The sequence below is a fragment of the Pseudomonas sp. 7-41 genome (genome assembly GCF_021233075.1).
Classification (GTDB): Bacteria; Pseudomonadota; Gammaproteobacteria; order Pseudomonadales; family Pseudomonadaceae; genus Aquipseudomonas; species Aquipseudomonas veronii.
The window spans coordinates 863674-1325046 of record NZ_CP089551.1 but is presented as its reverse complement, the minus strand read 5'-3'; the positions used below and the strand labels follow the sequence as shown (position 1 = coordinate 1325046).

At 61.3% G+C, this 461373-nt stretch carries 422 protein-coding genes, 9 tRNA genes, 3 rRNA genes, 1 other RNA gene, 8 pseudogenes and 1 riboswitch (1 of these 444 only partly in view); of the genes and pseudogenes, 216 read left to right on the top strand and 227 right to left on the bottom strand.

The genetic code is table 11. From position 1 onward, the window contains the following. Together LQ249_RS05890 and LQ249_RS05885 are read right to left on the bottom strand one after the other, a co-directional pair. Window positions 1–576, bottom strand: partial view of a transporter substrate-binding domain-containing protein gene (locus LQ249_RS05890; protein WP_057004272.1) — the 5' portion only. The gene continues 213 nt to the left of window position 1, outside the view; the window shows 576 of its 789 coding nt (coding positions 1–576); it begins with the start codon at window positions 574–576; its stop codon lies off the left edge, out of view. A 168-nt stretch (window positions 577–744) separates the two neighbouring features. Next, window positions 745–978, bottom strand: coding sequence for a hypothetical protein (locus LQ249_RS05885; protein ID WP_017845915.1), 234 nt, complete (start codon window positions 976–978; stop codon window positions 745–747). A 215-nt stretch (window positions 979–1193) separates the two neighbouring features. Here LQ249_RS05885 and LQ249_RS05880 point away from each other — a divergent pair, with 215 nt between their 5' ends. From LQ249_RS05880 to LQ249_RS05855, 6 genes are all read left to right on the top strand, one after another. Next, window positions 1194–2360 (top strand): efflux RND transporter periplasmic adaptor subunit, encoded by a 1167-nt coding sequence (locus tag LQ249_RS05880; protein WP_232566250.1) that lies wholly within the window; start codon window positions 1194–1196, stop codon window positions 2358–2360. Further along, window positions 2357–5452, top strand: coding sequence for a multidrug efflux RND transporter permease subunit (locus tag LQ249_RS05875; protein ID WP_079442882.1), 3096 nt, complete (start codon window positions 2357–2359; stop codon window positions 5450–5452). The genes LQ249_RS05880 and LQ249_RS05875 overlap by 4 nt, the downstream gene beginning before the upstream one ends. Window positions 5453–5461: 9 nt before the next feature. Further along, window positions 5462–6139, top strand: coding sequence for a heavy metal response regulator transcription factor (locus LQ249_RS05870; protein WP_017845918.1), 678 nt, complete (start codon window positions 5462–5464; stop codon window positions 6137–6139). Then, window positions 6129–7493: a heavy metal sensor histidine kinase gene (locus LQ249_RS05865; protein ID WP_057004270.1), complete on the top strand. Its 1365-nt coding sequence runs from the start codon at window positions 6129–6131 to the stop codon at window positions 7491–7493. Before LQ249_RS05870 ends, LQ249_RS05865 begins: the two co-directional genes overlap by 11 nt. Window positions 7494–7827: 334 nt before the next feature. Further along, window positions 7828–9156, top strand: a complete 1329-nt coding sequence (locus LQ249_RS05860; RefSeq protein WP_232566249.1) for an OprD family porin — start codon at window positions 7828–7830, stop codon at window positions 9154–9156. Between the two features lie 86 nt (window positions 9157–9242). Next, complete coding sequence (locus LQ249_RS05855; protein ID WP_079442879.1) at window positions 9243–10736, top strand: sensor domain-containing diguanylate cyclase; 1494 nt, start codon at window positions 9243–9245, stop codon at window positions 10734–10736. A gap of 95 nt (window positions 10737–10831) precedes the next feature. On the opposite strand, the gene lpxC is transcribed toward LQ249_RS05855, so the two are convergent. The 18 genes from lpxC to rsmI form a co-directional block, all read right to left on the bottom strand. Further along, the gene (gene lpxC, locus LQ249_RS05850) at window positions 10832–11743 is read right to left on the bottom strand and encodes a UDP-3-O-acyl-N-acetylglucosamine deacetylase (RefSeq protein WP_003171886.1); all 912 of its coding nucleotides are present in this window, start codon (window positions 11741–11743) and stop codon (window positions 10832–10834) included. A 112-nt stretch (window positions 11744–11855) separates the two neighbouring features. After that, window positions 11856–13061: a cell division protein FtsZ gene (gene ftsZ / locus LQ249_RS05845; RefSeq protein ID WP_017845922.1), complete on the bottom strand. Its 1206-nt coding sequence runs from the start codon at window positions 13059–13061 to the stop codon at window positions 11856–11858. 69 nt (window positions 13062–13130) lie between these two features. Continuing rightward, window positions 13131–14393: a cell division protein FtsA gene (gene ftsA, locus LQ249_RS05840; protein ID WP_017845923.1), complete on the bottom strand. Its 1263-nt coding sequence runs from the start codon at window positions 14391–14393 to the stop codon at window positions 13131–13133. A gap of 15 nt (window positions 14394–14408) precedes the next feature. Continuing rightward, the gene (locus LQ249_RS05835; RefSeq protein WP_026139894.1) at window positions 14409–15278 is read right to left on the bottom strand and encodes a cell division protein FtsQ/DivIB; all 870 of its coding nucleotides are present in this window, start codon (window positions 15276–15278) and stop codon (window positions 14409–14411) included. Between the two features lie 3 nt (window positions 15279–15281). After that, complete coding sequence (locus tag LQ249_RS05830; protein WP_017845925.1) at window positions 15282–16250, bottom strand: D-alanine--D-alanine ligase; 969 nt, start codon at window positions 16248–16250, stop codon at window positions 15282–15284. Continuing rightward, a complete protein-coding gene (gene murC, locus LQ249_RS05825) occupies window positions 16247–17707 on the bottom strand; it encodes a UDP-N-acetylmuramate--L-alanine ligase (protein WP_046384651.1) in 1461 nt (486 codons plus the stop codon). The genes LQ249_RS05830 and murC overlap by 4 nt, the downstream gene beginning before the upstream one ends. Then, window positions 17700–18770: an undecaprenyldiphospho-muramoylpentapeptide beta-N-acetylglucosaminyltransferase gene (gene murG, locus LQ249_RS05820; RefSeq protein WP_046384652.1), complete on the bottom strand. Its 1071-nt coding sequence runs from the start codon at window positions 18768–18770 to the stop codon at window positions 17700–17702. Before murG ends, murC begins: the two co-directional genes overlap by 8 nt. Further along, complete coding sequence (gene ftsW, locus LQ249_RS05815; RefSeq protein ID WP_057004267.1) at window positions 18760–19983, bottom strand: putative lipid II flippase FtsW; 1224 nt, start codon at window positions 19981–19983, stop codon at window positions 18760–18762. The genes murG and ftsW overlap by 11 nt, the downstream gene beginning before the upstream one ends. Next, complete coding sequence (murD, locus tag LQ249_RS05810) at window positions 19980–21326, bottom strand: UDP-N-acetylmuramoyl-L-alanine--D-glutamate ligase (protein ID WP_177030174.1); 1347 nt, start codon at window positions 21324–21326, stop codon at window positions 19980–19982. Before murD ends, ftsW begins: the two co-directional genes overlap by 4 nt. A 6-nt stretch (window positions 21327–21332) precedes the next feature. Beyond that, window positions 21333–22415: a phospho-N-acetylmuramoyl-pentapeptide-transferase gene (mraY, locus tag LQ249_RS05805; RefSeq protein ID WP_046384653.1), complete on the bottom strand. Its 1083-nt coding sequence runs from the start codon at window positions 22413–22415 to the stop codon at window positions 21333–21335. Next, a complete protein-coding gene (locus LQ249_RS05800) occupies window positions 22415–23785 on the bottom strand; it encodes a UDP-N-acetylmuramoyl-tripeptide--D-alanyl-D-alanine ligase (RefSeq protein WP_232566248.1) in 1371 nt (456 codons plus the stop codon). Before LQ249_RS05800 ends, mraY begins: the two co-directional genes overlap by 1 nt. Then, entirely contained in the window at window positions 23778–25241 is a 1464-nt protein-coding gene (locus LQ249_RS05795) for a UDP-N-acetylmuramoyl-L-alanyl-D-glutamate--2,6-diaminopimelate ligase (protein WP_017845932.1), read from the bottom strand. Before LQ249_RS05795 ends, LQ249_RS05800 begins: the two co-directional genes overlap by 8 nt. Further along, window positions 25241–26983: a peptidoglycan D,D-transpeptidase FtsI family protein gene (locus LQ249_RS05790; RefSeq protein ID WP_164673122.1), complete on the bottom strand. Its 1743-nt coding sequence runs from the start codon at window positions 26981–26983 to the stop codon at window positions 25241–25243. The genes LQ249_RS05795 and LQ249_RS05790 overlap by 1 nt, the downstream gene beginning before the upstream one ends. Next, a complete protein-coding gene (gene ftsL / locus LQ249_RS05785) occupies window positions 26983–27276 on the bottom strand; it encodes a cell division protein FtsL (protein ID WP_017845934.1) in 294 nt (97 codons plus the stop codon). The genes LQ249_RS05790 and ftsL overlap by 1 nt, the downstream gene beginning before the upstream one ends. Continuing rightward, the gene (gene rsmH / locus LQ249_RS05780) at window positions 27273–28220 is read right to left on the bottom strand and encodes a 16S rRNA (cytosine(1402)-N(4))-methyltransferase RsmH (RefSeq protein ID WP_010213048.1); all 948 of its coding nucleotides are present in this window, start codon (window positions 28218–28220) and stop codon (window positions 27273–27275) included. Before rsmH ends, ftsL begins: the two co-directional genes overlap by 4 nt. Then, a complete protein-coding gene (mraZ, locus tag LQ249_RS05775) occupies window positions 28217–28672 on the bottom strand; it encodes a division/cell wall cluster transcriptional repressor MraZ (RefSeq protein ID WP_003171868.1) in 456 nt (151 codons plus the stop codon). The genes rsmH and mraZ overlap by 4 nt, the downstream gene beginning before the upstream one ends. Window positions 28673–29027: 355 nt before the next feature. After that, an RNA gene (gene rnpB, locus LQ249_RS05770) (RNase P RNA component class A) lies at window positions 29028–29381 on the bottom strand. Between the two features lie 96 nt (window positions 29382–29477). Beyond that, entirely contained in the window at window positions 29478–30383 is a 906-nt protein-coding gene (gene rsmI / locus LQ249_RS05765; RefSeq protein ID WP_162231502.1) for a 16S rRNA (cytidine(1402)-2'-O)-methyltransferase, read from the bottom strand. 187 nt (window positions 30384–30570) lie between these two features. Here rsmI and LQ249_RS05760 point away from each other — a divergent pair, with 187 nt between their 5' ends. From LQ249_RS05760 to LQ249_RS05745, 4 genes are all read left to right on the top strand, one after another. Beyond that, the gene (locus LQ249_RS05760; protein WP_232566247.1) at window positions 30571–32382 is read left to right on the top strand and encodes a penicillin-binding protein activator; all 1812 of its coding nucleotides are present in this window, start codon (window positions 30571–30573) and stop codon (window positions 32380–32382) included. After that, window positions 32382–32753: a YraN family protein gene (locus LQ249_RS05755; RefSeq protein ID WP_017845938.1), complete on the top strand. Its 372-nt coding sequence runs from the start codon at window positions 32382–32384 to the stop codon at window positions 32751–32753. The genes LQ249_RS05760 and LQ249_RS05755 overlap by 1 nt, the downstream gene beginning before the upstream one ends. Before the next feature lie 92 nt (window positions 32754–32845). Beyond that, on the top strand, window positions 32846–33439 hold the full coding sequence (locus LQ249_RS05750; protein WP_003171862.1) for a phosphoheptose isomerase: 594 nt from the start codon (window positions 32846–32848) through the stop codon (window positions 33437–33439). Continuing rightward, the gene (locus LQ249_RS05745; protein ID WP_017845939.1) at window positions 33436–34017 is read left to right on the top strand and encodes a BON domain-containing protein; all 582 of its coding nucleotides are present in this window, start codon (window positions 33436–33438) and stop codon (window positions 34015–34017) included. The genes LQ249_RS05750 and LQ249_RS05745 overlap by 4 nt, the downstream gene beginning before the upstream one ends. A 68-nt stretch (window positions 34018–34085) precedes the next feature. On the opposite strand, the gene LQ249_RS05740 is transcribed toward LQ249_RS05745, so the two are convergent. From LQ249_RS05740 to LQ249_RS05710, 7 genes are all read right to left on the bottom strand, one after another. Beyond that, a complete protein-coding gene (locus tag LQ249_RS05740) occupies window positions 34086–34859 on the bottom strand; it encodes an OmpA family protein (protein ID WP_046384657.1) in 774 nt (257 codons plus the stop codon). A gap of 211 nt (window positions 34860–35070) precedes the next feature. After that, window positions 35071–35715: an MBL fold metallo-hydrolase gene (locus LQ249_RS05735; RefSeq protein WP_046384658.1), complete on the bottom strand. Its 645-nt coding sequence runs from the start codon at window positions 35713–35715 to the stop codon at window positions 35071–35073. A gap of 126 nt (window positions 35716–35841) precedes the next feature. After that, a complete protein-coding gene (locus LQ249_RS05730) occupies window positions 35842–38571 on the bottom strand; it encodes a LuxR C-terminal-related transcriptional regulator (RefSeq protein WP_057004263.1) in 2730 nt (909 codons plus the stop codon). A gap of 225 nt (window positions 38572–38796) precedes the next feature. Beyond that, on the bottom strand, window positions 38797–40161 hold the full coding sequence (locus tag LQ249_RS05725) for a DUF1329 domain-containing protein (RefSeq protein ID WP_046384660.1): 1365 nt from the start codon (window positions 40159–40161) through the stop codon (window positions 38797–38799). Between the two features lie 29 nt (window positions 40162–40190). Further along, window positions 40191–42062 carry a DUF1302 domain-containing protein gene (locus LQ249_RS05720; RefSeq protein ID WP_046384661.1) on the bottom strand — a complete coding sequence of 624 codons (1872 nt, stop codon included), beginning with the start codon at window positions 42060–42062 and terminating at the stop codon, window positions 40191–40193. A gap of 331 nt (window positions 42063–42393) precedes the next feature. Further along, complete coding sequence (locus tag LQ249_RS05715) at window positions 42394–44076, bottom strand: fatty acid--CoA ligase (protein ID WP_017845945.1); 1683 nt, start codon at window positions 44074–44076, stop codon at window positions 42394–42396. 205 nt (window positions 44077–44281) lie between these two features. After that, a complete protein-coding gene (locus LQ249_RS05710; protein ID WP_017845948.1) occupies window positions 44282–44914 on the bottom strand; it encodes a LysE family translocator in 633 nt (210 codons plus the stop codon). A gap of 84 nt (window positions 44915–44998) precedes the next feature. Here LQ249_RS05710 and LQ249_RS05705 point away from each other — a divergent pair, with 84 nt between their 5' ends. The 3 genes from LQ249_RS05705 to LQ249_RS05695 all read left to right on the top strand — a co-directional run bounded on the left by LQ249_RS05705 (window position 44999) and on the right by LQ249_RS05695 (window position 47838). After that, the gene (locus LQ249_RS05705) at window positions 44999–45964 is read left to right on the top strand and encodes a 2-hydroxyacid dehydrogenase (RefSeq protein WP_017845949.1); all 966 of its coding nucleotides are present in this window, start codon (window positions 44999–45001) and stop codon (window positions 45962–45964) included. Between the two features lie 30 nt (window positions 45965–45994). Continuing rightward, on the top strand, window positions 45995–46993 hold the full coding sequence (locus LQ249_RS05700) for a class I SAM-dependent methyltransferase (RefSeq protein ID WP_017845950.1): 999 nt from the start codon (window positions 45995–45997) through the stop codon (window positions 46991–46993). A 50-nt stretch (window positions 46994–47043) separates the two neighbouring features. Beyond that, window positions 47044–47165, top strand: a riboswitch (yybP-ykoY riboswitch). 88 nt (window positions 47166–47253) lie between these two features. After that, window positions 47254–47838 carry a TMEM165/GDT1 family protein gene (locus tag LQ249_RS05695; RefSeq protein ID WP_017845951.1) on the top strand — a complete coding sequence of 195 codons (585 nt, stop codon included), beginning with the start codon at window positions 47254–47256 and terminating at the stop codon, window positions 47836–47838. An 80-nt stretch (window positions 47839–47918) separates the two neighbouring features. Here LQ249_RS05695 and LQ249_RS05690 read toward each other — a convergent pair whose 3' ends face one another. From LQ249_RS05690 to LQ249_RS05675, 4 genes are all read right to left on the bottom strand, one after another. Beyond that, the gene (locus LQ249_RS05690; RefSeq protein WP_017845952.1) at window positions 47919–48737 is read right to left on the bottom strand and encodes a M48 family metallopeptidase; all 819 of its coding nucleotides are present in this window, start codon (window positions 48735–48737) and stop codon (window positions 47919–47921) included. A 136-nt stretch (window positions 48738–48873) separates the two neighbouring features. Beyond that, window positions 48874–49494: an SOS response-associated peptidase gene (locus LQ249_RS05685; RefSeq protein WP_057004262.1), complete on the bottom strand. Its 621-nt coding sequence runs from the start codon at window positions 49492–49494 to the stop codon at window positions 48874–48876. A 36-nt stretch (window positions 49495–49530) separates the two neighbouring features. Next, window positions 49531–49791 (bottom strand): putative signal transducing protein, encoded by a 261-nt coding sequence (locus tag LQ249_RS05680; protein WP_169881201.1) that lies wholly within the window; start codon window positions 49789–49791, stop codon window positions 49531–49533. A gap of 11 nt (window positions 49792–49802) precedes the next feature. Beyond that, window positions 49803–49985, bottom strand: coding sequence for a CPXCG motif-containing cysteine-rich protein (locus LQ249_RS05675; protein WP_017845955.1), 183 nt, complete (start codon window positions 49983–49985; stop codon window positions 49803–49805). A 133-nt stretch (window positions 49986–50118) separates the two neighbouring features. Between LQ249_RS05675 and LQ249_RS05670 the strand changes: the two genes are divergently transcribed. Then, window positions 50119–51282 carry a 1-acyl-sn-glycerol-3-phosphate acyltransferase gene (locus tag LQ249_RS05670; protein ID WP_169850554.1) on the top strand — a complete coding sequence of 388 codons (1164 nt, stop codon included), beginning with the start codon at window positions 50119–50121 and terminating at the stop codon, window positions 51280–51282. A 121-nt stretch (window positions 51283–51403) separates the two neighbouring features. Here LQ249_RS05670 and LQ249_RS05665 read toward each other — a convergent pair whose 3' ends face one another. Continuing rightward, a complete protein-coding gene (locus tag LQ249_RS05665; RefSeq protein WP_046384667.1) occupies window positions 51404–51661 on the bottom strand; it encodes a hypothetical protein in 258 nt (85 codons plus the stop codon). A gap of 182 nt (window positions 51662–51843) precedes the next feature. On the opposite strand from LQ249_RS05665, the gene LQ249_RS05660 reads away from it, so the two are divergent. Beyond that, window positions 51844–52053, top strand: coding sequence for a hypothetical protein (locus LQ249_RS05660; RefSeq protein ID WP_017845958.1), 210 nt, complete (start codon window positions 51844–51846; stop codon window positions 52051–52053). A gap of 55 nt (window positions 52054–52108) precedes the next feature. On the opposite strand, the gene LQ249_RS05655 is transcribed toward LQ249_RS05660, so the two are convergent. Then, window positions 52109–52693, bottom strand: a complete 585-nt coding sequence (locus LQ249_RS05655; protein WP_046384668.1) for a YajG family lipoprotein — start codon at window positions 52691–52693, stop codon at window positions 52109–52111. A gap of 193 nt (window positions 52694–52886) precedes the next feature. Between LQ249_RS05655 and LQ249_RS05650 the strand changes: the two genes are divergently transcribed. Both LQ249_RS05650 and mqo read left to right on the top strand, forming a co-directional pair. Beyond that, window positions 52887–53120: a hypothetical protein gene (locus LQ249_RS05650; RefSeq protein WP_046384669.1), complete on the top strand. Its 234-nt coding sequence runs from the start codon at window positions 52887–52889 to the stop codon at window positions 53118–53120. 718 nt (window positions 53121–53838) lie between these two features. Continuing rightward, window positions 53839–55347 (top strand): malate dehydrogenase (quinone), encoded by a 1509-nt coding sequence (gene mqo / locus LQ249_RS05645; protein ID WP_057004261.1) that lies wholly within the window; start codon window positions 53839–53841, stop codon window positions 55345–55347. A gap of 62 nt (window positions 55348–55409) precedes the next feature. Here the strand turns inward: mqo and LQ249_RS05640 are convergent, their stop codons facing one another. The 3 genes from LQ249_RS05640 to LQ249_RS05630 form a co-directional block, all read right to left on the bottom strand. Continuing rightward, the gene (locus LQ249_RS05640) at window positions 55410–55697 is read right to left on the bottom strand and encodes a PA4642 family protein (RefSeq protein WP_017845962.1); all 288 of its coding nucleotides are present in this window, start codon (window positions 55695–55697) and stop codon (window positions 55410–55412) included. A gap of 191 nt (window positions 55698–55888) precedes the next feature. Continuing rightward, window positions 55889–56374 carry a hypothetical protein gene (locus tag LQ249_RS05635; RefSeq protein ID WP_232566246.1) on the bottom strand — a complete coding sequence of 162 codons (486 nt, stop codon included), beginning with the start codon at window positions 56372–56374 and terminating at the stop codon, window positions 55889–55891. Between the two features lie 62 nt (window positions 56375–56436). Beyond that, a complete protein-coding gene (locus tag LQ249_RS05630; protein ID WP_010567709.1) occupies window positions 56437–56994 on the bottom strand; it encodes a hypoxanthine-guanine phosphoribosyltransferase in 558 nt (185 codons plus the stop codon). Between the two features lie 163 nt (window positions 56995–57157). On the opposite strand from LQ249_RS05630, the gene upp reads away from it, so the two are divergent. Together upp and LQ249_RS05620 are read left to right on the top strand one after the other, a co-directional pair. Further along, a complete protein-coding gene (gene upp / locus LQ249_RS05625) occupies window positions 57158–57796 on the top strand; it encodes a uracil phosphoribosyltransferase (RefSeq protein ID WP_017845966.1) in 639 nt (212 codons plus the stop codon). 2 nt (window positions 57797–57798) lie between these two features. Continuing rightward, window positions 57799–59073: a uracil-xanthine permease family protein gene (locus LQ249_RS05620; RefSeq protein ID WP_017845967.1), complete on the top strand. Its 1275-nt coding sequence runs from the start codon at window positions 57799–57801 to the stop codon at window positions 59071–59073. 130 nt (window positions 59074–59203) lie between these two features. Here the strand turns inward: LQ249_RS05620 and hisC are convergent, their stop codons facing one another. From hisC to LQ249_RS05570, 10 genes are all read right to left on the bottom strand, one after another. Further along, entirely contained in the window at window positions 59204–60256 is a 1053-nt protein-coding gene (gene hisC, locus LQ249_RS05615; RefSeq protein ID WP_057004259.1) for a histidinol-phosphate transaminase, read from the bottom strand. A gap of 3 nt (window positions 60257–60259) precedes the next feature. Continuing rightward, a complete protein-coding gene (hisD, locus tag LQ249_RS05610) occupies window positions 60260–61585 on the bottom strand; it encodes a histidinol dehydrogenase (protein ID WP_232566245.1) in 1326 nt (441 codons plus the stop codon). A gap of 379 nt (window positions 61586–61964) precedes the next feature. Beyond that, window positions 61965–62600, bottom strand: coding sequence for an ATP phosphoribosyltransferase (hisG, locus tag LQ249_RS05605; RefSeq protein ID WP_017845970.1), 636 nt, complete (start codon window positions 62598–62600; stop codon window positions 61965–61967). A gap of 156 nt (window positions 62601–62756) precedes the next feature. Beyond that, on the bottom strand, window positions 62757–64022 hold the full coding sequence (gene murA / locus LQ249_RS05600) for a UDP-N-acetylglucosamine 1-carboxyvinyltransferase (RefSeq protein WP_017845971.1): 1266 nt from the start codon (window positions 64020–64022) through the stop codon (window positions 62757–62759). A 23-nt stretch (window positions 64023–64045) separates the two neighbouring features. Further along, entirely contained in the window at window positions 64046–64285 is a 240-nt protein-coding gene (locus LQ249_RS05595) for a BolA family protein (protein ID WP_017845972.1), read from the bottom strand. Window positions 64286–64399: 114 nt separating this feature from the next. Then, complete coding sequence (locus LQ249_RS05590) at window positions 64400–64705, bottom strand: STAS domain-containing protein (RefSeq protein WP_017845973.1); 306 nt, start codon at window positions 64703–64705, stop codon at window positions 64400–64402. Next, complete coding sequence (locus LQ249_RS05585; RefSeq protein ID WP_046384674.1) at window positions 64702–65349, bottom strand: MlaC/ttg2D family ABC transporter substrate-binding protein; 648 nt, start codon at window positions 65347–65349, stop codon at window positions 64702–64704. The genes LQ249_RS05590 and LQ249_RS05585 overlap by 4 nt, the downstream gene beginning before the upstream one ends. Window positions 65350–65360: 11 nt before the next feature. Next, the gene (gene mlaD, locus LQ249_RS05580; RefSeq protein WP_017845975.1) at window positions 65361–65828 is read right to left on the bottom strand and encodes an outer membrane lipid asymmetry maintenance protein MlaD; all 468 of its coding nucleotides are present in this window, start codon (window positions 65826–65828) and stop codon (window positions 65361–65363) included. Next, complete coding sequence (gene mlaE / locus LQ249_RS05575; protein ID WP_017845976.1) at window positions 65828–66625, bottom strand: lipid asymmetry maintenance ABC transporter permease subunit MlaE; 798 nt, start codon at window positions 66623–66625, stop codon at window positions 65828–65830. The genes mlaD and mlaE overlap by 1 nt, the downstream gene beginning before the upstream one ends. After that, entirely contained in the window at window positions 66625–67434 is an 810-nt protein-coding gene (locus LQ249_RS05570; RefSeq protein ID WP_003171811.1) for an ATP-binding cassette domain-containing protein, read from the bottom strand. The genes mlaE and LQ249_RS05570 overlap by 1 nt, the downstream gene beginning before the upstream one ends. 314 nt (window positions 67435–67748) lie before the next feature. On the opposite strand from LQ249_RS05570, the gene LQ249_RS05565 reads away from it, so the two are divergent. From LQ249_RS05565 to LQ249_RS05520, 10 genes are all read left to right on the top strand, one after another. Next, window positions 67749–68723 carry a KpsF/GutQ family sugar-phosphate isomerase gene (locus LQ249_RS05565; RefSeq protein ID WP_017845977.1) on the top strand — a complete coding sequence of 325 codons (975 nt, stop codon included), beginning with the start codon at window positions 67749–67751 and terminating at the stop codon, window positions 68721–68723. Next, entirely contained in the window at window positions 68724–69248 is a 525-nt protein-coding gene (locus tag LQ249_RS05560) for a KdsC family phosphatase (protein WP_017845978.1), read from the top strand. A gap of 8 nt (window positions 69249–69256) precedes the next feature. Beyond that, window positions 69257–69829 (top strand): LPS export ABC transporter periplasmic protein LptC, encoded by a 573-nt coding sequence (gene lptC, locus LQ249_RS05555; RefSeq protein WP_126587539.1) that lies wholly within the window; start codon window positions 69257–69259, stop codon window positions 69827–69829. Then, on the top strand, window positions 69816–70349 hold the full coding sequence (gene lptA, locus LQ249_RS05550) for a lipopolysaccharide transport periplasmic protein LptA (protein ID WP_046384676.1): 534 nt from the start codon (window positions 69816–69818) through the stop codon (window positions 70347–70349). The genes lptC and lptA overlap by 14 nt, the downstream gene beginning before the upstream one ends. Further along, a complete protein-coding gene (gene lptB / locus LQ249_RS05545) occupies window positions 70349–71074 on the top strand; it encodes an LPS export ABC transporter ATP-binding protein (RefSeq protein WP_017845981.1) in 726 nt (241 codons plus the stop codon). Before lptA ends, lptB begins: the two co-directional genes overlap by 1 nt. Before the next feature lie 197 nt (window positions 71075–71271). After that, complete coding sequence (locus LQ249_RS05540; protein WP_026139902.1) at window positions 71272–72765, top strand: RNA polymerase factor sigma-54; 1494 nt, start codon at window positions 71272–71274, stop codon at window positions 72763–72765. 75 nt (window positions 72766–72840) lie between these two features. Then, complete coding sequence (gene hpf, locus LQ249_RS05535) at window positions 72841–73146, top strand: ribosome hibernation-promoting factor, HPF/YfiA family (protein WP_017845983.1); 306 nt, start codon at window positions 72841–72843, stop codon at window positions 73144–73146. A gap of 12 nt (window positions 73147–73158) precedes the next feature. Continuing rightward, window positions 73159–73623, top strand: a complete 465-nt coding sequence (gene ptsN, locus LQ249_RS05530) for a PTS IIA-like nitrogen regulatory protein PtsN (RefSeq protein WP_057004257.1) — start codon at window positions 73159–73161, stop codon at window positions 73621–73623. 2 nt (window positions 73624–73625) lie between these two features. Beyond that, entirely contained in the window at window positions 73626–74483 is an 858-nt protein-coding gene (gene rapZ / locus LQ249_RS05525; protein WP_017845985.1) for an RNase adapter RapZ, read from the top strand. A 16-nt stretch (window positions 74484–74499) separates the two neighbouring features. Then, the gene (locus tag LQ249_RS05520; protein ID WP_046384677.1) at window positions 74500–74772 is read left to right on the top strand and encodes an HPr family phosphocarrier protein; all 273 of its coding nucleotides are present in this window, start codon (window positions 74500–74502) and stop codon (window positions 74770–74772) included. A gap of 38 nt (window positions 74773–74810) precedes the next feature. On the opposite strand, the gene LQ249_RS05515 is transcribed toward LQ249_RS05520, so the two are convergent. The 6 genes from LQ249_RS05515 to pmbA form a co-directional block, all read right to left on the bottom strand. Next, a complete protein-coding gene (locus LQ249_RS05515; protein ID WP_057004256.1) occupies window positions 74811–75704 on the bottom strand; it encodes a ZIP family metal transporter in 894 nt (297 codons plus the stop codon). 33 nt (window positions 75705–75737) lie between these two features. Beyond that, window positions 75738–76349 (bottom strand): superoxide dismutase, encoded by a 612-nt coding sequence (locus LQ249_RS05510; protein WP_108525381.1) that lies wholly within the window; start codon window positions 76347–76349, stop codon window positions 75738–75740. A 1-nt stretch (window position 76350) separates the two neighbouring features. After that, window positions 76351–76779, bottom strand: coding sequence for a hypothetical protein (locus LQ249_RS05505; protein WP_017845989.1), 429 nt, complete (start codon window positions 76777–76779; stop codon window positions 76351–76353). 27 nt (window positions 76780–76806) lie between these two features. Continuing rightward, complete coding sequence (locus tag LQ249_RS05500; protein ID WP_232566244.1) at window positions 76807–78183, bottom strand: class II fumarate hydratase; 1377 nt, start codon at window positions 78181–78183, stop codon at window positions 76807–76809. After that, a complete protein-coding gene (locus LQ249_RS05495) occupies window positions 78176–78571 on the bottom strand; it encodes a hypothetical protein (protein WP_017845991.1) in 396 nt (131 codons plus the stop codon). Before LQ249_RS05495 ends, LQ249_RS05500 begins: the two co-directional genes overlap by 8 nt. 148 nt (window positions 78572–78719) lie before the next feature. Further along, window positions 78720–80066 (bottom strand): metalloprotease PmbA, encoded by a 1347-nt coding sequence (pmbA, locus tag LQ249_RS05490; RefSeq protein ID WP_017845992.1) that lies wholly within the window; start codon window positions 80064–80066, stop codon window positions 78720–78722. Window positions 80067–80174: 108 nt separating this feature from the next. Here pmbA and yjgA point away from each other — a divergent pair, with 108 nt between their 5' ends. After that, a complete protein-coding gene (gene yjgA / locus LQ249_RS05485; protein WP_010567685.1) occupies window positions 80175–80696 on the top strand; it encodes a ribosome biogenesis factor YjgA in 522 nt (173 codons plus the stop codon). A 45-nt stretch (window positions 80697–80741) separates the two neighbouring features. On the opposite strand, the gene tldD is transcribed toward yjgA, so the two are convergent. From tldD to mreB, 8 genes are all read right to left on the bottom strand, one after another. Then, the gene (tldD, locus tag LQ249_RS05480) at window positions 80742–82184 is read right to left on the bottom strand and encodes a metalloprotease TldD (RefSeq protein ID WP_128191583.1); all 1443 of its coding nucleotides are present in this window, start codon (window positions 82182–82184) and stop codon (window positions 80742–80744) included. 16 nt (window positions 82185–82200) lie between these two features. Then, entirely contained in the window at window positions 82201–83049 is an 849-nt protein-coding gene (locus tag LQ249_RS05475) for a carbon-nitrogen hydrolase family protein (protein ID WP_046384682.1), read from the bottom strand. Window positions 83050–83097: 48 nt separating this feature from the next. Continuing rightward, window positions 83098–86913, bottom strand: coding sequence for a YhdP family protein (locus LQ249_RS05470; RefSeq protein ID WP_177030188.1), 3816 nt, complete (start codon window positions 86911–86913; stop codon window positions 83098–83100). Window positions 86914–86988: 75 nt separating this feature from the next. Continuing rightward, on the bottom strand, window positions 86989–88446 hold the full coding sequence (gene rng / locus LQ249_RS05465; protein WP_046384684.1) for a ribonuclease G: 1458 nt from the start codon (window positions 88444–88446) through the stop codon (window positions 86989–86991). 70 nt (window positions 88447–88516) lie between these two features. Further along, entirely contained in the window at window positions 88517–89113 is a 597-nt protein-coding gene (locus LQ249_RS05460; protein WP_057004251.1) for a Maf family protein, read from the bottom strand. Between the two features lie 51 nt (window positions 89114–89164). Further along, entirely contained in the window at window positions 89165–89653 is a 489-nt protein-coding gene (gene mreD / locus LQ249_RS05455) for a rod shape-determining protein MreD (protein ID WP_046384686.1), read from the bottom strand. Next, the gene (mreC, locus tag LQ249_RS05450; protein ID WP_079442865.1) at window positions 89653–90750 is read right to left on the bottom strand and encodes a rod shape-determining protein MreC; all 1098 of its coding nucleotides are present in this window, start codon (window positions 90748–90750) and stop codon (window positions 89653–89655) included. Before mreC ends, mreD begins: the two co-directional genes overlap by 1 nt. 140 nt (window positions 90751–90890) lie before the next feature. Then, on the bottom strand, window positions 90891–91928 hold the full coding sequence (mreB, locus tag LQ249_RS05445) for a rod shape-determining protein MreB (RefSeq protein WP_002555108.1): 1038 nt from the start codon (window positions 91926–91928) through the stop codon (window positions 90891–90893). Between the two features lie 210 nt (window positions 91929–92138). On the opposite strand from mreB, the gene gatC reads away from it, so the two are divergent. From gatC to LQ249_RS05415, 6 genes are all read left to right on the top strand, one after another. Then, the gene (gene gatC, locus LQ249_RS05440; protein ID WP_017845404.1) at window positions 92139–92426 is read left to right on the top strand and encodes an Asp-tRNA(Asn)/Glu-tRNA(Gln) amidotransferase subunit GatC; all 288 of its coding nucleotides are present in this window, start codon (window positions 92139–92141) and stop codon (window positions 92424–92426) included. Between the two features lie 16 nt (window positions 92427–92442). Beyond that, window positions 92443–93894, top strand: coding sequence for an Asp-tRNA(Asn)/Glu-tRNA(Gln) amidotransferase subunit GatA (gatA, locus tag LQ249_RS05435; RefSeq protein ID WP_057004249.1), 1452 nt, complete (start codon window positions 92443–92445; stop codon window positions 93892–93894). 10 nt (window positions 93895–93904) lie between these two features. Further along, entirely contained in the window at window positions 93905–95350 is a 1446-nt protein-coding gene (gene gatB, locus LQ249_RS05430) for an Asp-tRNA(Asn)/Glu-tRNA(Gln) amidotransferase subunit GatB (RefSeq protein WP_128191586.1), read from the top strand. 157 nt (window positions 95351–95507) lie between these two features. Then, window positions 95508–95879 carry a septal ring lytic transglycosylase RlpA family protein gene (locus tag LQ249_RS05425; protein WP_046384689.1) on the top strand — a complete coding sequence of 124 codons (372 nt, stop codon included), beginning with the start codon at window positions 95508–95510 and terminating at the stop codon, window positions 95877–95879. 58 nt (window positions 95880–95937) lie between these two features. After that, the gene (locus LQ249_RS05420) at window positions 95938–96984 is read left to right on the top strand and encodes a calcium/sodium antiporter (RefSeq protein WP_057004248.1); all 1047 of its coding nucleotides are present in this window, start codon (window positions 95938–95940) and stop codon (window positions 96982–96984) included. After that, complete coding sequence (locus LQ249_RS05415) at window positions 96981–97364, top strand: carboxymuconolactone decarboxylase family protein (protein WP_108525367.1); 384 nt, start codon at window positions 96981–96983, stop codon at window positions 97362–97364. Before LQ249_RS05420 ends, LQ249_RS05415 begins: the two co-directional genes overlap by 4 nt. Window positions 97365–97391: 27 nt before the next feature. On the opposite strand, the gene LQ249_RS05410 is transcribed toward LQ249_RS05415, so the two are convergent. The 6 genes and pseudogenes from LQ249_RS05410 to kdgD form a co-directional block, all read right to left on the bottom strand. Further along, window positions 97392–98333, bottom strand: coding sequence for an AEC family transporter (locus LQ249_RS05410; RefSeq protein ID WP_046384691.1), 942 nt, complete (start codon window positions 98331–98333; stop codon window positions 97392–97394). Window positions 98334–98585: 252 nt separating this feature from the next. Continuing rightward, entirely contained in the window at window positions 98586–100139 is a 1554-nt protein-coding gene (gene garD, locus LQ249_RS05405; RefSeq protein ID WP_193040872.1) for a galactarate dehydratase, read from the bottom strand. A gap of 12 nt (window positions 100140–100151) precedes the next feature. Next, window positions 100152–101516, bottom strand: a complete 1365-nt coding sequence (locus tag LQ249_RS05400; RefSeq protein ID WP_046384693.1) for an MFS transporter — start codon at window positions 101514–101516, stop codon at window positions 100152–100154. Window positions 101517–101832: 316 nt separating this feature from the next. Further along, window positions 101833–101943, bottom strand: a pseudogene (locus tag LQ249_RS31595) (hypothetical protein); the annotation flags it as partial. A 99-nt stretch (window positions 101944–102042) separates the two neighbouring features. Then, window positions 102043–103488: an aldehyde dehydrogenase family protein gene (locus LQ249_RS05395; protein ID WP_169881206.1), complete on the bottom strand. Its 1446-nt coding sequence runs from the start codon at window positions 103486–103488 to the stop codon at window positions 102043–102045. Window positions 103489–103542: 54 nt separating this feature from the next. Beyond that, a complete protein-coding gene (kdgD, locus tag LQ249_RS05390) occupies window positions 103543–104454 on the bottom strand; it encodes a 5-dehydro-4-deoxyglucarate dehydratase (RefSeq protein ID WP_017845414.1) in 912 nt (303 codons plus the stop codon). Window positions 104455–104677: 223 nt separating this feature from the next. Here kdgD and LQ249_RS05385 point away from each other — a divergent pair, with 223 nt between their 5' ends. From LQ249_RS05385 to LQ249_RS05375, 3 genes are all read left to right on the top strand, one after another. Then, on the top strand, window positions 104678–105841 hold the full coding sequence (locus tag LQ249_RS05385; RefSeq protein WP_046384695.1) for a hypothetical protein: 1164 nt from the start codon (window positions 104678–104680) through the stop codon (window positions 105839–105841). Between the two features lie 114 nt (window positions 105842–105955). Next, window positions 105956–106318 carry a hypothetical protein gene (locus tag LQ249_RS05380; RefSeq protein WP_057004246.1) on the top strand — a complete coding sequence of 121 codons (363 nt, stop codon included), beginning with the start codon at window positions 105956–105958 and terminating at the stop codon, window positions 106316–106318. 139 nt (window positions 106319–106457) lie between these two features. Continuing rightward, complete coding sequence (locus LQ249_RS05375) at window positions 106458–106652, top strand: hypothetical protein (protein ID WP_227778786.1); 195 nt, start codon at window positions 106458–106460, stop codon at window positions 106650–106652. Here the strand turns inward: LQ249_RS05375 and LQ249_RS05370 are convergent. From LQ249_RS05370 to rplM, 8 genes are all read right to left on the bottom strand, one after another. Then, window positions 106649–107398, bottom strand: coding sequence for a FadR/GntR family transcriptional regulator (locus tag LQ249_RS05370; RefSeq protein WP_017845418.1), 750 nt, complete (start codon window positions 107396–107398; stop codon window positions 106649–106651). The two genes, LQ249_RS05375 and LQ249_RS05370, sit on opposite strands and share 4 nt — an antisense overlap. 158 nt (window positions 107399–107556) lie before the next feature. Then, on the bottom strand, window positions 107557–107976 hold the full coding sequence (locus tag LQ249_RS05365) for a ClpXP protease specificity-enhancing factor (protein WP_017845419.1): 420 nt from the start codon (window positions 107974–107976) through the stop codon (window positions 107557–107559). Between the two features lie 17 nt (window positions 107977–107993). After that, window positions 107994–108611, bottom strand: a complete 618-nt coding sequence (locus LQ249_RS05360; RefSeq protein ID WP_010568030.1) for a glutathione S-transferase N-terminal domain-containing protein — start codon at window positions 108609–108611, stop codon at window positions 107994–107996. A gap of 146 nt (window positions 108612–108757) precedes the next feature. Beyond that, entirely contained in the window at window positions 108758–109537 is a 780-nt protein-coding gene (locus LQ249_RS05355; RefSeq protein WP_017845420.1) for a cytochrome c1, read from the bottom strand. Next, window positions 109537–110748: a cytochrome b gene (locus LQ249_RS05350; protein WP_017845421.1), complete on the bottom strand. Its 1212-nt coding sequence runs from the start codon at window positions 110746–110748 to the stop codon at window positions 109537–109539. Before LQ249_RS05350 ends, LQ249_RS05355 begins: the two co-directional genes overlap by 1 nt. Beyond that, window positions 110748–111341 carry a ubiquinol-cytochrome c reductase iron-sulfur subunit gene (gene petA / locus LQ249_RS05345; RefSeq protein ID WP_026139825.1) on the bottom strand — a complete coding sequence of 198 codons (594 nt, stop codon included), beginning with the start codon at window positions 111339–111341 and terminating at the stop codon, window positions 110748–110750. The genes LQ249_RS05350 and petA overlap by 1 nt, the downstream gene beginning before the upstream one ends. A gap of 266 nt (window positions 111342–111607) precedes the next feature. Then, window positions 111608–112000: a 30S ribosomal protein S9 gene (gene rpsI, locus LQ249_RS05340; RefSeq protein WP_003171743.1), complete on the bottom strand. Its 393-nt coding sequence runs from the start codon at window positions 111998–112000 to the stop codon at window positions 111608–111610. A 14-nt stretch (window positions 112001–112014) separates the two neighbouring features. Further along, complete coding sequence (rplM, locus tag LQ249_RS05335; protein WP_010568039.1) at window positions 112015–112443, bottom strand: 50S ribosomal protein L13; 429 nt, start codon at window positions 112441–112443, stop codon at window positions 112015–112017. Between the two features lie 248 nt (window positions 112444–112691). On the opposite strand from rplM, the gene LQ249_RS05330 reads away from it, so the two are divergent. Continuing rightward, entirely contained in the window at window positions 112692–113732 is a 1041-nt protein-coding gene (locus tag LQ249_RS05330; RefSeq protein WP_057004245.1) for an NADP(H)-dependent aldo-keto reductase, read from the top strand. A 114-nt stretch (window positions 113733–113846) separates the two neighbouring features. Here LQ249_RS05330 and LQ249_RS05325 read toward each other — a convergent pair whose 3' ends face one another. Then, entirely contained in the window at window positions 113847–114983 is a 1137-nt protein-coding gene (locus LQ249_RS05325) for an acyl-CoA dehydrogenase family protein (RefSeq protein WP_017845424.1), read from the bottom strand. 220 nt (window positions 114984–115203) lie between these two features. Between LQ249_RS05325 and LQ249_RS05320 the strand changes: the two genes are divergently transcribed. After that, window positions 115204–116124, top strand: a complete 921-nt coding sequence (locus LQ249_RS05320) for a GlxA family transcriptional regulator (protein ID WP_169850558.1) — start codon at window positions 115204–115206, stop codon at window positions 116122–116124. 129 nt (window positions 116125–116253) lie between these two features. Here LQ249_RS05320 and zapE read toward each other — a convergent pair whose 3' ends face one another. The 3 genes from zapE to LQ249_RS05305 form a co-directional block, all read right to left on the bottom strand. Continuing rightward, on the bottom strand, window positions 116254–117348 hold the full coding sequence (gene zapE, locus LQ249_RS05315) for a cell division protein ZapE (protein ID WP_046384701.1): 1095 nt from the start codon (window positions 117346–117348) through the stop codon (window positions 116254–116256). A 79-nt stretch (window positions 117349–117427) separates the two neighbouring features. After that, window positions 117428–118783, bottom strand: a complete 1356-nt coding sequence (locus tag LQ249_RS05310; protein ID WP_104903950.1) for a tryptophan--tRNA ligase — start codon at window positions 118781–118783, stop codon at window positions 117428–117430. A 24-nt stretch (window positions 118784–118807) separates the two neighbouring features. Continuing rightward, window positions 118808–119437, bottom strand: a complete 630-nt coding sequence (locus tag LQ249_RS05305) for an alpha/beta hydrolase (RefSeq protein ID WP_026139827.1) — start codon at window positions 119435–119437, stop codon at window positions 118808–118810. Between the two features lie 147 nt (window positions 119438–119584). On the opposite strand from LQ249_RS05305, the gene LQ249_RS05300 reads away from it, so the two are divergent. Beyond that, window positions 119585–120022 carry a YhcB family protein gene (locus LQ249_RS05300; protein WP_003171734.1) on the top strand — a complete coding sequence of 146 codons (438 nt, stop codon included), beginning with the start codon at window positions 119585–119587 and terminating at the stop codon, window positions 120020–120022. Between the two features lie 198 nt (window positions 120023–120220). Here LQ249_RS05300 and LQ249_RS05295 read toward each other — a convergent pair whose 3' ends face one another. The 3 genes from LQ249_RS05295 to LQ249_RS05285 all read right to left on the bottom strand — a co-directional run bounded on the left by LQ249_RS05295 (window position 120221) and on the right by LQ249_RS05285 (window position 123861). Continuing rightward, window positions 120221–121945, bottom strand: a complete 1725-nt coding sequence (locus LQ249_RS05295; protein WP_232566243.1) for an ABC transporter ATP-binding protein/permease — start codon at window positions 121943–121945, stop codon at window positions 120221–120223. Between the two features lie 100 nt (window positions 121946–122045). Next, window positions 122046–122606 (bottom strand): response regulator transcription factor, encoded by a 561-nt coding sequence (locus LQ249_RS05290; RefSeq protein ID WP_004372278.1) that lies wholly within the window; start codon window positions 122604–122606, stop codon window positions 122046–122048. Next, window positions 122599–123861, bottom strand: a complete 1263-nt coding sequence (locus LQ249_RS05285; RefSeq protein ID WP_017845431.1) for an ATP-binding protein — start codon at window positions 123859–123861, stop codon at window positions 122599–122601. Before LQ249_RS05285 ends, LQ249_RS05290 begins: the two co-directional genes overlap by 8 nt. 204 nt (window positions 123862–124065) lie before the next feature. On the opposite strand from LQ249_RS05285, the gene LQ249_RS05280 reads away from it, so the two are divergent. The 11 genes from LQ249_RS05280 to LQ249_RS05230 all read left to right on the top strand — a co-directional run bounded on the left by LQ249_RS05280 (window position 124066) and on the right by LQ249_RS05230 (window position 140631). Beyond that, window positions 124066–124776, top strand: coding sequence for an SIMPL domain-containing protein (locus LQ249_RS05280; protein ID WP_201021899.1), 711 nt, complete (start codon window positions 124066–124068; stop codon window positions 124774–124776). Between the two features lie 393 nt (window positions 124777–125169). Continuing rightward, window positions 125170–127941: a hypothetical protein gene (locus LQ249_RS05275; protein ID WP_186355021.1), complete on the top strand. Its 2772-nt coding sequence runs from the start codon at window positions 125170–125172 to the stop codon at window positions 127939–127941. A 92-nt stretch (window positions 127942–128033) separates the two neighbouring features. Continuing rightward, a complete protein-coding gene (locus LQ249_RS05270; RefSeq protein ID WP_046384705.1) occupies window positions 128034–129635 on the top strand; it encodes an ABC transporter substrate-binding protein in 1602 nt (533 codons plus the stop codon). Between the two features lie 258 nt (window positions 129636–129893). Continuing rightward, window positions 129894–131522 carry an ABC transporter substrate-binding protein gene (locus LQ249_RS05265; RefSeq protein WP_057004240.1) on the top strand — a complete coding sequence of 543 codons (1629 nt, stop codon included), beginning with the start codon at window positions 129894–129896 and terminating at the stop codon, window positions 131520–131522. Window positions 131523–131885: 363 nt separating this feature from the next. Then, window positions 131886–133430: an ABC transporter substrate-binding protein gene (locus tag LQ249_RS05260; RefSeq protein WP_371928142.1), complete on the top strand. Its 1545-nt coding sequence runs from the start codon at window positions 131886–131888 to the stop codon at window positions 133428–133430. Window positions 133431–133599: 169 nt separating this feature from the next. Next, window positions 133600–134994, top strand: coding sequence for an OprD family outer membrane porin (locus LQ249_RS05255; RefSeq protein ID WP_126587524.1), 1395 nt, complete (start codon window positions 133600–133602; stop codon window positions 134992–134994). 80 nt (window positions 134995–135074) lie between these two features. Continuing rightward, window positions 135075–136673 (top strand): ABC transporter substrate-binding protein, encoded by a 1599-nt coding sequence (locus LQ249_RS05250; RefSeq protein WP_232566242.1) that lies wholly within the window; start codon window positions 135075–135077, stop codon window positions 136671–136673. A gap of 75 nt (window positions 136674–136748) precedes the next feature. Next, on the top strand, window positions 136749–137759 hold the full coding sequence (locus tag LQ249_RS05245) for an ABC transporter permease subunit (protein WP_046384710.1): 1011 nt from the start codon (window positions 136749–136751) through the stop codon (window positions 137757–137759). A 10-nt stretch (window positions 137760–137769) separates the two neighbouring features. Next, a complete protein-coding gene (locus LQ249_RS05240) occupies window positions 137770–138681 on the top strand; it encodes an ABC transporter permease subunit (protein WP_026139829.1) in 912 nt (303 codons plus the stop codon). A gap of 10 nt (window positions 138682–138691) precedes the next feature. Next, on the top strand, window positions 138692–139660 hold the full coding sequence (locus LQ249_RS05235; RefSeq protein ID WP_046488134.1) for an ABC transporter ATP-binding protein: 969 nt from the start codon (window positions 138692–138694) through the stop codon (window positions 139658–139660). Then, on the top strand, window positions 139660–140631 hold the full coding sequence (locus LQ249_RS05230; protein WP_017845442.1) for a peptide ABC transporter ATP-binding protein: 972 nt from the start codon (window positions 139660–139662) through the stop codon (window positions 140629–140631). The genes LQ249_RS05235 and LQ249_RS05230 overlap by 1 nt, the downstream gene beginning before the upstream one ends. A gap of 173 nt (window positions 140632–140804) precedes the next feature. Here the strand turns inward: LQ249_RS05230 and LQ249_RS05225 are convergent, their stop codons facing one another. Beyond that, window positions 140805–141422 carry a GAD-like domain-containing protein gene (locus LQ249_RS05225; protein WP_108525359.1) on the bottom strand — a complete coding sequence of 206 codons (618 nt, stop codon included), beginning with the start codon at window positions 141420–141422 and terminating at the stop codon, window positions 140805–140807. Window positions 141423–141430: 8 nt separating this feature from the next. Then, window positions 141431–142843, bottom strand: a complete 1413-nt coding sequence (locus LQ249_RS05220; RefSeq protein WP_232566241.1) for a DUF6861 domain-containing protein — start codon at window positions 142841–142843, stop codon at window positions 141431–141433. A 182-nt stretch (window positions 142844–143025) separates the two neighbouring features. Between LQ249_RS05220 and LQ249_RS05215 the strand changes: the two are divergent. Next, window positions 143026–143160 (top strand): annotated as a pseudogene (locus LQ249_RS05215) (oligopeptide/dipeptide ABC transporter ATP-binding protein); the annotation flags it as partial. Between the two features lie 55 nt (window positions 143161–143215). On the opposite strand, the gene LQ249_RS05210 reads toward LQ249_RS05215, so the two are convergent. The 5 genes from LQ249_RS05210 to LQ249_RS05190 form a co-directional block, all read right to left on the bottom strand. Then, complete coding sequence (locus tag LQ249_RS05210) at window positions 143216–143998, bottom strand: ABC transporter permease (protein ID WP_079442849.1); 783 nt, start codon at window positions 143996–143998, stop codon at window positions 143216–143218. After that, window positions 143998–144789: an ABC transporter permease gene (locus LQ249_RS05205; protein WP_079442848.1), complete on the bottom strand. Its 792-nt coding sequence runs from the start codon at window positions 144787–144789 to the stop codon at window positions 143998–144000. Before LQ249_RS05205 ends, LQ249_RS05210 begins: the two co-directional genes overlap by 1 nt. Beyond that, window positions 144786–145787, bottom strand: a complete 1002-nt coding sequence (locus LQ249_RS05200) for an ABC transporter ATP-binding protein (protein WP_227778782.1) — start codon at window positions 145785–145787, stop codon at window positions 144786–144788. Before LQ249_RS05200 ends, LQ249_RS05205 begins: the two co-directional genes overlap by 4 nt. Window positions 145788–146270: 483 nt before the next feature. After that, window positions 146271–146489 (bottom strand): hypothetical protein, encoded by a 219-nt coding sequence (locus LQ249_RS05195; protein WP_232566240.1) that lies wholly within the window; start codon window positions 146487–146489, stop codon window positions 146271–146273. A gap of 296 nt (window positions 146490–146785) precedes the next feature. Further along, window positions 146786–148369 carry a peptide chain release factor 3 gene (locus LQ249_RS05190; RefSeq protein WP_017845444.1) on the bottom strand — a complete coding sequence of 528 codons (1584 nt, stop codon included), beginning with the start codon at window positions 148367–148369 and terminating at the stop codon, window positions 146786–146788. Window positions 148370–148700: 331 nt separating this feature from the next. On the opposite strand from LQ249_RS05190, the gene LQ249_RS05185 reads away from it, so the two are divergent. From LQ249_RS05185 to LQ249_RS05165, 5 genes are all read left to right on the top strand, one after another. Then, window positions 148701–149417 carry an ABC transporter permease gene (locus tag LQ249_RS05185; RefSeq protein WP_046384714.1) on the top strand — a complete coding sequence of 239 codons (717 nt, stop codon included), beginning with the start codon at window positions 148701–148703 and terminating at the stop codon, window positions 149415–149417. A gap of 20 nt (window positions 149418–149437) precedes the next feature. Further along, entirely contained in the window at window positions 149438–150331 is an 894-nt protein-coding gene (locus LQ249_RS05180; RefSeq protein ID WP_169863704.1) for a glycine betaine ABC transporter substrate-binding protein, read from the top strand. A gap of 11 nt (window positions 150332–150342) precedes the next feature. Continuing rightward, the gene (locus LQ249_RS05175) at window positions 150343–150996 is read left to right on the top strand and encodes an ABC transporter permease (protein WP_017845447.1); all 654 of its coding nucleotides are present in this window, start codon (window positions 150343–150345) and stop codon (window positions 150994–150996) included. Beyond that, on the top strand, window positions 150993–152150 hold the full coding sequence (locus LQ249_RS05170; RefSeq protein ID WP_017845448.1) for an osmoprotectant ABC transporter ATP-binding protein OsmV: 1158 nt from the start codon (window positions 150993–150995) through the stop codon (window positions 152148–152150). Before LQ249_RS05175 ends, LQ249_RS05170 begins: the two co-directional genes overlap by 4 nt. 474 nt (window positions 152151–152624) lie before the next feature. After that, window positions 152625–153788: a type III PLP-dependent enzyme gene (locus tag LQ249_RS05165; protein ID WP_017845449.1), complete on the top strand. Its 1164-nt coding sequence runs from the start codon at window positions 152625–152627 to the stop codon at window positions 153786–153788. Window positions 153789–153836: 48 nt separating this feature from the next. Here LQ249_RS05165 and LQ249_RS05160 read toward each other — a convergent pair whose 3' ends face one another. Next, window positions 153837–154586 carry a tetratricopeptide repeat protein gene (locus LQ249_RS05160; RefSeq protein WP_232566239.1) on the bottom strand — a complete coding sequence of 250 codons (750 nt, stop codon included), beginning with the start codon at window positions 154584–154586 and terminating at the stop codon, window positions 153837–153839. A 2-nt stretch (window positions 154587–154588) separates the two neighbouring features. Beyond that, window positions 154589–155269, bottom strand: coding sequence for a Fe2+-dependent dioxygenase (locus LQ249_RS05155; protein ID WP_232566238.1), 681 nt, complete (start codon window positions 155267–155269; stop codon window positions 154589–154591). A gap of 204 nt (window positions 155270–155473) precedes the next feature. Between LQ249_RS05155 and LQ249_RS05150 the strand changes: the two genes are divergently transcribed. Further along, a complete protein-coding gene (locus LQ249_RS05150; protein WP_057005149.1) occupies window positions 155474–157759 on the top strand; it encodes a TonB-dependent receptor in 2286 nt (761 codons plus the stop codon). A gap of 134 nt (window positions 157760–157893) precedes the next feature. Continuing rightward, complete coding sequence (locus tag LQ249_RS05145; protein WP_232566237.1) at window positions 157894–160419, top strand: PepSY domain-containing protein; 2526 nt, start codon at window positions 157894–157896, stop codon at window positions 160417–160419. A gap of 157 nt (window positions 160420–160576) precedes the next feature. On the opposite strand, the gene LQ249_RS05140 is transcribed toward LQ249_RS05145, so the two are convergent. The 4 genes from LQ249_RS05140 to ptsP all read right to left on the bottom strand — a co-directional run bounded on the left by LQ249_RS05140 (window position 160577) and on the right by ptsP (window position 167840). Next, window positions 160577–162118: an alkaline phosphatase D family protein gene (locus LQ249_RS05140; RefSeq protein ID WP_046384719.1), complete on the bottom strand. Its 1542-nt coding sequence runs from the start codon at window positions 162116–162118 to the stop codon at window positions 160577–160579. 191 nt (window positions 162119–162309) lie between these two features. After that, on the bottom strand, window positions 162310–164028 hold the full coding sequence (locus tag LQ249_RS05135; RefSeq protein ID WP_232566236.1) for a PTS fructose-like transporter subunit IIB: 1719 nt from the start codon (window positions 164026–164028) through the stop codon (window positions 162310–162312). Window positions 164029–164039: 11 nt separating this feature from the next. Next, window positions 164040–164981 (bottom strand): 1-phosphofructokinase, encoded by a 942-nt coding sequence (gene pfkB / locus LQ249_RS05130; protein ID WP_046488116.1) that lies wholly within the window; start codon window positions 164979–164981, stop codon window positions 164040–164042. Continuing rightward, complete coding sequence (ptsP, locus tag LQ249_RS05125; RefSeq protein WP_108525346.1) at window positions 164982–167840, bottom strand: phosphoenolpyruvate--protein phosphotransferase; 2859 nt, start codon at window positions 167838–167840, stop codon at window positions 164982–164984. A gap of 295 nt (window positions 167841–168135) precedes the next feature. On the opposite strand from ptsP, the gene cra reads away from it, so the two are divergent. Together cra and LQ249_RS05115 are read left to right on the top strand one after the other, a co-directional pair. Next, window positions 168136–169131 (top strand): catabolite repressor/activator, encoded by a 996-nt coding sequence (gene cra / locus LQ249_RS05120; protein ID WP_232566235.1) that lies wholly within the window; start codon window positions 168136–168138, stop codon window positions 169129–169131. Window positions 169132–169133: 2 nt separating this feature from the next. Continuing rightward, the gene (locus LQ249_RS05115; protein ID WP_169863699.1) at window positions 169134–169910 is read left to right on the top strand and encodes a TatD family hydrolase; all 777 of its coding nucleotides are present in this window, start codon (window positions 169134–169136) and stop codon (window positions 169908–169910) included. Here LQ249_RS05115 and LQ249_RS05110 read toward each other — a convergent pair. The 5 genes from LQ249_RS05110 to LQ249_RS05090 all read right to left on the bottom strand — a co-directional run bounded on the left by LQ249_RS05110 (window position 169857) and on the right by LQ249_RS05090 (window position 176214). Next, window positions 169857–170285 carry a hypothetical protein gene (locus tag LQ249_RS05110; protein ID WP_017845460.1) on the bottom strand — a complete coding sequence of 143 codons (429 nt, stop codon included), beginning with the start codon at window positions 170283–170285 and terminating at the stop codon, window positions 169857–169859. The two genes, LQ249_RS05115 and LQ249_RS05110, sit on opposite strands and share 54 nt — an antisense overlap. Window positions 170286–170411: 126 nt before the next feature. Next, window positions 170412–172442 (bottom strand): methyl-accepting chemotaxis protein, encoded by a 2031-nt coding sequence (locus LQ249_RS05105; protein ID WP_232566234.1) that lies wholly within the window; start codon window positions 172440–172442, stop codon window positions 170412–170414. Between the two features lie 163 nt (window positions 172443–172605). Then, window positions 172606–173442 (bottom strand): regulatory signaling modulator protein AmpE, encoded by an 837-nt coding sequence (ampE, locus tag LQ249_RS05100; RefSeq protein ID WP_046384724.1) that lies wholly within the window; start codon window positions 173440–173442, stop codon window positions 172606–172608. Next, on the bottom strand, window positions 173439–174002 hold the full coding sequence (gene ampD / locus LQ249_RS05095; protein ID WP_232566233.1) for a 1,6-anhydro-N-acetylmuramyl-L-alanine amidase AmpD: 564 nt from the start codon (window positions 174000–174002) through the stop codon (window positions 173439–173441). Before ampD ends, ampE begins: the two co-directional genes overlap by 4 nt. 61 nt (window positions 174003–174063) lie before the next feature. Next, window positions 174064–176214, bottom strand: coding sequence for a DUF1631 domain-containing protein (locus LQ249_RS05090; RefSeq protein ID WP_046384726.1), 2151 nt, complete (start codon window positions 176212–176214; stop codon window positions 174064–174066). Between the two features lie 242 nt (window positions 176215–176456). Here LQ249_RS05090 and nadC point away from each other — a divergent pair, with 242 nt between their 5' ends. Next, a complete protein-coding gene (nadC, locus tag LQ249_RS05085) occupies window positions 176457–177305 on the top strand; it encodes a carboxylating nicotinate-nucleotide diphosphorylase (protein ID WP_046384727.1) in 849 nt (282 codons plus the stop codon). A gap of 43 nt (window positions 177306–177348) precedes the next feature. Here the strand turns inward: nadC and LQ249_RS05080 are convergent, their stop codons facing one another. The 4 genes from LQ249_RS05080 to LQ249_RS05065 all read right to left on the bottom strand — a co-directional run bounded on the left by LQ249_RS05080 (window position 177349) and on the right by LQ249_RS05065 (window position 179761). Beyond that, window positions 177349–177654 (bottom strand): DUF6388 family protein, encoded by a 306-nt coding sequence (locus LQ249_RS05080; protein ID WP_017845466.1) that lies wholly within the window; start codon window positions 177652–177654, stop codon window positions 177349–177351. 133 nt (window positions 177655–177787) lie between these two features. Continuing rightward, window positions 177788–177863, bottom strand: a tRNA-Thr gene (locus LQ249_RS05075). A 39-nt stretch (window positions 177864–177902) separates the two neighbouring features. Next, window positions 177903–179312: an O-antigen ligase family protein gene (locus LQ249_RS05070; RefSeq protein WP_232566232.1), complete on the bottom strand. Its 1410-nt coding sequence runs from the start codon at window positions 179310–179312 to the stop codon at window positions 177903–177905. 35 nt (window positions 179313–179347) lie between these two features. Then, a complete protein-coding gene (locus LQ249_RS05065) occupies window positions 179348–179761 on the bottom strand; it encodes a pilin (RefSeq protein WP_017845468.1) in 414 nt (137 codons plus the stop codon). A gap of 201 nt (window positions 179762–179962) precedes the next feature. On the opposite strand from LQ249_RS05065, the gene LQ249_RS05060 reads away from it, so the two are divergent. From LQ249_RS05060 to yacG, 4 genes are read left to right on the top strand one after another with little or no spacing between them, the layout of a single operon-like run. After that, the gene (locus LQ249_RS05060; RefSeq protein WP_232566231.1) at window positions 179963–181171 is read left to right on the top strand and encodes a type II secretion system F family protein; all 1209 of its coding nucleotides are present in this window, start codon (window positions 179963–179965) and stop codon (window positions 181169–181171) included. Continuing rightward, window positions 181168–182034 (top strand): prepilin peptidase, encoded by an 867-nt coding sequence (locus tag LQ249_RS05055; RefSeq protein WP_046384730.1) that lies wholly within the window; start codon window positions 181168–181170, stop codon window positions 182032–182034. Before LQ249_RS05060 ends, LQ249_RS05055 begins: the two co-directional genes overlap by 4 nt. Beyond that, complete coding sequence (gene coaE, locus LQ249_RS05050) at window positions 182031–182654, top strand: dephospho-CoA kinase (RefSeq protein WP_046384731.1); 624 nt, start codon at window positions 182031–182033, stop codon at window positions 182652–182654. The genes LQ249_RS05055 and coaE overlap by 4 nt, the downstream gene beginning before the upstream one ends. Next, a complete protein-coding gene (gene yacG / locus LQ249_RS05045; RefSeq protein ID WP_017845472.1) occupies window positions 182651–182851 on the top strand; it encodes a DNA gyrase inhibitor YacG in 201 nt (66 codons plus the stop codon). The genes coaE and yacG overlap by 4 nt, the downstream gene beginning before the upstream one ends. Here the strand turns inward: yacG and LQ249_RS05040 are convergent. From LQ249_RS05040 to LQ249_RS05025, 4 genes are all read right to left on the bottom strand, one after another. Beyond that, complete coding sequence (locus LQ249_RS05040; protein ID WP_003171680.1) at window positions 182848–183063, bottom strand: hypothetical protein; 216 nt, start codon at window positions 183061–183063, stop codon at window positions 182848–182850. The two genes, yacG and LQ249_RS05040, sit on opposite strands and share 4 nt — an antisense overlap. 76 nt (window positions 183064–183139) lie before the next feature. Next, the gene (locus LQ249_RS05035; RefSeq protein WP_169881236.1) at window positions 183140–183829 is read right to left on the bottom strand and encodes an energy-coupling factor ABC transporter permease; all 690 of its coding nucleotides are present in this window, start codon (window positions 183827–183829) and stop codon (window positions 183140–183142) included. Then, on the bottom strand, window positions 183826–184293 hold the full coding sequence (locus LQ249_RS05030; RefSeq protein WP_057005137.1) for a hypothetical protein: 468 nt from the start codon (window positions 184291–184293) through the stop codon (window positions 183826–183828). Before LQ249_RS05030 ends, LQ249_RS05035 begins: the two co-directional genes overlap by 4 nt. Window positions 184294–184464: 171 nt before the next feature. Beyond that, window positions 184465–185214, bottom strand: coding sequence for a hydroxypyruvate isomerase family protein (locus LQ249_RS05025; RefSeq protein ID WP_046384734.1), 750 nt, complete (start codon window positions 185212–185214; stop codon window positions 184465–184467). A gap of 167 nt (window positions 185215–185381) precedes the next feature. On the opposite strand from LQ249_RS05025, the gene LQ249_RS05020 reads away from it, so the two are divergent. The 4 genes from LQ249_RS05020 to LQ249_RS05005 all read left to right on the top strand — a co-directional run bounded on the left by LQ249_RS05020 (window position 185382) and on the right by LQ249_RS05005 (window position 188701). Next, a complete protein-coding gene (locus tag LQ249_RS05020) occupies window positions 185382–186284 on the top strand; it encodes a GntR family transcriptional regulator (protein ID WP_126587497.1) in 903 nt (300 codons plus the stop codon). A 164-nt stretch (window positions 186285–186448) separates the two neighbouring features. Further along, complete coding sequence (locus LQ249_RS05015; protein WP_017845475.1) at window positions 186449–187078, top strand: DUF1780 domain-containing protein; 630 nt, start codon at window positions 186449–186451, stop codon at window positions 187076–187078. Window positions 187079–187168: 90 nt separating this feature from the next. Next, window positions 187169–187342 carry a DUF3094 family protein gene (locus tag LQ249_RS05010; protein WP_016976295.1) on the top strand — a complete coding sequence of 58 codons (174 nt, stop codon included), beginning with the start codon at window positions 187169–187171 and terminating at the stop codon, window positions 187340–187342. A gap of 60 nt (window positions 187343–187402) precedes the next feature. Beyond that, entirely contained in the window at window positions 187403–188701 is a 1299-nt protein-coding gene (locus tag LQ249_RS05005) for an NAD(P)/FAD-dependent oxidoreductase (RefSeq protein ID WP_017845476.1), read from the top strand. Between the two features lie 176 nt (window positions 188702–188877). Here the strand turns inward: LQ249_RS05005 and LQ249_RS05000 are convergent. The 7 genes from LQ249_RS05000 to rluD all read right to left on the bottom strand — a co-directional run bounded on the left by LQ249_RS05000 (window position 188878) and on the right by rluD (window position 193977). Continuing rightward, window positions 188878–188954: transfer RNA gene (locus LQ249_RS05000), tRNA-Pro, on the bottom strand. A 94-nt stretch (window positions 188955–189048) separates the two neighbouring features. Next, window positions 189049–189124, bottom strand: a tRNA-Lys gene (locus tag LQ249_RS04995). 5 nt (window positions 189125–189129) lie between these two features. Continuing rightward, window positions 189130–189206 (bottom strand) — tRNA-Pro (locus LQ249_RS04990). A gap of 10 nt (window positions 189207–189216) precedes the next feature. Beyond that, a tRNA-Asn gene (locus tag LQ249_RS04985) sits at window positions 189217–189292 on the bottom strand. Window positions 189293–189596: 304 nt separating this feature from the next. Next, window positions 189597–192161, bottom strand: a complete 2565-nt coding sequence (clpB, locus tag LQ249_RS04980) for an ATP-dependent chaperone ClpB (protein ID WP_017845477.1) — start codon at window positions 192159–192161, stop codon at window positions 189597–189599. Between the two features lie 131 nt (window positions 192162–192292). Further along, window positions 192293–193018: a peptidoglycan editing factor PgeF gene (gene pgeF, locus LQ249_RS04975; protein ID WP_017845478.1), complete on the bottom strand. Its 726-nt coding sequence runs from the start codon at window positions 193016–193018 to the stop codon at window positions 192293–192295. Next, a complete protein-coding gene (gene rluD, locus LQ249_RS04970) occupies window positions 193015–193977 on the bottom strand; it encodes a 23S rRNA pseudouridine(1911/1915/1917) synthase RluD (protein ID WP_017845479.1) in 963 nt (320 codons plus the stop codon). The genes pgeF (LQ249_RS04975) and rluD overlap by 4 nt, the downstream gene beginning before the upstream one ends. A gap of 149 nt (window positions 193978–194126) precedes the next feature. On the opposite strand from rluD, the gene LQ249_RS04965 reads away from it, so the two are divergent. Together LQ249_RS04965 and LQ249_RS04960 are read left to right on the top strand one after the other, a co-directional pair. Next, entirely contained in the window at window positions 194127–195152 is a 1026-nt protein-coding gene (locus LQ249_RS04965; RefSeq protein ID WP_017845480.1) for an outer membrane protein assembly factor BamD, read from the top strand. A gap of 125 nt (window positions 195153–195277) precedes the next feature. Further along, on the top strand, window positions 195278–195511 hold the full coding sequence (locus LQ249_RS04960; protein WP_026139830.1) for a PP0621 family protein: 234 nt from the start codon (window positions 195278–195280) through the stop codon (window positions 195509–195511). Here LQ249_RS04960 and thiO read toward each other — a convergent pair. The 5 genes from thiO to pilV all read right to left on the bottom strand — a co-directional run bounded on the left by thiO (window position 195498) and on the right by pilV (window position 198810). Next, entirely contained in the window at window positions 195498–196607 is a 1110-nt protein-coding gene (gene thiO, locus LQ249_RS04955) for a glycine oxidase ThiO (RefSeq protein WP_169865165.1), read from the bottom strand. The genes LQ249_RS04960 and thiO overlap by 14 nt on opposite strands. Before the next feature lie 62 nt (window positions 196608–196669). Continuing rightward, complete coding sequence (locus tag LQ249_RS04950) at window positions 196670–197071, bottom strand: type IV pilin protein (protein ID WP_017845482.1); 402 nt, start codon at window positions 197069–197071, stop codon at window positions 196670–196672. Between the two features lie 11 nt (window positions 197072–197082). Further along, entirely contained in the window at window positions 197083–197574 is a 492-nt protein-coding gene (locus tag LQ249_RS04945) for a pilus assembly PilX family protein (protein ID WP_232566230.1), read from the bottom strand. Between the two features lie 46 nt (window positions 197575–197620). Further along, window positions 197621–198328, bottom strand: a complete 708-nt coding sequence (locus LQ249_RS04940; protein ID WP_057005754.1) for a PilW family protein — start codon at window positions 198326–198328, stop codon at window positions 197621–197623. Continuing rightward, window positions 198325–198810, bottom strand: coding sequence for a type IV pilus modification protein PilV (gene pilV / locus LQ249_RS04935; protein WP_032804232.1), 486 nt, complete (start codon window positions 198808–198810; stop codon window positions 198325–198327). The genes LQ249_RS04940 and pilV overlap by 4 nt, the downstream gene beginning before the upstream one ends. Before the next feature lie 204 nt (window positions 198811–199014). On the opposite strand from pilV, the gene LQ249_RS04930 reads away from it, so the two are divergent. After that, a complete protein-coding gene (locus tag LQ249_RS04930) occupies window positions 199015–199596 on the top strand; it encodes a GspH/FimT family pseudopilin (RefSeq protein WP_046384738.1) in 582 nt (193 codons plus the stop codon). On the opposite strand, the gene ispH is transcribed toward LQ249_RS04930, so the two are convergent. The 6 genes from ispH to murJ form a co-directional block, all read right to left on the bottom strand. Next, entirely contained in the window at window positions 199550–200497 is a 948-nt protein-coding gene (gene ispH / locus LQ249_RS04925) for a 4-hydroxy-3-methylbut-2-enyl diphosphate reductase (protein ID WP_017845487.1), read from the bottom strand. The genes LQ249_RS04930 and ispH overlap by 47 nt on opposite strands. A gap of 137 nt (window positions 200498–200634) precedes the next feature. Continuing rightward, window positions 200635–201072 carry an FKBP-type peptidyl-prolyl cis-trans isomerase gene (gene fkpB, locus LQ249_RS04920; protein WP_169850802.1) on the bottom strand — a complete coding sequence of 146 codons (438 nt, stop codon included), beginning with the start codon at window positions 201070–201072 and terminating at the stop codon, window positions 200635–200637. A 7-nt stretch (window positions 201073–201079) separates the two neighbouring features. Beyond that, entirely contained in the window at window positions 201080–201589 is a 510-nt protein-coding gene (gene lspA, locus LQ249_RS04915; RefSeq protein ID WP_017845489.1) for a signal peptidase II, read from the bottom strand. Then, window positions 201582–204413, bottom strand: a complete 2832-nt coding sequence (ileS, locus tag LQ249_RS04910; RefSeq protein WP_017845490.1) for an isoleucine--tRNA ligase — start codon at window positions 204411–204413, stop codon at window positions 201582–201584. The genes lspA and ileS overlap by 8 nt, the downstream gene beginning before the upstream one ends. A 14-nt stretch (window positions 204414–204427) precedes the next feature. Continuing rightward, the gene (ribF, locus tag LQ249_RS04905) at window positions 204428–205366 is read right to left on the bottom strand and encodes a bifunctional riboflavin kinase/FAD synthetase (protein ID WP_017845491.1); all 939 of its coding nucleotides are present in this window, start codon (window positions 205364–205366) and stop codon (window positions 204428–204430) included. 120 nt (window positions 205367–205486) lie between these two features. Further along, window positions 205487–207025 carry a murein biosynthesis integral membrane protein MurJ gene (gene murJ / locus LQ249_RS04900; protein ID WP_169865178.1) on the bottom strand — a complete coding sequence of 513 codons (1539 nt, stop codon included), beginning with the start codon at window positions 207023–207025 and terminating at the stop codon, window positions 205487–205489. A gap of 253 nt (window positions 207026–207278) precedes the next feature. Between murJ and rpsT the strand changes: the two genes are divergently transcribed. Then, the gene (gene rpsT, locus LQ249_RS04895) at window positions 207279–207557 is read left to right on the top strand and encodes a 30S ribosomal protein S20 (protein ID WP_003215870.1); all 279 of its coding nucleotides are present in this window, start codon (window positions 207279–207281) and stop codon (window positions 207555–207557) included. Window positions 207558–207721: 164 nt separating this feature from the next. On the opposite strand, the gene LQ249_RS04890 is transcribed toward rpsT, so the two are convergent. Further along, window positions 207722–208207 (bottom strand): FKBP-type peptidyl-prolyl cis-trans isomerase, encoded by a 486-nt coding sequence (locus tag LQ249_RS04890; RefSeq protein ID WP_017845493.1) that lies wholly within the window; start codon window positions 208205–208207, stop codon window positions 207722–207724. Between LQ249_RS04890 and LQ249_RS04885 the strand changes: the two genes are divergently transcribed. The 4 genes from LQ249_RS04885 to LQ249_RS04870 all read left to right on the top strand — a co-directional run bounded on the left by LQ249_RS04885 (window position 208206) and on the right by LQ249_RS04870 (window position 212761). Then, a complete protein-coding gene (locus tag LQ249_RS04885) occupies window positions 208206–208496 on the top strand; it encodes a DUF3565 domain-containing protein (protein WP_046384743.1) in 291 nt (96 codons plus the stop codon). The two genes, LQ249_RS04890 and LQ249_RS04885, sit on opposite strands and share 2 nt — an antisense overlap. Window positions 208497–208575: 79 nt before the next feature. Beyond that, window positions 208576–210675: a phosphate acetyltransferase gene (pta, locus tag LQ249_RS04880; protein ID WP_046384744.1), complete on the top strand. Its 2100-nt coding sequence runs from the start codon at window positions 208576–208578 to the stop codon at window positions 210673–210675. Beyond that, a complete protein-coding gene (locus LQ249_RS04875; RefSeq protein WP_232566229.1) occupies window positions 210676–211575 on the top strand; it encodes an acyltransferase in 900 nt (299 codons plus the stop codon). Window positions 211576–211918: 343 nt separating this feature from the next. Further along, window positions 211919–212761 (top strand): hypothetical protein, encoded by an 843-nt coding sequence (locus LQ249_RS04870; RefSeq protein WP_079442828.1) that lies wholly within the window; start codon window positions 211919–211921, stop codon window positions 212759–212761. Between the two features lie 84 nt (window positions 212762–212845). On the opposite strand, the gene cysN is transcribed toward LQ249_RS04870, so the two are convergent. The 3 genes from cysN to LQ249_RS04855 form a co-directional block, all read right to left on the bottom strand. Further along, window positions 212846–214744, bottom strand: a complete 1899-nt coding sequence (cysN, locus tag LQ249_RS04865) for a sulfate adenylyltransferase subunit CysN (RefSeq protein WP_104903965.1) — start codon at window positions 214742–214744, stop codon at window positions 212846–212848. Between the two features lie 9 nt (window positions 214745–214753). Next, complete coding sequence (gene cysD / locus LQ249_RS04860) at window positions 214754–215671, bottom strand: sulfate adenylyltransferase subunit CysD (protein ID WP_010565604.1); 918 nt, start codon at window positions 215669–215671, stop codon at window positions 214754–214756. A 180-nt stretch (window positions 215672–215851) separates the two neighbouring features. Beyond that, window positions 215852–216610: a Nif3-like dinuclear metal center hexameric protein gene (locus LQ249_RS04855; protein ID WP_017845498.1), complete on the bottom strand. Its 759-nt coding sequence runs from the start codon at window positions 216608–216610 to the stop codon at window positions 215852–215854. A gap of 102 nt (window positions 216611–216712) precedes the next feature. Between LQ249_RS04855 and algW the strand changes: the two genes are divergently transcribed. Next, on the top strand, window positions 216713–217867 hold the full coding sequence (algW, locus tag LQ249_RS04850) for a Do family serine endopeptidase AlgW (RefSeq protein WP_017845499.1): 1155 nt from the start codon (window positions 216713–216715) through the stop codon (window positions 217865–217867). Between the two features lie 114 nt (window positions 217868–217981). Continuing rightward, window positions 217982–220078 carry a TonB-dependent siderophore receptor gene (locus tag LQ249_RS04845; protein WP_232566228.1) on the top strand — a complete coding sequence of 699 codons (2097 nt, stop codon included), beginning with the start codon at window positions 217982–217984 and terminating at the stop codon, window positions 220076–220078. 102 nt (window positions 220079–220180) lie between these two features. Here the strand turns inward: LQ249_RS04845 and hemH are convergent, their stop codons facing one another. Both hemH and LQ249_RS04835 read right to left on the bottom strand, forming a co-directional pair. Then, window positions 220181–221206 (bottom strand): ferrochelatase, encoded by a 1026-nt coding sequence (gene hemH / locus LQ249_RS04840; protein WP_057005759.1) that lies wholly within the window; start codon window positions 221204–221206, stop codon window positions 220181–220183. Window positions 221207–221220: 14 nt separating this feature from the next. Further along, window positions 221221–222120 carry a TIGR01777 family oxidoreductase gene (locus tag LQ249_RS04835; protein WP_057005760.1) on the bottom strand — a complete coding sequence of 300 codons (900 nt, stop codon included), beginning with the start codon at window positions 222118–222120 and terminating at the stop codon, window positions 221221–221223. Between the two features lie 211 nt (window positions 222121–222331). Here LQ249_RS04835 and LQ249_RS04830 point away from each other — a divergent pair, with 211 nt between their 5' ends. The 11 genes from LQ249_RS04830 (at window position 222332) to LQ249_RS04780 (ending at window position 231882) form a co-directional block, all read left to right on the top strand. Continuing rightward, window positions 222332–223315 (top strand): NAD(P)/FAD-dependent oxidoreductase, encoded by a 984-nt coding sequence (locus tag LQ249_RS04830; RefSeq protein ID WP_057005761.1) that lies wholly within the window; start codon window positions 222332–222334, stop codon window positions 223313–223315. Continuing rightward, the gene (locus tag LQ249_RS04825; RefSeq protein ID WP_017845504.1) at window positions 223315–223530 is read left to right on the top strand and encodes a TIGR02450 family Trp-rich protein; all 216 of its coding nucleotides are present in this window, start codon (window positions 223315–223317) and stop codon (window positions 223528–223530) included. Before LQ249_RS04830 ends, LQ249_RS04825 begins: the two co-directional genes overlap by 1 nt. Before the next feature lie 112 nt (window positions 223531–223642). Then, window positions 223643–224608, top strand: a complete 966-nt coding sequence (locus LQ249_RS04820; RefSeq protein WP_017845505.1) for a YbgA family protein — start codon at window positions 223643–223645, stop codon at window positions 224606–224608. A gap of 15 nt (window positions 224609–224623) precedes the next feature. Then, complete coding sequence (locus LQ249_RS04815) at window positions 224624–225553, top strand: MerR family transcriptional regulator (protein WP_046384750.1); 930 nt, start codon at window positions 224624–224626, stop codon at window positions 225551–225553. Beyond that, window positions 225554–226999, top strand: a complete 1446-nt coding sequence (gene phrB / locus LQ249_RS04810) for a deoxyribodipyrimidine photo-lyase (RefSeq protein WP_232566227.1) — start codon at window positions 225554–225556, stop codon at window positions 226997–226999. Next, window positions 226992–227414 carry a nuclear transport factor 2 family protein gene (locus tag LQ249_RS04805; protein WP_057005763.1) on the top strand — a complete coding sequence of 141 codons (423 nt, stop codon included), beginning with the start codon at window positions 226992–226994 and terminating at the stop codon, window positions 227412–227414. Before phrB ends, LQ249_RS04805 begins: the two co-directional genes overlap by 8 nt. Then, window positions 227411–228193, top strand: a complete 783-nt coding sequence (locus tag LQ249_RS04800; protein WP_046384752.1) for an SDR family NAD(P)-dependent oxidoreductase — start codon at window positions 227411–227413, stop codon at window positions 228191–228193. The genes LQ249_RS04805 and LQ249_RS04800 overlap by 4 nt, the downstream gene beginning before the upstream one ends. After that, complete coding sequence (locus tag LQ249_RS04795) at window positions 228190–229437, top strand: NAD(P)/FAD-dependent oxidoreductase (protein ID WP_232566226.1); 1248 nt, start codon at window positions 228190–228192, stop codon at window positions 229435–229437. Before LQ249_RS04800 ends, LQ249_RS04795 begins: the two co-directional genes overlap by 4 nt. Continuing rightward, window positions 229434–230243 (top strand): DUF1365 domain-containing protein, encoded by an 810-nt coding sequence (locus LQ249_RS04790; protein WP_108525297.1) that lies wholly within the window; start codon window positions 229434–229436, stop codon window positions 230241–230243. The genes LQ249_RS04795 and LQ249_RS04790 overlap by 4 nt, the downstream gene beginning before the upstream one ends. Beyond that, window positions 230230–231501: an SAM-dependent methyltransferase gene (locus tag LQ249_RS04785; RefSeq protein WP_017845512.1), complete on the top strand. Its 1272-nt coding sequence runs from the start codon at window positions 230230–230232 to the stop codon at window positions 231499–231501. Before LQ249_RS04790 ends, LQ249_RS04785 begins: the two co-directional genes overlap by 14 nt. Before the next feature lie 75 nt (window positions 231502–231576). Next, window positions 231577–231882: a YkgJ family cysteine cluster protein gene (locus LQ249_RS04780; RefSeq protein ID WP_026139835.1), complete on the top strand. Its 306-nt coding sequence runs from the start codon at window positions 231577–231579 to the stop codon at window positions 231880–231882. A 743-nt stretch (window positions 231883–232625) separates the two neighbouring features. Here LQ249_RS04780 and LQ249_RS04775 read toward each other — a convergent pair. The 6 genes from LQ249_RS04775 to hemA all read right to left on the bottom strand — a co-directional run bounded on the left by LQ249_RS04775 (window position 232626) and on the right by hemA (window position 237993). After that, the gene (locus tag LQ249_RS04775; RefSeq protein WP_046384755.1) at window positions 232626–233144 is read right to left on the bottom strand and encodes an acyloxyacyl hydrolase; all 519 of its coding nucleotides are present in this window, start codon (window positions 233142–233144) and stop codon (window positions 232626–232628) included. Between the two features lie 113 nt (window positions 233145–233257). Continuing rightward, window positions 233258–234052, bottom strand: a complete 795-nt coding sequence (murI, locus tag LQ249_RS04770) for a glutamate racemase (protein ID WP_232566225.1) — start codon at window positions 234050–234052, stop codon at window positions 233258–233260. Continuing rightward, window positions 234045–234800 (bottom strand): molybdopterin-synthase adenylyltransferase MoeB, encoded by a 756-nt coding sequence (locus tag LQ249_RS04765; protein ID WP_169865193.1) that lies wholly within the window; start codon window positions 234798–234800, stop codon window positions 234045–234047. The genes murI and LQ249_RS04765 overlap by 8 nt, the downstream gene beginning before the upstream one ends. Beyond that, on the bottom strand, window positions 234794–235624 hold the full coding sequence (gene prmC / locus LQ249_RS04760) for a peptide chain release factor N(5)-glutamine methyltransferase (RefSeq protein ID WP_128191611.1): 831 nt from the start codon (window positions 235622–235624) through the stop codon (window positions 234794–234796). Before prmC ends, LQ249_RS04765 begins: the two co-directional genes overlap by 7 nt. Continuing rightward, on the bottom strand, window positions 235625–236707 hold the full coding sequence (gene prfA / locus LQ249_RS04755; protein WP_017844400.1) for a peptide chain release factor 1: 1083 nt from the start codon (window positions 236705–236707) through the stop codon (window positions 235625–235627). It abuts the gene before it with no gap. Next, window positions 236707–237993 carry a glutamyl-tRNA reductase gene (gene hemA / locus LQ249_RS04750; protein ID WP_017844401.1) on the bottom strand — a complete coding sequence of 429 codons (1287 nt, stop codon included), beginning with the start codon at window positions 237991–237993 and terminating at the stop codon, window positions 236707–236709. The genes prfA and hemA overlap by 1 nt, the downstream gene beginning before the upstream one ends. Before the next feature lie 182 nt (window positions 237994–238175). Between hemA and LQ249_RS04745 the strand changes: the two genes are divergently transcribed. The 8 genes from LQ249_RS04745 to ychF all read left to right on the top strand — a co-directional run bounded on the left by LQ249_RS04745 (window position 238176) and on the right by ychF (window position 245087). Then, entirely contained in the window at window positions 238176–239900 is a 1725-nt protein-coding gene (locus tag LQ249_RS04745; RefSeq protein ID WP_046384758.1) for a tetratricopeptide repeat protein, read from the top strand. 4 nt (window positions 239901–239904) lie between these two features. Next, on the top strand, window positions 239905–240522 hold the full coding sequence (gene lolB / locus LQ249_RS04740; RefSeq protein WP_017844403.1) for a lipoprotein insertase outer membrane protein LolB: 618 nt from the start codon (window positions 239905–239907) through the stop codon (window positions 240520–240522). Between the two features lie 49 nt (window positions 240523–240571). Beyond that, entirely contained in the window at window positions 240572–241375 is an 804-nt protein-coding gene (ispE, locus tag LQ249_RS04735; RefSeq protein ID WP_186354582.1) for a 4-(cytidine 5'-diphospho)-2-C-methyl-D-erythritol kinase, read from the top strand. Between the two features lie 37 nt (window positions 241376–241412). Next, window positions 241413–241487 (top strand) — tRNA-Gln (locus tag LQ249_RS04730). Between the two features lie 46 nt (window positions 241488–241533). Beyond that, window positions 241534–242475: a ribose-phosphate pyrophosphokinase gene (locus tag LQ249_RS04725; RefSeq protein ID WP_017844405.1), complete on the top strand. Its 942-nt coding sequence runs from the start codon at window positions 241534–241536 to the stop codon at window positions 242473–242475. Window positions 242476–242613: 138 nt separating this feature from the next. Next, window positions 242614–243213 carry a 50S ribosomal protein L25/general stress protein Ctc gene (locus tag LQ249_RS04720; protein ID WP_017844406.1) on the top strand — a complete coding sequence of 200 codons (600 nt, stop codon included), beginning with the start codon at window positions 242614–242616 and terminating at the stop codon, window positions 243211–243213. 166 nt (window positions 243214–243379) lie between these two features. Next, window positions 243380–243964 carry an aminoacyl-tRNA hydrolase gene (gene pth, locus LQ249_RS04715; protein ID WP_017844407.1) on the top strand — a complete coding sequence of 195 codons (585 nt, stop codon included), beginning with the start codon at window positions 243380–243382 and terminating at the stop codon, window positions 243962–243964. A gap of 22 nt (window positions 243965–243986) precedes the next feature. Next, the gene (gene ychF / locus LQ249_RS04710; RefSeq protein WP_046384760.1) at window positions 243987–245087 is read left to right on the top strand and encodes a redox-regulated ATPase YchF; all 1101 of its coding nucleotides are present in this window, start codon (window positions 243987–243989) and stop codon (window positions 245085–245087) included. A gap of 183 nt (window positions 245088–245270) precedes the next feature. Here ychF and LQ249_RS04705 read toward each other — a convergent pair whose 3' ends face one another. The 7 genes from LQ249_RS04705 to LQ249_RS04675 all read right to left on the bottom strand — a co-directional run bounded on the left by LQ249_RS04705 (window position 245271) and on the right by LQ249_RS04675 (window position 253571). Further along, entirely contained in the window at window positions 245271–246683 is a 1413-nt protein-coding gene (locus LQ249_RS04705; protein ID WP_046384761.1) for an aldehyde dehydrogenase family protein, read from the bottom strand. Window positions 246684–246693: 10 nt separating this feature from the next. Beyond that, entirely contained in the window at window positions 246694–247737 is a 1044-nt protein-coding gene (locus LQ249_RS04700) for a homoserine dehydrogenase (RefSeq protein WP_046384762.1), read from the bottom strand. 176 nt (window positions 247738–247913) lie between these two features. Then, window positions 247914–248351 carry an Lrp/AsnC family transcriptional regulator gene (locus LQ249_RS04695; RefSeq protein ID WP_046384763.1) on the bottom strand — a complete coding sequence of 146 codons (438 nt, stop codon included), beginning with the start codon at window positions 248349–248351 and terminating at the stop codon, window positions 247914–247916. A gap of 22 nt (window positions 248352–248373) precedes the next feature. Then, on the bottom strand, window positions 248374–249753 hold the full coding sequence (gene thrC / locus LQ249_RS04690) for a threonine synthase (RefSeq protein ID WP_169881900.1): 1380 nt from the start codon (window positions 249751–249753) through the stop codon (window positions 248374–248376). 16 nt (window positions 249754–249769) lie between these two features. Then, window positions 249770–250660: a LysR substrate-binding domain-containing protein gene (locus tag LQ249_RS04685; protein WP_046384765.1), complete on the bottom strand. Its 891-nt coding sequence runs from the start codon at window positions 250658–250660 to the stop codon at window positions 249770–249772. A gap of 51 nt (window positions 250661–250711) precedes the next feature. Next, the gene (locus LQ249_RS04680) at window positions 250712–252142 is read right to left on the bottom strand and encodes an amino acid permease (RefSeq protein ID WP_046384766.1); all 1431 of its coding nucleotides are present in this window, start codon (window positions 252140–252142) and stop codon (window positions 250712–250714) included. A gap of 151 nt (window positions 252143–252293) precedes the next feature. After that, a complete protein-coding gene (locus tag LQ249_RS04675) occupies window positions 252294–253571 on the bottom strand; it encodes a cystathionine gamma-synthase family protein (protein WP_046384767.1) in 1278 nt (425 codons plus the stop codon). A 559-nt stretch (window positions 253572–254130) separates the two neighbouring features. Between LQ249_RS04675 and LQ249_RS04670 the strand changes: the two genes are divergently transcribed. The 11 genes from LQ249_RS04670 to LQ249_RS04620 all read left to right on the top strand — a co-directional run bounded on the left by LQ249_RS04670 (window position 254131) and on the right by LQ249_RS04620 (window position 261300). Beyond that, on the top strand, window positions 254131–255057 hold the full coding sequence (locus LQ249_RS04670; protein WP_017844409.1) for a sigma 54-interacting transcriptional regulator: 927 nt from the start codon (window positions 254131–254133) through the stop codon (window positions 255055–255057). Between the two features lie 180 nt (window positions 255058–255237). Continuing rightward, entirely contained in the window at window positions 255238–255441 is a 204-nt protein-coding gene (locus LQ249_RS04665; RefSeq protein WP_017844410.1) for a hypothetical protein, read from the top strand. A 108-nt stretch (window positions 255442–255549) separates the two neighbouring features. Then, window positions 255550–255915, top strand: coding sequence for a hypothetical protein (locus LQ249_RS04660; protein ID WP_232566224.1), 366 nt, complete (start codon window positions 255550–255552; stop codon window positions 255913–255915). A 6-nt stretch (window positions 255916–255921) separates the two neighbouring features. Continuing rightward, the gene (gene sctJ / locus LQ249_RS04655; protein WP_046384769.1) at window positions 255922–256728 is read left to right on the top strand and encodes a type III secretion system inner membrane ring lipoprotein SctJ; all 807 of its coding nucleotides are present in this window, start codon (window positions 255922–255924) and stop codon (window positions 256726–256728) included. Then, complete coding sequence (locus tag LQ249_RS04650; protein WP_126588917.1) at window positions 256721–257278, top strand: type III secretion protein; 558 nt, start codon at window positions 256721–256723, stop codon at window positions 257276–257278. Before sctJ ends, LQ249_RS04650 begins: the two co-directional genes overlap by 8 nt. Window positions 257279–257280: 2 nt before the next feature. Further along, window positions 257281–257877 carry a type III secretion system stator protein SctL gene (gene sctL / locus LQ249_RS04645; protein WP_017844414.1) on the top strand — a complete coding sequence of 199 codons (597 nt, stop codon included), beginning with the start codon at window positions 257281–257283 and terminating at the stop codon, window positions 257875–257877. An 86-nt stretch (window positions 257878–257963) separates the two neighbouring features. Then, window positions 257964–258182, top strand: a complete 219-nt coding sequence (locus LQ249_RS04640) for a hypothetical protein (protein WP_026139725.1) — start codon at window positions 257964–257966, stop codon at window positions 258180–258182. Window position 258183: 1 nt separating this feature from the next. Beyond that, entirely contained in the window at window positions 258184–258576 is a 393-nt protein-coding gene (locus tag LQ249_RS04635) for a hypothetical protein (protein ID WP_046488034.1), read from the top strand. Between the two features lie 14 nt (window positions 258577–258590). After that, complete coding sequence (gene sctC, locus LQ249_RS04630; RefSeq protein ID WP_057005745.1) at window positions 258591–260732, top strand: type III secretion system outer membrane ring subunit SctC; 2142 nt, start codon at window positions 258591–258593, stop codon at window positions 260730–260732. Beyond that, window positions 260729–260932 (top strand): HrpT family type III secretion system protein, encoded by a 204-nt coding sequence (gene hrpT, locus LQ249_RS04625; protein WP_108525284.1) that lies wholly within the window; start codon window positions 260729–260731, stop codon window positions 260930–260932. Before sctC ends, hrpT begins: the two co-directional genes overlap by 4 nt. Further along, window positions 260929–261300 carry a hypothetical protein gene (locus LQ249_RS04620; RefSeq protein WP_017844419.1) on the top strand — a complete coding sequence of 124 codons (372 nt, stop codon included), beginning with the start codon at window positions 260929–260931 and terminating at the stop codon, window positions 261298–261300. The genes hrpT and LQ249_RS04620 overlap by 4 nt, the downstream gene beginning before the upstream one ends. Here LQ249_RS04620 and sctU read toward each other — a convergent pair whose 3' ends face one another. The 11 genes from sctU to LQ249_RS04565 are packed head-to-tail and all read right to left on the bottom strand — an operon-like array spanning window position 261301 to window position 271239. Next, window positions 261301–262398 (bottom strand): type III secretion system export apparatus subunit SctU, encoded by a 1098-nt coding sequence (sctU, locus tag LQ249_RS04615; protein ID WP_046488028.1) that lies wholly within the window; start codon window positions 262396–262398, stop codon window positions 261301–261303. Next, entirely contained in the window at window positions 262395–263183 is a 789-nt protein-coding gene (gene sctT / locus LQ249_RS04610) for a type III secretion system export apparatus subunit SctT (RefSeq protein ID WP_017844421.1), read from the bottom strand. Before sctT ends, sctU begins: the two co-directional genes overlap by 4 nt. 9 nt (window positions 263184–263192) lie before the next feature. Next, window positions 263193–263456: a type III secretion system export apparatus subunit SctS gene (gene sctS / locus LQ249_RS04605; RefSeq protein ID WP_017844422.1), complete on the bottom strand. Its 264-nt coding sequence runs from the start codon at window positions 263454–263456 to the stop codon at window positions 263193–263195. A gap of 7 nt (window positions 263457–263463) precedes the next feature. Beyond that, window positions 263464–264117, bottom strand: coding sequence for a type III secretion system export apparatus subunit SctR (sctR, locus tag LQ249_RS04600; RefSeq protein WP_046384774.1), 654 nt, complete (start codon window positions 264115–264117; stop codon window positions 263464–263466). After that, the gene (locus tag LQ249_RS04595; RefSeq protein ID WP_126588919.1) at window positions 264114–265127 is read right to left on the bottom strand and encodes a FliM/FliN family flagellar motor switch protein; all 1014 of its coding nucleotides are present in this window, start codon (window positions 265125–265127) and stop codon (window positions 264114–264116) included. The genes sctR and LQ249_RS04595 overlap by 4 nt, the downstream gene beginning before the upstream one ends. Continuing rightward, window positions 265124–265579, bottom strand: coding sequence for a type III secretion system HrpP C-terminal domain-containing protein (locus LQ249_RS04590; protein ID WP_046384776.1), 456 nt, complete (start codon window positions 265577–265579; stop codon window positions 265124–265126). The genes LQ249_RS04595 and LQ249_RS04590 overlap by 4 nt, the downstream gene beginning before the upstream one ends. Continuing rightward, on the bottom strand, window positions 265576–266004 hold the full coding sequence (gene sctO / locus LQ249_RS04585) for a type III secretion system stalk subunit SctO (RefSeq protein WP_126588920.1): 429 nt from the start codon (window positions 266002–266004) through the stop codon (window positions 265576–265578). The genes LQ249_RS04590 and sctO overlap by 4 nt, the downstream gene beginning before the upstream one ends. Further along, entirely contained in the window at window positions 265991–267349 is a 1359-nt protein-coding gene (locus tag LQ249_RS04580; protein ID WP_046384778.1) for a FliI/YscN family ATPase, read from the bottom strand. Before LQ249_RS04580 ends, sctO begins: the two co-directional genes overlap by 14 nt. Next, window positions 267346–268248, bottom strand: coding sequence for an FHA domain-containing protein (locus LQ249_RS04575; RefSeq protein WP_046384779.1), 903 nt, complete (start codon window positions 268246–268248; stop codon window positions 267346–267348). The genes LQ249_RS04580 and LQ249_RS04575 overlap by 4 nt, the downstream gene beginning before the upstream one ends. A 37-nt stretch (window positions 268249–268285) precedes the next feature. Then, on the bottom strand, window positions 268286–270379 hold the full coding sequence (sctV, locus tag LQ249_RS04570; protein ID WP_017844429.1) for a type III secretion system export apparatus subunit SctV: 2094 nt from the start codon (window positions 270377–270379) through the stop codon (window positions 268286–268288). Further along, window positions 270376–271239, bottom strand: a complete 864-nt coding sequence (locus tag LQ249_RS04565; RefSeq protein ID WP_231589991.1) for a TyeA family type III secretion system gatekeeper subunit — start codon at window positions 271237–271239, stop codon at window positions 270376–270378. The genes sctV and LQ249_RS04565 overlap by 4 nt, the downstream gene beginning before the upstream one ends. Here LQ249_RS04565 and LQ249_RS04560 point away from each other — a divergent pair. Together LQ249_RS04560 and LQ249_RS04555 are read left to right on the top strand one after the other, a co-directional pair. Then, complete coding sequence (locus LQ249_RS04560) at window positions 271213–271722, top strand: hypothetical protein (protein WP_231589993.1); 510 nt, start codon at window positions 271213–271215, stop codon at window positions 271720–271722. The two genes, LQ249_RS04565 and LQ249_RS04560, sit on opposite strands and share 27 nt — an antisense overlap. Further along, window positions 271698–272249 carry an RNA polymerase sigma factor gene (locus LQ249_RS04555; protein ID WP_026139726.1) on the top strand — a complete coding sequence of 184 codons (552 nt, stop codon included), beginning with the start codon at window positions 271698–271700 and terminating at the stop codon, window positions 272247–272249. The genes LQ249_RS04560 and LQ249_RS04555 overlap by 25 nt, the downstream gene beginning before the upstream one ends. 50 nt (window positions 272250–272299) lie before the next feature. On the opposite strand, the gene LQ249_RS04550 is transcribed toward LQ249_RS04555, so the two are convergent. After that, a complete protein-coding gene (locus LQ249_RS04550) occupies window positions 272300–273496 on the bottom strand; it encodes an MFS transporter (RefSeq protein WP_046384781.1) in 1197 nt (398 codons plus the stop codon). Between the two features lie 410 nt (window positions 273497–273906). On the opposite strand from LQ249_RS04550, the gene LQ249_RS04545 reads away from it, so the two are divergent. Continuing rightward, a complete protein-coding gene (locus LQ249_RS04545; RefSeq protein ID WP_057005750.1) occupies window positions 273907–274146 on the top strand; it encodes a hypothetical protein in 240 nt (79 codons plus the stop codon). A gap of 172 nt (window positions 274147–274318) precedes the next feature. Then, window positions 274319–274395 (top strand) — tRNA-Met (locus LQ249_RS04540). Between the two features lie 177 nt (window positions 274396–274572). On the opposite strand, the gene LQ249_RS04535 is transcribed toward LQ249_RS04540, so the two are convergent. Then, window positions 274573–275433: a LysR family transcriptional regulator gene (locus LQ249_RS04535; protein ID WP_057005751.1), complete on the bottom strand. Its 861-nt coding sequence runs from the start codon at window positions 275431–275433 to the stop codon at window positions 274573–274575. A gap of 95 nt (window positions 275434–275528) precedes the next feature. On the opposite strand from LQ249_RS04535, the gene LQ249_RS04530 reads away from it, so the two are divergent. The 3 genes from LQ249_RS04530 (at window position 275529) to LQ249_RS04520 (ending at window position 278532) form a co-directional block, all read left to right on the top strand. Beyond that, window positions 275529–276932, top strand: a complete 1404-nt coding sequence (locus LQ249_RS04530) for an MFS transporter (RefSeq protein WP_232566223.1) — start codon at window positions 275529–275531, stop codon at window positions 276930–276932. A 284-nt stretch (window positions 276933–277216) separates the two neighbouring features. Continuing rightward, window positions 277217–277846, top strand: coding sequence for a LysE family translocator (locus LQ249_RS04525; RefSeq protein ID WP_232566222.1), 630 nt, complete (start codon window positions 277217–277219; stop codon window positions 277844–277846). Between the two features lie 218 nt (window positions 277847–278064). Further along, window positions 278065–278532 carry a DUF1203 domain-containing protein gene (locus LQ249_RS04520; RefSeq protein WP_057005668.1) on the top strand — a complete coding sequence of 156 codons (468 nt, stop codon included), beginning with the start codon at window positions 278065–278067 and terminating at the stop codon, window positions 278530–278532. 161 nt (window positions 278533–278693) lie between these two features. Here the strand turns inward: LQ249_RS04520 and LQ249_RS04515 are convergent, their stop codons facing one another. Next, window positions 278694–279704 (bottom strand): aldo/keto reductase, encoded by a 1011-nt coding sequence (locus LQ249_RS04515; protein WP_332840623.1) that lies wholly within the window; start codon window positions 279702–279704, stop codon window positions 278694–278696. A gap of 92 nt (window positions 279705–279796) precedes the next feature. Between LQ249_RS04515 and LQ249_RS04510 the strand changes: the two genes are divergently transcribed. Beyond that, the gene (locus LQ249_RS04510) at window positions 279797–280696 is read left to right on the top strand and encodes a LysR family transcriptional regulator (RefSeq protein ID WP_079442794.1); all 900 of its coding nucleotides are present in this window, start codon (window positions 279797–279799) and stop codon (window positions 280694–280696) included. A 146-nt stretch (window positions 280697–280842) separates the two neighbouring features. Here LQ249_RS04510 and LQ249_RS04505 read toward each other — a convergent pair whose 3' ends face one another. Then, the gene (locus LQ249_RS04505) at window positions 280843–281415 is read right to left on the bottom strand and encodes a TetR/AcrR family transcriptional regulator (protein WP_057005665.1); all 573 of its coding nucleotides are present in this window, start codon (window positions 281413–281415) and stop codon (window positions 280843–280845) included. Window positions 281416–281599: 184 nt separating this feature from the next. Between LQ249_RS04505 and LQ249_RS04500 the strand changes: the two genes are divergently transcribed. Together LQ249_RS04500 and LQ249_RS04495 are read left to right on the top strand one after the other, a co-directional pair. After that, on the top strand, window positions 281600–282256 hold the full coding sequence (locus LQ249_RS04500; RefSeq protein ID WP_390898338.1) for a glutathione S-transferase: 657 nt from the start codon (window positions 281600–281602) through the stop codon (window positions 282254–282256). Between the two features lie 717 nt (window positions 282257–282973). Beyond that, window positions 282974–284188 (top strand): aldose 1-epimerase family protein, encoded by a 1215-nt coding sequence (locus LQ249_RS04495; protein WP_057005660.1) that lies wholly within the window; start codon window positions 282974–282976, stop codon window positions 284186–284188. A gap of 164 nt (window positions 284189–284352) precedes the next feature. On the opposite strand, the gene LQ249_RS04490 is transcribed toward LQ249_RS04495, so the two are convergent. Continuing rightward, on the bottom strand, window positions 284353–284571 hold the full coding sequence (locus tag LQ249_RS04490) for a hypothetical protein (RefSeq protein WP_169865217.1): 219 nt from the start codon (window positions 284569–284571) through the stop codon (window positions 284353–284355). A gap of 214 nt (window positions 284572–284785) precedes the next feature. Between LQ249_RS04490 and LQ249_RS04485 the strand changes: the two genes are divergently transcribed. The 3 genes from LQ249_RS04485 to LQ249_RS04475 all read left to right on the top strand — a co-directional run bounded on the left by LQ249_RS04485 (window position 284786) and on the right by LQ249_RS04475 (window position 286427). Then, complete coding sequence (locus LQ249_RS04485) at window positions 284786–285028, top strand: hypothetical protein (protein ID WP_169865220.1); 243 nt, start codon at window positions 284786–284788, stop codon at window positions 285026–285028. A 478-nt stretch (window positions 285029–285506) separates the two neighbouring features. Continuing rightward, window positions 285507–285923, top strand: coding sequence for a hypothetical protein (locus LQ249_RS04480; RefSeq protein WP_017844470.1), 417 nt, complete (start codon window positions 285507–285509; stop codon window positions 285921–285923). A gap of 15 nt (window positions 285924–285938) precedes the next feature. Continuing rightward, the gene (locus LQ249_RS04475) at window positions 285939–286427 is read left to right on the top strand and encodes a hypothetical protein (protein ID WP_017844471.1); all 489 of its coding nucleotides are present in this window, start codon (window positions 285939–285941) and stop codon (window positions 286425–286427) included. Between the two features lie 150 nt (window positions 286428–286577). On the opposite strand, the gene LQ249_RS04470 is transcribed toward LQ249_RS04475, so the two are convergent. Next, the gene (locus tag LQ249_RS04470) at window positions 286578–287519 is read right to left on the bottom strand and encodes a DHH family phosphoesterase (RefSeq protein ID WP_232566219.1); all 942 of its coding nucleotides are present in this window, start codon (window positions 287517–287519) and stop codon (window positions 286578–286580) included. A gap of 431 nt (window positions 287520–287950) precedes the next feature. Further along, window positions 287951–288952 (bottom strand): zinc-dependent alcohol dehydrogenase family protein, encoded by a 1002-nt coding sequence (locus LQ249_RS04465; protein WP_232566218.1) that lies wholly within the window; start codon window positions 288950–288952, stop codon window positions 287951–287953. A 109-nt stretch (window positions 288953–289061) separates the two neighbouring features. On the opposite strand from LQ249_RS04465, the gene LQ249_RS04460 reads away from it, so the two are divergent. Beyond that, complete coding sequence (locus LQ249_RS04460; protein WP_232566217.1) at window positions 289062–289940, top strand: LysR family transcriptional regulator; 879 nt, start codon at window positions 289062–289064, stop codon at window positions 289938–289940. A gap of 64 nt (window positions 289941–290004) precedes the next feature. On the opposite strand, the gene LQ249_RS04455 is transcribed toward LQ249_RS04460, so the two are convergent. Then, the gene (locus LQ249_RS04455) at window positions 290005–290829 is read right to left on the bottom strand and encodes an AraC family transcriptional regulator (RefSeq protein WP_046487441.1); all 825 of its coding nucleotides are present in this window, start codon (window positions 290827–290829) and stop codon (window positions 290005–290007) included. A 129-nt stretch (window positions 290830–290958) separates the two neighbouring features. Here LQ249_RS04455 and LQ249_RS04450 point away from each other — a divergent pair, with 129 nt between their 5' ends. The 4 genes and pseudogenes from LQ249_RS04450 to LQ249_RS31680 all read left to right on the top strand — a co-directional run bounded on the left by LQ249_RS04450 (window position 290959) and on the right by LQ249_RS31680 (window position 294738). Further along, window positions 290959–291477, top strand: coding sequence for a carboxymuconolactone decarboxylase family protein (locus LQ249_RS04450; protein WP_057005654.1), 519 nt, complete (start codon window positions 290959–290961; stop codon window positions 291475–291477). Window positions 291478–291783: 306 nt separating this feature from the next. Further along, window positions 291784–292634: pseudogene (locus tag LQ249_RS04445) on the top strand (hypothetical protein). 229 nt (window positions 292635–292863) lie between these two features. After that, window positions 292864–293880: pseudogene (locus tag LQ249_RS31685) on the top strand (HAMP domain-containing protein); the annotation flags it as partial. A 63-nt stretch (window positions 293881–293943) separates the two neighbouring features. After that, window positions 293944–294738, top strand: coding sequence for a methyl-accepting chemotaxis protein (locus LQ249_RS31680; protein WP_372812168.1), 795 nt, complete (start codon window positions 293944–293946; stop codon window positions 294736–294738). A gap of 104 nt (window positions 294739–294842) precedes the next feature. Here the strand turns inward: LQ249_RS31680 and LQ249_RS04435 are convergent, their stop codons facing one another. The 6 genes from LQ249_RS04435 to LQ249_RS04410 all read right to left on the bottom strand — a co-directional run bounded on the left by LQ249_RS04435 (window position 294843) and on the right by LQ249_RS04410 (window position 301800). Next, window positions 294843–296195, bottom strand: a complete 1353-nt coding sequence (locus LQ249_RS04435) for an OprD family porin (protein WP_046384795.1) — start codon at window positions 296193–296195, stop codon at window positions 294843–294845. Window positions 296196–296545: 350 nt separating this feature from the next. Beyond that, entirely contained in the window at window positions 296546–297877 is a 1332-nt protein-coding gene (locus LQ249_RS04430) for an ABC transporter substrate-binding protein (protein WP_079442781.1), read from the bottom strand. A 48-nt stretch (window positions 297878–297925) separates the two neighbouring features. Then, entirely contained in the window at window positions 297926–298993 is a 1068-nt protein-coding gene (locus LQ249_RS04425; RefSeq protein WP_232566216.1) for a branched-chain amino acid ABC transporter permease, read from the bottom strand. Window positions 298994–299015: 22 nt separating this feature from the next. Then, complete coding sequence (locus LQ249_RS04420) at window positions 299016–299897, bottom strand: branched-chain amino acid ABC transporter permease (RefSeq protein ID WP_232566215.1); 882 nt, start codon at window positions 299895–299897, stop codon at window positions 299016–299018. 2 nt (window positions 299898–299899) lie between these two features. Next, window positions 299900–300700 carry an ABC transporter ATP-binding protein gene (locus tag LQ249_RS04415; protein ID WP_046384799.1) on the bottom strand — a complete coding sequence of 267 codons (801 nt, stop codon included), beginning with the start codon at window positions 300698–300700 and terminating at the stop codon, window positions 299900–299902. An 8-nt stretch (window positions 300701–300708) separates the two neighbouring features. Continuing rightward, window positions 300709–301800 (bottom strand): AMP-binding protein, encoded by a 1092-nt coding sequence (locus tag LQ249_RS04410; RefSeq protein ID WP_232566214.1) that lies wholly within the window; start codon window positions 301798–301800, stop codon window positions 300709–300711. Between the two features lie 433 nt (window positions 301801–302233). On the opposite strand from LQ249_RS04410, the gene ssuD reads away from it, so the two are divergent. From ssuD to LQ249_RS04365, 9 genes are all read left to right on the top strand, one after another. Next, a complete protein-coding gene (gene ssuD / locus LQ249_RS04405; protein ID WP_128191646.1) occupies window positions 302234–303379 on the top strand; it encodes an FMNH2-dependent alkanesulfonate monooxygenase in 1146 nt (381 codons plus the stop codon). After that, window positions 303376–304221 (top strand): amidohydrolase family protein, encoded by an 846-nt coding sequence (locus LQ249_RS04400; RefSeq protein ID WP_046384802.1) that lies wholly within the window; start codon window positions 303376–303378, stop codon window positions 304219–304221. Before ssuD ends, LQ249_RS04400 begins: the two co-directional genes overlap by 4 nt. A 78-nt stretch (window positions 304222–304299) precedes the next feature. Continuing rightward, the gene (locus LQ249_RS04395) at window positions 304300–305472 is read left to right on the top strand and encodes an acyl-CoA dehydrogenase family protein (protein ID WP_232566213.1); all 1173 of its coding nucleotides are present in this window, start codon (window positions 304300–304302) and stop codon (window positions 305470–305472) included. 200 nt (window positions 305473–305672) lie between these two features. Next, complete coding sequence (locus tag LQ249_RS04390) at window positions 305673–307100, top strand: LLM class flavin-dependent oxidoreductase (protein WP_232566212.1); 1428 nt, start codon at window positions 305673–305675, stop codon at window positions 307098–307100. A gap of 31 nt (window positions 307101–307131) precedes the next feature. Continuing rightward, window positions 307132–308382, top strand: coding sequence for an acyl-CoA dehydrogenase family protein (locus LQ249_RS04385; RefSeq protein ID WP_046384805.1), 1251 nt, complete (start codon window positions 307132–307134; stop codon window positions 308380–308382). A gap of 193 nt (window positions 308383–308575) precedes the next feature. Beyond that, the gene (locus LQ249_RS04380) at window positions 308576–309355 is read left to right on the top strand and encodes a PhzF family phenazine biosynthesis protein (RefSeq protein ID WP_108525196.1); all 780 of its coding nucleotides are present in this window, start codon (window positions 308576–308578) and stop codon (window positions 309353–309355) included. Window positions 309356–309390: 35 nt separating this feature from the next. Beyond that, window positions 309391–311220, top strand: a complete 1830-nt coding sequence (gene ggt / locus LQ249_RS04375; protein WP_232566211.1) for a gamma-glutamyltransferase — start codon at window positions 309391–309393, stop codon at window positions 311218–311220. 25 nt (window positions 311221–311245) lie between these two features. Continuing rightward, window positions 311246–311968, top strand: coding sequence for a peptidoglycan editing factor PgeF (pgeF, locus tag LQ249_RS04370; protein WP_046384807.1), 723 nt, complete (start codon window positions 311246–311248; stop codon window positions 311966–311968). A gap of 896 nt (window positions 311969–312864) precedes the next feature. After that, on the top strand, window positions 312865–313179 hold the full coding sequence (locus tag LQ249_RS04365; protein ID WP_046384808.1) for a helix-turn-helix domain-containing protein: 315 nt from the start codon (window positions 312865–312867) through the stop codon (window positions 313177–313179). A gap of 27 nt (window positions 313180–313206) precedes the next feature. Here the strand turns inward: LQ249_RS04365 and ddlA are convergent, their stop codons facing one another. Together ddlA and LQ249_RS04355 are read right to left on the bottom strand one after the other, a co-directional pair. Next, entirely contained in the window at window positions 313207–314301 is a 1095-nt protein-coding gene (ddlA, locus tag LQ249_RS04360) for a D-alanine--D-alanine ligase (RefSeq protein WP_017844486.1), read from the bottom strand. A gap of 44 nt (window positions 314302–314345) precedes the next feature. Further along, window positions 314346–314984, bottom strand: a complete 639-nt coding sequence (locus LQ249_RS04355; RefSeq protein ID WP_108525190.1) for a LysE family translocator — start codon at window positions 314982–314984, stop codon at window positions 314346–314348. Window positions 314985–315124: 140 nt separating this feature from the next. Here LQ249_RS04355 and LQ249_RS04350 point away from each other — a divergent pair, with 140 nt between their 5' ends. Beyond that, window positions 315125–315934 carry an AraC family transcriptional regulator gene (locus tag LQ249_RS04350; protein WP_017844488.1) on the top strand — a complete coding sequence of 270 codons (810 nt, stop codon included), beginning with the start codon at window positions 315125–315127 and terminating at the stop codon, window positions 315932–315934. Between the two features lie 6 nt (window positions 315935–315940). Here the strand turns inward: LQ249_RS04350 and LQ249_RS04345 are convergent, their stop codons facing one another. The 3 genes and pseudogenes from LQ249_RS04345 to LQ249_RS04335 all read right to left on the bottom strand — a co-directional run bounded on the left by LQ249_RS04345 (window position 315941) and on the right by LQ249_RS04335 (window position 317228). Beyond that, entirely contained in the window at window positions 315941–316528 is a 588-nt protein-coding gene (locus tag LQ249_RS04345; RefSeq protein ID WP_046384811.1) for a flavin reductase family protein, read from the bottom strand. A gap of 60 nt (window positions 316529–316588) precedes the next feature. After that, window positions 316589–316738: pseudogene (locus tag LQ249_RS04340) on the bottom strand (chemotaxis protein); the annotation flags it as partial. 157 nt (window positions 316739–316895) lie between these two features. Then, entirely contained in the window at window positions 316896–317228 is a 333-nt protein-coding gene (locus LQ249_RS04335; RefSeq protein WP_126588931.1) for a DUF2790 domain-containing protein, read from the bottom strand. 225 nt (window positions 317229–317453) lie between these two features. On the opposite strand from LQ249_RS04335, the gene LQ249_RS04330 reads away from it, so the two are divergent. The 3 genes from LQ249_RS04330 (at window position 317454) to LQ249_RS04320 (ending at window position 321224) form a co-directional block, all read left to right on the top strand. Beyond that, window positions 317454–318773: an OprD family porin gene (locus LQ249_RS04330; RefSeq protein WP_177031396.1), complete on the top strand. Its 1320-nt coding sequence runs from the start codon at window positions 317454–317456 to the stop codon at window positions 318771–318773. Between the two features lie 343 nt (window positions 318774–319116). Then, a complete protein-coding gene (locus LQ249_RS04325) occupies window positions 319117–319791 on the top strand; it encodes a heavy metal response regulator transcription factor (RefSeq protein ID WP_232566210.1) in 675 nt (224 codons plus the stop codon). Next, on the top strand, window positions 319788–321224 hold the full coding sequence (locus LQ249_RS04320; protein ID WP_169881864.1) for a heavy metal sensor histidine kinase: 1437 nt from the start codon (window positions 319788–319790) through the stop codon (window positions 321222–321224). Before LQ249_RS04325 ends, LQ249_RS04320 begins: the two co-directional genes overlap by 4 nt. On the opposite strand, the gene LQ249_RS04315 is transcribed toward LQ249_RS04320, so the two are convergent. From LQ249_RS04315 to LQ249_RS04285, 7 genes are all read right to left on the bottom strand, one after another. Next, window positions 321148–324294, bottom strand: coding sequence for a CusA/CzcA family heavy metal efflux RND transporter (locus LQ249_RS04315; protein WP_057005638.1), 3147 nt, complete (start codon window positions 324292–324294; stop codon window positions 321148–321150). The two genes, LQ249_RS04320 and LQ249_RS04315, sit on opposite strands and share 77 nt — an antisense overlap. Window positions 324295–324312: 18 nt before the next feature. Continuing rightward, the gene (locus LQ249_RS04310; RefSeq protein WP_057005637.1) at window positions 324313–325419 is read right to left on the bottom strand and encodes an efflux RND transporter periplasmic adaptor subunit; all 1107 of its coding nucleotides are present in this window, start codon (window positions 325417–325419) and stop codon (window positions 324313–324315) included. Between the two features lie 17 nt (window positions 325420–325436). Then, the gene (locus LQ249_RS04305) at window positions 325437–326660 is read right to left on the bottom strand and encodes a TolC family protein (RefSeq protein WP_057005636.1); all 1224 of its coding nucleotides are present in this window, start codon (window positions 326658–326660) and stop codon (window positions 325437–325439) included. Between the two features lie 109 nt (window positions 326661–326769). Beyond that, window positions 326770–327675, bottom strand: a complete 906-nt coding sequence (locus tag LQ249_RS04300) for a cation diffusion facilitator family transporter (RefSeq protein WP_046384819.1) — start codon at window positions 327673–327675, stop codon at window positions 326770–326772. Between the two features lie 137 nt (window positions 327676–327812). Beyond that, window positions 327813–328310, bottom strand: coding sequence for a DUF4411 family protein (locus LQ249_RS04295; RefSeq protein WP_017844499.1), 498 nt, complete (start codon window positions 328308–328310; stop codon window positions 327813–327815). Continuing rightward, on the bottom strand, window positions 328307–329443 hold the full coding sequence (locus tag LQ249_RS04290) for an XRE family transcriptional regulator (RefSeq protein WP_046384820.1): 1137 nt from the start codon (window positions 329441–329443) through the stop codon (window positions 328307–328309). The genes LQ249_RS04295 and LQ249_RS04290 overlap by 4 nt, the downstream gene beginning before the upstream one ends. A gap of 72 nt (window positions 329444–329515) precedes the next feature. Then, window positions 329516–330820 carry an MFS transporter gene (locus tag LQ249_RS04285; protein WP_046384821.1) on the bottom strand — a complete coding sequence of 435 codons (1305 nt, stop codon included), beginning with the start codon at window positions 330818–330820 and terminating at the stop codon, window positions 329516–329518. 185 nt (window positions 330821–331005) lie between these two features. Here LQ249_RS04285 and LQ249_RS04280 point away from each other — a divergent pair, with 185 nt between their 5' ends. The 4 genes from LQ249_RS04280 (at window position 331006) to LQ249_RS04265 (ending at window position 336230) form a co-directional block, all read left to right on the top strand. Continuing rightward, window positions 331006–332424, top strand: a complete 1419-nt coding sequence (locus LQ249_RS04280; RefSeq protein ID WP_017844502.1) for a short-chain fatty acid transporter — start codon at window positions 331006–331008, stop codon at window positions 332422–332424. Window positions 332425–332565: 141 nt separating this feature from the next. Next, window positions 332566–334266 carry an acid phosphatase gene (gene acpA, locus LQ249_RS04275; RefSeq protein ID WP_017844504.1) on the top strand — a complete coding sequence of 567 codons (1701 nt, stop codon included), beginning with the start codon at window positions 332566–332568 and terminating at the stop codon, window positions 334264–334266. A gap of 122 nt (window positions 334267–334388) precedes the next feature. Then, window positions 334389–335558 carry a hypothetical protein gene (locus LQ249_RS04270; RefSeq protein ID WP_232566209.1) on the top strand — a complete coding sequence of 390 codons (1170 nt, stop codon included), beginning with the start codon at window positions 334389–334391 and terminating at the stop codon, window positions 335556–335558. Between the two features lie 147 nt (window positions 335559–335705). Further along, the gene (locus LQ249_RS04265; protein WP_108525184.1) at window positions 335706–336230 is read left to right on the top strand and encodes an SET domain-containing protein-lysine N-methyltransferase; all 525 of its coding nucleotides are present in this window, start codon (window positions 335706–335708) and stop codon (window positions 336228–336230) included. Here LQ249_RS04265 and can read toward each other — a convergent pair. After that, the gene (gene can / locus LQ249_RS04260; protein WP_017844507.1) at window positions 336227–336871 is read right to left on the bottom strand and encodes a carbonate dehydratase; all 645 of its coding nucleotides are present in this window, start codon (window positions 336869–336871) and stop codon (window positions 336227–336229) included. The genes LQ249_RS04265 and can overlap by 4 nt on opposite strands. Before the next feature lie 151 nt (window positions 336872–337022). Between can and LQ249_RS04255 the strand changes: the two genes are divergently transcribed. Then, the gene (locus LQ249_RS04255; RefSeq protein WP_046384824.1) at window positions 337023–337397 is read left to right on the top strand and encodes a hypothetical protein; all 375 of its coding nucleotides are present in this window, start codon (window positions 337023–337025) and stop codon (window positions 337395–337397) included. 53 nt (window positions 337398–337450) lie between these two features. On the opposite strand, the gene rimI is transcribed toward LQ249_RS04255, so the two are convergent. Continuing rightward, on the bottom strand, window positions 337451–337903 hold the full coding sequence (rimI, locus tag LQ249_RS04250; protein WP_046384825.1) for a ribosomal protein S18-alanine N-acetyltransferase: 453 nt from the start codon (window positions 337901–337903) through the stop codon (window positions 337451–337453). Beyond that, window positions 337896–338639 carry a hypothetical protein gene (locus LQ249_RS04245; protein ID WP_017844510.1) on the bottom strand — a complete coding sequence of 248 codons (744 nt, stop codon included), beginning with the start codon at window positions 338637–338639 and terminating at the stop codon, window positions 337896–337898. Before LQ249_RS04245 ends, rimI begins: the two co-directional genes overlap by 8 nt. A 187-nt stretch (window positions 338640–338826) precedes the next feature. Between LQ249_RS04245 and mksB the strand changes: the two genes are divergently transcribed. The 3 genes from mksB to mksF are packed head-to-tail and all read left to right on the top strand — an operon-like array spanning window position 338827 to window position 343638. Continuing rightward, window positions 338827–340104, top strand: a complete 1278-nt coding sequence (mksB, locus tag LQ249_RS04240; protein WP_017844511.1) for an Mks condensin complex protein MksB — start codon at window positions 338827–338829, stop codon at window positions 340102–340104. Beyond that, the gene (gene mksE / locus LQ249_RS04235) at window positions 340094–340801 is read left to right on the top strand and encodes an Mks condensin complex protein MksE (RefSeq protein WP_046384827.1); all 708 of its coding nucleotides are present in this window, start codon (window positions 340094–340096) and stop codon (window positions 340799–340801) included. Before mksB ends, mksE begins: the two co-directional genes overlap by 11 nt. Further along, the gene (gene mksF, locus LQ249_RS04230) at window positions 340798–343638 is read left to right on the top strand and encodes an Mks condensin complex protein MksF (protein WP_079442760.1); all 2841 of its coding nucleotides are present in this window, start codon (window positions 340798–340800) and stop codon (window positions 343636–343638) included. The genes mksE and mksF overlap by 4 nt, the downstream gene beginning before the upstream one ends. Before the next feature lie 186 nt (window positions 343639–343824). On the opposite strand, the gene LQ249_RS04225 is transcribed toward mksF, so the two are convergent. The 10 genes from LQ249_RS04225 to LQ249_RS04180 all read right to left on the bottom strand — a co-directional run bounded on the left by LQ249_RS04225 (window position 343825) and on the right by LQ249_RS04180 (window position 356276). Beyond that, window positions 343825–346128, bottom strand: a complete 2304-nt coding sequence (locus tag LQ249_RS04225; RefSeq protein WP_057005632.1) for a PqiB family protein — start codon at window positions 346126–346128, stop codon at window positions 343825–343827. Then, window positions 346121–346744 carry a paraquat-inducible protein A gene (locus tag LQ249_RS04220; protein WP_046384829.1) on the bottom strand — a complete coding sequence of 208 codons (624 nt, stop codon included), beginning with the start codon at window positions 346742–346744 and terminating at the stop codon, window positions 346121–346123. Before LQ249_RS04220 ends, LQ249_RS04225 begins: the two co-directional genes overlap by 8 nt. Next, the gene (locus tag LQ249_RS04215) at window positions 346731–347390 is read right to left on the bottom strand and encodes a paraquat-inducible protein A (protein WP_046384830.1); all 660 of its coding nucleotides are present in this window, start codon (window positions 347388–347390) and stop codon (window positions 346731–346733) included. Before LQ249_RS04215 ends, LQ249_RS04220 begins: the two co-directional genes overlap by 14 nt. A gap of 169 nt (window positions 347391–347559) precedes the next feature. Beyond that, window positions 347560–347675: ribosomal RNA gene (gene rrf, locus LQ249_RS04210) — 5S ribosomal RNA — on the bottom strand. A gap of 157 nt (window positions 347676–347832) precedes the next feature. Continuing rightward, a 23S ribosomal RNA gene (locus LQ249_RS04205) occupies window positions 347833–350724 on the bottom strand. 247 nt (window positions 350725–350971) lie between these two features. Further along, a tRNA-Ala gene (locus LQ249_RS04200) sits at window positions 350972–351047 on the bottom strand. Window positions 351048–351074: 27 nt separating this feature from the next. Beyond that, a tRNA-Ile gene (locus tag LQ249_RS04195) sits at window positions 351075–351151 on the bottom strand. A gap of 82 nt (window positions 351152–351233) precedes the next feature. Continuing rightward, window positions 351234–352770: ribosomal RNA gene (locus LQ249_RS04190) — 16S ribosomal RNA — on the bottom strand. Together the 16S, 23S and 5S rRNA genes with 2 tRNA genes alongside form the textbook arrangement of a ribosomal RNA operon. Window positions 352771–353393: 623 nt before the next feature. Beyond that, the gene (locus tag LQ249_RS04185) at window positions 353394–354887 is read right to left on the bottom strand and encodes a CoA-acylating methylmalonate-semialdehyde dehydrogenase (RefSeq protein WP_126589088.1); all 1494 of its coding nucleotides are present in this window, start codon (window positions 354885–354887) and stop codon (window positions 353394–353396) included. Between the two features lie 39 nt (window positions 354888–354926). Then, window positions 354927–356276 carry an aspartate aminotransferase family protein gene (locus tag LQ249_RS04180; protein ID WP_017849626.1) on the bottom strand — a complete coding sequence of 450 codons (1350 nt, stop codon included), beginning with the start codon at window positions 356274–356276 and terminating at the stop codon, window positions 354927–354929. A gap of 125 nt (window positions 356277–356401) precedes the next feature. On the opposite strand from LQ249_RS04180, the gene LQ249_RS04175 reads away from it, so the two are divergent. From LQ249_RS04175 to LQ249_RS04150, 6 genes are all read left to right on the top strand, one after another. Then, window positions 356402–357322, top strand: coding sequence for a LysR family transcriptional regulator (locus tag LQ249_RS04175; protein ID WP_017849627.1), 921 nt, complete (start codon window positions 356402–356404; stop codon window positions 357320–357322). 88 nt (window positions 357323–357410) lie between these two features. Next, window positions 357411–358802, top strand: a complete 1392-nt coding sequence (locus LQ249_RS04170) for a uracil-xanthine permease family protein (protein WP_046384831.1) — start codon at window positions 357411–357413, stop codon at window positions 358800–358802. Window positions 358803–358889: 87 nt separating this feature from the next. Beyond that, entirely contained in the window at window positions 358890–359549 is a 660-nt protein-coding gene (locus LQ249_RS04165) for a TetR/AcrR family transcriptional regulator (RefSeq protein WP_017849629.1), read from the top strand. A gap of 12 nt (window positions 359550–359561) precedes the next feature. Next, window positions 359562–360143, top strand: coding sequence for an IMPACT family protein (locus tag LQ249_RS04160; RefSeq protein ID WP_017849630.1), 582 nt, complete (start codon window positions 359562–359564; stop codon window positions 360141–360143). A gap of 56 nt (window positions 360144–360199) precedes the next feature. Then, window positions 360200–360886: an SDR family oxidoreductase gene (locus tag LQ249_RS04155; RefSeq protein WP_079442758.1), complete on the top strand. Its 687-nt coding sequence runs from the start codon at window positions 360200–360202 to the stop codon at window positions 360884–360886. Between the two features lie 172 nt (window positions 360887–361058). Further along, complete coding sequence (locus tag LQ249_RS04150) at window positions 361059–362417, top strand: 8-oxoguanine deaminase (protein WP_017849632.1); 1359 nt, start codon at window positions 361059–361061, stop codon at window positions 362415–362417. An 89-nt stretch (window positions 362418–362506) separates the two neighbouring features. On the opposite strand, the gene LQ249_RS04145 is transcribed toward LQ249_RS04150, so the two are convergent. After that, window positions 362507–363595, bottom strand: coding sequence for a calcium:proton antiporter (locus tag LQ249_RS04145; RefSeq protein WP_108526663.1), 1089 nt, complete (start codon window positions 363593–363595; stop codon window positions 362507–362509). Window positions 363596–363787: 192 nt separating this feature from the next. On the opposite strand from LQ249_RS04145, the gene LQ249_RS04140 reads away from it, so the two are divergent. Further along, on the top strand, window positions 363788–364741 hold the full coding sequence (locus tag LQ249_RS04140) for an adenosine deaminase (RefSeq protein WP_017849634.1): 954 nt from the start codon (window positions 363788–363790) through the stop codon (window positions 364739–364741). A 64-nt stretch (window positions 364742–364805) separates the two neighbouring features. Here the strand turns inward: LQ249_RS04140 and LQ249_RS04135 are convergent, their stop codons facing one another. The 3 genes from LQ249_RS04135 to LQ249_RS04125 form a co-directional block, all read right to left on the bottom strand. Then, window positions 364806–366176, bottom strand: a complete 1371-nt coding sequence (locus LQ249_RS04135; protein WP_126589086.1) for an MFS transporter — start codon at window positions 366174–366176, stop codon at window positions 364806–364808. A 105-nt stretch (window positions 366177–366281) separates the two neighbouring features. Continuing rightward, window positions 366282–366977 carry an ArsR/SmtB family transcription factor gene (locus LQ249_RS04130; RefSeq protein ID WP_017849636.1) on the bottom strand — a complete coding sequence of 232 codons (696 nt, stop codon included), beginning with the start codon at window positions 366975–366977 and terminating at the stop codon, window positions 366282–366284. Between the two features lie 137 nt (window positions 366978–367114). Continuing rightward, entirely contained in the window at window positions 367115–368041 is a 927-nt protein-coding gene (locus LQ249_RS04125) for a LysR family transcriptional regulator (protein WP_126589085.1), read from the bottom strand. A 118-nt stretch (window positions 368042–368159) separates the two neighbouring features. Between LQ249_RS04125 and LQ249_RS04120 the strand changes: the two genes are divergently transcribed. From LQ249_RS04120 to LQ249_RS04110, 3 genes are all read left to right on the top strand, one after another. After that, window positions 368160–368453, top strand: coding sequence for a putative quinol monooxygenase (locus tag LQ249_RS04120; RefSeq protein WP_057005965.1), 294 nt, complete (start codon window positions 368160–368162; stop codon window positions 368451–368453). A gap of 140 nt (window positions 368454–368593) precedes the next feature. Beyond that, window positions 368594–369607 carry a zinc-binding alcohol dehydrogenase family protein gene (locus LQ249_RS04115; protein WP_232566208.1) on the top strand — a complete coding sequence of 338 codons (1014 nt, stop codon included), beginning with the start codon at window positions 368594–368596 and terminating at the stop codon, window positions 369605–369607. 145 nt (window positions 369608–369752) lie between these two features. Further along, on the top strand, window positions 369753–369938 hold the full coding sequence (locus LQ249_RS04110) for a hypothetical protein (protein WP_017849641.1): 186 nt from the start codon (window positions 369753–369755) through the stop codon (window positions 369936–369938). 6 nt (window positions 369939–369944) lie between these two features. On the opposite strand, the gene LQ249_RS04105 is transcribed toward LQ249_RS04110, so the two are convergent. Beyond that, window positions 369945–371138: a multidrug effflux MFS transporter gene (locus tag LQ249_RS04105; protein WP_017849642.1), complete on the bottom strand. Its 1194-nt coding sequence runs from the start codon at window positions 371136–371138 to the stop codon at window positions 369945–369947. Window positions 371139–371221: 83 nt separating this feature from the next. Further along, a complete protein-coding gene (locus LQ249_RS04100; RefSeq protein ID WP_017849643.1) occupies window positions 371222–371413 on the bottom strand; it encodes a heavy-metal-associated domain-containing protein in 192 nt (63 codons plus the stop codon). Window positions 371414–371560: 147 nt separating this feature from the next. On the opposite strand from LQ249_RS04100, the gene LQ249_RS04095 reads away from it, so the two are divergent. From LQ249_RS04095 to cueR, 3 genes are all read left to right on the top strand, one after another. Then, complete coding sequence (locus LQ249_RS04095; RefSeq protein ID WP_046384837.1) at window positions 371561–371941, top strand: hypothetical protein; 381 nt, start codon at window positions 371561–371563, stop codon at window positions 371939–371941. Window positions 371942–372007: 66 nt separating this feature from the next. Further along, window positions 372008–374209 carry a heavy metal translocating P-type ATPase gene (locus LQ249_RS04090; protein WP_232566207.1) on the top strand — a complete coding sequence of 734 codons (2202 nt, stop codon included), beginning with the start codon at window positions 372008–372010 and terminating at the stop codon, window positions 374207–374209. A gap of 2 nt (window positions 374210–374211) precedes the next feature. Next, on the top strand, window positions 374212–374613 hold the full coding sequence (gene cueR / locus LQ249_RS04085) for a Cu(I)-responsive transcriptional regulator (RefSeq protein WP_026140370.1): 402 nt from the start codon (window positions 374212–374214) through the stop codon (window positions 374611–374613). A gap of 434 nt (window positions 374614–375047) precedes the next feature. On the opposite strand, the gene LQ249_RS04080 is transcribed toward cueR, so the two are convergent. Both LQ249_RS04080 and LQ249_RS04075 read right to left on the bottom strand, forming a co-directional pair. Then, complete coding sequence (locus LQ249_RS04080; protein ID WP_017849647.1) at window positions 375048–375947, bottom strand: PA4780 family RIO1-like protein kinase; 900 nt, start codon at window positions 375945–375947, stop codon at window positions 375048–375050. 135 nt (window positions 375948–376082) lie between these two features. Beyond that, on the bottom strand, window positions 376083–377360 hold the full coding sequence (locus LQ249_RS04075) for an acetyl-CoA C-acetyltransferase (RefSeq protein WP_017849648.1): 1278 nt from the start codon (window positions 377358–377360) through the stop codon (window positions 376083–376085). A gap of 114 nt (window positions 377361–377474) precedes the next feature. Between LQ249_RS04075 and LQ249_RS04070 the strand changes: the two genes are divergently transcribed. Then, entirely contained in the window at window positions 377475–378827 is a 1353-nt protein-coding gene (locus tag LQ249_RS04070) for a 3-oxoacyl-ACP reductase (RefSeq protein WP_017849649.1), read from the top strand. Window positions 378828–378829: 2 nt separating this feature from the next. Then, on the top strand, window positions 378830–379678 hold the full coding sequence (locus tag LQ249_RS04065; RefSeq protein ID WP_079442754.1) for a MaoC family dehydratase: 849 nt from the start codon (window positions 378830–378832) through the stop codon (window positions 379676–379678). 35 nt (window positions 379679–379713) lie between these two features. On the opposite strand, the gene LQ249_RS04060 is transcribed toward LQ249_RS04065, so the two are convergent. From LQ249_RS04060 to pbpC, 5 genes are all read right to left on the bottom strand, one after another. Next, on the bottom strand, window positions 379714–380271 hold the full coding sequence (locus tag LQ249_RS04060) for a DUF4136 domain-containing protein (protein ID WP_046384840.1): 558 nt from the start codon (window positions 380269–380271) through the stop codon (window positions 379714–379716). A gap of 45 nt (window positions 380272–380316) precedes the next feature. After that, complete coding sequence (locus LQ249_RS04055; protein WP_046485729.1) at window positions 380317–380919, bottom strand: DUF4136 domain-containing protein; 603 nt, start codon at window positions 380917–380919, stop codon at window positions 380317–380319. Window positions 380920–380943: 24 nt separating this feature from the next. Then, window positions 380944–381693, bottom strand: a complete 750-nt coding sequence (locus LQ249_RS04050) for a methyltransferase (RefSeq protein ID WP_017849653.1) — start codon at window positions 381691–381693, stop codon at window positions 380944–380946. Beyond that, complete coding sequence (locus LQ249_RS04045) at window positions 381686–381994, bottom strand: MazG-like family protein (protein WP_017849654.1); 309 nt, start codon at window positions 381992–381994, stop codon at window positions 381686–381688. Before LQ249_RS04045 ends, LQ249_RS04050 begins: the two co-directional genes overlap by 8 nt. 158 nt (window positions 381995–382152) lie before the next feature. Next, entirely contained in the window at window positions 382153–384483 is a 2331-nt protein-coding gene (pbpC, locus tag LQ249_RS04040; RefSeq protein WP_082107803.1) for a peptidoglycan glycosyltransferase PbpC, read from the bottom strand. Between the two features lie 90 nt (window positions 384484–384573). Here pbpC and LQ249_RS04035 point away from each other — a divergent pair, with 90 nt between their 5' ends. Beyond that, window positions 384574–384867 (top strand): hypothetical protein, encoded by a 294-nt coding sequence (locus LQ249_RS04035; protein ID WP_017849656.1) that lies wholly within the window; start codon window positions 384574–384576, stop codon window positions 384865–384867. Window positions 384868–385061: 194 nt separating this feature from the next. Here LQ249_RS04035 and LQ249_RS04030 read toward each other — a convergent pair whose 3' ends face one another. Beyond that, window positions 385062–389963, bottom strand: coding sequence for an alpha-2-macroglobulin family protein (locus tag LQ249_RS04030; RefSeq protein ID WP_057005972.1), 4902 nt, complete (start codon window positions 389961–389963; stop codon window positions 385062–385064). Between the two features lie 451 nt (window positions 389964–390414). Between LQ249_RS04030 and LQ249_RS04025 the strand changes: the two genes are divergently transcribed. Continuing rightward, window positions 390415–391752 carry an MATE family efflux transporter gene (locus LQ249_RS04025; protein ID WP_057005973.1) on the top strand — a complete coding sequence of 446 codons (1338 nt, stop codon included), beginning with the start codon at window positions 390415–390417 and terminating at the stop codon, window positions 391750–391752. A 164-nt stretch (window positions 391753–391916) separates the two neighbouring features. Here LQ249_RS04025 and speA read toward each other — a convergent pair whose 3' ends face one another. From speA to LQ249_RS04005, 4 genes are all read right to left on the bottom strand, one after another. Further along, window positions 391917–393830: an arginine decarboxylase gene (gene speA / locus LQ249_RS04020; protein WP_057005974.1), complete on the bottom strand. Its 1914-nt coding sequence runs from the start codon at window positions 393828–393830 to the stop codon at window positions 391917–391919. Window positions 393831–393974: 144 nt separating this feature from the next. Continuing rightward, complete coding sequence (locus LQ249_RS04015) at window positions 393975–394346, bottom strand: translation initiation factor Sui1 (RefSeq protein WP_017849660.1); 372 nt, start codon at window positions 394344–394346, stop codon at window positions 393975–393977. A gap of 322 nt (window positions 394347–394668) precedes the next feature. Continuing rightward, a complete protein-coding gene (locus LQ249_RS04010) occupies window positions 394669–395205 on the bottom strand; it encodes an NUDIX hydrolase (RefSeq protein WP_046384846.1) in 537 nt (178 codons plus the stop codon). 2 nt (window positions 395206–395207) lie between these two features. Next, window positions 395208–396185: a DUF2333 family protein gene (locus tag LQ249_RS04005; RefSeq protein ID WP_390898400.1), complete on the bottom strand. Its 978-nt coding sequence runs from the start codon at window positions 396183–396185 to the stop codon at window positions 395208–395210. A gap of 402 nt (window positions 396186–396587) precedes the next feature. On the opposite strand from LQ249_RS04005, the gene LQ249_RS04000 reads away from it, so the two are divergent. The 10 genes and pseudogenes from LQ249_RS04000 to purH all read left to right on the top strand — a co-directional run bounded on the left by LQ249_RS04000 (window position 396588) and on the right by purH (window position 408524). Further along, on the top strand, window positions 396588–398258 hold the full coding sequence (locus LQ249_RS04000; RefSeq protein ID WP_057005975.1) for a response regulator: 1671 nt from the start codon (window positions 396588–396590) through the stop codon (window positions 398256–398258). A 1499-nt stretch (window positions 398259–399757) separates the two neighbouring features. Continuing rightward, window positions 399758–400273 (top strand): annotated as a pseudogene (locus LQ249_RS31675) (methyl-accepting chemotaxis protein); the annotation flags it as partial. Between the two features lie 296 nt (window positions 400274–400569). Continuing rightward, window positions 400570–401025 (top strand): type II 3-dehydroquinate dehydratase, encoded by a 456-nt coding sequence (gene aroQ, locus LQ249_RS03990; RefSeq protein WP_017849665.1) that lies wholly within the window; start codon window positions 400570–400572, stop codon window positions 401023–401025. 24 nt (window positions 401026–401049) lie between these two features. Next, on the top strand, window positions 401050–401508 hold the full coding sequence (accB, locus tag LQ249_RS03985; RefSeq protein ID WP_017849666.1) for an acetyl-CoA carboxylase biotin carboxyl carrier protein: 459 nt from the start codon (window positions 401050–401052) through the stop codon (window positions 401506–401508). Between the two features lie 17 nt (window positions 401509–401525). Further along, complete coding sequence (gene accC, locus LQ249_RS03980; RefSeq protein ID WP_017849667.1) at window positions 401526–402887, top strand: acetyl-CoA carboxylase biotin carboxylase subunit; 1362 nt, start codon at window positions 401526–401528, stop codon at window positions 402885–402887. 278 nt (window positions 402888–403165) lie between these two features. Then, window positions 403166–404044, top strand: coding sequence for a 50S ribosomal protein L11 methyltransferase (prmA, locus tag LQ249_RS03975; protein WP_046384850.1), 879 nt, complete (start codon window positions 403166–403168; stop codon window positions 404042–404044). 30 nt (window positions 404045–404074) lie between these two features. Then, window positions 404075–405319 (top strand): DUF3426 domain-containing protein, encoded by a 1245-nt coding sequence (locus LQ249_RS03970; protein WP_046384851.1) that lies wholly within the window; start codon window positions 404075–404077, stop codon window positions 405317–405319. A 185-nt stretch (window positions 405320–405504) separates the two neighbouring features. Continuing rightward, window positions 405505–406518 (top strand): tRNA dihydrouridine synthase DusB, encoded by a 1014-nt coding sequence (gene dusB / locus LQ249_RS03965; protein WP_017849670.1) that lies wholly within the window; start codon window positions 405505–405507, stop codon window positions 406516–406518. Further along, window positions 406515–406835 (top strand): DNA-binding transcriptional regulator Fis, encoded by a 321-nt coding sequence (gene fis, locus LQ249_RS03960; RefSeq protein ID WP_002555375.1) that lies wholly within the window; start codon window positions 406515–406517, stop codon window positions 406833–406835. Before dusB ends, fis begins: the two co-directional genes overlap by 4 nt. 81 nt (window positions 406836–406916) lie before the next feature. After that, a complete protein-coding gene (gene purH / locus LQ249_RS03955) occupies window positions 406917–408524 on the top strand; it encodes a bifunctional phosphoribosylaminoimidazolecarboxamide formyltransferase/IMP cyclohydrolase (RefSeq protein ID WP_046384852.1) in 1608 nt (535 codons plus the stop codon). Between the two features lie 15 nt (window positions 408525–408539). Here the strand turns inward: purH and LQ249_RS03950 are convergent. Beyond that, window positions 408540–408653, bottom strand: a pseudogene (locus LQ249_RS03950) (outer membrane lipoprotein carrier protein LolA); the annotation flags it as partial. A 21-nt stretch (window positions 408654–408674) separates the two neighbouring features. Between LQ249_RS03950 and purD the strand changes: the two are divergent. The 3 genes from purD (at window position 408675) to LQ249_RS03935 (ending at window position 413856) form a co-directional block, all read left to right on the top strand. Next, a complete protein-coding gene (gene purD / locus LQ249_RS03945) occupies window positions 408675–409967 on the top strand; it encodes a phosphoribosylamine--glycine ligase (RefSeq protein ID WP_017849672.1) in 1293 nt (430 codons plus the stop codon). 101 nt (window positions 409968–410068) lie between these two features. Continuing rightward, window positions 410069–412840, top strand: a complete 2772-nt coding sequence (locus LQ249_RS03940; RefSeq protein ID WP_017849673.1) for a hybrid sensor histidine kinase/response regulator — start codon at window positions 410069–410071, stop codon at window positions 412838–412840. Window positions 412841–413259: 419 nt separating this feature from the next. Beyond that, on the top strand, window positions 413260–413856 hold the full coding sequence (locus LQ249_RS03935) for a MarC family protein (protein ID WP_017849674.1): 597 nt from the start codon (window positions 413260–413262) through the stop codon (window positions 413854–413856). Here the strand turns inward: LQ249_RS03935 and LQ249_RS03930 are convergent. From LQ249_RS03930 to cobG, 5 genes are all read right to left on the bottom strand, one after another. Continuing rightward, complete coding sequence (locus LQ249_RS03930; protein ID WP_046384853.1) at window positions 413853–414632, bottom strand: hypothetical protein; 780 nt, start codon at window positions 414630–414632, stop codon at window positions 413853–413855. The two genes, LQ249_RS03935 and LQ249_RS03930, sit on opposite strands and share 4 nt — an antisense overlap. Before the next feature lie 237 nt (window positions 414633–414869). Then, window positions 414870–416507 carry a precorrin-3B C(17)-methyltransferase gene (gene cobJ, locus LQ249_RS03925; RefSeq protein WP_057006057.1) on the bottom strand — a complete coding sequence of 546 codons (1638 nt, stop codon included), beginning with the start codon at window positions 416505–416507 and terminating at the stop codon, window positions 414870–414872. After that, window positions 416507–417238: a precorrin-2 C(20)-methyltransferase gene (locus LQ249_RS03920; protein WP_017849677.1), complete on the bottom strand. Its 732-nt coding sequence runs from the start codon at window positions 417236–417238 to the stop codon at window positions 416507–416509. Before LQ249_RS03920 ends, cobJ begins: the two co-directional genes overlap by 1 nt. Continuing rightward, window positions 417238–417864 carry a precorrin-8X methylmutase gene (locus LQ249_RS03915; RefSeq protein WP_046384855.1) on the bottom strand — a complete coding sequence of 209 codons (627 nt, stop codon included), beginning with the start codon at window positions 417862–417864 and terminating at the stop codon, window positions 417238–417240. Before LQ249_RS03915 ends, LQ249_RS03920 begins: the two co-directional genes overlap by 1 nt. Further along, window positions 417857–419209, bottom strand: a complete 1353-nt coding sequence (cobG, locus tag LQ249_RS03910; RefSeq protein WP_169865964.1) for a precorrin-3B synthase — start codon at window positions 419207–419209, stop codon at window positions 417857–417859. The genes LQ249_RS03915 and cobG overlap by 8 nt, the downstream gene beginning before the upstream one ends. Window positions 419210–419247: 38 nt before the next feature. Between cobG and cbiE the strand changes: the two genes are divergently transcribed. The 3 genes from cbiE to LQ249_RS03895 all read left to right on the top strand — a co-directional run bounded on the left by cbiE (window position 419248) and on the right by LQ249_RS03895 (window position 421680). Further along, complete coding sequence (cbiE, locus tag LQ249_RS03905) at window positions 419248–420453, top strand: precorrin-6y C5,15-methyltransferase (decarboxylating) subunit CbiE (protein WP_232566205.1); 1206 nt, start codon at window positions 419248–419250, stop codon at window positions 420451–420453. Continuing rightward, on the top strand, window positions 420450–421175 hold the full coding sequence (locus tag LQ249_RS03900; protein WP_232566204.1) for a cobalt-precorrin-6A reductase: 726 nt from the start codon (window positions 420450–420452) through the stop codon (window positions 421173–421175). Before cbiE ends, LQ249_RS03900 begins: the two co-directional genes overlap by 4 nt. A gap of 181 nt (window positions 421176–421356) precedes the next feature. Further along, complete coding sequence (locus LQ249_RS03895; protein WP_169865959.1) at window positions 421357–421680, top strand: helix-turn-helix domain-containing transcriptional regulator; 324 nt, start codon at window positions 421357–421359, stop codon at window positions 421678–421680. A gap of 185 nt (window positions 421681–421865) precedes the next feature. Here the strand turns inward: LQ249_RS03895 and LQ249_RS03890 are convergent, their stop codons facing one another. After that, window positions 421866–422117 carry a DUF6124 family protein gene (locus LQ249_RS03890; protein ID WP_169865956.1) on the bottom strand — a complete coding sequence of 84 codons (252 nt, stop codon included), beginning with the start codon at window positions 422115–422117 and terminating at the stop codon, window positions 421866–421868. 449 nt (window positions 422118–422566) lie between these two features. Between LQ249_RS03890 and LQ249_RS31485 the strand changes: the two genes are divergently transcribed. The 9 genes from LQ249_RS31485 to LQ249_RS03850 all read left to right on the top strand — a co-directional run bounded on the left by LQ249_RS31485 (window position 422567) and on the right by LQ249_RS03850 (window position 430184). Beyond that, window positions 422567–422692 (top strand): hypothetical protein, encoded by a 126-nt coding sequence (locus tag LQ249_RS31485; protein ID WP_261753752.1) that lies wholly within the window; start codon window positions 422567–422569, stop codon window positions 422690–422692. Then, complete coding sequence (locus LQ249_RS03885) at window positions 422689–424152, top strand: S-type pyocin domain-containing protein (RefSeq protein ID WP_232566203.1); 1464 nt, start codon at window positions 422689–422691, stop codon at window positions 424150–424152. The genes LQ249_RS31485 and LQ249_RS03885 overlap by 4 nt, the downstream gene beginning before the upstream one ends. A 1-nt stretch (window position 424153) precedes the next feature. Continuing rightward, on the top strand, window positions 424154–424636 hold the full coding sequence (locus tag LQ249_RS03880) for a DUF6392 family protein (protein WP_017849686.1): 483 nt from the start codon (window positions 424154–424156) through the stop codon (window positions 424634–424636). 113 nt (window positions 424637–424749) lie between these two features. Continuing rightward, window positions 424750–425040, top strand: coding sequence for an addiction module antidote protein (locus LQ249_RS03875; RefSeq protein ID WP_017849687.1), 291 nt, complete (start codon window positions 424750–424752; stop codon window positions 425038–425040). 96 nt (window positions 425041–425136) lie between these two features. After that, window positions 425137–425532 carry a DUF2946 domain-containing protein gene (locus tag LQ249_RS03870; RefSeq protein WP_046485671.1) on the top strand — a complete coding sequence of 132 codons (396 nt, stop codon included), beginning with the start codon at window positions 425137–425139 and terminating at the stop codon, window positions 425530–425532. Window positions 425533–425579: 47 nt separating this feature from the next. Further along, window positions 425580–426062 (top strand): copper chaperone PCu(A)C, encoded by a 483-nt coding sequence (locus LQ249_RS03865; RefSeq protein WP_046384861.1) that lies wholly within the window; start codon window positions 425580–425582, stop codon window positions 426060–426062. Between the two features lie 11 nt (window positions 426063–426073). Beyond that, window positions 426074–426511 (top strand): DUF2946 domain-containing protein, encoded by a 438-nt coding sequence (locus LQ249_RS03860; protein ID WP_232566202.1) that lies wholly within the window; start codon window positions 426074–426076, stop codon window positions 426509–426511. A gap of 93 nt (window positions 426512–426604) precedes the next feature. Then, window positions 426605–428680 carry a TonB-dependent copper receptor gene (locus LQ249_RS03855; RefSeq protein WP_026140374.1) on the top strand — a complete coding sequence of 692 codons (2076 nt, stop codon included), beginning with the start codon at window positions 426605–426607 and terminating at the stop codon, window positions 428678–428680. 133 nt (window positions 428681–428813) lie between these two features. Beyond that, window positions 428814–430184, top strand: coding sequence for a PepSY-associated TM helix domain-containing protein (locus LQ249_RS03850; protein WP_046384863.1), 1371 nt, complete (start codon window positions 428814–428816; stop codon window positions 430182–430184). Window positions 430185–430259: 75 nt separating this feature from the next. Here LQ249_RS03850 and LQ249_RS03845 read toward each other — a convergent pair whose 3' ends face one another. After that, a complete protein-coding gene (locus LQ249_RS03845; protein ID WP_232566201.1) occupies window positions 430260–434867 on the bottom strand; it encodes a DUF4329 domain-containing protein in 4608 nt (1535 codons plus the stop codon). Window positions 434868–435343: 476 nt separating this feature from the next. Between LQ249_RS03845 and urtA the strand changes: the two genes are divergently transcribed. From urtA to ureC, 12 genes and pseudogenes are all read left to right on the top strand, one after another. Next, window positions 435344–436609 (top strand): urea ABC transporter substrate-binding protein, encoded by a 1266-nt coding sequence (gene urtA, locus LQ249_RS03840; RefSeq protein WP_017849694.1) that lies wholly within the window; start codon window positions 435344–435346, stop codon window positions 436607–436609. Window positions 436610–436751: 142 nt separating this feature from the next. Further along, complete coding sequence (urtB, locus tag LQ249_RS03835) at window positions 436752–438254, top strand: urea ABC transporter permease subunit UrtB (RefSeq protein WP_177030381.1); 1503 nt, start codon at window positions 436752–436754, stop codon at window positions 438252–438254. Continuing rightward, window positions 438254–439333 (top strand): urea ABC transporter permease subunit UrtC, encoded by a 1080-nt coding sequence (gene urtC, locus LQ249_RS03830; protein WP_057006064.1) that lies wholly within the window; start codon window positions 438254–438256, stop codon window positions 439331–439333. Before urtB ends, urtC begins: the two co-directional genes overlap by 1 nt. Next, a complete protein-coding gene (urtD, locus tag LQ249_RS03825) occupies window positions 439330–440178 on the top strand; it encodes an urea ABC transporter ATP-binding protein UrtD (protein ID WP_026140376.1) in 849 nt (282 codons plus the stop codon). Before urtC ends, urtD begins: the two co-directional genes overlap by 4 nt. Before the next feature lie 24 nt (window positions 440179–440202). Then, window positions 440203–440289, top strand: a pseudogene (locus LQ249_RS03820) (outer membrane lipoprotein carrier protein LolA); the annotation flags it as partial. Window positions 440290–440311: 22 nt separating this feature from the next. Continuing rightward, a complete protein-coding gene (gene urtE, locus LQ249_RS03815; RefSeq protein WP_046485661.1) occupies window positions 440312–441010 on the top strand; it encodes an urea ABC transporter ATP-binding subunit UrtE in 699 nt (232 codons plus the stop codon). Between the two features lie 30 nt (window positions 441011–441040). Beyond that, on the top strand, window positions 441041–441880 hold the full coding sequence (locus tag LQ249_RS03810) for an urease accessory protein UreD (RefSeq protein WP_232566200.1): 840 nt from the start codon (window positions 441041–441043) through the stop codon (window positions 441878–441880). Between the two features lie 147 nt (window positions 441881–442027). After that, window positions 442028–442330, top strand: a complete 303-nt coding sequence (locus LQ249_RS03805) for an urease subunit gamma (RefSeq protein WP_010213535.1) — start codon at window positions 442028–442030, stop codon at window positions 442328–442330. Window positions 442331–442339: 9 nt separating this feature from the next. Beyond that, on the top strand, window positions 442340–442852 hold the full coding sequence (locus LQ249_RS03800; protein ID WP_232566199.1) for a GNAT family N-acetyltransferase: 513 nt from the start codon (window positions 442340–442342) through the stop codon (window positions 442850–442852). A gap of 5 nt (window positions 442853–442857) precedes the next feature. After that, window positions 442858–443391, top strand: a complete 534-nt coding sequence (locus LQ249_RS03795) for a GNAT family N-acetyltransferase (protein WP_017849701.1) — start codon at window positions 442858–442860, stop codon at window positions 443389–443391. Further along, window positions 443388–443693: an urease subunit beta gene (locus LQ249_RS03790; protein WP_017849702.1), complete on the top strand. Its 306-nt coding sequence runs from the start codon at window positions 443388–443390 to the stop codon at window positions 443691–443693. Before LQ249_RS03795 ends, LQ249_RS03790 begins: the two co-directional genes overlap by 4 nt. 113 nt (window positions 443694–443806) lie before the next feature. Beyond that, window positions 443807–445507 (top strand): urease subunit alpha, encoded by a 1701-nt coding sequence (gene ureC, locus LQ249_RS03785; protein WP_057006066.1) that lies wholly within the window; start codon window positions 443807–443809, stop codon window positions 445505–445507. Window positions 445508–445661: 154 nt separating this feature from the next. Here the strand turns inward: ureC and LQ249_RS03780 are convergent, their stop codons facing one another. Further along, on the bottom strand, window positions 445662–446606 hold the full coding sequence (locus LQ249_RS03780; protein WP_046384870.1) for a DnaJ C-terminal domain-containing protein: 945 nt from the start codon (window positions 446604–446606) through the stop codon (window positions 445662–445664). A gap of 288 nt (window positions 446607–446894) precedes the next feature. Between LQ249_RS03780 and LQ249_RS03775 the strand changes: the two genes are divergently transcribed. Next, window positions 446895–448163 carry an Hsp70 family protein gene (locus LQ249_RS03775; RefSeq protein WP_017849705.1) on the top strand — a complete coding sequence of 423 codons (1269 nt, stop codon included), beginning with the start codon at window positions 446895–446897 and terminating at the stop codon, window positions 448161–448163. A gap of 140 nt (window positions 448164–448303) precedes the next feature. Here the strand turns inward: LQ249_RS03775 and LQ249_RS03770 are convergent, their stop codons facing one another. Beyond that, window positions 448304–449317: an AI-2E family transporter gene (locus LQ249_RS03770; RefSeq protein ID WP_046384871.1), complete on the bottom strand. Its 1014-nt coding sequence runs from the start codon at window positions 449315–449317 to the stop codon at window positions 448304–448306. 173 nt (window positions 449318–449490) lie between these two features. Further along, window positions 449491–449790, bottom strand: coding sequence for a PsiF family protein (locus tag LQ249_RS03765; protein WP_017849707.1), 300 nt, complete (start codon window positions 449788–449790; stop codon window positions 449491–449493). A gap of 144 nt (window positions 449791–449934) precedes the next feature. Between LQ249_RS03765 and LQ249_RS03760 the strand changes: the two genes are divergently transcribed. Next, window positions 449935–450822 carry a DMT family transporter gene (locus LQ249_RS03760; RefSeq protein ID WP_169864645.1) on the top strand — a complete coding sequence of 296 codons (888 nt, stop codon included), beginning with the start codon at window positions 449935–449937 and terminating at the stop codon, window positions 450820–450822. A 112-nt stretch (window positions 450823–450934) separates the two neighbouring features. On the opposite strand, the gene LQ249_RS03755 is transcribed toward LQ249_RS03760, so the two are convergent. Beyond that, window positions 450935–451825: an esterase/lipase family protein gene (locus LQ249_RS03755; RefSeq protein WP_057006069.1), complete on the bottom strand. Its 891-nt coding sequence runs from the start codon at window positions 451823–451825 to the stop codon at window positions 450935–450937. A 176-nt stretch (window positions 451826–452001) separates the two neighbouring features. Here LQ249_RS03755 and LQ249_RS03750 point away from each other — a divergent pair, with 176 nt between their 5' ends. The 3 genes from LQ249_RS03750 (at window position 452002) to LQ249_RS03740 (ending at window position 453734) form a co-directional block, all read left to right on the top strand. Then, window positions 452002–452532 carry a ferritin-like domain-containing protein gene (locus LQ249_RS03750; RefSeq protein WP_128192605.1) on the top strand — a complete coding sequence of 177 codons (531 nt, stop codon included), beginning with the start codon at window positions 452002–452004 and terminating at the stop codon, window positions 452530–452532. A 429-nt stretch (window positions 452533–452961) separates the two neighbouring features. After that, entirely contained in the window at window positions 452962–453255 is a 294-nt protein-coding gene (locus LQ249_RS03745) for a type II toxin-antitoxin system TacA family antitoxin (RefSeq protein ID WP_046487348.1), read from the top strand. Next, entirely contained in the window at window positions 453246–453734 is a 489-nt protein-coding gene (locus tag LQ249_RS03740) for a GNAT family N-acetyltransferase (RefSeq protein ID WP_046487345.1), read from the top strand. Before LQ249_RS03745 ends, LQ249_RS03740 begins: the two co-directional genes overlap by 10 nt. 100 nt (window positions 453735–453834) lie before the next feature. Here LQ249_RS03740 and LQ249_RS03735 read toward each other — a convergent pair whose 3' ends face one another. Then, complete coding sequence (locus LQ249_RS03735; protein ID WP_232566198.1) at window positions 453835–454191, bottom strand: hypothetical protein; 357 nt, start codon at window positions 454189–454191, stop codon at window positions 453835–453837. A 292-nt stretch (window positions 454192–454483) separates the two neighbouring features. Further along, window positions 454484–456553 carry an AsmA family protein gene (locus tag LQ249_RS03730; protein WP_108526120.1) on the bottom strand — a complete coding sequence of 690 codons (2070 nt, stop codon included), beginning with the start codon at window positions 456551–456553 and terminating at the stop codon, window positions 454484–454486. A 358-nt stretch (window positions 456554–456911) separates the two neighbouring features. Between LQ249_RS03730 and LQ249_RS03725 the strand changes: the two genes are divergently transcribed. Both LQ249_RS03725 and LQ249_RS03720 read left to right on the top strand, forming a co-directional pair. Beyond that, the gene (locus LQ249_RS03725) at window positions 456912–457283 is read left to right on the top strand and encodes a hypothetical protein (RefSeq protein ID WP_046384877.1); all 372 of its coding nucleotides are present in this window, start codon (window positions 456912–456914) and stop codon (window positions 457281–457283) included. Window positions 457284–457443: 160 nt separating this feature from the next. After that, on the top strand, window positions 457444–458076 hold the full coding sequence (locus tag LQ249_RS03720; protein ID WP_046384878.1) for a TetR family transcriptional regulator: 633 nt from the start codon (window positions 457444–457446) through the stop codon (window positions 458074–458076). Between the two features lie 4 nt (window positions 458077–458080). On the opposite strand, the gene LQ249_RS03715 is transcribed toward LQ249_RS03720, so the two are convergent. Then, window positions 458081–458587 carry a C40 family peptidase gene (locus tag LQ249_RS03715; RefSeq protein WP_026140377.1) on the bottom strand — a complete coding sequence of 169 codons (507 nt, stop codon included), beginning with the start codon at window positions 458585–458587 and terminating at the stop codon, window positions 458081–458083. Window positions 458588–458925: 338 nt separating this feature from the next. Between LQ249_RS03715 and ureE the strand changes: the two genes are divergently transcribed. The 4 genes from ureE to LQ249_RS03695 are packed head-to-tail and all read left to right on the top strand — an operon-like array spanning window position 458926 to window position 461316. Further along, window positions 458926–459426: an urease accessory protein UreE gene (gene ureE / locus LQ249_RS03710; protein WP_128192607.1), complete on the top strand. Its 501-nt coding sequence runs from the start codon at window positions 458926–458928 to the stop codon at window positions 459424–459426. Then, window positions 459423–460097 carry an urease accessory protein UreF gene (locus LQ249_RS03705; protein WP_232566197.1) on the top strand — a complete coding sequence of 225 codons (675 nt, stop codon included), beginning with the start codon at window positions 459423–459425 and terminating at the stop codon, window positions 460095–460097. The genes ureE and LQ249_RS03705 overlap by 4 nt, the downstream gene beginning before the upstream one ends. A gap of 9 nt (window positions 460098–460106) precedes the next feature. Continuing rightward, window positions 460107–460721: an urease accessory protein UreG gene (gene ureG, locus LQ249_RS03700; RefSeq protein WP_017849719.1), complete on the top strand. Its 615-nt coding sequence runs from the start codon at window positions 460107–460109 to the stop codon at window positions 460719–460721. A 22-nt stretch (window positions 460722–460743) separates the two neighbouring features. Next, on the top strand, window positions 460744–461316 hold the full coding sequence (locus LQ249_RS03695) for a HupE/UreJ family protein (RefSeq protein WP_057003689.1): 573 nt from the start codon (window positions 460744–460746) through the stop codon (window positions 461314–461316). The last annotated feature ends 57 nt before the right edge of the window (window positions 461317–461373 follow it).

The window sequence follows — 461373 nt, the reverse complement described above, 5'->3', positions numbered from 1 at the left end:
GAGCAGCACCTCACGGATTTCCACGGTGCCTTGCAGGGTCGCATCGATATCCCCCGCCACCAGGCTGCGAATCAGTTCGTCATTGAGCCAGAAGCTCTTGACGATAACGCCCTTGGGCGCCCACCGCGCTCGGGCGAAGGCTTCGCGATTACTGCCCAGCAACACCCCGACACGCTTGCCCTTGAGCGACCGCACGGTCGGCAGCAGGCCGGATGTTCTGCGGGCGACCAGGCGCGTGGTGAACGGATACAGCTCATCGGTGAAGTTGACCCAGCGCCGACGCATCGACGTAGGCGCCATGCCCATGATTGCGTCGAACTGCCGGGCCTCCAGGGCCGGGAAGTTTTCCACCAGCACCTGGTCGACCCAGGTGCAACGCACATTCAACTGCACGCACAGGGCGTTACCCAGGTCGATGTTCAGGCCGACCAGTTGGCCTTGCGGGTTGCGGCTCTGGAAAGGCGAGAATTGCGCAGCGACGGCGAAACGGATCTCGCGCCGTGGCGACTCACCGGCGGCAACGTTATCGGCCGCCAGCAATAACGCGAGCACGGCACAAATGTGTATCAGAGCCACAGGAAACGTCCTTTTCCGGAAAGTCCAACCTCACCCTCCCGCACCGACGGAAAACGCCGGGGCGGCACGGAGGCTGTGCAAGCTTTCAAGAAACGGTCGTGGCCCTACAATCAGAAATTTCAGCAGACGTTGTAGGCAATAGTCGACACAGCGTGCGACTTATTATTCTCAGCGTTTACCCATCGAACGACGGGTGCCCGGCGGCGCCATGCCTGGGGACTTGGTATGCCCGTTCTTGGCGCCGTTCTTGTACCACGGCTGGGCGGCATTCTTGGCCCCGGCCAGTTCACCCGGTTTGAACGGAAACTTGAACGCCGGGATCTCGGTTTTTTCAACGCTTTCAGCGCTGGCCGGATCGACGAGGTCGGCCGCTTCAACAGGGGGATGTGTCGGGGAAGTCATGGAAGCTCCGGAGCAGGCAAAAATTGATGCGGGGCCAGCTTGCGGGCCACACTGGCGCGCAGTATACCTGCGCCCTCAGGATCTTTAACCACCGCCTGTACGAATGGTCGGCGTTTACTGACAGCGCTGTCAGTTAGCAGTCACCTTGCTGACCGGGTTGACGGGCTATAAAGACACCTCACTCTTCCGTTCCTCTGCCCTGGCACCTCACTTCCATGCAAATTCAACGAAAAACCGCGCTGATCGTCGGAGTCCTCGTGGTGCTGGCGATTGCAGCCTGGGCCCTGACGCGGCCGGCCAAACCCAAACTGGCGGCGCCGACAGCGATCCCGGTACGGGTGGTGAGCGTGGCGCAACAGGACATCCCGCGTTTCGTCAGCGGCATTGGGACGGTGCTGTCGTTGCACAGCGTGGTGATCCGCCCACAGGTCGACGGCATCCTCACCCGATTACTGGTCAAGGAAGGCCAGCAGGTCAAGGCCGGGGACCTGTTGGCGACCATCGATGACCGCTCGATCCGCGCCAGCCTCGAGCAGGCCAAGGCGCTGTTGGCGGAAAACCAGGCGCAGTTGCAAGTCGCGCTGATCAACCTCAAGCGCTACAAGGCATTGAGTGTCGACGACGGCGTGTCCAAGCAGACCTATGACCAGCAACAGGCGTTGGTCAACCAACTCAATGCCACCGTCCAGGGCAATCAGGCGGCGATTGATGCGGCAAAGGTGCAGCTTTCCTACACTCAGATTCGCTCGCCGGTCAGCGGCCGCGTAGGGATTCGCACGGTGGATGAAGGCAACTTCCTGCGCACGAGCGATGCCCAGGGGCTGTTCTCGGTGACGCAGATCGACCCGATTGCCGTCGAATTTTCCCTGCCGCAACAGATGCTGCCCACTCTGCAAAGCCTGATCGCGGCCCCTATCCCAGCCAGCGTCGACGCCTACCTGGGCGCCGACACCGACGGCCAGACCGGCGACCTGCTCGGTGAAGGCCACCTGAGCCTGATCGACAACCAGATCAGTTCCACCACCGGCACCCTGCGCGCCAAGGCCGAGTTCAACAACGCCACGCAGCGCCTGTGGCCGGGGCAACTGGTGACCATCAAGATCCAGACCGGCCTCGACAAAAACGCCCTGGTGGTGCCGCCGACCGTGGTGCAACGCGGCCTGGACGCGCACTTTGTGTACCGGGTCAACGGCGACAAGGTGGAGGTGGTGCCGGTGCAGGTCACCTACCAGAACAGCGACGTGACGCTCATCAAAGGCGTACAGGCCGGTGATGTGCTCGTCAGCGATGGCCAGTCGCGGCTCAAGGCCGGCGCTCGGGTCGACGTGCTCAAAGAACCGCCGCAAGTGATCCAGACCGTCGACGCCAAGGTGCAACCATGAACGCCAGCCGCTCGCCGTCGGCGTGGTGCGTCGACCACCCGGTCGCGACCCTGCTGCTGACCTTCGCCCTGGTGTTGCTCGGGCTGATTGCCTTCCCGCAACTGGCCATCGCCCCGCTGCCGGAAGCGGAATTTCCGACAATCCAGGTCAGCGCGCAACTGCCCGGCGCCAGCCCGGACACCATGGCCTCGTCGGTGGCCACGCCGCTGGAGGTGCAATTCAGCGCCATCCCCGGCATGACCCAGATGACCTCCAGCAGCGCCTTGGGCTCCAGCCTCTTGACCCTGCAATTCACCCTGAACAAGAGCATCGACACCGCCGCCCAGGAAGTCCAGGCGGCGATCAACACCGCGTCCGGCAAGCTACCCAGGGATATGCCGACCCTGCCGACCTGGAAGAAGGTCAACCCGGCAGACAGCCCGGTGCTGATCCTCAGCGTCAGTTCCGACAGCATGCCCAGCACCGAGCTGAGCGATTACGTGGAAACCCTGCTGGCACGGCAGATCAGCCAGATCGACGGCGTCGGCCAGATCAACATCACCGGCCAGCAACGTCCGGCGATTCGCGTGCAGGCTTCGCCCGACAAGCTCGCGGCCATCGGCCTGACCCTGGCCGACATCCGCGTGGCGATCCAGCAGTCGAGCCTGAACCTGGCCAAAGGCGCGATCTACGGGGAGAACAGCGTGTCGACGCTGTCGACCAACGACCAGCTGTTTCAACCCGGGGACTACGCCCAACTGATCGTGTCCTACAAGAATGGCGCGCCGGTTCAACTGCGCGATATCGCTAAAGTCATCAACGGCTCGGAAAACGCCTACGTACAGGCCTGGTCCGGCGACACCCCGGGGGTCAACCTGGTGATCTCACGCCAGCCCGGCGCGAACATCGTCGAGACCGTCGACCGCATTCAAGCGCAACTGCCGCGCCTGCAGGCCATGCTGCCGGCGTCGGTGCAGGTCAGCGTGTTGAGCGACCGCACCAAGACCATCCGCGCCTCCCTGCATGAAGTGGAAGTGACCCTGCTGATCGCCGTGCTGCTGGTGGTGGCGGTGATGGCGTTGTTCCTGCGCCAGCTGTCGGCGACGTTGATTGTGTCGAGCGTGCTCGGGGTGTCGCTGATCGCCAGCTTCGCCCTGATGTACCTGATGGGCTTCAGCCTGAACAACCTGACCCTGGTGGCGATCGTCATCGCCGTGGGCTTTGTGGTGGACGATGCGATCGTGGTGGTGGAGAACATTCACCGCCATCTCGAAGCCGGGCTGGGCAAGCGTGAAGCGGCGATCAAGGGCGCCGGCGAGATTGGCTTTACCGTGGTGTCCATCAGCTTCTCGCTGGTGGCGGCGTTCATTCCGCTGCTGTTCATGGGCGGCGTGGTCGGGCGCCTGTTCAAGGAATTCGCACTGACGGCGACCTCGACCATCCTGATTTCGGTGGTGGTTTCGCTGACCCTGGCGCCGACCCTGGCGGCGCTGTTCATGCGCGCCCCGACCCATCCGGCCCAGGCCAAGCCCGGTTTCAGCGAACGCCTGCTGGCCGGCTATGCGCGCAACCTGCGCCGCGCCCTGGTCCATCAACGCAGCATGCTGGCGATCTTCGTGGTCACGCTGGCGCTGGCGGTGGTCGGCTACGTGTTCATCCCCAAGGGTTTTTTCCCGGTGCAAGACACCGGCTTCGTGCTTGGCACCAGCGAAGCGGCGGCCGATGTGTCGTTCCCGGACATGGTCGCCAAGCACAAGGCCCTGGCCGAGATCATCAAGGCTGACCCGGCGGTGGCAACGTTTTCCCATTCGGTGGGCGTCACCGGCAGCAACCAGACCATCGCCAACGGCCGTTTCTGGATCGCCTTGAAAGACCGCGGCGATCGCGACGTGTCCGCCAGCCAGTTCATCGACCGCATCCGCTCGAAACTGGCGAAGGTGCCGGGCATCGTGCTGTACCTGCGCGCTGGCCAGGACATCAACCTCAGCTCCGGCCCCAGCCGCGCCCAGTACCAGTACGTGCTCAAGAGCAACGACGGCGCGACATTGAATACCTGGACCCAGCGCCTCACCGAAAAACTGCGCGCCAACCCGGCGTTTCGCGACCTGTCCAACGACCTGCAACTGGGCGGCAGCATCACCCACATCAGCATCGACCGCCAGGCCGCCGCGCGCTTCGGCCTGACCGCCACCGATGTCGACCAGGCGTTGTACGACGCGTTCGGCCAGCGCCAGATCAACGAGTTCCAGACCGAAATCAACCAATACCAAGTGGTGCTGGAACTCGATACCCAGCAACGCGGCAAAGCCGAAAGCCTCAATTACTTCTATCTGCGCTCGCCGCTGACCAACGAGATGGTGCCGTTGTCGGCCCTGGCCAAGGTCGACCCGCCCAGCGTGGGCCCGCTGTCCATCAGCCATGACGGCATGTTCCCGGCGGCCAACCTGTCGTTCAACCTGGCGCCCGGCGTGGCGTTGGGGGATGCGGTGATCATGCTCAACCAGGCCAAGAACGAAATCGGCATGCCGGCCACCATCCTCGGCAACTTCCAGGGCGCGGCCCAGGCGTTCCAGAGTTCGCTGGCCAGCCAGCCGTGGCTGATCCTCGCGGCGCTGGTGGCGGTGTACATCATTCTCGGCGTGTTGTACGAAAGTTTCGTCCACCCGCTGACGATCATTTCCACCCTGCCCTCGGCTGGCTTGGGCGCGTTGATCATGTTGTGGCTGCTGGGCCAGGACTTTTCGATCATGGCCTTGATCGGCCTGGTGTTGCTGATCGGCATCGTGAAGAAGAATGGCATCCTGATGATCGACTTCGCCCTCGAAGCCCAGCGGGTCAGAGGCCTGCCGCCGGAGGAAGCGATCTACGAAGCCTGCGTCACGCGGTTCCGGCCGATCATCATGACCACCCTCGCCGCCCTGCTCGGCGCCGTGCCGCTGATGCTCGGCGCAGGCCCCGGCGCGGAACTGCGCCAACCGCTGGGGATCGCGGTGGTCGGCGGCTTGCTGGTGAGCCAGGCGCTGACGCTGTTCACCACGCCGATCATATACTTGTACCTTGAGCGGTTTTTCCACCGGCCCACACCAACGCCCGCGTTGGCGACCACACATTAAGGCGGGGTCATGCGCGTACTGATCGTTGAAGATGAAGAAAAAACCGCGGACTACCTGCATCGCGGCCTGACGGAGCAAGGCTACACCGTCGACGTGGCGCGTGAAGGCGTCGAAGGTTTGCACCTGGCGCTGGAAAACGATTACGCGGTGATCGTGCTCGACGTGATGCTGCCCGGTCTCGACGGCTTCGGCGTGTTGCGTGCCCTGCGTGCGCGCAAGCAAACGCCGGTGATCATGCTCACCGCCCGCGAACGCGTGGAAGACCGCATTCGCGGCCTGCGTGAAGGCGCCGACGATTACCTGGGCAAGCCGTTTTCGTTCCTGGAGCTGGTGGCGCGCCTGCAAGCCCTGACCCGCCGCAGTGGCGGGCACGAACCGGTGCAGGTGACGGTCGCCGACCTGTGGATCGACCTGATCAGCCGCAAGGCCAGCCGCAACGGCGTGCGCCTGGACCTGACCGCCAAGGAGTTCTCGCTGCTCAGCGTATTGGCGCGGCGCCAGGGTGAGATCCTGTCCAAGACCGCCATCGCGGAGATGGTCTGGGACATCAACTTCGACAGCGACGCCAACGTGGTCGAAGTCGCGATCAAACGCCTGCGCGCCAAGCTCGACGGGCCGTTCGAACAGAAGCTGCTGCACACCATCCGTGGCATGGGTTATGTGCTGGAGAACCGCGGTGTCAACTAACTCCATCGCGCTGCGCTTGAGCGGCATGTTCACCCTGGTGGCGCTGCTGATCTTCCTGTTGATCGGCGGCGCGCTCTATCAGCAGGTGGACCGTGGCTTGGGCCTGTTACCCGAGGCCGAACTGGATGCGCGCTACAGCGTGTTGGAGTCCTCGGTGAAGCGCTTCGGCACGCCGGAGCATTGGACCAAGATCAAGGCCAAACTCAAGTTGTTGGCCGAGGAAGACAAGCGCATCCGTTTCTGGGTGGTGAGCAGCGACCCGAACTACGAATATGGCAGCCCGGACGCACAGATCCGCGCCTTCGCCACCGGCCCGACCGGCAAGCGCGACTTGCGCCTGGCCAATCACACCGAACCGTTCAAGGTGCTGGTGAGCCAGTTCCCCGCCCAGGACCAGCGCCCGCCGTTGCGCTTCATGATCGCCATCGACACCGAAAACTTCCGCGCCACCCAGCACCACTTGCTGGTGGCGCTGATCAGCCTGGCGTTTATCGGCGTGGTGCTGGCGGCGCTGCTGGGGTTCTGGGTCTCGCGCATCGGCCTCAAGCCGCTGAGTAAACTCTCGGACGAAGCGCAGAAACTCGCACCGCCGAAACTCTCCGGGCGCCTGCAACTGTCGCCGCTGCCGCCGGAGTTGCGTCAGTTCGTCAACTCGTTCAACGCCACCCTGGACCGCGTCGAACAGGCCTACTCGCGCCTGGAATCGTTCAATGCCGACGTCGCCCATGAACTGCGCTCGCCCCTGACCAACCTGATCGGCCAGACCCAGGTGGCCCTGACACGCGGGCGCTCGGCCGAACATTATTTCGAGGTGCTGCAATCGAACCTGGAAGAACTGGAGCGCCTGCGTTCGATCATCAACGACATGCTGTTCCTCGCCAGCGCCGACCAGGGCAGCAAGGCCACCAAGCTGATCGAGAGCTCCCTGGCCGACGAAGTGGCGACCACCCTCGACTACCTGGACTTCATCCTCGAAGACGCCCAGGTCCGGGTGCACGTCCACGGCGACGCCCAGGTGCAGATCGAAAGAGCCCACCTGCGCCGCGCACTGATCAACCTGCTGAGCAACGCGGTGCAGCACACCGCGCCAGGGCAGGTCATCGCGGTGAACATCGACGTGCGGGAGCATCAGGTGGCGATCGCCGTGACCAACCCCGGCGACGCGATTGCCAGCGAGCACCTGCCTCGGCTGTTCGAACGCTTCTATCGGGTGGACGCATCGCGCAGCAACAGTGGCGCCAACCATGGGCTGGGGCTGGCCATCGTCAAGGCGATTGCGCTGATGCATGGCGGCGATGTATTCGTGCGCAGTGACGCCGGCGGCAACACCTTCGGTATTACCCTGCCGGTCTAACGCTTGAGAACACTTCAGACCAATGTGGGAGGGGGCTTGCCCCCTCCCACATTGGCATGCGCTAAATCTCTGACTGTTGCGATTTGGGCAACAGTCATTATCTTGTTACACTCTGTATCGCAGCGCTCGCCTGCGTTAATTTGACGCATCGATGAGCGCGACGGCAAAGACAGCTGACCCGCTTACCCGAATTTCCCTCGACTTTTTTCCAGGGCTCTACACTGGGAATCTGTCTTAAAGCCGCTGACTTCAGCGGCTTTTTTTTTGCCGCAAAAAAGGCCAGGCACACCCCCACGACATTGGCCGTTTCCGTTTGACCAAAGGAGCTCCACCGGTGAAGAACTCGCTGACGTTCACCCCGTTATTCCTCGCGATTACAGCAACGATCGTCCCCCTCGCCCACGCAGCAGACACCACCCCCGCCGACGGTTTCGTCGAAGGCGCAAGCCTCAAGCTCAACGCCCGCAACTACTACATGAACCGCGACCGTCACGACATCCACACCGATGACAACAAAGAATGGGGCCAGGGCTTTCTCGGCATCTTCGAATCCGGCTACACCCAGGGCACCGTCGGTTTCGGCCTGGATGCCCACGCCATGCTCGGACTCAAGCTCGACGGCGGTGGCGGCACCGACGGTTCGAGCATCCTTCCATACGGCAACAGTCAAGGCAGCGGCAAGGCGCCGGGGTCGTTCTCCACCGCAGGCGGCACGTTGAAGATGCACGCGTTCGACACGGAACTGAAAGCCGGCGACCTGTTCCTCAACAACCCGGTGATCGCCGGCGGCATGACCCGCATGCTGCCCCAGACCTTTCGCGGCGTAAGCCTGACCAACCACAGCCTCGACGGCTGGATGATCGAAGGCGGCCAGGCCAGCTTCACCAAGCTCTACAACCAGAGCGGCCACCAGCGCATCGGCACCAGCTACGGCACACTGCCGGAACACACCGACAGCCAGCACCTGGACTGGGCCGGCGTGTCGTTCAGCGGCGTGCCGGGACTGACCAGCAACCTGTACGCCGCCGAACTCAAGGATGTGTGGCACCAGTACTACTACGACCTGGACTACACCTACGCGCTGAACGACCTGGTCAGCCTCAACCCCGGCCTGCACTACTACCACACCCAAGACAGCGGCCAGTCGTTGCTGGGTAACATCGACAACAACACCTACAGCCTGCATTTCACCGTAGTCGTGGGCAGCCACAGCGTCACCGCCGCGTACCAGCGGGTCAACGGCAACACACCGTTCGACTACATCACCCAGGGCGACAGCGTGTACCTGGACAACTCCCAGCAATACTCGGACTTCAACGGCCCCAACGAGCGGTCGTGGAAGCTCAAGTACGCCTACGACTTCATCGGCCTCGGCATGCCGGGCCTGACCACTGCCGTGTCCTACAGCAGCGGTAAGACCGACCTGAGCAAAGTCGATCCCACCAGCCGGGGCTACAGCGCCTGGTACAGCGCCGACGGCCAGGACGCCAAGCACTGGGAACGGGACATCGACGTGAAATACGTGGTACAGGGCGGCAAGGCCAAGGATCTGTCCCTGCGTCTGCAATGGGCGACCAACCGCGGCAGCAATGGCTACTCGGCGGTGGATCGGGATGTGGATGAATACCGGGTGATCGTCGACTATCCGATCAACGTGTTCTAAGTCGCCGCACTTTCTTTGCAACCAAACAATCAATTTTCATCGGGTAGAACTAAACTGCCAGTATCTTCACCGTTGAAGTCTGCCCGATGAGTCCACGCCCTTTTCGTACCCCATCTGAACGCACAGAATTATTGTTGATGCTAGGCAGCGGCTTCACCGTCGCATTGATTGTGATTATCGTCGCGGTGCTGTTGATCCGCGAACACGCCAGCACCCTGCAGGCGGCGAAACGCTCAACCACCAACATCACCCAACTGATCAACGCCGATGTGCTGCGTAACGTCGAGCTATACGACCTCGCGCTGCAAGGGTTGATCGCCGCCACGCAGCGCACGGATTTGTCCAAGGTATCTGGGGATATCCGGCATCTGGTGCAATTCGAGCTGTCGACGGCCGCGCTGTTCAAAGACCAAGTGCTGTTGCTGGACGCCAATGGCGCCGTCGTTGCTGACTCTTCGACGCTCAAGCCGACCTCGCGTAATTTGGCTGATCGCGATTACTTCCTCGTGCATAAAATCACCAACCAGAGCGACCTGTTCATCAGCCGGCCGTTCATGATTCAGTGCCATTGCGAGCAAGTCTGGCGCATCGCGTTCAGCCGCCGCGTCACCGGCGCCAACGGCGAGTTCCTCGGGGTCGCGGTGGCCACCATGCGCCTGGCGTACTTCGATCAGTTGTTCAACAGCCTGACCATCGGCAATAGCAGCTCGGTCAACCTGTTGAGCAGCCACGGCATTCTCCTGGCCCAGCAACCGCTGCTGGAGCGCGACATGATCAACAAGGACCTGAGTGATCGCCCCAACTTCAAGCGCATGCTGCGCGAAGGAAGCGGCAGCTTTCGGGCCATCTCGACCATCACCGGCAAGGAGCGCCTGTATACCTTCACCAATGTCGGCGAGCTGCCGCTGATTGTGGTCGTGGCGTTGTCCAGTGAGGACGTGTTCGCGCCATGGAAGCGCGCGGCGACGCTGACCGGCGGCGCCACCGGCATCCTGTGTATCGGCCTGTTATGGCTGACCTGGATGCTGCGCCGGGAACTGCGCCGCCGTTTTCGCGCGGAGAAAGTGCTGTCAGAACTGGCAGCCACCGACGCGCTCACCGGCCTGGCCAACCGGCGCATTCTGGACCAACGCCTGCGCCTGGAATGGGACCGCGCCCAGCGCTCCGCCGAACCGCTGACGCTGTTGATGATCGACGTCGACCACTTCAAGGCATTCAACGACCGTCATGGCCATCACGGCGGCGATGAGGCGTTGCGCAACGTCGCCCAGGTGATCGGCGGCAACATCCGTCGCCCGGCCGACCTGGCCGCACGTTATGGCGGTGAAGAGTTCGCCGTGGTGTTGCCGTCTACCGATATCAGGGGCGCATGGCTAATCGCCGAGCATATCCGCCGCGGCGTCGAGCACTTGCCACGGGTGGCAGGGGATGAACGGCCGATTACCGTGAGCATTGGCCTGAGTACGTGGGACAAGCGCAGTCGCATGTCCCTGGAGGACTTGCAGCTCAGTGCGGACCGCGCGCTGTATGAAGCCAAGCACAGTGGGCGCAATTGCATCGTGGAGGCAACGGCGCGATGACTGAGGCGAACAGGCCATTGTGGCTCGCTCGCCACGGAAAATAAAAAGGGCCACCCGAAGGCAGCCCTTAAAAACTAAAGAAAGAGAGTTGTTACTTACACCGCCGCAACGGGACGCATGTAAGAGATCGGTGCGGTGCTGGCATCTTCGAAGGTCACGACTTCCCAAGCATCTGTCTGCTCAATCAACTTGCGCAGCAGCTGGTTGTTAAGGGCGTGGCCCGACTTGAAGCCTTTGAACTCGCCTATCAGGCTATTGCCCAACAGGTAGAGGTCACCGATTGCATCGAGGATCTTGTGCTTCACGAATTCGTCTTCATAGCGAAGGCCGTCTTCGTTCAGTACACCATCCGCGTCGACCACAATGGCGTTTTCAACGCTGCCGCCGAGTGCGAGGTTGTGCTTGCGCAGGTACTCGATGTCACTCATGAAACCAAAGGTGCGGGCGCGGCTGACTTCTTTTACGAACGAAGTACTGGAAAAATCCACGCTTGCGCTTTGGGTGCGGTCGCGAAATACCGGGTGATCGAAATCGATCTCAAAGCTCACTTTAAAGCCTTCGAACGGGACGAAGGTGGCGCGCTTGTCGCCGTCTTCTACTGTCACTTCCCGCAGAATGCGAATGAACTTCTTGGCTGCGTCCTGTTCTTCCAGGCCGGCAGATTGAATCAAGAATACGAAGGGACCAGCGCTGCCATCCATGATGGGGACTTCGGACGCGGAGAGCTCGACGTAGGCGTTATCGATGCCCAGGCCAGCCATGGCCGAGAGCAAGTGCTCCACCGTGTCCACCTTGACGTCACCGTTGACCAATGTGGTCGACATCGTGGTTTCGCCGACGTTTTCCGCGCGAGCAGGAATCTGCACCACAGGGTCCAGGTCGGCACGAACAAACACGATGCCGGTGTCGACAGGTGCAGGTTTGAGGGTCAGGTATACCTTCTCCCCGGAGTGCAGACCTACACCTGTGGCACGAATAATATTCTTCAGGGTGCGTTGTTTAATCATGGCTTGGACCGCTTCAGCGCAAATTGCGAACTGGTATCAACAAAGGCTGGCGATAATAGCAGACCAGACCTTTGCTGAACACCAATCACCTTCATAGCCCTGATACATTCCATTAATCGGCCTGACGACGCAGGAATGCCGGGATGTCCAGGTAGTCCAGGTCATCTTGCGGATTCGGGCTACGGGACGCTGCAGCACCGGCCTGAGCCTGATTGCGCATCACGGTCGGACGGTCCAGATCACGGTAGTTCACCGACGGCAGTTCCTGGCGCGCAGGCGCTGGAGCGGCAGCCGCTTGGCTGGCGTGACTGTTGTGGCCGGTGTGAACGGTATTGTCGATGACCTTTACAGGCTTCTCGATTTTTGCGCCCAGGCCGGTCGCGACCACGGTCACATGCAGTTCGTCGCGCATGTCCGGATCGATCACGGTGCCGACTTTGACCATCGCGTGCTCGGAAGCGAAGGCTTCGATGATGCTACCCACGTCGGAGTACTCACCCAGGGACAGGTCAGGACCGGCGGTGATGTTCACCAGGATGCCGCGTGCGCCTTGCAGGTTCACGTCTTCGAGCAACGGGTTGCGGATGGCCGCTTCGGTGGCTTCACGCGCACGGTTCGGACCGCTGGCGCAGCCAGTGCCCATCATCGCCATGCCCATTTCGCTCATCACGGTACGCACGTCGGCGAAGTCGACGTTGATCATGCCCGGGCGCTTGATGATGTCGGAGATACCGCGAACGGCACCGGCCAGTACATCGTCAGCCTTGGCGAACGCGGACAGCAGGCTCGCGTCCTTGCCCAGGATGGTCAGCAGCTTCTCGTTGGGGATGGTGATCAACGAGTCGACGCTTTCAGACAGCAGACGGATACCTTCGTCGGCGATCTGCATGCGCTTGCGGCCTTCGAACGGGAACGGACGGGTCACGACGGCGACCGTCAGAATCCCCATTTCCTTGGCCACTTCGGCGATGATCGGCGCTGCACCGGTACCGGTACCGCCGCCCATGCCGGTGGTGATGAACACCATGTTGGTGCCTTGCAGCACTTCGGCGATACGCTCGCGGTCTTCCAGCGCGGCTTGACGGCCGACTTCCGGGTTGGCGCCGGCGCCGAGGCCCTTGGTCACGGCGGTGCCCAATTGCAGGATGGTCCGCGCGCCGATGCTCTTCAGCGCCTGGGCATCAGTGTTGGCGCAGATGAATTCAACGCCTTCAATGTTGCTCTTGACCATATGGTTGACAGCGTTGCCGCCGCCACCGCCGACACCGATCACTTTGATGACCGGGCTTGCGGGGATGTTGTCTACGAGTTCGAACATTTTCCCTCTCCTTTCGTATTCTCTAGTTTTTTCGCCTACTGCTTTTTTTTACGGTGTTGCGGTAAATCGTTAGAAATTGCCTTTGACCCAAGCCTGCAACCGTTCGAACAACGGCGCTTTCGCTTCGTCGTCGCCGCGGTAGCTGTCGCGGATGCTCGGGCCCGACAGGGAAATGCCGTCGGTCTGCTTTTGCAGCCCGTACAACAGCAAGCCCACACCGGTGGAATAAATCGGGTTGCGCACCACGTCGCCCAGGCCTTTGACGCCATGGGGCACGCCCAGGCGAACTGGCATGTGGAAGATCTCTTCGGCCAGTTCGACCGCGCCTTCCATCTTCGAGGTGCCACCGGTCAGCACGATGCCGGCCGGGATCAAATCTTCGTAGCCGCTGCGGCGCAGTTCCGCCTGGATCAGGGTGAACAGCTCGTCGTAGCGCGGCTCGACCACTTCGGCCAAGGCCTGGCGCGACAGCTCGCGCGGTGGACGGTCGCCCACGCTCGGCACCTTGATGGTTTCGCCGGCGCCGGCCAGTTTGGCCAGGGCGCAGGCATAGCGGATCTTGATCTCTTCGGCGTACTGCGTCGGTGTGCGCAACGCCATGGCGATGTCGTTGGTGACCTGGTCGCCGGCAATCGGGATCACGGCGGTGTGACGGATCGCACCCTCGGTGAAGATCGCGATGTCGGTGGTGCCGCCGCCGATGTCGACCAGGCACACGCCCAGTTCTTTTTCGTCGTCGGTCAGTACCGAGTAGGCCGAAGCCAGTTGCTCGAGAATGATGTCGTCGATTTCCAGGCCGCAGCGACGCACGCACTTTTCAATGTTCTGTGCGGCATTGACCGCGCAGGTCACCACGTGGACCTTGGCTTCCAGGCGCACGCCTGACATGCCCAGGGGCTCGCGCACGCCTTCCTGGTTGTCGATCACGTAGTCCTGCGGCAGGGTGTGCAGCACGCGCTGGTCCGCCGGGATCGCCACGGCCTGGGCGGCGTCGAGTACGCGCTCAAGGTCGGCCGCGCTGACTTCGCGGTCGCGGATCGCCACGATGCCGTGGGAGTTCAGGCTGCGGATGTGATTGCCCGCTACGCCGACGAACGCCGAGTGAATCCGGCAACCGGCCATCAGCTGCGCTTCTTCGATGGCGCGCTGGATCGATTGCACGGTGGACTCGATGTTCACCACCACGCCCTTCTTCAGGCCCCGGGACGGATGCGTGCCAATACCGACGATTTCGATCGTGCCGTCTTCCCCGACCTCGCCCACCAGCGCCACCACCTTGGAGGTGCCGATATCGAGACCGACGATCATTTTGCCGCTTTGCACGTTTGCCATGGGTCCTGCCTCTTCTTAATTCTTCGCGACAGCGGGTTGCGCTGCCGTGGGCGCAGCCGGTTCACGCCAGCCGACGGCAAGGCCGTTGGCGTAACGCAGGTCGACGCTCGCAATGTTCGTAATCTGTTCTTTCAAGGTCTTTTCATAGATGGCAATAAAGCGGCGCATCTTTTCCACCAAGCGGTCGCGTCCCAGCAACAACTCGATGCCCGGGCCGGAACTGCCTGCCCCGGTCGTCAAAAACCAGCTGCCCCGTTCACGCAATTCCAGGCGTGCAATGGAGAAGCCCAGCGGCCGCAGCATCTGGCTCAAGGCCTGGTACTGCTGCATCACTTGCTGCTGCGCCCGCTGCGGCCCGAACAGCTGCGGCAGGTGCTCGTAATTGGCCAGCTCACGCGGGGTGAACGCCTGGCCCTGGTTGTTCAACAGCGCCTCATCGCCCCAACGGGCCACGGGCAGTTGTTCTTCCAGGCGGATCGTCACCTGGTCCGGCCATACACGGCGGACTTCGGCGTGGGCGATCCACGGCATCTGCTCCAGCTCCCGGCGCATGCCGGCCAGGTCGATGGTGAAGAAGCTCGCCGCCAGGAACGGGCCGATGCGCTGCTGCACCGCTTGCTGGCTGATGTAGCTCAAGTCGCCCTGCACGCTGATCTTGGTGATCGGCCGGTCGGCATAAGGCAATAGACGCTGCGCGCCTTCGTAAGTGCCGAAGCCCAACACCACCAGCAACACCGGCCAGAACAGCGCCTTGAGGAAACCAAAGTTGGCTTTCGGCAGGCGCGCCGACATCGGCTCTTTAGCCACCATTCGGCTGGCACCCCGTGGCACCGGCTTGCGGCCGGGTGCGGGTGGGGGCTGATGACGAAGCGATGCGCCTTTCATGTCTTAGCCTCGCTGCCTTTCTTCACCGGCAACGCTGGCCGCCAGGATCGCCAGCACCAACTGCTGGAAATCCAGGCCGGCTGCGCGCGCGGCCATAGGGACCAGGCTGTGGTCGGTCATGCCCGGTGCGGTGTTGACTTCCAGGAACCAGAAATTCCCTTGGTCGTCCTGCATCACGTCTGCCCGCGCCCAACCGGCGATACCCAGCGCCTCACAGGCTTTCGCCGTGAGGTCCATCAATTCCTGTTCTTTGCTTGCGTCAAGGCCGCAGGGGATCCGGTACTGGGTATCGGAAGCCAGGTACTTGGCATCGTAATCGTAAAAAGTGTGGGGCGTGCCCAAGGCGATGGGCGGCAATACCTGGCCACGCAGGGTGGCGATGGTGTACTCGGGACCTTGAATCCACTGTTCCACCAACACTTGCGAATCGTAGGTACTTGCCGCTTTCCATGCGTCGATCAATTCGGCGGCCGAGTTCACTTTAGCCATGCCGATACTGGAGCCTTCATGGGCAGGTTTGACGATCAAAGGCAGGCCCAGTTCCTTGGCTGCAGAAATACAATCGTCTTCGCTGCACAGCACACTGTGACGTGGGGTAGGAATTCCCAGGCTGTGCCACACCTGCTTGGTGCGCAACTTGTCCATGGCCAGCGCCGAGGCGAGGATGCCGCTGCCGGTGTAAGGAATCCCGGCGCACTCCAGCAGGCCTTGCATGCTGCCGTCTTCACCACCACGGCCGTGCAGGATGATGAAGGCGCGGTCGATCTTCTCGGCCTGCAGGCGTGCGAGGAAGTCGTCACCCACGTCGATCCCGAACGCATTCACGCCCGCGCTTTGCAGCGCTTCGAGCACGGCGTTGCCGGACTTGAGCGACACTTCACGCTCAGCGCTCTTACCGCCGAACAGCACGGCCACGCGGCCGAAGTCGGCAGGGGCGATGGTGGAGAACAGGGAGGCGTAGTTCGTGGTCATTTCGACTTCCCCTGTTCAGCAGCAAGTGCTTTGTTTACGAACAAGGGGCTCGCCAGCAATTTAGGCGCAAGGCCGCCGATATCACCGGCACCCTGGCACAGCAGGATGTCGCCGGCGCGCAGCAGCGGCTTGACGATCGGCGCCAGGTCCACACCGCGCTCGATGTAGATCGGGTCCAATTGGCCGCGCTGACGGATGCTGTTGCACAGTTTGCGGCTGTCCGCCCCAGGGATCGGTTCTTCACCGGCCGGGTAGACTTCCATCAGCAGCAGCACGTTGGCATCGGCCAGTACATTGACGAAATCGTCATACAGGTCGCGGGTGCGGCTGTAGCGGTGCGGCTGGTAGACCATCACCAGGCGACGCTCCGGCCAACCACCGCGCACGGCCTTGATCACGGCGGCGACTTCGGTCGGGTGGTGACCGTAGTCGTCCACCAGCATCACTTCGCCACCTTCCACCGGCAGTTGCCCGTAGACCTGGAAGCGCCGGCCCACGCCGGCAAAGCCCGACAGGCCCTCGACAATGGCTTCATCGCTGACGCCTTCATCGGAGGCAATGCAGATGGTCGCCAGGGAATTGAGCACGTTGTGGTTGCCCGGCATGTTCACCGACACGTCCAGCGGTTCGCGGTCCGGGCGCAGCACGGTGAAGAACGTCTGCATGCCTTGCTGGCGCACATTGATCGCACGCACGTCGGCGTCTTCGCTGAAGCCGTAGGTCACGGTCGGACGCTTGACCAGCGGCAGGATCTCGCGCACCACCGGGTCATCCAGGCACACCACTGCCAAACCGTAGAACGGCAGGTTATGCAGGAACTCGACGAAGGTTTTCTTCAACTTGTTGAAGTCACCGTCGTAGGTCGCCATGTGGTCGGCGTCGATGTTGGTGACCACGGCCACCAGCGGTTGCAGGTGCAGGAAGCTGGCATCGCTTTCGTCGGCTTCGGCGATCAGGTAGCGGCTGGTGCCCAGTTGTGCATTGGTGCCAGCTGCATTCAGGCGGCCACCGATCACAAAGGTCGGGTCCAGGCCACCGGCGGCGAACACCGAGGCGATCAGGCTGGTGGTGGTGGTCTTGCCGTGGGTACCGGCGACGGCAATGCCGTGGCGGTAGCGCATCAGCTCGGCCAGCATCTCGGCGCGGGGCACCACGGGAATGCGGCGCTCAAGGGCGCTGGCAACTTCCGGGTTGGAGGTGTTCACGGCGCTGGACACCACCAGCACGTCGGCCTCGACGGCGTTCTCGGCGCGGTGGCCGATGAAGATTTTCGCGCCGAAGGACTTCAGGCGCTCGGTGACCGGCGACTCTTTCAAGTCGGAGCCGGACACCTGGTAGCCCAGGTTCAGCAATACTTCGGCAATGCCACACATGCCCACGCCGCCGATCCCGACGAAGTGGATACGACGGATGCGGCGCATTTCCGGTTGCGGCATGGCTTTCTGATTCTCAACCATGGGCCACCTCCAGGCAGATATCGACCACGGTGCGGGTTGCGTCAGGTTTGGCCAGGCGGCGTGCGGTGCTCGCCATGCTGTTGAGTCGTTCCGGTTGCATCAAAACCTCGGTCAGGCGTGCGGCCAAATCGGCGGCGCCAGTCGTTCTTTGCGGCAGTAGGAAGGCAGCGCCCTCCCCGGCCAAATATTCGGCGTTGCGGGTCTGGTGATCGTCGATCGCATGGGGCAAAGGCACCAGCAAGGACGGCAGACCGGCGGCGGCCAGTTCACTGACGGTCAGCGCACCAGCGCGACAGACCACCAGGTCGGCCCAGCCATAGGCTTGGGCCATGTCTTTGATGAAGGGCTGCACATCAGCCTCGACACCGGCCTCTCGATAACGCGTGGCGGTGACTTCATCGTGGTTCTTGCCGGCCTGGTGAAAGACCTGCGGGCGCACGTCCACAGGCAGTTGCGCCAGTGCCTGCGGCAGCAATTTATTCAGCGGCTCGGCGCCCAGGCTCCCGCCCAGGATCAGCAGGTGCGCCTTGCGCCCGGCCAAGGGCTGCCGGGCAATGTCCATAAACAGCTCAGTGCGTACCGGGTTGCCGGTGGTGCGGCGTTTGTCCGAGGCGCCGAAGGTATTCGGGAACGCTTCGCACACCCGCGCCGCCAGCGGCACCAGCAAGCGGTTGGCGGTGCCGGCGACAGCGTTCTGCTCATGCACGATCACCGGCACGCCCGCGAGCCTGGCCGCGACGCCGCCGGGGCCGGTCACGTAACCGCCGAAACCGAGCACACACACCGGCTGCAATTCACGGATGACCTTGCGCGCCTGCCACACCGCCTTGAGCAACACGAACGGTGCCTTGAGCAGCGACAGCTTGCCCTTGCCGCGCAGGCCCGTGACGTTGATCAAATGCAGCGGCAAGCCGGCGCTCGGCACCAGTTCGTTTTCGATACCACGCGGCGTTCCCAGCCAATGCACGCTGTAGCCACGGCTCTGGAATTCGCGCGCACAGGCCAGGGCCGGGAACACATGGCCCCCGGTGCCGCCTGCCATGATCAGCACGTTAGCGCCCATGGGTCGGCTCCTCGGCGAAGTCGCTTTCGCTGAACTCCATCTCTTCGCTGCCCAGGTGGGTTCGACTCTCCCACTCGATGCGCAGCAACAAGCCAAGACAGGCACAGCAGATCACCAGCGAACTGCCGCCGTAACTGAGGAACGGCAAGGTCAGGCCCTTGGTCGGCAGCAGGCCGACGTTCACGCCGATATTGATCAGGAACTGGCCGATCCACAGGAACGACAAGCCATACGCCACATACGCAGCGAAATACTGTTTGGCCTTCTCGGCCCACAAGCCGATGTACATGCCGCGCACACACACGAACACGAACAATGCGACGGTACACAGCGAACCGACCACGCCCAGCTCTTCGGCGAGCACCGAGAACACGAAGTCGGTGTGCGCTTCCGGCAGGTAGAATTGTTTCTGCACGCTGTTGCCCAGGCCCACGCCCAGCCACTCGCCGCGACCGAAGGCGATCAGCGCCTGGGTCAACTGATAGCCGGAGCCGAACTGGTCGGACCACGGGTCGGTAAAGGTGATCAGACGGGCCATCCGATAAGGTTGCGCCTGCACCAGCACGGTCACGGCAGCCACCGCCAGCACCACCATCAAGGTGAAGCGGAACAGCCCGACCCCGCCGAGGAACAGCATCGCCGCAGCGGCGCCCATCATCACGACGGTGGCCCCGAAGTCGGGTTCCATCAGCAACAGGCCGGCCATGGGCAGCAGCACGATGAACGGCTTGAAGAAGCCCATCCAGCTTTCACGCACTTCTTTCTGACGCCGCACCAGGTAGCCGGCGAGGTAGATCACCACGAACACCTTGGCAATTTCCGACGGCTGCACGTTGAACGCACCGAAGCCGATCCAGCGCATCGAACCGTTCACCTCGCGGCCGATGCCGGGCAGGATCACCATGATCAGCAAGCCAAACGCACCGATCAGCATCAGCCAGCCCAGACGCTGCCAGGTGGCGATGGGGATCATCATGGTGACGATGCACGCGCCGAGGCCGATCACTAGGTACACCAAATGACGGATCATCATGTACAGGGTGTTGCCCGACTGCACGGCCGCCACTTCGGAGGACGCCGACGTGATCATCACCAACCCAAGGCCCAGCAAAGCCAGGCAACCGGCGAGCATCGGGAAGTCGAGGTCGATGCCGCGTCCGGTAATGATCGGCGACGGGTACGGCTTGATGATGTTACGGAAGTTGAGATTCATGCCAAGGCCTCCACGGCGCGGGCGAACAGCTGGCCGCGCTCTTCGTAGTTCTTGAACATGTCGAAACTGGCGCACGCCGGCGACAGCAGCACCGCATCACCCGGCTGGGCCAGGGCTTTGCACTGGGCAATCGCGTCGTCGAGGGAGCTGGCACGCACTTGCGGCACCGCATCACCGAGGGCGGCAGCGATCAAGTCGGCATCGCGGCCGATCAGCACCACGGTGCGGCAATGGGCGGCCACCGGCCCCTTGAGGTCCTTGAAGTCGGCGCCTTTGCCGTCGCCACCGGCGATCAGCAACAGCTTGCCGTCGATATCGGCACCCAGGCCTTCGATGGCGGCCAGGGCCGCACCGACGTTGGTGGCCTTGGAGTCGTTGTAATAGCTGACGCCATTCAGGTCGCGGACCCACTGGCAGCGATGCTCGAGGCCGCCGAAGGTGCGCAGGCTCGCGAGCATGGCGTCGAACGGCAAGCCCACGGCATGCCCCAGCGCCAAGGCCGCCAGGGCATTGGATTGGTTGTGGGCGCCACGGATTTTCAGCTCGCGCACCGGCATCAGGTTCTGGAATTCGAAGGCCAGGTATTTCTCGCCGTTCTCTTCACGGATACCGAAGGCCTTGAAGTCGGGTTTGCCCAGGCCGAAGGTCCAGCACGGCAGGCCCTCGCCCATCAGCGGACGGCTCAGGGCATCCTGGCGGTTGACCACCACTTGTTTGGCGCCGCGGAAGATCCGATGCTTGGCCAGGTGATAGGCCGGCAGGCCGCTGTAGCGGTCCATGTGGTCTTCGCTGACGTTCAATACGGTGGCCACTTCAGCGCCCAGGTCGTGGGTGGTTTCCAGCTGGAAGCTCGACAGTTCCATCACGTACAGCTCGACGTCGTCGCTGAGCAGGTCCAGCGCCGGGGTGCCGAGGTTGCCGCCCACGGCCACGCGCTTGCCGGCCGCAGCCGCCATCTCGCCGACCAGGGTGGTCACGGTGCTTTTCGCGTTGGAACCGCTGATCGCGATGATCGGCGCCTTCGCGTTACGCGCGAACAGGTCGATATCGCCGGACAGCTTCACGCCACGCGCCGCCGCGGCTTGCAGGGCCGGTGTCGCCAGGGCCAGGCCAGGGCTCACGTAGAGCTCGTCGGCACGGCACAGAAACTCGACATCCAACTCGCCACAACGCACTTCCACGTGCGGGTAGTCACGGCGCAGCGTGACCAGCTCCGGTGGATTTTCCCGCGTATCGGCGACGGCAAACGACGTGCCCTGGTTCGCCAGGAAGCGAACCAGGGACATGCCGCTCTTGCCGAGGCCGACAACGATGCGGAAGTGGTCTGAAGCGATCAGGGACACTCGTTTCTACCTCAGTTTCAGGGTGGCAAGGCCGACCAGCACGAGAATCACGGTGATGATCCAGAATCGGACGATCACACGCGGCTCAGGCCAGCCCTTGAGTTCAAAGTGGTGGTGGATCGGCGCCATGCGGAACACGCGGCGCCCAGTCAATTTGAAGGAAGCCACCTGGATGACCACCGACAGGGTTTCCATCACGAACACACCGCCCATGATGAACAGCACGATTTCCTGGCGAACGATCACCGCGATGGTGCCCAGGGCCGCGCCCAGCGCCAGTGCGCCGACATCGCCCATGAACACTTGCGCGGGATAGGTGTTGAACCACAGGAAGCCCAGCCCGGCACCGATCAGCGCGCCGCAGAACACGATCAGTTCACCGGCGCCCGGCACATACGGGATCAGCAGGTATTCAGCGAATTTCACGTTACCCGACAGGTAGCAGAAGATGCCCAATGCGCCGCCCACCATCACCGTCGGCATGATCGCCAGGCCGTCGAGGCCGTCGGTCAGGTTCACCGCGTTGCTGGAGCCGACGATGACGAAGTAGGTCAGCACCACGAAGCCGATGCCCAGCGGAATGCTCGCATCCTTGAGCATCGGGATGATCAAGGTGGTCTCGACCGCGCTTGGAGCCGTCATGTAGAGGAAGATCGCGGCGGCCAGGCCGAACACCGACTGCCAGAAATACTTCCAGCGGCTTGGCAGCCCCTTGGAGTTTTTCTCGATCACTTTGCGATAGTCATCGACCCAGCCGATGGCGCCGAACAACAAGGTCACCAGCAGCACCACCCAAACGTAGCGGTTGTACAGGTCGGCCCAGAGCAAGGTGCTGATGCCGATGGACGACAGAATCAGCGCGCCGCCCATGGTCGGGGTGCCGGATTTGGACAGGTGCGACTGCGGGCCGTCATTGCGAACCGATTGACCAATTTGCAGGTTCTGCAGGGTGCGGATCATCCACGGCCCCAGGAACAGCGACAGAGACAGCGCGGTCAGCACGCCCAGAATCCCGCGCAGGGTCAGGTACTGGAAGACCGCGAAGCCTTTGTGGAACTGTTGCAGATACTCAGCCAGCAGCAGCAGCATTAATGTTTCTCCGTACTTGAGCCACACAAGGCCACGACGACGTTTTCCATCACCGCGCTGCGCGATCCCTTGATCAAAATGGTTGTGTGTTTGTCTTGTTCGCCCGCACGCAGCGCCTGGATCAACTCGGCCTGGGTGGCGAAATGCCGCGCACCGGGGCCGAAGGCATTGACGGCATGAGCCATGTTCGGGCCGACGGCGTAGAGCGCGTCGACTTTGCCGCTGGCGTAAGCGCCGACTTCCCGATGGGACTGTTCGGCCCAATCGCCCAGTTCGGCGATATCGCCCAGCACCAGCACCTTGCGCCCGTCGAAACCCTTGAGCAGGTCGATGGCGGCGCAGACCGAGGACTGGTTGGCGTTGTAAGTGTCATCGATCACGCGCATGCCATTGCTGGCCAATTGCGCGACGGTACGGCCCTTGACCGGTTGCACCGCGCCCAGGCCGGTGGCGATGCCGAACAGAGACACGCCCAGGGCGTAAGCCGCAGCCGCGGCCGCCAAGGCATTGGCGATGTTATGGTTGCCCAGCAGGTTCAACTGCACATGCTGCTCGCCTTGCGGCGAATGCAAGGTAAAGGACGGGCAACCACGGGCGTCGACCGCGATGTTCGACGCGTGGAAATCGGCCGCAGCATTCAGCACGGCGAACGTCAGCACCTTGCGACCGGCGGCGCGTACACGCCAGGTCTCGAAGGCCTTGTCGTCAAGATTCAACACAGCTATGCCCGAGGCATCGAGGCCTTCGAGGATTTCGCCCTTGGCTTCGACGATTTTTTCCGGGCCGCCGAACTCGCCGACGTGGGCAGTCCCGGCGTTGTTGATAATTGCCACGTGAGGCTTGGTCAGCGCCACGGTGTAGGCAATTTCGCCAATACGCGAAGCGCCCAACTCGATCACGGCCGCCGTGTGTTCCGGGGCCAGTTCGAGCAGGGTCAGCGGTGCGCCGAAATCGTTGTTCAGGTTGCCACGGGTGGCCAGCACCGGCCCGCGCGTGCGCAGGACACCGGCGAGCAGTTCCTTGACCGTGGTCTTGCCGCTGGAGCCGGTGATCGCGGCCACCGGCTTGGTGAACGCCGCACGGTTCAGCGCACCCAGTTGGCCCAAGGCCAGGCGCGTGTCGGCCACCAGCAATTGCGGCAGGGTGGAGTCCGCCACTTCGCGTTGCACCAGGGCACCGACCGCGCCTTTGGCGGCGACTTCATTCAGGTAGTCATGGCCGTCGAAACGCGGACCGGCCAGGGCAACAAACAGTTGACCCGGCTTGATCACACGGCTATCGATACTGACGCCATTGAAACTGCAATCACCCGACAGCATGCGCGCCGAGAGGGCCTGGGTCAGCTCGCTGAATTTCATCGCTTTAAGCATGGGCGACCTCCCAGGCGGTCAAGGCATGATCGGCCTCGACCAGATCGGAGAAAGCGTGGCGCTCGCCGTTGATTTCCTGGTAGTCCTCGTGACCTTTACCAGCCAGTACCACGACATCGTCGACGCTGGCGCTGGCGATCAATTGGGCAATGGCCGCACCGCGACCGGCAATGAAACTGGCTTTGGATGGGTCTTTGAAGCCGACGCGGATGTCGTCGAAAATCTGGCTCGGGTCTTCGCTGCGCGGGTTGTCGTCGGTGACCAGCACGCCATCGGCCAGACGCTCGACAATCTCGGCCATCAATGGACGCTTGCCGCGATCGCGATCACCGCCACAGCCGAACAGGCACAGCAACTTGCCCTTGGCGTGTGGGCGCAGGGCCAGCAGGACTTTTTCCAGTGCGTCCGGGGTGTGGGCGTAATCGACCACCACCAGCGGCTGCGAACCGCCGCCCAGACGTTGCATGCGGCCGGCCGGGCCTTCCAGCTTCGGCAGCACGCGCAGGATTTCATCGAGCGCGTAATCCAGGCCGAGTAGCGCACCGATCGCCGCGAGGACGTTGCTCAGGTTGAAACGCCCCAGCAAGGTGCTGCGCAAATGGTGCTCGCCCTGCGGCGTCACCAACGTGGCGCGCACGCCCTCGTCATTGAATTGGGCTTCGCGGCAATACAGATAGGCGCGGGAGTCTTCCAGGCTGTAGCTGATCAGGCGCGCTTCGCTGTCTTGGGCAGCCAGCTCGCGGCCGAACGCGTCATCCAGGTTCACCACGCGGCACTTCAGGTCGTTCCAGGCAAACAGCTTGGCCTTCTCGGCGGCGTAGGCTTGCATGGTGCCGTGGTAGTCCAGGTGATCGCGGGACAGGTTGGTCATCACCGCCACATCGAAAGCCAGCGCAGCAACGCGGCCCTGGTGCAAACCGTGGGACGACACTTCCATGGCAACCGCCTTGGCACCGGCCTTTTTCAGGTCGGCCAGGGTCGCTTGCACGGCGATCGGGTTCGGCGTGGTGTGCAGGCCGCTTTGCAGCGCGCCATAGAAACCGGTGCCCAGGGTGCCGACGATGCCGCAGTGCTGGCCCAACAGGTCAAGCGCCTGGGCGACCAGTTGGGTCACGCTGGTCTTGCCGTTGGTGCCGGTCACGCCAATCAGGTTCAGGTGGCGGCTCGGATCGCCGTAGAAACGCCCGGCGATGTCCGACAGTTGCGCGGCCAGGCCCTTGACGGGAATCAACGGCACGTCGGTGATCGGCAGCACGGTGGCACCGTCCACTTCATACGCCACGGCGGCGGCGCCGCGTTGCAGGGCATCGGCGATGTGCGCGCGGCCATCGTATTTACCGCCAGGCACCGCCAGAAACAGGTCCCCGGCGCGTACATTACGACTGTCCAGCGTCAGCTCGCGGATCAGCAGATCGCGACCGGCATGGGCAAAAATCTTGTTCAGGCTAAGAGACATCAGCCGCGCCCTCCATTGGCTTTTACCGCGGCGGCCGGTGGTCCGGCGTTCGCTTGTTGGGTCGGCGGCAGGTTGTCCGGCGTGATGTTCATCAGGCGCAGGGTGCCGGACATCACTTTGCTGAACACCGGCGCCGACACCAGGCCACCGAAGTAGCCCGCTTTACTCGGTTCATCGATCACGACGACGATGGCATAGCGCGGGTCGCTCATCGGGCCGAAACCGGCGAACAGCGAGCGATAGGAGTTCTCGGCATAGCCTTTGGTGCCGACCGAGGTCTTACGCGCAGTACCCGACTTGCCGGCCACGTGATACGCCGGCACCTGGGCGCGGAATACGCCACGCGGTGCTTCGATCACTTGTTGCAGCATGCCTTGCATGGTCTTGGCGACGTTTTCCGGAATCACCTGGGTCGCTTTCGGCGCTTCGTCGACGTGGATCAGGCTCAAAGGAACCATCCGACCGTTATTGGCCAATACAGAGAAAGCGTGGGCCAGCTGGATCGCGGTCACCGACAGGCCATAGCCGTAGGACAGCGTGGCGGTCTCGGCTTTTTTCCAGTCGCGGTAGTTCGGCAGGTTGCCCACGCGCTCACCCGGGAAGTCCAGGCCGGTGGGTTGGCCAAGGCCGATCTTTTGCGCCAGGTGGTAGATGGTTTCGCCGCCGATATCGAAGGCGACCTTACTCATGCCCACGTTACTGGAGTTGATCAGAATACCTGTCAGATCCAACACCGGGCCTTCGGTACGCGACACGTCACGAATGGTGTATTTGCCCAACTGCAGGGTGCCGGGGTAGACCTCGACCTTGTCGCTGGGCTTCCAGCGCCCGGTTTCCAGGGCGGCACTCATGGAGATGGCTTTCATGGTCGAACCCGGCTCGAACACGTCGATCATCGCGCGGTTGCGCATCATCGCCGGTTGCAGGTTGCGACGGTTGTTCGGGTTGTAGGTCGGCTGGTTGACCATGGCGAGGATCTCGCCGGTCTTCACGTCCATGATCACCAGGCTGCCGGCCTTCGCGCCGTTCTCGATGATCGCGTTACGCAGCTCGCGGTTGGCCAGGTATTGCAGGCGCAGGTCAATCGACAACGCCAAGGGCTTGCCGGCCTTGGCGTTTTTGGTGACTTGGACGTCTTTGATCAGTCTGCCGCGCCGATCCTTGATGACCTGTCGCTTGCCGGGCACGCCGGCCAGCCATTCATCGTAGGCCAGCTCAACCCCTTCGCGACCATGGTCGTCAATGTCGGTAAAGCCAACCATGTGCGCGGTGGTTTCACCGGCCGGGTAGAAACGGCGGAATTCCTCGATGCCGTAGACACCGGGGACCTTGAGGTCGAGCACTTGCTGGCCCTGTTCGGGGGTGAGGCCGCGAACCAGGTAGATGAATTCTTTATTGGCCTGGGCTTCCAGGCGCTCGGCCAGGGCTTTCGGGTCCTGACCCAACGCGGCAGCCAGTTGTGGCCACTTGTCCTTGGCTACCTGCAATTCCTTGGCGTTGGCCCACAGCGTGGTCACCGGCGTACTGACGGCCAGGGGCTCGCCGTTACGGTCGGTGATCAGGCCGCGGTGTGCTGGAATCGGAATATGTCGCAGGCTACGAGCATCGCCCTGGCCGATCAGGAAGTCGCGGTCGACCACCTGCAGGTCGATGATCCGCCAGGCGATGGCGCCGACCATCAAGGCCAGCAAGCCGAGCATCAGGCGGAAGCGCCACGGGTAAAGTGCGCCTTCGAGTTTCATCATGGCGCCACCATTCGAACTTCGGCCGCGCCAGGGATGTGCATCTTCAACTGTTCGGTGGCCAGTATTTCGATGCGGCTGTGGGCGGTCCAGGTGCTTTGCTCGAGGATCAACCGGCCCCACTCCGCCTGCGCTTTATCACGCACACTCAATTCGCCGTACAGGGTATTGAGCAGTTGGCGGTTGTAATGGGCGCTGTAGGACACCGCAATCGCGGACACCAGCACGCCGATAAACAGCAGCAACATAAAGAAGCTGCCGCCCGGGAGGGGCTTGGCGAAGAGCCTGCTCACCGCAACTTCTCCGCGACGCGCATGACGGCGCTACGGGAGCGTGGGTTGGCCTTGAGTTCAGCTTCGGAAGCGAACTGCGCCTTGCCATGGATTTTGATTTTCGGCACGAAGGCTTCGAAACGCACCGGCAGGTTGCGTGGCAGGTTGTCGGATTCACCCTTGACCAGGCGACGCATGAACAGTTTGACGATGCGGTCTTCCAGGGAGTGGAAGCTGATCACCACCAGGCGCCCGCCCACTTCCAAGGCTTCCAGCGCGGCTTCGAGGCCGGCTTCCAGATCGCCCAACTCATTGTTGACGTGAATGCGCAGGCCCTGGAACGCACGGGTCGCCGGGTTCTTGCCCTTTTCCCAGGCAGGGTTGGCGACTTTCAGCACTTCCGCCAGGTCGGCGGTGCGCTCGAACGGCTGGATTTCGCGGCGCTCGACCACGGCGCGCGCCATGCGACCGGCGAAGCGTTCTTCGCCGTATTCCTTGAACACACGGGCGATTTCTTCCACCGGCGCGGTGGCGATGAACTGGGCGGCACTGACACCACGGGTGGGGTCCATACGCATATCCAGCGGGCCGTCGTTCATGAAACTGAAACCGCGCTCCGGGTCATCGAGCTGCGGCGAGGACACGCCCAGGTCGAGCAAAACCCCGGCCACCTTGCCTGCCATGCCGCGCTCGGCGACTTCGGCACCCAGCTCGGCAAAGCTGCGTTGTACAACGACAAAGCGGCCGTCTTCGGCCGCTAGCGCTTGCCCGGTGGCAATCGCCTGGGGGTCTTTGTCGAACCCGAGGAGTTTACCGTCGGGCCCGAGCTGGCTGAGTATCAACCGGCTGTGCCCGCCCCTGCCGAAGGTGCCATCCAGATAGCAGCCATCCGCGCGTACGGCGAGAGCCTCAACGGCTTCGTCAAGCAGTACGGTGATGTGGTTAAAGCCGCTATCAATAGTCACAAGATCAAATCACGCAGTTCATCAGGCATGGCGCCCGGTTGTTGAATAGCAGCCAGGTCAGCTGCAGAAACAGCATCCCAGGCATCTTCGTCCCACAATTGGAACTTGTTCAGTTGGCCCACCAGCATTGCGCGCTTGTCGAGCTTGGCGTACTCGCGCAGACGCGGAGGCACCAGGAAACGACCACTGCCATCGAGTTCGAGGTCGACGGCATTACCGATCAGCAAACGCTGCAGACGGCGGTTTTCTTCACGCAATGAAGGCAAGGCACGCAGTTTGGTTTCAATCAACTCCCACTCATCGAGGGGGTAAACGCATAAACAAGGGTCAACGGCATCGATCGTGATGATTAACTGCCCGGAACTTCGCGAAATCAGCTCGTCACGATACCGGCTCGGCATAGCGAGACGGCCTTTTGCATCGAGACTGATAGCGTTAGCTCCGCGAAACACAGATGCGTTTCTCCAAATTTTAGCGCTTTACGTTAAAAAAACCCACTTTGTGCCACTTTCCGCCACTTGCGCACACTATAGGAATGCGCCCACCACACCGTCAAGGCGCGGATTCAAGGAAAAGCCTTACAGAACGGAGATTTAGGAGCGCAAGAGGAGGAGAAATCAGAGTTCAGCGGTATTTTTGGCTCAATAAGCACAAATAGCTCAAAGAGCTATGCTTCAAAGTTAAAGTAATTTATTAAGAGTAAGATTTTTTTGGTATTACCAAGATGCATCTGCCAATGATTTGGCAGGGAGGGATTCTTGCGTTACTACCGGGTTTCTGCACGAGATTCGGACAGAAGGAAAAAAGGTGGAGAGTCGATCTATAAGCCGGGTTCTGTCTTGAACAGTCATTCGTCTACGATGGCCATCACTGGACATCTTTAGCAACCTACCCGGTCCCAGCGCGGGCCACGCCTTGGGACCCTATTTGGTCTTGCTCCAAGTGGGGTTTACCTAGCCACGAACTGTTGCCAGACGTGCGGTGCGCTCTTACCGCACCTTTTCACCCTTACCGGCACCGAAGTGCTTAGGCGGTTATTTTCTGTGGCACTTTCCGTAGGCTCACGCCTCCCAGGCATTACCTGGCACTTCGCCCTATGGAGCCCGGACTTTCCTCCCCCCCCTAATTTTCATAGAGGGCAGCGACTGTCCAATCGACTCTCCGCCGCGCAGGTTAACGGCACGACGGAGTTAGGACAAGTATTAAAAGTGCAGCAATGCCATCACGTTCAGACGGAATACCGGTTTAACCCCGGAACTATTCGGCTTTCTGTTTATCCAGCGCGGCCTGATACAACACATTTTTACGCACCCCGGTGATTTCCGCTGCCAGCGCCGCCGCTCGCTTAAGGGGCATCTCCTTGAGCAGCAGATCCAGAACGCGCATGGCTTCGCCACCGACGGCGTCTTCATTTTCCGGCGCCGTCCAACCCGCCACCAGCACCACGCACTCGCCACGCTGCTGATTGCTGTCACCCTCGACAAACGCGCGCAGTTCTTCCAGCGGCAGCCCCTTGAGCGTCTCGAAGGTCTTGGTCAGCTCGCGGGCCAGCAGCGCCAGGCGCTCGCCACCGAACACCAGCTCCATGTCCTGCAGGCATTCGAGGATACGATGCGGGGCTTCATAGAAGATCAGCGTGCGCGGTTCTTCCTTAAGCGCCTGAAGACGTGCGCGACGCCCCACCGCCTTGGCCGGCAGGAAACCTTCGAAGATGAAACGATCCGACGGCAACCCCGCGGCGGATAACGCCGCAATCAACGCGCATGCGCCCGGAACCGGCACTACATTGATACCCGCGGCACGCGCCTGACGGACCAGGTGGTAACCGGGATCGGAAATCAGCGGGGTACCGGCATCGGAAATCAGCGCCACATCGTCACCGGCCAGCAGGCGCGTGATAAAACGGCTGCCTTCTTCGCGCTCGTTATGTTCGTGGCAGGCCGCCAATGGCGTACTGATGCCGAAATGCTGCATCAAGCGCTGGGAGTGCCGAGTGTCTTCCGCAGCGATCAATTTAACGTCGCGCAACACTTTAAGCGCCCGGGCGCTGATGTCGTCCAGGTTGCCAATGGGCGTCGCCACGACAAAAAGCGAGCCTGCAGTGGAATTCAAAGGACCTGGAGCAGTCAAAACGCACACCTCGATGGTTGGCAAAAGCCACATTGTAGCGCGTCGACGCCGCGGAAATATGCCATCGAGATGGATGCCGTTTCAGCCGTCGGTCGGCCCTAGCCACCCAAACGCAACATTTGCACCACCTAAATTCACGGTTTCACGCCAGTAACATCGCGCCTGGGCCAGTGCTTGGGTACAATTCCACGCTAATTTGATCGGTATCAGGAACACTTACATGATCCCTTGCCTGCGGCTGCTCTCCGCCCTCTGCCTCGCTGCCTTGCTGGGCGCCTGTGCCAGCTCGCCCTCGTCCCGCCTTGGCGACCTGCCACGGACCCCGGATGCCAGTATCGAGCAACTGCTCGAACAGGCGACTACCGCCAACACGCCCGAAAAAGCTGCGTTGCTGCGCCTGAGCGCGGCCGACATGGCCTACCACCAGAACAACGCTGGCCGCTCGTCGCAGATTCTTGCGCAGGTGCCGCTGGATGCTCTCAAGCCCGCCGCGCAGGTGTTCGCCAACACCCTGGCCGCCGAACTGGCCATGACGCGTAACCAGCCCAAGGCCGCGCTGGCGGCGTTGAACCACCCCAGCCTGCAGAACCTGAAGGAGCTGCCGGCCGAACAGCAGGTCCGCACCGGCACCGTACATGCACGCGCCTATGAAGCCGACGGCCAGACCCTGGCCGCCGCTCGCGAGCGTGTGACCATGGCGCCACTGCTGACCGGCGACGCCGCCAAGAGCAACCATGAAGCCATCTGGGCGCTGATTGCCGCGCTGCCGGCCGAACAGCTGCAAGCCAGCGGCAACCCGACGCTCGACGGCTGGATCACCCTGGCCCAGGCGGTCAAGGGCGCCGGCACGCTGGAGCAACAGCAAGCCGCCATTGACACCTGGCGTGCGCAGAACCCGGGCCATCCGGCCGCCGTGCAACTGCCGACGCCGCTGACCAAACTCAAGGAACTGGCGAGCCAGCCGCTGAACAAGATCGCCCTGCTACTGCCGCAGGAGGGTCCACTGGCCACCGTGGCCAAGGCCCTGCGCGAAGGCTTCATGGCCGCGCATTACCAGGCTGAACAAGCCGGGCAGAAGCCGCCGGTCATCGAGTTCTATGACAGCTCGCGCCTGACCTCCCTCGACGACTTCTACGCCAAGGCCAAGGCTGCCGGCGTGCAATTGGTCGTCGGGCCGCTGGAAAAGCCGCTGGTCAAACAGCTCAGCGCGCGCCCGCAATTGCCGATTACCACCCTGGCGTTGAACTACAGCGAGACCGATCAAAACCCGGCGCAGTTGTTCCAGTTCGGCCTGGCGGCTGAAGACGAAGCTCGCGAAGTCTCGCGCCGCGCCCGTGCCGACGGCCTGCACCGCGCCGCTGCGATGGTGCCCCGTGGCGAATGGGGTGAGCGTGTCTACAAGGCCTTCCGCCAGGACTGGGAAGCCAACGGCGGCACCGTTGTCGGCGTCGAGTACGTCGACCAGCCGGTCGCCCTCGCCCAGCAGATTGCCGATCTGTTCCAACTGCGTAAAAGCGAAGGCCGTGCCAAGAGCCTGCAAAGCGCCGTCGGCACCGACGTCGCCGCACAACCTTCGCGTCGCCAGGATATCGAGTTCATCTTCCTGGCCGTCACCCCGCAACTGGCCCAGCAGATCAAGCCGACCCTGAACTTCCAGTACGCTGGCGACGTGCCGGTGTATGCGACGTCTCACGTGTTCAGCGCCAGCGGCGACAAGAACCAGTACCTGGACATGACCAACGTGATGTTCTGCGAAACCCCTTGGCTGCTCAACACCACCGACCCGCTGCGCAACCAGGTCGCTGCACAATGGCCGCAAGCCAATGGCAGCCTTGGCCGCCTGTACGCGATGGGCGTCGATGCCTACCGCCTGGCGCCACGCGTAGGCCAACTCAAGGCATTGCCGGATACGCGCATTGACGGCCTCTCGGGCAACCTGGGCATCAGCACGCACCAGCGCGTTGACCGCCAGATGCCGTGGGCGAAGTTCGTCGGCGGCGAGGTCCAGCGTCTGCCCGATACCCCACGCTGATGCCCGAGCGGTCCAGCGCACAAAGCGGCAAGGATGCCGAACTTCAAGCGCTTGAGTATCTTCGACAACAGGGTCTGCGCCTTCTGGCGCAGAACTGGTTGTGTAAACGCGGCGAGCTTGATCTGGTCATGCTTGACGGCGATACAGTAGTATTCGTCGAAGTCCGCTACAGAAAACACGCACAATGGGGTGGCGCGCTCGCCAGTATCGACGGGCGCAAGCGTCAGAAGCTGATACTCGCCGCGCAGTTTTTCCTGCTCAAGGAGCATCGCTGGGCTGACTCCCCCTGCCGTTTCGATGTGGTTGCCATTGAAAGCACACCGTCTGGCAAAGCTGATTTGAACTGGCTCAAAGATGCCTTCGACAGCTGATTCGCCGGACATCTTCACCACATACTTTTGCTCTTTGCTTTGCGGGCTGCACATTCCTGTGCCAAATAGCCGCGCTACTTAAGGTCACACAGATGGACATGCAATCCCGAATTCGCCAGCTTTTCCAGGCCAGCATCGACACCAAGCAACAGGCGATGGACGTACTTGCACCGCACATCGAGCAAGCCAGTCAGGTCATGGTCAATGCCTTGCTCAACGAGGGCAAAATGCTTTCGTGCGGCAACGGCGGCTCGGCCGGCGATGCCCAGCATTTCTCGTCCGAGTTGCTCAACCGCTTCGAGCGCGAGCGTCCGAGCTTACCGGCCATTGCCTTGACCACCGATTCGTCGACGATCACCTCGATCGCCAACGACTACAGCTACAACGAAATCTTCTCCAAACAGATCCGCGCCCTGGGGCAACCGGGTGACGTGCTGCTGGCGATTTCCACCAGCGGCAACTCGGCGAATATTATTCAGGCGATCCAGGCCGCACATGATCGCGAAATGATTGTCGTAGCATTGACTGGCCGCGACGGCGGCGGCATGGCCTCGCTGTTGCTGCCCGAGGACGTGGAGATTCGCGTCCCGGCCAATGTCACCGCACGTATTCAGGAAGTCCACCTGCTGACGATCCACTGCCTGTGCGATCTGATCGACAGCCAACTGTTCGGGAGTGAAGAATGACCGTTAAACGCCTCAGCCTATTGGCGATTGCGCTGTGCCTCGGCATCAGCGGCTGCAGCACGGCAATCACCGCGACACGTGACACCCCCATCCAGGACGACAAGGGCACCCGCACCTTCGGCAGCAAGATTGACGACTCGTTGATCGAAACCAAGGTCGAGGTCAACGTCGCCAAGGCCGCTACGGACCTGGGCAATGGCGCGTCGCGCATCGTCGTGACCAGCTTCAACGGCGTGGTGCTGCTCGCCGGCCAAACGCCACGTGCCGAACTCAAGGCCCAGGCCGAACAAGCCGCCTCGGCCGTGCAGCGGGTCAAGAAGGTCCACAACGAATTGCAGGTAATGGACCCGATCACCCTGCTGGCCATCAGCAACGATGCGCTGCTGACCACCAAGATCAAGGCGCAGATGCTGACCGACAACGCCATTCCCGGTTCACGCATCAAAGTCGTCACCGACAACGGCATCGTTTACCTGATGGGCCTGCTGACCCAGGCAGAAGCGACCCGTGCGGCGAACTTGGTACAGGGTGTGTCCGGCGTACAGAAGATCGTGAAGGTGTTCGAGTACATCGATTGATGTAACCGACGGCCACAAAAAAGGGCGCCGTGCATTGATTGCACGGCGCCCTTTTTATTGGCTGCAGATTACTGGTATTGCGAGTACGGGTTGCCCTGGAACTGGTTGTTCTGCTGCGGCGCCTGTTGCTGGGCGCCCGGCTGGCCATACTGCTGGCCTGGGATTGGGCCCAGGTTCACTTCTACACGACGGTTCTGCGCGCGACCGTTGACGTCGGCGTTGCTGGCGATCGGATTATCCGGACCGGCACCACGAGCGCTCAGGTTGGCAGCGCTGACGCCTTGGGAGGTCAGATAGTTGGCCACGCTCTGCGCACGACGCTGGGACAGGTCCATGTTCAACTGGCGGCTGCCGGTGCTATCGGTGTAACCCACGATCTGGATGGTGTTCTGGCTGAACTGCTTGAGCGAGTTGGCCAGGTTGTTCAGCGGCGTATAGAAGCTGCTGGAGATCGCGTCCGAGTTGGTGGCGAAGGTGATGTTGCCCGGCATGATCAGTTTGATCTGATCGCCCTGGCGCTGAACCTCAACCCCGGTATTGGCCATGCTTTCGCGCAGTTTCTTTTCCTGCTGGTCGGCGTAGTAGCCATAACCCGCCGCACCTGCACCCGCGACGACGGCACCGATCAGTGCGCCCTTGCCACGGTTGTTATGGTCGATGGCTGCACCGGCCAACGCACCGGCCAGAGCGCCGAGGCCGCCGTACTTGACGGTCTTGCTCATGCCACCGGATTCATTACTCGCCTGTCCCTGGCTGCTACCGTCATACGGATTGGGTGAAGCACAGCCAGATAACATGGCTACGGCAGTAGCGACAACGAGCAGACGACGCGGAGTGAACATGGAGAAGCTCCTACTTTTGCACCCTGGGTGCAGAGGATATGGACAATGGATCTTTGCCGGGTTTTGAACGCGACAAACGGTAAAAATTCCGTGGACGTATCTTAACCTGTAACAAAAAACGCAGGACTATCGTCGCGACACAAACCGTAGCAGACACACGCTGAACACACGCTGAGTTTTTTGCTACAGGGCTTGACCGCCTACGTTGCAATCATGCGCGCACAAAGGGGTTCTCGCGCATCTCGTCACCGAGTCGCGTCTCCGGCCCGTGACCGGTCACCACCGTCGCCGCCTCATCCAGCGTATACAGGCGCTGCTTGATCGAGCGCACAATCGCCGCTTGGTCCCCGCCCCACAAATCCGTGCGGCCTACGCCCCGGCGAAACAACGTATCTCCAGCGATCAGCAGCTTGGCATCGGCAAACCAGAAACTCATCGACCCCGGCGTGTGCCCCGGCGTATGCAATGCGACGCCGCAACCGCAAGCCAGCTCTTCATCGTCGGCCAGCCAACGGTCCGGCGACGGCACCGGCGTATACGGCACGCCAAACGTCTGGCACTGCATCTCCAGGTTATCCCAGAGGAACTGGTCGGCCTTGTGCAAATGCAGGGTCGCGCCGGTCTTCTCCTTCAACTGGCCGGACGCCAGGAAGTGATCCAGGTGAGCATGGGTGTGAATGATGCTCACCACCTTGAGGCCCAGCGCCTCGAGCCGCGCCAGGATCAGTTCGTGATTGCCGCCGGGGTCGACCACGATGGCTTTTTTACTGATGGGGTCGCCGATGATGGTGCAGTTGCACTGCAAAGGGCCGACGGGGAAGGTTTCGCGGATAAGGGTCGGCTTTGCGGTGTCCATGAACGGTCCTCTTGTGCAAACGGCATAGGGTTTCCGGGCGACTGTCGCCAGAATGATTGCACTATTAAACCAGACTGGAGCGGCGTCGCACCTCAACGCAAGCAAGCTCGCCAGCGGACTCAGGCTTTAACCAATCAACCGCAGCTCCTGCGCCCGCGCGACCGCCTGGGTGCGCCGCTCCACGCCGAGCTTGCTGTTGATATGGCTGGCGTGGGTCTTGACCGTGTGCAGGGAGATGAAGAGTCGGTTACTGATCTCCTGGTTCGAACAGCCCTGGGCGATCAGTTGCAGCACTGCCAGCTCGCGGGCGCTCAGGGTTTCATGGTTGGGCGCCGGCTCGCTGACAGCAACGGCCGGCAGCAGCGCCAACAGGCTCTGGTTCAATAAACCATGGGGGTCTTGGCCGAGTTGATCGCGCATCCAGTCGGGATACCCTTCAAGCAGGCGCTGGAAGGGTTGCAGCGCGCCGCCGGCTCCGGCTTCCAGGGCGCGAACCAACACCTCGCGCGCCTTGGCCTCCTGGCCGCTCTCCAGCAGCAACTGCGCCTGCTGGGTCAGCGCCATCAGGGCAATCATCTGGCGGCCGCTGCCATGAGCGTGTTGCGCCAGGTCTTCGAGGCGCTGCAGGGCCGCCGCCGGTTGATGGCGGATCGCATCCAACGCGGCTTGCTGCAGCTCGATATGCTGCGGCAGGTGCGGATGAAACTCCGGGGCCGCCGCCGCGTGTGCGCCGTTGTAGGTTTGCCCCAGGCGGGTCAGCCAGGCGTCGGCCAGGTCGGTACGCCCCTGGGCCAACCAGAGCTCGCATTTGATCAGGGTGATCATTGCCAGGTAGTAAATCGGCGGCACGTCCCAGATGTGCATCAGGCGTTCGGCCTCGGCCAGTTCGGCGAAGGCTTTGGGGAAGTCGCCGCGGCGCCCTTCGAAGTTGGCAATCACGCAATGCCCGATCAGCACGCTGATATCCCGGCAGGCGCGGGCTTCGGCCAGGCCGGCGCGCAGGCGGACCAGGCCGGCTTCAGGCTGACAACGCGCGAGCAGCAGGTAGCCTTCGTAAAGCGCTAATCGGGCGCGCACGGCGTACAACCGTTGGGGCGAAAGGTCGTGCAAGCGTTGCAGGCCCTGGTGTACTTCATCCAGCGAGCGCAGGATTTCACCCCGCGCCTGCAAGACCCGCGCGCGGTCGTAATGGGCCAGGGCCTCGAACAGGGGGTTGCCGACACGCTGCGCCAATTCGAGGGATTCGCGGTTCAAGCCACGGGCGCGCCACAGGTCGGCATCGACGATCGCCAGGTTGGAGAGGGTCGACAGGCACATCAGGCGCTGACCATAACGGCGCTGCGGCAGGCTTTCCAAGGCTTCGCTGCAATAGCGCTGAGTCAGCTCGCGGTCGCCTCGGCCCCGGGCGATGATCCCGCTCAGCGCCAGCCACTGCGCCAGCATCGACTTCTGCGCAGTGGCCGATGGCGCCGGCAGGAAGCGGCTGAGATAGCCGGACAGTTCTTCCGCCGCATCCAGCTGGCACGCCAGGCCCAAGGCCCAGCTGTACAGCACGATCAACCGGGGCGTGCTGATCAGCAGGCTGTCGGGCAAGTCCATTTTCCAGCGTAGGAGCATGCCAACGTTCTGCTCGGCCAGCAGTTGCTCCTCGGAGAGGTTCTGCACCAGGTTCGCCGCCACATCCAGATGACCGGCGCGCAGCGCCTGCTCGACCGCTTCATCGATCAGCCCCTGGGCGTTGAACCAGCGACAGGCGCGCAGGTGCAGGCTGGCGGGCGGCAGCACGGCGCTGCTCGCGCGCCGGGTGCGCAGCAGGTCGGAAAACAAATGGTGATAACGGAACCAGTGCCCCTGCTCGTCCAGCGGCACCAGAAATACCTGATGAGCCTGCAAGTAACGCAGGATTTCCGCGCTGTCGTGGGCATCGCGTATGGCGTCGCACAGTTCACTGCAAAAGCGTTCCTGCGAAGCGGTTTCATAGAGGAACGCCTGGACTTCCGCCGGCAGGCAATCAATCACTTCTTCCAGCAAATAGTCGCGTATCAAGCCTTCGCCGCCGTGCAGGCTCTGCGGCAAGGCGCCCTCATTCCCCGCTTCGGAGGCCGCCAACAGCCAGAAACGCAAACCAGCGACCCAGCCTTCACTGCGCCGGATCAAATTATCCAGCGCCTCGCCGCGCAGCGAACTGCTGTGGCGATCCAACACCGCCAGGGATTCGGCGTGGGTCAGGCGCAGGTCTTGCTCATGCAGCTCCAGCAGGTGCCGAGACAGGCGCAAGCGCGCCAGGTGCCAGTCGGGGCGCTGGCGACTGGTAACCAGCACCAGCAGGCCATCGGGCAAATGATTGAGGAAAAATTGCAGACAGCGATCAAGCACCGGGCCCTGGGCCAAATGGTAGTCATCCAGCACCAGCAACAAAGGCGCACGCGTGGACAACTGCAGCGCCAGCTCATCGAGCAAGCCATCGAGCCATTCTTCGAAGGCAAACGGTTGATGACGCTGACGCATTTTCAGCAGGCCCAGGGATTGCGCACCCAGTTGCGGGAAGTATTGCTGCAAGCCGTCAAGCAGGCGCTCGAGAAAACGCCCGGGGTCGTTATCCCGTGGGCTCAGGCCCAGCCAAAGGCTTTGCCAATGGGCGGGCAGACTCTGGCAGAACTCGACCGCCAGCGAACTCTTGCCGAACCCAGCCGGCGCGCAGACCAGCAGCAATCGCCCTTCCAGGCCAGCGCTCAGCCGTTCGCACAGGCGCGGTCGCAGCACGTAGCCGTCAGGCAGCGGAGGTCTGTAGAAGCGACCTTCCAGGGTCGGAATCACCGCGCTGGCAGGCCCCTGGATTCGGGACAGATCAGTCATCGCCGGGCTCTTGTAGAAGGCTGTTGTCGGCATTGCAGATGTCCGCAGACTAGCGGTAAAAGCGGCGGTTTTGTAGATCTTTGCAACATTTGCCTGAAAAAGAACTGCGACAAGAAATGTGAGAGGGGGCTTGCTCCCGATTGCGCTGGGGCAGCCAATAGAATTCTTGGCTGTCAGACCGCTATCGGGGGCAAGCCCCCTCCCACATTTGGCTACGCGTGCAGCTTAGCGAACACCGTCCTGGCGCAGGGCCGCCGGGCTGAAGTCGCTGATGCCGGCGGTGAAGCCGAAGTCATACGCCTGTTTCTCTTCGTTCTTCATGCCCAGGGCCAGGTAGCGGCCGGACTGCAGGTCGTAGAGGGTTTCCAGGGCGTACCACGGCACTTGTTTGTCGTAGTAGTTCTCGGCATGGGCTTCGGCGACGCGCCACAGTTGGCCGCGACCGTCGTAGTGGTCGATCACGGCCGCTTGCCAGGTGTCTTCGTCGATGAAGAAGTCACGCTTGGCGTAGATGTGGCGCTGGCCTTCCTTCAGGGTCGCGACCACATGCCACACGCGGCGCAACTCGTAGCGTGCGAGGTCCTGGTTGATGTGGCCGGCCTTGATGATGTCGACATACTTGAGTTTCGGATCGTCGATCTTGTAGCTGTTGGAGGCGATGTAGATTTCTTTCTTGCCTTCCAGTTTCCAGTCGTAGCGGTCCGGCGCACCGTTGTACATGTCGAGGTTGTCGGAGGTACGCAGGCCGTCGGCAGCGGTACCCGGCCCGTCATAAGACACTTGCGGCGCCCGGCGTACACGGCGCTGGCCGGCGTTGTAGACCCACGCCGAGCGCGGTTCCTTCACCTGGTCGAGGGTTTCGTGAACCAGCAGCACACCACCGGCCAGACGTGCCGGTGCGGTCACTTGCTGCTTGAAGTAGAACAGCACGTTGCCGGGGTTTTTCGGGTCGAAGTCCTTCATTTTGTCGCGGAACACGAACTGGTCTTTGAAATACACCAGGCTGAACGAACCGTTGGTCTGCGGCGTGGCCTGGGTCACCAGGCGGGTCACGCTGCCGCCGCGATAGCGGGTGATGTGGTTCCAGATGACTTCAACGCCACTTTTCGGAATCGGGAACGGCACGGCGGTTTCGAAGTTTTCCAGACCGTTACCGCCGGACACCAGGTTGGTGTTGGTGGCGTTCTTCTTGATCGAGGCGAACACCTCGGCCGGTACAGTGGCGCCGCGATGGGTCGGGTAGACCGGCATCTTGAAGGTGTCCGGGTAGCGCTTGAACATCGCGTACTGCCCCGGCGCCAGCTTGTCTTTGTATTGCTCGACGTTTTGCGCGGTGATGGTGAATTGCGGTTGTTCGCTGGCATAAGGGTTGGCCAGGAAACCACGGGCGTCGACGGCGCCGGCATTCGTCGGCAACGGCGACCATTTGGGAATGGTGCCTGCGGCGTTACCGGCCATTTCGGCGCCCATCGGAGTCAGGGTCGTGCCCAGCTTGGCGGCCTCATCCGCCGACACCGCCGCCATGACGTTACTCGCCAGGATCGACAGCCCAAGCACACCGACGTGCAACAGACTTTTAGTTATTTTCATGTTCTGGTTCTTCCTGAAATGCAGTGTGCTTAGAAGTTGGCGCCGACGCTGAGGGCGATGAAATCACGGTCGTCCACAGTGGAATACTTACCGCCGAAGAAGTTGGTGTAGGCCAAGCTCGCGGTGTAGGTATTCTGGTATTCAGCATCCAGGCCGAGACTGACAGCCTTGCGACCTTCTTCGAAGTTGCCGCCAGGGCCTGGCGAATAACCGCTGACGTCATGGGACCAGGCCACGTTGGGCTTGAGGTTCACACCCGCGAACACATCCGGGTATTCCCAGATTGCCCGACCGCGATAGCCCCAGGAGTTGGCGGTGGTAAAGCCGTCATTGTTGCAGTTGGCCGTCAGGTTACTGCGGTCTGTACCTGCGCCCGCACCGGCAATGGTTCCCGCGTTGAGCGTCGCGCACAGTGGGCCTTCCCCAGGACCAAATACCGGATCACGCCCGTAGCGCGCTTTCGAGCTGCTTTCCAGGCCGCCGACGTGGGTCAGCCCCACTTCGCCCACCAGTGTCAGCCGGCTGGCGCCCATGACCTGATCAAAGAAGTGCGTAAAGGTGGTCTGGAGTTGGGTGATTTCCTTGCGGCGATAGCCATTCAGATCCTGACCGGCGGCGCCCTTGAGCGGGGAAGCACCGTTCAAGCCTATCAACGGCGTAACGCCCGCGTACAAGATGTCGGTGGTATTGAGCTGAACCGGCGCGTTCGGCCGGTAGCTGATCTCGCCGCTCCACGCTGTGCCGGTAGGCAAGGTCGTCGAGAAACTCAAACCGTACAAGCGAATGTCTTCTGGATATTCGACGAAGTAGCTGGAGTTACCGGCCACGATGAGTGGACGCAGGCTACTGGCTGGCGTGGACGTCAATGCGTTAGCCGCGGCGTAAGTCGCAGCCGATGCGCCCTTGGCGCTGAAAATCGGCGCACGGCTGTGGTAGTTCATGAAATAAGCGCCGAACTCAGTGTCCAGCGGCTCGAAGTTGTAGTGCATGGCCACACCGAACTGCCCGCTATCGCGTGCGTCACGATCAGAACCGCGCTTGACCAGTACACCTTCGTCATTGATGTCGACGCCAAACCGATTCATCAGCGGCAAACCACCACCCGCAGCGATGACAGAGCGCTTGCTGAGCAACCGCAGGTTGTCATTGCAGCCGCCTGTAATGACGTCCGCCTGGGAGAAAAACGTCCCGCAGTTATCGGTGACGGTCTTCTCCCAATCCAACTGATAGAAGCCTTCCGCCGACAGGTTTTCGGTCAGTGTCTGCGACACATAGAACATGTTGACCGGAATCAGGCCTTCCTTGATCTCGGCACCCGGGCGACGGAACGCCGCTACGTCAATCGGGTTGATGGAGTTGATGCCGCCGCCGATGAAGGTACTTTCGCCCCAACTTACAACCTGTTTACCGAAACGCACGGAACCTGGCTCATCGGCAATCGAGTAGTTGTGATAAATGAAGGCGTCGAGAATTTCCCCGCCGGAAGACCGGGCGCCCATAGGACGGCCGTTGTCACTGATGTCCTTGAACTCACGATTTTCGTCCTTGAGTTCAAAGTCATACCAATATTTGCCGCGAACAAACACACCGGTGTCGCCGTATTTCAGTTCCAGGTCATGGATGCCCTTGAAGATTTTCGAGAACGTCTCGCCGCGCTTGAAGTTCAAATGGCCGTCATCGGAGGTCTGGGACAAGCCCTTGCCGCCATTGTTGACGCCGATCAGATCGCGGTTGGCCTTGGCTGTCGACCAACTGGCCCCCACGGAAAGAGAGGAGTCAAAATTCCCTTCGATTTCACCGATATTGAAACTGACGCCGAATGCCGGCCCGGCGAGCGTAGAAGCGAGACTGACGGCCAGGGGCAATCTTGCCCGGCGCCAGAACTGATTTACTGAGGTCATCGACGCTACTCCATGTGCATTATTGTTATGGCAGTGAGTTCTTTCGGTGATGCATGTAACGGCCGGAATACAACGATTCCAATGCCGCCCGGCAACCGAGCCCCCATGGCTCGAAGCGCAACATCCTTGAAAAACTCTGAGAGGGACTATAGCCAGCAGGGGGTACCGCTTGATCCCTCTAAAGTGTGATTTGCATCACCGACCCGTCTGCCACAGCCCTTTTGCCACGTCGACGAAGGCCGACGCGGCAAGGATGGCTGAAAATCGGCAAATCACAAGTGAAGCCGCGAGATAGAGCATTGCCGTGCCCGAACGGGCACGGCGAAAGGTATCAAAGGGTAGAGAGGAACGTACTGTTGTTGGCCTGCCACTCAATGATGTCGACGCGGATACGTTTTTTGTCGAGCTTGCCGACACTGGTCTTGGGAATTTCAGTAACAATGGCGATCTGGTTTGGAATCGCCCACTTGCTCAAGTGGCCCAACTCCACGAACGGCTTGAGGTGCTCCTTGAGTTCACGGGCGCCTATCACATGGCCATCACGCACCACCAGCAACGCAAACGGGCGCTCGCCCCACTGCGGATCGGCGATGCCCACCACCGCTACTTCGCGTACCGCCGGGTGGCGGCTGACCAGGTCTTCCAGAGCCAGGGACGAGATCCATTCGCCGCCGGTCTTGATCACGTCCTTGATGCGGTCGCGGATATCGATCACCCCAAACGCGTCGAGGGTCGCCACGTCGCCGGTGTGCATCCAGCCGCCTTCCCACAGCTCGGCGCCCTTTTGCGGCTCGTTGTAGTAACCCTCGGTCAACCACGGCGCGCGTAGCACCAGTTCGCCCTGGGACTCGCCATCGGCGGGCAGGAAATGCCCGTCGCTGTCGATGATCGCCGCTTCCACCAACGGCCCGGGCACACCGGCCTTGATGCGGTAAGTGGTGCGCTCGTCCTCGGTGCCGGCCATCAGCTCATCGTTGAGATGGGCGCAGGACACCAACGGCCCGGTCTCGGACATGCCATACGCGGCGGTCAGTTGAATCCCGCGGGCCTTGGCCGCTTCATACAGCGTGCGATTGAGGGCGCTGCCGCCGATGACGATTTTCCAGCCGCCAAAGTCCACGCCCTGGGCGGCCTTGGCGTTGAGCACCATTTGCAGGATGGTCGGCACACAGTGGGAAAAGGTGACCTTCTCCTTGCGCCACAGCTCCACCAGGTATTCCGGATCGTAACGCCCGGGGTAGACCTGTTTCAGGCCCAGCATGGTGGCCACATACGGCAGGCCCCAGGCATGCACGTGGAACATCGGCGTGATCGGCATGTACACGTCGTTGGTGCCCAGCAAGCGCACGCTGTCGACACTGCCCATGATGGTCGCCACGCCGATGGTGTGCAGCACCAATTGGCGATGGGTGAAGTACACACCCTTGGGGTTGCCGGTGGTGCCGGTGGTATAGAAGGTGGTGGCGACGGAATTTTCGTCGAAATCCTCGAAATCGTATTTCGGGCTGGCGGCGGCCAGCAGGGTTTCGTACTCCCCCACCAGGTTCGGCAGCTCAGCGGTTTTCTCGGCCGCATCGGTCAGCAACAAGGTTTTGTCGACGGTGGTGAGCTGCCCGGCAATCGCCTGGTAGAGCCCCACGAACTCACTGTTGACCAGCACAAAGCGGTCCTCGGCGTGGTTCATGGTGTAGAGAATCTGTTCCGGCGACAGGCGCACGTTGATGGTATGGATCACCGCGCCGATCATCGGGATGGCGAACATGCATTCCAGGTAACGGTGGCTGTCCCAGTCCATCACGGCAACGGTATCACCGGCCTTGACCCCGGCTTCGGTGAGCACATTGGCCAGGCGCGCGACCCGCTCGATCAGAGTCGGATAGGTGTAGCGCAGCTTGTCGCGATAGATGATTTCCCGGGTCTTCTCATAACGGGCCCCGGACATGAGCAGGCGTTTGATCAACAGCGGATATTGGTACGCACCTTCGGCGGGCGGGATAACACGGGTCTGCAACATACGAATCCCTTTTTATGACTGCACGGTCTCGGCTTGAAGACCTGCACTGTAGAGACGTTAGGTGTCGACCAAATCAGCCAAAGGAATGATTTGTAGGGACTGCTGGATGCTAGCTTTGCGCCACCACTCAAAGCCGATAGCGATCAAATGTGGGAGGGTCTTGCACCCTCCCACATTTGGACTGTCCTCAATGAAAGAAGATCATTTATTTCATACTGGTGAACGCCAGTTTTACGCCGATGGCAATCAACACCGCCCCCATCGTCCGATCGAACCAATGCCCCATCCGCGCAAACCCTGCACGCACCCGCTGCTGGCTGAACAACATCGCCACCAGGCAGAACCACGCCGCCGTCGCTACCGCCAGGTACACGCCATAACCCGCCTGCACCGCCAGCGGTGTGTGCGGATTGATCACCACGGTAAACAGCGACAGGAAGAACAACGTGGCCTTGGGGTTCAAACCGTTAGTCACAAAGCCTGCGGTAAACGCCCCGCGTGGGGTGCGTTCGCCGACTTCGCGGTGCAGTTCGCCCTCGGCGGCTGGCTTGGCCGGCTGCGCGCGCAGGGCCTTGAAGCCGATGTACAGCAGGTAGGCCGCCGCCGCCCATTTCAGCGCGTTGAACAGCACGATGGACTGGGACACGATCAAACCGATGCCGAGTAACGAGTACCCCACGTGCAGGAAAATCGCCGAGCCCACGCCCAATGCGGTCCAGGTCCCGGCGCGGCGGCCGTGGGTGACACTTTCGCGCACCACCACCGCGAAATCCGGACCGGGGCTGGCCACTGCCAGCAGGTGAATCAAGGCCACGGTCAAAAACTCGGCGACGTACATACTCACTCCATTAAGTAACGGATTATTTCATCTGATAGGCTCGGCAGATTACGCCTTCGAACCCTGTCACAAAAGGTACAGTTGATGACGAACAATCGCCGCGCCGTCTTCCTAGATCACCCATCCCTCGACCTGGGGGATCTCGATCTCAGTGAGCTGCACAACTGTTTCAGCGAGCTGCAGCTGTTTGAGCAGACCACCCCGCAGAATGTGGTCGAACGCCTGCAAGGCGCCCAGGTCGCTATCAGCAACAAGATTGCGCTCAACAGCGAAACCCTGGCCGCCTGCCCCGAACTCAAACTGATCCTGGTGTCGGCCACGGGCACCAATAACGTCGACCTTGAAGCCGCCCGCGCCCATGGCGTCACCGTCAGTAACTGTCAGGGCTACGGCACGCCGTCGGTGGCGCAGCATACGATCATGCTGCTGCTCAACCTGGCGACGCGGCTGAAGGACTATCAACGGGATGTCAGCGCGGGCAAATGGCAAGCCGCCAAGCAGTTCTGCCTGCTGGACCACCCGATCGTCGAGCTGGAGGGCAAAACCCTCGGTTTGCTCGGGCATGGCGAACTGGGCAGTGCCGTCGCACGGCTGGCCGAGGCCTTTGGCATGCGCGTCATACTCGGCGCCATTCCCGGGCGCCCTGCCCGCGCCGACCGCATGCCGCTGGATGAACTGCTGGCGCAGGTCGACGCGTTGACGCTGCACTGCCCGCTCAACGAACACACCCGCGACTTGATCGGCGCTCGCGAGCTGGCGTTGCTCAAGCCCGGCGCGTTTATCGTCAACACCGCGCGCGGTGGCCTGATCAACGAACAGGCCCTGGCCGACGCCTTGCGCAATGGCCACCTGGGCGGCGCGGCGACCGATGTGCTGAGCGTCGAACCTCCGGTGCATGGCAACCCGCTGCTGGCCGACGATATCCCGCGCTTGATCGTCACGCCCCACAACGCCTGGGGCAGTCGCGAAGCGCGGCAGCGGATTGTCGGCCAACTGGCGGAAAACGCCCGCGGCTTTTTCAGCGGCGCCCCGCTGCGCGTCGTCAGTTGATAAACTGCGCCCCTTTTCAAGGAGCAGACCATGGATCCGCGCAGTGAAGTACTGCTTCGTCAGGCCGAACTTTTTCAAGGCAACCTGCTGCTGGTGGGGTTGCCTGCCGACGATTTGCTCGGCCGTCTGCCCAACGCCCATGGCTGGTGCTGGCATGCCGGTGACCAGGCTGCGCTCGACGCACGTTTCCCCGAGCGCAGCCAGTTCGGCGTGAATGTGCCGCAGCGCACGTTTGATGCGGCAGTGATCTTCCTGCCCAAGTCCAAGGACCTCACCGACTATCTGCTCAACGCCGTGGCCGCGCGCCTGCCCGGTGCCGAGCTGTTTCTGGTGGGGGAGAAAAAAGGCGGGATCGAAAGCGCCGCCAAACAGATGATCCCCTTCGGCAAGCCGCGCAAACTCGATAACGCACGGCACTGCCAGTTGTGGCAGGTCACCGTGGCCAACGCGCCGCAAGCGGTGGAGTTGGAGAGCCTGGCGCAGGTTTTCGAAGTGCCGCTGGCCGAAGGTCCGCTGAAAGTGGTGAGCCTGCCGGGCGTGTTCAGCCATGGCCGCCTGGATCGTGGCACCGAGTTGTTGCTGGAGCATTTGGACAAACTGCCCAGCGGCCACCTGCTGGACTTCGGTTGCGGCGCCGGTGTGTTGGGCGCGGCGGTCAAACGTCGCTACCCGCACAATACGGTGACGATGCTGGATGTGGACGCCTTCGCCACCGCCAGCAGCCGCCTGACCCTGGCGGCCAACGGTCTGGAAGCCGACGTGCTGACCGCAGACGGCATCGATGCCGCGCCAATGGGCTTGAACGCGATCCTGAGCAACCCGCCGTTCCATGTCGGGGTACACACCGATTACTTCGCCACGGAGAACTTGCTGCGAAAAGCCGCGAAACACCTGGCAAAAGGCGGCGAACTCCGACTGGTTGCCAACAGCTTCCTGAAGTACCAGCCGCTGATCGAAGAGCACTTGGGCGTGTGTGCGGTCAAGGCCGAAGGCAATGGTTTTCGCATCTATCGCGCCAAGCGCGGCTGATCGGCGTTTGCAAAAGAACACTTGCCGAATGGATTTTGCCTAGGCAGAATCCGCTCCGTCCTAGGGGAGTAGTCTCCCACGAGCGCCACGCTCGTCCGGCATACGTCAACATACTTGGTCAGCAGACCATGGCGTATGCGACCCAGGAGTCCGCTCAGACGGACCGGGGTTTGACAAGACCTATGACACGCACACCTTACCCGGGGCGGGAAGGCTGTACGTGTCATAGCCGTGTCGACCCGCCCCTGGAAACCTACCTGATGCTGGATTCACTGCTCGTCCCTACCGCAATCGTTGCCTTGGCCGAAATCGGCGACAAGACCCAACTGCTCGCGCTCATCCTTGCCGCACGCTTTCGCAAACCCTGGCCGATCATCGCCGGCATCATCGCCGCGACCCTGGCGAACCATGCCGCTGCGGGTGCCGTAGGTGCCTGGTTCGGCAGTTTCTTCTCGGATGCGGTGCTGCACTGGATTCTCGCCGCAAGTTTCTGTGCCACGGCGCTGTGGACCCTGGTGCCGGACAAACTCGACGATGACGAAGCCAGCACCACGCGCAAGTTCGGGCCGTTCCTGACCACCCTGATTGCGTTCTTCCTCGCCGAAATCGGCGACAAGACGCAGATCGCCACGGTGATGCTGGCGGCGCAATACCCTGAGCTGTGGCTGGTGGTTATCGGCACCACCCTGGGCATGTTGATTGCCAACGTACCGGTGGTTCTGGCGGGGAATTTTGCCGCGGAGAAATTGCCGTTGACCTTGATTCGTCGACTGGCGGCTACGGCGTTTTTCGTCCTGGCGATCGTGGCGGTGTACAAGGCCATGCAAAGCAGCGGTTGGATCTAAGGATCCAAGCCTGCAAACCCAATCCAATGTGGGAGGGGCTTGCCCCCTCCCACATTTGGATCTTCATGAGGCTTGGATTATCAGGACTTCTTGGCCTGCTGATACAACGGCATCACCTTCGGAATCGCCGCCTGCAACGAGGCGATCCGACTGTCGGAGGCCGGGTGAGTGCTCATGAACTCCGGAGGCGCGCCTTCCGAAGCCTTGGCCATCTTGTTCCACAACGTGATGGCGGCGTTCGGGTTGTAACCGGCGCGGGCCGCCAGCTCCAGGCCGATCAGGTCCGCTTCGTTTTCATTGCTGCGGCTGTTGGGCAAGGTCATGCCGTAGTTGGCCACGGTATCGGCCAGCGCCATGCTGTCCTGGCCGAGACCAAGCAACGCGCCGGCGCCCTGCTTGGCCATCTCGATGCCGTAGGCCTTGGACATGGCTTCACGGCCATGCTCGCGCAAGGCGTGGGCGATTTCATGGCCCATCACCGCCGCCAGCTCGTCATCGCTGAGCTTGAGGTTATCGATCAGCCCGCTGTACACGAAGATCTTGCCGCCCGGCCCGCAGTTGGCGTTCATCTCATCGCTCTTGATCAGGTTCACTTCCCACTTCCACTGCGCCGCATCCGGACGGAAGGTCGGCGCCTGGGCGATCAGGCGGTTGGCGATGGCCTGCACGCGCTTGGCGTTGGCGCTGGTCTTGTCCACCAGGCCTTTGCCGCTGGCTTCACCCAGGGTCTGCTGGTAGGACTGCGCATACATCTGGTCGACTTCCTGGCTCGACAGCATGCTGAACATGTACTGCTTGCGCTCCACCCCAACGGCACCGCCGCTGGTGGTGTTGACGGACTGACACCCGGCCAGCAGCACTGCTGCCGCCAATACACTTACGGCCAATGATTTCTTCATCAACACACTCTCCCTGAAAAGACGCCCTGAAAACATGGCGCGTATCCTAGGCGGTGATTTGTATCGACGCCAGATACATCAGACGTGCAGACGCTAAATTTCGGATACATCCCACAACGGTGGCGGACTTTCGGGCTCAAGCCGGAGTCAGGCACTCCGGCCCATTCAGCTTGGGATCGTTGACCATGTTGGCCAGCACCCGTTCACGCAAGGCGACCGGCTCACTGGCCAACAGCCCCTGCAACACCGGCAGCGGCGTCTCGGGGTTCAGCCAGGCTTCCTGCCCCGCCGCATCCAGAATCAACGGCCGCCGCTGACTCTGCGCCGCCTGGGTCACCACCGCGGTGCTCAGCCACACTTGCTCCTGCACCGGATACGCTTCCCAGATGGCCGCAAAAAACAGCGTCGAACCTTCCCCTGGCGTCAACCAGTACGGCCGCTTGCGCTGGGTGCCGCGCCATTCGTAGAACCCGTTGGCCGGCAACAGGCAGCGACGCTGGCGAAACGCTTCGCGGAACATCGGTTGCTCAGCCAGGGTTTCGGCGCGGGCATGCGCCGGAGTACGGGAAAGGTCCGTCAGCCACGGCGGTGTCAGGCCCCAGCGGGCGCGGGCCAGGGTGCGCTGGCCGTCGGTGGCGCGCTGGATCAGCACCGAATCATTGGGAGAAATATTCCACTGGGCCTGCTGATCCGCCGGAAAGCCCGGCAAGGCAGCAAACGTGGGGTTCCAGCGAAACAGGGCATAACGTCCACACATGGGGCAACACGACTCTTGGGTAAACCGACCGACAGCCTAACAGACCAACACGTCGGGGAAGCTGTCGGGTTCATCGGCGGGCAACGGTTGCGCACCGTTATACGCGGTGATCAGCTCGCGCGCGCAGGCTGCCTGGTCGTTGTCCACTTCTAGCCCCAGCAGCCCGAAAATCGGTAACTCGCCGCTACCGCCGAGCAAATGGCGCCCCACCAAATGCGCCTCGATCCCTTCGCTGGCGAGCATCTGCTGCAGCAGCTCGCCTTCCATCAGGTTTTCCGGTTCGTAGATTCGCTGCATGGGCGTACCTGCTATTCGTTTTCGCTGCGAGTTTCGAGCATCCACTCTTCACCATGGACCTGCAGGTTGAAAATGATCGGTCGGCAACATACCTGACAGTCTTCTATATAGGTCTGGTCGCCGCCGGATAAATCCACGGTTGTCTCCACCACTTCACCACAATAAGGACAATCGTACAGCGCGGTTTCCAGCATCGCAGTCTCCCAAGTGACTTGTGCGTATAATCGCCGGTCTATTTACAGGGTTATATTTCGGCCGAGCCCATTACTCGGGCCGCACCCTGGTATTTCCTCTACTTACCCTAGCCGTTTCTAACAAGAGAGCATGATGGGCGAATTCGATACCATCCGACCTTACAACGACAGCGAAGTCCCGGCAGTGCTGGAGCGGCTGTTCAGTGACAAGGCCTTTCTGGACATCCTGACCCACTTCCGCTTCCCGCGCTTTGCCGGCGCGCTGGGCTGGCTGCTCAAACCCATGATCGCCCGCAAACTGCGCCGTGAATTCGCCGGCGTCACCACCGTGGCCACGCTGCAGGACAAAGTCGAGTATTACGTCGACCACACCATTGATCGAGCGACCGACGGCGTGACCTATACCGGCGTGGAACAGCTCAAATCGGGCACCGCCTACGTCTTTTTGGCCAACCATCGCGATATCGTGATGGACCCGGCCTTCGTCAACTACGCCGTGTACCACGCCGGCCTGCCGACACCGCGTATCGCCATCGGCGACAACCTGCTGCAAAAGCCGTTTGTCAGCGACCTGATGCGCCTGAACAAGAGCTTCATCGTGCACCGCTCGATCACCGGGCGAAAGGAAAAAATGGCGGCTTACCAGTTGCTGTCGGCCTACATCAACCATTCGATCCGCCACGACTGCCAGTCGATCTGGATCGCCCAGGCCGAAGGCCGCGCCAAGGATGGGGATGACCGCACCGAATCGGCGATCCTCAAGATGTTCCACGTCAGCCGCAAGGACGAGCCGTTCGCCGAGGTGATCCAGTCGCTGAACCTGACGCCCGTGTCCATCAGCTACGAATACGACCCATGCGACTTGGCCAAGGCTCGCGAGCTGTACATCCGCGCCACCACCGGCACCTACACCAAGGCACCGGGTGAAGACGATGTGAGCATTGCCCTGGGCATTACCGGCTACAAGGGCCGGGTGCATGTGAACTTTGCGCCGCCGATCACCGAGCGCTTCGAAGACACCAAGCTGCTCGCCGTGGAAATGGACCGGCAGATTCTCGGAGGTTATCGCCTGTTCCCGGTTCACTACCTGGCCTACGCCCAGTGGAGTGACGCCGACCCGCAACTGCAGGTACCCAAGGCAGCGGATATCTTCCCGGCCGACGAGTTGGCCAAGGCCAAGGCAGAGTGGGAGCGGCGCTTGAGCGAGTGCCCGGTCGAACACCGGCCGTTCCTGGTGGTGCAATATGCAACGCCAGTGCGCAATCAATATCGGGTCAAGGCGGGAATCCCGCTGTAATACACCTAGCCAAACCTGTGGGAGCGGGCTTGCCTGCGATGCGGTGGTTCAGTCACAGCGGTACCGACTGTAACTTCGCTATCGCGAGCAAGCCCGCTCCCACCGTCGTTTCAGGGTGCAACTAAAAACGCGTGCTGATCCATGAAACCAGCAGCGCCAGCCCCAGGCAGGCGAAACCAATACGATAAGCCAGGCGATGCGCCCGTTCGGTGCGTACATCCAGAAACAGCATGGGTTGGTCGATGGCGCGCTCTTCGCTTTGCGCGGCGAGCCTGGCCATGGCGCGCTGTTCCTTCAAACGGGTAATGAATAGCAGTGCAGCCCCAGAGCAGGCCACTGATAGAGCAACAACATTGATCAGCAGTCCGGCCAGCGCCATCACACACCTCGTTGAAACAGTGCCTTGGTATCCATTCAGATACAAACCTGAACGGAAGTCGCCTCCTGCGCCTAAAAGCTCCTTCCCCCATTGACAGCTAATGTATCGAGTAATTTACGGCGTCACCTGAACGTCACCTTAACCGTTCACTCTGTGGCCCTTCGAACGCTCGGGAGCTTGTCATGTTGCACGCGCAAAACCAGGATCGACTGTATTTGATAGCCCCAAGCGATGAGCAAGAGGCGCTGATCGGCGGCCTCGCGTTCAACGTCCAGGACCGCCACTGGCTGGTGTATTGCGCCCTTGGCGGGCACCAGCATGCGGACCTGCCGGAGACGGACCTGCTGACCGGGATAAGCCTGCTCGACTTCGGTATCGACACCGCGGCATGAAACGGCGGGCACAAAAAAGCCGGGCTCAGCGCTGAGCCCGGCTTGTTATTGAGCGTTATTGCGAGCTGAGCAACTGGCCGATGCTCGGGTCCTTGAACAGACGGGTCAAGGCGTCGCTCAGGACGTCGCTGACCAGCTTGGTGTTGGTCTCCTGGTTAGGCGACATGCCGAAGCGCTGGTTGAGGGACGCACCATAACGGCCGCTGTAGCGACGGGTGCCAGCGCTCACGTCGGACTTGAACGTCGCGCCGATAGTGGCCTCAGTCACGTACAGGCCTTCTTTGGGCGACTGGTATTTCAGCTCGGCCAGGGTGATGGTCAACTGCGGCGCGCCCGGCGAGTTGGCCGGGGTAAAGCCGAGCAGCCGCACCGCGGCTTCAGCCTGGGCTTGCAGCTTGGGGAGCACATCGGCACCGCTCACCGACACCAGCGCGGTCTCCGGATACAGGCCACCACGGGAGCCCAGGGTCGGCGAAGGACGACCATCCACCACACGCACCGACACCGGCTGACCGTGACCCACCGGGGCCAACTGCGTGGTGAGCTTCGGTTGCGGGCTGAGTTGTTGCGGGCTATTGGCGCAGCCAACCAGGGTCAAACTGGTCACAGTGATCAAACCGAACAACAGGCGTTGCAACATGCTCTTCTCTCCAGAAATCGAGTACCGACAGGCCGGCAGTATAGCGGGCGGCCCTCGCCGGGAACTAGCGTCAGTTACAACCTAAGACCCGCAGGCATTGTAGGGGTTCGATGTCACCGATATGTCACAGCCGATACACGCGCCCGTCATCCCCGGCAGGCATGCTTGGCCTCAATCTCAGGAGGCTGATTTCATGCATTTTCTCTGGTCGCTGTTTACCCGCAAGCCCGCCCTTCGCCAATTTGCCCTGCTCGATGTGCAAGGTCGCTGCCAGGCTTTCAAAGAGTGCAGCCAGCCACCGGTCGGCGCTGGCTGGGTGGAAATCGAAGAAATCCGCTTGAGCTGGATGCACCGCCCGCTGCCCGCCAGCGCCCGTATCAGCCCACGCGCGACGCAGTCGCCGCATCGCCACCCGTTGGCCGCCTGACCGAACGCCTAATAAAAGTCATAAAACACGCCCATTTCCTTGGCGTTCTTCGCTACAATCTCCCCCCGATTATAAGGACGTCTCCTGATCGGGCCTCGCAACATCGTTAATGCTTCGGTATTAGCCCCCCCAGATCGCCCACAGAGAGCCGCCCACACAGATCGTGTGAAGCTGGCGCGCTTGCTGTTTTCTTTGCAAACCACCCGCCTTTACCGAATCTGCCAGAGCTGCCATTGCGCTCGGCCACTTGAGTTGTTTGCCCGTTTTGCCGCATGCCGGCAAGGTTTTCCGGGCCAGGTGCCAGGCTGGGGCAGCCCTTTTTTGAGGTTCACGTCTTCAAAAGAGCGTGAAAAAACGGGTTTTCACAACTTCACAAGAGTGTGGCGAGCAAATGAATAGTTTGGCGTTTGTACAAGCACCATCAGCGTCTGGAACAGCCCAATCACACAGGACCGAGTGCTCCGGGGCTTGAGCCTGTCCGCTACGGATTGATTGCACGGATCGCACGCTTTGACCATAAGTCGAATTGCCACGGCAGCCCATGAATGCGTTCATAGGCGGATTAGCCCGGCAGGAAGCGTGCGCTGAACTTGCAAAGAATTGCGAATCGGACATGGCGATCCTGGCCATGGGTAACCTGGGGCAACACGTGAACCGCCCCGTCACTCCTGGCAGCCATGCCGTCAATTTGGTGCTGCAGATTTTGGAGACGCGTTAAATGGCGCATAACGAAGCAGTCGACGTAGTACTGGTAGGGGCCGGCATCATGAGTGCCACCCTGGCCGTACTGCTCAAAGAGCTCGACCCCGGCCTCAAGCTGGAAGTCGTTGAGCTGATGGACTCGGGAGCCGCGGAGAGTTCCAACCCGTGGAACAACGCCGGTACCGGCCACGCCGGGCTGTGTGAGCTGAATTACACACCCCAGGCCGCCGATGGTTCCATCGACATCAAGAAAGCTGTCCACATCAACACCCAGTTCGAGGTGTCGAAGCAGTTCTGGGCGTACCTGACCAAAAAAGGCACCTTTGGCTCGTCCAGGTCCTTTATCACCCCGGTGCCGCACCTGAGCTTCGTGCAGGGCGACAAAGGCGTAGCCTTCCTCAGGAAGCGCTTTGAAACCCTCAGCCAGCATCATGCATTTTCGGATATGCGCTATACCGAAGACCGCAACGAGATGGTCGAGTGGATGCCGCTGATGATGCCAGGCCGCCCGCTCGACGAAAAAATCGCCGCGACCCGTGTGCAGAACGGCACCGACGTGAACTTCGGCGCCCTGACCAACCAGTTGCTGAACCACCTGACCAGCGCGCCCGATGCCCAGGTCAAGTACAGCAAACGCGTGACCGGCCTCAAGCGCAATGGCGCGGGCTGGACCGTGAGCATCAAGGACGTCAACAGCGGCAACAGCCGCGACGTGGACGCCAAGTTCGTGTTCCTCGGCGCCGGTGGCGCGGCCCTGCCGCTGCTGCAAGCCTCGGGCATCGAAGAAAGCAAAGGCTTCGGCGGTTTCCCGGTCAGTGGCCAGTGGCTGCGTTGCGACAACCCGGAAGTGGTCAAGCACCACCAGGCCAAGGTCTACAGCCAGGCCGCCGTGGGGTCGCCACCGATGTCCGTGCCGCACCTGGACACCCGCGTGGTCGACGGCAAGACGTCCCTGCTGTTCGGGCCTTACGCCGGTTTCACCACCAAGTTCCTCAAGCACGGCTCGTTCCTTGACCTGCCGTTGTCGGTGCGCGCCGGCAACATCGGCCCGATGCTGGCCGTGGCCCGGGACAACATGGACCTGACCAAGTACCTGGTCAGCGAAGTGATGCAGTCCATGGAACAGCGCCTGGAATCCCTGCGCCGCTTCTACCCGCAAGCCAAAGCCGAAGACTGGCGCCTGGAAGTGGCCGGCCAACGGGTGCAGATCATCAAGAAAGACCCGAAAAAAGGCGGCGTGCTGCAATTCGGCACCGAGCTGGTCGCGGCCAAAGACGGCTCGCTGGCGGCGCTGCTGGGCGCGTCCCCGGGCGCTTCGGTGACGGTGTCGATCATGCTCGAACTGATCGAACGCTGCTTCCCGACCAAGGCTGCCGGCGAGTGGGCGGCCAAACTGCACGAGATCTTCCCGGCCCGTGAAAAGGTCCTGGAGACCGATGCCGAGCTGTACCGCAAGATCAACGCGCAGAACAACATCAGCCTGGAACTGGTTGAGCAAAACAACGAAGCCCAAAGCTACGCTTAAGGCCTCGAAATAAAAAAGCCCCGCTTCTCGATATGAGCAGCGGGGCTTTTTTTCGCCTGCGATCAGCCGCGGGCGTTATCGATCAATTCAATGTACTCGGCGGCGTTGCGCTGGTCCTTGATCAGGTCGACGAAGGTCTGGCCATGCTCGTCCTTGCCATCGAGGTCCAGGCCGGCGGCCTTGAAGAAGCCCAGGAAGCGCTCGAAGTCGTCGATACGCAGGCCACGATAGGCCTTGATCAGTTTGTGCAGGGAGGGTGAAGTCGCGTCGACGGGTTCGAAGTCCAGGAACAACTTGATCTGATCGTCGCCGATCTCGTCACCAATCACCTGTTTCTTATCTTTACGCATTACCGACTCCAGCCTGCGGACATTTACATGGGGTTTGAAGTCTACCTGCGAGGCGCGGGCGGCGAAAGCGCTGAGAACCACTGTGGGAGAGGGCTTGCTCCCGATTGCGCTGGATCCGTCAATTAGATGTCGACTGACACACCGTCATCGGGAGCAAGCACCCTCCCACATTGGGTTCGTCAGGGTGCTGGCTACTTGGTGCGTACCACGCCGGTATGCAGATCCGCCCAGATATGCCCATTGGCATAACTGAGGAACTGCACATACACCGTGTCATTGCGCAGCAGGTCGACGATCACGCAGTATTGGGTCGCGGGGTAGGACAAGGTCAGGGTCTTGGTCTTGTCATCGAACACCGGCTTTTTCAGGCTTTTGCTTTCGGCGTCGAAATTGACGATCACCTGGGCGATGCTTGCGCCTTTGTTCAAGGACTTACCCTTGAGACGAATCATCAACGGCGACGTCACCGGGATCGGCTGCTGCGTGGATTGGCGCTGATTACCTACCACCACGGCATACTCGGTGACTTGCAACAGTTGCTGCTGGTCGGGCGCTTCGGCGCGCAGGGCCAGGTCGTCGGGCGGCAGGAATTGGCTGTGCATCGGCGCCGGGGCGGCGGCCAGCGGCAAGCTGAGGGTCAGCGCCAGGGCGGCGCAGGTGCGAATCAACAGGCTCATGAACAGCTCCAGACGCAGAAGCCAAGCACGATAGCATGCGCAACCCTGCGTCGGAGCCTTGATCACATGCCTTTAACGGCGTAAATCCCATTGGCGTTGCGCCAGTAACCTTTGTAGTCCATGCCGTAACCGAAGATGTAGCGGTCGATGCACGGCAGGCCGACGAAATCGGCCTTCATTTCCGGGCGCGCCTTGCGGTCGTGGTCTTTGTCGATCAGCACGGCGGTATGGACTTTGCGCGCGCCGGCGTGTTTGCAGAAGTCGATGATCGCGCCCAGGGTGTGCCCTTCATCGAGGATGTCGTCGATGATCAGCACGTCGCGGTCGATGAACGAGACTTCCGGCTTGGCTTTCCAGAACAGGTCGCCGCCGCTGGTTTCGTTGCGATAACGCGTGGCATGCAGGTAGGACGCTTCCAGCGGGAAGTGCAGATGGGTCAGCAATTTGCCGGCGAAGATCAGACCACCGTTCATCACGCAGAAGACCACCGGGTTGGTGTCGGCCATTTCGCGGGTGATCTGTGCGCCGACCTTGGCGATCGCCTCTTCGACTTGCGCTTCGGTGTACAGGCAGTCAGCCTCGCGCATGATTTGACGGATATGCTCGAGATCAGCGGACATGGCGCTCTCCAGGGGGTGCTGTGGCAAGAAAAGCGGGCAAAGGTACGCATGTGAGGCGCAACGTTCAAGCCTTAATGGACTAACGTGCTAGATGTCTATAGGACAACACCCTCGGATAGATTAATCTAGGCCGGTTTTTTTGCCCGCCGCCGGAGCCTTTCCCATGCCCACTCGCGAGATCCGCCATCCGCTGATCCGACACAAGCTCGGCCTTATGCGCCGCGCCGACATTAGCACGAAGAACTTCCGTGAGCTCGCTCAGGAAGTCGGAGCGTTGCTCACCTACGAAGCCACCAAAGACCTGCCCCTGGAAAGCTACGAGATCCCCGGTTGGGCCGGCCCCGTCCAGGTCGAGAAGATCGCCGGCAAGAAAATCACCGTGGTGCCGATCCTGCGCGCCGGCATCGGCATGCTCGAAGGCGTCCTCAGCCTGATCCCCGGCGCCAAGGTCAGCGCCGTGGGCGTGGCTCGCAATGAAGAGACGCTGCAGGCCCACACCTACCTGGAAAAACTCGTACCGGAAATCAACGAGCGTCTGGCGATGATCATCGACCCGATGCTCGCCACCGGCAGTTCCATGGTTGCCACCATCGACCTGCTGAAGAGGGCCGGTTGCAAGGACATCCGCGCCATGGTGCTGGTCGCCGCGCCCGAAGGCATCGCCGCCGTCGAGAAGGCCCACCCGGACGTGCAGATCTACACCGCGTCCATCGATGAGCGCCTGAATGAAAACGGCTACATCATCCCAGGCCTGGGCGACGCCGGTGACAAGATCTTCGGTACCAAGCAGAAGGACGCGTGAGCATGCAGGATGAATTCAACGACCCGCTTTGGCGCCAGATCCTGTCTGGCGCACAAATGCTCTTTGTGGCATTTGGCGCGTTGGTGTTGATGCCGCTGATCACAGGTCTTGATCCAAACGTCGCCTTGTTCACCGCCGGCCTGGGCACGCTGCTGTTCCAGCTGGTGACCGGGCGGCAGGTGCCGGTGTTTCTGGCGTCGAGCTTTGCCTTTATCACCCCGATCATTCTCGCCAAGGGCCAGTTCGGCCTGGCGGCGACCATGGGCGGGGTGATGGCGGCCGGTTTCGTTTATACCTTCATGGGGTTGGCGGTGAAGATCAAGGGCACCGGTTTCATCGACCGGCTGCTGCCGCCGGTGGTGATCGGGCCGGTGATCATTTCCATCGGCCTGGCCATGGCGCCGATTGCCGCCAACATGGCGATGGGTAAATCCGGCGATGGCGCCGAGCTGATCCATTACCAGACGGCGATGCTGATCTCGATGCCGGCGCTGCTGACCACCCTGATCGTGGCCGTGTTCGGCAAGGGCATTTTCCGCCTGGTGCCGATCATCTCCGGCGTGCTGGTGGGCTTTGCCATGGCGTTCTACTTCGGCGTGGTCGATACGGCCAAAATTGCCGCCGCACCGTGGTTCGCCCTGCCTCACTTCACCGCGCCGGAATTCAACTGGCAGGCGATTCTGTTTATCGTCCCGGTGGCCCTGGCCCCGGCGATCGAGCATATCGGCGGTGTGATTGCGGTGGGCAGCGTGACCGGTCGCGACTACCTGAAGAAGCCCGGCCTGCACCGCACCCTGCTGGGTGACGGGATTGCCACCACGGCCGCCGGCCTGTTTGGCGGCCCGCCGAACACCACCTACGCCGAAGTGACCGGCGCAGTGATGCTGACCAAGAACTACAACCCGAAGATCATGACCTGGGCGGCAATCTTTGCCATCAGCCTGGCGTTTATCGGCAAGTTCGGCGCACTGCTGCAGAGCATTCCAGTGCCGGTGATGGGCGGGATTCTGTGCCTGCTGTTCGGCTCGATCGCCGCTGTGGGCATGAACACGCTGATCCGCCACAAGATCGACCTGGGCGAAGCCCGCAATCTGGTGATTGTGTCGGTGACGTTGGTGTTCGGGATTGGCGGTGTGCTGATCGGCACCGGCACCGGTCCGGACGATTTCGGCCTGAAGGGCATCGCCCTGTGTGCGGTGGTAGCGATTGGCTTGAACCTGCTGCTGCCGGGCAATGATGGCTGGAAGCACAAGAAGCCGGATGAGCCGTTGATCTAACCAGCACTGCAAAACTGAATGTGGGAGGGGGCTTGCCCCCGATGACGGAGTGCCAGTCGACATCTAATCGACTGATCTGCCGCTATCGGGGGGCAAGCCCCCTCCCACATTGTTAGATCTTCAGTGTGACTTAGAGCTCGCCTAGGCCATCGATCAGCGCCTGGTTCTGCTCCGCCGTACCGATGCTGATCCGCAGGAACTGATCAATCCGCGCCTGCTTGAAGTGCCGCACGATCACGCCCTGCTCACGCAACTTGGCCGCCAGGCCGGCGGCGTCGTGCCGTGGGTGGCGGGCGAAGATGAAGTTCGCAGCCGATGGCAACACTTCAAAGCCCTTGCCTTCCAATTGCGCGACGACCTTGTTGCGGCTGTCGATCACCCACCGACATGTCTTCTCGAAGTACTCGCGGTCGTCGAACGCCGCCGCTGCGCCGACAATCGCCAGGCGATCGAGCGGATAGGAGTTGAAGCTGTTCTTGACCCGCTCCAGCGCCTCGATCAGGTCCGGGTGGCCCACGGCCAGGCCCACGCGCAAACCGGCCAGTGAGCGCGATTTGGACAAGGTCTGGGTGACCAGCAGGTTCGGGTAGCGATCCACCAGGCTGATGGCAGTTTCGCCACCGAAGTCGACGTAGGCTTCATCCACCACCACCACCGAATCCGGGCTGGCCTTGAGGATCTGCTCCACCGCGTCCAGGGCCAGCACGCAGCCGGTCGGCGCGTTCGGGTTGGGGAAGATGATCCCGCCGTTCGGCCTGGCGTAGTCCGCCGCGCGGATCTGGAACTGCTCATCCAGCGGCACCGCGTCGAATTTGATGCCGTAAAGGCCGCAGTACACCGGATAGAAGCTGTAGCTGATATCCGGGAACAGCAGCGGCGAGTCGTGCTGGAACAGCGCGTGGAAGATGTGTGCCAGGACTTCGTCGGAACCGTTGCCGAGGAACACTTTACCGGCGTCGATCCCGTAATAGCGGGCCACGGCCTGCTTGAGCAGGTCGCTGTTGGGGTCCGGGTACAGGCGCAGATTGTCGCTCAACTCGACCTGCATGGCCGCCAGCGCCTTGGGCGACGGGCCGTAGGGGTTTTCGTTGGTGTTGAGCTTGACCAGCTTGGTCAACTTGGGCTGTTCACCGGGTACGTAAGGCACCAGCTCCTTGACGAAGGGGCTCCAGAATTTGCTCATGTCTCAGTTCCCCTTATTGTCTTCAAGGATGCGGTATTCGGCGCTCCGGGCGTGGGCGCTCAAGGATTCGCCACGGGCCAGTACCGAGGCGGTCTTGCCCAACTCGGAAGCGCCTTGTGGCGAGCAGAAGATGATCGACGAACGCTTCTGGAAGTCGTACACCCCCAGCGGCGAGGAGAAGCGCGCGGTGCCGGAGGTCGGCAACACGTGGTTGGGGCCCGCGCAGTAGTCGCCCAGGGCTTCGCTGGTGTGACGGCCCATGAAGATCGCGCCCGCGTGACGAATCGACGGCAGCCAGGCCTGTGGGTCGGCCACGGACAATTCCAGGTGTTCCGGCGCGATGCGGTTGGCCACTTCGATGGCCTGCTCCATGTCGCGCACCAGGATCAACGCACCACGGCCATTGATCGACTTCTCGATGATCTCGGCGCGGTCCATGGTCGGCAGCAGCTTGTTGATGCTGGCGGCGACTTTGTCGAGGAACTCGGCATCTGGACTGACCAGAATCGCCTGGGCGTCTTCGTCGTGCTCAGCCTGGGAAAACAGGTCCATGGCGATCCAGTCCGGGTCGGTCTGGCCATCACACACCACGAGGATTTCCGAAGGACCGGCGATCATGTCGATACCGACCTGGCCAAATACATGGCGCTTGGCGGTGGCGACATAGATGTTGCCGGGGCCGACCACTTTGTCGACCATCGGCACGCTTTCGGTGCCGTAGGCCAACGCCGCGACAGCCTGGGCGCCGCCGATGGTGAACACGCGGTCGACCCCGGCGATGCAGGCGGCCGCGAGGACCAGCTCGTTGATCTCTCCGCGCGGGGTCGGCACCACCATGACCACTTCGGTCACTCCGGCCACCTTGGCGGGAATCGCGTTCATCAATACCGACGAGGGGTACGAGGCTTTACCGCCCGGCACATACAGGCCGGCGCGGTCCAGCGGCGTGACCTTCTGGCCCAATACGGTGCCGTCGGCCTCGGTGTAGCTCCAGGAATCCTGTTTCTGTTTTTCGTGGTAGCTGCGCACCCGCACCGCCGCGAGTTCCAGGGCTTCGCGCTGCGGCGCGGTGATGCGCGTCAGGGCCAGCTCCAAGCGTTCGCGGGGCAGGATCAGGTCCGACATGGACTTGACGTCCAGGCCGTCGAACTGGCGGGTGAAATCCACCAACGCGGCGTCACCGCGCTCGCGCACGGCCTTGATGATATCGAGCACCCGCTGGTTGACCGAGTCGTCGGACACGCTTTCCCAACTCAGCAGATGATCCAGATGATGGGCGAAATCCGGGTCGGCAGCGTTGAGTCGGGCAATTGCAGTGGACGTGGTCATAGCGAGGGCCTCATAGGATTGGCAAAAACTCAGGCGCCCGAAGGTGCGCTGACGTTCAATAACGAATCGCGTTGGTGCTGTGGCCGTGCCAGGCAAGGCGCGGGACGCCGGTAAGGGTTTGTTTCCTTACCAAGTCCCGCAACGCGGCATGGCGCGGCCACAGTACCAACGCGTAGAGCCTTGCCTCAAAAGGCAGGCTGCTACGCGTCGCTAGGTATTGAAAAAAAATCTTCTACTAACATAACTTGCCTTTTGGGGTAAGGCGCGATTCGTTATTGAACGTCAGCGCACCTTCCCAGCAGTCGTTTCCGCTTGGGCACCTGAGAATTCTGGCTATGAGGCGGATAGACGGGCGCAGCCGTTTGGCTACGCGGGTGAGTCAACCGCGGTGTCGAGACTCCACTGCGTTGCGCAGGGTGTCGATCAACGCCTGGATACGCGCGTGCTGCATCTTCATCGATGCCTTGTTGACGATCAGCCGGGAGCTGATGTCAGCAATGAAATCCTGGGGCTCCAGGCCGTTGGCGCGCAGGGTGTTGCCGGTGTCGACCACGTCGATGATCTTGTCGGCCAGGCCAATCAGCGGCGCCAGCTCCATCGAGCCGTACAGCTTGATGATATCGACCTGACGGCCTTGCTCGGCGTAGTAACGCTTGGCGATATTGACGAACTTGGTGGCCACCCGCAGGCGACCTTTAGGCTCGACATCACCGACACGGCCGGCGGTCATCAGCTTGCACAGGGCAATACGCAGGTCCAACGGCTCGTACAGGCCCTGGCCGCCGTATTCCATCAATACGTCTTTACCGGCGACACCCAGGTCGGCGGCACCGTGTTCAACATAGGTCGGCACATCGGTAGCCCGCACGATCAGCAGACGAACGTCGTCCTGGGTCGTAGGGATGATCAGCTTGCGGCTCTTGTCCGGATTCTCGGTCGGCACGATGCCCGCTTCAGCCAGAAGCGGCAAAGTGTCGTCAAGGATGCGGCCCTTGGACAGTGCGATGGTCAACATGGGAAACGTCAGTCCTTCATCAGGCTATTGCGGTCTGGTCGCAAACGGCGCCAGACACAGATCGAGGCCATTACAGCCTCGATTTGAAACACATTCAGCCGGAATACGCAATTGCACACCCCGGGCGGGCGCATCCCTGCGCCCGTGCAGCGGGGACTAGCCCGGTACGCGGCGGATCTTCGCGCCGAGCATCTGCAGTTTTTCTTCGATGCACTCGTAGCCACGGTCAATGTGGTAGATGCGGTCGATCAGGGTGTCGCCCTCTGCGCACAGCGCGGAGATCACCAGGCTGGCCGAAGCCCGCAGGTCGGTGGCCATGACGGGCGCGCCCTTGAGCTTGTCGATGCCGGTCACGATGGCCGTGTTGCCTTCGACCTGGATCTTCGCGCCCATGCGGTGCAGTTCGTACACGTGCATGAAGCGGTTTTCGAAGATGGTCTCGATCACAGCGCCGGTGCCTTCGGCAATCGCGTTCAGGGAGATGAACTGCGCTTGCATGTCGGTCGGGAACGCCGGGTACGGAGCGGTCCGCACGTTGACGGCTTTTGGCCGCTTGCCGTGCATGTTCAGCTCGATCCAATCTTCACCGGTGGTGATTTCAGCGCCGGCTTCCTTGAGTTTTTCCAGCACGGACTCAAGGATGGTCGGATCAGTGTCCTTGACCTTGACGCGGCCACCGGTGACGGCGGCGGCAACCAGGTAGGTCCCGGTCTCGATGCGGTCCGGCATCACCTTGTAGGTGGCCGAATGCAGGCGTTTTACACCTTCGACGGTGATGGTGTCGGTGCCGGCGCCGCTGATATTGGCGCCCATGGCGATCAGGAAGTTGGCCAGGTCGACCACTTCCGGCTCGCGCGCGGCGTTTTGCAAAACGCTGCGGCCGTTGGCCAGGGCAGCGGCCATCATGATGTTCTCGGTACCGGTCACGCTGACGGTATCAAAGAAGAAGTTGGCGCCACGCAGGCCGCCTTCCGGCGCCTTGGCCTTGATGTAGCCGCCTTCGACGTCGATGGTGGCGCCCATGGCTTCAAGGCCACGGATGTGCAGGTCGACCGGACGCGAACCGATCGCGCAACCGCCAGGCAAGGCCACTTCGGCTTCGCCGAAACGGGCAACCATCGGGCCGAGCACCAGGATCGACGCACGCATGGTTTTCACCAGCTCATACGGGGCGATCAGGGTCTTGATGGTGCGCGGGTCGATTTCAACCGACAGTTTTTCGTCGATCACCGGCTCAATGCCCATGCGACCGAACAGTTCGATCATGGTGGTGATGTCGTGCAGGTGCGGCAGGTTGGCCACGGTCACAGGGCCATCACACAGCAAGGTCGCTGCCAGGATCGGCAAGGCGGAGTTTTTCGCACCGGAAATGCGGATCTCGCCATCAAGGCGGGCACCACCGGTAATAATCAATTTATCCATAAGAATCTCGACGCCTTGGGGGCTCAGGTGCGCTCGGCCCAGGCCGCGCGGCTGAAAAATTTCATAGTGACCGCATGGATGCTGCCATCGGTGATCCACGGGTTCAAATGGGCATAGACCTGCTGTTGACGCTTGACCGGGCTCAATGCCGCCAGTTCATCGCTAATCACATTCAGCTGGAAGTTGCAGCCTTCGCCTTCAACTTCTACGTTCGTTTCCGGCAGCTTTCCTTCAAGGAAGCTCTTAACTTCTAGGGCCTGCATGCTCAACCTCTATCGGCGCCCAGTGCGCGCGGGTCGCACATCATACAAAAAAGCCCCGCGCCTGCGAACCCCGCATAGCAGGACTCTGACGGGGGGCTTTCTTGAATATGTGTATTAAGGATGCGCCAACAGCTCGGTCAGACCGGAAACGTCGGCAATTTCACGCATGTCATCGGGCAACGCACGAATGCTCACCGGCTTTTTGGCCGCCTCGGCGTCGCGCATGAAGCACAGCAGCAACGACAAGCCGACGCTGCTGGACTTGGTCACCGCCGAGCAATCGAGCACCAGCGACGGTGCGGTGCTCGCCTGGATCAGCGCCTGCCCCTGCTTGCGCAGGTCGGGCCCGGTGCGGTAATCCAGCACGCCGCTGAGGAACAACTCGCCGGCATCGCCGATACGAACAGCCGCCTCGGTCATTGCGCGGGCTTCCCGGCGGCTTTATCGGTCTCTTCCTTGGCCTTGGCCACTTCACCGGCCCAACCATTGATGGTCTTGTCGAGGTCGTTGCCATTGCGCTGCATCGCGTCGGCGAACTGATCACGGAACAGTTTGCCGATGTTGATGCCGTTGATGATCACGTTACGCAGCTTCCACTCACCGCTGACCTTCTCCAGAGTGTATTGCACTGGATAGATGGCGCCGTTGCTGCCCTTGACGGTCATGCCGACGCTGGTGCGATCGCCCGACTCATCCTTGGCAGGGTCGACAGTGATCCCCTGGTTGTTGTACTCGAGCAGGGCGTTGCCGTAGAACTGAAACAGGCCCTTCTTGAAGTTTTCCTGGAATGTCTGCATCTGCGCAGGCGTCGCCTTGCGCGAATACTTCACCGTCATGATGCTGCGCGAAATGCCTTCGGCATCCACGACCGGGCCGACAATGGTGTTGAGCGAGTCGTAGAACTTGGTAGGGTCTTGCTTGTACTGTTCTTTATTGGCCTTCAGGTCAGCCAGCATTCTGCTGGTCGTGTCCTGCACCAGTTCGTGCGCAGAACCTGCCGCGTTGGCCATCAACGGCAGTGCTGCAAGCAGTACCAGCAGACCACGTCGCAAGGTAGAGATCATGAACAGATTCCTCATTTAGCGTCTTTATTGACCGTATTGAGCAGGAATTTACCGATCAGGTCCTCAAGCACCAGCGACGACTGCGTGTCGTGGATGGTCGAACCATCCTTGAGCAGAGCGGTTTCCCCGCCTACGCTGATACCGATGTATTTCTCGCCCAGCAGACCCGCGGTGAGGATAGATGCCGTGGAGTCAGTCGGCAGATTATCGACCTTCTTGTCCAGTTGCATCGTCACACGCCCGGTGAAGCTGTCGCGGTCCAGATCGATCGCCGTGACCTTGCCGATGGTTACACCGGCCATGGTCACTTTAGCTCTGACAGTCAAACCCGCGATATTGTCGAAGTACGCGTAAAGTTTATAGGTATCGGCGGTGGGGCTGGCCGAAAGGCCGCTGACTCGCAGGGCCAGCAACAGTAAAGCCAGGATGCCAGCCAGCAAGAAAAGGCCGACACCGATTTCCACAGTGCGGTTTTGCATCAGAAATCTCCAAACATCAAGGCGGTCAAAATAAAGTCAAGGCCCAGTACCGCCAGCGAGGCGTACACAACGGTCTTGGTGGTGGCGCGACTGATCCCTTCTGAAGTGGGCTCACAGTCATAGCCTTGGAATACGGCGATCCAGGTCACGACAAAGGCGAAGACAATGCTCTTAATGATGCCATTGAACACATCGCCGCTGAAGTTCACGCTGTTTTGCATGTTGGACCAGTAGGAGCCTTCATAGACCCCCAGCCAGTCCACCGCCACCCACGAACCGCCCCAGATACCCACCACGCTGAAGATCATCGCCAGCAGCGGCAGGGAAATGAAGCCGGCCCACAGGCGCGGGGCAACAATGTACTTGAGCGGGTCCACGCCGATCATCTCGAGGCTGGACAACTGCTCGGTGGACTTCATGTTGCCGATTTCGGCGGTCAGCGCGGAACCGGCACGCCCGGCGAACAACAGGGCCGTGACGACCGGGCCGAGTTCACGCAACAGCGTCAGGGCGACCATCTGCCCCACCGCCTGCTCCGAGCCGTAGCTGGACAGGATATTGAAGCCCTGCAACGCCAGCACCATGCCGATGAAAACCCCGGAAACCACGATGATCACCAGGGACATCACACCAACGGAGTGCAGTTGCTTGATCAGCAGGCCGAAGCTGCCGCCAATGCCGCCACGGCCGAGCAAGGCGTGAAACAGGAATATCGTCGAACGTCCGAGCACTTCGATGATGTCGATGCCGGAACGCCCGAAAAGGCGCACCTTTTCGATAAGAGATGTCTTGCGCATCAGCGCTTCCCCAGAAGATCTGAGCGGTAGTCCGCTGCCGGAAAATGAAAAGGCACCGGGCCATCGGGATCGCCGGTCATGAATTGGCGAATGCGCGGGTTGTCGGCGTTCATCAGTTCTTCCGGCGTACCCTGCCCCAGCACCTGGCCATCACCGACTACATAGAGGTAGTCGGCGATGCTCGCGGTTTCGGCCAGGTCGTGGGAGACCACGATACTGGTGATCCCCAACGCATCGTTGAGCAGGCGGATCAGGCGCACCAGCACACCCATGGCGATCGGGTCCTGGCCCACGAAGGGTTCGTCATACATGAGAATCTGCGGATCGAGGGCAATGGCACGCGCCAGGGCGACACGACGCTTCATGCCGCCGGACAGTTCATCCGGCATCAGGTCGATGGCGCCGCGAAGGCCCACGGCCTGCAGCTTCAGCAACACAATGTCACGAATCATCTCGTCGGACAGTTGGGTATGTACCCGCAGCGGAAACGCTACGTTCTCGAACACATCGAGGTCGGTGAACAACGCACCGCTCTGGAACAGCACCCCCATGTGCTTGCGCGCATCGAACAGATCGCTGCGCGACAACGTCGGCAGGTTCTGGCCGTTGACCCACACTTCACCGGCACTGGGGCGCAATTGCATGCCCATCAAGCGCAACAGGGTGGTCTTGCCGCAACCGGAAGGCCCCATGATGCCCGTGACCTTACCGCGGGGAATGCGAATATCGACGTTATTGAAGATGCTGCGCGTCCCGCGCTTGAAGGTAAGGCCCTTCAGCTCGACCGCGTAGGCGTTATCGGCACTCATCTAAACTCCTTGGGATGCAGCCTCTCACTCAGACACCACGTTGGCGACAAACGTTTGCAACGGTTGCGCAACAACAGTTAGCCACATGGGCTGGGCGGACCGAACTGGCGGCGAACTATATCACTGCTGGTGCGGAGCCCCCAAGGCCGGAACAGCGCTTGTTCAGATTGGAGACAGGGAAAAATAGTTGCCGACTATGTTACCGAGGAATGAATCTGAAGCGCCTGACGACTAAAGGCTGACGAACTTGCGTGAGGGAATTGATCATTACCGCTATAATCGCCGACTTTTCGTCAGGCTATACGATTTCAGACATGAGCCAATCCAGCGATCTTATCCAATCCGCACAACGCACCATCCGCCTCGAGCTTGAAGCCGTAGAAGGCTTGCTGGCCCATATCGACGTGGATTTCGTACGCGCCTGCGAGATGATTCTGGCCAGCAAAGGCCGCGTTGTCGTGGTCGGCATGGGCAAGTCCGGTCACGTCGGCAACAAGATCGCCGCCACCCTGGCAAGCACCGGGACCACGGCGTTTTTCGTCCACCCGGCCGAAGCCAGCCACGGCGACATGGGCATGATCACCAAGGATGACATCATCCTTGCACTGTCCAACTCCGGCACCACCAACGAAATCGTGACCTTGCTGCCGTTGATCAAACGCCTGGGCATCCAGATGATCAGCATCACCGGCAACCCGGAGTCGACGCTGGCCAAGGCCGCCGAAGTGAACCTGAATGTTCATGTGACCGCTGAGGCCTGCCCGCTGAACCTGGCGCCAACCTCTTCCACCACCGCCGCGCTGGTCATGGGCGATGCCCTGGCCGTGGCGCTGCTGGAAGCACGTGGGTTTACGGCGGAAGACTTCGCGTTTTCCCATCCGGGCGGCGCACTGGGCCGACGCCTGCTGCTGAAAGTGGAAAACGTCATGCATTCCGGCGATGAACTGCCCCACGTACAGCGCGGCACCCTGCTGAAGGACGCACTCATGGAGATGACCCGCAAGGGCCTGGGCATGACCGTGATCCTGGAAGCCGACGGACGCCTGGCCGGCGTATTCACCGACGGTGACCTGCGCCGCACCCTGGACCGCACTATTGATATCCACACCGCCACCATCGATGCGGTGATGACTCCCCACGGCAAGACTGCACGCGCAGAAATGCTGGCGGCCGAAGCCCTGAAGATCATGGAAGACCATAAGATCGGCGCGCTGGTGGTGGTCGATGGCAATGACCGCCCGATCGGCGCCCTGAACATGCACGACTTGCTGCGTGCGGGAGTGATGTAAATGACCAGCGACCTGTTGCAACGCGGCAAGCACATCAAATTGGCGATTTTCGACGTTGACGGCGTGCTGACCGATGGCCGCCTGTACTTCCTCGAGGACGGCAGCGAATTCAAGTCGTTCAACACCCTCGACGGCCAGGGCATCAAGATGCTCATGGCGGCGGGCGTGCAAACCGCGATTATCAGCGGTCGGAAAACCCCGGTTGTGGAACGCCGCGCACAAAACCTGGGGATTCCTCACCTGTATCAAGGCAGGGAGGATAAACTAGTCGTTCTGGACGAGCTTCTTGGCCAACTGAACCTAAGCTATGAGCAGGTTGCCTACCTGGGCGACGACCTGCCCGACCTGCCGGTGATCCGCCGGGTGGGCCTGGGCATGGCTGTCGCCAATGCGGCGGCATTTGTTCGCGAGCATGCCCACGGCATCACCACGGCCCGTGGCGGCGAAGGCGCCGCCCGCGAGTTCTGCGAGTTGATCCTGCGTGCCCAGGGCAGCCTTGAAGCGGCCCACGCCGCCTACCTATAGAGCGTTTTATGCTGAGCAAAAAGATTCGCAACTTCCTGCTATTCGGGGTCATCGCCGCGCTGCTCCTGGCGGTTGGCTACTGGAATATCAGCCCGGAGCGCTTTCTCGACCAGCCTGTGGCGCAGGTTGACCAAGGCGCTATCGACTATTACGCCACCAATGCCTACAGCGTGCAGTTCCTGCCCGATGGCAAGGTGCAGTATGAAATGAACTCGGACAAGGTCGAGCACCTGAAAGCGTCCGAAGTGACCCTGCTGACCAACCCCGATTTGAATCTGTATCGCGGCACCGAATTCCCCTGGCACGTCACCAGCAAGCATGGCGAAGTCAACCCGGACGGCACCGAAGTGGAACTGATCGACTCAGTGCGCGTCGCACGGACCGACGCACAGAACCGCGACACCATCATCACCAGCAGTCGCATGACCGTATTCCCACAGAAGCAATATGCGCAGACCGAGCAAGACGTTAGAATCGACGGCGCTGGCGGTGTATCGACTGGCAAGGGAATGAAAGCGTATTTGAAAGAAAGCAGGATACACCTGCTATCGAACGTAAGAGGACAGTATGAGGCTCGTTAAAACCCTCCCTATTTTGCTCAGTCTGGGCGCAGCACTGGGAAGCGTGAGCGCCTGGGCTCTGCCGAACGATAGCCAGCAACCGATCCACATTTCGGCCGACGATGCACAGCTCGATGACAAGCAAGGCGTCGCGACCTACACCGGCGGTGTGATCATTACCCAGGGCTCGATGAAGATCACCGGCAACACGGTGACGCTGACTCGCACCCCTGCTGGCGACATTGACGTCGTGACTTCGGTGGGCAACCTGGCCTACTTCGAACAGAAGCAGGCTGCCACCGACACCGCCCCGATGAAGGGCTACGGCAAAACCATCCAGTACCACGCCCAGCAAAATCGCATCGTGCTGATCGACCAGGCCAAGGTACTCAGCCCCGACGGCAACTCCACGGAAGGTGAAAAAATCACCTATGACACCGTGAAGCAGGTTGCCAACGCCGGTCGCGCCAACGGCACCAAGGTGACTGCGCCGCGTCCACGTATCGACATGGTTATCCAGCCGAAGAAGAAGGCCGAGTAATGGCAACCCTGAAAGCCCAGCATCTGGCCAAGGCCTATAAAGGCCGTCAGGTCGTGCGCGACGTCAGCCTGTCGATCGACAGCGGCCAGATCGTCGGCCTGCTTGGCCCCAACGGTGCCGGCAAGACCACCTGTTTCTATATGATCGTCGGCCTGGTCCAGGCGGACCAAGGTCGCATCCTGATCGACGACCTCGACGTCAGCCACCAGCCGATGCACGGCCGTGCGCGCGCCGGTATCGGCTATCTTCCCCAGGAAGCGTCGATCTTCCGCAAACTGTCGGTTGCCGATAACATCATGGCGATCCTCGAGACCCGCAAGGAACTCGACCGCGACGGCCGCCGCAAGGAGCTGGAAAGCCTGCTGCAGGAATTCCACATCAACCACATTCGCGACAACCTCGGCATGAGCTTGTCCGGTGGTGAACGCCGCCGCGTGGAGATTGCCCGCGCCCTGGCCACTGCACCGAAGTTCATCCTGCTGGACGAACCGTTTGCCGGTGTCGACCCGATCTCGGTCGGCGACATCAAGCAGATCATCCATCACCTCAAGGCCAAGGGCATCGGTGTACTGATCACCGACCACAACGTCCGCGAGACCCTCGATATCTGCGAAACCGCGTATATCGTCAACGATGGGCAACTGATTGCCGAAGGCGATTCGGCCACGATCCTGGCCAACGAACTGGTCAAGGAAGTGTATCTGGGCCACGAGTTCCGCCTGTAAGCCTGCCTGGAAAAAAAGGCGGTGGCAGGCCGTTCGCCAAGGTGCGCGGGAGTCAATGAAAACCTCCGGATTTTTATTGTTACCGCGCTCTAGGCAAAGCCCCCGATATCAGGCATATAATTTGCTTATGTTTGGCGCTCACGCGCCCTGTCGTGGATGGCGCATTGCGCCGGCGAATAAGGTGTTAAGCCCCTGCCATGAAACCATCGCTAGTCCTGAGAATGGGCCAGCAGCTGACGATGACACCGCAGCTGCAACAGGCCATCCGCCTGCTCCAATTGTCGACACTGGACCTGCAACAGGAAATCCAGGAAGCCCTGGAGTCCAATCCGATGCTCGAACGCCAGGAAGAAGGCGACGACTTCGATAATGCAGACCCGCTGGCCGACAACATCGAGCAAAAACCCAATTCCGACGTGCAGGAACCCTCTTACCAGGAAACCGCCCCTACGGTGGACAACCTGGAGGAAGGCGAATGGAACGAACGTATTCCCAACGAACTTCCCGTGGACACCGCCTGGGAAGACGTCTACCAGACCAGCGCCAGCAGCCTGCCCAGCAATGATGACGACGAGTGGGATTTCACCACCCGCACCTCCGCCGGCGAGAGCCTGCAGAGCCACTTGCTGTGGCAATTGAACCTGGCGCCGATGTCCGACACCGATCGCCTGATCGCTGTGACCCTGATCGACTGCATCAACAACCAGGGTTATCTGGACGAGACCCTCGAAGAGATTCTTGAAGCCTTCGACCCGGAACTGGACATCGAACTGGACGAGATCGAAGCCGTCCTGCACCGCATCCAGCAGTTCGAGCCCGCCGGCATTGGCGCGCGCAACCTCAGCGAGTGCCTGCTGCTGCAATTGCGCCAGCTGCCCGCCAAGACCCCTTGGCTCGTTGAAGCCCAACGCCTGGTCACCGACTACATCGACCTGCTGGGCAGCCGCGACTACAGCCAGCTGATGCGCCGCATGAAGCTCAAGGAAGACGACCTGCGCCACATCATCGAGCTGGTGCAGAGCCTCAACCCGCGCCCGGGCTCGCAGATCGAGTCCAGCGAAGCCGAATACGTCGTCCCCGATGTGATCGTGCGCAAAGACAACGAACGCTGGCTGGTGGAACTGAACCAGGAATCGGTGCCGCGCCTGCGGGTCAACCCGCAATATGCCGGTTTCGTGCGTCGCGCCGACACCAGCGCCGACAACACCTTCATGCGCAACCAGTTGCAGGAAGCGCGCTGGTTCATCAAGAGCCTGCAAAGCCGCAACGAAACCCTGATGAAAGTGGCCACGCAAATCGTCGAGCACCAGCGCGGCTTCCTTGAGTACGGCGACGAAGCGATGAAACCGCTGGTCCTGCACGACATCGCAGAAGCGGTGGGCATGCACGAATCGACGATTTCCCGGGTAACGACGCAAAAATTCATGCATACCCCACGGGGTATATATGAGCTGAAATACTTTTTCTCCAGCCATGTCAGCACCTCCGAAGGCGGCGAATGCTCGTCCACGGCGATCCGCGCAATCATCAAAAAACTGGTTGCCGCGGAAAATCAGAAAAAGCCGTTGAGTGACAGCAAGATCGCTGGTTTACTGGAGGCACAAGGCATTCAGGTCGCCCGTCGAACCGTCGCCAAGTACCGCGAGTCCCTTGGGATCGCGCCTTCCAGCGAGCGTAAGCGTTTGATGTGACGGGCAGGCCACAGCGTTCCAGTGGCAGGCATCTCTGCCTGCCGCTTTATGCACTGGCAACGAAGGAGAAGCTGTATGCAAGTCAATATCAGTGGACACCAACTGGAAGTGACCGACGCGCTGCGCACCTATATCGGCGAAAAACTCAAACGAATTGAGGGGCATTTCGACAAGATCACCAACGTGCAAGTCATTATGACTGTCGAAAAGCTGAAGCAGAAAATCGAAGCCACCTTGCGTATACCCGGCGGAGAAGTCGTCGCCAATGCTGAGCATTCTGATATGTATGCCGCCATTGACGACCTGACCGACAAGCTGGATCGCCAAATCAAAAAGCATAAGGAAAAGCAGCAGAGCCTCCTACAGGGCACCGGCCGCTAACACTCCCCACCCATGATCCGACTTGAAACCATCCTGACTCCCGGCCGTTCCCTTGTGAACGCGCCGGGGGGCAGCAAGAAGAAAGCCCTCGAACAGATTGCCAACCTGATCAGCAAACAAGTGCCTGAGCTGGAGATGCAAGATGTCTACGAGGCTCTGATTGCCCGTGAAAAACTCGGCTCGACCGGTTTTGGTAACGGCATCGCCATTCCTCACTGCCGCCTCAAAGGCTGCGAGACACCTGTCAGCGCCCTGCTGCACCTGGACGCTCCCATCGATTTCGACGCCATCGACGGTGCCCCGGTCGACCTGCTGTTCGTGTTGCTGGTCCCGCAAGCCGCCACCGATGCACACCTGGAACTGCTCCGGCAGATCGCCAGCATGCTTGACCGCAAGGAAGTACGCGACAAACTGCGCAGTGCCAGCAGCAATGAGGCGTTGTATCAGGTTGTCCTGGCTGAACAAATCGAGCAGTAATCATGCGTTTGATCATCGTCAGTGGCCGCTCCGGCTCAGGTAAAAGCACCGCCCTCAACGTTCTTGAGGACAACGGCTTCTATTGCATCGACAACCTGCCCGCCGGCCTGCTGCCGGAGTTGGCGGAGCGCGCGCTGATCCACACCGAACTGGCACAGCCGCTGGTCGCCGTGTCGATCGACGCCCGCAACCTGCCCAGCCACCTCTCGCGGTTCCCGGCACTGCTTGAGGAAGTGCGCGCCAAGCACATTCACTGTGATGTGCTGTACCTGGACGCAGACGAAGAAACCCTGCTCAAACGCTTCTCCGAGACCCGTCGACGTCACCCCCTCAGCAGCCCGCATCGTTCGCTGGCCGAAGCCATCGAGGACGAGACCAAGCTGTTGGGGCCGATCATTGACCTCGCCGACCTCAAGATCAACACCACCAGCCTCAACCTGTACCAACTGCGCGATGCCATCAAGCTCCGCCTGCTGAACCAGCCCGAGCCCGGCACGGCCTTTCTGGTCGAGTCGTTTGGCTTCAAGCGTGGCATGCCGGTGGACGCCGATCTGGTATTCGATGTGCGCTGCCTGCCCAATCCTTACTGGAAGCCGGAGTTGCGGGACCAGTCGGGGCTGGATCAGCCGGTGGCGGACTACCTGGCCGCGCAACCGGATGTCGAGGAGATGTTCCAGGACATCTCCAGCTACCTGCTCAAATGGCTACCGCGCTTTGCCGCCAGCAACCGGGCCTATGTCACCATTGCCATCGGCTGCACCGGCGGCCACCACCGTTCCGTCTACCTGACCGAACGCCTGGGCCAGATGCTGCAACAAACCCTCAAGAACGTCCAGGTTCGCCACCGCGACCTTAGCTGAAAGGAACACCCCCGCGATGCCCGTTCTGGAAATTGAAATCATCAACAAGCTGGGCCTGCACGCCCGCGCCTCAGCCAAGTTCGTCGGCATTGCCGGGCAGTTCCCCTGCCAGGTTCGCGCTGGACGCACTCCGGAAACCATGGTCGACGGCAAGAGCATCATGGCGATGATGATGCTCGCCGCCGGCAAGGGCACCAAGATTCATTTGAAGACCGAAGGCGAGCAAGAGCAGGAAGCGATGGCGGCCTTGACCAAGCTGATCAATAACTTCTTTGATGAGGGTGAATAAACCCACCCGACGAGACAGAGGCTGAAGCCGCAACAGCTTCAGCCCAATGCAGTATCCATCACCATCATCAAGCAAAACCCGATGCACAGTCCCAGGCTGGCGAGCTTTTCATGGCCATTGCGCCGCGATTCGGGGATCACCTCGTGAGTGACCACCAGCAGCATCGCGCCAGCAGCCAACGCCAAGCCTAACGGCAGCAGCACCTGCGCCAGACTCACCAACCAGGCACAAAGCACTGCGAATATCGGCTCGACCAAGCCCGAAGCCGCACCGATCAGGAACGCCTTGAACCGCGACATCCCTGCTCCGGCCAGCACCAACGCAATCACCAAGCCTTCGGGCACATCCTGCAAAGCGATGCCCATGGCCAGGCTGTCGGCATCCGGCATGCCGCCGCCCGCCGACACGCCAACCGCCATACCCTCCGGGATGTTGTGCGCGATGATGGCAAACACGAACAGCCAGATACGTGGCGGGATCACCGGATGCTCCGGCGTACCGACCAGCATTTCCGGGCTGGCCCCGGAGACCTTGCGATCGACCAGGTACAAGCCGAACGCTCCCAGCATGATGCCAATGCTGATCAAGCCACTCGCGCCCCAAGGGCTGAGCCCCAGGCCTTCAGCGGCGGCAATGCCCGGCGCGACCAACGAAAACGCCGTGGCCGCGAGCATCACGCCGGCACCAAAGCCCAGCAAGGTATCGCTCACTGCTGCTGGCATGCGCCGGATAACCAACACCGGTACGGCGCCCAACGCGGTGCCGAGCGCACAGATCGCCCCACCTTGCAGAGCCCGCAGGATGCGTGGCTCCAAGTCCAGCCAGGCGAATCCTTGAGCCACCAGCAATGCAATACCTGCCAATAGCAGCAGCGAGCCAAATGCGTAACGAAACATTCGCACGCTGCTGATCGCCAATGTTTCAGTACCCATGGTCGGCCTTAGGTCGTGTTGTACGGCGTGATATCAGGCCAGGGCGGCCTGGTAGCGGGCGGCGACTTCCGGCCAGTTGATGACACTGTAGAAGGCATTGATGTATTCAGGACGCCGGTTCTGGTACAGCAGGTAGTAGGCGTGTTCCCACACATCCAGGCCGAGGATCGGTGTGTTGCCGCTCATCAGCGGGCTGTCCTGATTGCCGCTGCTCTCCACCACCAGGGTCTTCTGCGGGGTCACGCTCAACCAGGCCCAGCCGCTGCCGAAGCGGGTCAATGCGGCCTTGGTGAAGGCCTCCTTGAAGCTGTCGAAACCGCCCAGTTGCTCATCGATCGCCTGGCCCAGCGCGCCATCGGGTTTGCCGCCGCCTTTGGGTGACATCACCGCCCAGAACAACGAGTGGTTGGCATGCCCACCGCCCTGATTGATCACCGCGGCGCGCAGTTGCTCGGGCAGTTGCTGGACGCTCGACACCAGCTTCTCTACCGGCCAGCCCGCAAACTCGGTGCCCTCCACGGCGGCATTGAGGTTGTTGATGTAAGTCTGGTGGTGCTTGGTGTAGTGAATTTGCATGGTTTGCGCATCGATATGCGGTTCCAGGGCATCGTAGGCGTAAGGCAAGGCAGGCAAGGTGTAGGGCATATCAGTGTGCTCCGTATTGAGGAGGGGTCGGTTGCGCCGCAGTACCGCCCAGCAAGCGATGGGTACGGGGGTATTCGCCGTGATCGCTGATGAAATTCAACAGTTCGACGTAGGTCTTGCTGCTCTGGCGCAACGCCGCGTCGCGCAGTTGCGGGCTGAGGCGCTGGTCCTGCAGCGCCTGTAACAGCCGTTGGTGGATGGCACAGAGGTATTCCGCGCTTTCTTCCGGCTGGTTCAGGCGCAGGTGCAGGTCCGCCAGGTTGTGATGGGAAATGACGCAAGCCGCCACTGCTTCGTCGGCGTTCGCCCAGCGCTCGAACAACACTTGAGCCAGGGCCAGGGCTTGTAAATAGGCTTCGCGAGCGTCGACCAACTCGCCCTGCATAAAGCAGCGATTGGCCCGTTCGATCGTGCGTTTCCAATGCTCCATGGTCAGCCTCCAAAGCAGGGTCGGTGATTACACGCCGCCGGCTGTGAGCTTTTCCGGGTCCAGCAGGACTTCCAGTTGGCTACGCGGCAAGTCGGTGTGCTCGAGGGCGACATCAATCACCGGGCGACCTTGCTGATAGGCTTGCTTGGCGATTTCAGCGGCCTTTTGGTAACCAATGATCGGGTTGAGTGCGGTCACCAGGATCGGATTGCGCGACAACGCTTCCTTGAGCTTGGCCTCGTTGACCTTGAAACTGGCAATGGCCTTGTCCGCCAGCAGGCGGCTGGAATTGGCCAGCAGTTCGAGGCTGCCGAGCAGGTTCTGGGCGATGATCGGCAGCATCACGTTCAGCTCGAAGTTGCCGGATTGCCCGGCAATGGTGATCACCGTGTCATTGCCGATGACTTGTGCAGCGACCATGGCGGTCGCTTCCGGAATCACTGGGTTGACCTTGCCCGGCATGATCGAAGAACCGGGCTGTAACCCTTCCAGTTCGATTTCACCCAAACCAGCCAGGGGCCCGGAATTCATCCAGCGCAAGTCGTTGGCGATTTTCATCAATGACACAGCGATCGCTTTCAACTGGCCGGAGACGGCGACGGCGGTGTCCTGGGAGCCGATCAACGCGAAGAGGTTCTTGCCCGGTGTGAATTGCACGCCGGTCAGGCTGCTCAGCTGCTGGCTGAAACGCAGCGCAAACTCCGGATGCGCGTTGATCCCGGTACCGACAGCCGTGCCGCCCTGGGCCAGGGCTTGCAGGCTGGGCAACAGGTCCTGCAGGTGCGCGATATTGGCCTTGAGCTGCTGCGCCCAGCCATTGAGCACCTGGCTCATACGCACGGGCATGGCGTCCATCAGGTGCGTGCGACCGGTCTTGATGAAGGAGTGGACCTCTTCGGCCTTCCGTTCGATGACCTGCACCAGATGCAGCAACGCAGGCAGCGTTTGCTCATGCAGCACCAACGCCGCACTGACGTGGATGGTGGTCGGGATGATGTCGTTGCTGCTTTGGCCGCAGTTCACGTGATCGTTGGGGTTGACCGCCTCACCGAGCAAACGGCTGGCCAGGGTCGCGATCACTTCGTTGGCGTTCATATTGGAACTGGTGCCGGAACCGGTCTGAAAGATATCCACCGGAAAGTGCGGCATGAAGTCACCGTCCAGCAAGCCCAGGGCAGCATCGACAATGGCCTTGCCCTGCCCTTCGCTGATCTGCTTGAGGTCGACGTTGACCTTGGCCGCTGCCACTTTGGCCAGGATCAGCGCACGAATGAACGGCGCCGGCATGCGCTGGTGGCTGATCGGAAAGTTGTTCACCGCGCGCTGGGTTTGCGCGCCGTACAAGGCCTCGGCAGGGACTTGCAGTTCACCCATACTGTCGCGTTCGATACGGTTATTACTCATCGGAAGATCCTTGCACCCAGTCAGAAACGGAAATCGAAGGCAGCAATTCGCACGTCGCCAATTGCCAGGCAAAGGCCTGCCAGCGCTTGAGGCGGCAGGCACAATGGGAGAGTGTTTCCAGGTCGCGCAGCGGGCGCCAGGCCTGGTCCAGGCACTGGGACCGCCAATGCCACGGCAAGGCAATGTCCGTGGCGGTGTCGATCAGCAGGCGGAAAGCCGTTTCAGCGATCGTCCATGGATGAGTCGCGGTGCAACAGGCGAGGTATCGACCTTCATTGAGGTAATGTTCGATCAGGCGCGGTTCATTGGGATCGAGGCAGCAGCGAATCTGACGACTCATCCAACGCCAGCTTTCCAGGTAGGGGTCCTCATGCAGGACAGCATTCATGATCCGCACTCATTCGATAATGATATTTATTATTAAATGATATTGATAATCAACACAAGAGTGACAAGCCAATCAACCGGGAATGCAGCCACAAAAAAAGGCGCGCCATCCTGCAGATGGCGCGCCTTTTGGTGAAGCGTCGGAAGGATTAACTACCGGCGACCGTCATCCGCTCGATCAGGACCGAACCTGTACGGATATTGCTGCGCAGTTCCAGGTCGTTACCCACGGCAACGATCTGCTTGAACATGTCGCGCATATTGCCGGCGATGGTCACTTCCTGGACAGCAAACTGAATCTCACCGTTTTCTACCCAGAAACCCGCCGCGCCACGGGAATAATCACCGGTGACCATGTTCAAGCCCTGACCCATCAATTCAGTCACCAGCAGGCCACGCCCCATGCGTCGCAACAGCGCCGCCTGGTCTTCCTCGCCGTGGGTCACGAACAGGTTATGCACGCCGCCAGCGTTCGCGGTGCTCGGCAGGCCCAGTTTGCGCCCGGCATACGTGCCCAGCACGTAGGAAACCAACTCACCGTTTTCGACGAACGGCTTGGCATAGGTCGCCAGGCCATCGCCGTCGAACGACGAACTGCCCATGGCCCGCATCAGGTGTGGACGCTCGTCGATGGTCAGCCACTGCGGAAACAGCTTCTGGCCAATCGCACCTTCGAGGAACGACGATTTGCGGTACAGGTTGCCGCCGGAAATCGCCCCCAGGAAACTGCCGAACAGACCGCCGGCCAGCTCCGCCGAAAACAGCACCGGCACTTCACAGGTCGGCACCGGGCGCGCGCCCAGGCGGCTCGCGGCACGTTGCGCGGCACGCCGGCCAATGCTGACCGGGTCGGCCAGCAACTCGCCCTGACGGTTCACGTCGTACCAGTAATCGCGCTGCATCTGGCCGTTGGCTTCGGCGATCATCACGCAACTCAGGCTGTGGCGCGTCGACGCATAACCGCCGATAAAACCATGGCTGTTGCCGTACACGCGGCAGCCCTGGTGGGTGCTCAAGGTGGTGCCGTCGGCATTCTTGATCCGCGGGTCGGCATCGAACGCCGCCGCTTCGCAGGTCAGCGCTTGTTCGATGGCTTGTTCCGGGGTGATGTCCCAGGCATGGAACAGGTCGAAATCCTGCAGATCCTTGGCCATCAACGCCTTGTCGGCCAGGCCCGAGCTTTCATCCTCGGACGTGTGCTTGGCAATCGCCAATGCGGCGGCCACCGTCTCGCGAATCGCTTCCGGCCCACTCGCCGAGGTGCTGGCCGAGCCTTTGCGCTGGCCGACGTACAAGGTGATGCCAAACCCCTGGTCGCGGTTGAATTCGACGGTTTCGACTTCCCGCTGACGTACCGACGTCGACAGCCCCTGCTCCAGGGACACAGCCACCTCGCAGGCACTGGCCCCCTGGCGCTTGGCCTCGGCAAGGATCTGCTCGACTTGTTCCTGCAGTGCCGGTAACGCTTGCGGACCGACGCTTTGGGCTGCACTCATGGTTTTCTCCACTCAAATTCTGCTTTCGGTTAAGGCCATCGAGCGACCGGGCCGGACAAGCGGCCCCCGACTGGTTATCATGGCGGCGTTTCTTTGCGGACTGCCACCATGGTTGATTCTTACGACGACTCCCTCGATGGGGAGAAAAGCAAAACCCAGGTCAAACGCGAGCTGCATGCTCTGGTTGACCTCGGCGAGCGCCTTACAACGCTCAAGCCGGACTTGATTGCAAAACTGCCTCTGACCGACGAAATGCGCCGGGCTCTGGCGGATGCACCCAAGCACACCGCGAATATCGCGCGTAAACGGCACATCATGTTCATCGGCAAGCTGATGCGCGATCAGGACACTGACGCGATTCTGACCCTGCTCGATCAACTCGATGCCTCCACTCGCCAGTACAACGAACGCTTCCACAACCTGGAACGTTGGCGTGACCGCCTGATCTCGGGCGATGACGCGGTGCTGGAGAAATTCGTACTGGACTACCCGGACGCGGACCGCCAGCAACTGCGCTCCCTGATCCGTCAGGCCCAGCACGAACTGGCGCAAAACAAGGCGCCGGCCACCAGCCGTAAAATCTTCAAGTACATCCGTGAGCTGGACGAGACTCAACGCGGCCTGCGTTGATCCTCTTCCCCGGGTGGCGGTCTTCGCCACCCGAAGCTCCCGCTCTTACGACCCCGTGCCACCCACGGTGATCGCATCAATTTTCAAGGTTGGCTGACCCACGCCCACCGGCACCGACTGCCCATCCTTGCCGCACGTACCCACGCCGCTGTCCAGCGCCAGGTCGTTACCGACCATCGACACCTTGCTCATCGCTTCCGGCCCGTTACCAATCAACGTCGCGCCTTTGACCGGCACGGTAATCTTGCCGTCTTCGATCAGGTACGCCTCGCTGGTGGAGAACACGAACTTGCCGCTGGTGATGTCCACCTGGCCGCCGCCGAGGTTGGCGCAGTAGATCCCGCGTTTCACCGAGGCGATGATTTCCTCCGGGTCACTTTCGCCAGCGAGCATGTAAGTGTTGGTCATGCGCGGCATCGGCAGGTGCGCGTAGGATTCGCGACGGCCGTTACCGGTACGCGCCACGCCCATCAGGCGGGCGTTGAGCTTGTCTTGCATGTAACCCTTGAGCACGCCGTTTTCGATCAGCGTGGTGCATTCGGTCGGCGTGCCTTCGTCATCGATGTTCAACGAGCCACGGCGACCGGCGAGGGTGCCGTCATCGACAATGGTGCACAGTTTGGAGGCGACCATCTCGCCCATGCGCCCGCTGTAGGCCGAACTGCCCTTGCGGTTGAAGTCGCCTTCCAGGCCATGGCCCACGGCTTCGTGGAGCAGTACGCCAGACCAGCCCGAGCCCAACACCACCGGCAAGGTGCCAGCCGGTGCGGGGATGGCTTCCAGGTTGACCAGCGCCTGGCGCAGCGCTTCACGGGCATAACCCATGGCGCGGTCCTCGGCGAGGAAATAACGGTAGTCGGTACGCCCGCCGCCGCCGTGCCCACCGCGCTCGCGGCGGCCGTTCTGTTCGACGATCACGCTGACGTTGAAACGCACCAGCGGCCGCACATCCGCCGCCAGGCCGCCGTCGGTGGACGCCACCAGGATGCGTTCCCACACCCCGGCCATGCTCACCGTGACTTGCTGGATACGCGGGTCGAGGGCGCGGGTCGCGGCATCGATACGCTTGAGCAGATCGACTTTTTCTGCGCGGCTGATCACTTCCAGGGGGTTATCCGGCGCGTACAACTGGGCCACGTCCTGGGTGCTGAATGCCTGCACCGTACCGTTCTGGCCGGCGCGGGAAATCGAACGAGCAGCCCGGGCGGCCAGGCCCAAGGCTTCCAAGGTGATCGCGTTGCTGTAGGCGAAACCGGTTTTCTCACCGGATTGCGCGCGCACGCCGACACCCTGGTCGAGGTTGAAACTGCCTTCCTTGACGATCCCGTCTTCCAAAGCCCACGACTCGGAAATCTGCCCCTGGAAATACAGGTCGGCCGCGTCGATGCCCGGCCCGGCCAGATCGCCCAGCACGGTTTGCAGGCTTTCGATGGTCACGCCACCGGGTGCCAGGAGGTGTTCGCTGACTGAGGACAACAACTCGCTCATAGGTTTGGCCTTAAATTCATCGTTCTGAAGCAGGCCGCTGCGCGCCCTGCGAGAAAAAGCGCCGATGGTTGACCACCGGCATGCGCGCCCGTATCGACGCCTGTTCACTGCTGTCGCGTTCGGCCAGCAACACCGCTTCGCCTTGATCCTGTTGCGTCAGTACGCGCCCCCAGGGGTCGACAATCGCCGCGTGGCCATAAGTCTCCCGTGGCCCCGGATGCACCCCGCCCTGGGCGGCCGCCAGCAGATAACACTGGGTCTCGATGGCCCGTGCGCGAATCAGCACATCCCAATGGGCGGCGCCGGTGACCGCGGTGAAGGCCGAGGGCGCGGTAATCAGTTCAGCCCCCGCCGCGCGCAACTCGCTGTACAACTCCGGGAAGCGCAGGTCGTAACACACCGTCAGGCCCACGCGGCCGACCGGCGTATCCGCCACCACAACGTTGCTCCCGAAAGCATAGTCATCGGATTCACGATAGCGACCGCGCGCGTCCGCCACGTCGACATCGAACAAATGCAGCTTGTCGTAGCGGGCGACGATCTCGCCATGCTCATCGATCAGCAACGAGCAGGCGTTGGCCTTGGCGTTCGGTTGATCCTTGGGCGGCAGCGGCAAAGTGCCAGCCACTATCCATAAGGTGAGGTCGCGGGCGGTCTGTTTCAACCATGGCAGGATCGGTCCTTCACCCAACGCCTCGGCGCGGCCGATGTCAGCCACATCGCGGCGGCCCATGGCGGCGAAGTTTTCCGGCAGCACCGCCAGCCGCGCCCCCTTTGCCGCCGCTTGCTCCAGCAGGCGCCGGGCCTGGGCCAGGTTGGCCAGCACATCGCTCTGGCTGACCATTTGAATTACCGCAAAGGACATGGGCCGACACTCCATAAATGGCATGCAGCCATGCTACTCCACAGGCTCTCAGTTTGGTTTTTCAAATGGCTTGTCGAAGCTGATTTTCGGGTCTTTCCATGGCCCTTCGACTTTGTACTGCACGCTGGCAAACCGCGAAACCCGGTCGCCGATCAGCTTGTCGATCAGGAACAGCGCGCCGCCAATGGCCGGCGCGCCGACAATCAGCGCAGCGATCGGCAGGTTGTTGGTCACCGGCAATGTCACCAGCAGCTTGGCATCCACGCGATCAGCCACCAGGTCCATGGTGCCATTGAGCTCCAGGTTGCTCGACGGCCCCGTCAGGGTGATCGGCTCGCGGGTCACGAACACCCCGTTGCTGGCCGCGAGCAAGCCTTTGACCCGGTCATAACTCAAGCCTTTGCCGAGCAGGTCGGAGAAGTCCAGGCGCAACCGACGGCCGATGGAGTTGAAGTTAAGCAGGCCGAACACCCGCAGCGCCTGGGCGCCACCTTCCACTTCAACGAACTGGCCTTTGCGGAATGTTGCATCCAGGCTGCCGGAAAAACGCTTGGGCCCGACCCAGGCGGGGGAGCCCGGCCAACGACCGTCCACGTCCAGGTGGAAATCTTCACTGGTCACGGTAGGCGCAAAGCCCCAGCCCTTGAGGACATCGGCGATATTCTTGCCATCCAGGCGCCCTTTGTACCAACTGCTGCTGTCGCCCGGCGCGCCTTCCCAACCACCAGCGCCCTTGAGCAGCATGCCCTTGAGGCCCAGGTCCAGGTTGTTGAAGGCTAGGCCCTTGGCGGTCGGTCGGATCTTCAGCGACCACGCGCCGATCAGGTCCGGCCCCTGGAACAGCTGATCAATGCTGATGTCCAGCGCTGGAATATCCTTGGGATCGATGTCGGCCAATGGGTCCGGCGCATTTTCATCCGCCTGTACCGTCGGGTCCACCGCCGGCAGCTTCACGTACTGCAGGTTGACCGCGATGGGTGCGCCCTTGGCGTCCGACAGGTTGACCGTGCCCTTGGCCTGCTGGCTGTCGAACTGCAGGCCCCAAGCCGAGGGTTTGCGGTCAAGCTGGAGGTTGACCTGGTCGAACTGCTGCCCAAAGCCAGTCAACTTGCCCACCTTGAAGTCGGCGCCGCTCAACAGCTGTTTCGCGCTGCCTCCCGGGTCGTTGCCCGCGTAGCGATCGATGAGTTTCTTCCACGGATCGATGTCCAGTTCCGACAGCACACCGCGAATGCGCAGGCCCTTGCCACCGGGCAGCAGCGCATCGCCATCGCCGAGAAACAACTCGCCGCGGCCGTCGCTGAATTTATCCGGCGGCGCAGCAAAGGTGAAGTTCGCCAGGTCGCCGTAATCGAACCAGTAGCGGCGCTCGGCGCCCTGCAAGGTCATGCGGAACACGCTGTCACGGCCCTGGCTGGCCGCCATGCCGAACGGTGCCGGCAGGTCCACGGCCACGCCTTTGAGGTTGGAGCTGACCCTCAACTGGCTGTCGGCACCGTCCAGATTGAGCTGCAACTGGTACGGAATATCACCGGACACCGGCAGCGGCTGGCTGATTTTCAACCAGTCCGTCAGGCGCTTGACCGTGACCTGGCCTTTGGCGGTAACGCGGGTGCTGATACTGCCCGGCTTGCCATCCGCGAAGATCTGCGCGGTGATCGGCCGATCGAAGGCTTGCGCCGTGATGTTCTGCCCACTCAGGCCCTTGGCGCTGTCGAAGCGGAAATCCCCCTTGAGCTGGCTCAGGTCCAGAGGCGGCTCAGCCAATTGCAGGCGCGCCTTGTCGGTCTGGAAATCCACCACGATCTTCGGTTCGGTGCCCTTGGCCAGCGGGATATCCAGGTCCAGCTTGCCCTGTAGATCGCCCTCGCCTTTCCAACCGGCAAAGGTCGAAGCGGTGCCTATCGGCGCTTCCTGGAGGATTTTCAGGCCATCACCCAGGCCGCCGGCAAACTCACCGGTGAGCAGTAAGTGGCTGTCCTTGCCCGCGGGCGCGTGGGGGATATTGACGTAGATGTCCTTGACGCCGGTATCGAGCAGTTGGCCCTTGCTGGCCAGGATGCGGACACCGCTCTCCTCGACAAACACTTCGCCGTTGACCTTGCTCACATGGGGCCAGCCCGGCTGGAACGCCAACTCAGCGTCATGCACCTTGAAAAACAGGCTGATATTGCGCGAAGCCGGCAACGCACCGTGATTCAGCGAGCCTTGGTACTGGAAGAAGCCTTCATCGACCGCGCCTTTGAGAATCGCGGTACGCAGCCATTCATCCAGCGCCGGGCTCAGCACCGCCGGCAGGTATTTAGGCGTGAAACGTCCATCGCCATCGACCATGCCGACCCGCAGGTCCATGTAGTCTTCCTGGCTATTGTCGAAATGCAGGCGAATCAGGAAGTCGGCGGCGACCTTGCCTTCCTCGCCCAGCACCTTGATATACGGCGCGATCAGGGTGAAACCTTGCTGATCGAGCTTCCAGGTCAGGCGCGCATTGGCCTGGATGTACTGCCAGGGCTTGGCGAAGATCGGGTCGAGGTGCAAGGAAAAGTCCTTGCTGTCCATGCGCAGCTCGCCCTGCCCCAGGTCGCCGCTGATGCTGCCGGAAACGTTGCGTGCGGCAGGGGCGCCGAAGTAGGCGTCGAAGCCTACCCGCTCGAGGTTGGCGGCAAAGCTGACTTTCTGATCGGTCGTGTCCTGCGGACGAAAATCCACCAGCACATTGCGCAGCAGGCCGGTGGCCTTGAGGTGTTCGATCGTCTTGGCGAAGCCTTCCGGCAACGGCGCCAAGGCATTGAGCAACGGGGTGATCGGGGTCAGGTCGAGGCGGTCGGCCTGCAGGTTCCAGACTTCCTGCGCCTTGTCGGTGGCCAAGCGTTGCTGCAATTGCAGACGCGACTCCCAACGGCTATCGCCGATGTTCATCGCCAACGAATCGAACAGCACCTTGAGGCCGCTCTCACTGCGTTGCAGGTAGGCGGTCAGGGCGAGGTTTTCAATGTGGACCGGCTTGCGGTCGGCGTAGCTGCCCTTCACTTGCGGCGAGTTGAGGCGCACCACCGCGCTTTGCACGGTGCCTTTGGCCCAGGTCAGCCAGAATTCACCGCCAGCCTTGAACTGCGTGAGTTTCCACTGCTGGGTCAACCTGGCCGGAACCCATTTGGCCCAATCGCTCTGGGGCAGGCTCAGGTAGGCCTGGACCTCAGCGTCTTTCCAGGCACTGGCGCGGATCTGCGTGCGCAGGCTCAGGGCCAGGGGTTGGCCATCCGGCAGGGTCAGGCGGGCGTCCAGGCGTTGGCGGGTCGCGCCCGTTTGCAAGCTCAGGCCCACATACGTGAAGGTCAGCGGCGCCTGGTCGAACGGCTGCAACGTGACCTGGCTATCCAGCAACGACACGCGCTGGACACTCTGCATGCGCTTGAGCAACTGTTCCGGGTCCAGCGGCTGGTCGTCCTGCACCGGCAGGCCTTGCAGCGCCCAGTGGCCATCCTTGTCTTCCCTGGCGCTCAGTTGCAGGCCGCTGACTTCCAGATGGGCAATACGCACGTCGCGCGCCATCAGGCTGGCCCAGATGTCCGGCACCACCTGCACCTGATCCAGGCGCAAGGCATTGCTGCCCTCGCCCACCATCACGTCATGGGCCAGCAACACAGGGGCGAAACCGCTCCAGCGACCTTCAAGGCGACCGATCTGCAGCGGCATATCCACCGCGGCCTGGGCCTTGGCTTCGATTTCTGCGCGGTATTCGGCGACCAGCGGGGTCAATTCACGCCCCAGGCTCACGTACACCGCCGCCAATACCAGCAGCAGGGCGCACAGGCCCAGGCCCCAGCGGGTCAAAGCGGCAAAAAAGCGTGTCAGACGCTCCATGTCAAGCGACCCTCAGGCAGTAGTCGGACCGCAGATCCAGGTCTGTCGGGTTCAGGGAAAGCCAATGAATGAAAATCAGAGCAGCACCACGTCGTATTGTTCCTGGGAGTACATGGTTTCGACCTGAAAACGAATGGTGCGCCCGATAAACCCTTCCAGTTCAGCTACGTTACCGGACTCTTCATCCAGCAAGCGGTCGACCACTTTCTGGTTGGCAAGCACTCTATAACCTTCAGCCTGGTAGGCTCGTGCCTCTCGTAGGATTTCCCGGAAAATCTCGTAGCAAACCGTTTCAGGGGTCTTCAATTTACCGCGCCCCTGGCAACTGCTGCACGGCTCGCACAGCACTTGCTCAAGACTTTCGCGGGTGCGCTTGCGGGTCATCTGCACCAGGCCCAGCTCGGTGATGCCGATGATGTTGGTCTTGGCGTGATCACGTTCCAGCTGCTTTTCGAGGGTGCGCAGCACCTGACGCTGGTGCTCTTCATCTTCCATGTCGATGAAGTCGATGATGATGATCCCGCCCAGGTTGCGCAGGCGCAATTGGCGGGCAATCGCAGTGGCCGCTTCGAGGTTGGTCTTGAAGATGGTCTCTTCAAGGTTGCGGTGCCCCACGAACGCACCGGTGTTGACGTCGATGGTGGTCATGGCTTCGGCCGGGTCCACCACCAGGTAGCCACCGGACTTGAGCGGCACTTTGCGTTCGAGGGCTTTCTGGATTTCGTCTTCGACGCCATACAGGTCAAAGATCGGCCGCTCGCCAGGGTAATGCTCCAGGCGGTCAGCAATTTCCGGCATCAGTTCGGCAACAAATTGCGTGGTGCGCTGGAAGGTTTCCCGCGAGTCGATGCGAATTTTCTCGATCTTGGGGCTGACCAGGTCACGCAAGGTGCGCAGGGCCAGGCCCAGGTCTTCATAGATCACGCTGGGGGCGCCGACGGTCTTGATCTGTGTGCCGATCTGGTCCCACAGGCGCCGCAGATAGCGGATATCCATGAGGATTTCATCGGCACCGGCGCCTTCGGCGGCGGTGCGCAGGATAAACCCACCCGCTTCCTTGATGCCCTCGGCGGCAACACAGTCGCTGACCACTTTTTTCAGGCGCTCGCGCTCGGCTTCGTCTTCAATCTTCAGGGAAATGCCGACATGGGCGGTGCGCGGCATGTACACCAGGTAGCGCGAAGGAATCGACAGTTGCGTGGTCAGCCGCGCACCTTTGGAGCCGATGGGGTCCTTGGTGACTTGCACCACCAGGCTCTGCCCTTCATGCACCAGGGCGCTGATGCTTTCCACCGCCGGGCCTTCACGCAGGGAAATTTCCGAGGCATGGATAAACGCGGCGCGGTCCAGGCCGATATCGACGAAGGCGGCCTGCATGCCGGGCAATACGCGCACGACCTTGCCTTTATAGATGTTGCCGACGATCCCGCGCTTCTGGGTGCGCTCGACGTGAACTTCCTGCAGAACACCGTTCTCTACCACCGCCACGCGCGATTCCATCGGCGTGATATTGATCAGAATCTCTTCACTCATGGCTGGGTCTCGTTCAGGCGTTTTCACAATAGTGGCCGGTCGCTTAAGGCTGGGCGCTGGTGTACGGCGTTCAGCGCGCGGTAAGGTTTTGCCAACAGGGTATGCCGAATTGTCCAAGCAACTGCGCGGTTTCGCACACCGGCAAGCCGACCACGGCGGAATAACTGCCATTGAGCCCGGCCACGAACACCGAGCCCAGCCCCTGGATAGCATAACCCCCGGCCTTGTCCTGAGGTTCGCCACTGTGCCAGTAGCTTGTAGCCTCCTCGACAGAAATCCCACGAAAAAGTACGCGACTGCTTACACATCGGGTGTCACAGCGCTGACCGTCCGTGAGAGCAACCGCCGTCAGCACTTCATGTTCACGCCCTGCCAGCGCCAGCAACATGGCCAGGCCGTCGGCCTGATCCACCGGTTTGCCAAGGATCTGGCCGTCGACGATCACCGCCGTGTCGGCGCCCAGCACACAGGCCCCGGAGGTTTCCCCGAGGGCAGCGAAACCCGCCGCGGCCTTGGCGCGCGCCAGGCGCTCGACGTAGGAAACGGGAGATTCGTTGGTAAGAGGCGTTTCATCAATCGCGGCGCTGACCACAGTGAACGGCACACCGATCTGGGTCAGCAGTTCACGCCGCCTTGGGGAGCCCGAGGCCAGATAAAGCGAATTCATTGCAGACTCTCCCTGTGGGGTTCGATAACCAGGCAGAGCCTCGCAATCCATTCAATTGATTTTATAGCGGCGACATAACCCGCGCAGACCGAAACTGACCCACGGCCACAGCAACGCGCTGACCAGGGCCGGCAACACCAGTGCCAAGGTCGGCTGTCGGTTGCCGGTCAAGGCACTGAGCCACAGCTGCACCAACTGCGCCAGGCCGAAGATCACCAGGATCACCAGGCACTGTTGCCACATCGGGAACATGCGCAGGCGCTGCTGCAATGAGAGCACCAGGAAGGTGATCAAGGTCAGGATCAACGCGTTCTGCCCCAGCAAGGTGCCATAGAGCACATCTTCCGCCAAGCCCAGAAACATAGCGGTGACCATGCCCACTTTATGCGGCAGGTTCAGCGACCAGAATGCCAGCAGCAGGGCCAGCCAGAGCGGACGCAGGATTTCCATGAACTGCGGCAGCGGTGAAACACTGAGCAGCAAGCCGAGAGCAAAGGTCAGCCAGACGATCCAGCCATTGCGCGAATGAGTACCGGCCATTATTCCTCCCTCTGCCGCGTGGTTGCCCGGGCGGCGGGCGTCGCGGGCGCAGGCGCGGCGGCCGGCGGTTTGGTCGCCGCCGGTTTCACCGGGCGAGCGCTGTGAGCGGCCGGCTTGGCTGGCGTGGCCACGGGCGCAGTCACCGCCGGCGCTGTTGCAGGCGGTGTGGCTGGCGCGGGCTTGGGTACGGTCGCCGGGATGATCGGCGCGGTGCCGTTGCGTTTGTCTTCCGCTTCCTGGGCCTGAGCGGCGTCGTTGGCGCGCTCTTCCGGGGTGCGGTTGTCGCTGAAGACCAGCAACAGGTAGCGGCTGCGGTTCAGCGCGGCCGTCGGCACGGCGCGGACAATCGCGAAAGGCTGGCCGGAGTCGTGGATCACTTCCTTGACCGTCGCCACCGGATAACCCGCCGGGAAGCGCTGACCCAGGCCGGAACTGACCAGCAGGTCGCCTTCCTTGATATCCGCGGTGTCGGCCACATGACGCAGTTCCAGCCGCTCCGGGTTACCCGTACCGCTGGCAATCGCGCGCAGGCCGTTGCGGTTGACCTGCACCGGAATGCTGTGGGTAGTGTCCGTCAGCAGCAATACCCGCGATGTGTAGGGCATCAACTCGACCACCTGCCCCATCAGGCCACGGGCATCGAGTACCGGCTGGCCAAGAACCACACCGTCGCGCTCACCCTTGTTGATGATGATGCGATGGGTAAAGGGGTTGGGGTCCATGCCGATCAACTCGGCGACTTCGACCTTCTCGTTGACCAGAGCGGAGGAGTTGAGCAACTCGCGCAGCCGAACGTTCTGCTCGGTGAGGGCCGCCAGCTTTTGCATGCGCCCCTGCAGCAGCAGGTTTTCAGTCTTGAGTTTTTCGTTCTCGGCGACCAGCTCGGTGCGGCTGCCGAATTGGCTGGCCACGCCCTGGTAGAGACGTTGCGGCAGGTCGGTGATCCAGTAAGTCTGCATCAACACCAGCGACATCTGGCTACGCACGGGCTTGAGCAGTGCAAAGCGAGCATCGACCACCATCAGCGCGACCGAAAGCACGACCAGCACCAATAAGCGCACGCCCAATGAGGGGCCTTTGGCGAAAAGCGGTTTAATAGGCCGCTCCTCCCAGGCAAATGTTCTCTCTATTCATACGGCATCTAACCGGCCTGGATGCAGATTGAAGAAGATAAACGCCAACAGGCAGCACTGCAAAGTGCTGCCTGCGGGCGAAACATGGGCTTACCAGCAATCACTTATTCGCTGGAGAGCAGGTCCATGGTGTGTTTATCCATCATTTCCAGTGCACGGCCACCGCCACGGGCGACGCAGGTCAGCGGGTCTTCGGCGACGATCACCGGCAGGCCGGTTTCCTGGGCCAGCAACTTATCGAGGTCGCGCAGCAAGGCGCCACCACCGGTCAGTACCAGGCCACGCTCGGCGATATCGGAAGCCAGCTCCGGCGGCGATTGCTCCAGCGCGCTCTTCACCGCCTGAACGATGGTGGCCAGGGACTCTTGCAGAGCCTCGAGCACTTCATTGGAGTTCAGGGTGAAGGCACGTGGCACGCCTTCGGCCAGGTTGCGACCGCGCACATCAACTTCGCGCACTTCGCCGCCCGGATATGCGGTACCGATTTCCTGCTTGATGCGCTCGGCGGTGGATTCGCCGATCAGGCTGCCGTAGTTGCGACGCACATAAGTGATGATCGCTTCGTCGAAGCGGTCACCGCCCACACGGACGGATTCGGCATACACCACACCGTTCAGGGAAATCAGGGCGATTTCAGTGGTACCACCACCGATATCCACCACCATCGAACCGCGCGCTTCTTCAACCGGCAGGCCGGCACCGATCGCAGCAGCCATCGGCTCTTCGATCAGGAACACTTCACGGGCACCGGCACCAAGGGCCGATTCACGGATGGCACGACGCTCCACCTGGGTGGACTTGCACGGTACGCAGATCAGCACACGAGGGCTGGGCTGCAGAAAACTGTTTTCGTGAACCTTGTTGATGAAGTACTGCAGCATCTTCTCGCAGACACTGAAGTCGGCGATCACGCCGTCTTTCATCGGACGAATGGCCGCGATATTGCCTGGTGTTCGGCCGAGCATGCGCTTGGCCTCGGTGCCGACGGCAACGACACTTTTCTGATTACCATGGGTCCGAATAGCCACAACCGATGGCTCATTCAGGACGATACCGCGCTCGCGCACGTAAATAAGGGTGTTGGCAGTGCCCAGGTCAATGGAAAGATCGCTGGAAAACATGCCACGCAGTTTCTTGAACATGGGGAAAGGACCCTAGGCAACGCGTGGGTAAAAAAGTGCGGCAAACTCTAACAACGACAGGGATTTTGGGCAAGGCGCCAATGTGCTAAATTGGCCGACTTTCTACGCACCAACCCCCACAATCGCGGCCATATGACCGTAGAAATGCGGTAGTGTTCCGACAATCTAACACACGGACGCCCTCCGTTCTGTTTTCCACTGGAGAATCCCATGGCGCTTGAACGCTCCGACGTGGAAAAAATCGCACATCTGGCCTCGCTTGGCCTGAATGATGCCGATCTTCCACAGACCACCGCAGCCCTGAACAGCATTCTCGGGCTGGTTGACCAAATGCAGGCCGTGAATACCGACGGCATCGAGCCCCTGGCTCACCCGCTGGAAGCCACCCAGCGCCTGCGCGCAGACGTCGTGACCGAAGTCAATCATCGCGAGGCCTACCAGTCCATCGCGCCAGCGGTCGAAAACGGCCTGTATCTGGTTCCGAAAGTCATCGACTAAAGGGAAAGAGCCTTTCATGCATCACATGACTCTGGCCGAGATCGCCCGCGGTCTCGCCGACAAAAAGTTTTCTTCCGAAGAGCTGACCAAGACCTTGCTGGCGCGTATCGCCGAGCTCGACCCCAAGGTCAACAGCTTCATCAGCATCACCGAGGAGCTGGCCTTGAGCCAGGCCAAGGCCGCCGACGCACGTCGCGCCAACGGTGAGAACGGCGCGCTGCTGGGCGCACCGATCGCCCACAAGGACTTGTTCTGCACCCAGGGCATTCGCACCAGCTGCGGCTCGAAGATGCTCGACAACTTCAAGGCGCCCTACGACGCCACCGTGGTGTCCAAGCTGGCCGCCGCCGGGGCCGTGACCCTGGGCAAGACCAACATGGACGAATTCGCCATGGGCTCGGCCAACGAGTCGAGCTACTACGGCGCGGTGAAAAACCCGTGGAATCTGGACTGCGTGCCAGGCGGCTCGTCCGGTGGTTCGGCGGCGGCGGTTGCCGCGCGCTTCCTGCCGGCGGCCACGGCCACCGACACCGGCGGCTCGATCCGCCAGCCCGCCGCGTTCACCAACCTCACCGGGCTGAAGCCGACCTACGGTCGCGTGTCCCGCTGGGGCATGATCGCCTATGCCTCCAGCCTTGATCAGGGCGGTACCCTGGCACGCACTGCCGAAGACTGCGCAATATTGTTACAAGGTATGGCAGGCTTCGACGCACAGGACTCCACCAGCGTCGACGAGCCGGTGCCGGACTACAGCGCCAGCCTCAATACCTCGCTCAAAGGCCTGCGCATCGGCGTACCGAACGAATATTTCAGTGCCGGCCTCGACCCGCGTATCGCCGAACTGGTCCACAACAGCGTCAAGGAGCTGGAAAAGCTCGGCGCCGTGATCAAGCCAATCAGCCTGCCGAACAACCAGCACGCGATTCCGGCGTACTACGTGATCGCGCCGGCCGAAGCGTCTTCCAACCTGTCGCGGTTCGACGGCGTGCGTTTCGGTTACCGCTGCGAAAACCCGAAAGACCTCAACGACCTGTACAAACGTTCCCGTGGCGAAGGCTTCGGTGTCGAAGTGCAGCGCCGGATCATGGTCGGTGCCTACGCCCTGTCGGCCGGTTACTACGACGCGTACTACCTCAAGGCGCAAAAAATCCGTCGCCTGATCAAGAACGACTTCATGGCGGCGTTCGAAGAAGTCGACGTGATCCTCGGCCCAACCACGCCGAACCCGGCCTGGAAGATCGGCGCCAAGACCGGCGACCCGATCGCCGAGTATCTGGAAGACCTGTACACCATCACCGCCAACCTCGCGGGCTTGCCGGGCTTGTCCATGCCCGCCGGTTTCGTCGATGGCCTGCCGGTCGGCGTGCAATTGCTTGCCCCGTACTTCCAGGAAGGCCGCCTGCTCAATGTGGCGCACCAGTACCAGTTGAACACCGACTGGCACACTCGCACCCCTACCGGCTTCTGAGGAGAACACTATGCAATGGGAAGTCGTGATCGGGCTGGAGATTCATACCCAGCTCGCCACCCAATCGAAGATTTTCTCCGGTAGCGCCACCACGTTCGGCGCAGAACCCAACACCCAGGCGAGCCTGGTAGACCTGGGCATGCCCGGTGTGTTGCCGGTGCTGAACCAGGAAGCGGTACGCATGGCGGTGATGTTCGGCCTGGCGATTGACGCCGAGATCGGCCAGCACAGCGTGTTCGCGCGCAAGAACTACTTCTACCCGGACCTGCCCAAGGGCTATCAGATCAGCCAGATGGAGTTGCCGATTGTCGGCAAAGGCTACCTGGATATCCCGCTGGAAGACGGCACCATCAAGCGTGTCGGCGTAACCCGCGCGCACCTGGAAGAAGACGCCGGCAAGAGCCTGCATGAAGAGTTCAACGGTGCCACCGGCATCGACCTGAACCGCGCCGGCACGCCGTTGCTGGAGATCGTGTCCGAGCCAGACATGCGCAGCGCCAAGGAAGCCGTGGCCTACGTCAAGACGATCCACGCGCTGGTGCGCTACCTGGGCATCTGCGACGGCAACATGGCCGAAGGCTCGCTGCGCTGCGACTGCAACGTGTCGGTCCGGCCAAAGGGCCAGGCCGAGTACGGCACCCGCTGCGAGATCAAGAACGTCAACTCGTTCCGTTTCATCGAGAAGGCGATCAACACCGAGGTGCGTCGCCAGATCGAACTGATCGAAGACGGCGGCAAGGTGATCCAGCAAACTCGCCTGTACGACCCGAACAAAGACGAAACCCGCGCCATGCGCAGCAAAGAGGAAGCCAACGACTACCGTTACTTCCCCGATCCGGACCTGTTGCCAGTGGTCATCGAGGACTCGTTCCTCAATGACGTGCGCGCCACCCTGCCGGAATTGCCGCCGCAGAAACGCGAGCGCTTCCAGGCGCAGTTCGGCCTGTCGGTCTACGACGCCAGCGTCCTCGCGTCGAGCCGTGAGCAAGCCGACTACTTTGAAAAAGTCGTGAGCATCGCCGGGGACGCCAAGCTGGCGGCCAACTGGGTGATGGTGGAATTGGGCAGCCTGCTGAACAAACAGGGCCTGGAAATCGACGAAGCACCGGTCTCGGCCGAGCAGTTGGGCGGCATGCTGCTGCGCATCAAAGACAATACCATCTCCGGCAAAATCGCCAAGACTGTGTTCGAAGCCATGGCCAGCGGTGAGGGCAGCAGCGACGAGATCATCGAGAAGCGCGGCCTCAAGCAAGTCACCGACAGCGGCGCCATCTCGGCGGTGCTCGATGAAATGCTCGCGGCCAACGCGGAGCAGGTCGAACAGTACCGCGCGGCAGACGAAGCCAAGCGCGGCAAAATGTTTGGCTTCTTTGTCGGCCAGGCCATGAAAGCCTCCAAGGGCAAGGCCAACCCGCAACAGGTGAACGAACTGCTGAAAAGCAAGCTCGAAGGCTGATCGCGATGAAAGGGCCGAGTGAGATTTCATGCTCGACTCGGACCTCCTGTGGGAGGGGGCTTGCTCCCGATAGCGGTGATTCAGTCAAAACACCAATGACTGACACTCCACTATCGGGAGCAAGCCCCCTCCCACATTTGATAAGGGGATACCTTGAATGAAGCGCTTACTTGGCCTTTTAGCCGTGTTCTCTTTGCTGGCCGGTTGCGCCAGCAGCCTCATCGACCCCAACGGCTACGACGAAACCGGCACCGCGTCTTACTACGGCGCCAAGCACCATGGCAAAAAAACCGCCAGCGGTGAACCTTTCAACCAGAACGCCCTGACCGCCGCCCATCGGCGCCTGCCTTTCGGCACGCAGGTCAAGGTGACCAATCTCGATACCGACAAATCCGTGGTGGTACGCATCAATGATCGCGGCCCGCACACCCGTGGGCGGCTGATCGATCTGTCGCGCCAGGCCGCCGCGCAACTGGGCATGCTGAGCAGCGGCACCGCACGGGTTCGTGTGCAAGCCCTGAGCAATTGACGACGGAGCCCTGGCCATTTTCGGATTAACCGCCCTCTCGCCCTGGAGCCTGATCGAATTGATCAGCGGCCTGCTGCTGCTGATCGTCGGCGCCGAAATCCTGGTGCGCGCCGCGGTGCGCCTGGCTGCCAGCCTCAAGGTCCGCCCGCTGATCATCGGCCTGACAATCGTCGCCTTCGGCAGCAGTGCGCCGCAGATGACCGTCAGCCTGCAAGCCACCCTCGCCGGCAATACCGACATTGCCGTGGGCAGCGTGATCGGCAGCAGCATTTTCAACATCCTCGTCACCCTGGGCCTGTCGGCGCTGATCATTCCGCTGCGGGTCTCGCGGCAACTGGTGCGCCTGGATATCCCGGTGATGATCCTCGCCGGCCTGCTGGTGTTTACCCTGGCGGCCAATGAAGAACTGACGCCACTCGACGGTTCGCTGCTGCTCGCGGCCCTGCTGGCCTACCTCGGCGTGCTGCACTACCAGACCCGCCATTCACGGCGCCCGCGCACACTGGACACGGTGGCCAAGGCGCCCTGGTTGAGCAGCGTATTGCTGATGTTCGGCGGCTTGCTGGTGCTGGTGCTGGCCGGGCATTTGTTGCTGGGTGCGGCGGTGGATGTGGCGAGCGACCTGGGCCTGTCGGAACGCATCATCGGCTTGACGCTGATCGGCGTCGGCACTTCACTGCCGTGCCTGGCCACCTCGCTGATCGCGGCCCTGCGCGGTCAGCGGGATATCGCCGTGGGTAACGTGATCGGCAGCAACTTGTTCAACCTGCTGGGCGTACTGGGGCTGACCGCCCTGCTCGCGCCCTCGCCGCTGTCGGTGTCGCCCAATGCCCTGGATTTCGACCTGCCGGTGATGCTCGGCGTGGTGGTGTTGTGCCTGCCGGTGTTTTATACCGGCTACCGCGTGACCCGTGCCGAAGGCCTGGTGCTGTTGGGCTTGTACCTGGCGTATGGGCTGCATGTGATGGCGTTCACCACCGGCATGGGCCTGGCCAACAAACTTGAACAACTGATGCTGTATTACGTCCTGCCAGTGCTGGTGGCTTTCCTGTTGTTCAGCACGCTGCGAGCCTGGCGCCGCCAACACAAGAGGGAATCGCAATGACCGATCAGAAAAAGCCCGGAGTTGAAATGCGTCGTCAGGTGATGGGCGATGCGTTCGTCGATCGCGCCCTGGGCAACGCCACCGAATTCACCCAGCCGCTGCAGGACTTCGTCAACGAACATGCCTGGGGCAGCGTGTGGAACCGCGAAGGCTTGCCGCTGAAGACGCGCAGCCTGATCACCCTCGCCGCCCTCACCGCGCTCAAGTGCCCGCAGGAACTCAAAGGCCATGTGCGCGGCGCGCTGAACAATGGCTGCACCGTCGAAGAAATCCGCGAAGCGCTGCTGCATTGCGCGGTGTATGCCGGTGTGCCGGCGGCGATCGAGGCGTTTCGCGCGGCGCAGGACGTGATTGAGGCGTATCAGGCGGACAAGCAGTGATGGTCAGGTAGCTATCACCGGCACAGCTCAGATCCACCCGCCCGCCTGCAACACAAAAATCCCGATATTCGTGGTCACCGCCGCCATCAAGGTGGTGATCACGATAATCGCCGCCGCCAGCTCATGATTCCCCTGCGCCGCCCTGGCCATCACAAAGCTCGCGGCCGCCGTCGGTGCGCCGAAGTACAGGAACAGAATCCCCAGTTCCGGCCCGCGAAACCCGAGCAACCACGCCCCCAGGGTGGCGACCACCGGCAGCCAGACCATCTTCATCAAGCTCGCGCTCAGCGCCATGTTGCCGCTCTTGCGCAACGCCGCCAGCGACAAGGTGCCGCCGATGCAGATCAGCGCCAACGGCAACGTCATGTCGGCCAGGTACTGCGCGGATTTTTCCAGCCAGCCCGGCAAGCCGATCTGGAAATAGGCGAACGGCGCGGCCGCAATCACGCTGATGATCAGCGGGTTGGCCAGCACACTTTTGCAGATGCTCCACGGGTCGGACTTGATCACCGGGCTGTACACCGCCAGCACAATGGTCGACAGCGTGTTGTAGAACAGGATCACCAGCGCCGCGAGGATCGCGCCGAGGGAGATGCCGTAATCACCGTACATACTGGCCGCCAGCGCCAGGCCGATCACCCCGTTGTTGCCGCGAAACGCGCCCTGGGTGTAGATGCCCCGGTCTTCACGCTTGCAGCGCAAAATCGCCCAGCCCCAGGCCAGGGCAAAGCTCAACAGCGTGGCGACGGCGAAGTAGATCAGCAAACCCGGCTTGAGCGCCGAATGCAGGTCGGCATGCAGGATGCCGAGAAACAGCAGCGCCGGCATGGTGACGTTGAACACCAGGGACGATGCCGTGTGGATAAAGCTGTCGTTGATCCAGTTGATGCGCTTGAGCAGCACACCGAGGAACAACATGGCAAACACCGGCGCGGTGATGGTGAGGGTGGTGAGGAAGATAGCCAGCATGCCGGGGAGAACCTTGGTGGGCGTCGTTAGGGGGCTAATGATAAGCCATACGGCCCAATGGCGCCTGATAGACCGCTATCGGGGGCAAGCCCCCTCCCACATAGGGTCGCCGCTATCGGGGGCAAGTCGAGTCGTCGCACCGCCCCTCCCACACTGAATCTGCGTCAGACACACAACGGATGAACACCGCAGACCCTATGTGGGAGGGGCGGTGCGACGACTCGACTTGCCCCCGATAACGGCGACTCGGTCTCAGGTAATCGGCGCCGGGTTGAACAACGTAATGTCGTTATGCAGCTTGTGCTGCTCCGCCCACGTCTGCTTCCTGCCGCTGGCTACATCCAGGTAGAAGTGGAACAACTCCCACCCCAACTCCTCAATGGTCGCACGCCCGGTGGCGATGCGCCCGGCGTCGATATCGATCAGGTCCGGCCAGCGCTGCGCCAGCTCCGTGCGTGTCGAGACCTTCACCACCGGCGCCATCGCCAGTCCGTAAGGCGTGCCGCGCCCGGTGGTGAACACATGCAGGTTCATCCCCGCCGCCAGTTGCAAGGTGCCACACACGAAGTCGCTGGCCGGCGTGGCGCAAAAGATCAAGCCTTTGCCCTTGAAGCGTTCACCCGGGCCGAGCACGCCGTTGATCGCGCTGCTGCCGGACTTGACGATGGAGCCCAGGGACTTCTCGACAATGTTCGACAACCCGCCCTTCTTGTTCCCCGGCGTGGTATTGGCGCTGCGATCCGCCTCGCCCTTGGCCAGATAACGGTCGTACCAGTCCATTTCCCGTACCAGTTCCTCGGCGATTTCCTTGGTTTGCGCACGAGAAGTCAGCAGGTAGATGGCATCACGCACCTCCGTGACTTCGGAAAACATCACCGTCGCCCCCGCTCGCAGCAACAAGTCCGAAGCGAACCCCAGCGCCGGGTTGGCGGTGATGCCGGAAAACGCATCACTGCCGCCGCACTGCATGCCCAGGATCAGCTCGGACGCCGGCACGGTTTCCCGGCGGCGCTGGTCGAGCTTCTTCAGGCGCACCTCGGCCAGGGCCATGATCTGCTCGATCATCTCGCTAAACCCGTGGCTGGAATCCTGCAGGCGATACAGCCACGGTTCGCTCAGGTCGACGGAACTGTCGTTGTCGTGCATCACCTGCCCGGCCTGCAATTTCTCGCAGCCCAGACTGATCACCAGGGCTTCGCCCCCCAGGTTCGGGTTGCGCGCCAGGTTGCGCACGGTGCGGATCGGGATATACGCATCCGTCGCGGTGATCGCCACCCCGCAGCCGTAGCTGTGGGTCAACGCCACCACGTCATCGACATGCGGGTACTTGGGCAGCAACTCGTCCTTGATGCGCTTGACCGCATGGTCCAGCACACCGGTGACGCACTGCACGGTGGTGGTGATGCCGAGGATATTGCGCGTGCCCACGGTGCCGTCGGCATTGCGATAGCCCTCGAAGGTAAAGCCTTCCAGCGGCGCCTGGGCCGCTGGCACCTCGGTGGACAGCGGCAAGCTGTCCAGCGGCGGCGCGGTGGGCATGCGCAGTTGATCTTCCTGCACCCAACTGCCACGCGGGATCGGCGCCAGGGCGTAACCGATGGTTTGGCCGTAGCGAATGATCCGACCGCCTTCGGGGATATCTTCGAGGGTCACTTTGTGGCTTTGTGGAATGAAATCCACGGTCACCAGGCCGTCCGGGAACTCGGTCCCGGCCGGTACACCCTGGTCATTGACCACGATCACCACGTTGTCGCGCTCGTGCAAACGAATCGAGCGCGGCGAGTCGGCATGTTCAATCAACTGCATCACACGGCCCCTTCAGGAATGCGCTTGGGTAAGGTTGGTCAACTCAGGCCCTTGGCTTGGCGGCTCTTTGAGCACCACGCGTTTGATCGGGCCGACAATCACCAGGTAACTGAACACGGCCACCAGCGCGTTCGCGCCGACAAACACCAGCGCCCATTTGAACGAACCGGTGGTGCTGATGATGTAACCGATGACAATCGGCGTGGTGATCGACGCCAGGTTACCGAAGGTGTTGAACAGGCCGCCACTGAGCCCGGCGATCTGTTTCGGCGAGGTGTCGGACACCACCGCCCAACCCAGTGCGCCAACGCCTTTGCCGAAGAAGGCCAAGGCCATGAAGCCCACCACCATCCACTCGATATCCACGTAGTTGCAGGCCACGATGCTGCTGGAGATCAGCAGGCCGCCAATGATCGGCGCCTTGCGGGCGAAGGTCAGGGAATGGCCTTTGCGCAGCAGGTAGTCGGAGATTACCCCGCCCAACACACCGCCGATAAACCCGCAGATCGCCGGCAATGAGGCAATGAACCCGGCCTTGAGAATGGTCATGCCGCGGTCCTGCACCAGGTACACCGGGAACCAGGTCAGGAAGAAGTAGGTGATGCCGTTGATGCAGTACTGGCCCAGGTACACGCCGAGCATCATGCGGTTGGTCAGCAACTGGCGGATGTAATCCCACTTCGGACCGTCGGTTTTCTTACCCTTGCCCTTGTCCTGGTCCATATCGACCATCGCACCGTTGGCCGCGATGTGATTGAACTCGGCTTCGTTGATCAGCGGATGCTGGCGCGGGCTGTGGATAACTTTCAGCCAGACCAGCGAGAACAGGACGCCGATCACGCCCATCACGATAAACACGTGCTGCCAGCCGAAGCTGTAGACGATCCAGCCCATCAGCGGCGCGAACAGCACCGTGGCGAAGTACTGCGCCGAGTTGAAGATCGCCGAGGCCGTGCCGCGTTCGGCGGTGGGGAACCAGGCGGCCACGATGCGCGCGTTACCCGGGAAGGATGGCGCTTCGGCCAGCCCCACCATAAAGCGCAGCATGAACAGCGCCACGACTGCCGTGGAGACACCGAACTCACCGACATAGCCTTGCAATATGGTGAACAGTGACCAGGTGAAGATGCTCAGGGCATAGACTTTTTTCGAGCCGAACCGATCGAGCAGCCAGCCGCCGGGGATTTGCCCGGCCACGTAGGCCCAACCGAATGCAGAGAAGATGTAACCGAGGGTGACCGCGTCGATGCCGAGGTCTTTTTGCAGGCTGGAACCCGCAATTGCGATGGTGGCCCGGTCGGCATAGTTGATCGTGGTCACCAGAAACAGCATGAGCAGGATCAAATAGCGGACATGGGTCGGTTTGGTCGCTTGCATGTAGAAGTACTCCCACTAATTATTTTTTTTGCGGGTGATATTTATGTGTTGCTGGACGCCGCCCCTGTAGGAGCGAGCTTGCTCGCGAAAAACTCAAAGGCACCGCGTGCCCCCCTGAATACCTGCGTATTCGTTGAAATTTTTCGCGAGCAAGCTCGCTCCTACAGTGTTACGAACCGATGTAGCTGGTTTTCACCACGGTGTAGAACTCTTGCGCATAGCGACCTTGCTCGCGAAAAACTCAAAGGCACCGCGTGCCCCCTGAATGCCTGCGTATTCGTTGAAATTTTTCGCGAGCAAGCTCGCTCCTACAGTGTTACGAACCGATGTAGCTGGTTTTCACCACGGTGTAGAACTCTTGCGCATAGCGACCTTGCTCACGCGAACCGTAGGATGAACCTTTACGGCCACCGAACGGAACGTTGTAGGAGCGAGCTTGCTCGCGAAAAACTCAAAGGCACCGCGTGCCCCCTGAATGCCTGCGTATTCGTTGAAATTTTTCGCGAGCAAGCTCGCTCTTACAGTGTTACGAACCGATGTAGCTGGTTTTCACCACGGTGTAGAACTCTTGCGCATAGCGACCTTGCTCACGCGAACCGTAGGATGAACCTTTACGCCCACCGAACGGAACGTGATAGTCCACGCCGGCAGTCGGCAGGTTGACCATCACCATCCCGGCCTGGGAGTGGCGCTTGAAGTGGTTGGCGTATTTCAGCGAGGTGGTGGCGATGCCCGCCGACAAACCGAACTCGGTGTCGTTGGCCATGGCCAGCGCCGCCTCGTAGTCCGCCACGCGCACCACGTTGGCCACCGGGCCGAAGATCTCTTCGCGGCTGATCCGCATGGCCGCCTCGCTGTCGGCGAACAGCGTCGGCGCCAGGTAGTAGCCTTCGGTGTCGCAGGTCACCAGGCCGCCACCGCTCACCAGCCGCGCACCTTCGCTCTGGCCGATGTCGATGTATTTCAAGTCCTGGTCCAACTGGGCCTGGGAGACGACCGGGCCAATGTCGGTGCCGCTTTTCAACGCGTGGCCGACCTTGATCGACTTCATGCGCTCGGCCATGGCCGCGACGAACTGATCGTGAATACCGGCGGTGACGATCAAGCGGCTGGAGGCGGTGCAACGCTGGCCGGTGGAATAGAACGCGCTCTGTACCGACAGCTCGACGGCTTGCTTGAGGTCGGCGTCATCGAGAATGATCTGCGGGTTCTTGCCGCCCATTTCCAACTGCACCTTGGCCTGGCGCGAGACACAGTTGACCGCGATCTGACGCCCGACGCCGACCGAACCGGTGAAGCTGATGCCGTCGACTTTCGGGCTGTTGACCAACACATCGCCCACTACCCGCCCGCTGCCCATCACCAGGTTGAACACACCGGCGGGGAAGCCGGCGCGGGAGATGATTTCTGCCAGGGCCCAGGCACAGCCCGGCACCAGCTCCGCCGGCTTGATCACCACGCAGTTGCCGTAGGCCAGGGCCGGAGCGATTTTCCACGCGGGGATGGCAATCGGGAAGTTCCACGGGGTGATCAGGCCGACCACGCCGAGGGCTTCGCGGGTGACTTCGACATTGACGCCCGGTCGCACCGACGGCACGTAGTCGCCGGACAGGCGCAGACACTCGCCGGCGAAGAACTTGAAGATATTACCGGCGCGGGTCACTTCGCCAATGGCTTCAGGCAGGGTCTTGCCCTCTTCCCGAGCCAGCAGCGTGCCGAGCTCTTCGCGCCGGGCGAGGATTTCGCTGCCGACTTTATCGAGTGCGTCGTGGCGAGCCTGGATACCGGACGTCGACCAGGCCGGGAACGCAGCGCGGGCGGCATCGATGGCAGCGTTGACCTGGGCGACATCCGCCTTGGCATATTCGCCAATGACATCGGACAACTCCGACGGGTTGAGGTTGACGCAATAATCAGCGCCAGCCACCCATTGGCCGTTGATGTAGTTTTCAAAACGTTTGGCTTGGGACACGAATCTTCTCCTGACGCAAAAGGCCGCTGATTGCTCAGCGGCCTTATAGATAAGTTATTGCGGGCCTTGCTTGTCGATCAGCGCGGCCAGGGCTTCGTATTCTTCCGGCAGCAGATCGGTCAGTGGCGTGCGAACCGGGCCGGCGTCATAGCCGACGATTTTGGCGCCCGCCTTGACGATGCTCACCGCGTAGCCGGCCTTGCGGTTACGGATGTCCAGGTACGGCAGGAAGAAGTCATCGATGATCTTGCCGACGGTGGCGTGATCGTCGCGGGCGATGGCGTGATAGAAATCCATCGCAGTTTTCGGGATGAAGTTGAACACCGCCGAGGAATACACCGGCACGCCCAGGGCCTTGTAGGCAGCGGCGTAAACCTCTGCAGTCGGCAGGCCGCCCAGGTAGCTGAAACGGTCGCCCAGACGACGGCGGATCGACACCATCAATTCAATGTCACCCAGGCCGTCCTTGTAGCCGATCAGGTTCGGGCAACGTTCGGCCAGGCGCTCCAGCAAAGGCGCAGTCAGGCGGCAGACGTTGCGGTTGTAAACCACCACCCCGATCTTGACCGACTTGCACACCGCTTCCACGTGGGCGGCAACCCCGTCCTGGCTGGCTTCGGTCAAATAGTGCGGGAGCAGCAGCAAGCCTTTGGCACCGAGACGCTCGGCTTCCTGAGCGTATTCGATGGCCTGGCGGGTCGAACCGCCGACACCGGCGAGGATCGGCACGCTGGTGGCGCAGGTATCCACCGCGGTCTTCACAACCTGGGAATATTCGCTGGCCGCGAGGGAGAAAAACTCACCGGTGCCGCCGGCGGCGAACAGCGCAGTGGCGCCGTAGGGAGCCAGCCACTCCAGACGTTTGATATAGCCGGCCTGGTGAAAATCACCCTGGGCGTTGAAATCGGTCACGGGAAAAGACAGCAGACCGTGGGAGAGGATGGACTTCAGTTCTTGTGGATTCATTATTCGAACACCCTGGGCAAAGACTTTCTGGCGAAAGGTTGTTGTTGGTTTTGCTTATGTCATACGTCATCGTACAACTATAAAATATTTCGTCAACTGCAATTCATCGAACCGCCTGTTGAGAGAGAGCGCATTGACGTAGGAGTTTTTTCCTCTATGCTCGAATAGCTGTATATATATACAGTAATAAAGGAAGATTCCTACGACATAGCAAGGAGCTAACATGTCCGGTCTTGAACTCGCAGCACCCGCAGCACCCGCAAAAAACCTACCCTCCCTGCGTTTCGAAGGCGGTGAACACACTGCCATCGGCGACGACACACTGTTGCGCTTCGCCAAAGACGCCCCGGCGATTGCCGCCCGACTCGTCGAGCTGCACCTGCCCAACGGCCTGGCGCTGACTTACGGGCAAGTGATCGCCCTGGGCGGTGACTTTTATGGCATCCCGGGCCAACCCATCAGCGATGGCGCCTCGCCTGCCGAACGCGTGCAACGCTTTAACGCCGCATTCAACTCACTGGCAGGACTGCCGGCGTCACGGGAGGAAGCACACAAGATCCTGGCGGTGATGCAAAAGGAGATCAACGCGGTCAACCAGGCGATCAAGGACGGCAAATCCGCCCACGACGCCTACGCCTTGCTCGGAGATACGTTGTCTGAAGAGTGGAACCGCATCACCGGCGGCGGCAGCGCGGTCTCGGCACTGTTCCCCCTGGGCCGCTACTTGAAGCTGGCGGCGGACAACGCCGACCACTTTGGCGAATGGGCGTTGTCGGCTTACCTGGCCGGGCATACGGCGGCGCTGCAACAAGCCGTCATCGCCCATCAAAGCGGCACCGACCAGGCGCTGGAGCTGGCCTATGCGATGAACAGTTTTGCCGATCACTTCTTGACCGATCTGTTTTCCGCCGGCCACCTGCGCGTGCCGCGCAAACAGCTGGCCGCCGTGGTGACGCCTGGGGAGCTGGGCTCGCTGATCAGTCGCTTCATGCACGATGAAGACAGCAAGTTCGGGCTCAAGGTGCGCAATGCAGTCGGTGACGAATGGCATGCCTACGGCGATAAACGCTATTTCGACGCCGGCGACGCGGCCAACCGGGCGCAGGTCAAACGCGCCGTGCAGGCGTCGGCCGATGAGGTCTTCGACGCGTTTATCAGCGGTGTCGCGCCCTCCCCGGCCACCTTCAAGGCGCCGCTGTATGTGCCGGACCTGAATGCAGCACAGAACCCGGCGAATAACTTTTCGCCGCTGTTCAAGATGGAAGGCGACAAGGTGCTGCGACGCAAGGACGTGAATGACCTGAACGACAAACACTGGACCGCTGATTGGTGGGGGTGGAGTACGTACTTGCTGCTGAAGGACTACACACCCAATACGCCGGCTTGAGCCGTACCGTTTGTCGTGACTGTGATTTCTAACAGTTACGCCGATTTTCAACGAGGGCGATAACCCCGCATAGGAGCCAGGCTCTCTGGCTTCTGTGCAAAGGAGCACTCAATCATGGCCATTAAAGCCCCGAGCCTTGTCGGCGGCGACGCTTCTTGCCCGGCTCAAGTGAGCCTGGCAAGCGGCGCACGCATAGAGTTTTCCATCCCCGAGCCCAATGAGGTTTCCGCAAGCGCCCAGGTATCTATCATCGTAGGACCGGACCCCGAGTCCCCGGAAGCCGAAGGGCAGGAAAAGAACGCCGGACAGTACGACCCCAACAAGGAAGATTACGTGAAGGAGTCGAATCTCAAGCTCGATATCGCTGCCGATGACTTGAAGAAATTCGTCAACCAAACGGTGCAGGTGCGATACGCGATAAACAGCGAATCGGGAAGGTTCTATTCTGATCCGTTGATGATAACGGTCTCGCAGTGACACAGCGCTTATCCGCACCGCATCGCTCTCGTCGCAGGCACCAGACCTGCCCCGGGGACGTATCTGGACCGGTATTCACGGCCGTTTGCGCATGCAGATAAAGCAACACTCCACCCTCCAACACTGGCGTGTGAAGACCATGAAATACGAGCTCAATATGCCGGACGGCAAAAAACAGCAGATCACCTTTGATGGCGTGATTTACAAAGGAGACATTCTCGAATTTGAAGGTGCCGCTACCCAATACGAGGTAGTTAAACGATTCCTCACCGTCCCGTTCGATCTTAACGAGCCCATCACTGATGTGGCGCTTGAGGTCGTGACCTACCCTTAACCCCGCTGCGCCTCTGCTTCTTCGTGAGCATGGCGCAGCCGCTCGCGACTGTTGGTCAAATGCAAGCGCATCGCCGCCCGCGCCGCATCCGAATCCTGGCGCGCGATCGCTTCGTAGATTTCTTCGTGCTCGCGGCTCAAGCGCTTCATGTAGTGCTGCTGGTCATCCTGGGCCAGGCGTGCCGAGTTCAGGCGGGTACGCGGAATGATGCTGGTGCCCAGGTGCGTCATGATGTCGGTGAAGTAACGGTTGCCGGTGGACAGGGCAATCTGCAGGTGGAACTGGAAGTCCGACGCCACCGCATCGCCGGCATGGGCGGCGCTTTCATTCAAGGCGTCGAGGGCGGCACGCATGCCGGCCAGTTGTTCGTCGCTGCGGCGCAACGCGGCCAGGCCCGCGGATTCCACTTCCAGGCTGATACGCAGCTCCAGGATCGCCAGCACATCGCGCAGGGTCACGATGGTGGCCGGGTCAATGCGGAAACCGCTGGGGCTTGGCGTATCCAAGACAAAGGTGCCGATACCGTGGCGGGTTTCCACTTGCCCCGCCGCCTGCAAGCGTGAGATGGCTTCACGCACCACCGTGCGGCTGACGCCATGGGCGTCCATGATCGCCGATTCGGTAGGCAGTTTGTCGCCACGCTTGAGTTGGCCGTCGCGGATCTGCTCGGACAACACCGTGACCAATTCCTGGGCAAGGCTGCGGCGCTTGCGGGGAAGACGAGGGGCGGTGTTGGTGTTTTCCATGTTGGGTCATCTTTCTTGGTGAACTGAACAGGCATCATAGCCCATGGCGGTTGTACGATCACCGTTCCAGGCATGACTTTCATCTACAACGGCCAGGCAAAAAAATGCCCCGGCAACCGCCGAGGCATTTTTCAGCCGCGCCCGAAGGCAAAAGCCGCTTACTTCACCACTTTCAGACTCGGCCGGCCGCTTGGACGCGGTGGCTCGGTATCCGGTGGCGGCACATCATCGCCGTCTTCCCCGTCGATCGCTTCGTCATCCTCGAAAGGCGACTCCAGATCGAACACCATGCCTTGGCCATTTTCCCGGGCGTAGATCCCGAGGATGGCGCCAATCGGCACGTACAGCGTATGCGGCACACCGCCGAAACGCCCTTCGAAGCTGACTGCCTCGTTGTCCATGTGCAGGTGGCGCACTGCGCTGGGCGATACGTTCAGCACAATCTGCCCGTCGCTGGCAAAACCCTGCGGAACCTGAACCGCAGGAAACTCGGAATTGACCAGCATGTGCGGGGTGCAATCGTTGTCCACAATCCACTCATAGAGCGCGCGAACCAGGTAGGGTCGACTGGAGTTCATCAACGGCTCCTTAAGCCTTAGCGCATATCGCGTTCGACACCAGACAGACTCGCCTGGAAAGCCTCACGCGCAAACTGGCGCTCCATGTAATCAAGCAGCGGCTTGGCCGGCCGCGGCAGTTCAATGCCCATAATCGGCAAGCGCCAGAGTATGGGTAATAGGCAGCAATCCACCAGGCTTTGTTCCTCACTGAGGAAAAAAGGCTTGTCGGCGAACAATGGCGAAACGCCCGTCAGGCTCTCGCGCAATTCCTTGCGCGCCACGACACGGGCCGCCTCTTTGCTGCGCGAATCCAGAATCAAATCCACCAGCCCGCACCAGTCGCGCTGAATCCGATGGATCAGCAGGCGGCTGTTGGCACGCGCCACCGGGTACACCGGCAGCAAAGGCGGATGCGGGTAACGCTCATCCAGATATTCCATCACCACGGTTGACTCCCACAACGCCAGGTCACGATCGACCAGGGTGGGCAAGCTGCCGTAAGGGTTCACTTCGATCAGCTTCGGCGGGTGACGACCCACCTCCACACTGATGATCTCGGCGCTGACACCCTTCTCTGCGAGCACGATGCGTACTCGGTGGGAATAGTGGTCGGCGGGGTCGGAGTAACAGGCCAACCGATTGGTCACGCCCATGGCGGTCCTCCTCGCTTGTTGAAATTATCGAAAGCTCAAAAACGAGCGCGCCCAGAGAGCATCTCAGTAGTACCTGATGACCAGGTCGCTACGGGTTAGAGATGCCGCTGGGCGCGCAAGATTAACAGCAATTGCTTACGGTTGGATCAATGCACATCCTTCCAGTATTCGCGCTTGAGCAGATAAGCGAATACGAAGAAGAAAGCCAGGTACAGCAAGACATACGTACCAATGCGCTGGTGCTGCAGTTTGACCGGGTTGGCCGAGTAGGCCAGGAAGGTCACGAGATTCTTGACCTTCTCGTCGAACTGCTCTTCGTTCAGCGCGCCGGACTTGGGCACGATGGTCAGTTGATCGCACGCTTCATGTGTCAGCGGCGTGCCGGTCAACGGGTCAAATTGCTTCTTGCCGCCCTCGACTACCTGAACCTGCTTGCATCCTATCACTTGGCGACCCTGCAGGCCGACCAGAACGTTAGGCATACCGACGTTCGGGAACACCACGTTGTTCACGCCCCATGGACGCGCAGGGTCTTCGTAGAAGGATTTCAGGTAGCCGTAGAGCCAATCGGTGCCGCGAACCCGCGCCACCAAAGTCAGGTCGGGCGGCGCAGCGCCAAACCAGTTCTTGGCGTCCGCTGGCTGCATGCCGATATTCATGTGGTCGCCAATCTTGGCGCCGGTGAACACCAGCTTGTCGAGCATCACCTCGTGCGGGATGCCCAGGTCATCGGCAACACGCTCGTAACGCTGGAACTTGGCGCTGTGGCAACCCATGCAATAGTTGGCGAACGTGCGTGCGCCGTCCTGCATGGCCGCTTTGTCAGACACGTCGATAGCGACTTTTTCCAACTCAGGGCCTTGCTCGGCAGCGAAGGACAGTAGCGGCAGCGCCGCAAGCATCAATGCAACGAATAATTTTTTCATCAGCCAGTCACCCTTTCCGGAACCGGTTTGGTCTTCTCTAGCCGGGTATAGAACGGCATCAGAATGAAGTAGGCGAAGTACAGGAAGGTGCAAACCTGCGACAGCAACGTGCGCTCAGGGGTTGGCGCCAGTACGCCCAGTACACCCAGAATCACGAACGCAATGCAGAACACCCACAGCCAGATCTTGCTCAGCCAGCCCTTGTAGCGCATGGACTTGACCGGGCTTCGGTCGAGCCAAGGCAGCACGAACAGCACCGCGATGGCCGCACCCATGGCGATTACGCCCATGAGCTTGTCGGGGATCGCCCGCAAGATCGCGTAGAACGGCGTGAAGTACCAGACCGGGGCAATATGCACAGGTGTCTTGAAGGCGTTGGCCTGTTCGAAGTTAGGTTTTTCCAGGAAATAACCACCCATCTCCGGGAAAAAGAACACGATCGAGCAGAACACGAACAGGAACACGACGACACCGACAATGTCTTTCACGGTGTAGTACGGGTGGAACGGGATGCCATCCAGCGGGATGCCGTTCTCGTCCTTGTGCTTCTTGATGTCCACACCGTCGGGGTTGTTGGAACCCACTTCGTGCAGCGCCAGGATGTGCAGCACCACCAGGCCGAGAATCACGATCGGCAAGGCCACTACGTGCAAGGCGAAGAAGCGGTTCAGGGTGATGCCCGAGATCAGGTAGTCACCACGGATCCACTGCGTCAGGTCGTTGCCGATCACTGGGATCGCGCCGAACAGCGAGATGATCACCTGGGCGCCCCAGTACGACATCTGGCCCCACGGCAGCAGGTAGCCCATGAAGGCTTCAGCCATCAGCGCCAGGTAGATCAGCATGCCGAACACCCACACCAGCTCACGAGGCTTCTGGTACGAACCGTAGAGCAAACCACGGAACATATGCAGGTAGACCACGATGAAGAACGCCGAGGCGCCGGTGGAGTGCAACAGGCGCAGGATCGAGCCGTACTCGACGTCACGCATGATGTATTCGACGGAAGCGAATGCCTCCTCCGCCGAAGGGGTGTAGCTCATGGTCAGCCAGACGCCGGTGACGATCTGGTTGACCAGCACCAGCAGTGCCAGGGAGCCGAAGAAGTAGAAGAAGTTGAAGTTTTTTGGCGCGTAATACTTGCTGAGATGGTCTTCCCACATTTTGGTGGCGGGGAAGCGCGCATCCACCCAATCCATGAACTTACTCATCACGCGTTCTCCTTGTCGAGGCCAATGACAATGATGTCGTTAGATTCGTAGTTATGCGGAGGCACGGGTAGGTTCAGTGGAGCAGGTTGCGACTTGTAGACGCGTCCGGCCAGGTCGTAGTGCGAACCGTGGCAGGGGCAGAAATAGCCGCCGACCCAATCTTTGCCCAGGTCGACCGGCGCCACTTCAGGGCGGAAAGTAGGTGAGCATCCCAGGTGGGTACACAGCCCGACCAGCAGCAGAATCTCTGGCTTGATCGAACGTGCTTCGTTTTTGGCGTAGGCGGGTTGGTCGGAAAACTCAGATTTGGGGTCAGACAACTGGCCTTCGATCTTTTTCAGATTTCCCAGGATTTCCTCCGTTCGACGAACAATGAAGACCGGCTGACCGCGCCACTCAGCAATCATCTGCTGGCCTGGCTCGATCTTGCTGATATTCACCTTCACCGGTGCACCTGCGGCTTTCGCCTTGGCACTGGGAAACCATGACCCCACGAACGGGACCGCAGCCCCCACCGCTCCTGCAGCACCCACCACGGATGTGGCTGCTACCAAGAAGCGACGCCGGCCTGCATTCACGCCGTCATTGCTCATTCAGTCCTCTCCCATCAGCTTTTTGGCCTGTTAAATCAGGCGTCTACTAAGTATTAAATCTGAACTTATAAAAATTTTGCCGAATGGTAATGAAAAGCCCCACCCCTGACAAGGGAATTACCCGGAGCTCCAGCTCCAAGCCTTGTAGTATAGGGGGTCTACGGCTGTGGCAAGTTGTCACGCCGAAATTTATGCATAAATAGCAGGCAATAAAAAACGCCCAGCTCCGTAAGGAGGCTGGGCGTTTTTGTGGAACGTAAAGCGAATTAACGCTTCGAGTACTGCGGACGCTTACGCGCTTTACGCAGACCGACTTTCTTACGTTCAACTTCACGAGCATCACGAGTCACGAAGCCAGCTTTGCGCAGAGCGCCACGCAGGGTTTCGTCGTACTGCATCAGAGCGCGAGTGATACCGTGGCGGATTGCGCCAGCTTGACCACTTACACCGCCACCGATAACGGTGACGTAGATGTCGAACTTTTCAACAGTCTCGGTCAATTCCAGCGGCTGACGAACTACCATGCGGGCAGTTTCGCGGCCGAAGAAGTTGTCCAGAGTGCGGTTGTTGATCGAGATGTTACCAGTGCCCGGACGCAGGAAAACGCGTGCGGTTGCGGTTTTGCGACGGCCAGTGCCGTAATTTTGAGTCGCCGACATAATGAACTATTCCGTTAAAACTTCAGTTCTTGGGGCTGCTGAGCAGCATGAGGGTGAGCAGCGCCCGCATAGACTTTCAGCTTGCGAAACATATCGCGACCCAGTGGGCCCTTCGGCAGCATGCCTTTAACCGCGATTTCAATCGGGGCCTCAGGCTTCTTGGCGATCAGACCTTCGAAATTGGAAGACTTGATGCCGCCTGGGAAACCGGAGTGACGGTAGTACATTTTGTCTTGCGCTTTGTTGCCGGTAACACGTACCTGCTCAGCGTTGATGATCACGATGTAGTCACCGGTGTCAACGTGAGGGGTGTATTCAGGCTTGTGCTTGCCACGCAGACGGCTGGCGACTTCAGTGGCCAGACGACCCAGAGTCTGACCAGCGGCGTCGACGACAAACCAGTCGCGCTGAACTGTTTCCGGTTTTGCAGTAAAAGTTGTCATTCTTTAATAGCCTCAGGGGCCGCCCTGTAAATTAGACGGCGGATCTTACTGAATAGTGCGTACTTTGACAAGTCAAAGGCAGCCGGATACAGACGCTATCGGGGGCTCGGGTCGGCGCGTCCGTTCAACGGCAAGATTCTTCGGCAGGCGGCGCATCACTTCCACTGCAGAAAGAGGTGGGCAATTATGCAGATTGCGAAAAAAAATTCAACCTGCTTTTATGATTGTTTTCCCCGAAGGAGCACCCGATGGATTATCGACAGCTGGGCCGTACCGATCTGCACGTAAGCGCGATAGCCTTGGGCACCATGACCTGGGGCGAGCAGAACAGCGAGGCAGAGGCCTTCGCGCAGATCGAACGGGCCAAGGCCGCGGGGATCAACTTCCTCGACACGGCGGAAATGTACCCGGTGCCACCCAAGGCCGACACCTATGCCACCACCGAGCGCTACATCGGGAATTACTTCAAAAGCCGCGGCGACCGCGCCGACTGGATTCTCGCCAGCAAGATCGCCGGCCCCGGCAACACCATCGACTATATCCGCGGCGGCCACCTGCGCCACAACCGCCAGCACATCGTCGAAGCCCTGGATGCGAGCCTCAAGCGCCTGCAGACCGACTGGATCGACCTCTACCAGTTGCACTGGCCGGAGCGCAGCACCAACTTCTTCGGCCAGCTGGGCTACAAGCACAAGGACGAAGACGACCTGACGCCGCTGGAGGAAACCCTCGAAGCGCTGGACGCGCAGGTGAAGGCCGGCAAGATCCGCCACATCGGTCTGTCCAACGAAACGCCGTGGGGCACCATGAAGTTCCTCGCCCTGGCCGAAGCCCGCGGCTGGACCCGCGCGGTGTCGATCCAGAACCCCTACAACCTGCTCAACCGCAGCTTTGAAGTGGGCCTGGCGGAAATCGCCATTCGCGAACAGTGCGGTCTGCTGGCTTATTCGCCCCTGGCATTCGGCATGCTCAGCGGCAAATACGAAGGCGGTGCGCGCCCGGCAAAAGCCCGCCTGACCGAATACAGCCGCTTCAGCCGCTATTTCAACCCGCAGTCGGAAGCAGCGTGCAGCCGTTATGTGGCCCTGGCCCGCAAACACGGCCTGGACCCGGCGCAGATGGCGTTGGCGTTCGTCACGCAGCAGCCGTTCGTGACCAGCAACATCATTGGTGCGACGAGCCTGGAGCAACTGGACAGCAACCTTGCCAGCGCTGACCTGAAACTGTCGAAAGAGGTGCTGGAGGGGATTGAGGCGATTCAGAAGGATCATCCTAATCCAGCACCTTGATTGATCTCTAGACCGCTATCGGGGGCAAGCCCCCTCCCACACTTAGCCGTGTGAACCCAGTAAAACGTGGGAGGGGGCTTGCCCCCGATGAGGCCCTCAGCCACACCATCGAAATCAAAGCGCCCGCGCAATAATCTCCTTCATGATCTCATTGGTCCCCGCATAAATCCGCTGCACCCGCGCATCCGCCCAGGCGCGGGCGATCGGGTATTCCCACATGAAGCCGTAGCCGCCGTGCAATTGCACACACTCGTCGAGCACCTTGCATTGCAGGTCCGTGGCCCAGTACTTGGCCATGGCGGCGGTGGGCACGTCGAGCTTGCCCTCCAGGTGCAACGCCAGGCACTTATCGACGAACACGCGGCCGATCTGGATCTCGGTGGCCATCTCCGCCAATTTGAAGCGGGTGTTCTGGAAGTCGGCAATCGCCTTGCCGAAGGCCTTGCGCTCACGGGTGTAGTCGAGGGTCCATTGCAGCGCCGCTTCGGCTGACGCCAGCGCGCCAATCGCCACGGTCAAGCGCTCCTGCGGCAGCTCCTGCATCAAGTAGGCGAAGCCCATGCCCGCCTGGCCCAGCAGGTTTTCCTTGGGCACACGGACATCCTGGAAGAACAGCTCCGAGGTGTCCTGAGCCTTCATGCCGACCTTTTCCAGGCGCTTGCCCTTGTCGAAGCCCGGCGTAGCGGCCTCCACCAGGAACAGGCTGGTGCCCTTGGCGCCGGCCTTGGGGTCGGTCTTGGCGACCACGATCACCAGGTCGGCGAGAAAGCCGTTGGTGATGAAGGTCTTGGAGCCGTTGATCACATACTCATCGCCGTCCAGCACCGCCGTGGTCTTGACCCCTTGCAGGTCGGACCCGGCGCCCGGCTCGGTCATGGCGATGGCCGTGACCTTCTCGCCGGAGATCAATTGGGGCAGGTATTGGTGCTTCAGCGCTTCACTGCCGTAATGCAGGATATACGGCGCGACAATGTCCGAATGCAGGGAGAAACCGATGCCGGTCAGGCCCAGGCGGCTGATCTCTTCGATCACCACCGCGCTGTAGAGAAAGTCCGCGCCCAGGCCGCCGTACTCCTCCGGCAGATGGGAACACAACATCCCCGCCTCGCCGGCCTTGTTCCACAGCGCACGGTCGATATAGCCCTGCTTCTCCCATTGCGCATGGAACGGCGCAGCGTCTTTTTCAAGGAAGGTACGCACGCTCTGGCGGAAGAGTTCGTGTTCCGGGCTGAACAACGTTCTGGGGATCATGAGGTCACCTGCGTGGATTGTCGGACAAAGACGAACCACAGAGCCTATGCCGCGAAGGCGTCACAGGACACTGGACACATGCGACAAAAAATAAGACGATCCAGCCGTCTGGTGACCACTTTCCCCTATAAGAATAAATGAAATTATGTCTAACCAAATCTCCACGCCCTTGCGGCGCGTCAGCATTTTGGCCATTGATCGGGTGTTCGCTTCCACCCTCATGCAAGCCAAGGATTTCTTCCACCTCGCCAGCCTGCGTTACGGCAAACAACAAGGCCTGGGCCTGACCCCAGCGTTCGAAACGCGCCTGGTCAGCCCCGACGGGCAATCGGTGCGCAGCTTCAGTGATGTGATCATGCCGGTGGACGGCGGCCTGGAAGACGCCGACATCATCGTGCTGCCGGCCTTCTGGGATGACTTCGATGCCCTGAGTACGCGCTACCCGCAAGTGCTGCCGTGGCTGCGCGAACAGCACGCCCGCGGCGCGGTGCTCTGCGGCGAAGCGACCGGGGTGTTCTGGCTGGCCGAAGCCGGGCTGCTCGATGGCAAGGAGGCGACCACCTACTGGCGTTTCTTCACTGCCTTCAGCGAGCGCTTCCCCAAGGTCCAGCTCAACCAGGACAAGCACCTGACCGACGCCGACAACCTGTACTGCGCCGGCGGCACCACCTCGGCCTGCGACCTCTATATCTATCTGATCGAACGCTTCTGCGGCGCCAACATCGCCCAGGCCGTGGCCCGCGATATTCTTTACGAAGTGCAGCGCAACTATTCGCCGGGACGGATCGGTTTCGGCGGGCAGAAGCTGCACCAGGATGTGATCATCCTGCAGATCCAGCACTGGCTCGAAGAGCATTTCGCCGACAAGTTCCGCTTCGAGGACGTGGCCCGGGAGCACGGCATGAGCATCCGCAACTTCATGCGCCGCTTCCAGACCGCCACCGGCGACAAGCCGCTGCATTACCTGCAACGCTTGCGCATCGAGACGGCGAAAGGGCTGCTCTCGGGCAGCCGCAAGAGCATCAAGACCATCAGTTATGAGGTGGGCTACGACGATGCGAGCTTCTTTGCGCGGCTGTTCAGGCAGCACACCGAGCTGTCACCGAACCAGTACCGCCAGCAGTTCCAGCAAGCCGCGTAATCAGGGCTGTACAGAGACAAAATGTGGGAGGGAGCTTGCTCCCGATAGCGGTGTATCAGTCAGTACATCTGGCACTGATACACCGCTATCGGGGGCAAGCCCCCTCCCACACTTTTTACTGCGTCGTGCTTAGGGTTTGTGCGCCCGCGACAGGAACTCGTGGGATTGCATCTCCAGCAGGCGGCTCAGGGTGCGCTGGAATTCGAAGTTCAAGCGACCGCCGGTGTAGAGGTCCTTGAGCTCGACTTCCGCCGAGATGATCAACTTGACGTTGCGGTCGTAGAACTCGTCGACCATGTTGATAAAGCGGCGCGCGATGTCGTCGGTGCTGACGCTCATCTGCTCCACGCCACTGAGGATCACGGCGTGGAAGATCTTGCCCAGTTCGATGTAGTCGTTCTGGCTGCGCGGGCCGTCGCACAGTTCGCGGAAGTCGAACCAGGCCACGTCATCGCAGGTACGCAGCGCGATGATTTGGCGGTTTTCGATGATCAACTTGTCGTTTTCCACCGCCTGGGTGCATTCCGGCGTGAGGGCGCGGAAGCTTTTGCGCAGGCTATCTTGCGCCGCGTCGTTGAGCGGGAAGTGGAACAACTCCGCTTGCTCCAGGTGCCGCAGGCGGTAATCGACGCCGCTGTCGACGTTGACGATCTCGGTGTTCTGCTTGATCAGCGCAATGGCCGGCAGGAAGCGCGCGCGTTGCAGGCCGTCCTTGTACAGGCCATCGGGCACGATGTTCGAGGTGGCGACCAGGGTCACGCCGTTCTTGAACAGCTCTTCCATCAGGGTGCCGAGGATCATGGCGTCGGTGATGTCGGAGACGAAGAACTCATCGAAGCAGATCACCCGCGCCTCTGCGGAGAACCGCTTGGCGATGATGGTCAACGGGTTTTTCTCGCCCGGCAGGGTTTTCATCTCTTCATGGACGCGCTTCATGAAGCGGTGGAAGTGCGTGCGGACCTTTTCCTTGAACGGCAGCGCTTCGAAGAAGGTGTCCACCAGGTAGGTCTTGCCGCGACCCACGCCGCCCCAGAAGTACAGGCCCTTGACCGGCGTGCGGTCTTTCTTGCCAAACAGCTTGCCGAGCATCCCTGGCTTACTCTGCGAGGCCGCGACCAGGTCTTCGTACAGACGCTGCAAATGACGCACCGCCGTTTCCTGGGCCGCGTCATGGAAGAATTCAGGGCGTTTCAGATCAGCTTGATATCGTTCTAGGGGCGTCATAATTTCGTTAGCAAGGCAACAAAAACGGGCCGTCACTGTAACGACGGCCCCGGATAATGGCAATCAACCCTTGGTCGGGTTAATCCTCGAGGGGGGTCAGCGCGACGCGCAGGGCTTCGATGGCGGCATCGCGCGACGCGGTGTCGGCGAATGGCGCGCTGTCGGCAACCGCAGCGTCGTCCAGCCATACGCTGAAGCTCAGGGCTTCAGGGCGCACGTCCAGCGCGGCGCCGCTTTGCAATTGCTTGGTCACCGCACCAGCTGTTTTACCGTCGGCAAAGTTGCGCGACAGCAGCAGTTGCTCGCCATCGGCCGCCAGCAGGCGGAAGCGGAAGCTGCCGTCGTCTTCGCGGAAACTCACGAAGCGCGCGGCTTTCGCGGCCTTTTTCTTGGTGCTGACCGGCGCCGCGGCCTGGTTGACGAACGAACGCAGGCCAACGGCCTCGCGCAGCTCGGCGAGGAACGGCGCGGCCACGGCGCGGGCTTTTTTGGCGCCGATCAGCAGCAGGTCTTCCATGTCCGCCGGGCGCGACATCAATTGGTGGTAACGCTCACGGGCTTCACCCAGTTGCCCGTCCAGCAGTTGGAACAGACGGTTCTTCGCCTCGCCCCAGCCCAGGCCTTGCAGCAACTCGGCGCGGAATTCCTGTTCCTGGGCCTTGCTGGCAAACGCCTGGTACAGGGTGAACAGGTGCGAATTGTCCGGGTCCTTGGCTTCGCCGGGCGCGCGGGAGTCGGTGACGATCCGCGAGATCGCGTCTTTCATGTCCTTGGCGCTGGTGAACAACGGGATGGTGTTGTCGTAGCTCTTCGACATCTTGCGACCGTCCAGGCCCGGCAAGGTGGCGACGCTTTCTTCGATCACCGCCTCGGGCAGGGTGAAGAACTCTTTACCGTTGCCGAACAGGTGGTTGAAGCGCTGGCCGATGTCGCGGGCCATTTCCACGTGCTGGATCTGGTCGCGGCCCACCGGCACCTTGTGCGCGTTGAACATCAAAATGTCCGCCGCCATCAGCACCGGGTAGCTGTACAGGCCCATGGTGATGCCCGCATCCGGGTCTTCGCCGTTTTCCACGTTCTTGTCCACCGACGCCTTGTAGGCATGGGCGCGGTTGAGCAGGCCCTTGGCGGCGACGCAGGTCAGCAGCCAGGTCAGCTCGGGGATCTCGGGAATGTCGGACTGGCGATAGAACGTCACCCGGTTCACATCCAGGCCACCGGCCAGCCAGGTCGCGGCGATTTCCATACGCGAGCGTTGGATGCGCTGCGGGTCATCGCATTTGATCAGGGCGTGGTAGTCGGCCAGGAAGTAGAAGGAGTCGGCATTGGCGTCCTGACTGGCAAGGATCGCCGGGCGGATCGCACCGGCGTAGTTGCCCAGGTGCGGCGTGCCGGTGGTGGTGATGCCGGTGAGGATACGGGTACGAGTCGTCATGGGTAATCGCTTATCAGACTGCTATCAATTCGAGAGGCGCGGCAGCACCAGATCCTTGAGATCGGTGAGCTTGCCATGAAAAAAGTGTCCGCATTCTGCCACTTTCAGCAGCTCATGGGGGCGTTTCAGGGCGGCGGACCAGTCGTAGACGCATTGCGGGTCGACCACTTCGTCGGTTTCCGGCTGGATCAGGGTCAGCGGGCAGTTCTGCGGCAGCAGGTCGGCATCGCCCAGGCGCATCACCGCGGCGGCGACCATGAACAGGTGCGCGAGCTTTTCGCCCTTGGCTTCCAGACGACCGCCGAGGCTGGCGGCGACATAGCCACCAAACGAAAAACCGAGCAAGGTGATCGGCAGGTCGGGGTGTTTCTTGCGCAACCAGGTGGCGGCCGCTTCGGCATCGTCCACTTCACCGCTGGCCATGTCATGGGTGCCGGCGCTGGCACCGACGCCACGGTAATTGAATCGCAAGGTGATCAAACCGGCATCGCGGGCGGTGCGTTGCAGGGTCGAAACAACTTTATTGAGCATGGTCCCACCCTGCACCGGGTTAGGGTGGCAGATCAGCGCCAGGCCACGTGGCGCGGGCTGATCCAGGTACAGGGCTTCCAATTGGCCTACCGGGCCATCGATCAAAACAGGGGTTTCACGCATGAGCAAGGAATGAACTCCGTGACCTCTCAAAGGGTCGACTCGTCTAGCTAAAAGTCTGTGCATGGCATCATTGCGAGCTTAATCGCGGTATACAGCGCAGGTCCGAGCCGTTAACGTAAAGCAAAGCCGTTTATAGAGGAAGGACTCGTGGAACACTCGCTCTTAGTTTGGTTGTTGCCGACTCTTGCCCTGGTTGCCGGTGTCGCCATTGGATTCCTGGTTGCTCGCTTGCTGCCGAATGCCGCGCCTAACCGCACGCAGCGTCAGTTGGATGACATTCAGGAACGTTTTGACAGTTATCAGAACGAGGTTGTTACCCACTTCAACAGCACCGCGACCCTGGTCAAGAAGCTCACCCAGAGCTACCAGGAAGTACAGGATCACCTCGCCGACGGCGCCAACCGCCTGGCGCTCGACGACATCACCCGTCAGCGCCTGCTGGCCGCGCTGCATTCCGATGCACCGCAAACCCCACGGGAACGCCTGACCCCGCCACGGGAAAACCAGGAGCCGCCACGGGACTACGCGCCAAAAACGCCGAACGCCCCTGGCATGCTGGATGAGCATTACGGCTTGAAGAAGTAAGTCTTTTCAGGCGCTGTAAAAAAGCCCGGCTGATCGATGATCAGCCGGGCTTTTTGTTGGGCCTCAATCTCCAGACCAGCGGGGATGCCATTGTGGGAGAGAGCTTGCTCCTGATAGCGGCGGATCAGTTGATATATAGGCTGACTGACACACTGCTATCGGGAGCAAGCTCCCTCCCACACTGACCGAGTACGGCCCTCAGGACACGGGTTGTTCTTGCAGGTGGCCGCTTTCGATCCGCACATGCCGCCCATGGAAGCGCTTGAGGCTGCTGCGATGGCCGACGCTGACGATGCTCAGCCCCGGCAGCTCATCGATCAACGCCTGGTACAACGTCGCCTCATCCTCTTCATCCATGGCCGATGTCGCTTCGTCCATGTACAGCCACTGCGGTGCGAACAACAACGCACGGGCAAAGGCCAGGCGCTGTTGCTCGCCGGGCGAGAGCATGCGCTGCCAGTGGTTGGCTTCGTCCAGCCGCGCGACCAGATGCGGCAAGCGGCAGGTTTCCAGGACCTGTGCATAACGTTCGTCCATGTACACGCCGTCGTCCTGTGGATAACTCAACGCGGCCTTCAACGTGCCGATCGGCAGATACGGCTTCTGCGGCAGGAACAGGTAACGCGCCTCCGGCAGGCGGATGCTGCCATGGCCCGCCGGCCACAGCTGGCCCATGGCACGCAGCAACGTACTTTTACCGCTGCCGGAACGCCCGCTGAGCATCAGGCGCTGGCCCGGCTCGACGACCATGTCGGCGCCGGCGAGCAAGTGGCGGCCATCGGCCAGGTCCATGCCGAGCTTCTCTACCACCAGGCGCTCGCCTTCCGGGCGCACGTCGATGGCCGCAGGGCGCTGCTCGTTATCGCCCATGGCCTGCTGGAAACTCAGCAGACGATCACTGGTGGCGCGCCAACTGGCCAGCTCCGTGTACGCGCCGATAAACCAGCTGAAGTTCTCCTGGACGTTGCCGAACGCCGAGTTGATTTGCATCAGCTCGCCCAGCTCGATCTTGCCGGTGAAGTAGCGCGGCGCGGCGACGATGAACGGGAAGATGATTGCGATCTGGCTGTAGCCGGCGGTGAAGAAAGTCAGGCGCTTGGACACTTTCATGATGTCCCAGAAGTTATGCCAGACCCGGCCGAAGCGTTGGCTCAAACGGCGATTTTCGTTGGGCTCGCCGTTGTACAAGGCAATGCTCTCGGCATTCTCGCGGACCCGGACCATCGAGAAGCGCAAATCCGCCTCGAAGCGTTGTTGTTGATTGTTCAGCCCGATCAAGCGACGCCCGATCAGGTGCGTCAGCCAACTGCCCACAGCGGCATAGAGCAATGCACACCAGAACATGTAGCCGGGAATGGTGATACCGAACACTTCGATGCTGCCCGACACACCCCACAGGATGATCGAAAACGACACCAGGCTGACCACATTGCGCAGCAGGCCCAGGCCGAGGCTCAAGCTGCTGGAGGTGAAGTTATTGAGGTCTTCGGAGATCCGCTGGTCCGGGTTATCGGTGTAACCGCCCTGCTCCAGCTGGTAGTAGTTTTTGTCGCTGAGCCAGCGTGCGAAGTGTTTTTCGGTCAACCAGGCCCGCCAGCGGATGGTCAGCATCTGGGTCAGGTACAAGCGATAAACCGCACCGAGGATGGCCACCGCAGCGATGCCGCCAAAATAGCCGATCAGTTGCCAGAAGGCCGCCGTGTCCTTATGTTCCAGGGCGTTGTAGAAATCCTTGTACCAGTGGTTGATCCACACGGAGATCGCGACGCTGAACAGCGACAAACCAATCACCGCCAACAACAGCAACCATGCCTTTCCCTTTTCTTCACTGCGCCAATAGGGCGTGATCATCGCCCAGGTTCGGCGAAAAAAGTGCCCACGCACCGCGTCGTTGACCGCGGAATACTCAGCGTTCTGATTCATCGTTCAGGCTCGGTAGGAAATAGATGGCAGGCGTTTGAACCGATCATAGAGCATCGGTTCAAGGCGCCGTGCGGCCTGAAGTAGATTGTTCAGCCGGCGTTCAGCGCCGTACCGGGCGCTTCTGCAGCTTGCGTTGCAGGGTACGCCGGTGCATGCCCAGCGCGCGGGCGGTGGCCGAGATATTGCCTTCATGCTCGGTCAGCACGCGCTGGATGTGTTCCCACTGCAGGCGGTCCACCGACATCGGGTTTTCCGGCACCAGGGTGTCGAGGTCGGCATGCTCGGAGAGCAAGGCGGCCAGCACGTCGTCGGCGTCCGCCGGTTTGCACAGGTAGTTGCAGGCGCCACGCTTGATGGCTTCGACAGCGGTGGCAATGCTGGAATAACCGGTGAGGATCACCACACGCATTTCCGGATCGAGTTCGAGCAGCTTGGGCAGCAGCACCAGGCCGGAGTCGCCGTCCATTTTCAGGTCGAGCGCGGCGTAGTCCGGCAGGTCGGCCTGGGCGATGCTCAGGCCCTCTTCCGCGGAGCCCGCGGTGCTGACGCGGAAACCGCGACGGCTCATGGCACGCGCCATGACGCGGGTAAAGGTAGCGTCATCATCTACCAGCAACAGGTGCGGCAGTTCTTCGCCTTCGACTTGGATCTCATCACTCATCGATATCTCCTCGTGCGACACGGGGCAGGCGCAGCTCGGTGAGCGTGCCGCCTTCCTCATGACTATAGAGCTTCACTGAGCCGCCCGCGCGGGTCACGCTGGCCTTGCTCAAAAACAGGCCGAGGCCGAAGCCTTTGCCCTTGGTGGTAAAGAAAGGTTTACCGATCTGCTCGGCAATAGCCAGCGGCACGCCTGCGCCGTGGTCACGAATGCTGATGGTGAGGTTTTCCGTGTCCCAGTCCAGCTGCACTTCCAGGCCTTCGGGGCAGGCATCGGCGGCATTGTTCAACAGGTTGAGCAGGGCCTGGGTCAGGTCCGGCGGCGGCGCCATGCGCGGCACGCTGCCCTGCCCCAGCAGGTGGAAACGGTAACTGGCTTCGGGACGCATCAGGTGCCAGCGGTTCAGGGCTTCGTCGAGCCACTGGGTCACGTCCTGCATCTCCACCGCCAGGCGGCGGTTGGCTTCGGCGGCGCGCACCAGTTGCTGCAAGGTTTGCTTGCACTGCTTGACCTGTTCGCGCAGCACGCCGAGGTCTTCTTGCAGCGCCGGATCGTGATGGTCCTGGGTCATTTCGTTGAGCAGCACGCTCATGGTCGCCAGGGGCGTGCCCAACTCATGGGCCGCACCGGCGGCCTGGGTCGCGACGGCCAGCAGTTGCTGGTCGCGCAGGCCTTCTTCGCGGCGGATGGCGCGCAATTCTTCCTGGCGGCGCAGTTCTTCGGCCATGCGCGCGGCAAAAAAGGTGATGACTGCGGCCGACAGCGCGAAGCTCAGCCACATCCCGTAGATCTGCAGGTTTTCCCGGGCGATGGGGAACGTCTGCAACGGGTAGAACTGCGCCAGCAGCAAGGTGTACAGGGTCAGGGCAATGCCGGAGAGTATCACCGAGTAGCGCCACGGCAAGGTCACGGCCGCTATGGTCAAGGGCACCAGGTAATACGAAACGAACGGATTGGTGGAACCACCAGAGAAATACAGCAACACACTGTGGATAAACAGGTCGCAGGCCAACTGCAGGGCGTATTCCAGCTCGGTCACCGGCCAGGTGGTACGCAACCGGATGGCGGTAAACGCACATAACACGGTGGAAAAACCCAGGGTCACGCTCAGTTGCAGCCACGGCAGCGGCAGCAGGTCGAACCAATAGGCAAGCCCGACGGAACCGGCCTGCGCGGCCAATACCAAGGTGCGAATGAACGTCAGGCGCCAGAGGTTCTGGCGGGTGGCGGAAGTCAGTTTTACGGCGGCGAGCATGAGCTCTCCCGGTGAGCGCTGCAGGCGGATCGGCAGGAGTATAAACGAAGCCGACCGGCAGACACGGCGCGTGTGGCTCTTTGACGCAGGCGCGCTGAATGACCGTTCGTCGGCACTGCGACAACTTGTAGTGAATGTGTAAACCCGAAGAACCCGGCACCACCGTCTACAGTCATACCGATACGAACATTCCAAGGAGCTTCCATGTCCCGTTTCATTCGCAACGCAGCCGCTCTCACCCTCAGCGCCAGCACCCTGGCCAGCCTCCCGGCCGTCGCCGCCGATGAGTTGCATTACAACCAGATCGCCCTGCGCGCCGAAGTCAGCCAGGAAGTGGCCCGCGACAAGATGATCGTGACGCTCTATACCGAATCCCAGAACGCCGACCCCGCCAAGCTCGCCGCCGACATCACCACCACCATGAACCAGGCCCTGGGCCAGGCCCGCGAAGTCAAGGCCGTGACTCTGCGTCAGGGCAGCCGCAACAGCTACCCGATCTACGACAGTAAGAATCAGAAGATCACCGGTTGGCGTGAACGCGCCGAACTACGCCTGGAGAGCGCAGACTTCCCGGCGCTGTCCAAGCTCACCGGCGAGTTGCTCAACACCCTGAAAATGCAAAACATGGAATTCGCCATCGCTGACACCACGCGCAGGTCCAGCGAAGACGCCCTGCTCAAGGACGCGGTCAGCGCATTCAAGGCTCGCGCCCAACTGGCCACCGATGCGTTGGGCGGCAAGGGTTATAAGATCGTCAACCTGAACTTCAACACCAATGGTTATCCACAACCTTACGCACGCGGCGGGATGATGATGAAAGCCGCCATGATGGATTCGGCGCCGACGCCGGAAGTTGAGGCGGGGACCAGTCAAGTGAGCATGAGCGCCGACGGGGTCATCGAAGTCTTGCAATAAGTCTTATCAACAAAAAACGGCGCGGCCCGACAAGGCTGGCGCCGTTTTTTTTCGCGAGCAGTTTCATTCAACTCATCTAAACATTTTGAATCATAAGTGGGTCGCTCATATCTTGGCATAAGACTTCTTTCTAAAGTTGTAGGCACCCCACAAAGCTACTGTCGTTACGTCACAGAGCATAAAGCAGGCATGGGAACCTTTAATAGCCATGCCGCCACCCAGTTATAAAGGCTTCATCCGCCGCCCTACAGCACTCATGTAACTCAACAGCACTTAGAGAAAAACCAAACCACTGAAAGGCGCCATAAAGCAGTGTCGCGTATCGAATGCTATTGCTTCGCGCCAGATAATTAACCTCATGAAACTCATGAATAAAATCAGCCGAGAATAAATATGTGTCCGTCATCCCTACCGCCACTTGCCGTCACTACCAACGCTCCGTTTATCCCGCCTACTCCTGTACATAATCGTCAAAAACGAGAAGTTGAGACCTCAACTTCGTCACAAACTAATACGCCTCAGGGAACGCTTGGCGTTTCAGCGGGCGACACACCGATTAAAGGTCCTACGCCTGAAAACGAATTTGATTTTTCCAAGCAAGTCATTTTTGGATCAGTCTCCCCTTCTCCACCAACGGCGAGCTATACGCAGCGGGAGCGCACGCAGCGCATTGATGCCTATGCCGGGCGCGTCGTCACGCAGACAAATACGATAGAACGTGGTAACGAAGGCGAACGCAACATCAAATTTCAGAAGACTCGCCAGTTCCTCGAACCTGCTGGTTACTTTAGCGGAGGGTTAATGGCGGCCGGGTACGACCCGCATGAAAAAATCACAGTGACGTTCACCTCCTACAAAGGGGTCGGAAAACCCGAGGTGCTGACCGACACCGAAAAACGCACTTACTTTGCATGGGAAATCGCGGCGGGTGCTTTTGCGCACGACAAAGTGCAGCGAGGAGGCCCGCTCAACTTCCAGTTCATGGAGATCGCGCCACAAGACCGCAGCAAGGTCGCCGACTTGGAATTGCACGGGCAGAATCTTCAAAATCATTGGACACATGAAATAGCCAAGCCCATGAGCCACGAGTCGGGAGCACTGGCGATACGTTCAGGGAAAGCAGACGCCTATGTTGTACGGGGCACCTTGCAGAGCCTGGCGAATAATAAAGACAGTTTTGAAAAACTCACGCCTGCCAGCCAAGCGGCCGTAAAGCGTACATTAGAAAATAATGCACAAGTCATTATTCCCAACATCTACGGCTATCCACTGGCAGGCTATGCATTTATTCCTCATACCCCTTTTGACGGCAATTATGAGCATCGGCCCAACAAGGGTTTGATGCTTGATTTGAAGAACGGCGCAGTTCGTGAAATACACGGCGATGCGGATTTTGCCAACTGGGCAAAAGACAACCGGGAAAATGTGCAGCGCAGTTTCAACGCCAGCGACCGGCAAGGCGGCACAGATGCACATTGGCCCAAGGCGGGGGACGTACTCAACAATTTGATTGTCGACCCTCATGCAACCTACCCAGGGTATTCCAGTATATTCGCCGATAAAGCCGTGCCAGTGGCAGAGACATTCAACTATACCGAATCGCGAGGTGGCGATTACCGGTTGAAATACGGCAATCTGGATTCGGGTCTTGCAGGTAAATACCAAGAGGTGAACACAAACAATTCAGTATGGTCCGACCAAACTGAGGTGTTTGGTTCCACGCAACAAAGCTGGAAGGCTGCGAAGGACTTTTGGGGTAATACTTTCGGTTATATCCCCGTCGTCGGCAACGCAGGCAATATTTTTTTCGGCGCCCATGACTCGATCTATGGCATGACCGCCAATGATCGGGTTGGCGGCACTGCCGCAGCGGTGATATCAACTCTGCAACTGGGACACGAACTTGCGACAATAGGGCTGGAGTCTGGTTTAGGTAAGACCCCGGTCGTTGAACGCTACAGCTGGGAATATAACGAGCGTTCGAACGACATTGATTTGGTGCGAACCCCCAAGGTATCGAGCAATGACGCTGAAGTTCCGCGTTCCCATACTCTAGAGCCTGAGGTCAACTTGTTGCGCCCCAGCGAATCGGAGAATATCAGCGAGCATGCAATGCCGAACGGTGAGCAACTTATTGAACATATCCAACCCAATGCGAAAGGTATTTATCAGGTCAAGAATAAAACCAGCGGTGAGGATCAATGGTTTATCCGCTATACCGACGGCACAGGTTCGAGCAACGTGTATGAGATCAGAAGCGATTTCAAACTCAGCGACAATTATGTTCAAGTCATTAACCCAGGCACTCGCAAACCCGTGCTGACGGTCCATGCTGCAGGTGCTGGGCAGTGGAAGTCCGCGAGTGGCGATGGCGGAGTGAAATGGCCATGGCAGCGCTCGCCTTCGCCAACCCCCAGCACCGAATCAACATCCACCCCCAAGTTCTCAGAGCGCTTTGTTGATGATAAGGGCTCGAAAATTCTCGGCGCCGAGAAGTTTGACGACTACTTGAACCTGGACGAAAGCAAAAACTACCGATTCTACGACGACGTGTACGAAGAAGGCTCAAACATAAAAAGAAAACTGTCTGTTTCCTGGACAATCGACGACGGTAATTTCGCCGTCACCGAAGGAGAGAGAGCCAAACCTGACACTGGATACTCCGAAAGTTTTGCGCCTGACTTGAACCGAGAAATTTACTCCATCATAAAAAGAGAGAATGGTCATATCGTGCGAACCGAACTTGATTTCAGGGGAGGCGAAGCACATGAAACCATACAAAGCAGGCTGGCCGTACTTGAAGAGACTATTCCCGACGCTGATCTGAGAGCGCGTATTTCAGAGGTGGCTCACCAAGGCGCCACGCATCCAGCCTATCTGGAATTAATGCCACCGCAACTTAAAGACAACTACGGTGTTTCGGCAGGTCAAAAACATTTCATCATAGAGTATGATCCTTCACTGAATACGCACACGGTCAAGGCCACGACCAAATGGGTTCTTAAACTCAGAACCGAAGACGGCACAGTACCTAATCGAGACTTGGATATCACCAGCACGCGGGCATTCACGATACGTGAAAGTAATGAACTGAGTGGTGACACTTACACCATCGACCCGTCCGCGCCAACCCTGATTGAAGTGTCGACGCCAACACATATATAAGTGAGCCCCTACCTGATAAACCTGAACGGCGGTAACCTCGGGGACCGTCGTTTTCGTTTGGGCAGCCATATGCCGCCACTTCAGGGGTCTCCATGGAAAGAACCATCTTCAAACCGCTGCTCCTCGCTGCCGGCCTGCTGGCCTTTATGCCCATGGCCCAGGCGGCCAGCACCCTGGTCTACTGCTCCGAAGCCAGCCCCGCCGGCTTCGACCCCAGCCAGTACACCAGCGGCACCGATTTCGATGCCTCCGCCGAAACCGTGTTCAACCGTCTGACCCAGTTCAAGCGCGGCGGCACCGAGGTCGAACCCGGCCTGGCGACCCGTTGGGAGGTCTCCAACGACGGCCTGACGTACACCTTCCACCTGCGTGATGGCGTCAAGTTCCACACCACCGATTTCTTCACGCCCACCCGCGACTTCAACGCCGATGACGTGTTGTTCACCTTCAACCGCCTGCTGGATGCCGACAGCCCGTTTCGCAAGGCCTACCCGTCCGAGTCGCCGTATTTCACCGACATGGGTTTGAACACCACGATCAAAAGCGTCGACAAACTGGACGAGCACACCGTGCGCTTCAGCCTGAACAACGTCGATGCCTCGTTCGTACAGAACCTGGCGATGAGTTTCGCCTCGGTGCAATCGGCCGAGTACGCCGCGCAACTGCTGAAGACCGGCAACGCCGCAGACATCAACCAAAAACCGGTGGGCACCGGGCCTTTCGTGTTCAAGCGTTACCAAAAGGACTCGCAGATTCGCTACGTCGCCAATAAACAGTATTGGAAACCCGAGGATGTGAAGCTCGACAACCTGGTGTTCGCGATCACCCCGGACGCCGCGTCGCGCCTGCAGAAACTCAAGGCCGGCGAATGCCAGGTCAGCGGTTACCCGCGCCCTGCCGACATCGAGGTAATGAAACAAGACCCCAACCTGCGCGTGTTGCAGCAAGCAGGGTTCAACCTGGGTTTTCTGGCCTACAACGTGACGCATCCGCCGCTGGATCAACTCAAGGTGCGCCAGGCCCTGGACATGGCCATCGATAAACCGGCGATCATCAAGGCCGTGTACCAGAGCGCCGGGCAACTGGCGCAGAACGCATTGCCTCCGGCGCAGTGGTCTTATGACCCGACGATCAAGGATGCCCCGTTCGACCCGGCCAAAGCGCGGGCGCTACTAAAAGAAGCAGGGGTTGCACCCGGTACGACCATCAACTTGTGGGCGATGACCGTACAACGCGCGTCCAATCCGAATGCGCGAATGTCGGCACAAATGATCCAACAGGATTGGGCCAACATCGGCATCAAGGCCAACATCGTCAGCTATGAGTGGGGCGAATACATCAAGCGCGCCAAGAATGGCGAGCACGATGCGATGATTTACGGCTGGACCGGCGACAACGGCGACCCGGATAACTGGCTCGGCGTGCTCTACAGCTGTGCCGCGGTGAAGGGCAGCAACTACGCCAAATGGTGTAACCCGGCCTACGACAAGCTGGTGCAACAGGCCAAGGTCAGCAGCGACCGCGAGCAGCGTATCAAGTGGTATCAGCAGGCACAAAAAATCCTTAAAGAACAAGTACCTATAACGCCTATTGCGAACTCGACGGTTTTCCAGCCGCTTCGCAAGGAAGTGCGGGACTTCAAAATCAGCCCCTTTGGCCTGACGCCGTTCTACGGCGTGAGTCTCGATAAGTAACAGCAACGCCCCAATCGAGTGCATAACACGCCTCGATTGGGCCTTTTTGGTGCTCATGCGGCACCGAAAAAGCCCTCCAAATGTACGCATTTATGTCGAAACTTTCATATTTGCGACATTCTTGTACGTTCGTACCACTCTTTCATCCTTGCAACCGTTCAGCATCTTGCAATGGGTATGGCCCCTGCATAAGTATCCGCAGGCCGACTCACGAGGTCGCCCTCACTACCAAAAATGACAACAAATCATGAGGCCAACATGCTTAAACACGCAGTCATTCCGTTACTTGTTAGCGCTGGCCTTATGGCCGCAGCGCCTTTCGCCCAAGCGGCGACTAACCTGGTGTTCTGCTCCGAAGGGAGCCCGGCCGGTTTTGATCCAGGCCAGTACACCACCGGAACAGACTTCGATGCTTCGGCCGAAACCATGTTCAACCGTCTGAGCCAGTTCGAACGTGGCGGCACCGCCGTCGTTCCTGGCCTGGCCACCAGCTGGGACGTGTCCCCGGATGGCCTGACGTACACCTTCCACCTGCGCGAAGGCGTCAAGTTCCACACCACCCCGTACTTCAAGCCCACTCGCGAGTTCTCGGCCGACGACGTACTGTTCACCTTCAACCGGATGATCAACAAAGACGATCCGTTCCGTAAGGCCTACCCCACCGAGTTCCCGTACTTCACGGACATGGGGATGGACACCAACATCAAGAACATCGAGAAAGTCGATGCCCACACCGTCAAGTTCACCCTTGGCACCGTGGACGCCGCCTTCATCCAGAACCTGGCGATGAGCTTCGCGTCGATCCAGTCGGCCGAGTACGCCGCGCAACTGCTGAAAAACGGCACGCCGCAGGACATCAACCAGAAACCTGTCGGCACCGGCCCGTTCGTGTTCAAGAGCTACCAGAAAGACTCGAACATTCGTTACACCGGCAACAAGGACTACTGGAAACCTGAAGACGTGAAGATCGACAACCTGATCTTCGCCATCACCACCGACCCGTCGGTGCGTATCCAGAAGCTCAAGAAAAACGAATGCCAGATCACCCTGTTCCCCCGTCCGGCCGACCTCAAGGCACTGGGCGACGACAAGGACTTGAAACTGCCGAACCAGGCCGGTTTCAACCTGGGCTACATCGCCTACAACGTCATGCCGGTGCTCAAGGGCCAGACCGCGCCTAACCCGCTGTCCGACCTGCGCGTGCGCCAGGCGCTGGACATGGCGGTGAACAAGCAGCAGATCATCGACTCGGTGTACCAGGGCGCGGGCCAATTGGCGGTCAACGCCATGCCGCCGACCCAGTGGTCCTACGACACCACCATCAAAGATGCCCCGCACGACGTGGCCAAAGCCAAGGAACTGCTCAAGGAAGCCGGGATCAAGGACGGCACCGAGATCACCCTGTGGGCCATGCCGGTCCAGCGTCCGTACAACCCGAACGCCAAGCTGATGGCCGAGATGCTGCAGAACGACTGGAAACAGATCGGCCTGAAGGTCAACATCGTCAGCTACGAATGGGGCGAGTACATCAAGCGTTCCAAAGGCGGCGAGAACCAGGCCATGATCATTGGCTGGAGCGGCGACAATGGGGACCCGGACAACTGGCTGAACGTGCTGTTCGGCTGCGACTCGCTGTCCGGTAACAACTTCTCCAAATGGTGCGACAAGAAATTCGACGGCATCGTGAAAGAAGCCAAGGCCACCTCGGATGTCGCCAAACGCACCGAGCTGTATAAGCAGGCGCAACACATCCTCAAAGATGCAGTCCCGATGACACCTATCGCGCACTCGACGGTGTATCAACCCATGCGCAACACCGTACAGGACTTCAAGATCAGCCCGTTTGGCCTGAACTCGTTCTACGGCGTGAGCGTGAGCGGCAAGTAAGGAACGATGGCGGCGACGTTTCATAACGTCGCCGTTATTGCATCCGCCAGGCCAGTAGGAAACAGACCACATTCGCGCTCGCTGCCGTCCTACGGCAATGAACTTCGATTCGCGGCTCCGTTGCCTACAAGGTCAGTCAGATTTTGCGCATTTACTGCGAAGTCCTCGACCCCTAACGTCGTAGGACAGCAGAGGCTCCAATCTGATGGGCACTTGCTGTGCGTGGAATCAGTGATGTCCCCCTGGCCGTATGCCGGGGGGATTGCTCGCTGATGACAACTACAAACAAGGATCGGGATCGTCATGCGCCATACCACCGTTCTATCCGCAATTTTTGGCACCAGCCTGCTGGCTGTGGCCACGATGGGCCACGCCGCCGAAAAAAAGAGCCTGGTGTTTTGCTCTGAAGGCAGCCCGGCGGGCTTTGACACCGCGCAGTACACCACCGCCACCGACAACGATGCGGCCGAGCCGCTGTACAACCGCCTGGTTGAGTTTGAAAAGGGCGCGACCAGCGTCGTACCGGGGCTGGCAACCAAGTGGGATATTTCGCCAGATGGCCTGACCTACACCTTCCACCTGCGCGAAGGGGTGAAATTCCACAGCAATAAAGAGTTCAAGCCCACGCGGGACTTCAACGCCGACGACGTGTTGTTCACTTTCAACCGCATGCTTGACCCCGACCATCCATTTCGCAAGGCCTACCCCACCGAGTTTCCGTACTTCAACGGGATGAGCCTGAACAAGAACATCGCCAAGGTCGAGAAAACCGACCCGCACACCGTGGTGATGACACTGAACACGGTCGACGCGGCGTTCGTGCAAAATATCGCCATGAGCTTTGCCTCCATTCTGTCGGCCGAATACGCCGAGCAGTTGCTCAAGCAGGGCAAGCCCAGCGACATCAACCAGAAGCCGATCGGCACTGGCCCGTTCGTCTTCCAGCGCTACCAGAAAGACTCGCAGATCCGTTACGCCGGCAACAAACAGTACTGGGACCCGAGCCGGGTCAAGCTCGACCAGTTGATCTTCGCCATCAACACCGACGCGTCGGTGCGCGTGCAAAAGCTCAAGGCCGGCGAATGCCAGATCACCCTGCATCCGCGTCCGGCGGATGTCGACGCTCTCAAGGCCGACCCCAAGCTGCAACTGCTGACCAAACCAGGTTTCAACCTCGGCTACATCGCCTACAACGTGCGCCACAAACCGTTCGACCAGCTCGAAGTGCGCCAGGCGCTGGACATGGCGGTGAACAAGCAGAGCATCCTCAACGCCGTGTACCAGGGCGCGGGGCAACTGGCGGTCAACGCCATGCCACCGACGCAGTGGTCTTACGACGACAGCATCAAAGACGCCGCCTACAACCCGGAAAAAGCCAAGGAACTGCTCAAGGCCGCCGGCGTGAAGGAAGGCACCGAGATCACCCTGTGGGCGATGCCGGTACAACGGCCGTACAACCCCAACGCCAAGCTGATGGCCGAGATGCTGCAGAACGACTGGGCCAAGATCGGCCTCAAGGTCAAGATCGTCAGCTACGAGTGGGGCGAGTACATCAAGCGCACCAAGAACGGTGAGCACGATATCAGCCTGATCGGCTGGACCGGCGACAACGGCGACCCGGACAACTGGTTGGGCACCCTCTACAGCTGCGACGCCATCGGCGGGAACAACTACTCCATGTGGTGCGACCCGGCATACGACAAGCTGATCAAGCAAGCCAAGGTCGTCACCGACCGCGAACAACGGACTGTTCTGTACAAACAGGCACAGCAACTGCTCAAAGCGCAGGTGCCGATCACGCCAGTCGCCCACTCGACGGTCAACCAGCCGTTAAGCGCCAAAGTCGAAGGTTTCCAAGTGAGCCCCTTCGGCCGCAACGTGTTCTCGGGCGTCAGTATCACCCCATAAGAAAATAACCGGATTGCGGGGAGTGGATAACACTCTCCGGCAAACTTGCAGCCTTCTGTTGGGAAATTTCCTACAGCAAACGTTTGCAAATGCTTGAACGAGTTACACACCAATAGCCGGATCACCTAAAAGACCGGCATAAAAAAAGAGAACCAAAGGAGCTTCACCCATGAAACTGAGCAGCACAGCGCTTCTGGCCCTGGCCATCAGCAGCATCACGGCGACCGCTTACGCGGAAACCCAGAGCCAGGACTTCGTTCCTACCACACTGGCCGGCACCAGCGCTCAAAGCGAAGCCAAGGGTTTTATCGAGGACTTCAGCCTGGGCGGCACCACGCGTAACTGGTACTCCCATGAAAGCAAGTACCGTGGGGGCACCTTCGAGTACAAGAAGCACGGCGAAACCCGCACCGACCGCAATCGTACCAACTGGGTACAGGGCACCATCCTCAACGCCAGCTCGGGTTTCACCCAGGGTACCGTGGGCGTCAAGACCGAATTGGCGGTCTACAACGCACTGGTCCTGGACCGCAGCAAGCGTGACATCAAGGGCGGCTCCAACCGTACCCTGGCCGACTCCAACGGCGATGCAGTCGACCAGTGGAGCAAACTGGGCCTGGCCAACGTGCAGTTCCGCGTCTCCAACACCACCCTGACCGCCGGTCGCCAGAACTTCAGCAGCGGCATCGTCGATACCATCGGCAACCGTGCGCTGCCTTCGAGCTTCGAAGGGGTGAGTTTCAACAGCGAAGAGTTCAGTAACCTGTCGTTCCAGGGCGGCGTGTTCGACCGCGTTTCGCCACGTACCGAACAGAGCCTGTCGAAATTCCGCAGTGAATACGGCAACGGCGCTGAAACCGACAAGGTGTCGACCCTGGGCCTGAACTACCAACCGCTGAAAAGCCTGAAAACCAGCATCTTCGCCGCCAACGTCAAAGACTTCTGGAACCAGTACTACTTCGGCGCGACCCATGAACTGGGCGACAGCTCGGTATTGGGCCTGACCACCGGCCTGAACTACTACAAGACCGTCGACGAAGGCAAAAAGTTGATGGGCGAAATCGACAACGACACCTACTCGCTGTCGCTCGGCCTGACCCACCAGGCGCACAGCCTGACCTTCGCGTACCAGGAAGTGAACGGTAACGAGTACTTCGACTACCTGCACGAAACCAACGGCATCTACCTGGCCAACTCCCTGACCTCGGACTTCAACGGCCCGAACGAGAAGTCCTTCCAGATCGCCTACGCCATCAACATGGCCGAATACGGCGTGCCAGGCCTGAAGTTCAACGCTTACTCGGCGCGCGGCTGGGGCATCGACGGCACCCACTACACCGGCAATGGTGGTCGGGCCAAGTTCGCCTATGACGGCATCCAGAGCCAAGACGGCGAAAAACACCAGGAATACGGTGTAGGCGCCTCTTACGCAATCCAGAGCGGCCCACTCAAAGCCACGGCCATTCGTGCGACCTACGTTGAGCACCGTGGCAGTGAGTTCCAGTCCGACGGCAGCATCAAAGAGTTCCGTTTGGTCACCACCATCCCGTTCAACATCCTTTAATCAGCGCCAGGTAGACGGCGGGCTCAGGACGAGTCCGCCCTCTACGCTCGTCTGGTTCCATCGATTGCAGAGGGCTCCGAATGAACATGCTCCCGTTACAAGCTGCCATTGCCGCTGCGCTGTTGAGCGTGGCGGTCGGCATTTCGGCCAAACCGCTGGTGGTCTGCACCGAAGCCAGCCCGGAAGGTTTCGATCCGGTCCTGTACACCACGGCCGTCACCGCCGACGCCGCCGCCGAAACCCTGTTCAACCGTCTGGTGGACTTCAAGCCCGGCACCACCGAAGTGATCCCGGCGCTGGCCAAGGCCCTGCCGGAAATCAGCGCCGATGGCCTGACCTACACCTTCCACCTGCGTGACGACATCAAGTTCCACACCACCGACTACTTCAAACCCACGCGCAACCTGAACGCCGACGACGTGCTTTGGAGCTTCCAGCGCCAGCTGGACCCGAAACACCCGTGGCACACCAAGTCCAACGTGGGCTACCCGTACTTCGAAAGCATGGGCTTCAAGGAACTGCTCAAGAGCGTCGAGAAGACCGACGATCACACCGTGGTCTTCACCCTGACCCGTCCGGAAGCACCGTTCCTGGCCGACCTGGCCATGGCGTTTTCGTCGATTCACTCGGCCGAATACGCCGACCAGTTGCTCAAGTCCGGCAAGACCGATGACCTCAACGCCAAGCCGGTCGGCACCGGCCCGTTCATCTTCACCCGCTACGCCAAGGACGCCCAGGTGCGTTTCAAGGCCAACCCGAACTACTTCCGCGGCAAGCCGCCGGCCGACCCGCTGATCCTGGCGATCACCACCGACAACAACGTGCGCCTGCAGAAGCTCAAGGCCAACGAATGCCAGATCGCGCTGTATCCGAAGCCCGACGACATCCCGAGCATCAAGAAAGACCCGAACCTGAAAGTCGATGAACTGGCGGCCATGACCACCAGCTACACTGCCTTGAACACCACCCACAAATACATGAGCGACGCGCGGGTGCGTCACGCGATCAACATCGCGTTCGACAAGGCCGGCTACACTGAGGCCCTGTACGGCAAAGGCAACGCAGTTGTCGGCACCGGTCCGTATCCGCCGACTTTGCTGGGTTTCAACAACACGTTGAAAAACCCGCCACGCGACCTCGACAAGGCCCGCGCCCTGCTCAAGGAAGCCGGCGTGCCGGAGGGCACCGAGTTCACCCTGTTCACCCGTAACGGCGGCGGCCCGACCAACCCCAACCCGATGCTCGGCGCCCAGCGCATGCAAGCGGACCTGGCCCAGATCGGCCTGAAGGTCAACATCAAGGTGATGGAGTGGGGCGAGATGCTCAAACGCGCCAAAGCGGGCGAGCACGACATGGTCTCTGCAGGCTGGGCCGGCGATAACGGTGACCCGGACAACTTCCTCACCCCGAACCTGAGTTGCGATGCGGCCAAGAACGGCGAAAACTACGCCCGTTGGTGTAATAAAGAATTTCAGGACCTGATCGACAAGGCGCGCGCCATCGCTGAACCCACCCAGCGCGCTGCACTCTATGAACAAGCACTGGACGTCTTTGGCAAGGATCAACCGTGGATCCCCATGGCTTATCCGAAAATGTTCACCGCCATGCGCAAAAACGTCGAGGGTTATACCCAAAGCCCACTGACGACCAATAACTTCGCCACCACCCAGGTGAAGTAATAAGAAGAACGCTCGACACCGTCGACGTTGACGGTGTCGAACCTGCCTAACCGGCTGATTGAGGTACACCACAAGATGTTTAGTTTTATTGCCCGCCGATTGGGGTTATTGATCCCCACCTTCTTCGGCATCACGTTGCTGACGTTTGCGTTGATCCGCATGATTCCAGGCGACCCCGTAGAAGTCATGATGGGCGAACGCCGGGTCGACCCCGAGATGCACGCACAGGCAATGGAACGCCTTGGCCTTAACAAGCCGTTGTATGCGCAGTACCTGGACTACATCGGCAAGCTGGCCCAAGGCGACCTTGGCGAATCCCTGCGCACGCGCACCAGCGTGTGGACCGAGTTCACCGCACTCTTCCCGGCGACCCTGGAGCTGTCCATGGCCGCCCTGTTGTTCGCCGGTATCCTGGGCCTGTTGGCGGGGGTGATCGCGGCGTTGAAGCGAGGATCGCTGTTCGACCACGGGGTGATGGGCATCTCCCTCGCGGGCTATTCGATGCCGATCTTCTGGTGGGGCCTGATCCTGATCATGTTCTTCTCGGTGAGCCTGGGCTGGACCCCGGTTTCCGGGCGTATCGACCTGCTCTACGACATCGAGCCACGCACCGGTTTCATGCTGATCGACACCCTGCTGGCCAACGAGCCGGACGCGTTCTGGGACGCCCTGCACCACCTGATCCTGCCGGCCATCGTGCTCGGCACCATCCCGCTGGCGGTGATTGCGCGGATGACCCGTTCGTCGATGCTCGAAGTGTTGCGCGAAGACTACATCCGCACCGCCAAGGCCAAAGGCCTGTCGCCGGCGCGTGTGGTGTTCGTGCATGGCCTGCGGAATGCGCTGATCCCGGTGCTCACCGTGGTCGGCCTGCAAGTCGGCACCCTGCTGGCCGGTGCGGTATTGACCGAAACCATCTTCTCGTGGCCCGGCATCGGCAAATGGTTGATCGAAGCCATTGGCGCGCGGGACTACCCGGTGGTGCAAAACGGCATCCTGCTGATCGCCTGCCTGGTGATCCTGGTGAATTTCGTGGTGGATATCCTCTACGGCTTCGTCAACCCACGCATCCGTCACCAGCGCTGAGATCATGACCATGACCACACCTACTCCAGTGTCAGCAGTCGATCAGAGCCTGCTGTACCCGTCGCCGTACAAAGAATTCTGGCAAGCCTTCTCCAAGAACAAAGGCGCGGTTGCCGGCCTGCTGTTCATGTTGCTGATCGTGTTCTGCGCGCTGTTCGCCCCGTGGGTGGCGCCGCATAACCCCAGCGAACAATATCGCGACTTCCTGCTGACCCCGCCGTCGTGGCTGGAAGGCGGGCAGATCCAGTTCCTGCTCGGCACCGACGAACTCGGCCGTGACTTGCTCTCGCGCTTGATCCAAGGCTCGCGCCTATCGCTGCTGATCGGTTTGTCGTCGGTGGTGATGTCGCTGATTCCGGGCATCCTGCTCGGCCTGTTCGCCGGGTTCTTCCCGCGCCTGCTCGGCCCGACCATCATGCGCCTGATGGACATCATGCTCGCCCTGCCGTCGCTGCTGCTGGCCGTCGCCATTGTCGCGATCCTCGGCCCTGGCCTGATCAACACCGTGATCGCCATCGCCATCGTGTCGCTGCCGTCCTACGTGCGTCTGACCCGCGCCGCGGTGATGGGCGAACTCAACCGCGACTACGTGACCGCCGCCCGCCTCGCCGGTGCCGGCCTGCCGCGCCTGATGTTCATCACCGTGCTGCCCAACTGCATGGCGCCGCTGATCGTGCAGGCGACCTTGAGTTTCTCTTCGGCGATCCTCGATGCCGCCGCGCTGGGCTTCCTCGGCCTGGGCGTGCAACCGCCAACGCCGGAGTGGGGCACCATGCTGGCTTCGGCCCGTGACTACATCGAACGCGCCTGGTGGGTCGTGAGCCTGCCGGGTCTGACCATTTTGCTCAGCGTGCTGGCAATCAACCTGATGGGCGACGGCCTGCGCGACGCGCTGGACCCGAAACTCAAGAACGCCGCCTGAGGAGATTCCCATGTCACTGTTAGAAATCAAGAATCTCAACGTGCGCTTCGGCGACAAGACCGCCGTGCCGGTGGTCGATGGCCTCGACATTTGCGTCGACAAAGGCGAAGTCCTGGCGATCGTGGGCGAGTCGGGCTCGGGTAAATCCGTGACCATGATGGCGCTGATGGGCCTGATCGAACACCCCGGCATCGTCACCGCCGACGCCCTGAACTTCGACGGCAAGGACATGCTCAAGCTGAGCAACCGCCAGCGTCGGCAGATCGTCGGCAAAGACCTGGCGATGGTGTTCCAGGACCCGATGACCGCGCTGAACCCCAGCTACACCGTGGGTTTCCAGATCGAAGAAGTGCTGCGCCTGCACCTGAAGATGTCCGGCAAGCAAGCGCGCAAGCGTGCCATCGAACTGCTGGAAAAAGTCGAGATCCCCGGCGCCGCCAGCCGGATGGATGCCTACCCGCACCAACTGTCCGGCGGTATGAGCCAACGGGTGGCCATCGCCATGGCGATTGCCGGCGAGCCGAAGTTGCTGATCGCCGACGAACCGACCACCGCCTTGGACGTGACCATCCAGGCCCAGATCATGGACCTGCTGCTGGCCCTGCAGAAAGAGCAGAACATGGGCCTGGTGCTGATCACCCACGACCTCGCGGTCGTCGCGGAAACCGCCCAGCGCGTGTGTGTGATGTATGCCGGCCAAGCCGTGGAAGTCGGCCAGGTACCGCAACTGTTCGACATTCCGGCGCACCCCTACAGCGAAGCACTGCTCAAGGCGATTCCGGAACACAGCCTCGGTGCCGCGCGCCTGGCCACGCTGCCCGGCATCGTGCCCGGCCGTTATGACCGCCCGCAAGGCTGCCTGTTGTCGCCGCGTTGCCCCTACGTGCAAGACAGCTGCCGCCAGACCCGCCCGGGCCTGGACCCTAAATCGAACAGCCTCGCGCGCTGCTTCTACCCCTTGAACCAGGAGGTGGCGTAATGGCCGTCGTTCTTACCGCCCGCGACCTGACCCGTCACTACGAAGTGTCCCGAGGCCTGTTCAAGGGCCACGCCACCGTGCGCGCCCTCAATGGCGTGTCCTTCGAACTGGAAGCCGGCAAGACCCTCGCCGTGGTGGGCGAGTCGGGCTGCGGCAAATCCACCCTGGCCCGTGCGCTGACGCTGATTGAAGAGCCGTCGTCGGGCTCGTTGAAAATCGCCGGCCAGGAAGTCGCCGGCGCCGACAAGGCGCAGCGCAAGCAATTGCGCAAAGACGTGCAGATGGTATTCCAGAGCCCGTATGCCTCGTTGAACCCGCGGCAGAAAGTCGGCGACCAACTGGCTGAACCGCTGCTGATCAACACCCACCTGTCCGCCGCCGAACGCCGCGAAAAGGTCCAGGCGATGATGAAGCAGGTGGGCCTGCGCCCTGAGCACTATCAGCGCTACCCGCACATGTTCTCCGGCGGCCAGCGCCAACGGATCGCCCTGGCCCGGGCGATGATGCTGCAACCCAAAGTGCTGGTGGCGGATGAGCCGACCTCGGCACTGGACGTGTCGATCCAGGCCCAGGTGCTTAACCTGTTCATGGATTTGCAGCAGGAATTCAACACCGCCTACGTGTTCATTTCCCACAACCTCGCGGTGGTGCAACACGTCGCCGACGACGTGATGGTGATGTACCTCGGGCGCCCGGTGGAAGTCGGCCCCAAGGGCGACATCTACGCGCGCCCCCTGCACCCGTACACCCAGGCGCTGCTGTCGGCCACACCGACCATCCACCCGGACCCGAACAAGCCGAAGATCAAGATCGTCGGCGAACTGCCCAACCCGCTGAACCCGCCGTCCGGCTGCGCTTTCCACAAGCGCTGCCCGTATGCGACGGCGCGGTGCAGCAGCGAGGAGCCGCAGTTGCGGGCGTTGGATAACCGCCAGGTGGCTTGCCACTATGCGGAGCAGTTCGTCGCCTGAAACGAGAGTCGCGCTCCCCTGTGGGGGGCGCGGTGACACAGCGTTCTACAGCCCTTCCCGTCAGGTTGCGCATCAGCCTGGCGGGAGGGGCTTTTTTTGCCTGCGAGGCCAAAAGTGCCACTTCTGAAATTGACGATACATCCTGTGCACTGGATGTATCTGAAACGGCATAGCTATATGTTGGGAGCTATCAGTTCTTCTAACTCAGACACCTGAGATAGAAAAGTCAGATATTCAACAGCGCCAACTTTTTCTATCCCCGCAAGTGTACGTTGACCGCCTAATGCAAGAGCGGGCGTGAATCCGTACATTTCGCCTTCATGCAATCTGCCCAATTTATTTTTTGCGACAGCAAACAAATTCTCATAGTCGTTACTTTTAACCGTCAAGCCACTAAAAAAACACCGCACCCCAAAGTCAAGCTGATCGCCTGTAAACATTGACTCTCGACAAATGTAATAAGCATCTACCGAAGATATTTTTAGAGAGTATCCTGACTGCTCCCCCCACAAATACAAAGTGCCAAAAGCGCTTCGAGCAATGACATGGTACACATCGGTGCCCCATAGCTTTGTTCCTTTAAGCCATTCACTGACAATAGATTCATACTCTTGTGGATTTACGCTCCAGAAAATACCGCCTGCATACCCACACCACCCATAGACTTCCCAATAGGTTAATAGCTGGTCAGGCAATTTCCCCCTATACTGCTCGATGGTCGAGGAGGAAACGGACCTTCGATCAAAACCGGGACCGAAAGTACTTAGAAAAAAATCGAAATCTTCGTCCATAAAATCACCTATTTACACCGTTTCAACTGGGTATTGATTTTTATACGCTCCTGCTCCATCTGAGCAATACTACCCGCAACCTTATCCAACTCAGAAACCCTACTTCGCCATTGAGCACCAATACTTGAATTTACTTGCCGATCGCCAAACCCACCAATAACATCCTTGCCACCTGAATAAAGATCCGGATTATGAAGAGCGGCTAATTTTTTCATTTTTTCGCTCGCCACTTCTGATGCCTTTGACATAGCGCTAGCGGGTGAAAGACCTTCCGAGCGAAATTTCTCGAATAGTTGACTTTGAACATTATTTTGAAGGTCTATACGGGCCTCTTTGGCGACTCTTGGATCACGTACACTAAGCCGATCTTTGAACGCCTCCCGCGTTTTAAGATATTCCGCCACCGTCAGATTGTTAAGCCCTTTTTCTTGTCCTGCCAATTGCCGATCAAACTCCGGAATCTTTGAAGAAGGCATATTGGCGGCGCTAAAGCAGGGTACTTTGACGAGCGGCATGACCTTGGGTTTAGGTGATGGCTGATCGGTATTCGCGCGCCGAGAAGGCGTCGACTGCTCCGGTGTCCCCAATACCCCCTTACGAGGCTCCCGCGGCTGTAAGTCTGGATGCTGTTTCAATCGTTCTTCATGCTTGAGCATCCATTGCGCTAATCGGCCTCCTCGACGGCTATTGCTCATTTGGCTGGCGAGTAGTGTGGCCTCGCCCCGTCCTCGGGTCAGATAGGCGACAATCGCGCTCAAGAGCAAAAGAATGACGGCGGTGTGGGCACTGGCAATTTCTGTAGAAGCATGATGCACACTGCCGTATTCGCACCCCGGCCCCATGCCTCCCAACACACCAGTTGCCGGCGCTCGAGAACCTTCCCAAGCGATTTTGATGCCTCGCAAGTACTGCTCAATGATGGTAGGCAGACCCTCTAGAAAAAACTCGGCGATGGATTGAAGTCCAAGAATCGCCAGTATCCAAGTGCCCGCCTGTGCGCCAAGGCTAGCCCCGACTATCGCACCAGGGAGCGCACCTGCGCCAAAACCCAGTGCTCCAATCCCGCCGCCGATAGCCGCTCCGGTTAATGCAGCGCCAACCAGGATCATTGCCATATCGGTCACAGTGCTGATCAGGTCGTCAATAACGGCATTTAAATCGATATCGGCGAAGCGATCGTGCAAGTTCCGCACTGTCTTTGTACGGGCGAGAAAGAACGCTCGGTCAACGAATTTGAGGCGTTGCGGGATAAGCCGTGGATTGAACGCGTGTTGCTCATAGTTCCCGCAGAATGGTGCTTGGGCAGAGTGCTGAGTTTGTAGGTGGCTGGGGAAGGGGCCAAGAAGGTGGTTTTCAATCTGTTTCCATGACGGTACGTAATGCCAACCATCCATTTTTCTTGCTCCCCAATCTGCCTGCATGGGTATAACCCGTTGCTTTTCAGGGGAGGCTAACGATCTAGTACGAGCAATTGTGGGGATGTCTTAAATCAGGAACGGTCCGACTTCTTTCTGGAAAAAACTTACAGAAATTACTATCCACCATCCACGAGTAACGGAAAAAGGCCCGCGCCTTGATGCTACAACCGAAAGTGCTGGTGGCGGATGAACCGACCATCCACCCGGACCCGAACAAGCCAAAGATCAAAATCGTCGGCGAACTGCCCAACCCGCTGAACCCGCCGTCCGGCTGCGCTTTCCACAAGCGCTGCCCGTATGCGACGGCGCGGTGCAGCAGCAGCGAATTCTTTTTCATGAAGATCAAGAGCGCCCTAAATTTCGGTGTTGCGAGTGTCAGGCGCCCTCTCGAAGGTATTTCTTGACCCCCCAATGCCAAAGCAATCGAGACAACAGCAAGAAGGCCAGAGTCGCCAGTACAGCGCCCGCCAAAGACCGCCCCGTCGTCATCCCCATCGCTGATTGCGCGGGCACTTCCATGATGAAAAAGACAGGGACTACGGTCATGATCACGACCTGGATCCACTCCGGATACGCGCCGGACGGGAACCGTCCGGTGGTCAGAAACATAAACAACAGGTGGGAAATGTTGCCGGTTTTCTTGGTCCAGAACGCCAGACTGGCAATGCTGAACCAGACCGAATAAACCAGCGCACACGCGAGGACCATGAAGACCAAGAAAGCGCCGAGCGTCTGCAATGTCAGTTGCCCTTGCGCATGACTGCCACCCAGCATCAGACCCAGCCCCAGCAGGACCCCGAAAATATGCCAGAGGCGCAACTGCCCAAAGGCCAGAATGGTTTGCACATCAACCGGTTTGGACAAATAAGTATCAATGGACTTGCTGATGATCAACTTCGAGGCGGCCTCGCAGTTGGGCAATACCACCATTTGTACAAAGGAGCGAATAAGGATAAAGGCACCATACAACACAATCGACTGCTGTTTATTCCAGCCACCAATTGTCTCGACATTCCCAAAGAAAATCTCAATCACGACATAAACGGACAATCCCAGTAGGGCTGTATTCAACAGGCTGACAAAGACCGGCACGCGGTCTTTCATATTGGCCTGCAACCTTGCTGTCAGAAGCGACTTGACTGCGCTCAACGTCTTCATTATCCGAACACCGAATAACGTTTTACACCTTTGGCCCAGATAAAATTAGCCAACAACGAAAGTGCAGCAACCAGCACAACCTGAAATAGCAATCCATTAACCAACTGTTCGTTTGTCAACTCGCCCATGATGATTCTGATTGGAAAGCTAATAATGTAAGGGAACGGTGACCACTCAAGTACCGACTGCATCCAGCCCGGATAAAGCGTCAACGGAGCAAGGACCCCACCAAACAGCGTGAGCATGTAAGTCAACACCAGATCAAAGGCACTTGCCTGATCGGACCAGAACGCCGCAAGCCCGCCGATGAAATAAAGTAAATAGTTGATGGCAAAACCCAGTATGACTCCGAGCAGTGCAGGCATCAGATAGCTCAGGTGCAAATACTTACCCGCTTCGGAAAATAGGAATACGCCAGCCACCAGGAAAAATATCGGTATGACTCTGACCATCGCCGAAGCCATTTCACCCAGAAAGTAATAGAAGGCAATATTGAACGGCTTCAACAGGAAACTGCCAATATCCCCCGAATGAATGTCGCTCTCTACTTCTTCAGCAGCTGTACTGGAGACGATTTCGCCAACCAGAAATACCAGCGCAAAGTAAGCGGCAAACCTGGCCGGGGTAAAACCTTCCAGTGCGGCATCCTTTGCAATGCCCATCCAGATGACCATCATGAATAACGGCACCAAAGAGGCTAGTACCAATACAAACAACTCTGCGCGATGCGCAACCTTGCGACGAATGGCTGTGCGCGCAACGCCTGCGACTTTCATGGCAAACCGGCTCACGCGACACACTCCCCGGGCGCACCCTTGACCTTTTGCCCGGCGTCGGCCTGAGAGGCCATGAACAGCTTCAGCAGAGCCTCTTCGATCGGTGGATCACCGATGGAAATGTCGATGACCGGCTGCTCGGCCAGAACCTGCGAACAGACACCCACCACCTCGGCAGCCGGCACCAGCAACTCATGCACAAAGCCGTCTGCGGAGCGCACCAGACCGTACCGGCCAAGTGCCGAAGCCATAACGCTTTCAGACAATTCCACCGTAATGATGCGGTGATCCGACATGCGTTTACGCAGCGACTCCAGGGTGTCATCGAAGGAGATCTTGCCATCGGAAACGACAACGACTCGCTCACACAGGGCTTCAATATCCTGCATGTAATGCGACGTCAGCAGAACGCTCACATTGCGCTCGCGGCCATAGTCCCGAATAAATGAACGAACTATCTTTTGCACCCCGACATCGAGTCCGATAGTCGGCTCGTCGAGAAAAAGAACCTTGGGGTCATGAAGTAACGATGCGACCAGCTCACACTTCATTTTCTCGCCAAGCGACAGGGTTCGCACCGGCGCCTTGGCCAACTTCGATACCTTAAGCAATTCATCCAGATAGCCATAGGTCTGCTTGAACTGTTCATCGGAGATTTCGAATATCTTCTGATTCAGCCGGAAAGTTTCCATGGCCGGCAAGTCCCAGATCAACTGTTGACGTTGCCCCATGATCAGCGAGATGGACTTGAGAAATTCCTTGCTCCGCAATTGTGGTTGATAACCGAGAACCGATATTTGTCCTGCCGTCGGATAGAGCAGCCCCGACAGAATTTTCAATGTAGTGGTTTTACCTGCGCCATTCGGTCCGAGAAAGCCTACGACCTCACCCTGCTTGACCGTAAATGAAATATCGTCAACAGCCGTCTTCTCTGAACTCTTGGGAGATACCAGACTTGTCAGCCAACCGAGCGGCCCTTCCGAGCGCTCTTTAATCAGGTAGGTTTTGGACAAATTTTTTACACTAATACAATCCATCGCAAGCGAGACCTTGAAGAAAATGAGCTATCCATTGCGCATATCGTTTCAACGCCGACTTGAATATCACGCACCGATCCACGTCATCAAGAAACGTTATTACACATTTAAATTCTGAATTCACAGTACTGATTTATGATTGCACTTATCGACGCTTGATTGACATCTCGCGCAAGCCCATCGATTAATGAAGCCAGACTCGATGATAGTAACGCGGAACACTCTAGCCCGCGGCTCTTTGCTTTTTCAGATTTGCCAATGGATTAGAAACTAATCGATAGTGACTTCAGCGTCGAGAGCAAAACGCGAGGTCACGCAAAAGAAGAGTAGAACCACAAATGACAGGGAAAGATCGTACAGAAAAATCCTACAGCGTGATTTTGATCCGTTGAAAAAACCTTCTCCCTTGTTGCGCATCAGCCGGGGAAGAAGGGGTTTTCTATTGCCCGGAATTTACGACTAGCTGTCGCCATCGTCGTAGGTTTCACTGTCTTCGCCTTCATTATAAGGGTTTTCCGCATCCTCCTTGGGCGCGGGTTGGGACTGCGGCTGCCAGCCGCCGGAGTTGACCTCCTTCTGTTTTTTCTTGGTGACGGGGCCAGTGTCTTTCCACTGGGGCGTTCCGGCGTCGGCCAGTTGCAGCCCATGTGCCCCGGCGCTTGAGATCCCCAAGGACACCAGTAGCACCAGGGGAATGGCACGTTTAGTTATACGCCCCCTTGTCTCCTATTTCCGTCGGTGAGTGGGTGTCGTAGTCGAAACGCTAGACCGGAAGCGGGGTTAGCGCCAATTCCCCTGACTAATGAAAACCTGACTGTGGGAGCTGGCTTGCCTGCGATGGCATCCACTGGGTGTGCCTGATGGACTGAGGTGCCTGCATCGCAGGCAAGCCTGCTCCCACATTTTGGATTTTCGGCAGACATAAAAAAGGGCAAAGCCATGACAGCTTCGCCCTTCCATCAACCGCTCAGAGCTTAATGGTGCTCGCGGGTCGCACGGAATTTCACATCCGGCCAGCGCTCTTCCATCAGCGCCAAATTGACCCGGGTCGGCGCCAGGTAGGTCAGGTGACCGCCGCCGTCGACCGCGAGGTTTTCCACGGCTTTGTTGGAGAACTCTTCCAACTTCTTCTTATCGCTGCACTCGATCCAGCGCGCGGAGTACACGGTGATCGGCTCGTAGGAGCATTCGACCTTGTATTCCTCTTTCAAGCGACTGGCGACCACATCGAACTGCAGCACACCGACGGCGCCGAGGATGATGTCGTTGCTGCGCTCGGGGAAGAACACCTGGGTCGCGCCCTCTTCCGCCAGTTGCTGCAAGCCTTGGCGCAGTTGCTTGGATTTCAGCGGGTCGCGCAGGCGCACGCGGCGGAACAGTTCCGGGGCGAAGTGCGGGATGCCGGTGAAGCCCAGCGTTTCGCCTTCGGTGAAGGTGTCGCCGATCTGGATGGTGCCGTGGTTGTGCAAGCCGATGATGTCGCCGGCGTAGGCTTCTTCGAGCTGTTCACGCTCGGAGGAGAAGAACGTCAGGGCATCGCCGATTCGCACGTCCTTGCCGGTGCGAACGTGGCGCATCTTCATGCCTTTTTCGTACCTGCCGGAGCAGATTCGCATAAAGGCGATACGGTCGCGGTGTTTGGGGTCCATGTTCGCCTGGATCTTGAACACGAAGCCCGAGAATTTCTCTTCCACCGGCTCCACGGTGCGCTCGTTGGCGACCCGGGCCAGCGGGCGCGGGGCCCAGTCCACCACGGCGTCGAGCACGTGGTCGACACCGAAGTTGCCCAATGCGGTACCGAAGAACACCGGGGTCAGTTGGCCGTCGAGGAATTCCTGCTGGTTGAACTCGTGGCAGGCGCCCTGCACCAGTTCCAGCTGGTCGACGAAGCGGTCGTACTCATCGCCCAAGTGGGCGCGGGCTTCGTCGGAGTCGAGCTTCTCGATGATTTTCACATCGGTGCGTTCGTGACCGTGGCCGGCGGTGTAGACAATGATGTAGTCGTCGGCCAGGTGGTACACGCCCTTGAAGTCGCGGTAGCAACCGATCGGCCAGGTAATCGGCGCCGCCTTGATCTTCAGCACCGCTTCGATTTCGTCGAGCAGCTCGATCGGATCGCGGATGTCGCGGTCGAGTTTGTTGATAAAGCTGACGATCGGCGTGTCGCGCAGGCGGCAGACGTCCATCAACGCAATCGTGCGCGGCTCGACGCCCTTACCGCCGTCGAGGACCATCAAGGCCGAGTCCACCGCGGTCAGGGTGCGGTAGGTGTCTTCGGAGAAGTCTTCGTGGCCCGGGGTGTCGAGCAGGTTGATCATGTGATCGCGATACGGGAACTGCATGACCGACGTGGTAATGGAAATACCCCGTTGTTTTTCCATTTCCATCCAGTCGGAGGTGGCATGGCGGTCGGATTTGCGGGATTTCACCGTGCCGGCCACTGCGATCGCCTTGCCCATCAGCAAGAGCTTCTCGGTGATGGTGGTTTTACCGGCATCGGGGTGGGAAATAATGGCGAAAGTGCGGCGTTTCGCGACTTCGGCGGCCTGGTGGGTCATGGGAAATCGCCTGGCAGGTGAGTCAAAAAAGGGCGGCGAGTATAGCGCAAACCCAGGGTGCCGGACCACCGTTCACCCGGTTGGGGGTGGCTAAATACTGCCAAGTATGGAACCTTTTAAAAGGTAGAGACGTCCACTCCCCTGCAACCGCACTCGAAACAGGGGCTGAAAAATCAGCAAGTTAGCCTGACGAGGCTGCGCTCATGGCTTGACCTCATGCCGCTTTTGCCGGCATGGGCGAGCTGCTTTTCGCGACCACATTCAACGGCAGCCAGCAGTGGCATGCCACGCAGGAATGTGTTCGCCGACAGAAGAAAAAAGGAGTCCGCCTGTGGCTATTCGCTATGGCAAAGGGCTGATAGGAGGAGCGGTTGTCGTCGCTCTCCTGGCCCTGCTGATCCACTGGATCGGCATCAACACCATCGAACTGTACCGCGACGATTTGTTGTTTTACCTGCAAGCTCACCTGATTCTCGTCCTAGTCTCCATGCTGGCCGCCCTGATTGTGGGCCTCCCCGCCGGTATCCTGCTCAGCCGCCCGAACATGGTCGGGCGCGCCGAACGCTTCATGCAGATCTTCAACATCGGCAACACCGTCCCTCCCCTGGCCGTACTGGCCATCGCCCTCGGCGTCCTCGGCATCGGCAGCGGCCCGGCGATCTTCGCGCTGTTCCTCGCTTCATTGCTGCCCATCGTGCGCAACACCTACGAAGGCCTGAAAAACGTCCAGGGCTCGCTGAAAGAAGCCGCCACCGGCATCGGCATGACCCCACGCCAGGTGCTGTTTCGCGTCGAGTTGCCGAACGCCGTGCCGATCATCATCGGCGGCGTGCGCGTGGCCCTGGCGATCAACGTCGGCACCGCGCCGCTGGCATTCCTGATCGGCGCCAACAGCCTGGGCAGCCTGATCTTCCCCGGCATCGCCCTGAACAATCAGCCGCAATTGCTGCTCGGCGCCGCGTGTACCGCGCTGTTGGCCCTGCTGCTCGACGGTCTGGTGACCATGGGCAGCCGCCTCTGGCTGGAACGCGGAGTGCGTGCGTCTTAAGGCTCGGCAAAGGAATTCACATGAAAAAACTGACATTGATATTGAGCTGCGTCCTGCTGTTTGCAGGGGTTGCGCAAGCCGCTGAAAAACCGGTCATCCGCATCGGCGCACGGGTGTTCACTGAACAGACCCTGCTCGCCGAAATCACTTCCCAGTACCTGCGCACCAAGGGTTACGACACCCGCGTGACCGGCGGCCTGGGCAGCAACCTGGCGCGCAGTGCCCAGGAAAGCGGGCAACTGGACCTGATCTGGGAATACACCGGCGTGTCGCTGGTGGCCTACAACCATGTGGACGAGAAGCTCGACAGCGAACAGTCCTACGCTCGGGTAAAAGAACTCGACGCGAAAAAAGGCCTGGTCTGGCTGTCGCCATCGAAATTCAGCAACACCTACGCGCTGGCATTGCCTGAGAACGTGGCCCAGGAATTCCCGCAGATCAACACGATCAGCGATCTGACCCAAGCCCTCGCGGAAAAAACCAAGGCCACGCGCCTGGTGGCCCTGGACACCGAATTTGCCAACCGTTCCGACGGCATGGGCGGCATGGTCAAGTTGTACGGCATGAACCTGACCCGCAAAAACTCCCGGCAGATGGACGCCGGCCTGGTCTACACCGCGCTGCGTAACGGCCAGGTGTTTGCCGGCTTGGTGTACACCACTGACGGGCGCCTGAATGCCTTCAAATTGAAGCTGCTCGAAGACGACAAGCACTACTTCCCGGACTACACCGCCGCGCCGGTGGTGCGTCAGGTGTACCTGGACGCTCATCCGCAACTGGCCGCCGATCTGAAGCCACTGGCCGCACTGTTTGACGATACAACCATGCGCGAGCTGAACGCGCGGGTCGACGTCGACCATGAAAGCCCATCCGCCGTCGCCGCCGCTTTCCTGCGCCAGCATCCACTCAACTAAGAGGAGAAGACATGGAATTTTTAAACGCCTTTTCCCATCTTGATTGGGCCCAAGTCCTGCACCTGACCTGGCAGCACATCACCCTGGTCGGCATTGCCGTGATCCTCGCGATTGTCGTCGGCGTGCCCCTCGGCGTGCTGATGACCCGCTTCCCGAGCCTGGCCGGCCCGCTGCAAGCCAGCGCCACTGTGCTGCTGACCGTGCCGTCCATCGCCCTGTTTGGCCTGCTGCTGCCGTTCTACTCCAAATTCGGCCAGGGCCTGGGGCCAATGCCGGCGATCACCGCCGTGTTCCTCTACTCCCTGCTGCCGATCATGCGTAACACCTACCTGGCCCTGACCGGCGTGGAACCGGGCATCCGCGAAGCCGCCAAAGGCATCGGCATGACCTTCGGCCAGCGCCTGCGCATGGTCGAACTGCCCATCGCCGTACCGGTGATCCTCGCCGGTGTACGCACCGCCGTGGTGATGAACATCGGCGTGATGACCATCGCCGCCACCATCGGCGCCGGCGGCCTGGGTGTACTTATTCTGGCTTCCATCAGCCGCAGCGACATGTCGATGCTGATCGTCGGCGCCGTGCTGGTCAGTCTCCTGGCCATCTTCGCCGACCTGCTTCTGCAATGGCTGCAACGCTCGCTGACTCCAAAAGGACTGCTCAAATGATCGAACTTCAACACCTGACCAAGACTTTCCAAAGCAACGGCAAGACTGTCTCCGCCGTGAACGACGTAAGCCTGACCGTCAACGAAGGCGAGATTTGCGTATTCCTCGGCCCCTCGGGCTGCGGCAAGAGCACCACGCTGAAAATGATCAACCGCCTGATCAAACCCACATCGGGCAAGATCCTGATCAACGGCGAAGACACCACCGACCTCGACGAAGTGACCCTGCGTCGCAACATCGGCTACGTGATCCAGCAGATCGGCCTGTTCCCGAACATGACCATCGAGGAAAACATCGTGGTCGTGCCCAAGTTGCTGGGCTGGGACAAGCAGAAATGCCACGACCGCGCCCGCGAGTTGATGAGCATGATCAAGCTCGAGCCCAAACAGTACCTGCACCGCTACCCGCGTGAGCTGTCCGGTGGCCAGCAACAGCGCATCGGCGTGATCCGTGCGCTGGCGGCGGATGCACCGTTACTGCTGATGGATGAGCCGTTCGGCGCGGTCGACCCGATCAACCGCGAGATGATCCAGAACGAGTTCTTCGAAATGCAGCGCGCGCTGAACAAGACCGTGATCATGGTCAGCCACGACATCGACGAAGCCATCAAACTGGGCGACAAGATCGCCATCTTCCGCGCCGGCAAACTGCTGCAGATCGACCACCCGGACACCCTGCTGGCGCACCCGGCGGATGAGTTCGTCAGCAACTTTGTCGGCCAGGACAGCACCCTCAAGCGTCTGCTGCTGGTAAAAGCCGAAGACGCGGCAGACAACGCCCCGTCGGTCAGCCCGGAAACCCCGGTGGCCGATGCCCTGGAGCTGATGGACGAACTCGACCGCCGCTATGTGGTGGTCACCTGCGCCGACAACAAAGCGCTGGGCTATGTGCGCCGTCGCGACCTGCACCGTCAGACCGGCACTTGCGGTCAATACCTGCGCGAATTCAACGCCACGGCCGCGTATGACGAGCACTTGCGCATCCTGTTGTCGCGCATGTACGAGTTCAACCGTTCATGGTTGCCGGTGATGGACGCCGAGCGGGTGTTTTTGGGCGAAGTAACCCAGGAATCGATTGCCGAGTACCTGAGCTCCGGCAAGTCGCGTGGCGGCAAGACCAGTATCGTTTCGCCCGCCGAGACCGCCCTGGCCTGATCTGACACAACACGCTTAAAACTGTGAGAGGGGGCTTGCCCCCGATGGCGGTGTATCAGTCAATATATTCATGACTGACACACTGCCATCGGGGGCAAGCCCCCTCCCACATTTGGTCCGTGGTGTGTCAGGGAAATCCCCCTGATTATCCGCCTGCGGGGAACATCAATCCGTCACACCGGTCGGTTACATAAGTAGCTGCACCCGGTCCCGCGACGAACGCGTGCAAAAACGCGACATTTTTAGTTGATCTCAAGCCCCTCACGCCCTAAAGTTCGCGCCGAACGTCCATGCTGGAAACGATCCATCCGGCTCAAGTACTGACGACGAGACAGCAAGGCCAAGGGAAGCTTATCCCATGGCCTTTTTGCTTTCGGCGACATGCCTTGGGAAGTAGGCGAACCAAAGTGGGGATACGGAGGACGTTCATTTGCACCCATTGATCAATTTAGTTTGCCCTTAGGAGTTCCCAGCATGTCGATCAACGTCGAAGATTATTTCGCGCGCGCCACTTTTGACAAAATGAAGGCGTTCGCCGACAAGCAAGAAACCCCGTTCGTGGTGATCGACACCGCGATGATCAGCCAGGCCTACGATGACCTGCGCGCCGGTTTCGAATTCGCCAAAATCTATTACGCAGTCAAGGCCAACCCAGCCGTCGAGATCATCGACCTGCTGAAAGACAAGGGGTCGAGCTTCGACATCGCCTCGATCTACGAGCTGGACAAGGTCATGGCCCGCGGCGTCAGCCCCGACCGTATCAGCTACGGCAACACCATCAAGAAATCCAAGGACATCCGCTACTTCTACGAGAAGGGCGTGCGCCTGTTCTCCACCGACTCCGAAGCCGACCTGCGCAACATCGCCAAGGCCGCGCCGGGCTCGAAAATCTATGTGCGTATCCTCACCGAAGGCTCGACCACGGCTGACTGGCCTCTGTCGCGCAAATTCGGCTGCCAGACCGACATGGCCATGGACCTGCTGATCCTCGCCCGCGACCTGGGCCTGGTGCCGTATGGCCTCTCGTTCCACGTCGGCTCGCAACAGCGCGACATCAGCGTGTGGGACGCGGCGATCGCCAAGGTCAAAGTGATCTTCGAGCGCCTGAAGGAAGAAGACGGCATCCACCTCAAGCTGATCAACATGGGCGGCGGCTTCCCGGCCAACTACATCACCCGCACCAACAGCCTGGAAACCTATGCCGAGGAAATCATCCGTTTCCTCAAGGAAGACTTCGGCGACGACCTGCCGGAAATCATCCTGGAACCGGGCCGTTCGTTGATCGCCAACGCCGGCATCCTGGTCAGCGAAGTGGTGCTGGTGGCACGTAAATCGCGCACCGCCGTCGAGCGCTGGGTGTACACGGACGTGGGCAAGTTCTCCGGCCTGATCGAAACCATGGACGAAGCCATCAAGTTCCCGATCTGGACCGAGAAGAAAGGCGAGATGGAAGAAGTGGTGATCGCCGGTCCTACCTGCGACAGCGCCGACATCATGTACGAAAACTACAAGTACGGCCTGCCGTTGAACCTGGCGATCGGTGATCGGTTGTACTGGTTGTCGACCGGTGCGTACACCACCAGCTACAGCGCGGTTGAGTTCAATGGCTTTCCGCCGTTGAAGTCGTATTACGTGTAAGACGGCGACGAACAAAAAACCCATGACCTGTCATGGGTTTTTTATCGCTCAGAAACAGGTCATGGCATGTTGCTCATAGGCATCGGCCATCGCCCGAATCCGCGGATCATTCGCCTGCGCCAGCGCCTTGTGCGCCACCCGCAAAAACTTCTGATTGCCGCCCGCTAAGGCCTTGCGCAACCACACCAGCGCCGCCTCGATCTGGCCGCTGTCGGCCAGCACCGCCGCGTAACTGAACTGCCCACGGAAATCCCCGGCTTCGGCTGAGCGTCGATACCACGCCACGGCAGCGTCCGGATCCCTCGGGCAAAACCGGCCCTCTTCCAGATAGCGCCCCAACAGGTTCATCGACTTGGCGTGGCCCTGCTCCGCCGCCTGGCGATAACACCTCAGCGCGTGCGCCTGGTCCTCGGCGACACCGCGACCGGTGGCCAGCAGGTTGGCGTAGTTGTATTGCCCCCAGTCCAACCCGGCTTCGGCCGCCAGCCGATAGTCCCGCGCCGCCGCCGCTTCGTCGGCGACGCAGCCCCAGCCATGCTCGCGGCAACGCCCCAGCATATTGCGCGCCATCAGGTGCCCGCCCTGCGCCGCGATCTGGAACCAGCGCAGTGCCAGCGCTTCATCGCGCTCGATGCCGCGCCCTTCCAGCAGGATCTGCCCGAGCAAGGCCTGGGCATCCGCCACGCCCTCCCTGGCCGCGATCAGGATCGCCTGGGCCGCGCGCACTGGCGAGTCGTCGAGCATGCGCTGCAACTGCTCGACGTTGAGCACTTCTTCACGGCGCAATAAAAAGCCCATGCTCAGACCTCGACCCAGCGACGCAACAGGTTGTGGTAAGTGCCGGTGAGCTGGATCAACGCCGGGTGGTCCGGGACCGCCGCGGTCAGTTGCTGGATCGCACCGTCCATCTCGAACAGCAGGGTGCGCTGGCTGTCTTCGCGCACCAGGCTTTGGGTCCAGAAAAACGAGGCGTAGCGCGCACCACGGGTCACGGCGTTGACTTTATGCAGGCTGGAGCCGGGGTACAGCACCATATCGCCGGCGGGCAGCTTGACCCGTTGCACGCCGAAGGTGTCCTGGATCTCCAGTTCGCCGCCGTCATAGTCCTCCGGGTCGCTGAAGAACAGCGTGGACGACAGATCGGTACGCACCCGCTCCTGGCTGCCCTTGGGCTGGCGCACGGCATTGTCGATATGAAAGTCGAAACTGCCCCCGGCCGTGTAGCAGTTGAGCAGCGGCGGGAAGACTTTGTGCGGTAACGCCGCCGACATAAACAACGGGGTTTGCCACAACCGCTCCAGCATCGCCGTACCGATTTCCCTGGCCAGCGGGTGGCCTTCGGGCAATTGCAGGTTGTGCTTGGCCTTGGCGGACTGGTGCCCGGCGGTGATTCTACCGTCGGCCCAGTCGGCGGTTTCCAGGGCTTGGCGAATGCGCTGCACTTCCTCACGAGAGAACAGGCCGGGAATATGCAGCAACATGAGCACTACCTGAGAGCGGAAAGACGTTAATGGTATTGATTCTTATCCTCTCTGTAAAACCCGAAGACGAACGAGATCGTAAAAACCGTAAGGAAAAAGTGTAAAGAATGTAAATTAGCTACGAATAGCAATAAGTCGCAATTGATACAAAGTCTTGTTCAGCCTATATTCCGCGGCCTCACATCCTTGGGGAAAGGACACGTCATGTCGCGCACTTGCATAAAAACACCTGCCAGTTCACCACGCCTGCTGGCTTCGGCCATCGGCGTTGCACTCGGCGCCAGCTCTGTCGCCCATCTGGCGCAAGCGGCCGACGACACCGAACAGAAAGGCCAGCGCAACAGCATCTCCCTGGGCGCCACCAGCATCACCGGGGAAGCACAGGACGCCACCTCCTATCAGGTCGAAAAAGCCTCTTCGCAAAAGTACACCGCGCCGCTGGTGGACACGCCGCGCTCGGTCACCGTGGTGCCACAGCAAGTGCTCAAGGACACCGCCGCCACCTCGTTGCAGGATGCCTTGCGCACCGTGCCCGGCATTACCTTCGGCGCCGGTGAAGGCGGCAACCCCCAGGGCGACCGCCCGTTCATCCGCGGTTTTGACGCCCAGGGCGACACCTACCTGGACGGCGTGCGCGATACCGGCGGCCAGAGCCGTGAGATCTTCGACATCGAATCGATCGAAGTCAGCAAAGGCCCGAACTCTTCGTTCGGCGGGCGTGGCTCGGCCGGCGGCAGCCTCAACCTGGTGAGCAAGACACCCCAGGCGCGCGACTTCACCAACGGCGGCTTCACCTACGGCTCCGACCAGACCCGCCGCTACGTGCTCGACGTCAACCGCCAATTCCTCGACGACAGCGCCGCGTTCCGCCTGAACCTGATGAGCCACGAACAAAACGTCGCCGGCCGCGACGCGGTGAATTACGACCGTTGGGGCGTGGCGCCGTCGCTGACCTTTGGCCTGGGCACGCCGACCCGCGTCAACGTCAGCTACTACCACATGGAAAGCGACGACCTGCCGGATTCGGGGATCCCCTACGGTTACGGCTCCGCGACCGCCACCGCCCACGTACACGACAAACCCAACGACGGCGGCGACAGCAATAACTTCTACGGCCTGAAGAGTCGCGACTTCCGCAAGACCCGCGCCGATATCAGCACGGTCTCCGTCGAACACGACCTGAACGACAACATGACGCTGAAAAACACCCTGCGCCATGGCAACACCGGCCAGGACTATATCCTCACGCAACCGGACGACAGCAAACTCAACGTCAACAAGTTCGGTACTGTGTGGCGCCGCGCCAACAGCCGCGTGTCGACCACCGAGACCACCACCAACCAGACCGATCTGTTCGGCAACTTCCACGCGCTGGGTTTCAAACACACCTACTCCACCGGCCTCGAGTTCACCGGCGAAGAAACCCGTGTCAGCAGCTACACCATCAGCCCCAACGCCAACCCGGTCTGCACCGTGGCCAAAGGCAGCCTGGGCGGCCAATGCACCTCGCTGAGCAACCCGAACCCGGACGACGCCTGGACCGGCAGCATCGCGCGCAACTACAACGGCACCAACACCAAAGCCACCAGCCGCGGCGCCTACGTGTTCGACACCATCGAACTGGACCCGAAATGGCTGCTGAACGTCGGCCTGCGCTACGACACCTTCGACACCGAGGCCAACACCAACGCCACCACCGGGCGTACCAAGATCAAAGACGACAGCCAGTTCTTCAACTGGCAGGCCGGCCTGGTCTGGAAGCCGGTGGAGAACGCCAGCATCTATGCGTCCTACGCTACCTCGGCCACGCCGGCCGGTGGTCTGGTCGGTGAAGGCTCCGACGGCAACCCACTGTCCGCCGGCGCCGCCACCAGCGACCTGCAACCGGAAGAAACCGTCAACTACGAGCTGGGCACCAAGTGGGATCTGTTCCACGACCGCCTTTCGCTGACGGCTGCCGTGTTCCGCACCGAGAAGAAGAACACGCGCATTCTGGTGGATGCCCTGACCTACGAGAACGCCGGTGAATCCCGCGTCGATGGCCTCGAACTCTCGGCCAGCGGCAAACTCACGGATCAATGGCAAGTGTTCGCCGGCTACAGCTACCTCGACAGCGAGCTGGTCAAATCCGGACGCAACGGGCGCAACGGGGTGCTCAGCGCCGGCTCCAGCGAGGGCAACCAAATGCCCAATACGCCGAAGAACACCTTCAGCCTGTGGACCACCTACGACATCACGTCGAAGCTGACCATCGGCGGCGGTGCGTTCTATGTCGACGAGGTCTACGGCGATGCCGGCAACACCGTGTATGTACCGTCCTACACGCGCTACGACGCCATGGCCAGCTACAAGCTGACCAAGAACGTCGATCTGCAACTGAACGTGCAGAACCTGACCGACAAAACCTACTACGACAAGGCCTTCTCGACCCACTTCGCCAACCAGGCGGCCGGGCGCACCGCGCTGTTGACCACCAGCTTCCACTTCTAAACGGTCAACCCGCAGCCAACAGCCCCACGCATCGATGCGTGGGGCTTTTGCGTGTTAAACAACAAAGTTTCTCGACAACCCACGGCATAATGCGCGCCGTGCTACAGATATCCAGATGAGCGAGGCGGTCCGACGTGTTGAAGAAAACCCTGTTCCAGTTGCACTGGTTCTTCGGCATCACTGCCGGGCTGGTGCTGGCCTTGATGGGGATCACCGGGGCGGCGGTGTCGTTCCAGGATGAAATACTGCGCGCGCTCAACCCCAGCGTGCTGAGCGTGGCAAAACGCGACGCCGGGGTACTGCCGCCCGCCGAACTAGTGCGCAAGCTCGAAGCCAGCGAAGGCAAGCGCGTGTCGATGCTGTGGGTGGAAACCGACAGCGGCACCGCCGCACGCGTGTTCTTCACCCCGCCGCCGGGTGAACGGCGCGGCCAGATGCGTTACTTCGACCCCTACACCGGCGACTACATGGGCGACGCCGTCGGCCAGGACGTGTTCGGGTTTCTCCTGCAACTGCACCGTTTCCTGGCCATGGGCGACACCGGCCGGCAAATCACCGGGGCCTGCACGCTGATCCTGCTGTTCTTCTGCCTGTCCGGCCTGTACCTGCGCTGGCCGCGCCAGGTGGCGAACTGGCGCGTGTGGCTGACCCTGGACTGGCGCAAAAAAGGTCGCAGCTTCAATTGGGACTTGCACTCGGTGTTCGGCACCTGGTGCCTGTTGTTCTATCTGTTGGCGGCGCTGACCGGCCTGTCGTGGTCCTACGAGTGGTACAACCAGGGCCTGAACAAGCTGCTGTCCGACGCCCCGCAGAACGAACGGATGCGCAAACGCGGCCCACCGCCCTCGGGCCCGACGCCGGAAGCCAACTACGCGGCGATCTGGAGCAGCATCTACAGCAGCGCCGGCCCCGACTTGAGTGCCTACAACATCCGCATGCCGGCAGTCGCCGGGCAGCCGGCCACGGTGTTTTACCTGCTGAAAAACTCGCCCCACGACCGCGCGCTGAACCAGATCAACCTGGACCCGGCCACCGGCGCGGTGAAATCCCACGAGCGCTACGCCAGCAAGAGCCTCAAGGCTCAATTGCTGACCAGCCTCTACGCGCTGCACACCGGCAGTTACTTCGGCCTGGTGGGGCGGATCATCCTCACCATCAGCGCGCTGTGCATGCCGTTGTTCTTCATCACCGGCTGGCTGCTGTACCTCGACCGTCGCCGTAAAAAGCGCCAGGTACGCGATGCCCGCGAGCGCCTCAGCGCCAATCACAGCCATGCGCCGGCCTGGCTGATCGGCTTCGCCAGCCAGAGCGGTTTTGCCGAACAACTGGCCTGGCAGACCGCCGGGCAACTGCAGGCCGCGGGCTTGCCAGTGAACGTGCAGCCGCTGGGCAGCGTCAGCCAGGACCAACTGCGCCAATCAGAAAATGCGCTGTTCGTGGTCAGCACCTTCGGCGACGGCGAAGCCCCCGACAGCGCCCGTGGCTTCGAGCGCAGCGTGCTCGGGCAGGACCTGTCCCTCAAAGGCTTGAACTACTCGGTACTGGCCCTCGGCGATCGCCAGTACCAGCACTTCTGCGGCTTTGCGCGGCGCCTGCACTTCTGGCTGACCAACCAGGGCGGCACCCCGTTGTTCGCCCCCGTGGAAGTCGACAGCGGCGACACCCATGCCCTGCAGCACTGGCAACAACAGCTGGGGCAACTCACCGGGCACGCACCGACAGCGGCGTGGCCGAGCGCACAGTATGAAAACTGCAGCTTGAACCAACGCACCTTGCTCAACCCTGGCAGTGTCGGTTCGGCTGTGTACCTGCTGGAGCTGAGCGCGCCGTCAGGGCAACGCTGGACGGCCGGCGACCTGGTGGAAATCCTGCCGCGCAACGGCAGCCGGGCCATCGCGCAGTTCCTCGGGGGCCTGGGCCTGGCCGGCAGCGAGAGCGTGCTGATCGACGGCCTGGCCCACACCCTCGACCAGGCCCTGGCCACCCGCCAATTGCCGGACAACCGCGCCCATCTGGTGGGCCTGCATGCCCAGGCGCTGGTGAACGCGCTGGCGCCCCTGGGCATGCGCGAATACTCCATCGCCTCGATTCCCAGCGACGGCGTGCTGGAGTTGATCGTGCGCCAGGAACGTCATCCGGACGGCACCCTCGGCCTTGGCTCGGGCTGGCTGACCGAACACGCGGCCCTCGGCTCGAGCATCAGCCTGCGCCTGCGCCGCAACAGCGCTTTCCACCTGCCGGACGCGCCTGCGCCGTTGATCCTGCTGGGCAACGGCACTGGCCTGGCCGGTTTGCGCAGCTTGCTCAAGGCACGCATTGCCGACGGCCAGCAGCGCAACTGGCTGTTGTTCGGCGAACGCACCATCGCCCACGACTACCTGTGCCAGGACGAACTGCAAGGCTGGCTGGCCAGCGGTGACCTGGCGCTGCTGGACCTGGCGTTTTCCCGCGACCAGGAGGAAAAGATCTACGTGCAGGACCGCCTGCGCGAATCGGCAGACGTGTTGCGTCGATGGCTGGCGGACGGCGCGGCGATTTACGTGTGCGGCAGTTTGCAGGGGATGGCCGCAGGAGTGGATCAGGTGCTGCATGAGGTGCTGGGCAGTGAGGCGGTGGAGCGCTTGATCGAACAGGGCCGCTATCGCCGCGATGTCTACTGAGATCCTCTAACCACTGAAGAACTTATGTGGGAGGGGGCTTGCCCCCGATGGCGGTGGATCAGTCAACTCATGGGTTACTGACACACCGCTATCGGGGGCAAGCCCCCTCCCACAGTTTTTGACTGTATTCCAAGTCAGTTTTTGACTGCACCCTCAATCAGACCGGTTGCAGCTTTTGCTCGAACACTGAAACCCCATCCAGATCACGCAGCATCACCGTCAACTCCGCCGTCTGCCCATCGATCTGCACTTCGCCGAAAAACTGGAAACCGGCAAACGGCGAGGTGTTCTGCGCAGGCGGTGCTTTCTCGAACACCACCTGCGGACCAAAGGTTTTATCCAGCGGATTGGGCCCGAAGCTCCCCGCATTCAACGGCCCCGCGACAAACTCCCAGAACGGCTCGAAGTCCTGGAACGCCGCCCGATCCGGATGATAGTGATGCGCCGCGCAGTAATGCACATCCGCCGTCAACCACACATGGTTGCGCACCTGCTGCGCGCGCAGAAACCCGAGCAGCTCGGCGATTTCCAACTCGCGCCCTTGCGCCGGGCCGGGGTCGTTGTTGGCGATCGCTTCCCAGCGCGGTACGCCCGGGCTGACTTCGCCGTCGGGCACGCCGAGGCCGATCGGCATGTCGGCGGCGATCACCTTCCATTGGGCCTGGGACGCCTTGAGTTCGCGCTTGAGCCAGTCCAGTTGCTCTCGGCCGAGGAAGGGTTTGGCGCCGCCCAGGTTGTCATCGTTGGGCCCGCGATAGCTGCGCATGTCGAGCACGAACACATCCAGCAGCGGGCCGTAACTGAGCTTGCGATAAATCCGCCCGCCGCCGTCGGCGCTTTGCCGACGCATGGGTGAATATTCCAGCCAGGCCTGACGCGCATGGCCGACCAGGGTGTTGATGTCCTTGGTCTGGTAACGCTCATCGAGCTGCTTGCTCGGCGACCAGTTGTTCACCACTTCGTGGTCGTCCCACTGCCAGATCTGCGGTACTTCGGCGTTAAAGCGCCGCACGTTTTCATCCAGCAGGTTGTAGCGGTAATTGCCGCGATACTCATCGAGGGTTTCAGCGACTTTGCTCTTGGCCTCGGTGGTGATGTTGCGCCAGATGCGCCCGCCTTCGGTGGTCAGTTGCGCCGGCACCGGGCCGTCGGCGTAGATGGTGTCGCCGCTGTGGATAAAAAAGTCCGGCAGGCGCAGACGCATGGCTTCGTAGATCCGCATGCCGCCGATGTCCGGGTTGATGCCGAAGCCTTGGCCGACGGTGTCGCCGCTCCACACAAAACGAATATCGCGACGCTGTTGCGGCACGCTGCGCAGGTGGCCGAACCAGGGCTCGCTGGCGACGCCGGTCTGGGCGTCTTCGAAATGCACGCGGTAGAAAATCGCCTGGTCGGCGGGCAGGCCGGTGAGTTCGACGCGGGCGGTAAAGTCGCTGCGGTTGTCGGCCAGCGGCGAGACGAATCGGCGTGGGTTACTGAACACACTGCGGGTGTCCCATTCCACCACCATCCGCGCCGGGCGGTCGCTGCGGCTCCAGATCATCGCGCGGTCGCCGAGCAGGTCGCCGGACTGCACGCCATCGGTGAGTTGCGGCCGGTCCTTCACCGACGCAATCACCGCCGGTGCCAGCCCCGGCAACAACAGGCCCGCGCCGACGGCTTGCATCACGCGGCGACGGCCGAGATCGAAATGGCTCATGCAGATGCCCTCTTGAGTATCAAAAGGGCAACTAGAACACGCAGGGATGAAGCCGATATGACACCGCCTTCAAAGCCTTGCAGATCCTAATGTGGGAGGGGGCTTGCCCCCGATGGCGGTGGGTCAGTCCATTCATGGGTGACTGACACATCGCCATCGGGGGCAAGCCCCCTCCCACATTTTCCACAGCGTCAGGCTTGGGCGGGTGTGACCGCCAGCTCCACCGCTTCCGGGCGTTTGATCAGCGCATACACCACCCCCGTCAACACGCTACCGGCGGCAATCGCCAGCAAGTACAGCAGCGCATGGTTCATCGCATTCGGGATCACCAGCACAAACAGGCCGCCATGGGGTGCGGCCAGTTTGCAGCCGAAGTACATCGACAGCGCGCCGGTCAACGCGCCGCCGGCGATGCTGGCCGGGATCACCCGCAGCGGGTCCTTGGCAGCAAACGGGATCGCGCCTTCGGAGATAAAGCACAGGCCCAGAATCATCGCGGCCTTGCCGGCCTCGCGTTCGGTCTGGGCAAACTTGCGCCGGGCCAGGAAGGTCGCGATGCCCATACCGATCGGCGGCACCATGCCGGCCGCCATGGTCGCCGCCATCGGCGCACCGCTGGACGCCGCCAGCAAGCCGACAGAGAACGCATACGCGGCCTTGTTGATCGGCCCGCCCAGGTCAACGCACATCATGCCGCCGAGCAGGATGCCGAGCAGCACGGCATTGGTGGTGCCCATCGTGCTGAGGAAGTCGGTCAGCCCGGTGAGCAGCCGCGCCACCGGCGGGCCTACCAGATAGATCATCGCCAGGCCTGTGAACAGGCTCGCCAGCAACGGGATGATCAGGATCGGCTTGAGCGGCTCCAGGCTTTGCGGCAGGCGCACCGCGCCGGTGATCAGCTTGACGCAGTAACCGGCGAGGAAACCGGCAATAATCCCGCCGATAAAGCCCGCGCCCAACGTCCCGGCCAGCAAGCCGCCGATCATGCCGGGGGCCAGGCCGGGGCGGTCGGCAATCGAATAGGCGATATAGCCCGCGAGCAGCGGCACCATGAGCATGAAGGCCTGGTCGCCGACGGTTTTCAGCGCCGCCGCCAGGGTGCCTTTTTCTTCAAAGGCATGGATGCCGAACACGAACGACAAGGCGATCAACAGACCGCCCGCCACCACCATCGGCAACATGAACGACACGCCGGTCAGCAGGTGTTTGTAGACCCCGGTTTTTTCCGACTTGGCCACCGCCCCGCTCGCCGCGCTTTCCACGGTGCCTTCGGCCAGGGCCTTGTTGAGGGTCGCTTCGGCTTGCTTGAGGGCGATGCCGGTGCCGCAGCGGTAGATCTTCTTGCCGGCGAAGCGCTCGGTGGCGACTTCGATATCCGCCGCCAGCAGCACCACATCCGCCTCGGCAATCGCTTGCGGGCTCAACGGCGTGCGCGCGCCGACCGAACCTTGGGTTTCTACCTGCAAGTCATAGCCCAGGCGCTTGGCGGTCTGCTGCAACGCTTCGGCGGCCATGAAGGTGTGGGCCACGCCGGTCGGGCAGGCGGTGATCGCGACAATACGCGGGGCTTGCTTGGCCGCCACCGGGGCTTCGCTGGCGACATACACCTGAGCCTCTTCGGCGCCGCGCCGCAATACCGCCTCGACGTCCTGCAAGGCCTGCGCCGGGGTGCTCTGATACACACGCTTGCCGACAAACCGCTGCATATCCAGCGGCGTGCTGCTGACCAGCAACACCCACTCGGCGGCATCGAGCGTGGCCTGGGACAACTGGCGTTCCGGGCGCTGCACGTCTACCACTTCGACGCTGGTGCTCCAGCCCTGGCGCTGCGCGGCGGCGTCGAGCAAACGGGCGCACAGCACACTGGTGACCATGCCGTTCGGGCAGGCGGTAACAATGGCTAAATTCATCACAAACCCTCTTATTGTTCTGTCAGCGGGCGCACATGGACGCCGCTTTCGAGACGCGCCAATTGCGCATCATCGCTGATGCCAAACCCGATCTGCGTGACGGCCATCGCGGCAATCGCCGTGGCGCGGCGCAAGGTGGTCTCGGGCAGATCGAAACCGAGCAAACCGTGGAGCATCCCGGCCAGCAGCGAATCGCCCGCGCCGACCGTACTCGCGACGCTGACCTTCGGCGGCGTGGCATGCAGCGCCGTGCCGGGGCTGAACCAGTTGACGCCGTCGGCACCGTGGGAAATCACCACATGCTCGATGCCGCTGGCATGCAAACGCGCGGCGGCCTGGGCCTGTTGGTCGACGGAGTCGGTCGGGCAGTCCAGCGCTTCGGCAAGTTCTTCGGTATTGGGCTTGATCAACCACGGGCCGGCCTGCAACCCGGCGCGCAGGGCAGCGCCGCTGGTGTCCAGGGCAACTTTCAAGCCGAGGTCTTTCAGCAGCGCCAATAAGCCCTGGAACCACTGCGGGCTGACACCGCACGGCAAGCTACCGGCGACCACCACCGCATCGTGCCCCGGGGCGATCAGCGTGAGTTGGTTGAGCAACGCCTGCTGCGCCTGCTCGCTGACCAGCGGCCCCGGCGCATTGATGTCGGTGACGCGGCCATCCTGTTCGGCGATCTTGATATTGCTGCGGGTCTCGCCGGGCACGCGGATGAACGCATCGGCAAACCCACGGCGCGCGATCAGCGCGTCAAAGGCCTGGGGGTTGTCCGCGCCGAGAAAACCACCGACGGTGACCTGATGACCGAGGTCAGCCAGCACCTGGGCGACGTTCACGCCCTTGCCGGCCGCGTGGGTCAGCATCGTCTCGCTGCGATTGACTTCACCGGGTTCCAGGCGCGCCAGGCGTACCGTGAGGTCCAACGCCGGGTTCAGCGTCAGGGTCAAAATCCTTGCCATCTACACGGCCTCCACAAGGGCTCGCACTTCAGCGGGCGAACCCACCGCGAGTGCTTGTTGCGCCAGGCCCTGGGCCTCGCTCAGACTGAATTCTCGCACCCGCGCCTTCACCTCGGGAATGCTGCGGGCCGACACGCTCAACTCATCCACGCCGAGACCGATCAGCACCGGCACCGCCAGCGGGTCGGCGGCCAGTTCACCGCACACACCGACCCATTTGCCATGGGCATGGGCGGCGCGCACGGTGATGTCGATCAGTTGCAACACGGCGGGGTGCAGGCCATCGGCCTGGGCCGACAGCGTCGGGTGGCCACGGTCGATGGCCAGGGTGTACTGGGTCAGGTCGTTGGTGCCGACGCTGAAGAAGTCGACTTCCTTGGCCAGCACCGGCGCGAGCAACGCGGCGGACGGCACTTCGATCATGATCCCCAGTTGCAGGTCGGCCACCGGGATTTCCAGGCGCAGGCGCTCGGTCATGTCCCGCGCAGCGCGCCACTCATCGACGCTGCCGACCATGGGGAACATGATGCGCAGCGGCCGGTTATCCGCCGAGCGCAGCAGTGCGCGCAATTGCGCTTCCATGATCTGCGGGCGTTGCAGCGTAAGGCGAATGCCGCGCACGCCGAGGAAGGGGTTTTCTTCCTCGGCGATCGGCCAATACGGCAGCGGTTTGTCGCCGCCCACATCCAGGGTGCGGACCACCAACGGGCGACCGCCGAGGCCATCGAGCACGCGGCGGTATTCAGCTTCCTGGGTGGCTTCGTCCGGCGCTTGGGGGTGGGCCATGAAAATCAGTTCGGTGCGCAGCAGGCCAATGCCTTCGGCGCCCTGCTCCACCGCGCTCGCCACGCCGGCGCTTTCGCCGATGTTGGCGAACACTTCCACGGCGTGCCCATCCCGGGTCAGGGCCGGCTGATGGCGCTGCGCCGAGGCGGCTTGCAGGCGTTGTTCACGGGTGTCGCGTTCGACGCTGGCGCGTTGCAGGGTCGCGGCGTCGGCGTCGACATGCAGGCGGCCGCGCTGACCGTCGAGCAGCAACGGCGTACCGGCGGCCAGCAGCAACACGGCCGGGCCGGCGCCCACCAAGGCGGGGATGCCCAGGGCGCGGGCGACGATGGCGCTGTGGGCGGTGGCGCCGCCACGGGCGGTGAGAATGCCGGCGACGCGGGCCGGGTCGAGGCGCGCCACATCCGACGGGCCGACTTCGTCCATCACCAGGATGTAGGGTTCGTTCGGTTCCTGGACGGTTTCGACACCGCACAACTGCGCCAGCACACGGCGACCGATGTCGCGCAGGTCGGCGGCGCGCTCGGCGAGCAAGGCGTCCTGCAACGATTCCTGCTGCTTGGCGGCGGCTTCGATCACGCTCATCCAGGCGGCTTCGGCGCTTTCACCCTGCTTGAGGCGGGTGTCGACGTCGTCGGTCAGTTCCGGGTCGTCGAGCATTTCCTGGTGGGTGATGAAAATCTCGCGGATCGCCTTGGCCTGGCTGCGTTCGATCAGGCCCTGGATATCGCCGCGCACATCGGCCAGTGAGGCGTGCAGGCGCTGGCGCTCGATGGCCGAGGACTCGCCACGCAACGGATAGTCGAACGGTTGCAGCACCTGGATATGCGCCGGGCCGATGGCGATGCCCGGTGCGGCGGCGATGGCCTGGATCTGGCTGCCGGCCAGGGGCGCGCTGAGCGTCGGTTCGAGCACCACGGCGGCGGCTTGTGCACTCGCGACAGGCAGCGGCTCGACCTCTTCGCCAAGCCCCTCTTGTACCGCGGCCAGCAAGGCGGGCAGCGCATCGTCGGCAATCGTCGGCTCTGCGACAAACTCCAGCACCTGGCCACGCCGGGCGCCGAGGCTGAGCAGCTTGCTCAGGCTTTTCACCGACACGGCGCCCACCGCGCCATCGACGATGCGTACACGAATATCGCCGTCAAAACTTTTTGCCAGTTGCGCGAGGATCTTCGCCGGCCGCGCGTGCAGGCCATGGGCATTGGCCAGGGCGATGCGTGCGCTGGGCCAGTCGGGTGGTAGCTCACCGCCCAATACTTCAAGCACCGCACGGCTGCTGGTGGCGCGGCCCAGTTCCTGGCCACGCCCTTCAATCAACAGCGCACACAGGCGTTCGAGCAAGGTCTGGTGCGCCTCGCCGAGGCTGGCCAGGCAGAACAGACCATTGAGGGGCTGGCCGAGGTAACGCATGGGTTTGTCCGGGGTGACAAACGCCAGCCCCGGGCGCTTGACGGTCTGCTCGCTGTGCAACCACCACAGGCCATCGCCCAGGGGCAGCGCATCGACCTGCTGCAACACGGCGGCAAAGCCATTGCTCACACAATCGGCCTGGCGCAGCAGGCGGGCGCCACGCCACACCAGCTCTTCAAAATCATCGGCGGACACACTGAGCCCGATCATTTGCGCGTCCAATGCCAGTTCCTGCGGCGCGCCCTGCAACAGTTTCAGCAGGGCCTCGGCGGAAGCGGCGCGGCGCAGTGCCTGGCCCAGGTCGGTTTCCCCGAGGGCGCGGGTCAGCAATTGCAGCAGGCGCAGGTGTTCGTCGGATTTGGCGGCAATGCCAATGGCCAGGTAGACGATCTGGCCATCGCCCCAGTCCACCCCTTCGGGGAACTGCAGCAGGCGCACGCCGGTGGAAAATACCTGATCGCGGGTTTCGGGGGTGCCGTGAGGGATCGCGATACCTTGACCGAGAAAGGTCGAACCTTGGGCTTCACGGGCTTGCAAGCCGCTGAGATAACCCTCGGCGACCAGGCCGTCGGCCACCAGTTTGTCAGCGAGCAGGTGCAAGGCAGCAGATTTGTCCACAGCCGTCTGGCCCATGGAAATCTGCTCTATGGTGAGCTCAAGCATGCCGTTCTCCTAGTTAGTGCGTCGGGCGCACTAGGTATTGTTTTGAATAAATCAGTCTAAAGTCGTTCATGAACAAACTGACTGAGCAGTCGGTTGGCAGTAGCCACTCAGTAGCGAACATCGCAAAAATACGCCTGCTGAAACGTTTAATCTAGAATTCGTGGCAGATTACGCGTTAATTGCGCATCCTTGAAGACCCACTCGGCACTTGAGCTGAGACATTGGTCGTCTGCAGTAATCGGTTACGATTGGACAAAATGTCGGGGCAAGCTCCAGAAAACAAGGAAATCCCGGTTTGAAACTCAGTGATATCGCCCGTCTCGCCGGTGTGTCCGTGACCACCGCCAGCTATGTCATCAATGGCAAAGCCGAACAACAACGCATCAGCAGCGCAACCGTCGAGCGCGTGCGTGCGGTGGTCCAAGCCCATGGTTTCACGCCCAACCCCCAGGCTGCGGGACTGCGCAGCCGGCATACGCGCACCTTGGGTTTCATCCTGCCAGACCTGGAAAACCCCAGTTACGCACGAATTGCCAAGTTGTTGGAACAGGGCGCGCGCGCGCGAGGCTATCAATTGCTGATCGCCAGCTCCGACGATGACGCCGACAGCGAGCGCCAGTTGCTGCAACTGTTCCGCGCCCGACGCTGCGACGCGCTGTTCGTTGCCAGCTGCCTGCCGGCCAGCGACGACAGTTATCGCGAGCTGCAAGCCAAGGGTTTGCCGGTCATCGCCATCGACCGCGAGATGGACCCCGCGCAGTTCTGCTCGGTGGTCAGCGACGACCGCCGGGCCTGCCAGCAACTGACCAGCAGCCTGTTGCAACCGCTGCCCAAGCAGATCGCGCTGATCGGCGCGCGGCCCGAGCTGAGTATCAGCCAGGCGCGCGCCGCCGGTTTCCGTGAAGCGCTGCTGGGGTTCGGCGGTGAAGTGATCGTCGAACACGGCGAGGCGTTCAGCCGCGACTGCGGCCGGCAACTGATGGAGCAATTACTGCAGCGCCTGGGGCATTTGCCTGACGCGCTGGTGACCACGTCCTACGTGCTGCTGCAAGGCGTGTTCGACGCACTGCATGACTTCCCGCTCAAGACGCGGCCGCTGCGCCTGGGCACCTTCGGTGATACCCAACTGCTGGATTTCCTGCCGCTGCCGGTGAATGCCATGGCCCAGCAACATCAACTGATCGCCGACACCGCGCTGCGCCTGGCCCTGGCTGCGATTGAAGAACAACAGTATCAACCCGGCGTAAACGCCATCGGCCGCACCTTCAAGCAGCGCATTCACGAGGTTTGAGCGTGGAGCTGATCGACACCCACACCCACCTGGACTTCCCGGACTTCGACAGCGATCGCCGGCAAGTCCTCGCGCACAGCCGCCAACTCGGCGTACAGCGCATGGTGGTGTTGGGGGTGTATCAGCAAAATTGGCAACGACTGTGGGATCTGGTGCAAAACGATGAAGGTTTGTTCGCAGCCTTCGGCCTGCACCCGGTGTACCTCGACGAGCATCGCCCCGCCGACCTGACGGCCCTGGGCGACTGGCTGACCCGCCTGCGGGGCCATCGGCAATTGTGCGCGGTGGGCGAGATCGGCCTGGATTACTTCCTCGAACACCTCGACCGTGAACGCCAGCAACACCTGTTCGAAGCCCAACTCAAGATGGCCGTGGATTTCCAACTGCCGGCCCTGCTGCATGTGCGCCGCAGCCATGCCGCCGTGATCGCCACCCTCAAGCGCATCCGCCTGCCACGGGGCGGCATCATCCACGCCTTCGCCGGCAGCCGCGAAGAGGCGCGCGAGTACATCAAGCTGGGGTTCAAACTGGGCCTGGGCGGCGCGGCCACCTGGCCACAGGCGCTGCGCATGCACAAAGTACTCGCGCAACTGCCCCTGGAAGCCGTGGTACTGGAAACCGATGCACCGGACATGGCCCCCGCCATGCACCCCGGCCAGCGCAACAGCCCGGAACACCTGCCCGAGATCTGCGCCGCGTTGGCCGAGCGCATGGGCCTGAGCCCGTTATCGCTGGCGCAGGCGAGCACACGCAACGCGTGCGAGCTGTTCAATTGGTAGCGGGCTGACGGCCTGCAGGTCCAGGGTCATGCGTTGCCGATGGCGGGCAAAACGCAGCACCAGGCAGTGGATCAGCACCGTCACCAGTGAAAGGTTGAGCTGCTCGATCACACTGAGTAACCCCACCCACTCCGCCACCAGTGCCACCAGCAAGGTCACGCAGGTCAGGATGATCATGCTCGGGCGAACCAGCGCCCACTGGTCCAGCGCACGAAATTGACGCTGCTGTTTGCGACACCGCAACTGCAGGCCCGACTGGCAATACACGCACTCGAACGGCTCGTCGATGGCAATCGCGTTCAACTGCCAAGGCTTGAGTTCAAACGTCATGTCGCATCGGGCGCAGCGCCCTCTGATACCGAATGCAGCGATCATCGCCGTGCCTCCTTGGGACTGTGACCAGGTGAAACAAATTTTCACCTATTCACGCCGCCAGAAAAGATACGTCGCAAAATTAAGACAAACACCACAACCACAAAGGACAAATCCTACTAACAGACCCTACACCCGAAATGCGCCGATCAGTTGCTTCAGTTCGATCACCTGCTGCGACAACTGCCGGCTGGCCGCTTCGGTCTGGTACGCACCGTCGGCCGCATGCTCTCCGGCGCGGTTGATTTCGACGATGTTGCGGTCAATGTCGTGGGCGACCGCGGTTTGCTGCTCGACGGCGGCGGCAATCTGCTGGTTCTGATCCACGATCATGCCGACGGCGCCGAGAATATTTTCCAGGGCCTGCTGGACCTTTTCCGACTGGCCCACGGTGCCTTCAGCCATGGCATGGCTGGTGCCCATGGCCTTGACCGCCGCGCCGACACCGCTGTGCAAGCGGCTGATCATCTGCTCGATCTCTTCAGTGGAGTGCTGGGTGCGCCGGGCCAGGGTCCGCACTTCATCAGCCACCACCGCAAAGCCGCGGCCCTGCTCCCCGGCGCGGGCCGCTTCGATCGCGGCGTTGAGCGCCAGCAGGTTGGTTTGCTCGGCGATGCTCTTGATCACTTCCAGCACGCTGCTGATGGATTGGCTGTCGGTGGCCAATTGATTGATCACGCGTACCGACTCATCGATCTCCGATGCCAACCGCGCAATGCTGCCTTGCTGGGACTGCACCAGGCCACGGCCGCTGACGGTTTCATCGTTGACGCTATGGGCGCTGCTCACCGCCGCCGCCGCGCTGCGTGCCACTTCCTGGGCGGTGGAGGACATCTGGTTCATGGCCGTCGCCACCTGTTCGATCTGGCTGCGCTGCCCGGAAACCGCCTGGTTACTGCGGGCCGAGACCGCCTCGACCTGGCCGGCCTGCAACTCAACCTGGCTGACGGTGTGCCCGACGCGCTCGATCAGGTCGTGGATCTTGGCCACGGTGCCATTGAACACTTGGCCCAGTTCGCCCAACTCGTCGCGGCTGCGGGCGACAAACGTGACGGTCATATCGCCCGCCGCCACCTTGTCCATCATCGCCCCCAAGCGCCGCAACGTGGTACGCGTCGAGGCATAGAAACCGGCGTACAGATAAAAGATCAGCAAAAACACTGCCGCCAGGGCCGACACCAGTACGACCATGTGCGTGCGGTTTTGCGTCAGCCGTTGCTCCAACTGCTGTCCGAGGAAACCCAGGGTGGCCTCATTGAGTTGGTAGGTCTGGGCCATCAGTTGACTCACGTCGTCGTAGAAGCCCTGCCACGGTGCGTCGAGGGTTTCGGCCATCACCACCTGCTCTTCAAACAGTTCACTGCCTTGCTTGAGGCTCGCGTTGCTGGCCTTGGCCAGGCTGTCGAGCGCTGTGTGGGCGGCTTTGCTGGAGCCCAGGGCGTCCTGCAGCTTCAAGCCGTATTCGGCCTGGAGTTTTTCCAACTGCTGCAACAGCTCGTCGAAGCGCGTGCTGGAGGAGGAGTTGAGAAAACCCTGGCCGAGGGAGTACGCGCCCATTGCCCGCCCTTCGCCCAACGTCTGGGTGACTTGCGGCGTGACGCCGGTGATCAGTTCGCTGAGCTGGCGCAGATCACTCTGGGGGTCGCGGCTCAAGCCGGATTGGCTGGCGATGATCTGGCTGAGCATCTGCGCCTTGTTCAGCAGTTTGCCGATCAGCGCACTTTTGCTCTGTAGCGATGACTCCTGTTGCTGTGCCTTGAAGGCGCCGACCAGTTCGTCGCGCTTGGCGTCGAAGACGGCGACTTGCTCGGGGTCGGTGGCCATCGCGCTCAGGCCTTGCAGGCGCGCCAGCACACTCTGTTCCAGGGTGTTGATCGTGCCCTCCAGATCGCCCGCCTTGCCGGATTGGCCGAGGGTCGCGTTGATCTGCACCTGGTTGTTCAGGGTTTCCAGGTCACGGCGCAAGGCCAGGCTGCTGCCGAGCAAATCCAGGCTTTGCAGTTCGATGCGGGTGCCCTGGAATTCACGCCAGGAATCGCGCACCAGAAAATAGTTGGTCGCCAGCATCGGCAACAGGAACAACACGCTGATCAAACTGAACTTCATGCCGAAGCTCAGGCGGTTCATCAGCGCGACGGCGGGATAGAGCAAGCTCTTCACAGGTGAACTCCCTTCCTATTATTTTTATTTGAGGCGCAGGGCGGCGGCAGATAGCCACTATTTGGCGCTCTGCTTGTATAGCTCAAATCGCAAGGGAGTTTTGTAACGTAAAGTTAACGCGCTGTGGGAGCAGGCTTGCTCCCACAGGGATTGAGCGTGACCGCTAGGGCAACACGGTCCAGATGGCGAAACCGGCATACCACAGCACCGCCGCGCGCAGCAGCAGTTCCCACAGGCGATCCAGGCTGTTGATGCCGTCGGCCCCCACCACCGGCGGCGGGATTTCGGCGGCCACCAGGCCGACTTTGTTCACCAGTTGCGCGGCACTGATGTCCCAGCTCAACAGCTCGTGGAGCATCACTCGGCTGACCGCGACAAAGTTGCCCACCAAGGCAAAGCTCGCCGCCAGCAAGCGCACCGGCAACCAGTCAAAGGCATGCCGCAGTTGCGCGGCACGCTCGGCCACCAGAGGGTTCTGACTGTGTTCGCTGGCCAGCGCCAGCAGGCGATAGGCCAGGGCTGCGACCGGGCCCAACAGGAAATACCAGAAGATCACCGCAAAGAAGCTCTGATAGGCCTGCCACAGGAGATACCCCTGGACACGTTCCAGCAACTGCTCGCCACTGTCGGCAGCGACCTTCAGGTCACGCTCGGCCACATGCTCGGCGGCCTGCAGGTCGCCGCGCCGCCAGGCATCGCGGAACGGGCCAAGCCCGGCCAGCAGATCACCGCGCCCCAGGCTGTAGATCAGCACCAGCAAATGCACCGGCAGCGCCAACAGGCCGTAGGCCACCGGTTCCAGCACCAGCAGCAACAACGCCAGCACGGCCACCGGCAGCAACACCAGCAGCGCCAGAATCAACCAGGGCTGTTCGCCCAGGCGCGGGCTCGATTCCAATCTGGCCAATTCGCGCAGCCATCTGCCGTCGCGCTGCAACTTTTGGCGCAAGGCCGAGAATTTCTCGATCCAGACCGCCAGCACCAACACCAGGAAACTCATTGTGCGTGTCCTCCATCCTGCAGGGCGCTGCGAAAGCGCATCCAATCAAAAGCGGGCCCGGGATCGGTCTTGCGCCCCGGGGCGATATCGCTGTGACCACAAATGCGCTGACGGGTGATGCCCGGGTAAGTCGCCAGCAACTGACGTGTCAGGTCGATCAGTGACGCATATTGGGCATCGGTAAACGGCAGGTCATCCGTACCTTCCAACTCGATCCCCAGGGAAAAGTCATTGCACGTTTCGCGCCCCTCGAAGCTGGAAACCCCGGCATGCCAGGCGCGGTCGAGGCAGGACACAAACTGCGTCACCCCTCCGTCGCGTTCAATCAGAAAATGCGCTGACACGCGTAGGTCGGCAATCCCTGCAAAGTAAGGATGTTCCGTGACATCCAAGCGATTCTGGAAAAATTCCTGCACCTTGCCGGTGGCGAACTGCGCCGGCGGCAGGCTGATGTTATGCACCACCAACAGCGAGACTTCACCTGCGGGGCGCTCGTTGAAGTTGGGCGAAGGGCAATGACGAATGCCCTGGCACCAACCGCTGGCGGGGTCCAACTGCATACAGGTTCCTTGAACGTGACTAAGTCTGACCAGTATGCCGCGTTCAGCCCTATGGTTGCGATCACTTGCCGCGATTGAGTTGACGCAAGTTACCCGCCACCGTCGCCAGCGCACGCTCGAACAGCAGGGCTTCGTCCAGGATACGCAACGCACCACGCTTGAACGCCAGGGCCAGTTGGCCGGCGCTGCGCTCGAGTACCTTGAGCCCGGCGCGGTTGACGAAAACATAGCGATCGGCCGGTGCCATGATCGCGTTCAGTTTGCCGCGCAGAGCGGTTTCCTCGGGTTCCAGGAACTCCAGCCAAACGCCGACGCGCAATTGGCGCACCTTGAGCAGGTCGGGATCATCCGCGGCCAGGTCCTGCGCGGCATCGGGCAGGCCAGGGTCGAACACGAAGGGCTCCTGCACCTCGATCAACCTCTCGCCGCCCTCGAACGCCTGAACATGCAAGGCCTGCAGCCGAACAAAGAACTCACGGGTGCTGAAAGGGTCGAACCCCGCGCCGCTCATCCCGTCGCGCAAGGCCTTGAGCAACGCCGGCAACTGCTCCAGCAGATGCCGCCCGGCCTCGGTGTCGTCGTGCAGGCTAACGCTCCAGATCAACTCGTCCAGGGTGCGCAGCCCCGCCTGCCATTGCACCGATTGCTCACCGTGCTTGAGGCTGGCCAGCAACAGCACCTGGCTCCAGGCCTGTTGCACAAACTGCACCACCGAGCGCGGCAGGACCTTGCCCAGCAAACGCCGGTTCAGCACGTCGGCCACGCGCTGTCGGGCCGCCTCGTTACGCAGGCGCGCTTCCTCGGTATCGCGGGTGTGCTGTTCGAGCAATGCACTGTGCCGGTGCTCGTCAGCGGTAAACGCGCAGAACTCCGACAGCAGTTCGGAAAAAATCGCCGGGTCTTCGGCAAAATCATTCAGCAACCGCTGCACCACCTGCTCGATGCGCAGGTACAGGCTGTCACGCGGGTTACCCTCAGCCGGGCTCCAACCGATGGCGGCACCGGCGATTTCGTTGAGCAGCCGCCGCGCCGGATGGCCAGCGCGGCTGAAAAGGCTCTTGTCCAGCACCGCCAGTTTGAGCATCGGGATCTGCAACCGGGCGATCAAGGCCTTGAAGGCGTCCGGGACGGCGTGGTCATTGAGGATGAATTCGAACAACAGCGCGACCAGGTTGATCACGTCTTCGTCGGCCTCTTCCACGACCCGGGATTTGCCGCTCTTGACGCTGACTCGGGTCAGCAGTTGCTTCAACTGGTTGCGCAGGTCGAAGTCGTCCTCGACATCCGGCTCCGGCACGTATTGCTGCAAATGGGACAACAGCCGCAGCAGGTCGCGGGTGGCAATGGGCTGGGGCTCGGCGCTGGCTTCCAGGGTCGGCGCGACACTGCCGCGCACGGCGCCCAGCAGCGCTCGCAAGGTAGAAAAGGCGTGCTCGCCATTTTCGTCGACTGGCTGGTCGGCGCTTGGCAACCGGGCTTCGCGCGTGTGCTTGCACGGTACGCGCCCGCCGGAACGACGGGCCGGCACCGCCTTGAGTTCAGGCAGCACGCCGGTGGCGACCAGCAACTGATTGGCCTCACCGTACAGGTGGTCGGCGTCGCTGAGCACGTACTTTTCAAAGAGCTTGAGCATGACCAGCTTGACGCGAATTTCCACGCCCAGGCTGCGCCCCGCGCGCAGGAAAAACTCGCACAGCAGCGCCGGCCCCAGGGGGTTCTCGCAGTCATCCATGGACCTGTCGAGCAAGGCGCCCAGGCGAGTGGTCAGTTGCCCCAGGGCGAGGCCGTCGCGATGCTGCACCCGCCCGAGCATTGCCTCCAGCGCCAGGGCTTTTTCCAGGTCGTCCCTGAGGATGCCGGGCACCTTGTCGTAGGACACCACCGGCACCAACTGCCGTTCACCGCGCCCTGCCCCGCCCAGGTTGGCGAAGGCCTCGAACAGTTGCCCCATGAACACGCGCTCGAAATTCTTGCGCTTGAGACGCAGGTCGCGCATGGCTTCAAAGAAAATATGGTGGTCGACGTTGTTAAGGGCCTTGTCGGCCATTTCGAACAGGGTGTCGTCGGCGTTATCGAACAGCTCCTGCAAACCTTGCTGCAGTTGCTGCGCAGCCTTGTCGCGAACCTGCAGCAACACCACCGGTAGGCGCGCGAGCGGCGATGGCGTGGTCTGTGCCTTATTGATCGGCACCACCTTTCCGTCGTTGTGCATCCAGGCCTCCTGAAACGGCGGTGTGGGTAGGGCAAAGTCGGGGCAGGCCCAGTTGGGCACTGCGAATATCCGGTTACCACCAGGACGTCAAAGCTATGACGCCAATTGCAAGGCGCGAGATTATCTTGCAAATGGGGGTCGTTGCGCCAGCGAACTCTGTCATAGCGCTGTAAATGAGCACGCCACTGGGTTCAAACGCGCACAGCCCCTATAATCGGCGCACTTTGTTTGTGGAGCCTGTTATGCCGAATCTCCGTCTTGCCGACCTCACCGCCGAAATCGAAGCCAACGTGCGCCGCGCACTGCGCGAAGACATCGGCAGCGGCGACATCACCGCGCAATTGATCCCGGCCGAACGGCTGGCCAAGGCCACGATCATCACCCGCGATGCGGCCGTTATCGCTGGCACGGCCTGGGTGGACGCGGTGTTCCGCCAACTGGACCCGCGGGTCGCGGTGCATTGGCTGGTGGCCGACGGTGAACGCGTCAGCCCCAACCAGGCACTGTTCCACCTCGAAGGCCCGGCACGTTCGCTGCTCAGCGGCGAACGCAGCGCGCTGAATTTCCTGCAGATGCTCTCCGGCGTCGCCACACGCGCCCAGTACCTGGCGGATAGCGTCGCGAGCACCCAGGTCAAGTTGCTCGACACGCGCAAGACGCTGCCGGGCCTGCGTCTGGCGCAGAAATACGCCGTGACCTGCGGCGGTTGCCACAACCATCGCATCGGTTTGTATGACGCGTTCCTGATCAAGGAAAACCATATCGCCGCCTGTGGCGGTATCGCCCAAGCGATTTCGGCCGCGCACAAGATCGCCCCGGGCAAACCGGTGGAAGTCGAAGTGGAAAGCCTGGACGAATTGCGCGAAGCGTTGGCGGCGGGCGCCGATATCATCATGCTCGACGAACTGAGCCTGGACGACATGCGTGAAGCCGTGCGCCTGAACGGCGGCAAAGCCAAGCTGGAAGCCAGCGGCGGGATCAACGAAAAAACCCTGCTGCCCATCGCTGAAACCGGGGTGGACTACATCTCCATCGGCGCGATGACCAAGGATGTGAAAGCGGTGGACCTGTCGATGCGCCTCAGTATCTGAAGCCCGTTGCAGGAGCCGGGTTGCCGGCTCCTGCAACAGCGGTTCAGACCACCAGGTTATTCATCTCGCAATACTCTTCCCATTCGACACCGAGCACTTCAGCCGCCTCTTGGTGCAAGGCCAGCCGTGCGGCTTCGAACTCGTCCGCTGACGAGGTGTACTTGAGGCTCAGCTCCCATGGCTGGAGGCCCTGGCTCTCGGCCTCGTCCTCGAATGCCCACTGGATCTGGTCGCGCTGATCGTCAGCGCTCAGGTCCTTGATCTCTTCTTTAAGCTGCGGCGATTCCCCGAGGTATTTGTCGAGGGCTGCTTGGTGCCGAACTTCCTGGGTCATTTCAGTCGTGGTCATGTTGTTCTCTTAGATCGAGGAATGGGGATGCATCTGGGTCATCAAGGTTGCGCAGATACAAAAGAGCGGGCACGAATGCCGACTCGCCTGGCCTTCAGAACCATTCTGGGATCATCTGAAAACGGTGTTGCTTTGGTGCCCGAGACAGGAATCGAACCTGCGACCTTCGCGTTACGAGTGCGCTGCTCTACCGGCTGAGCTACACGGGCGGTGGGCTAAAGCTAGCACCGCATCGGGCGTCCGGCAACTCACTGACGTCGCAGGGCAATCACCCCTTGGGCCCAGAAGCGCGGCTGCAGGTGTTGGTTGCCACCTTCAAGATAGTCTTGCTGGGCTTGCTCGATGTGCGGGGCATCACGCATCACGACCCACACCAGCAGGCCAACGGACAGCACCGCCGCCACCCGCCACCCTGCCCAGGCCCATGGCAGCGACGCGCCAGGAGCGGCGCGCCACACGTGCAGCGCCATCAACCAGCCCACCACCAGCGCCAACCAGACCTGCGAGTTGGGCATCACGATGACGCCGTCGACCATTGCTTGCGTGAGCGCGCCCAGCAATGCCGCGAACAGACACCCGCGCAGCAAGTCCACGCGCGCCGTAGAACAAGCCCGCGCCCGCAACACGCGGAGGGTGGCCCAGCCACCGCGCCACGCCAAGGCAGCCACGCACAAGGCCGAGGGAACGCCCCACTCGCTGGCCCATTGCAGGATTGCCTGGTGCGGGTGCGCGGCGATCGGGTTGGCGATATCCGCGAAATGCATCGGCCCGAACCCCAGCCACGGACGCTCGACGATCATGTGCCAGGCCTGCCACCAGATCGGGCCACGCCCCGACAGCGAAGTGGTGAGGCGATCGCTGACGCCACTGCCGACCTCGACACCCAGCGCACCCGTCAACAGCGTGAACAACGCCGTATACAGCAACAAACCGCCGCACACCGCAGCCAATTGCCAGGCCAACCAGCGTCGCCCCCACGGCCCGAGCAGCGTCAACGCCACCCCGGCCACCGCCATGCCGAGCCAGGTGCCGCGGGTGCCGCCGCTGATCGCGATCAACCACCACACACACAGCAACGCAAACACCGCGCCGCGCACGGAGCGGGAGACCTTGGGCATCAGCAAGGGCAGCGCCAGCAATGGCAGGGTGAAGGTCTGGAATTGACCGTAGAAGCGCTTGTTGGAAAACCCGGACAGCAACGCGTCCGGATCAAGAACCCGCGCGCCACTGGCGAAGGCGAGCGCGCCGGCATACAGGTATTGGATCGACTTGATCAGGCACAGCAGCACCACCATCAGGATCAGCACGCGGTCCAACGGCTCACCTGCATGACGGCGCAGCAGGGCAACCGCGACGGCGATCGCCCCACAGCTGATGAACAGCGCGACCTCGGTGAAGGCCCAGAGCGGCTGATGGGCCAGTGCCGATGACACCAGGCCCAGCCCAACGATCAGCACCAGGCCCAGGGCCGTCGGCCGGTCCACCAGACGCTCGACGGGAACGACCGTCAACCCATACACCACCGCGCCCAGGCCCATGGCCACCTGCATTGCGCGTTGCCAGTCATGCCCGCTGAACGGTGCGCAGATACCCAGCGCGAGCAAGCACGCTGCAATCACCAGGAACGTCTTGTCGCGCTGCTGCGGGGATAACGACATCGGCCACCTTTACGTCCGTGCGCAGGGTTTGGCAGTCATGCCCCGTCGGCGCCACACCCTTTGGCGGCGTACTTGGCCTCTGCCGTCGTGGCGCATTTCCAGCCGGCGGTGGCGCTGCGCGTCAGGGTAATGGTCTTGCCCAGTACCGGTGCCGGGGCGTCGAGGATTTCGCAACTGATGGAACCGGCGCCGGTGGCGACATCCCCTGCCACATCGATCTTGCAATTGGCGGTCGGGCTGGTGCCACCGATCAATGCCACGGTTGGTACTGTGCCTTGGTTGAATACATCCTCGTAGCCGGCTTTCAACGCGGTGATTTCAGCCAGCCCGGCCGTGAACTTGGCCTTGGCCTGATGCGTGGTGTACATGGGCAAGCCAATGGTGGCCAAAATGCCGATGATTGCCACGACGATCAACAACTCGATCAAAGTAAAACCTTTCTGACGCATCACATTCCTCTCCAGAACAGAACCCATGACAAGGCGCGTCCTGCGCCCCGTATCGTGCAGCCGCGCCAGTGTACTCACCCGCGAGCGGCCAATCGCGTCCAAGACGCACAATCTGACATTTTATCGTTGAACGCCGAGCAATCCGAATCCGTCACCTGGCTACGCTATAAAGATTCGACGACCTGTGTGCGGAACAGAGACATGACCAACGCTGCCACGACATACGCCTGGGAAGGCATCAACCGCCAGGGACGCAGGGTGTCCGGGCAAACCGTCAGCCACGACCTCGCGCGGGTCAAGGCACAACTGCGCCAGCAAGGGATTTGCCCTGGCCGCGTGCGCAAACAATCCGCCGGCCTGCCAAGCCTCGCTGCGCCGATCAAACCGGCGGACATTGCCCTGTTCACCCGCCAACTGGCGACACTGCTGAAGGCCGGCATTGCCTTGCTGCAAGCCTTCGACGTGATCAGCGAAGGCTTCGACAACCGTCACATGTACAGGCTGGTAAAAGGCCTGAAACAGGAGATCGGCGCCGGGAATACCCTGGCGTCGGCCCTGCGCAAACAGCCGCGCTACTTCGATGACCTGTACTGCAACCTGGTGGCGGCGGGTGAGCAGGCCGGCGCCCTGGAAACCCTTCTGGAGCGGGTGGCGGATCACCTGGAAAAGAGCGAACGGCTCAAGGCCCGGATCAAGAAGGCCATGACCTACCCCATCGCGGTCATCGTGGTCGCCAGCCTTGTCAGCAGTCTCTTGCTGATCCATGTGGTGCCGCAATTCCAGAACCTGTTCGCCAGCGTCGACAGCGAGTTGCCCGGTTTTACTCTGTACGTGATTGCCTTGTCCGAGTTCCTGCAACAAGCCTGGTGGATGCTGGCGCTCAGCCTGGGCGCGGGAGGTCTGGGGTTGCGCCGGGCCTATCGCGTATCGCCCGGTTTTCGTCATTGGCTGGATGCCGGTTTGTTGAAAGCGCCCCTGGCAGGCACACTGCTGAAAAAGTCGGCGGTCGCCCTCTACGCACGCACGCTTTCGACTACGTTCGCGGCCGGAGTGCCTTTGGTGCAGGCCCTGGATTCAGTGGCCGCCGCTGCCGGCAACCAGCTATTCAAACAGGCTATCGAACATATGCGTCACGATGTATCCACAGGCATGCCGTTGAATCGGGCCATGGCTACCAGCGGTCTGTTCCCTGGCATGGCGATCCAGATGACGGCGATTGGTGAAGAATCCGGCACCCTGGAGCACATGCTGGAAAAAGTCGCGAGCCACTATGAGTCGGACGTCGACACGCTGGTCGACCAACTCACCAGCCTGATGGAACCGCTGATCATGGTGGTGCTCGGCGGGATTGTCGGCGCTTTGGTAATCGCCCTGTACCTGCCGGTCTTCCAACTCGGTACGGCATTTTGAGCCTGCTGTTGAGCCAGCAGCCGTGGGCCTTTGTCGCCATGGCAATGGTGCTGGGCTTGATCGTGGGCAGTTTCCTCAACGTGCTGGTGTGGCGCCTGCCGAAAATGCTTGAACGGGAATGGCGCGCACAGGCCCATGAAGTGCTCGGTTTGCCCGGCGACCCCGTCGGGCCGAGATACAACCTGATGCAGCCCAATTCCTGCTGCCCACACTGCAATCAGCCGATTCGGCCGTGGGAAAACATCCCGCTGCTCAGCTACCTGATGCTCCGGGGCCGCTGTGCCCATTGCCGCGAAGCGATCAGTGCGCGTTATCCCTTGACCGAACTGGCGTGCGGGTTGATCTCGGCCGTGGTGGCCTGGCATTTCGGCTTTGGCTGGCAAGCGGGCGCAGTGATGCTGTTGAGCTGGGGCTTGTTGGCGATGAGCCTGATCGACGTCGACCACCAACTGCTGCCCGACGTGCTGGTCCTGCCGCTGTTGTGGCTGGGGCTGATGCTTAACAGCGTCGAGCTGCTGGTGCCCCTGCCCGATGCACTGTGGGGTGCGGTGATCGGCTACATGAGCCTGTGGACGGTGTTCTGGCTGTTCAAGCTGGCCACCGGCAAGGACGGCATGGGCTACGGCGACTTCAAGTTGTTGGCGCTGCTCGGCGCCTGGGGTGGCTGGCAAATCCTGCCGATGACGCTGCTGATGTCATCGCTGGTGGGCGTGTGCGGCGGGCTGATCCTGCTGCGTCGGAGCAAGATCCAGGCGGCCACGCCGATGCCGTTTGGTCCCTATCTGGCAATTGCCGGCTGGATTGCCGTGCTCTGGGGTGGTCAAATAACCGACTTCTATTTGCAGTCTGTCGGTTTCAAATGACCACTCCTGTTGCAACACCCTGGATTCTTGGCCTTACGGGCGGCATCGGCAGCGGCAAGAGCGCCGCGGCCCAGCACTTCAGCGACCTCGGCGTAGACCTGGTAGACGCCGATCACGCCGCGCGCTGGGTGGTCGAACCCGGCCGGCCGGCGCTCGCCAGCATTGTCGAACACTTCGGTGCCGGCGTGCTGCAGCCCGACGGCCAGTTGGACCGCGCCGCATTGCGCAAGTTGATCTTTGAAGTGCCGCAAGAACGCCGCTGGCTGGAAGCCTTGCTGCACCCGTTGATTGGCGAAGAGATTCGCAACCACCTGGCGCGTGCGCGCTCGCCTTACGCGATCCTGGTGTCGCCGCTGCTGATCGAATCCGGCCAGCACAGCATGACCCAACGCATCCTGGTGATCGACGTGCCGCAATCCCTGCAGATTCAGCGTACCCTGCAGCGCGACGGCATCAGCGAACAACAGGTGCAGGCGATACTCAAGGCCCAGTCCAGCCGCGAAGAGCGCCTGAGCCATGCCGATGACGTGCTGGTCAATGACCGCGACCTCGCCTGGTTGCACAGCGAGGTCGAACGACTGCACCACTTTTACCTTACTTTGCGTGGAGGCCGATCATGAGCCAACCCTTGACCGTCGAATGCCCAACCTGCGGCGCACCCGTGGAATGGAAAGCGACCAACCTCAACCGGCCGTTCTGCTCGGACCGTTGCAAGCTCATCGACCTGGGTGCCTGGGCCGCTGAGGAACATAAGATCCCCGTGGCGCCGGACGCCGAAGACGAGCTGTTTTCCGAAGACCTGCCACCGCGCCATTAAGGCCGCATAAAGGCATATTCCTGCTGGTCGTCGAGGTTCTCTGCCAGGTATTGCAACTCGTCGGCCAGGTCTTCGAAACTGCGCACGCCCTTGCTCTGCTGCACCACCGCGCTGAGCATCGCGCGCAAGGTCAAGCCTGGATCAAAGCCGATTTCTTGTGCCGCGTCCTGGCTTCTGCGCAACTCCTGACGTGCCCATTCATACACACTCATGATCCGTGCTCCCATCTTGCTCAGGAAAAGTTTCGCAAAGCATGGGCCCGCCACGCTGGGCGCGATTTGATCTGAGTCAAGTCTGCGAATTGTCGTCTTTCCAGGGCGCCGAGAGGTAGCGCGTGCGGTTGAATGTCTCCAGCCATTCCGGGCAAAACACCACCAGGGCGCTGATGACCATGCCGTTGATGAAGGCCTCGGGGAAGATGATCAGCCACAGGTAACCGACAAAATCCTCCAGCCATTCCGGCATCGCGAAACGCCCGTCGAACCACAACACCCCCAGCCCGGCCAATAGGCAGAGCAACGCCGACAAAGCGGCGGCAAAAAAGCCGGAACAGAAGATGTAGACGAACGGGTTACGCGGTTGTGCCCGCTCGACAAGCACCGCGCAGGTTTCAGTGACCAGCACCGGCAGCACGACCAGCAGCAGGCCGTTGAGGCCCACGGCCGCCAGGTCCTGGCGACCCAGCAACAGCAAGCCCAACTGCGCGGCGAAACCGCCGACGATTGCCAGCGGCCAGTCGAGCAGCAGGGTCACGGCCGTCATGCCGATAAAGTGGTAGGAGACCCCGGTATCGAAGTCGCGCCTCACCAACCACAACATGAATAACGCGAACACGGTACCGAACAGCAAATGCTGGCGCCGCCGGTCAGTAAACAGCTCGACCCACGGCGAACGCATGATCGCCCACAACAGCACCGGCGCGTACAACAGCCAGCCGATGCCGAGGGTTCCCGGCGCCAGCACCGCGGCACTGATCACGGTTTCACCTGCTCCAGAGCCTCGCGCAGTTCAGCCGCAGAGCCGTACTCGTGGCGCGCTGTCAGCTTGCCGTTATTCAGTTGCAGCCACAGCACCTTATCCACAGGCGCGGGATAACGCGGAGCGATGCGTGCGTCCCGGTCCAGCATGACCCGGTAGTTGTAGGACTGCATGGCCGGCACCGCGAACAGCTTGGCGACCAGCCGAGGCATGCGCTGGATATCCGCGACAAACACCCCATGCCGTGCTTCGAGATAGCCTTTGGGCTGGCCTTGCAGGGCGGCGTCCACCAGCTTGGCGGCATCCATGCTGCGGGCCACCAACAGGACCTGTGCCTGGTCATCCAGGGTGTAGGCCTGATCGAACTGATCCAGCAGCGTCCAGGGCGCCACGCGCTCACCCACTTCAACCGCCTGGGCCCACACGGGCAACAGGCTCAACAACAGCACGGCGAAAAACTTCACTGCACACCTCATGCTTGGGAAAAAACCGAGTCGACAGTCTACACCGGGCTTTCTCCCGGGGACCTCCTGCAGTCTGAACGAATGCGGAAAAACCACAGCGCGGGCAGCAAGCGAACACTGAGCCTCAGGATGCTCTCGCCGCCCCTGGTTGCGCCTCCGACGCATCGCCAACTAAGCAGTGAACGGCTTGATCCAATCCAAGCTTTCAACCGTGACGCCGGTCGGGCGGTATTCACAGCCGATCCATCCCTGATAACCGCGCTGTTCTAATATGGTGAACAGCGCGCAGAAATCCATGCTCCCCGTGCCCGGCTGATGACGCCCCGGACAGTCGGCGATTTGCACATGCACGGTTCGTTCGTAAAACCGCGCCAGGACATCCGCCGCGTCTCCAGTCAGGCGCTGAGCGTGGTACAGATCAAGAATCAGCCCGACACTCGGGAACGTCTCCAGAACGTGCTGCGCCTTGCTGAAGTCGGACATGTAATAGCCCGGCATTTCCTGCGCGCAGATGACTTCGATCAATGGCCTCAAACCCTGGTCTTCAAAATACTTGACGGTGTATTCCAGGTTGCTCTCGTAGATGAGCGCCGCGTCATCCCGAGTGGTAATGCCCGACATGATGTGGACGTCCGAACAGCCCAGCGCCTTTGCATAGTTGGCGGCCTGGAGCAAGCCACTGCGAAAATCGCCTTCCTTGCCATGCAAGGCCGCGATGCCTTTGGTCAGGCCCGCCGGAGCGGAAAATTGAATCAACGGCAAGTTGTGTTGAGCCAAATGATCTGCAAGCAGACTCGCGTCGAACTCATAAGGCGACGGGAACTCAACCGCACGAAAACCAGCGGCGGCGGCGGCTTCGATGCGTTGCAGGAATGGCAATTCATTGAATTGAAAGCCAAGGTGAGCGTTGAATTTCAGCATAAGGCAGGTATCCGTCCAGGAAAGGAGCTTTAAAAAGTTGTTCCACAAGTTCCTGCGTCTTCGGCGCAGATACTCGGCACTGCCGGGTATGGTATTTTCCCACCCCAGTTCGATGTGGCCCTGCCCCGACAGGCACGGACTGACGCCGACCATTCAAGAGAGAGCCTGTGATCAAGAAAGACCTTGCCTTGCAGCTGGCACCGAAGGTCATCGGCATGGTTCGCGCCCGCTCGATGCGGGCCGGCGAGCCATTGCGCGAGCAGACGTTCGCTCAAGCGCTGGGCGTTTCGCGCTCGCCTATCCGACGAGTGTTTGCCTTGCTTGCCGAGTGGGATCTTGCGACTCAAGAACCCAATCGCGGCTACTTTCTGAAGCAAGACGCTGGGGATATCCAGGAGTCCGCATTCCCTCTGGCCAGCGACCCTTTCGAAGACTTTTATCTTCGCGTAGTCGACGATATTTTGGCTGGTGAAATACCCGCCCAGTTTTTCGAAGCCCAACTGTTGCGGCGTTACGACGTGCCTCGAGGGCAATTGCTCAAGGTATTGAACCGACTGGCTGGCGAAGCCATGGTGGAGCGCAAACCGGGGCAAGGATGGGAGCTCAAAGACTTCGTGCATAGCACGACGGCTCACATCCAGAGCTACCGTTTCCGCATGGCTATCGAGCCGGCGGCCCTGCTCGAGCCCGGCTATCAGGTCAACCAAACCGCATTTGCCCAAGCCAGGCAGCAACAACAGGCCCTGATCGACGGGGGCATCAACACGCTGTCCCGCGCCCAACTGTTCCAAATCGGCGCCCAGTTCCACGAACTGATCGTGCAGTGCTCGGGGAATGTCTTTTTCATTGATGCTCTCCGCCAGCAGAACCAGCTCCGGCGCTTCATGAGCTACAAAGCGAACGTCGATCGCAGTCGCCTTGTGACGCAATGCCAGGAGCACATCCATTTGCTCAACCTCATCGAGTCCGGTCGCCGCGAAGAAGCCGCGCAGTTTCTCTGGAGGCACCTGGACGAAGTGGGCCGGCTCAAAACTCATCAGGGCATCCTGCCAAAAAATGATGGGATCTAGAGAGCACCGCTGGCATCGATGAACCGCGCGCGCTCTGAAATTCGCACATCAGCTTAGCATGATTGTTCCCTGCGATAACAAAATACAAAATGGCGAACGACAGACTTTATTTTTTCGCGACGGAGTATGTTTTTAAGATCACGTTTGGGCGCTAAGCTGCACGCATGGATGACTCAGATTATTTGCGCCTGCTCACCGTGGCAGCCGAACAAGCCAATGCGTTCCTTTCCAATGCCCGTAAATGGGAGCGTGAGCGTTGGGTCTGCCAGCGCCTGCTGCAAGGCTTGAACGTGCCGTACCGCGCCGAAGAGTTTCATGCCGCCGGGCAAGAACCGCCGGACGTGCTGTTTCGTGACGCCAGTTTCGAAGTGTTTTTCGTGCTGGACGAAGGACGCCGTCTGAACGATGAATGGCGCGACGAATTGCTGCGTCGACGCAGTGCGTTTTCCCTCAGCCAACTGGTCAGGCGCGAAGCCAAGCCGCGGCGGATTCCGGCCCATGAATTCCTGCTGCGCCTGGCGCCGACCCTGCGTAAAAAAGCGCACAACTACAAAGAACGCGGGATGGACCTGGGCGAGCTGGATATCGTCGCCTTCGCCAGCCTCAAGCGCGAGGTGCTGGACCTCAACAGTCATTTCCCACCGCCCACCGAATACTTGCGCCAGGGCTGGCGCTCGCTGTCGCTGGTGGGGCCGACGTTTGCCCGGGTACTGTTCGCCCACCCGGACGCGCCGGATTTCTTGCGCAACAATCTGGGGCGCAGCATCGTGTTCGACGTGGGCATCAGCCTGTGACGCGAGCACAGGCTACGCTTATGGCGATACCGCCAACCCCCTGACTGTAACGTGGCGCCCTTTTGCAACGTCTACCTGACGAGGCCTTATATGACCAGCCGCCTGAACCCCGACGACCAACAGCATGTCGAAGAGTACCTGCAACTCTCCCAGAACCGAGTCGAGCGCAAGCCTTTCCGGCCGTGGCTGCTCCTTGGTGTGGTGCTGGTGGTGGTGATCGGGCTCGGCCTGCTGAGCCGCCTTTTGAGTTACCTGACGCTATGAGCTGCCTGGCGCTCGCGGGGGTAACCGCTCCGATTTCTTTTAGCCTTGCGAGATATCCCCATGACCCATCGTATTATTATCGTCGGCGGCGGCGCCGGCGGCCTGGAGTTGGCTACCCGCCTGGGTAAGACTCTGGGCAAGCGCGGCACCGCCAGCATCACGCTGGTGGACACCAACCTGACCCATATCTGGAAACCGCTGCTGCACGAAGTGGCCGCCGGCTCGCTGAACTCTTCGGAAGACGAACTCAATTATGTCGCCCAGGCCAAATGGAACCACTTCGAGTTCCAGCTGGGGCGCATGAGCGGGCTCGACCGTGAACAGAAGAAAATCCAACTGGCCGCGACCCTCGACGAAGAAGGCCGCGAACTGGTGCCTGCGCGCGTACTGGGCTACGACAGCCTGGTGATTGCGGTCGGCAGTACCACCAATGACTTCGGCACCGAAGGCGCGGCGCAACACTGCCTGTTCCTCGACACGCGCAAACAGGCGGAGCGCTTCCATCAGCAGTTGCTCAACCACTACCTGCGCGCCCATGCCGGGCAAACCGACGTGGTGGAAAAGATCAGCGTGGCCATCGTCGGCGCTGGCGCCACCGGGGTTGAACTGGCGGCCGAACTGCATAACGCCGCCCATGAACTGGCAGCCTACGGCCTGGACCGGATCAAACCGGAAAACATGCACATCACCCTGATCGAAGCCGGCCCACGGGTCCTGCCTGCCCTACCGGAGCGGATCGGCGGGCCGGTGCATAAAACCCTGGAGAAGCTCGGCGTGACGGTGCTGACCAACTCGGCGGTCAGCGAAGTGACGGCCGACGCGCTGATCACCAGCAGCGGCCAAGTGATTCCGGCCAGCCTGAAAGTGTGGGCCGCCGGCATCCGTGCGCCCGCCTTCCTCAAGGACATCGACGGCCTGGAAACCAACCGCATCAATCAACTGCAGGTGCTGCCGACACTGCAAACCACCCGCGATGAAAACATCTTCGCCTTCGGTGACTGCGCCGCCTGCCCGCAACCCGGCACCGACCGCAACGTACCGCCACGCGCCCAGGCCGCGCACCAGCAGGCTTCATTGTTGGCCAAATCGTTGAAGCTGCGGATCGAAGGCAAGGACCTGCCATCGTACAAATACACCGACTACGGCTCGCTGATCTCGCTGTCGCGCTTCTCTGCGGTGGGTAACCTGATGGGCAACCTCACAGGCAGCGTGATGTTGGAAGGCTGGTTGGCGCGGATGTTCTATGTGTCGCTGTACCGCATGCACCAGATGGCGCTATATGGCGTCTTCCGCACGGCGATGCTGATGCTGGGCAGCCGGATTGGGCGCGGAACCGAGCCACGTCTCAAACTTCACTAAACACGCGGTCAATGTGGGACGGGGCTTGCTCCCGATGACGGTGAGTCAGCTAAATAATGAGTGGCTGACACACTGCTATCGGGAGCAAGCCCCCTCCCACATTGGTGTTGTGTTGGATTTGGGATAATTTCAGGCAAAAAAAATCCCCGTATCTTTCGATACGAGGATTTTTAATATGGTCGGGGTAAGGGGATTCGAACTCCTGACATCCTGCTCCCAAAGCAGGCGCGCTACCGGACTGCGCTATACCCCGGTAAAACAAAGGCGACCTCTCAGCCGCCTTCTTCGATCAGAGCTTTTGGCCGCTGATCTTAAGATCTGATTCCAGCGCTAACTGGTCTCAAAAATGGTGGGTCGTGTGGGATTCGAACCTACGACCAATTGGTTAAAAGCCAACTGCTCTACCAACTGAGCTAACGACCCAAAAATGGTCGGGGTAAGGGGATTCGAACTCCTGACATCCTGCTCCCAAAGCAGGCGCGCTACCGGACTGCGCTATACCCCGGTTTTGAAATTGGCTCCGTGACCAGGACTCGAACCTGGGACCCAATGATTAACAGTCATTTGCTCTACCGACTGAGCTATCACGGAACTACACATTTCAAATGTACAACTTTTACTGCGGTGTAACCTTCTCTTCGATGCGTCCGTATCGCTACGTTCGTGTCTCTGAGGCGCGCTATTCTACAATCTTAAAAACCCCTGTCAACCCTTTAAATTGCTTTTAAGACAATGATTTGCGCTTCTTTCTGATTTCTTCTTGGGGAGAAGAAACCCGTGGGCTGACGTTGCTGCGGGGCGCACTTTACAAGCCTTTGCCTTACAGTTCAACGCCCTATCGAAAAAAAAGGCCTCGCAACGCGAGGCCCTCTCTTTATAGCCCGACCGACCGAACTCAGTGGAAGACGATTTCGTCGTTTTCCACCGTGGCCTTGACGCTGGTGCCCGGCATAAAGCTGCCCGACAGAATCAGCTGGGCCAGCGGGTTTTCGATCCAGCGCTGGATCGCACGCTTCAACGGCCGTGCGCCATACACCGGGTCGTAACCGACCGCGATCAGCTTGTCCAACGCCTCGGGGCTCAGCTCCAGCGCCAGCTCGCGCTCGGCCAGACGGCTGCGCAGGCGGCCCAACTGGATCTCGGTGATGCCCGCGATCTGATCCCGTGCCAAAGGCTCGAAGATCACCACTTCATCGACCCGGTTGATGAATTCCGGGCGGAAGTGCGTGGTCAGCGCATCCATCACCGCTGCGCGCTGGGCTTCACGATCGCCCACCAGTTCCTGGATCTGCACCGACCCCAGGTTGGAGGTCATCACGATCACCGTGTTGCGGAAATCCACAGTACGCCCGTGGCTGTCCGTCAGCCGGCCATCTTCCAGCACCTGCAGCAAGATGTTGAACACGTCCGGGTGGGCCTTCTCGACCTCATCCAGCAGGATCACCGAGTAAGGCTTGCGCCGTACCGCTTCGGTCAGGTAACCGCCTTCCTCGTAGCCTACGTAGCCCGGTGGCGCCCCGATCAGGCGAGCCACGGAATGTTTCTCCATGAACTCGGACATATCGATCCGCACCATGGCTTCTTCGGTGTCGAAGAGGAACTCGGCCAAGGCCTTGCACAACTCGGTCTTACCCACACCGGTCGGGCCGAGGAACATGAACGAACCACTTGGACGATTCGGGTCGGACAACCCCGCACGGGAACGCCGTACTGCGTTGGACACCGCCACCACCGCCTCTTCCTGGCCGATGACGCGCTGGTGCAACAGGCTTTCCATCTTCATCAGCTTGTCGCGCTCGCCTTCGAGCATTTTCGACACGGGGATACCGGTCCACTTCGAGACAACTTCGGCAATTTCTTCCTCGGTCACCTTGCTGCGCAGCAATTGGTTCTCGCTGTGACCATGCTGGTCGACCATCTGCAGGCTGCGTTCCAGGTCCGGGATCACCCCGTACTGCAACTCGGCCATGCGGTTCAGGTCGCCCTTACGGCGTGCGGTTTCCAGCTCCTGGCGCGACTGCTCGATCTTTTGCTGGATCTGTGCCGAACCCTGTACTTCAGCTTTTTCCGCGTTCCAGATTTCCTCGAGGTCCGAGTACTCGCGCTCCAAGCGGAGGATTTCTTCCTGAAGTTTTTCCAGACGTTTTTTCGCCGCTTCGTCCTCTTCTTTTTTCAGTGCCTGGGATTCGACTTTCAGTTGAATCAGGCGCCGATCCAGACGGTCGAGCACTTCCGGCTTGGAGTCGATCTCCATGCGGATACGGCTGGCCGCTTCGTCGATCAGGTCGATGGCCTTGTCGGGCAACTGCCGGTCGGTGATATAGCGATGGCTCAACTTCGCCGCCGCAATGATCGCGCCGTCAGTGATCGCTACCTTGTGGTGGACCTCATAGCGTTCTTTCAGGCCCCGCAGGATCGCGATGGTGTCTTCTTCGCTCGGCTCTTCCACCAGCACTTTCTGGAAGCGCCGCTCAAGGGCTGCATCCTTCTCGATGTACTGGCGGTATTCGTTGAGCGTGGTGGCACCCACGCAGTGCAACTCACCCCGCGCCAAGGCAGGCTTGAGCATGTTGCCGGCGTCCATCGAGCCTTCGCCTTTACCGGCGCCGACCATGGTGTGCAACTCGTCGATAAACAGAATGATCTGCCCTTCCTGCTTCGACAGCTCGTTAAGCAGGGATTTGAGACGCTCTTCGAACTCGCCGCGGAATTTGGCGCCAGCGATCAGCGACCCCATGTCCAGGGACAGCAGGCGCTTGCCCTTGAGGCCGTCAGGCACTTCACCGTTGATGATGCGCTGGGCCAGGCCCTCGGCAATCGCGGTTTTACCCACACCAGGCTCACCGATCAGCACCGGGTTGTTCTTGGTACGGCGCTGCAGGACCTGGATGGTGCGACGAATCTCGTCGTCACGGCCGATCACCGGGTCAAGCTTGCCTTCTTCGGCGCGCTTGGTCAGGTCGACAGTGTATTTATCCAGGGCCTGGCGCGACTCCTCGTGGTTGGGGTCGTTCACCGCTTCGCCGCCACGCAGGTTGTTGATGGCGTTTTCCAGGGCTTTTTTGCTGACGCCCTGGCCCAGCAACAATTTGCCGAGCTTGCTGTTTTCGTCCATGGCGGCGAGCAGCACCAGCTCGCTGGAGATGAACTGGTCGCCCTTCTGCTGAGCCAGGCGGTCCGCTTGATTGAGCAGGCGCGCCAGGTCCTGGGACATATTCACGTCGCCGGTAGGATTCTGGATTTTCGGCAGTTGGTCGAGCTCTTTGCTCAACTCCTTGCGCAGGCTGTTGACGTCGAAGCCCACCTGCATCAGCAAGGGCTTGATAGAACCACCTTGCTGTTCCAGGAGCGCCTGCATCAAGTGCGCAGGCTCAATGGCCGGGTGGTCGAGGCCGACTGCCAGGGACTGGGAGTCCGATAAGGCCAATTGCAGTTTGCTGGTTAAACGATCAATACGCATTAGTCACCTTCCTTTTGAGCAGGCCGGAGCTACAAACACATCCTGAATGAAGAAACCTGCCAGATAGCCCTATAGATGTGGTCGATTCTGGGAGATTCAAGCGTCGGACAGTTGACGTAGATCAGAAGAGTCTAGCGCTCCAACCAAATAAGGGAGGCGAACCGACCCGTGCGTGGACTGCGGCGGAAAGAAAAGAAGCGCGGATCGTTCACGGTGCAGAACCCGCCACCGTAAACGGCAGTGATACCGCGGGCAGCCAGGCGCAAACGGGCCAGCTGGTAGATGTCGGCCATGAACTTGCCGGGGTTGCGACTGGGCACAAAGGCCTGGGCGGTGCCCGGCAGTTGCTGCACGAACGCTTCCCGCACTTCCGGGCCGACTTCGAAGGCTTGCGGGCCAATGGCCGGGCCCAGCCAGACCAATATGTCGGCAGGCTCGGCTTGCAGGCTTTCGGCGGTGGCCTCCAGCACGCCCGCGGCCAAGCCACGCCAACCCGCGTGAGCGGCGGCGACGCGTGTGCCGGCGCGGTTGCAGAACAACGCAGGCAGGCAATCGGCGGTCATGGAGGTGCAGGCGATGCCCGGCGTGCTGGTCCAACTGCCGTCGGCTTCGGCAATGCGCTCGGGGTCGGCCTCGACCACGTTCACGCCGTGGACCTGGCGGAGCCAGGCCGGCCGGACATGAAAGACTTCGGTGAGGCGACGGCGATTTTCAAGCACAGCCTCGGGGCTGTCCTCGACGTGATCGCCCAGGTTTAGGCTGTCGAACGGCGCCAGGCTGACGCCGCCCGCACGGGTGGTGACGCAGGCCTTGACCTGAGCCGGCGCGGGCCAGTCAGGAATCAGCCAGTCACTCATCCGATAAATGCCTCGCGATCCTGCCTGAGCAGCGACAGCAACCAGACCAGATCGTCCGGCAGAGGCGATTCCCAGCTCATCCGCTTACCGCTCGTCGGATGATCCAGCTCCAGGAACCGCGCATGCAGCGCCTGACGCGGGAAGGACTTCAGCGATTCAACCATGGTGACACTGGCCGCCGGCGGAATACGGAAGCGACCGCCGTAGGCCGGATCTCCGACCAACGGGAAGTTGATGTGCGCCATGTGTACGCGAATCTGGTGGGTACGGCCGGTTTCCAGCTTGACCCGCACATGGGTGTGGGACCGGAAACGCTCCAGCACACGGTAGTGGCTGACGGCCTGCTTGCCGCCTTCCATCACCGCCATACGCTGGCGCTGCTGGCCGTGACGACCGATAGGCGCATTGATCTTGCCACCCGCCACCACGACGCCGATCACGATGCACTCGTAGATCCGGCTGACGCTGCGGCTCTGCAACTGTGTAACCAGCTGCGTCTGGGCCTGAATGGTCTTGGCCACCACCATCAAGCCGGTCGTGTCCTTGTCCAGGCGGTGTACGATGCCGCAGCGCGGGACATTGATGATGTCCGGCACATGGTGCAACAGAGCATTGAGCAAGGTGCCATCAGCGTGCCCGGCCGCCGGGTGAACCACCAGGCCTGCGGGTTTGTTGATGACCAGGATGTCGTCGTCTTCATAGACGATGTCCAGCTCGATGTCCTGGGCGATCCATTCTCCCTGGGCTTCCTGCTCGGCAGTCAGCTCAAGAATCGCACCGCCATGGACTATGTCTCGCGGGCGGATAACCGCTCCATCCACAGTCAGGCGGCCGTCTTTGATCCAGGCGGAAAGGCGCGAGCGCGAGTGCTCAGCGAATAATTGTGCGGCGACTTGATCGAGGCGTTGGCCGCCCAATTCGGACGGCACCTCTGCGCGAAGTTCAATTTTATCGGACATGCTCAGACTAGGCGTGGCACAGCCTTTGGTTTCGGCTGCGCGCTTGTGGTTAAATACGGCGTCTTTTGCCCCGATGCTTTCAACGGGGCGCTCATCATAACAGGACGGCCCCGCCCAAGACAGCGGCCGTCATAGGGACGCAAGCCGCCATGCAAGTGAAACACCTGCTGCTGATCGCCATCCTCGCCATGACTGCTGCTTGCTCGTCAACAAAGGAAGTCGTCGACGAAAACCTGAGCGAAGTCGAGCTGTATCAACAAGCTCAAAAAGACTTGGACAATAATAGCTACACCAGTGCCACAGCCAAGCTGAAGGCCCTGGAGTCGCGCTATCCGTTCGGGCGCTACGCCGACCAGGCCCAGCTCGAGCTGATCTACGCCAACTACAAGAACGCCGAGCCGGAAGCCGCCAAGTCCGCCGCCGAGCGTTTTATCCGCCTGCACCCGCAGCACCCGAACGTCGACTATGCCTACTACCTCAAGGGCCTGACCTCGTTCGACCAGGACGTTGGCCTGCTGGCGCGCTTCCTGCCGCTGGACATGACCAAGCGTGACCCGGGCGCTGCCCGCGACTCCTACAACGAGTTCGCCCAGCTGACCAGCCGCTATCCCAACAGCCGCTACGCGCCGGACGCCAAGCAGCGCATGATCTACCTGCGTAACCTGCTGGCCTCCTACGAAATCCACGTGGCCCACTACTACCTGACCCGTCAGGCTTACGTGGCAGCCGCCAACCGTGGTCGCTATGTCGTGGAAAACTTCCAGGAAACCCCTTCCGTGGGTGACGGCCTGGCGGTGATGACCGAGGCCTACCAGCGCCTGCACCTGGACGCCCTGGCGGCCACCAGCCTGGAAACCCTGAAGCTCAACTACCCGGATCACCCAAGCCTGAAAGACGGCCAGTTCGTGCCTCAGGTTGCCGAAGCGGACAACCGTTCGTGGCTGAGCAAGTACACCCTGGGCCTGATCGAGTCGCGTCCACCGCTGCCGCCGGGTGAAACCCGCGCCAACCAGGACGTGATGAAACAGTTCCAGGACGCCAAGGAAGCCATCCCTGCGGACCTCAAGCCCCATGATGAAAATGGCGATGTGATCGAAGAACAAGCGCCGCAAGCCCTGGGCAACAACCAGGACCGCTCGTGGTTCAGCTACATGACCTTCGGTGTGTTCGACTGATCATCCGACGCAACGTAAAAAGGGAGCCCTCGGGGCTCCCTTTTTTATGCGCAAGCGTTATTGCGCTGTGCGCCTGCCACGTCCTTGGCTAAACTGGCGCATTCCTTGTCGAGAAACTGCCCATCATGGTTCGTCTACTGTTCTGGATTGCCGTCATTGCTGCCGCGGTATGGTTCTGGCGCAAATTCAAAAACCCGGCCGTCAAACAACAACGCTCCGGCGAACCCGACGCAACGCCAATGGTGCGCTGCGCTCACTGCGGCGTACATCTGCCGCAGGACCGAGCACTGAGCTCACGGCAAGAATGGTATTGCACCCAGGCGCATCTGGAGCAAGGGCCGAAAGCTATCCAACGTTGATCCGACCTGCGGGCGCGTAGGGCGCAGGGTCGATGATCGGCGTGTGCCCCAGCAACAAATCGGCGAATAACTGGCACGACGCCGGCGCCAGCACGAGGCCGTTGCGGTAATGCCCGCAATTGAGCCACAGCCCGTTGAAACCGGGGACAGGACCGATGTAGGGAATACCTTCCGGCGAGCCTGGCCGCAGGCCCGCCCAATGGCCAACCACCTCGGCATCCGCCAGGGCGGGAATCAACTCCACGGCCGAAGCCTTCAGGCTCTCCAGCGCCGATCCGGTCGGCGTCTTGTCGAACCCTTCATGTTCCAGGGTACTGCCAATCAGAATGTGCCCGTCACGCCGCGGGATCGCATAACGCCCGTTGGCCAGGACCATGCTCGACAGAAAGTCCGAGGCGCATTTGTACAAAATCATCTGGCCTTTGACCGGCTCAACCGGCAGCGACAGGCCCAGCTTGTCCAGCAACTGCCCACTCCAGGCCCCCGCCGCAAGCACGACCTGATCACCGAGCACCGGCCCGGCAGGCGTATTCACGCCGACGACGTTGTCGCCGTCCAACACAAACCCGTCAACTTCGCACTGTTCATGAATCCTCACGCCTGGGAGCGCCAGCAGCGCCGCCTTGAGGGATTTGATCAGGCGCGGGTTGCGCACATTCGCCACATTCGCCATGTAGATCGCCTGGGAGTAACCACCGCCCAGCACCGGAACCGCATCATGGGCGACCGACACATCCACCTTGCTCAATGGTCGTCCTTCACGGGCGGCCCAGGCCAATGCGTCGGCTTCATCCTCCAGGTCCAGCCAGTAGAGCCCGGTGGTGTGGACCTCCGGATCAACGCCGGTATCGGCAAACAAGCGCTCGGCCAGCTGTGGATAAAAGTCCTGGGACCAATGAGCCAAAGCCGTGACTGCCGGGCTGTAGCGCCACGGGTACAGTGGCGAGACAATGCCGCCGCCTGCCCACGAGGACTCCTGCCCGAGCCCCGAGCGCTCCAGCAGTACGACTGCCAGGCCCTGGGTCGCCAGGTTGAACGCCGTCAACAAGCCGATTACTCCGCCACCGACCACCACCACTCGCTGTTGCTTAGCCATCATTTGATCCAGCCGATAAAAAGGGAAAAGCGCACTCGGCGCCCACTCATGGAGTACACCCATCACTGCCCCCAGCATGTCTTGCGTGACATGCCTGGGGCCGCTCCGGGGTTGGTCCGCGCACCGCTACTGGTCAGGCTGAATGCCCCGCAAGCGTCGCCTGCCATGACAGAGTCGACGCCTGGTGTGGCCAGCAGGCTGAAATCCTGAGGGTTCAGCGCAGCCGTGATTCTATAGCGATCATTGCCGACGCTGACGCCGCTTGCATCAATAAAACTGCCATTGCTCGTGTAATACCGCTCCAGAGACTGAGCTTGCTCGGTCAACAGCACGACAATTTCCGCGCGATAGGCCTTGTTCACATGGCCGACATACGCCGGATAAACGACACCGGCCAGCACCGCGACGATCGCCACGGCAGTCAGTAACTCAATCAATGTAAAACCCTGGCTATCCATGCCCATTGCGCCGCTCCTCAGTAAAGTTGTCGCCACATCACTCGCTGAAACCGCGAGCGCCCTCCCTCGCCCACCCGCGCATACATGGCCTCCAGCACCGTGCGCGATTGGCCACGGAGCCCCACCGCCGTAACCCGATAGAGCATTGCCGGCATCTGCGCAGGCAAATGAGCCAGCCCCACGACAGGCCCGAGCGCTTGAACCGCGTAAAGACCGCCGTCCATGGCGGCCCAGTTCACCCTCGAAACGGGATCGGTTCCGGGAGCTATCACCGAGGACGACTCGCGCAGCGGCGCACAGGTGATGATCGACGCGCACACAGGCCACGCGGCGCCTGCCCGCCGCACGGCCGCCTCCCCCAGCCTCAGGCCACTTTCGGCACTTTGCAGCGACTGGTTGCGATGCCAGACACTGCCAACGACCTTCTGCTGGGACACCGCACCCTGCATCGAAGACAATGCGATCAGCGATAACAACAACAGGAATACCAGGCTGATCAGCAGCACCATGCCCACCTGCCGTCGTTCAACAACACGAAACCCTGCCATGGTCGCCCTACCCCAGCCGGTTGCGCAGCGCTGCAACCACGCTCCAGGTTTGCGCCTTCACCAACCCGTCCGGGTCTTGCAGCGTCAAACGGATGCGTACACTGCGTATCAGCGAATTGTCGGCCGGGCCGGGGTCATACCCCACCACCGGCGTCGAGTCAGGCTTGGCTGCCACGCCGAAACTGATCTCGAACGCCTGCACGTTGTCCACCAGCACCGCCTTGGCCGGGGCTGACGGGGTACTGACTTTCAGCTGGCCAGCCTCGAAGGTGTAGGTGAGCTGGCGTATCGCAAAGCGTATCTGCCCCGGCACGGCGGGTGGTGGCGTACCGGCATAAGCGTGGGCAGAGCCGGAGCAGTCGGACAATACGGTCCAATCCGGCGCGCCGCCGTCCTCGCCGACCTCAGCGCTGACCAGCGTCAGCGACCTTGCGTCACCCGTGGCACTCCAGCTGATTGGTCGATCGAAAGCCAACGGCGCACCTTCGATCGATGCCGTAGCCAGGCAACCGAACATGCCCGCTAGGCGAATGTCCTGAACCAGCTTGCCGAGCGCAAACCGCGCATCATCCTGCAGCAGCATGGCGGCCTGCTGGCTGGCATCGGTGGTTCGAGCGCTGATGGCGATTTGGCTGAACCCAAGGCTCAGCACCAACCCGAGCGTCAACGCCAGCAGCAGCTCCAACACACTGAAACCCCGCACCCGCCGATTCATTGCGACACCTGCGATTCATCGGCGATGCGGCTGGTGAGTGTGAGCGTTTCCCTCGCCCCGGCTTTTTTTGCCCCCCTGGCATCATCCCAACTGATGCTCACGGTCACCTCGTCGGCACGAACGAGCACCGAGCCACTGCCGCTGTCGCCGGCGAAACCGATGATATTGGCCTCGAAATCATGCAGGTCGAGGTCGCGCACGCTGCCCGTCGACGTGAACAGTGGCGCGCGCTCGGTTCGCACCCACGAATAGTCGGCGCCAGCATTGGCGCGAATGCGGTCCAGCATGTCGTAGGCGATGAAGCTGGCCTGGCTGGTCATCCGCGTACTGTCGGTGTACTTGAGCGCATTGAGCTGGACCACCGCAGCGCCCAGCAGGCCGATCACCAGAATCAGCACCGCCACCACCACCTCGATCAGGGTCATGCCGGTTTGGTGGCGGGAAGTCACCGGTCGAAACAAAGCAGTCGAGCAAGCAAGCATTACCGTCGTCATCCCTGTCAAAGGCCGGAAAAAGCAGGAAAAACCTGCTGTGCGGCCCAAGACTAGCGGCGGTTTTCGGCCTGTGCCGCTCCCGGAACAAAGGGAAATACTTTGGACATAAAGGCCAGCATTCAACGCCACGACCGGAGCGCTATACCTAGGCATGCCACCTGAATATTCATCGCGTCCACGGAGGGACCGCACATGACACAACGAGGCTTCACCCTGATCGAACTACTGCTCGGGCTGATCCTGAGCGGCATCCTCGCGCAGCTGGCGGTCCCCAGTTTCAAGGGGTTGCTGGAGTCCCAGCAGCGACACAGTGCGGCCCAGTCTTTGGTTGGCGGCCTGCGCTATGCGCGCAGCGAAGCCATCGCACGCAACCGGGCGGTAGTCATTCATGCCTTGGACGACGATTGGAGCAGGGGCTGGCGGGTGATCGTGGACCTGAACGGGCGAGGCCATCTGGACGACGATAATCCCGTACTGCTGGAGCATCAGGACAATGGGCGCGTACCGATCGTGGGCAATGGCCCGGTCAGGAGCCAGGTACGCTTCAGCGGGCTGGGCGAGCCGGTCTTTGCCGGCGGGGGCTTTCGTGCCGGCACCGTGCATGTATGCGCCACGGATCAGGCACAAAGCCTGTTTCAAGTGGTGCTGGCCCCCAGCGGACGCATCAGCCTGCGCCGGGATAAAACCGAGCAGGCATTATGCCGGGGCTCGCTCAACACCCTGGGACTCAGAGCAGCGAACGCACCCGCAGCTCCTTGGGCATGGAGAAAGTGATGTTCTCCTCACGACCGGCCAACTCATCGGCACCGGTGGCGCCCCAGGCCTGCAACTGCTGGATCACACCACGCACCAGCACTTCCGGTGCCGAGGCGCCCGCAGTGATGCCGATGCGCTCGACGCCGTCGAACCAGCTGCGCTGCATGTCCTCGGCGCCGTCGATCAGGTACGCCGGCGTGGCCATGCGTTCAGCCAGTTCACGCAGGCGGTTGGAGTTGGAGCTGTTAGGGCTGCCGACAACCAGCACCACATCACATTCATCGGCCAGTTGCTTGACTGCGTCCTGGCGGTTTTGCGTGGCGTAGCAGATGTCGTCCTTGCGTGGGCCGCCAATTGCCGGGAAGCGTGTGCGCAAGGCATCGATCACTCGGCTGGTGTCGTCCATCGACAACGTGGTCTGGGTGACGAAGGCCAAACGCTCAGGGTTGCGTACCTGCAGGTTGGCGACGTCTTTTTCGTCTTCCACCAGGTAGATTGCGCCACCGTTGCTGCCATCGTACTGGCCCATGGTGCCTTCGACTTCCGGGTGGCCGGCGTGGCCGATCAGGATGCATTCACGGCCATCGCGGCTGTAGCGCGCGACTTCGATATGCACCTTGGTAACCAATGGGCAGGTGGCATCGAACACTTTCAGGCCGCGGCCTGCTGCTTCGGTCCGCACCGCCTGGGATACGCCGTGGGCGCTGAAGATAACGATAACGTCGTCCGGCACCTGGTCGAGCTCTTCGACAAAGATGGCGCCGCGAGCGCGCAAGTCTTCGACCACGAATTTGTTGTGGACGACTTCATGGCGCACATAAATCGGCGGCCCGAAGACTTCCAGCGCACGGTTGACGATTTCGATCGCGCGGTCCACGCCGGCGCAGAAGCCACGGGGGTTGGCGAGTTTGATTTGCATGCTGTGCCTCGTGTCTTTGTGGGAGCTGGCTTGCCTGCGATGCGGTCGACTCGGTGTATCAGGTACACCGAGGTGATGCCATCGCAGGCAAGCCAGCTCCCACACAAGCCAGCGCCCGCAGGAGCCGGTTCTGTCAGTTAGAGCGCTTTAACGTCGAAGATTTCTACGTCAAACGTCAAGGTTTTACCGGCCAACGGGTGGTTGAAGTCGATGGTCACTTGCGCGTCATCGAAGGCTTTGACCACACCCGGCAGCTCGGTGTTCGCCGCATCGTTGAAGATCACCAGCAGGCCTTCCGACAGTTCCATGTCCTGGAACTGCGAACGCGGGATGATCTGTACGTTTTGCGGGTTGGGCTGGCCAAAGGCGTTTTCCGGCAGGATCTGCAGGGTGCGCTTGTCGCCGGCCTTGAAGCCGAACAAGGCCGCTTCAAAACCCGGCAGCAGGTTGCCATCGCCCACCTTGAAGGTCGCCGGGGATTTGTCGAACGTGCTGTCGACCGTGTCGCCATTCTCCAGGCGCAATGCGAAATGCAAGGTGACTTCCGTGTTCTGGCCGATGCGTTGTTCAGCCAATACCTGATCAGTCATGAACGGTCTCTCCGGTTTTCTTACTTTTGAACATATCGAGTGCCAGCATGATTGCACCGACGGTGATGGCGCTGTCGGCAAAATTGAACGCGGGGAAGTACCAGCGGTTCTGCCAATGCACCAGAATGAAGTCGATCACATGGCCCAGGGCGATGCGGTCGTACAGGTTGCCCAGCGCGCCACCCAGCACCAGTGCCAGGGCGATGGCCAGCCAGGTGTCATCGCGCCCCAGGCGCTTGAGCCAGACCACCAGCACCGCACTGACCACCACAGCGATCAGAGCGAACAACCAGCGCTGCCAGCCGCCGCCATCGGCCAGGAAGCTGAACGCCGCGCCGGTGTTATAGGCCAGCGTCCAGCTGAAGTAATCCGGGATCACCACGATCTGCTGGAACATCTCCAGGGAGCCCTCGAAGTGAGCCTTGCTGACCTGGTCGATGACCAGGACCAGCACGCTCAATACGAGCCAGCCAAGACGTCCGAAACGACTGGCGTTAGGCATAGTGACGAACCTCGCCGGCACCGCTGATGTTGTCGACGCAACGACCGCAGATTTCCGGATGCTCAGGGTTCACGCCGACATCTTCACGGCAGTGCCAGCAACGGGCGCACTTGGGGAAGGCCGACTTGACGACTTTGAGCTTCAGGCCAGGCACTTCGGTAGCCACGGCGTCCGCCGGGGCCTGGGCGAATGGCGCCAGGCTCGCGGTGGAGGTGATCAGCACGAAGCGCAGTTCGTTGCTCAGCTTGGCCAGGTCGGCGCTCAGGCCCTCCTCGGCAAACAGGGTGACTTCGGCTTGCAGGTTGCCACCGACGGCCTTGGCCGCGCGCTGCACTTCCAGCTCCTTGTTCACGGCCACTTTCACCGCCATCACGCCGTCCCAGTACTCGCGGCCCAGTTCGAAGTCGGCCGGCAGTTCGGTCAGGCCTTCGTACCAAGTGTTGAGCATCACCGATTCGTTGCGCTCGCCCGGCAGGTATTCCCACAGTTCGTCGGCAGTGAAGGCCAGGATCGGTGCGATCCAGCGCACCAGCGCTTCGGAGATGTGGTACAGCGCGGTCTGCGCCGAGCGGCGCGCCTTGCTGTTGACGCCGGTGGTGTACTGGCGATCCTTGATGATGTCGAGGTAGAAACCGCCCAGCTCCTGCACGCAGAAGTTGTGGATCTTCGAGTAGACGTTCCAGAAGCGGTATTCGCCGTAGTGCTCTTGCAACTCGCGCTGCAGCAACAGGGTACGGTCCACGGCCCAACGGTCCAGGGCGAGCATGTCCTCGGCCGGCAGGATGTCGGTGGCCGGGTTGAAACCGGTCAGGTTCGACAGCATGAAGCGTGCGGTATTGCGGATACGGCGGTAGGCATCGGCGCTACGCTGCAGGATCTGCTCCGACACGGCCATCTCGCCCGAATAATCGGTCGAGGCCACCCACAGACGCATGATGTCGGCGCCCAGGGTGTCGTTGACCTTTTGCGGCGCGATCACGTTGCCCAGGGACTTGGACATCTTGCGGCCGTTTTCGTCGACGGTGAAACCGTGGGTCAGCAGTTCGCGGTACGGTGCGTGGTCGTCGATGGCGCAACCGGTCAGCAGCGACGAGTGGAACCAGCCACGGTGCTGGTCCGAACCTTCCAGGTACAGGTCGGCGCGCGGGCCGGCTGCATGACCCATCGGGTGCGAACCGCGCAGCACGTGCCAATGGGTGGTGCCGGAGTCGAACCACACGTCGAGGGTGTCGCTGATCTTGTCGTACAGCGGCGCTTCGTCGCCCAACAGCTCGGCGGCGTCCAGCTTGAACCAGGCTTCGATGCCTTCCTGCTCAACGCGCTGGGCCACGACTTCCATCAGCTCGACGGTACGCGGGTGCAGCTCGCCGCTTTCCTTGTTGAGGAAGAACGGGATCGGCACGCCCCAGTTGCGCTGGCGGGAGATGCACCAGTCCGGACGGTTGGCGATCATCGAGTGCAGGCGCGCCTGGCCCCAGGCCGGGACGAACTTGGTGTCTTCGATGGCTTTGATTGCGCGATTGCGCAAGGTGTCGCCGCTGGCCGGTTCTTTATCCATACCGATGAACCACTGCGCGGTGGCGCGGTAGATCAGCGGGGTCTTGTGGCGCCAGCAGTGCATGTAGCTGTGCTTGATGGTCTCGGTGTGCAGCAGCGCGCCGACTTCCGACAGCTTGTCGATGATCGGCTGGTTGGCCTTGAAGATGAACTGGCCACCGAAGAATTCCAGGGACGGCGCATAAACACCGTTGCTCTGCACCGGGTTCAAGATGTCGTCGTTGACCATGCCGTAGGCCTTGCAGGTCACGAAGTCGTCTACGCCGTAAGCAGGCGCGGAGTGAACGATGCCGGTGCCGGCGCCCAGTTCAACGTAGTCAGCCAGGTACACCGGCGACAGGCGGTCGTAGAACGGGTGACGGAAGTTGATCAGTTCCAGCGCGGAACCGGTGGTGGTGGCGATCACCGAACCTTCCAGCGCGTAACGCGCCAGGCAGGCTTCGACCATCTCTTCGGCCAGCACCAGCAGGCGATCACCGACATCCACCAGGGCGTAGGTGAATTCCGGGTGGACGTTCAGCGCCTGGTTGGCGGGGATGGTCCACGGGGTGGTGGTCCAGATCACGATGGCGGCTGGCTTGGCCAGGCTTGCCAGGCCAAAGGCCGCGGCCAGCTTGGCGTCGTCGGCGATCGGGAAGGCCACGTCGATGGTCGAGGACTTCTTGTCTTCGTACTCGACTTCCGCTTCAGCCAGGGCCGAACCGCAGTCGAAGCACCAGTTCACGGGCTTGAGGCCCTTGAACACGAAACCGCCCTTGACGATTTCGGCCAAGGCGCGGATTTCACCGGCCTCGTTCTTGAAATCCATGGTCTTGTAGGGATTGGCCCAGTCGCCCAGGACACCCAGGCGGATGAACTCGGACTTCTGCCCTTCGATCTGCTCGGTGGCGTAGGCACGGCACAGTTCGCGGGTTTTATCGGCGCCCAGGTTCTTGCCGTGGGTCACTTCGACTTTGTGTTCGATCGGCAGGCCGTGGCAATCCCAACCCGGGACATACGGCGCGTCGAAGCCCGAAAGGGTCTTCGAGCGGACGATCATGTCCTTGAGAATCTTGTTCAGCGCATGACCGATGTGAATCGTGCCGTTGGCATAAGGAGGGCCGTCGTGCAGGACGAATTTCGGACGATCCTTGCCAATTTCGCGCAACTTTCCGTACAGGCCAATACTGTCCCAGCGCTGCAGGATCTGCGGTTCGCGCTGTGGCAGGCCGGCCTTCATTGGGAAGGCGGTGTCCGGAAGGTTTAGCGTGGCTTTATAGTCGGTCATTTAAGGCTCTTCGGTTAGCGATGGGCGCTAGGTGCGGCTAGGGCACGGGCGGCGGCGACATCCGCATTGATCGCCGTTTTCAACGCCTCGAGGGAGGCGAAACGCTGCTCTTCACGCAGCTTTTGGTGGAAAACCACCGTCAAACGCCGGTCATACAGATCACCGGCAAAATCCAAAAGGTGAACCTCCAGGTGGGCCTTGCCATCACCTGCAACCGTGGGCCTGACGCCTATATTGGCGACTCCCGGCCACGATTGGCCGTCGATGTCGACGCTCACCAGGTAAACCCCGGTCAGCGGCACACGACGGCGCTTGAGCTGCACGTTGGCGGTTGGCGTGCCCAGTTGGCGCGCCAGCTTCTGGCCGTGCAATACCCGCCCGGCAATGCGGAACGGGCGACCGAGCAAACGCTCGGCCAAGGCGAAGTCGGCAGCGGCCAGGGCATTACGCACCTGGGTACTGCTCACGCGCAGGCCGTCCAGTTCGACGGTTTGCGCGGCTTCGACGGTAAAACCCTGGGTTACGCCGGCGTGCTGCAGAAAATCGAAATCGCCGACCCGATCACAGCCGAAACGGAAGTCGTCGCCGACCTCCAGGTGCTGTACGCCCAAGCCATCCACCAGGATACGGTCGACGAACTCGGCGGCGCTGAGGCTGCGCAAACGCTGGTTGAAGGCCAGGCACAGCACACGGTCCACGCCCTCCTCGGCCAACAGTTGCAGCTTGTCGCGCAAGCGGGCCAGGCGCGCTGGCGCCGTTTCCGGGGTAAAGAATTCCCGCGGCTGTGGCTCAAAAATCACCACGCAGCTGGGCACGCCCAACTCGACCGCACGCTCGCGCAGCCGGGCCAGGATAGCCTGGTGGCCACGGTGTACACCGTCAAAGTTGCCAATAGTGGCGACGCAGCCCCGATGCTGGGGGCGCAGGTTGTGGAGACCTCGAACCAGCTGCATAACGCGCTTCTTGCTCATAAAGTGGTCGATTATAACCACACCCGGCCCCGGATCACAGGCAACAGCGCAGGGCAAAATGGATGGAATCGATAAAACACCGGTTTTATCGCGGCAAACTCGCTAACCCAGCGCCTTGCGATTGAAATCCCGCAGGCGGAAACCTTGCAGCAGCAACATCCCGAAGTACACCACCACGCCCGCCACCACCAGCACGCCCAGGCGCAAGAAACGCTCGAGCATATGGCCTTGATCCCAGGCCGGCATGAAGTGCATCAGACCCAGCAATACCGCCGACATCATCGCCACCGCCACCAGCAGCTTGAGGGCAAACATGCCCCAGCCAGGCTGCGGCTGGAACATCTGCTGTTTGCGCAGTTGGTAAAACAGCAGGCCGGCATTGATACAGGCACCGGCGCTGATGGCCAGGGCCAGGCCGGCATGCGCCAGCGGACCGATGAACACCAGGTTGAGCAGTTGCGTGACGATCAGCGTGAAGATCGCGATCTTCACCGGCGTGCGGATGTTTTGCTGGGCGTAGAACCCCGGCGCCAGCACTTTGATCACGATAATCCCAAGCAGACCGACCGAGTAAGCGATCAGCGCGTGCTGAGTCATCAAGGCATCGTGCGCGCCGAATTGCCCGTACTGGAACAACGACACCGTCAGTGGCTCGGCGAGGATTCCCAGGGCCAGCGAGCACGGCAACACCAGCACGAAGCACAGGCGCAGGCCCCAATCGAGAATGCGCGAGTATTCATGGCGGTCCTTGCTCGCGTAAGTACGCGCCAGCGTCGGCAGCAGAATCGTGCCCAGGGCCACGCCGAGGACGCCGGACGGCAGCTCCATCAAGCGATCGGCGTAGTACATCCACGACACCGAACCGGACACCAGCAATGAGGCGAACGCGGTATTGATGATCAGCGAAATCTGGCTGACCGACACCCCGAGGATCGCTGGCAGCATATTGCGCATCACGCGCCAGACGCCGGTGTCCTTGAGGTTCAGGCGCGGCAACACGAGCATGCCGATCTTTTTCAGGTGCGGCAGTTGGTAGAGCAATTGCGCCAGGCCGCCGGCCAGGACGGCCCAGCCCAGGGCCATGACCGGCGGATCGAAGTAGGGCGTGAGGAACAGCGCGAAAATAATCATGCTGACGTTAAGCAGGGTCGGCACGAACGCCGGCACCGAGAAACGGTTCCAGGTATTGAGGATGGCGCCAGCCAGGGATGACAGGGAAATCAGCAATATGTAGGGGAAAGTCACACGCAGCAGATCAGTGGTCAGCGCGAATTTTTCCGGCGTATTGGCAAAACCGGGCGCCGTGGCCCAGATCACCCACGGCGCGGCGAGCATGCCGATCACAGTCACCAGCATCAGCACCAGGGTCAGCAAGCCCGAGACATAGGCAATGAATGTGCGGGTCGCCTCCTCGCCCTGCTGCGTCTTGTATTCCGCCAGAATCGGCACGAACGCCTGGGAAAACGCGCCCTCGGCGAAGATCCGCCGCAACAGGTTGGGCAGTTTAAAGGCAATGAAGAACGCATCCGTGGCCATGCTGGCGCCGAAAATGCGTGCCAACAAGGTGTCACGCACAAACCCCAATACCCGGGAAATCATCGTGATTGAGCTGACGGCAGCCAACGATTTGAGCAGATTCATTGAAAGAGTTTGCGCCTATAGATAAAGAGCAGGCGAACTACGCGCCTACTTATGCGATACTGCGCGCCTGCAACAGCACAGCGCCAAAGCTCGCGAGTTTACAGGTCAAGCGCCGGAAATAAATCACCCGCCTCTTCAGATCGACCACTCAGCAGTTCGCATCAACCGCCCTTGACAACCCATCAACTCATCGGCATGATTCGCGGCCTATTTTGTTTGCTATTTCCTAAAAAGTCTTTCGAGGAGCTCGACGGTGGCCAACACACCTTCCGCCAAAAAACGTGCAAAACAGGCTGAGAAGCGTCGCAGCCACAACGCCAGCCTGCGTTCCATGGTTCGTACCTACATCAAGAATGTAGTTAAGGCCATTGACGCAAAAGACGCTGAAAAAGCTCAAGCTGCTTACGTTCTGGCTGTGCCAGTTATCGACCGTATGGCCGATAAAGGCATCATCCACAAGAACAAAGCTGCTCGCCATAAAGGTCGCCTGAACGGCCACATCAAGGCTCTGAACCTTGCTGCTGCAGCCTAAGCGATAAACTGCCACGCAGGTTTACCTGCGTAACAGTTAAGAAATGCCCCGTACCGAAAGGTCCGGGGCATTTTTGTTTGGGCGCCATACATCTTTATTGCAGGCACAAAAAAACGCCCCGAACCAGTCGGGGCGTTTTTGCTACCACCTGATCAAAACATCGATCAATGGTGATGACCGCCTTCACCGTGGACGTGGCCGTGAGCGACTTCTTCCTGGGAAGCGTCGCGGATGGCAACGATCTTCACTTGGAAGTTCAGGCGCTGGCCTGCCAGAGGGTGGTTACCGTCGACAGTGACGTCGTCGCCGTCCAGATCACGGATGGTGACGATCTGCATTTGGCCGTCCGGCGCGGAAGCGTGGAACTGCATGCCCACTTCCAGTTCGTCGACACCTTCGAACATGCTGCGGCTCAGGGTGCTGACCAGTTCGGCGGAGTATTCGCCGTAAGCATTTTCAGGCTCTACGACAACGGTCAGTTCATCACCGACGCTCTTGCCGACCAGGGCGTTTTCCAGGCCCGGGATAATGTTGCCTGCGCCTTGCAGGTAGACCAGCGGCGCGCCGCCGGCTGAGCTGTCGATGACCTCACCAGCGTCGTTGGTCAGGGTATAGTCGATGGAGACAGCCTTGTTAGCGGCGATCGTCATGGGGCGAGACCTTTTGCATAAGAATGAAGAACGGACAAGTCTAAACAAGGATTTGCCCGAAAGCGAACAGAACCCGGACGGACGGGACCAATCAACGGCCGTCGTCATCATCGGATTCCACCAGGACGACGACCGGCACTGGGTTGCCGAGCTGTCCTGCGGCCACACCCAGCACCTGCGCCACCAGCCGCCCTGGCAATCGCGCGCCTGGGTGCTCGACCCCGCACGCCGCCTGGAAAAAATAGGCCAGCCCTTTGCCTGCGGCTGGTGTGCGCAGGAGCGCGAATAACGATAACCTTGGCGCCTGATTCCCGGTAGGCACTCAACCATAGAGCGCCACCGAAGCCATGCACCTCCAGAGAATTCGCATGCAGACTTTTTTTATCGCGCCCACCGATTTTGGTGTGGGTCTGACCTCTATCAGCCTTGGGCTGGTCCGCACCCTTGAACGTGCCGGGTTGAAAGTCGGCTTCTTCAAACCGATTGCCCAGCCGCACCCCGGCGACACCGGCCCCGAACGCTCCACCGAACTGGTGGCGCGCACCCACGGCCTCAAACCGCCGCAGCCCCTGGGCCTGGCCCATGTCGAGCGGATGCTCGGCGACGGCCAGCTCGACGAGTTGCTCGAAGAAATCATCACCCTGTATCAGCAGGCCGCCGTGGGCAAGGACGTGCTGATCGTCGAAGGCATGGTGCCGACCCGCAGCGCCAGCTATGCGGCGCGGGTCAACCTGCACCTGGCCAAGAGCCTGGATGCGGAAGTGATCCTGGTCTCGGCGCCGGAAAACGAAGTGCTCACCGAGCTCTCCGGCCGCGTGGAGCTGCAGGCCCAACTGTTCGGCGGCCCGAAGGACCCGAAAGTGCTCGGCGTGATCCTCAACAAGGTACGCACCGATGAAAGCATGGAGGCCTTCTCGGCGCGCCTCAAGGAGCATTCGCCGTTGCTGCGCAGCGGGGATTTCCGCCTGCTCGGCTGCATTCCTTTCCAGCCCGAACTCAACGCGCCGCGCACCCGTGACGTCGCCGACCTGATGAGCGCGCAGATCCTCAACGCCGGGGATTACGAAACCCGGCGCATGACCAAGATCATCATCTGCGCCCGCACCATGCGCAACACCGTGGAACTGCTCAAGCCGGGCGTGCTGGTGGTGACACCGGGTGACCGCGACGACATCATCCTCGCCGTCAGCCTGGCGGCGATCAACGGCGTGCCCCTGGCCGGCCTGCTGCTGACCAGCGACACCCTGCCCGACCCGCGCATCATGGACCTCTGTCGAGGCGCGTTCCAGGCCGGGTTGCCGGTGCTGTCGGTGAGTACCGGTTCCTATGAGACAGCGAACCTGCTCAACAACCTGAACAAGGAAATCCCCATCGATGACCGTGAGCGGGCCGAGATCATCACCGATTTCGTCGCCAGCCACCTCGATGCGCGCTGGCTGCACCAACGCTGCGGCACGCCACGGGAAATGCGCCTGTCGCCGGCGGTGTTCCGCTACCAGTTGATCCAACGCGCCCAGGCCGCCAACAAGCGCATCGTCCTGCCCGAAGGCAGCGAGCCGTTGACCGTGCAAGCCGCCGCGATCTGCCAGGCCCGCGGCATTGCCCGCTGCGTGTTGCTGGCCAAGCCGGCGGACGTCGAAGCGGTCGCCCGCGCCCAGGGCATCGAATTGCCCGAAGGCCTGGAGATTCTCGACCCGGACCTGATCCGCGAGCGTTATGTCGAACCGATGGTCGCGTTGCGCAAAAGCAAAAGCCTCAACGCGCCGATGGCCGAACAGCAGCTCGAAGACACCGTGGTGATCGCGACCATGATGCTCGCACTGGATGAAGTCGACGGCCTGGTCTCCGGCGTTATCCACTCCACCGCGAACACCATCCGCCCGGCCCTGCAACTGATCAAGACCGCGCCGGGCTGCACCCTGGTGTCGTCGGTGTTCTTCATGCTGTTCCCCGAACAGGTGCTGGTGTACGGCGACTGCGTGATGAACCCGCACCCGAGCGCCGCCGAACTGGCGGAAATCGCCCTGCAGAGCGCCGATTCGGCGGCCGCGTTCGGTATCACCCCACGGGTGGCGATGATCAGCTATTCCAGCGGTGAGTCGGCCAGCGGCGAAGAGGTGGAAAAGGTCCGCGAAGCCACCCTGCTCGCCCATGAACAGCAAAGTTCGCTGCTGATCGACGGCCCGTTGCAATACGATGCCGCCGCCAACGAAACCGTCGCCCGGCAACTGGCGCCCAACAGCCTGGTGGCGGGCAAGGCCACGGTCTTCGTGTTCCCCGACCTGAACACCGGCAACACCACCCACAAGGCGGTACAACGCAGCGCCGATTGCGTCAGCCTCGGGCCGATGCTCCAGGGCCTGCGCAAACCGGTGAACGACCTGCCGCGCGGCGCCCAGGTCGACGACATTGTGTACACCATCGCCCTGACCGCGATTCAAGCCGCCAACCGACCTATGGATATCTAAATGCTGGATTTTCTACCTGCCGCCGTGCGCGGGGTAATCGCGTCGTTGCTGCTGGCGCTGAACACGATCCTGCTGTGTTCGTTCCTGTTCATCGTCGCACTGTTCAAGGCCCTGCCGTTCGCCAAACGTTTCAGCGAATGGCTGATGAACCACACCCATGAAGCCTGGATCAGCAACAACAAGGCGTGGATGAACCTGGTACGGCGCACCCACTGGCACCTCAAAGGCCTGGAAGGGCTGGACTACCAGCACTCTTATCTGGTGACCAGCAACCACCAGAGCTGGGTCGACATCATGGTCCTGCAATATGTGCTCAATCGCCGGATTCGCCCGCTGAAGTTCTTTCTCAAGCAGGAACTGATCTGGGTGCCGGTGATTGGCCTGGCCTGGTGGGCGTTGGGCTTTCCGTTCATGAAGCGCTACTCCAAGGCCTACCTGGAAAAACACCCGGAGAAGAAAGGCAAGGACCTGGAAACCACCCGCAAGACCTGCGCGAAGTTTCGCGCCAACCCTGTGGGCATTTTCAACTTTGCCGAAGGCACGCGGTTTACCGTCGGCAAGCATGCGCAGCAGAAGTCGCCGTTTCGCTACCTGCTCAAGCCCAAGGCTGGCGGTATCGCGTTTGTGCTGGATGCCATGGGTGAGCAGCTCAAGTCATTGGTCAATGTGACCATCCACTACCCCGCCGGACGCCCAGGCTACTGGGACTTGTTGTGTGGGAATGTGCAGGACGTGGTGGTGCAGTTCGAAGAGGTGCAGATTCCGGCCGAGTTCATTGGCAAGAATTATGAGCAGGATAGCGAGTATCGGCTGGCGTTCCAGGCCTGGATCAACCGGTTGTGGGAAGACAAGGACGCGCTGCTGAAACAGTTGCACACCGACTACCCAGGCCGCCACTGATCAAAAGGTGGGAGGGGGCTTGCCCCCGATAGCGGTGGTTCAGTCACCCGATGCTCTGACTGACACTCTGCAATCGGGGGCAAGCCCCCTCCCACATTCAACCGAGACGTTCTTGAGCATGTAAAAAGCCCGCCACCGAGTGATCGGTGGCGGGCTTTTTGTGGTGGCAAGGTTTATATCGCACCAAACACCGGCCGACTTGTTACTCGCAGAAACAAGTTCAACAGAAACCGCTATCCATTAAACACCACTCAGGCAATGCGCCCTCAGGTGGGCGCCAGACGCATGAATCAAGTGTCTACGCAGAATGCAATACCATCAGAAAACTTACGGAACCAACTTCATGAACATCTCGCCGACATCCGCACCCTATGTTCCATATTCGCTGCCCTCACTTCTAGTTAGTCGACTTCACCCAGGACGTGACCAGTCGACACCGGATGTCTACAGCAAGACATACGAAGACGGCAATCTAACGATCAGCGCAGATTACGATCTCCAGGAAGCCAATACTCCAGGCATACCTAAACGCGTCACCATTAATACGGGTAACGAAAACGACCGCATTCACATTCGCCTGGGCAGTGACAATAAGGTTACGGCAGATATCAACGGGGAAAGTTACCCGTTAAATCTGGAGAACGAAAAGGCCTTAAAAACACTCCTTATCAAAACCAACGGCGGCAACGACCGGGTCACTGTAGATGAAGACGTAAAAAACACCGTTGCGATCTACACCGGAGACGGTGACGATCACGTCAAGAGCGGAGGCGGCCTAACATTCGCATACTTGGGTAACGGTGATGATGAAGCGTCCTTGGGGAGTGGCGGGGGCATGCTTGAAGGACAAGGCGGCAACGACTTTCTGACCGGGGGACTAAGTCGGTATAACTCACTTGACGGCGGTGCCGGCAACAACATCATGAGGAGCGGAACAGGTGGTGGCCCCGATCAGGCGACTCATATCGCTGGCCGCGGGGACCGCGACACAATGACCTCACTTTCCGGAAGGTTCTCTATCACCAGTAGTGGCGGAGCCTCCTTCATCACCACCGAAGGCAAGGGCGACATTCGTATAGGCGGAGGCAAAAACACCATCAATACCACCTCGGAAGCAACCCTCTCAGAAAAAAGAGACAGTGACGTAATCACCCAAACTGATGTCCCTGCTCGCGAAGAAATTTAACCCTCAGACACACTAAAAAGCCCGTCGCGATTCACACGCTGACGGGCTTTTTTGCAGCTTGACGCTTAACGCTTATCAGCGCGCCTATATCGCTCCGCGCTGACGCAACAGCTCCAGCACTTGCTTGACGCTGTCTTCCAGCGACAGGGCCTGGGTGTCGATCACCAGATCGGCATTCAACGGCACGTCGTAGGGGAAGGACTCACCAGGGATGTTATCCCCACCGGCCGCGTACAAGCCTTGTGGATCGCGCTCGGCACACACCAGCGGCGAAGCCTGCACGTAGACCGTCAGCAAGCGGTCGGCACCGATCAGTGCCTTGGCCTGTTCACGCCCTTCGGCATCCGGCGCAACGAACGCGGCCAGGGTCAGCAGGCCGGCTTCGTTGAACTGGCGTGCGACGTGAGCCGCACGACGCCAGTTCTCGGTACGCCCGACGCGATCCTGCGGCAAGCCTTTGTTCAGGTCGTGGCGCAGGTTCTGGCCATCCAGTACAAACACCGCGCGGCCCATGTCGAACAACTTGCGCTCAACCGCATAGGCCAGGGTGCTTTTGCCGGCGCCCGACAAGCCGCTGAACAACACGGTGGCCGGCTGCTGGCCGAAGCGCTGGGCGCGCTCTTCGGTGGCCACATGGGCCAACTTGCCGTGCTGCGCAACGCTGCCGTGGCTGACCGGCGGCGCGATGATCATGCCCGCGGCCACGGTGCCATTGGTCAAGCGGTCGATGACGATGAACGCGCCGGTGGTGCGGTTGCTTGCGTAACCGTCCAGGGCGATGGCGGCGTCGAGGCTGACCTTGACCCGGCCGATTTCGTTCAACTGCAGCGAACTCGCCGGGCCTTCGGCCAGGGTGTTCACGTCCACGCGATGCACGATGCTGGTGATGGAACCCGGCACATAGCTGGTGGCGCGCTTGATGTCGTATTTCTTGCCCGGCAGCATCGGCTCTTCGGCCATCCACACCAGCATGGCGTCGAAGGCGTCGGTCACTTGCGGCACGTTGTCGGCATGCACCAGCAGGTCGCCACGGGAGATGTCGATCTCGTCTTCCATGGTCAGGGTCACGGCCTGGCCGGGACCGGCGTGTTCCAGTTCACCGTCGAAGGTGACGATGGATTTGACGCGGCTGCTCTTGCCCGACGGCAGCACCACGACTTCGTCGCCCTTGTGGACGATGCCGCTGGCCAGGGTGCCGGCAAAACCGCGGAAGTTCAGGTTCGGACGGTTGACGTACTGCACCGGGAAACGCAGGTCGGTGTAGTTGCGGTCGTTGGCGATCTCGACGGTCTCGAGGATCTCCATCAGCGACTGGCCGGTGTACCACGGCGAACGCTCGCTCTTGTTCACCACGTTGTCGCCCTTGAGCGCCGACATCGGCACAAATGCCATGGTGCTCGGTTTGAAGGCGATACCGTCGGCGAACTTCAGGTAGTCGGCCTTGATCTGCTCGAATACGCCTTCGTCGAAGCCGTTGAGGTCCATCTTGTTGATGGCGACCACGATGTGCTTGATGCCCAGCAACGAGGCAATGAAGCTGTGGCGACGGGTCTGGGTCTGCACGCCGTAGCGCGCGTCGACCAGGATGATCGCCAGGTCACAGGTGGACGCACCGGTGGCCATGTTGCGGGTGTACTGCTCATGGCCGGGGGTGTCGGCGATGATGAATTTACGCTTGGCGGTGGAGAAGTAGCGGTAGGCGACATCGATGGTGATGCCTTGCTCGCGCTCGGCCTGCAGGCCGTCGACCAGCAGAGCCAGGTCGATGTCGTCACCGGTGGTGCCGACCTTCTTCGAATCGCGGGTGATGGCTTCCAGGTGATCTTCGTAGATCATCTTGGAGTCGTGCAGCAGGCGCCCGATCAGGGTGCTCTTGCCGTCGTCGACGTTGCCGCAGGTCAGGAAGCGCAACATTTCCTTGCGCTCGTGCTGGCCCAGGTAGGCGAGGATGTCCTCGCTGATCAAATCAGATTGATGCGACATGACAACCCCTTAGAAATAGCCTTGACGTTTTTTATCTTCCATCGAGCCGGCACCATCGTGGTCGATGACCCGGCCCTGGCGCTCGGAAGTTCGCGTCAGGAGCATTTCCTGAATGATGTCCGTCAGCGTCTCCGCTTCGGACTCCACCGCGCCCGTCAACGGGTAGCAGCCAAGGGTACGGAAACGGACTTTCTTTTTGACGATGCGGGCTTTGTCTTCGTCGGACAGGTGCTCGAGGATGCGGTCGTCGTCGATCATGATCAACGTGCCGTTCTTCTCGATCACATCGCGCTCGGCGGCGAAGTACAGCGGCACGATCGGGATGCCTTCCAGGTAGATGTACTGCCAGATGTCCAGTTCGGTCCAGTTGGACAGCGGGAACACACGGATCGACTCGCCCTTGTTGACGTTGCCGTTGTAGACGTTCCACAGCTCCGGGCGCTGGTTTTTCGGGTCCCAGCGGTGCTTGCTGTCGCGGAACGAGTACACGCGCTCTTTGGCACGGGATTTCTCTTCATCGCGACGGGCACCGCCGAAGGCTGCGTCGAAACCATACTTGTCCAGGGCCTGCTTGAGGCCTTCGGTCTTCATGATGTCGGTGTGCTTGGCGCTGCCGTGGGTGAACGGGTTGATGCCCTGCGCCACACCGTCCGGGTTGACGTGGGTGATCAGGTCCAGGCCCAGTTCTTCAACCATGCGGTCGCGGAACGTGTACATCTCCTGGAATTTCCACTGGGTGTCGACGTGCATCACCGGGAACGGCAGCTTGCCCGGGAAGAACGCCTTGCGTGCCAGGTGCAGCATCACGGCGGAGTCTTTACCGATCGAGTAGAGCATCACCGGGTTGTCGAACTCGGCGGCGACCTCGCGGATGATGTGGATGCTTTCCGCCTCCAGCTGTTTCAGATGCGTCAGTTTGTCGACCATGGCTACTCACGGAAAAACGATCTTATGGACGGCCAGCGGGCCGTGTTCGAGCGAGGCATGCTAGCACAGCACCTGCTTCTATTCAGGGCGCCGACTAGATCGAAACGGTATATGGATATGCCCCGAGGTTTGGCGGCGATGGGCGGCCGAACCCTCCCAAATGTGGGAGGGTGGTGTGCGTTAGATCGGGTTGGGACAATCGATGAACAAATGCTCCAGGGCGAAACGCCGCGCCAGGTAATCGCCCAACGCCTGCACACCGTAACGCTCGGTGGCGTGATGGCCGGCGGCGATAAAGCTGATGTCGTTTTCGCGGGCGCTGTGGAAGGTCTGTTCGGAGGCTTCGCCGCTCAGGTACAGGTCGACGCCGGCCGCAATCGCCTGGTCGATGTAACCCTGGCCACCGCCGGTACACCAGCCGACGCGGCGGATCATCTCGCTGCCTTCGATCAGCAGCGGCTCGCGCCCCAACACGCTCTGCACGCGGTGGGCGAAGTCACGCGGCGACAGCGGCTCGGCGAGGGAGCCGACCAGCCCGACGATCTTGAGGTCGGCCGGGTCCAGCGGGCCTTCGACGGTGATGTCCAACTGCCGAGCAAGCTGTACGTTGTTGCCGACCTCGGCGTGCAGGTCCAGCGGCAGGTGGTAGGCCAGCAGGCTGATGTCGTGCTTGAGCAGGGTCTTCAGGCGGCGCTGCTTCATGCCGGTGATGCACGGGTTCTCGCCCTTCCAGAAATAACCGTGGTGGACCAGCACCAGGTCGGCCTGGGCTTCGACGGCGGCGTCGAGCAATGCCTGGCTGGCGGTGACGCCGCTGACGATACGCATCACCTGCGGGCGCCCCTCGACCTGCAGGCCGTTGGGGCAGTAATCGGCAATTTTTGCGCTGCCAAGGTAGCGGTCCGCTTCCTCGACGAGGGTGCTCAAAGCAACGGCCATAAAAGACTCCTAAATATCCCGTTCCGAGGCGCTCGCAGCCTCGTATAATGCGCGACATTATGGGCGCTCCCCCGCCCCCTGCAACCTGTCAGGACTTACTTGATGCTCAAGGCACTGCGTTTTTTTGGATGGCCATTGCTGGCTGGCGTGCTGATCGCGATGATGATTATTCAGCGTTACCCCCAGTGGGTGGGCTTACCGAGCCTTGATGTGAACCTGCAACAGGCCCCGCAAACCAATACGATGGTGCAAGGCCCGGTGACCTACGCCGACGCCGTGGTCATCGCCGCCCCTGCGGTGGTCAACCTGTACACCACCAAGGTCGTCAACAAGCCGGCGCACCCGCTGTTCGAAGACCCGCAGTTCCGCCGCTATTTCGGCGACAACAGCCCCAAGCAGCGACGCATGGAATCCAGCCTGGGGTCCGGGGTGATCATGAGCCCGGAAGGCTACATCCTCACCAACAACCACGTGACCACCGGCGCCGACCAGATTGTGGTAGCCCTGCGCGACGGCCGCGAAACCCTGGCCCGCGTGGTCGGCAGCGACCCGGAAACCGACCTCGCGGTGTTGAAGATCGACCTGAAAAACCTGCCCGCGATCACCATCGGCCGCTCCGAAGGGCTGCGGGTCGGCGATGTCGCGCTGGCCATCGGCAACCCGTTCGGCGTCGGCCAGACGGTCACCATGGGCATCATCAGCGCCACCGGGCGTAACCAGTTGGGCCTCAACAGCTACGAAGACTTCATCCAGACCGACGCCGCGATCAACCCGGGCAACTCCGGCGGCGCGCTGGTGGATGCCAACGGCAACCTGACCGGCATCAACACGGCGATTTTCTCCAAGTCCGGCGGCTCCCAGGGCATCGGTTTTGCGATCCCGGTCAAGCTGGCGATGGAAGTGATGAAGTCGATCATCGAGCACGGCCAGGTGATCCGTGGCTGGCTGGGGATCGAAGTGCAGCCGCTGAGCAAGGAACTGGCCGAGTCGTTTGGCCTGACCGGGCGCCCGGGCATCGTGGTCGCCGGGATCTTCCGCGACGGCCCGGCGCAAAAGGCCGGCCTGCAACTGGGCGATGTGATCCTCAGCATCGACGGCGAACCGGCCGGTGATGGCCGCAAGTCGATGAACCAAGTGGCGCGGATCAAACCGACCGACAAGGTCACGATCCAGGTGATGCGCAACGGTAAAGAGCTCAACCTGACGGCGGAAATCGGCCTGCGCCCACCGCCCGCGCCGGTGACGGAAGAGGAATAACCCGCGCCCTCCAGGTGCCCGTTCGCGGGCACCTGTAAGCACATATTTCAGAACCGAACCGCTTACATAATGACATGTTATATTGTTTCAATATCGCCATTGGAACGCTCTATCATGTCGCCTCGCACGTTTCCCCCTTTGGCCGGCCTGGCCTTGGGTTTGCTGCTGGACCCCGCCTGCGCCGAAGACACCCGCATTGAACTGGACGCCATCAGCGTCACCACCGACGCCTACGAATCCGCCACCGGCCCGGTCAACGGCTATCGCGCCACCCGCTCCGCCAGCGCAACCAAGACCGACACCGCGCTGCGCGACATCCCGCAATCCATCAGCGTGATTCCCGCCAACGTGCTCAAGGACCTGGGCAGCACCGACGTGGAACGCGCCCTGGAATTTGCCGGCGGCGTCTCCAAGCAGAACAACTTCGGCGGCCTCACCCTCTACGAATACAGCGTGCGCGGCTTCACCACGTCGGAGTTCTACCAGGACGGCTTCAGCGCCAACCGCGGTTACCCGAGCACGCCGGACGCCGCCAATCTCGAACGCATCGAAGTGCTCAAAGGCCCCGCCGCCAGCCTGTACGGGCGCGGCGATCCCGGCGGCACGGTGAATATCGTCACCAAGAAACCCCAGCCCGACGCGTTCACCACCCTGCAAACCAGCGCCGGCAGTTGGGACCGCTATCGCACCGCGCTGGACGTGAACACCCCGCTCGACAGCGAAGGGCAACTGCTGACACGGGTCAACCTGGCGGTGGAAGACAACCATAGTTTCCGCGATCACGTAGACGCCAAGCGGGTGTTCGTCGCGCCGTCCTTCAGTTGGCAACTGGCCCCCGACACGCACCTGCTGGTGGAAAGCGAATTCGTGCGCCACCGCTCCACCTTCGACCGCGGCATCGTCGCGCCGCGCGGCATGTCGCGCTCCACCTTCCTCGGCGAGCCCAACGACGGCGACATCAACAACCACAACAACCGCCTCCAGGCCACCCTCGAACATCACCTCAACGACACGTGGGCCCTGCGCCTGGCCAGCCATTACAAACAAGGCAGCCTGTGGGGCGACGCTTCGGAAAACCGCGCGCTGAACAGCGACGGCCACACCATCAACCGCCGCTACCGCGAACGCTCCATGGGTTGGCACGACAGCATCACCCAACTGGAACTGCGCGGTCTGTTCGACATCGGTCGTTGGCAACATGAGCTGCTGATCGGCACCGAGTACGAGGACTACCGCAAGAAGGAACGCGTGACAGCCATCGCCGGCAGCCCCTACGCGATCGACATCTACAACCCGGTCTACGGCCAGCCCAAACCCGATGGCGAGCGCTCCGGCACCGACTTCTCCGAACAGGTAAAAAGCCAGGCACTGAACCTGCAAGACCAGATCGTCTTCACCGAACGCCTGCGCGGCATGCTCGGCGCGCGCTTCGAGCACTTCGAGCAACACACCGACGACTTCACCCGTCATCACGCCAAGAGCCGCCAGACCCACGACGCCCTGACCCAGCGCGCCGGCCTGCTCTACCAGCTCACGCCTGAAGTCGGGGTGTTCGCCAACGCCTCGACCTCATTCAAACCGAACAACGGCCTGGACGCTGGCGGCAAATCCTTCAAGCCTGAAGAGGGCGTGGGGTATGAAGTGGGGATCAAGAGCGAGCTGTTCGACGAGCGCCTCAGCGCCACCCTCGCCGCGTTCCACATCGAGAAGGAAAACGTGCTGACCGTGGACCCGGCCACCGACACCCAACGCGCCATGGGCAAGGCACGCAGCCAAGGGTTTGACCTGCAACTGAGCGGGCAACTGAGCGAGGCAGTGCGCGTGATCGGCGCGTTCGCCTACATCGATGCCGAAGTGACCAAGGGCGATAAAGCCATCCCCACCGGCAGCCGCATTCTCGGCGTGGCCAAGCGCAGCGGCAGCCTGTTGGGCGTGTATGAATTCCAGGACGGCACGTTGCGCGGTTCAGACGTGGGCGCGGCGTTTACCTATGTCGGTGATCGCTCCGGTGAAGCCGGCGGCAGTTTCGAACTGCCCGCTTATCACACCGTGGACCTGCTGGCGCATTACAAGGCCACCGACAACGTCACCGTGGGCCTGAACCTTAACAACCTGTTTGATGAAAAGTACTACGAACGCGCCTACAGCAACTATTGGGTCAGCCCCGGTGAACCGCGCAACTTCACGGTCAGCCTGACCCTCAACCTGTAACGCGGTCAAACCTGTGGGAGGAGGCTTGCCCCCGATAGCGCTACAACAGTCACCTCACCCAGTGACTGGCAAACCGCTATCGGGAGCACGCCCCTTCCCACATTACAGTGCCACGGGGGCCCGCTCGCACAGGGTGTTAAGCGCCACCGCCCACTGCTCGCTGTCATTCAAGCACGGCACCAGCACCAACTCCTCGCCGCCCGCTGCGCGGAATTGCTCCCGGCCACGGTCGCCGATCTCTTCCAGCGTCTCGATGCAGTCGGCCACGAACGCCGGGCACATCACCAGCAGCTTTTTCACGCCTTGCTGGGCCAACGCTTCCAGGCGTGCCTCGGTGTAGGGTTCGATCCACTTCGCCCGGCCCAGGCGCGACTGGAATGCCACCGACCATTTGCCGTCCGGCAGCCCCATGCGCTCGGCAAAATTGCGGGCGACGCTGAAGCACTGCGCGCGGTAACACGTGGCAAGCGTCTGCGGCGAAGCGTTGCGGCAGCAATCGGCATCCTTGAAGCAATGCGCGCCGGTAGGGTCGAGCTTGGTCAGATGGCGCTCGGGCAGGCCGTGGAAACTCAGGAGCAGGTGGTCGTACTCCTGCGCTACGTAAGGCCGCACGCTCGCCGCCAACGCATCGAGGTACTCCGGCTGATCGTAGAACGGTTGCAGGATCGAGAACTGCACCTTGAGCTTCTTGTCGCGCACCACCCGCTGAGCTTCTTCAATCACCGTGGTCACGGTGCTGTCGGCGAACTGCGGGTACAACGGCGCCAGGGTGATTTTCTGAACGCCCTGGGCGGCCAGGCGCGTCAGGGTCGTTTCAAGGGACGGCTCGCCATAACGCATCGCCAGCTCCACCGGACCCTGGGTCCACTGCGCAGTCATTTTCTGTTGCAGGCGCTGGCTGAGCACCACCAGCGGCGAGCCTTCCTCCCACCAGATCGAGGCATAGGCATGGGCCGACTGCTCGGGACGCTTGATCAGGATCAGCGACACCAGCAAGCGCCGCACCGGCCACGGCAGGTCGATCACGTAAGGGTCCATCAGGAACTGATTGAGGTAGCTGCGCACATCGGCCACCGAAGTAGACGCCGGTGACCCCAGGTTGACCAGTAACAACGCGTGATCCGTCATGCAACATCCTATCTCTAGAGGCGGCTGGACAAGTCGTCCAAGGCCGCCTTCAACTCAGTGAACTGGAAAGTGAAACCGGCCGCCAACAGGCGTTCGGGCAAAGCTTTCTGGCCGCCCAGCAACAAACCGGACAACTCGCCCAACCCCACCTTCAACACGAAGGCCGGCATGGGCATGAACGCCGGGCGGTGCAGCACCTGGCCCAACGTCTTGGCAAACTCGCGGTTACGCACCGGGTGCGGCGCGCAGGCATTATAGGGACCGCGGGCGTCGCGCTGGTGCAGAAGAAAATCTATCAGCGCGATTTGATCGTGGATATGCACCCACGGCATCCACTGCCGGCCACTCCCAATCGGCCCACCCAGTGCCAGCTTGAACGGCAGCAACAGCCGCGACAAAAAGCCGCCCTCGGCCGCCAGCACCAGCCCGGTACGCACCAGCACCACGCGAATGCCCAGGGCTTCGGCGCGCTGGGCGGTTTCTTCCCAGGCGACGCACAACTGGCTGGGGAAATCGTCCTGCACCGGGCCGCTGGCTTCGGTCAGTTCGCGCTCGCCGCCGTCGCCGTACCAGCCCACGGCAGAACCGGAAATCAACACCGCCGGTTTCTCCGCCAGGCCTTCCAGCCACACCAGCAGGGTTTCGGTCAGACTGATGCGGCTGCTCCACAGCAGCGCCTTGCGTTTATGCGTCCAGGGGCGATCGGCGATCGGCGCGCCGGCCAGATTAATGACGGCGTCCACCGGGCCGATAACCTCTTGCAGGCTGGCGACACCGCGCACCGCATCGCCACATAACCGGGCGACCTGTTCAGGGCGACGGCTCCACACCGTCAGGCGATGCCCTTGCGCCAGCCAATGTTGGCAGAGTTGACGGCCGATCAGGCCGGTACCGCCGGTCAGCAAAATATGCATGGGATCTTCCTCATGTAACGTTCGCCACCGATCACTGGTCTATTTTATAAGCAGGGATCATTTGCAATCGGGCGTGACATTGATTTAAGCCTCAGCTTTAACCATAGGTCACGCCAAACGATCAGGTACGCCAAAACTTATACCAAAAAACAATATTGTACAGCTATTGGTGTCGGCGTAGTCTGTACCCAACGGTAAAACGAGGCCTCCCATGACTGTCCCCATCGCGATCATCGGCACCGGCATCGCCGGTCTCTCCGCCGCCCGAGCGTTACGAGACGCCGGGCATGTTGTACAACTCTTCGATAAAAGCCGCGGCAGTGGTGGCCGCATGTCCAGCAAGCGCAGCGACGCCGGCGCACTGGACATGGGCGCGCAGTACTTCACCGCCCGCGACCGCCGCTTCGTCAACGAAGTGCAGCGCTGGCAAAGTAATGGCTGGGCCGAGCAATGGAAGCCGCAGCTGTATAACTTCAAGTCCGGCGAACTCACGCCCTCCCCCGATGAACAGATCCGCTGGGTCGGCACGCCGCGCATGAGCGCCATCACCCGCGCCCTGCTTGACGACCTGCCGGTGCAGTTCAGCTGCCGTATCACCGAAGTGTTCCAAGGCAAACGGCACTGGAACCTGCTGGACGCCGACGGCGGCAACCATGGTCCGTTCAGCCACGTCATCATCGCCACGCCCGCCCCGCAAGCGACCGCCCTGCTGGCCGCCGCACCGAAGCTGGCAAGTGCCGCCGCCGGCGTGAAGATGGACCCGACCTGGGCCATCGCGCTGGCCTTCGACAAGCCGCTGGAAACCCCGATGGAAGGCTGCTTCGTGCAAGACAGCGCCCTCGACTGGCTGGCCCGCAACCGCAGCAAACCGGGGCGCGACACCGTCCTCGACACCTGGGTGCTGCACGCCACCAGCGCCTGGAGCAAAGAACATCTGGACCTGCCCAAAGAAGCAGTGATCGAACACCTGCACGGCGCCTTCGCCGAACTGCTGCACAGCGCCATGCCCGCGCCTTCGTTCAGCCTGGCGCACCGCTGGCTCTACGCACGACCGTCCAGCGCCCATGAATTCGGCGTGCTGGCCGACGCCGACCTGGGCTTGTACGTCTGTGGCGACTGGTGCCTGTCGGGCCGCGTGGAAGGCGCCTGGCTCAGTGGCCAGGAAGCCGCGCGACGCTTGATCGAGCACCTGTAATGAACCGCATAAACCCCGCTAAATTGCTGCTGTCGAAGTGGACAGCAGCACACCCGCGCAACAAGGAAAAACACTTCCTGGTCACCGAACTGTTTTGTGATGAAGAAGGCAACGTGCTCGACATCGAGCTGCAAGCCGTCATGACCCGGCGCGGTGAACGCCTGCCCTGGCAAACCCTGCAAAGCGCCGAGGACTGGCGAATCGGCTGGAAATAGCCCTCGCACAAATACTTGTACAAACCATTTGACTTGTACAGCATCAAACCTATGATGAGATTTAGCTGTACATGCTTTTACGCTTGTACAGGAATCTTGCAGAGGTTTGCCCATGTCCAGCACCCCGTCCTTCAAGCCGAAGATTGGCATCAGCGCCTGCCTGCTGGGCGAGAACGTCCGTTTCAACGGCGGCCACAAGCAATCGCAACTCTGCAGCGAGGTGCTCGCCGCGTACTTCGACTTTGTGCCGTTGTGCCCGGAAGTGGCGATCGGCCTGGGCATTCCCCGGGAGACCATTCGCCTGGTGGGCGATGCCGCCTCCCCTCAAGCCGTCGGCAGCGTGCATCGCGAGCTGAACGTCACCGCGCCGCTGGGTGAATACGGCGAAAAAATGGCCGCCGAGCACAGCGACCTGTGCGGCTATATCTTCATGCAGAAATCGCCGTCCTGCGGCCTGGAACGGGTCAAGGTCTACCGTGAAAACGGCGCACCGGTGGACGGCGGCGGGCGTGGCATCTATGCCCAGGCCTTTTGCGCGCGCCACCCCAACCTGCCTGTGGAAGAAGACGGCCGCCTGAATGACCCGGTGCTGCGGGAAAACTTCCTGACCCGCGTCTTCGTCTACGCCAGCTGGCAACAATTGCTCGGCGAAGGCCTGAGCCGCCATCGCCTGCTGGCCTTTCACGCGCGCTACAAATACCTGCTGATGGCCCACAGCCCGGCGCATTACAAAAGCCTCGGCAACCTGCTTGGCGGCATGGCCAAGGGCGAAGACCTCGACGCATTGGGCAGCGGCTATTTCAGCGCGCTGATGAGCGGCCTGAAAAAGTGCGCCACCCGCGGCACCCACACCAATGTGCTGCAACACATCAGCGGTTACCTCAAGCAGGCCATCAGCGCCGACGACAAACAGGAAATGCAAACCGTGATCGGCCAATACCGCCAAGGCATCGTGCCGCTGGTAGTGCCGCTGACCTTGCTCAAGCACCACTTTCGCCTCCACCCGGACCGCTACATCGCGCAGCAGGCTTACTTGCAGCCACACCCGGAAAATCTCAGCCTGCGCAATGCGATCTGAACCATGAAAAACCTCATGACCGCAGCCTTGCAAGACGAACCCGGCGAAGATATCGCCCAAGCCCTCGAAGACGGCTGGCTGCCGATCCGTGAAGTGGCGCGCCAGACCGGCGTCAACGCCGTGACCCTGCGCGCCTGGGAACGCCGCTATGGCCTGATCGTGCCGCAGCGCACGCCCAAGGGTCACCGGCTGTTCAGCCACGACCATGTGCAACGCATCCACACCATCCTCACCTGGCTCAATCGCGGCGTGCCGGTCAGCCAGGTGAAAAACCTGATCGACTCCGCGCACGTCGCTCCCGACGCCGTCGAAAACGAATGGCACACCCTGCGCCAGACCCTGGTGCAGGCCATCAGCGAGCTGGCCGAACGCCGGGTCGACGATGCCTTCAACCAGGCCATGGCGCTCTACCCGCCGCGCACCCTGTGCGAACAACTGCTGCTGCCGCTGCTCCGCGAACTGGAGCAACGCTGGCAGGGCCAATTCGGCGCGCAGATGGAACGGGTGTTCTTCCTGTCCTGGTTGCGCAGCAAGTTCGGCGCACGGATCTATCACAACAATCGCCAGTTGCACGGCGCACCGCTGCTGCTGGTGAATCATTCCGACCTGCCCCTGGCACCGCACCTGTGGCTCAGCGCCTGGCTGGCCAGCAGCGCCGACTGCCCGGTGGAAGTCTTCGACTGGCCGCTGCCGACCGGTGAACTGGCGCTGGCCGTGGAACACCTGCAACCGCGGGCGGTGCTGCTGTATTCAAGCCAGGCGCTCCATTTGTCGGCACTCGCAAAACTTCTGGGCGGCATCGCTTGCCCAAAGTTGATCGTCGGACCAACGGTATGCATCCACCAGGCCGAGCTGACGGCATTAGCTGGCGACACCCCTGAATTGTTCGTCGCCGAAGACCCATTGTCGGCTCACCAGATACTGATCCAGCAGGGACTTGTTTAAATGCACTTGATCTGGCTGCGCACCGACCTGCGCCTGCATGACAACACCGCCCTGACCGCCGCGAGCCAGCGCGGCCCGGTGGCGGCCGTGTACCTGATCACCCCGCAGCAATGGCTGGCCCACGATGATGCGCCGTGCAAAGTCGACTTCTGGCTGCGCAACCTGCAGCACTTGAGCCAGGCCCTCGGCGCGCTGAATATTCCCTTGCTGATCCGCCGCGCCGCGACCTGGGACCACGCGCCCGCCGTACTCGGCCAACTGTGCCGCGAGCTATCGGTCGAGTCGGTCCACGTCAACGAGGAATACGGCATCCACGAAAGCCGTCGCGATGCGGCGGTGGCCAAGGCTTTGGAAGCCGACGGCGTGAGCTTCCACCGTTACCTGGACCAATTGTTTTTCCAGCCCGGCAGCGTGCTGACCAAGACCGGCACCTACTTCCAGGTGTTCAGCCAGTTCCGCAAAGTCTGCTACGCCCGCCTGCACAGCGCCCTGCCGCGCCGGGTGGCCACGCCCAAGGCTCAAGCGGCCCTCGCGCTGACCAGCGACCCGGTACCGCAACAGGTCGACGGTTTCGAAACGCCGAGCGAAACGCTGCGCGCCCTCTGGCCCGCCGGTGAAGACGAAGCGCGCCGCCGCCTCGACGCGTTCGCCGCGCAGCAGATCAGCTACTACAAGGATGAGCGCGACTTCCCGGCCAAGCCCGGCACCAGCCAGCTGTCGGCGTACCTCGCGGCGGGCGTGGTTTCGCCGCGCCAGTGCCTGCATGCCGCGCTGCAGCGCAACCAGGGCGAGTTCGAAAGCGGCGATATCGGCACGATCACCTGGGTCAACGAACTGCTCTGGCGTGAGTTCTACAAGCACATCCTGGTGGGCTACCCGCGGGTGTCCCGTCACCGCGCCTTCCGCCCCGAAACCGAGGCGGTGGCCTGGCGCGACGCGCCCAACGACCTCGCAGCCTGGCAGCAGGCGCGCACCGGTTTGCCGATCATCGACGCGGCCATGCGCCAACTGCTGGAAACCGGCTGGATGCACAACCGCCTGCGCATGGTGGTGGCGATGTTCCTGACCAAGAACCTGCTGATCGACTGGCGCGAAGGCGAGCGCTTTTTCATGCGCCACCTGATCGACGGCGACCTGGCAGCCAACAATGGCGGCTGGCAGTGGAGCGCCTCCACCGGCACTGATTCGGCGCCGTATTTCCGGATTTTCAGCCCGTTGAGCCAGTCGCAGAAATTTGACCGCGACGGCGCGTTCATCAAGCACTGGCTGCCGCAACTGGCGACGCTGAATAAAAACGACGTACACGACCCGCAGGCCGCTGGCGGCCTGTTCGGCGTGGCCGACTACCCGCGCTCGATCGTCGACCTGAAACACTCCCGCGAACGTGCATTGGCGGCATTCCGCAGCCTGCCGTCGCGCCAGGCCGTCGGAGCCGAACATGAGTGACTTCCTGCGCCGCTTTGCCCAGGCCTTCGCCACTCTGGACAAGCACAACCTGCACCTGCTCGACAGCCTGTACAGCAAGGACATCGTCTTCACCGACCCGCTGCACGAAGTCCAGGGGCTCACGCCGCTGCACCACTATTTCGCGCAGTTGTACGGTAATGTCAGCCAGTTGCGCTTCGACTTCCACGGCTTCGACCAGGTGGCCGAAGGCGAAGGTTACCTGCGCTGGAAAATGAGCTTTTGCCACCCGCGCCTGGCCAAGGGCAAGGTGATCCGAGTGGAAGGCTGCTCGCACCTGATGTGGCGCGACAAGGTGTACCGCCATCGGGATTATTTCGATGCCGGCGCAATGCTTTACGAACACTTGCCGGTGTTCGGCCGTGTGATCAGTTGGCTGAAAAGGAGAGTCGGATGAACCTCACACCGCCCCGTCGTTATTGGCTGACCGGCGCCAGCAGTGGCATCGGCGCCTCCCTCGCCGTGGAGCTGCTCAACAGCGGCGCCCACGTGGCCCTCAGCTCGCGCTCCAAAGGCCCGCTGCAAGCGCTCGCCCAACGCTTTCCCGGCCAAGTGCTGGTCGTGGCGGGCGACTTGACCAACAGCCAGACCGTGCGCGAAATCGGCGAACACATCGCCCAGGTCTGGGGGTCGCTGGACACCGTGATCCTCAATGCCGGCACCTGTGAATATGTCGATGCCAAGCAATTCGACGCGTCGATCGTCGAACACGTGGTACGCACCAACCTGCTCGCCAGCAGTTATTGCATCGAAGCCGCACTGCCACTGTTGCGCGCCGGGCGCGCACCGCATCTGGTGGGCGTGGCCAGCGCCGTGACCTACCTGCCGATGCCGCGCGCCGAAGCCTATGGCGCGTCCAAGGCCGGTTTGCGCTACCTGTTCGAATCCCTACGCATCAGCCTGTCGCCGGAAAACATCGACGTCACCGTGATCAGCCCGGGCTTTGTCGACACCCCGCTGACCGAGCGCAATGACTTCCCGATGCCCCTGGCCTGGTCTGCCGACAAGGCGGCCCGGCATATCTTCGCCAAGCTGGACAAACGCCCACTGGAAATCGCCTTCCCGGCGATGTTCATCGCCACCCTGTGGCCGTTGTCGAAACTGCCGAATCGCGCGCAACTGATCATCGGCAAACGCATGCTGCGCAGCCCGCCGCCAAAAAAGGACGACCTGTGAAGATCGCGATTATCGGCAGCGGCATTGCCGGGCTGACCAGCGCCTACCTGCTCAGCCGTCGCCACGACATCACCCTGTTCGAAGCGGGCGATCGCATCGGCGGGCATACCCACACGGTCAACGTCACCGTCGAGGGTAAAAGCTATGCGGTGGACACCGGTTTTATCGTATTCAACGACTGGACCTACCCCAACTTCATCCGCCTGCTGGGTCAGGTCGGCGTGAAGTTCAAACCCACCGAGATGAGCTTTTCGGTGTGCGACCGCCGCAGCGGGTTCGAGTACAACGGCAATAACCTCAACAGCCTGTTTGCGCAGCGGCGCAATCTGTTGTCGCCGGGGTTCTGGGGCATGTTGCGCGATATTCTGCGCTTCAACCGCGAGGCGCCGGCGGACCTGCAAGCGCAACGCATCAGTGCCGACATGACCCTGGGTGACTACCTCGACGCTGGCGGCTACGGCCCGCGATTCATCCGGCATTACATCGTGCCGATGGGCGCAGCGATCTGGTCGATGTCCCTGGCGGACATGCTCGGTTTCCCCTTGCAGTTCTTTGTGCGCTTCTTCAAGAACCACGGCTTGCTGTCGGTGAGCAACCGCCCGCAATGGTGCGTGATCGAGGGCGGCTCAAGCCGCTACATCGAACCGCTGACCCGCGGCTTTCGTGAACGGATTCGCCTCGATTGCCCCGTGCATCGGGTCGAGCGCGATCCACAGGGCGTGACGATCCACAGCGCCGCGGGCACCGAAACCTTCGACAAAGTGGTGTTCGCCTGCCACAGCGACCAGGCGCTAGCCATGCTGGGCGAGCCGAGCAGTGCCGAGCAGCAGATCCTCGGCGCCCTGCCCTACGCCGACAATGACGTGGTGCTGCACACCGACACGCGCCTGCTGCCAGACCGCAAACTGGCCTGGGCCAGCTGGAACTACCGGCTCAGCGGCAATGCACAGAGCCAGGCGGCGGTGACCTATGACATGAACATCCTGCAAGGCATCGACAGCGCCACGACCTTTTGCGTCAGCCTCAACCAGACATCGATGATCAACCCGCTGAAGATCCTCGCCCGCTACACCTATGCCCATCCGCAATACAGCCTGGCGGCCGTGGCCGCGCAAGCGCGTTGGGAAGAGTTGAGCGGTGCGCAGCATACCTATTATTGCGGCGCCTATTGGGCCAACGGCTTCCACGAAGACGGCGTGATCAGCGCCTTGCGCGTGGCCCAGGCGTTTGGAGAAGCCCTGTGAACAGCGCCTTGTACAGCGGCTGGATCGCCCATCGCCGGTTTGCGCCCAAGGCCCACGCCTTTCGCTACCGCATCGGCTTGCTGTACCTGGACTTGAGCGAACAGGACGCAGTGCTCGGGCTGTCGCCCCTGGCCGGCGCAGGTCGCCTGGCCGCCTTCGGCTTTCGCCAGCAGGATTACCTGCGTGAATTCACCCGTCACGGCATGAGCCTGAGCGATGCCGTGCGCCAGCAAGTCGGCAAGGCGCTGGGGCGTACACCCCAGGGCGCTATCTGCCTACTGACTCAGGCCCGCAGTTGGGGCCTGGCGTTTAACCCGGTGAGTTTCTTCTACTGCTTTGAGGCCGACGGACAATTGGCCGCGATCCTGTGTGAAGTGACCAACACCCCATGGCGCGAGCGCTATCACTACGTGCTGCCGGCCCTGGCGCTGGGCGCCGACGAGCATCAGCACTTCGCCGTGGCCAAGGCGTTTCATGTATCGCCGTTCCTGCCGCCCGACCTGGAATACCGCATGAGCTTCAGCCCGCCCGCCGCCAGGCTTGGGGTCCACATGGCCGACTGGCAGGGCGATCGGAAAGTCTTCGACGCCACCTTGAGCCTGCAGCGCGAAGCCCTCAGCCGCGCCAGCCTGCACCGCTATCTGTGGCGCTTTCCGTGGATGACCGCCAAGACCTGCCTGGCGATCTATTGGCAGGCCCTGCGCCTGTTGCTCAAACGCACACCGATTTTTCCCCATCAGGTCGCCGATGGCGCCTCTCGCACCGCCGTCGGGTACACCAAGGATCGCCGCCATGAAATCCCCTAGCTTATCGGTCAAGGCCAACCGCCTGAACGTCAACGGCGTGACCACCGCACTGCTGCGCAAAGCCGTGCTGCGGCAACTCAGCCAATTGCGCCACGGCCAACTGGTGCTGATCGAAGACGGCGAACGCCAAGTGTTCGGCGCCCGCGAAGCGCATCTGCTGGGCGAGATCCAGATCCTCGATTCGGCGGTGTGGGGCCTGGTGGCGGCCAACGGCTCGATCGGTGCGGGCGAAGCGTTTATCCACGGTTATTGGAGCAGCCCGGACCTGACCGCCGTGGTGCGTGTGATGGTCAGCAACCTGGAGGTGCTCGACGCGCTGGAGGGCGGCCTGGCCAAGCTGGCGCGGCCGTTCACCCAAGGCTTGCATTGGCTCAACCGCAATACGCGCAAGGGTTCGCAGAAGAACATCGCCGCCCACTATGACCTGGGCAACGACCTGTTCGAAGAATTCCTCGACCCGACCATGATGTATTCGGCGGCGCAGTTCCTGAGCGCCGAAGACACCCTGGAACAGGCGCAACTGAACAAGCTGGAACGCATCTGCCAGAAACTCGCGCTTAAACCCACCGACCATCTGCTGGAGATCGGCACCGGCTGGGGCAGCATGGCGTTGTACGCGGCGCGGCACTATGGCTGCAAAGTCACCACCACGACCTTGTCCAGGGAACAGTTTGTCTACACCCAGCAACGCATCGCCGCCATGGGGCTGCAAGACCAGGTGACGCTGCTGTTGCAGGACTACCGCGACCTGAGCGGCCAATACGACAAGCTGGTGTCCATCGAAATGATCGAAGCGGTGGGCCATCGCTTCCTGCCGACCTACTTCAAACAGTGCGCGCGCCTGCTCAAGAGCGATGGGCTGATGCTGCTGCAAGCCATCACCATCCGTGAGCAACGCTTTGAACAGGCCAAGAACAGCGTCGACTTCATCCAGCGCTATATCTTCCCCGGCGGCGCCTTGCCCTGTGTGCAGAACATGCTGCAGATCATCAGCCGCGACACCGACATGAACCTGCTGCACATGGAAGATTTCGGCCTGCATTACGCGCGAACCCTGCGCTTGTGGCATGAGAACTTTCGCCGCGCTCACGGCCGTCTCATGGAATTGGGCTACGACGAATACTTCCTGCGGTTGTGGGAGTTTTACCTGTGCTACTGCGAAGGCGGCTTTATGGAGCGCACCATCGGCACCGCGCAGTTGCTGCTGGCCAAGCCGGCAGCCATCAACCCGCCGTTGCTTGGGCGTTTCAGTGCTTAACCAATGCGCCGGGTACGCTAACGTCTGTCAGCCCTTTCACACCTGTGTCACCCGCTTGCCTTACACTGCGTGCCTATGACCAACATCCCCCACACCCAAATCACCACCCCCGCCGTCACCTGCTCGACGTGCGCGGCCTGCTGCTGCCAGCTGGAAGTCATGCTGATCACCGACACGGGCGTGCCCGAGCGCTATATCGACACCGACGATTGGGGCGGCGAAGTCATGCTGCGCCTGGACGACGGCTGGTGCGCAGCGCTGGACCGGGACACGATGATGTGTACGATTTATACGCGTCGGCCGCTGATCTGCCGGGAATTCGAGATGGGCGCGCCGGAATGCCTGACCGAACGCGAAGGGATTGCGACCGCTTACCGCTGATCTCAGGCCGACGAATATCTCAATGTGGGAGGGGGCTTGCCCCCGATAGCAGTGGGTCAGTTGGCAAATTCTGCGACTGACACTCCGCTATCGGGGGCAAGCCCCCTCCCACAGGGTTTTGCAGGGTAACGAGTAGTTTTCGATGCCACCGAACGCGAATGGATTGCGACCGCTTACCGCTGATCTCAGCCGACAAATATCTCAATGTGGGAGGGGGCTTGCCCCCGATAGCAGTGGGTCAGTTGGCAAATTCTGCGACTGACACTCCGCTATCGGGGGCAAGCCCCCTCCCACAGGGTTTTGCAGGGCAACGAGTAGTTTTCGATACCACCGAACGCGAACGGATTCGCGACCGCTTACCGCTGATCTCAGGCCGACGAATATCTCAATGTGGGAGGGGGCTTGCCCCCTCCCACAGGGTTTTGCAGGGCAACGAGTAGTTTTTGATGCCACCGAACGCGAACGGATTCGCGACCGCTTACCGCTGATCTCAGGCCGACGAATATCTCAATGTGGGAGGGGGCTTGCCCCCGATAGCAGTGGGTCAGTTGGCAAATTCTGCGACTGACACTGCGCTATCGGGGGCAAGCCCCCTCCCACAGGGTTTTGCAGGGCAACGAGTAGTTTTCGATGCCACCGAACGCGAACGGATTGCGACCGCTTACCGCTGATCTCAGGCCGACAAATATCTCAATGTGGGAGGGGGCTTGCCCCCTCCCACAGGGTTTTGCAGGGTTCTGAAGTTACAGCGGCATCGTGTAGTGCAACGAGTAGTTTTCGATGCCGTCGTTATGGTCGCTGAGCCCGGCGTTGGAGTAGTGCATGGCACGAATGCCCACTTCATGCCCGCCGTTAAAGCGCAAACCGAAACCCAGGCGGTCTTCGAACTGGAAGGCCTGACCGAGGTTGTTGTCTTCCAACCGCGTGCGGGAGAATGCCGCCACCCCGATCCCGGCCTCGATGTAAGGTTTTACCGATTCCCCGGCGAACTCATACACAAATACCGGGGAGAACGACAGGCTGCTCGCGCCTGCACGGTGATCACCTTCCCAATAGGTGTATGCACCACTCCAATAGCCGGTCAGGCGACCGACGTCGCTCTGCATCCAGCTCTTATCCCAATCCGACGTCAGCCCCAATCGATAGGTGAGCGTCGAATCACCGGTGGCCCCCAGGCCAAACTCAAGGCCGGCGGCCTGCGCCGAAAAAGAGTGTCCCACCACAACGGCCGCAATCGCGGCCAAACAGAACAAGCGCTTCATAAGAAACATCCTTTCCGAACGAAGTTATAGGTTTTTACACAGGGAAATCTCGCTTATAGAAGCCGACTCACTGTCAGAAATTCAGCGTCTAACGGCGAATTTTGACGAAATTTTCACGAGCCGAAGCTTCTCACAACTCCGGGATGTTTCCATAGTGTCGGTAGGATATTTCTTAGATGACACACATCGCCGCTGGTCCAGAACTGGGCAGGGCCCGGAGTGCCGGCGGCCAGCAGATCGCGTTCGCCGAGCAGGCGCTTGAGTTGGCGGGCCACGGCGGCGCCGGTGTCGATCAGGCTGATGCCGGGGGGCAGCATCTGCGCCAGGAGCGGCTTGAGGAAGGGGTAGTGGGTGCAACCGAGGATGATGGTGTCGCAGCCGGCGCTGAGCAACGGTTCGACATAGCTTTGCAACAACTGGCGCAGGGCCGGGCTGCCCAGGTCGCCGGTTTCAATCAGTTCCACCAGGCCTGGGCACGGCCGGGTGATCACCCGCACATCGGTGGCGAAACGGTCGAGCAACGCGGCGAACTTGGCGCTTTGCAGGGTGCCGGTGGTGGCGAGTACGCCGACCACGCCACTGCGGGTCGCAGCGGTGGCGGGTTTGACGGCGGGTTCCATCCCCACCAGCGGCCAGTCGGGGTAGCTCTTGCGCAAGTCAGCCACGGCAGCAACGGTCGCTGTGTTGCAGGCAATCACCAAGGCTTTGGCGCCGCGCTCGCAGAAAAACTCTGCAACCCGGTGTAAACGTTCGCAAATAAAGGCCGGCGTTTTCTCGCCGTAGGGGATGTACCCGCAATCGGCGACGTACAGCAGCGACTCATGGGGCAACAGTTGCTGGATTTCCTCGAGCACCGTCAACCCGCCGATACCGGAGTCGAACACACCGATCGGTGCATCCTTAACCATGCTGCGCCCCACACACACTGCAACCGGGATCGCGCTTGACGCGCAACTCACGGAAACGCGTGGTCAAGGCATCGATCAGCAACAAGCGTCCGACCAGGGGCTCACCGAAACCGGCGAGCAACTTCAACGCTTCCAGGGCCTGCAGGCTGCCGACCAGACCGACCAGCGGGCCGACCACGCCGGCTTCGCTGCAGGTCAGTTCGGTGTCGCTGCCGTGCCCGTATAAACAGTGGTAGCACGGGCTGTCGGCGCGCCGCGGGTCGAATACCGAGAGCTGCCCGTCCAGGCGGATCGCCGCGCCGCTGACCAACGGCTTGCCGGCGGCCACGCAGGCGGCGTTGACCGCTTCGCGGGTGGAAAAATTGTCGCTGCAATCGAGCACCACATCCACCGCCGCCACTGCCGCGGCCAGGGAGTCGGCATCCAGCGCAGTGCGATGGGTGAGCAGTTTGATCTCGGGGTTGAGCGCGGTCAGACGGCGGATGGCCGAATCGACCTTGCTCAGGCCGACACTGTCCGTGTCATGGATGATCTGGCGTTGCAGGTTGGTCAGGTCGACGGTGTCGAAATCCGCCAGATGCAACTCGCCGACCCCGGCCGCCGCCAGGTACAGCGCCACGGGCGCGCCCAGGCCGCCGAGGCCGACGATCAAGGCGCGACCGTTTTTCAGGCGCAATTGGCCGTCGATGTCGACCTGTTTCAACAGAATCTGTCGGCTATAGCGCAACAGCTCCTGGTCGCTCAGCATGGCCGGCGCCCCAGGCTGATGCGTTCGTGGCCGCCGAGGTCGATGCGGCTGTGGACGCCTTCAAAGCCCTGACTCAGCAGCAGGTCACGCACCGCCGCGGCCTGGTCGTAACCGTGTTCCAGCAACAACCAACCGCCCGCGTTGAGGTGGGCCGGCGCCTCGGCGATGATCAGCCGCAGGTCGTCCAACCCATCATGGCCCGCCACCAGCGCGCTGGCCGGCTCAAAGCGCACGTCGCCAGCCGCCAGGTGCGGATCGTTGGCGGCGATGTAGGGCGGGTTGCTGATGATCAGGTCGTAGGTGTGGCCTTGCAACGCGCTGAACCAGTGACTGTTGAGCACAGTGGCATTGTGCAGGTTCAGGCGCTGGCGATTGCGTTCGGCCAGGGCCACGGCTTCGAGTACGCGGTCGACGGCGGTGATGTGCCAGGCCGGGCGCTCGCTGGCCAGGGCCAGGGCGATGGCGCCGCTGCCGGTGCCGAGGTCGAGCACCTTGGCCGGCGTGGCGGGCAACAATTCCAGGGCCGCCTCGACCAGCAGTTCGGTGTCCGGGCGCGGGATCAGCGTGTGGGGCGCGACTTCCAGGTCCAGCTTCCAGAAACCTTGCTGGCCGAGGATGTAGGCCACCGGCTCACCGGCGCGGCGGCGTTGCAGGTAATCGGCGAAGGTCAGCGCGGCTTCGCTGCTGACGATTTTTTCCGGCCAGGTGTGCAGGTAGCTGCGGGACTTGCCCAGGGCAGCCGCGAGCAACAGCTCCACGTCCAGGCGTGCGGTGGGCGAGTCGGGCAGGTCGGCGGCGCGCAGAAGGCTGGCGATGATGGTCATTTATTCACCTATCGCCGCCAATTGGTCGGCCTGGTATTCGACGAGCAACGGCTCGATCACCGCGTCGATGCCACCGGCGAGAATCTCGTCCAGGGAGTAGAGCGTGAGGTTGACCCGGTGGTCGGTGACCCGGCCCTGGGCAAAGTTGTAGGTGCGGATGCGCTCGGAACGGTCGCCCGAGCCCACCAGCAGTTTGCGTTCACTGGCAATCGCGTTGGCGGCGGCGCTGGTCTGCTGGTCATTCAATTTGGCCGACAGCCAGGACATGGCCCGCGCCCGGTTCTTGTGCTGCGAACGCTCTTCCTGGCATTCAACCACGATGCCCGACGGCAAGTGCGTGATGCGGATCGCCGAGTCGGTCTTGTTGATGTGCTGACCACCGGCACCGGATGAACGGTAGGTGTCGACGCGCAGGTCCGCCGGGTTGATCTCGATGGCTTCCTGCTCGTCCGGCTCGGGCAACACCGCCACGGTACACGCCGAGGTGTGGATACGGCCTTGGGATTCGGTGGCCGGCACCCGTTGCACGCGGTGCGCGCCGGACTCGAATTTCAGCTTGCCGTACACGTTGTCGCCTTCGACGCGGGCGATGACTTCTTTATAGCCGCCGTGTTCGCCTTCGTTCTCGGACAGGATCTCGACGCGCCAGCCACGCCGCTCGGCATAACGCGAGTACATGCGGAACAGGTCGCCGGAGAAAATCGCCGCCTCGTCGCCGCCGGTGCCGGCGCGGATTTCGAGGAAGACGTTGCGCCCGTCGTTGGGGTCCTTGGGCAGCAGCATGCGTTGCAGGTCGCCTTCGAGCTCGGCCAGTTTGTCTTTGGCTTCACGGACTTCTTCCACGGCCATTTCACGCATGTCCGGGTCGCTGTCCTTGAGCAGGGCCTGGGCGCCCTCCAGGTCGGCCTGTACTTTCAACAGGTTCTGATAGGTGAGCACAATAGGCTCAACTTCGGCGTATTCCTTGGAATAAGCGCGGAACTTGGCCTGATCGGAGATGACCTCGCCGTCGCCGAGCAACGCAGTCAGTTCTTCGAAACGGTCCTGGAGCACGTCCAGTTTGTTGAGCAGTGACGCTTTCATTACGGTTTTTTATCCGAAGAGCTATCTGACGCGCCCTCACCGAGGGCAAAGAGTTCCTGCGCCATGGCCAGCGCATCGAGGCGGCCTTCGGCAGTGAGTTTTTTCAGTTGTACGCTGGGAGCGTGCAGCAACTTGTTGGTCAAGCCGCGGGCCAGTTGCATCAGCACGTCTTCGGCGTTGCCGCCATTGGCCAATAAGCGCTGGGCCTTGCTCAACTCCTCGTCGCGCAGGCGTTCGCCCTGCTGACGATACGCCTTGAGCACGTCCACCGCCGCCAGTTCGCGCAGGCGCACCATGAAGTCTTCGGCGCCGACGCTGACCATTTCCTCGGCGGCCTGGGCTGCGCCCTGACGGCTCTTGAGGTTTTCGGCGACCACTTCGTGCAGATCGTCGACGCTATACAGGTAAACGTCGTCCAACTCGCCGACTTCAGGCTCGATATCCCGGGGAACGGCAATATCCACCATGAAGATCGGCTTGTGCTTGCGCAGCTTCAGCGCGCTTTCTACCGCGCCTTTACCCAGGATCGGCAACTGGCTGGCGGTGGAACTGATGACGATGTCGCTGCGCACCAGCTCGGCCGGGATATCGGCCAGCAGCACGGCGTGGGCGCCGAACTGTTCGGCGAGGATGCTGGCACGCTCCAGGGTGCGGTTGGCCACCACGATACGCTTCACGCCGAGGTCGTGCAGGTGACGGGCGACCAGGGTGATGGTCTCGCCGGCACCGATCAGCAAGGCCTGGCTGCGCTGCAAGTCGCTGAAAATCTGTTTGGCCAGGCTGACGGCGGCAAACGCCACGGACACCGGGTTTTCCCCGATGGCGGTGTCGGTGCGTACCTGCTTGGCGGAATTGAACGTGGCCTGGAACAGGCGCCCCAGCAGCGGCCCCACGGTGCCAGCCTCACGCGCCACGGCGTAGGCGGATTTCATCTGGCCGAGGATCTGCGGCTCGCCCAGGACCAGCGAATCGAGACCGGACGCCACACGCATCATGTGACGAACTGCCGCATCGTCCTCATGCACATAAGCGCTCGCGCGCAGGTCATTGAAGTCCAAATGGTGGTAATCGGCCAGCCAGCGCAGCACGACATCCGCTGAAAGATGCTCCTGCTCTATATAAAGCTCGCTGCGATTGCAGGTGGAAAGGATCGCAGCTTCGCGGCTGTCGGTGAGTCGGCAGAGCTGCTGCAAGGCCTCAACCAACTGCTCAGGCGTAAACGCCACGCGCTCGCGCACGTCTACGGAGGCAGTCTTGTGGTTAATACCGAGTGCGAGGAAGGCCATTCAATATCGCTGATGATGTCGGGAAGCCGACAATTGTCCTACTTCGATAGATTCAGAACAACCACCGTCGTCTATTGTCCCTATACGTTGTGCCTATAAAGGCATCCACTGAGACTCGGTTATGTTTGGCCGAAGGCTTGTGTCATGATGATCCGACCGCAGGTTAGTCGTCCTCTTCCTATATGAATAGATCCTCCGCGTTGCTCCTCGCTTTTGTCTTCCTCAACGGCTGCCAGGCCATGGCCCCCGTGTCGACCGACGGTACACCGCCGGTGGAAGAGAGCACCCCAGCCCCTGAAAAGCCCAAGGTTTACTCCTCGTTCACTGAAGATACGGTGTACAGCCTGCTGACCGCAGAACTGGCCGGCCAGCGCAATCGTTTCGATATTGCGCTGGATAATTACGTGACCCAGGCCATCAATACGCAAGATCCGGGCATCTCGGAGCGGGCGTTTCGCATCGCCGAGTACCTGGGGGCCGACCAGGCTGCGCTGGACACCTCGCTGATCTGGGCGAAAAACGCGCCGGACGACCTGGAGGCACAACGGGCGGCAGCCATTCAATTGGCGCGCTCGGGGCGCTACGACGACTCCATGACCTATATGGAGAAAGTCCTGCAGGGCAAGGGCGACACGCATTTCGACTTTCTTGCGCTGTCGGCGGCCGATACCGACCAGGACACGCGCAACGGGCTGATGAAGAGTTTCGACCGCCTGCTGCAAAAACACCCGAAGAACAGCCAGCTCGTGTTCGGCAAGGCCTTGCTGCTGCAGCAGGACGACGAAGCCGAAGCCGCGCTGAAGCTGCTGGAACAGAACCCGCCGGAAGAAGGCGAGATCGCGCCGATCCTGCTGCGCGCACGCCTGTTGCAGAACCTCAATCGCGGCAAGGAAGCGATTCCGCTGCTGGAAAAAAGCATCAAGAAGTACCCGGACGACAAGCGCCTGCGCCTGACTTACGCGCGCACGCTGGTGGAGCAGGACCGCATGGAGGACGCCAAAGTGCAGTTCGCCAACCTGGTCCAGCAATACCCGGACGATGACGAATTGCGCTACTCCCTGGCGCTGGTGTGCCTGGAAGCCAAGGCCTGGGACGAGGCCAAGGGCTATCTGGAAGAGTTGATCGAGCGCGAAAGCCATGTGGACTCGGCGCACCTGAACCTCGGCCGCATCGCCGAAGAAAACAACGACCCCCAGGCCGCCCTGCTCGAATACGCCAAGGTCGGCCCCGGCAACGACTACCTGCCCGCCCAGTTGCGCCAGGCCGACATCCTGATGAGCAACGGGCGCACCGACGAGGCGGAAAAACGCCTGGTCGCGGCGCGCGAGGCGGAACCGGACTACGCGATCCAGCTGTACCTGATCCAGGCCGAAACCTTGTCGGCCAACAATCAGGCCGAGCGCGCCTGGAAAGTCTTGCAACAAGCCTTGCTGCAATACCCCGACGACCTGAACCTGCTCTACACCCGTGCGATGCAGGCGGAAAAACGCAATGACCTGGCGCAGATGGAAAAAGACCTGCGCCTGATCATCAAGCGCGACCCGGACAACGCCATGGCGCTCAATGCCCTGGGCTACACCCTGTCCGACCGCACCACGCGTTACGCCGAAGCCAAGGTGCTGATCGAACAGGCCCACAAGCTCAACCCGGAAGACCCGGCCGTACTCGACAGCCTGGGCTGGGTGAACTACCGCCTGGGCAACCTGGACGAGGCTGAGCGCCTGCTGCGCCAGGCGCTGGAGCGCTTCCCCGACCAGGAAGTCGCCGCCCACCTGGGCGAAGTGCTCTGGGCCAATGGCAAACAGCGCGAAGCCCGACAAATCTGGGAGAAGTTCCTCAAGGAACAACCCGAAAGCCCCATCCTGCGCGGCACCATCAAGCGCCTGACCGGTTCCGAGACCCTTTAAGTTTATGTTCTTGCGCCACTTTATCGTTTTCAGCTTCATCGCCTTGCTCGCCGGTTGCGCGGGCTTCGGTGCCCGCGAGTCCGTTGAGGGCCAGGGCAACCCGGCGCAATGGAAACAGCACAAGGCCCAGCTCAGCAGCATCGATGGCTGGCAGATCGAAGGAAAAGTCGGGGTACGCGCGCCGAAAGATTCCGGCAGCGGCACCTTGTTCTGGCTGCAACGCCAGGACTACTTCGATATCCGCCTGTCCGGCCCATTGGGGCGCGGCGCCGCCCGCCTGACCGGCCGACCGGGGCAAGTCAGCCTCGAAGTGGCCAACCAGGGTCGCTACGAAGCCGTCTCCCCGGAGGCGCTGCTGGAAGAGCAGATCGGCTGGAAACTGCCGGTGTCGCACCTGGTCTGGTGGGTACGCGGCTTGCCCGCCCCCGACAGCAAAAGCCGCCTGAGCCTCAATGGCGACAGCCGCCTGGCTTCCCTGGAGCAGGACGGCTGGCAGGTCGAATACCTGAGCTACGTGCAACAGAGCGGTTATTGGCTGCCCGAGCGGATCAAACTGCACGGCACCGACCTTGATATCACGCTGGTGATCAAGGACTGGCAACCACGCAAGCTGGGGCAATAACGTGACCGTAGAGAAACTGACCCTGCCCTCCCCGGCCAAACTCAATCTGATGCTGCACATCCTGGGACGCCGCGAAGACGGCTACCACGAGTTGCAGACGCTGTTTCAATTTCTCGACTACGGCGATGAACTGACATTCGCCGTGCGCGACGATGGCGTGATCCGACTGCACACCGAATTCGAAGGGGTGCCCCACGACAGCAACCTGATCGTGAAGGCCGCGAAAAAACTTCAGGCGCAATCGGGTTGCGCCCTGGGCATCGACATCTGGATCGATAAAATCCTGCCCATGGGCGGCGGCATCGGTGGCGGCAGCTCGAATGCCGCGACCACACTGCTGGGCCTGAACCACTTGTGGAAGCTCGGCTGGGACCTCGATCGCTTGGCCGCACTGGGCCTGACACTGGGCGCCGACGTCCCGGTTTTCGTGCGTGGGCACGCGGCTTTTGCCGAGGGCGTGGGAGAAAAACTCACCCCGGAAAACCCCGAAGAGCCTTGGTATGTCGTGCTTGTCCCGCAAGTATCTGTAAGTACAGCAGAAATTTTTTCAGATCCACTGTTGACACGTAACTCTCCTCCCATTAAAGTGCGCCCCGTTCCCAAGGGAAACAGTCGAAATGACTGCTTACCGGTTGTAGCAAGGCGTTATCCAGAAGTACGTAACGCTTTGAATTTGTTAGGTAAATTTACCGAAGCAAAATTAACCGGCACTGGAAGTTGTGTGTTTGGGGGCTTCCCAAACAAAGCTGAAGCTGATAAAGTCTCGGCCCTTCTTACAGAGACCCTTACAGGGTTTGTAGCGAAAGGAAGCAACGTTTCGATGTTGCATCGCAAGCTGCAAAGTCTGCTCTAAAAGGAACCGAGTACTGGGTACTCGTTGCAACAGATACAGGGGCGTCGCCAAGCGGTAAGGCAGCAGGTTTTGATCCTGCCATGCGTTGGTTCGAATCCAGCCGCCCCTGCCATTTTCCTTTACTCATCCAGGTTACCCTCAGCCTCTAGGTACTGCGCGTGTCCAAGATGATGGTCTTTACGGGGAACGCCAACCCCGATCTGGCTCGACGTGTTGTTCGTCAGCTGCATATCCCTCTCGGTGACATCTCTGTCGGTAAATTCTCCGACGGCGAAATTACCGCCGAGATCAATGAAAACGTCCGCGGTAAAGACGTCTTCATTATCCAGCCGACCTGCGCTCCGACCAACGATAACCTGATGGAACTCGTCGTGATGGCTGATGCCTTCCGCCGCTCCTCAGCGACTCGAATCACAGCTGTAATCCCTTACTTTGGTTATGCCCGTCAGGATCGCCGTCCGCGTTCCGCACGTGTAGCTATCAGCGCGAAAGTCGTGGCTGACATGCTCACCGTGGTAGGCATCGACCGTGTTCTCACGGTTGACCTGCACGCTGACCAAATCCAGGGGTTCTTCGATATTCCGGTAGATAACATCTACGGCTCCCCCGTATTGGTGGATGACATCGAAGACCAGCGCTTTGAAAACCTGATGATCGTGTCCCCGGACATTGGTGGCGTCGTGCGTGCACGGGCTGTCGCCAAATCCCTGGGCGTTGATCTCGGGATCATCGACAAACGCCGCGAGAAAGCCAATCACTCTGAAGTGATGCATATCATCGGTGATGTCGAAGGGCGTACCTGTATTCTGGTTGATGACATGGTCGACACCGCCGGCACCCTGTGCCACGCGGCGAAAGCCTTGAAAGAGCACGGTGCGGCAAAAGTCTTCGCCTACTGCACACACCCTGTGCTGTCGGGCCGAGCGATCGAGAACATCGAGAACTCAATGCTGGACGAACTGGTGGTGACCAACACCATCCCGTTGTCCGCTGCAGCTCAAGCCTGTCCGCGTATCCGCCAACTGGATATCGCACCGGTAGTTGCCGAAGCGGTTCGCCGCATCAGCAACGAAGAATCGATCAGCGCGATGTTCCGTTAAGGGTCAAACCTTCGGATCACCTCACTGACGAAAAGCGCCCCGCCCCGGCATATTGTCGGGGCGGGGCTTTTTTGCCCATATCGCCTTTAGCGCTGGTCGCAAACGCTGGGGCGAATGTGGTTATTTTGGAGATACAACATGAACGAATTTATTCTGAATGCTGAAGTGCGTTCCGACCTGGGGAAAGGTGCGAGCCGCCGCCTGCGTCGTCTCGCAAGCCTGGTTCCAGCTGTAGTTTACGGTGGCGACAAAGCCCCTGAATCCATCAGCATGCTGGCCAAAGAAGTTGCCAAACTGCTGGAAAACGATGCGGCCTACAGCCACATCATTTCGCTGAACGTCGGCGGCACCAAGCAGAACGTCATCATCAAGGCCCTGCAACGTCACCCAGCTAAAGGCCACGTGCTGCACGCTGACTTCGTTCGCGTCGTTGCCGGCCAGAAACTGACCGCCGTCGTGCCTGTGCACTTTGTTGGTGAAGAAGCTCCGATCAAAAAAGGCGGCGAAGTTTCGCACGTTGTTGCCGAGATCGAAGTGACCTGCCTGCCGAAAGACCTGCCTGAGTTCATCGAAGTCGACCTGTCGGCTCTGGAAATCGGCGAAATCCTGCACCTGTCCGACCTCAAAGCCCCTAAAGGCGTTGAGTTTGTCGCACTGGTTCACGGTGATGACAAAGCGGTTGCCAACGTTCACGCTCCACGCGTTGCTCCAGAAGCTGAAGAAGGCGCTGCAGAGTAATTCACTCTGTATTGCCGGAGCTTGAGGAAACATCGCGGACCGAAACGTAGCGAGAAAGCGGGCGATAACGCGACGTTTACTCTTGAGTAAATGATCCCTTGTCGTCCACTTTCGCCGCACTCAGGTCGGCATTGTTATCCACAACTCCAAAGGAAGGGCCCCTGTCGTGACTGCCATTAAACTGATCGTTGGCCTGGGAAATCCAGGCGCAGAATACGAACAGACCCGGCATAACGCGGGGGCCCTTTTTGTTGAGCGCATCGCCCACGCCCAAGGTGTAAACCTGGTGGCCGATCGCAAGTATTTCGGCCTGACCGGACGCTTTTCGCATCAGGGTCAGGATGTTCGTCTGTTGATTCCCACCACCTACATGAACCGCAGCGGCCAGGCTGTCGCGGCGCTTGCGGGGTTCTTCCGGATCAAACCCGAAGAAATCCTGGTGGCCCATGACGAACTGGACCTGCCTCCCGGCGTTGCCAAGCTCAAGCAAGGCGGCGGGCATGGCGGGCACAATGGCCTGCGCGACATCATCGCGCAGCTGGGCAATCAGAATACCTTTTACCGTCTGCGGCTCGGCATTGGCCACCCAGGCGTTGCCAGTATGGTTTCAAATTTCGTCCTGGGTCGTGCGCCACGCGCCGAACAGGAAAAACTCGATGCCTGCATCGACTTTGCCCTCGGCGTGCTGCCGGATATCCTCGCCGGGGAATGGAACCGCGCGATGAAAAACCTGCACAGCCAGAAGGCCTGACTCTTTTCCGAGGGGAAACACCATGGGATTCAATTGCGGCATCGTCGGCCTGCCCAACGTCGGCAAATCCACCCTGTTCAACGCGCTGACCAAGTCCGGTATTGCGGCGGAGAACTTCCCCTTCTGCACCATCGAACCCAACAGCGGTATCGTGCCGATGCCGGACCCACGCCTGGACGCCCTGGCCGTGATCGTCAACCCCAAGCGCATCCTGCCGACCACCATGGAATTCGTCGACATCGCCGGCCTGGTGGCCGGTGCGTCGAAAGGTGAAGGCCTGGGCAACAAGTTCCTGGCCAACATCCGCGAAACCGATGCCATCGCCCACGTGGTCCGCTGCTTTGAAGACGAGAACGTGATTCACGTCTCCAACAGCGTCGACCCGAAACGCGACATCGAGATCATCGACCTGGAACTGATCTTCGCCGACCTCGACAGCTGCGAGAAGCAACTGCAGAAAGTCGCGCGTAACGCCAAGGGTGGCGACAAGGACGCCGTGGTCCAGAAAGGCCTGCTGGAGCAGCTGATCGCCCACTTCACCCTGGGCAAGCCGGCACGCAGCCTGATGAAGACCATGGGTGCTGACGAGAAGGCCGCGGTCAAGGGCTTCCACCTGCTGACCACCAAGCCGGTGATGTACATCGCCAACGTCGCCGAAGACGGCTTCGAGAACAACCCGCTGCTCGACGTGGTCAAGGCCATCGCCGACGAAGAAGGCGCGATCGTGGTTCCGGTGTGCAACAAGATCGAAGCGGAAATCGCCGAGCTCGATGACGGCGAAGAAAAAGACATGTTCCTCGAGGCCCTGGGCCTGGAAGAGCCTGGCCTGAATCGCGTGATCCGCGCCGGTTACGAAATGCTCAACCTGCAGACCTACTTCACCGCCGGTGTCGAAGAAGTCCGCGCCTGGACCGTCAAGGTCGGCGCCACCGCGCCACAGGCCGCCGGCGTGATCCACACCGACTTCGAAAAAGGCTTTATCCGCGCCGAAGTGATCGCCTACAACGACTTCATCCAGTACAAGGGTGAAGCCGGTGCCAAGGAAGCCGGTAAATGGCGCCTGGAAGGTAAGGAATATATCGTCAAGGACGGCGATGTGATGCACTTCCGCTTCAACGTGTAAGCGTTGTCGGAATCAAAGAAGCCGCGTTTATTCGCGGCTTTTTTGTGGGCGCTTTGAAGGCATGCGAGCCATTCGATCTGAACTCTCGGCAATAAATGCATGGCTAACGCTAGAAAAAGGCATTGGGCGGGTGACCAGACCTTCCCAATGCCAAACGACCTGATTTAATTTGCCTTGAATCGCTTAACCCAGGGTGTTCAGACACACCACCTTGGGCTGGGTCATTTCCTCATAGGCAAAGCGCACCCCTTCCCGGCCGAGGCTGCCGTACTTGGAGCCGCCAAACGGCATGGCATCGAAACGATAGTCGGACGAATCGTTGATCATCACGCCACCCGCCTCGATCCGCCGCGCCGCACTCATCGCCGTCGCCAGATCATTGGTGAAGATACCCGCGTGCAGGCTGTAATCGGGTTCATTGGCCAACGAGATGGCCTCATCGAAGGTTTCAAAAGGCTGCAACACGACCACTGGGGCAAACACTTCGTTGCGCCACAGGCGACTGGCATGATCGACATTTTCCAGCACGGTCGCGGCGTAGCACGAGCCCTCGCGCCGGTGGCCGCAAAGTAACCTGGCGCCCTCCTCCAACGCTTCGTTTACCACTTGCTCGGCCTTCTGCGCCGCTTGGGGGGTAATCATCGGGCCGATGTCGGTGCTGGCAAGCAATGGGTCTCCGGTCACCAGTTTCTGCGCCAGGCTGACGAAGTGCTCGCGAAAACGCGCGTAGATCGACGCCTGGATCAGCAGGCGCTGAGTGCCGATGCAGTTCTGTCCCGCCGCCCAGAAGGCCCCGGACAGGCAACTGTCGACGGCGGCCGCAAGGTTGCAGTCCGCCATGACGATCACCGGCGCATTGCCGCCCAAGTCCATGGCGAGCTTCTTCAGGCCGGCCGTGCGGGCAATCTGCTCGCCGGTGACGAAGCCGCCAGTAAAGGAAATCATCCGCACCTCACGGGAGGCGACCAAGGCCTTGCCCAGTTCCGCGCCGCCGGTGGCGACGGTGACCACCGACTCGGGCAACCCGGCCTTAACCAGACACGAGACCAATTTGATGGCCGACAACGGCGCCAGCTCAGACGGTTTGAGAATCACCGCGTTGCCGCCGGCAATGGCCGGACCGAGCTTGTGCGCCACCAGATTCAATGGATCGTTGTACGGGGTGATCGCGACGATCAGGCCCAGCGGCTCGCGGGAGAACCAGCCCTGGCGCGACTCGGAGCCCTCATAGGCATCGAAAGGCACCACTTCCCCGGCATTGCGCCTGGCCTCTTCGGCAGAAAGCTTGAGGGTGTTGACGCAGCGTTTGACCTCTTTTTCCGCCTGTTTGAGGGTCTTGCCGGCCTCGTCGACAATCAGCCGGGCAAATGCCGGGGCATCGCGTTCGATGTGCAAGGCGGCCTGTTCGAGAATGCGTGCCCGACGATGACGCGGCAGTTCGGCGCAGGCTTGCGCACCGCTGCGACCCTGCACCAGCAACTGCGGCACCTGCGATGCACAAACATCCGCTACGGTCCCGATAACAGTCCCGTCAAAGGGGTTGAAGACTTCGATGTGCGGCGCCACGGCAGCCAGCGCAAGACTCGATAGTTTCACAGGCGTTCTCCTAGTTGTGCGCAACAGACTGATGGATGCTGATGATGTCCGACAGCAACGCAAACGCTGTTTCCGTGCGCCCAGCTCCCGGCCCCGAAACCGTCACAGCGCCGAGCAGATCGGTGGCGAACGACACGGCATTGGTGGCGCCGCAGATACCGGCCAGCGGATGATCATGGTTCAACAGGCGCGGCTCGACACTGGCACTGACCGAACCATCGGCATGACGCGTGGCCGCGCCGATAAGCCTCCAGCGTGCTCCGTCCTGCCGGGCTTTTTCGATGTCGCCAAGGCCGAGTGAGGAAATACCGCTGCAACTGACATCGTTGACGTTCAGCTTGGCGTCCAGCAACTCGTTGGCCAGAATCACCACCTTCAGACGTACATCATGCCCCTCGACGTCCGCCGTTGGGTCGGCTTCGGCATACCCCAATGCCTGCGCCTCACTGACCGCCTCGGCGAAACCCAGGCCGCCTTCCATGCGGGTCAGGACGAAGTTGGACGTGCCGTTGAGAATCCCCTCGAAACCGACAACCGAACTGCCCGCCAGCAACTGCCTGGCCAGGCGGATCACCGGTGTGCCGCTCATCACCGAACCTTCGTATTCAAAGACGACGTTATTGCGCTGGGCCAGGTCTTTCAGCTCGCCACCGTGCAGGGCAATCGGTCCCTTGTTGGTAGTGACCACATGTTTGCCGTTCTCCAGCGCCCAGCGGCAGAACGAAGTAGCCGGCTCACCATCCACCGGGTTGGTAAAGGTCGCTTCGGCAATGATGTCCGCACCGGACGCCTTGATCACCGCTTCGTTGAGGGCTACGGCTTCGCCCCCCGGCAGTTGCGCGAAAGCGCCCTTGACCGCTGGAAGATTGGCCAGCAACGCGGCATCCAACCCGTCGCGACCGATCACCGAACCGAGGAACAGATCAGTGACGCCGACGATTTTCAGGGTAAAACCCAGTTCGTTTTTCCAACTGTCGTTACGCTCGGCAATCAGCTGAGCCAGCGCCCGGTTGACACCACCGAAGCCGACCAGCGCCAGTTTGTATTCAGTCATTTTTTATTGTCCTTGATCTGGGTGATGGGTTGTTGGGCACTAGATTAGGGACACGTCCTAGGCAGTGAAATATGCCAATTTGCTCTATTTCATGGGCGTTTTGACCAGTGCCTGGGCAAAGCGTCCGGGCATAAAAAAAGCCAACCGAAGTTGACTTTTTCACAACAAAAAACCGGCTAGACAACAGACGATAAAACGAATGAAGTCACCGTGTTTTCCACGCCCGGCAGCGCGGAGATTTCATTCCAGACCTTATGCACCCGCTCCGGGCTCGCAGCGCCGACGCGCAGCATCAGGTCGAACTCGCCGCTCATGACATCGCACTCGATGACTTCCGGTATTGCCCGCAAAGCCTGCAGCACATCCGCGCCGCGCATGCGGTCGTAGCGATAGACAAAAATCACCGCATTGATGCTCGAAGAGGCTTGTCGCCCCTCCCCCGTTCGCACCGTATACCCCTGTATCGCACCGTCGCGCTCGAGCCGTTCGATCCGTTGGCGCACGGCATTGCGCGACAGATTGACCTTGGTCGCCAGCTCGGCGTGGGCCGCCCGGGCATTGAGCCGCAGCTCAGCGATGATACGTTCATCGAGCGGGTCCAGAATGCGCTTCACTTGACCTCCTGCGGCAACGCCGTCACAGCGCGCCGAGCAGCTGATGGATGGTGTCGAGGTCGTCCGGTTGAATCCGGTAATGCTGTGCCGATCCCTGCTCCGCGAGCGGGCTGTGTTGCGCCGGCGCACCGATCCCCAGTTCGCCGAGCAGCACGGTAGATTTGGCCGGTGAGATTTCCCCCAGGGTGACCATCGGCGCGACCAGGCTGCGGCGGTACAGTCGAGCTGCCAGGACGCCGGTGGCGGTGTGAGGATCAATGACGTAACCGGTGTCACGGTACAGCGAGGTCATTTCCTGCAGGGTTTCGTCATCGCTGACCGCGTAGGAGTCGATGATCATCCGCGCCTGCAACCAGAACTCGTTGGCGATGGTCATCTCGCCGCTGGATTCGAACGCTGCCATCAGCGCGCTCACCGCCTGATCGTCATGCCCGTAGAGCTCCCAGAGGAAACGTTCAAGGTTGGAAAAAATCGACAGGTCCATGGCCGGCGACAACGTCTTGTTGGTTCGCAACCTGGAGTAGTGGTTCTTCAGAAACAACTGATGCAATGCGTCGTTCTGATTGGTCGCAACGATCATCTGGGTGATCGGCAGGCCCATTTTCTGCGCAATGTAACCGGCATATACCTCGGCAAAACTCGCGGCGGGCACGCTGAAACCAATCAGACGCTGAGCGCCTCCCAGTTGCAGCACGGCGTGGAAATAAAACACCAGTTGCGCCAACACACTGACCCAGTTGCTGGAGTTGAAACTGACTGCCTCGTGCTGCGTGCATGGCCACTGCCGGAACAGCCGGTTCACGATGGTCTGGCACTCATCGAAGCTACCGTTGACCGCGAACGTGTGGACATTCGAGTGAGCCACCGCCTGCAGATGCTGCAACTGATTCTGTGGTACGCCGGATGCCGGATAGAGCACCACCACGACGGTGTCGTTACAGTGCTTGAACGCCTCGATGGCCGCCAGCCCGGTATCACCGTTGGTAGCCCCGAGCACCACCGCGCGTCGCTGGCGTTTGTGCAGAAAATACTGCACCAACTGCGCCTGCAACTGGGCGGCAAAATCCTTCGAGGAACGGGTAGGTCCGTGGAACAGCTCCAGCACCCACTCGTTGCGGTCGACCTGATGCAAGGGCGCCACGGAGCGATGACTGAAGCGGCTGCTCGCCTCTTTGAGCATGCGCTTGAGATCCACCTCAGGGATGGCCCCACCCACAAACGGACTCATGACCCGATAGGCCAGTTCGTCATACGGCAAGATCGACCAATTGGCCATGTCCTGGGGTTCGAACAGCGGCAACTCGAAGGGCACGAACAGTCCGCCGTCCTCGGCAATACCGGATAACACGACCTTTTCGAAATCGACCTGCATGGCCGAACTTCGCGTACTCACATAGTGCATGGTTGACTCCGGCCATTCATTTGTAACGATGTGCCTGCTCGACCAGCCAGGTAGAAAACATGACCGCGTCGGGATGCTGGTCGGCCCCCGAACCGCGTACCAGATAAAACGATTCGCTGGCTTCGATGCGCTGGGCGAAGGGTTCAACCAGACGCCCGTCCTGGAGCATCTCGTCGACCATCGAGGAGCGGGCCAGGGCAATCCCCTGCCCCAACTCGGCCATGCGCAAGGTGCAGATCAGCGTGTCGAACTGCATGCCGGTCGACGAATCGACGGTGTCCGCTCCGACCATGTTCAACCAGTAACCCCAGCCCTCTTCGTAACCCAGAACGTGCAGCAACGGATGGTGAGCCACGTCGGCCGCGACCTTCAGCGGCGAGCGCGCCATCAGGGCGGGCGAGCAGACCGGAAACAAGGTGTCCCAGGTCAGGCGTTGCGAGACCAGGCCGGGCCATTGACCATGACCCCAACGAATTTCCATATCGTCTTCGCCATCCAACTCCTTGACCCAAATGTTGCTGATATAGCGGATGTAGACATGGGGATGAGCCTGACGAAAGTCGACCAATTTGGGCGCCAGCCAATGTACGAAAAACGCCAGGCTGCCACGCACCTTGATCGGCCGGCGCTTGTGTTGGCCAAAAATCTCGTTGGTCCCCACCGCCAGCCGAGTGATCGCATCCTGCACCACCGGCAGATAGGCTTGGCCTTCCTCGGTCAGCCCCAAGCCACGGGGCAAGCGCTTGAACAGCGCCACCCCCAGATGGCTTTCCAATTGGCGGATCTGCTGGCTGACCGCGCCCTGGGTCAAAAACAGTTCCTCGGCGGCGTGGGTAAAGTTCAGACAGCGGGCAGACACCTCGAATGCCCGCAGCCAGTTCAATGGGGGTAACGGCTTTTGCTTCATGGTCTGGACCTCATTGACGCCCCCCGCACCGAGCACGCTTGCCCACCCTGCCTAGAATGCATCGGACGGTTGTGCCAAGGGGGCAAGCGACAAGCGTCGCTCGCGGCTCTTGCGGGTAATGTAATACACGAAGTAGCACCAGGCGATGAATGGCAAACCGAAGTACAGCGCCACCCGCTGCTCGGGGTCGAAAGCGATCCCGACGCAGGCCAGGCTGCAGCAGGCCAGCGCTCCCAGAGGTACCCACGGATAACCCCGGACGCGGAACTTGAGGTCGCGGACATCACCGCCATTGGCCACATAGTGACGGCGGAATGCGATCTGGCTCGCGGCGATGCTCATCCACACCACCACTACCGCCAGCCCGGAAATCGACACCAGCGCCAGATAGACGGTGTCAGCGGCAAACACACTACTGAGCAACGAGGCACCGCCGCCGAACATGCTCAATACGATGGCATTCAACGGCGTCCCCGTGCGGGTCAGGTTAGAGAACTGCTTAGGCAGGTGTCCCTGATCGCTTAAGGTCCAGAGCATCCGCGAAGCGGCGTACAACCCGGAGTTGGCCGCAGACAACAGCGCCGTGATGATCACGAAGTTCATGATGTCGGCGGAGTAAGGAATGCCGATGTAGGTAAATACAGTGACGAACGGACTCTCCACCAAACCGGCCTGCTCGCGGGGCAACAGCGTCGCCAGGACGAAAATGGTGCCGACGAAAAAGATCGCCAGACGCAACACGGTAGTGCGAATGGCCCGCGGCACATTGCGCTGAGGGTCCTTGGTTTCACCGGCAGCGATACCGATCAACTCCGTACCGGAGAAGGCGAAGGACACCGCCAACAGGGTCATGGCAATCGACATGAAACCGGTGGGGAACAAGCCCTCGCGGGTGAAGTTACCCAGGCCGGCACTGTGCGCCTGATCGATATGCAACAGGCCGAGAATCGCCCCGCCGCCGATTATCAGGAACACCACCACCGTCACTACTTTGATCAAGGACAACCAGAACTCGGTCTCGGCAAACAAACGCACCGAGATCACGTTGGTCAGGAACACCACGCCAGCGAACAGCGCACTCCAGATCCACACCGGCGTGTCCGGGAACCAGCGCACCATAAGAATACCGGCGGCGGTGAATTCCGAGCCGATGGCCACGGTCCACGTCAGCCAATACAGCCAGGCCACGGTGTAGCCGGTACCTGGGCCAAGAAAGCGCGTGGCGTAGGTGCTGAAGGAGCCGGTTTCCGGCATCTGCACCGCCAACTCGCCCAGGCACATCATGACCATGTAGACCATGAGGGCGCCGATGATGTAAGCAATGACCGCACCTAACGGACCGGCCTGGTTAACGGTGTATCCGGACGTGAGAAACAGCCCGGTACCAATCACGCCGCCCAATGCCAACATGACAATATGGCGCGTCTGCATTTCCTGTTTGAAACTGGCACGCGGGTTGATTTGCTGTTCTTGTATGGACATGGTTGTTCTCATGAAAGTTGGCGGGGCACGCATTAACGTCTGCGCTGAGTTACTGGGCAGAGTCAAAAAATGTCGCCACTGGGTTTTATTATTATTCCGCTTCATGAACGCCTCACTAACGGCCCTGTCGTGAGGGAGTAACGTTAAAACTTCAACTGGCTACCTCAGTGCATGTTTCATTGATTGAGGGCTGTTTGCTTGCTGGTAGCTGTTCATCCCGTGAATGCCTGACAAAGGCAAACGCCTGCTGCAGATCGTCGAGCAAATCATCGGTGTCTTCGATGCCGACGGAGACGCGTACCAGCCCTTCGGAGATACCCAGGGCCAGACGCTCCTCCAGCGTGTTCTCCACATGGCTGGTGGTCCGCGCCGGACCGTAAATGGTTTCCACCGCGCCCAGATTGCCCGCGCAGTGAGCAAAGCGCAGGCGCGGCAACAGCACCTTGACCGTGTCCATGCCACCGACCAGGACAAAACTGACGATGGCACCGAAACCGGACATTTGCGCACACGCCACAGCGTGGTTCGGGTGGCTGGTCAAGCCGGGATAATTCACCGACGCCACCAACGGTTCGGTGCAGAGGAACTCTGCCAGGGCACGGGCACTGTGTTGCTGCTGACGCAGGCGCAGCACCAGCGTTTTCATGCCGCGGATGATCATGTAGGCCGAGAAGGGATCGAGCGTCGCACCGTTGATTTCCCGGTAATGACGAACCTTGGCCATCAACGATTCGCTGCCGCATACCAGGCCGCCGAGCACATCGCCATGACCGCTGAGGAACTTGGTCGCACTGTGGATGACCACGTCCACGCCCAGCGCCAGTGGGTTTTGATTCAGCGGCGTGGCAAAGGTGTTGTCCGCCACCACCACGGCACCGACGCGCTTGGCCGCAGCCACCAGACGCTGGATATCGAGGATTTTCAGGGTCGGGTTGGTCGGTGTTTCCAGGTACACCAACTGGCAGCCTTTGGCGATTTCACGCTCGATCTCCTCGTGATCGAACGTCTCGCACAAGGTCACCTCGACGCCCATGCGCGGCAGGAACTCTTCGAAGATCTTGTTGGTTCCGCCATAGCTGTCCTTAGTGGACACCACACGATTGCCGTGGGCCAGGAAGGTGTAAAGCACACTGCTGATCGCCGCCATGCCACTGCTGAAGGCCACGGCGGACTCAGCATGTTCCAACTCGCGGATTTTGGCTTCGAGGGTCTCGACCGTCGGGTTGCTCATGCGGCTGTAGATAAAGCCCGGAGCATTGCCCAGAGCAACGTCGTACCAGACGTCGATGTCGTCGTAACCGTAAGCGGCACTGACCACGATAGGTGTTTGAGTGGCATTGTAGGGGTGCCTGACTTGCTCCCCACCCCAGACCGCCCGGGTCCCCGCTCCGGCATTTTCAAGCCTTGTGCTGTCAGGTTTATTGTTCATTAAGACTACTCGCACTGAGAGTGGTGAATGTTGAATCATTAATCGGATCTGGCGGCCAATATATTGAAAACCCATGCGCCCGAGAAACGATGTTATCGGTGCCAAAGGGCTGTTTTTTTTAATGGCTATCCATGTGCGGGGTGAGGGGGTCCAGCCCTGGTGGGTTTTTGTGCGGGCAGTGGGCTGTCTAGCTGGCTGATTTAACGTGCAAACGTTGATTGCGGTAGAAGCCGAACTATAAAGGGCGATGCATCAAGATAGTGAAACATCGCCACACATTATAAAATAACGAGAATTCTAGAACACACACCGCAACATAACTGCACCCTCATCAAACATCCCAACTATTCCTCATCACTCTAAGATTTATCTTACACCAACCACGGGCAACTACCCCGAGCAGCGCTTGCAACTTTATAGTTCTTGCGATTCAAATACCCGAGCGACTCTACAGCTCAAGCAGCGCATCATGACAACACTAAGCTTTCCTGTTTAACTGCGTGCCGGCCCATAGGTTAATTGCCCTCCTGACGTGGCAACAGTATCGGAGCACAACACGATGTCGACGCTCTGCGAAAACGTTCTTATAACGGACATGACCTTTAGCGATTGCCCGGCCATCGAAACGACCGTGAACAATACGGCCGTTCTCGATATCGATATTCTCCTCTTGGGAGAAACCGGCACAGGTAAAGATACGTTGGCGCAACGCATCCATCAGCTGTCTCGTCGCAAAGGAAACTTCGTTGCAGTTAACTGTGCCGCCATCCCGGAAACCCTGGCCGAAAGCCAACTGTTCGGTGTCAACAGCGGCGCCTACACGGGCGCCATGCAATCGCGCGCGGGGTTTGTCGAAGCCGCCCATCTGGGCACCCTATACCTCGACGAAATCGACAGCATGCCGCTGTCGCTGCAAGCCAAGCTGTTACGTGTACTGGAATCGCGCGGGGTCGAACGCCTGGGGTCTACACGATTTATCCCGGTAGACATGCGTGTGATCGCCTCGGCCCAGCACGCCTTGCACGAAATGGTCGAGCAAGGCACTTTCCGACGCGACCTCTACTTCCGTCTGAATGTGGTCAATATCCACCTTCCAGCCTTACGGGATCGGCGAGAGCGGATCATTCCCTTGTTCCTGGACATGATTGAGCAAGAGGCCGATCACTTCCGGCTCGCCGCGCCGTCGCCCCCCAGCAAGCAGTTATTGCAACAACTGCTGTGCCACCCGTGGAAGGGCAACGTGCGCGAACTGCGCTCGACGGCCAAGCGCTTCGTGTTGGGCCTGCCGCCGTTATCCACCGCGGTGATCAACCGACATGAACTTGAATTGAACCTGAAGACACGATTGCAACAGATGGAGAAATCGTTGATTGAAGAATCGCTTCGTCAACACGACCACTGTGTGGACAGTGTGGCAATCGCTTTAGGCGTCGCCAAGCGAACGCTGTACCACCGAATAAAGCATTTGGGAATATCACTCAACTGAAACAGGGTGCCGCCCCTGTTAACGCAATAACATCTTTTGAAACATACCTTCCCGCAACATATGGAACGCATGAATCCGTTTAGCCACATAAGTCATGGAACAGCGATACAGGTGTGCAACAGCGTCTTTTGATGTATCGCTGACTCCAGTGAAACTAACGTTAAGCACGGAGAAAACAACATGACTATCGGTTCGATTGGCTCGTATTCTGGCGCCTCCTATGGTGGCGGTGACGCCAACAATATGTCTGCTGATGAGGCAGATGCTGGTATGGAGGCTGTAGAATCAAAGAAGCGCAAAGATGGCGTAAAAAACGCATATAAAGCAGCAGAGAACGCTAATACCAACGGTATTAAAGCAGCCGCTGACATGCTCCGCCTGTAATAGCTGAACGCTTGCTGGCCTTCTCGACAGTCGATGCCGGGAAGGCCATACCGCCACGAGCGTTGTCATATACACGCTCATCTTCTAATCCTTATCTGACAGGGCAACATGATGATAGGCAGCATCCGCACGACTGAAATCAATCAACTCCCTGGCACCTCGGGCATACAGGAGGCCTCCCACTCGGCCACCGATGTCAGCTTTTTCAACTCAACGCTCATGCCTTCCCCAGTTGCGAATACCGCGGTCGATCATGCGCTGCCACCGAATGTGCTTTCCGAAGCCGCAGGCAAGCTCAATTCCATGACTGAGCGTATGACCAAAAGCCTGCGGGCATTAAGCAGCAAGAACAAACTGGAAGAGGCGCGAAAATATCCGGGGCAACTTTCCGACGCACTCCTGCTGACGCACATGTTGTCGAAGAGCGTCGGTAAAACCGCGCAGTGCATCGATAAAATCAGCAACCTCCAGTAGGCCAACATGACTCGCCCGTGGCTTATCCTAGTAATCCTGTCGCTCTCATTCTTGCTCAATGCCTGCAGTGACCGTGTCGAACTTCATCGTCAGTTAACCGAACAAGAGGCCAATGAGGTCGTTGCGGAACTGGCGGACAAACATATCCGCGCCACCAAGGTTCCCGCGAAAGATGGCGTTGTGGTGGTGGTCAACTCAACCGATATCGGCCGCGCTGTGCGAACGCTGGAGGCCGCCGGCCTCCCGCGGGTCGCGCGCGCGACGCTGGGCGACACCTTTCGCAAAGAGGGGGTTATTTCCACCCCGCTTGAAGAACGAGCACGCTACATCTATGCCCTGTCCCAGGAGCTGGAGACCACGCTGTCGAACATCGATGGCGTCATCGTGGCTCGCGTACACGTGGTGCTGCCCGAGCGCGTCGCTCCGGGGGAACCGGTACAACCCGCCTCCGCCTCGGTGTTCATCAAGCATGACCCGCGACTCGACCCCGACAATATCAGGGCCCGGGTGCGCAGGATGGTTGCAAGCAGTATTCCGGGGATGACCGCCGCGGTGGAAAACCCGCAAAAACTGACGGTCGTCTTCGTGCCGGCAACCGCTTACTTAGAGCAGCAACGGTTGGCTTACTTCGGGCCGTTCCTGGTTCCGGGAGACGACATCGGTTTTTGGCGGGCCAGTGTGACATTCGGGCTGATCGCCCTGGCGCTGATGATCGCGGCGGGCATGTTCTGGCATAAACGCACACAAAGAGCCGCAGACGCGCTGTCAGACGGCCCATCCCCGGATGCGCCTGTCCAGGCCCGCAATGAGTAATCTCTCATGGGCCCAATGGTGGTCCGCGCCCTGGTTGTGTGCCCACGAAGACTGGAAAGCCCCCGTTCAACACGCCGCGCTGAATGAGCTGCACCGCAGCCGGCAGGTCGTCACGGGCACGCCTTATGGCGTTGCCCCTTGCCTGCCGCCAATGCCCGACCCCGCACTCCTGCAACTGGCACTCGCCCCCGCGGATCAACTCGACCTGGGGCTCGCCCTGATTGACGGCATCTGCCGTCCCGCCTATGCCACCGCACTCGATGACAACCATCGACAGTGGTGCAACAGGCTGGCCAAGGCCCTGCCCCTGGATATGGTGCAACCCGATAATGACCCGCTGCAATTGCTCCGCGCCTGGGTCACGCCGGCCACCTGGCAGCGCATCCGGTTGCGCTTTGCGCGCCGGCGCATTTTGGATCTGGACGAAAAAGCCCTGTCGCTCGGCGACTCCCATAGCCGCCTCGATACCCTTTGGCATGCGGTGGCGTGGCGCATTGGCGCGATGAACAGGAACAGTAGCGCTGCCGCCTCAGAGGGGCACGGAGATTAACGATGTTATGCCGATATAAAATCAGCTCGCCCGGGGGCGCGCCGCCCCTGCCGGGGAGCCTGATCTCTTGCGAAACACTGGCGAGCTATACCCAGGCCAGCAATGTGGTGGACCAGGCAAAAGCCGAGGCCAGGCAGTTGCTGAAGACGGCACACGCCCAACGTGAAGCGCTGCTGGAAAAAGTCAGCGTTGAAGTATGGCAACGTGCCAATGCACAACTCAAACGCTGGGAAATCGAGCGTCAGGCCCTGTGCGACAGCCTTGAACAATACGCCACCTCGATCGCCAACCAGGCCATTCACCTGCTGCTTGAAGACACCCCCGCGCCCCAACGCATGGCCGCCCTGATCAAGCAATTACTGGCGAGCCATGTGCCAGCGGTGAAGGCAACACTGGTTTGCCACCCGCTCGAATTGGAAGCGGTGCGGGCATGCCTGACCAACCGCGGCAGCACGCACTGGACACTGCGCGCCGACGATACGATCAAACTGCAATCGCTCATATTGACCACCGAAGAAGGGGACTTCCGGATTGACTGGACGTCCTTGATCAATATTTTCATGAAGCCCGATGACAGCCCTTCAGACAACGGGTTTTAAACACACTTCATGAAATAAAAATTGCCGCACATGGAACCAATTCGAAATACAAACCAAAAAGGAGAACATCCCAACGGAGTGAATCCATGAACTATTACGACGGTTACAGCAATCGGCTTTTAAACGACGCAAGGGAGGTTAAACGTGACCTCAACCTCGCCGCAGAAACCAATTCCGGGTCTGAAGAAGACCTCGCCTTTTTTTTCGATCTTGTCGCCAAGCATCGAACTTCCGAATACGTCTTCAATGAGCATGCCCGCGTCAAACATATGCTCCTGAAGTCAGGCCTGGACAGCGGTCAGTAACTTGAACGCGCTGCTGGCCGAGTGTTTGAAACGCGGCTCCGGAGAATTGAGGTTATTCGAAAACAATGACGAAATTATCCTGCGTCATTGTTCGAACAGCCTGTTGCTCAGTGTCCAGTTGACGCCACTTCGCCCGGACAAATCATTGCTGCTGAGCTGGCTGCGCCTGGGCGAGGTCAGCCTGGAACACTTTCCAGGCGCTCTCGCCCAGGCGCCGGCCAGTGGCGCGCTCTGGCTGATGCATTGCCTGCATGACAAGCACGACGAACAGCAGCTGCAGCTCTGCCTCGAGTCCCTGCTCAACCAACGCGATACCTGGCGCGCCACCGTCGCGCGCCTCCACAGACCGGCGCCTCGACGCAACCCCACCTCCCTACGTTCGTTGCTGTACTAATCAGAGAAGCTTCTATGCATAACAAGATCCACAAGCGCGACAGCTTGCGCATTGACCCGCCCGAAACTTCATCCAGACGCGCCGATTGGCGGTGCCTGATCGCCCTGACCTGCTTGCTGGCCCCGGCGCCAGGCGCCCTCGCCGCCATCCCCGCCGAATGGAAGAACACGGCATACGCCTATGAAGCCCAGCACAAGCCGTTACGTGAAGTCCTGGAAGATTTTGCCCAGACCTTCGGCACCCAACTCCAGATCGAGGGCCTGCTGGAGGGCAACGTCAACGGCAAGATACGCGCCAATACCCCGCAGTCGCTGCTCGACAGGCTGGGCGTTGAACACCGCTTCCAGTGGTATCTCTACAACAACACCCTGCACATCAGCACCCTCGATCAGCAAGAGTCCGCACGCCTGGAGGTGTCGTCCGAAACCATTGCCGACCTCAAGCAGGCGCTGACCGATATCGGCCTGCTCGACAGTCGTTTCGGCTGGGGCGAATTGCCGGAGGACGGTGTCGTCCTGGTCTCCGGCCCCCGGCGCTATATCGAACAGATCAAGCAGTTCAGCAGCCAGCGCCGTTCACCGGACGAAAAGCAGAGCGTGTTGAGCTATCCGCTCAAGTTCGCCAACGCCGCGGACCGCCAAATGGAATACCGCAACGAAAGAATCACCATCCCCGGCGTGGCTACCATGCTGCGCGGGCTGCTCGACCCACGCAATCCCGCGATGCTCACCGGCATGACTCAGCGCTCCCCCGCGCAGTCCCAGCCCGCGCCCCTGACGCCGGCGTTCCCGCGCCTGAGCAACCCGCTGCTGGGGCAGATGCTCGGCACACCCGCGCCAACCGGGCCGGTGGACGCCGGCATAGCGCTGACGTCGCGGGCGCCGGTCAACCCCAGCCGAATCCGCGTCGAGGCCGATGTGCGCAACAACGCGATTCTGATCTATGACCTGCCGGAGCGTCAGGGGATGTACCGCGAGCTGATCAGTCAGCTCGACGTGGCGCGCAAACTGGTGGAAATCGACGCCATCATCCTCGACATCGAACGCACCCAATTACGTGAGTTCGGCGTCAACTGGGGCTTTCAAAACAGTCGCTTCCGCGGCGGGGTCAACATGGCGCCCGGCACCTCATCACAATTGTCGATCGAAAACCGCGACCGCTTTTACGCCGACGTGCGCGCCCTGGAAGCGCGCGGGCTGGCAACCATGGTCTCCAACCCATCGGTGCTCACCCTGGAAAACCAACCGGCGGTGATCGACTTCAACCGCACCCAGTACCTGACGGCCGGCAGCGAGAACGCGACCATCCTGCCGATCACCGTCGGCACCAGTTTCCAGGTCGTGCCTCGCGTCATCACCAGCCGCGGTGGCCATCAGATCCACCTGGCGGTGGACATCGAAGACGGTAACTTCGACGAGTCCAACCCCGAACGCATCGGCCCCGATGTGCGTCGGGGCAAGGTCAGCACCCAGGCCGTCATGGCGGAAAAACGCTCCCTGGTGGTGGGCGGTTTCCATGTAACGAACAGCGCGGACAAGCAAAACAAGATCCCCTTGCTGGGGGACATTCCGTTGCTGGGCAAAGCGCTGTTCTCTTCGACGGAACGCCAGAACAACCGGCGCGAACGTTTGTTCATTCTCACCCCGCGCGTGATCGGCGATCAGTCCGACCCATCGCGTTACTTGCCGCAGGCCGACCAGAGCGAGTTGCAGGCCGCACTCAAACCCCTGGCACGGCGCTTGGCCCCACATCAGCCGGTGATCAACCGCAGCGACATCACCAGCATCCTGGCGCATCTGGTCAGCGGGCAAGTGCCCAAAGCCTTCAAGGCCGCACCGATGCCGCTGGCGTTGAACACGTTGTGTACCCCTCGCGAGCTATTGGCGCTCAATACCGAGCGCAGCCAGTGGTATGCCGGCCCGCAGTTCAACGTGGCAGTGGTGGTGCTGCGCAATCAGTACAAGCGCAATGTCCGCATCGATGAAAAAGAATGCAGCAACTCCGAGACCCTGGCGGTCACCGTCTGGCCACGCGCCTGGCTCAAGCCGGGCGAAGAAGCCGAAGTGTTCATCGCCATGCGCCCGGTGGTGAAGGATGAACACCTGAGTGTGCCGCGCCCGTCCCTGCTCACGCCAACCCGGAAGACCACGCCATGAAGCCAAGACTGTTGTGCGCCACCCTGATGATTGCCGCGTTGTTCATCAGCGGTTGCACCCCGACCTGCAAAGGGGACTCCTGCTCACGCCCACAATCGACCAGCGATAAATTGGTGATCTGGTGGCCGCCGCACATGCGCGTCGAACCCGGCCCGGCCGGGGAGCGTTCGGACTATCAAACGGTGTCGCTGGAACGATGAACGCCGGGAGGGTGCCGGACGATGAGCGGCATCGGCAGGCATTCTTCGATAGCCTGGTGAGCGGCGATGCCGCTCACCTGCCGTTGTGCCTGGGCATCGCCCTGCACACACGGCACGCCAACGCCCGCCCGGGGTTGGCATTGCACATCAGCCAGGCGGCCTTGCAAGCCGGGCAACTGCAACGCGTGCTGGAACGCCGCTTCGATCAGGCAGTGGTATTTGATGGCTGCTATATCTACCTCGATGCCCAGGGCGCACTGGTGATCTGGCACGCCCTGCCCGCCGAGCTTCAGGCCGTGGATCAAGTCCTCAGCCGAATGCTGTCGCTGGCCGACCTCGACGCCTTGGATGGTTTCGCCAACCGCTGATCAGCGCTGCTCCAGCTCCGGCAACTCGAGGGTTTCACGCTTGGCCTCATCGTCGAGGTCGCGCAAGGTACGGTAGATCAACGCCACCGCGTGCAAGGTCTCGCGCGGAATGCCCGCCCCCAGTTTTGCCTCGTACAGCGTGCGGGCCAACCATACGCATTGAATCACCGGGACATCCGCCGCCTTGGCTCGATCAATCAGCTTACGCGCATTCGCGTCCGTGCCCTTGGCCACCAGTTTCGGCAGCGGCGTTTGGCCGGGGCGGTAATACAACGCGACGGCAAAGTGCGTCGGGTTGACCACCAGCATGTCCGACTCCTCCAGCTTGGGCAGCTTGACCTTGGGTTCTTCCTGGGCCAACTGATAAGCCAACGAGCGCCGCTGGCCCTTGACGTGGGGATCGCCCTCCATGTCTTTGTACTCTTTGACCACCTCGACCTGAGTCATACGCATGCGCTTGGCAAAAAAGTACTTCTGCAACGTCAGGTCGATAAGCGCCAGCACCAGCAGCACCCCCAGACACGCGTGCAACAAGTGCCGAAAGAGTGTGATCAGCGCGAGGATGTAGGTTTGCAGATCGCTGTTGGCAAGGTTGATCAGGGCGCCCAGCGACGGGCCAATCACCACGTACAGTATCAAGCCCAGGAGCAATGACTTGCCTATGCCCATCAACAAGTTCATGAGGGATTGGGCGGAGAACATCTGCTTGAGCTGGGTGAGCGGGTTCAGCCGGTTGAAGTCCAACTTCAGGGATTCGGGGGCGAACAGCAAGCCGAACTGCATCCAACTGCTGATCAGCTTCACCCCGATCGCGACCCCGACCATCAGCAGGCCGAAGGAGAAAAACAACACCAGCGCCTCCGTCAGCACTTCTTCCAGGGCGCGCGCAAAGGGTTGCCCTATGCGCGCCAGCGGCAGTGCGATCATCTGCTGGAAGCGCTGCATGCTGGTGTCGGCCGTGAACAAGGCGATCTCGCTCAAGGCCGTCAGTACCAGCAACTTACCCACGTCCTGGCTCTGCGCGACTTGGCCTTTCTTGCGCTGGTCACGCAGTTTCTTGGCACTGGCGGGGTGTTTCTTTTCCCCTGAGTCACTCATGTAAAAGGCCCCTTGAACAGCAGGCCCAGGGAATGCTTGAGGTCACTCAGCAGCGCCATGCGCCCGACGATCAAGTCCTGCAGCAGGGCGAAATACAGCAGCAGAATACCGATGCCGGCCAGGCATTTGATCGGCGGGGCCAGCGTACTCACCTGCAGTTGCGGGCTGTAGATCCCCAACAGTGCCACGCCGAACTCGAGCAACAGCAGTACGGCGATAAAGGGCGCGGCGTACAGCATCATGTGAGTGAAGGTGTCGCCGACCAACTCGACAAACACACTGAGGCCATTGGCCGCCGGCAACGGAAACCACACGGTCGGCGGCCAGATCAGGTAGCTGTCCCAGATCACCTGGGTCAGTGCGCCCAGGCCCAGGCTGGCCATCAATAAAAAAATCGCCAGTTGTTTGAACAAATGCCCGATCGGCGTGGCGTCGGGGCCCAGCGACGGGTTGAGTTGACCGCCGGCCAAAGCCCCGCGCTGGTTGTCCAACAGCGCCCCGACCGACTCGAACATCCAGAACGGCATCGACAGCAACACCCCCAGCAAAACGCCCAGGATCGCCTCTTTGAGCACCAGCGCGCCCAACATCATCGCGGAGAGTTCCTGCCCCATCAGCGCCGCATGAATACCCGGCGCGGGCATCAACGCCATGACCATCACCACGGCGTGCCTGGGCATGCCGCGAATGTGCTGGAAACAGAACGCCGCGACCAGAAAAGCGCAGGGGTAGATGCGTGCCATGCCAATCAGCAGGCTTGGCAGTAAATCAAGATAGAGCAGCATGGGCACGCCTCAATTCAAGGCCGAACGGGCGATCATGTCGAACGTCAGGTTGATCAACTGGACCAACTCCAGGCCAATCCAACGCCCGGTCACCACCAACGTGACGCCAACGGCGACCAGCTTGACGCCGAAAGGCAGCGTCTGGTCTTGTATCTGCATCAGCGCCTGGATCAGTGACGTCAGGACGCCCACGATCACCGCGACAATCAGCGGCGGCGCCGTCAGCACCACCACCAGCAGCATGCCCTGTTTGAACAGTACGATCGGTTCCATAGGCAGCTCAGAGATAGGAAAGGAACAGGCTGTCCAGCAGCCGCGACCAGCCGGACACCATCACAAACAGCAGTAATTTGAGCGGCAGGGAAATGGTCATGGGCGAGACCATTTGCATCCCCAGCGCCAGCAGCAGGTTGGAGACAATCAGGTCGATCACGATAAAGGGGATGTAGATCAAGAAGCCGATCTCGAACCCCGCCTGCAACTGCGACAACACATACGCCGGGATCAGCAGGATCAGGTCTTCGCGCTGGACCTCCTGCGCCATGGCCGGCGGCCACATGCGCGCGGTGTTTTCCAGCAGGTGGGTGAGGATGTCCGGGTCACTGTTACGCACCATGAACGTCCGCAACGGCTGCACCGCCTCAAGCCCGGTCTGTTGCAGCGTGCTCACGTTGCTCAAGTCCAGGGGCGATACCTTGACGACCTCCGCGATCTCATAGCCCACCGGCGCCATGATGAACAGCGTCGCCGCCAATGCGATGCCGTTGATGGCCATGCTGGGCGGCACCTGCTGCACACCGATCGCGTTGCGGGTGATCATCAGCACAATCACGATCTTCAAGAACGCGGTGCAGACGATCAACAGCATGGGCATCAACGACAAGGCCCCCACGAACACGGCCAGGACAATCGGGTCTACGCCTTGAAAACTCATCGGGAAAAAATCACACGAGACATCTGCAACCCCAGGCGACCGTCCACCTCCACCAATTGCCCCACGCCCAGCGGGCGGTCGCCGTAATACAACCCGGCCATGCCCGGCGCATACCCGGAAATGCCCAGCACCGCACCGGGCGCCAGGTTGCGCAGCTCGCCGAGGGTCAGGTTGAGCGTGCCGCATCGCACATTGAGCGCCATGCTCAGTTCGTCGAACGGTTCATGCCCGAAGACATCCACCACCGGCGTGTCGTCTTCATGCCCTGCATAGGGCGGTGTTGCGAAATCCTCTTCCAAAGGCGCTTCCTCGATCGAAGTAAGGGTCAGGCAGACAGGCCCGGATTCATCATCAATAAACACGCACAGGCGCTGCCTGCCGACCTGCACATGGCCGTTGCCATGGGCTTGGAAATACACCTGCTCGAACATCAGCACATCGCCGGCGCGCAGGCCGCGCAATTGGCTGAGGGGCACGCGCAGGCGCCCGATCGTCACGGGCAGCGCCAACTGAAAACGCGTCGGCATCGGGCTGGCCATGCGGCGCCACGGCCCGGCCTCGCACAACGCCAGAAAGCTCTCGGTCGACAGCCACAGATAGCCCACCACGTGGGAAGCGCCGAGCGTCACGCACAACCGGCAACCGAAGTTCAACGGCCGGGCAGAGGGCAATAGCCGCAGATGCCCCAACAGCGCCCGCACCTGGGCACTCAAATGATGTTGAAACAGGGCCCAGAACCAGGAGTCCGGATCGTTGCCCGCCTGCGCCAACGTCACCGGGCATTCGCCCAGCAAGCTGAATTGCGGCCCCGGCTCACTGAACCCCAATACGCCGCAGGCTGTTTCGAAACAGAGCGGCTGGACGCCCATGGGGGCCGCCCCGGGTTCCAGCCGCAACTCTCCGCGCAGCTCGCCAACCTGGTACGACATGCGCAATCCGCGCCCCAACCGTTGCCGGGCCGCCGCCACATCGCCCTTGACCGTGGGTAACACCAGGGAGGGCATCATCATGCCAGCGCCGTATGTGCCAAATGCACGCTGACCGGCCGTGCCAGGCTCGCGGCGAGCCTTTGCTCGAACTGTTGCCGTACCCCGCTGAGCCAGCGCGTCGTGCCCTCTCGCTCGGCGCGCAACTCGACCCTCCAGGCGCCCTGCTCTCGGCCGATGCTGCTGTCGATCCGCCCCAGGTGCGGCAAATACAAGACCGCCGTCAGCGGCCACTGCGACACGCCGTCCATCCGCGAAACCAATTGCTCGCTCAACGCATCGACCCTGGCGGTTTCCCCCGAAGCCTTGATTCCGGCCAGGAACTGCCATTGGCTCGCGTCGTCGCTGTCATCATTCAACAACTGGGCAAACAGCCGTTGCTCCCAAGGCGCCAGCGCGTCGATTGCCGGCACACGGTCGCCCCAGAACTCAAGCGGGTACTGGCGCTCAGACGGGTTGACTGAAACGTGGTTCATAGCGGTTCCTGCGCGAGTAAATGGGAGAGTTCTTGGATTTTTTCCACCTGACGCAGACACAAGGTCACGTGCTTTTGCGCACTGCCGACCTGCACCGCCTGCTCTTCGCGTTGCCCTTGCAGGGTCTTCAACTGGCTTTCTTCGCGGCGGGTGCCGGCCGACAAGTGCTGCTCCTTGGCGCTCCAGGTTTTCAGTGCCTTGAAGGTCACCACCTGGCCCTGGTGTTCACTCAACAGTTGCGCGCATTGCCGGGCCTCTTCCTGGCGCGTTTGCTCCAGCGTCTCCTGGGCCTGCTGGATATGCGCGACCAGCGTTTGATGCGCCCGCTTGGCCTCGCGCAGCGCCCGCTCGGCGCGGTCTGCGCGGTATCGACGCAAGCGCCGCAAGGTGTCGATGTCACTCGGCAATACGTCAGAAAGGGACATAGGCAGTCAGCTCCATCAGGTGATCCAGGGTCGAGGCGATGGGCGAGGGTTCACGCAAGTCCTGGCGCAGGAAGTCATCCACCGCCTGGCGGCTGTCCACGGCCAGATCGGTCAGCGCATCGTTGCCGGGCTGGTACTCGCCCAACTTGAGCATCAACTCGATCTGCTGGTAAGCCGACAACAGGCGGCGCAACGCCGTGCCCGACTGGATGTGCCCAGGCTCGGCAACGTTGCTCAAAATTCGCGAAAGGCTGGCCAGCACATCCACAGCCGGGTAGTGGCCCCGTTCGGCCAGCTTGCGAGACAGCACGATATGGCCGTCGAGCAGCGAGCGAACCTCATCGGCCACCGGATCGCTCATCGAGTCCTGCTCAATCAGCACGGTGTAGATCGCGGTGATCACGCCTTCGCGCGTCAACCCGGCGCGCTCCACCAAGCGCGGCAACAAGCTGTACACCGACGGCGGCAAACCACCGCGGCCCAACGGTTCGCCGGCGGCCAGGCCGATTTCACGCTGGGCCCTGGCGAAACGGGTCAACGAGTCGATCAGCAACAACACCCGCTTGCCCTTGCGCCGGAAACCTTCGGCCAGCGCCGTCGCCGTGAACGCGGCACGCGCGCGCTCCATGCTAGAGCGGTCGGACGTGGCGCACACCAGCACGGCCTTGGCACGCAACTGGTCATCCAGTTCGTGATCGAGGAACTCGCGCAATTCGCGGCCCCGTTCACCGATCAGGCCGAACACAATCACATCACATTCCACGTTACGGGCGATCTCGGCCAACAACGTGGTTTTGCCACAACCGGCGCCGGCGAACAGCCCGACACGCTGGCCCTCGCCCAACGTCAGCAAGCCATCGATCGAGCGCACGCCAGTGGCCAACGCGCGACTGATGCGCGGGCGCTCCGTGGGCAATGGCGCCTCGCACAACACCGTGGTCGCGTCGGGCGTATCCGCCTCGACGAACGCACTGGGGCCCTCGCCGGCAATCGGCCGACCAAAACCATCCAGCACCTGGCCCAACAGCTCGTCGCTGACCCGCACCCGGTGCGGCACCCCCAGGCGCTCCACCGCGGCGCCGACGCGCACCCCCTCCAGATTGCCCAGGGCACTGAGCACCGCATCCTGCTGATCGAACCCGATGATTTCGGCCAGCATGTAATCGCCAGGCTTTTTTTCGACCTGGCACAGATCACCGATACGCGCCTGGGGCAGCCGGCACTGCAACAGCATGCCGTTGACACGCTGGATACGCCCGCGCATCGACACCGGCGCGAAACGGGCCAGGCCCTGGGACTGAATCAATTGCCACGCGTCGAGACGCTCCTGCACCGTGCCGCTCACCAGCGCACCTCATAGCGTTGCGCGCCGTCGAACACCACCTTGCTGTTGTCGATCAGCACCAGCCGCAGACCATCCACTTCATCGCCGACGAACAAACGGTCGCCGTGTTCCAACACCACATGACCGCTCGGCCCGCCGACGATCTGCAAGATCTTGAACGGCAGGATGCTGTCACGTACCCGTACACGACTGATCACCGGCACGGCGGTATCGAACTGTTCAGCAAAGCGGCTGAGCATGCGCGCCACGAGTTCGACCTCTTCCTGGGACACATCGCCATTGAGGGCGATCTGCCCATTGATCACCTGCAAGCCGACGCGATGGTCCAGCTCGCGCTCGCCGAGCATCTTGAGCAACTGCTGACGCACCTCGAGCGGCGAACCGAGGTTCGGCTTTTGCGGCTCGACGGGCATCAACGACGCCTGGGCCTCATGCTCGCCGGTGGACGCCATGCCGACCGCCACGATAATCACCGCACATACCAGCACCAGGCTGATCAGGCGCTTCTGCTGAAACGGCGGGATGGACGACAGCACCAGCGCGGGCGGCGCCTCCTGGCGCGGCTCGGCGGCTGGCGTGACCTGCGCGACCGCCGCCCGGGGCCAAGGCTGGTCGGCCAAGGCGACGCACAGGCGAATGCTGCCCAGCGAAAAAGGCGTATTGAGCGCCAGGTCGGCGATCTGTGCCAGCGCCTGTCCGGTGCTGCTTTGCAACAGCCCGGCTTCCGCCTGCACCGACCAGAACCCGTCGATCAACCGCAGCCGCGCATGATGCTCGACCACCCCGGCGTCGGTCAGCAGCAGGTCGGCGTCCGTGTGACAACCCAGGCTCCACTGCTCGCCAAACAACGGCAACGCAGCGCCCTGATTCAAACCCTCCAACACGCGCAGTTCAAACATCAGCAAGCCCTCCCTGGCGTGGGTATGTACGTTGCACTCATGCTGCCGCTCCTCGCATCAGTTCGTCCTGGCCCAGGTCAAAGCGCCCCAGCACCTTGACCTTCGATGCACTTCCCAGCTCAGCAAACGACAGCACCGGCACATGGCTGAACTCTTCCAACAGCAAGGTCCGCAAGGGACTGCGCAGATCCTGGGCGACCAACATCACGCGCTTGCTTTTGGGCCGCACGGCAAACGCTTGGTTAAGCAGGTTGATCAGCGAAGCGCTGCTGTCGTTATCGAGGGCGAAGAACACCCCGGTCTGGGTCTGGCGCAGTGCCTCGCGCAGCACGTTTTCGGTCTGCGGCGACAACAGCCAGGCATGCAGGCCGTCCGCCTCGCTGTACTGGTGGAAAATCTGCGATTTAAGGGCGATGCGCGCATAGTCCGCCAAGGCGTCCGGCTCACGTTCATGCTGGCCGTACTCGATCAGCGACTCGACGATCAGGCGCACGGCACGCAACGGCACGCCTTCGCCCGCGAGGCGCTGCAGCACCGCCGAGAAGCGCGACAGCGGCATGATCCGTTGCAGCTCCTGCACCAGCTCCGGCTGGTTGTGCTCAAGCCAGCCGAGGATCGCCTTGCTCTCCTGAATCCCGAGAAACTGAGGGCCGCTGAGCATCATGGCCTGCTTCATGCGGTCGATGATCAGGCTGGTGGCGCTGAAGCGTTCCAACTGCGGGTCATCCAGCAGCGGATCGTCGGGCGGCAGCCAGAGCCAGTCCTGCTCGTCGCGCTCGGGCAACCCCGGCACCGCGTGGGCCGGCTCGGACGCCAGCGCCTTGCGCTCCACCGCGACGAGCGTGACCACCGACGCCTTGATCATCGGCACTTCGTGAACGCAAAAACGCATCTCATCGTCGGCCAGCGAGGCATCGAGTTCGACCTCGAACGGCGGCAGCGTCAGACCGATATGGGCCACCATCGCGTTGCGCGCCTGGCGGATCCCGTGGATCAGTTCCGTGACCTCTGGCGAGCCTTGCAGAACCGGGGAGAACTGCAACAGGTAGGGCCGCGACGGGTCGAACCCGCGCAAATCCTCGTCGCCGTTGTCCTCGGGGCGCACCGCCTCGGTGGCTTCGGCTTCGGGCTGTTCCTCGCGTTGGCGTTGGCGCATCAGGTAATAACCGAGGGCGCCGGTCATCAGCGAAATGAGGATGAACACCACGGTCGGCATGCCAGGCAAGGCGGCGAAAGCCAGCATGCCCACCGACGCGATCATCCAGCTCTTGGGCTCGCTGGTCATCTGCCGGGCAATTTCCGCGCCCATGTTATTGGCACCCTTGCGCCCATCCGGCGCCGCACGGGTGATGATCATGCCGGCGGTCAGGGAGATCAGCAGCGCAGGGATCTGCGCAATCAGGCCGTCACCGATGGTCAGCACCGAATACAGCGCCATCGAATCGCCGGCGCTCATGCCGTGCTGGAACATGCCGGTGGAAAACCCGCCCAACAGGTTGATCACCACGATGACCAGCCCGGCAATCGCATCGCCCTTGACGAACTTCATGGCGCCGTCCATTGCGCCGAACAACTGGCTCTCGCGGCCCAGTTGTTCACGCTTGTCGCGGGCCTGGCCGCCGTCGATCAAGCCGGCGCGCAGATCGCTGTCGATGGACATCTGCTTGCCCGGCATCGCGTCGAGGCTGAAGCGCGCCGCCACTTCGGCCACCCGTTCCGAGCCCTTGGTAATCACCAGGAAGTTGACGAGCGTGAGGATCATGAAAATCACCAGCCCCACCGCCAGGTTGCCGCCCACCACGAAGTTGCCGAACGCTTCCACGATATCGCCCGCGTCCTGCTCCAACAGGATCAAGCGCGTGGTGGCAATCGACAGCGCCAGGCGAAACATGGTGGTCAGCAGCAGAATCGAAGGAAAGGAAGAGAACGCCAACGGCCCGGGCAGGTACAGCGCCAGCACGATCAACAGGCAGGAAATACAGATATTCAGCGCGATCAGAATATCCACCAGCCAGGTCGGCAACGGCACGATGAAGATGAACACAATGGCCATGACCACCACCGCGCCCAAGACTTCGGCACGCCGCGCCACCTTGAGCAACGCAGCGTTGATGGTCGCCAGCACCGTCATGCGTTCCCCCTCGACTCGCCGGCAATGCGGGGGCTGCCCCGCTCCACGCGCGCGAACTCGTCCATCACCAACAAGAATTTGTGCAGCGCCTCCTGGCGCCCCCGGTTGTCACGCCACAAGGTCTGCGGCAGGCGCTGGATCACCGGGTACAGGGCGTTGAGGGACACCAGTTGGCCGCTCGCCAGCTCGCCACCGAGGTCTTCGGCCAGGCGCAATACCTCGCCCGAATCGACACCCGTGGCGGTATACCCCAACAGGCGCTGCAACAGACTCACCGAGTCCTGATCGGTGCTCAGGCGCTGCAGCAATGCCTGGCAATTGGCTAACGCCCCGCCCAACTGAGCGCAGCTTTGCAACCCCAACAGCAGCGTGCGCAACTGCGCCGTGGGCACCGAAGGCGAGTGGGCGGCGATGTCATCGGCCAGGGCCCGGCGCATCACGTTGAGGCCGTCTGCGAAGCGGTCCCCGCCGAACAGCCCCAACAACGATTGCATCATCGAAGTCAGGGATTGGCGCGTGACCACACTGGCGTAATACAGCCCACGCACGGCCTGACGCTCTTGCGGGTCGCCGGCGGCCTGCTCCAGCACGGCGGCAATGTTCAGGCCGGCCTGGATCTCGCCCCTGTAGCGCACCTGCAACCGATCGATCGCCTCTTGCGCCAAGGCCACGTCGGCGGCGCGGGCTTCGGCTTGCGCGGCCACATACTTGAGCACCACGAACGCCCGCGCCGGGTCGCCGCCGGTCAGCGCCAGCCACTTGTCCGCGCTGACGTTGTGCGCCAGTTGCGAACGCACCCGGCGCGCCATGGACGCGATGGTCTCCTGGGCCGGATGGCCAAGCTGATCATAGAGCCGCACGAGCTGCTCGACGGCAGGCACGGCCAGGCCCATCGAGCGCCGGTTCAACGCTTGATTGTTGAGCGCGACTTCCTGGTTGAAAACCTGCGCAACCTCATCGAAGCCCGTCGCTGCGGCCGCTGTTTTTTCAGGGCTGACGCGGGGTGGGTCCACGCGTTGGAGCGGTTGCACATCGTTGATCGATTCGACTTTCATGGGGCAGGCCAGGACAAAGAGATTGTGTCCCTATGTGGCAAACGCTGGCTTTACGGTTCCAACAAATTTCCCCTCTGCGGTGTTTTGAAATTACCGGCACAAACCCGCCTGGGCTTTTGCAAGAAACCGCACAAAACCCTCAGAACAAAAAATATTTATTTATATAAATCAACCAGTTGCGATTTTTTTCTGTTTGGCACAGCCGGTGCTAAAGGGGTTCCCATCGAAACCATTTCGATCGCGCCCACCCTGAGGAAAAAATCATGGATATCCCTATTGGTGCTTTAGCTCACTTTGTTGGCGACTCGCCTCAATTCATGCTCCACCTGACGGACGACCAGCAAAAAAAACTCCGGCGCTTCATCCACAAGCGCGTACTCAACCCGGAAGATGCGGACGATATTCTGCAGTTGACGTACCTGGAGGCCTGGCGCAGCAGGGAGCGTTTCAGCGGCCAGGCAACCCTTAGCACCTGGATGTGCGGCATTGCGCAGAACCTGATCCGCAACCACTTCCGGCGCATGTACGCCAAACCGGTGCATTGCGAATTCGATGAAGCGCTGTGGCACGGCCAGGAAGACAGCCAGAACCTGGATTGGGAGTTCGAGGTCAACCGCCGCCTGGAAAAAACCCTGGTCGCCATCAAGGACCTGCCCACCGAGATGCGCAAAACCCTGTACGCCTCGCTGGAAACCGACGGCAGCTATCAGGACACCGCCGACGCCCTGGACATCCCCATCGGCACCGTGCGTTCACGCCTGTCCCGGGCCCGCGAACACCTCAAGCGCGCCACCCGCAACCCGTTGCAACCGTAGTCCAGCCTAGCTGGCAACCGTTGGGCGAGAGGGATATCTGCCCAACCGTATCAGACCTTTTTCGTGCGCGGCAGCAAGATCGCCAGCAGCCCGAACAACGGCAAGAACGCGCATAAGCGGTACACGTACTCGATGCCGTGACTGTCCGCCAGGTGCCCCAGCAGCGCCGCCCCGATCCCGCCAAACCCGAACATCAGCCCGAAGAACACCCCGGCGATCATCCCCACATTGCCCGGCACCAACTCCTGCGCGTACACCACAATCGCCGAGAACGCCGAGGCCAGTACAAAGCCGATGATCACGCTGAGCACGCTGGTCCAGAACAGGTCCACATGGGGCATCAACAACGTGAACGGCGCCGCGCCGAGGATCGAAAACCAGATCACCGCCTTGCGCCCGATGCGGTCGCCAATCGGCCCGCCAAAGAACGTGCCCGCCGCCACCGCGCCGAGGAACAGAAACAGGTGCAACTGCGAGCTGGCCACCGACAGGTCGAACTTCTCGATCAGGTAAAACGTGAAGTAACTGGTGATGCTCGCCATGTAGAAATACTTGGAAAACACCAGCAGCCCGAGCACCACCAGCGCCGCCATCACGCGCCGTTTCGACAAGCCATGCGTCGCCGCCTGACCGGCCTTGAGCTTGAACAGGTTCAAGTGCGTGCGATACCAGCGGCTGATCGCATAAAGCAGCACCAACGCGAAAACCGCGAACAGGCCGAACCAGGCCACATTGCCCTGGCCGAACGGAATGATGATCGCCGCCGCCAGCAACGGGCCGAACGCCGAGCCCGCGTTACCGCCGACCTGGAACGTCGACTGCGCCAGGCCATAGCGCCCACCCGACGCCAGCCGCGCCACGCGGGACGCCTCGGGGTGAAAGGTCGACGAACCGATCCCGATCAACGCCGCCGCCAGCAAAATCAGCGGGAAGCTGCCGACCTGGGACATCATCACAATCCCCACCAGGGTGCAGACCATCCCGCACGGCAACAGAAACGGCTGGGGATGCCGATCGGTGTAATAACCCACCCACGGCTGCAACAGCGACGCGGTGAGCTGGAACGTCAGGGTAATCAGCCCGACCTGGGTGAACGTCAGGCCATAGCTGGCCTTGAGCATCGGGTAGATCGAGGGCAGCACCGACTGGATCAAGTCATTGATCAAATGCGCCAGCGCCACCGCGCCGATGATCCGCATGACCAGCGGGCTGGTCTGCCCGGCGGCGGGGGAATTGCTAAGAGCCATAAGAGGGTTCCGTACAGCGGGGGAATGCACAGGTGCAGGTGCGACAATGTGCCACTTTTGCCCATGGCAAGGCTATCCCGTTAGGGAGCTAACGACTGTAGCGGTCACGCTTTGTAAAAGGCCAGCAGGGTGGATCGCTTTAATTTGAAGGATGTTTCCTAGACAATCCCCGGCGCCTTGTGCCTGTGGAAACCGCTGGCTAGTCTTCGATCCGTCACTGGAATCAGTGATCGGGTTTAGCAGCCCGTTTCAATAGACGCATGGTTCATGTCACCGCTTATGGTGGCTGTGCGTGGGGCGCCTTCGGGTGCGCTGGTTTTCCTATTGACCGGTCTGCTAACCCGCGTACAGCTACCACCCCTCGTTTAGCAGCGTGGGGGGGCGCTCTCTCGTTCAATAGGAGCTACACCATGACCAAAGCACTCCCCGATCCGCCTAGCGACTGCCTCGCCGTCAACGAACACCTCAGCTTCGAAGACGCCCAGCTCTACATCGCCCACCTGATCCACAGCGCCTCGGCCACCGTGCTGGACTGCGGCGACCACCTGCCCCCCCACGACCGCGCCAAGATCCACGCCGTGTGGCACCTGCTGGAAATGGCCAAGACCGTGATCGACCGCTCCATCGACTGCATGCCCCGCACGTCCTGACAGCCAACGCCGATCAAATGTGGGAGACCGGGGCGTGCCAAAAAGACCTGCAAATCCCCCTGCCACCCGTCGGCCCAGCCAGGGCTTTTCGTTAAACAATTGAAAGCGTAGATAAAAATTCAATAAAAACGCTTGACGCTTTGTCGTTCTCCGCGAATAATGCGCGCCACTTGGCTACATAGCTCAGTTGGTTAGAGCATAGCATTCATAATGCTGGGGTCCGGGGTTCAAGTCCCTGTGTAGCCACCAAGTACCGATCCATAGATGTCTACAGCAGTCTATGAATCACCTCAAGAAGCCCGCCTCGTGCGGGCTTTCTTGTTTCTGGCTGTCTCTCCTTGTATCGCCCCTATACCGTCCTCCGTGTATCCTCTGTGCTTCCTCGACAAATAATTGAACCGAGGGGATTGCGCCAGTTGGCAGCCTCTACCCGCCGAATCGCTGCCCCACCACCTCAACGATAAACCCCATCACCTCACGCAAAAGCGGTGAATGCCTCAAATCGGCATGCACAACCAGCCAAATCTCACGGCAGAACCCCTCTCCCTCGAAGGGTAACCTGCGCAACTGTGGATCAGCATCGCCGATGAAGGTAGGTAACCCAGCAACGCCCACGCCTGCGAGTGCGGCAGCATGTTGGGTGGTGATATCGCTAACTTCACAGACAATGCTTCGTCCCTGAGCAAAATTCACCAGCCATTTCTGATGCGGCATGTCGGCTAGTTGCTCCTCATAGGCAATGAACTCCCATTGATCAGGTGATGCCAAGTGGGCATAGTCAAGGCTTGCGTAGAGTGCAAATGGCATGCTGCCCAATTTCCGCGTAACGCTGTCGTACTCAGTAGGTCGATACAAACGTAGGGCGATATCGGCTTCACGACGCCCGAGCGATACGCTTTGCGCCTGGCTGGCGATGGCCAGTTGGACCTGCGGATAACGCTCTCGGAATTGCCCCAAAGTGGCCATGAGGAAGTTGGTGGCCAGTACCGGTGGTGCGCTTAGGGTAACCCGCCCAGTCGTAGGGGTTTGCTCGGCTCGAACGGCCCGCTCGATCGCAAAAGCGCTACTTTCTATTTCCATGGATATCCGCAATACCTGTGCCCCTATCTCGGTCAACTGGCATGAGCGAGGGAGGCGATCGACAAGGCGCACACCCAGGTCTCTCTCCAATGCGCCCAAACGACGGCTGACAGTCGCATGATCAACCTTCAGCATGCGCCCGGCCCCCGATAAACTGCCGGCTTGGGCGATGGCCAAAAAGACGCGGAGACTCTCCCAGTCGAACATCGGTGCGTTTTCTCCAGGCAGCTGTGCGGACTTACTGAATTTTCGCACAGATTGTGATCCCATATCCTGTGGCTTTCCTAACGAAGGCCTACCTCATGCCTGCTTCTCTTCACGTGTCTCCAAGGCTTGTCCTGCTCGCTACATGCCTGGGATTTTTCGTGGTGCTCATGGATGTCAGTGTCGTCAATGTCGCGCTGCAAGCCCTGCATCTGGGCATAAAGGCCGATATCACTGATCTACAGTGGCTGGTCAATGCCTATGCCTTGGTGTTTGCCTCCCTCCTGCTGTTGGCAGGCACGCTTGGCGATCGGCTGGGAGCCAAACGCGTGTTCATGCTCGGGTATGGCGTTTTTTCACTGGCCTCGCTCGGTTGTGGCTTTGCCTCTAGCGTCGCATCGTTGATCGGCTGGCGCCTGATTCAAGGACTGGGTGCGGCCTTGATGGTACCCACTTCATTGTCGTTGCTTCGGGAGGTATTCCATGCGGAATCCGCGCGAAACCGAGCGGTGGGCTGGTGGGGTGCAGGCGGCGGTATTGCGCTGGCGGCGGGCCCGGTTATCGGTGGCTTGTTCATAACTGCTTTTGGCTGGCGCAGCTTGTTTCTCATCAACGCGCCAATCGGCCTCATCGGTCTTTGGCTAACCGCCAGACATGCGCCCACATCTCCGGTTCAGCCTGATCGCAGCTTAGATATGCCTGGGCAGATCGTTGCCATGCTGACTTTGGCCAGCTTCACATTCGCCCTGACCCAGGCAAGCCAACTGGGCTGGTCGAACCCTGAAATCCTCGGAGCGGTACTGGCGTGTGTATTGCTGGGCGCGGCTTTTCTGTGGATACAAACGCACACTGCGCAGCCAATGTTGCCTCTGACGCTTTTCCGTGACCGGCAACTATGTAGCGCGACCCTCATCGGCTTGCTGGCGAACCTTGTGTTCTACGGCGTGGTTTTCGCCATGAGCCTATTTTTCCAGACGATCGAACACTTCTCTCCCATCCATGCGGGGGTCGCTTTCCTGCCGATGATGGCAACGCTGATGGCCATGAACATTCTGGCTGGCAGGCTGATCGGCCAAATTGAGCACCGAACATTGGCCACCGGCGGCCTGCTGCTCTCGGCCTTGGGCTATCTGCTGATGGCTCCAGCCTTGGCCACCCATGCCTATGGCTGGTTGGTGGTACCGATGCTACTGGCCGGCAGCGGTATCGCTTTGACTATTCCTACCATTACCAGCGCGACCTTGGCTGTGGTGCCAAGCAACCAGGCAGGTGTTGCCTCCGCGCTACTGAACGCAGCTCGACAAGTAGGCGGCATCATAGGGGTAGCGGTGTTCGGTTTCATGATCAGCGACAATGCAGAACAGCAGTTCCTACGGGGATTGGATCATGCGTTGATGATTTCGGCGCTGTTGTTGTTACTGGCTTCAGGCGTGGCATTCACCGGACTGCGGCCAACTCAAGCCATGGCCTTTGCGCTGCCCCAGAGCCCTCGTGAGCAATAGCGCGGAAGCCCGGCCAGTGAGTGAGGGCAGACCGCTCGGCTGGATCGAGATGGCATTGCGCTGACGGAACGTCCACTTTCAGCCAAAAGCGAACGGAGGCTAAGGGCCGAAAGCGGTCAGTCATAAGCGGCTACGTCCGGCCAGGAGCGAACATCGAGTGCCTGCGAATTCAGGGCCGACTCACTCTGCACCAGACTGTAGCGCCCAAATACCCCCCCGCTGTATCTGCTTCTACCTGAACATTGCCGGTTAGCATGGCTCCTCATCCAAGGAGGTATTGCGCGATGCCAGACGCTACTAATCTCTACCTGTTCATTGTTGCCGCCTTGCTGCTGCTTATTGTGCCGGGCCCTAACATGGCAATCGTCACCAGCCACGCAGTCACCCACGGCTGGCGAGCCGGCCTCGCGGCAGCACTCGGAATAACCCTGGCCGATTTGCTGATGACCGTCCTGGTTAGCGCGGGTCTAGGGGCGTTGGTGATGAGTTGGGCACCGGCGTTCGACTTGCTGCGGTGGGCAGGCGCTTGTTATCTGATGTGGCTGGCTTGGCAAGCATTGAAGGCTCCCCCTTCGGATACTGACACTCAACCTACACAGGCTTCATTGCGGAAAATCTTTACCCGAGCCACGCTCAATAGCCTGTTAAACCCAAAAGCGCTGTTGTTCTTCATGGTATTCCTACCGCAATTCGTCTCCGTAGGCAGCAGCAGCGTCACGTTGCAATTGATGTTCTTGGGTGTGCTGCTTGCGCTGATCGCCTTGGTGTTTCATTCCCTGCTCGGATTTTGCGCCGGACGGCTTCATGCGCGCCTGCGCAAAGGCTTGGTCTCCAAACGCCTAGGCGCTTATGGCTTCGCTGCGGTAATGGCGGCTCTGGCAGCACGCTTGGTCTTTCTAAACCGACCGGTTTAAAGACCCCAAGTCCGTCCGACGTCACATGTTTCAACATCGCGCCAGGCCCGCGCACATCGATCCGATGTCAGGTTTTGACCGGTCGCTAGCGCTGCCAAAAAGCAGAAATCGGCCCGAAGCAGCCGGTCGCGGCAGCTTGAATAAAGCAGCAAGAATCGGATAGTAAGTACTGTACGACTTCCAGTCTGATAGGACTCCAAACCAATAGGAGTTCGACCATGGCGTTCCGTATAACTGGCCTTTCCCCCGAACCATTCCAGTCACTGTTTGGATTGCCCGACCAAGAGCTGGCATCTCTTGGGATGAAGCGTTATATCGTCGACAGCAACCCAGGGTTTCCTGACCGTATCGAAATGAAAGATGCGGAGCTAGGTCAGAGCGTGCTTTTACTCAACCATGTCTGTCAGCCAGCCAAAACGCCATACCGCGCCTCACACGCGATCTTCATACGGGAGTGGGCCACGCAAGCTTATGACGCAGTCGATCAGGTACCTGAGTCTATGCGAATCCGCCTGCTATCACTTCGCGCGTTCACTGATGATGGGATGATGCTCGACGCCGACGTAGCGGATGGAATAGCAATAGAACCTGTAGTCACTCGGATGTTTGCCAATCCAGAGGTTAGTTACATTCACGTTCACAATGCCAAGCAGGGTTGCTACTCCGGGCGAATAGATCGGGCGTAGTCAACACAGGTCTTGGTGGCTCGTCCTTCTGTCGACTCTGCCGGTAACCGACTGGCCGGTATTGGTCGATAGCGGGCTATCACCCGAATGATCTCCAGGAGTCACTCGCTGACTCCAGAGATCACACGCCACTGAGCATCAACCGGCAGACATCAGCTTGCTTAGGCCACACTGCTGGGTACGTTCGTACCCATACCTTCAGGTAAATAGTGGCTTATTTCTTCTATTTCAGCCTGGCCAAGACGAACGCTGATGGCATTGATCAATCCATTCACCTGTTCAGGCCGGCGTGCGCCTACTATCGCGCCGGAGACTGCCGAATCACGCAGCACCCAAGCGATGGCGATGGCCGCCGCACTGACCCCATGCCTGGCACCAATGTTTGCCATCACTTCTACCAAAGCGAGATTCTTGCTGAGGCGAGGTTCCTGGAAGTCGGCGCTGCGCGATTTTCGCCAGTCGTCGTCGGGCAGCTGTGCAATCCGCTCGCGGGTCATGCTTCCCGTCAGTAGGCCAGATTGTAAAGTCGAGTAGGCAATCACGCCGACCTGCGCCGTTGCGCAATAAGGCAGAATATGGTCCTCGATATCACGCATCAAAGCTGAATACGGCGGTTGAAGGGAGGCGATATCGGTGACCGAGCGGGCTCGCTCAAGCTGGGGAACATCGAAGTTTGACACGCCAATTGCCCTTATCTTGCCCTGCGCCTTGGCTTGGGCCAGAGTCGCCAAAGCCTCCTCGATGCCTTCGCTGGTCCCATCTGCCGGGAACGCTGGCCAGTGAATCTGATAGAGGTCGATGACATCGACCTGCAAGCGACGCAGGCTGTCCTCGATCTCTTTCATCAGTGACTGGGGGGCGAGCGAATGAGAAATCTCACGGGTCTCGGGATCCCACACCAGACTGCCTTTGGTGAATACCAATGGACGACGCGAAGCCGGCACCTGACGCAGCAATTGCCCCGTCAACCGTTCGGCATGGCCGAGTCCATAGACCCCCGCTGTGTCGATCCAGTTGACGCCGCGCTCGACCGCGTACTCCAATGCCGCCAGGCTATCTCGGTCATCTTGTGCCCCCCAGCTGAACTCCCACCCTTGCCCCGCAATGGCCCAAGTGCCCATGCCAATTGGCGAAATCAACAACTCGGACGTACCCAGTCGATTCTTTTGCATAAACACCTCACATCGATTGATGCGCAAAGTATCCATGGGGAGGTTACCGACGATAAGATAGCCAATCGTGTTTGAACTACTGAACCCTATTCATGAAAACCCCATGCGATCTTTCCGAACTCGACGCCTTCGCCGCAGTGGCTCGCCATCACAGCTTTCGCAAAGCGGCCGACGAGCGAGGGGTGTCTGCATCGGCCCTGAGTCACGCCATGCGTGCCTTGGAAGGCAGGTTGGGGGTCAGGCTGCTCAACCGTACCACTCGCAGCGTGACGCCCACCGAAGCAGGCAATCAACTGCTCGCTACGCTGGTTCCAGCGTTGGCGGAGATCGCCAAAGGGCTGCATGAACTGACCTTCAAACAAGAAGTTCCCACCGGTACGCTGCGATTGAACGTATCGCGACCCGCAGCCCACCTCGTCATTGCGCCACTGCTGGCGCCATTCACTGCCGCCTACCCACGTGTCAACGTGGAGCTGGTGGCTGACGATGGATTGAGCGACATCATCGACAAAGGCTTCGATGCAGGCGTGCGCTTCGGCGAAAGCCTTGCCGGTGACATGATCGCCGTCCCGGTGGGCTCACCGCAGGGATTTGTCACCGTTGCTGCCCCCGGTTACCTCAGGAGGCACGGGACACCGGACACGCCACAAAGGCTGCTTGAACACGCCTGCATTGGCAGACGCTTCCCAAGCGGCAAACTGTACAAGTGGGAATATCGTGCCGAGGGCCAGCCCATGCGCCTGGCTGTGGCAGGACCGTTGATACTGGAAGATGACACCTTGATGATCCAAGCCGCGAAGGACGGTGCCGGGATCGCGTATGTGTATGAGGAGATGGCCAGGGACTACATGGCTCAGGGGCAATTGGAGGAAATTCTTGAAGATTGGAAAGCCCTGCCAAGCAGGTTTTTTATCTATTACTCCAGCCGGCGTCACGTACCGCCAGCGCTACAGGCGCTGATCGAATTTGTGCGTGAAACGCAGCACCCATGAAAAACCGAAGGCAGTTCATGTGGGCGCCGTCTGGAAGCATGGGGTTGTGAACAGGGTGTTCTGATCATTTGTTATAGAGAGGCAGCTTCTGGCTGATTTCTATCTGTCGCCAGCGGCAGTTATGGGTCGAAAGTGGCCACGACGCGTCAGGCCTGCGATGCCGGAATCAGCCCCGCTTCCCGGTAGCTGAGGATAAGATCGTCGAATAGGCCAATATCGAGCCGAGTCCGGGCAATCAATTGAGCGCCGGCAACGGAGGTGTAAATGGCGCGGGCACGTCGTTCACAACTTTCTGCGCTGCCCATTCCTGCGTCAGCCAGCACCTGTGTCAACCACGTCACATTGATGTCTGCAAACGCCTTGACCTCGCGCCTGACCTCCTCGGGCAAGTCTTCGTATTCCGCTGCCATGAAGCTGGACAGACAAAGCCTGTTGCCGTCTTCCAGCGATGTTCGAAAGATCGACGGGTAGATTTCCAGGCAACGAATCGGATCTGGGTTCGACTCACGAATCGCTTGCAAAACGCTGGCGGTGTCTTGCCAGTAGCGTGCAGCAACTGCGACGCCAAGGTCGGCCTTGCTCGAGAAGTGGTAATAGATGCTCGCGTTTTTGATCCCCACCGCTGCACCGATACTTCGAAAATTTATGCCGTTGTATCCATGCCTCTGCACCGCCGTTTTCGCAGCCGCCAAGATGGCTTCCCGCGCGTTTTCGCTCACGTTTGTGTCCTCAGGTCATCCAATGAGGTGAATTCTACTCGCTGCCTCGAATACCTGCCAACTGGAAGGTAGGGGTTGACGGCGCAAAAACAAGCGCCCAATCTTTACCTACCAACTGACAGGTAGATAGGTGAATACCATGAACTCTTCAGAACCGCAGTTAGACGTATCCATGCTCCCTTTGATGAAAATCCACGACTGGTTCGATGGCCCCTACCCCGCTCGTGTGCGCATCGCATTGGCAGAAAAAGGCATGCTTTCCCGAATCGAATTTGTATCGGTCAACCTATGGAAAGGCGAACACAAGAAACCTGAGTTTCTGGCCATCAATTACTCCGGAACGCTCCCCGTGTTGGAGTTGAAGGACGGTACGCTCATTGCCGAATGCACGGCCATTACTCAGTACCTGGACGTGCTGGATGGTAGCCCCATCCTTACCGGGCAAACGCCTGTAGAGAAAGGCCTCATCCACATGATGACCAAGCGTGCTGAAATCGAGTTTCTCGATGCGGTCAGCGTGTACTTCCATCACGCTACCCCGGGCCTTGGGCCGCAGGTCGAGCTTTCTCAAAACGCCGAATGGGGCGGTCGCATGCGCGACAAAGCGGTCAGGGGCATGCACTATTTCGATAGCCTTCTCAAACATCAGTCTTTCATTGCCGGTGAGACGTTTTCGATGGCCGACATTGCGGTTCTGGGAGGCATGATTTTCGCCTCGCTGGTCAAACTCCACGTGCCTGATGAATGTGAAGCGTTGCGGGAATGGCATGCCAGGATGCAAGAAAGACCGAGCGTGCAGGAATGGCGAGCGATGGTTGAGCATGGCGCGCCGCAAAGTTGAGGGGGGGCGCGCACCTGCCATCCCTGACCCGGATGGCGGATGCAGTTCAGCAGCAACTGATAAGCCGCTTTGGCTACCATTTTGAATGGTTGGGTGACTGGCAGCTATCGACCCTTAGTGGACGTTGTCACTGCACCCAGCGTCTAGTAAAAAGGTCATCTCCAGTTCAAGGCACTGAAACGAATTTATGACTACTGACTATGGTCAACGCGTTTGTAATAGATGCGGCGAATCAATTACTGCTTACTGTCCATCAATTGAAACGCTAGCGATCATCGGGGTTTTCCACGAGAAGGGTGATCAGGCAGTAGTAGATGAGATAGTCCGCCGAGAAAATACTGATCCGGATGTCGTCTGGGAATATTTCCGCCATCGGATGAGGCCTCTGTGCGAGCAAAAAATTGCCCGCTGCTCATTTTGCGGAGGGCAGTTGAGGACTTGGCGTGCGCGTCAATGCATGCACTGTTTTAGGGACTGGCACTGACGCACAGTGATTATCGAGCTGAATTTTCAGATTCTTAGCCGCATTCTGACGATTTCTGAATGACCGCTCCTGGCCGATCGCTGCCTTTCGCGAAGAGCAACTTAGGGTCGATTTTAGCCGGTCACAGAAGGCAGAAATGGGCTATCAGCGACATTACCGTGTCGATCTTTTAGCTTGCTGAAACGTTTCATCACGTTTATAAAAATGGCACAACTCCAAGAAAGGCTGCCGCCATGACCCCGCTCAAACTTTTTGTTGCCATCAGCGCACTGTCCGCTGCCTCCCACGCCATGGCCTGGGATTACGTTCTGCTCGACACTGACAAAGCCGCCCAGAGCTGGCAGATCACCAGTCAGCAACTCGGAATAAAAACCGACAAACCCTTCAGCGTTACCTTGCGCACCTTGCACGGCGGTCGGCAGGAGGGCGTCAGCATCGTCGACATCGATAACGGCACGATGAAACTCTCGGTAGTGCCGACTCGCGGAATGAACGTCTTGCAGGCCTCGGTTGGCAATGTACGCATGGGCTGGGATTCGCCGGTCAAGGAAGTGGTCAATCCGTCTTTCATCGAACTCAATGGCCGCGGTGGTCTGGGCTGGTTGGAAGGTTTCAATGAGCTGGTCACCCGCTGCGGATACGAATGGGTCGGCCACCCCGGCGTCGACAACGGCGAACTGCTGACCCTGCACGGTCGGGCCGCCAACATTCCTGCGAATAAAGTCACGCTGCATATCGATGAAAAACCACCGTACGCCATCACCCTGCGCGGCGAGCTGAAAGAGCAGGCGTTCAAGAAGGTCGATTTCTCGGTCGCGACCGAACTGGTCACCGAACCCGGCAGCGTCGTGTTCGCCCTCAACGACACCCTGACCAACAACGGCGACTATCCGAAGGAATACCAGGCGCTGTATCACAGCAATTTCAGCACCCCGTTCCTGGAGCAGGGCGCTCGTTTCGCCGCGCCGGTGAAACAGGTGTCGCCGTTCAACGACAAGGCCAAGGACGATCTCCCCGACTGGCAAACCTACCGCGCACCGACCAGAGACTACGACGAAACGGTGTACAACGTGGTGCCGTATGCCGATGCCAAGGGCGATACGTTGACCGTGTTGCACAACAAGGCCGGCAGCCTGGGCGTTTCGGTCGGCTTCAATACTCAGACACTGCCCGTGTTTTCCCTGTGGAAAAACACCGACACCCAAGGCCAGGGCTATGTCACGGGGCTGGAGCCGGGGACAAGTTTTTCCTACAACCGCCGTTATCAGCGGCCACTGAATCTGGTACCGACAATTGGGCCCAAGGAACACAAGCAGTTCCGCATCAGCTATAGCTTGTTGGCGGATAAGGCGGCGGTGGATAGAGCCTTGAAGCAGGTTAGCGAGATTCAGGATGGGCGGGAGACTGAGGTGCGGCAGACGCCGTTGGTTGATCTTACCAAGGGGTGACACGGGCTGGAGCATTGTCGGCCGATATTGCAGCCCCTCGGCCATGTGTTCGCGTCTGAGCCCGTCGGCTTGTTCAAGGTCCACCAGCCAGCGCGCGACCTTGAGCGGCGATGGGCTGCTCGCAACGATTCGGTCACTGTCTGCGGTTGGCCGAGAGCTGACGCTTAGTGAAGATGGAAGAGCTTTAAGATCAGGCCCGAAGCTTTCTCACCGTCGGCCTCGTAGAGGCCGCGCAATGAAGCTTGATCGGTGAGTTTGTGCAGGTTGAAATGGTTATAGAACGCTTGGCCCAATCGCTGATGCTCGAAGCTCCCTATGGCCCACAGCCGGATGAACTCCTCATAGGCGGCGCGTTCGATCTGCAACGACAAATTGCTTTCCATCTTCAGGCAGCCACATTAAAGGGACTTAAGCGTACAAACGGTCTGTCAATCCTTCAAGCTCGACCCTTTCACACGGACAGGCGCCTTTCAGCCAGGAGCGGACGTCCAGCCCACCACTTTTCTTCAGGCAGAAGCTGCAAACAGGAAGGCAATCTTGAAAAGGATTTAAACTCGCCTGGTGGTGTCCCAGACGTCAACATACGGAAATAGATTAGTGCAGATTCATATTATCTACACCCGAACAGTCATGTTGCTCTCCAAGCATCCTTACCAATCATGGAGAGAAATTCAAAATCAGTACTCTGACTACATGGCTTCGCTCGGCCCTTGGGAAGAAGATACGGTCATCGAATACCTTGCAGATGAATACCCAGAACTTTCCCCGCATCCGCAAGAGCAAGTCAATGCGTTCATAGCGGATACTCAAGAGGCAAGAGTACTTACTTTTGCCGCGTAAATCGTCTTAGCGAGCATTCTCAGAATGCTCGCCCTCGACGTCCGCTTTGGGTCGATTTCTACCGTCGCGACCGACAGAAGTTAGCCATCAATCGCCAGTGACTGACCCAGAACCTAGACAGCCATGCACTGACCCGCCGAGGAGCGGGCGCAAGGTCATCGCCAGCCGTTTCGGCATTGAGGTTGCCATGCCTGCAATCTCGAGAACCTTGTATTCCGCGGTTTCGCCAAGCCGTCCCAAGGCGATTTGAGGCTGCTGTCGCGGCAGTTATTTCGAATGGCTCTACTGCTAATAGCGTAATGGCAAGTTGCCTTTATTTGCTTTGTCTATCCTCCCACTCGCCTGACCGAGATGCTTTGCCAAGGTCCTCGCGACCACAAGGCTCAAGGTGGTTCGGCACCACGCCTGCAGGTAAGCGTGTGGGGTCGACATAGGGCACGCCCGACGCTTGCGTCGAAACCTTACAAGGAGTTCTCTCATGGCAATTCCTACCACCAGTTGTGACGTCCAGGTGCAAATCTGGGTCGACGACAATGCAGTGACCAATGGCTCCACCGCTGGGGTCTATCTGGTCGATAACCGTATCTCTGCTGGCACCACCCACGAAGGCACCGCCAACCTGAATACTGCTGCGTCCAAAGGCAGCAATGTCTGCTGGCAAGTGTTCCTGATCAATCCCAAGTCGACCTCGCAGGTCTCCATTGCCGCCTTCGGTAACTCGAGCGCCTGGGGCTTTAGTGGCCAGCCGCAAACCGCTTCGGATAACGCGAGCGCGTACACCGGCACCGTGCAGAACGCAGGTACTGCGTCCTACCCGGTATCCCTCAACGTACAGGTGGCGGGCGGCTCCGGTATCACCGTGAAGCTCAACCCCAGCGTGACTGTCTCTGCCTAAGGAAGGAGCACGACAATGAGTGGCCAAAAAAGTACTGCCCAGGTGTGGACGGCTGATTCGCAGGTGCTTGCCGGCATCGCCAATCCGCAAACCGCAATCACCATTGCCATCGATACCGCATATGTACTCGGCACTGGTGGCGGGAACATTTCCACCGGTGTGTACATGTTCGACAATCGTCTGAGCAATGACAGCAGCGGCGAAGGAACGCTGGAACTGCGCACCCACTGCAACATCGGGGACTACCTCGGCTTCGAGGTGGTTCCGATCGATCCGAACGCTGGCGACACGGTGTCCATCACCGGCTTCCAAATTTCCCAGGGCAGTGTGTTCGGCAGCGATGGCTACCCGATGCAAGTCGGTGCCGCGGGTAACTATTGGGTGGGCCTGGCTCGCAACGCATCGTCTCAGACCACCTACCAGATCCAGGTCAAGGTGACCTCTGGAGGGCTTCGGCCATCGACACGTTTCATCCAATGGGACCCCTACATTGGTACGAACTGATTAGCTGAACCCGCGGAAGGAGCGTGGCTCCTTCCGTCCCCTTCCCCTAATAGCCCCTAGTTCCCAGACACCTTTGAATGACGTCTTTTGGCGGTGGATTCAATCAGTTACGACAGGCAGAAAACAGCCAGAAACAGCCCTTCGACGGGGCTACAAAACCAGAGGGGGTTTACTCATAACCGAGATGCGCTCCAACCCCAACTTCAACAGTTCCTTACGTAGCTGCGCGCGCTCAAGCACAGCCATTCCGGCATGCCATTCGATCGACAGCAATTGGCTCAACTTTTGTTGACTGACCAAGGGCTCAGCCAGAAAGTAGCTTCTGCACTCGCGGATGCTGATGACGTTCAACAGCCAGTCGCCCCCCTGCGCCGCCAACCAGTGACCGATCGTTGAACGATGCGTTCGGATCAGCGCACTGGCATCCCACACCGCCATCTGCGCAAAAACCTGCGGCAGGTTGCTATCGGCTTTCAGCCGCTTCATATCCACCGCCAATGCGCCAATCAGGTCTGACTCGATAGTGGCTTGGCACTCGGCGAAATACCGCTCAGGCCAGTCCGCTTCCAGTTTCGCCCGCTGTGCGAGGACTTCATAAGCCCGAATATCCGATTGGGTGGTCAACTGCCCGGTGAAATTCAGGGTGTTGTCCAGAATCGCCGTGGCCAGCAACACCGCACTTTTTTTGCTGATCAGCGGCAACAGCTCTGCCGACTCCCAACGCTGAAAAATCAGAGTCGCCGCTGCGCCGATCGGCAGGATGTCCGCCGCAGATCCGAGCTTCTGCGCCCAATAGTTTTCAAAGCCTGGGTGATGGTCAATGACCTCCACCACCTGTTCAAGCACCACCGCCGGGTCGAAATGTTGGTAGTCGGAGACATCCACCAACACGAACTCATCACCCGCCCTCGGCAGATAATCGTCCAGAGAGGATTGCCATCCGAGCACGGTCTTGGAGATGCTGGCATTGAGCGGGGCGCTACTGACGGCCCGAGCATCAATGCCCTGGAGATTCAACAGCTCGGCGTACGCAATGCAACAGGCATACGCGTCGATGTCCAGGTAGGCCGAGCCTGAGGTCACCACCTTCATGACACGTGAGCCACAGCGTGAGTTGTCGAGACAGTCGAAGGCCGCTTCAGCGCTTGGGCGATCCTCTCCAGAATCCGCTCATACGCCAATTGACACGGTTCTTCGTCGATGGAAATGCGCAGCGTGGCCGCGGCTGTTTGCGACAAAATCTTCGTCAATACACTGGATGGGATTTTGCACCCGCCCCCACCACTCTCAGACTTATCCATGCGCTGACAAAACATCGACATTAAAATCAATTTTCCATATTTAAAACAGTGTATTAGCGCACTGAAACACTCGGTTGCGTCCTATTTTCCGGCGACCAAACTCGCATGGGTTCATTGCAAGAACATGACAAAATAAAGGCATTTTGAAGACCGGCGAATGTGAGTGCGTAATGCGGTATGAACCATTCACGGAGGGCTGCACACCGTTGAAGTCGTTGGGGACTATTCGCTCACCAAATCGATTACCGTCTTGCCCTTGCCGCGACCTTCCGCGACCTGGCGAAACGCTTCGTTGACTTCATTCAGTCCAAATGGCTGCTGATCTATCCGGATCGTCAGTTGCCCGGCATTTGCCAGCGCGGCGGCCTCGCGCAGGATAGCCCCGTGGTTTTCGCGCCCCTTGCCTGTGAGCAACGGCGTCAGAGTAAATACGCCCGAGTAGGTTGCGCTTTTAAACGACAGCGGCGCGAGGCTGTGCTGCCCCCAACCCAGGCAGCTCAGTACGTGCCCGGTATAAGGCTTCACTGCCTTGAACGCCGCATCCAGGGTGCTGCCTCCCACCGTGTCGTAGACGATGTCGAAACCTTCCCCCGCCGTATGCTGCTCGACATAGTCATCTACGCGCTGCGCACGGTAGTCAATAGCCGTTGCACCCAGTGAGCGAATGAAGTCGAGACTCGCCGCCGAACCGGTGGCATAGACTTCGGCACCGCGAGCCTTTGCCAGTTGCACAGCCACTTGGCCGACCCCGCCTGCGCCGCCATGAATCAGCACACGTTGACCCGCACGGACATTGGCGCGATCCACCAAGCCTTCCCACGCAGTAATGAATACCAAAGGCAATGCGGCCGCCTCACGCATGTCGAGTCTGTGCGGCTTTAACGCGATCAGACGTGCATCCACGGCAATGTACTCGGCCATAGTGCCCTGGGCGCCGCCGATCCCGCCGGCCATACCGAAGACTTCCTGGCCAGGGGTGAAGCCTTCAACCGCCTCGCCCAGTCCGATGACCGTTCCGGCTAGGTCCAGGCCGAGTACTGCCGGCAGCGCCTGACGGGCGTGGGCGCCTGCGCCGATCGCGATCTTGGTATCGAGAGGATTGACCCCCGCGGCGTGAACCCTGATCAGGACCTGCCCTTTACCTGGAACAGGGCGAGCGATGTGGCGGACGGTCAGAGGGACCTGGGCAGATTCGGCGATAGCGGCAAGCATGGTGTGATTCATGACGCAAACCCTATGATTGAATGGACGCTTACAGGTTGCCGCGCTTTCATTGTTCCGATAAGAAACTGAATTTGCATATGACTTATTCCACAAAGAGGCCTAATTGCCGATGGACCTGTTCGACAACATGCACATCTTTGTACGCGTCGTGGAGCGCGGGTCGTTTTCTGCGGTAGCTCGAGAGCTGAACATGGGGCAGCCGGCAGTGAGCAAGCAAGTCCGCGCACTGGAGCAGTATCTGGGCGGGCCATTGTTCGCCCGCAGCACCCGGCACCTGGCCCTGACCGACCAGGGCCAACGCTTCTACAGCCACTGCCAAGAAATTCTCGGCCACCTCGAAACCGCCACGCTTAGCTTTGCCTGCGGCCAGGAGCAGATCGCAGGTCCCCTGAGAGTAACGGCACCGGTCAGTTACGGGAGGTTGTGCATAGCGCCGCTGGTAGGGACTTTTCTGCAGCGCTATCCCGAGGTCCGGATTGACCTGCGGCTGAGCGATTACAATGAAGACCTGCTCAAGGAAAACATCGACCTTGCGATCCGGATCGGGGCGGTCAAGAGCGAGGGATTGGTGGCAATGTCTCTGGGTACCAGCACGCGGCGGGTTTATGCCGCGCCCGCCTATCTGGATCTACACGGTCTGCCACGCGAGCCCGATGACCTGACAGGCCACAACTGCATCGGTTTCACGTTGCTGGAGCACTATGACACCTGGCACTTCAAGCACGGTGCAGGAGAGTTCGATGTGGCTATCAAAGGCAACGTCACCAGCAACAGCAGCGATGCCATCCGTGAAATGGTCCTCTGCGGCCTGGGCATTTCTCTTTCTCCAGAATGGCTGTTCGCAGCTGACGTCGAACAAGGCAACGTTCGTAGTGTGCTCAACGATTATCAGAACACCGCGCTGCCTGTAAGCGCCGTGTTCAGTCGTGAGCGGCGACATTCAGCGCGGACGATGGCGTTCATCGATTTTCTCCGGGCACACCTGTGAGGGTCTCCACACTGAGCCCAGGACCATGATCATTCCTGCGATTGCGCCACCAATCGGTTAGACATCATCCCTTAGTGTGCTGGAGCCATTCCTTCGGGCTTGCACCAACTTTGCGCCGAAAAGTACGGGCTAACGCAGACGGACTTTCATAGCCAACCTCATCGGCAATCAACGCGATGGGGCGCCCTTCACGCAGGCGTTTCTGCGTCAAGCTGATTCGCCAGTTCGCCAGATAATCTGCCGGGGTACTACCCACCGTCTCGCGAAAGTGCGCAGCAAAGCTGGCGCGTGACATACCTGAACGATCCGCCAATTGCGCCACGGACCAATTGCGCTGTGGTTCGTTGTGGATGCCTACGAGCGCGCGGGACAGCTGAGCATTAGCCAATCCGGCCATCATCCCTGACGCAATGCTACGACTGGCGATGAGGTGGCGAAGCAGTTGAATCACCATCAGCTCGAACAGACGATTGAGGATGACATCACGGCCACACTCGTCGCCGAAGGCTTCTTCAAATAGCCAGTCGAGGGTGCCACTCAGCCCCTGCAGTTCACGAAGTGGCTTGATGATGAAGTCCGGTAAAGCCAGAGTCAGGGGATTATTCGCCCCGCCATCAAATTGCAAGGTTGCACAGACCAACTCCGCTTCATCTGCTTCGATCGCCAGCAACTGATGCTCCTGCGGGCGCACCGCCAGAATCAGGCTGGGCTCCGTCAACTCAATGAGCTGGCCGCGCTTGTCCCTTAGGGCCAGGCGTCCCGAACGCAGTAAATGTGCGTGTCCGAAACTGCCCTGCCCATAGAGGTTGGTTGTTCCGCAAAAACCACCCTGGTGAAACGTGGACGCATGCAGATTGAAGTGTTTAAGCAGTGTCGATAATCGGTCCATAGCTCGCTCAAATTTAGACGATCTGTTGCATAAGTTCGACGATCTGAATCCGAAAGGAAAGTCTGCCTCCCTAATATTGACACCAGGCTTGATCGACAAGCCGGCTAATCAATCTACTGGAGAATTACCATGACTCGTATCGCGGCTCTCTCGCTGGACCAAGCCCCTGCTGGCTCGCGCGCTGCTCTTGAAGGTATCCAAAAAGGTCTTGGGTTTATTCCCAACGTATTTAAAACCCTGGCTCACTCCCCGGCCGCATTGAGTGGTTACCAGAGCCTCGCTCAGGCCTTGGGTAAAACCTCACTGAGTGCCGTTGAGCGTGAGGTCGTTGCCCTCGCTGCGTCAGAGGTCAACGGTTGCGACTACTGCGTGGCCGCACATGCATTCTTTGGTGCCAAGGCTGGCTTGAGCGATGAGGCCGTTGGCAAAGCACGCATGGGCACACTCAGCGCGGTCGCGGCTCTGGCGCATCAAATCACCGAAAGCCGCGGACAATTGAGTGATGCCCAGATCACCGCAGCGCACAACGCCGGTCTTACCGATAGCAAGATCGTGGAGGTGGTGGCACAGATCACGCTGTTAACCCTGACCAACTATTTGAACAACATCGCCGCTACCGATATCGACTTCCCGCCATCGTCAAACTAACGGCTATTTCCGTAGCAGTTTCCAGCACCTGCAATACCAAGGTCAGCCCTTGCTGCTGACCTTGAAGGCCTGGCGGCGATTCATGACGCTCAAAGGCCCCATCAGTCAGACCTGCCGAAAGCACATCCTCGCCATGCCCTCCGCTAACCATCGAGATTTCTCACTTAATCATTGCTCATTTTTGAGTTAGCTTAAGCCTGAATTCAAGATAATGTTTAGCGCACTCTAAGCAAACACCCTTAATTACGGTAGCTTCCCTGATTTTTTTCAAGATAACCTTTCGGCCGGCTTGAGATATCTTTCCATATGCCTACATTTATCCATCACGACCTTGAGCTTCTCAATCCGTCCTTTGACTCGGACCTTGTCGATGTACTGAGCGAACTGGAGCATCTGCGTCGCCTAAGGCTTGAAGGTGATACGCCGCCGCAGGTGTTCTACCAACTCAAATCGCTTTTCCATGCACTGGAAAGCCTCGGTTCTGCCCGCATAGAAGGCAACCACACGACGTTGGCGGACTATATAGACAGCAAGGTCGAAGGTAAGGCCCAGGACACGGACCCGTTGCGCGAGGTGGCCAATATTGAAAAGGCAATGGCCGCGTGGTCAGGCTGCTAACCTACGCACTCCTGATCAAGTATGGTTTCAACGTCAACGCCGGCGGCCGTGTCCTGAATCCTACGGCCGTATTCTGCAACGATCGTGAGCGCTATTACGCAATGCTTGCCACCGCCGACAAAGGAACAAAGGACGGACTGGAGGCGTGGTGTACCTACGTGCTGGAAGGGGTTCGTGAGGAGCTGGAGAAAGTCGATCGCCTCACAGACTACGCATACCTGACCAAATGCATACTCGTGCCTGCCGTGGCCTTCGCACGGGAACGAAAATGGATCACGGAGGTAGAGGAAGCGGTGCTGTTGGCCGCAATAAAACTGAAGGTCGTAAAATCGGCAGATGTAGCAGCCGTACTCCCACAGCAGTCGAGCAATCAACGGACTTACCTGATCAAAAAGCTGGTGGACCAAGGGATGCTTCTACCGCTGAACGCAGGCGCGAGGCAGTACACGATCGGTTTTTCCAACAACTATCTCATTCGAGGTGTAATCAAGTCCCTCAGGGAGCAAGGCTTCATACCTGAGCCGCTGGAAAGACCCTGAGCATCGATTAAAGACCGAATGAGCGGAAATCCCCCGCCGCTGTGCAGCAGTCTATGACGCCCCTCAAGAAGCCCGCCTCCTGCGGGCTTTGTCGTTTCTGGCGGTCGCTCCTTGCCCCCTTTACCTTCCTCCGTCGCAGTAATCAGGCTCTTCGCATCTCAAGGTTTGCTCGGCTCCAGCCGATACGCTTCCACAGTCCCCGCAAAAGACCTAGCGAACTCAATACGCCATGAATAAAAGCCTTCGTTTCAGTCATAAAATTCTTTTGGCCGTGTCGCTGATAGTGATGCTCGCCTTCACCCTGTTCACGCTGTACAACGACTATCTACAGCGCAATGCCACCCGCACCAGCCTGGAAAACTATTTGGCTGAAATGGGTGAGTCGACCTCCACCAATATTCGCAACCTGCTGGAGGGGCGGATCAATCTGGTGACGAACCTGGCGCAGAACATTGCCAGGGAGCCTGCCAACGCCGAGACGCTGATGGATGAAAGCGTCCTGACCTCAAGTTTTCTCACCGACTACCTAGGCAAGGTCGACGGCAGCTTCAGTATTCGTCCGAACACCAAGATGCCCGATGGCTATGACCCGCGCTCCCGGGCTTGGTACAAGGACGGTATGAACGCCAGCGGCGCCATGCTGACTGAGCCTTATATCGATATGGCCACCAACAAGATGGTCATTGGTGTCATCAGCAAGGTTTCCAGCAACATCGGTGTGGTCGGCGGCGATCTGGCGCTGGATGGCCTGGTGGAAATCATCAACTCGTTGAACTTTGGCGGCATGGGCTATGCCTTCCTGGTCAACGATCAGGGCAAGATCCTGGTCCATCCGGACAAAGCGCTGGTGATGAAGTCGCTTTCGGATTTGTACCCTACACACACACCGAAACTTTCCGGCGAGCTGACCGAGGTCCAGTTCAACGGGCAAGCCCGCTTGCTGACCTTCGCACCGATCAAAGGTCTCCCTTCGGCCAACTGGTACATCGGCCTGTCTATCGATAAAGACAAGGCTTACGCGACGCTGAGCAAGTTCCGCTATTCGGCGGTGATTGCCACCATCGTTGCGGTGGTCATCATCATCGTCCTGCTGAGTCTGCTGATCCGCGTATTGCTCCAACCGCTGCACGCGATGACCCGCGCAATGGAGGACATTGCCCAAGGCGAAGGTGACCTCACCAAACGCCTGGTCATCCACACGCATGACGAGTTCGGCATGCTGGGCAATGCGTTCAACCGTTTTGTCGAACGTATTCACACCTCGATCCGAGAGGTCTCGTCGGCGACTGAGCACGTCAACGAAGTGGCAATGCGCGTGGTCAGCGCCTCCAACTCCTCCATGCTCAACTCCGACGAACAGGCTAGCCGAACCAACAGTGTGGCCGCCGCCATCAACGAACTGGGGGCCGCGGCTCAGGAAATAGCCCGTAATGCGGCTGAGGCCTCGCACCAAGCCAGCGACGCGCGCGGGATGGCCGAGCAGGGTCAGCAAGTGGTGGAGCGCAACATCGGTGCAATGAATCAGCTGTCGGAAATGCTCAGCGCATCGAGTACGAATATCGAGTTGCTGAACAGCAAAACGGTGAATATCGGGCAGATCCTCGAAGTGATCACCAGCATCTCCCAGCAAACCAACCTGCTGGCGCTCAACGCGGCCATCGAAGCCGCCCGGGCGGGTGACGCCGGGCGTGGGTTTGCCGTGGTGGCCGATGAAGTGCGCAACCTGGCGCACCGCACCCAGGAGTCGGCGCAACAGGTGCAAACGATGATCGAGGAGCTGCAAGTCGGCGCCCGGGATTCGGTCAGCACCATGGGCGAAAGCCAGCGCCACAGCCTCGACAGCGTAGAGATCGCCAACCAGGTCGGCGAACGCTTGAGCAGCGTGACCCAGCGCATCGGCGAGATCGATGGGATGAACCAGTCGGTCGCCACCGCCACCGAGGAGCAGACCTCGGTGGTGGAGTCGATCAACATGGACATCACCGAGATCAACACGCTCAATCAGGAAGGCGTGGAAAACCTGCAATCGACCCTGCGCGCCTGCGCCGACCTGGAACAGCAGGCGGCACGCTTGAAGCATCTGGTGGGCAGTTTCCGTATCTGACCGGTTCCAGGCACCGATCCATAGACGTCCACGGCCGCCTATGAATCCCCAAGAAGCCCGCCTCGCGCGGGCTTTTTGTTGCTGCCATGCCACCGATGGCGCGGTTACAGCATGCGCAAATCCAGCGGGTATTCGACGATGACCCGCAGCTCGTCAACGTTGGCGTCGTAGTTACCGAAATCGCCTCCCACCCGGTGCGTCGCTTGCAGTACTTGGAGCTTCAGGTCCTTTGCCGGGCCGCTCTGAACGATGTAGCTCGCCCAGAAATCACGCTCCCAGTGCTTGCCGTCACTGACGCTGTTGAACGCCGTGTAGCCGCCCGTCGCCCGCGTGCCATCAATGTTGTCACCGCGCAGGTAACGGCCCGTGAGGCTCAGCCCCGGCAGCCCTAACCCGGCGAAGTCATAGGTATAACTGGCCTGCCAGGAGCGTTCGTTGGGGTTGTTGAAGTCCGACCATTGGGAAGCGTTGTCGAGTTCCAGGTCGTAGGTGTTCCACACATAGTCGAACGGCGAGTCACCGCGCACTTGCTCGTAGGCCAGCAGAAAACGGTTGAATCCGACATTCAGCCCCAGGTGCGTGCTCCAGCTGTCGTTATCGATCTTACCCAGCAGGGCGTCGCCACTGTCGCGGGTGCGATAGTAATTGAGCCCCGTATCCCAAGTGATGGTGGGGGTCAGCCGTTGCTTGAAGTCGACCCGGGCGAAGGACTGGTTCCAGACGTTATCCAGGCGGCTGGTGTGCAGTTTGAAACTCCAGTTGTCGTTGAAGCGATAATCCGCACCGATGTACTGCACATTATCCGCCCCGGTCAAGCGACCACCGTAGACCGTGCCCAGGTCACCGCTATGGTTGACGCCACTGCGATCGCTGGACGCCGTCAGTTTGCCGCCCTCGATCTTCAAGCCGGCGATGGAGGTGTTGTCGAAGATCAGACCGGTCAGGGTTTGCGGCAACAGGCGGATATCACCGGCATGGAGTACCGGGCTGGTCGGGGACACATCGCCGTATTTGACCACCGTATCGAACGCCCGCACCTTGACCGCGCCACCGGCCTTGCCCCACTCATCCTTGGGCTCGCCGTTGTTATCGCCTTTGCGCGGAATCAACCCCGGCCCGCCGACACCGTTGCCCACCACGCCATCACCGCCGTCGAGCTTGACCCCGAACTGCCCGTAAGCATCGACCCCGAACCCCACGGGGCCCTGGGTAAAGCCGGATTCGAAGCGCCCGATGACCGAATGGGCCCATTCCGCCCGGCGGCTCTGGCGCGCCCCCGTGTGAGGGTTGGTTGCACTGCTGCCATTACGGAAATCCTGACTGAAATAGAAGTCCCGGTTGAGAATGTTCAAATGGCTATCTTCAATAAATCCATTTTCATTTTTATCACTGGCGGCCCATGAGTAACCGGGCGCGGTAACGGCAAAAAACGCAGACAAAGCAGCTACTTTACGCATGTTGTTCTCTTCAAACTGTTAAGGAGGGAGGGCGGCAAAAAATGCTGATCCTGCCTTAACATTCCGAAAATCATGCCAATAAAATAAATACTTATATTTCAACTAGTTAAATAAAGTTATCCACTATTTATCGCATGTATTAATCCGCACTTTGCGCGTCCGCTGTTGCACTGCAAACACTTGGCACAAGTTGAACTTGTGCTGTCGCCTATACAAAAAAAAAGGAAAGGCTTGTGGCCTTTCCTTTGTGTTACGCCGCGCAAGGCGGGGATCGACTGTTCGTAGAAAACAACGACCCGCTCGCCCCTCGACAAGGGAGGGTTGGCTTGCAGACTCTGGCTTAACGGACCTTATTGCTCCTGGCTGCAATTGCGCGGGCTGATGCCTTTTTCCTTGGCGTACTGGGCCGCGGAAGCCTCGATGATCGGCCGCAGCAACGCACGGTCGGCCTGGACCCAGTCGCTGATCAGGTTCCAGCGCTGGCCGTCCCATTGCTGAAAGCGCACCGCGCCGCCGCCTTCATGATCGGCGCACGACAACTTCAACGGTTGCACCAGGCCCTTGGCGCCCAATGCCTGCAACCGCGCATCGTCGAGGTTCAGGTGTTCGAAGCCCCAACGCACCTGCTCGCCGGTCAACGGCTTGGCGCCGTATTTGGCCTGTGCAAGGCGCACGGCTTCGACGTTGAGAATGCCGTTCACCACACCGAGGTTGTAGTACACCGTACCGAAACGCTTCGGATCGGCCAGGTTGCCCTTGCCGGCGTCCACCACGCTTTGCTTGATGCCCTGCAGCACCGGGAAATCCGTCCCGGAAGGGTGCGTGGTGATGGAAATGAAGCCCTTGGCGGCCGCGCCTGCCGGCACCACGTCCTCTTCCGAGTTGCTCCAGATGTTGCCGATGATGTGATCCACCGGGTAACCGACCTTTTGCGCCGACTTCAGCGCCACCGGATTCATCACCCCCCAACCGCGCAGGATCACCCAGTCCGGCTTGAGGCGACGGATATTGAGCCACTGCGATTGCTGCTCGTTGCCGGGGTGCGGCACTTCCAGCAGGGTCAGTTCGAAACCGGCGTTTTTCGCCAGGGTTTCCAAGACGCCATTGGTTTCCTTGCCATACGGCGAGCCGTGGTACAGCACGGCGATTTTCTTGCCTTTGAGTTTGTCCGCCCCACCTTCGCGCGTGCCGATGTAGTTGATGATTGCCGAGACTTCCGAATACGGGTTGAGCTGCAGCGGGAACACGTAAGGGAACACGCTACCGTCGGTGGAATCGGTGCGGCCGTGGTTGATGGTGATCAGCGGCAATTTGTCGGCCGTCGAACGGTCCAGCGTCGCGTAGGCGATGCCCACCGACAGCGGGTTGGTCGCGGCGGCTGGCGCGCCGTTGAGGCCGCCTTTGAGGCGCTCGTAACATTCGACGCCCTTCTCCACCACGTACTCGGTTTCGCACTCGCTCCAGGTCAGCTTGACGCCGTTCACCCCACCCTTTGCGTTGATGTATTGCAGGTAGTCGATAAACCCGCCGAAGAAGCCGGTGCCACCGGCGGCGTAGGGGCCGACCCGATAGCTCTGCAAGGGGAAGTACTGTTCGTTGTCGGCGTGAGCGCCGGCACTGAGCCCGGCGGTGATCAAGGCCAGGCCCAATAGCAGGCGGCGCAGCGGTGTGCGGTGAGTCATGAAGGCAGTTCCTCGTGAACGAAGGATGGGGGTCAGGGATGAGAACAATCAGTAACGCAGCGGCCAGATCCGCGCCCGTTGGCGAAAGCGTTGCCACAGTCGGGCCAGGCCCTCGGGTTCCTTGATCAGAAAAGCGATGATCAACGCGCCAAAGAGCATTTTCTGCAGGTTTTCCAACTGGCCGGAATCGATCAGCCCACCGGGCAACAGCCCGAAGAGGTTGGCCAGCAGAATCGGGAACAGCACGATGAAAGCGGCGCCCAGGACATTGCCGAGCACACTGCCCAGGCCGCCGATAATGATGATGAAGAGCACTTGAAACGAGCGGCTGAGATCGAAGCCGTGGGGCTCCACCGTGCCCAGGTAGGCAAACGCCCACAGCGAACCGGCAACCCCCAGGTAGAAGCCACTGATGGCAAACGCCAGCAGCTTGGCCTTGAACAGGCGGATGCCGATCACAGAGGCTGCGGTGTCCATGTCGCGCACGGCCATCCAGTTGCGGCCCAACTCGCTGCGCACCAGGTTTTTGCCCAGCCAGAACAGCACCACGACCACCGTCAGGGTCAACAGATAACGCCCACGGGGCGAACTGAAATCCAGCCCCGCGATCAGCAGCGGTGGCGAGGTGATGACCCCGGAGGCGTTGTCGTTGGTAAACCAACTGAACCGGGTCAGTACCCACTCCACCACAAACTGCGCGGCCAGGGTCGCCACCAGCAGGTAAAAACCCTTGATCCGCAGGCTCGGCAGCCCGAAGGCCACGGCCACCAGCGCAGCTATTACCCCGCCCAGCGCGAAACTCACCAGCAACGGCAAACCCGGCACGCGCAATTGCAGGTTGTAGGCCGCGAACGCACCCACCGCCATGAACGCCGCCGACCCGAGGGACAACTGCCCGGCATAACCGGTCAACAGGTTCAGCCCCAGCCCCGCCAGGGACAGCACCAGCAGCGGCAGCAGAATCGCGCTGAACCAATAGTCATTGCCCAGCCAGGGCACCGCAATGAAGGCAAACCCCAACAGCAGCCACAAGCCCACGCGGTCCTGGCGCAAGCGGAACGTGCGCCGTTCCATCGCATAAGAGGTGCTCAGTTGACCGGATTCTCGATAAAGCATGGAGGCATTCCTTGAAAGAAAATCAGACCCGTTCGATCGCCCGCTCGCCGAACAACCCGGCAGGCCGCACCAACAGAAACAGCAAGGCGAGGACATAAGGCACCCAGTTTTCGATGCCGCTGCCGAGGATCGGGCCGAGGTAAATCTCCGCGATTTTTTCCGCCGCGCCGATGATCAGCCCGCCGACAATCGCCCCGCCGATGGAGGAAAAACCGCCGATGATCAACACCGGCAAGGCCTTGAGCACCACCAATGACAAGGAGAACTGCACCCCGAGGCGAGCGCCCCAGAGCAACCCGGCCACCAGCCCGACAAAACCCGCCACCGCCCAGACCAGCGCCCAGATGCGTGGCAGGCGGATGCCAATCGCCAGGGACGCCAACGGATCGTCGGCAACCGCGCGCAGCGACAGACCGACGCGAGTCCGGTTGAACAGCAGCGACAGGGCGATCACCAGTGTGGCGGCCGTTCCGGCGGCGAACAGGTCGAACTGCGAAAGCAGCATGCCGCGGATTTCCAGCGGCTCATCAGCGATGCCCAACTCCAGGCCGTGGACCTGAGCGCCCCACAGGAACTGCGCAAACCCTTCGATCAGGTAGGACAGCCCGAGCGTGGCCATGAACAGGATGATCGGTGCGCGATTGACCAACGGTCGCAGCACCATTTTTTCGATCAGCAGCGCCAGGACCACCATGCTCACCAGGGTGATGACAAAGGCCCACACGAACGGGAAACCGCGTTCGAGCAGGCTGACAAAGGTCAGCGCGGCGAACAGCACCATCGCCCCCTGGGCGAAATTGAACACCCCGGAGGCCTTGTAGATCAGGACAAAACCAATCGCCACCAGGGAGTACATGACGCCCGCCAGCAGCCCGCCAATCAGCACTTCGAAGAAAAATTGCATGTTCAGTGGCTCTCCGCACGGGAACGCCGCGTGCCCAGGTAAGCAGCGATCACATCGGGGTTGGCGCGCACTTGCTCGGGCGTGCCATCGCCGATTTTGCGGCCGTAATCGAGCACCACCACGTGGTCGCACAAGCCCATGACCACCCCGATGTCGTGCTCGATCAACACCACGGTGGTGCCGAACTCGCGGTTGATGTCGCGGATGAATTGGCTCATCTGGCCCTTCTCTTCAGCGTTCATGCCGGCCATGGGTTCATCCAGCAGCAGCAGCCGGGGCTGCGCAGCCAGGGCGCGGGCCAGCTCGACGCGTTTCTGCAAACCGTAAGGCAGCGTGCCCACCAGCACATGGCGCCAGGGGTGGATACGCAGAAACTCGATGATGTGTTCGGCGTGAAGGCGCTGCTCGTCGTCCTCGCGAGGCGCACGGCCCAGGCGCAGCATCTGCTCGACCCAACTACTGCGGCGCTTGAGGTTGCGGCCGGTCAGCACGTTGTCGAGCACGCTCATGCCCTTGAACAGCGCGATGTTTTGAAAGGTCCGCGCAATACCGCGCTCGGCGGCCTGGTGCGGGCGCATGCGCCGCCGGGCCTGTCCGGCATAGGTGATGCTGCCGCTCTGGGCCTGGTAGACGCCATTGATCACGTTGAGCAGCGAACTTTTGCCCGCGCCGTTGGGGCCGATCAATGCACAGATTTCCCCGGCCTTCACGGCGAAGCTGATGGAGGTGATGGCCTTGACGCCCTTGAACGACAGGGAGATGTCATCGAGCCGCAGTAATTCGGATTCAGTGGTTGCGCTCATGGGGCTCGTCAGACGGAGTGAGAAATCAGGTGGGTGTGGGCCTCGGCACGTTCCGGCCGGGCGGAAGGTTCCTGCCAGGCGCCCGGATGGATGCCCAAAGCAGCAAAGAAAGCGGCGCTCTCTTGGCTCAGCGCGGGCCCGACCAGCAACGGCACGCGCAGGCGGCTCATGCCCAACACATCGAGCAAGGGTCTGCGGACCAGCCAGTAGCCGAGCCAGCGGCGCAAACCCTGGGCATCCGGCGTCATTGCCCAGCGGTACACCCGATGCGCGAGCGTGCCGGGCAACGGTAGGCGCTCTCGGGCCCACAGCTCCAGACGGGCATAGGACTCACGCGTGCCCAGCACCAGGGTTGGCCCCAATTCACGGCGATCGGTATCGCGCGTGGCCATGGCCTCCGGGAAATTCAGGCAGAACCCGGCGCAGAGCCAGGGCGCCAGCAGGTAACGCGCCTGACCGCTGGCGGCGAACACGCGGGCGGCCAAGGCTTCTTCAGCGCCGCTCAGTTGCTCGCGCGCCACCAGCTTGCGTGCGCCCCCCAGCAATTGCGCATGGCTCAACCGCAGGGAAGGCCCGTGCGTATCGGCATGGAACACGAAGGCAACGGCTGCGGAGTCAGTGGCGCAGGCCGGCGGTTCCGCCGCCACGCTAGCGGACAAATCGGCGTAAGCGCTCAACCCCTTCCCGTCACCGGCATTCAGACCGCGCCCGTCGAGGAACAGCAATACCGGGGGCGCACGATCGGCATGACCGACCTGTTGCACCGCCTCCAGGGTTTCGGCCAGCACGAAGCTCGGGCGCAGCCGGGCCAGCAATGCGCGGTTGTCGCGTTCGGGGTCCAGCAGGGTGACGCTGCCGCCCAGCCACTGCGCGGCTAGGGCCAGCAACAAGGCTTCGGAACGGGCCTGGCTGATGATCAGTAAATCGTCGTGGCGACTGAACCCGCGCTGATGCAGGGCTGCCGCCAGGCGGCTGACCTCCTGCGCCAACTCGCTCCAAGTGCGCGCATGCCAGATGCCCAGGCGCTTGTAGCGCAGGGCAATCGCCGCACCTCGGGCCTGGGCTTGCTGTAACAACGCCAGAGGCAGTGTCTGGGCCATGGGGACTCTCCTTCAGAGTGCTATACAGGCCCTTTTGCAGTCTCCATGCCAAGGTTTAAATCGTTATTTATCAATTAGTTATATAAAAACCTCGAGCACAATCATGTATTGATTCGGCACAGCCTGCTTAACACCTGTTGCCCTGCGAACACTTCCCGCTTTGCGCACAACTGTCTGCCAGGCAACAGGGGTTCAACACTTCCTCTCCTCCAGCGACACTCAGCGTCTCGCCAAAAAACAACAATAGCCTTACAAATCAATAAGTTGATGGATTGGTACGATGCTTGCTCCTTCAGAACCATCGGCCACAGCCACAGACTTGTTCCAACAAGCGCCTCCCTAGAGCCGTGCCGGCCCTGCGTTGCACAACCTGCTGCCGTCTTACCTTACCCAAGGCAGCGGGCTTCTTATTTTTGCAGCGAGGAGCATGTTGATGAGTCTTGATATTTTTTGGTTTCTGCCCACCTCCGGCGACACCCGTTACCTGGGGCGATCCGACAGCGGCCGCCCGGCCACCAATAAGTACATGCAGCAAATCGCGGTCGCCGCCGAGAGCCTGGGCTATGACGGGGTGTTGATTCCCACCGGCAGCAGTTGCCTGGACCCATGGATTACCGCCGCCAGCCTGGTACCGGTCACCCATCGCCTGAAGTTGCTGGTGGCGCTGCGCACCTCGCTGGGCAACCCCACGGCGTCGGCCCGTCAAGCGGCCACACTGGACCAGGCCAGCAACGGCCGCCTGTTACTCAACGTGGTGCCCGGTGGTGATGCCACCGAGTTGGCCGCCGACGGTATTTTCCTCGACCACGACCAACGCTACGAAGCCGCCGGCGAATTCCTGAGCGTTTGGCGTCGCTTGCTCAGTGGCGAGGTGGTGGATTTCACCGGTAAGCATGTGCGCGTCGAAGGCGCGCAGAACTTCTTCAAACCCGTGCAGCAACCGCACCCGCCCCTGTATTTTGGCGGGTCGTCCCCGGCCGCCCATGAGCTGGCGGCGCAACAGGTCGACGCCTACCTGACCTGGGGCGAACCGCCGGCGGCCGTGGCCGCGAAGATCGCCGATGTGCGCGAGCGCGCGAAAAAATATGGCCGCACCCTGCATTTCGGCGTGCGCCTGCATGTGATCGTGCGTGAAACCAACGAGCAGGCCTGGGCGGCGGCCGAAGAGCTGATCAGCCACCTCGACGACGATGTGATCGCCGACGCCCAAGAGAACTACGCCAAGATGGACTCCGAAGGTCAGCGCCGCATGGCCGCTTTGCATGGCGGACAGCGCGACAAACTCGAGGTCTCGCCCAACCTGTGGGCCGGTGTCGGCCTGGTGCGCGGCGGCGCCGGTACGGCGCTGGTGGGCGACCCCGAGACCGTGGCCAAGCGTCTGCAGGAATATGCCGACCTCGGCGTAGACCGCTTTGTACTGTCCGGCTACCCGCACCTGGAAGAGGCTTTCCGCTTTGCCGAACTGGTGTTCCCGCTGTTGGGCAAACAGCCTGTCACGGTCCGCGACCAAGTACTCACCGGCGGCGCGTTCGACGTGCGCGCCGGCCACACCTCGGCCAAGGAAGAGGCCACGGCATGAACGTGATTGATATGCGCTGCCGCCCGGCGTACCTGCATGATTTTTTCGGCGCCACCCCAGGCAGCGCCGAGACCGCCACCGCCCGCTGGCTGAACCGGCGGGTGGGCACGCGTGGCGACGACGAGCACTTCGCCCGTTCGCGCACACCCCAGGGGTTTCTCGATGAAGTGCGCGACGCCGGGTTGAGCCGGGCGGTGGTGGTCGGTCGGCACACCCCCGGCCAGCATCTGCCCAACGACCTGATTCACAGCATTGTGCGCGACCACGCTGAGCTGCTCGGCATCGCCAGCATCGACCCGGCGCTGCAGGGTATCGACGGCGCACTGGGCGAAATCGAGCGCGCCATCTCCGGGCTGGGCCTGGCCGGCATCGACCTGGAGCCGGGGTTTGGCGAACCGGCCAGGCAGGCGGATGACCCGTTGTACTGGCCGATCTACGAGCATTTGCAGGCACGCGGTATTCCGCTGTTTCTGATGAGCGGGCCAACCACCCCGGACCCCGCCTTCAACAACCCCGAACGCCTGGCCAAGGTCGCCCGGGCATTCCCGCAGTTGGCGATCGTCTGCTACCACGGCTACTGGCCCAACGTGCAGCAAGCGCTCGGCGTGGCCTTTCGCTACCCGAACATCTACCTGGTGCCGGACATGTACCTGTTCCAGCCCGGCAGCGAAGCCTACGTGCAAGCGGCCAACGGCTTTCTGGCAGAGCAGCTGTTGTTCGGCTCGTCCTATCCGTTCCGCCCGATTCGCCAATCCATCGAGGATGTCCTGCGCCTGGGGTTGCGACCCGAGGTGCTCGACAACGTCCTCTATGGCAACGCCGCCCGCCTGTTCGGGTTGTAGAACACGTCGCGCCACACGCCGGGACCGACCGCCACCCAGGCCGACCTGGCGTTGTTTTCCATTGCAAGGAGTTCCCCTGTGACCACCCCCAACGATCCTGTGCAGGTCGCCCGCCGTCTGGCGGCCGACTGGGCGAGTACAGCTGTCGAGCGCGACGAACGCGGCGGCACACCCAAACGCGAGCGTGATGCCCTGCGTGACAGCGGCCTGCTGACCCTGAGTATTCCCCGTGAATTCGGCGGCCTCGGCGCCAGCTGGAGCGACACCCTGAACATCGTGCGCGAGTTCGCCAAGGTCGACAGTTCGATGGCCCACGTGTTCGGTTTCCAACACTTGATGCTCGCCACCGTGCGCCTGTTCTCGCGGCCCGATCAGTGGCAGCCCTGGCTGGAACAGACCGTCCGCCAGCGTTGGTTCTGGGGCAACGCGCTCAACCCGCTGGACACCCGCACCGTGGCCATGCGTGTGGACGGCGGGCGCGAGTTCACCGGAATGAAAAGCTTCTGTTCCGGGGCCAGCGACTCCGACCGCCTGATCGCCTCGGCGCTGGAGGACAGTGGCACAGGCAAACTGCTGATCGCCGCGATCCCCACCGACCGCGCCGGCATTACCCTGCTCAACGACTGGAACAACATGGGCCAACGCCAGACCGACAGCGGCAGCGCCCGTTTCGAACGCGTGCGGGTCGCCGAAGATGAACTGCTGCTGGACCCGGGCCCGCTGAGCACGGTGTTTTCCGGGCTGCGACCGCTGTTGGCGCAACTGACCTTCGTCAACCTGTTCCTCGGCATTGCCGAAGGCGCCTTCGAGCAGGCGCAGCACTACACCACCCACGAAGCACGCGCCTGGTTCAAGTCCGAGGTCGAGCGGGCGGTCGACGACCCTTATGTGCTGGCCCACTACGGCGAGTTCTGGGCCGGCCTGGAGGCAGTCCGCGCCCTGGCCGAACGGGCCAATGCGTTGTTCGACAAGGCCTGGAACCGCGGCGAACAACTGCGCGCCGAGGAACGGGCGAACCTGGCCCTGGCCATCGGCAGCGCCAAGGTCCACGCCACACGAGTGGGCCTGGACCTCAGTTCGAGGCTGTTTGAGGTGACAGGCGCCCGCGCCACCCACGCCTCGCGGCGCTTCGACCGCTACTGGCGCAACCTGCGGACCCAGACCCTGCACGACCCGGTGGACTACCGCATCCGCGAACTCGGCGAATGGGCGTTGAAGCAAAAACCGCCGACACCGAGTTTTTATTCCTGACCACACGCGCCGGGTGTTCGCCACCGTTCACCAGAACAACAAAGTGTTGCTCCAGTGATAGGCCGCCAGCCCCAGGAACCGACAAAACCCAGGCATTACGGGCCTTTGGCACTCGGCATGAACCATGCAATCACCCCCTCAAACCACGAGTGAACGGCCCTGCGTGCCCCATGAATCAAGACAACTGGAGTTAATCGACTATGGCTTCCCGCATTATCCTCAATGCGTTTGAAATGACCTGCGTGAGTCATCAGGCCGCGGGCACCTGGCGGCACCCGGACAGCCAGGCATGGAAATACAAGGATCTCGATTACTGGGTCGAGTTGGCCAAGCTGCTTGAGCGCGGCTATTTCGACTCGGTGTTTATCGCCGACGTCGTCGGCGTCTATGACATCTATCGCGGCTCGGTGGAAACCTCCCTGCTCGACGCCGACCAGGTGCCGGTCAACGATCCGTTCTTTCAAGTGCCGGCCATGGCCACCGTCACCAAGCACTTGGGCTTTGGCGTGACCTCGGCGCTGACCTACGAACAGCCTTACGCCCTGGCGCGAAAGTTCTCGACCCTCGACCACCTGACCAAAGGCCGCGTGGCGTGGAACGTGGTGACCTCGTACCTCAACAGCGCGGCGGTCAACCTGGGCCTCAAGCAACAGATTTCCCACGACGAACGCTATGACATCGCCGATGAGTTTCTGGACGTGACCTACAAGCTGTGGGAAGGCTCCTGGGATGAAGATGCGGTGCTGCGTGACCGCGAGCGCGGGATCTTTACCGACCCGAGCAAAGTCCATCCGATCGGCCACAAGGGCAAATACTACGATGTGCCGGGCATCCATCTGTCCGAGCCGTCGCCACAGCGCACCCCGGTGATTTTCCAGGCCGGCGCTTCCAGCCGTGGCCGCGCCTTTGCCGCCAAGCACGCCGAAGGGGTGTTCATCAGCCCGGCCACCGCCGAACAGGCGCGCGAGGTCTCCGATGACATCCGCAACCGCGCCGTGGCAGCCGGTCGCAGCCGTGACTCGGTCAAGGTGTTCACGCTGCTGACGGTGATCACCGGTGAAAGCGATGAAGCCGCGCAAGCCAAATACCGCGACTACCTGAGCTATGCCAACGGCGAAGGCATGTTGTCGTTTTACGGCGGCTGGACCGGTATCGATTTCTCCGAATACGACCCGGACCAACCCCTGGAAGCGATCGACAACGACAGCATCCGCTCGGTGCTGGAACTGCTCGCCACCGCCGACCCCGACCGCAAGTGGACGCCGCGCGACATCATCAAACACCGCAGCATCGGCGGCTTGGGCCCGGTGCTGGTGGGCGGCCCGAAAACGGTGGCCGACGAGATGGAGCGCTGGGTGGACGTCGGCGGTATCGACGGGTTCAACCTGGCCTATGCGATCACCCCGGGCACCTTCGAAGACCTCGTCGAGTTCATCGTTCCCGAGCTGCAACGCCGGGGCCGTGTCCGCACCTCCTATGAGGGCGACACCCTGCGCGAAAACCTCCTCGACGGCACTTCGCCCTACGCCGCCGATGACCATCCGGCGGCGCGTTATCGCGGAGCGTTCAAAACCGGCGCCAACGCCACCGATCACACCAAACCGTCCAGATTCTCCGACCTGACTTGACGCTTGACTGCGCTGAAGAGGAATTCATCCTATGTCCAGTTTCACCACGCTGAACACATTGTCTGTCGGCACCGATTACGAAGCGCTCGCCGCGCGTTTTCGGCCGATCTTTGCGCGGATTGCCGAAGGGGCGGTCGAGCGCGAACGCAGCCGCACGCTGCCGTTCGAACCGATCCAATGGCTCAAGCACGCCGGGTTCGGCGCCGTGCGTGTCCCGGTCGAATTCGGCGGGGCCGGCGCCTCGCTGCCGCAACTGTTCCAACTGTTGATTGAACTGGCGGCCGCCGACTCCAACGTGACACAAGCCCTGCGCGGGCATTTTGCGTTTGTCGAAGACCGCCTCAACGCTCAGGCATTCAGCGCCCAGAACGCCTGGTTCGAGCGGTTTGTGGCCGGGGAACTGGTCGGCAATGCCTGGACCGAAGTCGGCGACGTGAAGATCGGCCAGGTGATTACCCGCATCAGCCGCCAGGGCGAGCAATGGGTCGCCAACGGCACCAAGTTCTACAGCACCGGTAGCCTGTTCGCCGACTGGATCGACCTGTACGCCCAACGGGACGACACCGGTGCCGACGTGATCGCGGCGGTCCGCGTGCAGCAACCGGGTGTGCGGCAAAGCGACGATTGGGATGGCTTTGGGCAGCGCACCACCGGCAGCGGCACGTCAGTGTTTGAAAACGCAGTGGTCGAAGACGACCACCTGATCGACTTCTCCACGCGCTTTAAATACCAGACGGCGTTTTACCAACTGACCCTGCTGGCTGTCCTGGTCGGGTCGGGGCAGGCGGCCGTGCGAGAGGTGGCCCAACAGGTACGTGTTCGCGCCCGGGTGTTCAGCCATGGCAATGCGGCAGCGGTGCGTGACGATGCCCAGGTGCAGCAGGTGGTCGGCAAAGCCTCGGCGCAGGTCTACACCGCCGAAGCGGCCGCCCTGCGCGCCGCCGCGGCGTCGCAACGCGCCTACGTGGCGCACTTCGCCAAGGATGCGCAGGTCGAACGCGAGGCCAACATCGCTGCGGAGCTGGAGTCGGCCCAAGCGCAAGTGGTGATTGCCGAGCTGGTGCTTCGCGCCACCAGCGACCTGTTCAACGCCCTGGGCGCTTCCGCCGCACGCACGAGCCTGCAACTCGACCGCCACTGGCGCAATGCGCGCACCGCGGCCTCGCATAATCCATTGATCTATAAAGAGCGGATCATCGGTGATTGGGAAATCAACGGCACCGAACCGCCCTACGTGTGGCAGATCGGCAGTGGCGGCCCGCAAAACCAAGCAGCGAAATAGCGCCAGCACGTAAAACCGCGACCTGAAATGCCCCGGCCCGTCGGGGCATTTTTTTCCGAGCCGCCGAAAAAGCTGCGCCGCGTCCCTTGCGGCAGCGTGCATGCGCGCAAAAAAACAGCCCATCTGTATTTTGACGCTCCCCGCAGCCCGCTGTTAGTGTCCAGCCTCCCCCTCGCACATGGAGTACACCACGGTGAAACTGGACATCTACCAAGTCGACGCCTTCAGCCAACACCCTTTCGGCGGCAACCCCGCTGCGGTGTGCCCGCTGACCGAGTGGCTGAGCGACGTGCAACTGCAAAACATCGCCGCCGAAAACAACCTGTCCGAAACCGCCTACTTCGTACCGCGTGACGATTTTTATGAGTTGCGCTGGTTCACCCCGACCGTCGAAGTCGACCTGTGCGGCCATGCCACGCTTGCAGCGGCGTGGGTGTTGATCAATGCGTTGGCGGATGCGCCTGACGTGCTGCGGTTTGCAACGCGCAGCGGCGAGCTCCGGGTAACCCGCGAGGGCGATGAACTGGCGATGGATTTCCCGGCGAAAGCGCCACAAGCGTGCGAGCCGCCTGCCGGAATGTTGAGCGCGCTGGGGATTGAACGCGCCGAGGTGTTCGGCACCGATGACTACATCGTGTTGCTCGACGACGAAGCCCAGGTCGCCGCGCTCACCCCGGATTTCGCCCGGCTCAAGGGCCTGCCCAAACGCGGGATTGCGGTGACGGCCAAGAGTGCGCGGTTCGATTTCATTTCCCGTTGGTTCGGCCCGAATGTGGGGGTCAATGAAGACCCGGTCACCGGTTCGGCGCATACCTCGTTGGCGCCGTTCTGGGCCGAGCGCCTGGGCAAGACAAGCCTGAGCGCCGAACAGGGCGGCACGCGCAAGGGCCAGTTGCGCTGTGCCCTCAAGGGCGACCGGGTGATTATTTCCGGCAAGGCTGTGCTGTATATGCAGGGCTCGATCTACCTGTAAAACGCACTCCCCAAGAACGACAGATCATTCGCAAAATGAACGGAGTTCAACGCGTGTTTTCGATTGCCCGCCGTCACCTGACGGTCATTGCCGCAGCCCTGGCCCTGGTGGCCTGCCACTCCCCGGTCAACGAACCGCCAGCGGCGCCGGAGTTGGGCTCGGGCTATCGCACCGACCTCAGCCCGCGCCACGCCGCGCAGCATATGGCGGCAGCGGCCAACCCGCTGGCGGCCGAAGCCGGGCGCGAGATGTTGCGCCAGGGCGGTTCGGCAATCGACGCGGCGATTGCCATGCAGGCGGTGTTGACGCTGGTGGAGCCGCAGTCGTCGGGGATTGGCGGCGGCGCGTTCATCATGCTGTGGGACGGGAACCGCGTGCAGGCGTATGACGGCCGGGAAACCGCACCGGCCGGGGCGACCGAGCGCTTGTTCCTCAAGCCCGACGGGCAGCCGATGGCGTTTAGCGCAGCACAGATCGGCGGGCGTTCGGTGGGCACGCCGGGGGTATTGCGAGCGCTGGAGCTGGCGCACAAAAAGACCGGGCATCTGCCCTGGGCCCGGTTGTTCGAGCCGGCGATCCGGCTGTCGGAACACGGCTTCGCCATCTCGCCGCGCTTGCACAGCCTGATTGCCGCTGACCGTTTTATCCCACAGTCGCCGGAGATGGCGGCCTACTTTCTGAACGCCGATGGCACGCCCAAAGCCACCGGCACCCTATTGAAAAACCCGGCGCTGGCCGCCGTGTTCAAGCGCATCGCCGAGGAAGGCCCGGACGCGCTGTACCACGGCCCGATCGCCGACGAGATTGCGCGCAAGGTGCAGGGCCACCGCAACGCGGGCAGCCTGTCCGAGGCCGACCTTGCAGGCTACGCGGCCAAGGAGCGCGCGCCACTGTGTACCGATTACAAGCGCTGGAAAATCTGTGGCATGCCGCCGCCGTCGTCGGGCGGGATTGCCATCGCGCAGATCCTCGGCACGTTGCAGGCCCTGCAAGCCCGCGACCCACGCCTGGCCATCGCGCCCATGACACCGCTCAAGAGCGCCTCCCCCGCCGGCCTTGAGCCCACGCCCGAGGCGGTTCACCTGATCGCCGAAGCCGGGCGCCTGGCCTTTGCCGACCGCGCCCTGTATGTGGCCGATGCCGACTTTGTGCCGGTGCCGGTCGCCGGCCTGGTCGCCCCCGACTACCTGGCCCAGCGCGCCGCCTTGATCGGTGAACGCAGCCTGGGCATCGCGCAGCCGGGCCAACCGGCGGGCATTCAAGTGGCGTATGCCCCGGACCGCTCGCCGCTGCGCATCTCCACCTCACAAGTGGTGGCGGTGGATGACCAGGGTGGTGCCGTGTCGATGACCACCACGGTGGAGTCCGCATTTGGCTCGCACCTGATGGTCCAGGGCTTTGTGCTCAACAACCAGATGACCGACTTCTCGTTCATTCCCGAAGAAAACGGCCAGCCGGTGGCCAACCGCGTGCAACCCGGCAAACGCCCGCGCTCGGCCATGGCGCCGACCCTGGTGTTCGACCGCCACAGCGGTGAGTTGCTGGCCACCCTGGGTTCGCCGGGCGGCTCGCAGATCATCGAATACGTGAGCAAATCCCTGGTGGCGATGCTCGACTGGCAACTCGACCCGCAAGCCGCGATCAGCCTGCCCAACTTCGGCAGCCGCAATGGCGCTACCGAACTGGAAACCGGCCTGTTCAGCCCGGCGTTGAAACAGGCGCTCAGGGACAAGGGCCAAGCGCTGAGCGAGATCGAGATGACCAGTGGCATCCAGGCCATCGTTCGCACGCAGGATGCGCAGGGCACGGTGACGCTGAGCGGCGGTGCCGACCCTCGGCGGGAGGGAGAGGCGTTGGGCGATTGATCGTTAATGCACGGAGAACAGCACAGTGCGCAAGGCAAACAATCTCGGTTCCGTTCCTGGTGTCGACCACGGTTTTTGTTCGATCAATGACCCGCAGCGGCCGGAAGATGTATTCATCTGCAAGCAGATACACAGTGCGTCGGTGATGGAATGGCAGGCAGATCGGGTGGCCAATACGGTCGAAGCCGATGGCGTGTTGACGCGCCATCACCACCCGATCGCGGTGATCACCGCCGACTGCCTGCCCATTCTGTTCGCCTCGAACAACGGTGACTGGGTGGCCGCTGTGCACGGTGGCTGGAAGGGCCTGCAACGCGGGATCATCGCCAGCGCCGTGCAGCGCTTTGCCGCTGAAGGAGTGGCTGTCGATCAATTGCAGGTGGCAATCGGGCCGTCGATCAAGCCCTGTTGTTATGAGGTGAGCGCGGCGTTTATTGCCGAGTTCCAGTCGGACCAAGGGCACCTGTGGCCACACCGCCAGGCGCCATGGAGCGCTGAGCAACCGGCACCGCTGCTGACGCCGGAAATTGCACCGCCCCAGGCGAGACAAGCGGGCAGCGCATGGTTTGACTTGAGCGGGTATGGGCTGATGCTGCTGCAAGCGGCAGGCATTCGGCGCGAGCAGATTGAAGTGAGTGAGGTGTGTACCTATTGCACATCACCGACGTTTGCCAGCTACCGCCGACGCACGCATCAACCGCAAGAGGCGAAGACGTTGTTGTATTCGTGGATTGCTCGTACAAGCTGATTAACAAAGGCCTACAGCCCTCTTTTGAATGTCCCCTCCCTGAGCATAGGTATCTACACAACTTTGTAGCAGCCAACGGTAACCACGATGCGAAGCGAGCCGCTCTTGATTTTGCTTTTGATCTCAGGCGCCCCGTTAAACCACGCTGGCCGGAATTCGATATTGATTTGGGGGGTAAACCGGCAGGGATGCCGGTTTAGCCGCCCCGCGCCATGGATGGCGCGTGGCGGCGGCCCCCCAAATCAATGTCGGATTACGGGCACACCGAGCCTAGGCGAGGTGCCGAGTGGTGGGGCGAAGGCCTTTTGCTTACTTTTGGGCCTTTCCAAAAGTGAGCCGCTGTAAGAGCGGAACCAATAGCCGCCGTTACCGCAGCAACGGATATGTACTCAGTCTGATCCAACATCTTGGTCGGCTGTCAGGCCGCCATCGGGGGCAAGTCGAATCGTCGCACCACCCCTCCCACATTTAGGTCGCGGGGCATCAGTTAGATAGTCGTCGGCTCCCGAGCCGTCACGGGAGCAAGCTCCCTCGCCACAGGTTCAGGACCACGCCAAAGTTGTGTGGATACCTATGCTCCCTGAGACAAAACGCAAAGTGCCATGTCATTTTTTGCGATAAAAACGCCCTTGAACAGCGGCTCCACTACTGCGATTTTCTGGCCCGCCCTTTCTTGCCAGAAGCTACGTCAGACGCCGGAACCGTAATTCCCGGCTCGGGTGGCTGCCGCAAAGTACGCTGGAGCCTGGAAGGCCGAGGTAAAAGTGGATCAGTGCGGATCATCTACACCACACAATTGTCGTGTGGAGCAGTAGTAGCCCTGCTGATTTACGGCAAGGGCGCTACCGAGCCTATTCCAGCGCATATCCTGTACAAAATCGCGAAGGACATGAACCATGCCACTCACTGAGAAACAGCTGAAGGAACGTGACGCCAAACGCGCTATCGGCGAAGAATTACTGGCAGCCATTCAGGATGTCAAAGCGGGGCTTTACGGCGCAGTCCACCAGGTTGAAATCACTCAAGCCGCGGACGCAAGAAGTAAGACTGGGTTGTCGCAAGCCAAATTTGCCGAGCTGTTGGGGGTGTCGATAAGAACCCTTCAAGAGTGGGAACAAGGGCGTCGTTCCCCCTCCGGCGCAGCACGTTCGCTGCTGCATATTGCGGCTATAAGACCGGACGTTTTCCGGGAAGTCCTCAGTAACGCCTGATGGCGTTACTGACGCGCCGGGCGATGACTATCGGCTGATCTTCAACCCCTTGCGCCCCGCATGCCGCTCCAACGCCAGTTCAATCAAGCGGCTGACCAACTCGCTGTAGCTCATCCCCGCCGCCTGCCACAGCTTGGGGTACATGCTGATCCGGGTAAAACCCGGCAACGAGTTGATTTCGTTGATCAGCACTTCGCCGTCCTCGGTGAGGAACACATCGACCCGCGCCAGCCCTGCGCACCCCAACACCTCGAACGCTTCGACGGCCAGGCGGCGAATCCGCTCGCTGGCTTGCACGCTGATATCGGCCGGCACTACCACTTGGGCCGCCTGGTCGTCGATGTACTTGCTGTCGTAGGAATAGAAGCCGCTGCTCACCACGATCTCGCCGCAACCGCTGGCGATGGGATGTTCGTTGCCCAGCACGGCGCATTCGATTTCGCGGCCGTGGACGGCGGACTCCACCAGCACTTTCTCGTCAAAACCCAGGGCCAGTTCGACGGCGGCGTGGTATTCGGCCTCGTCGTTCACTTTGCTCACGCCCACCGAAGAGCCTTGGTTGGCGGGTTTGACGAACATCGGCAGGCCGAGCTTGCCCACCGCCATGTCGAACGACGTGCGCGCCGCGTTGTTGCGGTTGAGGGTGATAAACGGCGTGACGGCAATGCCGGCGTCGCGCAGCAAGCGTTTGCTGATGTCTTTGTCCATGCACACCGCCGAGCCGAGCACGTCGGAGCCGACGAAAGGCAGGTCGGCCATGCGCAGCAGGCCTTGCAGGCAACCGTCCTCGCCGAGGGTGCCGTGGACGATGGGGAAGATCACATCGATATGCGCGAGCAGGCCGCTGCCGGCGGTTTCCACCACTTGCTGGCTGGCCTTGCCCGGCACCACCGCCAGTTCGCGGTTGGACTGGTTGAGGGCGATCAGCGCCGGGTTTTCCTGGTTGATCAGGAAGTTCGAGGTGTCGTTAAGGTGCCAGTGACCGGCCTTGTCGATACCGATCAGCACCGGCTCGAAGCGCGAGCGGTCGAGGGCATCGACAATATTGCGCGCCGATTGCAGCGAGACTTCGTGCTCGGCCGAACGGCCACCAAAAATAATCCCTACGCGCACCTTGCTCATGACCCGACCTCACTGTTGAAAGTAAGGCTTCTTACCATGAGCGGTCAGCGATTCGCTACCAGATGTACACCGAACAGCATGTAGCAACTCCCGGCAAAACGGTCGAGCCATTTACGCGAGCGGCTGTAGAGGTCGGCCATGCGCGCACTGGAAAACACCAGGGCCACGCTGGAATACCAGCTGAACGACAAGGTGGCCATGATGATCACCGCCAGGGTCAACAGCATCGGCGATGGCGACGGCGGCATGGTGGACGCGAAGATGGTGGCGACGAACAGCGCGGCCTTGGGATTGGACAGATTGCCCAGCAACCCCAGGCGCCAGGCGGAAAACAACGAGCGCCTAGCCCCGTCCGGCAAGCGGCTCTGCCCCATCACCGGCGCCGAGCGTTTGAACAGCTTCAACCCCAGGTAGATCAAGTAGCAGCCACCGATGATCTTGAACGCCAGGTACAGCATGGGGGCGGCGGTAAACAGCGACTTTATGCCCAGCCCACCGGCCAGCCCCCACAGGATCGTCCCAGTCGCGACACCCGCCGAGGCCACCACGCCATGGCGGCGCGAACAGCTGGCGGCCAGTTGCGCGGTGTTGAAGAAATTGGGCCCGGGCGTGACCACCGCCACCGTCCACAGCAGGGCCAGCGAGATCAGGGGCGTCACGTAGGCGGGGTTGAGCAAATCCATGGCGGGCAACTCCATCAGCACAGGGCACGAACAGCGATCATAGGCCTCGCCTGCCCCCCTGCACAATCGTACAAGACCCCGGCAGACAAGGGCCTCAGACTCGGTTAACGTGTTTCCACCTCTTCTTGTGACAAGTCACCATGGGTAAACCCACCCCCACCCTCGACTGGGTCCACCGCGCGCCGCATGCCAGTGGCCTGGACCGTATCGAGGCGTACTTCGCCGGCATCGCGTTCGACCTGCATCGCCATGACACCTATGCCATCGGTCGCACCTTGTTCGGCGTGCAGAGTTTTCATTATCGCGGCGGCATGACCCATGGCCTGCCCGGCACCACCATGGTGATTCATCCCGACGAGACCCATGACGGCCGCGCCGGCAGCGAGGAAGGCTTCAAGTACCGCATGATCTATGTGGAGCCGGCGCTGGTCCAACAGATCCTCGGCGGCAAGCCGTTGCCGTTTATCCCCGGCGGGGTGTCCACCGACCCGTGGCTGTTTCGCGCCAGCGAAGTGTTGCTGCAAAGCCTGGACTGCCCGATCGACCGGCTGCAGGAGCAGGACGCCCTGTTCGACCTGGCCCAAGCCTTGAACAACGCCTCGGGAGCGATCACCACCCGCAAGACCTTCGATTACGTCGCCGCCGAACGCGCCCGGGAATTTATCCACAGCGCCCTGGGCCGCAGCATCACCCTGGATGAAATGGCCGAACACGCCGGCCGCGACCGCTGGGCCTTGTCGCGGGATTTTCGTTTGTTGTTCGGCACCAGCCCTTACCGCTACCTGACCATGCGCCGGCTGGATCTGGTACGCAGCCTGCTGGCCCAGGGCAAAACGCTGGTGGACGCAGCGATGATCGCCGGCTTCACCGACCAGAGCCACATGACCCGGCAATTTCACAGCACCTACGGCATGCCGCCGGCGCGCTGGGTGAAGATGCTCGGGCGCTGAACGCGCTCAACCGGCGGGCGTCAGCTGCTGCCCGTCAATCGGCTGGCCGATCGTGAGGAAATGCCCGCCCGCCACATGGTGCAAGGTGCGCAGTTGATCAAAGCCTTCGAAGTGCCAGTGCCCTTCGCTGAACACGCGCTCGTCGGCATACGCCGCGACCACTTCGCCGAGGAACAGATCGTAGGTCTGCTGGGTGTGCGGTTCGGGCAACAGGCGGCATTCCAACCACGCGACGCAGCCTTCGAGCAAAGGCGCCTCAGTGTGTTCACCGTTGAAGGTGCGCAGGCCATAGGCGGCGAATTTGTCGAGTTCCGCGCCGCTGGTAGTGCCCACCGTCTGCACGAGATCGGCCTGGGCCGCGCAGGGCACCTGCAGCACGAAGGTGCCGGCGCGTTCCAGCAGTTGCCGGGTCCAGGTGGCCTTGTCCAGCACGACGGCGACTTTCGGCGGTTCGAAATCCAACGGCATGGCCCAGGCGGCAGCCATGATGTTGCGCTGACCGTCATGCGCGGCGCTGACCAGCACGGTCGGGCCGTGGTTGAGCAAGCGGTAGGCCTTGGACAGCGGAACGGGGCGGCAGTGGTCGGGGCTCATGAAGGATCGGCTCTTCAATAGTGAAAAAACCTACGATACCTCAAGCACAAGCCCTACGGGTCAGTTCGAGAGCTGGTTGGCGAACTGTCCGACTGCGCTGACGACCTTTTGTGCGCCGTCCTGGATGTCCACGATCACCGTGCCGGCTTCGGCCGCCAGGGCCAGGCCCTGCTCGGCTTGCTGGCGGCCGTCACTCATCAGGCGCACCGCACCGGCAACGTGTTCGCCGCGCGCCTGCAGTTGCGACATCGAGTAAGCCAGTTCCTGCAGGAAGTTGGCATTCGCCCATTCCACCCGGCCTTCATCGGTGTGGCCGGCGTTTTCTGAAGAGCGCTTCAATGCCCGGCGTCACTCTTTTTTACAGCGGTCAGCTGCCATTGTTCCGGCAGATACCCATCACTTGATATTCCAGGGTATTGAGCTTGCCGCTGGTGTCTTCGTAGGTCATGCGCGAGGGCACGGGGCTGCAAGAGCGGATCGGTGGTGTCACGTTGACCACCTTGGCGATGTCCAGGGTCATGCCATAGCGATAGGTCTGCACCACCGGGGCCGCTTTGCCCTCTCTGGCCGCGTATTCGGTCATGGCTTGTTCATTGCGCTCCATCATCAGCGCAAACGTGCGATCGCCGCCGCCTTCGGCCAATGCGCCGAAGGACAGGATGGCCGTCAATATACCCAGGCCAGTTTTATAAAAGTTCATTGTTCATTCCTCGACTGAAAGTTCAGTGTCGAGACTAACCAAACAACCCTGACGCGATGTTCACCAGAAGATTACGTATTTGTTAGGTGGCACTAAGGTTCCAGAATTGTAATGTTCACGCAACACAGCCGTTATCCACGGTTTGCAACTATCAGCCCGGGCCAAATCAATAAGAACGCCCGCCTCCATAAGAAGCTGATCACTGCCAATACCGAGGAGCGAAACATGCATATCCGTTATTACACCCTCCCCCTCTCACTCGTCGCCGCCTTGCCCCTGGCAGCGCTGGCCGTGGAAGACCAGCCCGACGGTTTTATCGAAGGCAGCCGCCTGAACGTGCTGGCACGTAATTTTTACTTCAACCGCGATGATCGCAAAGGCCAATCCAGCCCGACCGGCAACGGCTATTCAGAAGCCTGGGCGCAGGGGCTGATCGGCAAGTTCGAGTCCGGCTTTACCCAAGGCACCGTGGGTTTTGGCCTGGATGCGTTTGCCATGGTCGGCGTGAAACTCGATTCGGGCACCGGCCGCAGCGGCGGCAAGGGCTCGTTCGGCATGTTGCCGGTGGACCGCGACAACCGCCCCGAAGACAGCTACAGCAAGGTCGGCGGCGCCGCGAAATTGCGCGTGCTGGACACAGTGATCAAGGCCGGCGACGTGTTCCCGCTGACGCCGGTGGTGGCCTACGGCGACTCCCGTGTATTGCCAGAAAGTTTCCGTGGCGTCACCGTGCAAAACACCAGCCTCGCCGGCCTGAGCCTGCAGGGCGGACGCTTGAGCGGCATGAGCCAGCCCAATGAAAGCGGCATGAACAAAGGCTTCGCGACGTTTTATGCGGGCCCGGTCGACTCGCCCTGGATCGGCTATTTCGGCGGTGACTATCAACTCAACAAGCACCTCGGTTTCAGCCTGTACAGCAGCCGCCTGAAAGACGCCTGGGACCAATACTACGTCGGCAGCACCGCCAGTTACCCGCTCACCGAAGACGTTTCGCTGTTCGGCGACGTCAATTACTACAAGGCCGTGGACGAGGGCAAAAAGCGCCTGGGCACATTCGACAACAACATCTGGAGCGCCCGGCTCGGGGTGAAAGTCGGCGCCCACAGCGTTGCCGTGTCGCACCAGCGCAACAATGGCGACGACGACTTCGATTACCTGCGCCAGTCGGACTCGATCTTCCTCAACAACTCGATCCAGTACAGCGACTTCAACTCGCCCAAGGAACGCTCATGGATGGTGCGCTACGACCTGGACATGCAGGCCTTCGGCATTCCCGGCCTGACGTTCATGACCCGCTACGCCAAAGGCAGCGGGGCCGACTACAGCAACGCCAACGCGGTGTATATGCGCCGCGATGCCGCCGGTAATCCGCTCACCGATCAGCGCCGCTGGGAACGCAATATCGAAGCCAAGTACGTGGTGCAGGCCGGCACGCTGAAGGACTTATCCCTGCGCCTGCGCCAGGCGAGCGTGCGCTCAAGTGCATTTGAGTCGGACCTGGAAGAAGTAAGGGTCATTATCGAATATCCACTGGCGGTGCTCTAAGCAACGCTTACATTTACTTGCCGATGAAGTACATCTCTTCACAGGTTCAAATCTGTCAGAACTGTAATATCGGCCTCACCTTCGCGTTAAGTTGCAGTTTTTATACTGCGCATCGAGCACTATTCATCTCTGCGGCTTTTGTGTAGCTCCTTTGGAACGGAGATGAACTTTTTACGCCCCGCTTGGGGCGTTTTTTTGTTCACTCGCACAGCGGCGAATCGTCGCAGCTACCTGACGTGGCTTGACCCTATAGCGACTTCACGGCTCAGAGTTTTCCTACAGCCAAATTCAGCGCCTCTATGAGGCCATGCCCCCTCTCCGTTTCCTTTGAAGGTAAATCCCCATGCGTATCCTTGTGGTTGAGGACGAGCAGAAAACCGCCGATTACTTGCAGCAGGGCCTGACCGAAAGCGGCTATGTCGTCGATTGCGCCGCCAGTGGCGTCGACGGCCTGCACCTGGCCCGGCAACACACCTATGAACTGGTGATCCTCGATGTGAACCTGCCCAACACCGACGGTTGGGAAGTGCTGGAACACATGCGCCGCGACGGCAACCAGCGGGTGATGATGTTGACCGCCCGCGGCCGGCTGGCCGACAAGATCAAGGGCCTGGACATGGGCGCCGATGATTACCTGGTCAAACCCTTCGAATTCCCCGAACTGCTGGCCCGCGTCCGCACGCTGTTGCGCCGCAGCGAGCACATTCCGTTGCCGGACGTGTTGCGCGTCGCCGACCTGGAGCTGGACCCGCGCCGCCACCGCGCCTACCGCGGCACACGACGCATCGACCTGACCACCAAGGAGTTCGCCCTGCTGCACGTATTAATGCGCCAGGCCGGCGAGGTGATGACCCGCACGCAAATCATCTCGCTGGTGTGGGACATGAACTTCGACTGCGACACCAACGTCGTCGAAGTCTCCATCAGCCGCCTGCGCGGCAAGGTCGACGACCAGAGCGAGGTCAAGCTGATCCACACCATTCGCGGCGTCGGTTACGTGCTGGAGGCGCGTCAATGAGGACCAGCAGCCTGTCGATGCGCCTGGGCCTGACGGTCAGCCTGATGGGCGCCGGACTGGTCGTGCTGCTGGCGACCCTGGCTTACCTGGCCTTGACCCACGAGCTGGACAAACTCGCGCGCAAGGGCCTGGAAAACAAGCTGGATCAGTTGGAACACAGCCTGAGCCAGAGCCTCGCCCCCCGCGACATCAGCAGCCGCCCCCACTCGCTGCTGGACCTGGTGATGGGCCACGACAATATCTACCTGACCATCATGAGCACCCAGGCCAATACGCCGGTGCTCCTCAGCGTGGGCGCAAAACCCCAACAGCCGTTGTTGCTCGACGTACCGGCCGGCAAGACCCTGGCCTACCTGAACTGGGTGGACGGGCATGGCAACCGCATCCTCAGCGCCTCGCGCATGGTGGCGCTGCGCAATGGCGAGAACGTGCGCGTGCTGCTGTCGCTGGACCGCTCCGACGATGAAGCGTTGCTCAGTGCCTACCTGCGCTCCACGGTGATCGCCCTGCCGCTGCTGCTGATCCTGATCGGCATGGGCGCCTGGTGGCTGGTGCAGCGCGGGCTGGCGCCGTTGCAGCAGTTCAGCCGTGTGGCGGCGCAGGTCAGCACCCAGGACCTGACCCATCGCCTGGCGCTGGACAACCTGCCCAAGGAGCTGGGCGAGTTGGCCCAGGGCATCAACTTCATGCTGCACCGCCTGGACGACGGTGTGCGGCAACTGTCGCAGTTCTCCGATGACCTGGCCCACGAACTGCGCGCGCCATTGACCAACCTGATGGGCAAGGCGCAGGTGACGTTGTCCCGCGAGCGGCCTTCGCAGGAATACCAAGCGGGCCTGGAATCCTGCGTCGAGGAAATGGAACGCCTGTCGCGCATCGTCTCCGACATGCTGTTTCTGGCCCAGGTCAGCCATCCGGCGGCGCGGGCCGGGTTTGCCCAGGTGTCGCTGGGTGACGAAGCGCAGCGGGTGATGGAGCTGTTTGCCTTGAGCGCCGAGGACAAGCAGGTGACCTTGAACCTGCGCGGCGACGCCTGGGTGATGGGCGATCGCCTGATGATCCAGCGGGCCATCTCCAACTTGCTGTCCAATGCCATCCGCCACACGCCAACCGCGTCTACCGTGTTGTTGCTGGTGGAAACCTACGGCCAGCGTGTATCGCTGTCGGTCGGCAACCCCGGGCGCGGCATCGAAGCGCACCACCTGCCGCACTTGTTCGAACGCTTCTACCGCGCCGACAGCAGCCGTACCCGCGCCGAGGGCGGCACCGGCCTGGGGCTGGCCATCGTGCAGTCGATCATGCACCTGCATCAGGGCCACGCCGATGTCAGCAGCCAGCCGGGGCGTTTTACGCGCTTCAGCCTGGTGTTTCCTCGTCCTTGCGATGCGCCCAGTGATACAACGCCGGCAGCACCAGCAAGGTCAGCAACGTAGAGGAAATGATCCCGCCGATCACCACCGTCGCCAGCGGCCGCTGCACCTCGGCGCCGGTGCCGGTGGCCAGGGCCATGGGGATAAACCCGAGGGAGGCCACCAGCGCCGTCATCAACACCGGGCGCAGCCGGGTCAGCGCGCCCTCGTTGATGGCCATCGACAGCGAGCGCCCTTCCTCGCGCAGGTTGCGGATAAACGCGATCATCACCAGGCCGTTGAGCACCGCCACGCCGGACAAGGCGATAAAGCCCACCCCGGCCGAGATCGACAGCGGAATATCGCGCAGCCACAGCGCCATGATCCCACCGGTCAAGGCGAACGGAATCCCGGTGAACACCAACAGCCCGTCCTTGAGGTTGTTGAACATCATGAACAACAGCCCGAACACCAGCAGCAGCGCCACCGGCACCACGATGCGCAGGCGGTCGGAGGCCTCCTTCAACTGTTCGAACTGCCCGCCCCAGGTGGTCCAGTAGCCAACCGGCACTTTGACCTGGGCGCCGATGGCGGCTTCGGCCTCTTGGACAAACGAGCCGATATCACGCCCCCGCACGTTGGCGCTGACAATCACCAGGCGCTTGCCGTTCTCGCGGCTGATCTGGTTCGGGCCCAGCACCAGGTCGAGGCTGGCGACCTGGGACAAGGCGATAAAGCCCAGTTGCCCGGAGGCGTTACCGGCCAGCGCCGGCACCGGGATCAGCAGCCGCGACAAGCCATCGATATCGGTGCGCAATGCGTCGGACAAACGCACGACCATGTCGAAACGTCGGTCACCTTCGTACAACGTTCCAGCCTGGCGCCCACCGACTGCGACGGCAATCGTGTCCTGCACATCGCCGACGTTCAGGCCAAACCGCGCGGCCTTGTCGCGGTCGATATTGATGGTCAGTACCGGCAGGCCGGAGGTCTGCTCGACCTTCACTTCCGAGGCGCCGTTCAGGCCTTGCAAGGTCTCGGCGATTTCCCCGGCGGTGGCGTTGAGCACCGCCATGTCGTCGCCGAACACCTTCACCGCCACGTCGCTGCGCACCCCGGAAATCAGCTCGTTGAAGCGCAGTTGGATCGGTTGTGACAGTTCATACGCACTGCCCGGCACAATCGCACTGGCGCGCTGGATATCGGCGATCAGCGTTTCGCGGGACTTCTGCGGATCAGGCCACTGATCCTTGGGCTTGAGCATCACGTAGCTGTCGGAAATGTTCGGTGGCATCGGGTCGGAGGCAATCTCCGCGGTGCCGGTGCGGGCGAAGACCCGTTCGATTTCCGGCACCTGGGCCATCAAGGTTTTTTCCAACTGCTGTTGCATCTGCACCGACTGCGTCAGGCTGGTGCCGGGCACGCGCAGGGCTTGCTGGGCGAAGTCGCCTTCGCTGAGGCTGGGGATGAATTCGCTGCCCATGCGGCTGGCCACCAGCCCCGAGGCGACGATGGTCAACAGCGCCAAACCGAACACCAGCGGGCGCCGCGCCATCACCCCATCGAGCACCGGCGCATAGACCCGGCGCGCACTGCGCATCACCAGGTTTTCTTCTTCCTTGACCTTGCCGGTGACAAACAGCGCAATCGCCGCCGGCACAAAGGTCACCGAGAGGATCATCGCGCCGAACAGGGCGATCACCACGGTGAAGGCCATGGGGTGGAACATTTTCCCGGCCACGCCGGTGAGGGCGAAGATCGGCAGGTACACCACCATGATGATCAGTTGCCCGAAGATCAGCGCGCGCCGCGCCTCCTTGGCCGCCGCGAACACTTCGTGCAGGCGCTCGCTGCGGGTCAACAGGCGGCCGTGTCGCTGTTGCGCATGGGCCAGGCGACGGATCGCGTTCTCGACGATCACCACCGCGCCGTCGACGATGATGCCGAAGTCCAGCGCGCCGAGGCTCATCAGGTTGGCGCTGACTTTGTTGGTGAACATGCCGGTAAAGGTGAACAGCATCGCCAGCGGGATCACCATCGCGGTGATCAGCGCCGCGCGGATGTTGCCGAGGAACAGGAACAACACCGCGACCACCAGCAGCGCGCCTTCGAAAAGGTTTTTCTTCACCGTGGCGATGGCTTTTTCGACGAGGTTGGTGCGGTCGTAGACGGTCACGGCGACCACGCCCTCGGGCAGCGAGCGGTTGATCTGTTCGAGTCGCGCAGCCACGGCCTGGGACACGGTGCGGCTGTTTTCGCCGATCAGCATGAACACCGTACCCAGCACCACTTCACGGCCGTTTTCGGTGGCGGCGCCGGTACGCAGCTCACGGCCGATCTCGACCTGGGCCACATTGCGCACGCGGATCGGCGTGCCGTCCGAGGTGGTGATGACGATGTTGGCGATATCGTCGATCGACGCCACTTGCCCCGGTGCGCGGATCAGCAACTGCTCGCCGCTGCGCTCGATGTAGCCGGCACCGACGTTGGCGTTGTTGCGTTCCAGGGCGGTGACCAGATCGCTCAAGGTCAGGTTGTAGGCCGCCAGGCGCTTGGGGTCGGGGGCGATCTGGTATTCCTTGGCAAAACCACCGATGGTGTTGATCTCGGCCACGCCGGGCACGTTGCGCAGTTGCGGCTTGATGATCCAGTCCTGGATCACGCGCAGGTCGGTCGGCGTGTAGGGCGTGCCGTCGTCCTTGCGCGCGCCCTCTTCGGCTTCCACGGTCCATAGGAAAATTTCCCCAAGACCGGTGGAAATCGGCCCCATCGCCGTTTCGATGCCGACGGGCAATTGTTCACGGGCGACTTGCAGGCGTTCGTTGACCAATTGGCGGGCAAAGAACAGGTCGGTGCCGTCCTTGAAGATCACCGTGACCTGGGACAAACCGGAGCGCGACAGCGAACGGGTCTGCTGCAACCCCGGCAACCCGGCCATCGCGGTTTCGATGGGAAAGGTGATGCGCTGTTCGGTTTCCAGCGGCGAAAAACCGGGCGCCGCCGAGTTGATCTGCACCTGCACATTGGTGATGTCGGGCACCGCGTCGATGGGCAGTTTCTGATAGCTGGCGACGCCGACACCGGCCATCAACAGCACCGCCAACAGCACGATGATGCGCTGCTCGATGGCGAATTGGATAAGGCGCTCAAACATGGGAAATCACTCGCAGGATCAATGGGCGTGTTCGGCCGAGCCTTTGCCCAGTTCGGACTTGAGGATGAAGCTGCCAACCGTGGCCACCTGTGCCCCGGCGTCGAGGCCCCGGCGCACTTCGACGTAGCCGTTTTCGCTGACGCCCAGTTCCAGATGGCGGGTGACGAACCCGTCCGCCGTGCGAACGAACACCGAGGGCTTGTCCTCGACGGTCTGGATCGCGGCCTCGGGCACGGTGACCTTGGCCTGGTAGGTGTCGGTGGCGATCTGTACGGCGACGAACAACCCCGGGCGCCAGGCGTCATCGGGGTTGGGCACGGTCACGCGCACGGTGGCGGTGCGCGTCTGCTCGCCCAGCAAGTTGCCCACATAGGCCACGGTACCGAGTACTTCGGTGCCCATTTCGGTGGAGCTGACTTTCACCGGCTTGCCGACGCGGACCTTGTTCAAGTCCTTGGGAAAGACGCCGAACGTGACCCACACCTGCGACAGGTCCGACAAGGTGAAGGCGTTGCTGGTCTCGCTGACCACCTCGCCGACGCCCAGGTGTTTCTCCACCACCACGCCGGCGAACGGTGCGCGCAATTCATAGCGATTACCGCCGGCCGGCACGGCGCTGCCGCTGAGGGCGGTCATCTTCTGGCGGGCGTTGTTCAGGGCGATTTCGGCTTCCTGCAAGGCCTGGCGCGCCAGCAGGTAATCCTGCTCGGCGGAGATCTTGTCCTGCCACAGTTGGCGCTCGCGCTGGAAGGTGGTGCGCGCCAGTTCGAGGCGGCGCTGGCTGGCGGCCAGCTCGCTGCGCTGATCGGAAATCTGCTGGCTGGCGATCACCGCCAGCAACTCGCCTTGCTTGACCGTCTGGCCGAGGTTGACCTTCACTGCCTCCACCACCCCCGCCGCACGCGGCACGATGTGCGACGTGCGGTCTTCATCGAAGCGCACTTCACCCGGCAACGACAGCACCGTGCTGATCGGCCGCGGCTGGGCCTGGGCCAGTTGAATACCGGCGGCCTCGATCTGCTGCTCGGTGAGTTCGAGTGTGCCTTCTTCTTCCTCGGCGTTTGCCAGGCCGGACAGCATCAGGCCCAGGACAAGGGCTAGCGCCACGCCATGTTTAGTCTGCATAGAGGACTCCAAAAAAATCAGAAACGGGCGAGGTCGCCGTAGATCCGTTCGATGCGTACCCAGGCGTCGGTGGCCTGGGCGGTCGCCGTGAGGTATTGGGTGCGGGCAGCGATCAAGGTGCGCTGGGCGTCGAGGACGTCGAGGAAGTTGAACTTGCCCATTTCGAAGCCACGGGTGGCGCTGTCCACCGCGCTCTGGGCGGCGGGCAGGATCTGCTGGTTGAATGCGCGCACTTCGGTGTTCGCGGTTTGCCACAGGTCCAGGGCCTGGCGGGTTTCGGTGCGCAGGCGCAGTTCGGCGGCGTTGCGCAGGTCACGGGCCTGGTCGGCGCGGCGGGTGGCGGCGAGCACGTTGCCCTGGTTGCGGTTGAACAGCGGGATCGGCATCGACACGCCCACCAGATTCACGCGCTCGCGCACGCTGGCGTCGTACTGGCTACCAATCGACACATCGAGGTCGGGGATGCGCTGGGCTTTTTCCAGGCCCACGCTGGCTTCGTTCTGCAGGATTTGCAGTTCGGCCAGGCGCAGCTCGGCGGTCTGTTCAAGACGCGCCAGCAGTTGCGCGGCGGGCGGCAACGTCGCCGGGCCGCTGCTTGGCGTGGCGACGGCGGCGAAGTCGGGCGCGGCGCTGCCGGTGCTGGCAGCCAGGCGGCGATAGGCATCGCTGACACCCATCTGGGCGCGGTTGAGTTCCAGGCGGATTTCCGACAACTGCACCTGGGCGCGGGTGGCTTCCACTGGCGACGATTTACCGGCGTTGACGCGGCCGTTGGCGATCACCAGGCCGCGCTCGGCCAACGCCAGGGAGCGTTGCGCCAGGTCGAGGCGCTCCTGGGCGCGAAGGGCGCCGTAATAACTGTCGATCACCTCGGCGCGCAAGCCGTTGCGGCGCTGTTCGAGGGTCAGCGCCGCGACGTCCTGGCCGCGCGTGGCCAGCTCGATGCGCGCGCCGCGCTTGCCGCCCAGTTCCAGGGTCTGGCTTAACTTGAGCGTGGTGGTGCGGGTGTCGCGGCGGGTGTCTTCGGCATCCCACGAGGCCACCGGGTTGGGGATCAGCCCCGCCTGCTGGCGGCCGCCGCTGGCGATGTCGATCTCCCATTGCGCGGCGGCCAGGTCGGGGTTGTTGGCGAAGGCGGTTTGCAGGGCGGCGTCGAGGGTCAGGGTTTGGGCGCCGACCCCTTGCGCCGTCGCCAGCAACACGATGATCGAGCACAGTAGAGTTCTTGCACGAGTTGGCATAACGAGAGTTCCAGGCCCATGAAATGGCGGATAAATCCAAGCCGGGGCACTGTAACTTTCGGTACTTATCAGGGCGGTGGGGCGAACATTACAAATCCGTTAGCAAGGCTCAAGCATGGGCGTCTTCGGGCCCGTCACGATGAAAACCCTCGCCCTCGACCTGCAGCGTGACGTGGGAAATATCGAATTGTTCATGCAGCAATTGCGTCACTTGAGCGAGGACCTGCTGTTCGGTGCCCGGCATCGCATCCGCCACCAGATGGCTGCTCAGCACGTTCTTGCCACTGGTGAGCGCCCAGATATGCAGGTCGTGTACGTCCTTCACGCCGGGCACGCCACGCATGGCCTGCTCCACGCTGTCGATATCGACGCCGTCGGGCACGCCTTGCAGCAGCACATTCATGCTGTCCTTGAGCAGCACCCAGGTGCGCGGCAACACCCAGAAACCAATCGCCGCCGCCACCACGGAGTCGACCCAAGCCCAGCCGGTCAACATGATCACGACGGCCGCGATGATCACACCGATAGAGCCGAGCATGTCGCTCCAGACCTCCAGGTACGCGCCTTTGACATTCAGGCTTTCGCCACTGCCGGCGCTGAGCAGGCGCATGGAGATCAGGTTGACGAGCAGCCCCAGCACGGCGATCACCAGCATGCCGGTCGACTGGATTTCGGCGGGTGCCTGCAGGCGTTGATAGGCCTCATAAAGGATGTAGAACGCCACCGCAAACAGCAGCAACGCATTGAACGCCGCCGCCAGGATTTCAAAGCGGGCGTAACCGAACGTGCGCTTGCGGTCGGCGGGGCGCTTGGCGATCTGGATCGCCACCAGGGAAATCGCCATGGCCAGGGCATCGGTCATCATGTGCGCGGCATCGGACAACAGCGCCAGGCTGCCGGTGATAAAGGCACCGATCACCTCGGCAATCATGAAACTGCTGGTCAGCCCGAGGGCCATCCACAACTGCCGTTCGTGGCCGGCGCGTACCTGGGCGTGGTTGTGTCCTGCGCTCATGAAACATCCTCGTGGGGTGTGGTTGGATGAATCATAGAGCTATCGGCTAAATACGCTGGCACGGGTTACAAAATTGTCATCCGCACGCCAGCAGGCGGTTACCTTTGATGACACCAAAACCTCTTTGCCCCAATGGGTCAGCGGTGCAAAACGAAACGTGCGTCCAGCTTACCGAGCAACTCAAACGTATTCATATAAGAGACGCCGACCAGTGAGCACACATTGGGAATGGTGTATTTACGCTTGATATCGGGGTTATACACTTCATGGGTTACAACCACCGCTCCCGTCGTCATCGCCTTGGCAATCAGCCACGGGTCTGCCCCTTCAAGAAACTCCTCAAGCGCGCCAACCTTCATCAGCGGCGCCTGCTCGGCAATTTTGGCGACGATATACCCAAATGCCACTTGAGTCCGTTCATCGCTGGCGTCTTCAAAGAGCTGGGCATTGCTCTTGACCCACTGGGTCAGATCGTCATTGCCTTTAGCCAGCTCGTCCCTTACCGGTACGATACTGGCAATCTCCAAAGCCTGGTGTTGTTGAAGTATCCATGCCCAATAGCCCGGACAAATCGTCATCCCGTAATAGCGATTTTTGGCCTCGATCAGCGTATTCGAATCCAATAGATGCTTCATGCCGAGAGCTTCATTCCATACGTCTTCAACTTGGCAGGCTGCACACCCAGCAGTTTTCCCGCGTCGCGTAGCAAAATCTGACCGCTCTGGGCTTGCGCCAGAACAGCCTTGCTCAACCGGGTACTGTTCCTGGTCGCAGCGGTACGGTAGTAGTCCCCTCCACCGCCGTCCTTATCTCGATATGCCTGCAAGATCCGTCGGTAGTAGGCGCCGTATTGATCGCCGCTGATGTAACCAAGGTCACGCGCACGGCGGGCAATGACGAGTGTGCTGACATGAAAGCGCCCCGCCAAAGGCGCCAGGTTGTCTTCCCAGTAAAGATCGCTGTCCCAGTACGCGCTGAAGGCGATTCCCGGCGCAAGAAACTCGCCCGCCACCGCATTGCAGAAGGCTTCTTCTTGACCAGGCCCCTGACTGCCCCCATCGGATACGCCCGTACTGCCGATCCAGAGATGGGCAAGCTCATGCACCAGGGTAAAAAGCCGTGCCGAGGGTGCATCCGCACTGTTGATAAACACAACGGGGGCCATCACGTTGCTGATCGCAAATCCTCGAAACTCGCTGACATCAAGTTTCCTGCGGGTATTGCCCAAGGCAACACCGCTGCGCATAACGAGAATGCCGGCGTCTTCCGCGCCACTCACCAATGCCCGCATATAGTCTTCATAACTCATACGGGCCGGGGCATCGGTTACGCCCAGGACACGACGGATATCGGCAACGACGTCCTTGATCGGCGAGCGACTGTTGAAGCTCCCGACAAAGGAAAGCGGCGCTCGTTCGTGATCCTGCAAATACTCCAGGTACCAGGCCTGTTTGCGTAGCACATCCCTGACGGTGTCCATCAAATCCAGGCTGGGTTTATCGGGTAATTCGCCGCCTACCGTGCGCAGGTCCGGAAGTGGCAGATGCTCCTGTGGAGGCGCCTGGAGAAAGAGAAAACCAAAAGGAACATGCGCGATGGCAGCCCACTTTTGCGCCTGGTTAAAGGTGGGAAGGCTCCGGCCGCTCTCCCACTCCATGACCCTTTGCGTCTTGACCGTAAGCCCCTTGGCGACCTGAGCCTCAGACAGCCCCGCCCGCTGGCGAGACCAGGACAGAATGGCGGGGTTGATAAGGGCCGTCTGGGTCATGAAGGGCTATGTGCTGATCGGGGGGTGGACCTGACTATAGGAGCGGCCGCAATACCCGTCAATTGGTGGCCCTTAGGCTCCGCGAGCGCCTGCATCCACTGCGTGGCGCTTGCTGAACAGCACCACACTCACCACCCCCACCGCGCCCATCACCACGCAATAACCCACGCAAATCCACGGGCTGGTCGGCATCAGTGCGATCAGCATCAAGGGCGTGGTGCTCGCCCACAGCGCGTAGGCAATGTTGTAGGTGAAGGAAATGCCTGACACCCGCACCGGCGCCGGGAACAGTCCGACCATCACCGACGGCACTGCGCCGACCACGCCGCAGCTCAAGCCTGCCACGGCATATGCCGCGCCGAGCCAGACGCCACCGGCGATCAGGCTGGCGTATAACACCGCGATCCCCAGTGGCAGCAACAGGCTGTAGACCAGCACCGCGCGCCAGGCGCCGATGCGGTCCACCAGCAGGCCGGCAAGTACGCAACCGATGTTCAGGAACACAATGCCCAGTGCGCTCAGGGCGAAGGTGTGGCTGGGCGTCATGCCGAAGGTTTTCTGCATCATGGTCGGGGTGATGACCACCAGCACCACCACGGCGGAGGTGAGCACGCAGGTGAGGATCATCGCCGGCAGCAACACGCGGCGATGATCGCGCAATACGGTGCGCAGCGGCAGTTCGGCGGCGGCTTGGCGGCGCGCCTGCATGTCGAGGAATACCGGGGTTTCGTTGAGCCAGCGGCGCAGCCACACGCCGATCACGCCGAAGACGCCGCCGAGCAGGAAGGGGAAGCGCCAGGCGTAGTCGAGGATCTCCGCCGGGGTAAAGATTTGCGCCAGCAGCGTGGCGGTCAGTGCGCCGAGCAGGTAGCCGAAGGTCAGGCCGGCCTGCAAGAAGCCCAAGGCGTAACCGCGGTGATGGGGCGGCGCGTGCTCAGCGACAAAGGTCCAGGCGCTGGGCACTTCACCACCCACCGCCGCACCTTGCAGCACGCGCAGCACCAGCAGGATCAGCGGTGCGAAATAGCCGATTTGCGCGTAGGTCGGCATGATCCCGATCAGCAGGCAGGGCAAGGCCATCATCAGGATGCTCAGGCTGAACACGCGCTTGCGCCCCAAGTGATCGGCGAAGTGCGCCATCAGGATGCCGCCCAGCGGGCGCGCGAGGTAGCCGGTGACGAAGATCCCGAAACTTTGCAGCAGGCGCAGCCACTCGGGCATTTCCGGCGGGAAGAACAGTTGGCTGAGGGTCAGCGCGAAAAACACGAAAATGATGAAGTCGTAGATTTCCAGGGCACCGCCGAGGGCGGCCAGGCCCAGGGTTTTGTAGTCGGAGCGGGAAAAACGCTGCGCCTGGGCAAGCGAGGTGGCAGTCATGTTGAGGCTCGGCAGACAAACAAAATGGCGTGCAGGTTATGAGCTGCGCCGGATGATGGCAATCGCGGCGGATATATTTGTTTTCCTCAATGATCGATGAAGATAACTGCATTCCCATATCAATGGCCGTAGCGGAACATGCCGTAAAACTGCCAAAACCATAACAATTACAAGAGGAATGACTCGTGGCCGATGCTATCGAAGAAAGCCGCTATGCCCGATTTGCCCTGCGCTGCTCCAATTTCGCCGAACGCTGGTTTCCCGACTCCTGGGTGTTTGCCGCCCTCGCCGTGATCATTGTCGCCGTGGCGACCCTGGGCATGGGCGCCGCGCCGACCGAAGCCGCCAAGGCGTTTGGCGATGGGTTCTGGAGCCTGATCCCGTTCACCATGCAGATGGCCTTCGTGGTGATCGGCGGTTACGTGGTCGCCAGTTCGCCACCGGCGGTGAAACTGATCGACCGCCTGGCGCGCATCCCGAAGAACGGCCGCTCGGCCGTGGCTTGGGTGGCGTTGATTTCCATGGTTGCCTCGTTGCTCAACTGGGGGCTGTCCCTGGTGTTCGGCGGTTTACTGGTGCGCGCATTGGCGCGGCGCACGGACTTGCGCATGGACTACCGCGCTGCCGGTGCCGCGGCCTACCTGGGGCTCGGCGCGGTATGGGCGCTGGGGCTGTCGTCGTCGGCCGCGCAGTTGCAGGCCAACCCGGCCAGTTTGCCGCCGTCGATCCTGTCGATCACCGGGGTGATCCCGTTCACCGACACCATCTTCCTGTGGCAATCCGGCGTGCTGCTGCTGGCGCTGATCGTGGTCTCGCTGATCATCGCCTACGCCACCGCGCCCGGCCCGAACAGCGCCCGTGACGCCAAGGCCTGCGGGGTCGACCCGGCCTTCAACCTGCCCACGCCGCAGGCCCCGACACGCCCGGGCGAATGGCTGGAACACAGCCCGGTGCTGACGATCCTGCTGGCGGTGCTGGCGGCGGGTTGGTTGTTCCACGAGTTCTCGACCAAACCGGCGATCAGCGCGATTTCCGGGCTGAACACCTATAACTTCCTGTTCATCATGGTCGGTGCGCTGCTGCACTGGCGCCCGCGCAGCTTTCTGGACGCGGTCGCCCGCGCGGTGCCAACCACCACCGGCGTGCTGATCCAGTTCCCGCTGTACGGCTCGATTGCCGCGCTGATGACGGTGGTCAAGGGCGGCGACGGCCAGACCCTGGCTCACCATATCTCGACCTTCTTCACCTCCATCGCCTCCCACGACACCTATGCCCTGTTGATGGGCGTGTACTCGGCGGTGCTGGGTTTCTTCATCCCGTCGGGCGGCGGCAAGTGGATCATCGAAGCGCCCTACGTGATGCAAGTGGCCACTGACCTGCAATACCACCTGGGCTGGGCCGTGCAGATCTACAACGCGGCCGAGGCGCTGCCGAATTTGATCAACCCGTTTTATATGCTGCCGCTGCTGGGCGTGTTGGGGCTGAAGGCGCGGGATCTGATCGGGTTTTCGTTCGTGCAGTTGCTGGTACACGCGCCGTTGGTGTTGTTTCTGTTGTGGGCGTTGGGGACGACGTTGAAGTATTTGCCGCCGGTGATGCCTTAAACGCAGCGGCAAGCTTGAGGTTTGTAGCTCCAGGCTTTCCGCTTAAAGCGTGTAACTTCAAGCTGTCTTCCCTGCGTCACATTCCACTGCTACCGTCCTGGCGAAATATCTTGCAACAAACCGCCAGCAAGGACTCCCGCAATGAGTGACGAGCACGAAGACCGCCCGGCCCCCGATTCCATCGATCAACCGCCGGTAGACACCAGCCGGCGGCGCTTCCTCGGCGGCGCAGCGGTGCTGGGGGTGGGCGCGACCTTGAGTGCCTGCGGCAATCCCGGCGACGCGCCGGGCAAACCGCTGCCTCGGCCGCTCACGCCGCAAGAGTTGGATAAGGCATTACACGACCAAGTGAAAACCGTCGTGGTGATCTACGCCGAAAACCGCAGCTTCAACAACCTGTTTGCCGATTTCCCCGGGCTGGAGAAACCGCTGTCGGCATTGTCTCCCGCCGACTATCAGCAGCGCGACCGCGACGCCAGCGTATTGACCACCCTGCCCCCGGTGTGGGGTGGTGTGTTGCAAGTCGGCTCGCAAAGCGTCGACGGGGTGACCTACCCCAGCGAAGTGCAATTCCAGGAAAACCTGCCCAACGCCCCGTTCGCCCTCAAGGGCCCGAACGCCGAAGACCTGCCCTTGAGCCTGGTCACCCGGGATTTGTGGCACGTGTTCTACCAGAACCAGATGCAGATCAACGGCGGCAAGAACGACAATTTCGTCGCCTGGGCCGATTCCGGCGGCCTGGTGATGGGGCATTACGCCCAGAGCCGTTATTCCCTGCGCCTGTGGGACGTGGCCAAGGAGTTTGTGCTCTGCGATAACTTCTTCCAGGGCGCATTTGGCGGCTCGTTCCTCAACCACCAATACCTGATCAGCGCGACCGCGCCGGTTTATCCGAACGCCGCGCAGTCGGTGGCCAAGGCGCAGATCGCCACGCTGCAAAGCGACGATCCCACCGACCCACGCCTCAAGCCCCTGGACAAATCCCCGGCCAGCGCCATGAGCGGCCCGCCGCAGTTCGGCCCGAGCGCGCTGACCCCGGACGGTTACGCCGTGAACACCCTGGCCCCGCCCTACTGGCCGACCTGGATTCGCGACCCGCAAAACCCGGACTACGCCAAGCCCGACCTGCCCAACGTGCTGGTGCCGCAGACCCACGAACACATCGGCGACAAGCTGTCGAAAAAGAACATCGACTGGGCCTGGTACGCCGGGGCCTGGCAAGCGACGCTGGAACAGTTCAAGGACTCGGGCGGCATTCCGAAGATCCCCAACTTCCAGTACCACCACCAGCCGTTCAACTACTTCAAGCAACAGGGCCCGGAAAACCGCGCGGAGCGTGACAAGCGCCTGCGCGACGCGGGCCTGGGCGATGAGTCGAGCACCAACAAGTTCTTTGCCGACGCGCAGGCGGGCAAGCTGCCCGCCGTGACCTTCTACAAACCCCAGGGCAACCTCAACATGCACGCCGGTTATGCCGACGTAGCCTCGGGCGACCGCCATATCACCCGCGCCCTCAAGGTGCTGCAGGAAAGCCCGCAGTGGAAAAACATGGTGGTGGTGGTGACCGTCGATGAAAACGGCGGCTGGTGGGACCACGTGGCACCGCCCAAAGGCGACCGCTGGGGCCCTGGCACACGGGTTCCGACCCTGGTGGTGTCGCCGTTCGCGCGCAAAGGCACGGTGGACCATACGGTGTACGACACCGCGTCGATCCTGCGCCTGATCACCCGCGTCTTCCAGTTGGAGACACTGGACGGGCTCAAGCGGCGCGACGACGCCATGATCGCCCGCGGCCAGAAACCGATGGGCGACTTGAGCAATGCGTTGCAGTTCGAGGTGTAGGACGGCTTATCCAATAGCGACACGCCCGGCGATTTTGCACGCGGTTTTCCTGGTCAGCCGCTACTGTGTGGAGGTGGGCTTTCACCCCGCGCAGACGGGCTCTCGCTGACAAGGAATCATCTATGTTTAAACCGACCAGGTTGTCCTTCACCTTGGCCGCACTGATCGCGAGTGCGGTCGTACAGGCCGACATCGACGTACCGCTGGGCAGCACGCAACGGGTTACCCAGTTGTTCGCTTACCCCAATAACTGCAACGTGATCTGCTTCCGGCCGTGGACGCTGGAGCAGACCGTCGAGCACTACCTCAACCAGAGCCTGCAGCGCGACGGTTACAGCCGCGCCAAGGTCAGCGTCAGAAAGCATGACGGCCAGGTCGCGGCGACCTTCAGTGGCGTGCCCGACAACTATGGCCAGCCGCTGACGAGCTTGCTCGCTACCGCCGACCTGGCCTACCAGGGCGCGAGCCGGCTTAACAGCGATGGCAAGTGGGCTTACAACTGGTACTTGTTCCTGCCGCTGGGCATGGCCCTGGAAAACCGCAAAAGCATCGAACTGCTGCACTTTCCGCCAGATTACTCACTGACCCAGGCCCAGGATTACCTGGAATCGGCCACCACCGACCGCTGGGCCGCCCTGCTCGTCGACAATGGCATTCCGGCCACCGAAACCCCGGCCTACCAGACCATCATCGACATCGCCCCGATCGCCGCGCCGTCCAACGCCGGGAAAGACCTGGAAAACGTCTACAGCTACTTCACCGACTACCAGACACGCATGGTCAAGGAACTGAGCGTGCCGCCCAAAGGTGCGTTGCCGATGGTCGCGTTCGGCGCACCGGTGCGCAGTTGGATCAAGCAACAATACGGGCAAACCGTGGGTGTGCTGGGCCTGGCGCAGATCAGCCCGATCCCCGGCAAAACCGTCTCGGTCCTGGGCGCCAACCACCCCAGTTACATCTGGTATGCGGCAAGCCCCGACACGTATGACGGTAACGAGCAGAAGGCCGACGAGGCCGGTTTGAAAGTGATGGGCCAGGATTTGAGCGCCGCCTGCTGGCAAGCCGGAATGGGCCAGAAACCGGCGAGCGATGCGAATGTGCTGCTCAAGGCGTGCATGAACACCTGGCAGGTCACGCGTAAAGAACAGACCTGCGAATTGTTCTACACCTCGGTGCGCAACCTGACCCCGGAACAGGCCAACGCGAAATGCGCCACGTCCGCGATCAAAGCCCAGCTCAAACAACTGAAAGACGCCGCGCCCACCCCGACGATCAGCGCCCCGGCGCTGTAAAAGCGCAAAAAAAAAACCGATTTCTACTGTCAAAGTTGACAGTAGAAATCGGCGTTATGTTCAGCGAGTCTTGATCCGGGCCCATCCGCTGCAAGACTGGCAGTCAGACACCACCCGCAGGTCGATGCAGCCCACCCCAGGAGAGTTATGAAAACTCGCGCCATGGATAAGGCTGTAAACCCTGTGAATGACTGCCTTTACCCGTTCAAGACACTGTTCGTCGGGCAGGGCTACCCTTCGTCCAAACACTTCCAGGTCACCCACTCCAGGGACGGCGCCGGGGCCAGGGTCAAGGCACGCATCACCTTTGAGAGTCGCATACGCATTGCCAAGGTCTCCGGCTACGCGGTGAACGAGCGACGCCCGCACACCTTGCAACTGTCGCCGCGCATCCACTTGTACGACTGTTGGTTCTGCGGCCTGCTGCGCCACTCCTGCAACCCGAATGTATTTTTGGACACCACCTACCTGGAGCTCTGGACCGTGCAGCCCATCGCGGCCGGCGCCCTGTTGACCCTGGATTACGCCTGCACCGAGGACGCGCTGTTCCGGCAGTTCGCGTGCCAATGCGGCGAGCTGAACTGCCGGGGCTGGATCACCGGCAGCCAGGAGCCGCTGAACGCCGAAGGGCAGACGTTCATGACCCTGTGGCGCGAGCGCAAGCGCCCTTAGGCTTCACCCAGCGGGCGCAAGCGATACTGCGGCGGCAACTGCTCAAAACCAGTGATGGTGGTGTTCAAGCTCTTCCAGCGGCCATCCTTGATGCCGTAGATGCAACCGTGGATCGACAGGCTCTGCCCCCGGTGCCAGGCGTTTTGCACGATGCTGGTATGACCGACGTTGGCCACCTGCTGAACCACGTTCAATTCGCAGAGGCGGTCGACGCGCTCTTCCTCAGTCGGCAACTTGGCCAGCAGATCGCGGTTTTCGTAGTAAAGGTCGCGAATGGTGCGCAGCCAGCCGTCGATCAGGCCGAACTGACGGTCCTGCATCGACGCCCGCACACCGCCGCAGCCATAGTGGCCGGTGACCAGGATATGTTTGACCTTGAGCACATCGACGGCGTACTGAATCACCGACAGGCAGTTAAGGTCGGTGTGCAGCACCACGTTGGCCACATTACGGTGTACGAACAGATCACCCGGCAGCATGCCGACGATTTCGTTGGCCGGTACGCGGGCGTCGGAACAGCCGATCCACAGGTATTCCGGTGCTTGCTGGCGGGCCAGTTTGGCGAAGAATTCGGGATCTTCCTGTTTGATCGCATCCGCCCAGCGTTCGTTGTTATCAAGCAGCTCTTGTAGTTCGTTCATCAGGGAAAGCCTCAGGAATGATGCGCAGCTTTGACAGACGACCGCCCGTCCGGGTCACGCCCGGAATAAAGATAGACGGCAGGCGATGACTTGAATCTTGGTGCGCCAGGCCTGTCCACACACTATAAGCCCCACAGTATGAGGATTGGCCATGACTGAATCACGACGTCCATACGGCGCTACACAGCCGGAACCGATTGATGACAATGAGGATCGCATGGGCTCGGTGCGCGAGCTGGACTTTGACGATCAAGAGCCGACGGCGCAAATCGGCGATGAACTGCCGCTTGTCGAGCGCAAACACCGGATGCGCGATAAACGGGTGGGCGAGGCCGAGACGACCGATGACGAGATGAGCCCGGAGAACCTGATCCGCGAGGACGGCGCACGGGATGCACAGGAAGAAGGCGAAGGCGAACAGGCCGATTGGGACCTGAGCATCGTGAATGAAGATGACATCGGCGGCGGCAACGGGTTGGATGAGGCCGAATTGGCCGAGCGAGATCCTGTCGACGGCAACCGCTGACACCCTGTAGTTCCAAATGTGGGAGGGAGCTGGCTCCCACATGGGTTGCGTGTTCAGTCGACGAGGGTGCAGGCCATCACGACCGCATCTTCGCGACCGCCGACGGCTGGGTAGTAATCTCGCCGACGGCCGATTTCATTGAAGCCATAGCGTTCATACAGCCGGAACGCGCCGGCATTGCTGTCACGCACTTCGAGGAAACATTCCCGTGCGCTGGCGGCATAGGCGCGGGACATCAGGTGCTCGAGCAGCGCCAGGCCGAGACCGCGGCCCTGGTTTTCCGGTTTGACGGTGATGTTCAGCAAATGCGCTTCATCGAGGATGATCTGCACCACCCCGTGGCCCACTTGCTGCTCACCTTCGAACATCAGCCAGATCTGGTACTTGCCCAGCCCGTCGAGAAAGATCCCGCGGGTCCAGGGGTGGCTGTATGCCGCATATTCGATTTTCAGCACGGCGTCGAGGTCGGCCTCGGTCATCGGGCGGAAGGATAAAGCCTCACTCATCGATTGTTTTCCAGCGCGCCATCAGCCGGCGCATGGCTTGCCAGACATCAGCCTTACGCTGTGGCTCTTCCATTAATAATTCCAGGCCCGGCAGGGCCCATACCGAGCCCAGGCCTTCGACCTGCAGCTCGCGGTACCAGACTTCGGCATCGGCTTCGCCTGCAAACCGCACGGCGGGCAGGCCGATCAGCCACAGGCACACGCAGGGTTCGTCTTCCAGGCGTGCCGACACAAAACCTTGCACAAAATCCCGCGCGGCGTCCGGGCCCTGGTCCATGGTGCCGCGCACCAGCAACGGCCAGCGCACCGGGTCGCCGACGATTTGCGGGCTGTCGGGCAGGCCGGCAGCGCGCAGCATGTCCTTGAGCAACATGTAGGCCGGGTCGCGGGTCTGGAAGCGCTCGCCGGTAGGCAGCTCGACCAGCAACAGGCAACGCCCGGCCCGCAGCAATTGCAGGGCAAACCGCGGCGGTGGGACGACAGGCGCCTTGACCACCGGAGCCGCCTCTTCAGCCACCGCCGGCTTGGCCATCGGCGACGGGCGTGGCACCTCGACCTTGGCGCGTTCGACCACCGGCCGCGTCGGCGGCTCAGGCTTGACCACCGCCACGGGCGCAGCCGCCTCCTCGCCCGACGTTTCCAATCCGTCATCGGGCTCGAGCGCCTGCAGCAGCTCGGGCCGCGACGGGGCGGCAAACGGCAGTTCGGTGCGGGGCAGCCAGTTGACCACCTGCATGGCGGTCAAGTAAGCGCGACGTCGGGACTCGATAAGCACAGCTCGGCCACTTGTGGATAAGTAAAGAGCGGGGATTCTACCGCTGTTCGGTAACAATCGCCCACTGCGCACTGACCGGCTGTGGATAAATCCCGCGCCTGATGCAGTACAATCGCGACTTTTAATCGCCAACCAGCCGGCCATTCCCATGATCGAACCCAAGCGCGTCCTGCGCGCCCTCGCCGAACACTGGGCCTTACTTGAGCCACTGTGCGAACACTTCGACCAAGGCACCCTGAGCCTCGGCGAGCTGCGCGCACAACTGGCCGCCCAACAACTGGACAGCACGCCCCAGGACATCACCAGCCTGCTGGACGTGTGGATTCGCCTGGATATCCTGGTGCCTGTCGCCAAGAGCCCGAACCGTTTCGAGCTCAATGCGCAGATCCACGACTTCCTCGCCTATCTTCGCAAGGAGCACCGGCTTGGCCTGTGCCTGGAAATCGAAGCCTACCTGCGCCACCTCGAGCGCCTGGCCGGTTATATCCAGGACGCCTTCGACATCCGTGACGGCCACGACCTGGCCCGGCAACTGCGCCTGCTCGACATGCGCGTGCGCGACGTGCTGAAAAAACTCGCCAACGACGAACAAGCCCTCGCCGCCGTGGCCGACCGCGCCAAGACCAGCGACCGGCAGATCCCGTTGCGTCAGCGCTACGCCGAAGTGCTGGCGACCTGGGACGAATACGTCGAACCGATGATCCAACTGGTGAACGCCGACGGCGCCTTCGAACAAGGCGTGCGCAAGGTCGAAAACGTGCTGCTGCGCCTGCTCACCGAGCAGCAGCGCCTCGGCCATCTGGTCGACGACGACATGCTGTTGCGCACCCACGCGCGCATCCTCGAAATGCAGACCAGCGCCCAGTTGACCCTGCGTCACGCCCGCGAGCTGCTGCTGCCGCTGCGTGAAGAAGCGCGTCGGCACAACGCCGTGACCCGTGGCGCCGCGCTGGCGCTGTCGGCCATTCGCCGTAAAGGCCTGGACGCGGTGCCGCAGGCCGCGATGCCGATGTTCACCCGGCCGCAAAGCACCTTCCTCGGCAGCGCGAGCCAGGTCGAGGCCTACGTGTACGCCCTGGCGAACTTCGAGCCGAAACCGGCGCGCTTCCCCAAGGCGCACAAGTCCCATAAAGGCGAAGCCCAGCGCGCACCGCGCACGGTCAAGGAAATGCTCGAACGCTGCGAAGACGCGCTGCCGATGCCGGACCTGATGACCTGGCTGCTGGAACAGGAACCGGACGGCGCCACCGACGAATTGCTCTACTGGTTCTCGCGCCTGTCCCGCGAAAAACGCTTCAAGCGCGAGCGCCTGGAACGCCGCGATTACCACACACACGAGCATCAGGTCAGCCTGCGCTCATTCGCCCTGCTCCCGGCCACGCCCGACGCCGCCGAGAATTCTGCGAGCACCCCTTATGCATCTTGATCTATCCGAACTGTCCCAGCTGGCGCCGATCTTTCGCGAGCTGTTCAAGGGTTACCACGTCAGCCGCCGCGACCCGGAGCTGTACGCGCAACTGTCGAATTTCCAGGACCAGTACCGCACGCTGTTCAAGGCCCTGGGCTTTGAACTGGTGTGCGATACCCGTGGTTTCTATTACTTCGTGCCGGATTCGGCCATCGCCAGCGCGCAGGTGAACAAGACCGCGCAGCGCCTGGCGCTGTTCACCTTCATCATCGTCGAGCACCTTGCCGACCAGGGCCGCGACCCGATTGCCGTGCTCGACGGCGGCAGCCTCGGCCGCGATGAACTGCCGTCACTGCTGGAAAAATACCGCGACCTGTTTATCCAGGCCGAAGTGCAAACCCAGGAAGAGCTCGAAGAGAAAATCATGCGCCGCATGACCCAACTGGGTTTTGCCAGCGAAGAAAACGGCATCTATCGCTTCCTGCCGCCGATGCATCGCTTCCTCGATGTGTGCCTGTCGGTGCAACAGGACCGCGACCTCGCGGCCAGCATCCACAGCGTGCTGCCATTGCCGACACCGGTGCTCATCGATGAAGACAGCGATGAAAAACTGCTGAAGACCGATGACCCGCTGGACTTGAGCGACTTTGCCGACGAAAGCGAAGAAGACGCCCTGGCCCGCGCCATTGCCGAAGAACAGGAGACCGACGCATGAGCAAGGAACGCTACGGCATCCGCCGCTTCGCCCTATTGAATACCGCCGGCTACAGCCTCGGTTTGTTCCCGCTCGAAGAGCCGCTGTCGGTGTACGGCGCGAACAACCTGGGTAAATCCGCATCGATCAACGCCTTGCAGTTCCCGATCCTGGCGCGCATGTCGGACATGAGTTTCGGCAAGTACACCCTGGAACAATCGCGGCGCTTCTACTTCGCCACCGACACCAGCTACATCCTCGTGGAAGTCTCCCTGCCCCACGGCCCGCATGTGATCGGCGTGGTCGGGCGCGGCCCGGGCGGTGGTTTCGGTCACCAGTTCTTTGCCTACGCCGGCAAGCTCGACCTGGCCCACTACCAGAAAAACGACACCTGCCTGCGCCAGAAAGAGCTGTTCACCAACCTGGAGCGCGAGGGCCTGAAAGCCTACGAACTCAAGCCCGATGAACTACGCCGTTTGCTGGTCGGCGGCCACACGTCGATCCCACTGGACCTGACGCTGATCCCGCTGCGTTCCACCAGCGAACAGAGCCTGAAGACCTTCCGCGCGCTGTTTATCAACCTGCTGCACATGCGCGAAATCACCGCAGCCAAGCTCAAGCAATTGTTCCTCGATGCGTTCGAGCACAGCCTGCGCTCCGGCAGTGTCGATTACATCGCCGCGTGTGAAGAAGCCTTCCGCGACGTGCGACGCATGGAGCAGGACTACAACTCCCTGGTCGCCGCCGGCCCGCTGGTCGAGGCCCTGGCCAATGGCGTGAAACAACGCGACATCCTGCGCGGTAAATTGCATCGCCTGTCGCCGCTGTTGGACTCGCTGCTGGGCACCTGGTCGGACTACGCCAGTGCGCGCAAGGAAGAGCTGACCATCCAGGCCGAGCACTACCGCAACGAGCAGGACGCGCTGCAGCACGACCAACGTGGCGGCACCCAGGAGCTGATGCGCCTGGAGCGCGAAATCAGCGGTATCCAGCGTTGGCTGGGCGAGCTGTCGGTGCTCAAGCATCGCTTTGCGCTGGTCGATGATGTCAGGGTGCTGGAACAGCAACTGCTGGCAGCCAAGGATGCCCACGATGAACTCGCCGGCGCCCTGGCGCAGTCGCGGCAGTTCAGCGCCGAGGACTTGGACGAGCGCCTGCGCGAGCTGGAAAAACGCCTGAAGTCGGTCAAGCAACAGCTCGATCACGCAGACAACAACAGTTACGCCAAGCTGCGCGAAGAATTCTCGCAGCAAGATGTCGAGCGTCTGATGCGTCTGTTCAACAGTTCGCTGTTCAGCCTGCCGCTGGGTGAACATGGCATCACGCTGGATGAGGACGGCCAGTGGGTCAAATCCCTGGAACTGATCCTCGATGGTTTCAAGGGTGAGCGCTTTGAAGTGCCGGGGCTGTCGATCGACATCTCCCACATCGAGCCGCCCGCCTTGCAGGCCCTGGCGGATCGTGCGGCGTTGCGCGACCAGAAAGAGCGCCTGGAAAAAGAACTCAAGCAGCTCAAGACGCAGCAGGCGGTGGCCTCTGACCGCGCCGCGAGTAAAACCCAGACCGAAGCGCTGTACCAGCAAGTGCTGGACGCGCAAAAGGCCCTGGAAGATTTCCGCCGTGCGCAAACCCTGAGCGCCGAAGAAGGCGAGAAGCTGGAACAGCTGGCGCAGATGGAAGCCGCCCAGGATGAATTGAAACGCTCCAGCGATGCGTTCACCGAACGTGTCCAGCAACTGTCGGCCAAGCTGCAACTGGTCGGTCGCCAGATCGGCGATATGGAAGCCAAGCAACGCACCCTGGATGACGCTTTGCGCCGTCGCCAGTTGCTGCCGGCGGACTTGCCGTTCGGCACGTCGTTCATGGACCCGGTCGACGATTCCATGGACAACCTGTTGCCGCTGCTCAATGACTATCAGGACAGCTGGCAAGGCTTGCTGCGCGCTGATGGCCAGATCGAAGCGCTGTACGCCCAGGTTCGCCTCAAGGGCGTGGCCAAGTTCGACAGCGAGGATGACGTGGAGCGGCGCCTGCAACTGCTGATCAACGCCTATGCTCACCGTACCGACGAAGCCCTGACCCTGGGCAAGGCACGGCGCGCGGCGGTCACCGATATCGCACGGACCTTGCGCAATATCCGCAGCGACTACGACAGCCTGGAACACCAACTGGCCTTGTTCAACCGCGAGATCAACAAGCGCCAGGTGTCGAACCTGCAGAGTTTCCGCATCGTGCTGGCACCGAACAAGGAAGCGCTCAAGCATATCGACCAGATCATCCACAGCGCCGGTCAGTACGAAGAAGGCGAAACCCTGTCGGTGTTCGACTTGAGCCAGAGCGCCGAGCAGGACAACAAGAACGAAGAGGCCAAGGAATACCTGGCGCGCCTGGTGGCGGCCAACCACAACCAGTTGGGCCTCAAGGACTTGTTCGAACTGGCGTTCGAGATCACCAAGGTGCATGGCCAGCCGGTGATTCACACCGACATTGATGGCGCGGCGTCCAACGGCACCACCATGACCATCAAGGCGCTGACCAACATGTATTTGTTGCTGCACTTGATGGACCGCGACCAGGCCGGGCGCGTGCGCTTGCCGTACTACCTCGACGAAGCGGCCGACATCGATGAGAAGAACCAGGCGGCGCTGCTGGAGACCAGCCTGCAATTGGGCTTCGTGCCGATCCTGGCGAGCGTGAAGCCGCAGGTGTCGGCCCAGGTGGCGATCGACCTGGAAGGCGGCAGCGGGCCGAACGGGATCTACATCGATGAGGCGGACTGGAAGTACATCCGGCGCCATGATGCGGTGAAGGCAACGGTGACTGTGCAGGCGGATGAGCCGGAGTTGGATGAGGTCTGACGTTCGGCGGTGAAATGCCAAAAGGCCGCGATCTTATGGATCGCGGCCTTTTTTGTGGGCTGGGGTTTGGTGGTGTTTTTGAGGGCCTCATCGCGGGCAAGCCCCCTCCCACAGGTGAGCGCATTCCTACAGGATAAACGCGGTCACTTGTGGGAGGGGGCTTGCCCGCGATAGCCGCGCCTCGGTCTACTTGCCCAGCGGAATCTTAGGCGCCCAGGTCAGCCACTCATCCTCAAACTTGTCGAACAGCGGGAAGGTCTGCTGCGGCCGCGCGGCGCTGCCCATGCGTTCGCCATCGGGCGTGGCGAAGGCGATGCCGCCGGCAACCAGGGTTTCCAGGGATTCGGTGCGTACCGTCGCGCCTTTGAACAGGCCGAAGTCGAGACCGAAGCCGCTGCTGTTCCAGAAGCGGCTGCCGCTGCGCACCAACGCCGCGTACTTGGGCTCGATCAGGATGTGGATCAGCACGCGGTCGGCGGTCTGGCCCAATTCGTAGCCGGTGACTTTGCCCACAGTGACTTCGCGGTAAGTGACGGGCACGCCTTCTTTGAGCGAACCACGGCGTGCGGCACTCAGTACCAGGCTCAGGCCTGCCTCCTGGTGGACGGCTTCGGGCGGCTGGTCCAACGCGACGAAGCTCTTCTGCGGCCCGGCGTTTTTCAGCGCGGGCAGTACTTCGATGTATTGGCCGGTGACCAGGGTTTCCAGGTTCGAGGTTTTCATCAGGCCCAGTTCCGGCTTGACCACCCAGAACTGGCTGCCGACGCGTGCGATGCGATCCGTCACCTGGGTGATGCGCGCACCGAGCAGCACCGATTGCAGATCGGCGCTGAGGTCGACGCTCTCGATCTTACCGACGTCCAGGCCTTTGAAACGCACCGGGGTGCCGGGGCGCAGGCCGTCGGCGCGGTCGACTTTGATGGTCACCAGGGTGCCACTCTGATTGGCCGCTTCACGATCGGCGAACAGGCGGAAACGTGGGATACGTTTTTTCAGCGGCACGTTCGGTTCCGGCGTTTCAAAGGCGATACCGCCGGACATCAGGCTGGCCAGGGATTCGCTTTTCACCTGGATACCGCCGGTGAGGCCGCCGGTCAGGGTCACGCCGCTGGCGTTCCAGAAACGCGTCGAACCATTGACCAGGTTGGCGTACTCCTTCTCGATATGGACGCCGATCACCAGTTGCTTGTTTTTGCGCGAGAACTGGTAGCTCTGCACCGAGCCGACCTTGACCTGCTTGTAGAGGATCGGGCTGCCGACATCCAGGGAGCCGAGGCTGTCGGTGAACAGCACCATGTGCAGGCCAGGGGAACGCAGGTCCAAGGGCGGCGCCTTGGCTCGAGCCACGTATTCCCGTTGGGGCGGAGAACCTTTGTCACCGGGACGAACCGCGATGTAGTTACCTTTGACCAACGCCTCGAGCCCAGTGATACCAGCCAGGGAAATCGACGGCTTGACCACCCAGAACTGGGTGTCCTGTACCAGGTAGTCTTCGGCCAATGGGTCGAGGGTCAGCTCGGCGTTGGCGCTGGACAGGTCCGGGTCGATCTTCAGGGTTTTCAGGCTGCCGACCTGGATGCCTTTGTACATCACCGGGGTGCGCCCGGCCTGCAGGCCTTCGAAGTCGGTGAGTTTGACCTTGACCTTGATGCCGGCGGCGGCGGCGTCGAAGTCTTCATACAGACGGAAGGGCAGGCTCGAGTCGGTCGGCGGGCTGTCCTTGCGATTCTCCGGGGTGGCGAAGGCGATACCGCCGGCGACGATGCTGGAGAGCGATTCGCTGCGCACCTTCACGCCGGAGAGGTTGGCGTCGATGCTGATGCCGCTGGCGTTCCAGAAACGCGTGTGTTTGCGCACCAGGCTGGCGTAGGTCGGTTCGATGTAGACCTTGATCTCGACGGTGCTCTGGTCCTCGGACAACAGGTAGCTTTTGACCTGGCCGACCTGGATCTGCTTGTAGAACACCGGGCTGCCGCGGTTGAGCGAGCCAAGGCGGTCGGCCTTGATGGTCAGGTGCAGGCCTGGCTTGGCGTCGGACAAGGGCGGTTCTTCGGACAGCGCCTTGAATTTGCGTGTGGGCTCACCGTCGCCGGGGCTGGCGGCAATGTAGTTCCCCGACACAAGGGTCTCCAGGCCGGTGATGCCGGCGAGGCTGACGCTGGGTTTGACCAGCCAGAAGCGCGTGTTGGTCTTGAGGTATTGCTCGACGTCCTTGTTCATCTCGATGGTGGCAATCACCCCGCGATTGTTGCCTTCGTCGTCCAGGGCCAGGGTCTTGACCTTGCCCACGGGCATGCCTTTGTAGACTACTTCGGTCTTGTTGACCTGGATGCCTTCGCCGCTTTCGAAGCGTACCTGGATCTCGATGCCTTGCTGAGAATAGGCACGCCAGCCCAACCAACCGCCGATGATCAGGGCGATCAGGGGCAGTACCCAAATAGCCGACCAGTTGGAAGCCGGGCGGGTTTTAGCTTTAGGCAAATCACTCATGGTCGTCGTCCGACTCCGTGTTATCCCAAATCAGTCGGGGATCAAAAGTTACTGCGGCAAGCATCGTCAAGATCACCACACTGGCGAACGCCGCCGCGCCGAGGTTGGCCTCGACACTGGCAAGCCGTCCAAAGTTTACAACCGCCACCAGGATGGCGATCACGAAGATATCCAGCATGGACCAGCGGCCGATGAATTCGATAAAGCGGTACATGATAATCCGTTGTTGCGCCGACAGCGGTTGGTGACGCTGCACCGAGAACAGTAGCAGACCAATACCTACGAGCTTGAACGTCGGCACCAGGATGCTGGCGATGAACACCACGGCGGCGATGGGGAACATGCCGTGCTGCACCAGTTGGATCACGCCGGACATGATGGTACTGGGATCGCCCTGGCCGAGGGAATTGACGGTCATAATCGGTAACAGGTTGGCCGGGATATAGAGAATCGCAGCGGTGATCAGCAAGGCCCAGGTGCGCGTCAGGCTGTTGGGGCGACGGGCATGGACCAGCGCACCGCAACGGGTGCAGGTTTGCTCATCGGTGTCTGGTTCTTGCTTGTTCAATTCGTGGCATTCGGTACAAATCAGAATGCCTGCATCAATCGCCCGCATGATCATCCTCTCCTGACAGTGCTTGCCAGATCTGGTGGGGCGACATCACCACCTCAAGCAGAACCTGAACCATTAATAGGCTGACGAAGCAGACCAGACCCAGGCCAATCGTGATGGAGGCCATGTCGGCGAGCTTTACGATCGCCACCAGGACGCCCATCAGGTACACCTCCAACATCCCCCAATCTCTCAGGTGATGGTAAATGCGGTAGAGCAACAGCCCGTAACTGCGACCGATGTTCCAGCGGATGCTGAGCAACACCGCCAATTGGCAGAGCAACTTGAGCAGGGGAATACCCATGCTGCACAGGAACACGACGGCAGCGACGCCGTGCATGCCGGTGTCGAACAGGCCGACGACGCCGGTCCACACGGTGTCCTCCGAGGACTGCCCGAGTAGATTGAGCTGCATGATGGGCAAAAAGTTCGCGGGGATGTACAACAATAGCGCTGCCAAGACTAAGGCGAGGCTTCGTTCGACGACGTTGTGGCGATGTGCGTACAGCTCGTAACCGCAGCGCGGGCACTGGGCTTTTTCGCCGAGGGCGAGCACAGGTTTGCGCATCAATAAATCGCACTCATGGCATGCCACCAGGTCGTCCAGGGGTAAATCCGACACCTTGGGGGCATCAACCGGATCGGGCATAGATAGGGCTCGGACGCTAAAAAAAGGTTAGGTACCTATTCTAGTGGTCTGGTTCAGAAATAACTGCGCAATTTTGTCGAGTACCGAGGGGGGCGAGCCACTTGACCCTTTCCGACCGCCCAAAACAAAACCCCTGTCTGCGCGAGCAAACAGGGGTTCTGGAATTTAATCTTGACGATGACCTACTCTCACATGGGGAAACCCCACACTACCATCGGCGATGCATCGTTTCACTGCTGAGTTCGGGATGGGATCAGGTGGTTCCAATGCTCTATGGTCGTCAAGAAATTCGGGTACTGAGTCGTGGCCAGCTGGCCTCGCTTCAGCAAATTGGGTATGCGATAGTTTTCGGTGTTTTGTAAGAGTCGAACTTTCGGTTCGTTTCGTCTTCACACACCGCAATCTGATGCTCTTTCGAGTAGTCAAATTGCTTGGGTGTTATATGGTCAAGCCTCACGGGCAATTAGTATTGGTTAGCTCAACGCCTCACAGCGCTTACACACCCAACCTATCAACGTCGTAGTCTTCGACGGCCCTTCAGGGGACTCAAGGTCCCAGTGAGATCTCATCTTGAGGCTAGTTTCCCGCTTAGATGCTTTCAGCGGTTATCTATTCCGAACATAGCTACCCGGCAATGCCACTGGCGTGACAACCGGAACACCAGAGGTTCGTCCACTCCGGTCCTCTCGTACTAGGAGCAGCCCCTCTCAAATCTCAAACGTCCACGGCAGATAGGGACCGAACTGTCTCACGACGTTCTAAACCCAGCTCGCGTACCACTTTAAATGGCGAACAGCCATACCCTTGGGACCGGCTTCAGCCCCAGGATGTGATGAGCCGACATCGAGGTGCCAAACACCGCCGTCGATATGAACTCTTGGGCGGTATCAGCCTGTTATCCCCGGAGTACCTTTTATCCGTTGAGCGATGGCCCTTCCATACAGAACCACCGGATCACTAAGACCTACTTTCGTACCTGCTCGACGTGTCTGTCTCGCAGTCAAGCGCGCTTTTGCCTTTATACTCTACGACCGATTTCCGACCGGTCTGAGCGCACCTTCGTACTCCTCCGTTACTCTTTAGGAGGAGACCGCCCCAGTCAAACTACCCACCATACACTGTCCTCGATCCGGATAACGGACCTGAGTTAGAACCTCAAAGTTGCCAGGGTGGTATTTCAAGGTTGGCTCCACGCGAACTGGCGTCCACGCTTCAAAGCCTCCCACCTATCCTACACAAGCAAATTCAAAGTCCAGTGCAAAGCTATAGTAAAGGTTCACGGGGTCTTTCCGTCTAGCCGCGGATACACTGCATCTTCACAGCGATTTCAATTTCACTGAGTCTCGGGTGGAGACAGCGCCGCCATCGTTACGCCATTCGTGCAGGTCGGAACTTACCCGACAAGGAATTTCGCTACCTTAGGACCGTTATAGTTACGGCCGCCGTTTACCGGGGCTTCGATCAAGAGCTTCGCGTTAGCTAACCCCATCAATTAACCTTCCGGCACCGGGCAGGCGTCACACCCTATACGTCCACTTTCGTGTTTGCAGAGTGCTGTGTTTTTAATAAACAGTCGCAGCGGCCTGGTATCTTCGACCGGCATGAGCTTACGGAGCAAGTCCTTCACCCTCACCGGCGCACCTTCTCCCGAAGTTACGGTGCCATTTTGCCTAGTTCCTTCACCCGAGTTCTCTCAAGCGCCTTGGTATTCTCTACCCAACCACCTGTGTCGGTTTGGGGTACGGTTCCTGGTTACCTGAAGCTTAGAAGCTTTTCTTGGAAGCATGGCATCAACCACTTCGTCATCTAAAAGATGACTCGTCATCAGCTCTCGGCCTTAGAATCCCGGATTTACCTAAGATTCCAGCCTACCACCTTAAACTTGGACAACCAACGCCAAGCTGGCCTAGCCTTCTCCGTCCCTCCATCGCAATAACCAGAAGTACAGGAATATTAACCTGTTTTCCATCGACTACGCTTTTCAGCCTCGCCTTAGGGACCGACTAACCCTGCGTCGATTAACGTTGCGCAGGAAACCTTGGTCTTTCGGCGTGGGTGTTTTTCACACCCATTATCGTTACTCATGTCAGCATTCGCACTTCTGATACCTCCAGCAAGCTTCTCAACTCACCTTCACAGGCTTACAGAACGCTCCTCTACCGCATCACTTACGTGATACCCGTAGCTTCGGTGTATGGTTTGAGCCCCGTTACATCTTCCGCGCAGGCCGACTCGACTAGTGAGCTATTACGCTTTCTTTAAAGGGTGGCTGCTTCTAAGCCAACCTCCTAGCTGTCTAAGCCTTCCCACATCGTTTCCCACTTAACCATAACTTTGGGACCTTAGCTGACGGTCTGGGTTGTTTCCCTTTTCACGACGGACGTTAGCACCCGCCGTGTGTCTCCCATGCTCGGCACTTGTAGGTATTCGGAGTTTGCATCGGTTTGGTAAGTCGGGATGACCCCCTAGCCGAAACAGTGCTCTACCCCCTACAGTGATACATGAGGCGCTACCTAAATAGCTTTCGAGGAGAACCAGCTATCTCCGAGCTTGATTAGCCTTTCACTCCGATCCACAGGTCATCCGCTAACTTTTCAACGGTAGTCGGTTCGGTCCTCCAGTTAGTGTTACCCAACCTTCAACCTGCCCATGGATAGATCGCCCGGTTTCGGGTCTATTCCCAGCGACTAGACGCCCTATTAAGACTCGCTTTCGCTACGCCTCCCCTATTCGGTTAAGCTCGCCACTGAAAATAAGTCGCTGACCCATTATACAAAAGGTACGCAGTCACCTAACAAAGTAGGCTCCCACTGCTTGTACGCATACGGTTTCAGGATCTATTTCACTCCCCTCTCCGGGGTTCTTTTCGCCTTTCCCTCACGGTACTAGTTCACTATCGGTCAGTCAGTAGTATTTAGCCTTGGAGGATGGTCCCCCCATATTCAGACAAAGTTTCTCGTGCTCCGTCCTACTCGATTTCATGACTAAGAGATTTTCGCGTACAGGGCTATCACCCACTATGGCCGCACTTTCCAGAGCGTTCCGCTAATCTCAAAGCCACTTAAGGGCTAGTCCCCGTTCGCTCGCCACTACTAAGGGAATCTCGGTTGATTTCTTTTCCTCAGGGTACTTAGATGTTTCAGTTCCCCTGGTTCGCCCCTTACACCTATGTATTCAGTGTAAGGTAACCATCTTATGATGGCTGGGTTCCCCCATTCAGACATCTCCGGATCAAAGTCTGTTTGCCGACTCCCCGAAGCTTTTCGCAGGCTACCACGTCTTTCATCGCCTCTGACTGCCAAGGCATCCACCGTATGCGCTTCTTCACTTGACCATATAACCCCAAGCAATCTGGTTATACTGTGAAGACGACATTCGCCGAAAATTCGAATTTCTCAATTAAGAGAACTCACAAATTTTACCTTAGCCTGATCCGTTACCAGTGAAAGTAACGTTCAGTCTATCTTTCTATCACATACCCAAATTTTTAAAGAACGATCTAATCAAAGACTAGAAATCAACATTCACCATCATCACGATGGAATGCTCATTTCTAAGCTTTCAAACTTCAGAAGCAGTAGTGGTGGAGCCAAACGGGATCGAACCGTTGACCTCCTGCGTGCAAGGCAGGCGCTCTCCCAGCTGAGCTATGGCCCCGTATTTCTACAGGTTCCCACACAAAATTGGTGGGTCTGGGCAGATTCGAACTGCCGACCTCACCCTTATCAGGGGTGCGCTCTAACCAACTGAGCTACAGACCCAATTTCGGGCTGCTTCTTATCGTCTTCTTCAATGAATCAAGCAATTCGTGTGGGAACTTATGGAGCAGCTGATGTCGTCGATTAAGGAGGTGATCCAGCCGCAGGTTCCCCTACGGCTACCTTGTTACGACTTCACCCCAGTCATGAATCACACCGTGGTAACCGTCCCCCCGAAGGTTAGACTAGCTACTTCTGGTGCAACCCACTCCCATGGTGTGACGGGCGGTGTGTACAAGGCCCGGGAACGTATTCACCGCGACATTCTGATTCGCGATTACTAGCGATTCCGACTTCACGCAGTCGAGTTGCAGACTGCGATCCGGACTACGATCGGTTTTCTGGGATTAGCTCCACCTCGCGGCTTGGCAACCCTCTGTACCGACCATTGTAGCACGTGTGTAGCCCAGGCCGTAAGGGCCATGATGACTTGACGTCATCCCCACCTTCCTCCGGTTTGTCACCGGCAGTCTCCTTAGAGTGCCCACCATTACGTGCTGGTAACTAAGGACAAGGGTTGCGCTCGTTACGGGACTTAACCCAACATCTCACGACACGAGCTGACGACAGCCATGCAGCACCTGTCTCAATGTTCCCGAAGGCACCAATCTATCTCTAGAAAGTTCATTGGATGTCAAGGCCTGGTAAGGTTCTTCGCGTTGCTTCGAATTAAACCACATGCTCCACCGCTTGTGCGGGCCCCCGTCAATTCATTTGAGTTTTAACCTTGCGGCCGTACTCCCCAGGCGGTCAACTTAATGCGTTAGCTGCGCCACTAAGAGCTCAAGGCTCCCAACGGCTAGTTGACATCGTTTACGGCGTGGACTACCAGGGTATCTAATCCTGTTTGCTCCCCACGCTTTCGCACCTCAGTGTCAGTATCAGTCCAGGTGGTCGCCTTCGCCACTGGTGTTCCTTCCTATATCTACGCATTTCACCGCTACACAGGAAATTCCACCACCCTCTACCATACTCTAGTCAGTCAGTTTTGAATGCAGTTCCCAGGTTGAGCCCGGGGATTTCACATCCAACTTAACTAACCACCTACGCGCGCTTTACGCCCAGTAATTCCGATTAACGCTTGCACCCTCTGTATTACCGCGGCTGCTGGCACAGAGTTAGCCGGTGCTTATTCTGTCGGTAACGTCAAAACAATCACGTATTAGGTAACTGCCCTTCCTCCCAACTTAAAGTGCTTTACAATCCGAAGACCTTCTTCACACACGCGGCATGGCTGGATCAGGCTTTCGCCCATTGTCCAATATTCCCCACTGCTGCCTCCCGTAGGAGTCTGGACCGTGTCTCAGTTCCAGTGTGACTGATCATCCTCTCAGACCAGTTACGGATCGTCGCCTTGGTGAGCCATTACCTCACCAACTAGCTAATCCGACCTAGGCTCATCTGATAGCGCAAGGCCCGAAGGTCCCCTGCTTTCTCCCGTAGGACGTATGCGGTATTAGCGTCCGTTTCCGAACGTTATCCCCCACTACCAGGCAGATTCCTAGGCATTACTCACCCGTCCGCCGCTCTCAAGAGAAGCAAGCTTCTCTCTACCGCTCGACTTGCATGTGTTAGGCCTGCCGCCAGCGTTCAATCTGAGCCATGATCAAACTCTTCAGTTCAAACATCTTTGGGTTTTTAAGAAACCCTAAACTTGGCTCAGCAATCGTTGGTTACATCTTTGATTTCTCGCGGAGTAACTTGTGATGCTGATAATCTTGTTGACTATCAGTCTGACTCCACAAGCACCCACACGAATTGCTTGATTCAGTTGTTAAAGAGCGGTTGGTTAAGATCTTTCGTCTCAACCGAGGCGCGCATTCTACAGCAGCCTCATTTGCTGTCAAGTGATTATTTTCAGAAGTTTTCAAAGTTTCCTTTGTAACTTCAACCACTTGCGCTTCCGATCTCTCGTTAGCGGGAGGCGAATTCTACAGCGTTACACGCTGCTGTCAACACCTCTTTTTCTCCGCTTTCGACCGAGAAGATCGAAACGTTAATAGAGCCAAACAACACTGCTCTACCAACTCCTTCCAGGCTTCGATGAACTGAAGCAGGTCGCTGTCGAATCTTGCGTAACTCTTTGTTTACCAACGAGTTTTCCGTTTCGACTGCGCCGGAAGTGGGGCGAATTATAGACGTCCAGGATTTGCCGTCAACACCTTTTTTCACAATTCTGTCATATCGGTCAAAAAGGCCGCAAAAACGCGAAAGCCGGCCCCAAGGGGCCGGCTTTCAACGCGTCTTACAAGCTAGGGAAGGCAAACTGTGACGCTTCATGACTGGCCCGTTGCGGCCAGCGCTGGGTAATAGCCTTGCGCCGGGTATAGAAACGCACCCCATCCGGCCCGTAAGCATGCAAGTCGCCAAACAGCGAGCGCTTCCAGCCGCCAAAGCTGTGGTAGGCCACCGGCACCGGCAGTGGAACGTTCACACCGACCATGCCCACTTCAATCTCGTCACAGAACAGACGCGCCGCTTCACCGTCACGGGTGAAGATGCACGTGCCGTTGCCATACTCGTGATCGTTGATCAGTTGCATCGCCGCTTCCAGGCTATTGACCCGCACCACGCACAACACTGGCCCGAAGATCTCTTCTTTATAGATACGCATCTGCGGCGTCACGCGGTCAAACAAACTGCCACCGAGGAAGAACCCCTGCTCATGCCCGGCAACGCTCAAGCCACGACCATCGACCACCAGCTCAGCGCCCGCGGCCACACCGTCTTCTATATAGCCGCTGACCTTATCCCGCGCCTGGCCGGTGACCAGCGGCCCCATATCCAGGCCGCACGAGGTGCCCGCGCCAATCTTCAGCGCCTTGACCTGCGGCACCAACTTGGCGATCAATGCATCCGCCACCTGGTCACCCACACACACCGCCACCGAGATCGCCATGCAACGCTCGCCGCAGGAACCGTAGGCCGCGCCCATCAAGGCACTGACCGCATTATCCAGATCGGCATCCGGCATCAGCACCGCATGGTTCTTCGCGCCGCCCAGCGCTTGCACGCGTTTGCCGCGCTTGGTCGCTTCGGCATAGATGTACTCGGCAATCGGCGTCGAGCCCACAAAGCTCAAGGCCTTGACCTCCGGCGCCTCGATCAGCGCATCCACCGCGCCCTTGTCGCCATGCACCACGCTCAGCACGCCCTTAGGCAGGCCGGCCTCCTGCAGCAATTGCGCGATCAGCAGCGTCGAACTCGGATCACGCTCCGACGGTTTGAGGATAAAGCAGTTGCCGCAGACGATCGCCAGCGGGTACATCCACAACGGCACCATCGCCGGGAAGTTGAACGGGGTAATCCCGGCCACTACGCCCAACGGCTGGAAATCCGACCAGGCATCGATGTTCGGCCCCACATTGCGGCTGTACTCGCCCTTGAGAATTTCCGGCGCCGAGCACGCGTACTCCACGTTCTCGATGCCACGCTTCAATTCCCCCGCCGCGTCTTCCAGGGTCTTGCCGTGCTCCTCGCTGATCAACTGCGAGATGCGCGCTTCGTTCTGCTCCAGCAACTGCTTGAAACGGTACATCACCTGGGCACGCTTGGCCGCCGGCGTATTACGCCAGGCCGGGAATGCCGCCTTGGCCGAGTCGATCGCGCGCTGGATGGTTTCGCGACTGGCCAGCGGCACCTGGTGAATCACCTGGCCGGTGGACGGGTTGTACACATCGGCGGTGCGACCGGATTCGCTGACCAACTGGCCGTCGATCAAATGCTGGATAAGGCTCATGCAAGGCTCCTGAAAAGTTGTTCTATATAGAAGGAGAAATCAGTCGATCTTGTTCAGCACTTCGCCGACGGCATCGAACAGGCGATCCAGGTCCTGCGGCTTGCTGTTGAAGGTTGGCCCGAACTGCAGGGTGTCGCCGCCAAAACGCACGTAGAAACCGGCTTTCCACAAGGCCATGCCAGCCTCGAACGGACGCACGATGGCATCACCGTCACGCGGGGCAATCTGGATCGCGCCGGCCAGACCGTAGTTGCGGATGTCGATCACGTTCTTGCTGCCCTTCAAACCATGCAGCGCATTCTCAAAGTGCGGAGCGACTTCGGCGACGCTCTGCACCAGGTTTTCCTTCTGCAGCAGGTCCAATGCCGCCAGGCCAGCCGCGCAGGCTACCGGGTGTGCCGAGTAGGTGTAGCCGTGGGGGAATTCCACTGCGTATTCCGGCGTCGCCTGGTTCATGAAGGTCTGATAGATCTCGCTGCTGGCAATCACCGCGCCCATCGGGATCGCACCGTTGGTGACTTGCTTGGCGATGCACATCAGGTCCGGGGTCACGCCGAAGCTGTCGGCGCCGAACATCGAGCCGGTACGGCCGAAACCGGTGATCACTTCGTCGAACACCAACAGGATGTTGTGCTGGTCGCAGATTTCACGCAGACGCTTGAGGTAACCCTGTGGCGGCACCAACACGCCAGCGGAGCCGGCCATCGGCTCGACAAAAACGGCAGCGATGTTCGACGCGTCGTGCAACTCGATCAACTTGAGCAGTTCATCGGCCAGGGCAATACCGCCCTGCTCCGGCATGCCGCGCGAGAACGCATTGCTCGCCAGCAAGGTGTGAGGCAGATGGTCAACATCCATCATCGCCTGACCAAACATCTTACGGTTGCCGTTGACGCCGCCCAGGCTGGTGCCGGCGATGTTCACCCCGTGATAGCCACGGGCGCGGCCGATCATCTTGGTCTTGGTAGACTGGCCTTTTAGGCGCCAGTACGCACGCACCATCTTCACCGCCGTATCGGCGCACTCGGAACCGGAGTCGGTGAAGAACACATGATTGAGGTTACCCGGTGTCAGGTCGGTGATTTTTTCCGCCAGTTGAAACGACAGCGGATGACCGTATTGGAAGCCCGGCGAGTAGTCCAGCGTGCCCAGTTGCTTGGCGACCGCTTCCTGGATTTCCTTGCGGGTGTGCCCGGCGCCGCAGGTCCACAGCCCCGACAACGAATCGTAGACCTTGCGGCCCTTGTCATCGGTCAACCAGCTGCCTTCGGCGGCCACGATCAGGCGCGGGTCACGCTGGAAGTTACGGTTGGCGGTGTAAGGCATCCAGTGAGCGTCCAACTTCAGTTGGCTGGCCAGGGACGAAGGGGCGTTTTCGGACATGTTCATCAGCAAAACCTCGCAAGGCAAAAAGCAGCGCCGGGATTGAAAAGCGTTCTTGCAGCTAAATTGCCACGGGGATAAAGTCTGTGAAATCCAACTCTTCTAACCTTCAGTCAGGCCCCGACTAAACTATGAGCATTCGTCGACCCGACCCCCTGGCCCAAGTCAGCGACTTCGATATTCGCCTGTTGCGCATCTTTCGCAGTGTGGTGGAGTGTGGCGGCTTCTCGGCGGCGGAGACCGTGCTCGGCATCGGCCGCTCGGCCATCAGCCAGCAAATGAGCGATCTGGAGCAACGCCTGGGATTGCGCCTGTGCCAGCGCGGGCGTGCCGGATTCTCGCTGACCGAGGAAGGCCGCGAGGTCTATCAATCAGCACTGCAACTCTTGAGCGCCCTGGAAAGCTTTCGCACCGAGGTCAACGGCCTGCACCAGCATTTGCGCGGCGAACTGATCATCGGCCTCACCGACAACCTCGTCACCCTGCCCCACATGCGTATCACCCATGCCCTGGCGCAATTGAAGGAACGCGGCCCGGACGTGCAGATCCAGATCCGCATGATTGCCCCCAATGAAGTGGAACAAGGCGTGCTCGACGGCCGCCTGCATGTCGGCGTGGTGCCCCAGGCCAGCGCGCTGTCCGGCCTGGAATACCAGGCGCTGTACAGCGAACGCTCGCTGCTCTACTGCGCCGTCGGCCACCCGCTGTTCTATGCCGACGACAAGCAGTTGGAGGATGGACGCATCGACGACCAGGATGCGATCGCCCCCACCTTCCGCCTGCCCGCCGAGATCCAGGCCCACTACCAGGCCCTCAACTGCACCGCCAGCGCTTCGGACCGCGAAGGTATGGCGTTCCTGATCCTCACCGGCCGCTACATCGGCTACCTGCCCGATCACTACGCCAGCCTGTGGGTGCAACAAGGCCGACTACGCGCGCTGAAACCGGCTACACGTTTTTACGATTTAAGCCTGGCATCGGTCACGCGCAAGGGGCGGCGCCCTCATTTGGTGCTGGAAAGTTTCCTCGACAGCCTGGCGGCAACCCGCTAATTCGGGCCTCGCACAAAAAGCTGAGCAAGTGGACAGCTTTTTGCAAGAGCACAAGGACCTAGAACCGTCCGACTCGAGTTTGCCCGCCATGCCACCAGAAACGTCCAGCCCCAGCGACCTGATCTACGGCCTCAACGACCGCCCAAAACCCCTGCCCGCCCTACTGGCCGCCCTGCAACATGTATTGGCCGCCTTCGTCGGCATCATCACGCCGCCGCTGATCATCGGCTCGACCCTGGGCCTGGCGGCTCACCTGCCGTACCTGATCAGCATGGCGCTGATGGTGTCCGGTGTCGGCACTTTCATCCAGGCGCGTAGGCCGTTTGGCATCGGCGCCGGCATGATCTGCCTGCAGGGCACCAGCTTTGCGTTTCTCGGCGCCGTGCTGTCGGCGGGCTTCCTGGTCAAGCAACGCGGCGGCAGCCCGGAAGACATCCTGGCGATGATCTTCGGCGTGTGCTTTTTCGGCGCCGCCGTACAAATCGTGCTGAGCCGTTTTATCGGGCAACTGCGCCGGGTGATCACGCCGCTGGTCACCGGCATCGTGATTACCCTGATCGGCATCAGCCTGATCAAAGTGGGTATCACCGACCTCGGCGGTGGGTTCAATGCCGCCGATTTCGGCGCGCCCATCAACCTGGCACTGGGCCTGTTCGTGGTGTTGACGATCATCCTGCTCAACCGCTCGAACACACCCTGGGTACGCCTCTCGGCGATCATCATCGGCCTGGCCCTCGGCAGCCTCGCGGCCTGGTTCAGCGGCAAACTGGTGCCCCAGGCCCTGCCCGACCTGCCGTTGATCAGCCTGCCGATGCCGTTTCGTTATGGTTTCAACTTCGACTGGAGCGCCTTCCTACCCATCGCGCTGATTTATCTGATCAGCAGCATCGAAACCGTGGGTGACCTCACCGCCAACTGCATGATCGCCCGCCAGCCCATCAGCGGCCCGTCTTATATAAACCGGCTCAAGGGCGGCGTACTCGGCGACGGGGTGAGCTGCATGATCGCCGCCACCTTCAGCGCGTTCCCCAACACCACGTTCGCCCAGAACAATGGCGTGATCCAACTCACCGGTGTGGCCAGCCGCTATGTCGGCCTGTACATCGGCGTGGTGCTGTTTTGCCTCGGCTTGTTTCCATCGATCGGCGCGGTGCTGCAGCAAATCCCCAAACCGGTATTGGGCGGCGCGACCCTGGTGATGTTCGGCAGCGTGGCGGCGGCCGGCGTGCGTATTCTCGCCCAGGCGCCGCTGGACCGACGCAGCATGCTGATCATCGCCACCTCGTTCGGCGTCGGCCTGGGCATTGCCGCCCAACCGAACCTGCTGCACTTGATGCCGACGCTGGTGCAAAACCTGTTCGACTCGGCCATCACCAGCGGCGGGCTGACCGCCATCGCATTGTGCCTGTTACTGCCGGAAGCCAAAGCGAGCCCCGCAGCAAACGGCGCGCCACATGGCGATACGCTGGAACCGCTTTGAGGGTTTTATTGCATCAGGACTTGTCTGAGGCTTGAGGGTGGGTTATCTGTGCATACATCGTCTCTATCGATCAGCACGGAAACCTCCATGAGCCTCGAAGTTCCTGCCCACAGCACCCACGCCGGGAAGCCCGCCAGCCGCATTCGGCAAAAGAACGAGCAAGCGATTCTTCAAGCGGCCGAAGACGAGTTCGCGCGTCACGGCTACAAGGGCACCAGCATGAACACCATCGCTGCCAGCGCCGGGTTGCCGAAGGCCAACTTGCACTACTACTTCACCAACAAGATGGGCCTGTACGTCGCGGTGCTCAGCAATATCCTCGAACTGTGGGACAGCACCTTCAACGCGCTGACCGCCGAGGACGACCCGGCCGTAGCCCTCACCCGCTACATCCGCACCAAGATGGAGTTTTCCCGACGACAGCCCCAGGCCTCGCGGATCTTCGCCATGGAGATCATCAGCGGCGGCGAATGCCTTACCGAATACTTCGGCCAGGACTACCGCGCCTGGTTCAGCGGCCGGGCGGCCGTGTTCCAGGCCTGGATCGATGCCGGCAAGATGGACCCCATCGACCCCGTCCACCTGATCTTCCTGCTGTGGGGCAGCACCCAGCACTATGCCGACTTCGCCAGCCAGATCTGCCGCGTCACCGGGCGCACCAAGTTGACCAAACAAGATATGGAAGACGCCGGCACCAACCTGATCCACATCATTCTCAAAGGCTGTGGCATCAAGCCCGCCCTCTAGACGACACCGCCTATGCCTTTCACCCTCACCGGCCTTTGCGAATTCCGCGAAGAAATTCGCAAAAGCCGCTTCATTACCCTGGCCGCACCGATCACCAGCGCGCAAGAAGCCCAGGCGTTCATCGAGCAGCACAGCGACCTGAACGCCACGCACAATTGCTGGGCCTGGAAACTCGCCGACCAGTACCGCAGCAACGACGACGGCGAACCTGGCGGCACCGCCGGGCGACCGATCCTCGCCGCCATCGAGGCCCAGGGCTTCGATCAGGTGGTGGTGCTGGTGATTCGCTGGTACGGCGGCATCCAACTGGGCACCGGCGGGCTGGCGCGGGCGTATGGCGGCGGCGCGAACAAATGCCTGCAAACCGCCGAGCGCATCGAGCTGATCAGCCGCGTGCCGTTGAGCTGCGACTGCGGGTTTTCCGAACTGAACCTGGTCAAGTTGCGGGTCGCCGAACTCGGCGGGCTGGTGCTGGAGGAACACTTCACCGCCAACGGCGTGGAGCTGCAACTGGCCCTGGGCGAAGCACACATCGACACCCTGCAAAACCAGCTTGCCGACCTGAGCCGGGGGCGTATCCTGCTGCAACGTTGAAACTGCTAATGTTGTTCGCTGAACGCCCTGAACCGCGACGTCAAAGGAAGCTCTGCATGTCTACGCCAAAAACCGCACTGATCATCGGCGCCTCACGCGGGCTGGGCCTTGGCCTGGTCAAGCAATTGCTCAAGGATGGCTGGGACGTGACCGCCACCGTGCGTGACCCGAACAAGGCCGACGCCCTGAAAGCCGTGGGCCCGGTACAGATCGAGAAACTCGACATGGACGATCAGCAAGCTGTGATCGCCCTGAGCCAGCGCCTCAAGGAACGGACATTCGACCTGCTGTTCGTCAACGCCGGCGTCAAGGGCCCGGCGAACCAGGAACCTGGCCACGCCACCCTGGCGGAAGTCGGCCAGTTGTTCTTCACCAACGCCGTGGCGCCGATCAACCTGGCCCAGCGCTTTGTCGGGCAGATCCGCAAAGATTCCGGCGTGCTGGCGTTCATGAGTTCAGTCCTGGGCAGCGTGACCATCCCTGACGGTTCCGAGCTGGCGCTCTACAAGGCGAGCAAGGCCGCCCTCAACTCGATGACCAACAGCTTCATCACCCAACTCGGCGAGCAAAAAATGACCGTGCTTTCCCTGCACCCGGGTTGGGTGAAGACCGACATGGGCGGCGAAAACGCACTCATCGACGTCGAGACCAGCGTGCGCGGCCTGCTCGATCAGGTAAATGCCTACACCGGCAAAGGCGGCCACCACTTCGTGGACTACCGAGGCCATACCATTCCCTGGTAAGCCGCCATCAAAGGTGGGAACACGCTTCTCGAAAGCAGCGCGTTCCTACCGGTAGACCGGATCTAGAACTACACGTAATCTAGCCACCTCGCCTTCACTGGCGACCCTGGATCAGCAGACAGGGCAACACTGAGCTGGCAAACCTGAACCCATCATTCAGAGGAGCCGGCCCATGCCTGCGACCCGTATCTGGTTAAAAAACCCCCTCGCGATTTTCACTGCCAATGGCCTCGATGCCCGTGGCGGCCTGGTGCTGCAAGACGGTGTGATCAGCGAACTGCTGGGCATCGGGCAAGCGCCTGCACAGCCCTGTACGCAGGTGTTCGACGCCCGCGAACATGTGGTCCTGCCGGGGCTGATCAATACCCATCATCACTTCTACCAGACCCTGACTCGCGCCTGGGCGCCGGTGGTCAATCAGCCGTTGTTCCCGTGGCTGAAGACCCTGTACCCGGTGTGGGCGCGGCTGACCCCGGAAAAACTCGCCCTGGCCAGCAAAGTCGCGTTGGCGGAATTGCTGCTCTCGGGCTGCACCACGGCGGCAGACCACCACTACCTCTTCCCGGACGGCCTGGAACATGCCATCGACGTGCAAGTCGACGTGGTGCGCGAACTGGGCATGCGCGCCATGCTCACTCGCGGCTCCATGAGCCTGGGCGAAGCCGACGGTGGCTTACCGCCGCAGCAAACCGTGCAACAGGGCGCGGTGATTCTGGACGATAGCCAGCGCCTGATCCGCCAGTACCACGAACGCGGCGACGGCGCGCAGATCCAGATCGCCCTGGCGCCCTGCTCGCCGTTTTCCGTCACCCCGCAAATCATGCAAGCCAGCGCCGAACTGGCCGCGAGCCTCGACGTGCGCCTGCACACGCACCTGGCGGAAACCCTCGACGAGGAAGACTTCTGCCTGCAACGCTTCGGCCTGCGCACCGTGGACTACCTCGACAGCGTCGGCTGGCTCGGCCCGCGCACCTGGCTGGCCCACGGCATTCACTTCAACCCGGATGAAATCGCCCGCCTGGGCGCCGCCGGCACCGGGATCTGCCATTGCCCAAGCTCGAACATGCGCCTGGCCTCCGGCATCTGCCCGACCCTGGACCTGCTCGCCGCCGGTGCCCCGATCGGCCTGGGCGTGGACGGTTCGGCCTCCAACGATGCGTCGAACATGATCCTCGAAGCCCGCCAGGCGCTGTACATCCAGCGCCTGCGTTATGGCGCGGAAAAAATCACCCCGCAAGGCGTGCTGGGCTGGGCGACCAAAGGCTCGGCGCAGTTGCTCGGTCGTTCGGATATCGGTGAGTTAGCCGTAGGAAAGCAGGCCGATCTGGCGCTGTTCAAGCTGGACGAACTGCGCTTCTCCGGCAGTCACGATCCGATTTCGGCGTTGCTGTTGTGCGGCGCCGACCGGGCCGACCGGGTGATGATCGGCGGGCAATGGCGGGTGATCGACGGCCAGGTCGAGGGCCTCGACCTCAAAGGCTTGATTGCCGATCACAGCCAGGCCGCCCGTAACCTGATCAATCCCTTGTAGGAGCGAGCTCGCTCGCGAAAAACGTCAACGCTAACGCAGGTGTTCTGATTCACACGGCGCTCTCAGATTATTCGCGAGCAAGCTCACGCCTACACCCCTAACAGCGACAACATGATAAAGGTCGCAAACAACACAAAGTGGGTCATCCCTTCGATGGCGTTGGTTTCGCCATCGTTGAGGTTGATCGCACTGACGATCAGCGTGATCAACACCATCACGCTTTGCACCGGCGTCATCGCCATCTGGAACGGCTGGCCGGTGTAGAGCGCCATCGCCTCCATCACCGGCACCGTCAGGATCACCGTCGACAACGATGCGCCCAGTGCAATGTTCACCACCGACTGCATGCGGTTGGCCAGGGCGGCGCGCAAGGCGGTCAGAATCTCCGGTGCCGCCGAGATGGCCGCGACCACAATCGCCGTCACCACCGGCGGCGCGCCCGTGCCTTCCAGGCCCAGGTCGAGGGTCTTGGACATCACCTCGGCCAGCGCGCCAATCACAATCACCCCGAACACCAGCGTACCGATGGAAAATGCCAGGTTCACCGGCGGCGCCTGTTCTTCCGGCAACGTCTTGCGGCGTTTATCCGGGTAGCTGTAGCTGAAGAAATAACTGTGCGGGCCCACCTGCATGCGCAGGAACAGGGTGTAGAGCACCACCATCGCGCCGATGGTGAAGGCCGAGTAAATTTTCCAGTCCGCTTCGGGGATGAATTCCGGCACCACCATCGACACGCCCATGGCGGTGAGGATCATCACGCTGTAGGTGCGCGCCGAATCGTCATTGTAGGACTGTTCGCCGTGCTTGATGCCCCCCATCAGCGCGGCCAGGCCGAGGATGCCGTTGATATCGAGCATCACCGCCGAGTAGATGGTGTCGCGCACCAGGGTCGGCGACGGTTCGTTGCTCATCATGATCGCCAGGATCACCACTTCCACCAGCACGGCGGCCAGGGTCAGGATCATGGTGCCGTAGGGGTCGCCGACCTTTTCCGCCAACTGCTCGGCATGGTGAGCGACGCGCATCGACGCCACCACGATAAAGCCGATCAGCGCCAGGCCGGCCAGCAGCGCGACCATTTGCCCGTTGTGGAGCATCCAGTGCTCCAGCGGGTACGCGGCGACGGCGGCGATCAGCGCCAGCAGCATGAATTTTTCTTGCTTGAGAGAGGTGAGCATTGCGGGCCTTTTGTGCGGCAAATCAGTCATTGACGGGGTACAGACTGCAGTACATCGCTAACGTTTCGTTACATCTTAGTTCGCAGCGCCCCTGCGCGAATAGAACCAATACTCTCCTCTTGGTCAGGTTTTGCCGATTATTTCAGTCATGGCCTGTAGAATGCCGCCATTGCACCCGATGAGATTTTAGACATGTACGATTGGCTCAACGCCCTGCCCAAGGCTGAACTGCACCTGCACCTGGAAGGCTCGCTGGAGCCTGAGCTGCTGTTCGCCCTGGCCGAGCGCAACAAGATTGCGCTGCCATGGAACGACGTCGACACCCTGCGCAAGGCCTACGCCTTCAACAACCTGCAAGAGTTTCTCGACCTGTATTACCAGGGCGCCGATGTACTGCGCACCTCCCAGGATTTCTACGACCTGACCTGGGCCTACCTGCTGCGCTGCAAAGCGCAGAACGTGATCCACACCGAACCCTTCTTCGACCCGCAAACCCACACCGACCGTGGCGTGCCGTTTGAAGTGGTGCTCAACGGCATCGCCGCCGCGCTCAAAGATGGCGAGCAGCAACTGGGCATCACCAGCGGCTTGATCCTCAGCTTCCTGCGCCACTTGAGCGAAGCCGAAGCCGAGAAAACCCTCGACCAGGCGCTGCCGTTTCGCGATGCGTTCGTGGCCGTGGGCCTGGACAGTTCGGAAATGGGCCACCCGCCGAGCAAGTTCCAACGCGTGTTCGACCGTGCCCGCAACGAAGGCTTCTTCACCGTGGCCCACGCCGGCGAAGAAGGCCCGCCCGAGTACATCTGGGAAGCTCTCGACCTGCTGAAAGTCCAGCGTATCGACCATGGCGTGCGCGCCATCGAAGACGAGCGCCTGATGCAACGGATCATCGACGAACAGATCCCGCTGACCGTGTGCCCGCTGTCCAACACCAAGCTGCGCGTGTTCGACGACATGGCCCAGCACAACATCCTCGACATGCTCGAGCGTGGGGTGAAGGTGACGGTGAACTCGGACGACCCGGCGTACTTCGGCGGCTACGTCACCGAGAACTTCCATGCGCTGTACACCGCCCTGGGCATGACCCAGGACCAGGCCAAACGCCTGGCGCAAAACAGCCTGGATGCGCGGCTGGTGAAGCCCTGACGGCGTAAACCGCGACTGACAATGTGGGAGCCAGCGCGCTCCCACATTCGTTGTGGATTGCCGGTTAAATCTCGCTCAACTCTTCCAGGGTCTTGCCCTTCGTCTCCATCCCAAACACCCACACCACCAGCGCCGCCACCGCAAAGCACAATGCGCCCAGGGCAAACACCCCGCCCTGCCCGGTAATCGGGAACACCAGCCCGGTCACCAACGGCCCGAGCAACGACCCGACCCGCCCGATCGCCGAAGCGAACCCGGCCCCCGTAGCCCGCGCCGAGGTGGGGTACAACTCCGGCGTGTAGGTGTACAGCACCGCCCACATGCCAAACAGAAAGAACTGCATCAACAACCCCGAGGCGATCAGCAGGCCGACATTGCCGCCAAACACCGCGCTTTGCCCATACAGAAACGCCATCACCCCGCCGCCGAGCAAGGTCACCACGCACACCGGCTTGCGCCCCCAACGCTCCACCAGCCAGGCCGCCATCAGGAAGCCGGGAATCCCGCCCAGGGAAATGATCACCGTGTAATACACCGACTGGGTCACCGCAAACCCCGACTGCTGCAGCAAGGCACTCAACCAGGAAGTGAGCCCATAAAAGCCGAGCAAGGCGAAGAACCACACACTCCAGATCATCATCGTGCGCTGACGATACTGCGCCGACCATAATTGCTGGAACGCCGAGAAGAAGTTGCCCGGCGCACTCTCCACCCGCGGCAGGCGAATCGGCTGCGGCAACTCGGCGCGGCCCAGGGAGTCGCGCACTTTCGCCTCGATCCCCAGCAACACCTTATCCGCCGCCGCATGCCGCCCGGCCTGCTCCAGCCAGCGCGGCGACTCCGGGATAAAAAACCGGATCGCCAGCACAAACACCGCCGGCACCGCCAGCACCAGGAAGATGTCGCGCCAGCCGATCAGCGGCAGCAAAAAGTACGACAGCACCCCCGCCGCCACAAAACCCAACGGCCAGAAGCCATCCATCAACGCGATATAGCGCCCGCGCCCCTTGGCCGGAATCAGCTCCGAGAGCATCGACTGCGCGATCGGAAACTCCATGCCCATGCCAATGCCGAGCAGGATGCGAAACAACGTCAGCGTCTCCACCGTCTGCGCCGTGGAACATAAGTAGCTGGCGATCCCCCACAACACGATGCTCCACTGGAACACCGGCTTGCGCCCGAAGCGATCGGCGAGCATCCCGGACAACGACGCGCCCACCACCATGCCGAAAAAACTCGAACTGGCCAGCAAGCCAGCCTGGGCCGTGCTCAGGCCGAACTCGGCTTTGATCGAGCCGAGCAGGAAAGTCATCATCGCCAGATCCATGGAGTCGAAGAAAAACGCCAGGGCGATGATGATAAAAATGACTCGGTGGTAACCGCTGATGGGCAACCGTTCCAGCCGTTCTGCCGCGCTATAGCCGTGCGTACCCATGCCCCATCCCCTGTGTGAATAATCCCCTCTGGGAGTGTGGGCCATGGTTTTTCCGGGTTATTGCTGGGTGCGACCTGATCGCAACTCTGAACGACGTCATCCGGGTCAGAGCGCGTCGGGCACGGCCAACCGGGTGATTTCCGCCAACCCGGTGTCGCTGACGAGCAAGGCGCGGGACTCGTTGACCGCACGGATCCAGTTCGACTGCAAAAACAGTTGCAATAGCCCGGCTCCCAGCGCGCCGCCCAGGTGCGGTTGCTGCTGGCTCCAATCGAAACAGTCGCACACCAGCGGCAAGGCCAGCGCCTGGGTGAAAATGCCCAGGCCGGCCAGGTGCTGCGCGCCTTTGACCGTGACTTGGGTGCGGAGCTCGTGGCGCTCGATCCAGCCGGCCGCGATCATCCGCTGATACAGTTGCGCCGCCAGCTCGCCGCCGAGGTGCCCATGGCATAACCGCGCATGGCGCAGCGGGGCCGGTGCCGCCAGGGTCAGCGGTGAAGCCTGCGGTGAGCTGCGCGCCGCACTGGCCATGGTGGTGCTGGCCAAGGCATCGATGGCGGTGCTGACATCCGCCGCCGCCACACGAAACAACCGCTTGCCGCGACGCGCTTCGACACGCAGCAAACCGCCGCCGGTAAGCCGCGCCAGATGGGCATTCGCCGAGGCCGGCGACAAACCCGTGAGCGTCGCCAGTTCCTGGGAAGACTTGGCCGAGCCGTCCATCAAGGCCCAGAGCATGGCGGTGCGTTTTGGCTCGGCGAGCAAGCTGGCAATCTGACTGATGCAAGGTGCCTGTTCCATGTGTTCACTCCTTGTTAAATCATTTCTCTGCTGTGGTTGGCGCCAAAGTATAGGTGCGCAAGCAGCCAGTTCCCCGGCGTCTGACAGCGCGGATAGGGACAGGATCTGAGTGAAATTTCCGGCTTTAGTGGAGGCTATTACGCACTGGTGAATTGTTCCGACCACTGCGCGGTCAATGTCGCACAACGGGACACGAGCATTTCCCGCAGCAGGTTGATGGGCTTACTCAACTGCGCGCGATGCGCGCATAACAGGTTGAGCGGCGTCCGCTCGCCGCGCAGCTCAGGCAGAATCACGCGCAAGCGTCCGGCGCGGACGTCGCTGCTCACATCCAACCAGGACTTGTAGGCGATGCCCACCCCGGCGACAGCCCATCGCCGTACCACGTCAGCATCGTCACTGAAGCGGTCGCCGCTGACAGTCAGGCTGACTTCGCGTTTGCCGTCATGAAACGTCCAGTGGTCATGCACGCGAGTGCCGAGCATATACAGCAGGCAATTGTGCTGGGCCAGTTGCTCCAGATGCCGCGGTTCGCCGTGGCGCTCGAGATAACTGGGCGCCGCGCACAGCACGCGCACGTTATCCGGCGCGACGGGCAGCGCGACCAGGCTGGAATCCTCCGGTTCGCCATAGCGCAGGGCGATATCCACCGGCTGGCGGAACAGGTCGGCAATGCGGTCGCCCAGCAACAGGCGCACCGTCAGTTGCGGATAGTCACGCTGGAACTCGTCGAGCCAGGGCAACAGCTGGTTTCGACCAAAATCCGAGGGTGCCGACAGCTGCAGCACACCGCTGACATGGTCCTGGCCACTGGCCAATAACCGCCGCCCTTCGTCCAGCGAGCTCAGCGCGGCGCGCGCATATCCGAGAAAACCGTCCCCTTCAGCGGTGAGGCGCAGGCTGCGAGTGGAGCGCGCCAGCAAGCGCGTGCCCAGTTGCTGTTCGATACGCTTCAACGCCGCGCTGGCCACCGCCGGCGACAGGTCCATGACCCGCGCCGCGGCCGACAGACTGCCCAGGTCCGCTGCGCGCACGAACAACTGCAAATCATCAAAGCGCAGCATCCAATTCCACCCATTATCAAAATATTATTGAAACAGACTGCTGTTTTAGCCGCTTTTATCTGCATCGGAAATAGCCAATCATCTGCCCATCTCATACAGCCCGTGTCAGGAGTCGAATATGTCCGCTGCCTTTAACGTCATCGCCACGCTGATCGCCAAACCTGGCCAACAACACACCCTCGAGTCGCTGCTGCGCGGCCTGCTGGAACCGACCCGCCAGGAAGCCGGTTGCGAACAGTACGACCTGCACCAGGACCTGCAACATCCCGAGACGTTCTACATGCTCGAACGCTGGCGCGACGACGCGGCCCTGGGCGACCACGACCAGAGCGCACACATCCAGAGTTTCCGCGCCAAGGCCGCCGACGTACTCGCGCACTTCGAACTCAAGCGCCTGAAATTTCTTGCCTGATCACCGCGTTTTTTTGTAGGAGCGAGCTTGCTCGCGAAAATCGTAAACGATGACGCCGCGCTTTTGATTCAGCGCGGCCCCTGTGAGTTTTTCGCGAGCAAGCTCGCTCCTACAGTCAACTCCCTACTTCTGGAGCCCCCATGAAAGCCATTGCCTACTACACCTCACTGCCGATCAACGATCCGAAATCCCTGCAAGACATCGAGCTGCCGGAACCAGTCGCCGGCCCGCGCGACCTGCTGGTGGAAGTCAAAGCCATCTCGGTCAACCCGGTGGACACCAAGGTCCGCCAGAACGTCGCCCCGGAAAACGGCGCCGCCAAGGTGCTCGGCTGGGACGTGGCCGGTGTGGTCAAGGCCGTCGGCAGTGAAGTGACGCTGTTCAAGGCCGGTGACAACGTGTTCTACGCCGGCTCCCTGATACGCCCGGGCGGCAACAGCGAACTGCACACCGTGGACGAGCGCATCGTCGGCCACATGCCCAAGAGCCTGGGTTTTGCCGACGCGGCCGCCTTGCCGCTGACCGCCATCACCGCCTGGGAACTGTTGTTCGAACGCCTGCAAGTGCGCGAAGGTAAAAAGGACGAAGGCCAGAGCCTGCTGATCGTCGGCGCTGCCGGCGGCGTGGGGTCGATCCTGACCCAACTGGCCAGCCAGCTCACCGCACTGAAGGTCATCGGCACCGCGTCGCGCCCGGAAACCCAGGCCTGGGCCAAGGCCCTTGGCGCCGACCTGGTGATCGACCATAGCCAGCCGCTGAGCGAAGCCCTGAAACACGCCGGTGTGGCCCAGGTGACCCACGTCGCCAGCCTGACCCAGACCGACCACCATTTGGATCAACTGGTCGAAGCCCTGCAGCCCCAAGGCAAGCTGGCGCTGATCGACGATCCGAAGGCCCTGGACGTGAGCAAACTCAAGCGCAAGAGCCTGTCGCTGCATTGGGAGTTCATGTACACCCGCTCGATGTTCGAGACGCCGGACATGATCGAGCAACACAACCTGCTCAATCGCGTCGCCGAGCTGATCGATGCCGGCACCCTGAAAACTACCGTGGGCGAGCACTTCGGCGTGATCAACGCCGAGAACCTACGCCGCGCCCACGCGCTGCTCGAAAGCGGCAAGGCCAAGGGTAAGATCGTGCTGGAAGGGTTCTGAAAGAGGTCTGTCAGTGTCGTCCGTCATTCGTGTAAGTGATGGACGACACCACTAGTCAGGGAATTGACCTTTGTCATCATTGTGAACGTATTCGGGTTTATATTGGCGGCCTTTGCCACGATTCTTTTACGTGAGGAAGTCAGCAATGAAGATCCTGATAAAAGCGTTAGCAAAATCCCCGGGCAATAAATGGCAGGTCCGTCTCGACGGCGAAGCCATCACCTTCCGCAGTGAGGCCGAAGCCCGCGCCTTCGCCGAGACCCTGCAAGCGCGCATCCAGGCGCCCCACCGTTTCCCACTCGACCAGCAACGCTCCGCCGCCGCTGGCTGACGTCTTTCAGACCTGCGCCTGTAGGGCACGTGCCCGTTGCAGGCGCTGGGTCGACAGTGCAATCGTCACCGCCAAGACCCCGCACAAGCTGATGACCATCGCCATCGGCATCGCCGTGCCGTCGTGCAACACGCCCACCAACGAAGCCGCCCCCGCTGCCACGCCGAACTGAATGCAACCGAGCATTGCCGAGGCGCTACCGGCTCGCGCGCCCTGCCCGCTCATGGCGCAGGCCGAGGTGTTGGGCAAAATGCAGCCCAGGCTGGCAATGCAGATAAACAGCGGCAGCAGCAACGGCCACAACGCATCGGTGCGCAAGGCCGCGACGCCGAGCAGCGCCAACGCCGCCAGCATGTAGAGCCACACCGTGCGCGACAGCAAGAACGCCGGCCCGCGCTTGGCGAGCAAGCGCGCATTGACTTGGGCCATCAGAATAAAGCCGGCGGCGTTGGAGCCGAATACCCAGCCGAAATGCTCGGCGGGCACGCCATAGAGTTTGATGAATACGAACGGTGAACCGGCAATGTAGGCAAACATCCCGGCAATCGAAATGCCCCCGGTCAGGGCGTAACCGAGGTAGACCCGGTCCGACAACAGGTCGATATAGCGGCGCAGCGACCCGGACAACGGTTGCCGAGGCTGATGGGCCGGAAAGGTTTCCGGCAAACCGACCGCCACCGCGATCGCGGCCATCACGCTGAACACCGTCAGGGCCAGGAAGATCGACTGCCAGCCCCACACCCCGACCATCAGCCCGCCCGCCAATGGCGCAAGGATCGGCGCCAGGCCGGTCACCAGCATCAGTTGCGAATACACCTTGGCCGAGGTCACCACATCACACTTGTCGCTGACCACCGCGCGGGAAATCACCATGCCCGCGCAACCGCCGAGGGCCTGCACGAAGCGTGCGCCGATCAGCCATTCCAAAGACGGCGCGTAGGCGCAGGCGAAGGAGGCCAGCGTAAACAACGTGACCCCGCTGAGCAGCGGCACACGACGACCAAAGCGGTCCGCCAGCGGACCGTAGATCAATTGGCCGATGGCCAGGCCGCCGAAATACACCGCCAAGGTCAGCTGGATATGTTTTTCATCGGTGGCGAACGCCGTCGCCATCGCCGGGAAACCCGGCAGGTAAAAGTCGATCGCCAGCGGCGCGAAGGCGCTCAAGGCGCCCAAAATCAGGAGTATGCGCAGGTTCATCAGGCACCCAAGTATGTCGGCAGCCCGACAGTCTAGCCGCGCTTGGGTGCGTTGAACATTACGATAGCTCGCTAACTATTAAATCAGGCGACGCTGTAGCCTTCTTCACGGATCAAGCCGGCGATCACGTCGCGGCTCAACTGGCTTTGCACGCTGACTTGCTTGGCCGCCAGGTCGACTTTCACTTCGGCTGCCGGGTCCTGATTCTGCACCGCCTGGGTCACTGCCCGGACGCAATGGCCGCAGGTCATTCCTTCAACGTTGAATACTTGCATGACATGACTCCTTTAATGAGGGTGGACGCAGTGTCGACCTTGCCACGATGGCAAGGTCAAGCGGCAAAAATAGCCGCCGGGCTGGTATTCGGTGACGCAGTCGGCCAAGCTTCACCCATCTTTGATGTGAACCACGGAGCATTCGCCATGCGCTGGTCGTTTTTTGGCCTTGTCGGCCTGATGAGTTTGTCTGCCGCTGCGCCCATGGCCAGCGCCGCCGAAGACTACGCGGTGTTGATCATTTCCCGCGAACGCCTGGAAGTACCGACCAACTGCGAGATCGGCCTGTACATCCAGGACCAGTTGGCCGGGCGCCTGTTCCAGGAACAGTCCACCTCGTTCAACCTGCCGGCCGGCAATGTGTCGCTGCGCCTGAAGCTGCTGCCGGGCCAATCGTCGGGTTGCCTGCCGGGCCTGTTGGCGCCACCCGCGCAGAACATCACGCTGAAGGCCGGTGATGTGCGCAAGTTGCGCATCGCCCAAGGCCCGGAAGGCATGTACCTCAAACCTGCGGCATTGGAATACTAAAGACGCTTGACCTTCCCCACAGGTCAAGGTTGATCCTAGGGGCAACTTCTTCAGGAGGACTGCCCCATGAATGGAACCACCACGTTTGACCTGCCCATCGGCGGCATGACCTGCGCCAGCTGCGCCGGGCGTGTCGAGCGCGCGCTGGGCAAGGTGCCGGGGGTGCAACGTGTCAGCGTGAACCTGGCCAACGAGCGCGCCCATATCGAGGTGCTCGGCCAGATGGACCCCGCCGTGCTGATCGCCGCCGTCGACAAGGCCGGCTACAGCGCATCGCTGCCCCAAAGCGAAACCAAGACCGATGCCGATCAAGCCGAGCGCCTGCACCACGAGCGTTGGGCGCTGTTGCTGGCGATTGTGCTCGCATTGCCGCTGGTGCTGCCGATGCTGGCACAGCCCTTCGGCCTGCACTGGATGCTGCCGGCCTGGGTCCAGTTCGCCCTGGCCACGCCGGTGCAGTTCATCTTCGGTGCGCGCTTTTACATCGCCGCGTGGAAAGCCGTGCGCGCCGGCGCCGGCAATATGGACTTGCTGGTCGCGATCGGCACCAGCGCCGGTTACGGTCTGAGCCTGTATGAATGGCTCACCGCGCCCGCCGGCAGCATGCCGCACCTGTATTTCGAAGCCTCGGCGGTGGTGATCGCCCTGGTGCTGCTCGGCAAATACCTGGAAAGCCGCGCCAAACGCCAGACCGCCAGCGCCATCCGGGCCCTGGAAGCCTTGCGCCCGGAGCGCGCGATTCGGGTGGTGGACGGCCGCGAAGAAGACGTCGCGATCAACGCGCTCAAGCTCGGCGACCACGTGCTGGTCAAACCCGGCGAGCGCTTCCCGGTGGACGGGGAAGTGGTGGACGGCCAAAGCCATGCCGACGAAGCGCTGATCAGCGGCGAAAGCCTGCCAGTGCCGAAACAACCGGGCGACAAGGTCACCGGTGGCGCGATCAACGGCGAAGGGCGCTTGCTGGTCCGCACCGTGGCCCTCGGCGCGGAAAGCGTGCTGGCGCGCATCATCCGCCTGGTGGAAGACGCCCAGGCGGCCAAGGCACCGATCCAGAAACTGGTGGATAAAGTCAGCCAGGTGTTCGTGCCGACGGTGCTGGTGCTGGCGTTGCTCACGCTGCTCGGCTGGTGGCTGTACGGCGCTTCGCTGGAGACTGCGATCATCAATGCGGTCGCCGTGCTGGTGATCGCCTGCCCGTGCGCCCTCGGCCTGGCCACACCGACCGCGATCATGGCCGGCACCGGCGTGGCGGCGCGTCACGGCATCCTGATCAAGGATGCCGAAGCGCTGGAGCGCGCCCACGCCGTCAGCGCAGTGGTATTCGACAAAACCGGCACACTCACTTCCGGCACGCCGAAGATCGCCCACTTGGCGGCAGTCGACGGCAACGAACCGCTGCTGCTGCAACAGGCCGGCGCCTTGCAACGCGGCAGCGAACACCCGCTGGCCAAGGCGGTGCTGGATGCCTGCCGCGAACAGGGGCTGAACGTGGCCGATGTGAGCGCCAGCCAGTCCCTGACCGGGCGCGGCATTGCCGGCACCCTCGACGGTCGGCCGCTGGCCCTAGGCAACCGCCGTCTGCTGGAAGACAACGGGCTGGACGCGGGCGCACTGAACGCTTCGGCCAAGGCCTGGGAAGCCGAGGGCCGCACCTTGTCCTGGCTGATCGAGCAAGGCGCGCAACCGCGGGTACTCGGGCTGTTCGCTTTCGGCGACACTCTCAAGCCCGGCGCGCTGGAAGCCGTGGCCCAACTCAAGGCGCGGCACATCAGCAGCCATTTGCTCACCGGCGATAATCGCGGCAGTGCGCGGGTAGTCGCCCAGGCGCTGGGCATCGACGACGTCCACGCCGAAGTGCTCCCGGCCGACAAAGCCGCCACCGTCGCCGAACTGAAAAAAACCGGCGTGGTGGCGATGGTCGGCGACGGCATCAACGACGCCCCGGCCCTGGCCGCCGCCGACATCGGCATCGCCATGGGCGGCGGCACCGACGTGGCCATGCACGCTGCCGGCATCACCCTGATGCGCGGCGATCCACGCCTGGTGCCGGCCGCGCTGGAGATCAGCCGCAAGACCTACGCGAAGATCCGCCAGAACCTGTTCTGGGCCTTTGTGTATAACTTGATCGGTATTCCCCTGGCGGCGTTCGGCCTGCTCAACCCGGTGTTGGCCGGCGCGGCGATGGCCTTGTCCAGCGTCAGCGTGGTGAGCAATGCGCTGTTGTTGAAAACCTGGAAACCCAAGGATCTGGAGGACCCACATCCATGAGCATGAACATCGGCCAGGCGGCGCGTTCAAGCGGTTTGAGCGCCAAGATGATTCGCTACTACGAATCCATCGGCCTGCTCAAAGCCGCCCATCGCACCGAGAGCGGCTATCGCGTGTACGGTGCCGACGATTTGCACACCCTGGCGTTCATCAAGCGCTCGCGGGATCTGGGGTTTTCATTGGAAGAAGTCGGCAAGCTGCTGACGTTGTGGCAGGACCGGCAACGGGCCAGCGCCGATGTGAAGGCCTTGGCGCGCCAGCATATCGAGGAGCTGAACCAAAAGATTCTGGAGCTGGGGCAGTTGCGCGATACGTTGCAGGACCTGGTGGAACACTGCCACGGCGATCATCGGCCGGACTGTCCGATTCTCAAGGAATTGGCGTCGGGTGGTTGCTGCGCCTGAAGGGGTAAGGGGGTGTACACAAAACCAATGTGGGAGGGGGCTTGCCCCCGATAGCGGTGGACCAGTCAATATACGTATCGACTGACACGGCGCTATCGGGGGCAAGCCCCCTCCCACATTTTTAGATCTCCAATTACCTGAAGATCATTCCCACATTTTTAGATCTTCTATTGCCTGAAGATCACTTCCACGCGTCGGGTGGTGGTTGCGCCTGAAGGGGGTAAGGGGTGTACACAAAACCAATGTGGGAGGGGGCTTGCCCCCGATAGCGGTGGATCAGTCAATATACGTATCGACTGACACGGCGCTATCGGGGGCAAGCCCCCTCCCACATTTAGATCTCCAATTACCTGAAGATCACTTCTACACTTTTTAGATCTCCAATTGCCTGAAGATCACTTCCACACTGTTTATATCGACAACAGCTTGGGGGGTCACTGCATCCAAGGCGGTGGCGGTGGTTCGTCAGGCGTTTTGCTCGGTGGCGCATCATCCGCCGCGCGAGCCGCCTGGCGCCGCTCTTCGTCCAGTCGCGCCGCTTCGATCTCGCGGATCACGCCGCCCACGTCGGCCAGTTCTTCCGGTTCGTCGAACTCGCCGGTCAAGATGCTGGCCGGGTGCAAGGTGCCGGCTTCGTACAGCGCCCACATTTCCTTGGCGTACTTGGTCTTCTTCAGCTCCGGGGCAAAGCGCCCGAAGTAGGAAGCCATGTTGCCCACATCCCGCTCCAGCATGTTGAACGCGTGGTTGTTGCCCGCCGCATCCACCGCCTGGGGCAGGTCGATGATCACCGGGCCGGTCGGCGTGAGCAGTACGTTGAACTCCGACAGGTCACCATGCACCAGGCCGGTACACAGCATCAGCACGATCTGGGAGATCAGGAACGCGTGGTACTCGCGTGCCTGGTCCGGCTCCAGCACCACGTCGTTCAGGCGCGGCGCCGCATCGCCGTACTCGTCGGCCACCAGCTCCATCAACAGCACGCCTTCAAGGAAGTCATACGGTTTGGGCACGCGAACGCCCGCGCCGGCCAGGCGGAACAACGCCGCGACTTCGGCGTTCTGCCAAGCATCTTCGGTTTCTTTCTTACCGAATTTTGAACCCTTGGCCATGGCCCGGGCCTGCCGGCTGTTACGGACCTTTCGGCCTTCCTGGTATTCGGACGCTTGACGAAAACTTCGTTTGTTCGCCTCCTTGTAAACCTTGGCGCAACGCAATTCGTTGCCGCAGCGCACCACATAAACAGCTGCTTCTTTACCACTCATGAGTGGGCGCAGCACTTCGTCGACCAGACCGTCTTCGATCAGGGGTTCAATGCGTTTAGGAGTCTTCATCAGCTTTTATTGTGGGTCCTTTATTACCAAACACGCGTATGGCACTCGTTATACGGCAATCGGCTCGCCTCGGGGAGGGGCTACCGAGCTTTGACCACCGAAGAATGCATCCAATATGCCAGTTTTCCACGCAATTCAGCGTTCAATGATCGCTGTCACGCCCTGCCCTCCGGCGGCACAGATTGAAATCAGCCCGCGCCCCTTGCCCGCGACGTCCAACAGCTTGGCCAGGTTGGCGACGATACGCCCGCCCGTCGCGGCAAACGGATGGCCGGCGGCCAGGGAACTGCCCTTGACGTTGAGGCGGCTGCGGTCGATCGAACCCAGCGGCGCGTCCAGCCCCAGGTGCGTCTTGCAGTAGTCCGCATCTTCCCAGGCCTTGAGCGTGCACAACACTTGGGCAGCGAATGCTTCGTGGATCTCGTAGTAATCGAAGTCCTGCAGTGTCAGGCCATTCCTCGCCAGCAAACGCGGCACGGCGTACACCGGCGCCATCAACAGGCCTTCGGCGCCGTTGACGAAATCCACCGCCGCCGCTTCGCCGTCGCGCAGGTAAGCCAGGATCGGCAAGCCGCGCTCCCTGGCCCAGGCTTCGCTGCCGAGCAACACCAGGGAGGCGCCGTCCGTCAGCGGCGTGGAGTTGCCGGCGGTGAGCGTGCCTTTGGCGCTGCGCTCGAAGGCGGGCTTGAGGCCGGCGAGTTTTTCCAGGGTCAGGTCGGGGCGCAGGTTGTGGTCGCGGGTCAGGCCCAGAAACGGGGTGAGCAAATCGTTGTGCCAGCCTTCGGCGTAGGCCGCGGCCATTTTCTGGTGGCTCTCCAGGGCGAGCTGGTCTTGCTCGGCGCGCGGAATCTGCCAGGTCTGCGCCATCAGCTCACAGTGCTGACCCATGGATAAACCGGTGCGGGGTTCGCCATTGCGCGGCAGCTCGGGTTTGAGGTGATGGGGACGGAGTTGTAACAAAAGTTTTAGTTTGTCCGCCAAGGATTGGCTGCGGTTGGCCTGCAGCAGAATCTTGCGCAGCCCTTCGTTCACCCCGATCGGTGCGTCGGACGTGGTGTCCACCCCACCGGCAATCCCGCATTCGATCTGGCCCAGGGCAATCTTGTTGGCCACCAGCAACGCCGCCTCCAGCCCGGTGCCGCAGGCCTGCTGAATGTCATAGGCCGGGGTTTGCGGCGACAGGCGCGAACCCAGCACGCATTCGCGGGTCAGGTTGAAGTCGCGCGAATGCTTGAGCACCGCGCCGGCGACCACCTCGCCCAGGCGCAGGCCGTGCAGGTTGTAGCGCTCGATCAGGCCTTCGAGGGTCGCCGTCAGCATCGCCTGGTTGCTCGCCGTGGCATACGGGCCATTGGAGCGGGCGAAAGGAATGCGATTACCGCCAATGATCGCTACACGGCGCAATTGAGTCATGGAAAGCTCCCTGTCGGTTGTGGGGTAAGTCGTTCAGACTAGCCTAGGCTCAATCGAACGACTGCCGCCGCGAGGTGGTCAACCCTTTGAACCCCAGCCTTTGGAGAGCGTTCCATGTCTGACCGTTATATCGACTTCGCCAACTCAAGCCTCGGCCATCGCCTGGTCGCCGCCATTGGCCTGCCGTCACCGGTACGCCTGGAGCGCTGGCAAGCCGGGCGTCTGCGCCCGGTCGACGGCGCGCTGCTGCTCGGCGGCGGGGCGCTGGCGGCCAAGGTGCTGGCGTTTGCGCACAAACTCACCGAGGCCATTTATAGCTACGGCGCCGGGCCGCTGGAAGCCCCGGCCTGGATTCCCGGGCATGGCCCCAAGCTCAAGGCGCTGGTGTTCGACGCCAGCGACTTGCAACACACCGACCAGCTCAAGCAATTGCGCGAGTTCTTTCAGCCCCTGCTGAAAAACCTCGATCACAGCGCGCACCTGGTGATCCTCGGCCGCGCGCCGGAAAGTCTCAGCGACCCGTTCGCCGCCAGCGCCCAGCGCGCCCTCGAAGGGTTCAGCCGCTCCCTGGCCAAAGAACTGCGCAACGGCGGCGTATTGCAATTGCTGTCGGTCGGCCAAGGTGCCGAGGACCAGCTGGAAGGGGCGTTGCGGTTTTTCCTGTCGCCCAAAAGTGCCTACATCTCGGGCCAGGTGATTCGCCTGGAAGCCTGCGCCACCCCCGTCGAAGACTGGACCCGCCCGCTTGCCGCGCGCAAGGCGCTGGTCACCGGCGCGGCGCGCGGCATTGGCGCCGCCATCGCCGAAACCCTCGCCCGCGATGGCGCCGAGGTGATTCTGCTGGACGTGCCCCAGGCCAAGGCTGACCTCGAAGCCCTGGCGGCGCGCCTGGGAGGGCGCAGCATCGTGCTGGACATCTGTGCCGAAGACGCCGCCCGCCAGTTGATCGAACAACTGCCGGACGGCCTCGACATCCTCGTCCATAACGCCGGCATCACCCGCGACAAAACCCTCGCCAACATGACCCCGGAATACTGGGACGCCGTGCTGGCGGTCAACCTCAATGCGCCGCAAGTGCTGACCAAGGCCCTGCTCGACAGCGGCACCCTGCACGACAACGCACGCGTGGTGCTGCTGGCCTCCATCAGCGGGATTGCCGGCAACCGCGGGCAAACCAACTATGCCGCGAGCAAGGCCGGGTTGATCGGTTTGGCCCAGGCCTGGGCGCCGCTGTTGAAAGCGCGGGGGATCAGCATCAACGCCGTGGCTCCCGGTTTTATCGAAACCCAGATGACCGCGCATATCCCCTTCGCCCTGCGTGAGGCCGGGCGCCGCATGAGCTCCCTGGGCCAGGGCGGCTTGCCGCAGGACGTCGCCGAAGCGGTCGCCTGGCTCGGTCAGCCGGGTTCCGGCGCGGTCAGCGGCCAGGCACTGCGGGTGTGTGGGCAAAGTGTACTGGGAGCGTAAGCATGGACTGGACCACCCTGGACCACCCGCCGCAGCTTATGCCGTTGTACTGGCGCGCGGCGCTCAAGCGCAGGATCACCGGCAGCCATTTGCCCGAGCACGGGTTTCGCTGCCGCGTGAGCGTCAACCCCGAGCAGGTGGCAGCGTATCGCCACGTGTGTGGCTTTGCCGACAGCCCGATGCTGCCGGCGACGTATCCGCAGGTGCTGGCGTTCGGCCTGCAGTTAAAACTGCTGACGGCGCCATCGTTTCCGTTCCCGTTGTTGGGGCTGGTCCACCTGCGCAATCGCATCCGTGTGTATCGGCCCTTGGGGGCGGTGAGTGAGCTGACCATCGCCGTCCACGCACACCATCTCAAACCCCACGCCAAAGGCGCAACGTTTGAGCTGGTGACCACCGCCGAAGATGCCCTCGGCCTGCTGTGGGAAGCGCAGAGCCGCATGCTCTGCCGTGGCGTGAAGCTCGACGGCGCAGCGGCGGACGACGCCTTGCCCACGCCCACCCAGGTCAGCGAACTGACCCGCTGGAAAGCCCCGGCCGATATCGGCCGTCGTTACGCCCGGGTGTCCGGCGACTACAACCCGATCCACTTGAGCGCCCTGACCGCCAGACTATTCGGTTTCCCCCAAGCCATCGCCCACGGCCTGTGGAACAAGGCGCGCACCCTCGCCGCCCTCGGCGAGCACCTGCCTGCGGCGAATATCGAAATAGAGGTCGAATTCAAGAAACCGGTGCGCCTGCCCAGCGAGGTCACCCTGCACGCCAGCGTCGCCGGTTCCAGTGGCCAGTTGTGGTTGAAAGGCGCGGGGGAGATTGAACACATGGTCGGCCGGTGGCAGCCGATTGGCTGAAACCGGCCGCTCATCTCTCTCGGGGCAACAGCGTGTCAGCGCGGCGGGTAGCTGGAAAGGATTCGCGCGATCGTCTTGCGGATGGCGTTGCTGCGATCCTGCGGCTCGGGCGAGTTGGCCATGATCTGCTCGTCGCTGCCGCGCCAGACGAGTTTGCCGTCCTTGCCGTCGAGCAGGTCGATCTGGATGGTCGCCACCTTGTAGGTGATGTTGCGCGTTTCGTTGTACATCGGCGCGCCCCAGTAGCCATTCCACGGCCCGCCCCAGGCGCCGCCGTAGTTGGTGCTGACTTGTTGCTGGCGGTCTTCGACGATCAGGTAGGCCTGCGCATTCAGGTCCGCCCGAGTGCCCGCCGCCGCAGGGCGCAGGCCGCGTTGGTCGAGTTGTTCACCGACGGCCTGGCGGATACGTTGTTCGGTGAGGTCGCTCTTGATCCGCGGATCATCGGGACGGTATTGCAGCGCCGGGTCTTTCCAGGCCCAACTGCGGTAGGCGCCGAAGTCCCGGCTGGCATCGAAATCGTGGTTGACCTGGCTGGTCTGGCAACCGCCCAGCAGCACGACCAAAGCGAGCGTTGCGATACGTCCAAACATGGTGGTTCTCCAACGAGCGACCCGGGCATTAAATGAGAATAGCTGTTAACTGGGAGGATACGCCGTCATTGCCTTTTGCACAGCCTTGCGCAACGCATCGGCTCGCTCACTGAGGCTGCCCTGACTGCCGGTTTCGGCGCTGGCGCTCCACACCGGCTGACCGCTGCGTGCATCGAACAGATTGACCCGCACCACCACGACCTGAACTTCATAGGTACGCACGATCGGCGCCGAGTTGTACATGCCGTAGCCATTGCCATAACGATTGTAGCCACCGTACCCATAGCCGTAGTCATCCTGGACCTGCTTGAGGCGCTTCTCCAGATGCACGTCGGCGCTCACCAGCAGGTCGGGCGCGCGGTTGTCGTGCAGGGGGCGCAAGCCTCGCTGGTCGAGGGCGCCGCTGACCGCTTCGGCAATCTGCGCCGAGTCCGCCCAGGCCGTGCCCGCTGGCAACTGGCCGTTGCGCCAGGCCCAAATGCGGTAGGCGCCGTAGTCACGCACCGGCGCGGGGTAGGCGCTGGCATCAAAGGTCCTGGCCGCCTGGGCCGGAGCCGGCGGCATCGGCGCCGAGGTGGCCACGTAGGGATTGGGGCTGGAGCAGGCGCCCAGCCCAAGGGACAACAGGATTAACCCGAAACGACGCATTTCGACCTCCACTGACTGGGCCGCTTAAACCGGACGGCAGATCCAGTGCAAATAACGCCCAAGTCCGGCAAAGCTTGGGTGACGACGATGGGCGAGCTCCATCTCCAGCACATCCTGCAACGCCACGCGGGCCTGGAATTCCACCGGCATATAATCGTGGAACACCCGCACGCCGCTCTGGCTTTCGACCTGCCAAAGCCCCTCGAGTTGCGCCGCCAGCTCTCGCGGGTCGAGCGGCTGCTGCGGGGTCAGGCTCTGTTTTTCGCCGGCCATGTCGTTCTTGCGCATTTTGCGGAAGTGGCCTTTGAGCAGGTTGCGGTAAATCAGCGCATCGCGATTGTAGAACGCCAGGGACAGCCAGCCGCCAGGCACCGTCAACTGGTGCAGCACGGGCAGGATAGCGTGGGGTTCGGCCAGCCATTCGAGGACGGCGTGGCACAGCACCACATCGTAGGGTTCGGTGAGTTGGCCGAGCAGGTCTTGCCAGGGCGCATGGATGAAGGTCGCGCTCTGCCCGGCCTCGGCGAAGCGTTGGCGCGCACCGCTCAGCATCGGCTCGGCGGGTTCGGCCAGGGTCACCTGATGCCCGCGCTCGGCCAGCCACAGCGACATGTGCCCCAGGCCCGCGCCGATATCCAGCACACGCAACGGCCGTTGCGGCAGGGCTTCGGTGAGGTCGGCCTGCAACACCGCCAGGCGAATCGCGCCCTTGGCGCCGCCGTAGATCTTCTCGGCAAAACGCGTGGCCAGTTGGTCGAAGTGACGATCACTCATGGATAAACCGCCGTTCGCTGTCGGCCAGCTTGGCGCGCACCACCTCGTTCATGTCCAGGCCCAACTCGCTGCACAGCAACAGCAGGTACAGCACGATATCGCCGACTTCCTGGCCGGCATGGGCGAGTGTGTCGGCGGGTAACTGGCGCGACTGGTCTTCGGTGAGCCATTGGAAGATTTCCACCAACTCGGCCATTTCCACGCTGGCGGCCATGGCCAGGTTTTTCGGGCTGTGGAATTGTTTCCAATCGTTGGTATCGCGGATGCGATGCAGGCGTTCGGTGAGGTGTTCGAGGTTCATGAGGGGCTCCTGAAGGGGTATAGCTTCGGGGGGATCAGGGATGAAGGCAAGTGAATCCGGGGGATGGACTTTAGGGCGCTATCGCAGGCAAGCCTGCTCCCACATTTGAATGGATTCACACATCGGAATGTGGGGGTTGGTTTGGCAGTGATGGCGATTCAGTCGACGACGCTGAATTCGATTCGGGCGGTTTGGCCGGCCTCGTCGAGAACGCTGAGCTGGTAGCGGCCCAATTGCTCGAAACTGGCGTTGATGCTGTCTTGGTTGGCGCTGTCGCCCAACGGCGCACCGTTGAGGAACCACCAGCGCCGGCCGCTGCCGCCCAGCGCCGAGATCTTCAGGCGCAGCGCCTGTTGGCTGGCGGCGGGCAGGCGCAGTTGATCGCCTTCGCGCACGCCGACGATCGACAAGGGCGAGGACGCCGCCAGGGCCGGCGGCGGACAATCGGGGTCCGCGGCCGGCAAGCGTGCGTCGCGGCGTTCGGCCCGCGGTAGCCAGGGTTCCAACGGCGCGGGCCACAGGGCAATGTTCTTCAACTGCGCGCCCGGGCAATGGGCGTCCACCCTCAAACCCTTGGGGTTGACCCAGACGCTTTCCATCAAGCCCACACCCAGCGGTTGATCCAGTGCCAGCAAGGTCGGTGGCGTGGTGTTGTCCAGCGTCCAGGCGAAGCGCTGGCGCCGGCAATTCGGATCGCTGCGACTCATGGGCTGGCCCAGCGGCCAGCAGATCGCCGCCACGCCGACATTCGCCGGCACCGGTTTGACCGGCGCGCTGATGCCACGCTGGCTGTCGCGGTTGGTCAACACATCGTGTACCTGCAACATCAAGGGCGCGGCCGAGGCCAAGCCGAACTGCCCCGGCACTGGCGTGCCGTCGGGGCGGCCGATCCACACGCCGATCAAATAGCGCGGCCCCACGCCGATCGCCCAAGCATCGCGGAACCCGTAGCTGGTGCCGGTTTTCCAGGCCAGCACCGGGCGCTGCACCAGTTCAGCACGCGGGTCGCGGTCGGGCCGCGCCTGGCCGCTGAGGATACGCCGCACAATCCAGGCGGACCCTGGCGACAGTAAAGGCCTTTCTTTAAGCGTATCGTCCGGCTGTAATCGAATCGTGGCGCTCCTGCCGTCGCGAGCGAAAGCGCTGTAGCCGCTCACCAGATCTTCCAGGCGACTGCCCGCGCCGCCCAGGATCAGCGCCAGGTTCGGCTCGGCCAACGCCGGCAGCGCCAGCGGCACCCCGCCGATACGCATCTGCGCGGCGAAGCGCTTCGGCCCGTAGGCTTCCAGCAACTGCACCGCCGGCAGGTTGAGCGAACTGGACAACGCCGTGCTCGCCGGCACCGCGCCGGTAAAGCCCATGGAGAAGTTGCCCGGCCGGTAATCGCCATAGCGCCTGGGCACATCCTGCAACAGCGATTCGGAGTGAATCAGCCCGTCGTCCAGGGCCATGCCATACAGGAAGGGCTTGAGGGTCGAGCCCGGCGAACGCAGGGCGCTGATCATGTCCACATGGCCGAAGCGCTTGGCATCATTGATGTCCACCGAGCCGAGGTAGGCGCGCACGGCCATGCTGTCTTCCTCCACCACCAGGATCGCCGCCGAGGTGTATTCCGGCAAACGCGCGCGCCAGCCCAGCAGCAGGTCTTCGAGACGGCGTTGCAGGGTGGCATCCAGGGTGGTGCGGATCAGCGGCGGGCTGTCGGGGCGGTTCAGGCGACGGGCGAGCAAGGGCGCCAGGCTGGGCTCCAGGCGCGGCGCGAGCAGCAACGGTTCTTCCAGCGCTTCGGCCACTGCCGATGACGGCCATACCTGGAACTCGCCGAGGCGACGCAGCACCTTGTCCCGCGCTTCCTGGGCGCGCTGGGGGTGGCGGTCGGGGCGCAGGCGGCTCGGCGCCTGGGGCAACACCGCGAGCAAGGCGGCTTCGGCGTGGGTCAGTTGCGCCGGCGACTTGCCCAGATACGCCCAACTGGCCGCCGCCACGCCTTGCAAGGTGCCGCCAAACGGCGCGCGGTTCAGGTACAGGTTGAGAATCTCGGCCTTGGACAAGTGCCATTCCAACTGCGCGGTGCGCCACAGCTGGCGCAGCTTGCCGTGGAACGTGCGCGAATGGGGATCGAGCAAACGGGCGACCTGCATCGACAAGGTGCTACCGCCCGACACCACCCGCGCACCGGTCAGGTTCTGCCACGTCGCCCGCGCCAGCGCGAACGGGTTTACGCCGGGGTGCTGGTAGAACCAACGGTCCTCGTAGGTGAGCAACGCATCGAGGTAATACGGCGACACCTCAGCGGTTTGCACCGGGTAACGCCACACGCCATTGGCATCGGCAAACCGCCACAACGGCGTGCCATCCTCGGCCAGCACCACCCGCGCCAGGTCGTCCTTGGGCAGCGGCAGGGGCCAGATGCGGTCGGCCAACCACAGCAGGGCAATCATCAGGAGCAGGCTCGCGAGGGTCCAGCGAGCAACTAAACGCAAACTCAAACGGGCAAACCTCTATGCTTGTAGGGAACTAGCCTGTCGCAATAACAACCAAAGGCACAGACACGCCCACCTTCTCATCAGGACACACACATGCAGGTAGAAAGCTTCTTCGAATGGTTGGGCCAGGCGCTCGGTTCCGTCATCCGTTTTATCGTCGACGGCCTCAGCGGCATCTTCGGTGCCTTGACCCACGCCGGTGGCAACTTTATCGATGGCCTGTCGCGCACCTTGGGCATGGACACTTCCATCATCAGCATCATTACCCTGATCCTCGGCCTGATGCTGTTGTACTCGGCGGTACGCGCCTTCATGCGCGCATCGATCATCATGGGCATCATCTGGCTGATGCTCGGCCTGTGGCTACTCAGCTGGGTAGTCCACTAACCCCAAAAAAACACCACAAATCCCTGTAGGAGGGGGCTTGCCCCCGATAGCTGTATTTCAGTCAATGCATCAGGTGACTGACCCACCGCCATCGAGGGCAAGCCCCCTCCCACATTTAGCCCTCATTCCACATTTAGCCCCATTCCCAGATTTAGCCTCCACTGCACATTTAGCCCCCATTCCACATCGAGCTTTCAACGCCCCTTGATCACCAGATCCACCGGCGTCTCCCCCACCGCCTGCCAGTTCGGCCGATACATCGACTCCACCTGCGGCGGCGGCACCCGATACGTCCCCGGCGTCACCGCCCGCGCCAGATACAACAAGTGCGTGGTGCCATAGCCATCCAGGTTCATCGCCGCCACGTAGCGGTCATCACGAAACTCCTGATGCTTGAGCGAGGCGTTCTGCATCGACTCGCGCCATTCCTTCACCTGGCTGCTGGCGTTTTCCAGGCTTGCGGCGCTTTGCGCGAGGTTCTGGTTTTCCAGCTCCAGGCCTGCCGGCAGCAGGTCCACCACCAGGGCATCCGGTACACGCTGCTTGGCGCTGACCGCCAGATGCACCAGCACCAGGTCGCCGCTGTTGAGGCTACGCAGGTTCAGCGGCTGGCCGTTCATGCCCAGGTATTCGCGGCGGATGCTCAGGTTGTCGCCGCCAGCGGCCGGTGGCACTTGTGGATAACCCGAGATCGTCAACTGCTGGTACACCGGCGTCTCGCCCTGATTGCGCAGGCTCAGGTCGCTGGACAGCAGCGCGCCCGTCAACGCCAGCGTCGACTGTTGATTATTCAATTCGCGCACGCCGCCGCTGCCGGTGAGCGACACCTGCCAATTCGACTCGGGCTGGGCGAACCCGAGGCGCCCGGCCAGGAACAGCGAGTTGCGTTCCTGGGTCGACAGGTACGGGCTGGCTGCCAACTGATCCGACAAGGTGAACAAGCGCTCTTCACGCTTGCCCTTGGCCAGGTCGTTTTCTTCGAGCAACGCCAGGATCATCGCCTGGTCGCGCAGCGGGCTGCCGTAGTCGGCCAGCCATTCCTTGGCATTGCGCTGCGCCGCCAGCCCTGCGAGCAAGGCTTGATCGGCACGCGGCTGGTCGCCCATTTTCTGCAAGGCGATGGCCAGTTGCACCAGTGGCAACCCGGAGCGCGCATCGCTGCGCCGCTCGAACAGACTGCGCAACGCGCCCAACGGCGCCTGCTGACTGCGCGCCAGTACCAGGCCGGCGTAGGCCTGCACAGCGAAGCGGGTGTGCTCGGCGTTGTCGCTGTAATCAACTTCGATCAGGTTGCGCTCCTGCACATACCGCAGCAGACGCTCACTGGCTTTCTTCAAGGCTTGCGGCGGCACGGCGAAGCCCTGGTCGCGGGCGCGCAGCAGGAAGTCGGTGACATAGGCAGTCAGCCAGTATTCCTCTTCGCCATCGGCGCCCCACAAGCCAAAGCTGCCGTTGTAGCGCTGCATGCCCAGCAGGCGTTCGATGCCCAGCTCGATCTTGCGTTTGCGCTCGGCGTCCGGCTCACCCTTGATGCCCAGGCGCTTGAGCAAGGCATCGTCGGCATACAGCGACGGGTACAGGCCGCTGGCGGTCTGCTCCAGGCAACCGTAGGGGTAAGCCTTGAGCGCACTGATTTGCGCGCCGAGGTTCAACGGCGGCCGGCTCGACAGGCTCAACAACGCCTCGCGCCCCGCGCTGTCGAATTGATCGAGCGCCCCCGCCGGCAAGCTCCACGGCTGCTCCTTGAGCACCGCACGATAGTGCTTGAGCAAGGCCGGATAGGCCGGGCGCACGCCCAAGGTCCATTCGCGGCTGAACGGCGGCAGGTTTTCACCGGGCAGGTCCAGGCCATTCACCGTGACCTTGAGCTTGCCCTGCCCCAGACCGCCCCAGGCTTTCACCGGGATGCGCAGCGTGGTGCGCTGGCCCTGTTTCAGTTCAAGCGATTGCGCGGCGTTGTCGACCAGTTCCAGTTGCCCTTCGGCGCTCAGTTGCACGTCGAGCTTTTGCGCCTTGCCCGACAGGTTGGACAGGTCCAGCGCCAAGCTGGTCTGGTCGCCGCCCGCGAGGAAGCGCGGCGCCGACAGTTCGGCAATCAGCGGTGCGGCGATCACGGTTTTGGCTTCAGCCATGCCGTAGCGGTCATCGCTCCAGGCCTGGGCCATCAGGCGCAACTCGCCGTTGAAGTCGGGGATATTGACGCTGACTTCACCCTCGCCCTGCGCGTTCAACGTCACCGGTGCGCTTTGCAGGGCGACGATGGTCACGCTGGTGTCCGGGCGTTTGCCGCCCTTGGCCAATGCGGCGTCACCGCCGAAGGCCAGGCTCGCCAGGCGGCCCTGGCCGGCTTCGATCAGTTGACCATAGATGTCGAACTGGTCCACGCCATACGACTTGCGGCCGAACAGGCTGGAGTACGGATCGGGCGTCGGGTATTCGGTGATATTGAGGATGCCCACGTCCACCGCCGCCACCAGCACATGCACCTGCTTGGGCACGCTGCCGTCGGCATTTTTCGCGGTAACTTTCACCGTCAGCGCTTGTTTGGGGCGCATTTTTTCCGGCGCGGTGAGGGTCAGCCCCAGTTTGCGCTGGGTGCGATCCAGCGGCAGGTGCAGCAGGCCCACCGCCCGTTTGGGGGTGATGTTGGCTTTGCGCTCGCCGGGGCGGATCACCAGGGCACTGACGTAGAGGTCATGGCGCGCCCATTTCGGGTCGAGTTTCACGGCGAAGCTTTTGCCCTCGGCCGGCACGTCGATCGCCTGCCACCACAGCGGCCCCTCGGCGGACTCGACCAGCAGGTAGCCTTTACCGGCCGCCGGCGGCGTCACCGTGACGTTGGCGGTATCGCCGTCGCCATAGGCGGGTTTGTCCAGCGCCAGCTTGACCTGATCGGGGCGCACGGCTCCGCCTTCGGTGTTGTCCTGGGCCTGGTAGCCGGCCCAGAAGCGCAGGCTGCTGACCAGCCCGGTCTGCGGGTCTTCGACCTCGACGCGGTACGGGCCCCACTCCACCTGGAAGCTGACTTTGGCGGTGTCGCCGGCCTTGATGTCCAGGCTCTGTTCGTCGAGGTTGAGGAATTTCTCGTTGTAGTGGTAGCTCCAGCCGTCGCTGTCCGAGTAATTCCAGTAGTAGTCACGGCGCTCGCGCACCAGGCGGACCTTGAGGTTTTTCGCGGCGAGTTTCTGCCCGTCCTGGTTGGCCAGCAGCACTTCGAATTCCGCCGGGCCGTCGCCGTTGGTTTCCTTGCCGTCAAACAGCCCGCGCAGGCCCGGCAACTGCTCGGCCGGCCAGATCGGCTGCACCAGGCGCCGGGTGATCGGCCGCCCGCCCGACTCATGCAGGCTGGCTTGCACGATCAGTTGCAGCGGCGACTTGGCGTCGGCCCATTTGCTTTCCAGGGTCAGGGCTTCCTGGCCCTTGGCGTCGAGCACGCTTTCATCCAGTTCGAAATCCTGGCTCAACTCTTCTTCGGTGACGGAGCCGAACTGGTAACCCGGCAGCGATTTCACCGCCTCGCGCAGCGGACGCACATACACCTGCCCGCTGACCCGGTTGCCCGACGCCGGCGCGCCGTAGAGGTAGCGGCCGTTGACCTGAATGACCGGGTTATCCGCCGGGCTCAATGCCGTGTCGCTGCCCTTGAGTTCCAGCGCCAGGCGCTCGGGCAGGAAGTCTTCGACGAGGAACTCGTACAACTGCGGCTTGCCATCGCCCAGGTCGAACACCAGCTGCCAACGCCCGGTCGGCGCTTCGCCGGCCAATTGCAGTTGATATTGATAGAGGCCGGAGGCGTCGGCGTCCCAGACGAATTTGCGGCTGACCTGCTCATCCGGGCGGCGCACTTCGACGCTCACTGGCTGCGGCTTGACCGCGTTGCCGTCCTTGTCGCGCAGCAAGGCGTTAAGCAGCACGGTTTCGCCAGGGCGATACAGATCGCGTGGGCCGAACACAAAGAACTGCAGCGGGTGCGACGGTTGGCCGCCGATATCGAACTCCGCCAGATCGAGCGCGGCGCTGTCCAGGCGCAACAGGCTGGTTTGTTCGCCCTGCTTGGCCAGCAGCACCTGGGCCTTTTTCGGCAACGGCAATTCGGCGTGACCGCCCTGCTCGGTCTTGCCCTGCCCCACCACCCGGCCCTCGGCGTCGAGCACTTCGAGGTCGACGCCATCCAGCGCCTTGCCACCGTCCAGCGCCTGGGTAAACACATCCAGGCGATTGGCGTAGCGGTGAACCGACAGGCCGATATCACTCAAGGTGAACAGCGTGGCCGGTTGCGAATAGTTGTAGGTGCCCGACGCCCGCATCACCGCCAGGTATACGCCCGGCTGCTGCAGTTGCTTGAGGCCGGCGATCGGCAGCAACAGGGTTTCGCGGGTATTGCGCGCCGGGTTCAGGTCGAAGCGGCCGCCGTAGACCAGATCGGCCAGCGGCAGCAGTTCGCGCGATTCATAGCTTTGCAGGCTGGTATTGCGCCCCCACTGGGCGAGGAACGATGGCAGGGATTCGGGCTTGATCCGGAAGAATTCGACATCAATCTTGTCGACATTCAGCGCAATCACCGGCAACCCCTCGGCCAGGCGCGTGGGCAACAGCGTGCCACGGCTGGCGAAACCGACGGTGGCTTGCAGGTCACGGGTTTCCAGGCGGGCGACGTACTCGGCGGGCAACAGGTTGTCATTCACCGCGCGCACGCCGGGGTCGACCGTCAGCACCAACTTGCGCTGCGGCTCCAAGTGGCGCAGGCGCAACTCCATCAGGTTATCCGACAGCTCCCAGGCGCCGTCGACCTTGCCCGACTTGCTGTCCACCAGATGCAGCTTGTCGGCGAATTTCTGCTCCGGGTCCAACGGCACGGAAAAACTCACCGACAAGGTGCTGGCGCCGTCCAACTGCACCTCGGACACGTCCACCACACTCAACTCACGCCCGGCATAGCGCTGCTTCAGCGCCGCCACATCCACCGCCGCCTTGGCCGGCTTCGGCGCCACGCTGCTCGCGGCTGCCGGCGCGCTCGGCGCAGTCGGTTTATCGGAAGAATCGCAGGCGCTCAGCAGGGCCAGCGCGCAAGCCAGGAACAGTCCTTTGTTAAGCATGGGGCACTCGTCGTCAGAGGGAACCGAGGGATGAACTATATATCAGCGCCAGCCAAGCCGATGTGGCGCTGGTCACATTGACCGACGGAGGGCAGTTTGGTTCTTCGCGTCACGCGATCCAAGCCAAATCCCACAAACACAAAAGATCAAAATCACAAAAAATCAAAATGTGGAATGAGGGACTAAATGTGGAATGAGGGCTAAATGTGGAATGAGGCCAAATGTGGGAGGGGGCTTGCCCCCGATGGCGGTGAGTCAGTCAGCTTATTTGTAGCTGATCCACTGCAATCGGGGGCAAGCCCCCTCCCACATTTGACCCTCCCACATTTGACCCTCCTCATATTTGGCCCTCCTCACATTTGCCCCCCTCCCACATTTAACCCCCCATTCCACATTGGTTCTGCGGCGTGCTGGGGGGACAGTTACAATGCCGCTCCCCCAAGGAGCCTGCATGTCCACCTTACTGACCGACTGGCGCCACCGCCCCACCCACCGCCGCGTCTGGGCCCTGGCCGCGCCAATGATCCTGTCGAACATCTCGGTACCGCTGGTTGCCTTGGTCGACAGCATGGTCATCGGCCACCTGCCCCACGCCCACCAACTGGGCGCCGTGGCGGTCGGGGCCAGCCTGTATACCTTCCTGGCCTGGGCCATGGGTTTTCTGCGCATGGGCTCCACCGGTTTCGCCGCCCAGGCCGCCGGGCGCAACGATGGCGCGGCGCTGCGGCAAATCCTGCTGCAAGGTCTGTTGCTGGCGCTGGGCCTGGCGATGTTGCTCGGTACAGTGGGCATCCCGCTGAGCCACCTGGCCCTGGAATGGATGCAGCCCTCCCCCGAACTCAATCAACTGACCCGCGAGTTCTTCCACACCCGCCTGTTCGGCCTGCCCGCCGCTCTTGCCAGCTATGCCTTGGTCGGCTGGTTCCTCGGCACGCAAAACGCCCGCGCACCGCTGGCGATCCTGCTGACCACCAACCTGGTCAACATCGCCCTCAACCTGTGGTTCGTCCTCGGCCTGGATTGGGGCGTCGTCGGCTCCGCACGCGCCTCGGTGATCGCCGAATGGACCGGCGCCCTGCTCGGCCTGGCCCTCACGCAAAAAGCCCTGCGTGCCTACCCCGGGCATATCGCCTGGGCCGCCTTGCAACGCTGGCACAGCTGGCGCCCGCTGCTGGCGGTGAACCGCGATATTTTTATCCGCAGCCTGGCATTGCAGTCGGTGTTTTTCATGATCACGGTGCAAGGCGCACGCCTGGGCGACGCCACCGTGGCCGCCAACGCGCTGTTGCTCAACGGCCTGTTGCTGACCGCCCACGCCCTGGACGGCCTGGCCCATGCGGTCGAAGCCCTGTGCGGCCATGCCATTGGCGCGCACGACCGTCAGGCGTTGCGCCGTTCATTGGTGGTCGCCTGCGGTTGGTCGCTGATCGCCAGCGTCGGTTTCGCCCTGCTCTTCACCTTCGCCGGCCACCTGTTCATCGCCATGCAGACCGACATTCCCAGCGTGCGCGAAACCGCCGACATCTACCTGCCATACCTGGCGGTGCTGCCGTTGATTGCGGTGTGGAGTTATCTGCTGGACGGGCTGTTCATCGGCGCCACGCGTGCGCGGGAAATGCGCAATGGCATGCTGCTGACGGTGCTGATCCTGCTGCCATTCGCCTGGCTGTTGCAGGGCTACGGCAACCACGGCCTGTGGATCAGCTTCCTGCTGTTCATGGCCCTGCGCAGTCTTACGCTTTGGACGATTGCCTGGCGTTTGAACCGACAGAATCAGTGGCTGGGATAAGCGCCCCTCACTGTCACTGTCACTGTCACCGTCACTGTCATTGTCATTGTCATTGTAGGAGCGAGCTTGCTCGCGAAAAACGTTCAGACAACACGGGCATCCAGACAGCCCATGTCATCGTTGACGATCTTCGCGAGCAAGCTCGCTCCTACAAGGATGGGTGCTTAGGAGGACAGGTAAGACGAACGCGTCAGACCCAAACGCAACGCATCCAGAAACTGCGTGCGCTCGCTGGCACTGATCTTCGCGCTCGCACACTTGTCACGGTAATGGGTCATCAACTCCTCCGGCGACAAGTGCACATAACGCAGCATGTCTTCAATGGTGTCGTGGGTCTCGATCCCGGCGCTGTACACCGAACCGTCTTCACGCTGATAGATGTTCACCGAGTCGGTGTCACCGAACAGGTTGTGCATGTCACCGAGGATTTCCTGGTAGGCGCCGACCAGGAAGATACCCAGCAGGTAGTCTTCGCCCTCTTTCAGCGCGTGTACCGGCAGGCTGGTCTCGATGCTCTGCTCGTCGACGTATTGCTTGATCTTGCCGTCGGAGTCGCAGGTCAAGTCCTGCAATACCGCGCGGCGCATCGGTTCTTCGTCGAGGCGGTGCAGCGGCAGGATCGGCAATACCTGGCCGATGGCCCAGGTGTCCGGCAGGCTCTGGAACACCGAGAAGTTGCAGATGTATTTATCCGCCAGCTTGTCGTTGAGTTCGTCGAGCACCTGGCGGTGCGAACGCTGGCGTGCTTTCAGCGAGTTATGCAGGCGGCGGCACACGGCGAAGTAGCACTGTTCAGCCAGGGCTTTTTCCGCCAGGGTCAGTTTGCCGTCGGCGTACTGGGTGGCCACGTCGCTCATGTAGTGAGTGGCGCGCCAGTAGGTTTCGGTGACCATCTCGATGTCGGTCGGGCCGAGCAGGTCCACCAGCCATTGCACGGTTTCCGGCAGGTTTTCCTTGTTCTCGATCTGCGGCATTTCGTCGTTGTGTTTCTCGACGTCGGTGACTTGCACCACCAGCATGGCATGGTGGGCGGTCAGGGAACGGCCGCTCTCGGAGAAGATGTTCGGGTGCGGCAGGCTCTGCGCGTCGCAGAACTCCTTGAGCATGCCCACGACGACACCGGCGTAGTCGTCCATGTCGTAGTTGATCGAGCTGGCGTTGCGCGAGTGAGTACCGTCGTAGTCCACGCCCAGGCCGCCGCCGACGTCGATGTGGTCCACCGGCAGGCCGAGGTTGCGCAGTTCGCCGTAGTAACGAATGGCTTCCTTGAACCCGTGCTGGTAGTCGGCCAGGTTGGCGATCTGCGAGCCCATGTGGAAGTGCAGCAGGCGGATGCCCTGGTCCAGGCTGGCGGCGCGGAAGCGCTCGACCACCGACAGCAGTTGCGCCGCCGACAGCCCGAACTTGGATTTCTCACCGCCGGTGTCGGCCCACTTGCTCGACGCCAGGGACGACAGGCGCACGCGCAGGCCGACCTGTGGCTTGACCTTGAGGTTGGCGGCTTCTTCGATCACCAGCTCAACTTCGGACTCTTTCTCGATCACGATGAACACGTTGTGACCCAGCTTCTGGCCCATCAGCGCCAGGCGGATGAATTCGCGGTCCTTGTAACCGTTGCAGACGATGGTCCCGCCTTTCGGCGCCAGGGCCAGCACGGCCAGCAGTTCCGGCTTGGAGCCGGCTTCCAGGCCAATGGACACGTCCTGGGTGGCGATGATGTTTTCGATCACCGCCTCCTGCTGGTTCACCTTGATCGGGTACAGCGCGGTGTATTTGCTCTGGTATTCCAGACGCTCGATGTTCGAATCGAACGCACCGGTCAACTGGCGCACGCGGTCTTGCAGGATGTCGGGAAAACGCACCAGCAGCGGCAAGGACAAGCCGCTTTTGCGCAGCTCGTCGACTTGCTCGTACAGGTCGACAGGCGTGCTTTTCGGGCCGTTCGGACGGACTTCAACGCGACCGGCATCATTGATCGCGAAATACCCGGCCCCCCAATGACGAATCCCGTAAACACTGCGGCTGTCCGCAACTGTCCATTGGCTGCCATCGTCTTTGCGTGTGCGTCGTACGGACATTGAAGTCCCCTATAAATGAAGTCGAAGGCGCCGCCCCTCGTTGGAGGCTGGCGCAGTCTAAAGAATGAAAATGACGATTTGCCTGTGAGTAAGGTCAGACCCCACTCGCAGGACAGAGTTTAGACACTGGTTGGAAAGAGGCTGTCAGCCGCCGGACTTCTTGGCCTTGTACCCGAGCTTGATCAGCTCGGCCAACAGCAACTCGACGTGATCGCCCTGGATCTCGATGACCCCGTCTTTCAACGCGCCACCGGTGCCACAGCGCTTTTTCAGCGTGGTGGCGAGTTCCTTCAGCGCGTCTTCGGCCAGCGGCACGCCGGTGATGGTGGTCACCGTCTTGCCGCCACGGCCTTTGCTCTCGCGTCGCACGCGGGCAATGCCGTCGCCTTCGGGGATCAGGGTTTGTTTGCAGGTACAGGCGTCCACGGGCTGACGACAGTCCGGGCAGTGTCGACCTGCGTCGGTGGAAAATACCAGGCCACCGAGGGCGGCGAAGGATGCGGCTTTTTTGGCCACCGGCAATCCTCTTGTGAGGACAAAGACTGATCGGCAAACGCTCAGGCGGTTGCCGACCGCGAAGCCCCACTCAGGCAGGGGCAGCGCTACCGACCCCCCCATGTCATTGCCCCCGATTCCTGTAGGAGCGAGCTCGCTCGCGAAGATCGCCAACGATGACGCGGACATTCAGGATGCCCACAGCGCGCTTGAGGTTTTCGCGAGCGAGCTCGCTCCTACAGGAATCAGGGGGTGGAACAAGGGTGGTTCGGGTGAAAAGTCGCGCAGTGTAACCACAAAAAGCTCACTTGCTAAGAGCCAAATCGCGCCAATTTATACAACTTTAGCGACGTGAGGCCAGATAGCGCCGCAAGCCCTCTTGCGCGTCAGGGCAGTAGGGCTTTTGTTGCGCTTCCTGCAGGACAATTTCAAGGGGTAAAAAGCGCGCTTCCATGACTTCTTCAGGCTGCAGGCACAGCGCACCGTCCCACACGGCGGAGTAGGATCTGCACCAAAGTCGGCTGTCGCCGTCCTCGAAGTAGAAATGGTCATGCTCGACCAACTCCACCCCGCCCACGCCGAGCTCTTCTTCAAGCTCGCGGGCGGCCGACTCGGCATAACTCTCGCCGTCCGCCACCATCCCGCCTGCCGCCGTGTCCCAGAAACCGGGGTACAGGGCTTTGCTCAGGGTGCGTCGGTGTACGCACAGTTCACCTGCCGAGTTGAACAGGAAGATAAAGGTGCAACGGCCGATCAGGCCGCGCTGGCGCAGGTCGGAGCGCACCAGGGCGCCGAGCGGGTTGTCGTGCTCGTCGACCCAGCAGATCAGTTCCGCATCGGAGGCTGCGCGGTGCGCGGCCTCCTTTTGAGTCACGTCCATCATCACCCTTGGTTAAGCAACTGACGCAAGTCGATCACCGCCGCGTTGGCCCGGGAAATGTAGTTGGCCATCACCAGCGAGTGGTTGGCCAATATGCCAAAGCCGCTGCCGTTGAGGATCATCGGGCTCCAGACCGGCTCTTGCGAAGCCTCCAGTTCACGAATGATCTGGCGCACGCTGACCGTCGCATTCTTCTTGGCCAGCACGTCGGCAAAGTCGACTTCGATGGCGCGCAACAGGTGGGACAAGGCCCAGGCCTGGCCGCGGGCTTCGTAGAACACGTTGTCGATCTGCATCCATGGGGTTTCCACCACTTCTTCATCGAGCTGCGGCACTTCACCCGGCGCCAGCGCTTCGGTTTTCAGTGAGGTGTTCAGCTTGACCCGGCCGACACTGGCCGACAGACGTTGCGACAACGAACCCAGGCGTGTGGCGACATCGCCCAGCCAGTTGTTGAGGTTGTCGGCGCGCGCGTAGAACAGGGCGCCGCGCTGGTTCGGGTCGGACAGGCGCACTTCATAGCGATTCAGGGAGTTGATGCCTTCCTGGTACTCCGACTCGCTGGAAGGCAGCACCCAGCTCTTGTTGTCGAAGTTGAAACGCGGCTCGGCCTTGGCCAGGTCGGCGTCTTCCGCCGACTGCGACTGGGAACGGGCGAAATCCTTACGCAAGGCGCGGGTCAGGTCGCGCACCTGCACCAGTACGCCGTATTCCCAGCTCGGCATGTTGTCCATCCACAGGCCCGGCGGGAAACGGTCGTTGGAAATATAGCCCCCAGGTTTGTTGAGCAAGGTGCCGGCCACGGTCTTGAGGGTTTCCACAGTGGTGTAACCCACCACCATCTGCTTGCCTTCCTTTTCAGCGGCAAGCTGGGCGTTCTGCTGGACCGGGAACAGCGCCGGCTCTTCGCTCCAGTACCAACCCAAAGCACCGGTGACCAACAGATACAAGCCGAGTACGCTGAGCACCGCTCGGCTCATCAGCACGCTACGCAAATAGCTGCGGTTGGCCGACTTGGGTTCAGGGGCGGGGCCTTTGGCACTGCCTGCACGGTTTTTCCAGTCCAGCATGGCGATATCCTTTCAATCACTTGAGTTCATGCACTTCAATCGACGGCGTGCGTTCAAACACTCCGACAGCAACCCTACCCCATCGTGCCCGTCAATGCGGGGCTTTTCGCCCTACAACTATGATCCAACGGACGCCCAGGGGGCATTCGACTATAAAGGATGCGCGCCTTTTCCGCTGCACGACCAATTAGTCACTAAATGAATGCCAGGGACTCGCAGTTAATTGACGTATGACACTCATGTAACCGAAAAGAGGTGCTAGCATAGAGCCACCAGTCGACCTCAGCACGCACCTTCACTAGTAGTCAGGATATGACCGAGCCAGAAGACCCCAGCCGTGAGCGTCTCAAGCAGCACTTTGCCCAGCGGGTAATTCATCAGGCACGTCAAATTCTTGAGATCTGGCAGCGCCTGCAACGCAGCGAATGGTCCGACGCCGACTTCTCCGAACTCAGCGAAGCCAACCTGCGCCTGCTGCGCTTCGCCGAACGCTTCGAACAGCCCGAACACGGCCAACTGGCGCAGCACATCGGCGAGTCGCTCAAAGCGGTGGACGCCAATCGCGGCCGCCTGAGCAGTCAACTGATCACCGAAATCAACCGCTTGATGCAACGCCTGTCCCGCACCGGCCTGCGCCAGGGCGATCAGCTTGAGCAAACCTTCCTGCCGCCGATGCGCAAGCCGATCTACGTGATGCTGGCCGATCATGATCGCGCCGAGCGTCTGGCCAAGCAGCTGGAATTCTTTGGCCTGAGCGCCCAGTCCCTGGACAACGTGGCGGCGTATCGCGTGGCGATGGCCGAGCGCCTGCCGTCGGCGATTGTGATGGACGTGGATTTCTGCGGCCCGGGCCTCGGCCTCCAACTGGCCGCCGAGGCCCAGCAAGGCCTGGAGCAAAAGCTGCCGTTGCTGTTTTTCAGCCTGCATGAAACCGACACCCCGACCCGCCTCGCCGCCGTGCGCGCCGGCGGCGAGGAGTTCCTGACCGGCACGTTGGAAGCCTCGAGCCTGCTGGAAAAGATCGAAGTGCTGACCTGCGTCGCCCAATACGACCCCTATAAAGTGCTGATCATCGACGACTCACGGGCCCAGGCGCTGCACACCGAGCGCCTGCTCAACAGCGCCGGCATCATCACCCGCACGCTGATCGAGCCGATCCAGGCCATGGCCGAGCTGGCGGATTTCCAGCCCGACCTGATCATCCTCGACATGTACATGCCCGCCTGCACCGGCACCGAACTGGCCAAGGTGATCCGTCATAACGACCGGTACGTCAGCGTGCCGATCATCTACCTGTCGGCCGAAGACGACCTGGATAAACAGCTGGACGCCATGAGCGAAGGCGGCGACGACTTCCTCACCAAGCCGATCAAGCCGCGCCACCTGATCACCACCGTGCGCAACCGCGCGGCCCGTGCGCGCAACCTCAAGGCGCGGATGGTGCGCGACAGCCTGACCGGCCTGTACAACCACACCCATATCCTGCAATTGCTCGAAGACTGCACCTTCCGCGCTCGTCGCGAGAACAAGCCGTTGAGCTTTGCCATGCTCGACATCGACCACTTCAAGCGCGTCAACGACAGCCACGGCCACCCCATGGGCGACCGCGTGATCAAGAGCCTGGCGCTGTTCCTCAAACAACGCTTGCGCAAGACCGACTACATCGGCCGCTACGGCGGTGAAGAGTTTGCGATTGTGATGCCCGATACCGACTTGGAATCGGCCTGCAAGGTGCTGGATGAAATCCGTGGGCGCTTTGCCGAAATTCACTACCCGGCCCAGCCGCATGACTTGTGGTGTACCTTCAGCGCCGGGCTGGTGGAGCTGTGCGACGATTCCGACAGCCTGATGATGGCCGCCCAAGCCGACGAGGCGCTGTACCGCGCCAAGGATGCCGGACGCAATCGGGTTCAAGCCGCGCACACGTCAAGTCAAAGTGCCATCTTTTCACCGGAATCCAGCGATTCCGTCATAACTTTGTAATAGAAACGCAATAACTTCAGGCACTTAACTTTTGCTGTCGGTTGAAACCACGCATGCGCCTGAAGCTGCTGACCAATCTCAATACCCTCCTTCTGGTGGCCGTGTGCCTGGCACTCGGGGCGACGCTCTGGTGGTCGCAACGCGCGCTGGAACGGCCTTATTTGCTGATGGAACGCTACCTGGGGTTGTCGCAGACCTTCCAGAGCCAGGCCGCACGCAACATCGACGACTACCTGGCCAGCGGCGACGCCCTGCGCTTGAGCAGCGCCAGCCAGAGCCTGGAAAGCCTGCTGCAGCACCTGGACGAATTGCCCGCCGACCTCGCACAAAGCCTGCGCCCCAGCCTGAAGGAGCTGGACACCTTCAGCAAAACCGACCTGCTCGCCGCCGGCAAACTGGCCGGCGACCCGCAAGCGCTGCTGTTGCAGGCCGAGCGCGAACTGGGCGCGAACCTCGAGCAACTGAGCCAGTACGCCATCGGCGTCGATTCGCCCGCCGCAGCGCGCTACCTGCCGCCGCTGCTGGCGGCGTCCCAACACCTGGGCAAGCTGTCCCTGGCCCGCGACAAGCTGGTGAGCAGCGGGCGCGCCGAACTGGCGGATGATGTGGAGCGCGAAGTCAGCAATATCCGCGGCCAGGCCGACCTGCTGGAGCAATTGCCCTTACTTGGAGTCAAGGCCAACGCCGGTTCGAACACCGATGACTTTTCGGCGCTGATGGGCCTGGAAAACAGCGAAAAAACCGAAACACAAGACACCGGCGTCGACCTCAAGCGCGAACTCAACAGCCTGCTGACCCGCTACCCGGCCGAACTCAAGCGTACCCGCGAGCAGATCCAGCGGCGCGCCGACCTCGCCGCCGGCACCCACCTGAAAATCGCCGGTGTGCAACAGGCCATCGCCGGCCTGGAGCCCGTCGTGCGGGCGCAACACGCAAAGATCCAGGGCGAAGTGCGCCTGATGCAAGGGGTGATGATCGGCCTGATCCTGCTGATCGCCCTGCTGATCGATACCCTGCAACGGCGCCTGGCACGGGTGCTGACCAACCTGGCACCGGCCCTGTCGACCTGGGCCGAAGGCGACTTCAGCCAACCGATTGCCTTGGGCAAGACCAACCGCGAACTGCGCGACATCGAAGCCTCCCTCAACCGCTTGCGCGCCTACCTGGTGGACCTGGTGGGCACCATTCGCGGCAATGCCGAGGAAGTCGCCGGCAGCAGCCGTGCCCTGGCCGAGCTGAGCAGCGGCCTGCATGATGGCGCCGAACGGCAGGCCGGGGACACCGCGCAGATCCGCGATTCGTTGGGCGAATTGGAAGCGACCATTCAACAAGTCGCCGGGGACGCCAGCCAGGCCGCCGGCGCCAGCCGCAGCGCGGGCCAGGCGGTGAAGCACGGCCAGCGGGTGATCGGCCTGAGCCTGACCGGGCTGCACGCGCTGGTGGGCGAAGTGCAGCAAAACGCGCAGATGATCGAGAAACTCGCCGAAGAGTCCGCGACCATCGGCGGCGTGTTGACGGTGATTCGCTCGATCGCCGACCAGACCAACCTGCTGGCGCTCAATGCCGCCATTGAAGCCGCCCGCGCCGGAGACGCCGGGCGGGGGTTTGCCGTGGTCGCCGACGAAGTGCGCTCCCTGGCCCAGCGCACCGCTGGCGCCACCGCCGAAATCCAGGGCCTCATCGCCGGCCTGCAAACCGCCGCCCGCCAGTCGGTGGAAGGCATGCGCGCGCAGGTCGAACACGCCGAAGCCACCGCCCAGCAAGCACAAGCCGCCGACGGCGCGCTGGATGAAATCGTCGGGGCGATCCAGACCATTTCCGACACCTCCGTGCGTATCGCCGATGTGACCGCGCAGCAGAGCGGTGCGGTGAGTGAGATTCGCGATAACAGCGAACGGATTCATCAGTTGGGTGAGGACAACCTGCTGCGCATCGGCCAAGGCCGCAGCCAGGGTGAGCACCTGCTGGTGCTGGGCGGACAACTCAACACCGCCGTCCAAGCCTTCCGCGTCTGACCCGATCTAGCGCCACGCGAAGAACCAATGTGGGAGGGGGCTTGCCCCCGATAGCGGTGGATCAGTTGCAGATATTGAGACTGGCACACCGCTATCGGGGGCAAGCCCCCTCCCACATTTGATCGCCACAGGTTTCAAGACGGTATTACCAATGACCGGATCCTGGGCCGCAGTCACAAATTTCGCGCAATCCTCGCTAATCGTGCTGCCTACTGCATAGAACTGGACAGTCATAAACGCTTTGCGGCATAGTCGCCGGGTTCTGCCGTACCCACATCAATAACAAGGAACAGCCGATGGCGACCTTACTGGTTCTTCACGGACCCAACCTGAACCTGCTCGGCACCCGCGAACCGGGCGTCTACGGGGCAGTGACCCTGGAACAGATCAACCTCGATCTGGAGCGACGGGCCCGTGAAGCCGGCCACCATTTGCTGTACCTGCAAAGCAATGCCGAGTACGAATTGATTGATCGCATCCATGCCGCGCGCGGCGAAGGCGTGGACTTTATTCTGATCAATCCCGCCGCTTTTACGCACACAAGTGTTGCATTACGTGACGCGCTGCTGGCGGTGAGCATCCCATTCATCGAAGTGCATTTGTCGAACGTGTACAAACGCGAACCTTTCCGCCATCACTCCTACTTCTCCGACGTAGCGGTAGGTGTGATCTGCGGCCTTGGCGCCAGCGGTTATCGACTGGCCCTGGAGGCCGCCCTGGAACAACTTGAACAACCGGCCAAGCGCCCCTGACCGACCCTTGGGAGTTGACGATTCATGGATATCCGTAAAGTTAAGAAACTGATCGAACTGCTGGAAGAATCCGGCATCGACGAGCTGGAAATCAAGGAAGGCGAAGAGTCTGTACGCATCAGCCGTCACAGCAAGACCCCGGCCCAGCAATTCTACGCGCCGCAGATGCAAGCACCGGCACCTGCCGCTGCCGCTCCGGTCGCCGCTGCGCCTGTCGCCGCCGCCGAGCCTGCTGCGCCCAAGCTGAACGGCTTCGTGGCCAAGTCGCCAATGGTCGGTACGTTCTACCGCACCCCGGCACCGGGTTCGCCAGCCTTCGTTGAAGTCGGCAAAACCGTGAAAGAAGGCGACACCATCTGCATCGTGGAAGCGATGAAAATGATGAACCACATCACGGCCGAAAAAGCCGGTGTCATCGAATCCATTCTGGTAGAAAACGGTCAGCCGGTTGAGTACGACCAGCCGCTGTTCACCATCGTTTGAACCGCGGAGCGCCTTCGATGTTGAAACCTGCGAAGAAACTGCAAAAAGTCCTGATCGCCAACCGCGGCGAGATCGCGCTGCGTATCCTGCGCGCCTGTAAGGAAGAGGGCATCAAGACCGTCGCTGTTTACTCGACGGCCGATACTGAACTGATGCACGTGAAACTGGCGGACGAAAGCATCTGCATCGGCCCGCCACTGGCTGCGAACTCGTACCTGAAAGTCTCGAACATCATCGCCGCTGCGGAAGTGACCGGCGCTGATGGCATCCACCCGGGCTACGGCTTCCTCGCGGAAAACGCCGATTTCGCCGAACAGGTGGAAAAATCCGGGTTTGCCTTCATCGGCCCGAAAGCCGAGACCATTCGCCTGATGGGTGACAAGGTTTCGGCCAAGGACGCCATGATCGCGGCCGGCGTGCCGACCGTTCCAGGCTCCGACGGCCCGCTGCCCGAGGACGAGACCACTGCGCTGCGCATCGGTCGCGAAGTCGGTTACCCGGTGATCATCAAGGCCGCAGGCGGCGGCGGTGGTCGCGGCATGCGCGTGGTACACAAGGAAGAAGACCTGATCGAAGCGGCCAAGCAGACGCGCTCCGAAGCGGCTGCCTGGTTCGGCAACCCGATGGTCTACCTGGAGAAGTACCTGACCAACCCACGTCACGTGGAAGTGCAGGTGCTGTCCGACGGCCAGGGCCACGCCATCCACCTGGGCGACCGCGATTGCTCGCTGCAACGTCGTCACCAGAAGGTATTGGAAGAAGCACCGGCACCGGGCCTCGACGAGAAAGCCCGTGCGGAAGTCCTGGCGCGTTGCGTCAAGGCGTGCATCGACATCAACTACCGTGGCGCCGGCACTTTCGAGTTCCTCTACGAGAACGGCCGTTTCTACTTCATCGAGATGAACACTCGCGTGCAGGTAGAACACCCGGTTTCGGAGATGGTCACCGGTATCGATATCGTCAAGGAGATGCTGAGCATCGCCGCCGGTAACGAGCTGTCCTTCACCCAGGACGACGTGAAGATCCACGGCCACTCCCTGGAGTGCCGGATCAACGCCGAAGACCCGAAAACCTTTATCCCGAGTCCAGGCCTGGTCAAGCATTTCCATGCACCGGGCGGCAACGGCGTTCGCGTCGATTCGCACCTGTACAGCGGCTACAAGGTTCCGTCCAACTACGACTCGTTGATCGGCAAGCTGATCACCTGGGGCGCTACCCGCGACGAGGCCATGGCCCGCATGCGTAACGCCCTGGACGAAATCGTGGTCGACGGCATCAAGACCAACATCCCGCTGCATCGGGATCTGGTCCGCGATGAAGGCTTCTGCGAAGGTGGTGTGAACATTCACTACCTGGAACACAAACTGGCCAACCAGTAAGTGCTCCACCCAACAAAGCCGCCTTCGGGCGGCTTTGTTGTTTGTGGCCCCTCCATTTTGAAGATGTACACAGTCCAAATGTGGGAGGGGGCTTGCCCCCGATAGCGGTGGGTCAGTCACCTAATCTATGACTGAGCTGCCGCCATCGGGGGCAAGCCCCCTCCCACATTTGGTCGGCGTACTGTCAGTACAGTCGTCTTCTTCTCCACGCTCGCGTAAACTTGCGCGCTTTCGCAGCCCCTCCCCGCTGCACACTCATTTTTTCAAAGGTGCCCGCCATGCCTTGGCTGCAAGTCCGTCTCGCCATCAGCCCAGAACAAGCCGAAACCTACGAAGACGCGTTCCTTGAAGTGGGCGCCGTCTCGGTGACCTTCATGGACGCCGAAGACCAGCCGATCTTCGAGCCGGAACTCAACACCACCCCGCTGTGGTCCCACACCCACTTGCTGGCCCTGTTCGAAGACGGCACCGATGCCGCCAGCGTCCTGGCCCATATGGAACTGCTCACCGGCGGCCCACTGCCGGAGCACCACAGCGAAATCATCGAAGACCAGGACTGGGAACGCAGCTGGATGGACAACTTCCAGCCGATGCGTTTCGGCCAGCGCCTGTGGATCGTGCCGAGCTGGCACGCCGCCCCCGAGCCTGACGCGGTGAACCTGCTGCTGGACCCGGGCCTGGCGTTCGGCACCGGCACGCACCCGACCACCGCGCTGTGCCTGGAATGGCTGGACGGCCAGGACCTGAACGATTGCCACGTGTTGGACTTCGGCTGCGGCTCGGGGATTCTGGCGATTGCCGCCCTGTTGTTGGGCGCCAAGGAAGCCGTCGGCACCGATATCGACGTACAGGCCCTGGAAGCCTCCCGCGATAACGCCGGGCGCAACCACATTGCTGAAGGCAAATTCCCATTGTACCTGCCGGAGCAATTGCCCCAGGTGCAGGCCGATGTGCTGGTCGCCAATATCCTCGCCGGCCCGCTGGTGGCCCTGGCGCCGCAGCTGTCGAGCCTGGTCAAGCCGGGTGGCCGCCTGGCGCTGTCGGGCATCCTCGCCGAACAGGGTGAAGACGTGGCCGCAGCCTACGCCCAGGATTTCGAGCTCGACCCGATCGCCAATCGTGATGGCTGGGTACGCATCAGCGGGCGTCGGCGCTAGAATGAGCGCTTGCCTGAATCGGATGGCCGCATGACCGACAGTTTCGTCACCCAGTGTCCCCATTGCCAAACGCGCTTTCGCGTCAGCCACGCTCAGTTGAACGTGGCGCGCGGCGTGGTGCGCTGCGGCTCGTGCCTGCAAGTGTTCAACGCCGCGCGCCAGTTGCTGGAGCAGCGCGCCCACGCGCAAGCGCCGAAGCCTGAACAGCCGGCCGCAGCGGAGCACGCCGCCGAGGCGCCGCGGGCGATCAGCCAGAAACAGTGGACCGCGCAAGAGCTGGACCTGGACAACCTGGACCTGGACAAAGAACTGGCCAAGCTGGAACGCCGCGAGATTCAACACACCCAGCCGCTGGGCGCGGAACGCCGGCAAGGCAGCGCCGACCGACGCAAAAAGGAAGATGCCCTCAGCGCCAGCCGCGACACGATCAAGGCCGAGGAAGAAAAATGGGCCGCCAGCCTGTTCAGCGAACCGCCTGAAGAACGCGCCAAAGCGCCCGAAGACGAACCTGAACCGGCAAATGCCCCTGCGACTAAACAGCGCACCGAACCGTCGATGTCCCTCGCCACCGACGACATCGACGATGAACCGCCGCTGCGTTCCACACCTGCCGATGAAGACGACGAACTCGACCCACCCGTGAGCGCGGTCAGCGACGACGTGGACGCGCCGGAACCCGACGAGCGCCCCCAAGGCCGCAAGCGCTCGCGCAGCGCCGCCAGCGCCCACGACGAGCTGCTGCAGGACCTCGAAGATGACCCGCTGCACTTGTACGCCGGCAAACGCCCGTCAAGCTGGGGCCGTCGCCTGCTCTGGCTGTTGCTGGTGCTGATCGCCGCCGCCGGCCTCGCCGGCCAGTACATTGCCTACCAGTTCGACGACCTGGCGCGCCAGGACGCCTATCGCCCGTGGTTCCAGCAACTGTGCCCGACATTGGGCTGCACGGTGCCGTCACGGGTCGATATCGCGCACATCAAGAGCAGCAACCTGGTGGTGCGCAGCCATCCTGAATTCGCCGGTGCGCTGGTGGTGGATGCAATCATCTATAACCGCGCGACGTTCTCCCAGCCGTTTCCGTTGCTGGAACTGCGCTTTGCCGACCTGAACGGCAACCTGATCGCCAGTCGGCGCTTCAAGCCCGCCGAATACCTGAGCGGTGAGCTGGCCGGGGTCAGTGAAATGCCGTCGCAGACGCCGATCCATATCTCCCTGGACATCCTCGACCCCGGCAACAAAGCGGTGAATTACAGCCTGAGCTTTCATTCGCCCGAGTGAATCGGCGCGGTCATCGAGGTTTGACGACGGATTATTGACTGGACCGCCGGCAACCAAACCGGTGGCGATAAAGAAATAACTGTTCAGATTTTATCCAATTCAGCCTTTATCCAGTCATCGAGAGCGGGTATCATGCCAACCCTTTTTCGAACTCTAATGATCCGGCCCCACAACAGGGAAGTCCTATGTCGGCGGTACGCATCGGCCCATACACATTGCACAATGGTTTGATTCTCGCGCCAATGGCGGGGGTCACCGACCAGCCCTTTCGTCAGCTGTGCAAGCGTTTGGGCGCGGGTCTAGTAGTCTCGGAAATGGTCACCAGCGACATGAGCTTGTGGAATACCCGCAAATCGCGGCTGCGCATGATCCACGAAGGTGATCCCGAGCCCCGCTCGGTACAGATCGCCGGTGGCGACGCACAGATGCTGGCGGAGGCGGCCCGGGCCAACGTGGAGCTGGGCGCGCAGATCATTGACATCAACATGGGCTGTCCGGCCAAGAAGGTCTGCAACAAGGCCGCCGGTTCCGCGCTGTTGAAGGATGAGCAGTTGGTCGCCGAGATCCTGCAGGCCGTTGTCGCCGCAGTGGATGTACCGGTCACCCTGAAGATTCGTACCGGCTGGGACCGGGACAACAAGAATGGCCTGACGGTGGCGAAGATCGCCGAACAGGCGGGTATTTCAGCGCTGGCGGTGCATGGCCGCACCCGCGCCGATCTTTACACCGGCGAAGCCGAGTACGACACCATTGCCGCGATCAAGCAGGCCGTGTCGATGCCGGTATTTGCCAATGGCGATATCGACTCAGCCGAGAAAGCCCGGCGCGTGCTGCATGCGACCGGTGCCGATGGCCTGTTGATTGGCCGGGCCGCCCAGGGGCGGCCATGGATTTTTCGTGAAGTCGAACACTTTCTGCGTACCGGCGAGCTGTTGCCGGCACCGGGGTTGATCGAGGTGGAACGTATTCTGCTAGAGCATCTGGCCGCCCTGCACGCCTTCTACGGAGACGTGATGGGAGTACGCATTGCTCGCAAGCATGTCGGCTGGTATCTCGCAACCCTGCCGGGCGCCAGGGAGTTTCGCGCCCACTTCAATCGTTTGGATGATACGGAAGCACAGTGCGCCAACGTTCGTGAGTTCTTCAGCGAACGTGACAAGAGCCTGGTGACAGGGGACGGAGAGGGGGTGGCCGCATGACGATGATGACCGAGACTTTAGTGAGTGGAACAACACCCGTGAGCGACAACGTCAATTTGAAACAGCACCTCAACACGCCGAGCGAAGAAGGCCAGACCCTTCGCGGGAGTGTCGAGAAGGCGCTGCACAATTATTTCGCCCACCTTGAGGGCGCTTCCGTCACGGACGTGTACAACCTCGTGCTCTCCGAAGTCGAGGCGCCCTTGCTCGAAAGCGTGATGAACTACGTCAAGGGCAACCAGACCAAAGCCAGTGAGCTGCTGGGCCTCAACCGTGGCACCTTGCGCAAAAAGCTCAAACAATACGATTTGCTGTAAGCATTCAATCCGACCAGAAAGGCGCCCGCGTAAAACCGGTCGCCTTTTTTGCTGACTCCTTTGCTTTTGATGGAAATTGAAATGACCGACCAGACTACCCGCCTGCCGATCCGCCGCGCCTTGATCAGTGTCTCCGACAAGACCGGGGTTCTCGAATTTGCCCGGGGGCTGGAAGCCCTGGGCGTGGAAATCCTCTCCACGGGCGGGACCTTCAAACTGCTGCGAGACAACGGCGTGGCCGCAGTAGAAGTCGCGGACTACACCGGTTTCGCAGAGATGATGGACGGTCGGGTCAAGACCCTGCACCCGAAAATCCATGGTGGCATCCTCGGCCGTCGCGGTATCGACGATGCCATCATGAACGAGCACGGCATCAAGCCGATCGATCTGGTGGCCGTCAACCTCTACCCGTTCGAAGCCACCATCAACAAGCCGGGCTGCGACCTGCCGACCGCCATCGAAAACATCGATATCGGCGGCCCGACCATGGTTCGCTCGGCCGCCAAGAACCACAAAGACGTGGCCATCGTGGTCAACGCCAGCGACTACGCCCAGGTGCTTGAAAACCTCAAAGCCGGTGGCCTGACCTACGCCCAGCGTTTCGACCTGATGCTCAAGGCATTCGAACACACCGCCGCCTACGACGGCATGATCGCCAACTACATGGGCACCGTGAACCAGGCCGCCGAGACCCTCAGCACAGAAGGTCGCAGCCAGTTCCCGCGGACCTTCAACAGCCAGTTCATCAAGGCCCAGGAAATGCGCTACGGCGAGAACCCGCACCAGAGCGCGGCGTTCTACGTGGAAGCCAAGCCGGCCGAAGTGGGCATCGCCACCGCGACCCAGCTGCAAGGCAAAGAACTGTCCTACAACAACGTGGCCGACACCGACGCCGCGCTGGAATGCGTGAAGAGCTTCGTCAAGCCGGCCTGCGTGATCGTCAAGCACGCCAACCCGTGCGGCGTGGCCGTGAGCCCGGACGCTGAAGGCGGCATCCGCCAGGCCTACGAACTGGCCTACGCCACCGACACCGAATCGGCCTTCGGCGGCATCATCGCTTTCAACCGCGAACTCGACGCCGCGACCGCCAAGGCCATCGTCGAGCGTCAGTTCGTCGAAGTGATCATCGCCCCGTCCGTCAGCGAGGAAGCCCGCGCCATCGTGGCCGCCAAAGCCAACGTGCGCCTGCTGGCCTGCGGCGAATGGTCGGCCGAACGTGCCCCTGCCTGGGACTACAAGCGCGTCAACGGCGGCCTGCTGGTGCAAAGCCGCGACATCGGCATGATCAGCAGCGCCGACCTGAAAGTGGTGACCAAGCGCGCACCGACCGAGCAGGAAATCAACGACCTGATCTTCGCCTGGAAAGTGGCCAAGTACGTCAAGTCCAACGCCATCGTCTACGCCAAGAACCGCCAGACCATCGGTGTCGGCGCCGGCCAGATGAGCCGTGTGAACTCGGCGCGCATCGCCGCGATCAAGGCTGAACACGCCGGTTTGCAGGTAGCGGGCTCGGTGATGGCGTCCGACGCGTTCTTCCCGTTCCGCGACGGCCTGGACAACGCGGCCAAGGCCGGCGTCACCGCAGTGATCCAGCCAGGCGGCTCGATGCGTGATGCCGAAGTGATTGCTGCGGCTGACGAAGCCGGCATCGCCATGGTCTTCACCGGCATGCGCCACTTCCGTCACTAAACAGCACCGCTTCCCGACTGTAGGAGCGAGCTTGCTCGCGAAAAACTCAAAAACGCCACGAGGTGTCAGGTTTCCCTCGTTATCGTTGACGACCTTCGCGAGCAAGCTCGCTCCTACAGGGAAGCACAGCGTTTCTCAGAGGTTTTTGAAATGAATGTTTTGATTATTGGCAGCGGTGGCCGTGAACACGCCCTGGCCTGGAAAGTTGCCCAGGACCCACGCGTCCAGAAAGTATTCGTAGCCCCCGGCAACGCCGGCACCGCCATTGAAGCCAAGTGCGAAAACGTCGCCATCGACGTGCTGGCCCTGGAACAACTGGCGGATTTCGCCGAGAAAAACGTTTCCCTGACCATCGTCGGTCCGGAAGTGCCGCTGGTTGCCGGTGTCGTCGACCTGTTCCGCAGCCGCGGCCTGGACTGCTTCGGCCCGACCGCCGGCGCGGCCCAGCTGGAAGGTTCCAAGGCATTCACCAAGGATTTCCTGGCGCGCCACAAGATCCCGACCGCCGACTACCAGAACTTCACCGAGATCGAGCCAGCCCTGGCTTACCTGCGTGAAAAAGGCGCGCCGATCGTGATCAAGGCCGACGGCCTGGCCGCGGGCAAAGGCGTGATCGTCGCCATGACCCTGCAGGAAGCCGAAGACGCCGTGCGCGACATGCTCGCCGGCAACGCCTTCGGTGAAGCCGGTTCGCGCGTGGTCATCGAAGAATTCCTCGACGGCGAAGAAGCCAGCTTCATCGTGATGGTCGACGGCAAGAACGTCCTGCCGATGGCCACCAGCCAGGACCACAAGCGCGTCGGCGACGGCGACAGCGGCCCGAACACCGGAGGCATGGGGGCTTACTCCCCGGCCCCGGTCGTGACCAGCGAAGTGCATCAGCGTGTGATGGACCTGGTGATCTGGCCGACCGTGCGCGGCATGGCCGATGAAGGCAACGTCTACACCGGTTTCCTCTACGCCGGTCTGATGATCGACAAGGCCGGTAACCCGAAGGTCATCGAGTTCAACTGCCGCTTCGGCGACCCGGAAACCCAACCGGTGATGCTGCGCCTGCAATCGAGCCTGGTGCTGCTGGTGGAAGCCGCGCTGGCCCAGGCCCTGGACAAGGTTGAAGCCCAGTGGGACCCACGCCCGAGCGTCGGCATTGTGCTGGCAGCTGGCGGTTACCCGGCCGACTACGCCAAGGGCGATGTGATTGAAGGCCTGGACGCGGCGGCGACGCTGGAAGGCAAAGTGTTCCATGCGGGCACTGCGCTGCAGGACGGCAAGGTGGTGACCGCAGGTGGCCGTGTGCTATGTGCCACCGCGATGGGCGCCAGTGTCGACGCTGCACAGCAACAGGCCTACAAACTGGCGGCGAAAATCAGCTGGAACGGCTGCTTCTACCGTAAAGATATCGGCTATCGCGCGATTGCCCGTGAACGTGGCGAGACTCATTAAGTCGCTATCCGTTCGGTTAGGTAAGGGCCTCTGGCCCTTGCCGTACTCGTATGACCCCGCGCATAGTTAACCCGTGCTTCAACCTACGAAGGGATTTCGCCGTGCGCTGGCTCAGGATCGCCATAGGTTTCACTGTCAGTCTGCTGACACTGCTCTGTTTGCTCCCGGCCCAGGCCGCTGCGCAAGGCAGTGGCTGGGCAGTATTGCTTGATGAACAGGCCGACCTGCAACTGAGCGATATCCGTTCGCCCCGCTACACCAATCAATTCAGCCCCATCGAACTGGACCGGATCACTGCCGCCGAGCCGGACGGTGCGTTGTGGGTACGCTTCAAGCTGCAACCCGGCCAGCACGAGCAAGTGCTGCGGGTGTTTGCCCCGGACGTTTCCCTCCTGAGTCTGTATGTGCTGGATGGCGACACCCTGGTGGAACAGCAAACCACCGGCACGCGCCAGCCCCAGGCCGAGCGCCCGCTGCCCAGCAGCGACTTCATGCTGCCGATGCCCCAGAGCCCGAAGCCCCTTGAGGTGTACCTGCGCCTGGTCTCGGAACACGAACTGCGCCCCTATATCACCCTGGAGCCGGCCGTACTCGCCGCCGCCGACCAAAGCCAGACGCTGATCTACGGCCTGCTGTTCGGCTGTCTGCTGATGCTGATCCTGCACAACCTCTCCCGCTTCGCCTACCACCGCTCACGCAGCAGCCTGTGGCTGGCGGCCTGCGAAGTGCTGCTGCTGCTCAGCCTGGCGTTGCTGCTCAACCTGCTGGGGCCATGGCTGCAGAACTGGCACGCGATCCAGACGCCGGGCGCCTACCTCGCCCTGCTGCTGACCGCACCGTGCGGGCTGATGTTTGCCTATCGCTTCTTCATGCCGCTGGGCCCGCACCCGCTGAACAAACTGTTGATGGCCGACATTCTGTTGATCGTGCTGTGCGGCCTGCTGCTGTTGTTCGTCAACACGTTGCCGCTGAACATCATCACTTACGTCCTGGTGGCCCTGGCCGGCCTGAGCATGTTGTTTGTCTCGGCCTATCACTGGCAAAAAGGCTACCGGCCGGCGCGGTTGTTCGTGGCGGGGATGGTGGTGTTCAACATCGGCACACTGATCATCCTGCCGGCCTTGCTTGGCCTCACGCTGCTGGCGCCGCAAGGCTTGATCATTACCCTGCTCAGCTTTATCTGCCTCAGTGGCCTGCTGATGAGCCTGGCCCTCGGCGAACGCCAGCGCGCCATCGTCGAAGCACGCTTCAGCCTCAGCCGCGAGCTGGCGGCCAGCAACGCCGAAATCGCCGCCAAGGCCGAGTTCCTGGCGAAGATCAGCCACGAAATCCGTACCCCCATGAACGGCGTGCTGGGCATGACCGAACTGCTGCTGGGCACGCCGTTGTCGGTCAAACAGCGCGACTATGTGCAGACGATCCACAGCGCCGGTAACGAACTGCTCACACTGATCAACGAAATCCTCGATATCTCCAAGCTGGAATCCGGGCAGATCGAATTGGACGACGTGCAGTTCGACCTCAATGCGCTGATCGACGACTGCCTGAGCATCTTCCGCGCCAAGGCCGAGCAGCAGAACGTCGAGCTGATCAGCTTTATCCAGCCCCAGGTGCCGCGGGTGATCAGCGGCGACCCGACGCGCCTGCGCCAGGCGATGTTGAGCCTGCTGGAAAACGCCCTGCAGAAAACCGATGAAGGCGAAGTGTTGATCGTCGTCGCCCTCGACGAGCGCAGCCCCAAGCCGCGCCTGCGCATTGCTGTGCAGGACAGCGGCCTGCCAATGGAAGCCGCCGAACGCGATGCGTTGCTGCACAGCGAACTGCACAGCAAGAACTTCCTCTCGGCCACCCGTTTGAGCGGCCACCTGGGCCTGGTCATCGCGCGCCAGTTGATCCTGTTGATGAACGGCGAATTCGGCATCAAGAGCGGCGCACAACAAGGCAGCACCCTGTGGCTGACCCTGCCGCTGGACCCTGAACGCCTGGAACACCCGACCTCCGACCTCGACGGCCCGCTCAAGGGTGCGCGGGTACTGGTGGTGGACGACAACGACACCTGCCGCAAAGTGCTGGTGCAGCAATGCACCGCCTGGGGCCTGAATGTCAGCGCCGTGCCGTCGGGCAAGGAAGCCCTGGCGTTGTTGCGCACCAAGGCGCACCTGCGTGATTACTTCGACGTGGTGCTGCTGGACCAGAACATGCCCGGCATGACCGGCATGCAACTGGCAGCCAAGATCAAGGAAGACCCGAGCCTCAACCACGACATCCTGCTGATCATGCTCACCGGCATCAGTAACGCGCCGAGCAAGATCATTGCGCGCAATTGCGGGATCAAGCGCATCCTCGCCAAGCCGGTGGCCGGCTACACCCTCAAGACCACCCTGGCCGACGAACTGACCCAGCGCAGCAAAGGCGGCGGGCAGCCACGCGCGCCCCTCAACGCGCCGGCGGCCATCATCGTGCCCAGCGACTTCCGCATCCTGGTGGCCGAAGACAACAGCATCTCCACCAAAGTCATCCGCGGCATGCTCGGCAAGCTCAACCTCAACCCGGACACCGCGAGCAACGGCGAAGAAGCCCTGCAGGCGATGAAGGCCCAGCGCTATGATCTGGTGTTGATGGACTGTGAAATGCCGATCCTCGATGGCTTCTCCGCGACCCAACAGTTGCGAGCCTGGGAAGTCAGCCACCAGCGCATTCGCACGCCGGTGGTGGCGCTCACCGCACACATCCTCTCGGAACACAAAGAGCGCGCACGCCAGGCCGGGATGGACGGGCACATGGCCAAGCCGGTGGAATTGTCACAATTGCGCGAGCTGGTGGAGTACTGGGTGGCGCAGCGTCAGCCACGGCCGGAGCATGCGCCCTCTTAACGTCAAATGCGCTCGAATGTGGGAGGGGGCTTGCCCCCGATGGCGGCGGACCAGTCACCGATGCATCGACTGAAAGACGGCGATGGCAAGCTCGCTCCCGATAGCGCTGGAACAGTTACAAATAAGCTGACGGTCACACCGCCATCGGGGGCAAGCCCCCTCCCACACTGAGCCTGCGTCTGCCACACAATGGATGAACACCACTGATCCTATGTGGGAGGGGGCTTGCCCTCGATGGCGGTGGACCAGTCACCTATGCATCGACTGAAAGACAGCGATGGCAAGCTCGCTCCCGATAGCGCTGGAACAGTTACAAATAAGCTGACTGTCACACCGCCATCGGGAGCAAGCTCCCTCCCACATTTGATCTCTGTCGCCTGATAGACTCCGCCAATCTCCTTCTGTCGCGAGCCACCCCCATGCTCCACGTGTTATTCAGCGTTTACCTGAAGATGCTGGTGCTCTACAGCCCGTTCTTCGTGTTGTCCTGTTTTATCAGCCTGACCCGCGGCTATTCGAGCAAGGAACGGCGACGCCTGGCCTGGAAAGTGGCGTTGGCGACGCTGGTGTCGAGCGTCTTGCTCTACCTGTTCGGCCGGGTGATTTTCAGCGTGTTCGGCATCACCGTGGACGCTTTCCGCATCGGCGCCGGCAGCGTGCTGTTCATCTCGGCCTTGGGCATGGCGCAGGGCAAGTCGGCGGTGCAGACCGATAACGTGCAGCAGGACGTGACCATCGTGCCGCTGACCATTCCCCTCACCGTCGGCCCCGGCACCATCGGGGCGCTGCTGGTGATGGGCGTCAGCCAGCCCCATTGGGACGACAAAATCGCCGCCATCCTCAGCATCGCCCTGGCCAGCTTCACGGTGGGCGTGGTGCTGTATTTGTCCAACCGTATCGAACGGATTCTCGGTGACCAGGGCTTGCAGATTGTCAGTCGCTTGATGGGCTTGTTCGTGTGCGCCTTGGCCGCACAAATCATCTTTACCGGGGTGCGCGGCTACCTGGTGCCTTAGATCCGGTATTTGGCGATCGCCAGTTGCACCTTGTCGCCCGCACTCTCACGCATCAACTGGATGGTTTTTTCGTTGACCACCGAGGTATTCAGCACCAGGCAGGTTTGCCCGCTGAAGGCCTCGAACGAGGAACTGTCCCACTCAAGAAAAGGCAGCCCCACGTGCTTGCTGACGCCATGGGAGCTGTAGGTCACCAGCACCATCATGACTTCGCCGTCGGTTTCGGCGCAGGACGCCAAGCCAAAATCGCCACCCTGATGCACGCTGCTATTGCGCTTGAACAGCTCGAATGACGCCGGCATCTGTTTCAATGTTTCCAGCGCATCGGCGGCCAGTTTCGGCAGCGCCGTCAGCAGAGGCCCGGCCAGTGAGGTCGAGGCCAGCAGGGTGGCGATGATATTCAGCGCCGCCAGTTGCACCGTCAGCCCCTTGCCGGCGCTTGAGACCCGCTCGAACCGGCTGCGCACCGGCAGCCAGCCCAGGCTGATCATCACCTTGATAAATTCGTCGTACCAGCCCTCCGTGCCGCGACTGATCTTCAAGACATCGCTGACGTAGCTGCTGGCCAACAGATAGCTTTTGCGGATGTATTCGCGGTTCAGGCCGCTCAGGCCGTCGGCGAACGAGATCACGCCATTGTTGACCACCGCCGCGTTGCAGCCGTCCTCGGTATCCAGCGGTAAAGCCGCGTGCGTCCCCGGCGCGCCGGGCAGCTTATAGGCGGCAATCAATTTGCGCCGCTTGGTGCTGTTGATCCTTCTGTGATGTCGCTCCATTTTCAGTTCTCCACAAGCACCCCACATGGGGCGTGTGTCCACACTAGTCCAGGCGCCGACGGGCTTTCCACACGACAAACATCCCTTGCCGGCAGCGCTCGCAAAGCGCAGCCCAGCATTCGTTGGGCGCCCCGCGGGCAGTTCCGGATTTCATCGATAAAAAAAGAAAAAGCCCCGAATCACGGCAGGTGTTCACCCAGCGTCATTCGGAGCTTTCCGGCGCTCGCGCGGCGCTTTTCAGGAGGCCGGTTTTTCGCCATACCAGCGCGGCGTGTACACCCACTCACCGCCGCCGGCGCGCGGGAACGCGCAGGTGGTGGACGAGCCGATCAGCACCATGGTCCGCATGTCCACCTGTTCCGGGGTCAGTTGCCCCAGCGTGGTCACGCGCAGGGTCTGGCCCGGCCGCCCGATATCGCGGCCCAGCACCACCGGCGTTGCGGCGTTGCGGTGTTGCGCGACAATCTCCAGGGCACGCCCCAGTTGCCACGGCCGCGCACGCGAGATCGGGTTGTAGAACGCCAGGGCCAGGTCGGCCTGGGACGCGAGGTCCAGGCGCTGCTCGATGATCGACCAGGGCTTGAGGTTGTCCGACAGCGACATCACGCAGAAGTCGTGCCCCAACGGCGCGCCGGCCTGGGCCGCGGTGGCCAGGGACGCGGAAACACCCGGCAGGATTTCCAGCTCGACCTGGTGCCAGGCCGGGTCGTCGGACTCGTGCAGCGCCTCGATCACCGCCGCCGCCATGGCGAACACACCAGGGTCGCCGGACGACACCACTACCACCGAACGGCCTTGGGCGGCCAGCGCGAAAGCGTGGCGGGCGCGCTGCATTTCTTCACGGTTGTCGGTGCAGTGCTGCACCTGATCGTCGCGGAACGGCCCGGCCATGCGGACGTAGGTTTCGTACCCCAGCACATCGGTACAGCGCGCCAGTTCGGCCTTCACCGCCGGCACCATCAGGTCGGCGGCGCCAGGGCCAAGGCCGATCACCGCAAGGCGGCCACGCGGGCGACCGACCTGGGACACGTCCAAGGGCTGCTCGGCGACCGAAACAACGACGTCCGCCGCTTGCTCCACCTCGGCGAAACGCAGCGGCACGCCTAACTCCAACGCCGCTTCGTGCAACGACGGTTCGGCCATCTGGGTATCGCTGGCCAACAGGCAGGCCAGCGACTGCAGGGCAATCCCCGAGGCATGCAACGCGCCACGCACACGCTGCGCCAATTGCGCGCCGGGCTTGCAGGTGACGCACACGCTCTGTGGATAAATCAGCAACTCGTTGGCCGCCGGTACGCGCTCGGCGCTGCCTACGTGGATCGCCAGGCGCGCCTGTCGGTCCTGCGCCAGGTTGGCCTGGTCAAGCCACGGCGCCGCGCCTTCGATACGCACGCTTTCGCCGGCAAGCAGGTCGCTGACGAAGCGCTTGCCCAGCTCCAGGTCCGCCAGTTGATAACCGGCCGGAGGGTTGAGCAGGCACGTGCCGAAACGCAGCTCGCCACTGGTGGTGATCGCGGCGGCCACGCCCAACGCCGCGGCAATCTCCCGCGCCATGTCATTCACCCCGCCCAGGCCACCGAGCAACGGCACCACCGCGCTGCCGTCTTCGGCCACGGCCAGTACGGCGGGTTCTTCACCTTTTTCCAGCAGCAGCGGCGCCAGGGTGCGGATCACGATACCGGCGGCGCACAGCGCGATCAGCGGCGTGCCTTGCTGATAGAGCTGGCGCAGGGTTGCGCCGAATTCGCGGTAGCTCTGGTCCGCGCCGTCGACCCGGCCCAGCAGGCCGTGGATCACCGCACCCGGATACACCTGCGCAATCCTGCGCGCCGTGGCCAGGCTGCCCTGCCCGAGGATGACGATCGCCGGGCGCATCAACCTTGCCACCGTTCACCGGGCACGATGATCAGCGAGAAATACGGTGAGGACATCGGCTCGACTTGATCCAGCGGGACGATTTTCTGGTTGGCCATGGTCGCGCGCTCCACATACAGCGCACGCTCGGCCAGGCCGAGTTCTTCGAGCACCTGGCGCACCTTGGGGAAGTTGCGCCCCAGCTTCATGATCACCGCCGCATCGGCATCCGCCAGGCGACGCTTGAGGTCTTCATGGGGCAGCACCCCCGACAGCACCGACAGGCTCTGGTTGCGATACACCAGCGGCGCGCCGAGCACCGAGGCGCCACCGAGCATCGAACACACGCCGGGGATGACCTGCGCTTCGTAGCGCTCGGCCAGGCGGTCATGCAGGTACATGTAGGAGCCGTAGAAGAACGGGTCGCCTTCACAGATCACCGCCACATCGCGGCCGGCGTCCAGGTGCGCGGCGACGTCCTGGCTGGCGCTGTCGTAGAAATCGCTGATCACCTGTTCATAGGACAGCGGCGCCGGCAACGCTTCGGTGGTCACCGGGTACACCAGCGGCATCAGGGTTTGCTGCGCCACGAGGTGGTCTTCGATGATGCCGAAGGCGTTACCCTTTTTGCCCTTGGCCACGAAGTACGCCACCACCGGCGATTCGCGCAGCAGGCGCAGGGCCTTGAGGGTGATCAGTTCCGGGTCGCCGGGGCCGACGCCCAGGCCGATCAAACGTCCGCGTGCCGGCATTATTCGACCTCCGTGGCCAGGGCATTGACCGCCGCGGCCGCCATCGCACTGCCGCCCAGGCGGCCCTGCATGATCACGAACGGCACGCCACGGCTGTCGGCGGCCAGCATCGCCTTGGATTCGGCGGCGCCGACGAAGCCCACCGGGAAGCCAAGGATCAACGCCGGTTTCGGCGCGCCGGCGTCGAGCATTTCCAGCAGGTAGAACAAGGCGGTCGGCGCATTGCCGATCACCACCACACTGCCGGCCAGGTGCGGGCGCCACAGTTCCAGGGCGGCGGCGGAGCGGGTGTTGCCCAGCTTCTGCGCCAACGCCGGCACGCGTTCGTCGCGCAGGGTACAGATCACTTCGTTGTTGGCCGGTAGCCGCGCACGGGTCACGCCTTCGGACACCATCCGCGCATCGCACAGAATCGGCGCACCCGCGGCCAGCGCCTCGCGCCCGGCCTTGCCTGCGCCTGCGGAGAACTGCAGGCCGTCGATCGCCTCGACCATGCCGCAGGCATGAATCACGCGCACCGCGAGTTTTTCCAGGTCGGCCGGGATGCGCTCCAACCTGGCTTCCGCGCGAATAATGGCGAAGGAGTTGCGATAGATCTCCTGACCGTCGCGGATGTAATCAATCATCGGTGTTGCTCCGTGGGTGAGCGCGCAGCAGGGCGCCCGCCGCTTCAATAGAAAGAGTGCGCGCGTGCAGCCGGCCGAAACCGGGCTGGGCTGCTTCGCGAAAATAGACGTCGTAATGGCCGGGGCTGACCGCCAGCAAGGTCACCGGCGCGATGTGCGCGGCGGCGCAGGAACGCGCGCAGCCGGACAGATGTACCGCGTGGCCGGGGCGCAGCGCGGCCAGTTGCATCGCGTCGGCCTTGGTATCGGCCAGGCCTTTGCCGCAGCCGCTGGAGCCGGTGCAGGCGATCAGCTGCGCCAGCGGCTGGCCGGCCGAGCAGAGGAAGCCCAGCAGTTCCAGGCGCGCGGTGATCGCGGCGGCATCCTGGCATTTGGCGTTGGGCAGCAGCAGGCCTTGCCAGGGGGTAAAGCGCAGCGTGCCGTCGCCATACTCATCGGCGAGTTGCGCTGCGCCCTTGAGCATGGAGGCGTCGAGTCGACCCAGCGGCGTCACGGCGGTCACGTAGACCCGACCGTGCTGACGCTGTGGATAACTTCCCAGGTGCAGCCACGCCCCGCTGGCCGGGCGCTTGAAGCCATCGACCGGCAATAACGGCAGGTCCAGCCCGACCAGGAAGTTATCCACAGGCAGATGACGCATGCGTGTTTGCGCCGGCGTGGCCAGGTCCAGAAACCGTTCCAACACCGCCACCACCAAGGCATGCCCCTGCTCCAAGCGCACGGCCGCCAACGGCGCATCCAACCCCGGGCAGCCGGCCAGGCCGAACGCGAGCAGTGTTTCGCCGCCCTGCTCAAAGGCCGACAGCCACAGGTCATGGTGATGTTCGAGCATCGCCAGGGCTTCACCGCCATCCAGTTGCACCGCGAACTTGGCCGACAGCTCGTGGAAGCGCGTGTGGTTTTGCAGGGTGGCGAGGATCTGGTCGGCCAGCGGGCGCGTATCGAACAACATCTGCGGGTCGATACCGGCGCTGGGGCTGAGCATCAGGTTGCGCACGTCGTCACCGGCGGCGGTGCTGGGGCCGAGGCCTGCGGCAAGGAGCATCGCGATCAAAGCCTGCTGCTCGGCACCGATCCCGCGGATCTGCAGGTTGGCGCGGTTGGTCGCCTCGATCACCCCGCCCGCATAGGCCTGGGCCGCGTCCGCCACGGCATGGGCTTGTGCGGCGCTGATCGCGCCGCCGGCCAGTTTGATCCGGCAAATGCCGCCGTCCAACGCCTGGACGATACGCAGCAACCCCGGGCAAGCCGAGGGGCGCAAGGTGTTCAGAGCAGGGATTGGGTTCACGGGGCTACCGGTTCGCGGGTCAAGGCGCGGTATTATGCCTGCTTTGTCCGACGGCATGAAAAGCCTGCCCGTCGGATGTCGTTCAAGGAATTCATATGTCGCCCTGGCTGACGGTAATAGGCATCGGTGAAGACGGCTTCAAAGGGCTCGGCAGAAACGCCCGGCACGCCGTATTGCGTGCCGCGCGGATCATCGGTGGCCAGCGTCAATTGGACCTGTTGCCAGTGTGCGTGCGCGGCGAACGCCAGTTGTGGCCGAGCCCGTTTTCCCTGGCGCCGCTATTGGCGCGACGCGGTGAACCGGTGTGCGTGCTGGCCAGCGGCGACCCGATGTTCTACGGCGTCGGCGCCAGCCTGGCGCGGCAGGTGCCGGCTGAAGAGATGCTGATTTTGCCGGCGCCCTCCTCTGTGTCGCTGGCGGCGGCGCGTCTGGGCTGGGCGTTGCAGGACGTGATGACGTTATCGGTGGTGGCCCGGCCCTTGGCGGCGTTGAATGCACATCTGGCCAGCGGCGTGCGCTTGCTGGTGTTGAGCAACGATGGACAGAGCCCTGCCGCGATTGCCGCGCTGTTGGCTGAATCCGGCTTTGGGCCGAGCCGCCTCAGCGTCTTTGAACACCTGGGCGGCGCGGCTGAGCGGCGTGTCGATGGCGTGGCCCACGCTTGGCCGCACGCCGCGGTCGCCGATCTGAACCTGGTCGCCATCGACTGCCTGGCCGACGCCGATGCCCCGCGCCTGTCGCGCCTCGCCGGCCTGCCGGATGTGGCATTCAAACACGACGGCCAACTGACCAAGCGCGACGTGCGCGCCATGACCCTGGCCCGCCTGGCGCCACTGCCCGGCGAATTGCTCTGGGACGTGGGCGCGGGCAGCGGCTCCATCGGCATCGAGTGGATGCGCGCCCACCCGAGCTGCCGCGCCTTGGCGATTGAAGCCGATGCCGGCCGCCAAGGCCTGATCGAACATAACCGCGACGCCCTCGGCGTGCCCGGCCTGCAACTGGTGCGCGGCACCGCACCCGCGGCCCTCGGCGGCCTGGAAACGCCCGACGCGATCTTCATCGGCGGCGGCGTCACCCGCGACGGCGTGCTCGAGACCTGCTGGCAGCACCTGCGCCCCGGTGGCCGCCTGGTCGCCAACGCCGTGACCCTGCAAAGCGAAATGACCCTGATGGCCTGGCGCGCCCGACACGGCGGCGAACTGACCCGCCTCCACGTGGCCCATGCCCAGCCGCTCGGTGAATTCGACACCTGGCGCCAGGCGCTGCCGATCACCCTGCTGGACGTGATCAAGCCCCTATGAAACCGATCCTGCTACTGGGCGGCGTCACCGAAGCCCTCGCCATCGCCCGCACCCTCGGCCCCGAACATATCTACAGTCTGGCCGGTGTGGGCCGCGTGCCGACCGACCTCACCTGCCAGGTGCGTGTCGGTGGCTACGGCGGGGTTGAAGGGTTGGCGCAGTTCGTGCGCGACGAACACATCGGCCTGATCCTCGACGCCACCCACCCGTATGCGGCACAGATCAGCCAAAACGCCGCCCAGGCAGCACGGTTGTGCGGTGTACCGTGTTGGGCCCTGCGCCGCCCGGCATGGCGACCGCAAGCGGGGGATGACTGGCGCGAAGTCGCTGACTGGGCCGAGCTGATCGAGGCCCTGAAACCCTTCAAGCGCCCGCTGTTCACCTTGGGCCGCGAGCCGTTGCAGCATCTTGATGAGATCCCGCAGGAGCAATTCTGGACACTGCGCGCGTTGGAGGTGTATCCGGGCAATGAACGCTGCGAAGTCATCGGCGCGCGTGGGCCGTTTCTGATCGAAAACGAGCGTGCGTTGTTCGAACGACAAAAGATCGATGTGCTGATCAGCAAGAACAGTGGCAGCACCGCCACCGAACCGAAGCTGGAAGTGGCGCGCGAGCGAGGGGTGCCGGTGTTGGTGTTGAGGCGGCCGGTGTTGGCTCAAGTGGATCGGGAACTCTTGTCGCTGGAAGAAACACTCATCGCGTTGGCAAACTTCATTCGATAAGTCAGGATCGCTCGCCTGCTTGATTGGTAACCTATTTGTTACCTTCTGGATGACCAATGATTGAGATTGAAGAATACCGAGGCGACAACCACGTCAGCCCAAAACGCGATCTCACCGCAGTAAAGTCGCTGATCGCAGAGTATCAGCGGCGCAAGGCATCGGAACAAAAGAGGTAACCAGCATGGCGCTAACCCGCAGCTACAAACACACCATCGCCGAACGCGCTCAACGCGACCCTGAATTTGCCCAAGCACTCCTGGATGAGGCTGCTACGCTTTTTCTCAATGGCGAGCCGGAAATTTCACGCGTAATTCTGCGTGATTTGGTCAACGCCACAGTAGGATTTGAAGGGCTTGCGAAAGAGACCGCTAAACCTAGTAAAAGCCTGCATCGGATGTTGTCAGCCAGCGGAAACCCAAGCATGAATAACCTGGCAGCGATTTTTGCAGTGATTAGAAAAGCGTTAGGTGTCGATATGCAGGTCCACGGAGTTCCCACCGCATAATTTGCGACATCAAACCACACCACCAATGTCACACAGATGATGCTGTGCTGGCATGTCTGTGCATCAAACATGAAATGTTGGAAAACTAGCGTGGGGTATTCGGAGAGCCGATTGTGTCGACGCTGTCGACACAGTTGGCAGATCGTTCCTTTGGACGAACACAGGAACGATCACTCCTCAGGCTATTAGCGCCTCGCGGCAGTCATCTGCCCTACACCATCCTGTACGCGATCAGCCAGTAACTGCGCCAGTCCTATCAACTGCGCAACGCCCAGCAATTCCTCTCGTTTCGGGCCATCCAGGTTAAACGCAAGGTCGCAACTCAGTGCATCGGCCGAGGCGAGTGTTTCGATGAGGTTGACCAACAGGTCTTCGGTGCTGATTCCATCGGCCACGGCAAATAGCCGGACGGGGGGATTTGGGGTGGGTTTAATCATTGTGAAGCTCCTCAGGAAAGTGGAGCTGCCACTGATCGCCGCGACGCGATGGGGTGGCAGCTGTGCGCAGGTTCGCGGACCGGTCCTAAGGCAACCCGGCATACCCGAAGGTATCCCGCGCACAGCCACCATAGCGCCGCACAGTAGACGATAAAAAGGCGTCAACTGAAAGCGGACAATGGCACTTTGCGCCTGAATTTACATGGGCCGCGACGCCCGCCCGCTGCGTTTGCAACGGTGTACGGAGACTAGAGAGCGAGTTTCCTAGGGGCAACCTCAAACACTTGTCGGAAGTTTCTGTTTTTACAAAAACCTAGCCGAACGGTCAGTTGTTTGGTCCTTCATCATTCAGCAGCCTCTTCCTGGCGCCATTCCCGGCGCGATCCCCTCTGCACGACTCAACACCACGATGGTGTGTGAGGCCTCTGCACGCAAAAAAAGGAAGTGACATGAACAGCTCCGATAACACAGTGGTCAGCAACCTGCAAAACCTGGCTCAGGTGGTGGAGTACGCGGACGACGATGGCATCCCTGACCTTCTGCAGCCTGGATATCGCGTAGAGAGCCAGGTGTGAAGCGCTACAACATCACCACTGGCGCGACGACCACGGCGGGCGGCAAAGTGATCAGTGGCCTGGAGCGCACCAGCTTCAACGGCCAAATGATCGCCAGGGAGGGTGACCGGGTCGCTTGTCCGGCATGCGGCACTGAAGGCGTCATCGCGCTCGTTGGGCCTCGCCTGCACGAAGACTGGGGCGGTAAACAAGCGGCGCTTGAGGGTGATCTCTGTCTGTGCAAATGCGACCCGCCACCGGAGCTGATCGCCTGCCAGCGCTTCAAGTGTCAGGTGTTCGAAACACAACCCCAGCGTGCCGCCTTCACTTGGACCGGACCAAACACCCCCAACCCGCCCGTTTCCAACTTATCCACCCCCGGCGTAATGAATCGTGCCGCTGATGGGTGTGTGTTCGCCAAGTCATGCGTTTCGGTGCCGGTCGGTTCCACGGCGGCAGGAACCAGCCCTGAACACGCGACAAACTTTGGCACCACGGCCGTCATGGCTTCGACCGGCACTGCGGGTGCCGTCGGGAGGGTCGCCGGAACACTCGGCAGCGACCTTGGCGCCTGGGCCATACGAGGACTGGCCGGAGCCAGTTCAGCACTCAACGTCGTGCTGCTGGCTTTTTGGCCAAGGGATATGGGTGATTCGACGCTCTACACCCCGGAACAACTGGCAGGTATGCGCTCGGCCAGTACGCGAGTGCGGTTTCAGTTTCGCCAGGATGAATCAGGTGAACTACGCGTCTACGGCATACATACCAAGCCTGAAAGTGGCGCTGATCGTGTGTCTGTTGCGCAAGCCAGTTGGAATGCGGACAAGAGCGCGATGGTCGCGGTGCTAGATGGCATCAGCATCACTTGGACGCCGAACAATGGGCCGGTGGTCAGTACGCCGAGCCCGTATCCGGGTACACCGGAACGCTTGGATAATTTGTTCGTTCATCCGGTTACGGTGGGGCAGGATTCGGCAATCAGTCACTACCCAGGCCAGGATGCAGAGGATGTTACCTGGCAGGACACGATCATTACGTTTCCTGCTGACTCGGGTGTGCCGCCGTTGTATTTGGTGTTTGCCAAGCCAGCGGTCAGACCATTGGAAGTCGATATCTATGGTGCGTTCAACGGACGACTGCGTAAGGGGCTGCATGTGGATCATATGCCTTCGCAGGCGGCAATAAGACGTCATCTCGAACGCTATGCAATAAGCTTTACAGAGAAGCAGCTTAAGGACACGTTAAATAATGCTGCAAGCATTGCGATTCCGTCTCACATCCACCAGAAGTTTAGTGAGACCTACGGCTGGCGAAACACGGAGGAAAAACAGGCGTTAGATGCTGGCGATCTTCGTCATGCAGTAGACAGCAATTTCGATGCTATCAAGCCATACCTTCTGGATCACGGCTTCGCCGAGTCTGATCTTGAGATGGCGCGTACTCAAATGCATAAGGTCAACGAAAATCAGGGGTGGTACTAGAATGGACGCAGTAAAAATCAATCGTTTGGTAAGAGGCTTGGGCAGCACTTACAACGATTTTATTGCCGCGGGCTTACTTCTCGTAGGGTCGATAAAACCTTTATTTGCAGATAGCCAAAATACCCATTTCATCCATAAGCCGGAACCAGGCATTGAGCTTTGGTTTTGGGCTGAAACCATGCGGTTAGAGCGAGTCGTTTTTTGCCTGATTGCACTGGCGGAGGGAGAGCCCAAGTACGCGGGTGAGCTACCTGCACCATTCGGCCTATCGATGAACCAAGAGAGTATCCATAACACACTTGGGAAACCGCACGAGTCCAAAGGGCCAGTGAAGTTACCGCTGCCGATTGGGACTACAGGAGGATGGGATTCCTATCGTCTCAGTTTGGAGTTTCACTCGAACGCGAGGGTGGCTGCGCAGTATTTACCAGATAAATCCGTATGTGGTTTAGCGTTCACTTTGGTTGACATGGGCCGTGATTGACCGGAGACAAGGTGGTTTATCTGCTGCTGATGGGCCGCGACAAATCAACACAAAGCCGAGACATCCAGCGTGCAATACACATGGCAAAAAATCTTGGCCGCAAGGAGTGACTTATGAGCGAATCCTTTACCCGTTTCGATGCCGCAAAATATCTCAAGACTCCTTTTGAGATGGCCGCCTATCTGGATGCTTGCTTTGAAGAAGATGCTGGCGACGGTCTGTTGATTCGCACAGCGTTGAACGATATCGCTCGCGCCCAAGGCATGACCCAAGTCGCTCGCGACGCCGGCCTAGGACGAGAAAGTTTGTACAAAGCCCTCTCCAGCACTGGCAATCCCGAGTTCGCGACTATCATGAAGGTCATGAGAGCACTGGGGCTCAAACTTCACGCCACCGCGCTCTGACACACTGCGACACCAAACCACACCGCCACTTTTTACTTATCCCCCCCGATCAGGCTAAATACCCGCCTGATCGTTTAACCCTACGGATTGTCCGCCATGGCCCGTCAACGCTTTGCAATCGTCTGGATCGCCTGCTTTGCAGTGCTGTTCAACGCCTTTGCCATGCCGCTGGCCGGGGCGATGCAGCAGTCCAAGGACCCCGCGCAGCAACTGTTGTGGGGCAGTTTCTGTTCGTCCAATGGCGCCAGCCTGAAAACCGTTGCCCTGGGCAAGTTGGACATTCCGGCACCGGCGCAGGACGATCATTCCGCCATGCAGCATTGCTGGTGTTGCTCGGGCTCGGCGCCGTTGGTGGCGTTGCCGGGGCATGTGCCGCAGTTGTATGTCACGCGGTTCGAGGCGGCGCAGAGCCTGCCGCCGCCGTCATTGCAGTCCCCGACGCCGCGCCAGCAATGGCCGAGCCTTAACCCGCGCGCCTCTCCAACGGTCTGATGGTCTTCGCAAGTGAACTGCGTTTAGAACCGTTCTGGAGAACTGCCATGCTCAAATCTTCCCTGCTTCTGGCCGCATTGCTGCTGCCGGTGTTCAGTGCTGCCAATGCCGACGACTTCAAGGCCGGCGACCTGCTGGTCAGCGACCCCTGGTCCCAGGAATTGCCCCCCAACGCGCCGACCGTCGCGGCCTACTTTGTGGTTCACAATACCGGCGAAACCCCGGACCGCCTGCTCAGCGCCAAGACGCCGGTGGCGGACAAAGCCGAACTGCATGAGCATGTGATGCAAGGCGCATTGATGAAGATGCAACAAGTGCCCAGCGTTGCCGTGCCGGCCAAGGGTGACTTGACCTTCGCGCCCATGGCCTATCACGTGATGTTGCTGGGCCTCAAAGACCGTAGCGTACTGGCCGACGGCAAGCACTTCCCACTGACCCTGACCTTCGAAAAAGCCGGGGACGTCGAGGTGCAAGTGTCCGTACAGAAAGTCCCGCCGATGGCGCCCCACGAGCATAAACACGGCGAGTAGGCCAACACTCGATGGGCGCCCCTCGCGCCAGGTTGTCCGCGCCGCGCCGCAGGCCCGTGAGCCTTAAGCGCGGCAGTTGGATCAGCCTGTTCGCCATGCTGATGATCTTTATCGGTCCGCTGATTTCCCAAGCGATGCCGATGAATCAGCACGCCGGTATGTCCATGAGCATGTCCATGAGCATGTCCATGGACATGCCCGAGTGCCACGGCGAACCGCAACACCGTCCGCCTCAAAAACAAGCCCCCGACGAACACCACGTCCTCTGGGAAAAGTGCGGCTATTGCAGCCTGCTCTTCAGTTGCCCGGCACTGCCCGGCAGCGTGTCCTACCTCACCCTCGGCGCCCCATCGCCGGCCAACGCCCTCATCCCCTCACCGCGCCTGGGCCATGCCCGGCAGAGCATTTTCCCCGGCGCGCGCAGCCGTGCCCCACCCATCGCCGCGTAAGCACTTGACACCGTTACTTCACCCCGGCCGACGTTAGACAGACAGCCACAGGCTGCTGGCCGTGTTGTTTACGATTGATAGATGGAATTTTTCATGTCCAGGTTTTCTGCTGACACCCGTTTGGGAAGCACTCCCGTGTTCGCCGTTCTGTGCGGCGCGCTCTTGATGCCACAGGCCCATGCCGATACCGATGAGCACGCCGAGCACGAACTGAGCCCCACCGTGATCACCGCGATCGCCCCCAGCTCGCCGCTGACCGTGGTCACCAACCCGAAAGACCCGCGCCAGCCGGTGCCCGCCAGCGATGGCGGCGACTATCTCAAGACCATCCCCGGCTTCGCCCTGGTGCGCAACGGCGGCACCAACGGCGACCCGGTGCTGCGCGGCATGTTCGGCTCGCGCCTGAACATCCTCACCAACGGCAGCATGATGCTCGGCGCCTGCCCGGGCCGGATGGACGCGCCCACTTCGTACATTTCCCCGGAAACCTACGACACACTCACCGTGATCAAAGGCCCGCAAACCGTGCTCTGGGGCCCGGGCGCGTCGGCCGGCACCATCCTGTTCGAGCGCGAGCCCGAGCATTTCGGCGAACTGGGCACGCGGCTCAACGCCAGCGTGCTGGCCGGCTCCAACGGGCGCTTCGACAAAGTCATCGACGCCGCTGCCGGCGGGCCCCTGGGTTACGTGCGGGTGATCGGCAACCAGGCGCACGCCGACGACTACAAGGACGGCAACAACGACACCGTCGCCTCGCGCTACGACAAGTGGAACGGTGACGTCGCGGTCGGTTTCACCCCCGACGCCGACACCCTGCTCGAACTCACCGCCGGCCGCGGCGATGGCGAGGCGCGCTACGCCGGGCGCGGCATGGATGGCTCGCAGTTCCTGCGCGAAAGCCTGGGGCTGCGCTTCGAAAAATCCAATATCGGCGAGGTGCTGGACAAGGTCGAGGCCCAGGTCTACTACAACTACGCCGACCACGTCATGGACAACTACAGCCTGCGCGTCCCGTCGGGCACCGGGATGATGGCAGGCCCCATGGCCTCCAACGTCGACCGCCGCACCCTCGGCGCGCGGATCAAGGCGACCTGGCGCTGGGCCGACCTGCAACTGATCGGCGGTCTGGATGCGCAGACCAACGAACACCGCCAGCGCAGCAGCATGGGCGTCGACACCTACAAGGATTTGCCGCGCAACAAGGACGCCAACTTCCATAACTACGGCGTATTCGGCGAGCTGACCTGGTACGCCGCCGACCGCGACCGCCTGATCACCGGCGCGCGCCTGGACCGCGCCTCGGCCCGGGACTTCCGCCAGACCATCGGCTCAGGCATGTCGGCACGCGCCAACCCGACCGCCGACGACACCCGCGCCGACACCCTGCCCTCGGGCTTCATGCGCTACGAGCACGACCTGGCAGACACCCCGACCACGCTCTACGCCGGGCTGGGCCACGCCGAACGCTTCCCGGACTACTGGGAACTGTTTTCCCCCAACACCGGCGCGGCCGGTTCGGTCAACGCGTTCGATGGCGTGAAACCGGAAAAAACCACCCAGCTCGACTTCGGCGCGCAATACAAGACCGCCGACCTCGAAGCCTGGGCCTCGGGTTACGTCGGCCAGGTACGCGACTTCATCCTGTTCGACTACCGGACCGGAATGATGGGCACCACGTCCCAGGCGCGCAACGTCGACGCACGGATCATGGGCGGCGAACTGGGCGCGGCGTACAAGCTGACCCAAAACTGGAAGGCCGACGCCACCCTCGCCTACGCCTGGGGCAAGAACAGCAGCGACGGCAAGCCCCTGCCGCAAATGCCGCCGCTGGATGCGCGCCTGGGCCTGACCTACAGCGAGGACGACTGGAGCGCCGGCGCCCTGTGGCGAGTGGTCGCCGCGCAAAACCGCATCGATCAGAACAAAGGCAACGTGGTCGGCAAGGACTACGACAAGAGCGGCGGCTTTGGCGTGTTCTCGCTGAACGCGGCGTACCGCATCAATAAAAACTTCAAGGTCAGTACCGGCGTCGACAACCTGTTCGGCAAAGCCTACGCCGAGCACTTGAACCTGGCCGGCAACGCCGGGTTCGGCTACCCGGCCAACGATCCGCAGGCCATCAAGGAGCCGGGGCGCACGCTCTGGACCAAGGTCGACATGAGCTTCTAAAAGCATCGGGGCAAGTCGAATCGTCGCACCGCCCCTCCCACACTTGGAATGCATGCCAACTGTGGGAGGGGGCTTGCCCCCGATGGCGGTGTAACTGACCCCAAAAAAACAAAACCTTGCGGAGCCCCCCCTGATGAGCACACAAAAAATCTCCTTCTACAACCTGGCCTGGCGTTGGCACTTCTACGCCGGGCTGTTTGTCGCGCCCTTCATGGTGCTGCTGGCCCTGACCGGCATCATCTACCTGTTCAAGCCCCAGCTCGACCCGCTGATGTACGGCCACCTGCTCACCGTCCCCGCCGCCGAACGCGCACTGAGCGCCGACGAGCAACTGCAGCGCGCCAAGGCCGCCTACCCCCAGGGCCGGCTCAGCAAATACTTGCCACCGGCCGACGCCACCAGCAGCGCACAGTTCGTCATGCACGACGGCGGCCGCGAAATGACGGTGTTCGTCGACCCGTATCGCGGCACCGTGCTCGGCACGCAGGACGCGAAAAACAACCTGCAAGCCATCGCACGCGCCCTGCACGGCGAGTTGATGATAGGCACCGTGGGTGACCGCCTGGTCGAGCTCGCTGCCGGTTGGGGCGTGATGCTGGTGATCTCAGGCATGTACTTGTGGTGGCCACGCGGCAAGTCATCGTCCGGGGTGCTGTGGCCGCGCTTCAACACCCGTGGCCGTGTGTTCTGGCGCGACCTGCATGTCGTCACCGGTTTCTGGGGCGCGGCGTTGTTGCTGGTGATGCTGCTCAGCGGCATGGCCTGGACCGGCTTTTGGGGCAAGCAATACGCCGACCTGTGGAACCGCTTCCCGGCGGCGATGTGGAACAACGTGCCGACCTCCGATCAACAGGCGCGCGTGCTCAACACCGCGACGCAACAGACCGTGCCCTGGGCCATGGAAAACACACCGATGCCGGTGTCCGGCGACCATGCCGAACACATGAACCACGGCGCGATGCATGCCGCCCCCGCCGCGCCCACCATCAGCCTGCAACAGGTGGTCGACCTGGCCACCTCGCGCAAGGTCGAGCCCGGCTACAGCATCACCCCGCCCACCACCGCCGAGGGCGTATTCACTGTCTCGGTGTTCGCCAACGACCCGCGCAATGACGCCACCCTGCATGTGGACCAGTACACCGGCAAGGTCCTCGCCGATGTGCGCTGGGAACACTACAACGGCGTGGCGCGGGCGACCGAGACCGGCGTGATGTTGCACGAGGGCAAGATGTTCGGCTGGGTGAATCAACTGATCGTGCTGCTGATCTGCCTGATGATCCTGCTCAGTGCCGTCAGCGGCGTGGTGATCTGGTGGAAACGGCGGCCGGTGGGCGGCCTCGGAGTGCCGCCGTTGCGTCATGACCTGCCGAAGTGGAAAACCGCGATGGTGATCATGCTCGGGCTGGCGATCGCCTTCCCGTTGGTGGGCGCGTCGCTGATCGTCGTGTGGGCGCTCGATCGCCTGCTGCTGTCGCGGCTGTTTGCGCAGCCTTCGCGGGTTTGACGCCCGGGTGCCGGTCAAGTGCCGCCGGGGACCGGGCGATCCACGGCGGCCGGCTTGGTCAGCGCCGCGCCGTTGTCAGAGTTCGTCTTTGTCCCGGCCGTACAGCACGGCTTGCGGGTCCGGCTCGGCGAGTACGTCCTTGACCTGCCATTCCGCCCCCAGCGCCCCCGGTCGCGTCCAGAAGGTATCGGTTTCCAACACACTCAACGTGCCGGCCGCGCGCAAGCCGCTGACCAGCACGCTGGGCGAAGGCGACGAGTCGACACTCAGCAGTCGCGTCTCGTCCGCCGTGAAACCCGGCACATACTTCAGGAGCGCACCGCCGCGACACGCCAGGTAGACACTCTCGGCGACCGGACGGTTACTGCGGATGATGTCCAGGTACAGGCGCAGATCATTTTTGTCGGCAAAATTGTCCAGCAACCGCTGATCCAGCGACGATAGATTCAGGCCCAAAGGGATGACTTTGTAAAACGCCTGGAGCGCTTTGATGGTGTAGAAGAACAGCGGGTGATCGGGGGTGATATCAAAGCCGAGATGACCGAACCAGAACAGCTGTGAAATCGTGTCCACCAACCACGCACGGTGATCCTCCACCGGCTCAAGCGCCACGAGCCCCCGCGCCTTTGGCGGCGCCAGCACGGCGCCGAGGTATTCGCGGCCCTTGAAACCGCCCAGTTGTTTTTCGGCCCAGCGCGCGGCGTCGTCGGCATGACCGAACAGCGGCCCGCAAAAGGACAGGAAGTGTGGGTTGTCCTGGGCGGGCCAGGGCGCGGCCTTGGGTTGCCACTGCGCGGTGACGCTTTGTTCCTTGCCCCACACCGTGCTCCTGACACGCACATACAAGTCGCCCTTGGTCGCGAGCCCGCGCACGTAGTCGGCGACGCTGGAGGCGCCTTCGAGCAACTGCGGTCCGAGCGTTCGGGCCTCGCTGCTCAGCGCTTGCCGCTCGTGCCTTCGCAAGGAATACCTCAGCAGCGCGCCGTCGGCGCACAGCAGGTAGAGCGGCAGGGCACCGTTGCCGGCCAGGTTGCTGAGAAAATTGACCGCGCCGGCCAGTACCTGGGGCGAGAAAAAACTCAGCGCCATGTCATCGCTCGTCGGCGCAATCGCCACGGTGGAGGCGCACAGATACAAGCCATCCAGCGTATACCCCTGGGGCAACAGGCCATCGACGAAGACCTGTTCGAAACGCGTGTAATCGGCGCGCACCAACGGCAAGGTCGTCATGTACAGGTTTTTCCGCGCATCCTTGAGTACATAACCGAACTGCACCTGTGCCTGGGGCGACGACACTCGCTGCACATGACGCACGGCGTCGTAAGCCTGGGTAAAGAGCGGACCGCACGGCGCATCGGCAAACACCTGCTTGATCGCCAGCGCCGCGACCTCGGCCAAGTCCGGCACGAACGGCCCGCTCAACCGTCGCGGGTGGCCCCACAGGCGGTTGCCGTTGACCACCCGCAGATCGCCGGCCTTCGCCACCTGCGTGACGAAGTCGACCGGGAGCAGCGTTCCGCTGCGCAGTTGCCGTTCGACTTCATTGTCGGCCACATCCCCCCTGACCAGGTTCAACGGCGCCAAGGTCAGCTTGAGCGCCTCCTCCTCCGCCGACCCCGTCAGTTGATAACGCAGGATGCCCCCCTCGGGGCCAAACACATATTCGCGCTTGATGTGGACTTCACGGAACAGCAGGTTCGACAGCACGCTCGTGGGCAACATGCTCTGGTAGACCGCCTTTTGCGTGGCCGAAAACAGTATCTGTGTCTCTTGCTTGAGCACCGAGCGGTAACGCGCGACGATGATACTTCCCGGCGGGTACAGCCCTTGCGCGATCGCCGGGTCGGGATAAATCCAGTTCAGCGCAAAGCCCTGGGGCGGCACCACCAGCGGATCAGTCGCGACGAACACACCATCGGGCAGCCTGAGCAGGACGCCGCCATAGGTGCGGCGCCGGCCCTCACCGACAATGCCCGCGGCATACCGTGCCGCATCGTCCGGGTTGGCAAACGCGGGCCCCACGCGACGGCGGGTCAGGTGTTCGTAACCCGTCCAGGTGCGCGACACCCGCCCTTGCTGGTCCCAGCATTGGCTGGTACGCACCACGTAGAGCTCGCCGCTGTTGGCCCACTCCCTGACAAAGGTCTGCGTCGTCTTTTCACCGGAGGCCAATGCGCTGGCGGCCTGTTCAAAGGCACTTTCCACCGGCCCGCCGCCGCCCACGCGAAATGGCAGCGCGACGAATCTCAACAGGGCCCCCTCCTGCGTTGAAAAGTACACCGGCAGGTTTCTACCGCCGTTGTACTTCACCCCTCTGCGCTGGCTCTCGTACAGCGCCTCGTACAACACCATCGGCATCACAAAATAGCGGGTCAGCCAGGCACTGGATGGCGACAGCCCGGTCGGCTGCCATTGCTGCGAACGAAACAGCCCGCAGAGCGAAAACCCAGCGGGAAACCGATAGTCATTGTCTTCTGTCGGCGCAAACACGCTGTTGAGATTGAACAGCTTGACCCGTTCATTGACGCCCACCACCTCGGTGGCCAGGTACAACGCCTTGTCCCGGTGCTTGAGGATAAACGCAAAGTACGCCTGCTCCGGCAAGTTGCGCCCATGGACCCGCGCATGCAGATCGCGGGCGGCTTCGTCTGCCGTGCCGAACAGCGCGCCATAGGTCACATAGTCGGGAGCGCCGGTTCTGGGCGCGTACTCGAAAGAGGGCGTCCAGTCTTTGTAGATCGGCGAACGCGGGCCCCATAACACATTGCCTTGGATCACCCGCAAGTCACCCGCCTCAGCCAACCGGGTGACCCACAGCGCGGGTTTGAACAGACCGCTGTCCAAACGTTTTTGCAGCACGCTGCCGGCCGGTTGCGGCGCAGCGCCGGCAGACACCAATGCCTCATGCGTGGAGCCGCTCGGGGTGTACGCCAGCAGGCAGTCCTCGGCAGCCGACATATACGCCGGGCGCCCCGACTGGATCACATCGTAGATTTGGGCGGTGCCAAAAATCTGCAGGTTGATGAGGGCGTCTTCGCGCGTCCAGTTGCGCTGATTGACCCAGCCGGGGTCGACCATCGACAGCGCCGGGTGGGAGCCGTAGCGGCCGTGAATCGCGTAAGCCTCGGGAGGGATCAACGGACCGGGTAGCTCCGTCGGAAAAAACAGCCTGAGGGCAAACGGGTTGGCGTCGCTGGCCAGGGGCTGGGTGATAAAGAAGCGGCCTTCTTTGTCCTTGAGTACATAGCCGCCGTAGGTTCGCTCACGTCGTGAGCCGATCTGCTCGTGGGCATACACCGCTGCGTCGTGGGCAGAAATAAAGGGCGGGCTCAATACCGCCTGATAGAAACCGTTCAACACCGCCGAACGGTTGTCCAGCGGGCCGACGACACGCCAGAGCAAGCCGGCCTGGACCACTGACACCGACGTCGCGGCAATCACCCGGCGCACATAGTCACGCGGGCTGAGGCTGCCGGCCTTCAGCGCGGCCTGGGCGCCATTGTCACCGAGCACGCCATCGTCGCCGGTGTTGACCAGCGCGCCGGCATCACTGGGCGCTGGCACCTTGAGTTCAAGCAGTGCGTCATCCGAGGTTTCGATGTAAAGGCGCAAACCTCGGCTTTTGTTCTGTATGTCCCGGGTCGCTTCTGACTGCACGATGGCCGCCACCAGCTCCGCAGGGGTCGGGAATGTGGCATACAACCAGGACTCGTTTTCGGGGATGTCCGTTGGCGTGGCTTTAGAGCGGTAGTAGAGGGCTTCGAGCCGAAAGTTGGAGGGCAGCTTCAGTTTGCCGGAGGCTTGCTCGGGGAAGAGCCCGGTGGCAGAGAACAATGCCCTGGGCGCGAGCTCGGGGTAGGTCGCGATGTAACTTTCGCTTTGGGTGTGTTTCAGTACAAACCCGAAGGCATACTCGCCAGCCGCCGACGCCGACAGGGCTAGGGCCGCCATCACGGCCAATTCAGGCTGTGCGAATACCTGGGTGAAAAATGGCTGCTCCTGGGTCACTTGCGTCACGGCGGCATTGACTCTCCAACCCCGCTTCATCTGCCCACGCACGCCTCCCCATTGACGGTTGGGCACCACTACCCGCAGGTCGCCGGCATCGGCGGTCATCCAGATCAATGACTCCCGATCCGCAGAAGCCGGGAACGGCTCCTCGCCGAGAAGGCGCTTTCTCAGCAGGACCTCCGCCGCCGAACCCGAGGTTGTGTACTTAAGCAGCGAGCCCTCGGGGCCGCACAAATAATGAGCGCGCACCGAGCTGCGGTGCTCAATGATAAAACTCAGGTCCGCAGGCGAAAAAAAACTGATCATCATCGAAGCATGATCATCGCTAATCCCGGGGTTTCTCGCTTTCACCTGCTCCAGGTTCGGCGGGTGAGAATGGTAAAGCGCCTCGCAACTGTAGCCGTTGGGCGCGATGAAGTTGTCGTCGGCATCCGTGGCCAGCAAGATCCGATGATCGAAGGTCAACTGCTGGTCAGCGATTGGCGTCGTGGCGAAGTAGCGGTTGCCTTGTTTAAGAATGGCACCCCCGTATTCCTTGTCGGCCACCGAGTAGTCGATCCGCTCATAAGCCCAACGGGCGGCATCGTCGGCCGACATAAACAACGGGCTGAGCGCCGGAAGGACCGGTATATGTCCAGGGGTTTGTTGCGGCAGTTCCGTAAAGTCATTCATGTTTCACCTCATCGAAGAAAGCGTGCGTCCTGGCAAATAATCGCCGTGACGCACCCCTTCAAAGATGGAGTACACCGCTCGTTCAGAGACGGTAGATAGGTATGACTTATTTAGGCCCTGTACGAAAAGTACTGTCACAAACACCCAATCGCACACGCCAGTGAGGCCATTACTGCATCGCGTTTCGCGAGCATGTCAAAGCGCGCATCGATGCAGTGGCTCTCCCGTGTATTGAATGCAAAGCGCGAATCCCGGAAGACCCGGACAGCAGCGGGGCACCGCATCTCCATGCCCTCTTTCGGGGCTCCCGCCTGCACGACCCTGCGACCGCGAGCCAAAGCAGTGCACCAGGCTTGCCCGCGACACCCAGCGTGACGATTTAAGTGGAGGTTTCGGGCCTTAGGCACAGGCCTTGCTATGCACTCTTCAGCTTCCAACTCTGCCACTAAAAAAATCAAATCCCCGGAGATCGCACCATGAAGCGTCGTAGTTTGCTCAAGGCTTTCACCCTATCGGCATCGATTGTCGCCATGGGCATGACCTGGACTGTGCAGGCCGCCGAGACCATCAAGGTCGGCATCCTGCATTCGTTGTCCGGCACCATGGCCATCTCCGAAACCTCGCTCAAAGACATGGCGCTGATGACCATCGACGAGATCAACGCCAAGGGCGGTGTGAACGGCAAGATGCTGGAACCGGTGGTGGTAGACCCGGCGTCGAACTGGCCGCTGTTCGCGGAAAAGAGCCGGCAGTTGCTGACCCAGGACAAGGTCGCCGTGGTATTCGGCTGCTGGACCTCGGTGTCGCGCAAATCGGTATTGCCGGTGTTCGAAGAACTCAACGGCCTGCTGTTCTACCCAGTGCAATACGAAGGCGAAGAGATGTCGCCGAACGTGTTCTATACCGGTGCAGCGCCGAACCAGCAGGCGATCCCGGCGGTGGAATACCTGATGAGCGAAGAAGGCGGCAGCGCCAAGCGCTTCTTCCTGCTGGGCACCGACTACGTGTACCCGCGCACCACCAACAAGATCCTGCGTTCGTTCCTGCATTCCAAAGGCGTCGCGGATAAAGACATCGAAGAGGTCTACACCCCGTTCGGCCACGCCGATTACCAGACCATCGTCGCCAACATCAAGAAATTCTCGGCGGGCGGCAAGACCGCGGTGATCTCCACCGTGAACGGCGACTCCAACGTGCCGTTCTACAAAGAGCTGGCCAACCAGGGCCTCAAAGCCACCGACGTGCCGGTGGTGGCGTTCTCGGTGGGCGAAGAAGAACTGCGCGGCATCGACACCAAGCCGCTGGTGGGCAACCTCGCCGCCTGGAACTACTTCCAGTCGGTAGAGAACCCGGTGAACACCAAATTCGTCGCCGACTGGAAAGCCTACGCCAAGAAACACAACCTGCCGGGCGCGGACAAAGCCGTGACCAACGACCCGATGGAAGCCACCTACGTGGGCATTCATATGTGGGCGCAGGCGGCGGAGAAGGCCAAGTCCACCGACGTCGACAAAGTGCGTGAAGCCCTCGCCGGCCAGACCTTCGCCGCGCCGTCGGGTTTCACCCTGACCATGGACAAGACCAACCACCACCTGCACAAGCCGGTGATGATCGGTGAGATCCAGGCCGACGGGCAGTTCTCGGTGGTGTGGCAGACCCAGGAACCGATCCGCGCACAGCCATGGAGCCCGTACATTCCTGGCAATGACAAAAAACCTGATTACGCCGTGAAAAGTAACTAAGCCCCGCCACGGACCCATGTGGGAGGGGGCTTGCCCCCGATAGCGGTGGATCAGTCAGTACATGCATTGCCTGACCCACCGCTATCGGGAGCAAGCTCCCTCCCACATAAAGCCGACCCGTGCATGCTCAGGACATTTTGTTATGCCCACTGCCCTCTACCGCTTGATCCTCACGGCCTTGCTGTTGCTGCCTGTTGCCGCACACGCCGGCGACGCCGAAGACTTCCTCGCCGCCAACCCGACGCAACAAGCCAAACTGCTGCAGGACTGGGCCGCCCAGCCCGACCCGGCGCGCATCGAGTTGGTGGACGCGCTGCAACAAGGCCAACTGACGGTCAACGGTGAAACCAAGACCGTGCGCCTGAACAACCGCCTGCGCGGTCTGATCGACAACGTACAGGCCAGCCTGCAACTGCTCGCCGCCGACCCCAAGGTGCGCCTGGCGGCCGCGCAAACCCTGCAAAAAACCGCGCAACCTGCGCAGCTCAAATTCCTCGACCAGCGCGTCGCCGCCGAAACCGTCGAAGACGTCCACACCGCCCTCAGCCTGGCCCTGGCCAACCTGCAATTGGTAGACGCCGACCCGGTGGTGCGCCTCGCCGCCGTGCGCTTGCTCGGCAGCACCGGCGACCCGTTGGCGCGCACACGCCTGGAAACCCTGCTCGCCCCCGGCGTGGAAACCGACGCCGCCGTGCATACCGCCGCCGAGACCAGCCTGGCCCAGGTCAAGCGCAAACTGATGCTGGGCGAGCTGCTCGGCCAGGCCTTCAGCGGCATGTCCCTGGGCTCGATCCTGCTGCTCGCGGCCCTGGGCCTGGCGATCACGTTCGGCCTGCTGGGCGTGATCAACATGGCCCACGGCGAGATGCTGATGCTCGGCGCTTATTCCACCTATGTGGTGCAGTTGCTGATGCAGCGCTACGTGCCGCACGCCATCGAGTTCTACCCGCTGATCGCACTGCCGGTGGCGTTTTTCGTCACCGCCGCCATCGGCATGGCCCTGGAGCGCACGGTGATTCGTCACCTGTACGGCCGCCCCCTGGAAACCCTGCTCGCCACCTGGGGCATCAGCCTGATGCTGATCCAACTGGTGCGCCTGGTGTTCGGCGCGCAGAACGTCGAAGTGGCCAACCCCGCGTGGCTGTCCGGCGGCATTCAAGTGCTGCCCAACCTGGTGTTGCCGTACAACCGCATCGTGATCATCGCCTTCGCCCTGTGCGTGGTGGTGCTGACGTGGCTGCTGCTCAACAAGACGCGCCTGGGCCTCAACGTGCGCGCCGTCACCCAGAACCGCAACATGGCCGCCTGCTGCGGCGTGCCCACCGGGCGCGTGGACATGCTCGCCTTTGGCCTGGGCTCCGGCATCGCCGGGCTGGGCGGTGTGGCGCTGAGCCAGATCGGCAACGTCGGCCCCGACCTGGGCCAGAGCTACATCATCGATTCCTTCCTGGTCGTGGTGCTCGGCGGTGTCGGCCAATTGGCCGGTAGCGTGATGGCCGCGTTCGGCCTGGGGATCGCCAACAAGATCCTCGAACCGCAGATCGGCGCCGTGCTCGGCAAGATCCTGATCCTTGCGCTGATCATTCTGTTTATCCAGAAACGCCCGCAAGGCCTCTTCGCACTGAAAGGACGGGTGATCGACTGATGAACCAGCCATTGATGCTCACGGCCACACAAAAGGCCGGCCCCAAGCTGACGATTGCCGTCGGCGCGGTGATCCTGATCCTGCTGCTGGCCCTGCCGCTGTGCTCGCTGTTGTCGCCGGACAATCCGCTGCACGTCTCGGCCTACACGCTGACGCTGGTGGGCAAGATCCTCTGCTACGCCATCGTCGCCCTCGCGCTCGACCTGGTGTGGGGTTACGCCGGGATGCTGTCCCTCGGCCACGGCCTGTTCTTCGCCCTCGGCGGTTATGCCATGGGCATGTACCTGATGCGCCAGGCCTCCGGCGACGAGTTGCCGGCGTTCATGACCTTTTTGTCGTGGACCGAATTGCCCTGGTACTGGGTCGGCACCGAGCACTTCCTCTGGGCGCTGTGCCTGGTGGTGCTGGCGCCGGGGTTGCTGGCGCTGGTGTTCGGCTTCTTCGCCTTCCGCTCGCGGATCAAGGGCGTGTATTTCTCGATCATGACCCAGGCGCTGACCTTCGCCGGGATGCTGTTGTTCTTTCGCAACGAGACCGGGTTCGGCGGCAATAACGGCTTCACCAATTTCCGCAGCATCCTCGGCTTCGGCATCACCGAACCGGGCACGCGCGCGGTGTTGTTTGCCGCCACCGTGCTGTTGCTGGTGAGCAGCCTGTACATCGGCTGGCGCCTGGCCCGCAGCAAGTTCGGCCGGGTGTTGACCGCCTTGCGCGATGCCGAGAACCGCCTGATGTTCTGCGGCTACGACCCGCGTGGTTTCAAGCTGTTCGTGTGGGTATTGAGCGCGGTGCTGTGCGGCCTGGCGGGGGCGTTGTACGTGCCGCAGGTGGGCATCATCAACCCCAGCGAAATGTCGCCGACCAATTCCATCGAAGCCGCCGTGTGGGTGGCCCTGGGTGGGCGCGGCACCTTGATCGGGCCGCTGCTCGGCGCCGGGGTGGTCAACGGCATGAAGAGCTGGTTCACCGTGGCGTTCCCGGAGTACTGGCTGTTCTTCCTGGGGGCGTTGTTCATCATCGTCACCCTGTATTTGCCCAAGGGTGTGATCGGCCTGTTGAAGAAACGGGGTGAACAATGAGAGTGACTGCGACGGCGGAATTTATGCTCGAACCTATTCTCGACACCGGCAACGGCCGCGATGCGATCGGCATCGGCCAGGCCGCCGGCACGGGCCTCAATACGCGCCACGGCACGATCCTGACCCTGGAAGACATCAGCGTCAGCTTCGACGGTTTCAAGGCACTCAACGCCTTGAACCTCTACATCGGCGTCGGCGAACTGCGCTGCATCATCGGCCCCAACGGCGCCGGCAAAACCACGCTGATGGACGTGATCACCGGCAAGACCCGGCCCAGCCACGGCAACGCCTGGTTCGGCGAAACCCTCGACCTGACTGCGATGAGCGAAGTGCAGATCGCCCAGGCCGGCATCGGCCGCAAGTTCCAGAAACCCACGGTGTTCGAAGCCTTGAGCGTGTTCGAAAACCTGGAGCTGGCGCAGAAGACCGACAAGTCGGTGTGGGCCAGCCTGCGCGCACGCCTGAGCGGGGAACAGAAGGACCGCATCGATGAAGTGCTCGACACCATCCGCCTCACCGCCTCGGTGCATCGCCCGGCCGGCCTGCTGTCCCACGGCCAGAAACAGTTCCTGGAAATCGGCATGCTGCTGATGCAAGACCCGCAACTGTTGCTGCTCGACGAACCGGTGGCGGGTATGACCGACGCCGAAACCGAATTCACCGCCGAACTGTTCAAGCGCCTGGCGGGCAAGCACTCGCTGATGGTGGTGGAGCACGACATGGGGTTTGTCGGTTCGATTGCCGACCATGTGACCGTGTTGCACCAGGGCAGCGTGCTGGCTGAAGGGTCGCTGGAACAGGTGCAGGAAAACGAGCGCGTGATCGAGGTATACCTCGGGCGCTGAGTTCGCTTTTCTGTAGGAGCGAGCTTGCTCGCGAAAATCGTTAACGATAACGCGGGCAGCCTGAATGCACGCGGCGCCCTCAGGTTTTTCGCGAGCAAGCTCGCTCCTACAGGGAATTGAGGAGGTTTTGAGAATGCTGCAAGTCGACAAGTTGCACCAGTATTACGGCGGTAGCCACATCCTGCGCGGGCTTTCATTCGAGGTGCAGATCGGCGAAGTCACCTGCCTGCTCGGCCGTAACGGCGTGGGCAAGACCACCCTGCTCAAGTGCCTGATGGGCCTGCTGCCCGCCAAAGAGGGCGCGGTGAACTGGGAAGGCAAGGCCATCACCGGTTTCAAGCCACACCAGCGCGTTCACGCCGGGATCGCCTACGTGCCCCAGGGCCGCGAGATTTTCGGGCGGCTGACCGTGGAAGAAAACCTGCTGATGGGCCTGTCGCGCTTTCCCGGCGCCGAGGCCAGGGAAGTGCCGGGGTTTATCTACGAACTGTTCCCGGTGCTGCTGCAAATGAAGCACCGCCGCGGGGGCGATTTGTCCGGCGGCCAGCAACAGCAACTGGCGATCGGCCGCGCCCTGGCCAGCCGGCCGCGCCTGTTGATTCTCGATGAGCCGACCGAAGGTATCCAGCCGTCGGTGATCAAGGAGATCGCGGCGGTGATCAAGAAGCTCGCGGCCCGTGGCGACATGGCGATCCTGTTGGTGGAGCAGTTCTACGACTTTGCCGCCGAACTGGCCGACCAGTACCTGGTGATGTCACGCGGGGAAATCGTCCAGCAAGGCCGTGGCGAAAATATGGAACGCGACGGTGTGCGCGGTCTCGTAACCATCTAATCTGTAGCGTCCTAACGATAAGCACACGCCATGAACCTGCCCGTTTCCACTGCCCTGTTCACCCCCAGCTGGCACGCCGAGCTGGAACTCGGCTACGCGCGTTTCGGCGCCACCACGCGCCCGGTGATGCGCCGCCACCTCGGCCCGCTGCGCGTGCAGAAACACCTGTACGCCGAAGGCCCCGAGGTGTGCCAGCACATCATCGTGCATCCGCCCGGTGGCATAGCCGGCGGCGACCGCCTGGACATCCGCGCCCACGTCGCCGCGGGCGCCTGGGCGCAATTGACCAGCCCTGGCGCGGCCAAGTGGTACCGCGCCAGCGGCCCGGCGTTTCAGCAACTGGAGCTGAGCGTCGAGGCCGGCGCCACCCTGGAATGGCTGCCTCAGGAAACCATCGTGTTCAGCGCCGCCCAGGCCGAACTCAGCACACGCATCGCGCTGCACGGCGATGCGCGGCTGTTGTACTGGGACGTGGTCGCCCTCGGCCGCCCGGCCAGCGGCGAGCGCTTCGACCTCGGGCACTTTCAATCGCACCTGGATATCCGCCGCGACGGCCAGTTGCTCTGGCACGAACGCCAGCGCATTGTGGGCGACGATGGCTTGCTCGCCTCACCGATCGGCCTGGACGGACAACCGGTATTCGCCACCTTGTTGCTGACCGGTGATATCGAGCCTGAATTACTCGAACACTGCCGCGCCCTGCCCCACGCGGTGCGCGGCGACCTGACCCAACTGCCCGGCTTGCTGGTCGCCCGCTGCCTGGCCAGCGAGGCGCTGCTGGCGCGGGGCTGGTTGATTGATTTATGGCGGCTGTTGCGCCCGGCGGTGCTGGGCCGAGAGGCCGTGGCACCGCGAATCTGGAGCACATGAAGATCAACATGTGGGAGGGGGCTTGCCCCCGATGGCGGTGGGTCAGTTACAGATGCATGGCCTGACACTCTGCTATCGGGGGCAAGCCCCCTCCCACACTTGATCTCCATTGTATTTAAGAATGCATTTTATGAAGGACCTTGAACCATGGACCTGACCCCACGGGAAAAAGACAAACTGCTGATCTTCACCGCAGGCCTCGTCGCCGAACGGCGCCTGGCGCGCGGTGTGAAGCTCAACTACCCGGAAACCATCGCCTACATCTCCGCCGCGCTGATGGAAGGCGCCCGCGACGGCCGTACCGTGGCCGACCTGATGCACTTTGGCACCACCCTGCTCAGCCGCGAGCAGGTGATGGAAGGCATCCCGGAGATGATCCCGGATATCCAGGTGGAAGCCACCTTCCCCGATGGCACCAAACTGGTGACCGTCCACCAACCCATCGCGTGAGGCCCAGCCATGATTCGTGATGCAGCCGAGCAAGACCTGCCAGCGATCCGCGACATCTACAACGACGCGGTGCTGAACACCACGGCGATCTGGAACGAACAGCCGGTGGATCTGGCTAACCGCCTGGCCTGGTTCACTGCGCGCCAGGCGCAGCGCTACCCGATCCTGGTCGCGGTGGAAAACCACGAAGTGACGGGCTACGCCTCGTTCGGCGACTGGCGCCCCTTCGAGGGTTTTCGCTACAGCGTCGAGCACTCGGTGTACGTGCGCAACGATCAGCGCGGCAAAGGCCTCGGCCCACGCCTGATGCAAACCCTGATCGAACGCGCGCGCGCCGGCGGTAAACACGTGATGGTCGCCGCCATTGAAAGCGGCAACCAGGCCTCGCTCCGCCTGCATGAGCGCCTGGGTTTCAGCACCACCGGGCAGATGCCGCAAGTGGGCATCAAATTCGGCCGCTGGCTCGACCTGACCTTTATGCAACTGACCTTGAATCCGGGCGCCGAACCGCCCCAGGAGTGAGATCGATGAACGCCGCGCAACTGCGTCGAGTCAATGCTGAAAGTTTTGCCCACTATCGCCAGGGCTTGATCGAGCTGTTGCTGGATGCGGTCAGGCACGGCGCGTCGATCGGCTTCATGGCCGACTTCGATGAGGCCCAGGCCCGCGCGTATTTGCACGGCGTGCAAGCGAGCATCGAAGACGCCAGCCTGTTGCTGTGGGTGGTGGTGCGCGACGAGCGGGTGATCGCCAGCGTGCAACTGGCGCTGTGCCAGAAAGCCAACGGTCTGAACCGCGCCGAAGTGCAAAAACTGCTGGTCCACAGCAGCGCCCGCCGCCACGGCCTGGGCCACCAGTTGATGCACGCCCTGGAACTCGCCGCGCGCCAACACAAGCGCGGCCTGCTGTACCTGGACACCGAAGCCGGCTCCGAGGCCGAAGCCTTCTACCAGGCGCTGCGCTACACCAAGGTCGGTGAACTGCCCGATTACTGCCAAAGCCCGGACGGGCGCTACAGCCCGACCGCCATCTACTACAAGACCCTGGGGCAACCTGCATGATTCCTGGTGAATTTCAGATCCAGCCTGGCGACATCGAACTCAACGTCGGCCGCCGCACCGTCAGCCTGAGCGTGGCCAACAGCGGCGACCGGCCGATCCAGGTGGGCTCGCACTATCACTTTTTCGAGACCAATGACGCGCTGACCTTCGACCGCGCATTGAGCCGCGGCATGCGCCTGAATATCCCGGCGGGCACCGCGGTGCGCTTCGAGCCGGGGCAGAGCCGTGAGGTCGAGTTGGTCGACTTCGGCGGTGGGCGGCGGGTGTTCGGGTTTGCCGGGCGGATCATGGGCGACCTTTAGGGCCTCATCGGGGGCAAGCCCCCTCCCACAGTTGGAATGCATTCCCATGTGGGAGGGGGCTTGCCCCCGATAGCTGACTCACATTCAACATAAATTTTTCAGGGCAACCACACATGAAAATCAGCCGCCAAGCCTACGCCGACATGTACGGCCCCACCGTCGGCGACAAGGTCCGCCTGGCCGACACCGAGTTGTTCGTCGAAGTGGAGCAGGACTTCACCGTCTATGGCGAAGAGGTCAAATTCGGCGGCGGCAAGGTTATCCGCGATGGCCAGGGCCAGAGCCAATTGCTCGCCCATGAAGTGGTCGACACGTTGATCACCAACGCGCTGATCATCGACCACTGGGGCATCGTCAAGGCCGACGTCGGCCTCAAGAACGGCCGCATCCACGCCATCGGCAAGGCCGGCAACCCGGATATCCAGCCCGGCGTGACCATGGCCATCGGCGCCAGCACCGAAGTGATCGCCGGTGAAGGCATGATCCTCACCGCCGGCGGCATCGACAGCCACGTGCATTTCATCTGCCCGCAGCAGATCGAAGAAGCGCTGACCAGCGGCGTCACCACCCTGATCGGCGGCGGCACCGGCCCGGCCACCGGCACTAACGCGACCACCTGCACCTCCGGCCCGTGGCACCTGGCGCGCATGCTGCAGGCCAGCGACTCGTTCCCGATGAACATCGGTTTCACCGGCAAGGGCAACGCCAGCCTGCCGGAGCCGCTGATCGAGCAGGTCAAGGCCGGCGCCATCGGTTTGAAGCTGCATGAAGACTGGGGCACCACGCCCGCGAGCATCGACAACTGCCTGAACGTCGCCGACCAATACGATGTGCAGGTGGCGATTCACAGCGACACCCTCAACGAGTCCGGCTTCGTCGAAACCACGCTGGCCGCGCTCAAGGGCCGCACCATCCACACCTACCACACCGAAGGCGCTGGCGGCGGCCACGCACCGGACATCATCAAGGCCTGCGGCTTCCCCAACGTGCTGCCCAGCTCGACCAACCCGACGCGGCCGTTCACGCGCAACACCATCGACGAGCACCTGGACATGTTGATGGTCTGCCATCACCTCGACCCGAGCATCGCCGAAGACGTGGCCTTCGCCGAAAGCCGCATCCGCCGCGAGACCATCGCCGCCGAAGACATCCTGCACGACCTCGGCGCGTTCTCGATGATCAGCTCCGACAGCCAGGCCATGGGCCGCGTCGGCGAAGTGATCACGCGCACCTGGCAAACCGCCGACAAGATGAAAAAACAGCGCGGCGCCCTGCCCGGCGACGGCCCCGGCAACGACAACTTCCGGGCCAAGCGCTACATCGCCAAGTACACCATCAACCCGGCGATCACCCATGGCATCAGCCATATCGTCGGTTCCATCGAAGTCGGCAAATGGGCTGATCTGGTGCTGTGGCGGCCGGCGTTCTTCGGCATCAAGCCGACGCTGATCCTCAAGGGCGGCGCGATTGCCTCAAGCCTGATGGGTGATGCCAACGCCTCGATTCCCACGCCGCAGCCGGTCCACTACCGGCCGATGTTCGCCAGCTTCGGCAGCGCCCTGCACGCCACCAGCCTGACCTTTATCAGCCAGGCCGCCGCGGACGCCGGCTTGCCGCAAGCCTTGGGCCTGAAGAAGCAGATCGCAGTGGTCAAGGGCTGCCGCGACGTGCAGAAAACCGACCTGATCCACAACGACTACCTGCCGCACATCGAGGTGGACCCGCAGACGTATCAGGTCAAGGCCGACGGCGTGTTGCTGTGGTGTGAGCCGGCGGATGTGCTGCCGATGGCGCAGCGCTACTTTCTGTTCTGAAGCGCCCTACGCCACGCTGGCGCGGCGCCCTATCGCCGGGAGGGAGTGGGGCTTGAGCGTGGGCCATGAATAGCGCCTCATTGTAAAAATGAGCAGCTTATTCATGGCCCCCACGGGCCTGGGCCTAACTCTGCAAGACCGCCGCCCTGGCGGGTCAGGCGTTCCAGCCTTTGCGCGGATCGAAGGCGGCGCTGTCGGCCAGCGCCTTCCACAACCCGAGCACCTCCTCGCTGGCTTCTTTGGGCATCACCACTTTGAGCTGGATGAACAGGTAACCGCGCTGGCCACTCTTGTTCAGCAGGCCATGGCCCTTGGCGCGCATGCGCTGGCCGTTCTGGCTGCCAGCCGGGACCTTGAGGTTGATCTTGCCGGTCAGGGTCGGCACCGCGACTTCGGTGCCCAACGCCAGCTCCCACGGTGCCACCGGTACGGTGATCACCAGGTTTTCGCCTTCGACCTCGAACTTGGGGTGCGGCGCAAACTTGACGATCAGGTACAGATCACCATTGGCCCCGCCGCCAACGCCCGGCGCGCCCTGGCCCTTGAGGCGGATGCGCTCGCCGTCGGTCACCCCGGCAGGGATCTTCACGTTCAGGCTCTTGGTGGTGTTGCTGACATGCCGGCCCGAGGCGTCGTATTGCGGCACCTGGAAGCTGATCTGCTTGGACTCGGTCGACAGCGTCTCCTCAAGAAACACCGACAGTTGCATCTCCACATCCTGGCCCTTGCGCCCGGTACTGCGGCGCTGACCGCCGCCGAACGCATCGCCGCGCCCGCCGAAGATCGAACTGAAGAAGTCCGAGAAGTCGCCCGTGTCCTGGCCGCCGCCATAGCCGCCACGGCTCTGCCAGCCCGGTGGGCCCTGGAACGGTTGGCCATGCTGGCCGTATTTGCGCAACTCGTCGTACTCGGCACGCTTGTCGGCACTTTTCAGCGCTTCATAGGCTTCGGACGCGTCCTTGAACTTGGCTTCGGCGTCTTTTTCCTTGCTCACGTCCGGGTGATATTTGCGCGCCAGCTTGCGATAGGCGGCCTTGATTGCCTTGTCGTCCGCTGTCGGCTCCACGCCAAGGATCTTGTAATAGTCTTTAAAGTCCATCTGGGGGGTCACCCTCCGTCATCGATATCGCACAGCCAAGGGCACAGCATGCGCCGGTTTGCAGCGTTTGGATTGACTGAACTCAATCCCAAGCCGATGGATGCGTCTGAGTAGTTTATCGGCACCGCACGAATAACCTTGCAGCCGCCGACCGTATGCTGGACAAGTTGGGGGCAAACCCCGCTCTTTCAAGGCGCGCCGCCGGCTATTTAACAGATCGTCGGCCTACGCATCTGCACGCGGGTGGCATACACTGCGCGGCCGTTTTTCAACCGGAACCCGATAGACATGAAAAACCCATCCCCAGCCCGTGCCTGCGGCATCGACTTCGGCACGTCCAACTCCACCGTCGGCTGGATTCGCCCCGGCATGGAAACGCTTATCGCGCTGGAGGACGACAAAATCACCTTGCCGTCGGTGGTGTTCTTCAACTTCGAGGAGCGCCGCCCGGTCTACGGTCGCCTGGCGCTGCACGAATACCTGGAGAACTACGAAGGCCGGCTGATGCGCTCGCTCAAGAGCCTGCTGGGTTCCAAGCTGATCAAGCACGACACCAGCGTGCTGGGCACTGCGATGCCGTTCACCGACTTGCTCGCGCTGTTTATCGGCCAACTCAAGAGCCGCGCCGAAGCCACCGCCGGCCGCGAGTTCGAAGAAGTGGTGCTGGGTCGCCCGGTGTTTTTCGTCGATGACGACCCGATGGCCGACCAGGAAGCCGAGAACACCTTGGTCGACGTGGCACGCAAGATCGGCTTCAAGGACATCTCGTTCCAGTACGAACCGATTGCCGCGGCCTTCGACTACGAGTCCACCATCGAAAAAGAAGAGCTGGTGCTGATTGTCGACATCGGCGGCGGTACCTCGGACTTCTCGCTGGTGCGCCTGTCGCCGGACCGTCGCCACAACGACAACCGCCACGACGACATCCTCGCCACCGGCGGCGTACACATCGGCGGTACCGACTTCGACAAACAACTCTCGCTGGCCGGCATGATGCCGCTGTTCGGCTACGGCAGCCGCATGAAAAGCGGCGCGTACATGCCCACCAGCCATCACATGAACCTGGCCACCTGGCACACCATCAACTCGGTGTACTCGCAAAAATCCCAGTTGGCCCTGGGCAGCATGCGCTATGACATCGAAGACACCGGCGGCATCGACCGCCTGTTCAAGCTGATCGAACAGCGGGCCGGGCACTGGTTGGCGATGGAAGTCGAAGAAACCAAGATCCAGCTGACCCACGAAGACAGCCGTCATGTGCTGCTCGACCGGGTTGAGCCGGGCTTGAGCGTAGACCTGAGCCGCACGTTGTTCGAGTCGGCCATCGACGGGCTGCTGGAGCGCGTGCGCAACAGCGTCACCCAATTGCTCAGCGACGCGTCGGTGGATGTGGCGCAGGTGGACACGGTGTTCTTTACCGGCGGTTCCAGCGGCATTCCGGCGCTGCGCCACAGCATCTCGGCGATGCTGCCGAATGCGCGGCATGTGGAAGGGAATATCTTCGGCAGTATCGGCAGCGGGTTGGCGATCGAGGCCAGCAAGCGCTACGGCAGCTGATACCGTCGCACTGCCCCCCTGTAGGAGCGAGCTCGCTCGCGAAGGACGCCAACGATAACGCGGGCTGTCTGACGGCGCGCGGCGCTCTTGGGTTTTTCGCGAGCAAGCTCGCTCCTACAGCAGAGCAGTGTCCTCCCTCCTCAGACCATCCCGCCGAGCTTCAGCTCACTCTTCAGGTACGCATAGTAAATCGGCCCCGCCACCACCCCCGGCAGGCCGAACGCGGCTTCGAATACCAGCATCGCCAGCAACAATTCCCACGACTTGGCACTGATCTGCCCGCCGACGATGCGCGCATTGAGGAAGTACTCGACCTTGTGGATCACGATCAAATACCCCAGCGCCGCCACCGCGACCCAGATCGACAGCGACAGCGCGACGATGGTGATCAAGGTGTTGGACATCAGGTTGCCGATCACCGGCAGCAGGCCGAGCAGGAAGGTCAGCACGATCAGGGTCTTGGTCAGCGGCAGGTGAATCCCGCACAGCGGCAGCACCACGGCGAGGAACACGGCGGTAAACACGGTGTTGAGGGCAGCGATCTTGATTTGTGCGAAGACGATGTTGCGAAACGCCTGGACCAACAGGTGCAGACGATCGAACAGCGCGGCAGCCAGGGGTTTGCGCTTGGTCAGGTCGGGGATGCGCTGCAGCGCCATGATCGCGCCGAGCACCATGCCGATCAGCAGGGTGACGAACATGTGGGCGGCATCTTTGCCCACCAATTGCAGATCGCTGAGGTGTTTGCTGATCCAGTCGCCGATGGCCACCCGGAATTCGGCGGCGCTGGCGGGCAGGTAAGCGTCGAGGAACGGCGGCAACTGGCCGCGCGCGCGGTCGACCACGCCCATGAATTTGTCGAGGGAGGCCCCGGGGTTTTCCGCTTCGTGGAGCAGGAAGCTGATCGCGCCGGCAAAGATCAGGGTCAACACGCTGACGATCAGGGTGCCGAGCAAGGCCACGGCCAGCCAGCGCGCACGCCGACCTTCGATCAGCCGTTGCAGTTGAGGGGTAAGCATGTTGACCAGTTCAAATACCAACAGCCCGGCCAGCAGGCTGGGCAGCAACTTCAGCGGCAGAACCAGCAGTAATCCGCCGAAAATGATGATGTAACTGGCCAGCAATAACACGTGACGCTGAGAAAACGTTGGCATACAGCCTCAAAACGAACGGCGTTAAAGGATGGGCAGTCTGCCAGCCTTGAGGCAATCAAGCGAGTGGATCGGTAGTCAATGCGATCAAGCGTGGGAGCGGGCTGGCCCTTCAGGTAGACCGGGGGGCCCAGCCAGCCGCCCACATTTGATCTTCAGCGAGCGCGAACGCGCGATCAGCCTTTGAGACAGGTGCTCATGAACGTCTTGCGCGCATCGCCGGTCAGCGCCTTGGTTTTCGCCGACGCATTGCAATCTTTCATCTTCTGCTGCTGCGGGGTCAGCGTCTTCGCATCATTGGCGGCGGGCGCCGACAGGCAGGTTTTCATGAACGCTTTGCGCTCGTCGCCTTTGAGCGTCTTGGTGGTGGCCTCGGCATTGCAGGTGGTCATTTTATTTTGCTGGGCGGTAGCGGCAAAGCCTTGGGAACACAGCAGCAGGCCCATCATCAACAACGGAATTCGCAGCATCTTCATGGAGTTTTCTCCCTGTTACCGCACCGGAGGGCGCGGCCTACGGAGGAGTGTAGCCAAACCTTGTAACATCTTCACCGACTACGGATGTTCGCCCGGCGGTACTGCGCCATACTCCCGTCTCACCAACACCTTGGGTTGTTTTCAATGCAATACGCGTATCCCCTGCTGGCCATTTTCATCTGGGCCGGCAACACCGTGGTCAACAAACTGGCCGTGGGTTCGATCTTCCCCGCTGAAATCGGCTTCTACCGCTGGTTGCTCGCGGCGCTGCTGTTTACCCCGTTCATGCTCAAGCCGGTGATTGCCCAGTGGCCGATCATCCGCCCGAACCTGGGCAAGATTTTTATCCTCGGCGTGCTGGGCATGGCGGTGTATCAAAGCCTGGCCTATTACGCCGCGTCGCTGACCAGCGCCACCAACATGGGCATCATCCTGTCGCTGATGCCATTGATGGCGTTGACGGCGGCGATCATCAGCCTCGGCCAACGCCTGACCTTCGGCGCGCTGAGCGGCGCGGTGCTGTCGTTCGCTGGCGTGGCGGTGGTGGTGTCGTCCGGCAGCCTGGGCACGCTGCTGCAACACGGGGTCAACCTGGGCGACGCGATGATGCTGGTCGCCACCCTGGCCTACGCGGTCTACAGTACCCTGCTGAAAAAATGGCAGCTGCGCCTGCCGCCGTTGGTGTTGCTGTATCTGCAGGTGCTGGTGGCCGTGGTGGTGCTGTTTCCGCTGTTTCTGTACTCGGCAAAAGCCGGGTTGGTCTGGGCGAATATTCCGTTGGTGCTGTACGCCTGCCTGCTGGCCTCGATGCTCGCACCATTGGCCTGGATGCACTCGGTGAAAACCCTGGGGCCGAGCCGCACCACGTTGTTTTTCAACCTGCTGCCGCTGATTACCGCGCTGATCGCGGCGCTGGTGTTGAAGGAAGCGTTGGCGCTGTATCACCTGGTGGGCGGGCTGCTGACGTTGGGCGGGGTGATTTTGTCGGAGCGCTGGACTACACCGGTCGGGCGTAAGCTGGGCGTTGCCTGAGCTATCGCTATCGGGGGCAAGCCCCCTCCCACAGTGGACCGCGTTCGCCCTGGCGCCTCGGTCAGCTGTGGGAGGGGGCTTGCCCGCGATGAACGATAACGCGGTGCATCCGCTACACCCCAGCCGCCTTGAGCCTCTGCGCATGCTCGACGAACAAGCGGATCGGCTCCGCGCCTTTGCCCACCAGCCCCAGCGACTGATTGACGATATCGAAATGGTCGAGGGCGTAGTCATCGCCGATCACCGTCCCCAGGTGTGAGCTGTAGCGCCCAACCATGCCATCGCACTGGCCTTTCTCGCGCACGAAGCTGCGGGCGAACAAGCGGCAACTGCGATTCGTGCCATCGAGCAGGTTGCGCCCGCGATCGGTCTTACCCGGCTGCAAGGTGCCGGACCATGAGTAATAGCGCACGCCATTGACCTCTGCGGCGCCCTGCCCGCCCCATGTCGGCGGCAATCCCTGGGGATACTCACGATTGAACACCGCCACGCCGGCGCTGGTCAGCGACTGGTGCGAGGCATGCAGGTCGGCCTTGAAGCGCGGGCCTCGGTAGCCGGTCTCCAGCAGGCTCATGACGGCGGCGACCAGATGAAACAGCGCGCTGACCATCCGGCCTTTGACGCTGCCCCGGGGGTAATGGGTGTGGAAATAATCCGCCAGCTCCGAACCGTGGTTGGGGCCGGCCACCGACGTCACCGAGGCGATCCACTGCGGACATTTGGCCGCGGCATAGCGCGCAGTGAGCGAACCCTGGCTGTGGCCGATCAGGTTGACCTTGTCGGCACCGGTTTCGCGGCGAATCCGCTCGACTTGCGCGAGCAACTGCTCGCCACGCACCTCGCTGGAATCGAGCGGCGCCACCTGCACCGCAAACACCTGCGCCCCGCCGGCCCGCAACGCCGGGACGATGCCGTACCAGTAAGGAAACAATCCCAGGCGCACAAACCCCAGCATGCCCGGCACCAGCACCAAGGGGTAACGCGTGGCTAACGACTGCGACATGAAGCGAACGTCCTTGATCAAGAAAGGATGAGCGCAGGCTAACCCAATCCGGCGACGGGCTGATGACATCTGCCGGCAAATCCAATAAAACTTTTTGCCCCGCCCACGACTCACAACTTGGAGCGATCACGCCGACAGAGCGTGGCGTAAAACCGGATTAGCCCCAGGAGGTTGAGATGACTGCAGCAAACCTGACTGACGTTGCGACCCTGCGCCAACGCGCCCGCCAGAACGTCGAAAACGGCGCCGTGACCGAAGGCTACGGCGCCGACCGCGAAGAGATCATTCGCCTGCTCAATGCCTCGCTGGCCACCGAACTGGTCTGCGTGCTGCGCTACAAGCGTCACTACTTCATGGCCAGCGGCGTGAAGGCGCAGATCGCCGCTGCAGAATTCCTCGAACATGCGACCCAGGAAGCCGAACACGCCGACAAACTCGCCGAACGTATCGTGCAGTTGGGCGGCGAGCCGGAATTCAACCCGGACCTGCTGTCGAAGAACGCCCATGCGCAATACGTGGCCGGCAACAATTTGAAGGAAATGGTCTACGAAGACCTCGTCGCCGAGCGGATTGCGGTCGACAGCTACCGTGGAATCATCCAGTACATCGGTGACAAAGACCCGACCACCCGCCGCCTGTTCGAAGAAATCCTGGCTCAGGAAGAAGAGCATGCGGATGACATGGCGGACATTCTCGAAAGTCTGTAAATGACTGCGCGTCTAAAAAGGGGGAAGCGGATTAGACCGCTTCCCCTTTTGACCGTCAGTTCGTCAGAAACCATGACAGGGCCATCCCCGCGAGCAGGTAGGGAACGACTATTCCTGACATCAGCGTCCCTCCTTCAGCAGCATCGTCGCGTATTCCTGAGCGGGAGTGATGGGACTGACACACGTATAGCTATAAGATACACGCGTGTAGACATTAGCTACACGGCGCGGTAGCATGCTCCCTGAGGCCACCATCATGGCCTCAACTATCAAACGTTAGATCTCCCAAACGACAGATCACATTAAGCGAATCACTGAGACATCTCAAAGGTATCCCCCCATGCAAAACACTAAGCAGAAGTTTGACGCACTAACGCGATAAGGAGGCCTCCACGCAAAAACGTAACCATTCCAAGGTGGGACAGAAACATGACTGCAATCATTGAAAGCATTGAAAAATCCAAGCCCGTTCCAATCAACATGAGAGCGGACGAAAAAAAACGGAACCTGATCGATTTGGCAGCGGCAATGTCCGGTCGCGATCGAACCAGCTTTATCTTGGAGGCTGCTTGTCAAAAAGCAGAAGAGGTCATCCTGGAAAAGCGCCTGTTCCTTCTCGACGACGTTGCATTTGACGCATTTGAACAGGCCATGGACGCCAACCCGATCCGAGGTAACAAGTGCCTACAACAACTTCTAGAAAGACCCAAACGGTGGAGCTAAAAGCCCCAGAAAGGCTGAACGATGAACACTCCCTGGATCAGTTCGATTCGGGTGAACAGTCGATCAACGATTACCTGCACAGGCAGGCGCGTAAGGCTCAAGCGGCCAAACAGGCCGTTGTTTACGTCGTCTGTCGCAAGGACACCGCTATTGTCATGGGTTACTACACCCTGTCGAGCGGTTCCATCGCACGCGAGAGCGTCGTTCCGAAAAGCCATCAACGCAACTCACCTAGCGTGCATCCAGTGACACTGCTGGGGCGCATGGGGATTACTCAAGAAGCTCAAGGCCAGGGTTATGCCATCGACCTGCTGCAGGATGCAGTTGAACGGGCAATCAGCGCCTCCAATACGATTGGGTCGAGCGCAATGATTGTTCACCCGCTGAACGAACGCCTGTCGAGTTTCTATACCAAGTACGCAGGATTTATACCGTGTCCGGGACTTTCGCCGATTACGTTGATGTTGCCGCTTCGGTAGCCCCGTCCGACGTAACGCCAAACCCGCTATAGCTCTCGCGATAGCGGGTTATTGTGGGGGGCAGGTTAGCCAACTTCCTCTTTTTTTCCTGATATGACCGTCAGGTAGTCAGTAGCCATGACAGGACCATTCCAGTGATGGAAAACAGTGTGAGCAGGAAGGGCATGACCATCCAGAGTTTGAGTCTTATGGGAATAGCTTTCACATCTTCAACGAGTACTAAACGTCTCCATTGAAAAGCCGCGGGCATAAGAATAACAAGGGCGACAGCGAAGAGTCTCTTCATCCTCCCCTCAAACAATCCGGCTTTGAACATGTGCTTGAACATCACTATAAATGTGCTGAACCGCAAATAGCTCTCGGCCTCTTCCAGCTTTGTATACATAGAATAAAAAGATATAGGGAAACTCAGCATCATAATAACCCCCGAGACTATCCCCATGGACTCAAGCGTCATTGCCCACTCCCTGAAACTTTGTAAAGGAGGGTGCCTATTTGCTCACCGGTGTGGCTACCTAAAGTGCCCACCGCTACGCCCTTTATGGCGATAAACACATAAGGCTCCTGCATCGCGTCCACCTCCAAGTGACTGTGACCGCCGACTATAAGAAGGCGCCGCAGGAGGTATAAGGGGAATCAGGGGCGGATTTACTGTTTCAGAAATGAACTACGCAAGACCAAGAGCACACTTACAGCACCGACATAAAAAAGGCGCCCCTAGGGGCGCCCTTTCTTACGACTGCGCCGAATCAACCTTTCACGGTCTTCGGCGCCTTGCCTTCCTTCATCTGCTGCAACAACGGCGCGCACTGATTGGGCACGTCGCCGCTCGGCGCGACCAGTGCCAGCAACCCGGCGGCCGGGCCGGCGATCACGCCCAGCGCGACCATGCCGGCGCCACGCAGTGCCAGGGGGATGGCTTTCACGCCGGCATTCGGTTTGATGAACGGACCGTTCACATACAGCGGTGAGCGCAGCGAGAACAGGCGGAAGCCTTTCGATTCCGGGGTGATGGTCAGGTCGAGCTGCTCCGAGGCCATGTTCGCCGTGCCATCGATATAGACGATGGCGTTCTCGGTATCGAACACAAACAAGCGCGTGGTCGCGAGCCCGGTCTTGATGCCGAAGTCGGCCGCCGCGCAGTTGATCTTCACTTCCTTGTCGCCAAACAGGCGCCCGACGACGTAGTTGCCTACGTTGAGCCCGACGATTTCCATCAGGCCTCGGCTGATGGCGCCGTCGTTGATCAGCATCTTCAGGTCACCGTTGGCCGAGCCCAGCAACGCCGCCACCGAGTTACCACGCCCGGCAATATCAGCATCGCCGTTGAGTTCGCCAAAGCTGGTTTTCATCGGCTCGAAGGTCGGGAACAACTGTTTGAGCTTGAAGTTGCGCGCGGTCAATTTGGCGCGGCCTTCCATCGGCGTGATGCGCCCGTTCAGGCGGATCTGTGCATCGAGCTTGCCGCCGGCCACGCCGAACCGCAGGGGTTGCAGGCTCAGTTCGCCATCCGTCAGCACCAAGTGCGTATAGAGATCGGTGAAGGGCAAGTCGGTGCTGTGGACGATGCGTTTGCCGGTGAATTCCACGTCGGCATCCATGTCACGCCAGCGCTCGGTGCGGAACGCTTCCACCGGCAGCACTTTGGTCGCCGGTTGCTTGCTCATCCCGCCACGGGCTTTTTGCTTGGCGTTGGAGTCGGCACCGATCAAGGGCGCAAGGTCAGCCATCAGCAGTTGGTTGGACACCAGCGTGCCGCTGAGTTTGGGCCGCGGCTGGCTGGCGACGTAGGCCAGGTTGCCGTGGATGTCGCTGTCGCCGATCTTGCCGTTGAAGTTGTCGTAGCGGAACGTCGCGCCGCTGGCTTGATGCAGTTGCGCGATCAGGCGCCCATCGGTGGAATAGGCCGGCGAGTCCGGCAGCGTGACGCCGGTCAGCGGGTACAGGTTGCCCAGGCTGGCGCCGGCGAGTTTCAGGCGCAGGTCCAGGGCACCGAGGTTGAGCGGGTCGGTCAGGGTGCCGGCCACGGCGATGCGGGTGTCGGCGACGTTCACCTGGGCTTGCAGCGGAAACGGCTTGGCCGCGTCCTGCAAGGCGAGCAGGCCGCCGATCTTGCCGCTGCCGTCGAGTGTCTGCCCGTGGTAACGGCCTTTGACCTTGAGGCCGAACGCATAGTCCTGGGGGGCCGCGCCTTTTTCCAAGACCTTTTTGGCATCCGCATCGCCGACGATTTCGTTAAACGGAATGGGTTTGCCCAGCGGGTCGATGATCACGTCCAGTTGGGTTTTGAGGGTCTGGTCGTCGAGGGTCACGTGGCCCTTGTCGAAGCCGATGGCACCGATGTCTACCACCCAGGCGGAGGGTTCGGCGTTAGGGTCCTTGGGATCGAATGTGAACACCCAGTTGGCGCGCCCATCGGCCAGGCGCTGCAACTCGGCGCTCGGTTCGACGAGGTCGATACGCGGGATTACCACGCGTTGCACCAGCAAGGCCAATGGCGAGATACGCAGCTCCACACGCTTGAGCGTGACCATCTGCGGGGTTTTCGACCAGTCGGGGTTGCCCAGGCTCAGGTCTTCGGCAATGACATGGGGCCAGGGCACCCAGGCACGCCAGCCGCCCTCGTCCAGTTCACGGCGCCACACCACCGCCAGGTTGCCATTGATGGCGAACGGGCGATGCAGTTCTTCGGAAACCTTGGCATTGAGCGGCGGTTTGATGCGGTTCCAGTCGAAGAACAGCAAAAACAACACCACCACGGCGATTGATAGAACGATGCTGGCGCAGCACCAAGCGACGATTTTACGAGTGCGCGTCATTGCACAGAGCTCCTGAATACGACTGGCTGAGTCACAGCCCTTGAGACAGCTTATACAGCTAGGACTGGCAAACCCTCCCGGGGTTTAACCCAATCAACGTTTTGCCGGAAAAAATCCATTTTTCTGACCACTTCGACAGATTTATCCCACTCCAGCGCACCATTGTTACCCAAGCGCGTGTCGAAAATACCCAGCACGGTGCAAAACCGCGGGCTTGAGAGGCTCGACTTAGAGCCTCCCATGGGAACAATCAATTCCGTTGATTATTACCATTGGGTTTATGAACTTTTATATCGACTTATCGAGAGTAGCATTAGCCCCGTACCCACTTAATCGCCCTCCCAAGGAGCAACCCATCATGAAACGCCAAGTACTCGCTACCGTGCTGCTGTCCGTCCTGGCATCCAGTGCCTTTGCCCTGCCGGCCGCTGAACAAGCGATCCCACAAGCCAAAGCCGATGCCGTTCAATTCAGCCAAACCCTCGCCCGTAGCGGGTCGCAAGAACAAGAGAACCGTGACTACGCCAAAGGCGCCGTTGCTGAAAATGGTTCGGAACAAGCCAACAAACGCGCTTACACCGAAGGCGTGACCGAAAACGGCCACAACCGCCTGGAAGAAAAAGGCCTGGTTGAAGGTGGTGCTGAACACGCCAACAAACGTGCCTATACAGAAGGTGTTGCTGAAGGCGGTGCCGACCGTCTGCAAGACCTGCATCAAGCTCAGAGCTAAGCCTGTGGTGGCCCGGAAAAAAGCCCGATCCCTGGATCGGGCTTTTGACTTTCTGCACAACGTGTCACGCATCCACGCCGCAATGCCCTGCCAAGTTCGACGTCTATGAAGCGGTTTTGCTAGAGTGCGTCGCTGTACTTGCCGACAAAGCCCGCCCGCCATGCTGCCCCGTGCCGAACAGAAGCAACAGACCCGCCTCGCCCTGATGGACGCTGCCCGCCATCTGATGGAGTGTGGCCGCGGGTTCGGCAGCCTGAGCCTGCGGGAAGTGGCCAAGACAGCCGGGATCGTGCCCACCGGGTTCTATCGTCACTTTGCCGACATGGACCAACTGGGCCTGGTGCTGGTCAGCGAAGTCGGCCAGACCTTCCGTGCCACGATCCGCCTGGTGCGCCACAACGAATTCATGATGGGCGGCATTATCGATGCATCCGTGCGGATCTTCCTCGATGTGGTCGCGGCCAATCGCTCGCAATTCCTGTTCCTGGCCCGCGAACAGTACGGTGGCTGCCTGGCTGTGCGCCAAGCCATCGGCGCGCTGCGCGAAGACATCACCAGTGACCTGGCCGCCGACCTGACCCTGATGCCCAAGCTCCAGCACCTGGACGCCGACGGCCTGCACGTGATGGCCGACCTGATCGTCAAAAGTGTGTTCGCCACCCTGCCCGACATCATCGACCCGCCCGCCCACGCGCTGCCCGCCCACCTCACGCCCCAGGCGAAAATCACCCAACAGTTGCGCTTCATCTTCATTGGCCTCAAGCACTGGCAGGGCCTCGGCAGCACCGAGTAAGCCGTCAACCCGCCGTGTGGAAACGCTTGGCGCCGGTGTAGTTCTTGTTCCAGTAGTTGTTGCTCAGCGAATCGATCCGCACATTCTTGCCGGCCCGCGGCGAATGAATGAATTTCCCTTCGCCGATATACAGCCCCACATGGCTGACCTGACCGCGCCCGTTGCCTTTGAAAAACACCGCGTCCCCCGGCTTGAGCTCGTTGCGCTTGACGGTCGCAGCCGTTGAACGGTGCATCGCCGCCGTCGTGCGCGGGATGTGAATGTTGGCTTCGGTCTTGAACAGGTAGACCAGGAAACTACTGCAATCAAACCCTTGCTCGGCCGAGGTGCCCCCCCATTTGTACGGGGTGCCCAGCAGGGCATGGGCGCGGTCGACCACATTCGCCACCGAAGACGTTGGAACACCAGGCAGCGAAGAGCCGAATGTCGATTGGGGTTTCAGGTTGGCCGAGGCCGATGAGATGACGCAGGAAAGACTGAAAAGGATTAAAAAGAAAAGTGACTTGAACATTGATGAATCGCCGTGGTGTTAAGACGGCGCAAATCCTAAAGAAACAGCGCGTAACTTTTTGAACGCGGAATCCGGATGCTGCGTAGGAGAAATCTGAAAAAACACCAGTGCGAATTAGATGAGAGAAATTTCATGCAAAACCGCACGCCACATCCACACACAACGCCCCCATCCAGTGCCACACCTCCAGACGCGCACCAAATTGAGGCATAAAGGCACTGACTGACGCCCTATTCGGTGGCATCGCTGCGCTCGCCTTCAGGGAATTCCTACTCCTGCGCGGGATTGGCAAGCCCCTTGCTCTAGCTCTCTTATCGCTCATAGCTGGAAGCCTTCTGATGCTGGTGATCCACCGCCGAATCGCCCCGCAAGCCCTCTGGGCCGCCGAGTTGCTGCTGAACTTCGAAGCACGCAGCAAAAGCCGCCTGCGCTGTTTCAGTGCCGACGGCGAAGACGTCGGCCTGTTCCTGGAGCGTGGCCAGCCGCCGCTGCACGATGGCGAGTTCCTACAGGCTGAAGACGGACGTGTAGTACGTGTCTGCGCGCGCCCTGAACAACTGCTGCACGTCACCTGTCGCAATGCATTTGAACTGACCCGCGCCGCGTATCACCTGGGCAATCGCCACGTGGCCTTGCAAGTAGGCGACGGCTGGCTGCGCCTGCTGGATGATTACGTGCTCAAGGCCATGCTTGAACAGCTGGGCGCGCGGACCGAAACCTTCGAAGCGCCATTCCAGCCGGAACACGGAGCCTACGGCGGCGGCCACCACCATTCACGCCATGGCGATGAAGATTTCAACTACCCGCCGAAGCTGCATCAGTTCGGCGTGCGTTTATGAACCCAGCCTGGGCGCTGCTGCGTCTGGCCAGTCCGCAATTGCCGATTGGCGGCTACAGCTATTCCCAGGGCCTGGAAATGGCCGTGGAGAATGGCCGCGTCAAAGACGCGGCCGGCGCCCGCCGCTGGATCAGCGACCAGTTGCTGCTCAACCTCGCCCGCTTCGAAGCGCCGCTGTTGCTCGCGCATTGCCGCGCCGCCGTGGCCGGCGATTGGTCGCAGCTGGCGCAACTGTGCGAGGAACACCGCGCCAGTCGCGAGACCCGCGAGCTGTATCAGGAGAGCCGGCAGATGGGGTACTCCCTGCAGCAACTGCTCAACGGCCTGCCGGAACTGGACGACGCGGCCCGTGATTTTCTCGCACAACACGCCGAGCCGCATCTGGCGCTGGGCTGGGCCCTGGCCGCATGCGCCTGGGGCATCAGCCCCGACGACGCCCTCGCCGCCTGGCTGTGGAGCTGGCTGGAAAACCAGCTGGCCGTGCTGATGAAAACCCTGCCGCTCGGCCAGCAGGCCGCCCAGCGCCTGACCAGTGAACTGCTGCCCCTGCTGCAACACGCCCAGCAGGACGCCAGCCACATCGACCCCAACCATTTCGGCAGCGCCGCGTTCGGCCTGTCCCTGGCGTGCATGGCCCACGAGCGCCAGTACAGCCGCCTGTTCCGTTCCTAGGAGAAGCACATGAACACACAACCTCTGCGTGTCGGCATCGGCGGCCCGGTGGGCTCCGGCAAGACCGCCCTGACCCTGGCCCTGTGCCTGGCCTTGCGTGATCGCTACAACCTGGCGGTGGTCACCAACGACATCTATACCCGCGAAGATGCCGACTTCCTGGTGCGCAACCAGGCCCTGGCGCCCGAGCGCATCATCGGTGTGGAAACCGGCGGCTGCCCGCACACGGCGATCCGTGAAGACGCCTCGATCAACCTGGAAGCGGTGGACCAACTCAACCGGCGCTTTCCCGGCCTGGACCTGATCCTGGTGGAGTCGGGCGGCGATAACCTGTCGGCGACGTTCAGCCCGGAACTGTCGGACCTGACCATCTATGTGATCGATGTGTCCGCCGGCGATAAACTGCCGCGCAAGGGCGGCCCCGGCATCTGCAAATCCGACCTGCTGGTGATCAACAAGATCGACCTGGCGCCCTTGGTCGGCGCCTCGCTGGAACTGATGAACAGCGACACCCAACGCATGCGCAACGGTAAACCCTTTGTGTTCAGCAACCAGAAAACCGGCGTCGGCCTGGATGAGATCGTCGCCTTCATCGAACGCCAGGGCCTGCTGACTGCGGCCTGATCACCCCATAAGGAACCTGTCCATGCGCCTGAAAAAACTCTTCGCTGCCGCCGCCCTGCTGCTCGCACCCGCCTTGGCCTTCGCCCACCCGGGTCACGGCGACAACGGCCTGGTGGCGGGTATCAGCCATCCATTGGGCGGTCTCGACCATTTGCTGGCCATGCTGGCGGTCGGCTTGTGGGCCGCCCAGCAAAAAGGCGCGGCGCGTTGGGCGCTGCCTTGCACCTTCGTGGCCACCCTGTTGCTCGGCGGCCTGTTGGGCTTTGAAGGCCTGGCGTTGCCGGCGCTGGAAAGCGGGATTGCCGCGTCGGTGCTGGCCCTGGGCCTGGCGGTGGCGCTGGCGGTGCGCCCGCCGTTGTTCATGGCGCTGGGGGCGACGGCATTGTTCGCGCTGTTCCACGGCGTGGCCCATGGCTTGGAGCTGCCGGACATGTCCAGCCCTTGGGCGTATGCCGCCGGATTTGTCGGCGCCACCGCTGCGTTGCACGCTGCCGGTTATGCCGTGGTGCGCTGGCTGCCGACTGCGGCGGCGCCGTTGGTGCGGGTTGCCGGGGCGGCTTCGGCGGCGACCGGGGTTTGGTTGCTGGCTGGCTGATTTGCGGCGCGATTAAGCGCCTCATCGGGGGCAAGTCGAATCGTCGCACCGCCCCTC

Bases quoted from the DNA above. Each gene is read 5' to 3' on its own strand.
- LQ249_RS05885 (WP_017845915.1), bottom strand. From the start codon at position 978: ATGACTTCCCCGACACATCCCCCTGTTGAAGCGGCCGACCTCGTCGAT.
- LQ249_RS05880 (WP_232566250.1), top strand. From the start codon at position 1,194: ATGCAAATTCAACGAAAAACCGCGCTGATCGTCGGAGTCCTCGTGGTG.
- LQ249_RS05875 (WP_079442882.1), top strand. From the start codon at position 2,357: ATGAACGCCAGCCGCTCGCCGTCGGCGTGGTGCGTCGACCACCCGGTC.
- LQ249_RS05870 (WP_017845918.1), top strand. From the start codon at position 5,462: ATGCGCGTACTGATCGTTGAAGATGAAGAAAAAACCGCGGACTACCTG.
- LQ249_RS05855 (WP_079442879.1), top strand. From the start codon at position 9,243: ATGAGTCCACGCCCTTTTCGTACCCCATCTGAACGCACAGAATTATTG.
- lpxC (WP_003171886.1), bottom strand. From the start codon at position 11,743: ATGATTAAACAACGCACCCTGAAGAATATTATTCGTGCCACAGGTGTA.
- ftsZ (WP_017845922.1), bottom strand. From the start codon at position 13,061: ATGTTCGAACTCGTAGACAACATCCCCGCAAGCCCGGTCATCAAAGTG.
- ftsA (WP_017845923.1), bottom strand. From the start codon at position 14,393: ATGGCAAACGTGCAAAGCGGCAAAATGATCGTCGGTCTCGATATCGGC.
- LQ249_RS05835 (WP_026139894.1), bottom strand. From the start codon at position 15,278: ATGAAAGGCGCATCGCTTCGTCATCAGCCCCCACCCGCACCCGGCCGC.
- LQ249_RS05830 (WP_017845925.1), bottom strand. From the start codon at position 16,250: ATGACCACGAACTACGCCTCCCTGTTCTCCACCATCGCCCCTGCCGAC.
- murC (WP_046384651.1), bottom strand. From the start codon at position 17,707: ATGGTTGAGAATCAGAAAGCCATGCCGCAACCGGAAATGCGCCGCATC.
- murG (WP_046384652.1), bottom strand. From the start codon at position 18,770: ATGGGCGCTAACGTGCTGATCATGGCAGGCGGCACCGGGGGCCATGTG.
- ftsW (WP_057004267.1), bottom strand. From the start codon at position 19,983: ATGAATCTCAACTTCCGTAACATCATCAAGCCGTACCCGTCGCCGATC.
- mraY (WP_046384653.1), bottom strand. From the start codon at position 22,415: ATGCTGCTGCTGCTGGCTGAGTATCTGCAACAGTTCCACAAAGGCTTC.
- LQ249_RS05800 (WP_232566248.1), bottom strand. From the start codon at position 23,785: ATGCTTAAAGCGATGAAATTCAGCGAGCTGACCCAGGCCCTCTCGGCG.
- LQ249_RS05795 (WP_017845932.1), bottom strand. From the start codon at position 25,241: ATGTCTCTTAGCCTGAACAAGATTTTTGCCCATGCCGGTCGCGATCTG.
- LQ249_RS05790 (WP_164673122.1), bottom strand. From the start codon at position 26,983: ATGAAACTCGAAGGCGCACTTTACCCGTGGCGCTTCCGCCTGATGCTC.
- rsmI (WP_162231502.1), bottom strand. From the start codon at position 30,383: ATGTGGCTTTTGCCAACCATCGAGGTGTGCGTTTTGACTGCTCCAGGT.
- LQ249_RS05760 (WP_232566247.1), top strand. From the start codon at position 30,571: ATGATCCCTTGCCTGCGGCTGCTCTCCGCCCTCTGCCTCGCTGCCTTG.
- LQ249_RS05755 (WP_017845938.1), top strand. From the start codon at position 32,382: ATGCCCGAGCGGTCCAGCGCACAAAGCGGCAAGGATGCCGAACTTCAA.
- LQ249_RS05750 (WP_003171862.1), top strand. From the start codon at position 32,846: ATGGACATGCAATCCCGAATTCGCCAGCTTTTCCAGGCCAGCATCGAC.
- LQ249_RS05745 (WP_017845939.1), top strand. From the start codon at position 33,436: ATGACCGTTAAACGCCTCAGCCTATTGGCGATTGCGCTGTGCCTCGGC.
- LQ249_RS05740 (WP_046384657.1), bottom strand. From the start codon at position 34,859: ATGTTCACTCCGCGTCGTCTGCTCGTTGTCGCTACTGCCGTAGCCATG.
- LQ249_RS05735 (WP_046384658.1), bottom strand. From the start codon at position 35,715: ATGGACACCGCAAAGCCGACCCTTATCCGCGAAACCTTCCCCGTCGGC.
- LQ249_RS05730 (WP_057004263.1), bottom strand. From the start codon at position 38,571: ATGACTGATCTGTCCCGAATCCAGGGGCCTGCCAGCGCGGTGATTCCG.
- LQ249_RS05725 (WP_046384660.1), bottom strand. From the start codon at position 40,161: ATGAAAATAACTAAAAGTCTGTTGCACGTCGGTGTGCTTGGGCTGTCG.
- LQ249_RS05720 (WP_046384661.1), bottom strand. From the start codon at position 42,062: ATGACCTCAGTAAATCAGTTCTGGCGCCGGGCAAGATTGCCCCTGGCC.
- LQ249_RS05715 (WP_017845945.1), bottom strand. From the start codon at position 44,076: ATGTTGCAGACCCGTGTTATCCCGCCCGCCGAAGGTGCGTACCAATAT.
- LQ249_RS05710 (WP_017845948.1), bottom strand. From the start codon at position 44,914: ATGTACGTCGCCGAGTTTTTGACCGTGGCCTTGATTCACCTGCTGGCA.
- LQ249_RS05705 (WP_017845949.1), top strand. From the start codon at position 44,999: ATGACGAACAATCGCCGCGCCGTCTTCCTAGATCACCCATCCCTCGAC.
- LQ249_RS05700 (WP_017845950.1), top strand. From the start codon at position 45,995: ATGGATCCGCGCAGTGAAGTACTGCTTCGTCAGGCCGAACTTTTTCAA.
- LQ249_RS05695 (WP_017845951.1), top strand. From the start codon at position 47,254: ATGCTGGATTCACTGCTCGTCCCTACCGCAATCGTTGCCTTGGCCGAA.
- LQ249_RS05690 (WP_017845952.1), bottom strand. From the start codon at position 48,737: ATGAAGAAATCATTGGCCGTAAGTGTATTGGCGGCAGCAGTGCTGCTG.
- LQ249_RS05685 (WP_057004262.1), bottom strand. From the start codon at position 49,494: ATGTGTGGACGTTATGCCCTGTTTCGCTGGAACCCCACGTTTGCTGCC.
- LQ249_RS05680 (WP_169881201.1), bottom strand. From the start codon at position 49,791: ATGCAGCGAATCTACGAACCGGAAAACCTGATGGAAGGCGAGCTGCTG.
- LQ249_RS05675 (WP_017845955.1), bottom strand. From the start codon at position 49,985: ATGCTGGAAACCGCGCTGTACGATTGTCCTTATTGTGGTGAAGTGGTG.
- LQ249_RS05670 (WP_169850554.1), top strand. From the start codon at position 50,119: ATGGGCGAATTCGATACCATCCGACCTTACAACGACAGCGAAGTCCCG.
- LQ249_RS05665 (WP_046384667.1), bottom strand. From the start codon at position 51,661: ATGGCGCTGGCCGGACTGCTGATCAATGTTGTTGCTCTATCAGTGGCC.
- LQ249_RS05660 (WP_017845958.1), top strand. From the start codon at position 51,844: ATGTTGCACGCGCAAAACCAGGATCGACTGTATTTGATAGCCCCAAGC.
- LQ249_RS05655 (WP_046384668.1), bottom strand. From the start codon at position 52,693: ATGTTGCAACGCCTGTTGTTCGGTTTGATCACTGTGACCAGTTTGACC.
- LQ249_RS05650 (WP_046384669.1), top strand. From the start codon at position 52,887: ATGCATTTTCTCTGGTCGCTGTTTACCCGCAAGCCCGCCCTTCGCCAA.
- mqo (WP_057004261.1), top strand. From the start codon at position 53,839: ATGGCGCATAACGAAGCAGTCGACGTAGTACTGGTAGGGGCCGGCATC.
- LQ249_RS05640 (WP_017845962.1), bottom strand. From the start codon at position 55,697: ATGCGTAAAGATAAGAAACAGGTGATTGGTGACGAGATCGGCGACGAT.
- LQ249_RS05635 (WP_232566246.1), bottom strand. From the start codon at position 56,374: ATGAGCCTGTTGATTCGCACCTGCGCCGCCCTGGCGCTGACCCTCAGC.
- LQ249_RS05630 (WP_010567709.1), bottom strand. From the start codon at position 56,994: ATGTCCGCTGATCTCGAGCATATCCGTCAAATCATGCGCGAGGCTGAC.
- upp (WP_017845966.1), top strand. From the start codon at position 57,158: ATGCCCACTCGCGAGATCCGCCATCCGCTGATCCGACACAAGCTCGGC.
- LQ249_RS05620 (WP_017845967.1), top strand. From the start codon at position 57,799: ATGCAGGATGAATTCAACGACCCGCTTTGGCGCCAGATCCTGTCTGGC.
- hisC (WP_057004259.1), bottom strand. From the start codon at position 60,256: ATGAGCAAATTCTGGAGCCCCTTCGTCAAGGAGCTGGTGCCTTACGTA.
- hisD (WP_232566245.1), bottom strand. From the start codon at position 61,585: ATGACCACGTCCACTGCAATTGCCCGACTCAACGCTGCCGACCCGGAT.
- hisG (WP_017845970.1), bottom strand. From the start codon at position 62,600: ATGTTGACCATCGCACTGTCCAAGGGCCGCATCCTTGACGACACTTTG.
- murA (WP_017845971.1), bottom strand. From the start codon at position 64,022: ATGGATAAATTGATTATTACCGGTGGTGCCCGCCTTGATGGCGAGATC.
- LQ249_RS05595 (WP_017845972.1), bottom strand. From the start codon at position 64,285: ATGCAGGCCCTAGAAGTTAAGAGCTTCCTTGAAGGAAAGCTGCCGGAA.
- LQ249_RS05590 (WP_017845973.1), bottom strand. From the start codon at position 64,705: ATGACCGAGGCGGCTGTTCGTATCGGCGATGCCGGCGAGTTGTTCCTC.
- LQ249_RS05585 (WP_046384674.1), bottom strand. From the start codon at position 65,349: ATGATCTCTACCTTGCGACGTGGTCTGCTGGTACTGCTTGCAGCACTG.
- mlaD (WP_017845975.1), bottom strand. From the start codon at position 65,828: ATGCAAAACCGCACTGTGGAAATCGGTGTCGGCCTTTTCTTGCTGGCT.
- mlaE (WP_017845976.1), bottom strand. From the start codon at position 66,625: ATGCGCAAGACATCTCTTATCGAAAAGGTGCGCCTTTTCGGGCGTTCC.
- LQ249_RS05570 (WP_003171811.1), bottom strand. From the start codon at position 67,434: ATGAGTGCCGATAACGCCTACGCGGTCGAGCTGAAGGGCCTTACCTTC.
- LQ249_RS05565 (WP_017845977.1), top strand. From the start codon at position 67,749: ATGAGCCAATCCAGCGATCTTATCCAATCCGCACAACGCACCATCCGC.
- LQ249_RS05560 (WP_017845978.1), top strand. From the start codon at position 68,724: ATGACCAGCGACCTGTTGCAACGCGGCAAGCACATCAAATTGGCGATT.
- lptC (WP_126587539.1), top strand. From the start codon at position 69,257: ATGCTGAGCAAAAAGATTCGCAACTTCCTGCTATTCGGGGTCATCGCC.
- lptA (WP_046384676.1), top strand. From the start codon at position 69,816: ATGAGGCTCGTTAAAACCCTCCCTATTTTGCTCAGTCTGGGCGCAGCA.
- lptB (WP_017845981.1), top strand. From the start codon at position 70,349: ATGGCAACCCTGAAAGCCCAGCATCTGGCCAAGGCCTATAAAGGCCGT.
- LQ249_RS05540 (WP_026139902.1), top strand. From the start codon at position 71,272: ATGAAACCATCGCTAGTCCTGAGAATGGGCCAGCAGCTGACGATGACA.
- hpf (WP_017845983.1), top strand. From the start codon at position 72,841: ATGCAAGTCAATATCAGTGGACACCAACTGGAAGTGACCGACGCGCTG.
- ptsN (WP_057004257.1), top strand. From the start codon at position 73,159: ATGATCCGACTTGAAACCATCCTGACTCCCGGCCGTTCCCTTGTGAAC.
- rapZ (WP_017845985.1), top strand. From the start codon at position 73,626: ATGCGTTTGATCATCGTCAGTGGCCGCTCCGGCTCAGGTAAAAGCACC.
- LQ249_RS05520 (WP_046384677.1), top strand. From the start codon at position 74,500: ATGCCCGTTCTGGAAATTGAAATCATCAACAAGCTGGGCCTGCACGCC.
- LQ249_RS05515 (WP_057004256.1), bottom strand. From the start codon at position 75,704: ATGGGTACTGAAACATTGGCGATCAGCAGCGTGCGAATGTTTCGTTAC.
- LQ249_RS05510 (WP_108525381.1), bottom strand. From the start codon at position 76,349: ATGCCCTACACCTTGCCTGCCTTGCCTTACGCCTACGATGCCCTGGAA.
- LQ249_RS05505 (WP_017845989.1), bottom strand. From the start codon at position 76,779: ATGGAGCATTGGAAACGCACGATCGAACGGGCCAATCGCTGCTTTATG.
- LQ249_RS05500 (WP_232566244.1), bottom strand. From the start codon at position 78,183: ATGAGTAATAACCGTATCGAACGCGACAGTATGGGTGAACTGCAAGTC.
- LQ249_RS05495 (WP_017845991.1), bottom strand. From the start codon at position 78,571: ATGAATGCTGTCCTGCATGAGGACCCCTACCTGGAAAGCTGGCGTTGG.
- pmbA (WP_017845992.1), bottom strand. From the start codon at position 80,066: ATGAGTGCAGCCCAAAGCGTCGGTCCGCAAGCGTTACCGGCACTGCAG.
- yjgA (WP_010567685.1), top strand. From the start codon at position 80,175: ATGGTTGATTCTTACGACGACTCCCTCGATGGGGAGAAAAGCAAAACC.
- tldD (WP_128191583.1), bottom strand. From the start codon at position 82,184: ATGAGCGAGTTGTTGTCCTCAGTCAGCGAACACCTCCTGGCACCCGGT.
- LQ249_RS05475 (WP_046384682.1), bottom strand. From the start codon at position 83,049: ATGTCCTTTGCGGTAATTCAAATGGTCAGCCAGAGCGATGTGCTGGCC.
- LQ249_RS05470 (WP_177030188.1), bottom strand. From the start codon at position 86,913: ATGGAGCGTCTGACACGCTTTTTTGCCGCTTTGACCCGCTGGGGCCTG.
- rng (WP_046384684.1), bottom strand. From the start codon at position 88,446: ATGAGTGAAGAGATTCTGATCAATATCACGCCGATGGAATCGCGCGTG.
- LQ249_RS05460 (WP_057004251.1), bottom strand. From the start codon at position 89,113: ATGAATTCGCTTTATCTGGCCTCGGGCTCCCCAAGGCGGCGTGAACTG.
- mreD (WP_046384686.1), bottom strand. From the start codon at position 89,653: ATGGCCGGTACTCATTCGCGCAATGGCTGGATCGTCTGGCTGACCTTT.
- mreB (WP_002555108.1), bottom strand. From the start codon at position 91,928: ATGTTCAAGAAACTGCGTGGCATGTTTTCCAGCGATCTTTCCATTGAC.
- gatC (WP_017845404.1), top strand. From the start codon at position 92,139: ATGGCGCTTGAACGCTCCGACGTGGAAAAAATCGCACATCTGGCCTCG.
- gatA (WP_057004249.1), top strand. From the start codon at position 92,443: ATGCATCACATGACTCTGGCCGAGATCGCCCGCGGTCTCGCCGACAAA.
- gatB (WP_128191586.1), top strand. From the start codon at position 93,905: ATGCAATGGGAAGTCGTGATCGGGCTGGAGATTCATACCCAGCTCGCC.
- LQ249_RS05425 (WP_046384689.1), top strand. From the start codon at position 95,508: ATGAAGCGCTTACTTGGCCTTTTAGCCGTGTTCTCTTTGCTGGCCGGT.
- LQ249_RS05415 (WP_108525367.1), top strand. From the start codon at position 96,981: ATGACCGATCAGAAAAAGCCCGGAGTTGAAATGCGTCGTCAGGTGATG.
- LQ249_RS05410 (WP_046384691.1), bottom strand. From the start codon at position 98,333: ATGCTGGCTATCTTCCTCACCACCCTCACCATCACCGCGCCGGTGTTT.
- garD (WP_193040872.1), bottom strand. From the start codon at position 100,139: ATGCAGTTGATTGAACATGCCGACTCGCCGCGCTCGATTCGTTTGCAC.
- LQ249_RS05400 (WP_046384693.1), bottom strand. From the start codon at position 101,516: ATGCAAGCGACCAAACCGACCCATGTCCGCTATTTGATCCTGCTCATG.
- kdgD (WP_017845414.1), bottom strand. From the start codon at position 104,454: ATGAATCCACAAGAACTGAAGTCCATCCTCTCCCACGGTCTGCTGTCT.
- LQ249_RS05385 (WP_046384695.1), top strand. From the start codon at position 104,678: ATGTCCGGTCTTGAACTCGCAGCACCCGCAGCACCCGCAAAAAACCTA.
- LQ249_RS05380 (WP_057004246.1), top strand. From the start codon at position 105,956: ATGGCCATTAAAGCCCCGAGCCTTGTCGGCGGCGACGCTTCTTGCCCG.
- LQ249_RS05375 (WP_227778786.1), top strand. From the start codon at position 106,458: ATGAAATACGAGCTCAATATGCCGGACGGCAAAAAACAGCAGATCACC.
- LQ249_RS05370 (WP_017845418.1), bottom strand. From the start codon at position 107,398: ATGGAAAACACCAACACCGCCCCTCGTCTTCCCCGCAAGCGCCGCAGC.
- LQ249_RS05365 (WP_017845419.1), bottom strand. From the start codon at position 107,976: ATGAACTCCAGTCGACCCTACCTGGTTCGCGCGCTCTATGAGTGGATT.
- LQ249_RS05360 (WP_010568030.1), bottom strand. From the start codon at position 108,611: ATGGGCGTGACCAATCGGTTGGCCTGTTACTCCGACCCCGCCGACCAC.
- LQ249_RS05355 (WP_017845420.1), bottom strand. From the start codon at position 109,537: ATGAAAAAATTATTCGTTGCATTGATGCTTGCGGCGCTGCCGCTACTG.
- LQ249_RS05350 (WP_017845421.1), bottom strand. From the start codon at position 110,748: ATGAGTAAGTTCATGGATTGGGTGGATGCGCGCTTCCCCGCCACCAAA.
- petA (WP_026139825.1), bottom strand. From the start codon at position 111,341: ATGAGCAATGACGGCGTGAATGCAGGCCGGCGTCGCTTCTTGGTAGCA.
- rpsI (WP_003171743.1), bottom strand. From the start codon at position 112,000: ATGTCGGCGACTCAAAATTACGGCACTGGCCGTCGCAAAACCGCAACC.
- rplM (WP_010568039.1), bottom strand. From the start codon at position 112,443: ATGACAACTTTTACTGCAAAACCGGAAACAGTTCAGCGCGACTGGTTT.
- LQ249_RS05330 (WP_057004245.1), top strand. From the start codon at position 112,692: ATGGATTATCGACAGCTGGGCCGTACCGATCTGCACGTAAGCGCGATA.
- LQ249_RS05325 (WP_017845424.1), bottom strand. From the start codon at position 114,983: ATGATCCCCAGAACGTTGTTCAGCCCGGAACACGAACTCTTCCGCCAG.
- LQ249_RS05320 (WP_169850558.1), top strand. From the start codon at position 115,204: ATGCAAGCCAAGGATTTCTTCCACCTCGCCAGCCTGCGTTACGGCAAA.
- zapE (WP_046384701.1), bottom strand. From the start codon at position 117,348: ATGACGCCCCTAGAACGATATCAAGCTGATCTGAAACGCCCTGAATTC.
- LQ249_RS05310 (WP_104903950.1), bottom strand. From the start codon at position 118,783: ATGACGACTCGTACCCGTATCCTCACCGGCATCACCACCACCGGCACG.
- LQ249_RS05305 (WP_026139827.1), bottom strand. From the start codon at position 119,437: ATGCGTGAAACCCCTGTTTTGATCGATGGCCCGGTAGGCCAATTGGAA.
- LQ249_RS05295 (WP_232566243.1), bottom strand. From the start codon at position 121,945: ATGAATCAGAACGCTGAGTATTCCGCGGTCAACGACGCGGTGCGTGGG.
- LQ249_RS05290 (WP_004372278.1), bottom strand. From the start codon at position 122,606: ATGAGTGATGAGATCCAAGTCGAAGGCGAAGAACTGCCGCACCTGTTG.
- LQ249_RS05285 (WP_017845431.1), bottom strand. From the start codon at position 123,861: ATGCTCGCCGCCGTAAAACTGACTTCCGCCACCCGCCAGAACCTCTGG.
- LQ249_RS05280 (WP_201021899.1), top strand. From the start codon at position 124,066: ATGTCCCGTTTCATTCGCAACGCAGCCGCTCTCACCCTCAGCGCCAGC.
- LQ249_RS05275 (WP_186355021.1), top strand. From the start codon at position 125,170: ATGTGTCCGTCATCCCTACCGCCACTTGCCGTCACTACCAACGCTCCG.
- LQ249_RS05270 (WP_046384705.1), top strand. From the start codon at position 128,034: ATGGAAAGAACCATCTTCAAACCGCTGCTCCTCGCTGCCGGCCTGCTG.
- LQ249_RS05265 (WP_057004240.1), top strand. From the start codon at position 129,894: ATGCTTAAACACGCAGTCATTCCGTTACTTGTTAGCGCTGGCCTTATG.
- LQ249_RS05260 (WP_371928142.1), top strand. From the start codon at position 131,886: ATGGGCCACGCCGCCGAAAAAAAGAGCCTGGTGTTTTGCTCTGAAGGC.
- LQ249_RS05255 (WP_126587524.1), top strand. From the start codon at position 133,600: ATGAAACTGAGCAGCACAGCGCTTCTGGCCCTGGCCATCAGCAGCATC.
- LQ249_RS05250 (WP_232566242.1), top strand. From the start codon at position 135,075: ATGAACATGCTCCCGTTACAAGCTGCCATTGCCGCTGCGCTGTTGAGC.
- LQ249_RS05245 (WP_046384710.1), top strand. From the start codon at position 136,749: ATGTTTAGTTTTATTGCCCGCCGATTGGGGTTATTGATCCCCACCTTC.
- LQ249_RS05240 (WP_026139829.1), top strand. From the start codon at position 137,770: ATGACCACACCTACTCCAGTGTCAGCAGTCGATCAGAGCCTGCTGTAC.
- LQ249_RS05235 (WP_046488134.1), top strand. From the start codon at position 138,692: ATGTCACTGTTAGAAATCAAGAATCTCAACGTGCGCTTCGGCGACAAG.
- LQ249_RS05230 (WP_017845442.1), top strand. From the start codon at position 139,660: ATGGCCGTCGTTCTTACCGCCCGCGACCTGACCCGTCACTACGAAGTG.
- LQ249_RS05225 (WP_108525359.1), bottom strand. From the start codon at position 141,422: ATGGACGAAGATTTCGATTTTTTTCTAAGTACTTTCGGTCCCGGTTTT.
- LQ249_RS05220 (WP_232566241.1), bottom strand. From the start codon at position 142,843: ATGCAGGCAGATTGGGGAGCAAGAAAAATGGATGGTTGGCATTACGTA.
- LQ249_RS05210 (WP_079442849.1), bottom strand. From the start codon at position 143,998: ATGAAGACGTTGAGCGCAGTCAAGTCGCTTCTGACAGCAAGGTTGCAG.
- LQ249_RS05190 (WP_017845444.1), bottom strand. From the start codon at position 148,369: ATGACCCACCAGGCCGCCGAAGTCGCGAAACGCCGCACTTTCGCCATT.
- LQ249_RS05180 (WP_169863704.1), top strand. From the start codon at position 149,438: ATGAAAAAACTGACATTGATATTGAGCTGCGTCCTGCTGTTTGCAGGG.
- LQ249_RS05175 (WP_017845447.1), top strand. From the start codon at position 150,343: ATGGAATTTTTAAACGCCTTTTCCCATCTTGATTGGGCCCAAGTCCTG.
- LQ249_RS05170 (WP_017845448.1), top strand. From the start codon at position 150,993: ATGATCGAACTTCAACACCTGACCAAGACTTTCCAAAGCAACGGCAAG.
- LQ249_RS05165 (WP_017845449.1), top strand. From the start codon at position 152,625: ATGTCGATCAACGTCGAAGATTATTTCGCGCGCGCCACTTTTGACAAA.
- LQ249_RS05160 (WP_232566239.1), bottom strand. From the start codon at position 154,586: ATGGGCTTTTTATTGCGCCGTGAAGAAGTGCTCAACGTCGAGCAGTTG.
- LQ249_RS05155 (WP_232566238.1), bottom strand. From the start codon at position 155,269: ATGTTGCTGCATATTCCCGGCCTGTTCTCTCGTGAGGAAGTGCAGCGC.
- LQ249_RS05150 (WP_057005149.1), top strand. From the start codon at position 155,474: ATGTCGCGCACTTGCATAAAAACACCTGCCAGTTCACCACGCCTGCTG.
- LQ249_RS05140 (WP_046384719.1), bottom strand. From the start codon at position 162,118: ATGAGCCATTTCGATCTCGGCCGTCGCCGCGTGATGCAAGCCGTCGGC.
- LQ249_RS05135 (WP_232566236.1), bottom strand. From the start codon at position 164,028: ATGAATTTAGCCATTGTTACCGCCTGCCCGAACGGCATGGTCACCAGT.
- pfkB (WP_046488116.1), bottom strand. From the start codon at position 164,981: ATGGCAAGGATTTTGACCCTGACGCTGAACCCGGCGTTGGACCTCACG.
- ptsP (WP_108525346.1), bottom strand. From the start codon at position 167,840: ATGCTTGAGCTCACCATAGAGCAGATTTCCATGGGCCAGACGGCTGTG.
- LQ249_RS05110 (WP_017845460.1), bottom strand. From the start codon at position 170,285: ATGATCGCTGCATTCGGTATCAGAGGGCGCTGCGCCCGATGCGACATG.
- ampE (WP_046384724.1), bottom strand. From the start codon at position 173,442: ATGAGTTTCCTGGTGTTGGTGCTGGCGGTCTGGATCGAGAAATTCTCG.
- ampD (WP_232566233.1), bottom strand. From the start codon at position 174,002: ATGCAGTTGGACCCCGCCAGCGGTTGGTGCCAGGGCATTCGTCATTGC.
- LQ249_RS05090 (WP_046384726.1), bottom strand. From the start codon at position 176,214: ATGCACAACGACGGAAAGGTGGTGCCGATCAATAAGGCACAGACCACG.
- nadC (WP_046384727.1), top strand. From the start codon at position 176,457: ATGCCGAATCTCCGTCTTGCCGACCTCACCGCCGAAATCGAAGCCAAC.
- LQ249_RS05080 (WP_017845466.1), bottom strand. From the start codon at position 177,654: ATGACCACGACTGAAATGACCCAGGAAGTTCGGCACCAAGCAGCCCTC.
- LQ249_RS05070 (WP_232566232.1), bottom strand. From the start codon at position 179,312: ATGTCGTTATCCCCGCAGCAGCGCGACAAGACGTTCCTGGTGATTGCA.
- LQ249_RS05065 (WP_017845468.1), bottom strand. From the start codon at position 179,761: ATGCGTCAGAAAGGTTTTACTTTGATCGAGTTGTTGATCGTCGTGGCA.
- LQ249_RS05060 (WP_232566231.1), top strand. From the start codon at position 179,963: ATGACCAACGCTGCCACGACATACGCCTGGGAAGGCATCAACCGCCAG.
- coaE (WP_046384731.1), top strand. From the start codon at position 182,031: ATGACCACTCCTGTTGCAACACCCTGGATTCTTGGCCTTACGGGCGGC.
- yacG (WP_017845472.1), top strand. From the start codon at position 182,651: ATGAGCCAACCCTTGACCGTCGAATGCCCAACCTGCGGCGCACCCGTG.
- LQ249_RS05040 (WP_003171680.1), bottom strand. From the start codon at position 183,063: ATGAGTGTGTATGAATGGGCACGTCAGGAGTTGCGCAGAAGCCAGGAC.
- LQ249_RS05025 (WP_046384734.1), bottom strand. From the start codon at position 185,214: ATGCTGAAATTCAACGCTCACCTTGGCTTTCAATTCAATGAATTGCCA.
- LQ249_RS05015 (WP_017845475.1), top strand. From the start codon at position 186,449: ATGGATGACTCAGATTATTTGCGCCTGCTCACCGTGGCAGCCGAACAA.
- LQ249_RS05010 (WP_016976295.1), top strand. From the start codon at position 187,169: ATGACCAGCCGCCTGAACCCCGACGACCAACAGCATGTCGAAGAGTAC.
- LQ249_RS05005 (WP_017845476.1), top strand. From the start codon at position 187,403: ATGACCCATCGTATTATTATCGTCGGCGGCGGCGCCGGCGGCCTGGAG.
- clpB (WP_017845477.1), bottom strand. From the start codon at position 192,161: ATGCGTATTGATCGTTTAACCAGCAAACTGCAATTGGCCTTATCGGAC.
- pgeF (WP_017845478.1), bottom strand. From the start codon at position 193,018: ATGAGTGACTGGCTGATTCCTGACTGGCCCGCGCCGGCTCAGGTCAAG.
- rluD (WP_017845479.1), bottom strand. From the start codon at position 193,977: ATGTCCGATAAAATTGAACTTCGCGCAGAGGTGCCGTCCGAATTGGGC.
- LQ249_RS04965 (WP_017845480.1), top strand. From the start codon at position 194,127: ATGCAAGTGAAACACCTGCTGCTGATCGCCATCCTCGCCATGACTGCT.
- LQ249_RS04960 (WP_026139830.1), top strand. From the start codon at position 195,278: ATGGTTCGTCTACTGTTCTGGATTGCCGTCATTGCTGCCGCGGTATGG.
- thiO (WP_169865165.1), bottom strand. From the start codon at position 196,607: ATGGCTAAGCAACAGCGAGTGGTGGTGGTCGGTGGCGGAGTAATCGGC.
- LQ249_RS04950 (WP_017845482.1), bottom strand. From the start codon at position 197,071: ATGGGCATGGATAGCCAGGGTTTTACATTGATTGAGTTACTGACTGCC.
- LQ249_RS04945 (WP_232566230.1), bottom strand. From the start codon at position 197,574: ATGGTGCTGCTGATCAGCCTGGTATTCCTGTTGTTGTTATCGCTGATC.
- LQ249_RS04940 (WP_057005754.1), bottom strand. From the start codon at position 198,328: ATGAATCGGCGGGTGCGGGGTTTCAGTGTGTTGGAGCTGCTGCTGGCG.
- pilV (WP_032804232.1), bottom strand. From the start codon at position 198,810: ATGCTTGCTTGCTCGACTGCTTTGTTTCGACCGGTGACTTCCCGCCAC.
- LQ249_RS04930 (WP_046384738.1), top strand. From the start codon at position 199,015: ATGACACAACGAGGCTTCACCCTGATCGAACTACTGCTCGGGCTGATC.
- ispH (WP_017845487.1), bottom strand. From the start codon at position 200,497: ATGCAAATCAAACTCGCCAACCCCCGTGGCTTCTGCGCCGGCGTGGAC.
- lspA (WP_017845489.1), bottom strand. From the start codon at position 201,589: ATGCCTAACGCCAGTCGTTTCGGACGTCTTGGCTGGCTCGTATTGAGC.
- ileS (WP_017845490.1), bottom strand. From the start codon at position 204,413: ATGACCGACTATAAAGCCACGCTAAACCTTCCGGACACCGCCTTCCCA.
- ribF (WP_017845491.1), bottom strand. From the start codon at position 205,366: ATGCAGCTGGTTCGAGGTCTCCACAACCTGCGCCCCCAGCATCGGGGC.
- murJ (WP_169865178.1), bottom strand. From the start codon at position 207,025: ATGAATCTGCTCAAATCGTTGGCTGCCGTCAGCTCAATCACGATGATT.
- LQ249_RS04885 (WP_046384743.1), top strand. From the start codon at position 208,206: ATGGGGCGAGACCTTTTGCATAAGAATGAAGAACGGACAAGTCTAAAC.
- LQ249_RS04890 (WP_017845493.1), bottom strand. From the start codon at position 208,207: ATGACGATCGCCGCTAACAAGGCTGTCTCCATCGACTATACCCTGACC.
- pta (WP_046384744.1), top strand. From the start codon at position 208,576: ATGCAGACTTTTTTTATCGCGCCCACCGATTTTGGTGTGGGTCTGACC.
- LQ249_RS04875 (WP_232566229.1), top strand. From the start codon at position 210,676: ATGCTGGATTTTCTACCTGCCGCCGTGCGCGGGGTAATCGCGTCGTTG.
- LQ249_RS04870 (WP_079442828.1), top strand. From the start codon at position 211,919: ATGAACATCTCGCCGACATCCGCACCCTATGTTCCATATTCGCTGCCC.
- cysN (WP_104903965.1), bottom strand. From the start codon at position 214,744: ATGTCGCATCAATCTGATTTGATCAGCGAGGACATCCTCGCCTACCTG.
- cysD (WP_010565604.1), bottom strand. From the start codon at position 215,671: ATGGTCGACAAACTGACGCATCTGAAACAGCTGGAGGCGGAAAGCATC.
- LQ249_RS04855 (WP_017845498.1), bottom strand. From the start codon at position 216,610: ATGGCCGTTGCTTTGAGCACCCTCGTCGAGGAAGCGGACCGCTACCTT.
- algW (WP_017845499.1), top strand. From the start codon at position 216,713: ATGCTCAAGGCACTGCGTTTTTTTGGATGGCCATTGCTGGCTGGCGTG.
- LQ249_RS04845 (WP_232566228.1), top strand. From the start codon at position 217,982: ATGTCGCCTCGCACGTTTCCCCCTTTGGCCGGCCTGGCCTTGGGTTTG.
- hemH (WP_057005759.1), bottom strand. From the start codon at position 221,206: ATGACGGATCACGCGTTGTTACTGGTCAACCTGGGGTCACCGGCGTCT.
- LQ249_RS04835 (WP_057005760.1), bottom strand. From the start codon at position 222,120: ATGCATATTTTGCTGACCGGCGGTACCGGCCTGATCGGCCGTCAACTC.
- LQ249_RS04830 (WP_057005761.1), top strand. From the start codon at position 222,332: ATGACTGTCCCCATCGCGATCATCGGCACCGGCATCGCCGGTCTCTCC.
- LQ249_RS04825 (WP_017845504.1), top strand. From the start codon at position 223,315: ATGAACCGCATAAACCCCGCTAAATTGCTGCTGTCGAAGTGGACAGCA.
- LQ249_RS04820 (WP_017845505.1), top strand. From the start codon at position 223,643: ATGTCCAGCACCCCGTCCTTCAAGCCGAAGATTGGCATCAGCGCCTGC.
- LQ249_RS04815 (WP_046384750.1), top strand. From the start codon at position 224,624: ATGACCGCAGCCTTGCAAGACGAACCCGGCGAAGATATCGCCCAAGCC.
- phrB (WP_232566227.1), top strand. From the start codon at position 225,554: ATGCACTTGATCTGGCTGCGCACCGACCTGCGCCTGCATGACAACACC.
- LQ249_RS04805 (WP_057005763.1), top strand. From the start codon at position 226,992: ATGAGTGACTTCCTGCGCCGCTTTGCCCAGGCCTTCGCCACTCTGGAC.
- LQ249_RS04800 (WP_046384752.1), top strand. From the start codon at position 227,411: ATGAACCTCACACCGCCCCGTCGTTATTGGCTGACCGGCGCCAGCAGT.
- LQ249_RS04785 (WP_017845512.1), top strand. From the start codon at position 230,230: ATGAAATCCCCTAGCTTATCGGTCAAGGCCAACCGCCTGAACGTCAAC.
- LQ249_RS04780 (WP_026139835.1), top strand. From the start codon at position 231,577: ATGACCAACATCCCCCACACCCAAATCACCACCCCCGCCGTCACCTGC.
- LQ249_RS04775 (WP_046384755.1), bottom strand. From the start codon at position 233,144: ATGAAGCGCTTGTTCTGTTTGGCCGCGATTGCGGCCGTTGTGGTGGGA.
- murI (WP_232566225.1), bottom strand. From the start codon at position 234,052: ATGGTTAAGGATGCACCGATCGGTGTGTTCGACTCCGGTATCGGCGGG.
- LQ249_RS04765 (WP_169865193.1), bottom strand. From the start codon at position 234,800: ATGCTGAGCGACCAGGAGCTGTTGCGCTATAGCCGACAGATTCTGTTG.
- prmC (WP_128191611.1), bottom strand. From the start codon at position 235,624: ATGACCATCATCGCCAGCCTTCTGCGCGCCGCCGACCTGCCCGACTCG.
- prfA (WP_017844400.1), bottom strand. From the start codon at position 236,707: ATGAAAGCGTCACTGCTCAACAAACTGGACGTGCTCCAGGACCGTTTC.
- hemA (WP_017844401.1), bottom strand. From the start codon at position 237,993: ATGGCCTTCCTCGCACTCGGTATTAACCACAAGACTGCCTCCGTAGAC.
- LQ249_RS04745 (WP_046384758.1), top strand. From the start codon at position 238,176: ATGAATAGATCCTCCGCGTTGCTCCTCGCTTTTGTCTTCCTCAACGGC.
- lolB (WP_017844403.1), top strand. From the start codon at position 239,905: ATGTTCTTGCGCCACTTTATCGTTTTCAGCTTCATCGCCTTGCTCGCC.
- ispE (WP_186354582.1), top strand. From the start codon at position 240,572: ATGCTGCACATCCTGGGACGCCGCGAAGACGGCTACCACGAGTTGCAG.
- LQ249_RS04720 (WP_017844406.1), top strand. From the start codon at position 242,614: ATGAACGAATTTATTCTGAATGCTGAAGTGCGTTCCGACCTGGGGAAA.
- ychF (WP_046384760.1), top strand. From the start codon at position 243,987: ATGGGATTCAATTGCGGCATCGTCGGCCTGCCCAACGTCGGCAAATCC.
- LQ249_RS04700 (WP_046384762.1), bottom strand. From the start codon at position 247,737: ATGACTGAATACAAACTGGCGCTGGTCGGCTTCGGTGGTGTCAACCGG.
- thrC (WP_169881900.1), bottom strand. From the start codon at position 249,753: ATGCACTATGTGAGTACGCGAAGTTCGGCCATGCAGGTCGATTTCGAA.
- LQ249_RS04685 (WP_046384765.1), bottom strand. From the start codon at position 250,660: ATGAAGCAAAAGCCGTTACCCCCATTGAACTGGCTGCGGGCATTCGAG.
- LQ249_RS04680 (WP_046384766.1), bottom strand. From the start codon at position 252,142: ATGTCCATACAAGAACAGCAAATCAACCCGCGTGCCAGTTTCAAACAG.
- LQ249_RS04675 (WP_046384767.1), bottom strand. From the start codon at position 253,571: ATGAACAATAAACCTGACAGCACAAGGCTTGAAAATGCCGGAGCGGGG.
- LQ249_RS04670 (WP_017844409.1), top strand. From the start codon at position 254,131: ATGTCGACGCTCTGCGAAAACGTTCTTATAACGGACATGACCTTTAGC.
- LQ249_RS04665 (WP_017844410.1), top strand. From the start codon at position 255,238: ATGACTATCGGTTCGATTGGCTCGTATTCTGGCGCCTCCTATGGTGGC.
- LQ249_RS04660 (WP_232566224.1), top strand. From the start codon at position 255,550: ATGATGATAGGCAGCATCCGCACGACTGAAATCAATCAACTCCCTGGC.
- sctJ (WP_046384769.1), top strand. From the start codon at position 255,922: ATGACTCGCCCGTGGCTTATCCTAGTAATCCTGTCGCTCTCATTCTTG.
- LQ249_RS04650 (WP_126588917.1), top strand. From the start codon at position 256,721: ATGAGTAATCTCTCATGGGCCCAATGGTGGTCCGCGCCCTGGTTGTGT.
- sctL (WP_017844414.1), top strand. From the start codon at position 257,281: ATGTTATGCCGATATAAAATCAGCTCGCCCGGGGGCGCGCCGCCCCTG.
- LQ249_RS04640 (WP_026139725.1), top strand. From the start codon at position 257,964: ATGAACTATTACGACGGTTACAGCAATCGGCTTTTAAACGACGCAAGG.
- sctC (WP_057005745.1), top strand. From the start codon at position 258,591: ATGCATAACAAGATCCACAAGCGCGACAGCTTGCGCATTGACCCGCCC.
- hrpT (WP_108525284.1), top strand. From the start codon at position 260,729: ATGAAGCCAAGACTGTTGTGCGCCACCCTGATGATTGCCGCGTTGTTC.
- LQ249_RS04620 (WP_017844419.1), top strand. From the start codon at position 260,929: ATGAACGCCGGGAGGGTGCCGGACGATGAGCGGCATCGGCAGGCATTC.
- sctU (WP_046488028.1), bottom strand. From the start codon at position 262,398: ATGAGTGACTCAGGGGAAAAGAAACACCCCGCCAGTGCCAAGAAACTG.
- sctT (WP_017844421.1), bottom strand. From the start codon at position 263,183: ATGCTGCTCTATCTTGATTTACTGCCAAGCCTGCTGATTGGCATGGCA.
- sctS (WP_017844422.1), bottom strand. From the start codon at position 263,456: ATGGAACCGATCGTACTGTTCAAACAGGGCATGCTGCTGGTGGTGGTG.
- sctR (WP_046384774.1), bottom strand. From the start codon at position 264,117: ATGAGTTTTCAAGGCGTAGACCCGATTGTCCTGGCCGTGTTCGTGGGG.
- LQ249_RS04595 (WP_126588919.1), bottom strand. From the start codon at position 265,127: ATGATGATGCCCTCCCTGGTGTTACCCACGGTCAAGGGCGATGTGGCG.
- LQ249_RS04590 (WP_046384776.1), bottom strand. From the start codon at position 265,579: ATGAACCACGTTTCAGTCAACCCGTCTGAGCGCCAGTACCCGCTTGAG.
- sctO (WP_126588920.1), bottom strand. From the start codon at position 266,004: ATGTCCCTTTCTGACGTATTGCCGAGTGACATCGACACCTTGCGGCGC.
- LQ249_RS04575 (WP_046384779.1), bottom strand. From the start codon at position 268,248: ATGTTTGAACTGCGCGTGTTGGAGGGTTTGAATCAGGGCGCTGCGTTG.
- sctV (WP_017844429.1), bottom strand. From the start codon at position 270,379: ATGACGGTGCTGGCGACCATCAACGCTGCGTTGCTCAAGGTGGCGCGG.
- LQ249_RS04560 (WP_231589993.1), top strand. From the start codon at position 271,213: ATGGCCAAGCTGATCATAGAGCCGCACGAGCTGCTCGACGGCAGGCAC.
- LQ249_RS04555 (WP_026139726.1), top strand. From the start codon at position 271,698: ATGGATATCCCTATTGGTGCTTTAGCTCACTTTGTTGGCGACTCGCCT.
- LQ249_RS04550 (WP_046384781.1), bottom strand. From the start codon at position 273,496: ATGGCTCTTAGCAATTCCCCCGCCGCCGGGCAGACCAGCCCGCTGGTC.
- LQ249_RS04545 (WP_057005750.1), top strand. From the start codon at position 273,907: ATGACCAAAGCACTCCCCGATCCGCCTAGCGACTGCCTCGCCGTCAAC.
- LQ249_RS04535 (WP_057005751.1), bottom strand. From the start codon at position 275,433: ATGTTCGACTGGGAGAGTCTCCGCGTCTTTTTGGCCATCGCCCAAGCC.
- LQ249_RS04530 (WP_232566223.1), top strand. From the start codon at position 275,529: ATGCCTGCTTCTCTTCACGTGTCTCCAAGGCTTGTCCTGCTCGCTACA.
- LQ249_RS04525 (WP_232566222.1), top strand. From the start codon at position 277,217: ATGCCAGACGCTACTAATCTCTACCTGTTCATTGTTGCCGCCTTGCTG.
- LQ249_RS04520 (WP_057005668.1), top strand. From the start codon at position 278,065: ATGGCGTTCCGTATAACTGGCCTTTCCCCCGAACCATTCCAGTCACTG.
- LQ249_RS04515 (WP_332840623.1), bottom strand. From the start codon at position 279,704: ATGCAAAAGAATCGACTGGGTACGTCCGAGTTGTTGATTTCGCCAATT.
- LQ249_RS04510 (WP_079442794.1), top strand. From the start codon at position 279,797: ATGAAAACCCCATGCGATCTTTCCGAACTCGACGCCTTCGCCGCAGTG.
- LQ249_RS04500 (WP_390898338.1), top strand. From the start codon at position 281,600: ATGAAAATCCACGACTGGTTCGATGGCCCCTACCCCGCTCGTGTGCGC.
- LQ249_RS04495 (WP_057005660.1), top strand. From the start codon at position 282,974: ATGACCCCGCTCAAACTTTTTGTTGCCATCAGCGCACTGTCCGCTGCC.
- LQ249_RS04490 (WP_169865217.1), bottom strand. From the start codon at position 284,571: ATGGAAAGCAATTTGTCGTTGCAGATCGAACGCGCCGCCTATGAGGAG.
- LQ249_RS04480 (WP_017844470.1), top strand. From the start codon at position 285,507: ATGGCAATTCCTACCACCAGTTGTGACGTCCAGGTGCAAATCTGGGTC.
- LQ249_RS04475 (WP_017844471.1), top strand. From the start codon at position 285,939: ATGAGTGGCCAAAAAAGTACTGCCCAGGTGTGGACGGCTGATTCGCAG.
- LQ249_RS04470 (WP_232566219.1), bottom strand. From the start codon at position 287,519: ATGAAGGTGGTGACCTCAGGCTCGGCCTACCTGGACATCGACGCGTAT.
- LQ249_RS04465 (WP_232566218.1), bottom strand. From the start codon at position 288,952: ATGAATCACACCATGCTTGCCGCTATCGCCGAATCTGCCCAGGTCCCT.
- LQ249_RS04460 (WP_232566217.1), top strand. From the start codon at position 289,062: ATGGACCTGTTCGACAACATGCACATCTTTGTACGCGTCGTGGAGCGC.
- LQ249_RS04455 (WP_046487441.1), bottom strand. From the start codon at position 290,829: ATGGACCGATTATCGACACTGCTTAAACACTTCAATCTGCATGCGTCC.
- LQ249_RS04450 (WP_057005654.1), top strand. From the start codon at position 290,959: ATGACTCGTATCGCGGCTCTCTCGCTGGACCAAGCCCCTGCTGGCTCG.
- LQ249_RS31680 (WP_372812168.1), top strand. From the start codon at position 293,944: ATGCGCGTGGTCAGCGCCTCCAACTCCTCCATGCTCAACTCCGACGAA.
- LQ249_RS04435 (WP_046384795.1), bottom strand. From the start codon at position 296,195: ATGCGTAAAGTAGCTGCTTTGTCTGCGTTTTTTGCCGTTACCGCGCCC.
- LQ249_RS04430 (WP_079442781.1), bottom strand. From the start codon at position 297,877: ATGACTCACCGCACACCGCTGCGCCGCCTGCTATTGGGCCTGGCCTTG.
- LQ249_RS04425 (WP_232566216.1), bottom strand. From the start codon at position 298,993: ATGCTTTATCGAGAATCCGGTCAACTGAGCACCTCTTATGCGATGGAA.
- LQ249_RS04420 (WP_232566215.1), bottom strand. From the start codon at position 299,897: ATGCAATTTTTCTTCGAAGTGCTGATTGGCGGGCTGCTGGCGGGCGTC.
- LQ249_RS04415 (WP_046384799.1), bottom strand. From the start codon at position 300,700: ATGAGCGCAACCACTGAATCCGAATTACTGCGGCTCGATGACATCTCC.
- LQ249_RS04410 (WP_232566214.1), bottom strand. From the start codon at position 301,800: ATGGCCCAGACACTGCCTCTGGCGTTGTTACAGCAAGCCCAGGCCCGA.
- ssuD (WP_128191646.1), top strand. From the start codon at position 302,234: ATGAGTCTTGATATTTTTTGGTTTCTGCCCACCTCCGGCGACACCCGT.
- LQ249_RS04400 (WP_046384802.1), top strand. From the start codon at position 303,376: ATGAACGTGATTGATATGCGCTGCCGCCCGGCGTACCTGCATGATTTT.
- LQ249_RS04390 (WP_232566212.1), top strand. From the start codon at position 305,673: ATGGCTTCCCGCATTATCCTCAATGCGTTTGAAATGACCTGCGTGAGT.
- LQ249_RS04385 (WP_046384805.1), top strand. From the start codon at position 307,132: ATGTCCAGTTTCACCACGCTGAACACATTGTCTGTCGGCACCGATTAC.
- ggt (WP_232566211.1), top strand. From the start codon at position 309,391: ATGAACGGAGTTCAACGCGTGTTTTCGATTGCCCGCCGTCACCTGACG.
- LQ249_RS04365 (WP_046384808.1), top strand. From the start codon at position 312,865: ATGCCACTCACTGAGAAACAGCTGAAGGAACGTGACGCCAAACGCGCT.
- ddlA (WP_017844486.1), bottom strand. From the start codon at position 314,301: ATGAGCAAGGTGCGCGTAGGGATTATTTTTGGTGGCCGTTCGGCCGAG.
- LQ249_RS04355 (WP_108525190.1), bottom strand. From the start codon at position 314,984: ATGGATTTGCTCAACCCCGCCTACGTGACGCCCCTGATCTCGCTGGCC.
- LQ249_RS04350 (WP_017844488.1), top strand. From the start codon at position 315,125: ATGGGTAAACCCACCCCCACCCTCGACTGGGTCCACCGCGCGCCGCAT.
- LQ249_RS04345 (WP_046384811.1), bottom strand. From the start codon at position 316,528: ATGAGCCCCGACCACTGCCGCCCCGTTCCGCTGTCCAAGGCCTACCGC.
- LQ249_RS04335 (WP_126588931.1), bottom strand. From the start codon at position 317,228: ATGAACTTTTATAAAACTGGCCTGGGTATATTGACGGCCATCCTGTCC.
- LQ249_RS04330 (WP_177031396.1), top strand. From the start codon at position 317,454: ATGCATATCCGTTATTACACCCTCCCCCTCTCACTCGTCGCCGCCTTG.
- LQ249_RS04325 (WP_232566210.1), top strand. From the start codon at position 319,117: ATGCGTATCCTTGTGGTTGAGGACGAGCAGAAAACCGCCGATTACTTG.
- LQ249_RS04320 (WP_169881864.1), top strand. From the start codon at position 319,788: ATGAGGACCAGCAGCCTGTCGATGCGCCTGGGCCTGACGGTCAGCCTG.
- LQ249_RS04315 (WP_057005638.1), bottom strand. From the start codon at position 324,294: ATGTTTGAGCGCCTTATCCAATTCGCCATCGAGCAGCGCATCATCGTG.
- LQ249_RS04310 (WP_057005637.1), bottom strand. From the start codon at position 325,419: ATGCAGACTAAACATGGCGTGGCGCTAGCCCTTGTCCTGGGCCTGATG.
- LQ249_RS04305 (WP_057005636.1), bottom strand. From the start codon at position 326,660: ATGCCAACTCGTGCAAGAACTCTACTGTGCTCGATCATCGTGTTGCTG.
- LQ249_RS04300 (WP_046384819.1), bottom strand. From the start codon at position 327,675: ATGAGCGCAGGACACAACCACGCCCAGGTACGCGCCGGCCACGAACGG.
- LQ249_RS04295 (WP_017844499.1), bottom strand. From the start codon at position 328,310: ATGAAGCATCTATTGGATTCGAATACGCTGATCGAGGCCAAAAATCGC.
- LQ249_RS04290 (WP_046384820.1), bottom strand. From the start codon at position 329,443: ATGACCCAGACGGCCCTTATCAACCCCGCCATTCTGTCCTGGTCTCGC.
- LQ249_RS04285 (WP_046384821.1), bottom strand. From the start codon at position 330,820: ATGACTGCCACCTCGCTTGCCCAGGCGCAGCGTTTTTCCCGCTCCGAC.
- acpA (WP_017844504.1), top strand. From the start codon at position 332,566: ATGAGTGACGAGCACGAAGACCGCCCGGCCCCCGATTCCATCGATCAA.
- LQ249_RS04270 (WP_232566209.1), top strand. From the start codon at position 334,389: ATGTTTAAACCGACCAGGTTGTCCTTCACCTTGGCCGCACTGATCGCG.
- LQ249_RS04265 (WP_108525184.1), top strand. From the start codon at position 335,706: ATGAAAACTCGCGCCATGGATAAGGCTGTAAACCCTGTGAATGACTGC.
- can (WP_017844507.1), bottom strand. From the start codon at position 336,871: ATGAACGAACTACAAGAGCTGCTTGATAACAACGAACGCTGGGCGGAT.
- LQ249_RS04255 (WP_046384824.1), top strand. From the start codon at position 337,023: ATGACTGAATCACGACGTCCATACGGCGCTACACAGCCGGAACCGATT.
- rimI (WP_046384825.1), bottom strand. From the start codon at position 337,903: ATGAGTGAGGCTTTATCCTTCCGCCCGATGACCGAGGCCGACCTCGAC.
- LQ249_RS04245 (WP_017844510.1), bottom strand. From the start codon at position 338,639: ATGCAGGTGGTCAACTGGCTGCCCCGCACCGAACTGCCGTTTGCCGCC.
- mksB (WP_017844511.1), top strand. From the start codon at position 338,827: ATGATCGAACCCAAGCGCGTCCTGCGCGCCCTCGCCGAACACTGGGCC.
- mksE (WP_046384827.1), top strand. From the start codon at position 340,094: ATGCATCTTGATCTATCCGAACTGTCCCAGCTGGCGCCGATCTTTCGC.
- mksF (WP_079442760.1), top strand. From the start codon at position 340,798: ATGAGCAAGGAACGCTACGGCATCCGCCGCTTCGCCCTATTGAATACC.
- LQ249_RS04225 (WP_057005632.1), bottom strand. From the start codon at position 346,128: ATGAGTGATTTGCCTAAAGCTAAAACCCGCCCGGCTTCCAACTGGTCG.
- LQ249_RS04220 (WP_046384829.1), bottom strand. From the start codon at position 346,744: ATGCGGGCGATTGATGCAGGCATTCTGATTTGTACCGAATGCCACGAA.
- LQ249_RS04215 (WP_046384830.1), bottom strand. From the start codon at position 347,390: ATGCCCGATCCGGTTGATGCCCCCAAGGTGTCGGATTTACCCCTGGAC.
- LQ249_RS04185 (WP_126589088.1), bottom strand. From the start codon at position 354,887: ATGAGCCTTATCCAGCATTTGATCGACGGCCAGTTGGTCAGCGAATCC.
- LQ249_RS04180 (WP_017849626.1), bottom strand. From the start codon at position 356,276: ATGAACATGTCCGAAAACGCCCCTTCGTCCCTGGCCAGCCAACTGAAG.
- LQ249_RS04175 (WP_017849627.1), top strand. From the start codon at position 356,402: ATGAGCATTCGTCGACCCGACCCCCTGGCCCAAGTCAGCGACTTCGAT.
- LQ249_RS04170 (WP_046384831.1), top strand. From the start codon at position 357,411: ATGCCACCAGAAACGTCCAGCCCCAGCGACCTGATCTACGGCCTCAAC.
- LQ249_RS04165 (WP_017849629.1), top strand. From the start codon at position 358,890: ATGAGCCTCGAAGTTCCTGCCCACAGCACCCACGCCGGGAAGCCCGCC.
- LQ249_RS04160 (WP_017849630.1), top strand. From the start codon at position 359,562: ATGCCTTTCACCCTCACCGGCCTTTGCGAATTCCGCGAAGAAATTCGC.
- LQ249_RS04155 (WP_079442758.1), top strand. From the start codon at position 360,200: ATGTCTACGCCAAAAACCGCACTGATCATCGGCGCCTCACGCGGGCTG.
- LQ249_RS04150 (WP_017849632.1), top strand. From the start codon at position 361,059: ATGCCTGCGACCCGTATCTGGTTAAAAAACCCCCTCGCGATTTTCACT.
- LQ249_RS04145 (WP_108526663.1), bottom strand. From the start codon at position 363,595: ATGCTCACCTCTCTCAAGCAAGAAAAATTCATGCTGCTGGCGCTGATC.
- LQ249_RS04140 (WP_017849634.1), top strand. From the start codon at position 363,788: ATGTACGATTGGCTCAACGCCCTGCCCAAGGCTGAACTGCACCTGCAC.
- LQ249_RS04135 (WP_126589086.1), bottom strand. From the start codon at position 366,176: ATGGGTACGCACGGCTATAGCGCGGCAGAACGGCTGGAACGGTTGCCC.
- LQ249_RS04130 (WP_017849636.1), bottom strand. From the start codon at position 366,977: ATGGAACAGGCACCTTGCATCAGTCAGATTGCCAGCTTGCTCGCCGAG.
- LQ249_RS04125 (WP_126589085.1), bottom strand. From the start codon at position 368,041: ATGCTGCGCTTTGATGATTTGCAGTTGTTCGTGCGCGCAGCGGACCTG.
- LQ249_RS04120 (WP_057005965.1), top strand. From the start codon at position 368,160: ATGTCCGCTGCCTTTAACGTCATCGCCACGCTGATCGCCAAACCTGGC.
- LQ249_RS04115 (WP_232566208.1), top strand. From the start codon at position 368,594: ATGAAAGCCATTGCCTACTACACCTCACTGCCGATCAACGATCCGAAA.
- LQ249_RS04110 (WP_017849641.1), top strand. From the start codon at position 369,753: ATGAAGATCCTGATAAAAGCGTTAGCAAAATCCCCGGGCAATAAATGG.
- LQ249_RS04105 (WP_017849642.1), bottom strand. From the start codon at position 371,138: ATGAACCTGCGCATACTCCTGATTTTGGGCGCCTTGAGCGCCTTCGCG.
- LQ249_RS04100 (WP_017849643.1), bottom strand. From the start codon at position 371,413: ATGCAAGTATTCAACGTTGAAGGAATGACCTGCGGCCATTGCGTCCGG.
- LQ249_RS04095 (WP_046384837.1), top strand. From the start codon at position 371,561: ATGCGCTGGTCGTTTTTTGGCCTTGTCGGCCTGATGAGTTTGTCTGCC.
- LQ249_RS04090 (WP_232566207.1), top strand. From the start codon at position 372,008: ATGAATGGAACCACCACGTTTGACCTGCCCATCGGCGGCATGACCTGC.
- cueR (WP_026140370.1), top strand. From the start codon at position 374,212: ATGAACATCGGCCAGGCGGCGCGTTCAAGCGGTTTGAGCGCCAAGATG.
- LQ249_RS04080 (WP_017849647.1), bottom strand. From the start codon at position 375,947: ATGAAGACTCCTAAACGCATTGAACCCCTGATCGAAGACGGTCTGGTC.
- LQ249_RS04075 (WP_017849648.1), bottom strand. From the start codon at position 377,360: ATGACTCAATTGCGCCGTGTAGCGATCATTGGCGGTAATCGCATTCCT.
- LQ249_RS04070 (WP_017849649.1), top strand. From the start codon at position 377,475: ATGTCTGACCGTTATATCGACTTCGCCAACTCAAGCCTCGGCCATCGC.
- LQ249_RS04065 (WP_079442754.1), top strand. From the start codon at position 378,830: ATGGACTGGACCACCCTGGACCACCCGCCGCAGCTTATGCCGTTGTAC.
- LQ249_RS04060 (WP_046384840.1), bottom strand. From the start codon at position 380,271: ATGTTTGGACGTATCGCAACGCTCGCTTTGGTCGTGCTGCTGGGCGGT.
- LQ249_RS04055 (WP_046485729.1), bottom strand. From the start codon at position 380,919: ATGCGTCGTTTCGGGTTAATCCTGTTGTCCCTTGGGCTGGGCGCCTGC.
- LQ249_RS04050 (WP_017849653.1), bottom strand. From the start codon at position 381,693: ATGAGTGATCGTCACTTCGACCAACTGGCCACGCGTTTTGCCGAGAAG.
- LQ249_RS04045 (WP_017849654.1), bottom strand. From the start codon at position 381,994: ATGAACCTCGAACACCTCACCGAACGCCTGCATCGCATCCGCGATACC.
- LQ249_RS04035 (WP_017849656.1), top strand. From the start codon at position 384,574: ATGCAGGTAGAAAGCTTCTTCGAATGGTTGGGCCAGGCGCTCGGTTCC.
- LQ249_RS04030 (WP_057005972.1), bottom strand. From the start codon at position 389,963: ATGCTTAACAAAGGACTGTTCCTGGCTTGCGCGCTGGCCCTGCTGAGC.
- LQ249_RS04025 (WP_057005973.1), top strand. From the start codon at position 390,415: ATGTCCACCTTACTGACCGACTGGCGCCACCGCCCCACCCACCGCCGC.
- speA (WP_057005974.1), bottom strand. From the start codon at position 393,830: ATGTCCGTACGACGCACACGCAAAGACGATGGCAGCCAATGGACAGTT.
- LQ249_RS04010 (WP_046384846.1), bottom strand. From the start codon at position 395,205: ATGGACGTGACTCAAAAGGAGGCCGCGCACCGCGCAGCCTCCGATGCG.
- LQ249_RS04005 (WP_390898400.1), bottom strand. From the start codon at position 396,185: ATGAGCCGAGCGGTGCTCAGCGTACTCGGCTTGTATCTGTTGGTCACC.
- LQ249_RS04000 (WP_057005975.1), top strand. From the start codon at position 396,588: ATGACCGAGCCAGAAGACCCCAGCCGTGAGCGTCTCAAGCAGCACTTT.
- aroQ (WP_017849665.1), top strand. From the start codon at position 400,570: ATGGCGACCTTACTGGTTCTTCACGGACCCAACCTGAACCTGCTCGGC.
- accB (WP_017849666.1), top strand. From the start codon at position 401,050: ATGGATATCCGTAAAGTTAAGAAACTGATCGAACTGCTGGAAGAATCC.
- accC (WP_017849667.1), top strand. From the start codon at position 401,526: ATGTTGAAACCTGCGAAGAAACTGCAAAAAGTCCTGATCGCCAACCGC.
- prmA (WP_046384850.1), top strand. From the start codon at position 403,166: ATGCCTTGGCTGCAAGTCCGTCTCGCCATCAGCCCAGAACAAGCCGAA.
- LQ249_RS03970 (WP_046384851.1), top strand. From the start codon at position 404,075: ATGACCGACAGTTTCGTCACCCAGTGTCCCCATTGCCAAACGCGCTTT.
- dusB (WP_017849670.1), top strand. From the start codon at position 405,505: ATGTCGGCGGTACGCATCGGCCCATACACATTGCACAATGGTTTGATT.
- fis (WP_002555375.1), top strand. From the start codon at position 406,515: ATGACGATGATGACCGAGACTTTAGTGAGTGGAACAACACCCGTGAGC.
- purH (WP_046384852.1), top strand. From the start codon at position 406,917: ATGACCGACCAGACTACCCGCCTGCCGATCCGCCGCGCCTTGATCAGT.
- purD (WP_017849672.1), top strand. From the start codon at position 408,675: ATGAATGTTTTGATTATTGGCAGCGGTGGCCGTGAACACGCCCTGGCC.
- LQ249_RS03935 (WP_017849674.1), top strand. From the start codon at position 413,260: ATGCTCCACGTGTTATTCAGCGTTTACCTGAAGATGCTGGTGCTCTAC.
- LQ249_RS03930 (WP_046384853.1), bottom strand. From the start codon at position 414,632: ATGGAGCGACATCACAGAAGGATCAACAGCACCAAGCGGCGCAAATTG.
- cobJ (WP_057006057.1), bottom strand. From the start codon at position 416,507: ATGCGCCCGGCGATCGTCATCCTCGGGCAGGGCAGCCTGGCCACGGCG.
- LQ249_RS03920 (WP_017849677.1), bottom strand. From the start codon at position 417,238: ATGCCGGCACGCGGACGTTTGATCGGCCTGGGCGTCGGCCCCGGCGAC.
- LQ249_RS03915 (WP_046384855.1), bottom strand. From the start codon at position 417,864: ATGATTGATTACATCCGCGACGGTCAGGAGATCTATCGCAACTCCTTC.
- cobG (WP_169865964.1), bottom strand. From the start codon at position 419,209: ATGCCGTCGGACAAAGCAGGCATAATACCGCGCCTTGACCCGCGAACC.
- cbiE (WP_232566205.1), top strand. From the start codon at position 419,248: ATGTCGCCCTGGCTGACGGTAATAGGCATCGGTGAAGACGGCTTCAAA.
- LQ249_RS03900 (WP_232566204.1), top strand. From the start codon at position 420,450: ATGAAACCGATCCTGCTACTGGGCGGCGTCACCGAAGCCCTCGCCATC.
- LQ249_RS03895 (WP_169865959.1), top strand. From the start codon at position 421,357: ATGGCGCTAACCCGCAGCTACAAACACACCATCGCCGAACGCGCTCAA.
- LQ249_RS03890 (WP_169865956.1), bottom strand. From the start codon at position 422,117: ATGATTAAACCCACCCCAAATCCCCCCGTCCGGCTATTTGCCGTGGCC.
- LQ249_RS31485 (WP_261753752.1), top strand. From the start codon at position 422,567: ATGAACAGCTCCGATAACACAGTGGTCAGCAACCTGCAAAACCTGGCT.
- LQ249_RS03880 (WP_017849686.1), top strand. From the start codon at position 424,154: ATGGACGCAGTAAAAATCAATCGTTTGGTAAGAGGCTTGGGCAGCACT.
- LQ249_RS03875 (WP_017849687.1), top strand. From the start codon at position 424,750: ATGAGCGAATCCTTTACCCGTTTCGATGCCGCAAAATATCTCAAGACT.
- LQ249_RS03870 (WP_046485671.1), top strand. From the start codon at position 425,137: ATGGCCCGTCAACGCTTTGCAATCGTCTGGATCGCCTGCTTTGCAGTG.
- LQ249_RS03865 (WP_046384861.1), top strand. From the start codon at position 425,580: ATGCTCAAATCTTCCCTGCTTCTGGCCGCATTGCTGCTGCCGGTGTTC.
- LQ249_RS03860 (WP_232566202.1), top strand. From the start codon at position 426,074: ATGGGCGCCCCTCGCGCCAGGTTGTCCGCGCCGCGCCGCAGGCCCGTG.
- LQ249_RS03855 (WP_026140374.1), top strand. From the start codon at position 426,605: ATGTCCAGGTTTTCTGCTGACACCCGTTTGGGAAGCACTCCCGTGTTC.
- LQ249_RS03850 (WP_046384863.1), top strand. From the start codon at position 428,814: ATGAGCACACAAAAAATCTCCTTCTACAACCTGGCCTGGCGTTGGCAC.
- LQ249_RS03845 (WP_232566201.1), bottom strand. From the start codon at position 434,867: ATGAATGACTTTACGGAACTGCCGCAACAAACCCCTGGACATATACCG.
- urtA (WP_017849694.1), top strand. From the start codon at position 435,344: ATGAAGCGTCGTAGTTTGCTCAAGGCTTTCACCCTATCGGCATCGATT.
- urtB (WP_177030381.1), top strand. From the start codon at position 436,752: ATGCCCACTGCCCTCTACCGCTTGATCCTCACGGCCTTGCTGTTGCTG.
- urtC (WP_057006064.1), top strand. From the start codon at position 438,254: ATGAACCAGCCATTGATGCTCACGGCCACACAAAAGGCCGGCCCCAAG.
- urtD (WP_026140376.1), top strand. From the start codon at position 439,330: ATGAGAGTGACTGCGACGGCGGAATTTATGCTCGAACCTATTCTCGAC.
- urtE (WP_046485661.1), top strand. From the start codon at position 440,312: ATGCTGCAAGTCGACAAGTTGCACCAGTATTACGGCGGTAGCCACATC.
- LQ249_RS03810 (WP_232566200.1), top strand. From the start codon at position 441,041: ATGAACCTGCCCGTTTCCACTGCCCTGTTCACCCCCAGCTGGCACGCC.
- LQ249_RS03805 (WP_010213535.1), top strand. From the start codon at position 442,028: ATGGACCTGACCCCACGGGAAAAAGACAAACTGCTGATCTTCACCGCA.
- LQ249_RS03800 (WP_232566199.1), top strand. From the start codon at position 442,340: ATGATTCGTGATGCAGCCGAGCAAGACCTGCCAGCGATCCGCGACATC.
- LQ249_RS03795 (WP_017849701.1), top strand. From the start codon at position 442,858: ATGAACGCCGCGCAACTGCGTCGAGTCAATGCTGAAAGTTTTGCCCAC.
- LQ249_RS03790 (WP_017849702.1), top strand. From the start codon at position 443,388: ATGATTCCTGGTGAATTTCAGATCCAGCCTGGCGACATCGAACTCAAC.
- ureC (WP_057006066.1), top strand. From the start codon at position 443,807: ATGAAAATCAGCCGCCAAGCCTACGCCGACATGTACGGCCCCACCGTC.
- LQ249_RS03780 (WP_046384870.1), bottom strand. From the start codon at position 446,606: ATGGACTTTAAAGACTATTACAAGATCCTTGGCGTGGAGCCGACAGCG.
- LQ249_RS03775 (WP_017849705.1), top strand. From the start codon at position 446,895: ATGAAAAACCCATCCCCAGCCCGTGCCTGCGGCATCGACTTCGGCACG.
- LQ249_RS03770 (WP_046384871.1), bottom strand. From the start codon at position 449,317: ATGCCAACGTTTTCTCAGCGTCACGTGTTATTGCTGGCCAGTTACATC.
- LQ249_RS03765 (WP_017849707.1), bottom strand. From the start codon at position 449,790: ATGAAGATGCTGCGAATTCCGTTGTTGATGATGGGCCTGCTGCTGTGT.
- LQ249_RS03760 (WP_169864645.1), top strand. From the start codon at position 449,935: ATGCAATACGCGTATCCCCTGCTGGCCATTTTCATCTGGGCCGGCAAC.
- LQ249_RS03755 (WP_057006069.1), bottom strand. From the start codon at position 451,825: ATGTCGCAGTCGTTAGCCACGCGTTACCCCTTGGTGCTGGTGCCGGGC.
- LQ249_RS03750 (WP_128192605.1), top strand. From the start codon at position 452,002: ATGACTGCAGCAAACCTGACTGACGTTGCGACCCTGCGCCAACGCGCC.
- LQ249_RS03745 (WP_046487348.1), top strand. From the start codon at position 452,962: ATGACTGCAATCATTGAAAGCATTGAAAAATCCAAGCCCGTTCCAATC.
- LQ249_RS03735 (WP_232566198.1), bottom strand. From the start codon at position 454,191: ATGACGCTTGAGTCCATGGGGATAGTCTCGGGGGTTATTATGATGCTG.
- LQ249_RS03730 (WP_108526120.1), bottom strand. From the start codon at position 456,553: ATGACGCGCACTCGTAAAATCGTCGCTTGGTGCTGCGCCAGCATCGTT.
- LQ249_RS03725 (WP_046384877.1), top strand. From the start codon at position 456,912: ATGAAACGCCAAGTACTCGCTACCGTGCTGCTGTCCGTCCTGGCATCC.
- LQ249_RS03720 (WP_046384878.1), top strand. From the start codon at position 457,444: ATGCTGCCCCGTGCCGAACAGAAGCAACAGACCCGCCTCGCCCTGATG.
- LQ249_RS03715 (WP_026140377.1), bottom strand. From the start codon at position 458,587: ATGTTCAAGTCACTTTTCTTTTTAATCCTTTTCAGTCTTTCCTGCGTC.
- ureE (WP_128192607.1), top strand. From the start codon at position 458,926: ATGCTGGTGATCCACCGCCGAATCGCCCCGCAAGCCCTCTGGGCCGCC.
- LQ249_RS03705 (WP_232566197.1), top strand. From the start codon at position 459,423: ATGAACCCAGCCTGGGCGCTGCTGCGTCTGGCCAGTCCGCAATTGCCG.
- ureG (WP_017849719.1), top strand. From the start codon at position 460,107: ATGAACACACAACCTCTGCGTGTCGGCATCGGCGGCCCGGTGGGCTCC.
- LQ249_RS03695 (WP_057003689.1), top strand. From the start codon at position 460,744: ATGCGCCTGAAAAAACTCTTCGCTGCCGCCGCCCTGCTGCTCGCACCC.